This is a genomic window from Melioribacteraceae bacterium 4301-Me (genome assembly GCA_041538185.1).
Taxonomy (GTDB): domain Bacteria; phylum Bacteroidota; class Ignavibacteria; order Ignavibacteriales; family Melioribacteraceae; genus Pyranulibacter; species Pyranulibacter aquaticus.
Window position 1 is genome coordinate 1 of the sequence record JBGORM010000002.1, and the last position, 461,373, is coordinate 461,373.

General features: G+C 32.9%; 367 protein-coding genes, 2 tRNA genes and 2 pseudogenes (1 of these 371 only partly in view). 201 read left to right on the top strand and 170 right to left on the bottom strand.

Annotated elements, in window-relative coordinates:
* Positions 1-1,698, bottom strand: a 1,698-nt coding sequence (locus ABRY23_03560; protein ID MFA3782120.1) for a multiheme c-type cytochrome, incomplete at its 3' end; no start/stop codon positions are given.
* A gap of 238 nt (positions 1,699-1,936) precedes the next feature.
* Here ABRY23_03560 and ABRY23_03565 point away from each other — a divergent pair.
* The 7 genes from ABRY23_03565 to ABRY23_03595 all read left to right on the top strand — a co-directional run bounded on the left by ABRY23_03565 (position 1,937) and on the right by ABRY23_03595 (position 10,815).
* Positions 1,937-2,605, top strand: coding sequence for a response regulator transcription factor (locus tag ABRY23_03565; GenBank protein ID MFA3782121.1), 669 nt, complete (start codon positions 1,937-1,939; stop codon positions 2,603-2,605).
* Positions 2,574-4,004: an ATP-binding protein gene (locus ABRY23_03570; GenBank protein MFA3782122.1), complete on the top strand. Its 1,431-nt coding sequence runs from the start codon at positions 2,574-2,576 to the stop codon at positions 4,002-4,004. The genes ABRY23_03565 and ABRY23_03570 overlap by 32 nt, the downstream gene beginning before the upstream one ends.
* A 239-nt stretch (positions 4,005-4,243) precedes the next feature.
* Positions 4,244-5,536 (top strand): APC family permease, encoded by a 1,293-nt coding sequence (locus tag ABRY23_03575; GenBank protein ID MFA3782123.1) that lies wholly within the window; start codon positions 4,244-4,246, stop codon positions 5,534-5,536.
* 42 nt (positions 5,537-5,578) lie between these two features.
* A complete protein-coding gene (locus ABRY23_03580) occupies positions 5,579-8,032 on the top strand; it encodes a plasma-membrane proton-efflux P-type ATPase (protein ID MFA3782124.1) in 2,454 nt (817 codons plus the stop codon).
* Between the two features lie 16 nt (positions 8,033-8,048).
* Positions 8,049-8,567, top strand: a complete 519-nt coding sequence (locus ABRY23_03585) for a HEAT repeat domain-containing protein (GenBank protein ID MFA3782125.1) — start codon at positions 8,049-8,051, stop codon at positions 8,565-8,567.
* Between the two features lie 156 nt (positions 8,568-8,723).
* Positions 8,724-9,680 (top strand): NAD-dependent epimerase/dehydratase family protein, encoded by a 957-nt coding sequence (locus ABRY23_03590; protein ID MFA3782126.1) that lies wholly within the window; start codon positions 8,724-8,726, stop codon positions 9,678-9,680.
* Positions 9,681-9,861: 181 nt separating this feature from the next.
* Positions 9,862-10,815, top strand: coding sequence for an SGNH/GDSL hydrolase family protein (locus ABRY23_03595; GenBank protein MFA3782127.1), 954 nt, complete (start codon positions 9,862-9,864; stop codon positions 10,813-10,815).
* A gap of 186 nt (positions 10,816-11,001) precedes the next feature.
* Here ABRY23_03595 and ABRY23_03600 read toward each other — a convergent pair whose 3' ends face one another.
* From ABRY23_03600 to ABRY23_03615, 4 genes are all read right to left on the bottom strand, one after another.
* Positions 11,002-11,661: a cation transporter gene (locus tag ABRY23_03600; GenBank protein ID MFA3782128.1), complete on the bottom strand. Its 660-nt coding sequence runs from the start codon at positions 11,659-11,661 to the stop codon at positions 11,002-11,004.
* A 24-nt stretch (positions 11,662-11,685) separates the two neighbouring features.
* The gene (locus ABRY23_03605) at positions 11,686-12,105 is read right to left on the bottom strand and encodes a DUF5362 domain-containing protein (protein ID MFA3782129.1); all 420 of its coding nucleotides are present in this window, start codon (positions 12,103-12,105) and stop codon (positions 11,686-11,688) included.
* 103 nt (positions 12,106-12,208) lie between these two features.
* Entirely contained in the window at positions 12,209-13,405 is a 1,197-nt protein-coding gene (locus ABRY23_03610; protein MFA3782130.1) for a hypothetical protein, read from the bottom strand.
* 71 nt (positions 13,406-13,476) lie between these two features.
* Positions 13,477-14,820, bottom strand: a complete 1,344-nt coding sequence (locus ABRY23_03615) for an ATP cone domain-containing protein (protein MFA3782131.1) — start codon at positions 14,818-14,820, stop codon at positions 13,477-13,479.
* Positions 14,821-15,079: 259 nt separating this feature from the next.
* On the opposite strand from ABRY23_03615, the gene ABRY23_03620 reads away from it, so the two are divergent.
* Entirely contained in the window at positions 15,080-15,511 is a 432-nt protein-coding gene (locus ABRY23_03620; GenBank protein MFA3782132.1) for an OsmC family protein, read from the top strand.
* A 112-nt stretch (positions 15,512-15,623) separates the two neighbouring features.
* Here the strand turns inward: ABRY23_03620 and ABRY23_03625 are convergent, their stop codons facing one another.
* The gene (locus ABRY23_03625; GenBank protein MFA3782133.1) at positions 15,624-16,007 is read right to left on the bottom strand and encodes a DUF2203 domain-containing protein; all 384 of its coding nucleotides are present in this window, start codon (positions 16,005-16,007) and stop codon (positions 15,624-15,626) included.
* Positions 16,008-16,414: 407 nt separating this feature from the next.
* Between ABRY23_03625 and ABRY23_03630 the strand changes: the two genes are divergently transcribed.
* Entirely contained in the window at positions 16,415-17,653 is a 1,239-nt protein-coding gene (locus ABRY23_03630; GenBank protein MFA3782134.1) for a DUF1015 domain-containing protein, read from the top strand.
* An 84-nt stretch (positions 17,654-17,737) separates the two neighbouring features.
* Complete coding sequence (serC, locus tag ABRY23_03635; protein MFA3782135.1) at positions 17,738-18,826, top strand: 3-phosphoserine/phosphohydroxythreonine transaminase; 1,089 nt, start codon at positions 17,738-17,740, stop codon at positions 18,824-18,826.
* A 277-nt stretch (positions 18,827-19,103) separates the two neighbouring features.
* Here serC and ABRY23_03640 read toward each other — a convergent pair whose 3' ends face one another.
* Complete coding sequence (locus tag ABRY23_03640; protein ID MFA3782136.1) at positions 19,104-19,511, bottom strand: acyl-CoA thioesterase; 408 nt, start codon at positions 19,509-19,511, stop codon at positions 19,104-19,106.
* A 679-nt stretch (positions 19,512-20,190) separates the two neighbouring features.
* Here ABRY23_03640 and ABRY23_03645 point away from each other — a divergent pair.
* Together ABRY23_03645 and ABRY23_03650 are read left to right on the top strand one after the other, a co-directional pair.
* Positions 20,191-20,715: a TRAP transporter small permease subunit gene (locus ABRY23_03645; protein ID MFA3782137.1), complete on the top strand. Its 525-nt coding sequence runs from the start codon at positions 20,191-20,193 to the stop codon at positions 20,713-20,715.
* 2 nt (positions 20,716-20,717) lie between these two features.
* Positions 20,718-22,037, top strand: coding sequence for a TRAP transporter large permease subunit (locus tag ABRY23_03650; protein MFA3782138.1), 1,320 nt, complete (start codon positions 20,718-20,720; stop codon positions 22,035-22,037).
* Here ABRY23_03650 and ABRY23_03655 read toward each other — a convergent pair.
* The 3 genes from ABRY23_03655 to ABRY23_03665 form a co-directional block, all read right to left on the bottom strand.
* On the bottom strand, positions 22,034-23,131 hold the full coding sequence (locus tag ABRY23_03655) for a TRAP transporter substrate-binding protein (protein MFA3782139.1): 1,098 nt from the start codon (positions 23,129-23,131) through the stop codon (positions 22,034-22,036). The two genes, ABRY23_03650 and ABRY23_03655, sit on opposite strands and share 4 nt — an antisense overlap.
* A 771-nt stretch (positions 23,132-23,902) precedes the next feature.
* A complete protein-coding gene (locus tag ABRY23_03660) occupies positions 23,903-24,472 on the bottom strand; it encodes a DNA-3-methyladenine glycosylase I (protein MFA3782140.1) in 570 nt (189 codons plus the stop codon).
* Positions 24,473-24,483: 11 nt separating this feature from the next.
* The gene (locus tag ABRY23_03665; protein MFA3782141.1) at positions 24,484-25,848 is read right to left on the bottom strand and encodes an NAD-dependent succinate-semialdehyde dehydrogenase; all 1,365 of its coding nucleotides are present in this window, start codon (positions 25,846-25,848) and stop codon (positions 24,484-24,486) included.
* Positions 25,849-25,923: 75 nt separating this feature from the next.
* Here ABRY23_03665 and ABRY23_03670 point away from each other — a divergent pair, with 75 nt between their 5' ends.
* The 6 genes and pseudogenes from ABRY23_03670 to metX all read left to right on the top strand — a co-directional run bounded on the left by ABRY23_03670 (position 25,924) and on the right by metX (position 32,293).
* On the top strand, positions 25,924-26,292 hold the full coding sequence (locus ABRY23_03670) for a DUF423 domain-containing protein (protein ID MFA3782142.1): 369 nt from the start codon (positions 25,924-25,926) through the stop codon (positions 26,290-26,292).
* Between the two features lie 165 nt (positions 26,293-26,457).
* Positions 26,458-26,840 (top strand): annotated as a pseudogene (locus ABRY23_03675) (PIN domain-containing protein).
* Positions 26,841-27,113: 273 nt separating this feature from the next.
* Positions 27,114-27,794, top strand: a complete 681-nt coding sequence (locus ABRY23_03680; GenBank protein ID MFA3782143.1) for a PhoH family protein — start codon at positions 27,114-27,116, stop codon at positions 27,792-27,794.
* Between the two features lie 608 nt (positions 27,795-28,402).
* Positions 28,403-29,737, top strand: a complete 1,335-nt coding sequence (locus ABRY23_03685; GenBank protein MFA3782144.1) for an O-acetylhomoserine aminocarboxypropyltransferase/cysteine synthase family protein — start codon at positions 28,403-28,405, stop codon at positions 29,735-29,737.
* A 12-nt stretch (positions 29,738-29,749) separates the two neighbouring features.
* Positions 29,750-31,186, top strand: a complete 1,437-nt coding sequence (locus ABRY23_03690; GenBank protein MFA3782145.1) for an aspartate kinase — start codon at positions 29,750-29,752, stop codon at positions 31,184-31,186.
* A gap of 24 nt (positions 31,187-31,210) precedes the next feature.
* Complete coding sequence (gene metX, locus ABRY23_03695; protein ID MFA3782146.1) at positions 31,211-32,293, top strand: homoserine O-acetyltransferase; 1,083 nt, start codon at positions 31,211-31,213, stop codon at positions 32,291-32,293.
* A gap of 84 nt (positions 32,294-32,377) precedes the next feature.
* Here metX and ppc read toward each other — a convergent pair whose 3' ends face one another.
* Positions 32,378-35,125, bottom strand: a complete 2,748-nt coding sequence (ppc, locus tag ABRY23_03700; GenBank protein ID MFA3782147.1) for a phosphoenolpyruvate carboxylase — start codon at positions 35,123-35,125, stop codon at positions 32,378-32,380.
* 227 nt (positions 35,126-35,352) lie between these two features.
* Between ppc and ABRY23_03705 the strand changes: the two genes are divergently transcribed.
* Complete coding sequence (locus tag ABRY23_03705; GenBank protein MFA3782148.1) at positions 35,353-36,546, top strand: pyridoxal phosphate-dependent aminotransferase; 1,194 nt, start codon at positions 35,353-35,355, stop codon at positions 36,544-36,546.
* 127 nt (positions 36,547-36,673) lie between these two features.
* Here the strand turns inward: ABRY23_03705 and aroE are convergent, their stop codons facing one another.
* The 3 genes from aroE to ABRY23_03720 all read right to left on the bottom strand — a co-directional run bounded on the left by aroE (position 36,674) and on the right by ABRY23_03720 (position 40,271).
* Complete coding sequence (gene aroE, locus ABRY23_03710) at positions 36,674-37,552, bottom strand: shikimate dehydrogenase (protein ID MFA3782149.1); 879 nt, start codon at positions 37,550-37,552, stop codon at positions 36,674-36,676.
* Positions 37,553-37,558: 6 nt separating this feature from the next.
* Entirely contained in the window at positions 37,559-38,980 is a 1,422-nt protein-coding gene (locus tag ABRY23_03715) for a tetratricopeptide repeat protein (protein MFA3782150.1), read from the bottom strand.
* 88 nt (positions 38,981-39,068) lie between these two features.
* Positions 39,069-40,271: a galactokinase gene (locus ABRY23_03720; GenBank protein MFA3782151.1), complete on the bottom strand. Its 1,203-nt coding sequence runs from the start codon at positions 40,269-40,271 to the stop codon at positions 39,069-39,071.
* 563 nt (positions 40,272-40,834) lie between these two features.
* Between ABRY23_03720 and ABRY23_03725 the strand changes: the two genes are divergently transcribed.
* Together ABRY23_03725 and ABRY23_03730 are read left to right on the top strand one after the other, a co-directional pair.
* The gene (locus ABRY23_03725) at positions 40,835-42,811 is read left to right on the top strand and encodes a transketolase C-terminal domain-containing protein (protein MFA3782152.1); all 1,977 of its coding nucleotides are present in this window, start codon (positions 40,835-40,837) and stop codon (positions 42,809-42,811) included.
* Between the two features lie 136 nt (positions 42,812-42,947).
* On the top strand, positions 42,948-45,692 hold the full coding sequence (locus tag ABRY23_03730) for a M16 family metallopeptidase (protein MFA3782153.1): 2,745 nt from the start codon (positions 42,948-42,950) through the stop codon (positions 45,690-45,692).
* A gap of 284 nt (positions 45,693-45,976) precedes the next feature.
* Here the strand turns inward: ABRY23_03730 and alaS are convergent, their stop codons facing one another.
* Entirely contained in the window at positions 45,977-48,613 is a 2,637-nt protein-coding gene (gene alaS, locus ABRY23_03735; protein MFA3782154.1) for an alanine--tRNA ligase, read from the bottom strand.
* 338 nt (positions 48,614-48,951) lie between these two features.
* On the opposite strand from alaS, the gene ABRY23_03740 reads away from it, so the two are divergent.
* Together ABRY23_03740 and ABRY23_03745 are read left to right on the top strand one after the other, a co-directional pair.
* Complete coding sequence (locus ABRY23_03740) at positions 48,952-49,530, top strand: RNA polymerase sigma factor (GenBank protein MFA3782155.1); 579 nt, start codon at positions 48,952-48,954, stop codon at positions 49,528-49,530.
* Between the two features lie 4 nt (positions 49,531-49,534).
* Positions 49,535-50,665: an anti-sigma factor gene (locus ABRY23_03745; GenBank protein MFA3782156.1), complete on the top strand. Its 1,131-nt coding sequence runs from the start codon at positions 49,535-49,537 to the stop codon at positions 50,663-50,665.
* A gap of 1,379 nt (positions 50,666-52,044) precedes the next feature.
* Here the strand turns inward: ABRY23_03745 and ABRY23_03750 are convergent.
* On the bottom strand, positions 52,045-52,779 hold the full coding sequence (locus tag ABRY23_03750; GenBank protein MFA3782157.1) for a PspC domain-containing protein: 735 nt from the start codon (positions 52,777-52,779) through the stop codon (positions 52,045-52,047).
* Between the two features lie 23 nt (positions 52,780-52,802).
* Positions 52,803-53,729 carry an arginase gene (gene rocF, locus ABRY23_03755; protein ID MFA3782158.1) on the bottom strand — a complete coding sequence of 309 codons (927 nt, stop codon included), beginning with the start codon at positions 53,727-53,729 and terminating at the stop codon, positions 52,803-52,805.
* A 112-nt stretch (positions 53,730-53,841) separates the two neighbouring features.
* Between rocF and ABRY23_03760 the strand changes: the two genes are divergently transcribed.
* From ABRY23_03760 to ABRY23_03780, 5 genes are all read left to right on the top strand, one after another.
* Positions 53,842-54,063, top strand: a complete 222-nt coding sequence (locus ABRY23_03760) for a DUF2905 domain-containing protein (GenBank protein ID MFA3782159.1) — start codon at positions 53,842-53,844, stop codon at positions 54,061-54,063.
* Positions 54,064-54,126: 63 nt separating this feature from the next.
* Positions 54,127-55,428: an NCS2 family permease gene (locus tag ABRY23_03765; GenBank protein ID MFA3782160.1), complete on the top strand. Its 1,302-nt coding sequence runs from the start codon at positions 54,127-54,129 to the stop codon at positions 55,426-55,428.
* Between the two features lie 366 nt (positions 55,429-55,794).
* Positions 55,795-57,213 carry a dihydrolipoyl dehydrogenase gene (lpdA, locus tag ABRY23_03770; GenBank protein MFA3782161.1) on the top strand — a complete coding sequence of 473 codons (1,419 nt, stop codon included), beginning with the start codon at positions 55,795-55,797 and terminating at the stop codon, positions 57,211-57,213.
* Between the two features lie 57 nt (positions 57,214-57,270).
* The gene (locus ABRY23_03775; GenBank protein MFA3782162.1) at positions 57,271-58,419 is read left to right on the top strand and encodes a tetratricopeptide repeat protein; all 1,149 of its coding nucleotides are present in this window, start codon (positions 57,271-57,273) and stop codon (positions 58,417-58,419) included.
* Positions 58,420-58,582: 163 nt separating this feature from the next.
* Positions 58,583-60,226: a hypothetical protein gene (locus ABRY23_03780; protein ID MFA3782163.1), complete on the top strand. Its 1,644-nt coding sequence runs from the start codon at positions 58,583-58,585 to the stop codon at positions 60,224-60,226.
* 44 nt (positions 60,227-60,270) lie between these two features.
* On the opposite strand, the gene porQ is transcribed toward ABRY23_03780, so the two are convergent.
* From porQ to ABRY23_03805, 5 genes are all read right to left on the bottom strand, one after another.
* Entirely contained in the window at positions 60,271-61,218 is a 948-nt protein-coding gene (gene porQ, locus ABRY23_03785) for a type IX secretion system protein PorQ (GenBank protein MFA3782164.1), read from the bottom strand.
* A gap of 273 nt (positions 61,219-61,491) precedes the next feature.
* A complete protein-coding gene (aspS, locus tag ABRY23_03790) occupies positions 61,492-63,258 on the bottom strand; it encodes an aspartate--tRNA ligase (GenBank protein MFA3782165.1) in 1,767 nt (588 codons plus the stop codon).
* A 273-nt stretch (positions 63,259-63,531) separates the two neighbouring features.
* Positions 63,532-64,341: a DUF3108 domain-containing protein gene (locus ABRY23_03795; GenBank protein ID MFA3782166.1), complete on the bottom strand. Its 810-nt coding sequence runs from the start codon at positions 64,339-64,341 to the stop codon at positions 63,532-63,534.
* Positions 64,342-64,368: 27 nt separating this feature from the next.
* Complete coding sequence (locus tag ABRY23_03800; GenBank protein ID MFA3782167.1) at positions 64,369-65,415, bottom strand: glycosyltransferase family 9 protein; 1,047 nt, start codon at positions 65,413-65,415, stop codon at positions 64,369-64,371.
* A complete protein-coding gene (locus ABRY23_03805; GenBank protein ID MFA3782168.1) occupies positions 65,412-66,029 on the bottom strand; it encodes a DNA-3-methyladenine glycosylase in 618 nt (205 codons plus the stop codon). Before ABRY23_03805 ends, ABRY23_03800 begins: the two co-directional genes overlap by 4 nt.
* A gap of 199 nt (positions 66,030-66,228) precedes the next feature.
* Between ABRY23_03805 and ABRY23_03810 the strand changes: the two genes are divergently transcribed.
* Both ABRY23_03810 and ABRY23_03815 read left to right on the top strand, forming a co-directional pair.
* Positions 66,229-67,230: an aminodeoxychorismate synthase component I gene (locus ABRY23_03810; protein MFA3782169.1), complete on the top strand. Its 1,002-nt coding sequence runs from the start codon at positions 66,229-66,231 to the stop codon at positions 67,228-67,230.
* A complete protein-coding gene (locus tag ABRY23_03815) occupies positions 67,214-67,810 on the top strand; it encodes an aminotransferase class IV (protein ID MFA3782170.1) in 597 nt (198 codons plus the stop codon). The genes ABRY23_03810 and ABRY23_03815 overlap by 17 nt, the downstream gene beginning before the upstream one ends.
* Before the next feature lie 55 nt (positions 67,811-67,865).
* On the opposite strand, the gene ABRY23_03820 is transcribed toward ABRY23_03815, so the two are convergent.
* The 4 genes from ABRY23_03820 to ABRY23_03835 all read right to left on the bottom strand — a co-directional run bounded on the left by ABRY23_03820 (position 67,866) and on the right by ABRY23_03835 (position 72,438).
* Positions 67,866-68,603 (bottom strand): zinc ribbon domain-containing protein, encoded by a 738-nt coding sequence (locus ABRY23_03820; protein MFA3782171.1) that lies wholly within the window; start codon positions 68,601-68,603, stop codon positions 67,866-67,868.
* Positions 68,604-68,622: 19 nt separating this feature from the next.
* On the bottom strand, positions 68,623-69,714 hold the full coding sequence (locus ABRY23_03825) for a Nif3-like dinuclear metal center hexameric protein (protein ID MFA3782172.1): 1,092 nt from the start codon (positions 69,712-69,714) through the stop codon (positions 68,623-68,625).
* A gap of 188 nt (positions 69,715-69,902) precedes the next feature.
* Entirely contained in the window at positions 69,903-71,855 is a 1,953-nt protein-coding gene (ispG, locus tag ABRY23_03830) for a (E)-4-hydroxy-3-methylbut-2-enyl-diphosphate synthase (GenBank protein MFA3782173.1), read from the bottom strand.
* Positions 71,856-71,907: 52 nt separating this feature from the next.
* Positions 71,908-72,438, bottom strand: a complete 531-nt coding sequence (locus tag ABRY23_03835; GenBank protein ID MFA3782174.1) for a DJ-1/PfpI family protein — start codon at positions 72,436-72,438, stop codon at positions 71,908-71,910.
* 125 nt (positions 72,439-72,563) lie between these two features.
* Here ABRY23_03835 and dnaG point away from each other — a divergent pair, with 125 nt between their 5' ends.
* From dnaG to ABRY23_03870, 7 genes are all read left to right on the top strand, one after another.
* On the top strand, positions 72,564-74,420 hold the full coding sequence (gene dnaG / locus ABRY23_03840; protein MFA3782175.1) for a DNA primase: 1,857 nt from the start codon (positions 72,564-72,566) through the stop codon (positions 74,418-74,420).
* Positions 74,421-74,493: 73 nt separating this feature from the next.
* Positions 74,494-76,005 carry an alpha-amylase family glycosyl hydrolase gene (locus ABRY23_03845; protein MFA3782176.1) on the top strand — a complete coding sequence of 504 codons (1,512 nt, stop codon included), beginning with the start codon at positions 74,494-74,496 and terminating at the stop codon, positions 76,003-76,005.
* A gap of 4 nt (positions 76,006-76,009) precedes the next feature.
* Positions 76,010-78,502 carry a primosomal protein N' gene (gene priA, locus ABRY23_03850; protein MFA3782177.1) on the top strand — a complete coding sequence of 831 codons (2,493 nt, stop codon included), beginning with the start codon at positions 76,010-76,012 and terminating at the stop codon, positions 78,500-78,502.
* Between the two features lie 61 nt (positions 78,503-78,563).
* Entirely contained in the window at positions 78,564-79,157 is a 594-nt protein-coding gene (locus tag ABRY23_03855) for a pseudouridine synthase (protein ID MFA3782178.1), read from the top strand.
* A 140-nt stretch (positions 79,158-79,297) separates the two neighbouring features.
* Positions 79,298-80,203, top strand: a complete 906-nt coding sequence (locus tag ABRY23_03860) for a PfkB family carbohydrate kinase (GenBank protein MFA3782179.1) — start codon at positions 79,298-79,300, stop codon at positions 80,201-80,203.
* Positions 80,193-82,358, top strand: a complete 2,166-nt coding sequence (locus tag ABRY23_03865) for an HAD-IIB family hydrolase (GenBank protein MFA3782180.1) — start codon at positions 80,193-80,195, stop codon at positions 82,356-82,358. Before ABRY23_03860 ends, ABRY23_03865 begins: the two co-directional genes overlap by 11 nt.
* 4 nt (positions 82,359-82,362) lie before the next feature.
* Positions 82,363-84,747 carry a sucrose synthase gene (locus ABRY23_03870; protein MFA3782181.1) on the top strand — a complete coding sequence of 795 codons (2,385 nt, stop codon included), beginning with the start codon at positions 82,363-82,365 and terminating at the stop codon, positions 84,745-84,747.
* An 863-nt stretch (positions 84,748-85,610) separates the two neighbouring features.
* Here ABRY23_03870 and ABRY23_03875 read toward each other — a convergent pair.
* The gene (locus tag ABRY23_03875; GenBank protein ID MFA3782182.1) at positions 85,611-86,375 is read right to left on the bottom strand and encodes a methyltransferase domain-containing protein; all 765 of its coding nucleotides are present in this window, start codon (positions 86,373-86,375) and stop codon (positions 85,611-85,613) included.
* 251 nt (positions 86,376-86,626) lie between these two features.
* The gene (locus tag ABRY23_03880) at positions 86,627-87,442 is read right to left on the bottom strand and encodes a YIP1 family protein (GenBank protein ID MFA3782183.1); all 816 of its coding nucleotides are present in this window, start codon (positions 87,440-87,442) and stop codon (positions 86,627-86,629) included.
* Between the two features lie 1,748 nt (positions 87,443-89,190).
* Here ABRY23_03880 and ABRY23_03885 point away from each other — a divergent pair.
* The 18 genes from ABRY23_03885 to ABRY23_03970 all read left to right on the top strand — a co-directional run bounded on the left by ABRY23_03885 (position 89,191) and on the right by ABRY23_03970 (position 106,183).
* On the top strand, positions 89,191-90,564 hold the full coding sequence (locus ABRY23_03885; protein MFA3782184.1) for a tryptophanase: 1,374 nt from the start codon (positions 89,191-89,193) through the stop codon (positions 90,562-90,564).
* 61 nt (positions 90,565-90,625) lie between these two features.
* Entirely contained in the window at positions 90,626-91,453 is an 828-nt protein-coding gene (locus ABRY23_03890; GenBank protein ID MFA3782185.1) for a DUF4905 domain-containing protein, read from the top strand.
* A 5-nt stretch (positions 91,454-91,458) separates the two neighbouring features.
* Positions 91,459-92,022: an AmmeMemoRadiSam system protein A gene (amrA, locus tag ABRY23_03895; GenBank protein MFA3782186.1), complete on the top strand. Its 564-nt coding sequence runs from the start codon at positions 91,459-91,461 to the stop codon at positions 92,020-92,022.
* 1 nt (position 92,023) lies between these two features.
* Positions 92,024-92,839, top strand: a complete 816-nt coding sequence (gene amrB, locus ABRY23_03900) for an AmmeMemoRadiSam system protein B (protein ID MFA3782187.1) — start codon at positions 92,024-92,026, stop codon at positions 92,837-92,839.
* Between the two features lie 14 nt (positions 92,840-92,853).
* On the top strand, positions 92,854-93,765 hold the full coding sequence (locus ABRY23_03905) for a Rossmann-like and DUF2520 domain-containing protein (protein ID MFA3782188.1): 912 nt from the start codon (positions 92,854-92,856) through the stop codon (positions 93,763-93,765).
* 86 nt (positions 93,766-93,851) lie between these two features.
* A complete protein-coding gene (gene hutH, locus ABRY23_03910) occupies positions 93,852-95,375 on the top strand; it encodes a histidine ammonia-lyase (protein ID MFA3782189.1) in 1,524 nt (507 codons plus the stop codon).
* Between the two features lie 178 nt (positions 95,376-95,553).
* On the top strand, positions 95,554-96,576 hold the full coding sequence (locus tag ABRY23_03915) for a serine protease (GenBank protein MFA3782190.1): 1,023 nt from the start codon (positions 95,554-95,556) through the stop codon (positions 96,574-96,576).
* Positions 96,577-96,899: 323 nt separating this feature from the next.
* Positions 96,900-97,412, top strand: a complete 513-nt coding sequence (locus tag ABRY23_03920) for a DinB family protein (GenBank protein MFA3782191.1) — start codon at positions 96,900-96,902, stop codon at positions 97,410-97,412.
* Positions 97,413-97,418: 6 nt separating this feature from the next.
* Positions 97,419-97,949, top strand: a complete 531-nt coding sequence (locus ABRY23_03925; GenBank protein ID MFA3782192.1) for a 2'-5' RNA ligase family protein — start codon at positions 97,419-97,421, stop codon at positions 97,947-97,949.
* Positions 97,950-98,005: 56 nt separating this feature from the next.
* On the top strand, positions 98,006-98,329 hold the full coding sequence (locus tag ABRY23_03930; GenBank protein MFA3782193.1) for a DUF2752 domain-containing protein: 324 nt from the start codon (positions 98,006-98,008) through the stop codon (positions 98,327-98,329).
* Positions 98,322-98,666: a TM2 domain-containing protein gene (locus ABRY23_03935; protein MFA3782194.1), complete on the top strand. Its 345-nt coding sequence runs from the start codon at positions 98,322-98,324 to the stop codon at positions 98,664-98,666. The genes ABRY23_03930 and ABRY23_03935 overlap by 8 nt, the downstream gene beginning before the upstream one ends.
* A 115-nt stretch (positions 98,667-98,781) precedes the next feature.
* Positions 98,782-98,994 (top strand): cold-shock protein, encoded by a 213-nt coding sequence (locus ABRY23_03940; GenBank protein ID MFA3782195.1) that lies wholly within the window; start codon positions 98,782-98,784, stop codon positions 98,992-98,994.
* A gap of 284 nt (positions 98,995-99,278) precedes the next feature.
* A complete protein-coding gene (gene epsC, locus ABRY23_03945) occupies positions 99,279-100,136 on the top strand; it encodes a serine O-acetyltransferase EpsC (protein ID MFA3782196.1) in 858 nt (285 codons plus the stop codon).
* Positions 100,137-100,151: 15 nt separating this feature from the next.
* On the top strand, positions 100,152-101,066 hold the full coding sequence (gene cysK, locus ABRY23_03950; protein MFA3782197.1) for a cysteine synthase A: 915 nt from the start codon (positions 100,152-100,154) through the stop codon (positions 101,064-101,066).
* A gap of 312 nt (positions 101,067-101,378) precedes the next feature.
* Positions 101,379-102,200 carry a glucosamine-6-phosphate deaminase gene (gene nagB, locus ABRY23_03955; GenBank protein MFA3782198.1) on the top strand — a complete coding sequence of 274 codons (822 nt, stop codon included), beginning with the start codon at positions 101,379-101,381 and terminating at the stop codon, positions 102,198-102,200.
* 69 nt (positions 102,201-102,269) lie between these two features.
* Positions 102,270-104,177 carry a sodium:solute symporter family protein gene (locus tag ABRY23_03960; GenBank protein MFA3782199.1) on the top strand — a complete coding sequence of 636 codons (1,908 nt, stop codon included), beginning with the start codon at positions 102,270-102,272 and terminating at the stop codon, positions 104,175-104,177.
* A 127-nt stretch (positions 104,178-104,304) separates the two neighbouring features.
* The gene (locus ABRY23_03965) at positions 104,305-104,838 is read left to right on the top strand and encodes an OsmC family protein (protein ID MFA3782200.1); all 534 of its coding nucleotides are present in this window, start codon (positions 104,305-104,307) and stop codon (positions 104,836-104,838) included.
* A gap of 286 nt (positions 104,839-105,124) precedes the next feature.
* On the top strand, positions 105,125-106,183 hold the full coding sequence (locus ABRY23_03970; protein ID MFA3782201.1) for an aldose epimerase family protein: 1,059 nt from the start codon (positions 105,125-105,127) through the stop codon (positions 106,181-106,183).
* A 653-nt stretch (positions 106,184-106,836) separates the two neighbouring features.
* On the opposite strand, the gene ABRY23_03975 is transcribed toward ABRY23_03970, so the two are convergent.
* Entirely contained in the window at positions 106,837-106,983 is a 147-nt protein-coding gene (locus ABRY23_03975) for a hypothetical protein (GenBank protein ID MFA3782202.1), read from the bottom strand.
* Between the two features lie 576 nt (positions 106,984-107,559).
* On the opposite strand from ABRY23_03975, the gene ABRY23_03980 reads away from it, so the two are divergent.
* From ABRY23_03980 to ABRY23_03990, 3 genes are all read left to right on the top strand, one after another.
* The gene (locus ABRY23_03980) at positions 107,560-108,591 is read left to right on the top strand and encodes a LacI family DNA-binding transcriptional regulator (GenBank protein MFA3782203.1); all 1,032 of its coding nucleotides are present in this window, start codon (positions 107,560-107,562) and stop codon (positions 108,589-108,591) included.
* Between the two features lie 618 nt (positions 108,592-109,209).
* Positions 109,210-110,124 carry a hypothetical protein gene (locus ABRY23_03985; protein ID MFA3782204.1) on the top strand — a complete coding sequence of 305 codons (915 nt, stop codon included), beginning with the start codon at positions 109,210-109,212 and terminating at the stop codon, positions 110,122-110,124.
* 49 nt (positions 110,125-110,173) lie between these two features.
* Positions 110,174-112,930, top strand: a complete 2,757-nt coding sequence (locus tag ABRY23_03990; protein MFA3782205.1) for a carboxypeptidase regulatory-like domain-containing protein — start codon at positions 110,174-110,176, stop codon at positions 112,928-112,930.
* Between the two features lie 99 nt (positions 112,931-113,029).
* On the opposite strand, the gene ABRY23_03995 is transcribed toward ABRY23_03990, so the two are convergent.
* The 5 genes from ABRY23_03995 to ABRY23_04015 form a co-directional block, all read right to left on the bottom strand.
* Positions 113,030-114,280, bottom strand: a complete 1,251-nt coding sequence (locus ABRY23_03995; protein MFA3782206.1) for an exo-beta-N-acetylmuramidase NamZ domain-containing protein — start codon at positions 114,278-114,280, stop codon at positions 113,030-113,032.
* A 10-nt stretch (positions 114,281-114,290) separates the two neighbouring features.
* On the bottom strand, positions 114,291-115,481 hold the full coding sequence (locus ABRY23_04000) for a phosphodiester glycosidase family protein (GenBank protein ID MFA3782207.1): 1,191 nt from the start codon (positions 115,479-115,481) through the stop codon (positions 114,291-114,293).
* A gap of 53 nt (positions 115,482-115,534) precedes the next feature.
* A complete protein-coding gene (locus ABRY23_04005; protein MFA3782208.1) occupies positions 115,535-115,699 on the bottom strand; it encodes a type II toxin-antitoxin system RelE/ParE family toxin in 165 nt (54 codons plus the stop codon).
* A 171-nt stretch (positions 115,700-115,870) separates the two neighbouring features.
* A complete protein-coding gene (locus ABRY23_04010; GenBank protein MFA3782209.1) occupies positions 115,871-116,077 on the bottom strand; it encodes a hypothetical protein in 207 nt (68 codons plus the stop codon).
* Between the two features lie 438 nt (positions 116,078-116,515).
* Positions 116,516-119,362, bottom strand: coding sequence for a glycoside hydrolase family 3 N-terminal domain-containing protein (locus ABRY23_04015; GenBank protein MFA3782210.1), 2,847 nt, complete (start codon positions 119,360-119,362; stop codon positions 116,516-116,518).
* A 911-nt stretch (positions 119,363-120,273) separates the two neighbouring features.
* Between ABRY23_04015 and ABRY23_04020 the strand changes: the two genes are divergently transcribed.
* The 27 genes from ABRY23_04020 to ABRY23_04150 all read left to right on the top strand — a co-directional run bounded on the left by ABRY23_04020 (position 120,274) and on the right by ABRY23_04150 (position 164,383).
* On the top strand, positions 120,274-121,743 hold the full coding sequence (locus ABRY23_04020) for a sodium:solute symporter (protein MFA3782211.1): 1,470 nt from the start codon (positions 120,274-120,276) through the stop codon (positions 121,741-121,743).
* A 136-nt stretch (positions 121,744-121,879) separates the two neighbouring features.
* A complete protein-coding gene (locus tag ABRY23_04025; protein ID MFA3782212.1) occupies positions 121,880-123,727 on the top strand; it encodes a peptidyl-prolyl cis-trans isomerase in 1,848 nt (615 codons plus the stop codon).
* Positions 123,728-123,752: 25 nt separating this feature from the next.
* Positions 123,753-125,051 (top strand): extracellular solute-binding protein, encoded by a 1,299-nt coding sequence (locus tag ABRY23_04030; protein MFA3782213.1) that lies wholly within the window; start codon positions 123,753-123,755, stop codon positions 125,049-125,051.
* A 5-nt stretch (positions 125,052-125,056) separates the two neighbouring features.
* Positions 125,057-126,532, top strand: a complete 1,476-nt coding sequence (locus tag ABRY23_04035) for a sensor histidine kinase (GenBank protein MFA3782214.1) — start codon at positions 125,057-125,059, stop codon at positions 126,530-126,532.
* Positions 126,533-126,540: 8 nt separating this feature from the next.
* Positions 126,541-128,001, top strand: a complete 1,461-nt coding sequence (locus ABRY23_04040) for a sigma-54 dependent transcriptional regulator (protein MFA3782215.1) — start codon at positions 126,541-126,543, stop codon at positions 127,999-128,001.
* Between the two features lie 268 nt (positions 128,002-128,269).
* Positions 128,270-130,588 (top strand): glycoside hydrolase family 2 TIM barrel-domain containing protein, encoded by a 2,319-nt coding sequence (locus ABRY23_04045; GenBank protein ID MFA3782216.1) that lies wholly within the window; start codon positions 128,270-128,272, stop codon positions 130,586-130,588.
* Between the two features lie 848 nt (positions 130,589-131,436).
* Positions 131,437-132,432 (top strand): LacI family DNA-binding transcriptional regulator, encoded by a 996-nt coding sequence (locus ABRY23_04050; GenBank protein ID MFA3782217.1) that lies wholly within the window; start codon positions 131,437-131,439, stop codon positions 132,430-132,432.
* Between the two features lie 41 nt (positions 132,433-132,473).
* Positions 132,474-134,342: a T9SS type A sorting domain-containing protein gene (locus ABRY23_04055; protein ID MFA3782218.1), complete on the top strand. Its 1,869-nt coding sequence runs from the start codon at positions 132,474-132,476 to the stop codon at positions 134,340-134,342.
* 58 nt (positions 134,343-134,400) lie between these two features.
* On the top strand, positions 134,401-137,202 hold the full coding sequence (locus ABRY23_04060; protein ID MFA3782219.1) for a TonB-dependent receptor: 2,802 nt from the start codon (positions 134,401-134,403) through the stop codon (positions 137,200-137,202).
* Positions 137,203-137,446: 244 nt separating this feature from the next.
* Complete coding sequence (locus ABRY23_04065) at positions 137,447-139,939, top strand: SUMF1/EgtB/PvdO family nonheme iron enzyme (GenBank protein MFA3782220.1); 2,493 nt, start codon at positions 137,447-137,449, stop codon at positions 139,937-139,939.
* 30 nt (positions 139,940-139,969) lie between these two features.
* Positions 139,970-141,430 (top strand): sulfatase-like hydrolase/transferase, encoded by a 1,461-nt coding sequence (locus tag ABRY23_04070; protein ID MFA3782221.1) that lies wholly within the window; start codon positions 139,970-139,972, stop codon positions 141,428-141,430.
* A gap of 12 nt (positions 141,431-141,442) precedes the next feature.
* On the top strand, positions 141,443-142,588 hold the full coding sequence (locus ABRY23_04075) for an iron-containing alcohol dehydrogenase (protein ID MFA3782222.1): 1,146 nt from the start codon (positions 141,443-141,445) through the stop codon (positions 142,586-142,588).
* A gap of 166 nt (positions 142,589-142,754) precedes the next feature.
* Positions 142,755-143,672: a dihydrodipicolinate synthase family protein gene (locus ABRY23_04080; GenBank protein MFA3782223.1), complete on the top strand. Its 918-nt coding sequence runs from the start codon at positions 142,755-142,757 to the stop codon at positions 143,670-143,672.
* 74 nt (positions 143,673-143,746) lie between these two features.
* A complete protein-coding gene (gene pdxA / locus ABRY23_04085; GenBank protein ID MFA3782224.1) occupies positions 143,747-144,748 on the top strand; it encodes a 4-hydroxythreonine-4-phosphate dehydrogenase PdxA in 1,002 nt (333 codons plus the stop codon).
* 34 nt (positions 144,749-144,782) lie between these two features.
* Positions 144,783-145,940, top strand: coding sequence for a four-carbon acid sugar kinase family protein (locus ABRY23_04090; protein ID MFA3782225.1), 1,158 nt, complete (start codon positions 144,783-144,785; stop codon positions 145,938-145,940).
* Positions 145,941-145,984: 44 nt separating this feature from the next.
* Positions 145,985-147,541: a sodium:solute symporter gene (locus ABRY23_04095; protein ID MFA3782226.1), complete on the top strand. Its 1,557-nt coding sequence runs from the start codon at positions 145,985-145,987 to the stop codon at positions 147,539-147,541.
* Between the two features lie 52 nt (positions 147,542-147,593).
* Complete coding sequence (locus ABRY23_04100; GenBank protein MFA3782227.1) at positions 147,594-148,907, top strand: GntP family permease; 1,314 nt, start codon at positions 147,594-147,596, stop codon at positions 148,905-148,907.
* Between the two features lie 323 nt (positions 148,908-149,230).
* Entirely contained in the window at positions 149,231-150,130 is a 900-nt protein-coding gene (locus tag ABRY23_04105; GenBank protein ID MFA3782228.1) for a metallophosphoesterase, read from the top strand.
* Complete coding sequence (locus tag ABRY23_04110; GenBank protein ID MFA3782229.1) at positions 150,127-152,586, top strand: LamG-like jellyroll fold domain-containing protein; 2,460 nt, start codon at positions 150,127-150,129, stop codon at positions 152,584-152,586. Before ABRY23_04105 ends, ABRY23_04110 begins: the two co-directional genes overlap by 4 nt.
* A gap of 174 nt (positions 152,587-152,760) precedes the next feature.
* Positions 152,761-155,268 (top strand): LamG-like jellyroll fold domain-containing protein, encoded by a 2,508-nt coding sequence (locus tag ABRY23_04115; protein ID MFA3782230.1) that lies wholly within the window; start codon positions 152,761-152,763, stop codon positions 155,266-155,268.
* Between the two features lie 132 nt (positions 155,269-155,400).
* Complete coding sequence (locus ABRY23_04120) at positions 155,401-157,035, top strand: right-handed parallel beta-helix repeat-containing protein (protein ID MFA3782231.1); 1,635 nt, start codon at positions 155,401-155,403, stop codon at positions 157,033-157,035.
* An 11-nt stretch (positions 157,036-157,046) separates the two neighbouring features.
* A complete protein-coding gene (locus ABRY23_04125) occupies positions 157,047-158,021 on the top strand; it encodes an aldolase/citrate lyase family protein (protein MFA3782232.1) in 975 nt (324 codons plus the stop codon).
* Between the two features lie 409 nt (positions 158,022-158,430).
* Positions 158,431-159,249 carry a fumarylacetoacetate hydrolase family protein gene (locus ABRY23_04130; GenBank protein MFA3782233.1) on the top strand — a complete coding sequence of 273 codons (819 nt, stop codon included), beginning with the start codon at positions 158,431-158,433 and terminating at the stop codon, positions 159,247-159,249.
* Positions 159,250-159,360: 111 nt separating this feature from the next.
* Positions 159,361-160,554: a glycoside hydrolase family 27 protein gene (locus ABRY23_04135; GenBank protein MFA3782234.1), complete on the top strand. Its 1,194-nt coding sequence runs from the start codon at positions 159,361-159,363 to the stop codon at positions 160,552-160,554.
* Between the two features lie 117 nt (positions 160,555-160,671).
* A complete protein-coding gene (locus ABRY23_04140) occupies positions 160,672-161,874 on the top strand; it encodes a glycoside hydrolase family 27 protein (GenBank protein ID MFA3782235.1) in 1,203 nt (400 codons plus the stop codon).
* A gap of 39 nt (positions 161,875-161,913) precedes the next feature.
* Entirely contained in the window at positions 161,914-163,227 is a 1,314-nt protein-coding gene (locus ABRY23_04145; GenBank protein ID MFA3782236.1) for an anaerobic sulfatase-maturation protein, read from the top strand.
* Between the two features lie 187 nt (positions 163,228-163,414).
* Positions 163,415-164,383: a Gfo/Idh/MocA family protein gene (locus ABRY23_04150; GenBank protein ID MFA3782237.1), complete on the top strand. Its 969-nt coding sequence runs from the start codon at positions 163,415-163,417 to the stop codon at positions 164,381-164,383.
* Positions 164,384-164,434: 51 nt separating this feature from the next.
* On the opposite strand, the gene ABRY23_04155 is transcribed toward ABRY23_04150, so the two are convergent.
* Positions 164,435-165,604 carry a hypothetical protein gene (locus tag ABRY23_04155; GenBank protein MFA3782238.1) on the bottom strand — a complete coding sequence of 390 codons (1,170 nt, stop codon included), beginning with the start codon at positions 165,602-165,604 and terminating at the stop codon, positions 164,435-164,437.
* 448 nt (positions 165,605-166,052) lie between these two features.
* Here ABRY23_04155 and ABRY23_04160 point away from each other — a divergent pair, with 448 nt between their 5' ends.
* Both ABRY23_04160 and ABRY23_04165 read left to right on the top strand, forming a co-directional pair.
* On the top strand, positions 166,053-167,690 hold the full coding sequence (locus ABRY23_04160) for an alkaline phosphatase family protein (GenBank protein ID MFA3782239.1): 1,638 nt from the start codon (positions 166,053-166,055) through the stop codon (positions 167,688-167,690).
* 41 nt (positions 167,691-167,731) lie between these two features.
* Positions 167,732-169,174: an alpha/beta hydrolase family protein gene (locus ABRY23_04165; GenBank protein ID MFA3782240.1), complete on the top strand. Its 1,443-nt coding sequence runs from the start codon at positions 167,732-167,734 to the stop codon at positions 169,172-169,174.
* Positions 169,175-169,378: 204 nt separating this feature from the next.
* Here ABRY23_04165 and ABRY23_04170 read toward each other — a convergent pair whose 3' ends face one another.
* Both ABRY23_04170 and ABRY23_04175 read right to left on the bottom strand, forming a co-directional pair.
* Entirely contained in the window at positions 169,379-169,594 is a 216-nt protein-coding gene (locus ABRY23_04170; protein MFA3782241.1) for a hypothetical protein, read from the bottom strand.
* Between the two features lie 79 nt (positions 169,595-169,673).
* Positions 169,674-171,020, bottom strand: a complete 1,347-nt coding sequence (locus ABRY23_04175) for a phosphomannomutase (GenBank protein ID MFA3782242.1) — start codon at positions 171,018-171,020, stop codon at positions 169,674-169,676.
* Positions 171,021-171,098: 78 nt separating this feature from the next.
* Here ABRY23_04175 and ABRY23_04180 point away from each other — a divergent pair, with 78 nt between their 5' ends.
* The 3 genes from ABRY23_04180 to ABRY23_04190 all read left to right on the top strand — a co-directional run bounded on the left by ABRY23_04180 (position 171,099) and on the right by ABRY23_04190 (position 176,417).
* Entirely contained in the window at positions 171,099-171,467 is a 369-nt protein-coding gene (locus ABRY23_04180) for a hypothetical protein (GenBank protein ID MFA3782243.1), read from the top strand.
* A gap of 429 nt (positions 171,468-171,896) precedes the next feature.
* Positions 171,897-174,038, top strand: coding sequence for a S46 family peptidase (locus ABRY23_04185; GenBank protein MFA3782244.1), 2,142 nt, complete (start codon positions 171,897-171,899; stop codon positions 174,036-174,038).
* 222 nt (positions 174,039-174,260) lie between these two features.
* Entirely contained in the window at positions 174,261-176,417 is a 2,157-nt protein-coding gene (locus tag ABRY23_04190) for a S46 family peptidase (protein MFA3782245.1), read from the top strand.
* Positions 176,418-176,560: 143 nt separating this feature from the next.
* Here the strand turns inward: ABRY23_04190 and ABRY23_04195 are convergent, their stop codons facing one another.
* Positions 176,561-178,219: an amidase gene (locus ABRY23_04195; GenBank protein ID MFA3782246.1), complete on the bottom strand. Its 1,659-nt coding sequence runs from the start codon at positions 178,217-178,219 to the stop codon at positions 176,561-176,563.
* Positions 178,220-179,370: 1,151 nt separating this feature from the next.
* On the opposite strand from ABRY23_04195, the gene ABRY23_04200 reads away from it, so the two are divergent.
* On the top strand, positions 179,371-179,817 hold the full coding sequence (locus ABRY23_04200; protein ID MFA3782247.1) for an Lrp/AsnC family transcriptional regulator: 447 nt from the start codon (positions 179,371-179,373) through the stop codon (positions 179,815-179,817).
* 23 nt (positions 179,818-179,840) lie between these two features.
* On the top strand, positions 179,841-181,268 hold the full coding sequence (glnA, locus tag ABRY23_04205; GenBank protein MFA3782248.1) for a type I glutamate--ammonia ligase: 1,428 nt from the start codon (positions 179,841-179,843) through the stop codon (positions 181,266-181,268).
* A 116-nt stretch (positions 181,269-181,384) separates the two neighbouring features.
* On the opposite strand, the gene ABRY23_04210 is transcribed toward glnA, so the two are convergent.
* The 5 genes from ABRY23_04210 to carA all read right to left on the bottom strand — a co-directional run bounded on the left by ABRY23_04210 (position 181,385) and on the right by carA (position 187,433).
* Complete coding sequence (locus ABRY23_04210; protein MFA3782249.1) at positions 181,385-181,999, bottom strand: hypothetical protein; 615 nt, start codon at positions 181,997-181,999, stop codon at positions 181,385-181,387.
* Positions 181,941-182,327 (bottom strand): hypothetical protein, encoded by a 387-nt coding sequence (locus ABRY23_04215; GenBank protein ID MFA3782250.1) that lies wholly within the window; start codon positions 182,325-182,327, stop codon positions 181,941-181,943. Before ABRY23_04215 ends, ABRY23_04210 begins: the two co-directional genes overlap by 59 nt.
* 83 nt (positions 182,328-182,410) lie before the next feature.
* Entirely contained in the window at positions 182,411-182,830 is a 420-nt protein-coding gene (locus ABRY23_04220) for a response regulator (protein ID MFA3782251.1), read from the bottom strand.
* A gap of 266 nt (positions 182,831-183,096) precedes the next feature.
* Positions 183,097-186,300 carry a carbamoyl-phosphate synthase (glutamine-hydrolyzing) large subunit gene (gene carB, locus ABRY23_04225; GenBank protein ID MFA3782252.1) on the bottom strand — a complete coding sequence of 1,068 codons (3,204 nt, stop codon included), beginning with the start codon at positions 186,298-186,300 and terminating at the stop codon, positions 183,097-183,099.
* Positions 186,297-187,433 carry a glutamine-hydrolyzing carbamoyl-phosphate synthase small subunit gene (gene carA, locus ABRY23_04230; protein ID MFA3782253.1) on the bottom strand — a complete coding sequence of 379 codons (1,137 nt, stop codon included), beginning with the start codon at positions 187,431-187,433 and terminating at the stop codon, positions 186,297-186,299. Before carA ends, carB begins: the two co-directional genes overlap by 4 nt.
* Positions 187,434-187,765: 332 nt before the next feature.
* Here carA and ABRY23_04235 point away from each other — a divergent pair, with 332 nt between their 5' ends.
* Positions 187,766-188,227: a septal ring lytic transglycosylase RlpA family protein gene (locus ABRY23_04235; protein MFA3782254.1), complete on the top strand. Its 462-nt coding sequence runs from the start codon at positions 187,766-187,768 to the stop codon at positions 188,225-188,227.
* 40 nt (positions 188,228-188,267) lie between these two features.
* Here ABRY23_04235 and ABRY23_04240 read toward each other — a convergent pair whose 3' ends face one another.
* The gene (locus tag ABRY23_04240) at positions 188,268-189,056 is read right to left on the bottom strand and encodes a hypothetical protein (GenBank protein MFA3782255.1); all 789 of its coding nucleotides are present in this window, start codon (positions 189,054-189,056) and stop codon (positions 188,268-188,270) included.
* A gap of 134 nt (positions 189,057-189,190) precedes the next feature.
* Between ABRY23_04240 and ABRY23_04245 the strand changes: the two genes are divergently transcribed.
* The 4 genes from ABRY23_04245 to ABRY23_04260 are packed head-to-tail and all read left to right on the top strand — an operon-like array spanning position 189,191 to position 190,920.
* Positions 189,191-189,853, top strand: a complete 663-nt coding sequence (locus ABRY23_04245) for a thioredoxin family protein (protein MFA3782256.1) — start codon at positions 189,191-189,193, stop codon at positions 189,851-189,853.
* The gene (locus ABRY23_04250; GenBank protein ID MFA3782257.1) at positions 189,850-190,080 is read left to right on the top strand and encodes a DUF6132 family protein; all 231 of its coding nucleotides are present in this window, start codon (positions 189,850-189,852) and stop codon (positions 190,078-190,080) included. Before ABRY23_04245 ends, ABRY23_04250 begins: the two co-directional genes overlap by 4 nt.
* Positions 190,052-190,276, top strand: a complete 225-nt coding sequence (locus tag ABRY23_04255) for a DUF1858 domain-containing protein (protein ID MFA3782258.1) — start codon at positions 190,052-190,054, stop codon at positions 190,274-190,276. The genes ABRY23_04250 and ABRY23_04255 overlap by 29 nt, the downstream gene beginning before the upstream one ends.
* 32 nt (positions 190,277-190,308) lie before the next feature.
* Complete coding sequence (locus ABRY23_04260) at positions 190,309-190,920, top strand: peroxiredoxin family protein (protein ID MFA3782259.1); 612 nt, start codon at positions 190,309-190,311, stop codon at positions 190,918-190,920.
* A gap of 68 nt (positions 190,921-190,988) precedes the next feature.
* Here ABRY23_04260 and ABRY23_04265 read toward each other — a convergent pair whose 3' ends face one another.
* From ABRY23_04265 to ABRY23_04275, 3 genes are all read right to left on the bottom strand, one after another.
* A complete protein-coding gene (locus ABRY23_04265) occupies positions 190,989-191,339 on the bottom strand; it encodes a gamma-butyrobetaine hydroxylase-like domain-containing protein (protein ID MFA3782260.1) in 351 nt (116 codons plus the stop codon).
* Positions 191,340-191,906: 567 nt separating this feature from the next.
* Positions 191,907-192,635: a hypothetical protein gene (locus ABRY23_04270; GenBank protein ID MFA3782261.1), complete on the bottom strand. Its 729-nt coding sequence runs from the start codon at positions 192,633-192,635 to the stop codon at positions 191,907-191,909.
* Positions 192,636-192,690: 55 nt separating this feature from the next.
* Positions 192,691-193,644, bottom strand: a complete 954-nt coding sequence (locus ABRY23_04275; GenBank protein MFA3782262.1) for an NAD(P)H-dependent flavin oxidoreductase — start codon at positions 193,642-193,644, stop codon at positions 192,691-192,693.
* A 103-nt stretch (positions 193,645-193,747) separates the two neighbouring features.
* Here ABRY23_04275 and ABRY23_04280 point away from each other — a divergent pair, with 103 nt between their 5' ends.
* From ABRY23_04280 to ABRY23_04290, 3 genes are read left to right on the top strand one after another with little or no spacing between them, the layout of a single operon-like run.
* Positions 193,748-194,725, top strand: a complete 978-nt coding sequence (locus ABRY23_04280) for a sugar phosphate nucleotidyltransferase (protein MFA3782263.1) — start codon at positions 193,748-193,750, stop codon at positions 194,723-194,725.
* Between the two features lie 18 nt (positions 194,726-194,743).
* Positions 194,744-195,886 carry a methionine adenosyltransferase gene (metK, locus tag ABRY23_04285; GenBank protein ID MFA3782264.1) on the top strand — a complete coding sequence of 381 codons (1,143 nt, stop codon included), beginning with the start codon at positions 194,744-194,746 and terminating at the stop codon, positions 195,884-195,886.
* A 44-nt stretch (positions 195,887-195,930) separates the two neighbouring features.
* Entirely contained in the window at positions 195,931-197,208 is a 1,278-nt protein-coding gene (locus ABRY23_04290) for an adenosylhomocysteinase (protein ID MFA3782265.1), read from the top strand.
* 476 nt (positions 197,209-197,684) lie between these two features.
* Here the strand turns inward: ABRY23_04290 and mfd are convergent, their stop codons facing one another.
* Positions 197,685-201,068, bottom strand: a complete 3,384-nt coding sequence (gene mfd, locus ABRY23_04295) for a transcription-repair coupling factor (GenBank protein MFA3782266.1) — start codon at positions 201,066-201,068, stop codon at positions 197,685-197,687.
* 305 nt (positions 201,069-201,373) lie between these two features.
* On the opposite strand from mfd, the gene ABRY23_04300 reads away from it, so the two are divergent.
* The 3 genes from ABRY23_04300 to amrS all read left to right on the top strand — a co-directional run bounded on the left by ABRY23_04300 (position 201,374) and on the right by amrS (position 206,410).
* Positions 201,374-203,845 carry an AAA family ATPase gene (locus ABRY23_04300; GenBank protein MFA3782267.1) on the top strand — a complete coding sequence of 824 codons (2,472 nt, stop codon included), beginning with the start codon at positions 201,374-201,376 and terminating at the stop codon, positions 203,843-203,845.
* On the top strand, positions 203,842-205,269 hold the full coding sequence (pyk, locus tag ABRY23_04305; GenBank protein MFA3782268.1) for a pyruvate kinase: 1,428 nt from the start codon (positions 203,842-203,844) through the stop codon (positions 205,267-205,269). Before ABRY23_04300 ends, pyk begins: the two co-directional genes overlap by 4 nt.
* A 109-nt stretch (positions 205,270-205,378) precedes the next feature.
* On the top strand, positions 205,379-206,410 hold the full coding sequence (amrS, locus tag ABRY23_04310; protein ID MFA3782269.1) for an AmmeMemoRadiSam system radical SAM enzyme: 1,032 nt from the start codon (positions 205,379-205,381) through the stop codon (positions 206,408-206,410).
* A 59-nt stretch (positions 206,411-206,469) separates the two neighbouring features.
* Here amrS and ABRY23_04315 read toward each other — a convergent pair whose 3' ends face one another.
* The 5 genes from ABRY23_04315 to ABRY23_04335 form a co-directional block, all read right to left on the bottom strand.
* On the bottom strand, positions 206,470-209,709 hold the full coding sequence (locus tag ABRY23_04315; GenBank protein MFA3782270.1) for an alpha-mannosidase: 3,240 nt from the start codon (positions 209,707-209,709) through the stop codon (positions 206,470-206,472).
* Positions 209,710-209,900: 191 nt separating this feature from the next.
* Complete coding sequence (locus ABRY23_04320; protein MFA3782271.1) at positions 209,901-210,026, bottom strand: hypothetical protein; 126 nt, start codon at positions 210,024-210,026, stop codon at positions 209,901-209,903.
* 108 nt (positions 210,027-210,134) lie between these two features.
* Positions 210,135-210,434 (bottom strand): hypothetical protein, encoded by a 300-nt coding sequence (locus ABRY23_04325; protein ID MFA3782272.1) that lies wholly within the window; start codon positions 210,432-210,434, stop codon positions 210,135-210,137.
* On the bottom strand, positions 210,435-212,033 hold the full coding sequence (locus tag ABRY23_04330; protein MFA3782273.1) for a sodium:solute symporter family protein: 1,599 nt from the start codon (positions 212,031-212,033) through the stop codon (positions 210,435-210,437).
* Between the two features lie 230 nt (positions 212,034-212,263).
* Positions 212,264-212,935, bottom strand: a complete 672-nt coding sequence (locus tag ABRY23_04335; protein MFA3782274.1) for a DUF2461 domain-containing protein — start codon at positions 212,933-212,935, stop codon at positions 212,264-212,266.
* A 262-nt stretch (positions 212,936-213,197) separates the two neighbouring features.
* On the opposite strand from ABRY23_04335, the gene ABRY23_04340 reads away from it, so the two are divergent.
* Entirely contained in the window at positions 213,198-213,833 is a 636-nt protein-coding gene (locus tag ABRY23_04340) for an HAD family hydrolase (protein MFA3782275.1), read from the top strand.
* A gap of 490 nt (positions 213,834-214,323) precedes the next feature.
* Here ABRY23_04340 and ABRY23_04345 read toward each other — a convergent pair whose 3' ends face one another.
* Both ABRY23_04345 and ABRY23_04350 read right to left on the bottom strand, forming a co-directional pair.
* Complete coding sequence (locus ABRY23_04345; GenBank protein MFA3782276.1) at positions 214,324-214,839, bottom strand: RsbRD N-terminal domain-containing protein; 516 nt, start codon at positions 214,837-214,839, stop codon at positions 214,324-214,326.
* Positions 214,840-214,854: 15 nt separating this feature from the next.
* Positions 214,855-215,277 (bottom strand): hypothetical protein, encoded by a 423-nt coding sequence (locus tag ABRY23_04350; GenBank protein MFA3782277.1) that lies wholly within the window; start codon positions 215,275-215,277, stop codon positions 214,855-214,857.
* A gap of 727 nt (positions 215,278-216,004) precedes the next feature.
* Between ABRY23_04350 and ABRY23_04355 the strand changes: the two genes are divergently transcribed.
* The 9 genes from ABRY23_04355 (at position 216,005) to ABRY23_04395 (ending at position 225,703) form a co-directional block, all read left to right on the top strand.
* Positions 216,005-216,484: a hypothetical protein gene (locus ABRY23_04355; protein MFA3782278.1), complete on the top strand. Its 480-nt coding sequence runs from the start codon at positions 216,005-216,007 to the stop codon at positions 216,482-216,484.
* A gap of 215 nt (positions 216,485-216,699) precedes the next feature.
* A complete protein-coding gene (locus ABRY23_04360; GenBank protein ID MFA3782279.1) occupies positions 216,700-217,083 on the top strand; it encodes a hypothetical protein in 384 nt (127 codons plus the stop codon).
* An 82-nt stretch (positions 217,084-217,165) separates the two neighbouring features.
* Positions 217,166-218,272, top strand: coding sequence for an ATP-binding protein (locus tag ABRY23_04365; GenBank protein ID MFA3782280.1), 1,107 nt, complete (start codon positions 217,166-217,168; stop codon positions 218,270-218,272).
* Positions 218,257-218,694: a response regulator gene (locus tag ABRY23_04370; GenBank protein MFA3782281.1), complete on the top strand. Its 438-nt coding sequence runs from the start codon at positions 218,257-218,259 to the stop codon at positions 218,692-218,694. The genes ABRY23_04365 and ABRY23_04370 overlap by 16 nt, the downstream gene beginning before the upstream one ends.
* 443 nt (positions 218,695-219,137) lie before the next feature.
* Positions 219,138-219,575 carry a heme-binding domain-containing protein gene (locus ABRY23_04375; GenBank protein ID MFA3782282.1) on the top strand — a complete coding sequence of 146 codons (438 nt, stop codon included), beginning with the start codon at positions 219,138-219,140 and terminating at the stop codon, positions 219,573-219,575.
* A 5-nt stretch (positions 219,576-219,580) separates the two neighbouring features.
* Complete coding sequence (locus ABRY23_04380; GenBank protein ID MFA3782283.1) at positions 219,581-220,459, top strand: cation diffusion facilitator family transporter; 879 nt, start codon at positions 219,581-219,583, stop codon at positions 220,457-220,459.
* Between the two features lie 145 nt (positions 220,460-220,604).
* Complete coding sequence (gene aceE / locus ABRY23_04385; GenBank protein MFA3782284.1) at positions 220,605-223,304, top strand: pyruvate dehydrogenase (acetyl-transferring), homodimeric type; 2,700 nt, start codon at positions 220,605-220,607, stop codon at positions 223,302-223,304.
* 21 nt (positions 223,305-223,325) lie between these two features.
* A complete protein-coding gene (locus tag ABRY23_04390; GenBank protein MFA3782285.1) occupies positions 223,326-225,023 on the top strand; it encodes a dihydrolipoyllysine-residue acetyltransferase in 1,698 nt (565 codons plus the stop codon).
* A gap of 260 nt (positions 225,024-225,283) precedes the next feature.
* Positions 225,284-225,703: a cytochrome c gene (locus ABRY23_04395; GenBank protein MFA3782286.1), complete on the top strand. Its 420-nt coding sequence runs from the start codon at positions 225,284-225,286 to the stop codon at positions 225,701-225,703.
* 43 nt (positions 225,704-225,746) lie between these two features.
* Here ABRY23_04395 and ABRY23_04400 read toward each other — a convergent pair whose 3' ends face one another.
* Positions 225,747-226,583, bottom strand: a complete 837-nt coding sequence (locus tag ABRY23_04400; GenBank protein MFA3782287.1) for a cysteine peptidase family C39 domain-containing protein — start codon at positions 226,581-226,583, stop codon at positions 225,747-225,749.
* Positions 226,584-226,677: 94 nt separating this feature from the next.
* On the opposite strand from ABRY23_04400, the gene ABRY23_04405 reads away from it, so the two are divergent.
* Positions 226,678-227,727 carry an ATP-grasp domain-containing protein gene (locus ABRY23_04405; GenBank protein ID MFA3782288.1) on the top strand — a complete coding sequence of 350 codons (1,050 nt, stop codon included), beginning with the start codon at positions 226,678-226,680 and terminating at the stop codon, positions 227,725-227,727.
* Here ABRY23_04405 and ABRY23_04410 read toward each other — a convergent pair.
* The 5 genes from ABRY23_04410 to ABRY23_04430 all read right to left on the bottom strand — a co-directional run bounded on the left by ABRY23_04410 (position 227,720) and on the right by ABRY23_04430 (position 230,745).
* Complete coding sequence (locus ABRY23_04410; GenBank protein MFA3782289.1) at positions 227,720-228,487, bottom strand: HAD-IIA family hydrolase; 768 nt, start codon at positions 228,485-228,487, stop codon at positions 227,720-227,722. The two genes, ABRY23_04405 and ABRY23_04410, sit on opposite strands and share 8 nt — an antisense overlap.
* Complete coding sequence (locus ABRY23_04415) at positions 228,484-229,020, bottom strand: cob(I)yrinic acid a,c-diamide adenosyltransferase (protein MFA3782290.1); 537 nt, start codon at positions 229,018-229,020, stop codon at positions 228,484-228,486. The genes ABRY23_04410 and ABRY23_04415 overlap by 4 nt, the downstream gene beginning before the upstream one ends.
* On the bottom strand, positions 229,013-229,222 hold the full coding sequence (locus ABRY23_04420) for a DUF1289 domain-containing protein (protein ID MFA3782291.1): 210 nt from the start codon (positions 229,220-229,222) through the stop codon (positions 229,013-229,015). Before ABRY23_04420 ends, ABRY23_04415 begins: the two co-directional genes overlap by 8 nt.
* A gap of 178 nt (positions 229,223-229,400) precedes the next feature.
* A complete protein-coding gene (locus tag ABRY23_04425; protein MFA3782292.1) occupies positions 229,401-229,796 on the bottom strand; it encodes a DoxX family protein in 396 nt (131 codons plus the stop codon).
* Between the two features lie 55 nt (positions 229,797-229,851).
* Complete coding sequence (locus ABRY23_04430; protein MFA3782293.1) at positions 229,852-230,745, bottom strand: rhodanese-related sulfurtransferase; 894 nt, start codon at positions 230,743-230,745, stop codon at positions 229,852-229,854.
* A 153-nt stretch (positions 230,746-230,898) separates the two neighbouring features.
* Here ABRY23_04430 and ABRY23_04435 point away from each other — a divergent pair, with 153 nt between their 5' ends.
* The 4 genes from ABRY23_04435 (at position 230,899) to hflX (ending at position 236,820) form a co-directional block, all read left to right on the top strand.
* Positions 230,899-232,236, top strand: a complete 1,338-nt coding sequence (locus ABRY23_04435) for a SpoIID/LytB domain-containing protein (protein ID MFA3782294.1) — start codon at positions 230,899-230,901, stop codon at positions 232,234-232,236.
* Entirely contained in the window at positions 232,236-233,345 is a 1,110-nt protein-coding gene (locus tag ABRY23_04440) for a glycosyltransferase family 4 protein (GenBank protein ID MFA3782295.1), read from the top strand. The genes ABRY23_04435 and ABRY23_04440 overlap by 1 nt, the downstream gene beginning before the upstream one ends.
* Before the next feature lie 98 nt (positions 233,346-233,443).
* Positions 233,444-235,540, top strand: a complete 2,097-nt coding sequence (locus ABRY23_04445) for a BatA domain-containing protein (GenBank protein ID MFA3782296.1) — start codon at positions 233,444-233,446, stop codon at positions 235,538-235,540.
* Positions 235,541-235,554: 14 nt separating this feature from the next.
* The gene (gene hflX, locus ABRY23_04450; GenBank protein MFA3782297.1) at positions 235,555-236,820 is read left to right on the top strand and encodes a GTPase HflX; all 1,266 of its coding nucleotides are present in this window, start codon (positions 235,555-235,557) and stop codon (positions 236,818-236,820) included.
* A gap of 198 nt (positions 236,821-237,018) precedes the next feature.
* Here hflX and pepT read toward each other — a convergent pair whose 3' ends face one another.
* Positions 237,019-238,272: a peptidase T gene (pepT, locus tag ABRY23_04455; GenBank protein ID MFA3782298.1), complete on the bottom strand. Its 1,254-nt coding sequence runs from the start codon at positions 238,270-238,272 to the stop codon at positions 237,019-237,021.
* Between the two features lie 140 nt (positions 238,273-238,412).
* Here pepT and ABRY23_04460 point away from each other — a divergent pair, with 140 nt between their 5' ends.
* The gene (locus tag ABRY23_04460; GenBank protein MFA3782299.1) at positions 238,413-239,729 is read left to right on the top strand and encodes a thymidine phosphorylase; all 1,317 of its coding nucleotides are present in this window, start codon (positions 238,413-238,415) and stop codon (positions 239,727-239,729) included.
* Between the two features lie 204 nt (positions 239,730-239,933).
* On the opposite strand, the gene ABRY23_04465 is transcribed toward ABRY23_04460, so the two are convergent.
* The 9 genes from ABRY23_04465 to ABRY23_04505 are packed head-to-tail and all read right to left on the bottom strand — an operon-like array spanning position 239,934 to position 248,816.
* A complete protein-coding gene (locus ABRY23_04465) occupies positions 239,934-240,434 on the bottom strand; it encodes a histidine phosphatase family protein (GenBank protein MFA3782300.1) in 501 nt (166 codons plus the stop codon).
* Positions 240,435-240,461: 27 nt separating this feature from the next.
* A complete protein-coding gene (locus tag ABRY23_04470) occupies positions 240,462-241,163 on the bottom strand; it encodes a sulfite exporter TauE/SafE family protein (GenBank protein ID MFA3782301.1) in 702 nt (233 codons plus the stop codon).
* 1 nt (position 241,164) lies between these two features.
* Positions 241,165-241,608: a FixH family protein gene (locus ABRY23_04475; protein MFA3782302.1), complete on the bottom strand. Its 444-nt coding sequence runs from the start codon at positions 241,606-241,608 to the stop codon at positions 241,165-241,167.
* 1 nt (position 241,609) lies between these two features.
* The gene (gene ccoG, locus ABRY23_04480) at positions 241,610-242,992 is read right to left on the bottom strand and encodes a cytochrome c oxidase accessory protein CcoG (protein ID MFA3782303.1); all 1,383 of its coding nucleotides are present in this window, start codon (positions 242,990-242,992) and stop codon (positions 241,610-241,612) included.
* A 10-nt stretch (positions 242,993-243,002) separates the two neighbouring features.
* Entirely contained in the window at positions 243,003-243,845 is an 843-nt protein-coding gene (locus tag ABRY23_04485; protein ID MFA3782304.1) for a cbb3-type cytochrome c oxidase N-terminal domain-containing protein, read from the bottom strand.
* The gene (locus tag ABRY23_04490) at positions 243,832-244,023 is read right to left on the bottom strand and encodes a cbb3-type cytochrome c oxidase subunit 3 (protein ID MFA3782305.1); all 192 of its coding nucleotides are present in this window, start codon (positions 244,021-244,023) and stop codon (positions 243,832-243,834) included. Before ABRY23_04490 ends, ABRY23_04485 begins: the two co-directional genes overlap by 14 nt.
* Positions 244,024-244,030: 7 nt before the next feature.
* The gene (gene ccoN / locus ABRY23_04495; protein MFA3782306.1) at positions 244,031-246,163 is read right to left on the bottom strand and encodes a cytochrome-c oxidase, cbb3-type subunit I; all 2,133 of its coding nucleotides are present in this window, start codon (positions 246,161-246,163) and stop codon (positions 244,031-244,033) included.
* A 2-nt stretch (positions 246,164-246,165) separates the two neighbouring features.
* Positions 246,166-246,402 (bottom strand): cbb3-type cytochrome oxidase assembly protein CcoS, encoded by a 237-nt coding sequence (ccoS, locus tag ABRY23_04500; protein ID MFA3782307.1) that lies wholly within the window; start codon positions 246,400-246,402, stop codon positions 246,166-246,168.
* The gene (locus ABRY23_04505; GenBank protein ID MFA3782308.1) at positions 246,402-248,816 is read right to left on the bottom strand and encodes a heavy metal translocating P-type ATPase; all 2,415 of its coding nucleotides are present in this window, start codon (positions 248,814-248,816) and stop codon (positions 246,402-246,404) included. Before ABRY23_04505 ends, ccoS begins: the two co-directional genes overlap by 1 nt.
* Before the next feature lie 358 nt (positions 248,817-249,174).
* Between ABRY23_04505 and ABRY23_04510 the strand changes: the two genes are divergently transcribed.
* Entirely contained in the window at positions 249,175-249,948 is a 774-nt protein-coding gene (locus tag ABRY23_04510) for an SDR family NAD(P)-dependent oxidoreductase (protein MFA3782309.1), read from the top strand.
* Positions 249,949-250,397: 449 nt separating this feature from the next.
* On the opposite strand, the gene ABRY23_04515 is transcribed toward ABRY23_04510, so the two are convergent.
* Entirely contained in the window at positions 250,398-251,012 is a 615-nt protein-coding gene (locus ABRY23_04515; GenBank protein MFA3782310.1) for an L-threonylcarbamoyladenylate synthase, read from the bottom strand.
* A 217-nt stretch (positions 251,013-251,229) separates the two neighbouring features.
* Here ABRY23_04515 and ABRY23_04520 point away from each other — a divergent pair, with 217 nt between their 5' ends.
* The 6 genes from ABRY23_04520 to murI all read left to right on the top strand — a co-directional run bounded on the left by ABRY23_04520 (position 251,230) and on the right by murI (position 258,656).
* Positions 251,230-252,414, top strand: coding sequence for an MFS transporter (locus ABRY23_04520; protein MFA3782311.1), 1,185 nt, complete (start codon positions 251,230-251,232; stop codon positions 252,412-252,414).
* A 93-nt stretch (positions 252,415-252,507) separates the two neighbouring features.
* On the top strand, positions 252,508-253,218 hold the full coding sequence (queC, locus tag ABRY23_04525) for a 7-cyano-7-deazaguanine synthase QueC (protein MFA3782312.1): 711 nt from the start codon (positions 252,508-252,510) through the stop codon (positions 253,216-253,218).
* A gap of 83 nt (positions 253,219-253,301) precedes the next feature.
* Complete coding sequence (gene queF / locus ABRY23_04530) at positions 253,302-253,676, top strand: preQ(1) synthase (GenBank protein ID MFA3782313.1); 375 nt, start codon at positions 253,302-253,304, stop codon at positions 253,674-253,676.
* A gap of 63 nt (positions 253,677-253,739) precedes the next feature.
* Positions 253,740-255,128, top strand: a complete 1,389-nt coding sequence (locus tag ABRY23_04535) for a tyrosine phenol-lyase (GenBank protein MFA3782314.1) — start codon at positions 253,740-253,742, stop codon at positions 255,126-255,128.
* 130 nt (positions 255,129-255,258) lie between these two features.
* Positions 255,259-257,817: an HD domain-containing protein gene (locus tag ABRY23_04540; protein MFA3782315.1), complete on the top strand. Its 2,559-nt coding sequence runs from the start codon at positions 255,259-255,261 to the stop codon at positions 257,815-257,817.
* A gap of 17 nt (positions 257,818-257,834) precedes the next feature.
* Positions 257,835-258,656, top strand: a complete 822-nt coding sequence (gene murI, locus ABRY23_04545) for a glutamate racemase (GenBank protein ID MFA3782316.1) — start codon at positions 257,835-257,837, stop codon at positions 258,654-258,656.
* 117 nt (positions 258,657-258,773) lie between these two features.
* Here murI and ABRY23_04550 read toward each other — a convergent pair whose 3' ends face one another.
* Positions 258,774-259,310 carry an NUDIX hydrolase gene (locus ABRY23_04550; GenBank protein ID MFA3782317.1) on the bottom strand — a complete coding sequence of 179 codons (537 nt, stop codon included), beginning with the start codon at positions 259,308-259,310 and terminating at the stop codon, positions 258,774-258,776.
* A gap of 77 nt (positions 259,311-259,387) precedes the next feature.
* Complete coding sequence (bfr, locus tag ABRY23_04555) at positions 259,388-259,852, bottom strand: bacterioferritin (GenBank protein MFA3782318.1); 465 nt, start codon at positions 259,850-259,852, stop codon at positions 259,388-259,390.
* A gap of 1,045 nt (positions 259,853-260,897) precedes the next feature.
* On the opposite strand from bfr, the gene ABRY23_04560 reads away from it, so the two are divergent.
* Positions 260,898-262,199: a nodulation protein NfeD gene (locus ABRY23_04560; protein MFA3782319.1), complete on the top strand. Its 1,302-nt coding sequence runs from the start codon at positions 260,898-260,900 to the stop codon at positions 262,197-262,199.
* Between the two features lie 59 nt (positions 262,200-262,258).
* The gene (locus tag ABRY23_04565; protein MFA3782320.1) at positions 262,259-263,035 is read left to right on the top strand and encodes a slipin family protein; all 777 of its coding nucleotides are present in this window, start codon (positions 262,259-262,261) and stop codon (positions 263,033-263,035) included.
* A gap of 560 nt (positions 263,036-263,595) precedes the next feature.
* On the opposite strand, the gene ABRY23_04570 is transcribed toward ABRY23_04565, so the two are convergent.
* The 25 genes and pseudogenes from ABRY23_04570 to ABRY23_04690 all read right to left on the bottom strand — a co-directional run bounded on the left by ABRY23_04570 (position 263,596) and on the right by ABRY23_04690 (position 286,650).
* The gene (locus ABRY23_04570; GenBank protein ID MFA3782321.1) at positions 263,596-263,784 is read right to left on the bottom strand and encodes a hypothetical protein; all 189 of its coding nucleotides are present in this window, start codon (positions 263,782-263,784) and stop codon (positions 263,596-263,598) included.
* 73 nt (positions 263,785-263,857) lie between these two features.
* The gene (locus ABRY23_04575) at positions 263,858-264,643 is read right to left on the bottom strand and encodes an ABC transporter ATP-binding protein (protein MFA3782322.1); all 786 of its coding nucleotides are present in this window, start codon (positions 264,641-264,643) and stop codon (positions 263,858-263,860) included.
* Positions 264,640-265,257, bottom strand: a complete 618-nt coding sequence (locus ABRY23_04580) for a hypothetical protein (GenBank protein MFA3782323.1) — start codon at positions 265,255-265,257, stop codon at positions 264,640-264,642. The genes ABRY23_04575 and ABRY23_04580 overlap by 4 nt, the downstream gene beginning before the upstream one ends.
* A gap of 4 nt (positions 265,258-265,261) precedes the next feature.
* The gene (locus ABRY23_04585; GenBank protein ID MFA3782324.1) at positions 265,262-265,906 is read right to left on the bottom strand and encodes a hypothetical protein; all 645 of its coding nucleotides are present in this window, start codon (positions 265,904-265,906) and stop codon (positions 265,262-265,264) included.
* Positions 265,907-265,987: 81 nt separating this feature from the next.
* Positions 265,988-266,164, bottom strand: coding sequence for a hypothetical protein (locus ABRY23_04590; GenBank protein MFA3782325.1), 177 nt, complete (start codon positions 266,162-266,164; stop codon positions 265,988-265,990).
* A 64-nt stretch (positions 266,165-266,228) separates the two neighbouring features.
* Positions 266,229-267,011 carry an ABC transporter ATP-binding protein gene (locus tag ABRY23_04595; protein MFA3782326.1) on the bottom strand — a complete coding sequence of 261 codons (783 nt, stop codon included), beginning with the start codon at positions 267,009-267,011 and terminating at the stop codon, positions 266,229-266,231.
* The gene (locus tag ABRY23_04600; GenBank protein ID MFA3782327.1) at positions 267,004-267,945 is read right to left on the bottom strand and encodes a hypothetical protein; all 942 of its coding nucleotides are present in this window, start codon (positions 267,943-267,945) and stop codon (positions 267,004-267,006) included. Before ABRY23_04600 ends, ABRY23_04595 begins: the two co-directional genes overlap by 8 nt.
* Positions 267,946-269,054: 1,109 nt before the next feature.
* Positions 269,055-269,225, bottom strand: coding sequence for a hypothetical protein (locus ABRY23_04605; protein MFA3782328.1), 171 nt, complete (start codon positions 269,223-269,225; stop codon positions 269,055-269,057).
* A gap of 19 nt (positions 269,226-269,244) precedes the next feature.
* Entirely contained in the window at positions 269,245-269,409 is a 165-nt protein-coding gene (locus tag ABRY23_04610; GenBank protein ID MFA3782329.1) for a hypothetical protein, read from the bottom strand.
* A gap of 54 nt (positions 269,410-269,463) precedes the next feature.
* Positions 269,464-270,003, bottom strand: coding sequence for a redoxin domain-containing protein (locus ABRY23_04615; GenBank protein MFA3782330.1), 540 nt, complete (start codon positions 270,001-270,003; stop codon positions 269,464-269,466).
* Positions 270,004-270,005: 2 nt separating this feature from the next.
* The gene (locus tag ABRY23_04620; GenBank protein MFA3782331.1) at positions 270,006-270,422 is read right to left on the bottom strand and encodes a MauE/DoxX family redox-associated membrane protein; all 417 of its coding nucleotides are present in this window, start codon (positions 270,420-270,422) and stop codon (positions 270,006-270,008) included.
* Entirely contained in the window at positions 270,419-271,087 is a 669-nt protein-coding gene (locus ABRY23_04625; protein ID MFA3782332.1) for a hypothetical protein, read from the bottom strand. The genes ABRY23_04620 and ABRY23_04625 overlap by 4 nt, the downstream gene beginning before the upstream one ends.
* Positions 271,084-272,001, bottom strand: a complete 918-nt coding sequence (locus ABRY23_04630; GenBank protein ID MFA3782333.1) for an ATP-binding cassette domain-containing protein — start codon at positions 271,999-272,001, stop codon at positions 271,084-271,086. Before ABRY23_04630 ends, ABRY23_04625 begins: the two co-directional genes overlap by 4 nt.
* Positions 271,987-273,234: pseudogene (locus ABRY23_04635) on the bottom strand (ABC transporter transmembrane domain-containing protein). Before ABRY23_04635 ends, ABRY23_04630 begins: the two are co-directional and overlap by 15 nt.
* A gap of 321 nt (positions 273,235-273,555) precedes the next feature.
* Positions 273,556-274,164, bottom strand: coding sequence for a hypothetical protein (locus tag ABRY23_04640; GenBank protein MFA3782334.1), 609 nt, complete (start codon positions 274,162-274,164; stop codon positions 273,556-273,558).
* A 112-nt stretch (positions 274,165-274,276) separates the two neighbouring features.
* A complete protein-coding gene (locus ABRY23_04645) occupies positions 274,277-275,125 on the bottom strand; it encodes an aminoglycoside 6-adenylyltransferase (protein ID MFA3782335.1) in 849 nt (282 codons plus the stop codon).
* A 47-nt stretch (positions 275,126-275,172) separates the two neighbouring features.
* Complete coding sequence (locus tag ABRY23_04650; GenBank protein MFA3782336.1) at positions 275,173-275,427, bottom strand: phosphopantetheine-binding protein; 255 nt, start codon at positions 275,425-275,427, stop codon at positions 275,173-275,175.
* Between the two features lie 6 nt (positions 275,428-275,433).
* Complete coding sequence (locus ABRY23_04655) at positions 275,434-277,368, bottom strand: S8 family serine peptidase (protein MFA3782337.1); 1,935 nt, start codon at positions 277,366-277,368, stop codon at positions 275,434-275,436.
* A complete protein-coding gene (locus ABRY23_04660) occupies positions 277,355-278,923 on the bottom strand; it encodes a hypothetical protein (GenBank protein ID MFA3782338.1) in 1,569 nt (522 codons plus the stop codon). The genes ABRY23_04655 and ABRY23_04660 overlap by 14 nt, the downstream gene beginning before the upstream one ends.
* Complete coding sequence (locus tag ABRY23_04665) at positions 278,920-280,356, bottom strand: radical SAM protein (GenBank protein ID MFA3782339.1); 1,437 nt, start codon at positions 280,354-280,356, stop codon at positions 278,920-278,922. The genes ABRY23_04660 and ABRY23_04665 overlap by 4 nt, the downstream gene beginning before the upstream one ends.
* A 117-nt stretch (positions 280,357-280,473) precedes the next feature.
* Entirely contained in the window at positions 280,474-280,857 is a 384-nt protein-coding gene (locus ABRY23_04670; GenBank protein MFA3782340.1) for a hypothetical protein, read from the bottom strand.
* Positions 280,858-280,942: 85 nt separating this feature from the next.
* Entirely contained in the window at positions 280,943-282,049 is a 1,107-nt protein-coding gene (locus tag ABRY23_04675; protein ID MFA3782341.1) for an HlyD family secretion protein, read from the bottom strand.
* On the bottom strand, positions 282,039-283,742 hold the full coding sequence (locus ABRY23_04680; protein ID MFA3782342.1) for a peptidase domain-containing ABC transporter: 1,704 nt from the start codon (positions 283,740-283,742) through the stop codon (positions 282,039-282,041). Before ABRY23_04680 ends, ABRY23_04675 begins: the two co-directional genes overlap by 11 nt.
* 509 nt (positions 283,743-284,251) lie before the next feature.
* Entirely contained in the window at positions 284,252-284,605 is a 354-nt protein-coding gene (locus tag ABRY23_04685) for a YkvA family protein (protein MFA3782343.1), read from the bottom strand.
* Between the two features lie 8 nt (positions 284,606-284,613).
* Positions 284,614-286,650 carry a prolyl oligopeptidase family serine peptidase gene (locus ABRY23_04690; protein ID MFA3782344.1) on the bottom strand — a complete coding sequence of 679 codons (2,037 nt, stop codon included), beginning with the start codon at positions 286,648-286,650 and terminating at the stop codon, positions 284,614-284,616.
* 390 nt (positions 286,651-287,040) lie between these two features.
* Here ABRY23_04690 and leuS point away from each other — a divergent pair, with 390 nt between their 5' ends.
* The 7 genes from leuS to fbp all read left to right on the top strand — a co-directional run bounded on the left by leuS (position 287,041) and on the right by fbp (position 297,706).
* Positions 287,041-289,494, top strand: coding sequence for a leucine--tRNA ligase (gene leuS / locus ABRY23_04695; GenBank protein MFA3782345.1), 2,454 nt, complete (start codon positions 287,041-287,043; stop codon positions 289,492-289,494).
* Between the two features lie 7 nt (positions 289,495-289,501).
* Positions 289,502-290,593 (top strand): hypothetical protein, encoded by a 1,092-nt coding sequence (locus ABRY23_04700; protein MFA3782346.1) that lies wholly within the window; start codon positions 289,502-289,504, stop codon positions 290,591-290,593.
* Positions 290,594-290,645: 52 nt separating this feature from the next.
* Entirely contained in the window at positions 290,646-291,923 is a 1,278-nt protein-coding gene (serS, locus tag ABRY23_04705) for a serine--tRNA ligase (protein ID MFA3782347.1), read from the top strand.
* Positions 291,924-292,082: 159 nt separating this feature from the next.
* Positions 292,083-293,834: an ABC transporter ATP-binding protein gene (locus ABRY23_04710; GenBank protein MFA3782348.1), complete on the top strand. Its 1,752-nt coding sequence runs from the start codon at positions 292,083-292,085 to the stop codon at positions 293,832-293,834.
* 12 nt (positions 293,835-293,846) lie between these two features.
* Positions 293,847-294,878, top strand: coding sequence for an NAD(P)-dependent oxidoreductase (locus tag ABRY23_04715; protein MFA3782349.1), 1,032 nt, complete (start codon positions 293,847-293,849; stop codon positions 294,876-294,878).
* Positions 294,879-296,669: an ABC transporter ATP-binding protein gene (locus ABRY23_04720; GenBank protein MFA3782350.1), complete on the top strand. Its 1,791-nt coding sequence runs from the start codon at positions 294,879-294,881 to the stop codon at positions 296,667-296,669.
* Between the two features lie 11 nt (positions 296,670-296,680).
* Positions 296,681-297,706, top strand: a complete 1,026-nt coding sequence (fbp, locus tag ABRY23_04725) for a class 1 fructose-bisphosphatase (GenBank protein MFA3782351.1) — start codon at positions 296,681-296,683, stop codon at positions 297,704-297,706.
* A 6-nt stretch (positions 297,707-297,712) separates the two neighbouring features.
* Here fbp and ABRY23_04730 read toward each other — a convergent pair whose 3' ends face one another.
* The gene (locus ABRY23_04730; GenBank protein MFA3782352.1) at positions 297,713-297,985 is read right to left on the bottom strand and encodes a hypothetical protein; all 273 of its coding nucleotides are present in this window, start codon (positions 297,983-297,985) and stop codon (positions 297,713-297,715) included.
* Positions 297,986-298,571: 586 nt separating this feature from the next.
* On the opposite strand from ABRY23_04730, the gene msrA reads away from it, so the two are divergent.
* Positions 298,572-299,267: a peptide-methionine (S)-S-oxide reductase MsrA gene (msrA, locus tag ABRY23_04735; protein MFA3782353.1), complete on the top strand. Its 696-nt coding sequence runs from the start codon at positions 298,572-298,574 to the stop codon at positions 299,265-299,267.
* A gap of 37 nt (positions 299,268-299,304) precedes the next feature.
* Here msrA and ABRY23_04740 read toward each other — a convergent pair whose 3' ends face one another.
* Positions 299,305-299,517, bottom strand: coding sequence for a cold-shock protein (locus ABRY23_04740; GenBank protein MFA3782354.1), 213 nt, complete (start codon positions 299,515-299,517; stop codon positions 299,305-299,307).
* A gap of 145 nt (positions 299,518-299,662) precedes the next feature.
* A tRNA-Asn gene (locus tag ABRY23_04745) sits at positions 299,663-299,734 on the bottom strand.
* Between the two features lie 345 nt (positions 299,735-300,079).
* Here ABRY23_04745 and ABRY23_04750 point away from each other — a divergent pair.
* From ABRY23_04750 to ABRY23_04770, 5 genes are all read left to right on the top strand, one after another.
* Entirely contained in the window at positions 300,080-301,762 is a 1,683-nt protein-coding gene (locus ABRY23_04750; protein MFA3782355.1) for a methylmalonyl-CoA mutase, read from the top strand.
* A 31-nt stretch (positions 301,763-301,793) separates the two neighbouring features.
* Entirely contained in the window at positions 301,794-302,204 is a 411-nt protein-coding gene (mce, locus tag ABRY23_04755) for a methylmalonyl-CoA epimerase (GenBank protein ID MFA3782356.1), read from the top strand.
* A 60-nt stretch (positions 302,205-302,264) separates the two neighbouring features.
* Positions 302,265-304,244 (top strand): M1 family aminopeptidase, encoded by a 1,980-nt coding sequence (locus ABRY23_04760; protein ID MFA3782357.1) that lies wholly within the window; start codon positions 302,265-302,267, stop codon positions 304,242-304,244.
* Between the two features lie 228 nt (positions 304,245-304,472).
* Positions 304,473-306,908, top strand: coding sequence for a glycoside hydrolase family 31 protein (locus ABRY23_04765; GenBank protein ID MFA3782358.1), 2,436 nt, complete (start codon positions 304,473-304,475; stop codon positions 306,906-306,908).
* A 36-nt stretch (positions 306,909-306,944) separates the two neighbouring features.
* A complete protein-coding gene (locus tag ABRY23_04770) occupies positions 306,945-309,065 on the top strand; it encodes a pullulanase (GenBank protein MFA3782359.1) in 2,121 nt (706 codons plus the stop codon).
* 977 nt (positions 309,066-310,042) lie between these two features.
* Here the strand turns inward: ABRY23_04770 and ABRY23_04775 are convergent.
* The 3 genes from ABRY23_04775 to ABRY23_04785 form a co-directional block, all read right to left on the bottom strand.
* Positions 310,043-313,441, bottom strand: a complete 3,399-nt coding sequence (locus ABRY23_04775; GenBank protein MFA3782360.1) for a PAS domain S-box protein — start codon at positions 313,439-313,441, stop codon at positions 310,043-310,045.
* Between the two features lie 68 nt (positions 313,442-313,509).
* Positions 313,510-314,787, bottom strand: coding sequence for a 3-deoxy-D-manno-octulosonic acid transferase (locus ABRY23_04780; protein ID MFA3782361.1), 1,278 nt, complete (start codon positions 314,785-314,787; stop codon positions 313,510-313,512).
* Positions 314,784-315,809: a glycosyltransferase family 9 protein gene (locus tag ABRY23_04785; protein MFA3782362.1), complete on the bottom strand. Its 1,026-nt coding sequence runs from the start codon at positions 315,807-315,809 to the stop codon at positions 314,784-314,786. The genes ABRY23_04780 and ABRY23_04785 overlap by 4 nt, the downstream gene beginning before the upstream one ends.
* 155 nt (positions 315,810-315,964) lie before the next feature.
* Here ABRY23_04785 and ABRY23_04790 point away from each other — a divergent pair, with 155 nt between their 5' ends.
* Complete coding sequence (locus tag ABRY23_04790; protein ID MFA3782363.1) at positions 315,965-316,381, top strand: ATP-binding protein; 417 nt, start codon at positions 315,965-315,967, stop codon at positions 316,379-316,381.
* 47 nt (positions 316,382-316,428) lie between these two features.
* Positions 316,429-317,973 carry a tetratricopeptide repeat protein gene (locus ABRY23_04795; protein ID MFA3782364.1) on the top strand — a complete coding sequence of 515 codons (1,545 nt, stop codon included), beginning with the start codon at positions 316,429-316,431 and terminating at the stop codon, positions 317,971-317,973.
* Here the strand turns inward: ABRY23_04795 and ABRY23_04800 are convergent, their stop codons facing one another.
* Complete coding sequence (locus tag ABRY23_04800) at positions 317,974-319,056, bottom strand: PP2C family protein-serine/threonine phosphatase (GenBank protein MFA3782365.1); 1,083 nt, start codon at positions 319,054-319,056, stop codon at positions 317,974-317,976.
* A 346-nt stretch (positions 319,057-319,402) separates the two neighbouring features.
* Between ABRY23_04800 and ABRY23_04805 the strand changes: the two genes are divergently transcribed.
* The 5 genes from ABRY23_04805 to ABRY23_04825 all read left to right on the top strand — a co-directional run bounded on the left by ABRY23_04805 (position 319,403) and on the right by ABRY23_04825 (position 323,703).
* Positions 319,403-320,104: a cytochrome c biogenesis protein gene (locus ABRY23_04805; protein ID MFA3782366.1), complete on the top strand. Its 702-nt coding sequence runs from the start codon at positions 319,403-319,405 to the stop codon at positions 320,102-320,104.
* 3 nt (positions 320,105-320,107) lie between these two features.
* Positions 320,108-320,257 (top strand): CcmD family protein, encoded by a 150-nt coding sequence (locus ABRY23_04810; protein ID MFA3782367.1) that lies wholly within the window; start codon positions 320,108-320,110, stop codon positions 320,255-320,257.
* A gap of 4 nt (positions 320,258-320,261) precedes the next feature.
* Positions 320,262-320,651, top strand: a complete 390-nt coding sequence (locus tag ABRY23_04815; GenBank protein ID MFA3782368.1) for a cytochrome c maturation protein CcmE — start codon at positions 320,262-320,264, stop codon at positions 320,649-320,651.
* 20 nt (positions 320,652-320,671) lie between these two features.
* Positions 320,672-323,074, top strand: a complete 2,403-nt coding sequence (locus tag ABRY23_04820) for a cytochrome c-type biogenesis CcmF C-terminal domain-containing protein (protein ID MFA3782369.1) — start codon at positions 320,672-320,674, stop codon at positions 323,072-323,074.
* Between the two features lie 224 nt (positions 323,075-323,298).
* Positions 323,299-323,703: a response regulator gene (locus ABRY23_04825; GenBank protein MFA3782370.1), complete on the top strand. Its 405-nt coding sequence runs from the start codon at positions 323,299-323,301 to the stop codon at positions 323,701-323,703.
* 2 nt (positions 323,704-323,705) lie between these two features.
* Here ABRY23_04825 and ABRY23_04830 read toward each other — a convergent pair whose 3' ends face one another.
* Positions 323,706-324,695: a radical SAM protein gene (locus tag ABRY23_04830; GenBank protein MFA3782371.1), complete on the bottom strand. Its 990-nt coding sequence runs from the start codon at positions 324,693-324,695 to the stop codon at positions 323,706-323,708.
* 225 nt (positions 324,696-324,920) lie between these two features.
* Here ABRY23_04830 and ABRY23_04835 point away from each other — a divergent pair, with 225 nt between their 5' ends.
* Entirely contained in the window at positions 324,921-326,252 is a 1,332-nt protein-coding gene (locus tag ABRY23_04835) for a hypothetical protein (protein MFA3782372.1), read from the top strand.
* 95 nt (positions 326,253-326,347) lie between these two features.
* Here ABRY23_04835 and hemL read toward each other — a convergent pair whose 3' ends face one another.
* The 5 genes from hemL to hemH all read right to left on the bottom strand — a co-directional run bounded on the left by hemL (position 326,348) and on the right by hemH (position 333,274).
* A complete protein-coding gene (gene hemL, locus ABRY23_04840) occupies positions 326,348-327,637 on the bottom strand; it encodes a glutamate-1-semialdehyde 2,1-aminomutase (GenBank protein MFA3782373.1) in 1,290 nt (429 codons plus the stop codon).
* A gap of 13 nt (positions 327,638-327,650) precedes the next feature.
* Positions 327,651-328,634, bottom strand: coding sequence for a porphobilinogen synthase (hemB, locus tag ABRY23_04845; protein MFA3782374.1), 984 nt, complete (start codon positions 328,632-328,634; stop codon positions 327,651-327,653).
* 41 nt (positions 328,635-328,675) lie between these two features.
* Positions 328,676-330,064, bottom strand: a complete 1,389-nt coding sequence (hemG, locus tag ABRY23_04850; protein ID MFA3782375.1) for a protoporphyrinogen oxidase — start codon at positions 330,062-330,064, stop codon at positions 328,676-328,678.
* Positions 330,065-330,145: 81 nt separating this feature from the next.
* Complete coding sequence (locus ABRY23_04855; protein ID MFA3782376.1) at positions 330,146-332,245, bottom strand: M3 family metallopeptidase; 2,100 nt, start codon at positions 332,243-332,245, stop codon at positions 330,146-330,148.
* 75 nt (positions 332,246-332,320) lie between these two features.
* Positions 332,321-333,274, bottom strand: a complete 954-nt coding sequence (gene hemH, locus ABRY23_04860) for a ferrochelatase (protein ID MFA3782377.1) — start codon at positions 333,272-333,274, stop codon at positions 332,321-332,323.
* 195 nt (positions 333,275-333,469) lie between these two features.
* Between hemH and ABRY23_04865 the strand changes: the two genes are divergently transcribed.
* The gene (locus tag ABRY23_04865) at positions 333,470-333,877 is read left to right on the top strand and encodes a bacteriohemerythrin (protein MFA3782378.1); all 408 of its coding nucleotides are present in this window, start codon (positions 333,470-333,472) and stop codon (positions 333,875-333,877) included.
* A gap of 6 nt (positions 333,878-333,883) precedes the next feature.
* Here the strand turns inward: ABRY23_04865 and hemN are convergent, their stop codons facing one another.
* From hemN to ABRY23_04960, 19 genes are all read right to left on the bottom strand, one after another.
* Positions 333,884-335,260: an oxygen-independent coproporphyrinogen III oxidase gene (gene hemN / locus ABRY23_04870; protein MFA3782379.1), complete on the bottom strand. Its 1,377-nt coding sequence runs from the start codon at positions 335,258-335,260 to the stop codon at positions 333,884-333,886.
* Between the two features lie 29 nt (positions 335,261-335,289).
* Positions 335,290-336,342 carry a uroporphyrinogen decarboxylase gene (gene hemE, locus ABRY23_04875; GenBank protein ID MFA3782380.1) on the bottom strand — a complete coding sequence of 351 codons (1,053 nt, stop codon included), beginning with the start codon at positions 336,340-336,342 and terminating at the stop codon, positions 335,290-335,292.
* Between the two features lie 26 nt (positions 336,343-336,368).
* Complete coding sequence (locus tag ABRY23_04880) at positions 336,369-337,148, bottom strand: uroporphyrinogen-III synthase (GenBank protein ID MFA3782381.1); 780 nt, start codon at positions 337,146-337,148, stop codon at positions 336,369-336,371.
* A gap of 1 nt (position 337,149) precedes the next feature.
* Positions 337,150-338,085, bottom strand: a complete 936-nt coding sequence (hemC, locus tag ABRY23_04885; protein MFA3782382.1) for a hydroxymethylbilane synthase — start codon at positions 338,083-338,085, stop codon at positions 337,150-337,152.
* A 4-nt stretch (positions 338,086-338,089) separates the two neighbouring features.
* On the bottom strand, positions 338,090-339,394 hold the full coding sequence (gene hemA / locus ABRY23_04890; GenBank protein MFA3782383.1) for a glutamyl-tRNA reductase: 1,305 nt from the start codon (positions 339,392-339,394) through the stop codon (positions 338,090-338,092).
* A 21-nt stretch (positions 339,395-339,415) separates the two neighbouring features.
* The gene (locus ABRY23_04895; GenBank protein ID MFA3782384.1) at positions 339,416-340,240 is read right to left on the bottom strand and encodes an inner membrane protein YpjD; all 825 of its coding nucleotides are present in this window, start codon (positions 340,238-340,240) and stop codon (positions 339,416-339,418) included.
* Between the two features lie 313 nt (positions 340,241-340,553).
* Positions 340,554-341,429: a CxxxxCH/CxxCH domain-containing protein gene (locus ABRY23_04900; GenBank protein MFA3782385.1), complete on the bottom strand. Its 876-nt coding sequence runs from the start codon at positions 341,427-341,429 to the stop codon at positions 340,554-340,556.
* Between the two features lie 92 nt (positions 341,430-341,521).
* Entirely contained in the window at positions 341,522-342,733 is a 1,212-nt protein-coding gene (locus ABRY23_04905; protein MFA3782386.1) for a cytochrome c3 family protein, read from the bottom strand.
* 7 nt (positions 342,734-342,740) lie between these two features.
* Positions 342,741-344,003 (bottom strand): hypothetical protein, encoded by a 1,263-nt coding sequence (locus ABRY23_04910; GenBank protein ID MFA3782387.1) that lies wholly within the window; start codon positions 344,001-344,003, stop codon positions 342,741-342,743.
* A gap of 20 nt (positions 344,004-344,023) precedes the next feature.
* Complete coding sequence (locus ABRY23_04915; protein MFA3782388.1) at positions 344,024-344,575, bottom strand: multiheme c-type cytochrome; 552 nt, start codon at positions 344,573-344,575, stop codon at positions 344,024-344,026.
* Between the two features lie 134 nt (positions 344,576-344,709).
* Positions 344,710-347,139, bottom strand: coding sequence for a cytochrome c3 family protein (locus ABRY23_04920; GenBank protein ID MFA3782389.1), 2,430 nt, complete (start codon positions 347,137-347,139; stop codon positions 344,710-344,712).
* Between the two features lie 13 nt (positions 347,140-347,152).
* The gene (locus ABRY23_04925; protein ID MFA3782390.1) at positions 347,153-348,019 is read right to left on the bottom strand and encodes a formate dehydrogenase subunit gamma; all 867 of its coding nucleotides are present in this window, start codon (positions 348,017-348,019) and stop codon (positions 347,153-347,155) included.
* Positions 348,012-349,958: a cytochrome c3 family protein gene (locus ABRY23_04930; GenBank protein MFA3782391.1), complete on the bottom strand. Its 1,947-nt coding sequence runs from the start codon at positions 349,956-349,958 to the stop codon at positions 348,012-348,014. The genes ABRY23_04925 and ABRY23_04930 overlap by 8 nt, the downstream gene beginning before the upstream one ends.
* A gap of 283 nt (positions 349,959-350,241) precedes the next feature.
* Entirely contained in the window at positions 350,242-351,399 is a 1,158-nt protein-coding gene (locus tag ABRY23_04935) for a response regulator (GenBank protein ID MFA3782392.1), read from the bottom strand.
* Positions 351,400-351,488: 89 nt separating this feature from the next.
* Positions 351,489-352,280 (bottom strand): response regulator, encoded by a 792-nt coding sequence (locus ABRY23_04940; protein MFA3782393.1) that lies wholly within the window; start codon positions 352,278-352,280, stop codon positions 351,489-351,491.
* 21 nt (positions 352,281-352,301) lie between these two features.
* Positions 352,302-354,152 (bottom strand): sensor histidine kinase, encoded by a 1,851-nt coding sequence (locus tag ABRY23_04945; protein MFA3782394.1) that lies wholly within the window; start codon positions 354,150-354,152, stop codon positions 352,302-352,304.
* A gap of 4 nt (positions 354,153-354,156) precedes the next feature.
* Positions 354,157-355,293: a cytochrome c3 family protein gene (locus tag ABRY23_04950; protein MFA3782395.1), complete on the bottom strand. Its 1,137-nt coding sequence runs from the start codon at positions 355,291-355,293 to the stop codon at positions 354,157-354,159.
* Entirely contained in the window at positions 355,290-356,528 is a 1,239-nt protein-coding gene (nrfD, locus tag ABRY23_04955; GenBank protein MFA3782396.1) for an NrfD/PsrC family molybdoenzyme membrane anchor subunit, read from the bottom strand. Before nrfD ends, ABRY23_04950 begins: the two co-directional genes overlap by 4 nt.
* A 2-nt stretch (positions 356,529-356,530) precedes the next feature.
* Entirely contained in the window at positions 356,531-357,436 is a 906-nt protein-coding gene (locus ABRY23_04960) for a 4Fe-4S dicluster domain-containing protein (protein ID MFA3782397.1), read from the bottom strand.
* Between the two features lie 178 nt (positions 357,437-357,614).
* On the opposite strand from ABRY23_04960, the gene ABRY23_04965 reads away from it, so the two are divergent.
* The gene (locus ABRY23_04965; protein ID MFA3782398.1) at positions 357,615-359,657 is read left to right on the top strand and encodes a bifunctional 3-deoxy-7-phosphoheptulonate synthase/chorismate mutase; all 2,043 of its coding nucleotides are present in this window, start codon (positions 357,615-357,617) and stop codon (positions 359,655-359,657) included.
* Here the strand turns inward: ABRY23_04965 and ABRY23_04970 are convergent.
* Positions 359,654-360,205: a hypothetical protein gene (locus tag ABRY23_04970; protein MFA3782399.1), complete on the bottom strand. Its 552-nt coding sequence runs from the start codon at positions 360,203-360,205 to the stop codon at positions 359,654-359,656. The genes ABRY23_04965 and ABRY23_04970 overlap by 4 nt on opposite strands.
* A 59-nt stretch (positions 360,206-360,264) precedes the next feature.
* On the opposite strand from ABRY23_04970, the gene ABRY23_04975 reads away from it, so the two are divergent.
* On the top strand, positions 360,265-360,621 hold the full coding sequence (locus ABRY23_04975; protein MFA3782400.1) for a thermonuclease family protein: 357 nt from the start codon (positions 360,265-360,267) through the stop codon (positions 360,619-360,621).
* A 93-nt stretch (positions 360,622-360,714) separates the two neighbouring features.
* On the opposite strand, the gene ABRY23_04980 is transcribed toward ABRY23_04975, so the two are convergent.
* From ABRY23_04980 to ABRY23_05010, 7 genes are all read right to left on the bottom strand, one after another.
* On the bottom strand, positions 360,715-361,032 hold the full coding sequence (locus ABRY23_04980; protein ID MFA3782401.1) for a cupin domain-containing protein: 318 nt from the start codon (positions 361,030-361,032) through the stop codon (positions 360,715-360,717).
* The gene (locus ABRY23_04985; protein MFA3782402.1) at positions 361,029-362,192 is read right to left on the bottom strand and encodes a thiamine pyrophosphate-dependent enzyme; all 1,164 of its coding nucleotides are present in this window, start codon (positions 362,190-362,192) and stop codon (positions 361,029-361,031) included. The genes ABRY23_04980 and ABRY23_04985 overlap by 4 nt, the downstream gene beginning before the upstream one ends.
* A 296-nt stretch (positions 362,193-362,488) precedes the next feature.
* Positions 362,489-363,646, bottom strand: a complete 1,158-nt coding sequence (locus ABRY23_04990; GenBank protein MFA3782403.1) for a hypothetical protein — start codon at positions 363,644-363,646, stop codon at positions 362,489-362,491.
* Positions 363,646-364,320, bottom strand: a complete 675-nt coding sequence (locus tag ABRY23_04995; GenBank protein MFA3782404.1) for an ABC transporter ATP-binding protein — start codon at positions 364,318-364,320, stop codon at positions 363,646-363,648. Before ABRY23_04995 ends, ABRY23_04990 begins: the two co-directional genes overlap by 1 nt.
* A gap of 17 nt (positions 364,321-364,337) precedes the next feature.
* On the bottom strand, positions 364,338-365,552 hold the full coding sequence (locus ABRY23_05000; protein MFA3782405.1) for an ABC transporter permease: 1,215 nt from the start codon (positions 365,550-365,552) through the stop codon (positions 364,338-364,340).
* An 11-nt stretch (positions 365,553-365,563) separates the two neighbouring features.
* Complete coding sequence (locus ABRY23_05005) at positions 365,564-366,793, bottom strand: ABC transporter permease (GenBank protein ID MFA3782406.1); 1,230 nt, start codon at positions 366,791-366,793, stop codon at positions 365,564-365,566.
* Positions 366,794-367,534 (bottom strand): outer membrane lipoprotein-sorting protein, encoded by a 741-nt coding sequence (locus tag ABRY23_05010; GenBank protein MFA3782407.1) that lies wholly within the window; start codon positions 367,532-367,534, stop codon positions 366,794-366,796. It abuts the gene before it with no gap.
* A 116-nt stretch (positions 367,535-367,650) separates the two neighbouring features.
* On the opposite strand from ABRY23_05010, the gene ABRY23_05015 reads away from it, so the two are divergent.
* The gene (locus tag ABRY23_05015) at positions 367,651-368,283 is read left to right on the top strand and encodes a TetR/AcrR family transcriptional regulator (protein ID MFA3782408.1); all 633 of its coding nucleotides are present in this window, start codon (positions 367,651-367,653) and stop codon (positions 368,281-368,283) included.
* Positions 368,284-368,298: 15 nt separating this feature from the next.
* Here the strand turns inward: ABRY23_05015 and ABRY23_05020 are convergent, their stop codons facing one another.
* Positions 368,299-368,721 carry a hypothetical protein gene (locus ABRY23_05020; GenBank protein MFA3782409.1) on the bottom strand — a complete coding sequence of 141 codons (423 nt, stop codon included), beginning with the start codon at positions 368,719-368,721 and terminating at the stop codon, positions 368,299-368,301.
* Positions 368,722-368,788: 67 nt separating this feature from the next.
* Positions 368,789-369,562 (bottom strand): AMP nucleosidase, encoded by a 774-nt coding sequence (locus tag ABRY23_05025; protein MFA3782410.1) that lies wholly within the window; start codon positions 369,560-369,562, stop codon positions 368,789-368,791.
* 222 nt (positions 369,563-369,784) lie between these two features.
* Between ABRY23_05025 and ABRY23_05030 the strand changes: the two genes are divergently transcribed.
* Positions 369,785-372,034: an ATP-binding protein gene (locus ABRY23_05030; protein ID MFA3782411.1), complete on the top strand. Its 2,250-nt coding sequence runs from the start codon at positions 369,785-369,787 to the stop codon at positions 372,032-372,034.
* Between the two features lie 12 nt (positions 372,035-372,046).
* On the opposite strand, the gene rocD is transcribed toward ABRY23_05030, so the two are convergent.
* Entirely contained in the window at positions 372,047-373,249 is a 1,203-nt protein-coding gene (gene rocD, locus ABRY23_05035) for an ornithine--oxo-acid transaminase (GenBank protein ID MFA3782412.1), read from the bottom strand.
* Between the two features lie 143 nt (positions 373,250-373,392).
* On the opposite strand from rocD, the gene ABRY23_05040 reads away from it, so the two are divergent.
* Genes ABRY23_05040 through ABRY23_05050 form a run of 3 tightly spaced genes read left to right on the top strand, consistent with a single transcriptional unit; the run spans position 373,393 to position 375,174 of the window.
* Positions 373,393-373,812 (top strand): secondary thiamine-phosphate synthase enzyme YjbQ, encoded by a 420-nt coding sequence (locus tag ABRY23_05040; protein ID MFA3782413.1) that lies wholly within the window; start codon positions 373,393-373,395, stop codon positions 373,810-373,812.
* A 4-nt stretch (positions 373,813-373,816) separates the two neighbouring features.
* On the top strand, positions 373,817-374,647 hold the full coding sequence (locus ABRY23_05045) for a hypothetical protein (protein ID MFA3782414.1): 831 nt from the start codon (positions 373,817-373,819) through the stop codon (positions 374,645-374,647).
* Positions 374,647-375,174, top strand: coding sequence for an LOG family protein (locus ABRY23_05050; protein ID MFA3782415.1), 528 nt, complete (start codon positions 374,647-374,649; stop codon positions 375,172-375,174). The genes ABRY23_05045 and ABRY23_05050 overlap by 1 nt, the downstream gene beginning before the upstream one ends.
* A 7-nt stretch (positions 375,175-375,181) precedes the next feature.
* Here ABRY23_05050 and ABRY23_05055 read toward each other — a convergent pair whose 3' ends face one another.
* Positions 375,182-376,243, bottom strand: coding sequence for a glycosyltransferase family 9 protein (locus ABRY23_05055; GenBank protein MFA3782416.1), 1,062 nt, complete (start codon positions 376,241-376,243; stop codon positions 375,182-375,184).
* Positions 376,244-376,254: 11 nt separating this feature from the next.
* A complete protein-coding gene (locus ABRY23_05060; GenBank protein MFA3782417.1) occupies positions 376,255-376,473 on the bottom strand; it encodes a hypothetical protein in 219 nt (72 codons plus the stop codon).
* A 90-nt stretch (positions 376,474-376,563) separates the two neighbouring features.
* Between ABRY23_05060 and ABRY23_05065 the strand changes: the two genes are divergently transcribed.
* Both ABRY23_05065 and ABRY23_05070 read left to right on the top strand, forming a co-directional pair.
* Positions 376,564-377,199, top strand: coding sequence for a glycosyltransferase family 2 protein (locus ABRY23_05065; GenBank protein MFA3782418.1), 636 nt, complete (start codon positions 376,564-376,566; stop codon positions 377,197-377,199).
* A gap of 138 nt (positions 377,200-377,337) precedes the next feature.
* A complete protein-coding gene (locus ABRY23_05070) occupies positions 377,338-378,276 on the top strand; it encodes a phosphatase PAP2 family protein (GenBank protein ID MFA3782419.1) in 939 nt (312 codons plus the stop codon).
* 4 nt (positions 378,277-378,280) lie between these two features.
* Here the strand turns inward: ABRY23_05070 and ABRY23_05075 are convergent, their stop codons facing one another.
* On the bottom strand, positions 378,281-378,697 hold the full coding sequence (locus ABRY23_05075) for an acyl-CoA thioesterase (GenBank protein ID MFA3782420.1): 417 nt from the start codon (positions 378,695-378,697) through the stop codon (positions 378,281-378,283).
* Positions 378,698-378,900: 203 nt separating this feature from the next.
* Here ABRY23_05075 and ABRY23_05080 point away from each other — a divergent pair, with 203 nt between their 5' ends.
* Positions 378,901-380,487, top strand: coding sequence for an FGGY-family carbohydrate kinase (locus tag ABRY23_05080; protein MFA3782421.1), 1,587 nt, complete (start codon positions 378,901-378,903; stop codon positions 380,485-380,487).
* A 145-nt stretch (positions 380,488-380,632) separates the two neighbouring features.
* Here the strand turns inward: ABRY23_05080 and ABRY23_05085 are convergent, their stop codons facing one another.
* On the bottom strand, positions 380,633-381,619 hold the full coding sequence (locus ABRY23_05085; GenBank protein ID MFA3782422.1) for a DUF1028 domain-containing protein: 987 nt from the start codon (positions 381,617-381,619) through the stop codon (positions 380,633-380,635).
* 89 nt (positions 381,620-381,708) lie between these two features.
* On the opposite strand from ABRY23_05085, the gene ABRY23_05090 reads away from it, so the two are divergent.
* The gene (locus ABRY23_05090) at positions 381,709-382,410 is read left to right on the top strand and encodes an FKBP-type peptidyl-prolyl cis-trans isomerase (GenBank protein MFA3782423.1); all 702 of its coding nucleotides are present in this window, start codon (positions 381,709-381,711) and stop codon (positions 382,408-382,410) included.
* 138 nt (positions 382,411-382,548) lie between these two features.
* Here the strand turns inward: ABRY23_05090 and gatB are convergent, their stop codons facing one another.
* A complete protein-coding gene (gene gatB, locus ABRY23_05095; GenBank protein MFA3782424.1) occupies positions 382,549-384,006 on the bottom strand; it encodes an Asp-tRNA(Asn)/Glu-tRNA(Gln) amidotransferase subunit GatB in 1,458 nt (485 codons plus the stop codon).
* Positions 384,007-384,123: 117 nt separating this feature from the next.
* On the opposite strand from gatB, the gene bshB1 reads away from it, so the two are divergent.
* The 18 genes from bshB1 to ABRY23_05185 all read left to right on the top strand — a co-directional run bounded on the left by bshB1 (position 384,124) and on the right by ABRY23_05185 (position 402,599).
* Positions 384,124-384,855, top strand: coding sequence for a bacillithiol biosynthesis deacetylase BshB1 (bshB1, locus tag ABRY23_05100; protein MFA3782425.1), 732 nt, complete (start codon positions 384,124-384,126; stop codon positions 384,853-384,855).
* Positions 384,852-385,706: an NAD(P)-dependent oxidoreductase gene (locus ABRY23_05105; GenBank protein ID MFA3782426.1), complete on the top strand. Its 855-nt coding sequence runs from the start codon at positions 384,852-384,854 to the stop codon at positions 385,704-385,706. Before bshB1 ends, ABRY23_05105 begins: the two co-directional genes overlap by 4 nt.
* A 15-nt stretch (positions 385,707-385,721) precedes the next feature.
* Positions 385,722-387,215 carry a DASS family sodium-coupled anion symporter gene (locus ABRY23_05110; protein MFA3782427.1) on the top strand — a complete coding sequence of 498 codons (1,494 nt, stop codon included), beginning with the start codon at positions 385,722-385,724 and terminating at the stop codon, positions 387,213-387,215.
* A 66-nt stretch (positions 387,216-387,281) separates the two neighbouring features.
* Entirely contained in the window at positions 387,282-388,496 is a 1,215-nt protein-coding gene (locus ABRY23_05115) for a class I SAM-dependent rRNA methyltransferase (GenBank protein ID MFA3782428.1), read from the top strand.
* 249 nt (positions 388,497-388,745) lie between these two features.
* Complete coding sequence (locus ABRY23_05120) at positions 388,746-389,732, top strand: AAA family ATPase (protein MFA3782429.1); 987 nt, start codon at positions 388,746-388,748, stop codon at positions 389,730-389,732.
* A 76-nt stretch (positions 389,733-389,808) separates the two neighbouring features.
* The gene (locus ABRY23_05125; protein ID MFA3782430.1) at positions 389,809-390,684 is read left to right on the top strand and encodes a DUF58 domain-containing protein; all 876 of its coding nucleotides are present in this window, start codon (positions 389,809-389,811) and stop codon (positions 390,682-390,684) included.
* Positions 390,678-391,628 carry a hypothetical protein gene (locus ABRY23_05130; protein ID MFA3782431.1) on the top strand — a complete coding sequence of 317 codons (951 nt, stop codon included), beginning with the start codon at positions 390,678-390,680 and terminating at the stop codon, positions 391,626-391,628. The genes ABRY23_05125 and ABRY23_05130 overlap by 7 nt, the downstream gene beginning before the upstream one ends.
* Before the next feature lies 1 nt (position 391,629).
* Entirely contained in the window at positions 391,630-392,613 is a 984-nt protein-coding gene (locus ABRY23_05135) for a VWA domain-containing protein (GenBank protein ID MFA3782432.1), read from the top strand.
* Positions 392,614-392,618: 5 nt separating this feature from the next.
* Positions 392,619-393,659, top strand: coding sequence for a VWA domain-containing protein (locus tag ABRY23_05140; protein ID MFA3782433.1), 1,041 nt, complete (start codon positions 392,619-392,621; stop codon positions 393,657-393,659).
* 5 nt (positions 393,660-393,664) lie between these two features.
* Positions 393,665-394,399 carry a tetratricopeptide repeat protein gene (locus tag ABRY23_05145; protein MFA3782434.1) on the top strand — a complete coding sequence of 245 codons (735 nt, stop codon included), beginning with the start codon at positions 393,665-393,667 and terminating at the stop codon, positions 394,397-394,399.
* 20 nt (positions 394,400-394,419) lie between these two features.
* Positions 394,420-396,261, top strand: coding sequence for a BatD family protein (locus tag ABRY23_05150; protein ID MFA3782435.1), 1,842 nt, complete (start codon positions 394,420-394,422; stop codon positions 396,259-396,261).
* Positions 396,258-397,031 carry a tetratricopeptide repeat protein gene (locus ABRY23_05155; GenBank protein ID MFA3782436.1) on the top strand — a complete coding sequence of 258 codons (774 nt, stop codon included), beginning with the start codon at positions 396,258-396,260 and terminating at the stop codon, positions 397,029-397,031. The genes ABRY23_05150 and ABRY23_05155 overlap by 4 nt, the downstream gene beginning before the upstream one ends.
* Positions 397,032-397,850: 819 nt before the next feature.
* A complete protein-coding gene (locus tag ABRY23_05160) occupies positions 397,851-398,195 on the top strand; it encodes a hypothetical protein (protein ID MFA3782437.1) in 345 nt (114 codons plus the stop codon).
* A gap of 59 nt (positions 398,196-398,254) precedes the next feature.
* A complete protein-coding gene (locus ABRY23_05165; protein MFA3782438.1) occupies positions 398,255-399,355 on the top strand; it encodes a M48 family metallopeptidase in 1,101 nt (366 codons plus the stop codon).
* A gap of 341 nt (positions 399,356-399,696) precedes the next feature.
* Positions 399,697-401,001 carry a VWA domain-containing protein gene (locus tag ABRY23_05170; GenBank protein MFA3782439.1) on the top strand — a complete coding sequence of 435 codons (1,305 nt, stop codon included), beginning with the start codon at positions 399,697-399,699 and terminating at the stop codon, positions 400,999-401,001.
* A gap of 33 nt (positions 401,002-401,034) precedes the next feature.
* Positions 401,035-401,328 (top strand): Asp-tRNA(Asn)/Glu-tRNA(Gln) amidotransferase subunit GatC, encoded by a 294-nt coding sequence (gene gatC, locus ABRY23_05175; GenBank protein ID MFA3782440.1) that lies wholly within the window; start codon positions 401,035-401,037, stop codon positions 401,326-401,328.
* A gap of 10 nt (positions 401,329-401,338) precedes the next feature.
* Positions 401,339-402,118, top strand: a complete 780-nt coding sequence (kdsB, locus tag ABRY23_05180) for a 3-deoxy-manno-octulosonate cytidylyltransferase (protein MFA3782441.1) — start codon at positions 401,339-401,341, stop codon at positions 402,116-402,118.
* 73 nt (positions 402,119-402,191) lie between these two features.
* On the top strand, positions 402,192-402,599 hold the full coding sequence (locus ABRY23_05185) for a cobalamin B12-binding domain-containing protein (protein ID MFA3782442.1): 408 nt from the start codon (positions 402,192-402,194) through the stop codon (positions 402,597-402,599).
* An 873-nt stretch (positions 402,600-403,472) separates the two neighbouring features.
* On the opposite strand, the gene ABRY23_05190 is transcribed toward ABRY23_05185, so the two are convergent.
* The 7 genes from ABRY23_05190 to metH form a co-directional block, all read right to left on the bottom strand.
* Positions 403,473-404,615: a hypothetical protein gene (locus ABRY23_05190; protein ID MFA3782443.1), complete on the bottom strand. Its 1,143-nt coding sequence runs from the start codon at positions 404,613-404,615 to the stop codon at positions 403,473-403,475.
* An 18-nt stretch (positions 404,616-404,633) separates the two neighbouring features.
* Complete coding sequence (locus ABRY23_05195) at positions 404,634-405,083, bottom strand: YhcH/YjgK/YiaL family protein (GenBank protein ID MFA3782444.1); 450 nt, start codon at positions 405,081-405,083, stop codon at positions 404,634-404,636.
* Between the two features lie 9 nt (positions 405,084-405,092).
* Complete coding sequence (locus ABRY23_05200; GenBank protein ID MFA3782445.1) at positions 405,093-405,530, bottom strand: hypothetical protein; 438 nt, start codon at positions 405,528-405,530, stop codon at positions 405,093-405,095.
* 2 nt (positions 405,531-405,532) lie between these two features.
* Positions 405,533-406,072, bottom strand: a complete 540-nt coding sequence (locus ABRY23_05205; protein MFA3782446.1) for an outer membrane protein — start codon at positions 406,070-406,072, stop codon at positions 405,533-405,535.
* Between the two features lie 55 nt (positions 406,073-406,127).
* Complete coding sequence (locus ABRY23_05210; protein MFA3782447.1) at positions 406,128-407,462, bottom strand: MFS transporter; 1,335 nt, start codon at positions 407,460-407,462, stop codon at positions 406,128-406,130.
* 4 nt (positions 407,463-407,466) lie between these two features.
* The gene (locus ABRY23_05215; GenBank protein MFA3782448.1) at positions 407,467-409,026 is read right to left on the bottom strand and encodes a M20/M25/M40 family metallo-hydrolase; all 1,560 of its coding nucleotides are present in this window, start codon (positions 409,024-409,026) and stop codon (positions 407,467-407,469) included.
* Positions 409,027-409,100: 74 nt separating this feature from the next.
* Positions 409,101-413,222: a methionine synthase gene (gene metH, locus ABRY23_05220; GenBank protein ID MFA3782449.1), complete on the bottom strand. Its 4,122-nt coding sequence runs from the start codon at positions 413,220-413,222 to the stop codon at positions 409,101-409,103.
* A gap of 247 nt (positions 413,223-413,469) precedes the next feature.
* Between metH and rfaD the strand changes: the two genes are divergently transcribed.
* Genes rfaD through ABRY23_05235 form a run of 3 tightly spaced genes read left to right on the top strand, consistent with a single transcriptional unit; the run spans position 413,470 to position 415,292 of the window.
* Positions 413,470-414,444: an ADP-glyceromanno-heptose 6-epimerase gene (rfaD, locus tag ABRY23_05225; GenBank protein MFA3782450.1), complete on the top strand. Its 975-nt coding sequence runs from the start codon at positions 413,470-413,472 to the stop codon at positions 414,442-414,444.
* Positions 414,445-414,459: 15 nt separating this feature from the next.
* Complete coding sequence (locus tag ABRY23_05230) at positions 414,460-414,831, top strand: four helix bundle protein (GenBank protein ID MFA3782451.1); 372 nt, start codon at positions 414,460-414,462, stop codon at positions 414,829-414,831.
* Positions 414,828-415,292 (top strand): NUDIX domain-containing protein, encoded by a 465-nt coding sequence (locus ABRY23_05235; protein MFA3782452.1) that lies wholly within the window; start codon positions 414,828-414,830, stop codon positions 415,290-415,292. The genes ABRY23_05230 and ABRY23_05235 overlap by 4 nt, the downstream gene beginning before the upstream one ends.
* Positions 415,293-415,574: 282 nt before the next feature.
* Here ABRY23_05235 and ABRY23_05240 read toward each other — a convergent pair whose 3' ends face one another.
* Positions 415,575-416,369, bottom strand: a complete 795-nt coding sequence (locus ABRY23_05240) for an alpha/beta fold hydrolase (protein ID MFA3782453.1) — start codon at positions 416,367-416,369, stop codon at positions 415,575-415,577.
* 73 nt (positions 416,370-416,442) lie between these two features.
* On the opposite strand from ABRY23_05240, the gene ABRY23_05245 reads away from it, so the two are divergent.
* From ABRY23_05245 to ABRY23_05265, 5 genes are all read left to right on the top strand, one after another.
* Positions 416,443-418,902, top strand: a complete 2,460-nt coding sequence (locus tag ABRY23_05245) for a sigma 54-interacting transcriptional regulator (protein ID MFA3782454.1) — start codon at positions 416,443-416,445, stop codon at positions 418,900-418,902.
* Between the two features lie 153 nt (positions 418,903-419,055).
* Entirely contained in the window at positions 419,056-420,126 is a 1,071-nt protein-coding gene (locus ABRY23_05250) for a hypothetical protein (GenBank protein MFA3782455.1), read from the top strand.
* Positions 420,127-420,213: 87 nt separating this feature from the next.
* Entirely contained in the window at positions 420,214-421,170 is a 957-nt protein-coding gene (locus ABRY23_05255) for a hypothetical protein (GenBank protein ID MFA3782456.1), read from the top strand.
* Positions 421,171-421,252: 82 nt separating this feature from the next.
* Complete coding sequence (locus tag ABRY23_05260; GenBank protein MFA3782457.1) at positions 421,253-423,154, top strand: transglutaminase domain-containing protein; 1,902 nt, start codon at positions 421,253-421,255, stop codon at positions 423,152-423,154.
* Positions 423,155-423,177: 23 nt separating this feature from the next.
* On the top strand, positions 423,178-423,861 hold the full coding sequence (locus ABRY23_05265) for a hypothetical protein (protein ID MFA3782458.1): 684 nt from the start codon (positions 423,178-423,180) through the stop codon (positions 423,859-423,861).
* Between the two features lie 13 nt (positions 423,862-423,874).
* On the opposite strand, the gene ABRY23_05270 is transcribed toward ABRY23_05265, so the two are convergent.
* From ABRY23_05270 to ABRY23_05280, 3 genes are read right to left on the bottom strand one after another with little or no spacing between them, the layout of a single operon-like run.
* Positions 423,875-425,329, bottom strand: coding sequence for an RtcB family protein (locus ABRY23_05270; protein ID MFA3782459.1), 1,455 nt, complete (start codon positions 425,327-425,329; stop codon positions 423,875-423,877).
* Positions 425,330-425,371: 42 nt separating this feature from the next.
* Complete coding sequence (locus tag ABRY23_05275) at positions 425,372-425,800, bottom strand: archease (protein MFA3782460.1); 429 nt, start codon at positions 425,798-425,800, stop codon at positions 425,372-425,374.
* Positions 425,801-425,853: 53 nt separating this feature from the next.
* The gene (locus ABRY23_05280) at positions 425,854-428,034 is read right to left on the bottom strand and encodes a DUF5916 domain-containing protein (GenBank protein MFA3782461.1); all 2,181 of its coding nucleotides are present in this window, start codon (positions 428,032-428,034) and stop codon (positions 425,854-425,856) included.
* A gap of 145 nt (positions 428,035-428,179) precedes the next feature.
* On the opposite strand from ABRY23_05280, the gene ABRY23_05285 reads away from it, so the two are divergent.
* Positions 428,180-430,342, top strand: a complete 2,163-nt coding sequence (locus tag ABRY23_05285) for a GWxTD domain-containing protein (GenBank protein MFA3782462.1) — start codon at positions 428,180-428,182, stop codon at positions 430,340-430,342.
* A 193-nt stretch (positions 430,343-430,535) separates the two neighbouring features.
* Here the strand turns inward: ABRY23_05285 and ABRY23_05290 are convergent, their stop codons facing one another.
* Positions 430,536-432,425, bottom strand: a complete 1,890-nt coding sequence (locus tag ABRY23_05290) for a CocE/NonD family hydrolase (GenBank protein ID MFA3782463.1) — start codon at positions 432,423-432,425, stop codon at positions 430,536-430,538.
* Between the two features lie 276 nt (positions 432,426-432,701).
* Between ABRY23_05290 and purL the strand changes: the two genes are divergently transcribed.
* The 4 genes from purL (at position 432,702) to ABRY23_05310 (ending at position 438,802) form a co-directional block, all read left to right on the top strand.
* Complete coding sequence (gene purL, locus ABRY23_05295; protein ID MFA3782464.1) at positions 432,702-434,942, top strand: phosphoribosylformylglycinamidine synthase subunit PurL; 2,241 nt, start codon at positions 432,702-432,704, stop codon at positions 434,940-434,942.
* Entirely contained in the window at positions 434,942-435,877 is a 936-nt protein-coding gene (locus ABRY23_05300; GenBank protein ID MFA3782465.1) for a YihY/virulence factor BrkB family protein, read from the top strand. Before purL ends, ABRY23_05300 begins: the two co-directional genes overlap by 1 nt.
* A gap of 91 nt (positions 435,878-435,968) precedes the next feature.
* Positions 435,969-437,042, top strand: a complete 1,074-nt coding sequence (locus ABRY23_05305) for a hypothetical protein (GenBank protein MFA3782466.1) — start codon at positions 435,969-435,971, stop codon at positions 437,040-437,042.
* A 398-nt stretch (positions 437,043-437,440) separates the two neighbouring features.
* On the top strand, positions 437,441-438,802 hold the full coding sequence (locus tag ABRY23_05310; protein MFA3782467.1) for an MBL fold metallo-hydrolase: 1,362 nt from the start codon (positions 437,441-437,443) through the stop codon (positions 438,800-438,802).
* Positions 438,803-439,204: 402 nt separating this feature from the next.
* Here ABRY23_05310 and ABRY23_05315 read toward each other — a convergent pair whose 3' ends face one another.
* The 9 genes from ABRY23_05315 to ABRY23_05355 all read right to left on the bottom strand — a co-directional run bounded on the left by ABRY23_05315 (position 439,205) and on the right by ABRY23_05355 (position 449,658).
* The gene (locus ABRY23_05315) at positions 439,205-439,852 is read right to left on the bottom strand and encodes a hemerythrin domain-containing protein (protein ID MFA3782468.1); all 648 of its coding nucleotides are present in this window, start codon (positions 439,850-439,852) and stop codon (positions 439,205-439,207) included.
* Positions 439,827-440,285, bottom strand: coding sequence for a DoxX family protein (locus ABRY23_05320; protein ID MFA3782469.1), 459 nt, complete (start codon positions 440,283-440,285; stop codon positions 439,827-439,829). The genes ABRY23_05315 and ABRY23_05320 overlap by 26 nt, the downstream gene beginning before the upstream one ends.
* Before the next feature lie 4 nt (positions 440,286-440,289).
* Positions 440,290-441,753: a nitrate/nitrite transporter gene (locus ABRY23_05325; GenBank protein MFA3782470.1), complete on the bottom strand. Its 1,464-nt coding sequence runs from the start codon at positions 441,751-441,753 to the stop codon at positions 440,290-440,292.
* Positions 441,754-441,762: 9 nt separating this feature from the next.
* Positions 441,763-442,491, bottom strand: a complete 729-nt coding sequence (gene narI, locus ABRY23_05330) for a respiratory nitrate reductase subunit gamma (GenBank protein MFA3782471.1) — start codon at positions 442,489-442,491, stop codon at positions 441,763-441,765.
* 9 nt (positions 442,492-442,500) lie between these two features.
* Positions 442,501-443,166: a hypothetical protein gene (locus ABRY23_05335; protein ID MFA3782472.1), complete on the bottom strand. Its 666-nt coding sequence runs from the start codon at positions 443,164-443,166 to the stop codon at positions 442,501-442,503.
* A gap of 75 nt (positions 443,167-443,241) precedes the next feature.
* A complete protein-coding gene (narH, locus tag ABRY23_05340) occupies positions 443,242-444,795 on the bottom strand; it encodes a nitrate reductase subunit beta (protein MFA3782473.1) in 1,554 nt (517 codons plus the stop codon).
* A gap of 27 nt (positions 444,796-444,822) precedes the next feature.
* The gene (locus ABRY23_05345) at positions 444,823-445,179 is read right to left on the bottom strand and encodes a four helix bundle protein (GenBank protein MFA3782474.1); all 357 of its coding nucleotides are present in this window, start codon (positions 445,177-445,179) and stop codon (positions 444,823-444,825) included.
* Between the two features lie 31 nt (positions 445,180-445,210).
* Positions 445,211-448,819, bottom strand: coding sequence for a nitrate reductase subunit alpha (locus ABRY23_05350; protein ID MFA3782475.1), 3,609 nt, complete (start codon positions 448,817-448,819; stop codon positions 445,211-445,213).
* A gap of 23 nt (positions 448,820-448,842) precedes the next feature.
* The gene (locus tag ABRY23_05355) at positions 448,843-449,658 is read right to left on the bottom strand and encodes a cytochrome c (GenBank protein ID MFA3782476.1); all 816 of its coding nucleotides are present in this window, start codon (positions 449,656-449,658) and stop codon (positions 448,843-448,845) included.
* Between the two features lie 264 nt (positions 449,659-449,922).
* On the opposite strand from ABRY23_05355, the gene ABRY23_05360 reads away from it, so the two are divergent.
* On the top strand, positions 449,923-450,378 hold the full coding sequence (locus tag ABRY23_05360; GenBank protein ID MFA3782477.1) for a cbb3-type cytochrome c oxidase subunit I: 456 nt from the start codon (positions 449,923-449,925) through the stop codon (positions 450,376-450,378).
* Between the two features lie 246 nt (positions 450,379-450,624).
* On the opposite strand, the gene ABRY23_05365 is transcribed toward ABRY23_05360, so the two are convergent.
* Together ABRY23_05365 and ABRY23_05370 are read right to left on the bottom strand one after the other, a co-directional pair.
* On the bottom strand, positions 450,625-450,789 hold the full coding sequence (locus ABRY23_05365) for a GIY-YIG nuclease family protein (GenBank protein MFA3782478.1): 165 nt from the start codon (positions 450,787-450,789) through the stop codon (positions 450,625-450,627).
* Positions 450,790-450,818: 29 nt separating this feature from the next.
* Positions 450,819-450,891 (bottom strand) — tRNA-Met (locus ABRY23_05370).
* Positions 450,892-451,048: 157 nt separating this feature from the next.
* Between ABRY23_05370 and recN the strand changes: the two genes are divergently transcribed.
* The 8 genes from recN to infB form a co-directional block, all read left to right on the top strand.
* Positions 451,049-452,752, top strand: coding sequence for a DNA repair protein RecN (recN, locus tag ABRY23_05375; GenBank protein MFA3782479.1), 1,704 nt, complete (start codon positions 451,049-451,051; stop codon positions 452,750-452,752).
* A 76-nt stretch (positions 452,753-452,828) separates the two neighbouring features.
* On the top strand, positions 452,829-453,902 hold the full coding sequence (locus ABRY23_05380) for a DUF6588 family protein (GenBank protein MFA3782480.1): 1,074 nt from the start codon (positions 452,829-452,831) through the stop codon (positions 453,900-453,902).
* A gap of 289 nt (positions 453,903-454,191) precedes the next feature.
* Complete coding sequence (hemW, locus tag ABRY23_05385) at positions 454,192-455,322, top strand: radical SAM family heme chaperone HemW (GenBank protein MFA3782481.1); 1,131 nt, start codon at positions 454,192-454,194, stop codon at positions 455,320-455,322.
* Positions 455,323-455,337: 15 nt separating this feature from the next.
* Positions 455,338-456,561, top strand: a complete 1,224-nt coding sequence (locus ABRY23_05390; GenBank protein MFA3782482.1) for a dicarboxylate/amino acid:cation symporter — start codon at positions 455,338-455,340, stop codon at positions 456,559-456,561.
* 52 nt (positions 456,562-456,613) lie between these two features.
* Positions 456,614-457,345 carry an SIMPL domain-containing protein gene (locus ABRY23_05395; GenBank protein ID MFA3782483.1) on the top strand — a complete coding sequence of 244 codons (732 nt, stop codon included), beginning with the start codon at positions 456,614-456,616 and terminating at the stop codon, positions 457,343-457,345.
* A 204-nt stretch (positions 457,346-457,549) separates the two neighbouring features.
* Positions 457,550-457,996 carry a ribosome maturation factor RimP gene (gene rimP / locus ABRY23_05400; protein MFA3782484.1) on the top strand — a complete coding sequence of 149 codons (447 nt, stop codon included), beginning with the start codon at positions 457,550-457,552 and terminating at the stop codon, positions 457,994-457,996.
* A 19-nt stretch (positions 457,997-458,015) separates the two neighbouring features.
* Positions 458,016-459,263, top strand: coding sequence for a transcription termination factor NusA (nusA, locus tag ABRY23_05405; protein MFA3782485.1), 1,248 nt, complete (start codon positions 458,016-458,018; stop codon positions 459,261-459,263).
* A gap of 62 nt (positions 459,264-459,325) precedes the next feature.
* Positions 459,326-461,373: the 5' portion of a translation initiation factor IF-2 gene (infB, locus tag ABRY23_05410; protein ID MFA3782486.1), read on the top strand. The gene runs 610 nt beyond the window's last position; the window shows 2,048 of its 2,658 coding nt (coding positions 1-2,048); the start codon lies at positions 459,326-459,328; its stop codon lies beyond the right edge, outside the window.

The following is a 461,373-nucleotide window of genomic DNA, read 5'->3' on the forward strand; positions in this document are numbered from 1 at the left end:
TAAAATCAGCATTTTACGCGTTAAAACAATTTTATCAGTAAACATTCTGTAAAAATAAACACCGCTGGCCAATCCTTCAGAGCTGAAATTTATTATATACCTTCCCGGATTCTGAAATTTATCAACCAATACTTTTACTTGTTGCCCGATAGAATTATATAAAATAATTTTAACGTTACTCCGTACAGGTAATGAATAAGCTATATTTGTCTCCGGGTTAAATGGATTCGGATAGTTCTGCGATAGATCAAAAGTAAGTGGAAGCTGTGAATAAGTATTTTTTACGCCTGTTATAATGTCATTTACTTTATCAATGGAGCTTGTAAGTAACAATTGAGTATAGAGATGATTATGGAACCCACCACTTTCATCGGATTCTGCATAAGTGACATTGAAAATAGCTTCGTTCAGTAATTTTATTTTTACTGAATCACTGCTATTGGCCAAAATATTTTGCGCTTGAGTTATTTTGTCATTAGCAGTAGAATCAAGTTTTTGGAATTCTGTTTTCCACTTAGTAATAAAAGCCATTGCTGAATCAGCGGAAAAGTTACTGTGGCATCTGGTACATGAAGTAGTATACGTTCCGTCGTCTTCTTTGACAAATATTGACCAGCTATGACCTTTAAACATATTAGAGTTAGAGCCATCTACACCTGAATTATACATATGGCAATCAATACACTGGGCATTCATTGTATGAATTTCAGGAACATCTATACCCCCTGTCCCTAATTCAATATTATAACTTAAATGATCGGTATCAGGGAATCTTAAATTTCCGTGGCACTGTCCACATAATTCATTAGGTGAATTCATAACTTCATACGACCTTGTGGAAGAATTATAGTAGGAGAGAACCCCCGGTTTATGAGGATTGTGGCATGCGGTACAACTAACGTTTGGCCATTCTGACTCATTAAGTGGTTTGGTAGAAGAGCTATAATTGCTATTCTCAGTAGAAAAGAAAATTTCAAGCGCTTGAGCTTCAGAAATTCCACCATTCATAGTAACGGAAGTAGGTGCGTGACATGCTATGCAATTTTCGCTTTTAATTACTTTTTCCGAATTCTCTCCAGAATGTTCAGATGCCAGTTCTTCGGCAACATCAAGCTGACCACCATGCCCGTGCTTACTCATTTTCCATGCATCATAAATGCGATGGTCCGTATCGCTAAATCTTAAACTACCATGACATTGTCCACACAATTCATTGGATGTTTGAACACTGTCATAATTTAAGTTTTTTGAGTTATATACGCCGAGTGTAGGTATACCACTTGAAGGATGATTGGTTGGAGGATTATGGCAAGTTATGCAGGATACATTTGGCCAATCCGATACATGGATAGCAGAGGTAGAATCTGTAAATTTACCGTTAACGGTTGAAAAAAAGTAATTAATAGCCTGTATTTCAGTCATTCCACCGTTAACAGTAACTGAAGTTGGAGAATGGCAGGAAATACAATCTTCAGCTTGAGAGCCTGCAATCACAGAATCAGGTGTTTGTCCTATCCAGTTAGAGGCTAATTCGTCACCCACATCTTTCTGTGTATCGGCGTGCTTGCTTGAACTCCATAATCCATATTCTGAGCTATGACATGCTTTACAATTATTTTGCTGGGCATGGGTAACTTTCATTGAAAAAAGTAAAAAAATCGAGATGAAAAAAGCAAGGTAACACATTTTATTTTTCATAAAAACCTCTTATATGTTATTTATTATCGTGGCAAAGTATTATGCAACAATGTCAACCTCCTATTCGTAACTTGGACTGAACAATAATAAGATATATTTATCTTGTACTAAGATAAACAGAGTGGATAAAAAGTGATAATTAATAAAAATGAATTTTTTTTCATTTTTTACGATAGACTTACAAAATCGAATTTTATTGTAATATTTATTATTATGATTATTATAAATGTATGATGATATGGAAATTTTAATTGCAGAAGATGATAAGCAAATAGTAAATTCTTTAATAAAGAATTTAACTGAGGAAGGACATCATGTTAGGTGTGCATATGATGGTGAGAAAGCCTTGTACTATGTAAAGTCATTTCCTTTTGATGTCGTTCTATTAGATTGGAGAATGCCAGGAATAAGCGGTATAGAAGTCTGTAAAAGAATACGGGAATATGGAATTAATGTACCTATAATACTTTTAACAGCATTAAGTCAGATTTCAAATAAGGTGGAAGCACTTCGTGTAGGTGCCGATGATTACATTACAAAACCTTTTTCTTTAGAAGAGCTTATTGCTAGAATTCATGCTGTAGTGAGGAGGTATAAATTACATACAAACGAATTAATAACGTCTAACCTTACACTTAATCTTATTGAGAGAAAAGCTATTACAATCCGCGGTGAAATACCCTTAAATGGAAAAGAATTTGACCTGCTAAAATGTTTCATTTTACACAAAGGTAGAATATTAAGTAAAGAAGAACTGGCAAAGTTAGTATGGGGATATGATTTCGTTCCTTTGAGTAATATTATTGAGGTAACTGTAAAAAATCTTCGTAAAAAATTAGAAGAAGGTACTGGGAAAAAATTAATAAAGTCTATTTATGGCGAAGGATACATCTTCATATCGGAATAAGCAAAAAAAACCGTGGTTTACTAATACTGTTAAAAGAATAATAATATGGGATATAGCTATATTCTTTTTGCTTTTTATAATATCAAATATTTTCATAATAGCAATTACTAACAAAATATTGAATGAGAATCTTGATAAAGAGATAAAGAATAAAATTGACGTTCTTGAAGAATTGTTCAGTATAAAAAACGATACCATAAAATTCGTTGGATATGGCGAATTAAATGAACCGGCATTTCAAAATGTTTACCTGGGTTCTTTTTTCCTGCAAGTATACGATATAAGTGGAAGACTTATTGTTAGAAGTAATAATCTACAATCCTTCGTGCCACTTCCGTTTGATGTAAGAAAATTTAATATGAACCTTGAATTTGAAGATACTAAAATAGGCAACAATAACTTACGGGTTGCCTACGCTCCAATTAAGGATAAATCAAGTAATGTACGAGCATATATTCAACTTGCTGCTTTTGAAAATAAAAATAATTCTATAATGAGAGAGATAATTGTTTTTAATATTATGCTTCTTCCGGTAATTTTGTTTTTAATAGTAATTTCAAGCGTCTTTCTTGCTAAAAAGAGTTATGCACCGCTGAATAAAATTATAGAAGTTGCTGAGAATATAACAGCTAATAATTTAAATACAAGGATTGAATACAAAGCAGATTCTTATGATGAACTTGGAAGATTAAGAGATACACTAAATCGCCTTTTTAGCAGACTTAATGGATATATTAATCATATCTCTCAATTTACAGACAACGTATCCCATCAGCTAATGAATCCTTTGACAGCTGCTAAAACTGAACTCGAGTATATTCTAAAACGTGATAGAAAGCCCGAAGAATATAAAGAGTCTTTAATCGTTTTGAATTCTCAAATAAATATAATGATAAATATTATCAAATTATTACTTACAATTGCAAAATATAGCACTCAACCCGAGCTGAATAAAAGTGTGATTAACGTTACTAAAGTGATTAATAAAACAATTAAACCCCTGTTTAACCGCTACAATATAATTTACGATATGCAAGACAACATTTATCTGAGGGGAAGCTCAGAAGGTTTTCAAATTATTATGGAAAATTTAATTGATAATGCTGTTAAGTACTCTAATGAAAATAGCGAGGTATTGGTAAAAATATTGAAATTGAATGAAAGAATTGAAATAATGGTTGCCGACTATGGTATCGGAATACCGGAAAAAGAAAAAGAAAAAATATTTGAAAGATTTTATCGCTCACAAAATACAATAAAAAATACAAATGGCTATGGTCTTGGTTTATGTCTTGTTAAAACAATTACTCAAGCAATGAACGGGAATATAAGAGTTGAAAATAATGTACCACGTGGGACAAAATTTATTATTGATTTCCCTGTAATGAACATGGAATAAATTAGAATCTTAAATGAAATGATATCCTTTTGTTTTAATTCGTTAATTTTATCGATAGTAGAACATTGGTTTATTACTTTACATTACAAAGTTCATATGTCTTATCTAACCAATAAAAATTTTACCTTTTAGTCAGCCTATTTTAATGGATTTTTGGGTTTATCTTTTAATAGTAATTATTTGAAACCATTTTCAGAGTATGCGGTAAAAGCACAATATTAAATTATTATTAGAAGTTAATGAGAAAGAATCAAAAACTTAGTTTAATAGAAGTAATCTCGATGGCAGTCGGCACAATGATAGGTGCCAGTATTTTCTCGATATTCGGTTTGGGTGTAGAAATTGCTGGACAAAATTTACCCGAAGCATTTGTACTCTCAGGAATTTATGCACTTGTTGTTGCCTATTCTTATTCAATTCTCGGCTCCCAAATAATATCGAATGCGGGTCCTATCGCATTCATATTAAAAGGTATAGGAGATAATGTTATAACTGGTGCATTAAGTATTTTAATGTGGCTGACATATGTAATATCGATTGCACTTTTTGCCAGAGGATTTACAGGATATTTTCTCCCTTTCCTTAATATTGAAGCTACTGGACTATTAACAGGCATTATAGTTACACTTGTAATTATGTTCTTTACTTCATTGAATTTTTTTGGTAGTAAAGCTGTAGGTAAAGCGGAATTTTATATTGTACTGATTAAGCTTTCCATTTTAATGATATTCATTATTGGAGGTCTGTTTACTATTGACTGGAATTTAGCAAGACCAGTCTTTGATATCAGACACTCATCTAGTATGCTTAGCGCCTCTGTAATTTTTTTCCTGTCATATATGGGATTTGGTCTAATAACAAATGCATCTGAAAATGTTAAAAACCCTCAAAAGAATATCCCGCTTGCAATATATTTGAGTATTCTTATTGTAATGATTATTTATGTTTCGATATCTTTTGTAACTATCGGTAATTTGTCTTTGGCAGATATAATAAAAGCACAGGAAAATGCGCTTGCAGTTGCTGCCCGTCCGTTTTTGGGAAGCTTTGGCTTCATTCTTATTTCTGTAGGAGCGTTGTTTTCAATCTCTTCAGCATTAAATGCTACAATTTACGGAGGGGCTAACATTGCTTATTCAATTGCAAAAGATGGCAAGCTACCAAAAATATTCGAGCGGAAAATATGGTTCAAGTCAACCGAAGGCTTATACTTAACTGCCGGCTTGGGATTGCTTGCCGCACTATTTTTAAATCTAAATACAATTGCTAGCATAACAAGTACGATATTTACCGTTATTTATATATTTGTTTTAATATCTCACCTGAAAATATATTCTCGATACGGTGGAAATAAATTCTTAATTTTAATTAACTTATCCGTACTCTTAGTTGTATTTGCAGCGTTAATTAAATATCAGTGGGAAACCCAGCCTTCTTCTTTTTTTATTAGTATATCGGCATTTACCGGGGCTATTATATTTGAATATGCTTATAGAAAACTGAAAGGAAGAGTAATCAAACATGGTGAATAAAACTGACCGGAACTATTTATTAATTAATTTGTTGGAGCAACTATGAAAGACGAAGCAGAAAATTTGAATGCTTTGAAAAAATTATCTCTCGAAGAAGCTTTTAAAGAATTAGAGTCTAGCGAGAATGGTATTTCTGATTCAGAAGCCTTGGAGAGAACTAAAAAATACGGATATAATGAAATAGCCGAAAAAAAAGAAAATCCAATATTAAAATTTCTTGGTTACTTTTGGGGACCAATTCCTTGGATGATTGAATTGGCAGCTATCCTTTCGGCAATAATAAATCATTGGGAAGATTTCTGGATTATATTTGTACTTTTGCTGTTAAACGCAGTCGTTGGATTCTGGCAGGAAAATAAAGCAAGTGATGCTATAAGCGAATTAAAGAAAAAGTTAGCATTGAATGCAAAAGTTATAAGGGACGGCAAATGGAAAGAAATAGAGGCAAGTCAACTTGTCCCTGGAGATGTTATTCGTTTAAGATTAGGTGATATAATTCCAGCCGATGTAAAATTATTTTCGGGTGAATATTTAATGATTGATGAATCCGCGCTAACAGGAGAATCGTTGCCGGTAGAAAAACACAATGGGGATATAGGCTACTCAGGTTCTGTTGTTAATCAAGGTGAAATGAATGGGTTAGTCGTGGCAACTGGTTCAAATACTTTTTTTGGAAGAACTGCTAAATTAGTTGCAGAAGCAAAAACTATAAGTCATTTTCAGAAAGCTGTAATAAAAATTGGTGACTATCTTATTGCACTCGCAGCTTTTATGGTGGTGATAATTTTTATGGTTTCATTCTTTCGCCATGAAAGTTTTATAGATACTTTACAATTTGCTTTAGTGTTGACAGTAGCCGCTATTCCTGTCGCTTTGCCTGCGGTACTATCTGTAACAATGGCCGTCGGTGCCTCAGTATTAGCTAAGAAAAAAGCAATTGTAAGTAAACTTACAGCTATTGAAGAAATGGCTGGTATGGATATCTTATGCAGTGACAAAACCGGGACTATAACAAAAAACCAATTGACTCTATCCGAAGTTATTCCATTTGAAGGATTTACTGCTGACGACATTTTAATATTCGGTTCATTATCTTCAAGGGAAGAGGACAATGACCCAATAGATCTTGCTATACTAAGAAAAGCCAATTCCGTAGTAGGTGTTCGAGAGAAAATAAAATCTTATAAAATAAACTACTTCAAGCCTTTCGACCCTGTAATTAAAAGAAGTGAGGCTTATGTAACATCAAATGAAAATAAGAATTGTAAAGTAGCAAAAGGTGCACCGCAAGTTATTCTAAATTTAATTTCTGAAAAAGAAAAACAAAAAATCACAGAACTTGTTAACTCAAAAGTTAATGAACTCGCTGAGAAAGGTTACCGTGCACTTGGAATAGCTGTAATGTATAATCAAAACGAGTGGAAATACGCGGGCCTGATTCCGCTTTTTGACCCTCCGAGAGATGATTCGGCAGAAACCATAAAAACAGCCCAAGCGATGGGTATTAATATTAAAATGATTACTGGTGATCATACTGCTATTGCTAAACAAATAGCAAAACAAGTTAATCTGAAAAGTAACATCTTGGAAGCTTCACTATTACTTAATGAGTCTGATAAAAAAATTGGCGATGTTGTTGAAAATGCAGATGGATTTGCTCAGGTTTTTCCTGAACATAAGTATCGAATAGTAGAAATTTTACAAGAAAGAAAACATATAGTTGGCATGACTGGTGATGGAGTTAATGACTCACCTGCTTTGAAGAAAGCCGATGTGGGAATTGCCGTAGCAGGTGCCACTGACGCTGCTAAGTCAGCTGCCGATATAGTCTTAACGTTACCAGGATTGTCTGTTATTATCGACGCTCTGAAAGAAAGCAGAAAAATTTTTCAGCGGATGAATAGTTATGCAATTTATAGAATTGCAGAGACAATAAGAGTGTTGTTTTTTATTACTCTGGCCATTATAGTTTTTAACTTTTATCCTGTTACCGCAGTTATGATTGTGCTGCTTGCATTGTTTAATGATGCGCCAATAATGGCTATAGCTTATGATAATGTAAAATATTCCAATAATCCTGAAAGATGGGATATGAGAATTGTTTTGGGTATGGCAACTTTTTTAGGTTTAATAGGCGTTGTTAGTTCATTTACAATTTACTATTTAGGAAGGGATTATTTTCATTTGTCACCTGGTGTTTTACAATCTTTCATTTTCCTTAAGTTAGCAATTGCCGGTCATCTTACAATATTTTTAACTAGAACTCGTGGGCCCTTTTGGTCGATAAAACCAAGTGCTGTTTTACTATGGTCAGCTGTAATTACAAAATTATTAGCTACACTTTTTGCTGTATATGGGTGGTTCATCTCACCAATTTCATGGGAACTGGCACTGTTCGTCTGGGCTTATGCTATTGTCGCCTTTCTTATAACTGATTTTTTGAAAGTAAAGATTTACAGACTATTAGATCACACTGGAATTAAATTTCACAGATAAAAAATAGGAATAAAAAGTGGATAAGAAAACCTTAAATGGACATAATGAGAAGCTTGATTCATTATTAGAATCACTTCTAAGCGAAGATGGGACAGAGAGAAAAAATGCAAGGAAGAAACTTGTTTCTAAAGGTAAAATAGTAATTAACCATATGGGAAAATTGCTTAATCATCCCAAGCATTTATATCGATGGGAGGCTGTTAAAACTCTTGAAGAATTAGCCTTACCTGATTCTATACCATATCTTATTCAAGCTCTAAATGATGATAAGAGTGATATAAGGTGGATTGCAGCAGAAGGATTAATTAGATTAGAGATGCAATCGGTTAAACCTGTACTTGAAGCCTTGATGAAAAAAAATGATTCGGTCTTTCTCTTGGAAGGTGCACACCATATCTTTTTTGAATTGAAAGAAAAAAATGTTTTGCCTAAAAATTTCCCGATTGATGAACTTCTTGCTCTTTTGAAGAATTCTGAGTTAAAGGAAAGTGCAAAATTGTTGGCGTATAAAATAATTAATCAGTTCAAGCTTTGATTCAACTCCGGGTTTTTTATGCAGCTTAATTAAAATGTTGGCTGCTGAAAAATAGTCGAAAAATTTTATGTTAAAACACCGCAGCTTTAATAGTTGTGGGGAAATAATTATCATCAGATGAAAAAAGATTTCATTCTAATAAAATAAATTACTTATATGCAAACAATCTTGGGCTCTGGCGGCGCTATTGGGACTGAGCTTGCAAAGGCGTTGAAGAGATTTACAAATAAAATACGGTTAGTTTCACGAAATCCAAAGAAGGTCAATGAAACTGACTTCCTTTTGGCTGCTGATCTTACAGATGCACAACAATTATCGAAAGCTGTTGAAGGTAGCACTGTATGTTATGTAACCATTGGCTTCGAATATAAAACAAAAATATGGCAGCAAGTTTGGTTGACATTTATTAAGAATGTTGTATCTGCATGCAAAGATAATAAAGCTAAATTAGTGTTCTTTGACAATATATACGCAATTGACTGTAACCATATAAATCATATTACTGAAGAAAGCCCAATTAATCCTGCAAGTAAAAAAGGAGAAATAAGAGCGCTTGTTGACAGATATATCATAGAAAATGTTGAGAAAGGAAATATTGAAGCTATTATTGCACGCTCACCCGACTTTTTTGGTCCCATAAAGAAAAGCAGCATAATAATGAATTTAATTTATAATAACCTTCAAAAAGGTAAACCAGCGCTGTGGTTTTGCAATGCCGATGTAATTTATACTCCTGGTTATACCTATGATTTAGCAATGGGCGCAGCATTGTTAGGGAACACAAATGATGCATTTAATCAAGTCTGGAATTTACCAGTTGATCAATCTCATGCTACCGCACGGGAATTCACACAAATGTTTGCTGAAATTATGAATGTTAAAAATAGACTTAAGGTGTTACCAGCATGGAGTATCAAATTGCTTGGCTTTTTTGTGCCGGTCCTAAAGGAGATTTATGAGATGAGATACCAATACGATAGAGATTACTTTTTCGATAGTAGTAAATTTATCAGAAGATTCAATTATGTTCCTGTATCGAATAAGAAAGCAATTGAACAGACAATTGAGTTGATGAAATACAGTAAGTTGGAGTGCCGTCCCGACCTACCGTAAGTCGGTTCGCTGAACCGACTACAAATTCTTTTCAAAGTTAATACTTAAACCGGGACAGCGTCCTAACTAACAGTTAGTCGATTCATCAGCAATGGTAAAAAAAATAAATATACTAAAATGAAGATAATCTTTGGTCGAACCGGTGTTCTAACCAAAAAATAAATAAAAAAGGAAATAAGCAATGAGGATAGATATAAAATTAATTTGGTTAATTATCTTAACAATTAGTCTTATATCTTGTGATATAAATGAAGAAACAAAAAACAACAGTAAAATTCTGGATCAACTTATTGTTTTTGGTGATAGCAATAGTGATCCAGGCAACATTTATAATAAGACCAATCATTTGATTCCAGTAACTCCGCCGTATTTTCAAGGGAGATTTTGCAACGGTCCAACATGGGCAGAATTAGTTGCAAGCAAATTTAACCTTGTTGGCGATGCTAACATGAATTTTGCCTACGGTGGAGCTTGTTCCGATTCTCTTAATGCTATAGCTTTAAAAATCCCGCCACAGGCACCCGAGCCATACTCAACTATTCGAAATGCTATTATGTTTACAGGACTTCTTGAACAGGTTGAAGAGCTAAGAGCATCTGCAATACGCCCTAAATTAAATCACCTTGTTGTTATTTTTATTGGTGGAAACGACTATAGCCTTGAAAACGAAGTAAATGATTCAAAAGTGGATCATGTAATATCTTCAATAGAAAAGGCTATCTCTCGAATTAAAGAAATGGGATGGAAACGAATTGTTATTTTTACTCTGAACGATCATGCTGCAACCATAGAGTTAGATTCAAGTGCAGTAGAAGCAGATAAAGTTTATTTTGAATTGGCAAAAAGAAATAATGCACGACTTAAAGAAGCAGTTGTTCAATGGAGTAATAAATTAGGGATTGATATAAAAATATGGGATTTTGCAGCTTTTCTGAAAGATGTAACTGACCACGCAGTAAGTTATGGTTTTACTGACTTGCTGAATCCAATCTACGAAGGAAGCTTTTTTGCTTTTGATGGCAAGTTAAACGATGCAAAGGGAAAATTATTCTGGGATTTCACACCGCATTACTCGGCAGCCATACATAATGTAATTTCTGATGAGTTTATTAAATTTTTGCAGAATTTTAATTAACAGCAGCTTAATATATCAGTAGTAAGTCCCAAGTAGGTCAGGAGGCTGACCCGACCAACAGTTAAAATCACAAACAATAAACTGAGGTTTTGTTCTTTGAGCTAAAGTTTCACTTTCCAACGCTTATAAGCTACCAGCAAATCCTTTAGTTTAAAACCAAACCGAATTTTTCAGTAAGTGATGTTTTCATTCGTCTTCACACGAGCAAAGTTTGTTTGTGCGAGCTTTTTCAAAAGATTCTTTTCCTTCTTTATAGGATAAATAAGCAATAAGAACTGCGCCAATAGAATCAATTCCGCCAATGTTAGTTAATTCATAGCCGAGGCTTGCTAAAAGGAGAATAATTGAGAGATACAAACAAGTTTTTGTGCATTTTGCGTCAGCAATTATTGCTTGAGAATTGAGCGCTTTGCCGACTTTCATTTTATACATAATGAGCAACTGCATTGCCAAAATTGAAATTATAGAAATCACTATACCCCAGAAAGTAGTCTCTGGTTTATGATTTGTAACTACGTTATATATGGCAGTTGCTGCTAATCCAGCGGAAAGAAAGTAAAATGCAGTCCCAGTTACTTTTAATGCTGTTTTTTCGAAATCATCTCGTGTTTCTTCACCTTTTTGCTTAATTCTTTTTAGAAAATGCCAAATACCAATTCCAGAAATTACTTCTACAAATGAATCTATTCCAAAACCTAGTAAAGAAAGCGTACCATCCTCATATCCAAAAATTACTGAAATTAATCCTTCTACAATGTTGTAGTAAATTGTAATTAACATTAAAGCATAAGCATATGAATAAAGTTTTGCTCTGCTTTCATCACTAATTGATTGAGTAAACAGCATTTGAACATAAAACCTTTTTTGTTATTAGAATGAATTATTTTGCTGCAAATGTGAAAATGAGCTTAGCAAAGGAATAAAAATTGCAAAAAATATAATTACACTAACAGCAATTAGCACTAGTGTAATTATCACAAGTATTTTTAATATCTTAAAATATTTTGCTTGTAACTCGAAGCCGTAACGCATAGCACGAGGGTCGTTTGTTGTTTTAAATAGCTCAAATTGTTCGGCGGATTCGCGCATACGCAAGCCAATTAATATGTATGGTATGCCGACTACAGCTCCAATAATTGACAGGCAATTAAGAGCGCCGTAGATAATTATAAAAACACCTACAAACTTCATGTCTCTTACCATCTGTCCAAATGTTATTTGGAACATTGATGGTGCTTTTGTTTCTGAAGAAACAGTTTCGTTTAGATTAATTTCGTTGAAGTCTTCCATATTTTCCTCCGTGTTGTTATTAAACATGAAATTGAAAGACGTTATTAGCAAATATATAATTTATTTTTGTTTATAGACCAATTTAGTTCAAGTCGATAAAATATTATTTATACTTTTTATCGATTTCTACAACTTTATTTTTGCTATAGTCGGAAACACCAACCATTAATCCAGAAGTTACAACAAAAGCTCCAATAATTTGCCATAATGTTACATTTCTGCCGAATAAAAGCATGATGAATGGCAGTAAGGCTAAATATACGTTTGTGTAAGGTACCCAAAAATGTGCAGCGAATTTAGAAAGCTTGAAAAAGCCAAAACTGTAAATGTAGCCGGAAAGTCCAGCTGCAACAACAAATATAATTGGTAACCAGTTATTAGGAATAATAGTGCCTTCGAACAAAGAGAAGAATCGATTGTAATCAACTGAAACGAAGACTTCTTTTAATTCTTTCTTAGTCTCTTCGGGTAAATTTTCTTTTAAGTAAAATTTATTGTTTACTTGTTGATAGTTAGTTAGCAGTAATTCTTTTTTGTTGTTATTTACTTTTGACAAGACCGCAGACTGAAACTCTTCAGCTGAAATATTTAATGGCAAGTTTGCATGCAGTGCATCGCCAATTAACGGGAATATAAAAAGTGCAGCAGTAATAAAAATCATTTTCCATATTTCTCGCCAGACCACAAGTGCATTGGGTCCAACACCTTTAAGCGCGGTCTGAACCGTTTTGTTGTTTAGGACTTGTTGAGAGCACAAACAGCAGTTGATTATTATAATCCAAATAACAGCATTTAAGTCTAAAACTGACTTTGGGTCGACGTGTGTTCCTATTATGCTTGGGATGTGAGGTATACTCAGGCCTATAATTACAAGTGAAATTCCCCACCAGTGTTCTTTTCTTATTGGAGCGTTGAACAGTACTTTACCAAAAAAAGGCAAAAAAGCTAAATAGACATTAACGTATGGTGCGTAGATGTGTGGAGAATAATATCTCGGCAGATAAAAGAAGCCGATATTTTCTATTACTCCAGTAAATGCGCAAATCATTATTGTTGTTAAAGATAATATTCCAGGCCATAAATATTTAAGCTCTTTGCCGCGAATAATTTCAATAAACACAGCAACTACAGCCCAGGCTAATTTAGAAATTTCACGCCACCATGTCATCACGCCAGGTGTTACGTCCACTCTGCTGCCCCCAGTGTATTCGGGCTGATTTCCCATCCAATTGAGAAGATATTGTCCACCCAAAGCGCCATTAATTATTGATAGCCATGTTAGTAGTATTATCCATTCCATGAGGGTGATCTCCGGGTTTTAATTTAAGATTAGTTTGAAACGGTAATTTGTATTCAATGTGTATCTCAATATTAATGATAATTTAATGTGCTTCCACCAATAAATTCTCTTAATACAGAGTCACCCGGTATCGGCGAGTCGTCTGCGATTGGTTCAACTTCTTGAAGGACTTTACTTATCCGTGTTGCTCTTGTGTAGGCATCAATTCTTAGTGGGTCGTCTTTATACTTTTTCTCCCATTCAATAAAATCAATTAGAAGTTTTGAAGCATATAAAGGTACTTCGTAAGACATAGAAGTGTTTATGATATAATCGGCAGTGTTGCAATAGGGCAAAATATTTCTTTTTTCTGAAGAGCGAACATAATGCCAATGCAATAATGTTTGTTCGGGATTATAAGCCCTGTGTACAGAATCCCTTAACATGCGTCGTATTAAACGTAAATCAGTCCATCTAATATAAACACCGTCACCGGTTTTCATTTGAAGGAGTGGTTCAAGATAAAGTTTGAATTTTAAATCAGCAGAAATTTCCTTGCTGAATTCCGGGTGTAATCCATGAAGACTGTCGATAAGCAGTACTTCATTTTCTTTAAGCTGGAGTGGAGTTTGATTTAAGAACCGCTTTCCAAGTTTAAAGTCATAATAAGGCACTTTTACTTCTTTGCCATCTGCCAAAAGTTTAAGATGTTCATTTATCATCTGAAGATCTAATGCTTGAGGTGTTTCAAAGTCATAATCTCCAAATTCATCTTTTGGATGCATCTCTAAGTCAAAAAAATAATTATCGACAACGAGAGGTTTAAAATTCATACCTAACTTGTTAAGTCGCTGCTTAAGTTTAATTGTAGTAGTAGTTTTACCCGATGAGGAAGGGCCGCTTACAAAAACCATTTTCAATTTGTCGCTTCTTTCTTTTATAATTTCCGCTGCGGTATCAAGTTGAGTTTCGTAAAAGGTCTCGCATTCGTGAACAATATGAGGAAACTCACCGGCTCTAATTCGTTCGTTTATTGCTTGTACAGTATGCAAATTGTGACTAACAGCCCAATCTAACGAACGCCAAACTTTAGCCCAAGGAATAAATTCTGACGGTTTTGAAAAATGTTTAGAATCCGCTCTTCTTCGTTTGGCTGCTTCTTCTCTGTAAAGAATAAATTCCTTTGCTACTTTTGCATGTCCATTTTCAATCAACACTTTTTCTATAATGTCTTGAATTTCTTCGATATGCGGTTTATAACCATCTTCAAATTTCTCTTCCATAATTGCTACAACTTGTTTGCATAATTGCTCGGCTTTTTCTTTGTCACGTCCGCCTACAGCCACTGCTGCTCTGTATATTGCGTTGGTAATCCTATCAGGATTAAATGGAACTATTGCTCCTGTTCTTTTAATAACGAACTTTATTTTTCCCATAGTTTTTTAAATTATTTCACAAAAGACCGTTAAATTTAATTTCTGTTTACTATTTATTCAAAATTATTTTCACTTTTTTTGTATAACTATTATTGATTAAGCAATGGCTATTATGTTTAAAACTAAGTTGTAAGACAGTTAATTTGTTATTTAACTGTGAATCTTTATTAAGTCAATTTACATCTAACGCAAAAGAAAAACTAAATACAATTATGTCGTAAATAAATTTTTTAGTAATTAATTATAAAAGGAAATTATTATGGCAACAAAGACTGCAGTTGTAAAGCAATTACAGGGGATTACATTTGCTGGTAAAACAGATTCGAATCATTGGATTATGATGGATGGGCCGGAAAATTTTGGCGGCAGTAATGCTGCAATTCGGCCGAAAGAATTAATATTAATAAGTTTAGGCGGATGCACAGGTAGCGATGTTGTATCAATTTTGCAGAAGAAAAGAGTTCCACTTGAGGGCTTTGAAATTAGAATTAATGCTGAAACAGCAGATGAACATCCGCAGGTATTTACCAGAATTCATCTTGAGTATGTTTTTTATGGGAAAGACTTATCGATAAAAGATATTGAGCGAGCAATAGAACTTTCACAAACAAAGTATTGCAGCGTAACCGCAATGCTGCAAAAAGCAGTTGAAATTACTCATTCATACAGAATAGAAGAGAAGAAAGATTAGATTGAGGTAATCGAAGGGAAAAACAATTTTATTGTAATACTTCTAAAGTTTATTTAAAGCTGTTCAGCTTTGATTTGCTTTATTAACGAAACTTGATTAATTGTTCTTTATGCTATTTTAAATATTTTTCTGGTATTGGTTTTCTGCCTGCGTATCCCTCTTCAATACTGTGATAAAACTTTATATCGTCTTCATCACTGCGCCAGCAAAGTAAAACTTCTTCATTATCAATTATTGCCGGAAAATCTACAAGTCCTACCGTAAAATTCCAATCTTTATATGAGCAGCCAATCTCTTCGAGTTCGTGCATGTAATAATTAATTTCGCTGCTTAATTTTTGAATTTCATAATTGTTTTCTGCCCCTTCACCTAATGAATCAACTATAGTTCTTATCTGGAACGCATTATTAAGTATATCTTTTACAATTCTTTTTACTAGCGGAAGAGTTTTCCTTGCTTCCTTTGGAGTGAAGTATTTTACTTCAGCTTTGTTCATAGCACCACCAATTTTTAGTAGCAAAATAAAAATATTTTTAATAATTGGAAGGTAAATTTTCGTTGGGAAAATACCATTTTTTCTAATAAGAAGAATCGTGAATAAGTTTTTTCTCAGTTATCTTAAAAACTATTTTACAGTAGGTTTTACTCCTACGTTGTTAGTCAACGTTTTTGTTTCGGAAGGTTAACTGAAGTAGAGTAAAAGTTGAACTCAAAAAACTTATGTGAATTCACCACGTTGTGATTAAAAATAAGCTTCTACATGCCAATTCGGGCTGGTGAAGAATTTGGGTTAATTGAGATAAAATATCCCCCTTTCCTGCATCAAAATTTTACATTCTTATGCATAAGTGATATTTTTCATAAGAAAAATTTCAAATACTTTTCAAATTAAAAGGATAAATAATGGCAGTTATAAGACCATTTAAGGCAATCAGGCCAGTGGAAAAAGTAGCCCACCTTGTTGCAAGCGTACCTTACGATGTGGTAAATAAAGAGGAAGCGGCAAATTTAGCTAAAGGTAATCCGATTAGTTTTTTGCGGGTTACCAGGTCGGAGATTGAGCTGAAAGCGAATGTAAATCCTTATTCACAAGAAGTCTACGAAAAGGCAAAAGAAAATTTTGAGCGTCTTAAAAGAGAAGCTCCGCTTGTGCAGGATACTACTGCTCATTTTTATTTATATCGGCTAACAATGGGAAATCAAACTCAAATAGGAATAGCAGCAACTTTTAGTGTGGATGACTATGAAAATAATATTATTAAAAAACATGAGAAGACAAGAAAAGAAAAAGAAGATGATAGAACGAATCATATTTTAGCAACTAATGCTCAAACTGGTCCGGTCTTTTTAACTTATCATGGAGTTGAAGCTGTAAATAATGCAATTAAAGAGGTAATAGAGAGAAATGAACCATTATATGATTTTCGTTCGAATGATGGAATTCAACATACAATTTGGCTGATACCGTCAGACTATGATGATTTAATTATCTATGAAATTGGCAAAGTTAAAAATCTTTACATTGCAGATGGTCATCACCGCGCTGCAAGTGCATGGCGTACAAGAGAAACTAAAAAGCATAATAATGTCAGGCATACAGGTGAAGAAGAGTATAATTTTTTTCTTGGCGTCTTGTTCCCCGCTGAACAGTTAAAGATTCTTCCTTATAATAGAGTTGTACACGATTTAAATAATTTTTCTGTAGATGAATTTTTAACAGAAGTTAAAAAGAATTTTATTGTGAAAGAAACAGAGTTGAAAAGTCCTGCTGAGAAACAAACTATTTGCATGTACGTTCAAAATAAGTGGTATTTACTTACACCAAATGAAAATGTAAAACTAACGGAATCTATAGCTGAGAATTTGGATGTAAGTATTTTACAAAATTATTTATTGGAACCGGTGTTAGGAATTAAGGATCCTCGAACAGATAAAAGAATTGACTTTATCGGTGGAATTAGAGGAACTGAAGAATTAGAAAGCTTGGTTAACAACGGAAAAGTTGCAGCTGCGTTTTCAATGTACCCCGTTTCAATTGATGACCTGATTAATATTTCTAATATGGGTGAAATAATGCCCCCAAAATCTACGTGGTTTGAACCTAAGTTAAGAGATGGACTGCTGATTCACTCAATTGTATAATGAAATGGGAAATTATTTTGATTAGCAATTTGAATGAATTACGTTAACAATAATCATAAATCATAAAATAAGAGAGATAAAAACATGGGAAAAAGAATTTATAATTTTAGTGCTGGACCGGCTGTATTGCCTGAAGAGGTACTGCTTGAAGCTCAAAAGGATTTATTTTCTTACAAGGGCTCTGGAATGTCGGTGATGGAAATGAGCCACAGAGGAAAAATATTCGATGAAATTATTAAAACAGCCGAATCAGATTTAAGAAAATTACTTGAAATACCTGAAAATTATTCCGTGTTGTTTTTACAAGGCGGTGCAACTTTGCATTTTTCAATGGTTCCTTTAAATCTTATGCCTCCTAAGAACAAAGCTGATTATATAATAACCGGTTCATGGGCAAAGAAAGCGTTGAAAGAAGCTAAGAGAGTAGGAACAGTTAACATAGCTGCCACAACCGAATCAGAAAATTTTACTCGTTTGCCAAAACAATCTGAATTAAAATTGGACCCTGATGCTGCTTATGTTCATTTTACTTCCAACAATACAATTTATGGTACACAATTTAAAAACGAACCAGAAGTAGGCAACGTTCCTTTGGTATGTGACGCTTCTTCTGATATACTTCATAAAAAAATTGATGTAAAAAAATATGGATTGATTTATGCGGGCGCTCAAAAAAATATTGGACCCTCCGGTGTTGTTGTTGTAATTGTAAGAAAAGATTTGCTTGAAAGAAGCTCTGATTCTTTACATACTTATTTGAATTACAAGGTACATGCTGAAAATAATTCACTCTATAATACACCGCCTACTTTTGGGATTTATATTGCTGGACTTGTATTTAAATGGTTATTAAGCATGGGTGGACTTGATGAAATGTATAAACGTAACGTTGAAAAAGCAAAAATACTTTACGATGCTATTGATTCTAGCGACGGCTATTACAAAGGAACAGTAACAGTTAAAGAGGACCGCTCTTTAATGAATGTTACTTATAGACTTCCTAATGAAGATTTGGAAAAGAAATTTGTAGAAGAAGCTAAGAAAAAAGGTTTTGATGGTTTAAAAGGGCATAGAAGTGTCGGCGGAATAAGGGCTTCTATTTATAATGCTTTTCCTAAAAAAGGTGTGGAAGATTTAGTAGAATTTATGAACGACTTTAGAAAAAACAATTAGTCATTGCTGCTTCAGCTGCTATAGTTACACTTCAACAAAAATCAAAGGACATGCGAGGGCAAGAGGACCTTGCCCCTGCATTGATGAAAATAGATGCAACTCATTACCGTTATTACGAACGAAGTGAGTGAGGTAATCCACAACAAAAATATGAGATGATGAATTTTTATAGTAGGGGATTATTTCATTCCGATAAAAGGCACGACATGTAATGACGATTTTATTTGTTTTGTCGATTGATGAAAACATAGATAAGAGCAGAAGGACCCTGGTACCATCATACTTGCTGCATATTAGCTGATAATTTTTTGTATAAATCCTCCGGCATGTCAATCTTCTTAAATTCTTTTTTCCCCCTACACACATGAACAGTCTTCACTTTAGCCGCTAATTCGCTATTTGTATTGTACATGTTGTAGCTTAATTCAAAAGATGACTTTTTCAGCTGCGTTACAATTAATTCTACTTTAAGCTCATCACCGGGTTTAATCGATTTTAAGTAATCTGCCTCAGCATGAATAATTGGAAGCAAAAAATCTCTATCAATAAAAAAATTTTTTTCCGTATTAAGAGTGCGCATAAATTCTTCGTAAACGGAATGTGCAAATCGAAAAATATTTGAAAAGAAAATTATCCCAGCAGGGTCTGCATCATAAAAAAAGACTTTTACTTTTGATGTGTACATTTTTTACCTCAAATAGGTGCATTCTAAAAATTAATTTTTCTTAATTAGACCTAAATTTTCTGCCAAAACATCAGGGCTAAATAAACTTTTTGGTTTTGACCTACAACAAATTATATATCTGAAATCAAATACTCCAAATTAATTCCCAATTTTTATAAAAAATCGTGTCAACCAATTTCTTGGACTAAATCATGTTTGTCCAAAATAATTTTTTATTGTAAAAATTTACTTTTAAGGCAGCCCCTCGTGATGAAAATTAAAAAAGTTTGCCTCGCAGAGACCGGCTTTATTTGTTTTATCAACTACTAAAATTAGATGGACTATATTCTCTGTGTAACAAATGAATACTTGTTACACTGGAAAAATCGATGTTTCAACCAATCATGCTTCTACTGTCATTGCAAACGAATAAAGTGAGTGAAATCAATCTCAAACATAAAGGTAAGGCCTTAATTCTTTGTAGTAGTGGATTACTTCGTTCCTATAAAAGATATAGGAACTTGTAAGACAAAACCTTGCCTTTATAATGGTGAAAACAGACGATTCAATGGTTGTACCATGTAGGGGTCGAGAAAACCCCGTCCCTACAATTGTTTTCCTGTTTTAAATAGAGTATATATTTTTTCGAAAATATTCTTTCAAAGTAAGATACAATATCATATTTTTGTCCGTGCATCTTATGAATTTCATAAATAAATATATAAAGGCTGTTGATAAACTAAACTCCAAAATTGGAATTGGAGTTTCCTATTTAACTGCATTGCTTGTTATTGTTGTTTGTTATGATGTAGTAACGAGATATTTTTTCAAATCAAGCAGTGTAGCAATACAAGAACTTGAATGGCACTTATTTGCAGTTATATTTTTATTAGGCGGCGGTTATACTTTACTAACTGAAAATCATGTAAGAGTAGATATAATTTACGTGCGGCTTTCCGAAAAAAAGAAAGCATGGATTAATATTTTGGGTACTTTTTTTTTCCTAATCCCATTCTCTTTGATGATACTTTACACCTCATGGAATTTTGTTGAAAACTCTTTTTTAATTAGTGAAACATCACCGGATCCTGGGGGTTTGCCAGCGCGATTTATTATAAAATCTATTTTGCCAATTGCATTTGTTTTTATTTTACTGCAGGGCATTTCACTTTTATTCAAATCAATTCTGATTGTAGCAGGCAAGTTTAATACTAAAGAAAACTGAATATGGCTGGGGCTTTATCTATTATTTTCTTCGTTGTAATTTTAATTTTATTGCTGTTGGGCTATCCGGTTGCATTTACATTGGGTGGTGTTTCAATAATTTTTGGTCTGTTAACCTTTGGATTAGATTTCTTTAACTTGCTGCCGCTTCGTATTTGGGGAATAATGCAAAACTACATTTTAATTGCTGTTCCACTTTTTGTTTTTATGGGGGTTATGTTTGAGAAGTCGGGCTTAGCTGAAGAATTATTGGAAACAATGGCTTTATTATTTGGGAAACGCAAAGGTGGGCTTGCAATTTCAGTATTGATAGTTGGTGCTATGCTGGCAGCAGCGACTGGCATTGTAGGTGCCACTGTTGTTACAATGGGCGTGCTGACTTTACCTACAATGTTAAAAAAGGGATACGATCCGCAAGTGGCAACTGGAATTATTTCAGCTTCCGGAACATTGGGACAAATTATTCCGCCGAGTATTGTGCTTGTACTTTTAGGGAGTGTACTGAACGTTTCTGTTGGAACGCTTTTTATCGCTGCTGTAATACCAGGTTTTTTGTTGGTACTTTTATATTTTTTATGGTTAGTTTTTATTTCTATTACTCAACCACAAAAGGCGCCTGCAATGCCAAAAGAAGAACTTGAGGCTTTTGTAGGGAAAGTTAAGATAAAAAGAATAATCACAGCTTTTATCATTCCATTTTTTTTAATACTTGCTGTACTTGGCTCTATCTTTGCGGGTATAGCCTCACCTACTGAAGCAGCTGCAATTGGTGCTTTCGGCGCAACTCTTTTAACTATTATTCGAGGTAAGTTTACATTTTCTATCTTAAAAGATGTGATGATAAGTACAACGACTTTAACAAGCATGGCCTTTTTAATTCTTGTAGGTGCTTCAGCTTTCGGTTTGGTTTTTAGAGGTCTGCATGGCGATATTTATTTGACCAATCTAATTATTTCAGCAAACTTAGAACCGCATCATTTTTTAGCAATAGTTATGGCAGTAATTTTTGTTGCCGGTTTCTTTATAGATTTCATAGAAATTACATTCATTATTGTTCCAGTAGTTGCACCAATTTTTATTCACATGAATATTAACTTAGTGTGGATTGGTATTTTAATAGCATTGAATTTACAGACCTCCTTTTTGACCCCGCCATTTGGCTTTACGTTATTTTACTTAAAAGGCGTAGCACCGCCTGAAATTACAACGGCACATATTTATAAAGGAATAGTTCCTTATGTAATTATTCAAGTTACAGCTTTGTTGATAGTTATTTTCTTTCCAGATATTGCACTGTGGCTGCCTAGATTAATTGGCATTTAAACGTTGTAATTTATCTCAGCTAAATCGAACCAAGGAGCTATTTTTTTCTGAAAACTAATGTAAGAATCGTATATTTTTTTGCTCATTGAATCTTTTGAAGTAATTTCATCAATAACTTCTTTGGAGTATTTTCTGAATGCTGAAATCACATCATCGGGAAATTTTTTGAATTGAACTTTCTCTTCATCTTTTAATTTTTTATAGTACTCTGCGTTAAGAGCTTCGAACTTCGAAAGCATCGTTGTGTTTTGAGCATAAGCAGCAATTCTAATAATATTTTGTAAATCTGAAGGAAGCTGCTCGTAAGCTTTTTTATTAATTATTAGTTCAATAACACCTGTTGGTTCAGACCAAGTAGGGTAGTAATAATATTTAGCAATTTTATGAAGGCCCATTAAATAATCATGATATGGACCAATCCAATCTGTTGCATCAATAACACCGCGTTCAAGATTAGTATAAATTTCACCTCCAGCTGAGAGAATTGCAGTGCCGCCTGCCTTAGTGAAAACATTTCCGGCAAGTCCAGGAATTCTCATTTTCAATCCTTTAATATCACTTAAAGAATTAATTTGTTTATTGAACCAGCCGCCCATTTGTGCACCCGTGTTGCCCACTGGAAAGGGCATTAAGTTAAAAGGCTCATAAAGTTTACGCCATAAGTCTAAACCACCACCTTCTGTAAGCCATGCATTAGTTTGAATAGTGTTCATTCCGAAAGGAATATTTGTAAAAAATTGCGCAGCTGTTGATTTGCCCGCCCAATAATAACTTGCGCCATGACCCATCTCTGCAACGCCGCTGCTTACTGCATCAAATGCTTCCAGTGGCGGAACTAATTCTCCGCCGCCGTAGACTTGAATTTTTAGTCTGCCGTTAGACATTTCAAAAATCCATTTGGCCAATTCTTCTGCTCCATCGCCCAAGAGCGGAAAGTGAGGTGGCCAGGCAGTTACCATTTTCCATTCAAATTTTTTATTAGAAATTACTGCCGGGGCTTCACCTTTCTTTTCACCGCAGCCATAAATTAATGCAGTGCCGCCTACAGCAGCTATGGATGCCTTTTTCAAAAATTCACGACGCTCTATTTTCATTTATGCTCCTTTCAAATATTAGTGGAAGTTTTTTTGCAATTTAGTTTTTCATATGGATTTAAGCAAAACAGAATTTTGTTAATTTTATGTGGATATTTTATTGCTATTGAGCTTATTGTGCTTAGGAAAAAATTGTTAAAGAATAACTGACAGTTTGAGGCTTTAATAAGATTAGCGGGTTTGTGAATTTTGTTATGTTACTCAGGTTACCCCAAGTCATTGGCATGTTTTTCTGTCAAGGTTTTTTCAGTACTTTTTCACATTACCTTTCTTGTAAATAGTCGGTTCAGCGAACCGACTTACGATAGTGGGCTGTCTAAAAAGTAAGGTTTTTTCGCCAGAATACGGCGGATAAGTTAAAAAGTGAGATCCATATTAAAGGTTTAAACGCAAGAGAAAGAAGTTCTTCCCGTTAGGTTTATTTAAAATTTTTCTATGTGATTTTCTCTCCGGGCCGATAAGCTACAGCTAAGTGGGTTAAACAAGCTACATGACTATGATGACGTACCACAACGTGGTGAATTCTCATTAATTTTTTGGGATCAATTTTGAAGTGACCTATGGTCGGTTCAGCGAACCGACTTACAGTATTTTTTCTCTTAATCTTAGTTATACCAAGCTAACTCAAAATCTTTCTTCTTTAACTATGTTTAGAGCTGATGCAGTAGATTATCGATATTTTATGTTTTCTCCGAAAAAACCGAGACATAAATTTCGCCAGATGTTAATCAATTTTTTTTCAAAATCACAGATTGAACTTTTCAGAAGTTTCTATTTAGGTAATAAAGCTTTGTAACGAAAACAGTCTATTGTATGGTCGTTAATCATGCCCACAGCTTGCATAAAAGAATAGCAAATAGTAGAACCGACAAACTTAAACCCGCGTTTTCTAAGTTCTTTACTCATTATATCGGAAACTGTGGTTTTAGATGGGATTTCCCTAATTGATTTCCATTGATTAATAATGGGTTTATAATTAGTAAACTGCCAGATATAATTATCAAACGAACCAAACTCTTCTTTAACTTTAATAAATGCTTGAGCATTATGAATTGCAGCTTCAATTTTTAATTTATTTCGTATTATTCCTTTATTAGATAAAAGCTTGTTTATTTTTTTTGAATTGTAATTAGCAATCTTCAAAGGGTCAAAGTTGTCGAAAGCTTTTCTATAGTTGTTACGTTTACGGAGAATGGTAATCCAGCTTAAGCCAGCTTGAGCGCCTTCGAGTATAAGCATCTCAAAAAGTTTTATATCGTTGTGAACAGGGGTACCCCATTCGTAGTCGTGATATTCAATATAAAGCGGGTCGTCGCCGCACCATGCACATCTTTTTGTCATCGGAGGCAAATTTATTTTATCCAGACAGTTTTAATGTTTACAAACTCTTTAATTCCGTATGTTGAAAGTTCTCGACCGTATCCAGAGTTTTTAACACCTCCAAAAGGTAATCGCGGGTCACTTTTTACCATATCGTTAATAAAAACATTACCGGTTTGAATTTCTGTAGCAATTTTTTTTGCCTTTTGAATATTGTTAGTCCATACGGAAGCCCCTAAACCGAAGTCTGTGTCGTTAGCAATTCTTATAGCTTCGTTTTCATCTTGTGCTTTAATTAAACTTGCAACAGGTCCAAAAATTTCTTCATCATAAGCTGGCATTCCCTTTTTCAAATTAGTTAATATCGTTGGTGAATAATAAAAACCCTGTCGAGGCAGTATTTTTGCACCGGTTAAGATTTCAGCTCCCATTTGTACAGATTTTTTTACTTGGGTATCTAATTCATGCAATAAATCTTCTCTTGCAATAGGTCCAAGTTCAGTTTTTTCGTCAATTGGGTCACCAATTACAATACGTTCCATTTTATCAATAAATTTTTGCTTGAATTCTTCAAAAATTTTTTCAACTACAATAAATCTTTTTGCAGCGATACAGCTTTGTCCATTGTTTATTAGTCTTGCAGTTACAGCGGTATTGACAGCCTCATCTAAATTAGCATCTTCCAGAACGATAAATGGGTCACTACCCCCTAATTCCAGAACCGTTTTTTTTAATTGCTCGCCGCTAAATTTAGCTAATTGTCTTCCCGCAGACTCGCTTCCAGTCAAAGTAGCAGCTTTAATTTTGGGGTGCTTAATAATATCTTTAACTTTATTTGAACCAATTAGCAGCGCACTAAAAGTATACTTTGGGAAGCCGGCAGATTGAAAAATCTCTTCTATTGCTAAAGCGCACATTGGCACATTTGAAGAATGCTTTAGAACTCCAACATTGCCTGCCATTAAAGCTGGTGCAGCAAATCGAAATACTTGCCAAAATGGAAAATTCCATGGCATTACAGCTAAAACCACACCAATTGGATCAAATTGCACATAACTTTCCGTTGCATCTGTATTTACTTTTTCATTATGTAAAAATGATTCAGCATTCTCAGCAAAATATTCACAAACCCATGCACATTTTTCAACTTCAGCTATAGATTGTTTAATTGGTTTTCCCATTTCTTTTGTAATAATTTCTGCGTAATAGTTTTTTTTATTTCTCATTACAGATGCAGCATAATTCATTAATGTTTTGCGCTCTGAGAATGATGTCGTTCTCCAGCTTAAAAAGGTCTCATGTGTTTTTTCTATTATTTCAAAAACCTCTTCAAGAGAAAATTCATTAAAGGTCTTTTCAAGTTTTCCTGTAGCTGGATTAATACTTTGAATAGCCATTTTGTTCGCCTCTATTTCTATGATGAAATTTTGTCGTTATTTTTAGTCTTAATTTTTAACAAAATGATTATCGATATGAAAAATAATAAATTTATTTTACTTGCAGCAGTAATGGGTTTTCTTGGTGTTGCTTTAGGTGCGTTTGGTGCACATGGATTGAAAATTTATTTGAATAAAGAGATGCAGGAAATATACAGTACAGGGGTGGAATATCATTTAGTTCATGCAGTGGTGTTGTTAGTACTTGCTTTTCAAAATCTAAAAGAATTTAAAACGGCTTACTTTTTTATTTTCAGCGGGATTCTTCTTTTTTCATTTTCACTTTATTTATACTCAATAACAGCACAGAAAGCTTTTGCAATTATAACACCATTTGGCGGACTTTGTTTTTTAATTGGCTGGGTGATGATAGCAGTTGGCGCTGTAAGATTAAAAAAACAGTGAGACTAATTAAATCATTTTTATATTACTTGATGCTTTAGCTAAGAAAATCTGCTTATAATTAACGAACAAAAACTTTTGTTAACAAATAATTCATCTTGACTTAGATTTATTTTTTATTAACTTCGCACCTGTAAACAAAAATTCTATTGGTCAGATAAATCCTCTATGAAAAAGTCCCATCCGAAAACATTTGTACTTGATACAAATGTAATACTTCATGATCCAACATGTATAAATCACTTTCAAGAAAATAATGTAATTATCCTTTGGCTGTAATTGAGGAGTTAGACCACTTTAAAAGAGGAAATCAAGTTATAAATCTTAATGCTAGAGAATTTGCGCGTACTTTAGACTCAATTACTGGTAATGAAATATTCAATGGCGGAGTCTCTCTTGGTAAAGGTAAAGGGAAAGTAAGAATAGTAATAACGAAAGGCTTATCTAAAGAAATTCAAAATGTTTTTAGAGAGGATAATACTGACCATCGTGTATTGAGCGCTGCTTATGATGCAGCCAATCAAATGAAAAATTCAAAGGTAATTTTAATAAGCAAAGATGTAAATCTCAGGATGAAGTCTAAAGCACTTGGAATACCATCCGAAGATTATACTACCGACCGCATACCAAGCGTTGAAGATTTATACAGCGGTAAAGATATAGTTGAAGATTTTGATGATGAATTGCTAAAAGATTTTTTTACTGCTCCTTACGAGGTCCCTGCAAAAAAAATAAATAAAAAAATTAAAAAAGAAATAGTGCCTAATAAATATTTCATAATAAGGAATTCGAGCAGGTCTGTGCTTGCCGTCTTAGATTCTGAAATGGAAGTGTACAGAAGAATAGATAAACAGCTTGTTTACGGAATAAGACCGCGCAATGCTGAACAAACTTTTGCTGTAGATGCTCTGCTTAACACAAATATTCCGCTTGTAACAATGACTGGTAAAGCTGGTACAGGTAAAACTTTATTAGCTTTAGCTAGTGCTTTACAAGTAAGAAAAAACTATAGGCAAATTTATGTTGCACGTCCAGTTGTTCCATTGAGCAATAAAGATATTGGCTATTTACCAGGCGATGTTGAAAGTAAATTGGCTCCTTATATGCAGCCTTTGTGGGATAATTTGAAAGTAATTCAAGATCAATTTTTGGAGAGTGATAAAAATTACCAGCTTATTAATAATATGATTAAAGATGAAAAACTTGTGATAGAACCTCTAAGCTATATTCGCGGCAGAAGCTTACAAAGAATTTATTTTATTGTTGATGAAGCACAAAATTTAACTCTGCACGAGGTTAAAACTATTATTACCAGAGCTGGTGAGGGAGCTAAAGTTGTTCTAACAGGCGATATTTATCAAATAGACCACCCATATTTAGATTCACAGTCCAATGGACTTTCTTATTTAATTGAGCATTTTAAGGGACAAAAGTTATACGCTCACATAAATTTGGAAAAAGGTGAAAGATCAGAATTAGCTGAGCTTGCAAGTAATTTATTATAAGCATCATGAAACTTATCAAATATTGCCAACTGTGAATAATCATTCTTGTTAATTGTATAAATACACAGCTATAAAATAAATATTAATTTTTTTATTCTTTGTAATGAAATTTATTCTTGACATCATACGAAAGCGCAATTATATTTACACCCAATTTTAATATTATTTATAACAAACTATTTTCAAATGGGAAACTTCGTGTTAAATAACATCAAAAGTCAAAACATGTATATTACTATGTGCATGATGATGTTATTTAATACGAAGGGCTGATAATGTGTAATAAGTTTGTAAGTTAAAAAGCCCTTCATATAACCGTTGAAGGGCTTTTTTATTTGTATACATACTGAGTGAGTAAAAAGATGAAGACAACTATAAAAAATATAATCTCCCTCACAAATTTAACTATGGCTATGCGCATGATGATGCGTATGAAAATTTTTGTTTGTGAAGGGATGTGAATTAAATAAATAATAAACTATGAACAAAAAAGCCCTTCACAAACGAAGGGCTTTTTTGTTGTAAAACGGAGATGTTTTATCAAAATTCTTTAAGCAGTGTAAATTCATTAAAAAATTATTTCATTCAATATAATTATTGGAGGTAAAGTGAGTAATAATAAAAATGCAAGAAGTTATAAATTCGAAACTTTGCAGCTTCATGGCGGTCAACAAGTTGATCCGGCTACAAATGCAAGAGCAGTACCTATTTATCAAACTACATCCTACAACTTTAATAGTGCTGAACATGCTGCAAATTTGTTCGGACTTAAAGAGTTTGGAAATATTTATACTCGAATTATGAACCCAACTACCGCTGTTTTTGAAGAAAGGATTGCTCTCTTAGAAGGTGGAATTGCAGCGCTTGCAACTTCTTCTGGTCAGGCTGCACAGTTTTTAGCGCTTAGTACTATTGCTCAAGCAGGGGATAACATCGTATCTACAAGTTATTTGTACGGCGGGACATATAATCAGTTTAAAGTTACGTTTCCAAGACTGGGTATTAATGTGAAGTTCGTTGAAAGTAATGATGCCAGAGATTTTGAGCCTTTAATTGATTCTAAAACGAAAGCAATTTATATAGAAACTATTGGCAATCCTCGGTTAAACATTCCTGACCTGAGAGCTTTTGCGGATTTAGCAAATTCTAAAGGAATTCCTTTAGTAGTTGATAACACTTTTGGTGCGGGCGGTTATATTTGTCGACCAATTGACTTTGGCGCTCATATTGTTACTCATTCTGCTACAAAATGGATAGGCGGACATGGAACTTCTATAGGTGGAGTAATAATTGATTCCGGAAAGTTCAACTGGGCAAATGGCAAATTTCCAACTTTTACCGAGCCGAGCCCAGGATATCATGGCTTAAACTTTTGGGAAACCTTTGGAAAAGATAGCCCTTTTGGAAATATTGCTTTTATAATAAGAGCCAGAGTAGAACAGCTTAGAGACCTAGGCGCCTGCATTTCTCCTTTTAATTCCTTTTTGTTTTTACAAGGTCTTGAAACACTCTCGTTAAGAGTTGAACGAACATGCTCTAATGCTCTTAAACTTGCTCAGTGGCTTAAGTCTCATCCTCAAGTTGAATGGGTTTGGTACCCCGGTTTACAGGATAATCCCTATCATAAAAATGCAAAAAAATACTTTAGAGAAAATCTTTTTGGGGGTATAATTACTTTCGGAATAAAAGGCGGCAAAAAAGCAGGCCAACAGTTTATAAATAATGTTAAACTTGCTAGCTTGCTTGCTAACGTTGGCGACTCAAAAACTCTTGTTATTCATCCGGCTACTACAACACATCAACAATTAAATGAAAAAGAACAATTAGAAGCTGGGGTTTTGCCTGAAATGATTAGAGTTTCTGTCGGTATTGAACATATTGATGATATTATTGAGGATTTTGACTACGCACTCCAGAAAACTAAAGAACGTATTAGAGTTTAATGGAGGAAAAAAATGAAAGTTATCAAATTTGGCGGTACATCAATAGGAACTGTAGAAAGATTTATAAATGTAGTAAATATCATTAAAAATAAATGTGAAGAAGATAAAATAATTGTCGTCCTTTCAGCAATTGGTGGAATAACAGATGAATTGATAAATGCAGTTTACTATGCCTCTGAAAAAAATAATAACTATCTAAAAATTGCAGAAAAAATAAAATCAGTTCATTTTGATTTTTTGAATAAACTAATTAGAGAACCTATAAAGGAACAAATAATAACAGTGATTGAGAAAATAATAACTGAATTATTTATTAAACTGCAAGGTCTTTATCAAAAAAATAATGTCTCACCAAAAGATAAAGACTCAATTATATCTTTAGGAGAGTACCTCTCAAATAATTTGTTAGTTGGTGCATTAAAATCTATTGGGCTTGAAGCTAAATTTTTTGATTCAAAAAATTTCATAAGAACAGATTCAACTTTTGGTGAAGCTAATGTTAATTTTCACTTAACAAATAAATTAATTGCTGAGAGTTTCAGAGATATTGACAGGACAATTATACCAGTTGTAAATGGTTTTGTTGGTTCTGATGAACAAGGTAATGTAACCACACTTGGACGAAGTGGTTCTGATTATACTGCTGCAATAATTGGCGCAGCATTGAAAGCAGATATTGTTGAAATATGGACAGATGTAAATGGTGTATTGAGTGCTGACCCTAAGATTGTAGAGAACACTTTTCCTATTAAGGAATTAGACTATAATGAAGTAGCTGAAATAGCAAGCTTCGGTGCAAAGGTAATTTTCCCTAAGTCGATGGAACCTCTGCAAAAACAAAATATTCCTATGGTAATTTTAAATTCGTTTAATCCTAAGGATAAAGGCACAGTTGTTAGAAATAAAAGCAGTGAAAGTTCTGACATACGAGTAGTGACTAGTATGAAAAATCTTAGTTTGGTAATGCTGGAAAAGCAAAATAGCAAAGAAAGTTTAGGGATTTTAATCCGACTGTTAAAAATTTTATCTAAACACAAGTTGACCTATCTTCTTAATGGGGGGACAATTTTACAGCAATCTATGGGAATCCACCACTTCGTGGTAAGTTTTATAACAAGTTCATTAACAGTAGAAAAGTTAATAAAAGAAGTTCAAAATGAATTTGAGTATGAATTGAAAAGTTCCATTATTTCTAAAATTAGGGTACTAAACAATGTTGCAATTATTTCAGTTTTTGTTGGAAATAAATACCGGCATAGTACAAATATTAGAAGGATTTTTGAAACGCTCTCTAATAACAAAATAAAAGTTCATTTGTTTTTTCATCGTTCTAGTATAGAAGATATATCCTTAGTTGTTGATCAAAAAAACGAAGAAGCTGCAATTAATTTAATTCACAACGAGTTATTCTTTGAAGAAATTAAAAAATTAGAAGCCAATGTAGCTTAATGAAAAGCTAAATTAGAGGTGAAAATGAGAAGCAGCAGTTTAGTAAATCATAATCTAAACTTTCACGAGACTGTAAACTTTTATGAAGAATTTGTATTTGAGAATGGTGAGAGAATACCAAATTTAACTGTAGCTTATGAAACTTACGGAGAACTTAACGATGAAGGAACTAATGCTATTTTAGTATGTCATGCACTTACAGGCAATTCACACGCTGCTAATTACAATGATGAGGATAATACTGGATGGTGGAGTGGTTTAATTGGACCTGGTAAAGCTTTTGATACACGCAGGTTCTTTGTTGTATGTTCCAATTTTTTAGGAAGCTGTTATGGTACAACGGGACCAACTTCAATTAATCCTAAAACTGGGAAAAAGTATGGTTTGGAATTTCCTCAGATGACGATTAGAGACATGGTAAAGGTACAATACAAGCTAGTAAAATATTTAGGAATAAATAAGCTGCAGGCTGTCTCTGGCGGCTCACTAGGTGGAATGCAAGTTTTGGAGTGGGCATTAATGTATCCCGAATTAGTAGAAAGGATAATTCCTATTGCTACCGCAGTTCAACACTCAGCATGGGCTATTGGTTTAAATGAATTAGCAAGAAAGGCAATAACAAATGACCCGACATGGAATAATGGAAATTATATTGAACAGCCATTAAAGGGTTTATCTTTAGCTAGAATGATTGCAATGGTTTCCTACAGAAGTCCAATTAATTTTAACCTAAGATTTGGCCGGCAAAAAATGAACAATAATTACGATGAGCAATTTCAAGTAGAAAGTTACCTCAACTATCAAGGAGAAAAACTTGTAAGAAGATTTGATGCAAATACCTACTTATACATAACTAAGGCAATGGATATGCACGATGTAACTTACGGCCGCTCAAACTTGGAAGATACTTTGGGCAGTATAAAATCTAAAACTCTTTGTATAGGTATAAATACTGATGTTTTGTATCCAGTAGAAGAACAAAAACAAATTGCTTCTTTAATACCTAACTCGAAATATTTTGAGGTAAGTTCAATCTATGGGCACGATGCTTTCTTAATTGAGTATGAACAATTAAATCTTGCTATTGTAAATTTTTTGCGTGGCTAATAAATATTGAGAGCACCTTAAGTCCAAATTTTTCATTAATGAAATTTGCTGTTCGGATTAAGAATTAATAAAAATCAATTATGCTTATCCAGTGTTTCTTATGCCGGCTGCTATTCCATTTACAGTAGATCTTAACAAAGAAAGCAGCATAGCTTTTTTAGTTTCGTTTTTTGTTTTCCGAAACTCCTTAATAAATTTTATTTGAATAAAACTGATTGGATCGATGTACGGATTTCGCAGAAGGATTGATCTTTGTAAAGAGGGATTGGAATCCATTAAATATTTTTGGTTGGTAATTTTTAGCACTGCTTTTACGGAGCGGTTGTATTCAGATTCAATTAATCTGAAAATTTCTTTATTACCGTTATAAAGCTTGGCATATTCTCTGCCAATTATCATATCAGTCTTTAGCAGCACCATCTCAATGTTGTCGATTAATACTTTAAAAAATGGCCAGTTAGTGTACATTTCCCTCAAATCTTCCCATGATGCCTTACGTTCTTTAACTAAAGCAGTAGCGGCAGTTCCAAATCCATACCAACCGGAAATCGTTTGTCTATTTTGAGTCCACGAAAAAACCCACGGTATTGCTCTCAATAATCTTAAATCGTTGCCCTTGCTTCTGGATGCAGGTCTAGAACCAATTTCAATGTGTTCAATTATATCAATTGGAGTGGCTTTTCTAAAGTAGTTTAAAAAATTTTTGCTGTTAACAAGATTTTTATAGCTAGCGAAAGCTTTTTCAGATATTTGTGCTAATATTTTTTTATAAGCAATAATGTTTGGATTTTTATTTTTCCAAAGCTTTGCAGAAGCTAAAATAACTGCAGAAGAAATCAATTCTAAAGTTCTATTGGCAATTTGGGGCAAAAGATATTTTGAAGATATCATCTCACCTTGTTCGGTAATCTTTATTTTGCCTTTAATTGAACCTTGAGGTTGAGCCATTATTGATTTATTTATAGGTCCGCCTCCTCGAGATATACTGCCCCCTCTTCCATGGAATAAAATAAGTTCTATATTATATTTATCACAAATTTGTGTTAATTTCTGTTGAGCGATAAATAGTTCATAATTAGAAGTAACAATTCCGCCGTCCTTGTTGCTGTCAGAATAACCCAGCATTATTTTTTGCAGGTTATTACGGCATTTAAGATGTTGTTTATAGGCTCTGTTATTAAACAGTTTTTCAATCACCATGTTGCATTCTCTTAGGTCGTTTATAGTCTCAAACAAAGGAATAATATTTATTTCGGATTTAACAATTTTGCCATTCCACAATTTAGATAAGCCAACTTCCTTTGCCAATAAAAGAATTGACAGAACATCAGAGGCTGTAGAACTATTGCTAATTACAAAATCTTCACAGCATAAATCACAAATATTATCTTTACCCCATTTAATTAAAGCGACTTCTTCTATCACTGTTTTTGTTTCTGCGGTAAGATTTGAAAAATTAATTATGGGACGCGGATTAAGAATTTCATCAGTAAGTATGTCAATTTTTTCTTCTTCCGTTTTGCTTAAGTAATGATGACATATTTTAGACTGGCTTAAAATTTCTTCAATAGCACTGTTAATTTTTGTAGCATTTTGACGAATGTCTAATTTAACAAAGTGAAAACCGAAAGTGTAAACCTTATCTATAAAAGGTTTCAGAACATTATCATAAATTAATTTCCCCTTATTATTAATTAATGATTTAGCAAGCTGTAGCAAATCGTTTTTAAACTCATCTGCACTGCGATAAGCTCCTGCACTGTTATTGATTGTTCTTTTTAATCTTTCAGAGATTAAAATCAGTTTATGTCTGTATATTTCAGTTGGCTCACGAAGATTGCTATCGGTTATTTCTATTCCCAACTCTTTTTTTTCTTTTTCGATAGAATTAAGAAGTGATTTATCAACATTCACAATATTAATTGAAGGACTTAAGTGAGAGTAAAGAATGTCTAAATCTCGAAGATATAATTCAATTATAGTTTTCTGATGATTTTGCAAAGCATCTTTTGTAACATCAATGGTTACGAAAGGATGACCGTCTCTATCTCCCCCTATCCAACTCCCAAATTCAATAAATGGTTTAATTTCAATTCCCTTCATATAATGTTTCTTCACAGCATAATTTAACTTAGAATATAGGTTGGGAATTTCAGAATAAATTATATTCTTGAAAAAAAACAGACCTCTTTGAATTTCATCGCTAACAGTAATTTTATGAAATCTAATCTCTGTTGATTGCCAGATGAGAGTAATTTGCGTTTTAATTTTTTCTAGCAGTTTCTGATATTCATCTTCATTTAATCTGTGAAATTCTTTGTGGAGAAGTAATTGGGTTAAAAGCAAAATCTTTCTTAATATAGTTTGTCTTGTTGCTTCAGTTGGGTGTGCAGTAAATACAGGTGTAATACAAATTTTATTCAAGAGGTTGATTAGCTTTTGAAGAGAATAACCATCCTCCTTTAGTTTTTTAATCACCCATAAGTAAGTATCATCTAAAATTTTGTTATTGTTATTTTCGAGACGAACCTTATGAACCTCATCAGCAGCATTGACAAGGATGAAATAAATTGAAAATGCTCTAACAACATTGTAAGCATGTTCGTAATTAAGACCAGCAATAACTTTTTTTATTTTATATATAATCTGGTTTGTTGGCTTATTTCTCAATTTCTTTGTTAAACTACGTAATAGTTCAACGGTCTGGTAAAGTTCTTCTCCTTCTTGTTCAATTAAAACTTCGCCCAACAGTCTTCCAAGAACTCTAATGTCTTCTCTTAACTTTTTATCTTTTTTAGTGGATTCAAGATAGTTTATTGGTCGCTTATCCATATAATTTTCTAAATTTTTATAAAAGAATAAGGAATACTGAAAGCGAAATCAACGATAAGTGAATTAATATTCGTATTACTTGCATGAAATTTTGCTAAATAAAGAAATATTCAATTTTTTTTGAAAAGAGTTATGTAATTATTACAAAATTAATTTGTGAAATACTATATTGCATCCAATTTTTGTAAAGCTTTTTTACACATCGTAATAATTTCAAAGGAATTGTGATGATAATTTCAAAAAGAATAAATAAAATTAGTGTATCACCGACAATGAAAGTAGCAGGCGAGGCTAAAGAGTTAATAGCACGCGGTGAAAATGTAATAGATTTAAGTGTGGGAGAAACAGATTTTCCTACGCCGCCTAATGTTAAAGAAGCTGCTAAGCGCGCCATAGATAACAACGAGACAAGATATACATTAAATCCAGGTACAGTAGAACTAAGAAAAGCAATAGCAGATAAGTTAAAAAGAGAAAATGGATTGGAATATTCAATAAAGCAAATCATTGTTTCTAGCGGCGCAAAACAGAGTTTGTATAATGCAATTCAATCTTTAGTTTATGTTGACGATGAGGTTATTTTTTCTGCTCCTTATTGGGTTAGTTATCCGGAAATGGTGACCTTAGCTCATGGCCAGTCAGTAATAATTCCAACTACAGAAGAAACTGGATTTAAAATAAAACCCAGCCAGTTAAAGAAAGCAATTAGCCCTTATACTAAAATTTTAATTTTGTGTAACCCATCCAATCCAACCGGCAGTTGTTATACAAGAAAAGAATTAGAAGAGATTGCTGATATTGTATTACAAAATAAGTTTTATGTTATAAGCGACGAGATATACGAAAAACTTATTTATGATAATTTTGAATTAGTAAGCTTCCCTTCATTAGGGGAAGAAATTAAAAAGCGTACAATTTTAGTTAATGGGTTATCAAAATCCTATGCAATGACAGGTTGGAGGATTGGATATGCTGCAGGTCCGGAAGAAGTTATAGCAGCAATGAATAAACTTCAGAGCCATAGTACATCGAATGCAAGTTCAATTTCTCAGGCTGCTGGTGTAGAAGCTTTCAATGGACCACAAGATTACGTTAATAATTTAAAGAATGAATTTCAGGCAAGAAGAGATTATCTGTACAATGAATTGACTGCAATGGACGGGATAACATGTTATAAGCCTCAAGGTGCATTTTACTTGTTTCCCAATATTTCTACTTTTTTTAATAAAAGGGTAAATGGCATAAGGATTGAAAATTCAGTTGATTTTGCTATGTATTTATTACGAGAAGCTAAAGTAGCTACAGTGCCTGGTAGTGCATTCGGAGCCGAAGGATATATAAGGCTATCGTATGCAACTTCAAAAGAGAAATTGCAAGAAGCAGTAAAAAGAATAAAAGATGCGCTGTCTAAACTGCAATAAGGTTAATTCAATCTTTTATAAGAAAAATTTGCTCTTTGGGCAGTTAACAATAACTAATATTGATTAAATCAAATGTTAAACAGTAATAATAATCGCAAAAAACTTATTCTCAATAAATTTTTTGATGTTAACTATTAAGATAGGAAACAACCGCTTTATAGACTTTTTCTACGGGCATTTTTTCGCCTGTCCATAGTTCGTAAGATTTTGCGCCTTGCTCTATGAGCATTTTAAGTCCACTTACAGTACGTGCCCCACGTGTTTCCGCCAAAGCTAATAACTTTGTTTTAATTGGGTTATAAACAACATCAAACACAATTTGATCCTTGTTAAATGATTCTGGTATTGTAGTTGCAGCGTCATCAATTTCAGGACTCATACCCATTGATGTTGTGTTAACAATTAGTTTTGATTGGCTAAAAACATTAACCAAGTCAGGGGGTACGAGAGGGAAAGACTTAATATGTTCAAAAATCATTTTTGTTTTGAAATATTCTTTAAGTGTTTCTGCCGTCTGTTCAGTTCTATTGACTATATTAATTTTGCCTACTTTAAAGGTTCGTATTAATGCATAAATTACACTTCTTGAAGCCCCGCCTGCACCAATTACAGTAGCTTCGCAGTTTGCAAGTTCGTCCTTGAAAGGCAGTAGTGATTCCACTACACCATTGACATCAGTATTATAACCATGAAGTGTTCCGTCTTCATTTACAATTGTATTAACTGCACCAATAATGTTGGCTTCTTCAGATACTTCTTTTAAATAAGAAAGTATTTTTTCTTTATGGGGTATAGTTACATTAAAACCTTTAATACCTAATGCTATCATTCCTTTTAACGCATCTTTGAGGTTCGTTGAAGGGACATCAAAAGGCAGGTAGATGTAATTTAATCCAGAAAGTTCGAATGAAAGATTGTGGATTAAGGGTGAAAACGAATGTTTAATGGGGTGACCTATCACACCTATTATTTTAGTGTTATGGTTAAATTTATTGAGTGATTGCATAATTTGCTATTTGTTTTCTTCGATAAGTTTAATGAAGAGTTTTGAAGTTTTTACATCGGGGTACTCACGCGCAAATTCATTTTTAATGTTTGGATCAAGTTTAAATGCAGTTCTTAGACAATCAATTGCATCTTGTGTGCGACTTAAAAGGAAATTTATTTTTGCTTTTCCGTAATATGAATTTGCGTGAGTAGGTTTTATTCGTAAACATTGGTCAAAGGCTTCTAAAGCATTAAGCCAATTACCTACTTCTATATATGTTTCAGCAAGTTTATACCAAGCATTAAAATTATCGTGATTCAGTTCTACTGCTTTCGAGTAACTCTTAATAGATTCATTTAAATTGCCAAGTGAATATTCTAAATCAGCTTTGGCAAACCAAGCATCTTCTGGATTAGCAGTCAATGCAATAGCTTTATTAAAATCTTTCAATGCTAATTGATACTTTCCAACGGCATCATAACAGTAGCCTCTGCCGAGGTATGCCTCATAATACTCGCTGTCTAATTTTATTGCTTGGGAGTAACTTTTTATAGCTTGGTGAATGTTTCCTAATTCTTCATAAGTCTGTGCTATGTTAAACATAATAGTTTCATCGTAAGGATCTATTTCGTGAGCGGTTTTATAAGCTGATAGGGCTTCGTCAAATCTGTTTAACTTGAAATATGCATAGCCCAAATTAAACCATGAACTTGCAAAGTCATCTTTAAGTGCTATAGAAAGCTCAAAGCAATTGAGGGCGTTTTCATATTCGTTCAATCGTATAAAGACTATTCCTTTGTTGTACCAGCCAGTAAAGCTATTAGGTTCTATTTCTAAGAATTTATCATAACATGCTAAAGCCTCAGATAGGTTTCCAATATTTTCGTGGCAAAAACCTAATTCGTACCATGCTTCTGAGTAGTTAGGGTCAATACCAACAGCTTTTTTGAAGTTATTAATTGCCTCTAAAAATTTTTCCTTTTTTTCATAAAGCAGACCTAAATTATAATATGTTTCCTCGTTGTAAGGTTCAATTTGAAGTGCTTTTTTTAATGATGCAACAGCTTCATCAAATAAGCCTAAATTGTCTTCAGCAATAGATTTATTGATGAGAGTTTCCACATCAGTTGGATTTAAAGAAAGTGATTTTTCAAAGCAATAATTTGCTTTTTCAAATTCAAAGATGTTGTTCAATAAAATTCCTTTGAACTGCCATGCATCTGAATTGTATGGAGCTATTTGAATAAGCGATTCAACTATTTCCAAGCCGTCATCAACAAAGTCATATTCCATACACAATTGCACAACGTCTTCAATAAATTCTATGTTAGAGAATATCTCACCTTTTTCAATTAATTCTTTGCTCAATTTTATTTTTGATTTAATTTCTTCTTCATCAGAAATAGAATCATACTCATCATCAAAAAACTCATCAGCAAAATTCATTAATACTCCTCTTTTATTTGTGTGAAAATGTATTATTATGATTAGTCAAAATCAAGTTGAATTTGTGTGGGAATTTTTTAACAAATATTTAGTAGCTGTAATTTAATTTTTTAGATGGGATTATTTCAATACCTTTGGAAATATTTAATATGTGTACGTCTAGTTCGTTATTATATTGGTTGTAATAAGTTTTTTTAATTTTATCTACAAAGTTTTCTACATAAGCAGATTCTACTAAATGAAAAGTGCTTCTTATTGGTGAGCAACTAATCATCTTCGAGCCAATGACCCCTTTTAAATTCATAGCTTGTGCCACAATAAAATCTACTTTAGGATCACTAATTTCATAATCGATTGAAAGACCGTTATGTGATTGATTTATGAGCGCACCAAATTCCTCATAGTTATTTTTTTTGAGTAACTTTAATGCGTTTTCAGCTCTAATTCTTTCGTTTACATTATAAAGTACACGTGAAAAAATTTTTCGCGGCAGCATGTGAATATGCCGCATTAAAAAATCTAATTGTACATCACGAAGATTTTTAATTCCCCAGATGTATAAGCGTAATCCTTTAACACCAACTTCACACTCTTCAATTCTTTCGTTGCAAATTTTTTCTACATGTTCTATTTGAACGTTTGTATTGCAAATAACAATTTTATAATCTTTGCCGTTGAAAGGAATATTTTTGTGCTGTTTGTATCTTAAATCAGTTAAAATGAGTTTGTCATTTTTTGCAAAAACGCTTGTGTTATGTAATGCGGTGTTAGAGATTTTCCCTATTAAATTATTTTCATTGCGTTTTACTAAGTTTATTAAATTATCTATTGGATAGTTTATTCCAAATATTTTTTTCATGCCGATAATAGTAGCCATTTGCTGAGCAGCTAATACACCCAGTCCCAACCATTGCGGTGTAGAAAAGTCAATAATACAATCGAACCCGCTTGTCAATAGCTTTTCATCTTTTAACAGTTTTATTAAACCTATTGCCATCTTAAAGCCTGTTTCATGAGTTAAATTCTCAATTTGACTAAGCGTGAACGATAAAACTTTATTTGTATCTTTTCTGTAGAGATTTATTTTATCATCTGTTCTTTTTCTAATTGCAACCCATGTGTATTTATCCACCGCAGCAGAAATTAAAATACCATCATTGTAATGAGTATGGTCTCCTAAAAAAATTAAACCAATGGGACTTTTAACAACGTAAAAATCTCTTAAAGAGTTTGTCTGCTGCTTTAGTTCCTTTATAATTTCAAGCACATCTGTGAAATTGTTAACGCCCATTTCTTATTGTTTGTTTTGTCTCTTATTTTTCTGTAAGCTACTACAAAAAGAATAATAAAGGAATATTTTTATCTTATTAATATTAAGAAATAATGAGATAAAAAACTATAATTATTCACTTAGATTCAAGTTTAAATTTTCTTTATAATTTGAATGGTATGGATAAAAGACGTTATCAGTCTTCGGTAAATTTACTGCTTTAGGGAATGCTGCTGAATTCTAAAGTTATTAATTAGAGCTGTGCTTTTGGTACGACAAAAAATTACTGTCATTGAAGCGAGTCCGTCAAAGCAATCTCTAACAAAAAAAGTTAAATTGGCAGGCTTTCGAAGCTGAAGATTTTTTTCGTCATATCGTTTCATAGATAAAATTAATTGAATAGAGGCGAATTGTTCCCCGCATTGGGTGTAATAATTTTTTGTTAGTAAAAAGTTTGATCTTTATTGCTTTTAGACTTTTTTGGAGTAAATGGAAGATTTTGTGTAAATAGTTTTTATATCTTCGCTGTAAATCCATAATTTTATCAAACAATTTTTTATTTATCTAAAAACATTGGAGTATAAATGCCATATAGATTAATTGAAAAGAAAGAATTTGATAAAATAATATTACACAATGGTGATTGGGAAATCAAAATGCAGCTGTTTGCTGAAATGAACCGTTATAACACATTAGTCGCAGTAAAAAAGGCTGGTTCTGGTCATCTAGGCTCTTCCTTAAGTTCAATGGATATAATTACTTACTTATATTTAAATGAAATGAATGTTCTAACTGTAGGTTTAGATTCTGAAGATCGTGATATTTATTTTTCATCAAAAGGTCATGATGTTCCAGGATTGTATTCGCTATTTTATTCTTTGGGGATTTTGCCAGCAGAGAAATTATTAGCCTTAAGACGTCTTCATGGTTTAGACGGCCATCCAGAAGTTAGAATTCCAGGAATTGAAGCTAGTACAGGTTCATTAGGAATGGGAATTTCTAAGGCAAAGGGAATGGCATGGGCTAAATCTTATAAGAAAAGAAAGGGAAGAGTTTTTGTTCTAACTGGCGATGGTGAATTTCAAGAGGGACAAATTTGGGAATCTTTACAGGCCGCTGCTCATCAAAAAGTAAATAACCTTATTGCCATTATGGACCATAATAAATATCAAACTGATATGCTTGTAGAAGATGTAAATAATATTGAGGATATCGTTGAAAAAGTATCTGCATTTGGCTGGTATGTTGTTAGAATTGATGGCCATAATTATCAATCTTTGAAGAATACGTTTACTAATTTAAAAAGCATAACCGACCAACCAAAGATGGTAATTGCGGACACTATTAAAGGTAAAGGCGTGTCGTTTATGGAAAGACCAGTAACAGAAACTATCTCAGGTAAAACATATTACAAATGGCATAGCGGTGCACCCGACGATGATAGTTACTTGAAAGGATTAAATGAAATTTCAGAACGAATTTATCAACTATCTCAAAAATTGGGCGTCGATAGAATTGAAATTCCTGAAAATGAAGCTGAAGGAAAGATTACTACTAAAATTCAAAAGGAATTTGTGACAGATGCGTTTGGAGATGCAATTGTAGAATTAGCAAAAACTAACAATAAAATAGTTGTATTAGATGGAGACCTTTCAGCTGATTGTAAACTTAGAAAGTTTGAATATGCTTATCCCCATCGTTTTATTGAAAATGGTATTGCTGAACAAGATATGGTTTCTATGGCAGGTGGACTTGCAAGAATGGGACTTTTACCCATTGTAAATACATTTGCAAGTTTCCTTGCCGCTCGTGCTAACGAACAAATTTATAACAATGCAACTGAGAACTCGAAAATAATTTATGTTTGTCACTTTGCGGGTTTAATACCTGCAGGACCTGGGAAATCACACCAAAGCGTAAGAGATATTTCTTTGTTTAGCGCGCTTCCTAATGTAATAATTTTACAGCCTTGTAACGGATGGGAAACTAAAAAGGTGGTGGAATTTTGTGTAAATGAAGCTAAAGAAAATTGTGTTATACGCCTTGTTATAGGTCCTTCTCCAGAAGTAATTCAGCTGCCAGAGAATTATAAGTTTACGTTCGGTGTTGGGACAGAGTTAACCGAAGGGAAAGATGCAATATTGTTTGGTTATGGACCAGTAATGCTGCATGAAGCTCTTGTTGCTTCATATTATCTTAAAGAAATAGGTTTTGGATTGAAAGTAGTTAATATGCCATGGCTCAATAGAATTAATTCAGAATGGCTTATAGGCATTACTCGTAATTATTCTGCTGTATATGTATTAGAGGATCATTCAATTATAGGCGGCTTAGGGGATAGAATTCTGGATACTCTAATTTCAGCTAATGCTATTAATAATAAGAAATTTAAAAAATTTGGTCTGGCAGATTATCCTGAATGTGGTACTCCTCTTGAAGTGCTAAATTATCATAGATTAGATGGCAAGTCATTAGCAATGCAAATAGCTGAGATTGATGAGATTGACTCTAAACTTGTAAGAGACTTAAAGCAAAAGTACACCGACGAGGCTCCTCAATAAGTCTGAAAAAATGAAATTTAATTAGCACAGTTAAATTTTGCCTGTTTAGTGCAAACATTGTTAAATTACTTGTGTGATTATCATCCTAAACGCTCCGACTCAATAAATTAAAAACATTAACAAAATGGAGAGAGCCATGAGAGAAAAAAAATTTTCCACTGCCTTTCTATTCTTATTATTGTTTTTGTCTGCCTCTAATTTTTTAACAGCTCAAAAATTCGATGAGATTGATATTCCATACCAAAAGTTTGTACTAAAAAATGGGTTAACATTAATAGTTCATGAAGACCACAAAGCGCCTATAGTAGCTGTAAATGTTTGGTATCATGTGGGTTCGAAAAACGAAAAACCGGGTAAAACGGGTTTTGCCCATTTGTTTGAGCATTTAATGTTCAATGGCAGCGAAAATTATAACGACGATTATTTTAAAGTGATGGAGAAAATCGGGTCAACTGACTTAAACGGAACAACCAATAACGACCGTACAAATTACTTTGAGACAGTCCCAACCTCTGCACTTGATTTAACGCTTTGGATGGAATCCGACAGAATGGGTCATCTTATAGGTGCAATTGATCAAGCTAAACTTGATGAACAACGAGGCGTTGTTCAAAACGAAAAACGACAAGGAGAAAATGAACCCTATGCAATTTCAAGAGAGCTAATTGCAAATGCTACTTATCCAAAAGGACATCCCTATTCATGGACTGTAATAGGTTCAATGGAAGATTTAAATGCTGCATCTCTTGAAGATGTGCATGAATGGTTCAAAAATTATTATGGTGCCGCTAATGCAGTAATTTGTATTGCAGGTGACGTTAATACCGAAGATGTGAGGAATAAAGTAGAAAAATATTTTGGTGATATTCCCTCTGGCCCTCCAGTTGCTAAATTTCAAACTTACATTGCAAAACGTACTGGCACAATTAGACAAGTTGCACAAGATAGAGTACCCCAAGCAAGGCTTTACATTGAATGGAATATACCTGAATGGGGAAGTAAAGAATTAGCACATTTAGACTTATTAAGCGATATTCTTTCTTCTGGAAAAAACTCGCGTTTATATAAACGCTTAGTTTACGACGAACAAATTGCAACTCGTGTTTCTGCTTATTATTCACCAGGTGAAATTGGAAGTCAATTTTTTATAACTGCCGATATTAAGCCTGGCATTGAAACTTCTAGAGTAGAAAAAGAAATAATAGAAGAACTTACAAAGTTGCTTAATTATGGGCCTACAGAGAAAGAGCTAAAGAAGATGAAAACTCAATACTTTGCTAATTTTATTAGGGGATTAGAAAGAGTAGGCGGCTTTGGCGGTAAGTCTGATATTTTAGCACAGAATATGGTTTATGGTAACTCTCCAGATTACTACAAAACTTATAATAAATTTATTGCGGAGACTACTGTTGATGATATTAAAAAAACAGGCAAAAAATGGCTGAGCGATGGCGTGTATATACTAGAAATTCAACCTTTTCCACAATATTCTACTTCGGCAACTAATGTTGACCGCTCAAAACTGCCGGGAACAGATACGCCACCTACTGCTAAATTCCCAGAATTGCAAAAAGCTGAACTTGCAAATGGTTTGAAAATTATACTTGCTGAACGAAAATCTGTGCCAATAGTTAATTTGACCTTAATGATTGATGCTGGTTATGCATCGGATATTTTTGCAATTCCTGGCACCGCAAGTATTGCCATGAATATGTTGGATGAAGGAACTAAAACAAGAGATGCCCTTCAATTAAGCGATGAATTACAAGCTTTAGGGGCAACATTAAATACAGGCTCGAATTTAGATAATTCATTTATTAATATGACTGTTCTAAAAGCAAACTTAGACCAGTCTTTAAATTTGTTTGCCGACGTAGTTTTAAATCCTTCTTTTCCGCAAAAAGAATTTGATAGAATTGTAAAAGAAAGTATTGTAGCTATTCAGCGAGAAAAAGTTCAGCCTTTTAGTATGGGATTAAGAGTAGTGCCTCGATTGATTTACGGTAAAAATCATCCCTACGGAAATCCTTTTACTGGTTCAGGGTATGAATCTACAATATCAAGATTAACTCGTGATGATATGGTAAAATTTCACCAAACATGGTTCAAACCAAACAATGCAACATTGATTATTGTAGGCGATATTACGTTGAAAGAAATTAAACCTAAGCTGGAAAAACTATTTGCAAATTGGAAAGCTGGCGAGTTTCCACAAAAAGAAATTAAAGAAGTAACAATGCCGCAAAAGGAAATTATATATATAATGGATAGGCCGGGTTCACAATCTTCAATAATCTTAGGTGCTCAGCCTGCCCCACCTTTTGCTGATAAGGATAACGTTGCAATTGAATTAATGAACGATATTATTGGAGGTATGTTTACTTCTAGGATTAATATGAATTTAAGAGAAGATAAACATTGGTCGTACGGCTCGGGGAGTACAATACCAAGTGCGCGAGGGCAGCGACCATATTTATTTTACGGAGTAGTACAAACTGATAAAACAAAAGAATCAATTCAAGAAATGATAAAGGAAATAAATCAATTTGTAGGTGAAAAACCAGCAACAGAACAAGAAGTAAACCAAGTTAGAGAGCAGAATGCTCTTTCATTGCCTGGAAGCTGGGAAACAAATAGCCGCATTGTCTCTTCATTAATTAATTTAGTTTCTTACAACCTTAGTGATGATTATTATAGTAACTATGCAAGCAAAATAAAAAGCATAACTCGAGACGATATTATTAACACAGCTAATCGAGTGATAAAACCAAAAAATTTAATCTGGGTTGTAATAGGTGATAAATCAAAAATTGAAGCAGGCATTAAAGAACTTGGTTATGATGTTAAGTATATAGACACCGATGGTAATCTAATTATGTAAAAGTATGGGCTGTCTCAGTTCATCGCTAAGAGGTTGGCTGATTTTGATACGAAAAATTTACTTGCAAGGAAAAATAATGAGACAGCCCTTTTCTCTATTCCTAATGAGTTCTTGAAGTTAAGTCCAAAAAATTCATGAGAATTCACCACGTTGTGGTGGATTCCCATTTTTCTAACCTGCCAGCGTAGGCTAACCTGCTTGCAGGCTGGTGAAAAATTTGGGTTAAATTTACTTAAGAGAAAAATTAGAGGTAAGCTGTTTTTGTTTGTGGTTAAGAATAATTTTTAAAAGAACTTGGAAACAATCTCATCAACTTTCTCTAAAGCCTCATTAATTTTTGTAATGTCCTTTCCACCGGCTGTAGCAAGATGTTGTTTTCCACCACCGCCGCCGCCCACAATCTTTGCGACTTCTGATACTATTTTACCCGCAGCAAGTTTTTTTTGTTTAATTAAATCGTCAGATACAACGCATACTATTCCCACTTTATTATCGAATATGGAAAAGAGTATTCCAACACCACTTTTCATTTTTATTCGTAGTTCATCACCCATTGATTTGAGTTCATCCATGTTTTCAGCATTAATTTTGCCCTTAAAAATTTTTATACTGTTTATTGCTGTTGCATTTGAAACAATCTTCTCGAGTCCGCTTAACTTTTCTTTTAGTCTTAATTCAGACAATAACTTTTCTAGCTTTTTCTTTTCTTCGTTTAATTCATCTATTTTACTTTCGGCGTTTTTAATTTTAATCTCTTGTTGATTTATATACTTTTCAACTCCAGCTCCCGTAACGGCCTCAATTCTTCTTACACCGCTTGCAACTGAGGATTCGCTAACGATTTTAAATAACCCTATTTGGGAACTGTTTTTTACATGTGTACCACCACAAAACTCCATTGTAAAGTTACCAAATTGAACTACATTTACTTTATCTCCGTATTTATCGCCAAAGAACATCAACGCTCCCATTTTTTTAGCTTTTTCAAACGGGGTGTTTCGATGATGAACTAAAGGTAAATTTTCTCTAATTTTTTCATTGACGAGCGATTCAATTGCCTCAATTTCACTTTCTTTTAACTTTTCAAAATGATTAAAGTCAAAGCGCAGGTATTCAGGTCCAACAAACGAACCCGCTTGCTGTACGTGTTTTCCTAATATTTCCCTTAAAGCAGCGTGTAAAAAATGGGTTGCTGAATGATTTCGCATAATATCCCATCTTCTTTTTTCATCAACTTGGGCTATAACTTGCATGCCCTCAATTATTTTTGTGTTACTTTCATTTTCAACAACGTGAATAATCTGGTTGTTGATTTTGACCAGGTCAATTACCTTTAAATGTGTATCGCCAATTATTATAATTCCTTTGTCGTTTACTTGTCCACCCGACTCAACATAAAAAGGTGTTTTGTCTAATATAATAAAGGTATTCCCGTTTTCATTTTTAGTGCCTACAACCACAGATTCGGTTCTAAGTTGATCGTAACCGCAGAACTCGGTAGGGTTTTTTGATTTAGCAATGATATTACTTAGTTTGTCAAAATTAAAATTTACTGACGATAATTTTTCTTTTGTAGATTTTCTTGCTCGTTCTTTTTGTTCGTTCATTAATTCGTTAAAGCGTTTTTCGTCGATTGAAAAGCCTTTTTCCTTAGCCAAAAGATTGGTTAAATCTACTGGGAAACCAAAAGTATCATAAAGCTTAAATACGTCATCTCCGCTGATGATTTTTGAACTTTGTACTTCATTTTTGCTCACAATATTTTCAAATAATTCTATTCCTCTGTCAAGAGTAATATTGAAATTTTCTTCTTCTGATTTAATAATTTTTTCAATATTTGACTTATTAGTTTTTATTTCTGGGAAAACATGTGACATATTTTCAACGAGGACATCAACTAATTTATAGAGGAAAGGTTCTTTCAGGTCTAATTTTCTGCCGTAACGAGCTGCTCTTCTAAGTATTCTGCGCAGTACATAACCTCTTCCTTCGTTGCCAGGTATTGCTCCATCGGCTATTGCAAATGTTAAAGTACGGATATGGTCGGCAATCACACGCATTGCAATTTGTGTTTCTCCACGAAGTGGTGAATACTCATCAAGTTCATATTTTTTGCCGCTAATTAATTCTATAGCTTTTATAAGAGGAGTAAAAATGTCAGTATCGTAATTAGAATTTTTCTTTTGTAGAACAGCACAAATACGTTCAAATCCCATTCCGGTGTCAACATGTTTAGCTGGCAGTTCGTTTAGTCTACCAGTTTCATCTCTGTTGTATTGGATAAAAACAAGGTTCCATATTTCAATGCATTCTGGTTTGTTAGCATTAACCCATGCTGGATTTTCATAGTCGTCGCTTAAGTTGATATGGATTTCAGAACATGGACCGCAGGGACCAGTTTCGCCCATTTCCCAAAAATTATCTTTTTCATCGAAACGTAGGATATGACTAGGATTAATATCCGTTTCACTTTTCCAATAATTGAAAGCTTCATCGTCGTTTCTGTATACAGTTGCCCATAATCTTTCCTTTGGCAGTTTCCATACAACAGTTAATAATTCCCATGCCCACTTTATTGCTTCTTTTTTATAATAACCTTCTCCAATGCCATCATCTGAATTAGGGTCACCAAAACTCCAGTTTCCAAGCATTTCAAAAAAAGTGTGATGATATGTATCATAACCAACCTCTTCAAGGTCATTATGTTTACCGCTTACGCGTATACATTTTTGAGTATCTGCCACTCGATTATATTCTCTTGTTCCTTTTCCCAAGAAGACATCTTTAAACTGATTCATGCCGGCATTTGTAAAAAGAAGTGTGGGGTCGTCGTAAGGTATAACCGGTGCACTTGGCACTATTTTGTGACCTTTTTCTTTAAAAAAATCTAAAAATTGTTGCCGAATTTCATTTGAAGTCATTTACAAATTGTAATTTAGTTATAAATTTCCGAGCAAATATAATAAAATCTCTTCGTTTGCTAAATTTACTATTGATTTTAAAGAGTACGTTTTAATGATAAAAGTTGAATAATACGTTTTATTTGAAGTAATGATAATCTTTCTAGTTAAAGTTTCTTGTACGCTGTACATATTTTAACTCAAAATTTTTATTAGAAAAGTTTGTCCTTAAACTGAAAAATTATAATGACTGTTTAATTCTTAAACTGCGGAGTGGGATTAATGCTTAATTCAAGAACTTTTTTATCGCCTTAATTATAGGTAATTCGTATATTTCAGTAAAAATTTTGAGGAACTATTTGAGTAAGTTCAAAGAGCTAAGCGATTTAGAACTAATGCAAGAGATTGCAAATTTCGAATCCCGCGCTTTGGAGGAATTATACGAAAGGTATTCCCCAATTCTTTATACAATTATCAAGAAAATTTCACCAGATGAACCAACGGCTCGGCGACTTCTCATTGAAGTATTTGTTATGGTTTGGCGGAAGATAAAAAAATTTGATTTCGCTAGTGGTAATGTATATACATGGTTGATAACAATAGCCCGAAACAAGGCAGTAGATCAATTAAGGAGATCACGTGCAACTTCAAATTCGTTAGATTTCTATGATGATGAATATGAGGATTTTTACATAATTCCAACTTTAGCAAGAGACATTGACGCTCTTGACCTGGAAACTGTTCTAACGTTAAAACCTAAAATAGAACGCGCTCTTTCAAAACTTACTGATACTCAAAAATATGTTCTTCATCTTGCATACTATGAGGGATTTACGATAGACGAAATTGCTGATAAATTAAAAGTTCCAATTGAAACAGTTAGAAGTAAAGTTCTAACTGCTTTACAGAATTTAAAAGATTATTTAATGGAAAGCTGATACAATGTCTGACCCTATTTCTGAAATGTCCGCTGCCTTTGCAGTAGGATGCATGGATAAAGAGAATTTTATTCAATTTAAGGATTACTTACTTTCAGGTGGTGAACTACCAAAAGGTTTACTGGGTGAATTTCAAAACATTGTTGCTATGATACCTGCAATATTGGATTTAGAGGTACCTGATTCTTCACTTAAAGATGATGTGGCAAAAAAATTAATTGGGCTAAAAGAAGAAATTAAAACGAAAATAAGAGAAGAAAAGAAAAGAACAGCTACAATTGTTGACAAACCTAAAACTTTACCAACTAAACAAACACTAACTAGGGTAACTGCTGCAGAAGAAAAACAACCTCGCAAATTAAGCACTTTTATTTCTGAAAATAGAAACTTACCCAAATCAGTTGCAGAAGGTTCAAATCGTAAAACTAATTTGGAACAACGAGATTCCCTTTTAACAGAAGAAAAGCGTGCTACAACTATAAAAGAAAAAACAAGAATTGATGATGTGCCACCTACATTATTTCCGCAAAGAATTGGGACAGTTGAGCGAAGAAGCCTTGAACAAGAAAAAACTTCAGGTTTTGCAGGCTGGCTTGCAATATTTCTTGCTTTAATTTTGTTTGGTGTAATTGGTTACTATTCTTACACCTCTATAAACGATTTACAACAACAAGTATCAGATTTAAAGAATGAGCTGGTTAAAACTAAAAACGACTTACAATCTACAAGTGAATTTACATCTAAATATATGACTGTTATTGAATTTCTTAATTATAAAGGCATTTTCACAGTTGATTTGACAAGCACACAGCCAAATGTAAATTCAAGTGCAAAATTATTTGTTGCACCATATCAAAGAGAAGCGCTTTTGCAGCTGAACAATATACCACCTCTAAAATTAGATCAAACATATCAAATCTGGATGGTAAGCAAGGATAAATTTTACTCGCTCGCTACTTTTTCACCCAGGCCGGAGGATATGTTTATTAAAATTTCTAATCTTCCTTATATACCTTTCGACCAAATTGATCTCTTTAGAATTACAATTGAACCGGCTGGCGGTTCACCAGCTCCTACAGGCGAGACATATTTATACGGTTCTTTAAATAATGTTTCGTCTAAGACTCGTAAGTAATTTAACCTAAATTATACAGCCAGCCGCAGCAAGTAGAACATGAGAAAAAAGACTGTACTTTTTGCATTAGAGGAAAAGCAGAAATTTGTCTACTGCTGATAGGCTTGCTTGAAACCAGCATGTCAAACTCTCTCGTTTCTGGTATGTAAATCTGTAATATAACATTAACAACAGGCTAAATGAATTGACTTTCGTGATAGGGAATTGCTTCACAAAGGCAACGCCTTTTTTATTTTATCAAGCGATGAAAACAGATGATTCAAATGAGGTAGGATCGAGGTCACCTCTACAATCATGCTTTGAAGAAACAAAAATTAAGGATAGGGTAATAAGGTTAATTTTCTTTTTTGGTTGGTGATGTTACTACAGTTATTTAAATAAAAAGAGAATTCACCACTACGTGAGTGGATTCCTATAATAAGTAAAGACAAGGCTTTTTGGTAACTCGCAAAAAGATAATCAAAATAGAAAGAGCCAGAATGAAACAAAGAGGAAAATCTGTAAATAAGCAAAAGCAAGTAAAGAATGTGCACAGGTGATAAATAAAAGTGATTTTTTAATGTACAGGTCATATCTGTCCAATATATTTTTTATTTCGTCCCTAAAGGTACTTAATCTATTTTCTTTGTTCTTTATCCTAAAAATATTTTGTTCTGACGGGACAATAAAGCTTTGATTATGCTTAAACTAATGTAATCCCTTTAGGGATTATATAGTTATAGAATAAATAAATATCAAACTAAAGTTAAAAGTCCCGTATGGACGAGATAGGGATTGATTTACAAGACAAGTAGAATAGTCCAAAATCTTGAAGTTTTCAAATTTATTTGGTAATTCATCCCTTCGGGATTTGATTTCAAAATTATTTTGGACAGCAGTGTTACAGGCTGGGTCAATGTTTTATACTCAGTAGTAGGCTAATGCCTAGAATAATTAGAAAGTAAGGCCAGAAGCTCAACATTAAATCATCAATTTTTCGTAGAAGGTTATGTACATAAATTAATTTCAACAAAAAGATTGAGGCAATTGAAATTACAAAAAGAATAGAAGAGAGGACAAGAAATTCTTTCGCTTTGCTATTTTCGATGTAAAGCATTAAAAATATTGCTGCTAAGATAAATAGTGACGATACTAAATAAATCTCCCTTGATCCCGTAAGTGAAAAAAATTGTTTTACCAACAATAAAATACTCACAAAAAACAACATTGAAGAAAAAACTAAGATTAAACGATTGTTATACTTAAACGAAAGATATACGGAAGGAATTGAATATATGATTAAGCTTATACCTAAAATTTCAGTGTAGCTGATATTAATAGCATTGGTGAGAGCTAATATGAGTAGTAACCCAAATACAAAAAGAGCAAAACTAACAGTATTACGAAATGGTGTTTCCATTAAGTTCTTTCTGTTTTTTCAAGACGAAAAGTAAAATTAAATAAACAAGCAAGCCTATACCTGCTGTAATATAAGTTATTAGCAACCATAAAATTCTAATTATAGTCGAATCTACGTTTAGGTATTTTGCAAAGCCACCGCAAATACCAAATATTTTTTTATCATCTAATGAACGACTCAAACTATTAGGAAAATCAATTTTTAATTTATTTGCCGGTTCTTTGTGAACTATTAAGTAAACGCTAATTAAGATAGCCGAAAGAAGTATAAGAAATCTCCATGATAAATTAAACGGAGTTATGTAAAAAATTAATCCTAAATTGTTCAATAATATGAATAAACCTAAAAACAGAAGGGAGCCGCCAAAAAGGGTTTTATTATTATTGTTTCTAATTTTTTGTTTTTCTTCTTCCGTTAATTCTATGGAATTATTATCAGGAGGCATTAAGAATGAAGCAATTAAATAAACTATTACTCCCCATCCCCCAAGAAAAACACTCAGCATGAAAATAATTCTAATTATAGTTGGGTCACTCTTAAAATAATCAGCAATTCCTCCGCAAACACCGGTGAAAATAAAGTTCTTTTTAGACCTTTTTAGTTTTGGCGAATTATAAAAAGTCGATTCTTTGCTATCGACAGTACTTTGCTCATTAGAGTCTTCTATTTCCTCTAGTGTTTTAAAGTCAATTTCTTTTTTAAACTGTTTATCCATTATAAAATAGACCTTTTTATAAATTACAAAATTCTCAAACCCAAACTCGATGCAATAAGTTCTGCGGTCAATTCAGCGGTTCTATTTTTTGTGTCGATAATAGGATTTACTTCTGCAACTTCTAATGAAGACATACAGCCGCACTCTGCAATTGTTTCCATTAACAAATGAGCTTCTCTGTAACTTAAGCCGCCGCTAACGGGCGTACCAACTCCAGGTGCAATTGTTGGGTCAATACTATCTATATCAAAACTAACATGAATATGTTGAACTTTTTGTTTTAAATTCTTCAGCACTTTATTAATTATGAAATTAATTCCTTTTCTATCAATTTCAGTCATAGTATAAACCTCAACGCCGCTTTTTTTAATTAGTTCTCTTTCTAATCTGTCAACGCTTCGCAAGCCAATAAGAATGGTATTTTCAGGTTTAATTTTAGGGGAGAATCCATATAAATTTGTAAGTGAGTTATTGCCTAAGCCGAGTAAAGCTGCGACTGACATGCCGTGAATGTTTCCTGATGGTGTTGTCTCGTCTGTATTCATATCTGCATGTGCATCAATCCATATTAATCCCATCTCTAAGTTATTTTTTTTGCAATGAGCGGCAATACCGCTAATAGAACCAATCGCCATTGAATGGTCGCCGCCTAAACACAATGGAAATCGCCCAGCGCTTAATGACTTTTCAACTCTCCTTGCTAATACTTCACAAGTTTTAACAATTTCATCAAGATATTTTAAACGTGGGTTTTTTATAACCTGCCTTTCTTGGTTTTTAATAAAAATGTCTCCTAAATCTGTAACTTTGTAGCCTAAATCCTCTAAGCGAGTTTGTATGTTTGCTATTCGAAGAGCAGAAGGACCCATATCTACACCTCTTCTATCGGCACCTAAGTCCATAGGAAAACCAATAATATCAACATGTTTGCTTGCCACAGAATTTCCCATAGTATATCTCTTTTAATATCTAAATCTATAAAATATTCACTCATTAATAAAATTCTACGTTTGTTAATAAATCGTCACATTTGTTATATTTTAGTAAAAACTTTTTTAGAAAATGAACAACTTTGAGCCTTTAGGAAGAATAATAATTATTGCAGGAGTAATTTTAGTTGCTTTTGGTCTGTTGTTAGTCTTTCTTGATAAAATTCCGTTTATAGGAAAACTGCCGGGCGATATAATAATTAAAAAAAAGAACTTTACCTTTTATTTTCCCATTGTCACATCAATATTGCTTAGTTTAATAATTTCTCTAATTCTTTATCTGCTCAGAAAATAAATTAGGAAAAAGCATCTTACCTTATTGAATAAATTTTTTATACAACGAGTAAAAAATAAAAAGATGATAAAAAAATATTTTCAGATTGAGGAGTTGAATACTTCAGTAAAACAGGAATTAATTGCAGGGACAACAACATTTGTAACTATGGCTTACATAATAATTGTTAATCCTAAAATTTTAGAGGTGGCAGGTATTCCATTTGGACCTTCTATGGTTGCAACAATATTAAGTGCTTTTTTTGGCACTCTTGCAATGGGCTTATATGCTAAAAGGCCATTTGCAATTGCTCCTTACATGGGTGAAAATGCTTTTATTGCATATACTGTAGTGAAAGTATTAGGTTATAGTTGGCAGGCTGCATTAGGTGCAATTTTTATAGGCGGTGTTTTTTTTACTATTATAACTGCACTAAACATTCGGAGCTGGCTTGCTAATTCAATCCCAGAATCATTAAAAATTGCGTTCGCTGTTGGTATTGGTTTTTTTTTGACTTTCATTGGGCTTAATGAGACTTCAATTATTCAACTTGGCGTTACTGGGGCACCTGTACATGTAGGTGATTTTCGAAATCCACAAGTAATTTTAGCTATTCTCTCGTTCTTGGTAATAAGTTTTCTAATGATTAAAAAAGTTAATGGCTCAATTTTAATAGGGATTATTTTAATCTCACTTCTTGGCTTCGTACTCCATGTTTCTCCTTTACCAGAAAAAATTGTAAGTATGCCTCCCGATATTTCTCCTATCTTTCTTAAATTAGATATAGCAGGAGCTTTGAGCTGGGGCTTTTTTGCAGTTATTCTAACTGTATTTGTTATGGATTTTGTAGATACAATGGGCACTTTGATAGGTGTTTCATATAAAGCGGGACTGTTAGACGAAAACGGCAACTTGCCTGAAATAGAAAAACCAATGATGTGTGATGCTTTGGCAACTGTTGTTGGGTCATTATTAGGGACTACAACATCCGGCGCATATATTGAATCTGCCACTGGAATTGAAGCCGGGGGTAAATCTGGTTTAACAGCTGTCGTAACAGCTTTTTTATTTTTAATTGCTCTTTTCTTTGCACCATTTTTTGCATCAATTCCACCTTATTCATACGGCTCAGCTTTGATTATTGTTGGCTTGTTAATGATTTCACCTATATCAAAAATCAATTTTAATGACTTAGAAGAAGTTATACCCGCATTTGTAACAATTGTGCTTATGAGTTTTACTTACAATTTGGGGATTGGTATGACAGCTGGTTTTGTTCTTTATCCTATATTTAAAATTGTAAACGGGAAGTTTAAGGATATCAAACTTGGAATGTGGATTTTATTTTTATTCTCTGCTCTTTTTTACATTTTTTACCCATACTGAAATTTGAGAAATTACATTGCATAAAAACTGCATATTCGGCTGAACTGGCCTTCATTATTTATTGACCTCACACTTTTGCTGAGCACATGTAATTTACACATCTATCTAAGTAAATTTATCAGTTTAAGTACCAATTAATAGTGATTTATTTGGAATTGTGTCAAAAGTATATAGCTATGGTATTGTATGAAATCAAGTTTTACTTGCATAGTTTGAGTGATGGTGTAAAACATATATTTAGTGTAGTGTAAATGCTTTTTATTATCTTTGTAATTATTTAATGAATACTTTGCGTCAACTTTTCTTACTGCGGGATAAAGTCTTTTTACTAAATTTTCATTAATACAAAATATAGAAAGAGGTGTTATGGAAATAAAAACACAATTATTAGTAATTGGAGGAGGACCAGGAGGGTACACTGCAGCTTTTCATGCAGCTGATAAAGGCTTGCAGGTTACAATTGTGGACATGAGAAAAAATCCTGGCGGTGTTTGTACATGGGAAGGCTGTATACCTTCTAAGGCATTGCTGCACATTTCTAATCTTATTTATGAAGCACGAGAAGCAAAAAAATGGGGTATTAACTATACCGAGCCTAAAATTGATTTAGATAAGCTGCGTGATTACAAAAATAGTGTTATATATAAGTTAACAAGCGGGTTAGGTCAACTGGCTAAAACACGTAAGGTAAATTATGTTCAAGGTAGAGCTTCATTTAAAAATTCAAAAACCGTGATTGTTAAAAAAACAGATGGAAATGAAGACGAGATTACTTTTGATAATTGTATTGTTGCTACAGGCTCAGAGCCGACAAAAGTGCCAAACTTATTCTTTAATTCACCACACATTATAGATTCTACAGCTGCACTCGAACTGAATGATATTCCTCAAAAAATGCTTGTTGTAGGCGGTGGTTACATAGGGTTAGAATTGGGCACTGTATATGCCATGCTTGGAAGCAAAGTAACAGTTGTTGAAATGATGCCAGGATTACTCCCAGGTGCAGATAGAGATTTAGTTAGTGTGCTTGCAAAAAATATAAATCAAATTATGGATGCAGTGTATCTCGAGACTAAAGTTACAGAACTAAAAGAAGTAAAAAATGGAATTGAAGTAAAATTTATAGGTAATAATATAAAAGAACCTGTACAGGTTTTTGATAAAGTGTTGATTTCTGTAGGTAGAAAACCTGTAACAACAAGTTTAGGTTTGGAAAACACAAAGGTGAAAGTTAATCAAAAGGGATTTATTGATGTTAATCAGCAAATGAAAACTGACGATGCCAATATTTACGCAATTGGCGATGTTGTTGGCAACCCAATGCTTGCACATAAAGCTTTTGCAGAAGCTAAAGTTGCAGTAGAATCTATACTCGGTTATAAAGTTGCTTTTGAACCGAATGCAATACCTGCGGTTGTTTTTACTAACCCAGAATTAGCATGGACTGGGATAACTGAAACCGAAGCAAAAGAAAGGGGTATTAAATATGAAGTTGCTAAATTCCCATGGGCAGCAAGCGGCAAGGCAACTTCAATAGATAGAAATGATGGATTGACTAAGTTAATTATTGATCCAGATACTCAAAGGGTGTTGGGAATGGGTATAGTAGGTGTTGGTGCAGGGGATATGATTTCTGAGGGAACCTTAGCAATTGAAATGGCAGCTGTTGCCAAAGATATTGCTTTAACTATTCACCCACACCCAACTTTGTCTGAAACAATATCCGGAGCTGCTGAAGTATTTTACGGCGAAGCAATTGAATACTATCGGCCACGAAAAAAGTAAAAGAATTAACTATAGCTCTAATACTTATTTTAAATGTGACATTTGAAATATGGCTCAATGATGAAATTAAAAATTATATTTGTTTTGCTATTATTTTTACCTGCTTTTGTTAACGCCCAAGATTACGACTGGGTAAAATTTGATTCCTTGTTAATTACGGGCATTAATCAAATATACAGCCTTGAATTTAACAAGGCTGAAAAAACATTCGATATTGTAGAGAAAGATTACCCAACCCACCCAGCAGGAAAATTTTTTAAAGCAATGATTACATGGTGGAAAATTCTTGTTGATCTTGAAAATGAAAGTTATGACAACAAGTTCTTCAGTCAGCTCGAAAGTGTAATTGACATGTGTAATAATATATTAGATAAAAATCCTAAAAATGCAGATGCAATTTTTTATAAAGGGGGTGCACTTGGTTTTAGAGGCAGACTTCGCGCCATACGGGAAAGCTGGTTTAAAGCTGCTTTAGACGGCAAGGAAGCACTACCTTTAGTTTTTAAAGCCTACGAACTAAACCCAAACAATATCGATCTTCAGCTTGGCTTTGGCATTTATAATTATTATGCTGAAGTAATACCTGAAAAATATCCCGCTGTAAAACCATTTATGATTTTTTTCCCTAAAGGTGATAAGAACAAAGGCTTAAAACAACTCGAAAACGTTGCCTTCAATGGCCGTTACGCTAAAATTGAATCCAGATATTTTTTAATGACAATTTATTTTCAATATGAAGATGATATGGTGAATGCGAGAAAATACGCAGAGCTGCTTGTAAAACAATTCCCAAATAATCCGGTTTTTGAAAAATATTACGGAACCATTTTTGTGAAAAATAACGATTATATTTCAGCCGAAAAGATTTTTCGCGATATTCTAATCAAAAGCCAAAAAAATTATACGGGTTACAATCTTCGTTTTGAAAGAGAAGCAACATATTATATTGGTATGTATTTTAAACTTGCTAATCGTCCTGATTCAACGGCTTTTTATTTTCAGAAGTGTGTGGATATTTCTAAAAAGGTTGATAAAGATGAAGAGTCTGGCTTCCAAATTAACGCTACTTTATATTTAGCGATGGCATACGACCAGCTCGGTCTGCGCGAAAAAGCAGTTAAATATTATAATGATGTGCTGAATATGAAAGAACGAGGAGATTCTCACTCCCAAGCAGAAAAGTATTTAAAAATTCCTTATAAATAATTTTTGATGTTTGTCGCAAAACAAAAATACTCCTAAAAAATTATACCTTTACTCACTAATTGTTCTATAATCTATAATAGAGTAAAAATTAAATTTAATCGTTCTTTATTAGCAAGAAACAAACAACTTCTGAAGAGTATTAATCAGTAATGAAAACTTAGCAATGCAAAAAACTTTAGAAATAGTTTTAAGAAAATATAAAATCGTTTTCGTATTGGTTTTATTAACTTTGATGCTGCTGGCATGGCATAATAAATTTGTTCAAGACGATGCATTCATATCTTTTAGATATGCAAAAAACTTTGCAGAAGGAATAGGTCTAGTTTTTAACAAAGGTGAAAGAGTAGAGGGTTATACAAATTTTTTATGGACCATGCTTATGTCACTTTCATTTAAGCTTGGTTTTGATCCTGTTTTATTTTCATATTATGCTGGGATTACATTTTTTGTTATTTCATTATTGTTTACCTATAAAATAGCTGAAATAGCTTTTGATTTTTGGGAAGAAAACAGCTCTAAACTTCTTTCGCTTTTAGTAGTAATACTTCTTGGAACAAACTATACTTTTAGCGCTTACGCTACTGGCGGTTTAGAAACTCAAATGCAGACCGCTTTTGTTACTGCCTCTGTTTTTTTCTTTCTTAATGTGCTTTATAAAAAAAAGGAATCTTATCTTAATCTTTTCTTTATTTCATTATTATTAATTATATCGGTGCTTGTCAGACCAGATTCTTTAGTATTCGTGTTTTTAATTTTTTTTGGGTTCTTTTATTTAAGAGAAGAACGAAATACAGCAAATAAAATTTTAGTTGTACAAAGATTTTTGGTATTGCTAGTACCATTTTTGACGGTTCTAATTGCATATTTATTGTGGAAATTATTTTACTATGGCGATATACTGCCAAATTCATTTTACACAAAAGTAGGAGGAATAGAATCTATCCCTGCTGGGCTAATTTATATTGGTTTGTTTTTCAGCTCGTACTGGCTTTTCCCAATTCTTATTTTATTTCCTTTTTACCTCAATAAATTTGTAAAAAAAAATAACACTACAATTAAATTCCTTTCTTTTATAATTGTTGTGTGGCTCTTATACTTAGTTAAAATAGGTGGCGATTTTATGGAATTTAGATTTTTAGTACCGATTTTGCCATTTCTTTTTGTTGTAATTGTTTGGACAATTTATGCATTAATTGAAGAAAAAAAAGTAAGATACGCACTAATAGTTATAATTATACTTGGTTCAATTTACCATAAAGTTACGTTTCATTACTTGCATGGTATTGAGAGTATAAAAAATCTTGCTGGGCATCTTTACGATGAAAATCAAAATTGGATTGAGGTAGGTAAAAGATTACATGAGCTCTTTCCTAACAGAAACGTTACAATTGCTGTTTCAGCTGCAGGTGCAGTCCCATTTTATTCTGAATTACCCGCTGTGGATATGTACGGAATAAATGACAGCGAAATTGCCAAAAATGGGATTATAATTGGCAATAGACCTGGTCATCAGAAATTTTCAACAATAGGTTATCTCTATGATAAAAGAGTTAATTTATTGATTGGCGAGCCCTTTGTTGTAAAAAAGTCGTTTATAGATTGTAGCATTACAGAAAAAATGTTTGAAGATTTTTTTAAATACAGGCTGAATGATTTACAATTAAAGAAGCCAAGGTTACTTAGAACAAGTTTAGACTCTGGTTATGATTTATATTTTTTGTATCTAATAAAAAACACAAGAGTTGACAGTCTAATAAATGAAGGAAGAATAAGAGTTATACAACAAGAAAAATTTTCTGCTGATTGAAAAACAATTTATAGGCAATAAATTTTACACTGAATTCGGAAAAGTTATAATTCTGTGGATATACCAATTCGATGAAGGGAACCAGCAGACCCCAATGAAGAAAAGGCATAGTCAATTTTGTAATTACTAACCAAGAATCCAAATCCCAAATTAAACCCAGCTAAGCCGGCAGTAGTGCCAATCTTAAAGTCCTTTCTCTTTTGATTATCATATCCAAATCTTAGATTAAAACCGCTTTTAAAAATAAATTCTCCACCAATTGTAATATTTTGAAACCTATCGAAGAATTCATTTTGTTTTTCATTTAGTCGATTAAATGACCAATAAAATTTAAATGGAAGTTTTTCGAGTTGTTTTGTAAAACCTAATCTAATATCAAGGGGCAGTTCTTCCTTTGTATTAAAATAAGGTGTAATTTGGCTTCCAAGATTAAGAATTGCGAATCCAATGTTCCAGTTTGATTGTGGAATAGAGTAGTGCAAACCTAAATCAAATGCATAAGCAGACGAGTACTGTTTAGCAATTGAGGAATAAATAAATTTAGCATTTATACCATAATAAAAATTTTCTCCGAGTTCGTTACCATATCCAATAGTAAAAGCAATATCGTTGGCAGAAAATTCTCCAGTTTTAACGCCATCATAAGTTGCTTCGGTAAAATTGCCATAATTTATATATTGAATGGCAGCAGCAAATCTGCCAATGCCTTCAAACTCTTTAGAGTAAATTAAACTAGCAGAATTAATATCCATTAAATATTTAAGAAAAGAAAATGAGATCGGGGAACCTTTAAGAAAATTCACACCTGCAGGATTATATAAAATTGTATTTGGGTCATCATTGGCAGCTACGAAACTTCCGGCAAGAGCTGCTGCACGCGGGCTATAATCTAATCGAAGAAATTCGTAAGTGTTTTGTCCCTTTATTGATGCGTTCTGTAATAACATTAAACTAACCTGAAAAAACATCAATGTAAACACACTTTTTTTCATTTTTTCCCATTTTTTAACAAGCGATTTTAAGGATTATAATTTCCAAAGGCAAGGTGAATATTAAGAGTTTTAGCAGATCTGTCAAATTTTTTATTGAAAAAAGTTTATCTATCGAATCAACAAGCTATAACTAATTTTTGAACTAAATTAGTTATTAGGCAGTAATAATTATAGTGACTGCTTTATTTTAACATTGCCTATGGAATATTTCTAAAAATGTTTTGACCGAATGTTTCTTCAGAGATGACAGAATGTAATTTTTGTTACAAATGTCTACCTCACGCGAATATGCAGTTCGGTTAATTGTTCCTCGCTCACGTAAGAGGGGGATTCATCCATCAACGACATTCCGCTGGATGTTTTAGGGAAAGCAATTACGTCTCTTATTGAAGATTCACCAGCAAAAAGCATGACTAATCTATCGAAGCCAAAAGCAATACCACCATGAGGAGGTGCACCATACTTAAATGCATTCATTAAAAAGCCAAATTTTTCTTGAGCTTCTTCATTCGATATACCTAGTACTTTGAACATTTTCGCTTGAAGTTCAGCACTGTGTATTCTTATACTGCCTCCTGCTATTTCATTGCCATTTAGTACTAAGTCGTAAGCCCTTGCTTTAACTTTGGAAGGGTTCTTATCCATCTCATTTATATCTTCTAACTTTGGTGAGGTGAAGGGATGGTGCATAGCATAGTATCTGTTAGTTTGGTCATCCCATTCGAATAATGGAAAATCTGTTACCCACAAAAGTGAAGGTTTAGCATTTGGTTGAATCAAATTTAGTCGTCTTGCCATTTCGATTCGTAATTGCCCCATAATTGAAAGCGTTCTTAATTTTGGTCCGGACAAAATAAAAATTAAATCGCCGTTAGATGCTTTCATTTTAGTTATAATATTGGATTTCTCTTTTTCTGTAAGGAATTTAGCAATAGGAGCATCAAGGTCGTTATCTTTTACTCGCATCCAAATTAGCCCACCTGCCCCAAGTTTTTTAACATAGTCAGTTAGAACATCTAATTGGTTTCGAGTATAATCTCCGCATCCTTTTGCTAACAACCCAGTTAAGATTCCATTGTTTTGCAGCGCATCTTTGAAGACTCTAAATTCTGTGTTATTTAATGCGTCATTTAAAGTTACCATTTCTAAGTCGAAACGAAGATCTGGTTTATCGCTGCCATATTTTTCCATTGCTTCATCAAAGGTTAGGCGTGGGATGGGAAGTTGCAATTGATAATTCATGATTTCTTTAAAGAACAATTGCATTAAACCTTCTACAATTTCAAAGACCTCATCCACATCAACAAAAGACATTTCCACATCAATTTGAGTAAATTCAGGTTGCCTGTCAGCTCTTAGGTCTTCATCTCTGAAGCATTTTACTATTTGAAAATATCGGTCAAAACCGGAGACCATTAACAATTGCTTATACTGCTGCGGTGATTGAGGCAGGGCATAAAATTTACCTTTGTGTAATCTGCTGGGGACTATAAAATCTCTTGCCCCTTCTGGTGTACTTTTCATTAGTACCGGGGTTTCAATCTCAACGAAATTATTTTGGTCGAAATACTTTCTGGTTAATTGATACATTTTATGCCGAAGCAATATATTGCTTTGCATTTTTGGTCTTCTTAAATCAATATAGCGGTATTTAAGTCGAATGTCTTCACTTACGTCAACATTGTCTTCAATTGGAAATGGTGGGGTTTCAGATTGGTTAAGAATTATTAGCTTGTCCACTTTAACATCAATAAATCCTGTAGGAATTTGTGGATTTTCAGTCCCCTCTGGTCTTTTTCTAACTTTGCCTTCGACAGAAATTACATATTCACTTCTTAGTTTTTTGGCTAACTCATGTGCTTCTGAATTATACGAAGGTTCAAAAACTATCTGAGTTATACCATATCTATCTCTTAAATCAATAAATATTACACCCCCTAAGTCTCGTCTCGTGTTGACCCATCCGTTCAACACTACTTCTTCACCTATATTTTTTTCTCTTAATTCTCCGCAGGTATGTGTTCTTCTTTTAAATTTCATTTTTATTTAATACTCCAATGAAAATTTTTTAGGCGCAAAGATAACGATTTAAGTAAGGTTTAACAAATAAACTTGTGCAGTTGAGTTTTTAATTATGAGCTTAAAAAGTTGATTTGAAATCTCCCGCCGTGTCGGAGTCTATAATTTATTATTTATTATTTATTATTTATTATTTATTATTTAATGTTTATAGGCAACTGAGATAATTTATTACAGCTTGTCAGCTTTGGAGGTAAATTTTTTATTGGAAAATTTAGATTGAATTTATAGGATTTATTTTACTTTTGAAGTCAATTTAGCTGACAATCCCTCGTAATTTGTAAGTTCTGCATCAATAGAACCAATGATAATTTTAGTTTTTACTTTAACTGGAATTTTTAACTGGTCATCAGTCAACCAAATTAAAATACTGCCCTCACTTTTAAATAATCCGCCGGCAACAACTAAAGGCTCAACAATTATGCAATCAAATTCACCTGCTGCAACTGAAACTCTTTCACGGCCTCTAAAAACGACATCAAGCGGATAAACTTTATCCTTATAAAAATTTTGTAAGTTAAATTTGTCACCCGATTTCATTTCAGAATAGTCGAAAGTGCGGGCAAGATAAAAAGCAGAAAGTATGTCATTTACATATTGTGGTATTTCATAAGAACCTTCTGAGGTTTTAGCGATACCTCTTCTTTGGTCGAAAAATGCCGAGAAATCTCTTGAATACCCGCCTTCCCTAATATGTTGCTCGAACCTCCAGGGGAATATTCCTTCTGTGTCAAGGTAAGTAGCGTATCGGTCACGTACTTTATAAAATGGGTCAAAAGCAGAAACAGTGTTTACTTGGAATGTGATGTTGTAAACATCTCTCCCAGCAAGTTTAGAAATTTTTGGAATAGACATTTCAGCTACACCAGCAGTTACAAAGCCGTACTTAACATCAAAAGTTAACTTTTCTCCAACGCTAAAAGCCTTGTTCTCAATTTTTCTGAAGGTCATTTTTTGTGCACTTAAATTATGCTGAGTGTTGGTGAGTAATAAGAACATTACAAATACTTTATAGTTATTTATTGCTGTGCGTCTTTTAAACATGTAAAATTCCATTTGTAAGTGATGTAATTAATTCTTTAAAAAGTTACTGATAGAAAGAAAAACTTTTTCAATATTTATGCTCTCCATACAATTTAATTTTTTACATTGAGCCAGTGTACATTTTTTACAATTAATTTCTGGTGTGAAAATTAATTTTTTAGTTGTGTATGGTCCCCATCTTTTAGGCGAGCATGAAATAATATTTGGATAGAAGCCCACTACTTTTTTCCCAAGCGCAGCAGCTAAATGAATTGGTCCTGTTGAATTGGATATAACAAGTTCTGCTTTATTTATTAGAGCAATCATTTCTTCAAGATTTGTTTGACCAGCCAAATTTTTTGTTTTTTGGTTTATAACAAGCTGATTACAGAGTGATTCTTCGTTCTTGCTTCCTGTTATTAAGATGATATCGACTATCATGTTGTGTACCAATAGTTCAATTAGTTCTTTGAATTTACCTATTGGGAGGTCGACAGCACTGCCACCGCTTCCAGGATGACAAATAATCATTTTTTCGTTCTGTTTGACCGGTATTTCGTTTAATAGATTTTCTACAAATTGTTCACTTTTTTTGGTGACATGTAGATTAAAAGAAACATTGTTTTCGTTAATGTTTTCATCAATTCCAATACTTTTCAGCATTCGAACATTAAATTCTAATTCATGCCGCTGCCCATATTTCCTGTGTTCATAAATTTTTTTATTGAAAAAAAAGGAATACCACCTGTATGCTGTACCGATGCGAACCTTTATTTTCGATAGGAAAATTACTAATGCAATTAAAAATGAAGGTGAAGCAACTATGCAAACATCGTATTTGTTTTTTAATTGTTTAACGTTTGCTATAACTTTTCCCAAAAATCCAAATAAATACTTTTTGTCTTCATTTTTTAGAGTTATAGTTTTATCTATAAAAGGGTTGTTTTGAGTGAGACTTTTAGTATACTCTCTCAATAAGAAGGTTATTTTGGAGTTTGGGTAATGCTTTTTAATTAAAGTGACCAATGGTAAGGTAAGAACCACATCTCCAATGCGGTCGGTTCTAACAATGAGGATATTATTATATTTTGTCATTTTTTGGATACGAACAAGTTATCTTTAATGTAGAAGCGCCATGGTAAATCTACTGATTTTTTAATACCTATTCTTGTTGTAATAACAATTTTATTTACTGGCGTTTTATTATTGTTAAGCAGAAAAATATCATTGCCCATTAAGTTAGTCCCATTATCTTTTTTTGTAATTTTAAGAGCGCTGCAAACTTTAGCCGGTCCATTTGTTAAATTTTCGAACCCATCTTTCAATGAAAGCTCTCTTTTACCAAATCTGTTTTTAATCATTGTATCTATGCCAAGTATTGGTTCTATTGCTCTAATTAAAACAGCTTGACCCCTATCCTTTTCGCCGGTAACTATGTTGCAGCAATAGTGCATGCCATAAGTAAAGTAGACATATAATAAGCCACCTGGTAAGAACATAACTTCGTTTCTTTTTGTTTTACCAATAAATGTATGCGCTGCTTGATCAATCGAACCATCATACGCTTCTACTTCAACAATTTTCCCCACAAGAAAGATTTTGCCAATTCGTCGTACTAAAAATTTACCTAACAAATCTGGTGCGACTTCAGTAGAATGCCTTAAATAAAATTTTTGAGGCAGTTTATTGTTAAAATCGATGTGCAGCATAAGAATTATTTCAAACAATGTTCTTGAATAGCCATAATGAAAATAATAAAAATTGGATTAACCCTAAAAATCTTTGATTATTGTTAAAGCAATAATGTGTATTTGCCGTGCCACGAGTAAACTAAGTGAACATTGAATTATAAAAAATTACCTGTCTAAAATTAGAGTTGTTGAGGGAGAATTTTTTAAAGTATATTTTTTGTTAAACAAACTTACAATTACTTCTGTTATGAAAAATTCAATCGGCACAGCTATTAAATTAATGAACGAATATGGAAGAGAATGTGTACCATTTCTTTTTATTATTGATTTTGAAATGGAAAAACCAGTTATAGTAAAACTAAACGAAGCTGCATCGTTAAACATTTATTACGAAATAAATGAATTAGCAATAAATGCTGAAAAAACAAAAGAAGATATTACCCTAAAAAAATTTCCCATTTCTTTCTCTACTTATAAAAAGGCATTTAAAAGAGTTTATGACGAAATTTATGCCGGTAACACTTACTTAATTAATCTTACATTTCCAACTAAAATTGAGACTAATTTAACTTTATCGGACATATACCTTAAAAGTCGTGCTAAATATAAGCTTTTGTACAAAAATGAATTTGTTGTTTTTTCCCCAGAAACATTTGTAAAAATTAATAATGGTGTAATTTCATCCTATCCAATGAAAGGTACGATTGATGCATCAATTCCAAATGCAGAAGAGAAAATATTAAATGATGAAAAAGAAATTGCCGAGCATAACACAGTAGTAGACCTTATCCGAAATGATTTAAGTATGATATCGAAAAATGTTAGAGTAGAAAAATTTAGATACATAGATAGATTGACTACGAATGAAAAGACATTGCTTCAGGTAAGTTCAAAAATAGTTGGCGAGTTGGAAACTAATTACAGCGAGAAAATAGGTGATATTATATTTAATTTGCTTCCAGCCGGTTCAGTAAGCGGTGCTCCCAAGAAAAAAACAGTCGAGATAATTCGTAGCGTTGAATTGCAGCCAAGAGGTTATTATACGGGTATTTTCGGTGTTTGTGATGGTAAAAACCTTGATAGTGCTGTAATGATTCGGTTCATTGAAAATGTTGACGATGAACTAATTTACAGAAGCGGCGGCGGAATCACTTACATGAGTGTTCCACACTTAGAATATCAAGAATTAGTTAATAAAGTTTATGTGCCGACTAATTGAAAGTATTAAAGTATATAGAAGAAAGTTATGGAATATAAAGTACCATAACTACAGAATGAATAATTCGCGCAGGCAATTGTTTGGCGCTGAAGATGAAATTGATTTATCAAAAGAGATTGTTGTTCCTCAAATTATTTCCAATGAACTTTATAAATGCAGAGTAGTATATTCCAATAAAATTCTCTCAGTAGAATTTATTCCTTATTTGAAGAAAAAAATTACCAGCTTAGAAATTGTTACTAACAATTTAATTTGTTATGACCACAAATATGAAAACAGAGAAGAAATTAATAAGCTTTTGTATTCTAAACGCTGCGATGAAATTTTAATTGTAAAAAATAATTTAATAACTGACGCATCATTTGCTAATGTTGTTTTGAGTGATGGCAAGGTTTATTTAACCCCGGCCTCTCCGCTGCTAAAAGGAACAAAAAGAGCAAAATTGTTAGAAGAAGGGTTAATTAAGGAAGAAGAGATTCCACTTAGTGACCTAAGAAAATTTAAATATGCTTATTTAATCAATGCAATGCTAGATCTCGAAGAAAGCAACAAGGTATTGATTGAGAATATTATGCAATAAAACCGTCTACATTAATTAAAATGAACTTTCTTAGAATATAGTTAAAAATTTACAGCTACAATTGGAGTTTTTTTTTGGCTTCTTCAGCTATTTCAGCAGAGACTAAAATTCTACCGCAAGATTCACAAGAATACATTCTTTTGTTCTGTTTAATCTCGAGTTGCCTTTGCGGTGGAACAACATTATGGCATCCTTCGCAAGCTGAGCGAATAACAGCTACTACTGCTTTTCCACCTAATGCTTTTCTAATTCTCATATAAATATTGTAATCAGCTTTTTTTACCCTTAAGGCAGTTTTCTCTCTCTTATCTTTTAGTTTTATTTCTTCTCTTTCGTTTGCCTTTATTATTTGTTTTAACTCTGTTTCTTTTTCTTTTAATTCAACCATCAAACTGTCAAGCTGAGGAGTAAGATCCTCAATCTCTTTTTTTAATTTTTGAATTAAGTTTTCTAATTCATCACTTTCAGCATTAAGTTTTGCTATTTCTTCTTCTGAATGATCAATTTCTTTAGTTAAGGCGTCGTATTCTTTGTTGTTTCTAACTTGATAGAGTTGTGATTTGAACTTTTTTAAATTGGCCTTTAGGCGTTCGACTTCATTGTCATTGTTTTTTCTTTTATCAAGTGATTTTTTCTTCTCTTTTTCTTTTTCTTCAATTTGTCCTTTAATTGCTTGTATTTGATTGTTTAGTTCGTTTACTGCAATTGGTAAATCACCCCGAAGTTCTTCGAGTTCATCAAGCTGATCGTCAATCAGCTGTAATTCATAAAGTGTGATAAGTCGCTCTTGCAATTTATATTACTCCTTAATATTAATAATATTTTATTGGATTAGTAGTGCCGCTAAATTTAAATACACTTATGGATTTATTATTTCCTAAGAAGCTTTCAATTTTCTTTTTTACTGCATCTAAGGAAAAAATTTCGGTTTCATAGTGACCGGCATCTATTAAAAGAATTTTGCCTTCAGCTTTCTGAAAAACGTGATATTTAATGTCCGCTGTTATAAAAGAGTCCGCCTGAGCGTTTATTGCAGCAGCTAATAAATCCGAACCGCTGCCTCCACAAACAGCTACTTTTTTTATTTTTTTGTTTTTATTGCTGCAATATCGAAATGATTTCAGCTTGAGATTAATTGCCACGTAATCTAAAAACTCATCTACAGTTAACTCCTTTTCTAATTGTCCAATTGCTCCCATTCCGTAGTTGACATTCTTATTTTTAAGTAAATATACGTCGTAAGCCGGCTCTTCATAAGGATGAGCGTTTAACACAGCAGAAATTACCGCATTCAAATTCCAAGAATCGACAATAAATTCTAATTTAAGTTCGTCAACTTTTTCGTAAGTGTTTTTTTTGCCGATTGTTGGATTAGATTTTGCGGAGCCTTTAAATGTGCCTATGCCTTTAGACCTAAAACTGCAATTATCATATTCCCCAATAGTACCCGCACCAGCATTAAATGCAGCATAAGCTACTTCTTCTGCTTTATCTAATGGGACAAAAACTGCGACTTTAAATTGGTTGGCTTCTTGATTTTCCAAAAAGTCGATATTCTTAAGCTTTAGTTTTTTAGCTAATGCAAATGAAACCCCATCCTTAGTGAAATCTAAGTTTGTATGGGCAGAGTAAACAGTTATATTATTTATTATGATTGATTCAATTAGTTTAGATGTTGGGTCGTCTTGAATATTGATTTTTTTTAATGGAAGGAATATTAAAGGATGATGAGTAAAAATAAAGTTACATTTTTTGTTTATGGCTTCTTGCAGAACCTCGTTATTGAGCTCTAAGCAAAGCATTATGTTTTTTAACTTTGCATTTTTAGAGCCTACTTGAAGGCCTACATTATCTTTATCCCATGCTGCACCAGGCGGTGCCCATTTTTCGAGGTATTTTGCCAAATCTCCTGTGGTCATATATAAAAAAAATGCACTCCTTAAAATCTTGGGAGTGCATTTATTCGTTCAAACTTTTGACTGCTTGAGAATTTCTCTTCTCTTCCTCTGAAAGTGTTTTTAATCTCATATTTTAGTGTACAAATATATACTTTTGGCAAGTTATCTACAAGAGCATAAATTTTAGCAGATTATTATAATGGCTCCGACCATCTGTTATCTTCTTTTATAAGGTTAATTAATTCATCAACTGCATCTTCTGAGGGAACATTTCTTTTAACTATTTCTTTACCTCGATACAAGGTAATTCTATTAGGTCCTGAGCCAACATATCCATAGTCTGCATCAGCCATTTCGCCTGGACCATTAACAATACAGCCCATAATGGCTATTTTAACTCCTTTAAGATGTTCTGTTCGCCGCCTAATTTTATTTGTTATTTCAACTAAATCGAAAAGTGTACGTCCGCAAGAAGGGCATGCAATATATTCAGTTTTTGAAATCCTTGTCCTAGTAGCCTGTAAAATACCAAATAATGTTCTGTTAATGAATTCATGCATATTTGCTTTTTCGTTATTTGGCATAGTTAGCCAAAGGCCATCTCCAAAGCCGTCGATTAAAAGTGCTCCAAAATCTGTAGAAGCATATAATAATAGTTCCTCGTTATTTACATCTCGATATTCTCTTTTTATTATTACAGGATTTCTAATTTGATTTTTATAATTTTCAAAAAATATTCTTCTTTGTTCGGCCATACCGTGTTTGTTAGAAGTAGTAACCACAAATACAACAGTGGGATTATTTTTAATTTTTCGAATTGACTGTGAAAATACATCTTCAATTTTAATTTCTACAAAGTTTAACACAAAAGAATGATTGGTTGAGTTGTTAAAATTTTCCACTGACTGGAAGTAAGGGAAACCAGCAGATTTATTTTTTAGCGAGTCCCAGTAGTCAAAATCATAAATAACCTTTATGCTGTTAGGCGGGTCGAAAGGCAGTGGATGTTTGCCTAAATAAAGTAAATCAGCTGAGATTTCATTTATGCTCCATTTATCTGTTTGCTGGTTATAATTCAGTCCTACTGATTTTAATCCATCGTAACTTTTAATTCCAGTTGAAGAAAAGTCGGCAACCACTTTTGGAACTGTGGCTCCTCCTATGCCTGCAACTTCAAACGTAGAAAATTTTTCGTAATTAAATGGGTCTTTAGGTGATTCATCAATATGGGGTATTTCTTTATGGGGAGTTCTTTCCGTGTAACGGTTAGAAAGGAGTATTGCCACTGGAGGTTCATGTTCAGGTTCTTCAGTAAGTGAAACTCTAATTGTGTCCCCGATGCCATCTTCTAATAAAGTACCAATACCGACAGATGATTTTATTCTTCCATCTTCGCCATCGCCTGCTTCAGTTACACCTAGATGAATAGGATAATTCATCCCTTCTTCTTCCATTTTTTGGACTAACAATCTATACGCTTGAACCATTACCTGTGGATTGCTCGACTTCATTGAAAAAACAATATTATAGTAATTATAATCTTCACAAATACGAGCAAACTCAAGTGCAGATTCAACCATTCCCAATGGGGTATCGCCATATCGGCTCATAATTCTATCAGATAATGAACCATGATTTGTACCAATACGCATTGCCGTACCGTACTCTTTACAGATTTTTATTAAAGGAACAAATTTTTCTCTAATTCTTTCCAGTTCAGTGTTGTATTCTTTGTCAGTATATTCAATAATTTGAAATTTCTTTTTATCGGCGTAATTACCGGGATTAATTCTAACTTTTTCTACAATTCTTGCAGCTATTTCAGCAGCGTTTGGTGTAAAATGTATATCGGCAATTATTGGCGTTTTATAACCGCGTAATCTTAGTTCTTTTTTAATATTTTCAAGATTTTTAGCTTCATTTAGGCTTGGTGCTGTAATTCTAATATAATCACAACCTGCTTTAATCATACGAATTGACTGCTCAACTGTAGCTTTAGTGTCCATCGTATTAGTGGTGGTCATCGATTGAATTCTTATGGGGTTATTTCCACCTAAGGGGACATCGCCTATAAATACCTCTCTTGTTTTGTATCTGGAATATTTTGTAAGGCTGTTGCAATATTTTTTAATTGTTTCTAGTACCATGTTTTGAAGATAAAACTTTCACAAATAAAAATAAAAAACAAACGTCATAAGCTTAATTATTTAATAAATGAATAAAAGTAGAAACAAACTCAGCGGCGTTAGTGGGACTTTGAGCGGTTACGATTTTATTGGTATCTATGTAAACAGGTGTATCGATATATTCAATGCCTTCTTTTTCAAGTTCATTTTTATCTTCAACAAAGCAAGTAGCTTTTTGTTTTATTAAACCTGCTTTGGCTAAAATTATAGGCGCACTACAAATTGCACCTATAATTTTTTTCGCTGCAAAAAATTTTCGAGCTACGTTGTGAAGAGATTTATTAGTCCAATACCTTTTTACACCGTTGCCGCCTATAAAAATTATACCCCCAAAATTTGATTCGTGAATATTATATAAAGATACATCGTTTTTGACTTTCAGGCTCGAAGCACCTTTACAAACCGTGTTGGCATCAGAAGCGATAAAAATCTTTATATTTGCTCTTTGAAGCTGTGATGAAATAATTAAATATTCCTGTTCATTAAAATCTTGAGCAGGAAGTATTAGTAAGATGCTTTTTTTAGTCAAAAACTCAATGCCCATTATGATTCTTAAACTTAATTACAAATATATAACTTTGTTACTAATTTTGTGGTAAGCCGTTGGTAATTAATATTTCAGATTTCATTTGTTATCTTTAAAACCCCTTTTTAATTGGAGTTGACTCGATGCGTATTTTAGAATCTAAAATTGACGAAATAAGAACAGCAGCAGATATTGTAGATATAATTTCAGCTTATGTACAACTAAAAAAAAGAGGTAAAAATTTTGTTGGACTTTGTCCATTTCATTCAGAAAAGACGCCGTCGTTTACAGTAAGCAGCGAAAAGCAAATTTATAAGTGCTTTGGATGTGGAGCCAGTGGTAACGTTTTTAATTTCTTAATGGAATTTAAAAACATATCATTTATTGAGGCAGTGCAGGAAATAGCCGAACAGCTTGGCATTTCAGTTAAATACGAAAAAGCACCATTAGCTGAACAAGAATACGAAGTAGAAGAGCTTTATGAAATAAATCTGTCAGCTGCCAAGTTTTTCTCCGACTTTTTATTAAAAAGTAATGAAGGAGAAATAGCCAGAGAATATTTAAAAAAACGAAATATTAAGCCACAGACACAAAAAATTTTTGGATTAGGGTATGCACCAAACGGATGGGATAACTTTTTACAATTTGCTAAATCAAATAAAATTAACTTACAAAAAGCAAAACTGCTTGGCTTAATCGATACTAACGAAAGAGGTGAATATTACGATAAGTTCAGAGACAGAATTATTTTCCCAATTTTTTCTCCTAATGGAAGAGTTATTGCTTTTGGCGGAAGGATATTAGAAAGCAAAGAAAACGCTGCAAAATATCTTAACTCACCCGAATCACAAGTTTATATTAAACGGCGTTCACTTTATGGACTTTATCATTCAAAAGAAGAAATTCGAAAGCTCGACAAAGCAATTTTAGTTGAAGGATATTTTGATTTAATTTCACTCTATCAAAATGGAATTAAAAATGTTGTCGCTTCTTCTGGTACCTCACTAACTGAAGAACAAGTTCAACTCCTCTCTCGCTTTACAAAAAATATTATTGTTTTGTTTGATGCTGATACAGCGGGACAAAAAGCATCGCTGCGCAGCATCGAAATACTATTGAAATATGATTTCGATGTGAAGGTCGTAAGCTTACCTTCTGGTGAAGACCCGGATTCGTTTGTCCAAAATGCCGGCAAAGGTAAATTTGAAGAAATGATTTCATCAGCAAAAAATTTTTTAGAATACCAAGCTCTACAGTATGAATTAGCTGGAATGTTTGAAGAACCATCCGAACAAACTAAAGCAATACGAGAACTCGTTAAAACTCTTTCTTTTATTAATGATGAACTGAAACGTAATTTATTTATTAAATCAATTGCTAAGAAGTTTAACCTGAGAGAAAAGTTAATTGAGACTGAATTGAATCAAATACTCCAGATGCAAAAGCAAAAGCCATCAACAGTTAAACAAATTCCTTCAGAAAGAGGTGTTTCTGGAAATAATATTAGTTTTAAAATTATCTCAAAAAGCAATCCTTATGAAAAAGAAATGATAAGATTAATCTACAGCGGCAATGAAGAGATAGTGCGATTTATTTTAGAAAATGTGGATTACAACGATTTTGAAAGCCATGAGTACCGAAAGCTTGCTTCAATTGTAGTGGAAAACTTAAATGAAAATAAAATTTCACCTTCTGTTCTTATAGAAAAAATTGAAGACGATAATCTGAAAGATTTCGTTATTAAACTTCTTTTTGAAGATGAACAAATAAGTAAAAAATGGGATGAACTTTCATTTAATGGTAAAATTGAAAAAGATACACTCTTATACGCTGAAAATGTTGTACGTGGTTATAAAATTTTTCAAATCGATGAAAAAATTAAATTAAATAACAAATTAATTGAACAAGCAAGCGACGAAAAAGATAAAATAAATCTTTTGAAAAAAAACAAAGAACTCTTGGAAGCAAAAAGAATACTCAACAACAAAAATTCATCTTGATATTGCCATTGAAAGAAAGTGTAAAAAGCTGCAGACTATTTTTTCATGATTTATAAAAATAGAAAGGCAAAACATGGAATACAATCCAACTATTTATGAAATAAATACTAGGGTATGGATAAGGAAATTTGATAATATTAATTCTAATAGGAAATCGAATGACTCTGCAAGTAAAGTTAAATTACAGGAAACAAATTTTAAGAACATTCCCTTCTCTTATTGGGAACATTTGAAAAAATTAGGAATCGACTATGTGTGGCTTATGGGAGTTTGGAAAACATGCCCTTCTACAATTGAGAAGTATTGTTTTGAAGAAGATTTGAAAAACAGTTACACACGAGCGTTGAAGGATTGGAAAAAAGAAGATATAGCGGGTTCGCCTTTTGCAATAGATAAGTATGAAATTAATCCTTTACTTGGCAGCAAAGAAGATTTATTAGAATTGAAAAAGGCATTAAATAAAGCAGGATTAAAATTAATACTTGATTTTGTCGCAAATCATTTTAGTGTGGACAGCTATCTAACCATAGAAAAGCCCTGGCTTTTTTTGAAAGCAACTGAAAACAACTTTCAAAATGATCCGCATACTTTTTTCAAAGCTCATGATGGTAGCATTTATGCACATGGGCGTGATCCTTTTTTCCCCGCGTGGCAGGATACAATACAAGTTAATTATTTTAATTCCGATGCAAGACGTTTTATGATAGATACTTTAATTGATCTTACCAAAATATGTGATGGGGTTAGATGTGATATGGCAATTCTTGCTCTCAATAATGTTTTTTCAAATACTTGGGCAGGTGTGATAGAAGAAAAAAATAAAAATTCATATGAAGAATTTTGGAAAGAGGCTATTGATAAAACAAAAAAAGTAAGACGAGATTTTTTATTTATTGCAGAAGCATATTGGGATTTAGAATGGCAGCTTCAAAATCTTGGCTTTGATTATACTTACGATAAAAAATTAACTGACAGACTGAAAATAGGTGATGTCAGTGAAATTTATGGTCATTTACTTGCTGATAGGGATTATCAATTAAAATCAGTTCGGTTTATTGAAAATCACGACGAAGAGCGTGCAGTAACTGCTTTAGGCAGGGAACGTTCCAAAGCTGCAGCTGTAATAATAAGCACTATTCAAGGCATGCGGTTTTATTACGATGGTCAGTTTGAAGGGAAAAAAATTAAACTTCCTGTCCAGCTCAATCGAGAGCCAGTCGAAGAAATTGACCTTTCGTTAAAACAATTTTATGAAAAACTGCTTTTAATAACAAAAGAAGAAATCTTTAGAAAGGGTAGTTGGAAAATTCTTACTCCGATTTCATCTTGGGACGGCAACGAATCTTATAAAAATATATTAGCATGGGAATGGAAAAGGAATAATGATAATCGACTAGTAGTTGTGAATTATTCAAACGTTACCTCAACATGTAGAATTAAATTAGATGTAAAAGGATTTCCAGAAGAATTTATTATTACTGATTTGTTAAACGACCAGAATTATACAAGATCTGCTGAAGAGGTTTATCATTCCGGTTTGTATATTGAATTGAAACCTTTTCACAGTCATATTTTTTCTTACTAATAAAGTGGATAATTTAACTAACAACTTGCTAAAATATGCACAGGTTGTTTTCCCGCAACCCTTTAGAAATCTCTTTACTTATTTAATACCAGACGAATTATTAGGGTTAGTAAAAGTTGGCGTGCGCGTGGTTGTCCCTTTTGGCAAACGTACTCTTACTGGCTTTGTTGTTGCTTTAACTAATTCTACCGAAGTGAAAGAGAAAATAAAACCAATTAAAGATGTTCTGGATGAAAAACCAATTTTTGATGAGAAGGCTTTGAAATTTTATGAATGGATTTCTGAATATTATATCAGCTCTTTGGGAGAAGCATTAAGAAACTCCGTTCCTTATGGGACAGAAGTTGAATCAAAAAAGAAAGTAGTTGCAGATAAAATTATTTGTCGGAAGCTGTTTGACTCAGAAAAAAGAAAAGATTCCTTAAAAGCAAAAGTGTTAAGTAAATTAATGGATAAAGAAATTAATTCAGTCTCCCAAATACAAAAAGCCGTTAAAAATAAAAATATCTATTCAGTTCTTCGTTCCCTAGAAAAATTGGGTGCAGTAAGTATAATTGACGATGTTATTCCTCAACGTGTTAAAGAAAAAAAAATAAAGCATGTTTCACTTGCAAAATCTATAGATGAAATTTACAATACAATACCTGAGTTAGAAAGAAAGTCACCTAAACAAATAGTTATTTTATTAGAATTAATTTCACAAAAAGAAAAAGAAATACCTTTACAGCAGTTAATTAAAAAAACTAATACAAACTATTCGGTAATTAATTCGTTAGTAAAAAAAGGATTTATATCAATATACGAAAAGCGGGTTGAAAGGGTTTACTCTGAAATTTATACAGAAAAAAGTAAAGAGATACAATTAAGTGAGAGACAAAAATACATTATTGATAAAATTGGAAATAGAATATCTTCATCAGAATTCGAATCATTTTTACTCCACGGTATTACAGGCAGCGGCAAGACCCAAGTTTACATTGAACTTTCTAAAATTGCACTTTCAAAGGGTAAAGATATTATAATACTAGTACCCGAAATCTCTCTAACACCTCAAATAACTGCGAGGTTTTTTAATCATTTCGGAGATAAAGTTACAGTTATACATAGCAGATTATCTTTAGGTGAAAGATACGATGCCTGGCGTGGTATTATTAATGGTAAATTTAAAATTGTAATTGGTGCTCGTTCAGCTTTATTTGCTCCATTAAAGAATTTAGGACTTATAGTTGTAGATGAAGAACACGATCAAAGCTATAAACAGCAGGAAATGATTCCCAAATATCATGCACGCGATGCAGCAATTGTTCTTGCTAAACTTAATAATTGCCCAGTTGTCCTAGGCTCGGCTACACCATCTATCGAGAGTATGTACAATGCATTAACCGGCAAATTTACTTTGTTAGAACTGCCGGAAAGAATTGATAATGCTAAACTTCCTATAATACGACTTGTTGATGTAACAATTGAAAAAAAGAAAAAGCAAATGGAGAATATTTTTTCGCGGATTTTATTGAATGAAATAATAGAAAGATTGGGGAAAAAAGAAGGGGTAATAATACTCCAAAATAGAAGGGGTTTTGCTACTCAGGTCTTTTGTGGAGATTGTGGTGAAGTAATAATTTGTCCTAATTGCTCAGTTTCTATGGTGCATCATATTAATAAAAATGTTTTAAAGTGCCATTATTGTGGTACTACCGTACCGGTTCCTAAGGCATGTCCAGTCTGCGGCTCTATTGCATTGAAGTTTTTTGGAACAGGTACTCAACGTGTTGAAGATGAATTAGGTTTCTACCTTCCAAATGTTAAAATAGAAAGGATAGACTCGGACACTATAGACCGAAAGGGAAAATTAAGTGAAATACTTAACCGATTTGCAAAAGGAGAAGTCCAAATACTTGTTGGTACACAAATGGTCTCGAAAGGACTTGATTTTGCCAATGTTACTTTAGTTGGAGTTATATCTGCTGAAACTACTTTATGGCTGCCCGATTTTAGAGCGGATGAAAGGACATTTCAACTATTAACTCAAGTAGCTGGACGCTCTGGAAGAAGCAAGTCCGAAGGTGAGGTGATTATCCAAACTCAAAACCATAAACATTTTGTGCTTCAGAAAGTATTGATGAACGACTATAAAGGTTTTTACGAAAATGAAATTAAACTCCGGTTACAAGGTGAGTATCCCCCTTTTACACGCTTAGCTTTAGTTGAAATGAAAGATGAAAATGAAAAACGTTTAAAAGCAGCCATTAATGAATTCTTTGAATTGCTTAAAAAGTATAAAAAGGGAATAAAGCTGACACCTCCCCATGAAGCAGTAATATATAAGATTAAAGGCAGCTACCGCTACCAGATAATCTTAAAATGTGATAAGAAAATTGATTCATCAGGTAAATTAATGAGGACTGCCTTACTGAACTCCTACGTTGAATATATTCAAAAAAGCAAGTTCAAAGATATAAGACCTATTATTGATGTTGATCCACAATCTATAATTTGACGAAAGAAAAAATTTACTAAGTTTTATTATCTTCAAAAGTAATCTTAAAATATGTTGGTTTGTGACAAAACAAGATAAAAGCATAACAAGTAAAAAGTATTTTATTCTTAATAAGCCGTACGGCTACCTCTCTCAATTTACTGACAAATATGGTAACTTGACTTTGTCTCATCTTTTCAGCTTTCCTAAAAATGTTTATCCTATCGGCAGATTAGATAAGGACAGTGAGGGCCTGCTTATTTTATCTAACGATAAAAAATTAGTAAACTTTCTGTTGAATCCAAAAAACAAACACGAAAGAGAATATTTTGTACAAGTTGAAGGTGTTCCCACAAGACAAGCTTTAGACAAATTAGAAAGCGGTGTGTTTATTCAAGAAAGAATAACATTGCCGGCAAAAGTAAAACTAATTAAAGAGCCTAATTTTCCGCCGCGAATCCCTCCTATAAGAAAAAGAAAGAATATTCCCACCAGCTGGCTCTCAATAACCTTGATTGAAGGGAAAAATAGACAGGTAAGAAAAATGACGGCTGCAGTAGGGTATCCTACACTAAGACTTGTAAGGGTAAGAATAAAAAACATAAAATTAGGCAATCTTAAACCCGGAGAAGCGAGAGAATTAACATTAGATGAAATAAAAGGATTGTGGCAATGAGAAAAATGTGTTTTAGCAACGTTGTATTGCGAAAACAAATTAAGTGCTAATGTGGTAAGTAAATGTAACAACAAATTTTTCAATTCAGATTTGCAATTTTTCTAAAAATTTTTATAATAGAAAAGATTTGGAGATTTATTATGCAAAACCATCGTGTGACCGCGTTTGGTGAGATACTTTTTGATGTTTATCATAATTACAAAAAGTTAGGCGGTGCACCATTCAACTTTATCTATCACATAAAAAAAATAATTGGAACCGGAAACTTAATCACTAAGGTCGGTAATGATGAGAATGGAAAGGAGATAATAAACTTTCTTAAAAAAAATAATTTTTCAACCGAGTACATTCAAATTGACAAAGAGTATCCTACCGGTATGGTTAAGGTAGAACTTTCGGAAAATAAGATACCAGAATTTCAGATTTTCAGTCCAGCTGCATGGGATTTTATAGAAAATAATGAATCGATAGAAAAATTAGTAAATGAACAAACGGATATACTTTATTTTGGAACGCTTGCTCAAAGGAGTGAAGTTTCTAAAAAAACGCTGTCAAGTTTTTTTGGCAGAGAAATAAAATATTTCTGTGATCTTAATCTTCGTCAAAATTTTTATTCAAAAGAAATTATAGAGAATGCATTAAAGGTAGCTGATCTTTTCAAAGTTAATCTTGATGAACTAAACATAATCATGCGTTTTTTAATTGAAAAAGAATTAGGCATAGAAGAAGCAGTTGAAGTGATTATGAACCAGTATGATATAACAATGATGTGTGTTACTATGGGTGAAGAAGGCGCCTATCTTGCAAATAAAAATGAGTTCAATAGAGATAAACAGCCTCGTCAAAAAGGTGAACTTGTTGATACTGTAGGTGCAGGTGATGCTTATGCAGCTATAATGTGTTTAGGTTATTTACAGAATCTGCCTGTTCATAAAATTAATGCGTTAGCATTAGAATTTGCTTCCGAAATATGTGGTATAGAAGGTGCTCTCCCATCAAGTGACTATTTCTATAAAAAATATAAAAGAGAATTAAATGGTGAATAACAACAAAAAATTATATGTACAGCTTTATAATATACACGGTTTAATTAGAGGCCACGATCTTGAGTTGGGTCGCGATTCAGATACTGGCGGGCAGACAAAATACGTCTTAGAAATGGCAAAATTCTTAAGCAAGCGTGAAGAAATTGATTCCGTGGAAATTGTAACAAGATTTATTAATGACAAAGCTGTATCCTCAGATTATTCAAAAAGGGAAGAAGCAGTAAATGAAAAGCTCAAAATTGTTCGTATAGGTTGTGGCGGTTCAAAATATATTAGAAAAGAATTACTTTGGAATCACCTCGAAGAGTTCGTTGATAAGTCAATTAAGTATATAAAATCAAAAGGAAAACTTCCTGATATTATTCACAGTCATTATGCTGATGCTGGATTTGTCTGTACAGAGCTTACAAAATTTTTTGGTATTCCTTTTGTCCACACTGGTCACTCTCTGGGCATCAATAAGTATAACAATTTAATTAAACAGGGCTTAGCAAAAGAAGAAATTGAAAAAAGATACAAAATGAGTATAAGAATTGAAGCTGAAGAATCAGTTCTATTTTTTGCCGATAAAATAATTACAAGCACTAATCAAGAAATAACTGAACAATACGGTTTATATAAAAATTTTAGCCCGGATAAATTTGTAGTAATTCCGCCTAGTATTGATTTAGAAAAGTTTCATCCTTTTAACCAAAGCAGAGAGTGGGATGAAGAGTCAGAAAAAATACGTAGTGGTATCAGAAAAGAACTGTGGAAGTTTTTTACTAACATGAATAAGCCGATTATATTAGCATTATGCAGGCCAGAAAAGAGGAAAAATATTTCTGGTTTAATTCAAGCCTATGGAGAAAGTGAAGAACTTCAGGAATTAGCTAATCTTGCAATTTTTGCTGGAATAAGAAAAGATATTTCTCAGATGCCAGAGCTCGAAAGAGAAGTTCTAACTGAGATGTTGTTGATGCTGGATAAGTATAATCTTTACGGTAAAATGGCTATACCAAAGCGTCACGATTTTGAACATGAGGTTCCGGAACTTTATAGAATAGCTGCTGAAACTGGTGGTGTATTTGTAAACTCTGCTTTTAATGAACCTTTCGGTTTAACTTTAATTGAAGCGGCAGCAAGCGGCTTACCTGTAGTTGCTACAGACGATGGAGGACCGCGCGATATTATTGCTAATCTTAAAAATGGTGAACTTGTTGATGTTTCTGATCACAGAAATATTTCTAATGCGATAAAAAAAATACTTTACGATAAAAGCTTATGGGAGACTTACTCTTCAAATGGAATTTTAAATATCAAGAAGTTCTATTCTTGGGAAGCTCATATTGAAAAGTATGTAAATGTTATACAAGAACTAAATTCGAAAAGCGGTAATAATCGTAAGACTTTTATTGAAACAGGCAAAAGATTTTTCAACTTTAAAAAGATGATGGTTTTTGATATTGATAACACTTTATTTGGTGACGAGGAATCATTACAACAACTAAAGGAAATTTTAATATCAATGCACCATTCAATTGGATTCGGTGTTGCAACCGGTAGAACTATCGATTCTGCTCGAGAAGTTTTGTTGTTAAATAATTTTATTTTGCCTGATTTTATTATTGCTTCAGTTGGTTCTGAAATTTATTACAGAAGTAACAACGATTATATCTATGGAACTGGTTGGGATTCTCATATTTCTAATCAATGGAAAAGAGATGAAATACTAAAGCTTCTTTCTTATATTGATTTCGTAACACCACAAGAAGAATCTGTGCAACGTAAATTCAAATTAAGTTATTATATTGACTTAGAAAAAGGGAGCCTGGATTTAATAAAAAGAATTTTCATTGATAATAAAATCAAAGCTAATTTAATTTTAAGTCACAACTCGCTATTAGATATTTTACCTGCGCGTGCAAGTAAAGGCCGTGCCGTGCGCTATTTAAGTTACAGATGGAACATACCGTACGAGTCAATTTTAGTGGCTGGCGATTCTGGAAATGACGAGGATATGCTGCGCGGCGAACTGCTTGGTGTTGTAGTGGCTAATCACGCACCTGAACTTTTGAAGTTAAAAGGCAGAAGAAAAATCTTCTTTTCAGATAAAAGCTATGCTGCAGGTATAATTGATGGCATTAAATACTATAATTTTTTAGATAAGGAGTAACGTAATGATTGATTCCTTTCAAACATTTGTGGAACAAAATGAGCTTATATTTTATGATTACTTTAAATACATTTCAACACAGCCCAAAAAGATGCTCGTCAGCGGCGAGATTCAAAAAATGTTCGATGAATTTATTAAAACTAATAACAACTACTCATCACAAGACAAACTCAAGAGCATAATTGCTAAAATTGAAGAATCGGTTTCATTAGATCATACTATGTACTTAGAAGTAAGGCAGAAAATAGCCTCATCAAATTTTTATCGAGTAAACTTAGAAGAAAGAATTATAAACAATTCCGAACCATCAGAATTTCTTGAAGCAAAAGAATTTCTTGTACGCCCAGGTTCAATTAGTGATACAATTACCCTGAATTTCAAACCTTTTAACGATAAAACTCCAGCGGTAAGGGATATAAAAAGTATTGGCTCTGGTGTAGAGTACTTAAACAGGTACCTTTCAAGCATGATGTTTAATGAAGTAGAAAAATGGCAAAACATTTTGTTTGATTTTATTAGAGTACATAAGTATGAGAATCAACAATTAATACTGAATGATAGAATAAAAAACATACAGCATTTAAATGAGCAAATAAACATTGCAGTCCAAGAATTATCCGAATTAAAAAAAGAGACTCCTTTTGAAAATGTATGTCACAGATTACAAGAACTTGGCTTTGAAAAGGGTCTTGGCAAAGATGTTGCTGAAATAATAGATAAACTTAAATTACTCTACCAATTATTAAATTCGCCCGACCATGAGTCGCTAAGAAAATTTATTTCTTCTATCCCAATGATTTTTAAGATTGCTATAATTTCTCCACATGGTTTTTTTGCGCAACAAAATGTTTTAGGAAAACCTGATACAGGCGGACAAGTAGTCTATATATTAGACCAAGTTAAAGCGCTTGAAAAGTCATTATTGGAATCTGCTAAACTTTCTGGCCTCGATTCTATTCAACCTAAAATAGTTGTTTTAACCAGACTAATTCCCAATTCGGAAGGTACCACTTGTAATAAACGAATAGAAAAGATAAATGGCACGAAAAATTCATGGATATTACGTGTTCCATTTATCGATAAAAATAATAAGATTGTTAATGACTGGATTTCCAGATTTAAAGTTTGGCCTTATTTGGAAAGGTTTGCTGAACAAGCTTACATTGAACTGATGGCAGAATTTAATGGTAGGCCGGATTTAATTATAGGCAATTACTCTGATGGCAATCTTGTTTCTTTCCTCCTTTCTAAAAAATTTAAAGTTACTCAATGTTGTATTGCACACGCTTTAGAAAAAAGTAAATATCTTTACAGTGCGTTGTATTGGTTCGATTTGGAAAATCAATATAATTTTTCTATTCAGTTTACTTCGGATTTAATTACAATTAATTCTGCTGATTTTTTAATAACCTCATCGTTCCAAGAAATTGCGGGTACGGAAAATTCAATTGGTCAATATGAATCGTACAAACATTTTACAATGCCAGGCTTATATCGTGTAATTAACGGCGTTAATCCTTTCCATACTAAATTTAACATAGTTTCACCTGGTGTTAATGAAAAAATCTTTTTTTCATACAAGAAAAAGGAAAAGAGGTTAAGTAAAAATTCTGTATTGTTACGACAACTACTCTTCGAAAATATTGAAGCAGCAAATGTAATAGGTAGTTTAAAAGAACCAGATAAGACTCCATTATTTTCTATGGCAAGATTAGACCGCATTAAAAATTTGACTTCTTTAGTAAAGTGGTTTGGAGAAAGCAAAGAATTACAAGAACTGTGTAATTTAATAATTGTTTCCGGTAAAATAGATCAATCGCTGTCAAACGATGATGAAGAAAAAGAGCAAATTACATTAATGCACAATTTGATTAATAAATATAAGTTGAGCGATAAGATTAGATGGATAGGAAAATTGTTTAATAAAGATGAAACTGGGGAAATTTATAGAATTATTGCAGATAAAAAAGGAATATTTATTCAACCTGCATTATTCGAAGGATTTGGCCTGACAGTTCTCGAAGCTATGTCGTCAGGTCTGCCAGTATTTGCTACCAAATATGGCGGTCCTTTAGAAATAATTCAAAATAAACAAAATGGATTCCATATTGACCCAATCAATCAATTGGAAACTACTAATAAAATTTTAGACTTTGTTAGAGAGATAAAAAAGGATCCGTCTCAGTGGGAATTTATTTCAAAAAATGCGATAAACAGAGTAAATGAAAAATACAACTGGAAATTGTATTCACAGAAATTAATCTCACTTGCTAAAATTTACGGCTTTTGGAAATACGCAACAAATATTCAAAGGGCTGATATGGAAGCTTACTTAGATTTGATTTATCATACAATTTTTAAACCTCGTGCGAAAAAACTGGAAAGTTGAGCTTACATGTTCAATTTAAAAGTTGATGAACTTTTTGCTTGTATATTTAATTGCACAAAACAGATATTTGCTTTTCTTCTTTCCCAATGAATTTTTTGGATTAAAAATAACACATGTTATTACACAGGCTGTACGGTCGAGCTCTCCTTCAACCACATATGTGTTTAACAGCATGGTAAAAAAACAGATGATTATTACTCGTGTTACCGATGCTTGGGCTGGAGAGACCCAGCCACTACAACGGTGAACAATCGCATTAAACCAAATTTGGCTAAGATCAGTTCGTAGAAGGGATTTGATAGAATCTTTGAAATCAAAAGAGGAGATATAAGGTAATAAGTTTTAGTTTTTCGGATTAGTCAGAGTTACTAAGGTTTAGAAGAAAAAGATAAGGTCAAAAAACCTAATTCTTGAGTTTGACTCGTTTTAGCCAAAGGCTAATGAGCCTATGGCTCAATAGTTTATGACCTTAGTAACAAATTAAATCCTTGAAGCTATTTATACCTTATTACCTTATGGTAACCTCAAAAATAGTTTTGAGAAAATACTAATTAAGATTGTTGGATGGTAGTTAACTTTTACAGATAGAACCAAGGGAGTTTACAGTTCATATTTAACCCAAATCTTGCATGTACCCTCTGACTAAGGCTCAGGTAAGCCTTTGCTTACAAGAATAACAGTAGAAAAAACAAAGCTTGTTGATGTTAACCCAAATAGCAAAACATTGAATACCATCATTTTACGTATCTGCCTTCGGCGAAAAATTTATTTCTTTTTTGGGATTAATCTGTTAAGTAGTGCGCAGTGAGGCAGTAAAAAGAATATTCTAGTCTGATGTTAAGTTTCTTGTTCAAGTTAAATAATTATTTTTTAATGCCAATTTTCAAATAAAGAGGCCAAGTTAATTCCTTTTCCGCTTCGGGCGGGTCCCAAACTTTATATACCTCATCTTTAATTAAATCTATGGGGTTAAGATTATTTTTTTCTTTATAAATTTGAGTAGCCGACCACGATTCTAAGTAACCGAATAACTGCTCACAGTTCCAATGAGTTTTTATTATAAAACTGGGAGGTCTAATTTCTTCAAACTCGTTTGACATGTCAAATGGGAATGGAATGCTTTCGTATCTTGTATCAACATGCTTTCTTTCAGGCGGCCAATATTTACCAACAATATTATTGTAGAAATTGTCAATTATATGCTCAATTTTTGAATCGGATATAAAATTTGTGTAAATAAAAATGGCAATTATACCATTAGGTTTTAAGATTCTTTTTGCTTCGTTAAAAAATTTTTCTATATCAAACCAATGAAGAGCTTGTGCAACGGTTATTAAGTCAAAATAATCATTTGGAAAATCTGTTTTTTCTGCAGTAGATAATTTGTACTCAACATTGGGGCGTGCCTTTGCATTTTGTAACTGCTTTTGGCTTGCGTCAATTGCTTTAACAGATTCAAAGAATTCTGCTAAACTAACGGCAGCCTGTCCATTGCCTGTTGCACAATCCAATGCAATTTTTTTCGAAGGAGTAATTGATGCAAGATATTCAAATAATTCACGTGGGTATGTAGGACGGTTAACTGAATATATATTTGCTTGTTTTGAAAAGTAGTCTTTAAATAGCATTTTTTAGTAAAATAATATTTTAGCGCTAAGAAAAAATGTGTCTAAAAATCTTCATCTAAAGTATTGGGGCTGCTCAAAAATTTTTCTGGACATACTTACACCAAACATTTTTTTAAATCATTACTTTTGAGACAGCCCTTGCAGTTTTGCTAAATGCAGTAAGTGTAATTAACATTTTTACTGGATTATAGCTCACATGATAGTTAGATATATAACTCACTAATACTAAAGTAATACTTTACCTTATAAAATTATGCACCGGCAAATGCTCTTAAAAACGGGATGGATTTACCAATAAAGAAAAATACAATACTGAATCCTAACCAAACAGCAAACACCATCACAACATATTTAGTTACACTTGGTGATTTAAACATTTTAGCAAACCCAATTCCAATTACTGCATAAAACCAAATTGAGAAAATATCTGCCTTACCGAGTAAAAAACCGCCAAAGTTCGATTTGTCGATGTTTAAAATATCTGCAATACTTACACTTTGAAAAAATCTATTCATTGTAAAAGCAAGAATTACCATAACAATAATTTGTACTACAATTATGTAATAAGCTAAACCGTAAGCTGACATTGCAGATTTATAAGTGCCTTCACCCTTTAGTGCAAATTTAATTAAAAGGTAAAAAACTCCTGAGACTATGAAGAACATTATAAAAAAGGCAAAAGGGATGCCGATTATTGTTCCAATTAGTGCAATAGCCCCTCCTTGACCCTCACGAATAGATTCCAATCTTTCTTCTTTTTGTTGTTCTGTCATTTGACCGTTTTTAACCATTTCATCGAATTGCTTTTCAACCTGAGCCATTTGTTTTTCAAGAATCGCACTTTTAATTACTGGGTTACTCATCATAATAATGTTAGAAAGAATTGCAAAAACTATTGCAACAATAAGCGGTATAATCCAGTCGGAAGTTTTAGGCGGGAATTCCGACATTTTAGAATATGTTTTTGCAGGCTCTGTAAAAATTCCAACGAGTTTGTCCGTATGGCTTAATTCAACTTCTTCTTCTACAGGAGACATTGACGGGGTTTGGTCCTTTGTTTCTTCCATTAGGAATATCCTCCGTTTAGTGATGTGATATGTTAAATTAACAAATTTTTTTGAAAAGAGAAGAAAAATTTATAAGGTTAACAAACTGTTAACCTAAATTTTTCACTAAGAAAATTTCCTATTTGGCTAACTAGCTATAGCTAATTTTTTGAGTCATACGAAAAATTATGTTAGTTAAGTATATTTTATAAAATTTTACCGATTTTTTTTGAAAAAATACCGTTATGGGTAGTATGTTTTTTGAACTTGTGTTTAATGCTTTGTTGAGTTATTTATTATCTCACCTAAACAGAATTTAAATAGTCAACAATAATATTCTCCTAATGCTGAAAACAAAAAATGCAAAATTTTTTTTGACTTTGTTCCTTATACTTGAGAGCAATCGACTTACTTTCTTTTGAGAGGGAGTTAATAGTTTGTTTCGGTAACCTTTTTTCAAGATGCCGTTAAACCGCGAAGTGGTGGATTCCCATTCGTGGAGTGGTGGATGACTACACTCCGCGGGAGGATAAATAAATTAACATAACAAGAATACAGAACTTTGCGGGAAGGGAAAACACTCTCGAGAATAAATTATGAAAATTCACCACTTAGTGGTAAGTGAACCTTAATTATAGAAAGTAATAATGAGGAAGTAATGAACCTTAGTAACAAGCAAGATACCAGTATGAATTAACCTTATTACCTTATTATTGACAGTTAATCTAAGAGATATTAACAATAAAGATAATCAAAGTAGAAAGAGCAAGGAGTAAAAAGAGAATCTGAAAATAAACAAAGGTAAATAGGGGTAGAATGTAGACAAGTAACAAGTAAAGGTGAATATATAATTTTCTAATACATAAGGTGAGATTATTTGTCATTCTCACAAAAGTTTACGTTTAGACTGAAAGGCATCTGCAATTACGCACTGAATTTTTCAGAAGTTTCAAAGAATTAACTATTATTGGTTTTATGTCTACTGCAAGTAGAGTTGTTTTTTCAATAAGCTAATAAGGTTTGGTTTCTTTTTTCTTTGTTTATGTTACTAAGGTAGTAAGGAAAAGAATAAGGTATTATGGGAATTCGTTACTTCGCGGGAAGGTAAATAAATTAACATAACAAGAATACAGAACTTTGTGGAAGGGGAAAACACTCTCGAGAATAAATTATGAAAATTCACCACTTAGTGGTAAGTGAACCTTAATTATAGAAAGTAATAATGAGAAAGTAATGAACCTTAGTAACAAGCAAGATATCAGTATGAATTAACCTTATTACCTTATTATTGACAGTTAATCTAAGAGATATTAACAATAAAGATAATCAAAGTAGAAAGAGCAAGGAGTAAAAAGAGAATCTGTAAATAAACAAAGGTAAATAGGGGTAGAATGTAGGCAAGTGGCAAGTAAAGGTGAATATATAATTTTCTAATACATAAGGTGAGATTATTTGTCATTCTCACAAAAGTTTACGTTTAGACTGAAAGGCATCTGCAATTACGCAGTGAATTTTTCAGAAGTTCCTTTTAATAAAATCAATTTTCATGGAGTGGTATTAATAAATAGTAAACAATAAATTAAATTCTTAGATTGGTTTTGGAGAATAAGCATGATAGTAAGCCTTCGACAAAAAAATTATTTCTTTTTGAGATTTGATTTTATTTCTGCAATTTAGTTTACAGACTCAATAAACCATTAGACAGAGCAATTAACAATAATTATAATTATTTGTAAATTTCATTTAGAATATTTTCTTATCGAGGGAAAATGAAAACGATAATTGAACCATTCAAAATTAAATCCGTTGAGCCAATTAGATTTACGACAAAAGAAGAAAGAGTTAAAATTTTACAGGAAGCCTACTATAATCCTTTTTTTATTCACGCTGATGATGTTTTAATTGACCTTTTAACAGACAGCGGTACTTCGGCAATGAGTTCTAAACAATGGGCTGGCATTATGGATGGCGATGAAGCTTATGCTGGCTCAAAAAGTTTTTATCGTTTTGAATCTGTTGTACAAAAAATTACAGGGCATAAGTTCGTAATTCCCACTCATCAAGGCAGAGCTGCTGAAAAAATTCTTTTTTCTACTGTTTGTGGACCTGGTAAATATGTGCCTAATAACACTCACTTTGATACAACCCGCGCAAATATTGAATTCACAGGTGCTGAAGCTGTTGATTTACTAACTGAAGTCGGCAAGCACCCAGAACAACGCGCAGATTTCAAAGGAAATATGGATGTGGATAAATTGGACGATTTCATTAAAAAAGTGGGCAAAGAGAATATTCCTTTGGTAATGATAACAATCACAAATAACTCTGGCGGTGGTCAACCAGTTTCTATGCAAAATATTAAAGATGTTCGGGCTATCTGCGATAAATATGGATTGCCGTTATTTTTTGATGCATGCAGATTTGCTGAAAATGCGTACTTCATTAAAAAAAGAGAAAAAGGTTATGCTGACAAATCAATTTTAGAAATTTGCCAGGAAATGTTTTCTTATAGTGATGGTGCAACAATGAGTGCTAAGAAAGATGCGCTCGTAAATATAGGAGGCTTCCTTTCGCTAAACGATGAATCGCTGGCTGCAAATTGTAGGAACTTGTTAATTGTTACAGAGGGATTTCCTACTTATGGTGGATTAGCAGGGCGCGACCTCGAAGCTGTAGCACAAGGACTTGAAGAAGTTCTTGACGAACATTATTTGCAGTACAGAATTCGCAGTATTGAATACTTGGGTGAAAAATTATTAAATGGTGGTGTACCAATAATTGAACCGCCAGGTGGGCATGCAATTTATATTGATGCAAAAAGATTTTTGCCAAATGTTAAACCTGAACAATATCCAGGTCAATCTATTGTTTGTGAACTTTATATTGAAGGTGGAATTAGAACAGTGGAAATTGGCAGCGTAATGTTTGGCAAAAAAGATAAAACAACAGGAAAATTTATCCCTGCTATGATGGAGCTTGTGAGATTGGCAATTCCAAGAAGAGTTTACACCCAAAGCCATATCGATTATGTCGCTGAAGTTTGTCTTGAGGTTTTTAATAACCGCCACAAATTAAAAGGATATGAAATTATTTACGAAGCTCCTATGCTGCGTCATTTTACTGCTAAATTTAAACCGTTGTAGCTTGTGAAAGTAAGTTGCTTTACTTCCAAAAAATTTTTAAGAAATTGAATGGAATATATGCATGAAACTTAAGAGACTGTACTCATTTAAATCTAACAACCAAATCTGGAGAATATTAATTTCAGATACTGATAAATTACTTATTGAGACAAGAAATGTTAACTCGAAAGAAGTAATGTTCACTTGTAAGGAAATATTTTCAGGCAAATCAATATTTGAAAACTTGCAATTAGAGGAAAAATTTTGGATAGGAATTGAAGGTTTTTACAACGATGTCATAATTTTTCACAAATTTGCTAAGCCTGATATGCCTGGCCATAAAGAAATAATAGCCTTCGATAGCAGCACTCAAAACGTTTTGTGGAAAAATGAAAAATTAACTTTCCAATTTGTATTTAATAATAAGGTATATTCTTATATTCAGTTATTCGACAGTAGAGAGTTCTTTTCTTTAGATTTGTTCACAGGAGAATTAATAGAACAGTTTGGCGAAGACTATCAAAAAATTAATGAATTGAAAAAACAAGCAGAAAATAACTACCCTTATAAAGATTATCTTTTTCCGCTAAAATATGACGCTACTGCAAATGGTAATATTAAAAAAATTATTGAAACACTGCTTAGCAATATTGACATTGTCGGCGATGTTGAATATAATGTTTATAACAATTTGTTGTTAACTAATTTTTACTCTAAAACAAATGAAGAAAATTTAATGAATAAGTTTTATGCAATAGAATTAAATACTGGCAAAGAGGTTTTTTCTACTATATTAAACTCCAACTCGAACGCATTTGTACCTGATTCATTTTTTGTCTATAAAAGCTTACTGCTGATGCTAAAAGAAAAAAATGAATTACTTATTTATAATTTAAGTGAGGACAATTAGTAAAAATGGAATTATCTAAAGAAGAGAAAACAGTACTTCTTAAAGCAGCCCGCCAATCAATTGAAAGCTTATTCACAGATAAGGAATTTCCAACAACAGATTACAAAAAGTACCCTAAGTTTAAGCAAAAAGCTGGTGCTTTTGTAACTTTAACAGAGCATGGGAATTTAAGAGGCTGCATTGGGTATATTGTGTCAAACGATACTTTGTTTAACACAGTATGCAACGCTGCTATTCAAGCAGCTGAAAGTGACCCCCGCTTTCCTCCTGTTGAAGAACATGAACTTAAAGATATTCTAATAGAAATTTCTATTTTATCACCTGCTTTCCCTATGAAAAGTTACGATGAAATTCAATTAGGAAAACACGGGTTAATACTTGAAGAAAAAGGAAGGCGTGGACTTTTATTGCCTCAGGTTCCGATAGAGTATAATATGAATAAAGAACAATACTTGGATGCAATTTGTCAAAAAGCTGGTTTCCCAGCTGGTTACTGGAGAGATAAAAAATTAAATATTAGTCTTTTTACTGCAACGGTCTTTAACGAGAAAGAAATTGTGGAGGTTTGATATGAAAAGAATAAGAGAGCCTGCTGTAGCAGGTATGTTTTATCCATCCTCCCCACAAAAATTACTTGATGAAGTAAAAACTTTATTTGATTTAACCAGGTCTGAAACTAATATAGATAATATTTTAGGAATTGTTTCGCCTCACGCTGGTTATGTATATTCAGGAAAAATTGCAGCCAGCGCTTTTAATATTTTACTAAACAAAAATTATCATACGGTTATTATTATTTCACCAAGTCATAGAGAATATTTCCCCGGCATTTCTATTTATGATGGAGACGCTTATAAAACTCCTCTTGGAATCGTACCTGTCAATAAAGAAGTTAGACAAAAACTTATAGATAGCGGACAATTTATTTTTGAAGGGGTGCAAGGACATAGAGCCGAACATGCTGTTGAAGTTCAATTGCCATTCCTTCAAGTTATTCTTAAAGATTTTGAAATTGTCCCTATCGTTATGGGAGACCAAAGCAGACAATACGTTGATGAACTGTCTAAAAGTATAGCAAGTTCATTAGATGAAAAGACCCTTATTGTTGCAAGTTCAGACCTTTCGCATTTTTATTCTAAAGAGACGGCTAATATGTTAGACTCAATAGTAGAAAATCATATTAACAAGTTTGATTTTGATGGTCTGCAAAAAGACCTTGAATCGGGTAAGTGTGAAGCTTGTGGCGGAGGTGCAATTGTTGCAATGATGAAAGCTGCTTATATAGCAAGTAAGAAAAATTCTAAAGTCTTGGCAAGAGGTGATTCCGGTGATGTAACCGGGGATTTCTCAGAAGTTGTGGGTTATCTGTCGGCTGCAGTCTATTAAAAATAATTAAATAAGTGTTGACTGTTTATCCCAAAAAAGATAGAAAATTTTCTGTTGCCATTATTGGTGCGGGAAGAATTGCGCATTCTCTAATTCCTCAGTTAAAAAAAGCTGGATTAGATGTAAAAATTATTATTAGTAGAACAAACCAAAAAGCAAAAGAGATTGCAAGTAAATATTCAGTTAAGTATTCTGGAAACAATTACAACCTCTTGACTCTCCCGATTGATTTAGTGTTGATTGCAGTTAACGATTCTGAAATAAAAAAAGTTGCTCAAAAAATTTCTAAGCTAAAAATTTCATTTGATAAGATTTTATTTGTGCACCTCTCCGGGTCAAAAACATCTGATGAATTAAATTCTCTCAAGAAAAAAGGGGGACTTACGGCTTCTTTTCATATAATGCAAACCTTTCCTTCATTCAAACCAGTTAGCATTAAAAATTGTTATGCTGCAATAGAAACACAAAATAAGTATGCTAAAGATTTTTTAATGAAACTTGCCCGAGAGATGAATTTGAAAGCTTTTCAGATTAACCCGCAGGAAAAAATTGGTTACCATCTTTTAGGTGTTTACGCATCTAATTTTTTATCATCTAATTTTTATGTAGAAGAGATACTTGAAAAAAATGATTTGATAAAAATTTCTTTTGCAAAAGAATTTATGATTAAAATTGCCCAGCAAACACTCGATAATATTAAAAACAGGGATGTTAAAAATTCAATTTCAGGTCCAATTGTTCGAAGGGATATTGAAACAATTAAAGCACATATAAACTTTTTAAGGAAAAATAAAATACTGTTGATGCACTATTTAACTTCTTCTGTAATTCTGCTGCATGCTGTTGAAAATGATAAAACTACACCAGATAAAAATTTAAGAGAAATAAAAAACTACCTTTTGAAGCAACTTCGAAAATTATATTGAAATTTAATTCCCCAAAATTCTTATTAGACCAAATAGTTATAAATTCTTATGTTTCATGTATAATCTTAACTTTTTTTGGGAAAAATATGTCAATTATACTTGATGGAAATAGCCTAACCATTGAAAAATTAGTTCGTATTGCACGTTTTAATGAAAAGGTAGAATTACATCCGGATGCATTAGAGAGGATAAAAAAATGCAGGGCTATGTTAGAAGAAAAAATTAAAGCTCGTGAAATTATGTATGGAATAAATACAGGGATTGGGGAATTTTCGGAAATTATACTAAGTGACGAACAAGTGAAGGAATTTCAGAGGTATTTAATTTATAATCATTCAGCTGGCATTGGAGAGCCGGCTCCAATTGAGTATGTAAGAGGTGCGATTGCTGGAAGAATAAACGTGCATGCCCACGGTATGTCTGGCTGCAGACCTGAAATTACTTTAACATTAGTGGAAATGTTAAATAAAGGAGTTACGCCAGTAGTTTGTCAAAAAGGTTCTGTAGGTGCAAGTGGTGATTTAGCTCCAATGAGTCAAGTAGCTTTACTTTTAATGGGAGAAGGCGAAGCGTTTTATAATGGTGAAAGGTTACCTGGCAGAGTAGCATTTGAAAAAGCTAATATTAAAATTCCCGGCCTTCAAGCACGTGATGGGCTATCAATTATTAATGGTTCGAATTTACTCACAGCAATGAGTGCTATTCACCTTTACGATATTAACCGCTGGCTTAAGCAATCCGAAATTGCTTGTGCAATGACCTTAGAAGCGTTATATGCCAACTTAAAACCTTACGATTCTGTATTACACGAAGTTAGAGGATTTAAAGGTGCAATACGAAGCGCAAAAGCAATTATGAAATGTATAAATGGCAGTGATTTGCAAACTGGTAAATTAAAGATGAAAGTACAAGATGCTTATTCAATGCGTTCATCTCCGCAAGTTATTGGTGCTGCACATGATGCAGTTAGATGGGCAAAAGAACAAGTTGAAACTGAATTAAATGGAGTTGGCGATAATCCAATTTTTATTACGGAATCAAAACAGACTTTAACTGGGGCGAATTTCCAAGGTACACCAGTATCTTTGCCAATGGATATGGTCGGTGCTGCAGTTACAATGGTATGCGTTCTATCGGAAAGAAGACTCAACAGATTGTTAAATCCAGCTCTTAGTATTGGTTTGCCAGCTTTTTTAACTAAAGGTGCTGGAATGTTTTCCGGTCTTATGCTTAGTCAATATACAGCAGATTCTTTAATTGCAGAGCAAAGAATTTTGTCAATGCCTGCTTCAATTCAATCTATTCCAGCCGCGGCTGACCAAGAAGATTTTGTTTCAATGGGGATGAATACTGCAATAAAGAATGCACAAATTCTGGATAATGCTTACGGAATTCTTGGAATTGAATTTATTGCTGCCGCTCAAGCTCTCGATTTTCGCGAATTTAAACATGGAAAAGGAGTAGAAAAAGCACGACAAGTAGTAAGAAAATATATTAAACACTTGGATGAGGATAGACCACTTTACCCTGATCACACTAAAATGAAAGAGGTTATTAAATCCTGTGAAATTTTAGAAGAAGTAGAAAAAGAAGTTGGATCACTGGAATAACTTTTTTCTCTATTTAAGAAATTATCAGTAAATTATTGATGTAGATAGGCTGATAAACAGTAATTTCTAAAAATCGTTTGAAAATTTTCAAATTTTGTTAATTGTCTTTATTGAAGGTTTTTTAGGACTGCGACTGGAAACGATAAGGCTTTTAAGTGAGGTAATGAAGATGGTTTTTATGAACAGATTCTGTTTGTTGATTGTTGCTGTTAGTGTTATATCATGCACATCTTCTATTTATAACGACAACACCTTTTTGAAAGATGGAAAATATGATAGTGAATTTCCAGATCGTAACTGTTCTCAACAATTAGAAGAGATCTCTAATACTATTCGCTTAATTAATAGTATAGCTTTTTATGTAAGTTATGTTATGGATGACTCCTCCAAATTTGTTCTTGAAAATATTAAATCTGTTAATCTTGAGAAAACAGCAGTACAACAAATTACATTTAATAGGACCGCTTCTGGCACAGCTACAATAATATATGCTGATCAAAATAAAGTTGCAGTTTTAACTGTGGCTCACATTGTAAATTTCCCTGATACAATCTTTTCATATTTTATTAAACCAGACGGTTACGTTACACCATATATTGAAAGCGTTTCAATAAAGACTAAACAAACTAATTATATTCCAGATTTTCCTTCCGGCGGCCAATTAGATATTTTGGAAATAGATGAACAGAACGATTTGGCAATATTAGGGAAAAGATTTGATTCGTTAAGTAATCTTTCACTCCCTGTTTTTAATTATAAATTAGGTAAATCAGATGAACTTCAATGGGGCACGTTTGTTTATGTTTTCGGTTACCCATTTAATTATAAGATGATTTCAGAGGGAATTGTTAGTCCAGGTAGAGACCCACACTCATTTTTAATAAACACAGTTTTTAATCGCGGTTCAAGCGGGGGAATAGTACTTGCAATTCGCGATGGTGTCCCTAATTTTGAGTTGGTTGGACTTGTAAAATCTGTGCCTGCTGAATTTGAGTATAATATTCGTCCAATGATTAAGGAACATGATTTGGAATTTAACCCCTTACTTCCTTATAAGGGTGAAGTTTACGCCGAAAAAAAACAAGAGCTTCGTTACGGAATTACAAAAGTTATTGGAGCCGAAACAATTCAAGAATTTATTAATAGCAGAAAATCCTCACTTTACAATAAAGGATACTTTATCACAACACTTACTAATTAATTATCATGCTTAACAATAAAGAAATTTTAATAGTAAAATTGCACTAAGACTTATCCTGTAGGCTTTAGTGCATTTTAACAACCCATAATAGTAATAACTCTTTTGTTAACCCAAAAAATTTATGTGAGAAGAATTTTTTAAGATTAATTAACCAGAGCATTTCAAAATGTACTTTGCTATGCTGCAATCACTAAAAATCCATTATAAAAATTTATTAAGCCAATAGGAATTTAAAAATTGATTTAATAATTTATTCATCAAAATCTGCAAGAAAGGTTATAAACACATAACAAAAAAGAATTAATTTACAAAGAGGCAATTTTATGACAAAACCTGATAAGTCAGAATATGCACCATATTATGAAATGTATTTTAACGAAGTTCCGGATGGAGATATATTAAAAACATTTGAAGAACAAATTGAAGAAATAAAAAGCTTTTTTATGGGGATTGACATCAATAAGCTAAATTACAGATACGCAGAAGGAAAATGGAGTATTAAAGAGATATTGGGTCATTTAATAGATACGGAGCGAATCTATGCGATGCGAGCTTTATGTTTTAGCAGAAATGAAACACAGTCCTTGCCTGGTTTTGATGAAAATAAATATGTTATGAATGCAAATTTTAGTGAACAGTCATTAACTTCCTTGCTTGGTCAATTTGAATTGGGAAGAAAGAATAGTTTAGAGATGTTTAAGAGCTTCAGCGAAGAAATGTGGCTTAGGAAAGGAATTGCTAACAAAAATATAATGTCGGTGAGAGCTGTTCCATTAATTTTAGTGGGCCATGCTGCTCACCATATGAGGATAATAAAGGAAAGATACTTAACATAATTTGTTATGTCTTATTTGGTTTTAGCGTATCCGCAAATTTCAAAGCACGATTTAGATTGGATTCAATCCCTTCGTGAAAAGTACGACGAAAAATATTATGAAATTGTTGGCCCTCACTTTACTATTGTTTTTCCTGTTGATGATATTGATAAACAAAGTTTTGTGAAACACGTTACTGAAAAAGTAAAAACGATTGGCAAATTTTATTTTGTTTTAAGATGTGCTCAGGTTGTAAAAGATTTTTTTGCAGAATATTACGATGTGTTCTTGGTGCCTGAAGAAGGTTATAGGATTTTTGTTAAAATTCATGATTTACTGTATACTGATATTTTATTGGATAAACTTCGTCTTGATATACCATATATACCTCATCTGAGTATTGGCGGCAGCTTTGAACCGTTTAATGCTAAAAAAATTGCTGATGAAATAAATGCTAAAAAATTAGAAATAATTGGCTCGGTAGAATCTCTTGATTTAGTGTCTTACGAAAATAACATGCTGACTAAAATTGCATCTATTCCTTTGTTAGAGAAATAACTAATTGACGTTGCATTCGTCTAAATAAGCAGTTTGTATTATAGTTTACAGGTAAATTGAAAAAGACTGTATACATATTAAAAGCTATCGAATGGGAAGCTGTTCTTTGGTTAGTTGGACTTATTTATTTGCTGTTAATAAATCCATATCAGGAACAACATTTTACTTTATGTCCCTTTCGAAATATTGGAATTACTTTTTGTCCAGGTTGCGGCTTGGGTAAAGCAATTTCTTTTTTTTATCACGGAGATGTTATTAATTCAATAAGAACACACCCGTTTGGAATTATAGCCTTCTTTTTAATTTCATTTAGAGTAATTAAGTTAATTTTCAGAACAAAGAATAATTTACAATTAAACACGGAGGAAAATAATGGCTAATGTATTAAACTTATTACCAGAGATAATGGGGGAGGAACAGATGTACATCCAAAACATTATTAAGGATATGGATGACCAAAAGGCACAACAATTTGCTAATATATATAGAACAAGAAGGCGAGACCCACAAACAATTCTTTTAGTAACATTAGTAGGCTTTTTAGGAATTGCCGGAATTCAAAGATTTTTAGTCGACCAGATTGGAATGGGAATTCTGTATTTGCTCACCGGTGGAATTTGTCTTATTGGAACTATAATTGATTTGGTGAATTACAAAAGAATTACTTTTGAGTACAACCAGCGACAGGCTCAGGAACTGTTGACTTTATTGAAATAACTTTTGTTTTGATATTTTTCTTGTTAAGTTTGACTTACATAAGCGCAACTTTGTTATTACAAATTGACCGCTTATTAAAGCAACAATAATAGTAATATATCTATAGGAGTTTTTAATGGCAGAGCGTGAAAGCGGAACCGTGAAATGGTTTAACGCTGCAAAGGGTTATGGCTTTATCGAGCGTTCTAAAGGTGGTGATGTATTCGTTCATTTTACTTCAATTGAACAAGACGGATATAAAACCCTTGAAAAAGGTCAAAAGGTAGAATTCACTGTTGGTGATGGACCAAAAGGACCTCAGGCGCAAGATGTCAAAGTTGTCAAATAATATAATGTCTATTATTTAGCAACACTAAAGCGGCTTCACTGCCGCTTTTTTTATTTATTGTAGTTGAACTTTTTTGAAAAACAAACCATTTTTGGACTAAGAAATTATGTGATTAAGTAATGGAACTCATTTTATTTGTTTCAGACAATTTGTTTTTGTTAAAGCCTCTCGAACAACTTGCCGTAAGACCTACGTTTTACAACAATTGCATCTGTTGTTGTAACTAATTTACATCCTTACTTCTATCCTTAAAATATTTTTTAATTTTATTAAAGGGAAGTTAAATGGAAACAGTAAATCAAAACGTGTTTAATGCATTTGCAAAAGAATTATTAGCAAAAAGACAAACTCATTCTTGTACAGCCTCTTTGAAAATAGAAGCTATTGAATACCTTAATAGCATAATTGATTTCTTGTTCCCTCACTTTTCTAATAAAGTTTATTTAACGGAAGATGATGTGATTTCAAAGTTGCAGCTATTAAAAAGAGATCTTATTCAGCTAATAAAGCTACTCAATGGATTGGCGCCATTCAATACAGAAGAAATTGCTGAAATGTTTATACGAAAAATTCCAATTATTAATAAAATGCTTTGGCAAGATGCTCAATCTATTTACGAAGGTGACCCGGCTGCAGAAAGTATTGATGAAGTTATACTTGCTTATCCCGGTTTCTTAGCTATTACGATTTACCGAATAGCTCACGAAATTTACAAGCTTAAGGTTCCAATAATACCTAGAATTTTGACTGAACATGCGCATGAAAAAACTGGAATTGATATTCATCCCGGTGCAACAATTGATTCGCCATTTTTTATTGACCATGGAACAGGAATAGTAATTGGCGAAACAACAATTATTGGCAAGAACGTGAAATTATATCAAGGTGTTACATTAGGTGCATTAAGTGTAGATAAGAGTTTATCGCAAACAAAAAGACATCCTACAATAGAAGATGAAGTGATAATTTATTCACAAGCAGTAATTCTTGGCGGGAGTACTGTAATAGGAAAAGGAAGTGTAATTGGTGGAAATGCATGGATTACTCAAAGTATACCGCCAAATTCCGTTGTCTATAACAAAAGCGAAGTTAGAGTTCGCAGTAATATTGAATTAGAAAAAACAATTGATTTTATAATTTGAAAATGGAGTATAAAAATGAAAGTAGAAAATATTTTACAGACAATTGGTCAAACACCTCATTTAAAAATAAATAAACTCTTTGGCAGCGAACATGAAGTCTGGATTAAACTCGAACGAGCAAATCCTGGCGCAAGTATTAAAGATAGAATTGCACTGTCAATGATTGAAGATGCAGAGAAAAAAGGCATACTTAAAAAAGATAGTATAATTGTAGAACCAACATCAGGGAATACAGGCATTGGCTTAGCTATAGTATCGGCTGTTAAAGGTTATCAATTAATATTAGTTATGCCGGAGTCGATGTCAATTGAAAGAAGAAAAATTATGATGGCCTATGGTGCAAAATTAGAATTGACCCCTCGTGAAAAAGGGATGAAAGGTGCAATTGAAAGAGCAAATGAAATTGCTGCTAAGAATCCTAAAGTTTGGATACCTCAACAATTTGAAAATTATGCTAACGTAGAAATACATGTTAAAACTACAGCACAAGAAATTTTAAATGATTTCCCTGAAGGAATTGATTATTTAATAACGGGCGTTGGTACTGGAGGTCATATAACAGGTGTAAGTAAGGTATTGAAGTCAAACTTTGCTGAATTAAAAGTATTTGCAGTTGAACCAGCGGATTCACCTGTTCTTTCTGGTGGTGAACCTGGTCCACATTGGCTGCAAGGTTTGGGAGCGGGTTTTATCCCTAAGATATTAGATACTAAATTACTCGATGGAGTAATCACAATTACAAAAGAAGAAGCATTCAATTTTGCACAACGCGCTGCAAAAGAAGAAGGATTATTTGCAGGTATATCAACTGGAGCAGCTCTCGCAGCAGTCTCTAAAAAATTAAATGATATACCAAAAGGTAAAAAAATCTTAACGTTTAATTACGATACTGGCGAAAGATATCTTTCTATTGATGGACTGTGGATGTAAAAATTGATTAAGATAAAAGGATTATTTAATTAATTGTGAATTAACTCGATAAAAATATCAATTGGTTCGGCTTTTTAGAAATCTCATTAATTAAAATAACTTTATTAGCAAACTGGAGTAATTATCTCACCTTAAAGTTGTACAATAAAAAAAATACCATCTTACGCAACAAAAAATAATTGTAAAATATAATCTGTATTAACAAAGAATAAATTAATAATTTGCAACTCGAAAACAGAGGAAATGTGCTTACTCACGGACTCTTTGTACTTATTTTTTACATTCATTTTCTAACAAAGTGGAGGTTCAAAAATGAGGTTAATAATTCAGCCGAACTACGAAATGGTTTCTAAGTGGGCAGCTAACTATGTAGTAAAAAGAATATTGAACTTTAATCCTACTTCATCAAAAAGATTTGTATTGGGCTTGCCCACAGGGTCTTCACCTATTGGTATGTATAAAGAATTAATCAGATTAAATAAGTCGGGAATTGTTTCGTTTAAGTATGTTACTACTTTTAATATGGATGAATATGTTGGTTTGCCGGAGGACCATCCTCAAAGTTATCATTCTTTTATGTGGAATAATTTTTTTAATCATATCGATATTGACAGAAAATTTGTAAACATTCTTAACGGTAATGCAGAGAACCTGCAGAAAGAATGTGAGGACTACGAGAAAAAAATTAAAGAGGCTGGAGGTATTAAATTATTTGTAGGTGGGATTGGTCCTGATGGCCATATTGCATTTAACGAGCCAGGCTCTTCACTTGGTTCATTAACAAGAATTAAAACGCTTACAATGGATACTATAATAGCTAATTCGAGATTCTTTGATAACGATATTAATAAAGTACCTAAAATGGCATTAACTGTCGGTGTTAAAACTATCTTAGATGCTGAGGAAGTTATGATAATTGTAAGCGGGTTAAACAAAGCAAGAGCATTAGCTAAAGCTGTAGAAGAAGGTGTAAATCATATGTGGACTATTAGTACCTTGCAGCTGCATCCAAAAGCCATTATTATTTGTGATGAAGCAGCTACTTATGAATTAAAGGTAGGCACTGTTAAATATTTTAAAGATATTGAAGCAGAAAACTTACCGCCAGAAACATTGCTTAAAAATTTGACTTAACAGTGTTGATTTGAGCTAATGAGTAATGCTGTTAATTAATTTCTGGTAAACAAAGGGCTAATTAAATTTATGACACATTTACAATTTATTGACATAGTAGTAATTGTAGTCTACTTTTTAATAGTGTTTCTAATTGCTGCGTACTATTCAAGAAAAGCAGGAAAAGATACGGGTGAATTTTTCCTTTCGGGGAGAAATTTGCCTTGGTATTTAGCTGGCACCGCAATGGTTGCAACTACATTTGCAGCAGATACACCCTTAGCTGTAACAGAACTTGTAGCACGTAATGGAATTGCAGGTAATTGGCTATGGTGGAACATGTGTATTGGAGCTATGTTAACTGTTTTTCTTTTTTCTAAGTTGTGGCGCAGAGCAAATATAATGACCGATGTTGAGTTTGTTGAGTTGCGTTATGAGGGAAAACCTGCAGCGGTATTACGAGGCTTTAGAGCGCTTTATCTGGGCCTGCTTATGAATTCAATCGTTATTGGCTGGGTAAATAAAGCAATGGAGAAAATTTTTAGTGTTGTTTTCCCAAACTACGATGCGTTTTTTCTTGTGGCAATAATAGCAGTAATTATAGCTATCTACGCCTCGGCGGCTGGATTATTAGGAACAGCAAGAACAGATAGTTTTCAATTTTTGTTTGCAATGGTAGGATGCATAATACTTGCTGTAATAGTTGTAAACCTCCCTCAAGTTGGTGGAGTAGTTTTAATGAAAGAAAAACTGGCTCCGCAAGTTTTAGATTTCTTTCCTAAGATTTCAGATATAAATACTGAAGGCATAACAGGCGGCGTGCTTGCCTTAAGTGTAGGAGCTTTTATTGCTTATGTAGGCTTACAATGGTGGTCAAGTTGGTATCCTGGTGCTGACCCGGGCGGCGGCGGCTATATTGCGCAGCGTATGATGTCAGCAAAAGATGAAAAACATAGCCTGTTTGCAACTCTTTGGTTTACTATTGCTCACTATACAGTTAGACCTTGGCCTTGGATTTTAGTTGCCCTTGCAGCACTTATAATTATGCCTCGCACTAAAAGTGTGGATGAAATTAAACACGAAAACCCACTCTTGTACTCAAAAGTTGTGGAAGCTTTTAATAATAAATCACTCCTGAACTCAAATGATGAAATTTATAAAACAGCTGAGTTTAAAGATGTATATGAGAAATATGAAAATACAGTCGACCCGGGAGTTATGTACCCTAAATTAATGGTAAGATATTTACCTGAAGGATTATTAGGACTGCTAATCGCTGTTTTTTTAGCTGCTTATATGTCTACCATCTCGTCACAATTAAATTGGGGCACTTCGTATATAATAAATGATTTTTATAGAAGATTTATTACTAAAGGTGCTGATGAAAAACATTATGTAAAAATTTCTCGTATTGCAATTCTTGTTACTACTCTATTTTCTTTGGTTCTTACAAAATACGTTTTAACAACAATTTCTGGTGCGTGGGAATTTATTATTAATGCAAGTGCAGGGATGGGAGCCGTTCTTATTTTACGCTGGTATTGGTGGAGAATTAATGCTTGGTCTGAAATTACTGCTATGGTTGCACCACTAATTATTTATCCAATAGCTCGTTATAAGTTCGGTTTGCAACCGCCTCTTACTTTATACCCTACGGTTTTAGGTACTACTATAATATGGATTATTGCTACATATATTACAAAACCAGTATCTGAAACTAAGCTTATTGAATTCTACAAAAGAACTTATCCTGGTGGATTAGGCTGGAAAAGAATATCTGATAAGTTACCTGAAATAAAAACACAGAAAGGATTTTTAAGACTAATTATTAATTGGATCTTAGGAGTAATAATGGTTTACTCTGCTTTATTTGGGATTGGAAAAATAATCTTTGCAGATTTTATTGCTGGGCTTTCTTTTATTCTAATTGCCCTAATTGCAGCAATAATTATTTATTTTAACTTGAATAGGGTGGGATTCCAAACAGTTGTAAAATAATTTCAAGCAGATGCGTATGTTAAAGCACCTCGGAATTCAAAGAGCAATTATCAAAAAAGTATTTGAAATTAAGAATCATTATTCCTATATATAAAAAGTTGGTTAAACATAATTTAGAGGGAAAAGGATGAGTAAAATAAATAACGTAAATATAAATGGAATAAAATCCTTTGAAGAAATAATTAAAAATGACTCAGCTGCTGCAAAAAAAACACAAGTCATTGAAGGTGAGTGGATATTACAAGAAGGCGGAACTCAATTTGTTTCAAAAATTAAATTTGAAGGCGGTGAAACAGAATTTAAAGTTGATAACCCATCTTTTATGGGTGGTACAGGATCTTTGCCCGGTCCTTTGCATTATTGCTTTTTTGGACTTGCATCTTGTTACACAGGAACTTTCGCAACTATGGCTGCAATGTTAGGACTAAAATTAAAAAAGTTGACTACAAAAGTTGAAGCAAGTATAAACTTTTCAAAAGTTTTTGGCTTGGGCGACTTACCAATAATGGAAGAGGTAAGAGTTAAACTAAATGTGATAAGCGATGAACCAAAAGAGAAAATTAAACAAGCTGAAGAAATGGCTTTGCAAAGATGCCCAGTTGTTTTTACTCTTAAAAATCCAGTAAAGCTTATAGCGGATTTGGAAATTACAACACAATAAAAATAAGTTTTTTACAGAACTTTAAATTAAAACTCAGAGATACCCAAAAGAGCTCTGCAGTTATTTTATCATATATAAATTTTTGGGGGGATATTAATTATTCCCAGAATTAAAACGTAAAACGGTTCTTAAGGTTGCGGCTAAAACATTTCAATGGCAATAATCAAATCAATTTTCTTATCATTTTTATTAAGTTTTGTGTCGGAATTTTTTCCCATATAAATTTTATGTATACGCTAAACAAAGGTACTGTAAAGAATGTATGAATTAAAATTTGGTCTCGGTTATGATTAAAAAAGAACTCTTCGGTAAGCTTGATGATGTGAATGAAATTTACATCTACACATTAAGTAATCTTAAAGGTATGATAGTAAAAATAATTAATTACGGCGCAATTGTCGTTTCAATTTTAGTACCTGATAAAAATGGAATTTATGATGATATAGTGTTAGGCTACGATAATCTTAAAGCATACATTAATGATAAATTTTACTTCGGAGCTATAATTGGCAGGTATGCTAACAGAATTAATAAAGGGCAGTTTGAATTAAACGGTAAAAGATACCAACTAGAACTTAACGATGGATTAAATCATCTCCATGGCGGAACGAAAGGATTTCACAAGGTTGTTTGGGACGCTGAACCTTTTATTTACAATTCAGACCAATCATTAAAACTAAAGTATTATAGTCATGATGGAGAAGGAGGATATCCTGGTAACTTAAAGATAATGGTAATTTATACCCTTACTCAAAATAATGAGCTGCAGATTGAGTATATTGCAGAGACTGATAAAAAAACTATACTTAATCCCACTCATCATTCATATTTTAATTTATCTGGTTCAGCGGATAAAACAATTTTGGAGCACCAGATTAAAATTAACGCTGATTATATAGTTGATATAAATGAAGACTTAACACCAACGGGAAAGCTAATTAATGTTAATAATACTCCGTTCGACTTTCGAAAATTTCGTGAGATGGGGGCGCGCATAAATGACAAAAACGAGTTGTTAGCTTTTGCAAATGGTTACGATCATAGTTTTGTGCTAAATGATTACAATCACTCTGTTAGAAAAGTTGCTGAAGTATTTGAACCTGTATCCGGAAGATTGTTAAGTATTCATAGTGATCAACCGGGGTTACAGTTTTATTCTGGGAATTACCTGAACGGATCAATAATAGGTAAAGAGGGAAAGATTTATAGCTTTAGAGCTGGCTTTTGTTTAGAAGCTCAACATTTCCCAGATTCGCCAAATCATAAAAATTTTCCACCCGTTGTGCTTGAGCCAGGTCAAAGGTATATTCAAAGAACTATGTATAAGTTCTCAATTAAACAATAGAAAAACTGCTAAATTGATACGACTCTCTTTTTACCATAAAACTTCTCTTAGTATGATAGGCCATAATAAAGCATTTAAAGTAAAATTTTAGAGAATCTGTTGATAGACTCTGCTGCACGATTTATCATGGAAATACACCACTTCGTGGTAAAAATGACTAACTTTGTGCCAGTTGAATTATCATAGTTAATACTGCAAAAATCATTTTACCTTCATTGCGACTCGCCAATAGCAAGGGAAGTAATTTCCTACTACAAAGAATTTATCATCTTACCTTTTTATCGTGATTGCTTCAATCACTTGGTTCGTTAGCAATAACTGTAAAAACATGATTGGTCGAAATATCGGCTATCTCTTTATTAGTTACACGGAGAACCACAGAGATTTCACGGAGGACTAATGGACAGCAACCCTTGAACCCTACAATTGAAATGATTTTATATGATTTATAAACAAGCTAATAAGATTTCAATAGAGTAATAATACTTTTAGTCAGGAAATTGACGAGCTTTTGACTCAATTATGCTATAAACAAAACCTTACCACGAAGTGTGGGAATTCACCACCCACGAAGTGATGGATTCCCATTCGTAGGTGGTGAATTCTCATTGTGGGTGAATTCTTATTTTATTTATTAAATAACCTTAGTAACATCACAAAACAAGAATGAAGATTAACCTTATTACCTTATCTTTAATTTTTTTCTTCAAAGAATTTTTAATCCAAGCTATTTTCCAGCTTGTGCTGTCTGGGTACCACAGCTTTGCATCTGGTCTCGTTGGTTGACTTTCCATTGTCATATCGAGTTCCGATGTTTTTTATCTGGACGAAGTAATCTCTAACATAAAGACGGGCGACTAAACAGCTTTGTGCTTGAGATTGTTTCACTCACTTCGTCTGCAATGACATTAATGATCTGTAGTAAAAATATTTCAGTTGCCTTGATGAAAAACTCAAGGACATCTTCATGATAACACTAATCTCTTTTTTATTATAAATTTCTTTGTCACTCCAAAGCACCAATCCAGAGTTCTGCAACACGCACTATAAACAGGCATGCCTTCAGTAGAAACTATAAATTATCGATGTTGTTTCAAAACATTAAACTAATACAAACCTTTAGAAGCAGTTGACTTGTATAAAAAAATTTGGGTTGCTCTTTTCATTTTTGTAACTAAAATTATCAATTAAATTCTATGCTAAAAAATAGGAATAATACAATTTACATTATTTTATCCAATTGTGTGATTTTAACTCCGGTATGCAATGGTTAATTCATATAGCCAAAAATAGTAAGCGGTTACTATTCAGAAAATTTTTTGTATTTTAATAAGGTGATAATAGAGTAATAATTTTAGATTAAACAAAGAAGTAAATTGAAAGAGAAACCTGTTACATTAAATGACATTGCAGCTAAACTTAACATTACTCCAGTTACAGTTTCAAAGGCACTTAGGAATCATCCTGATATATCACCTAAAACGACGAAGTTAGTAAAAAAAACAGCTGCTGAGTTAGGTTACTTGCCGAATATAATTGCAAGAAACCTTGCTGCAAGAAAATCTAATACTATCGGTGTTGTTTTACCTAAAATTGAACATTCCTTTTTTGCATCAATAATTGAAAGTATATATGACATCGCAGAAGAAAATGGCTATGAAGTTATTTTAACAATATCTCAAGAAGATAATGAACGAGAGAAAAGGCAGATACAAACATTGCTGGCAATGAAGGTAGACGGCATTATTATTTCTATATCAGAAAAAACACGTGACACATCAATATTTGAATTGGTCAAAAGGAGAGGAGTACCGCTAATATTTATTGATAGAATTCCTGATATGGAAAACATAAACAAAGTAGCAGTTGATGATAGAGGAGGTGCGTTTAAAGCAACTGAACACGCAATTAAAATAGGTTATAGAAAAATAGGTCACTTTGCTGGGTATACTAATATAAATATTGGTCGCGAACGTTATTTGGGTTTTAAAGATGCAATGAAGAAGCACAAGATTAAAATTAATCCTCAATGGGTAATTGAGGGTGACTATAGCGAAAAGCACGGATATAATTCTTTTATGAAATTATATAAAGAAAAAAACCTTCCAGATTTTATTTTTACAGCTACTTATCCAATTGCGTTAGGTATTTATGCGGCAGCAGCTGAAGTAGGTCTTAAAATTCCAGATGACCTTGATCTTATTTGTTTCGGCAATGCTAAAGCTATTGAACTTCTTTCACCTCCGTTAAGTTGTGTTGACCAATCAACACAATTAATAAGCCAGCATTGTATGTCAATTCTGCTCGAAAATATAATTAAGGGGGAAGAATTTAAGCCAAAAAGTGTATTAATTGAAACTGATTTAATTATACGTGGAACATGCGTAAAGTACAATAGAGCTAAGTAGTCTGTAAGAACTCTATAAAAAATTTTTATGCATGTGCTAATCTCTATCTTTTTAATTGTGGTAGAACACCTCATCTATCATTTGAGGTAAAGTTATCTTGAAGTTTCCTAGTAATTTTTAATTAATCCCCAAAAAATTCATTAAAATGAATTTCGATACATCAGCCATTGACAACCATGGCTTACAAATTGGGGTTAACCTCGACAGGCTGTGGATATTTTATGCGAATGCAACACTTCGTGGATGAATTCCCATTTTCCTAACTTGCCAGCAGGTTGGTGGAAAATTTGGGTTATTAATAACTTTACTATATCAGTCATATTGGTTTTGAACTTAACAATATCCCTGTAAAAAACTCTTTATATTATGTGAATAATGAGAAATTCACAGGGTGACTTCTTATAAAATTAATAAAATTTTAATGTAAAGAATTGATATAAGTAAGGCTCTCTGCGCTATTAGACGTGGAATTGTACATGAATTATCGTAATTATAAAAAAATACTTGCGTATTTATGCCAAATTTATTATTTAGATATAAGGTTTAAAGAATTGACCTGTACCATCAATAAAGATGGTTGATAAATTCACCAACGTGAAAAAGTAGTAAAGTGGAATTATGATAAGAGTAATAATCTTGGCTTTAATACTGGGATATTCGAGTACTTTTCCACAAGAAGATAGCTCTAAAGTTGCTTTACAGAATCCTTCACCAATGGTTGATTACACGCGAAAACATGAGCGGATTTTCGAAACTAAATTTCAAGGTATAAGCTTTAGTATTGATAGTCTAACGAGCAAACCTATTGAAATATACATTCCAAAAAAATCACAAAAAAGATCTAAATTTGATCTAGTAATTCACTTTCATGGCAATCCAAATATTGTTAAGTACGCAGCAGATAAGTATAATGGTAGTATTATAGCAGCAATTTTAAATCTTGGTAGTGGTTCAAAACGTTACTATAATCAATTTGAAGATAGTACACTTTTTAAGAGAATTATAGATTCTGTTATTGCAAAAACAAAATATAAAATTGGAGTTAAACCCACATTAAAGAAAGTCATTCTTACCGGGTTCAGTGCAGGATACGGAGCAATTAAGAAATTACTTGAAACACATTCTGAGGATATTGATGCTGTTTTATTGCTTGACGGTCTTCATGCTAGCTATATTCCAGATAGAAAAGTATTATCGGAAGGTGGAAAAATTGACTCAAGCGCTTTTGATGCATTTCTAAGATTTGCTTTAGAAGCCTCTAAAGAAAAAAGTGCAAAGAAATTTTTAATTACTCATTCGGAAATTTTTCCTGGTACTTTTGTTAGTACAACTGAAGCAACTGATTATATTTTGAGCAAGCTGAAAATGAGAAGAAAACCAATTTTGAAATGGGGTCCACTAGGAATGCAGCAGTTGAGTTATGCTAGAAAAAATCATTTTATGATTATGGGTTTTGCTGGTAATTCTGCACCAGACCATATGGATCATCTGCATGCTATTTATCATTTTCTTAATAAGTTATTAAATCTATAGCAATGCACATTAAGTGCGTTATTTAAAAAAATAAAAAAGGAGGTAGGTTATGAAGAAATTCTTACCGCTTTTCTGGGGGGTAATTGTAGAGCTTTTTATATCAAGCTTTTTTTATGCGCAGGTTGCTACAGCAAATTTAAGTGGTAAAGTAGTAGATAATGAAGGAAATGCTGTACCAGCAGCCGCTGTTTTAGTCGTGGATTTGGAAGCTGGGTTAAGTCGCGGCACAACTACAAACGATAATGGTATTTATCATTTTATTGGATTGAACCCAGGCAACTATGAAGTTAAAGTTCAGCATGTTGCGTTTAGTGCAAGTACAAAAAAAATTGAATTAGTGTTGGGTCAAAATGCAACATTGAATTTTACACTAGTTCCTAAAAATATTGAACTCGGCACAGTAGAAGTTGTAGCTCAAGCCCCCAAATTCGAATTACAAAAATCTGATGTTTCTAGTACTGTTCGAAGTGAACAGATTATGAATTTACCTCTTGACTCAAGAAGCATATTAAATTTAGGAGCAATAACACCTGGGGTTAAAAGTTACGGCGGATCTTATCCTAGTTCAGGTGCAATCTCATCTTATAATTTTATTAATTTGTATGTAAATGGAACCGAATGGAAAAGTAATTTTAATGGGAATATAGTGGGGTTAGGACAAACTGCTTCTCCTTTACCACAAGATGCTATACAGGAATTTAAGATAATTCAGAATGCTTATGATGCAGAATACACAAGAGGTGGTTCAATCCTTGTCTCGGCAGTTACTAGACGAGGAACTAATACTTTGAAAGGGAATGCATTTGTTACTTTGGAAAACAAAAGTCTTACTAACAGGGGTCCTTTTCAAAAGCAAGTTCCAGATTATAGCAGAAAACAGGTTGGGTTGTCATTATCAGGTCCATTAATCCAAGATAAACTATTTTTTGCTTTTACTTATGAACTAAATGACGCTGTGAATGTACTAACGGTCAATCCAGGCAGACCTGCTTACAACCCAGATATATGGTCTAAGTATGCAGGCGATTTTGATTCGCCGCGGACAACACATCTTTTAGCAACAAAAATAACTTATCAACAAGATGAAAATAACTTTTTTAATTTATCATGGAATTTCAGACATACAGAATCTAAGTTTTATTTTGGTGGTACAGTAGCTTATCAAGCAGGGCTTTTTGGAAAATATACTGTAAGCGATTTACAACTTGAACATACTCATATTTTTAATCGCAATATGACCAATCAGTTGATACTTCAGTACCTTGCATGGAGACACGATGAACCCACTATCTCTTCGGGTCCAGCATATATATATCCAAGCATTACATTAGGAAGAGCTACTTTTCCTATTCAGTTAAACGAAGATCATTTTACTTTGGTAGATAAACTTACTTTTACTTTTGGCGACCATGTTATGAAGGCTGGTCTGAAAATAACTAATCTCAATGCAGCCCCATGGTTCCCATACTACAAAGATGGAGAATTTCTCTTTGCTACAGATACTAGTAAAGCCCCTTATCAAGGAACTATTGGTATCGGTATGACGAATCCTAATTCAACCAATGATGCTAAGGGTGAGAGCCACGGTTGGGCTTTAGGTGCTTATATACAAGATGGTTGGAGAGTTAATGACCGACTTTTGCTTAATCTCGGTCTAAGATGGGATGCCGACTTGAATATGTTAAATAATGATTATACTGTCAGGTGGGCAAATGATCCTGTAATAACTTCTAATATACCATCTGAATATATTAATAGAGGTGATAGAAAAAATCAGCTTGCAAACTTTTCACCAAGAATTAATTTCAATTATGATTTATTTAACAATGGACTTACAATTTTAAGAGGCGGATACGGATTATTTTATGATAGAACAGTTGGATATATTGGTTATTTTGAATACTTGTATTCTAACTGGGGAATGTACACTTTCCAAAATCCCGGAACGACCGACCCAAATGTATTAAGGGAAAAAGTTTTAAGTGGCGGTGGTTCAGCTAGTCCATCAATTTATATGATTAATAAGAATATTAAAACACCAAGAATTGATCAATGGTCATTAGGAGTAGGTCATCAGTTTACCGAGAACTTGGCAATAGGCATTGATTATGTTAACAAACATTATGTAAATATTTTTAAAGCTTATAATGCTAACTACTATAAACCTAGTATCAAACAAAGAATTCTAACCAACAAATATAGTGATATACGGCTGTACGACAGCTTCGGGGAAGCTTGGTGGTATGGATTTTTGTCAACAATTTCATACCGAACCCAAGATGTTTTTGCTCAGTTATCTTACACTCTTTCTTGGGCATATACTAATAACGATGGTATATCCTACAATCTAAAAGATCTTTTTTATGAAAAAAGAAGTATTTACGATGAACGCCATCGCTTTGTTTTGAATTTTTCAGTTAATCTCCCTTATGAATTTCAAATTAGTGGAATAGCTACTCTGGCAAGCCCAACTCCTTACAGCGTATATATTGGACAAGACTTAAATGATGATAATAATTTTAGTGATGATTGGATTAGGGGAGGAGAAACGGCAGTGCCATCAGCATCTAAAATCAGAAATTGGTATAAGATGTTGGATTTAAGAGTAACAAAGTTTTTCTCCATTAATCAATTCAGGATAGGAGTATTCTTAGAGGCTTATAACGTTGGCAACTGGTTCAATGCGGCAAGTTATTTTGGAAGAAAGTTTGACGCAAAGGGAAATCCTTATTCTAATTTTGGTCAAGCTACAGATGCTTACTTAGCAAGAACAATACAACTCGGTACACGTGTCTTTCTTAATTGATGGTACTACTTATAAACTATTTGAAAAGGCATTCTCAATCTCTTGAGGATGCCTTTTTCGTTTTGATAGATTAACAAATAAAATAGTATTATGATAAATTTATTTATAAAGCAAATATTTACCACGTATCTTTTTAAAGTTTTCTAATCCACTTTCCCAAGAATTAAATATTTCGTTTGGGGTTTTTCCTTCGTCAATTAGTAAGCGAATATTTGAGGTACCTGCCAAACGGTCGATTGTTGTTTTTCGCCATTCAAATTTATCGGAATGCACTTTCTTTATTGCCCAAAGTAAAGCAACGCCTGTTTTAACTGATTCAAATTTATTCCTATCAATCACATGTACATATATTCCATTACATTTTTCATTATAATACTTAGGTGGATGAGCATTGAACTTGAACCACTGGGGAGTAAATTCAATCGGCTCAAAAGATACTCCTTGTAAGTTCACCTTTTTAAGTTCATTTATCACTTTATCTGCATCAAGCCATGATGCGCCAATATACTCGAAGGGTTTTTCAGTTCCTCTTCCTTCCGAAACATTCGTTCCTTCAAAAAGACATGTCCCAGGATAAACAATCGCAGTTGAAAGAAATGGCATATTTGGTGAAGGCTTAATCCATGTTAATCCTGTCTGATTGTACCACATATTCCTTTTCCAATTTTTCATCTTGATAACTGTTAAATCAGCCTTTACTTTATTTTTCAACCAACCAGATTCGTTGTACATTTTTGCAAGTTCGCCAATTGTTAATCCATAAGTAATAGGTATTGGTGCAAAAGCAACAAAAGATTTAAGAGTATCCTCAGTGACAGGACCATCAACGTATAAACCAGCAATAGGATTTGGGCGATCAAGCACAATAATTGGAATATGATTTTCAGCTGCTGCTTCCATTACTAATCCTAATGTAGAGATGAACGTGTAAAATCGTGCACCTACATCTTGAATATCAAAAACTAATAAGTCTATCCCTTTTAACATTTCTGGTGTTGGTTTATACGTTTTGCCATATAAAGAATAAACTGGAATTCCTGTTTTTGCATCGACTGCATTTTCAATTGCACCTGTAGTGTCTCCTCTTACTCCATGTTCTGGACCGAATAAAGCAACAATTTTTACTTCTTTTTGTTTATAAAGTGCGTCAACTATGTGGGTGCCATCAGATAATAATGATGAGTGGTTAACAACTAATCCTAAATGTTTTCCTTTGAGAAGGTCTATTTTTTCGGTTAGTAGAACATCTGCTCCTGTTACTACCGAAGTTTTGTTTGCATCCTTGTTTTTGCTTTCAATTAGGATGCTGGAAAGTGATAAACAAATTAATATTATTAATAAATTTTTCATAAAGTACCCTCTAATTTTTTTGTTTAATTATTGCAATGGAAACTCCTACGGGTCTTTCTCCCCCCTTATCAGAGGGTTTATTTACCACCTTATTATTAATAACCATAGTTGTTGAACCCCCTCCGTCAAGATTTAATCCTTGATAAACACCCTCTTTAATCATAATATCAGCAAATTGTTTCAAAGATACACCGCTGCTTGATTCTTGTCTGCCATCTACTGTGAATAAATAGATAGTTGTACTGTCTTTTGAAAAACCAATTCCAGTTCGTGGATGTTTAGTTACAGAGAATTTTGGGAAAGTGCCCTCAAAAATATCTGTTGAGTCGGCAACATTTTTACCGTTATAAACTATTCTTCCCCACCCGCCTGTGGCAGTAAAAATTTTTCCTAAATCGGGAATTAATTTTAAAAGTATTTGTAATGTATCACCATGATGTATAACTGAGTTAACTTTATCCGCCATCTTAAAGTTTGTCGATAAAATATAATTATTTCGGTTTATTTTAGTATTGCCAAAGTGCCAATTGCCTGTAACTTTACACAAAAGAGTATCTCCATTTGTAGTCAGCTTTGTCAATCTTATTTCTAAGTTTTTCCATTTATTGTTAGAGGGAGTAGCATAACCTTGATAATGATTGTAGAGGGTAATAGTGTTACTGTCTGTCTGAGAGTTGACCCTGTTAATTTTAAATTCCATTCCGCTTTTTGTAATAATTTTGCCTTCAAACTGAAATCTTTCAATAAATGGTTTATTGTTTTTTGTTATAGCAAATTGGTAGTGAACATTATCGAAAGTGTCGTAATCTGAATCGGTTATCTTAGTTCCTTTAGCAAATTCACCGTTAATAACAAGATTGTTTTCCGGTTCACCACCATATTTAATTTTAAAAAAATCTGAATTGATAGCAGCAATAACTTTATGATTCCTGTTAATTCTTTTAACCATGGAACTTGTGGTTTCTCTGCCTAAAAGAGTATCGTTTCCTTTCACGGCAACAACCGTGTAAGAATTATTTTTTAGATTGAGACTAACAACATGAATTGAAAGTGTATCTTTTTTATCGAAGATGTGTTTGTGAAAAATTCCCGGGGTTAATTGCTGTATGGCGATGGAAGAATCAATTGCAGTCTGAGCCTGGGAATAAGAGGCGGTGAAATAACATGAGTAAAGAATTATTAAGTAAAATATTTTTTTCATAAAAATGAGCTTATTATTTCTTAATTGTTTTTCAATACCTCTTAACCTCTTCTTTATTGAATAAAGGACAACAAGTATCTCAATTCATTGTCGGAAAGATCTTCTTGCTCGGATTTATCATAAATAGTAAGTAGAAAAACCGTGTTATCAGAATGTTGAATGTGAATAATAATTCTTGCCCCGGCAGATTTGCCTTTCCCCTTGGAGCCAATAGCCATGCGGATTTTATAACAATGATTGCCAAGTGATTTCCCTTGAGTTTGGCGGCTTCCAGCTTTTCTATTAATTTGATAAAATCGGCTTTTAATGAAGGATATTTTTTTGCTAATCTTTTTAATTGCTTGCTAAACGGCGGTATAAAGTGAACTTTATATGATATTGAACGAATTTTATAATTCATTTACCAACTGTTTAGCCGGACGGGTTTTAAGCTTTCCCTTTTTAACAAGGTTTAGGTTTTCTACGGCCTTTTTTATTTCTCCTATAAGCAGTGCCTTTTGCGGAGAAATTCTCTTAGCTTTTACAAAGGGAAGATTGTTAAGTAGTTCCATTACAAAATCTGCTTTATTGTCTTTTATATCTATAAGTACCTTCATGATTCCACTTTTATTTGCTAATCATAATACATAACAAGTTTACTAAACTTATAAATTAATATCAAATTTTTATTCTTAGCACTGTTGTCCAAAATAATTTTGAAATCAAATCCCGAAGGGATGAATTACCAAATAAATTTAGAAAACTTCATGATTTTGGACTATTCTACTTGTCTTGTGAATCAAACCCCATCTCGTCCCTACGGGACTTTTAACTTAAGTTTGATATTTATTTATTCTATAACTATATAATCCCTAAAGGGATTACATTGGTTTAAGCATAATCAAAGCTTTATTGCCCCCTCAGGACAAAATATTTATAGGATAAAGAACAAAGAAATAGATTAAGTCCCTTTAGGGACGAAATAAAAAATATATTGGACAGATATGATTCTGAGTTTACTGGCAATAACTTCTTTTTTGTTGCAATAAAATTTATTACAATAAACCAGTAATAGATTTAATCACGGCATCGTGCAGTGCTGGACGCACATTTAAGATTTTTAAGTTGTTTCTTGTCGGATAAACCCGGTTTGTTAAAAATACAACAATCAATTTTCTTTCAGGGTCAGTCCAAACCGAAGTACCTGTGTAACCAGTATGACCATAGGAATTTGGACTGAAAAGATTGCCAGCAGAAGAACCTTTTTCAGACTTAGTATCCCATCCCAAAGCACGTGAACTTTCTTCCGATTGCCTTTTTGTAAACAATTCGACTGTCTGTGGTTCAATAAATTTTTTACCTTGATAATACCCTTTTTGGAGAATCATTTGAAGTAGCTTAGCAAGGTCACCTGATGTTGAGAACAATCCAGCATGTCCTGCAACTCCACCCAGCATCGATGCAGTTTCATCGTGCACTTCACCAATTAAAAGTCGATGACGCCAGTAATTATCATTCTCAGTTGGTGCAATTCTATCTTTGTAAATTGCCGGGGGATTGTAAAAAGTGCTGGTCATGCCAAGTGGATTGAAAATTTCTTCTTTGCAAAACTGGTCTAATGTTTTACCGGTAACTTTTTCAATAATTTTTCCTACCGTAATCATTCCGAGGTCTGAGTACACTGTTTTTGTCCCGGTTGGATAGTCAAGTTTAGTTGTGTAAATATCGTTCAATACATCTTCTGCATTATCATACATTTCATAATATCTTTTATAAGCCGGCAAACCGCTGTTGTGCAAAAGCAGATTTCTGATTGTAATATTTTCTTTTCCATTCTCAGCAAATTGAGGAATATATTTTGAAACTTTGTCATCGAGCTTAAATAATCCTCTATCAATACAAATCATAGTTGCAGTAGTCGTTGCAATTACTTTTGAGACAGAAGCGAGGTCATAAATTGTGTTGGGTGTTACGGTTCTCGAAGTATAATCATAAGTCAAATGTCCATAGCCTTTTTGGTAGATGATTTTGCCGTCCTTAGCTATTAAAAGGGAAGTGCCGGGGAAAGCAGTGTCCTTAATTGCTTTTTCTATTACTTCATCAACTAATTTAAATTTATTATCTGCAGATGAACTAAACTCATTTTCCATTCGGAGGGCAGTTTGTTTTAATTTTATTCCTGTACCGTAAATGTACTTTGTATTTGGTATAGAAATAGGGAGTTTGCCTGTAATAGGTATTTCACCAAAAATTGCTTCTGCTAATGCAGCCTCAGAAACTTCGGTGTCGCCATAGTTGCATAAATAAGTTGGTGCTTCCGGGAATAATGAAAGAACATAAGGGTTTCCGTGAGAGCTAATAACTGTAGGCTTTTTTAGTGCTAGTACATCTTTAATTAATTTTATTTGAGGTTCGGTTAAACCTAAGTTTCCTGAAAAAGCTCTTACCTTTAAATAAATAGAAATAAAAACTTCGTCGGCATTTTTTGTATCTGCAATTGTTTTCTCGAAGTCTTTATCATCGGAATTAATTGGTAATAAATCTGTATTTAAGTGATATAATCTTTCTTTTAAAAGATTGTCAAAATATGTATGATTTCCGGAATAATTTTCGTCAGAAATTATAATGTGTAAAAAGTTTTTATTTGCATCTGCAAGAACAGGAATTAAGTGGTTGTCATCTTTAACAAGAGTGATTGATTTTCTAGCAAGCTTGACGGATATATTCCAGTGTTCTTTTATGCCGACATGATTGGCAATATCATCAATGTCAACAAATTTTTTGTTGTTCAAACCCGCCCATTTTTTAGCAAGCAAAATTTTTCTTACTGAGTGATTAAGTCGTTCTTCAGTAAGGTCGCCTTTTTTAACAGCTTCAATAATTGCGTTGATAGCTTCTTCAGGGTCATCTGGGAAAAGTATACAATCGTTGCCGGCTTGAACCGCTTTAACAGTAGCTTCTGCAGTAGAAAATGAATTGGTTATAGCATGCATATTTAATGCGTCTGTGACTATTAATCCTTTAAATCCCATTTCTTTTTGAAGTAAATCTGTAACAATAGACTTTGACAATGTTGAAGGTAAGTTTTTTTCTTTTTCAAATGCAGGTACTTCAAGGTGTCCAATCATTACCGACATGACACCATTTTCTATATTTGATTTAAAGGGTGCTAATTCCAACCTTCTTAATTCTTCTTTTGAGGATGTAATTAAAGGTAACTCTTGATGCGAATCAATGTTGGTGTTGCCGTGACCGGGGAAGTGTTTTGAGGTTGCAATCATACCACCTGCTTGAATGCCTTTTAAAAAAGCATTGCTCAATCTTTCAACAAGTTCAACATTTTCGCCAAAGGACCTGACATTAATTATTGGATTTAAAGGATTATTATTTACATCGGAAACGGGTGCATAATCTTGGTTGACTCCAATTGCTTTTCCTTCTTCTGCAATTATTTTGCCCATTTGAAATGTTAATTCTGTGTCATCAGCGGCTCCAATTCCCATATTGTATGGAAAAACTGTAGCATCGACAGCACTTTGTGCTACCCCTCTTTCATAATCAGCAGCAATTAATAAAGGTATTTTTGCAATTGATTGCAATTTATTGGTTAAGACAGCTTGATCATAAATATTACTGTTGAAAAATATTAATCCGCCAACATGTAAGTCTTTTACTAAATGTTCTATGCGTTTGTAATCGCGACTGTCAACGCTCATGTATTTTCCAAAAACTTCAGGAAAAACCATTTGTCCCGCTTTTTCTTCTATGGTCATTTTAGATAGAATGCTCTCAACCCATTGATCGGCATTGTTGTTAAAAATTTTGCTTGTGTTAGTTTGTTGTGAAAATATTAATGAGGCAAATGCAAAAGAAGCAATAAGAATTGTAATGTTGAATTTCATGACAGTATACCTAATTGTTAATTAAAATGTTAAATGCAAGTTTTTCATCAGCTTGCGATTATCATGTTAGAAAAGTTTGCCTTTCTATCTAATAAAATTTTGCTATTTAGGTTAATTACATCGAACAAATAATAATTAATAAATAGTAAATAATAAATTATCATGAATTCTCATGTATTTTTGGGTTAAATATAGTTTTGCTACAGCAATCGCAAATTCCCTTATTAAAGATTTTAAAATAACTCAATAATGTCAAAAAGGATTTGTGGTTTTTGTCGGTTTCAGAGATGTGGTTTATGATTTAATATTGCTTTTTGTTATGAAAGTTTAGAATACAGAGAATTGGCATAAAACTTATTAATATTCTTTTTTATAACCTTAGTAACAATTCTCTCCTTTAACAAAAAACCTTTTTAGCTTATTCAAAAGGTTTTGCTATTGTCTGATACTAAAAACATATCGGTTTTTAATAAACATCACTGCTGTCCAAAATAATTTTGAAATCAAATTCCGAAGGGATGAATTACCAAATAAATTTAGAAAACTTCATGATTTTGGACTATTCTACTTGTCTTGTAAATCAAACCCTATCTCGTCCATACGGGACTTTTAACTTCAGTTTGATATTTATTTGTTCTATAATTATATAATCCCTAAAGGGATTACATTGGTTTAAGGATAATCAAAGCTTTATTGTCCCGTCAGGACAAAATATTTATAGGATAAAGAACAAAGAAATAGATTAAGTCCATTTAGAGACGAAATAAAAAATATATTGGACAGATATGATAAACATATTAAGCTTACTAAATTATCACGTAAATATGAATTAGAATAAATAAATTTATTAAATTAAGTATGTAGTTTTAAGAAATAATTATCACGCCTTAAAAATAATTAAGGAATTTTTATTGGCTGGTCATCCCGTAGATTATATCATTATAGTTGGTTATTTAATTTTTATCGCTGCTTTTGGGATAATTTCAGGTGGTAAACAAAAGTCAGTTGATGATTATTTCTTAGGTTCAAAGTCAGTTCCTTGGTGGGCAGTTTGCTTTTCAATTGTTGCAGCTGAAACGAGCACCTTAACTTTTATTTCAATTCCAGGATTAGCTTACTCGGCCAACTTAAATTTTCTCCAGGTTACAATTGGTTATTTATTAGGTAGAATTGTTGTAGCTTTTATATTTCTTCCTGCTTATCAGAAAGGAGAGTTAAAAACAGCCTACTCATATCTTGAAAATCGCTTTGGTGCAAAGACAAGGTCATTTGCGTCTATTATTTTTCTTTTCACTCGTACGGCTGCAGATGGCGTTAGGTTATTTGCCACTGCAATTCCATTAAAATTAATGTTGAATATAAGCTATCCATTAGCAATAATTATAATTGCAATTGTTACACTAGTTTACACATACACTGGTGGCGTAAAAGGAGTAATTTGGGTTGATGTAGTTCAAATGTTCATCTATCTTGGCGGTGCAATTATAGCTGCAATATTTTTATTAAATATAATTCCAGGCGGATGGAACGGAATTTATTCAATAGCTGAGACAGAGCATAAATTTTCAATAATTAACTTAGGAATGGATAAAGGGATAAGTGATTTCTTTAGTCAGCCATATACTTTAATTGGTGGATTAATAGGCGGTGCATTTCTCTCGATGGCTTCTCATGGAACTGACCAACTAATCGTGCAAAGATTATTAACAACTAAAACACTTAAAGATAGTCAAAAAGCAATAATTGGAAGCGGAGTAATTGTAATTATTCAGTTTACAATCTTCTTAATTGTAGGGGTTATGCTTTACGCTTATTACGGTAAGATTAATGCAAAACCAGATGAAATTTTTCCGAAATTTATAATTGAGGTGCTTCCACCTGGAGTAACTGGAATTATTATTGCTGGTTTGTTTGCTGCCGCAATGTCTACTCTTGCCGGGTCCATGAGTTCTCTTTCTTCTTCAACAATGATTGACTTATTCATTCCCTTAAAAAATAAGATTAGTTCTAATCTAAATGCTCAAAGGAGTATTGTTAATAAGAATGAACTAAAAATTTCTCGCATGATAACTATTTTATGGGCAGCACTCTTGGTTCTTGCAGCTTTATTTTTTATGAATACTTCTCAGGCTGTTGTAGAGCTTGCACTTAGTATTGCGTCATTTACTTATGGCGGCTTGCTTGGCACTTTTCTTTTAGGAATACTCTTGAAAAAAACAAAACAAAAAGAAGCTCTTGCTGGATTTACAATCGGCATTGTTACTATGATAATTGTTATTTCGCTTAAAATAATTGCGTGGACTTGGTATACACTTGTGGGAGTGTCCGCTACAATAATAGCTGGATTTTTAATTGGTGTTTTTTTAGAAAAGAAAAATTAATAATTAATTACACACTGTCTTGTAATAGACGTTCCTTTTCACATTGCTTATCTGCTTAAGTTACCTTATTTACATTATTGCGATTCTTTTATTTGATTTTTCTATTCAATATACTTGTAATCATATAAATTTCAGTTTGCAAAAAAAACTAAAAAGTACACTCATGAAAACTATCTTGATTATGATTTCATTTCTTTTATTATCATTGCATCTTTACGCACAAAGTAACAGTGTGCTTGCAAAAGCAGGCAATGAAGAAATTACTGTCGATGAATTCTTAAAAAGATTTGAATTCTCACCTCATGCTAGAACAGAAACGGCTTTTGATTCTGCAACAACTAAAAGAGATTTTCTTTATACCCTATTAGCTGAAAAAATTTTGTCACAAAAAGCCAAAGAATTAGGAATACAAAATACCCCAGAAATTAAAACCGTGATGAAATATTTATCTGATCTTTACTTAAGAGATGCTCTATATCAAAAAGAGATAAAAGACAAGGTGAAAATTTCAAGCAATGAAATTGCCGAAGGCAAGTTTAAAATCAGCCGAACACTAAAAACAAAATTTATTTTTTCTGAAAATAGAGATGAAATCGAATCAATTTATAATAAACTAAAAGCGGGGTTATCATTTGATTCTTTATTATCCATTAGACCTGAAAACAAAGAACAACCTCAGCCATCGGAAGTAACTTTTGGAACTATGAATAAAGCTATTGAAGATTCTGTGTATAAACTTTTCCCCGGTCAGTTTACTTCTCCAATTAAACTGAAAGAAGGTTGGTATATTTGTAAGGTTTACGATGTTCAAACAAAACAAGACTTAACACAAGAAGACCTTAAAAAAATAGAAAATGTAATTCGTGCCCGTCAAGAAGATGCTATTTATGAAAATTTCTATAAGAAATTTTTTAAAGGAATTGTAATTAATGCAAATCGAAATCTTTTCGATGAAATATATAAACATTTGCTTAGGCGGTTTACCGCTAAATATTCAGATGAATCATCCCCCAAAAATAAATTTGACTTAAATGAAAGTGATATTGATTCTATAAAAAAGAGCTTGTCAACTAAATTAGATTCGGTCTTCATAAAGTTTAAGAAGGATCCAGTTACAGTCAATCAATTTTTAAGTGAAATGAAACTAATTTCGTTTTGGACTGATAGTATCGAACCTAAAAGATTACATACAATATTTAATTCGTATGTAGCAAACTATATTCAAAATTCACTACTTTCCAGAGAAGCCAAAAAACGACATTATGATGAACTTCCAGAAGTAAAAAACAACCTTAAAATGTGGGAAGATTTTTACTTGGCTAACCGTTTAATGACCAAAGTTTTTAGCCAAATAAATGTTAATGATAAAGAAGCGTTGGATTTTTACGAAAAAAATGGCCAAACTGTTCATGCCCCGGATACTGTAAGAGTCTTGGAAATTTTTTCTCATAATCTCGATACAATATCTCAAGCATTGAAAGAAATGGAAAATAAAATGAGCTTTGAAGATGCAGCAAGTATTTACAATGAGACTGATTCACTGAAGCTGAGTAAAGGCAATTTGGGTTATTTTCCCGTTACAGAAAAAGGAGAAATTGGAAAACAAGCCGATAAATTGAAAGTCGGCGAAATCTTCGGCCCAATTAAAAATAATAATGGATATTCATTAATTAAATTGGTGGATAAAAGAAAAGGCAGTGTTATTGATTCATTAGGTTTTGATGAAGCTAAAAGTGACTTAAAAAATATAATAAGAACTGAAAGAATGTATAAGACTTTAGATACACTTACTGCTAAATCTGCAGTAAAGTATGGAATTACAGTGAACGAAAAACTATTAAGCGACTTAAAGACAACTACAATTAACATGCTTGTTTTTAAACGATTTGGATTCGGTGGGCAAATCACTGTAGTTCCTTACAGTCCGCTCTTTGCAACATGGTATAAAATTTATTTAGATTATTTAAATAAGTCGGTTTTTTAATAAAATGGGAAGCCTGCAAAAATACTTGAAGAAATTCTATCTTTATCTTATTGGAGTAACAGTAGTTGCCCTTGTTGTTTTTTTTACTCTAACTTATTTGGGAAACCCCTTTCTCTACAGCAGAGAAGGTCCTGTAAAACTTTATTTTGTTGATAACATCTCTCCTGCACATAAAAAAATTATTGATGCTTTTAATGAGCTTTATAAAGGTAAAATAGAGGTAGTACCAATAAACCTGCCTTTTGAGAAGTTTAGTACCAACGAGAGAAAAGAATTGTTAATTAGATTTTTGAGGAGTAGAAATGACAGAATTGATATTTTCTCTGTAGATCAAATTTGGGTGCCGCGTTTTACAAAGTGGACTGAACCATTGAGAAATTATTTTTCTATTAATGAACGTAATGCAATTTTGGACCCAGCACTGCAGTCGTGTATTTACAATAATCAATTAGTTGCAATTCCGCTTTATTTTGATATAAGTGTAATGTACTATCGATACGATATAATTTCAAATCTGCCCGATTTTTCAAAAATAAAATCAGAAATTGACAGCTCTATAACATGGAGCAGATTTATAGAACTCTATCAAAAATATTTTAAAAACTGCAAGCAGCCATACTATTTATTTGCAGCGGATAATTACGAGGGTTTAATGTGCAGTTTTGTTGAAATGGTTGCATCACAAAACAATGAATTATTTGTAAACGATTCTGTTAAGTTAAACACACCGCAAAGCAAACGAGCTTTAAGCATGCTGTTTGATATGATAAATAAATATTCTATGGCACCTAAATACGTAACTGCCTATAAAGAAACCGACTGTAAAGAAGAATTCCTAAAAAAGGAAGGAATATTTTTACGAAGCTGGCCGGGAAACTTAAAAAATGATATTACTGCAGACTTACATAATAAAATTAAAATGGCACCACTTCCGCATTTTCAAAATGGAAAAGCTGCAAGCGTAATTGGAGGATGGGATTTAATGATATCAAAATATTCTACAAAAAAATCTGAGGCAATTGAGTTTATAAAATTTATTCTAAAAGAAAGCACCCAAAAAATATTTTTAGAAGAAAGCGGGTATTTACCTGTATTAAAAGATATATACGACAATAAGAATTTTTTAATTGAATATCCTGAATTGAAATTCTATAAAAGACTAATTAAGACTTCGGTGCGAAGGCCTTTTTTAGAAAAATATACACTTTATTCAGATGTAATATCATACTATTTAAATCTAGCATTAAAAAAACAAATATCGATTGATTCGGCATTATCTAAAGCAGAACATATAATTAATTCTAACGAATTATTTATCAAGTAAATTTTATGAAAACTAAATTATTTGAGAAATTAAAAAAATATCACTTCGAGCTGAAACACTTAACGGTACTATTCGCTGGTTTAATTGTATTTCAGCTGGTTCTTTCAATTATCCACAAGACATCATTGCGCAACTTCGTTGAAAATTCGCAAGAATGGTATCAGAAACATTCAGCGGAAAGATTAGCTAATCTTACAACTACTACTTTGGAATTATTATTAGAAACAGCACGAATGAATTTGCCTGTCAACAGTGCAGGTAAAGCAAAGATTATTCAATTCTTTAATATTATTTTCAATCAGCAAAAACTCCAGCAAAACATAGAAGATATTTGTCTACTAATAGAAAGAAATAATAAAGTCTATGCAATTGATGATGGAACTATACTGTATGATTTTATATTTGAGCAAAAGGTACCGGAGCTGCAAATTAATAAGCAGCATTCTACTGCAGTGGATTTATACTTAAAAAATAAATCAGAACTAGTCAACAATGAACAAATCATAAACATACTTAAGGAAAAAGAAACATATTACACTTTAGTTCCCTTTGCTCCAAGTGGAGAGATAGTAGGTGCCCTATTTGTGAAAAATACCCCAGACTTTGGTTTTATTCAAAAAGAAATTGTAACAAATTACGAAGAGACCTCAGTGATTTATTCAGCTTTGTTTTTCCTCGGATTATTAGCTATGTATTATATATCTACTTACACGATAAAAGAAAGAGATGAAGCTCAAAAACTGTTGATGGAGGAAAATGAAAGAAATTTAAAAAAACAAATTGACCACGAAAAAGAATCACTGTTTACAAAAAGAATATATCACACACATCACAAAGCTGAAAAAGTTATGGGGTTTATTAAGGAAGATTTGCGACTTTTATCAAATGAAAATATAGAGGAAATTAAATATCGAGTTAATAAATACTCTAACTTTATTTCTCGTGTAATTTATGATATGAAGTGGTATGACCCTCCTATTCAAACAATAAGAAATAGTGCGTTTAATACAAATATCAACGAAGTTATAAAGTTTATTGTCAAAAATTTATTTAACAGAACCGCAAAACAAACAGGCTCTTACAAAGTTAACTTAGAACTTGATAACAATTTGCCATTAGTTCATATCAACGAATTTGTTATTTGGGAAATTGTTGAACCTTTAATTCAAAACAGTATAGACCATGCAAATGTGGATAATTTGCAAATAAAAATTATAACGAAATTTAATCCTAATGAATTTATTAGTTATTTAATTATTGAAGACAATGGAAAAGGTATTGCTGCTGAACTACTGGAAAAGTCAGAAAATGGAATAAAAAAACTTTTCCAGGAAAATGTTACGAGTAAAGGCTCAAATAAATCAAGTGGTTATGGCTGCTACATTGCATATGAAATGGCTGAACGATGTAATTGGAAATTAGATGCACTAAATTTGCCGAACGGCGGCTGCCAATTTATTGTTACAATTCCAAATCAATGAGGCTAAATATGATAGCAAAAGATAAAATTAACATAATTTTAATAGAAGATGATGAATACGATGTTAGGCGTGTTCAGAATACTATTAAACCATTTGCTGATAAAATTAATATTGCTGAGGTAGTTTCCGATGGTAAACTTGCTATTGAGTTCCTTACTCAAGATGAGGGTGCTTACGATATTGTTATTATGGATTATCAAATTGCAGGCGGTCTTCGCGGTGAAGAGTTAATTAAAAAACTAAAACTAATCGATAATTCCCTTCAAATAATTGTTATAACAAAGATGACAATAAATCTTACTGATTATGATTTTGCTCATAAGTTGATTGAAGCTGGTGCTTTTTGGTATTGTACAAAATATCCCGGCGATATTGAAGAATATATTTATCAGCCTACTGATTTTATTATGAGCATTTTTAATGCGTACGAGAAAAGAAAACTTATTAAGGAAAAGCAAATCTCTAATCTTAAATTAAAGAAAAATGTCGAGAATATTTTGCAGTCAAAAAAAATTATAGGTGTTTCTCAACATATCCAAAATTTAAGAGAACAAATAAAAAAATACTCGAGCAGCTCTGTTAATATTTTGATTAATGGTTCATCCGGTACTGGAAAGGAATTAGTTGCCTATAATTTGCATTATAACAGTCCCAGAAAATATGAAAACTTTGTGATTATAAATTGCGGCGGTATTCCCGATCAATTAATTGAAAGCGAATTATTTGGATACGAAAAAGGTGCTTTTACTGGAGCAGAAAAAAATAAGCCGGGCCTGTTTGAAGTCGCTAACAATGGTACTGTATTTTTAGATGAAATTTCTGAATTGCCACTTCCTGCTCAAGTGAAATTGTTAAGGGTTATTCAAGATGGTGAAATAGAAAAAATTGGTAGGACCGGCAGAGTAAAAGTTGATGTAAGAATAATTTCTGCTACTAACAAAAATTTAGAGGAAGAAATTAAGGCTAAGAGGTTTCGTGAGGACCTTTACTATAGATTAAATGTTATACCTATTTATGTCCCTCCTCTTAAAGATAGAAGAGAAGATATTCCTCTTCTAATTGATTATTTTATTACAGAATACTCACTTGATATGGGAAAAGAAAAACCTACGGTTGATGAAGGAGCAATGAAGATTCTAATTAACTATGATTGGCCTGGTAATGTGCGTGAGCTGAAAAATTTTGTTCAAAGGTTACTCTTCAATTGTGAAAGAGTAATAGATAAATCTTTGGTTGAATCTAATCTTGGTGCTAAAGTATTAAGTGGCTGGAACCAATTCGAAATTGATGGAATTAGTTTTAAAATTGGAGATGGAGTAAAAACATTAAAAGAAATGGAGAAGTTGTTCAGAGAAAAATATTTTAAGTACGTAAGACTGCAAAGTTCATCAGATGCTGAAGCTGCAAAAAAATTGGGATTGGCTCCACCAAACTACTATAGAATGTCTAAAGAACTTGGATTGAAATAAATAGCCTCTTTGGAATATACTAAAAATCAATCTTCAAATTTATTCATCCTCTTTTATTAATTATGTATTTAATAATATCAGCATTATTGCCTTAATAACCTTTTAAAGCCGGCTGCTTAATTCAAAAATTAAAAGCAAAAAAACGTTATATTTTTCCTTTAGTTTGTGGTATAATGTTTGAATTAGTTTTCTTTTATGATTCTTTACTGACCGAATCTTTTTGAGGTTTTTGCCAATGGAGTTATTTAAAAAAATTTTCTTAAGGAGAATGTTTCTATTTGTATTTCTATCAATTCCACATTCTCATCTTACCGCTCAAACAGCTTCTTTAGAAGCAACTCTAAAATTGCAAAATGTAAACGGAATAATGATTCCGTACCAAAATGGTTTTCCTCTTCCATCCTTTGAAAAACAAAATCGACAAATAATTGACCTCAAAGGTACATGGAAAAAACAACGATTTTCAGCCAATAGCAATATTTCATTAGCAAAAAGAGACCAAATAGGTATTGCTAATTTGGAAGCTGAGGCATTAAATAGATATAAAACAGATTATGATGATTCCGCTTGGGAAACAAAAGAACTCCCTAGTGTGGAAAATACAATAAATCAATTCCCAACAAGACCCGATATTTATCAAGATGGTGTGTGGTATAGAAAAAGCTTTTACGTAGACCAATCTTTGTCCAACAAATTTATAAAACTAATTTTCTACAGTGTTAATTATGTGGCTGATGTATGGATTAACGGAAAATATGTTGGTTACCATGAAGGAGGCTATACCCCCTTTGCTTTCGATGTGAGCGATAAGCTTAATTATGGTGGTTCAAATGTTATTGCTGTAAGAGTTGATAATCCTGCATGGAATACTCGAAACGATATTGTGCCTTTTGTTCAATGCGACTGGTTCAATTATACGGGTATAATACATGACGTTTATCTTGAGGTTACAGATAAAATAAGTATTATTCGAGCTGATGTGGTACCTATTGATACCGCTGGAGGTGTTAAAATAAAAATCGTTTCATTAAATAAAACACAACAAGCAGTAAATTTGTCTTATGATTTTCATGTATACGAAGCACGCATTGATTCTGACAACATTACTTCGGAATATGCGAAAGATTTGATTGGTAAGGAAGTACCGATAGCCATTCTTACTAGTTCTGCTTTCACAATTATACCTCCAGATTCAGTAGGTGTTTATCAAAATGGATTTGCTATTTTTAATCCCAAATTGTGGACACCTAAAAACCCAAACTTATACATACTCAAAATATCATTAGTAAAAGATGATGTTGTTCTTGACGAATATTATACTCAGTTTGGAATAAGAACTGCAGGTACTCAAGGAAATAAACTTTTGCTAAACAACAGAGTAATGTTTTTTACCGGTGCAGCAAGGCATGAGGACCATCCAAATTACGGGCGAAGTATACCAAAAAATGTTATTTACAACGACTTAAAAATTGTGAAATCACTTAATATTAATTTTCTTAGGACCGCGCATTACCCTAATCATCCTTTTACTTACTTGTTAACAGATAGAATGGGCATTGCTGTTATGGAAGAAATTCCTGTTTACTGGTTTAATAATGCTACAGAATGGCAAATACAAAATAATATACGACACATCCATCAACAGATGTTTAGAGAGATGGTGTTTAGAGATTATAACCGTCCCTCTATTCTTCTTTGGAGTACATCAAATGAATGTAAAGATGTTGCTAATAGAAAAATTTATAACGCTAATATAGTTTCAGATGTCAGGAATAATTACAACGATGGGCGATTAATTACACAATCTGCAGCTGCTGATAGCCCCGGTTCAAATGATGATACTCAGCAGCCTTTAGATGCAGCAGGTTGGACAATGTACTTTGGCGTGTTCTATGGAACACCATTTTACAGGGTGGGAAGCATAAATTCTGAAACTGTTAAATTTTTGCTCGATGCAAAAAATAATTTTCCAAATAAACCTATTATAAATACTGAGTTTGGTTACTGGTCTACAGAAAATAATTCTACAACAAATGACCAAATAACAGTTTTCAATCAAACGTTTAATGCCTTCACCTATTTTTCCGCACTTGATAAGACAAACAAAATAAATCAAAATGGTTGCTTAGCAGTTTCAACTTGGTGGTGTGTGTTCGATTGGTACAGGCATGATAACCCCGGCGGTTATCAGAGTATGGGGTTATATTCGATGGATAGAACGATTGCTAAACCTGTAGCAGAAATATTAAAGAATGCATATCAACCATATTATGATTTGGAAGGAGTATTAACCGAAGTTAAAGATGAAAAAGGAATAAAGCCTAATGAATTTCTGCTAAAGCAAAATTACCCTAATCCCTTTAATCCTTCTACAATTATTGGCTATCAATTGCCGAATGGCAGTTTTGTAACGCTGAAAGTTTATGATATTCTTGGTAGAGAAATTGTAACTTTGATAAATGAGTATAAACCTGCCGGGGAACACAAAGTAAAATTTAATGCAGCAAATTTGCCAACAGGAGTTTACTTCTACAAATTTACTGCAGGTGATAAAACTTCTGTAAAAAAGATGATACTGCTTAAATAAGGAAAAAAGCAACATCAGAAAGAGTTAAATTTGACAAACAGCCTGAGGTGACAAGTGAGACTAAGAAAGAGATTTTTTATTAATTACTTTTACAATCTGAGTTTTACAACTCGAGCTATGCATTAAATTATATATTTACCTTTACTTGTCACTTGTCCCATGCCATCTTTATTTATAAATTTTTTTGCTTCATGGCTTTTTCTACTTAGTTTATTTTTATCTTACCTATTTGTTTGAGATTGCTTCACTCATTTCGCTTGTTCGTAATAATAATGTAAGCAAGATTGGTTGAGACATCTGCTTTCTCTTCATTAGTTACACAGAGAACCACAGAGAATGTAATGGGCGAGGAACCCTACAATTGAAATGATCTTATTTGAATTACAAACAAGCTAATAAGATTTCAATAAAGTAATGATACTGACGAGCCTTTGACTCAATTATACCATAAACAAAACCTTACCACAAGGTGGTGGATTCTCATTTTTTATTTAGATAACCTTAGTAACATCACCTACCAAAAAAGAAAAATTAACCTTATTACCTTATCCTTAATTTTTGTTTCTTCAAAGCATATTTGCAGTAGACAAATTTCTGCTTTTCCTCTAATGCAAAAAGTACAGCCATTTTTTTCATATTCTACTCCTCGCGGCTGCTGCATAATTTGAAGGTTAAGCACTATCTTTGGTTATTATTAAAACAGTAGTGGCAAAAAAAATAATTTGACAAAAGAAAATTTTTTTATTAATATGAAAACGTTATTAAATTGTAATCTATATATTTTTGTTAACTTATTTTTTTACAATAAGTTATAGACTGTAATCGTTTTCAGAAATAATATAAAATATATGATTAGTTTAAAAGAAGTCGCAAAAAAAGCTGGAGTTTCAGTAGCTACTGTTTCAAGAGTATTAAATGACAGAAAGTATATTAACTCTGAAACACGCCTTAAAGTTGAAAAAGCAATTAAACAGTTAAACTACAGACCTAATCGTGTAGCTCAAAGGCTTCGTTTAAAAGATGGGCAACGAAAGTTAATTGGTTTGCTGGTCCCAGATATCCAAAATCCCTTTTATGTTGATGTGGTTAGAGGTGTGGAAGAAACTGCTTATGCAAGGGACCACGCCGTATTTGTAGGAAATTTTGCACAAGATGAAGATAAAGAAAAAATGTACTTAAATATAATGAAGTCTGAGTCGATAGATGGACTTATTGTTGCCCCAAGTCATGAAAAAGATAGTGAGGTTACAAGTCTTGTTAACGCCGGCTTGCCTATAGTTTGTGTCGATAGAGGATTAAGTGAGGTAGATGTTGACGTAGTTTTGGTAGATAACAGAAAAGGTGCTTTTGATGCAGTCGAGTATTTAATTCAAAAAGGTTATAAGCGGATTGCTTATATAGGTGGCTTGCCGCAAATACCAACCACAATGCAAAGAAAAGAAGGTTATGAAGATGCTCTTAGAAAATATGGACTGCCAATTGACCCAGCATTAATACGCTTTGGTGATTCGAAACATGAAAGCGGTAAGAAGTTAACCGAAGATTTATTGAATTTGCCAAATCCTCCCCAGGCTCTTTTTACAGGTAATAATCTAATTACCTTAGGTGCTCTTGAAACTATTCATAATCGTAAATTAAAAATTCCACAAGATGTTGCAATAGTTGGTTTTGATGATATGTATTGGTCAATTTCGTTAAATCCGCCATTGACTGCTGTTCGACAGCCAGGCTTTGAAATTGGAAAAAGAGCTGCTGAGATGCTTTTTCAAAAAGTTAAAGAACCAGATAGACCCCCTGTTAAATTGATGTTAAAAACTGAACTAATTAAACGGGAATCTTGTTGATTTTTTATCTCGTGGTAAATAAAAATTAAATGGGAAATGTTATGAAAAGTTTATTACTAAACAAAAATAAGATTCTTTTAATATTAGTGTTATTCTCATTAACTACATTGAAAGCACAAATTTCAATTGCGCCTCAGCCCGCTTTTTTTGGTAAAATTCCACTCGGTAGTTCGGCTGATAGAAATATTCTTATTACTAACTTAACGGCAAATAATATTACTGTATCTAACGTAAATATCGTAGGACCATCAGCTTCAAAGTTTACGTTAAATACCCCCACCTCTTTTACTTTGTTTCCAGTTCAGTCAGTTGAAGTTAATGTTTCTTATTCTCCTACTGTACAAGGATTCGATTTGGGAATTCTCCAGATGCAAACAAGTTCTGGTACTATTACAGATACATTAAAAGCTTACGGTTCATTAATAGTGGGCAATACAATAACATTTGAAAGAATATTCGGGAGCTCTGAATCAGAAGATGATTATGGTAATTCTGTTAAGCAGACAGTCGACGGAGGCTACATAATTGTGGGACAAACTACAAAGCCCGAGGAAAATTTCCCAGATGTATTAGTAGTAAAGACAGATAAATTTGGGAAACCTCTATGGTCTAAAATTTATGGCGGTGCTTATACAGAAAATGCTTCCGATGTAATAGTACTTAACGATGGGGGTTTTTTGATTGCTGGAACTTCCGATTCTTATGGCGACGGTACTAATGATGTGTTTATACTGAAGTTAGATTCTAACGGCGATTCGCTTTGGCTAAAAGCATTTTCAAATAGTGATATTGAAAATGCAAGTAGAATAATAGCTACACAAGATGGTGGATTTATACTTTGCGGAAGTACTACTTCAAATTCGCCTGGAGCGACAAGTGATGTACTTGTAATGAAAGTGGATCAAGATGGAAATCTAATTTGGAAAAAAAGCTATGGCGGAAGCGGCGGTCAACAAGCAAGTGATATTTTAGCTCTATCTGATGGTTATATTTTTACAGGCTCTACTTCTGACCCAAGTACTGGTATTTCTGATGTTTATCTTGTCAAGATTGATTTGTCGGGTAATTTAATATGGGAAAAAACATTAGGCGGTTCAGAATTTGATGCTGCTAATTCTGTATACCCTGCATCGGATGGTGGATTTATATTAGCAGGATATACTTCAAGTTATGGTGCAGGCGCAAGAGATGCTTATCTTTTAAAGACAGATGCAAATGGAAATGAACAATGGCATAAAACCTTCGGTACTGAACATTCAGATGGATTTGCAAGCGTTATTCAGACCAACGATGGTGGATATTTATGTGTTGGTTATTTAAATACTTTCTTTTCACAGCAGTTTATTTATGATGATCTTTTTGTGGTTAAGACTGATGCACAAGGTAATTCAGTTTGGCAAAAAACTTTTGGCGGCAATAGAGAAGACGCTGCTTCTAAAGTAATAATTAGCAACAACGGAAGCTTTATAATTTTAGGCGGTTCTAATAGTTATTCCCCTAAAAATAAATTATACTTGATTGCTCTTAATGAAAATGGTGAAATAACAAAAGTAGGACAAGATAAGCCATCTGATCAGTTACCTGCTGATTATAATTTATCTCAAAATTTTCCTAACCCTTTTAATCCAACAACAACCATAAAATTTACAATACCACAAAACTCCTCGTTATACTCAGCTTCAAAGAAAGAGGTGTCGGGGGTGTTGGTAACCTTGAAAGTTTATAATCTTCTTGGAAAAGAAGTCGCTACACTAATTAACGAAGAAAAATCTCCTGGAAATTACGAAGTTAAATTTGACGGCAGTGACTTACCAAGCGGAGTTTATTTCTACCAGCTAATTGTAAGGGATATCTCATCAAAACAAAATTACAATTTTATTTCAACTAAGAAGATGATACTGTTAAAGTAAAAGTTTACGGAAAAATTTTTGGGGAGTTAAACTTAAACAATACAAACATGGAGGTACAATGATAAAAAAACACAGCAACCATTTTATTTCTATGCTTCTTGCCTGCTTAATTTTTGTACAATTTTCTTCTTATGCGCAAAACACGGGGGGAATTACAGGCAAAGTAACTGACTCTTCTACAGGTGAAGCACTTCCTGGAGCTAATGTTGTACTGGCGGGTACAAATTATGGAGTTTCAACTGACCGCTACGGTGCATACAAACTTGATAAAATTCCACTGGGTAATTACACACTCAAAGTTAGTTATATAGGCTATGAAGATTTTACTACGCCTGTATCACTGACAAAAGCAAACTACACGGTAAATGTAGATGTAAAACTTAATATGACCGCAGTGCAAATTTCTGAAATTGTTGTATCGGGTTTATTACAAGGTCAAGTGAAAGCGCTTAACCAACAGCTGAACGCTTCTGATATTAGAAATGTGCTTTCACGTGAAGAAATTGAAAAATTTCCCGACTTAAATACAGCTGATGTATTACAAAGAATGCCGGGTATTAATATTTCAAGAAGTTTGGGAGAAGGTAGTTTTGTTTACATTAGAGGAACTGAACCAAGATTAACAGGTGTTACTGTAGATGGACAAAAATTAGCCTCTTCTGATGATGAAGAAAGAATTATTGATTTGGGCGTAATTAACTCAAGTCAATTAGCTTCTGTTGAAGTAACTAAAGCATTAACACCTGACATGGATGCAGATGCAATCGGCGGTGCAGTTAATTTGGTAACAAGAAGTCCATTTGATTATGAAAAACCAATACTTAAAATTGATGCTGGTGGAGGCTATGCTGTTCAAGGTAAAAAACCACTTTATAGATTTTCAGCTTCTTACTCGGGATTTTTAGGCGAGAATAGAGACTTTGGCTATACTATAAGTGGTAGTTATTATCGTAACAATATCCGTGGTTATTCTGATGAACTTACATGGGACAATGTAAAAGATGCTAACGGTAATACTATCCCATTTGCTTTAACTAATTTTAGCCTTTTCGATTATAACACTCAAAGAGACCATTATGGTCTTAGTGGTGTATTAGAATATAAAATAGATAAAAATAACTCTTTGCATTTGAGAGGAATGTATAATCGGAAAAAAGATGATCAGTCAAGAAACAATATACAATGGAGGCCCGACAAAGGTACTTTTCTTAATGCAACTACCATTTCAAACGGTAGGTTGGCTTTTGAATTTCAGAATAGAACAGAAGATCACCAAATTTATGGCTTTGCCTTAGGTGGAATTCATAACTTTGGAGAGCTAAGATTAGATTATGATTTTAATTACAGTTATGCACGTCAAAAAAAGATAGACCCTGGACAAATTAAATCTTCATGGCAACTAAGCAGTAAATTAAACTGGATTATGGATGTTTCAGACCCTGACTTTCCTCAATTTACGGTTACAAACAAAGATTCAACTTATTATCAAGACCCTGCTAATTGGGAAATTGACACTCAAGACTACAGAACAACTGACATAAAAAATAATGTTTATACGGGTGTTATTAATTTCAAAATGCCTTATGACCTTTTTGGAGCACCCGCAGAATTAAAACTGGGCGGAAAGTTAAACATCGATAAAAAAAGTAAATCAGCAGAAAGATTTAAATACAAATGGAAAGGCTCAAGTAAAGTATATATGAGTTCTGTTTCTAATTATGAAACTATTTCTAAGTTTTTACAGGACAAATATTTCTTTGCACCAATGGTTGATAATACAATGGTTCGCAATTTCTTCGACCAATACAGAGGTCTTTCGAACGGACTTGTAGAAACAATAGTTTATAACGATACAGATGGTTCAGGCGGCGATTACGATAATACTGAAAATGTTTACTCTTTTTATTTGATGACCAATTTTAATATTAATGACCTTTCTGTTTTAGCTGGAGTTCGTGATGAATATACTCACACAGACTACGAAGGCAATAAAGTATTGCTTGACCCTAGCGGTAATTTCTTAAGTTTGGCTCCGGCAAATACTAAGAAAAATTACAACAACTTTTTCCCTTATCTCCATTTGAAGTACAAAATTGCAAGTAAAACTAATCTAAGATTTGCAGTAACAAGAAGTATTGCACGGCCAAATTATTTTGACCTTGCACCTTATTATTGGCTCGATCAAAATGGTAAGACAATTACACAAGGCAACCCTGATCTCTTACCAACAGTTTCTACAAATTTGGACTTAATGTTTGAGCATTACTTCCAAGGAATAGGTGTTTTCTCAGTCGGGTTGTTTTATAAGAACATGGATAAAGTTATTTACAGCAGAACCTATCAGCAAGTTGGCGGCGTTTTCGACGGATACGAAATTAGTGAACCAGTCAATGGAGGCAGTGCTGAACTTTACGGCATAGAAGCTAACTGGATGCAGCAGTTCTCCTTCTTGCCTGGATTCTTAAATGGCTTCGGAATTTATGCTAACTATACATACACAAAATCTAAAGCTAAATTACAGTACAGAGATTGGACAGCAATGCCCGGCCAAGCTGGCGATGTTGGTAATGTTGGACTAAGTTACGAAAAATATGGTTTGACAGCTCGACTAAGTCTTAATTATAATGCTGCTGTGTTATATCAGGTTGGAATTAATCCTGACTTTGATAGGTATACTGATGCGAACACCCATCTTGATTTTACGGTTATCTATAAATTACTGGATAATCTTTCTATCTATGTTGACTGGATTAATATTACAAATGAACCTGATAGAGAATACTATGGTGTATCGACAAGACCTAGACTTAATAACTATTTTGGCTGGTCAATGCGCTCCGGAATTAAACTTGACCTGTAAAAAGTTATAGTTCTATATCATTTGTTTTGAATTTTAGTGGTTGACTAAAGAGTAATTTCTTGTGAAAATTTGTGTAGTCCGTGTCATCCGTGTTCCACTCTATAGAAAAAATAATTACTCTTTAGTCAACACTCATTAAGACTTTCAAAAATTTTGATGCAGTTATCGGACAGTCAGATTAAAAATGATTTAATTCTACTCTTAAAAATTTTTTTGTGTGCTTAAATTATTGGATTAAATAGTAATGAGAAAAAACAGTTCAGATTATTTTCTTTTTGCCTTTGTGTTAATAATTATTTGTGGTTTTGCGAGTACAAAAGCTATTGCTCAAAAATCCAACTCATTTGTTAATTCCACAGGGATAAAAATGATTTACATCCCTAATGGTTCATTTTTGATGGGTGAAATGAATACCACCAAACCCGATTCGACTATGGAGTATTTAACAAATGGCGATTATGATGAAAAACCAGTTCACAAAGTTACAATCACCAAGCCGTTTTATATTTCTGAAACTGAAATTACAGTAGAACAATACAAAAAATTCAAACCAGGCTATGTTGGAGTAAGAAAATATTATCCTTATGCAACAGGAATTAATTGGTATGACGCAGTTGAATTTTGCAAATGGCTTAGCAAAAAAGAAGGGAAAATATATCGTCTGCCAACTGAAGCCGAATGGGAATACGCATGCAAAGCTAATTCTAATACACTTTATTCTACTGGCGATTCATTGACTGATTTACCTAATGCTTGGGGACTAAAAAACCTTCATAATGAAATCGCTGAATGGTGTTATGACTGGTATGGATTATATCCTTACAAAGACCAAGTTGACCCTGTGGGTCCAGATACTGGATTTGCCAAAGTTGTAAGAGGCGCTGGGTTAGATAGACAAACTCCATATTATTCACGCTCGGCAAATAGAGCAAGCATCGCACCCACTTTTCCCCCAATGTCTAACAAAGAAATGCTTGATTTACAGAAAAAAAATGCTTTTGCTTCCGTTAATCAAGGTAAACAAGAAGAAAAACCGCAAGGTTTTAAGGATGTAAATATTTATAAGAATTTTTACAGAGACGTCTTGAACAATGAAGGCAATTCTAATATTGGCTTTAGAATTGTATTGGCATCAATGCCTAAAACTAAACCAATTAGAGTAAATAAACCTTATGTTTTTGAATGTGTAAAACAAAATAAAAATTTAGTTGATATTGGACCATCACCTGATAAACCCTTTTTTAGAAAAAGATATTTACTTCCTATTCCGCCAGAAAATACTCCTATAGATAAATTAAAAGATATTTCTGTAACAGGCTTATCTTCATCTTTTCTTAGACATAATCACAGTCCCGCATTAGAAGTATTGCCAAACGGTGATGTGCTGGCAATCTATTTTTCAGCAGTTGAAGAAATTACACCTGATGTATCACTAATTGCTGCACGATTAAGATTTGGTGCTGATGAGTGGGATATGCCAAGTCCTTTTTTAGATTTTGCTGATGTTGACGATACTTCTCCAATGCTGTGGAGAGATAATGACACAGTTCGTTTTTACTGGGGGAATAATAAACTCGATTCGGGATTTCCTTTTCAGTGGATTTCTAGTAATGATAATGGTGCAACATGGAGTCAAGTTTACTTTCCAATATTCGAGACACCAATCGGTCCGCATTCAGCACAACCAATAAACACAGCTTTTAGAGATAAAGCTGGTAATATTTATGTAGCTTGTGATGGTATTGGTGCCAAATCTGAACTATGGGTCAGTAAAAACAACGGCAAAACATGGATAGATACAGGCGGAAGAACCGCTGGCAGGCATACAAGTTTTGTCTTATTAAAAGATGGAAGAATTCTTGGAATGGGAGGCAAAAGCAGTAACATTGATGGATATATGCCTGCATCAATTTCTTCTGACGGCGGGAAGACCTGGAAAATTGAAAAAACACCTTTCGCTTCGTTGGGAAGCAACCAACGACCAATAATAATAAGATTAAAAAGCGGTCGACTTTTTATGGCTGGCGATTTCCAAGATATAAATGGTTTTCAACCAAAAGGAATTACACAGCGCGGTTCTTACGTTGCTTTATCTGATGATGAAGGAATGACCTGGCACATTAAAAAATTAATAGGTACACAATTTCATGAAGAACAAGATAAAGCTGAAAAAATGCACGGGGAAACAATCGGATACACTGTTGCTCGACAAGCTCCCAATGGCAATATTCATTTAATAACTTCTATGAACGAACCATGTCTTCATTTTGAATTTAATGAAGCCTGGATTTTGAGTTCGGATTCAACTACAAAAATTGATATTCACCAAGATAATCCTCCAGTTACAAAGATTAATGATGTTAAAGAGTATATTGAAAAATATCCTAATGGAAAACTGAAGGCTAAGTGGTATGCTGGAATTGCAGATAATGGACGGTACCTTCTTCATGGTAAAGAAGTTTTTTACTACAGCAACGGAAAAGTTCAAAAAGAAGCTGAATATGACAAAGGGAAAAAAATTGGAACCGAAAATTACTATGATGAAAAAGGCAGAAAATTGTGGAGCTGGAAATATAATAAAGATGGTACTGCTATTTGGACAACTTATTGGGAAAACGGAAACAAGAAAACAGAATCAACTTGGAGGGATAAAAGATGTATTGGAAATGCTTACGAGTGGGACGTTAGCGGCAAATTAATTCGACAAGTAAAATTTATTGATGGAGTGCCTCAATAGATAATCTTATAAAAAACAAAGAAAGAAAAAATGGAAAGAAGAGAATTTTTAAAACAAGTCACTCAAATTGGAATTGGTGCAGCTGCAATTACCGCACTTCCAAGTTTTCTTAAAGGGATGCGGTTAAACACTGACAGGCCCTGGAACTTTGTTTTCATACTTGCAGATGATATGGGCTGGAATCAAACCGGCTACGGCGGTTCTGATTTTTATGAAACACCTAACATCGATTCAATAGCAAGAAGCGGAATGATTTTTACTCAAGCTTATGCACCTGCACCAACTTGTTCACCTTCTCGTGCCGGAATTTTAACTGGCAAATACCCTGCAAGGCTTCATTTGACCGAATACATACCGGGAGATCCCTATCCATGGGCAAAACTTCGCGCTCCTAAAATGGTGGATTTCCTTCCACTTGAAGAAATAACTATTGCAGAAATGTTAAAACCAGCAGGCTACGTAAGTGCTATGGTTGGCAAATGGCACTTGAGCAAAGATAAAAAATATAAATTAGGCAGACCGGGTGACCCTGATACTCAAGGATTTAATTTTGTCCACCCTACTGTTAAACCAGAAGACAATGCAAATCCAAATAAAGATGCTCATCATGCAATTGAAATAACTAATGAGGCAATTAAATTTTTAGAAAAATATAAAGATAAACCATTCTTCCTATACGTTGCCCATCATGTTGTGCATAGACCAATAATGGAACATGCAGACTTGATTTATAAATATCAGGAAAAGAAAGGCTCAGATGAACTGATAAATAACCCTATTATGGGTGCAATGATTGAAAGAATGGATACGGAAATTGGTCGACTTCTCAAAAAACTTGACGAACTTAATCTTACTCAAAACACAATAGTTGTTTTCTTTTCTGATAACGGAGGTTACAACAAATTACAAGCTCAAGACCCGCTGCGTGGCGGTAAATCAATGTTATACGAAGGTGGAATTAGAGTGCCGTTTGCAATTCGCTGGCCTGGGGTAATAAAACCAAATACTGTAAATTCAACTCCTGTTTGTGGTATTGATTTCTTTCCAACATTTGCTGAGATAGCTGGAATTAAAAACTTACCTAAAGACGTAGATGGTGTAAGTTTGGTGCCTCTTCTAAATCAAACCGGTGATATAAATCGCAATGACCTCTTCTGGCATTATCCCCATTATCACCGGTTTGGCTATATGCCATCTGGAGCTGTAAGAGAAGGGAGATATAAATTAATTGAATGGTATGAAAGGTCATTTTTTAATGAGGATCATCCCGTTTCACTTTTTGATTTAGAAAGCGATTTAGGTGAAAAGAACGATATTGCTGATCAAATGCCTGAGAAAGCAAAAGAGCTTTGGGAAAAATTAAAACAATGGCGTAAAGGTGTAGGCGCTCAGGAGATGACTAAAAATCCAAATTTTGATCCCAAGAAAGCTCTTTTTTGGAATGATAAAGTAAATCCTAACGATCCTAAAGCTATTGGTCAATATTATTAATAAAGGAATTCTATGAGAACAATTACTTTGAATTACCCCCATAAATTAGTTTTTGGAAATGATTCGATAAACAACTTTGTTGAAGATTTTCTAAGTACTGGCCACAAAAATTTGTTTTTAGTAACTGCAACACCAATTCTGCCATTAATTAGACCGGCAATTGATGAACTGCGTAGGAATCATATAACTTTAGTTATTGAAGACGGAATTCTTGCCGAGCCTACAATTAATTCGTTTATAGAAACGTTTAAGAAAGCCGAAAGTTCAATGGCAGATAGTGTTGTTGGAATTGGTGGTGGAAGTGTTCTTGATGTTGCTAAATTAATAGCTGCTTTGTTAAACAACACTCAATCAATTTACGATATTCTTGGTATAGGAAAATTAAATTACAGAAAGACCTTTTTGGCTTGCTTGCCTACTACTTCTGGCACTGGAAGTGAAGTTTCCCCAAATGCAATTCTGCTTGACGAAAGTGACCAATTAAAAAAAGCAGCAATTAGTCCATACCTACTGTCTGATGCAGTTTACATCGATCCTAAACTTACAATTACAGTTCCTCCAAGAATTACAGCAGCAACTGGCATGGATGCATTAACACATTGCATCGAAGCTTATGCAAATAAATTTTCACATCCAATTGTAGACTTGTATGCTTTAGAGGGGATAAGATTAATATCAAAATTTTTAAAGCGAGCAGTTGATAATGGAAATGATTTGGAAGCAAGAGAAAATCTTTCTTTAGCAAGTATGTATGGTGGTTTGTGTTTAGGACCTGTAAACACTGCAGCAGTTCATGCACTTTCATATCCACTTGGTGGTGAATTTCATATTGCTCATGGTTTGTCAAATGCACTTCTTCTACCTTATGTTATTCAATTTAACCTTGATGCAGCACCTGAGAAATATGCTTCAATTGCAATTGCAATGGGTGCAAGTGAGAAGGAAACCAAAATTAAAACTGCTGCACAAACCGTAGATCTTTTGAAAAAATTATGTGAAGATATTGGAATACCCACGCGGTTATCTGAGTTAAATATTGGTGAAGAGTCAGTAGATAAAATTGCACAAATGGGTATGACAGTTACACGTCTTCTTAAAAATAATGTTAAAGAAATTACACTTGAAGATGCGAAGGAAATTATAAGATCAGCTTTATAAGTAAGTCGGCTTGCCGATCCGACAGTCGGAACAGCGTTCCGACTTACTGTAAGTCGATTCGCTGAACCGACAATCGGGGCAACGTTCCGACTTACTGTAAGTCGGTTCGCTGAACCGACTATCAACTAAAAAAGGAGTAAATTATTTTCACAGGAATGAACACAAAATGCTAAAAGAAAAAACAGTTTCTGGAATAGCAGTACCAATGCTTACACCCTTTAACGAAAATGGAGAAGTAGATTTACACTCGTGCAAAAAAATAATCGATAACTTTATTGAAAAGAATGTTCATCCGTTTTTACTTGGAACTACTGGAGAAGGACCTTCCATTAGCAATAATGAACGAAAAAAATTAATTGATTATGTAGGAAAAAATTACGCTGGTAAAACGAAAATTTACGTGAGCGTAGGGAGTAATTGCGTCAAAGAAAATATTGAAAACGCTAAGATATATTCAGATTTAGGAGCTGATTTCATTGTAGTCTTGCTACCGGGTTATTATCAGCTTACAACCAACCAAATTATGAAATATTTTGAAACTCTTGCAGAAAATTCGCCAAGGCCAATTCTACTTTATAATATTCCTCAGACTACACACCATTCAATACCTTTAGATGTTGTAGAAAAATTGAGCCACCATCCAAATATTGTGGGACTTAAAGATTCGGAGCGGGACATTGAACGGTTTGACAAAGCTATTGAGATGTTTAAAGACAGAAAAGATTTTTCTCACATGGTTGGTTGGGGTGCAAAAAGTTTTTACTCGTTATCAAAAGGTTCGGATGGTTTAGTACCAAGTACGGGGAACTTTGCCCCTGGCATGTTTAAAGAAATGTATGATTCGGTGAGAAGGGGGGACTTAAAAAACGCAGAAAGATTACAACTTGAAACTGATGAATTAGCAAAAGTATATCAAAAAGATAGAACACTCGGCCAGTCTTTAGCTGCTGCAAAAATTATTATGAAATTTTTTGATTTATGTGAACCTCACATGCTTTTTCCATTAACAAGATTGACAGACGAAGAAGAGAAAATAATTATTAAAAACATTGAACAGCTAAAAGAAAGAATAAGGATTTACTAATGGCAAAAGAAGAATTAAAAAAACCCCTCCCTTTGGGAAGAGTTAGGGATGGGCAGTCGATTATTGGAATTACAATGGGTGACCCGGCTGGTATTGGTCCTGAAATTACCGTAAAAGCATTTTCACACAAAAGCATTCATAAGATTTGCAAACCAATTGTGATTGGAGATTCATCTGTTTTAGCAAATGCAGTTTCTTTTCTTAAAAGCAAGGTTAAAATCAATTCAATTAAGAGCGTAGATGATGCAAAATTTAGCTTTGGGACTATGAATGTGTATGATTTAAATAACGTGGATGTAAAAAAACTAAAGCTTGGTAAAGTCTCAGCAATGGCGGGTAACGCAGCATTTGAATCTGTAAAGACTGCCATACAATTAGCACTTGATAAAAAAATTGATGCTGTTGTAACTGGTCCAATACACAAGGAAGCGCTTAACTTGGCAGGGCACAATTTTTCGGGTCACACCGAAATTTTTGGCTATTACACAAAAACAAAAAACTATGCAATGCTTCTTGTTGAAGGGAACATGAGAGTAATACATGTTACTACTCATATCTCTTTAAGAAGTGCGTGTGATTTAATCAAAAAGAAAAGAGTATTTGAGGTTATTAAACTTGCAGACGAAGCTTGTCGAAAACTTGGCATTAAATCACCAAGAATAGGAGTAGCTGGTTTAAATCCACATGCAAGTGACGGTGGTTTATTCGGCTGGGAAGAGCAAAAAGAAATAATTCCAGCTGTAAAAGCTGCAAAGAAAATTGGAATTAATGTAGAAGGACCGTTTGCAGGCGACACAATTTTCCCAAAATTAAAAGGTGGTTCGTATGATATAGTGGTTGCAATGTATCACGACCAAGGTCATATTCCATTAAAATTACTTGGATTTAGTTGGAACGAAAAAAAACAGAAATGGGACTCAGTAAGCGGTGTAAACATAACTGTCGGTTTGCCAATCATCAGAGTATCTGTAGATCATGGTACTGCATTTGACCAAGCGGGTAAAGGAACCGCTACTGAAGAAAGTCTGCTTAATGCAATTTCCTATGCTGCAGCTATGGCTAAAAATTCTAATTAAATTTTCTATTATTGATTAAATATGAGTAAAAATTATGATTGCTGTTATTGCCGATGATTTTACTGGGGCAGCTGAATTAGCAGGATTGGGTCTAAGATATGGTTTAAGAGTGGAAATTGATTCAAACGGAATTGAAAATTCGGATGCTGAGCTTTTGATTATTGCGACTGATACGAGATCAATGACTTCCGAAAAAGCATACAATGAAGTTAAAAGGATTACAGAAGAGTTAATTAAATCTAATGTTTTGTGGATTTACAAAAAAACAGATTCTGTTTTAAGGGGTCATGTATTGACAGAACTCAAAGCAATGTTAGAAGCTACCAATAAGGATAAAGTTTTATTAGTGCCGTCCAATCCTGCTTATGGCCGGCTAATTAAAAATGGTACATATTATATTAATAATACACCTGTGCATTTAACTGGTTTTGCTGACGACCCGGAGTATTCATTATTAACATCTAATGTTCTGGAGATACTTGGTGATATAAATGGTCTACAAGCCTATTTAGTTACAAAAAAAAATGATGCTATCGTAAATGGCGTAGCAATTGCCGAAGTATCTTCCATTAATGATTTGGATTATTGGGCAGAAAAAGTAAATCAAGATATAATTCCAGCAGGTGCATCTGGCTTTTTTTCATCTCTGTTAAAAGTAAAGGGCTTCAATCAAGTTCATACTGCAAATCAAAAAATAAAATTTGGAAAGAAATTTTTGTTTATATGTGGAAGTGCATTTTCTCAGGGACGCATTGCTGTCGAAGAAGCAAAAATGAAAGGTGCTAAAGTATGCGAGATGCCGGATGATGTGTTCTATGATAGACCGCCTAAAGAGAAACATTTTAAAGAATGGGTAAAGGATACTATTAATGCATTTAAAAGTAATTCTAAAGTTATAGTGGAAATAAATCAACCAGTTGTTAAAAAACCTGACTTTGCAAGACGTCTACGCATAGAAATAGCAAAGCTTGTTGAAGAGGTTATTGACAAAGTAGAAGTGGATGAGTTGTTCATTGATGGTGGAGCTACTGTCTATGCTATTTCTAAACAATTAAATATGAGTAAATTTTTGCCGTGTCAAGAAATTGCACCCGGTGTAATTAGGATGAAAGTGGATAACAGACCAAATTTCCATCTTACAATTAAACCTGGTAGTTATCTGTGGCCCGATGAAATTTGGAAGTTCGATTGACTCTTATTTGGCATTCATTTTAACAATAACGAATGGAGCTGCTGATGAATAATCATACTTTGCACTACCTCGACTATATAGTGATTGTTATAACTTTGTTTATAGCACTTTTTTACGGCAAATATTTTTCAAAAAAACAGACAAGCACCGACGCATATTATGCGGGCGGCAGAAATTTACCACCTTGGGCTGTTGGCATTTCTATACTTGCTACATTAATCAGCAGCATTACCTTTTTAGCTTATCCAGGAGAGGGATTTAAATCCAATTGGATTTTACTTGTACAAGCAATTATGGTGGTTGTTGTTCTATCTGGCTTGGTTTGGTTTGTAGTGCCTCTTTACCGTAAGGTTATAGGAATAAGTGCGTATGAATATTTTGAAAAGAGATTTGGTCCTTTTGCAAGATTTTACAGCTCTGCTGCTTTTACCCTTACTCACTTTAGTAAAATGGGTAGTGTCTTTTTCTTACTGGCCTTAGCTCTTAGTAGTATGACAGGCGTTAACACTTATTTAATAATATGGGTAGTTGGTTTTGTAATAATTTATATTGCTTTGAAAGGAGGTATGGAAGCTATTGTATGGCTGGATGTTCTGCAAGGTTTTATGCTTATTGGCGGCGGCCTAATCAGTATTATAATAATTCTTTTTAGTGTTAATGGCGGACCTGCAGCAATTATTAATTATGCCGTTGAACATGATAAGATTGGTTTTGGTCCTTATGACTGGGACTTGACCAAACTGACTTTTATTGTAATGGTTTTTAATGGAATTTTTTATGGCATCCAAAAATATGGTACCGATCAAACAATTGTACAGCGATATTTAACAACAAAAACTGAGAAAGGCGCAATTAAAGCAGCTTTAACCGGCGTCTTTTTGAGTTTGCCAGTCTGGGCTTTGTTTATGTTTATTGGAACTGCACTTTATTCCTATTATAATTTATCTGGTGAGACACTTCCAGCTAACATTAACCCCGATGCGGTGTTTCCGTATTTTATTATGACTAGGCTTCCTCCTGGAGTTACGGGGCTTGTTTTATCAGCACTTTTGGCCGCTGCTATATCAAGTCTCGATGCAGATTTGAATTGTTTATCAGCAATAGCTGTCGATGATTATTACGCGCGTTTCAAACCTCAAAGTTCTGATTCACAGAGATTAAGATTCGGTAGAATAATTATTTTAATTTCTGGCATCGCTGCACTTTTAATTGCTTCGCTTTATGTTTTTACAGGAAGCGAAGGCGTTTTAGGTATTGTCTTCGGTCTTTATGCTATTTTTTCCGGTGGTATTGCAGGTATCTTTTTACTTGGAATATTTAGCAGACATGCTAATAAGCATGGACTTTATACTGCGATTGTAGTTTGTATATTGTTTACGGCTTATGCTGTATTGACATCGACAAAAATAAACGGTAGCAGAGTTTTAGATTTAGGTGAGTGGAATTTTAGACATCATAGCTATATGCTGGGCGTTTATACTCACTTAATTATAATTGTTGTTGGGTACTTTGCAAGCTTTTTCTTTAAATCTGATGTACCACATAGTGACTTAACAATTTATGCTTGGTGGGAAAAAATGCGTAATAATCGAAAGCAATAAAAATTAATACGGATTGTGAATTAGACTTCGCAGAAAAAAGAAAGAATGAAAAATGATTTTGGTTTTCCTTGTCATTGTAATTTTTTTTATAACTATAAGCATTTCTAAGGGTAAAATTCACCCATTTCTAGTTTTGTTACTTGCTGGATTAGTTATGGGTTATGCAGCTGGTTTAGGTACAAATGAAGTGATAAAAAGAATTACTGATGGTTTCGGTTCTACATTATCGAGCATAGGGATTGTTATTGCTTCTGGAACGATTATTGGAACTTTTTTGGAAAAGAGCGGCGGTGCGCAATCAGTAGCTGAGTTTGTCTTAAAAAAGATAGGTGAAAAAAAGTCTATTTTGGCAATGAGCATTACAGGTTTCATTGTGTCTATTCCAGTCTTCTGCGATTCGGGATTTGTAATCCTTTCACCTTTAACCAAAGCGTTAAGTAAAAAAACTGGAGCGTCACTCGTTACATTATCGATTGCTTTAGCAACTGGACTTTATGCCACACATGTTTTTGTACCACCTACACCAGGACCTTTAGCTGCTGCGGCTACTTTAGGTGCGGACATTGGTTTGGTTTTAATCTTGGGTTTGATAGTTGCTGTTCCTACTACAGCAGCCGGATATTTTTGGGCAAAATATTTTTGTCGGAAATATCACATAGATCTTGAAAATAAATTAACAGAAGAGAAGAAAATTTTACCAAAGGCAAGTTCAGCTTTTGCTCCTCTATTAGTTCCAATTATTTTTATTTCTCTGAAGTCAATAGCGGATTATCCCACTCACCCTTTTGGACAAAATTTTTTAAAGGAATTTATAGATTTCTTTGGTCATCCAGTTGTTGCATTATTAATTGGCGTGGTGTTGTCTTTTTTCTTAAAAGATAAGAAAATAAAAGAAAGTAATTTTAGCTGGGTTTCAATTGGATTGAAAGAAGCTGGAACGATTATTTTGATAACCGGAGCTGGCGGTGCATTTGGCAATGTTCTGCGTGCTGCTAATTTGGGAGATACAGTTTCCAGTAGCTTATCGAATTGGCCAATTGGCATTTTTTTCCCATTTTTAATCGCTGCTGTACTTAAATCTGCTCAAGGCTCATCGACTGTTGCTTTGATTACAACTGCTGCGATTATGGTTCCTTTATTAAACATGTTAGGACTTGCCTCGCCGATTGCAAAAGCTCTTGTTGTGCTTGCAATAGGCGCTGGTTCAATGACAGTTTCTCATTTGAACGATAGTTATTTCTGGGTAGTATCTCAATTTTCAAATATGGATACATCAATAGCGTTGAAAACACATACTACAGCAACTCTCTTACAGGGAATAACTGGAATAATATTTATCTTTTTTCTGAAATTAATTTTTGTTTGACAGAATTGACAATATGTTTTGAAGAAATTTATAACTGTCTTTCTTCAAGAAAAAATCTATATGAAAAATAAAAGGCTATAAAATAATATTTAAAAAAGAGCAAAAGTTTTAGTCATTGATAATGAGGATGGGGTTATGAAAAACAGAGTTATTTTTTTCATTTTGTTTTTTATGTTGATTTTTTGCTACTCACTATACTTAAGAATATAGTTTAGTAACTCTACTGATTTTATTATAATTCACTTAATCTGAACTAATATATACTTGGTTCCGAATAATAAGTTAAATTCTTGATATAATTAAGTAATTACTAAGGTTAATAAATGAAATCAATAAATAAAATATCATTCATTGTTAGTATTCTGTTTTTTTCATTCTTGTTCTCAATAAAAGTTTATGCTCAGCAAGACAAGTTTAGCTTTATTGTTATATCAGATGTGCATATAAGCAGCGATACAATTCGTGATGCAAAACTTAAGCAATTTATTGGAGAAGTAAACAATAAAATATATGGTAATGCTTGTTTTATTGTTTTTACAGGTGATAATGTATCAAGCTACTTTGCTGATAGAAATAAACCGAATGATGTATCGAACAATAGGTCATTAAAATTTATTTCAATAGTAAGTAAGCTTAATATTCCATATTACATTGCATTGGGAAATCATGATTACAAAATAGACAGAGATAAAGATTCGGATGCGCCTTTTAGTCAGCATGAAATAGACACAATGGAAATACTATGGGAAAATTCTGCTAGTCTAAAACCGTTTTACTCATTTGTGTATGATGGGTGGAAATTTATTATTCTTAACAGTATGCGGGGAAGATATCTAAATCGTTTTTTTGATGATGTTCAAATGAAAATGCTTAAAAAGGAACTATCAGATGGTAAACCCGCTTTCTTATTTTTTCATCATCCGATTAAAACAGACCACTTCAGGATTTGGTGCAAGCCTAAAGATTTAATTACTGAAGAGAAAGAGCCAGAATTTTTCTCAATTCTTAGGGAATATAAGAATCAAGTTAAAGGAATTTTTGTTGGTCATGGCCACATGTGGAATGATGATATTTTATTTAACAAAGTAAAAGTTTACGAAACCACAACATTTGGAGAAAAAAAGCCTATTGCAGGCTATTTAATTGAAGCAAATCAAAATGGAGAATTTTTTATAAAAAGTTTTGAAAAAGAAGATAAACAAATTCACTGGGAGTCAAAATGAAAATTCCTTTTAGTAAAATGTTTTTACTGATAATTTTTTTTGTCTCTTATCAAACAATTATTTCACAGACGATAGCATTATACACTTTTGATGAACAACAAGGTATTTACCCAAGCTCGGTAATAAGTGATATATCAGATAATGATTACCCTTTGGTTATTGGTCCAGGTGGAATGATTGTCCCAGGCAAATTTGGCAATGCACTTCAACCAATCGAGCAGCCTAAAGCAGAATATCCAATTACCGGTAATATTCTTTTTGGCTTAGTGCCAATGAATCCATTGCCGGGCAGAAAAACCCTGCCATTGACATGGTATAATGCAAATTTTTGTGCCTTAATGACAAGCGGTGAAAAACATCTCAGAAGCGAGGTGGGTTTTGCAAATGTTACTAAAACAAAACTAAATCTTGGCAATTTTGATTGGACCGTAGAATTTTGGTTTCAAATGGCAGAAAGTACAAATCAAGATGGTGTAGTGTTTGAGATTGGGCAAGGACCGCGCGGGGATAATGATAACGTAACTAAATTAATTTTAAAAAAAGATCTTAAATCATTTTTGCTGATAAATAAACCAACAAGCACAAGTCTAACTATTCCTACAAATAATTTGTTAATTAAAGACGGCAACTGGCACCATTTAGCTTTTGTTTATGATTCAAAAGAACATCAAATGAAACATTTTATAGATGGTAAATTGCAAACGCTTCCTCCAAAATCAATCATTGAAGCTCTGCCGTTTGGTGAAGAAGCTTATATGAGTATTGGAAGAGATGGATTATGGGAAAATCCACTTCAGGGGAAAATAGATGAGTTAAGATTTTCCGAAGGTCAGGTTTACAAAACTAATTTTGTTCCGCCAAAAAGTTTTTCACCACTTTATAATGGAACGTACGCTAAAGAATCATTAAAAAAAGGACCTCCCTTACTCTTTGACGAAAAACACAAGAATGATATTCCTGTTAAATTGATGGACCGCAAGTATTTATTTATTGATGATGCAATTGTTCAGTCGATGAAAAATGTAACATTTAATGTAAATCCTCCGTGCTACGCAGATAGAGTTATTGATAATATTAAAGGCGGATTTAGAAAACATCTTAATGTTGTGGAGGATGATTCTGGTCTGATAAGATTGTATACCGCAGTAGAAAATGATTACTTGGCAGTTTGGATTTCCAAAGATGGCAAAAACTTTACTGCACCGGATTTGCATAATGGGGAATACGATGGCAGAAAAAATATAGTTTTGCCTGAACCAGTAGGTATGGGGATGGTATTTATTGACCCTAACGCACCAACAAATGAAAAATGGAAATATATAAGTGACTACCATAGAAGAGGGATATATTTATATACTTCATCAGATGGCTACAATTTCAGAAGAATAAAGACTGCTGTTTTGCCTTTTAGATCCGGTTCCCAAAGCAATATTTTTTATGATGATCAAAAGCAAGAATATGTTTCTTACCATCGTTCTGATTTGTGGGCAACATCGGCTGGCGAAACAGAAAGAAGCGAGATAATGACTGTAACTAATGACCTTTATAGACCTTGGCCATTTAAGCCATTAACTCAAAAACAACAAATAGAAATTTCCAAAACACAAAGAACTCACAAGTTATTTCCTTGGTATCTTGATAATGGCCCTTTAACTCCGGGAGGATTTGGTTTTGAGTATCCTCGAATATTTAAACCGATTGATACTTTAGACCCTTCAGGCACTGATATTTATGTACCAAAAGCAGTTAAATATGAATGGGCTCCAGATGTTTATTTAGCTTTCCCGGTTATGTACTTCCATTATGAAGGGGAAACTTTGCCAACAAGATTAACATTGGCTGATGAAAAAAGAGGTATGGGAGGTGGCGTAACAGATATGCAGCTTGAAGTAAGCCGCGACGGTATAAATTGGAAACGCTATCCGCGTCCCACTTACATTCCCATTGGCAAATATGATGGCGATGATATTAAGCAAGCTTATATCGCGGTAGGATTAATTCGTCGTGGCGATGAAATATGGCAGTATTTCTTTGGTGATGAAAAATATCATTCAAGTTGGGAAAAAGCCGATAGAAAGCGTGCCGTTTACCGTGTTGTGCAAAGACTTGATGGTTTTGTTTCAGCAGATAGTCCTTATGATAAAGAAGGAATACTTATTACCAAGCCGCTTGTTTTTAAAGGAAATCGACTTGTATTAAATATTAATACTTCAGGTACAGGATATGCACAAGTTGGCTTTCTTGATGAAAATGGTAACCCTATCAAAGGTTTTTCAGTTGACGATTGTGTTTATATAAATGACAATGCAGTTGAACATGAAGTTGAATGGCTTAATAAGGGGAAGTCGGGATCGACCGCTTCGCGGGACGTTTCTTCACTAGAAGGGAAAGTTGTTCAACTTGTATTTAGGATGAGAGGAACTAAGTTGTATTCAATGCAATTTATCAAGAAATGATAATGCAATTAAGCGAGGTAGAACAAAAAATTGTTTGTGAAGCTTAGTGAAACAAAAAACTAACACAAAGTCGCTCAAAGTTCACATGGAGTGACAAAAGGTGAATTATTTTCACGATTCTGAAAGTTTAAGCTGCATCATATCAGGAAATGTAAAATAAACCATAAGGAGGTTATGGTGAAAAGAAATATTTGTTTGTTATTTATAATAGTTTTTATAACTACTAAAATTACTATTTCGCAAGTTGAAGTTGATCAAAAAGATATAGAAATAACAAACGAAAAAACAAAAACTACAGTCTTATGGTTATTTGATGCTCAAATTGGGTTATACCCAAGCAGCGTGATAGATGATATTTCTGAAAACGATTATCCTCTTGTACTTGGTTTAGGAGGACAAATAGTTCCCGGCAAATTTGGAAATGCACTAGAACCAATTCCCCATCCACCAATAAAAATTCCTGAAGGCAAAGCAGAATATGGATTGCAGAAGCTTCCTGTTCCTAATGGAAGAACAGTAGAACCAATGACTTGGTACAATGCTAATTTTTGTGCTTTAATGACAAGTGGTGAAAAACATTTAAGAAAAGAAGTTTCTTTTAAGCAGCCAACAAAAACAAAATTGAACATTGGCAATTTTGATTGGACAATAGAGTTTTGGTTTTGTCCTAACAAAAAAAATGGTAAATACGGCGTAGTATTTGAAATAGGAGAAGGCCCGAGAGGCGAAAACAATAATGTGACTCAGTTAATCCTTGATTCACTTCTTGCAAATTTTATTTTAATTAATCAGCCTGCTAATGTAAGATTAGTTATCCCTTCCGATGCAAAGGCATTAAATCCTTATTTAAAACAGTGGCACCATTTTGCATTTGTTTATTCAGCTAAGCAAAAACAATTGATGCACTATGTCGATGGAAAACTTCAAAAATTACCCGAAAAGTGTGTGTTAAAGGGTCTTAATGAAGGTAATGAAGATTACATGAGTATCGGTCGAGATGGCTTATGGAAACATCCTTTACAGGGGAAGATTGACGAGCTGAGATTTTCTGAAGGTATAGTTTATGTAAAAAATTTTACCCCTCCTAAGAGTTTTTCTCCGCAGTATAATGGCACAAAAAAGAAAATTGAACTCGTAAAAGGCTTGCCTCTTTTATTTGATGATAAGTCAAAAAATAAAATACCGATTGAATTGGGAAGCAGGAAATATCTTTTCATTGATGATGCTATTGCAGAAGAAATTAAAAATATAACGTTCAACGTTAATCCGCCTAAGTTTGGAGGAAGAGTAATTAATAATATAAAAGGACAATTTAGGAAACACTTGACTGTTGTGGAAGATGAAAATGGATTAATAAGAATGTACTATGGTGAAGTAAATGATTTTTTAGGTGTTCGCACTTCTAAAGATGGAATACATTGGCAAATACCTGATTTGGGAAATGGTGAATATAAAGGATTAAAAAATATCACAATAAAAGAAGAGGTTGGTGGACTCGGAAATCCTTTCATCGATCCTAACGGACCACCTGAAGCAAAATGGAAATTAATTACTGGTTATAATAACAGAGGAATTTATTTGTATACTTCTCCTGATGGATTTAATTGGACGCGTCATAAAGAAGCAGTTCTTCCGTTTAGATCCGGTACACAATCTTGTACGTTTTATAATGACCAAACACAAGAATATGTAGGTTATCACAGAACAGGTATATTTAGTACACCTAGTGGTGCAACTCAACGGAGCAGTAGTCTCACTGAAACAAAAGATCTTTACACCAGTTGGAAATACAATCCGCTCTCACAAAAAGATTATTTGGACTCAGCTAAGATAAAAAGACTTCGTGAACCATTGCCATGGTGGCTGGATAATGGACCTTTAACTCCAGGTGGCTTTGGATTAGAGCTCCCTCATACTTTTGATCCCGATAGTGCAGATCCTGTGGGTACAGATATTTATGTAACAAAAGCCCAAAAGTATCAATGGGCACCAGATACTTATTTTGCCTTCCCTATTACCTATTTTCATTATGAAGATGATGGACCGTTAACTAGAAAAATTCTATCGAGTCCGGAAAAGAGACTCGGTTCAGGTCCAGTTGAAACACAAATTGCTGTTAGTCGTGATGGAATTAACTGGAAACGCTTTTATCGCCCAGCTTATATAGGTATTGGCAACTATGATGGGGTCGATGTCCATCAAGTGTATATTGCAGTTGGGATGATTAAAATGGGAAATGAAATCTGGCAATATTTTTTAGGGAACCCCGAGTATCATTCTTCATATCAAAATTTGGATTCTTTAATAGCGGTTTATCGTACTATTCAAAGAATTGATGGTTTTATCTCTGCTGACTCACCATACGATAAGTATGGAATTATAAAAACAAAACCATTGATTTTTAAGGGCAATAGATTAGTCCTAAATATAAATACTGGGGCTACAGGATATGCACAAGTTGGCTTTCTTGATGAAAATGGTAACCCTATCAAAGGTTTTTCAGTTGACGATTGTGTTTATATAAATGACAATGCAGTTGAACATGAAGTTGAATGGCTTAATAAGGGGAAGTCGGGATCGACCGCTTCGCGGGACGTTTCTTCACTAGAAGGGAAAGTTGTTCAACTTGTATTTAGGATGAGAGGAACTAAGTTGTATTCAATGCAATTTATCAAGAAATAATGCAATTGAAGAGAAAGAATTTATCTTTGATTTGCTATTGATTCGAGTTAAGCGACTCAATTTCTTTTATAAAATGAAAAAACTTAACTGTGTATATAAAAAGTGAAAAAATTAAAAAGGAGAAATGGTTAAATGTCTTTTATGCAAAAAATTGGAACTGCTTTTTTACTAGTTGCATTATTTATACTTGCTTTGTCTTGTTCAAATTCTAAACGGAGTTTATTTGAGCAAGCAGGGTGGAGATTAAATAACGATATACATCCAAAAACACAGCGACTCGATTTATCAAAATTTTCAAAGATAGTTTATGTATCAAAAATTAATGAAAGCAATCTGCAAAATGGCACAAAACAATATCCATTTGGCGCCATAAAAGCTGCACTGGAAAGTTTAAATAATTTGTCTGAAAATTCCCAAGCTGCCGTACTTGTTTCACAAGGAATTTATACTGAAGAAACTATTTACTTAATTAAATATGTACATCTTTTTGGTGGATTTAACCCCAAAACTTGGGAACGAGACATTGATAAGTATGAAACTGTTTTAACAAATGATAAAGAAGGTAGATTAATAATTGCTGAAAATAGCACAACGATCGATGGCTTTATAATTAGAGGTGCAAGATATAGAGGTAAAGGTGCTGCAATTTATTGTGAAGGGACCTCCCCTATGATAACAAATAATTTTTTTATTGATGATATGTCATTAAAACCTTTGAATTGGAAACCAAAATATTGGCATGAAACAGCTAATGATGGCGGTGCAATTTATGGGAAGGATGGGGCATCACCAATAATTAAAAATAATTTATTCATTGAAAACAAAACAGAATGTGGCCGCGGCGGAGCCTGTGCATTCGATAATCAATGTAATCCTAAAATTATTGATAATGTTTTTTATAGAAATCAAACAGGTTTAGATGATCCAATGAGAAGCAGCGATGGCGGTGCTGTTTCAATTTTTCGCTGGTCTAAAGGCTTAATCGAAGGGAACATCTTCTTAAGCAATTCATCTCATTCCAATAACGACGCCGGTGCTCTTTTTGTTGCTTTATGGAGTTCACCAGTTATCAGAAATAATATTTTTGTTGATAATGAATCTGGTGACGATGCAGGCGCTTTGTTTGTGGGTGGACAGGAGCATCGATATGATAAACCATTAGACACATATCCGCCTAAAGATAAATTTTACGTGATAATTGAAAACAATACTTTTATTGGTAATAGAAATCCTTCAATGAATTCCGGTGCTATGCGATTCACCATGGAAAGTCGAGGCAAATTTTCAAAAAATGTTGTAGCACAAAACAATGGAATATATTTTCAACGAAGTGAAACTGAAATAACCGATAATATAATTTTAGATAAAATGCTTGTGATTGAAACAAAGGAAAGTTTGGGCAAAAGTCTAATTAAAAATAATATTATTTGGGCTGATTTTGTTTTAGACCAAACAATTGCTGATGTTCAAAATAATAACTTGCTTGATGCTGATAGTTTTAATGGTAATCAAAAATTAACTCCAGAATTTAAAGATGATGGATTGCTTCTACTAGTATATTCAGCTTACTTCGTAAAAGACAAAAATTATTCTGAATTAATAGTTAACAACAATTCTATTCCTAATCTTATCGGAAGAATTGTTAAATCTGATGATAAATGGAGTATAGTAAAATCTTACAAAGATAACACTTTACAAATCTGGGGAAATTTTTCTGGCGTTACACAAATTCAAGTACTCCCAACATATACACTTAATACCAAATAAAAGGAGGTGCCATGATTTCAAAAAGAGTTGTAAGAAGAGATCTGTTATTACTTTTGTTATTGATTCCTTTACTTATAATACAAGCCCAAGTAAGATATATTGACGAAAACTATAAGCCAAAGCGAATAAACAAATGCATCGAACTGCTTGAAGAAGGGCAACCTATTTATTATATAAATGCAACTGGTGGTTACGAAGAAGGTAAAAAACTAGCAAAGACTTGGGCAGATTATATTATGTACAATATGGAACACAGCCCGCTTGATTTTAAAGCACTTAGAGAATTTATGCGTGGACTTGTTGATGGTGGGCCAACTCCGAGTGGGCATAGAACTCCAACTGTAATTGTGAGCCTGCCTTTATTAGGCTTAAATGGTGATGTGGTTGAAGCTGGTGCGTGGATGTATGAGCAAGCATTAGCTCAAGGTGTCCATGGCGTTGAGCTTGCAAGAGTAAGAAACCCTGAGGCAATAGAAAAATTAATTCAAGCTATACGTTACCCAATACATAAACAAGGTGCTGATGTGTTAGGAGTAGGGTATAGAGGCTACGGCAGTCAAAAATTTGCGGCTTGGGTTTGGGGCGTTGACGATACAACTTACTTGAAAAAGGCTGATGTGTGGCCGTTGAATCCAAATGGCGAATTGATGGTTGGAGTTAAAATTGAAGATACAACTGCATTAAGAAATTGTGAACAGACTTTGAAAGTGCCCGGTATCTGTTTTGCCGAGCATGGTCCCCGAGATATGGGTTTAACTTATGGCTATCTTGAAGGCAGAGCCGATCCTCCTATTCCACCTGAAGTAGTTGCGGCTGGTGATAAGGTTTTATCCGAATGCAAAAAAAATGGACTCGCTTTTCTTGATAATGTATTGCCTGATAATGTGATTAAACAAATTCAAAAAGGTGTAAAAATTTGTGCGGGTGGAAAAAAAGAATCAGCTGATATTGGTAGAAATTTTACTAAAAGAAAAATGCCATGGTAAAATTAAATTGTATAATTAAAGTTAGTTCGTATTTATAGTAACCTATGACAAATTTAACTGGTAACGATATTTATGAAATTTTGAAATAAGCAAATAAGGTCAACCTATTTGTGTTTATCAAGAGTTACTAAGGGTTCTTCAATGAATAAGGTTTTTGTTCTTTAATATCTTTTATCTTTTAAAAGATGTAACCACCCAAGACCTTACTTTGTCTTTTAACCTTAGTAACATGCTTAAACTAAATTCGGTTAACCTTATTACCTTATTTGACAATATTTAAATTGCAGTAAAAATTTATGCTTTGTGTGATACTTAGTACAACTTTGTGATTCTTTATTTAACGTTGAAGATATTGGAGATTGTTTTTATGAAAGGGAAAATTTGTGTATTAATAATTTGGAATTTACTTATGAGTAACATTTTTTCTCAGCCGCAAAAATTCTGCCGCTTCATTTACAAAGATAAAATTTATTATGGATTAGTTGAAGGCGACAGCATTTTTGCTTTGAACACAGAACCATGGAATAATTTTCAAAAGAGTAATAATCCAATTCAAAAAGAAAAAGTAAAGTTATTAAATCCTACTAATCCACGAACAATTGTTGGATTAATTAAATCGTACAAACAAAGCTGGGAAGGCAAAAATCCACCTAAAACTGTTCGCTGGTTTATTAAACCACCAAATGCTGCTGGCATTCCGGGTAATGATATTGTTTTACCTTTATCATTAGACGAAGTTAAAGTTGAAGTGGAAATGATTATAATAATTGGGAAGAAAATAAAAAATGGAAATGAAATTGATGCAAAAGAAGCAATTTTTGGCTATACAGTAGGATGCGATGTTATGGGTAATCAATCATCTTTTCATAGAATTAACAATGAACCACAGGATGCTGATGAAAATGCTTTAGGACTTGGATTAAAAGCATGTGATGGCTTTGAACCATACGGTCCTTTCATTTATAAAAAAGTTGACTGGCAGAACAAAAAAACATTTTTACAAATCACGAATGGAGAAGGGAAGAACATAATAAATTACGAAGATAACACATCCAATTTATTGTATAGCCCAGAGAAAATTGTTAGCGATCTTTCAAAGGTTATGACGCTTTCCCCGGGTGACATTATCTCATCTGGCACTGGTAAATCATTTATTGCAAAAGTCGGCGATACTGTTAATTTGCAAATAGAAAATCTTGGAGGATTTTCTTTCAAGATTGAAAAGTGATTTTGGACGATAAATTTATGATAAAAATAAATTAAGTATGTTGATAACTTTTTTATAATATTTTTGTTAAGGCAAAAGCATGATCAAAAATACTACAGGAGTTTAAGCATTATGAAAAAACTATTAGTAGTTTTTTTCTTTTTATCGATGTACATTTTTGCCCAAAAATTCGAAGGGCTTGCAAAAACACCACCAATGGGATGGAATAGTTGGAATAAATTTGGCTGTAATGTGAGCGAGGACCTTATCCGCCAAATGGCAGATGCAATGGTTGCAAGTGGAATGAAAGATGCCGGCTATCAATACATTGTTATTGATGACTGTTGGCATGGTTACCGCGATAGCCTTGGATTCATACATCCAGACCCAAATCGATTTCCTTCCGGAATTAAAGCACTCGCCGATTACATCCATTCCAAAGGATTAAAATTTGGGATATATTCAGATGCTGGTTGGGAAACATGTCAAAGTAAACCTGGCAGCAGAGGCCATGAATACCAAGATGCCTTAACTTATGCAAAATGGGGTGTTGATTATTTGAAATATGATTGGTGTAATACAGGCAAGCTTAATGCTAAAGAAGCTTATATAACAATGCGAAATGCATTACAAGCTGCAGGAAGACCAATTGTGTTTAGTATATGCGAATGGGGTAAAAACAAACCATGGGAATGGGCAAAAGATGTCGGACATCTTTGGCGAACCACACCAGATATTATTGCTTGTTTTGATTGTGATTTAAAAGACGGCTCACTTGGTATATTACAAATTCTTGATAGGGAAGCAGGACTGCGTATTTACTCTGGACCAGATCACTGGAACGACCCCGATATGCTTGAAGTAGGAAACGGTATGTCAGTCAATGAAGACAGAGCTCATTTTTCAATGTGGTGTATGCTTGCTGCTCCATTAATTGCCGGAAACGATTTATCGAATATGACAGATGAGACAAAAGAAATTTTAACTAACAAAGAAGTTATAAGTGTAGACCAAGATTCACTTGGGATACAAGGATTTAGATATTCTGAAGAAGATGGACTTGAAATTTGGTTTAAGCCTTTAAAGGACGATAACTGGGCTGTTTGTTTTTTGAATCGTACTACTAATCCAATCGATATTAATTTTGCATGGCGTGAACATAGAATAGTGGATTCTGTTTTTAATAAAGTAGCTGATTTTAAGACTACGACATATAAGATAAGAGATTTATGGGTGAAGAAAGATATAGGTAGAACGAATAAAGATTTCACTGAAGTAGTTCCGGCACATGATGTAGTAATGTTGAGATTAAGTCCAATAAAATGAGAATTCACCACTTCGTGGCAAGATTAGTTTAGGACAAAGATGAAATATTCAGAAGCATTTCATGTTATAGCAAAACCAAATGGTTTAATGTTTTAAATAATATTAACTGAGGAAACTATGAAAAAATTTTTAACGGTATTTTTAATGGTAACTTGGACAATATTTGCACAAAAATTTGAAAAGCTTGCATTAACTCCTCCAATGGGATGGGAGGGTTGGAATAAATTTGGCTGCAATACAAATGAAGAACTTATTAAGAAAATGGCAGATGCAATGGTTGCAAGCGGAATGAAAGATGTGGGTTACCAATATATTATAATTGATGATTGCTGGGAAGGAGAGCGCGATAGCCTTGGATTCATACATCCAGACCCTAATCGTTTTCCATCTGGAATTAAGGCCATTGCCGATTATGTGCATTCCAAAGGATTAAAACTTGGAATTTATTCTGACGCTGGGTGGAAAACTTGCGAAGAGAGACCAGGCAGCCGCGGTTATGAATTTCAGGATGCAATAAAATATGCAGAATGGGGCGTGGACTTTCTTAAATATGATTGGTGCAATACAAAAGGATTGAATGCTGAAGAAGCCTACTTAACAATGCGGAATGCATTATACGCAGCTAAAAGACCAGTTGTCTTCAGTATATGTGAATGGGGTAAAAACAAACCATGGGAATGGGCAAAAGATGTCGGACACCTTTGGCGAACTGCTCCGGATATTACTCCTTGCTTTGATTGTATTGTTGACCATGGGTCATGGGAAGCATGGGGTATTATGCAAATAATCGATAGGGAAGTAGGACTGCGTATTTACTCTGGACCAGATCACTGGAACGACCCCGATATGCTTGAAGTAGGAAACGGTATGTCAGTCAATGAAGACAGAGCTCATTTTTCAATGTGGTGTATGCTTGCTGCTCCATTAATTGCCGGAAACGATTTATCGAATATGACAGATGAGACAAAAGAAATTTTAACTAACAAAGAAGTTATAAGTGTAGACCAAGATTCACTTGGGATACAAGGATTTAGATATTCTGAAGAAGATGGACTTGAAATTTGGTTTAAGCCTTTAAAGGACGATAACTGGGCTGTTTGTTTTTTGAATCGTACTACTAATCCAATCGATATTAATTTTGCATGGCGTGAACATAGAATAGTGGATTCTGTTTTTAATAAAGTAGCTGATTTTAAGACTACGACATATAAGATAAGAGATTTATGGGTGAAGAAAGATATAGGTAGAACGAATAAAGATTTCACTGAAGTAGTTCCGGCACATGATGTAGTAATGTTGAGATTAAGTCCAATAAAATGAGAATTCACCACTTCGTGGCAAGATTAGTTTAGGACAAAGATGAAATATTCAGAAGCATTTCATGTTATAGCAAAACCAAATGGTCCGATATGCAATTTGGACTGCAAATATTGTTTTTATTTAGAGAAAGAAAAACTTTATTTGGGCAATAAGAATTGGGCTATGACAGATAATGTGCTTGAATCTTTTATTAAGCAATATATTGAGACTCAAGCAGTACCTGAAATAAATTTCACGTGGCAAGGGGGCGAACCGACTTTACTTGGCTTGAATTTTTTCAAAAAGGTTGTTGAATTACAGAAGAAATATTCTAATGGCAAGAAAATTCTCAACTCACTACAGACAAACGGGGTAACACTCAATGACAATTGGTGCGAGTTTTTTGCAGAAAATAATTTTTTAATTGGAATATCAATTGATGGTCCTGAAGGAATGCATGATTATTACCGAGTTTATAAAGGAGGTCAACCAAGTTTTAGCAAAGTGATGACAGGCTTAAATTATCTAAAGAAACATAAAGTTGAATTCAATACTTTAACATGCGTAACCCGAAAAAATTCTTACTATCCCTTAGAAGTTTATACTTTCTTAAAAGAAATTGGTAGTAGATTTATTCAGTTTATTCCTATAGTGGAAAGAAAAGCAGTTTCACGCAGTGAAAAAGATTTAGAATTAATTTCTCCTGATTACAATGGAATTGCTGAGGTGACTGAATGGTCTGTTGAGCCGCTACAGTATGGAAAATTTTTAACTGCAATTTTTGATGAATGGGTGAAAAAAGATGTTGGGAAATATTTTGTGCAAATATTTGATGTTGCTCTCGAAAGTTGGTACGGCATGATGCAGTCTCTTTGTGTTTTTAGAGAAACATGCGGCACTGCATTAGCAATTGAACATAATGGTGATTTGTTTTCATGTGATCATTATGTTTATCCAGAAAACCAACTTGGAAATATTATAGAAACCAATTTAGCATCACTCGTTGATTCACCACAGCAAAAACAGTTTGGTATTGACAAAAGAGATACACTACCTAAATATTGTCTTGAGTGCGAAGTGAGGTTCGCCTGTAACGGAGAGTGCCCGAAACATAGATTTATTAAAACGCCAGAAGGAGAAAATGGGTTAAATTATTTATGTGTTGGCTATAAATTATTTTTTAATCACGCAGCTCCGTATATGAGATTTATGGCAAATGAGCTAAGAAATAAAAGACCGCCCGCAAATGTAATAGAATGGGCAATCGAAAAAGAAAAAGGATTTCCATCTTTCAATGTTGGAAGAAATGATGACTGTCCGTGCGGTAGCGGTAAGAAATACAAAAAATGCTGCGGAGAAGCTCTTACCAAATAATTTTTTGTCTTAAGTTAATTATCTAATTTTTGATAGCAAGAACTGTTCGAATTATTCAGCCTCAAAACGAATTCTGAAATAATTATATGTAAACAGACTAAAGTTTGTTCTACTTTTTTACAACTTAGAATTACAAGTTGTAATTTAGTCTAAGTTGTTGTTTCTAATTTTTTAAAACAGGCAAAAAATGGATTCAGTAAAATGGGGAATAATTGGCTGCGGTAATGTAACCGAAGTAAAAAGTGGTCCTGCTTTTCAGAAAGCAACTAACTCTGAATTAGTAGCAGTTATGCGTCGCAACGGTGAACTTGCTAAAGATTATGCGAAACGCCACAATGTTCCTAAATGGTACGACCATGCAGATAAATTAATTAATGATAATGATGTAAATGCAGTTTACATTGCAACTCCTCCATCAACTCATAAATATTATACTTTGAAAGTTGCTCAAGCAGGTAAGCCGGTATATGTCGAAAAGCCAATGGCAATGAATTATGCAGAATGTGAGGAAATGATTAATGCTTGTGAAAAAGCAGATGTTCCTTTATTTGTTGCTTACTATCGTCGTTCACTACCAAGATTTCTAAAAGTAAAATCAATAATTGAAGATAATCAATTAGGCAAGGTTCTTTTTGTTGATGTTAAATTATATAGACAGCCTACGTCGTTCGACAAAGACCCACAAAATTGGCGAGTAATACCTGAAATAGCAGGCTGCGGATATTTTTGTGACCTTGCCTCTCACACATTAGATTTATTGCAATATTATTTTGATAAGATTACAGTTGCTAAAGGGTTATTTAAAAATCAAAGTGGGCGTTATAAAGCTGAGGACTTTGTTAGTGCTGTGTTCGAATTTAAAAGTGGAGTGGAAGGAACTGGCAGTTGGTGTTTTAATGCACTTAAAAATGAAGATAAGGTAGAAATAATTGGAACAAGAGGAAAAATTACATTCTCTACATTTTCAAATGAACCAGTGGTTTTGATTACAGAAAATGGTACAAAAACTTTCATGATTCAACATCCTCCTCACATTCAGCAGCCTTTAATCCAAAATATTGTTGATGAACTTTTAGGAAATGGTAAATCTCCTAGTACAGGTGAAACAGCAGCAGCAACTAATTGGGTAATTGACAAAATATTAAACAGAATTTGACTTAGAAGAAATTAAATCTACCATCCTTTTCTGAATGCTTTGAAAAATAAATTATACTTTTCTAAAAAGGTTCGTTATTGGTAATTCCATTTTTTGATGCAGCTTGATTAATTCTATAATTAGAAAAATAATAACAGGTGTATACTCGACTGTAAGTACTTGCCAGTAGTCCTTCCAAATTCCATATAATTGATAATTCATAATTGTAACAGCTGTGAGACTGCTGAGAGATGCAAACAATACACCACTTACAGCCGGATAAATTGGCAGCAAAACAGCTAACCAAGTTATATACCATGGGTGTACAACGGGTGAAAATATTAAAAGCAGTAATACTGCATAGTAAATTTTTGCGTTGAAATTTAATTTTCCTAAGTAAATTGGCAAAACTGATAATAACAGTAAAAATCCACTAATTATTCTGCTAACTTGATTGTTATTTATAAAGTAGTTTATAATTTGAAATGCACTGCCATTGAAAGTCCAATTTTCAGCAAAAATAAACAGACCTTCAAAAGGATTAGCGGTAAACATGTATGGTAAGAATTGAACAAAAAGTACTGCACTCGGTATCAGAACAGCTTTTATTCTATCGTACCATTTCTTTTCATTTAAAAATAAAATGGGGATGAGCATTAAACCAACAGGCTTAATCGAAAGTGACAAGCCGAGAAAAATTAAGGCTATAATCTTTTTGTTTTTAGCATAAAAGAATATCGATAAAATTAAAAGCGGAAGACCAAAGCCATCAAGATGTGAATCAACAGCAAATTGAATTATAGGAAGTGGACATAAAGCATAAAATAGAACTAACTTATTTTTTAGTTCGAATGAGTTAATCAATTTTAATAAGACAATAATTGTAAACAGTTCACAGATAAAAAGAAGTAATTTATATCCCCATATACTTTCCCCGCTTACAGAATATGCAACTAAAAAAAACCATTGACTAAGAGGGAAGTAAACAGTTTTAAGATTCTTAAAATTTATTGATGCTGGTAATAATTCAGAATGAAGGTAGTTTAATTTGCTGTTGTCGGGTGTATATAAATATGGATTTATTCCGTGAGCTTGAACTTTCCCATCCCACATATATCTGTAAACATCGTCAGAACCAATGGGCATAGTACTTATAAAGCTGAGGCGTATTAGTAAGCCAACAATTATGGAAAAATAAAGGAGACTACGACTTATTTCGTACCTCAGAATTATAATGCTCATTAATAAATAAATTATTGAGGTAGAAATAAACACTATTAAATACGATTGGATTATTTTTAAGCAGGTCAAATTCAAATGCAAAAATGTAAAAGCAGCAATGTTAAGTAGCATTAATGCGATAAAAAATATTTTGCTTTTATGTTTCACTAACTTTTGAATTAAATTAAGTGTCCTAAAATAATTAATAATTTTTTTGTCCAACAAAAATATGTGAAGTGTTACATGGTAATTTTTTATTAAGATTAAGGTTAATGGAATGCAGCCATAGCTAAAGAAAGCTTTAGCCTGTCGGCCAAAATACAAACTCGATAAATATTTGATTTTTTCTACATAACTCAACAGAAAAACTTTTATAAGAGAATCTTAATAATTTCTTAACTGCTTTAACAAATTCATTTTTGTATTTTTGTGCAGCAGTTAATCATTGTTTAAAAAACAGAGATTTACCATGAAACAATTCTTTAAAATACTTACCAGTTTCTTACTTGCGTTTACAATTTTATCAGCGCAGCATAGCCCCAGACCCAAATTGGTAGTGGGCATTGTAATAGACCAAATGCGATATGACTATTTGAAGAGATTTGAACCGCTTTTTGGTGAAGACGGATTTAAGAGATTAGAACGTAATGGTTGTAATTTTACATTCGCACATTTTAATTACGTGCCTACGTACACTGCCCCAGGTCATGCATCAATTTATACTGGCACTACTCCATACTACCATGGAATAATTGCTAATGATTGGTATGACAAAACAACCAAAAAAATGATTAGTTCGGTGGAAAGTAAATCTTATTCAGTTGTTGGATCCAATGCTAAAAAAGCTGCTAGCCCAAATAAATTAATGGCAACTACAATTACAGACCAATTAAAAATTGTGACTAATAATAAAGCCCGCGTTTTTTCTGTATCCTTAAAGGACCGTGCGGCTGTTTTGTCGGGTGGACATTTAGCAGACGCCGCTTATTGGTATGATGATTCATCTGGAAATTTTGTTTCCTCTTCTTATTATATGAAGTCATTGCCACAGTGGGTAATTGATTTCAATAACAAAAAGCTGGCTGAAAAGTTTGTTGCAGAAAAATGGGAGCTTTCCTTTGCAAAGGAGAAATATTTAACTAATAATGATAAATCAAAAAAATTAAATGTATTTAATGAAGAAAACACAAATTTCCCGCATTCATTTGAAAATGTTCCATCAGAAAATAAGTATCAATTGTTGGAAATTACCCCTTTCGGGAATGAGTTGTTATTAAAGTTTGTGCAAGAGCTTATTCAAAATGAAAAAATTGGACAAAATAAATTTACCGACTTTTTAGCTGTTAGTTTTTCGTCGACAGATTATATCGGTCATAAATATGGACCTAATTCGTTAGAGGTAGAAGATACTTATGTAAAGTTAGATAGACAAATTGCAGAGCTTCTCAATACGTTTGATAAATATGTAGGTAAAGGAAATTACTTACTTTTTCTTACAGCTGATCATGGCGTAGCTGAATCAATTGATTTTCTTGAAGAAGAAAAATTACCTACGGGCTTTTTAAATACACGTTCCTTTATTGACTCTCTAAGTTTTTTTGTTGGAAATACATTCGGTAATAAAAACTTAATTGAGAATTATTCTAATAACCAGATTTTTCTCAATCACGAACTTATTAACAGGATGAAACTGAATAAGAATGAAGTAATTCATAATATCGCTGATTTTGTTAGGGAAAATTTCCCAGAGGTAATTAGAGTGTTTACATCAGATGTTTTAGAAAAAGAAATCCCATCAAGAAATAAAAATAATTTTGTTCTAAACGGGTTTAATCCAGTTCGGTCAGGAGATATAATTTTGGAACTCAGACCAGATTATTTTAGCGGCGATAAAAATAAATTTGGCAATGCTGCAACACATGGCACAAGCTATAATTACGATACACATGTGCCGCTTATTTTTTTTGGTTGGAATGTTCCTTCAATGACAGTTAGTAAACAAGTCTTCGTTGTTGATATTGCTCCTACAATTTCAAATTTATTGGGTATTGATGAACCTGACGCCTGCTATGGAATCCCTTTAATTGAATTAACTTATACTAAATAAAACTGAAAATTATATATAATTATTAGTAGGTGATATCAAAAATGAAATCAATAATTAAATGCTTATGTGTTAATACTTTTTTGAGTTCAATTCTTCTATTTGCTTCTGTAATGTTGTATGCACAAGAACAAAACAAGTATATCAGTTACTGGCAGGGTATAATTAAAAATGGAGGTCAGGAGCTTACTATTAACTTAAAGGTATTCAAGGAGAAAGAAGGAAAACTTAATGCTGTAATGGAAAGTGTTGAACAGGGGACAGGTGATTTACCGACTTCTGATTTTTATTTGGGAACTGACAGCCTGAGATTCAAAGTCCCGCTTGTCAATGGAATTTATTCCGGCAAAATAGTTTCTGACAGCAACATTATAAGAGGATTTTGGAAGCAAGGTCCTTTTACTGTAGAATTAAACTTTAAAAAAGTGGATGAAATAGAAAAACCGAAAAGGCCGCAACTTCCACAAAAACCTTACCCGTATAACGAGGAGGAGGTTAGTTTTCAAAATAAGCAAGCTAATATAACACTTGCCGGAAGTTTTACTTTTCCTAAATCAGGTTCATCTTTCCCAGCTGTTGTTTTAATTAGCGGGTCTGGGCCTCAAGACAGAGATGAGACTATTTTTAATCATAAACCTTTTTTAGTTATAGCAGATTATCTTACTCGCAATGGAATTGCAGTATTAAGGTTTGATGACCGTGGTGTTGGTAAATCACAAGGAAATTATTCTGCTGCAACCACTGCAGAGCTTGCTCAAGATGCTCTTTCAGCTGTTGAATATTTGAAGTCAAGAAAAGAAGTTAACCCCAAAAAAATAGGTTTAATTGGACATAGCGAAGGTGGACTAATTGCATCAATGATCGCATCAAGTTCTAACGATATTTCATTTATTGTTTTGCTTGCAAGTCCAGGTTTGCCTGGTAAGGATATTTTATTGATGCAGCAAAAATTAATAGCTCAAGCTCAAGGTGTAGATGAAAAGACAATTGAAGAGAATTTTAGGATCAATGAAAAAATGTATGACATTGTTCTGAGCGAACCAGATTCAGATAAGGCCGTTGAAAAGCTAAATAAAGTATTGAATGATTACGTAAATACATTGCCATCCGAAAAGAAAGGAATGGTTCAGTTTTCTGAAGAAGGCAGAAAACAAATGATTAAAGTAATTATGAGTCCATGGTTCAGATTTTTCCTAAAGTACGATCCGAGACCAGCTCTCGAGTCTATTTTTGTTCCTGTACTAGCATTAAATGGCAGCAAAGATTTACAAGTCTCTGCTAAGGCAAACCTAACTGAAATTGAAAAGGCTTTGACTTCAGGTGGCAACAAACATTTTGAGGTGAAAGAATTACCTGGACTTAATCATTTATTTCAGAATTGCGACACAGGGAGTCCCACTGAATACGCTAAAATAGAGGAAACATTTTCCCCGGCTGCTCTTAAAATTATTGGCGATTGGATTCTGAAAGTCACAAATAATAAATAACTTAATTTAACTTAATTGAAAAAAGAAGTTGCTTTTTAGCAAGCTTAATTATCAAACTTGCTGATTAAGATAAAGTAATTGTGCAATAGTTATCTTCAGTAAATCCAATAAATGTGAGGTTAAAAATTATTCTATAACAATAATTAAGAAATTGCGAATAAGCTTGTAATATCTTTTAGTTGCAATAGATTTTTGTTATATAATTTATTCATTTGGATTGTAAGTAAGCTCTATTTTTACGTGAAAATCTGCGCCGCTGAAAAGTGTGTATTTAACCTCACTAATTGAGCATTTATAATCTTCGCCCACAAGTTCACTTACAACTTTAGCAATTGAATTTTCGAGTGTGCTGATACTAATTGATTTCAATTTATTCTGAAGCAGTTTTTCGACGTCAATTGCTTTTTCTTGGTTAGCCATGTTTATCTCCTTATTTTTTTTGTCATTTAGACGCAATAGTAAATAATAGGTTTTAGATTCTATAATCTTAACAAAGAATTCAACTTCTAATTAGATTTAACAGTTCTTCAGTTTTTGTTTTCATTAGTGTCTCATCATTTTTTGATTCTACATTTAATCTAATTAGAGGTTCGGTGTTACTTAACCTTACATTAAAACGCCAAGTTGGATATTCAACACTAACGCCATCAATCTCATCAATTTTGCCATCAGAGTATCTATTTTTTATCTCTTCCAATTTTTTTGTTGGATTACTGATTGTTGAATTAATTTCTCCTGAACAAGGATAAGCTTTAATCATTTCGCCGACAAGTTTAGAGAGTGTCGTGTTTTCGTCAGAAATTAGTTGTAGGGTTAAAACAAAAGGTATTAACCCGCTGTCTGAATATGAATTATCTCTAAAGTAATGATGAGCAGACATTTCACCCCCGTATATAGCATTAACTTCTCTCATTTTTTGTTTTATAAAAGCATGTCCACTTTTGGAAAGAACAGGTATTCCGCCCGATTTTTTAACAACGTCAATAGTATTCCAAATCAATCTGGGGTCGTGAACAATTTTTTCCCCAGGATATTTTTTTAATATTGATTTGGCAAGTAAACCGACGATGTAATAACCCTCAACAAAATTCCCGTTCTCGTCAAAAAAGAAACATCTGTCATAATCGCCATCCCATGCAACCCCTAAATCGGCATTATATTCTTTTATTGCGTCAATGGTTGACTGTCTGTTTTCAGGTAAAAGCGGATTTGGAACCCCGTTCGGGAAGTCCGGGTCTGGGTTATGATGTATCTTAATCATTTTTATTGGGAGAAACTTTTCTAATGCATCTAATGCTAGTCCTACGCAACCATTGCCGGCGTTAACAACTACTTTTAGCGGTTTGATTTTTTCTGGATGGTAAAATTTTTGGAGATTATTTATAAATTCACTCATTATATTTTTTTGAGTAATACTTCCTTTTCTTGTTGTATGCTTACTCAGTTCATTTTTTAAAATCATTTTTTCTATTTCGTTTAAGCCCGAGTCATATCCCATTGGTACAGAATTTCTTTTTACAAATTTTAAACCGTTGTACTCTGGTGGATTATGACTTGCGGTAATCATTATTCCGCCATCTGTATCAAAGTAAGGAACTGCAAAGTAAATCATTTCAGTGCCGCATAAACCCAAGTTTATAACATTAGTCCCATTCTCAGTTAATCCTTCTACAAGAGCATTTACTAAAGCTGGTGATGATTTTCGTACGTCATGTCCAACTACTACATTTTTTGCGTCGAGAAGTTTTGAGTATGCTTTACCAATTTTATATGCTAAATCGTTGTTTAATTCGTTAGGGTATTTGCCTCTTATATCGTATGCTTTAAAAGAAGTTATTCTATCCATTTATTTCTCCATTATTCAGAAAAGACAAACGTAAAATAATAATTTTATGAGCAAAATTATTTAACGAAGGATAGATTTTTGCATCGTTTTACTTATTTATTAGATTTATTTTTGCTTGTTAAAAAAGGGAGGTTTATTATCGAAACTAAGTCTACATTGTTGTTTAGATTTTCAATTTGCAGAAACTCAAAATGTAAAAATGTTTTTGTTTATGATGGTAATTTTGAGTTAGCAGAAGATGAACTTCTATGCCCAACCTGTCGTAAAAAAATTCAAACACATCATTTAGTACAATGCTCAAATTGTAATTCAATCGTAAATTTTATTGAGATTAATTATAATGAAGAGCCGGTAATTTTTTATGTAGAAAAATGCTCTCAATGTATTGGTACAAAAGAAGATGAAAACAAAATTACAATACCGCTTTATCCCGATGCTTTTATTTAAGATCAACCATATTATTAATTATTTACTATTCACATATCTGTCCAATATATTTTTATTTCGTCCCAAAAGGGACTTAATCTATTTCTTTGTTCTTTATCCTATAAATATTTTGTCCTGAGGGGACAATAAAGCTTTGATTATCCTTAAACCAATCTAATCCCTTTAGGGATTATATAGTTATAGAATAAATAAATATCAAACTGAAGTTAAAAGTCCCGTAGGGACGAGATAGGGATTGATTTACAAGACAAGTAGAATAGTCCAAAATCATGAAGTTTTCTAAATTTATTTGGTAATTTATCCCTTCGGGATTTGATTTCAAAATTATTTTGGACAGCAGTGACTATTCATAAAAAATTAGTAAGAAATTGGAATATAATTTCAATTGATGGTAATTTTATGTTATTCTATAAACAATTAGGGTGAGTTATGAAAATTAAGAGCAAATTCTTGTTTATTCTGTTTACAGCTGTGGTTTTTTGCATCTCGTTAAATGCACAAAGTTTGCAGAAAATTGACTATGATACAGTTAAGGCTCAAAGGTTTGACACGGGTAAAATGTGGTCGTTTGATTATCCTCCTGTCGACTATTTTAAAGAAGCTTATGGATTTGATGCCGATGAACAATGGTTTAACGACGTACGACTTTCCGCATTAAGAGTTGTTGGGTGCACTGCTTCTTTTGTCTCAGGTGATGGTTTAATTATGACCAACTGGCACTGCATTGTTGAAACTAATGTTTATAAAAGAGTTGAAAAAGAAGGCGAGGATTTGGAAACCACAGGATTTTTGGCAAAGAGCCTTGAAGAGGAAAGAAAAATACCAGGCTATTACGCTGACCAGCTGGTTTTAATTAAAGATGTAACCGACACAGTCCTAGCAGCAGGGAATATTGGCACTACTGAAGAAGAAAAGACTAAAAATAAAAATGAGAAGATTAGCCAACTTGAAGAACAATACAACAAAGAAACCGGGTTAAATTGCAAAGTTGTTTCTTTGTTTAATGGTGCTAAATATTCTATTTACGGATACAAAAGATATAATGATGTTCGTTTGGTCTTTTTCCCTGAAAAAGCAATAGGCTATTTCGGTGGAGATTTTGATAATTTCACCTACCCACGTTACAATTTGGATTGCGGTTTAATGCGTGTTTATGGAGATGATGGTAAACCTTTGAAAACCGATCACTTTTTCAAGTTTTCAACTAAAGGAATTAAAGAAGGCGAACCGATTTTTACAGTGGGTAATCCAGGATTTACTCAAAGATTAGCTTCGGTCGCTCAACTTGAATATGCAAGAGATATTACCTACAGAAATCTTTCATATTTGTTTGATACTTATTATGATGACCTTGAAGCTCTGAAGTCAGTTGACCCTGCAAATGCAGCTAAGTATGAAAACATTAGGTTTTCAATAGGCAACGCACAAAAAGTTTTTCATAATACATATAGAGGATTGATTGATCCGTACTTAATGGCTCGTAAAAGAGCATTTGAAAAAATTCTTCAAGAAAAGGTATTTAACGATCCTGAACTTAACAAGCAGTATGGTCATGTTTGGAAAGCGATTGAAAATACAAGAGCTGAATTGAGAAAAATCGGTCCTAAAATAGCAGTATTCAATATCAATAGAAGGTTCGCTCCGGAGTATTTCTTTATTGCACAAAGTCTTTATAACCTTGCTAAAGAACTTCAGAAACCCGAAAATGAAAGGTCGCCAGAATATAAAGGTGAAAAACTTGATTCGGTAATTAATTCTATTTTTCCGTCAAATTTTAACAAGCTATTAGAAGATACCAAGCTGAAAGTTCAAGCTGGTTATATTGAAATGAATCTTGGTAATGATGATCCTCTTGTTAAAAAAATGTTTGGCGGGCTGTCTGGCGATGCTGCAGTTAAATATATTCTCTCGCATTCTAAAATAACAAGCAGTGACGATGTTGTTAAATTGGCGAAAGATGGTGCGGAGGCAATATTAAATTCTGATGACCCCTTTATTGAATTTGTAAAAGCATCAGATGAACAATTACCAAAACTTCAATCAGAAGCTAAAGAAATTTCAAGTACTGAAGCTGTTTACAACGACATGCTTGGTCAAATTGTTTTTAAGGTTTATGGCACTTCTATTCCTCCTGATGCTAACTTTACATTAAGAATCAGCGATGGCGTGCTAAAAAGCTTTGATTACAACGGAACTAAGGCACCTACGCATACAACATTTTATGGTTTGTACAACAGATACTATTCGTTTGATAAACAATATCCATGGTCGTTACCCGATAAGTGGTTGAACATTCCACCTGATTTTGATCTTAGTACACCACTTAATTTTATTTCAACTAACGACATTGTAGGTGGTAATTCAGGTAGTGCAATTATTAATAAAAATAAAGAAGTAGTCGGACTTGCTTTTGACGGTAATATTGACAGCATTATAGGAAATTTTATTTACAATCCTATTAATAATAGATGTGTTGCCGTGGATGTTCGTTCAATACTTGCTGCATTTGATAAAATATATAAAGCTAAACGGCTTTATCTTGAACTGCTGAACGGTAAAATGATAGAGTAATTGCTATGCAATGATTTGATTGTTAGTCGGAATTTCTAAAATGTAAGTCGGGACGCTGTCCCGACTGCATATTCACGTCAAAAATTCATATCTAACGAATCCTCATGAACATCTTTTGTTTCTCGAGACTTTTATTGTTAACAGAAAGAAGTTCACTATATTAGTATTGTTGCAATCAAGATGTTGTTATTTTTGAATTTATCCATACAAACTGGAGACGAAATGAAAAGAAAAATTTTGCTCAAGCATTTTCTTTCAGCAATTGCAGCATTTCTTTTTTTATTTAACACGTTATCACAATCCCAAAGTATTTATGAACCAATTGATGTAACAAGGGTTAAATCAACTACTGACCAAATTGGGAGAATGTGGACATTCGATGATGTGCCAGTTGATTTATTCGAAAAAGAATATGGGTTTAAGCCTACACAGGAATGGCTCGATGACGTGCGCATGTCGGCTTTACAATTCAGTAGTTTTTGTTCTGCAGCTTTTGTATCTGCAGATGGTTTGATAATGACAAATCATCATTGTGGGAGAGGATATCTTCCGGATATTTCGCCTAAAGGAAAAGATTACTTATGGGATGGCTTTTATGCAGAAAAATTGGAAGATGAGATTAAAATTCCTGGACTTTATGTTGATCAGCTTGTTCTTATCGAAGATGTTACAAAAGAAATATTGGATGCAATGGACATTGGAAATACTGATAGTGAGAAAATTGAAAACAGAAATAAAAAAATACGTGAGTTGACAGAAAAATATAATAATGAAACTGGATTAACTTGCAGCATTGTTCAGTTATATCACGGTGGAAAATATTCTTTATACGGTTACAAAAGATATAATGATATACGACTTGTAATGGCACCGGATTTTCAAATAGCTTCAACAGGCTGGGATTGGGACAATTTTACCTATCCAAGATATGAATTAGACTTTATGTTTTTCCGTGCTTATGATGAAAGTGGGAAACCTGTTAAAACAGACCATTACTTTAAATGGAGTAAAGACGGTGCTGAAGAAGGGGAACCTATTTTTGTAATTGGAAGACCCGGAAGTACTCAAAGAATTAACTCGGTTGCCGAATTAGAATTTTTTAAAGATAAGACATATAAATACTCTCTTTTACTTTTTAATGAACTTTATAAAGTTTATTATGAAATGTTTACAATGCATCCTGAAAGACATTCAGAGTTACTTAATAGGGTAATGAGTATAGGAAACGCACGCAAATCCTTTGCTGGCAGGTATAAAGCTTTGTGTGATGAATATATAATGGCAAAGAAAAAAGATTTTGAAATGAATCTCAAACAAAAGGTCGATTCTAACCCTGAAGTAAAATCGAAGTACGGATTTCTATGGGATGCAATAAAAAACAACATTGATGAGTATAGAAAGTATATTGATGAGGCTACTGCTTTTCGAATAAATAGATTTAGTGCGCCAGAATATCTTGTTATAGCACTATCTGTTGTTAAATATGCAGAACAAATGAAACTTCCGGAAGATCAAAGAGAGGAAGATTATAAATCAGAAAAATTAAAAGATACTTTCCAAAAAATTTATCCCTCATATATAGATGAAGAACTTCAAGCAAAGTTAATTAGAGCGCATATAAATTACCTTGTAGGTATTCTTGGTGAAGATAACTCAATTATAAAAAATTACACTGGCGGTGAAACTAATGATAAAGCTGTGTGGGATATAATTGCTAAATCGAAACTAACAACAAAAGAAAAATTTGATGAATTCATAAAAATGAAACCAGAGGATATCCTTAATTCTGATGATCCTTTTATTTACTTTGTGACTCATACAGCAAATAGAGTAAAGGAACTGAACGAAAAAATTCGAGAGATAAACAATACGCTGGAGGTGTTAAATCAACTTTTAGGTGAGCTTACCTTTAAAATATACGGCGGTCAAATTCCACCCGATGCAACAAGCACATTGAGAATTTCTGATGGAAAAATAGAAGGATATGAATACAACGGAACAATAGCTCCAGGCAAAACTACATTTTACGGCTTATGGGATCGTTGGTATTCGTTTGGGAAAAAAAGTTATCCTTGGGGACTTCATCCTCGCTGGCAAAAGATACCTGAAGGATTTGATTTATCAACGGCGGTGGGATTTGCCTCAACAAACGATATCGTTGGGGGTAATTCAGGCAGTTCTGCAATTAACAGGAACAAAGAAATTATTGGGCTAATTCACGACGGCAACCTTGAAAGTCTTGCTGGTGATTTTATTTTTCTTAAAGAAAACAACAGAGCTGTTGGTACCGATTCAAAAGGGCTGCTTCAAGCATTAAAATATATTTATAAGACAGAACGCTTAATTAAAGAGTTAGAAAATGGAAAGATTATAGAATAATAAATCTTAAGATTTAAAACTGCAGCAACAAGTTGATACCTGAAAGGTCAGTACTTTTTCCTAAACTAAAAACTATTAAGAGGCTGTCTAAAAGTAATTTAAATAAGAGTTTTGTTTTTTAAACAGCCTCTTGAGTTCAGTAATTAATCTAATTTTGGGTGCTTTTTATGAAAATCAGTTGCATCTTGAAAAGCCTTTGCAGCAGCAATAATAGTTCCTTCATCAAATAACCTTCCAATAAAAGTTATACTTGTAGGTGTTCCATTTTCTGAAAAGCCATCAGGCACCACAACACAAGGATGGCCAGTTAAATTAGTCAACAATAAATTATCTCCTTCCCACGAGGGTGAAATGTAAAAGTCAATTGACTTCATTAATTCATTCATTTTTTGAATTAATAAATAACGTACTCTATTAGCGTTGATGTATTCCACTGCTGGGATGAAACGTGCGGCCCTAAAAACATTTGGCCAAGCATTTTTAATTTGCCTTACCATTAAATCATCTTTATTGCTGCGAGTCAATTCATCAAAAGCTGCCGCTGCCTCAGCATTGAGTATGAACGCAATATTGTTAACAGGTATGTCGGGTAATTCAATTGGTATTAAATCAGCCCCTAATTTTTTTAATGTTTCGAGAGCTAAAGAATCATTTTTATGAAAAGCATATTTTTTATCGAAGTCACTTTTTAAGTAACCTATTTTCAGCTTTTTAAAATCAATTTTAGGATTGTAATTGAACGGATAATCATATAAAGTTTGATCTTTTCCGTCGGGACCTTTTATTGTATTGAACACAATAGCAAGATCTTCAGCGTTTCTGCATATTGGTCCAATTTTATCCATAGACCAGCTAAGAGCCATTGCGCCAGTTCTGCTTACTCTTCCATAAGTTGGTCGTAACCCGGAAACTCCGCACACCGTTGAAGGTGAAACTATCGAGCCCCATGTTTCAGTTCCTATTGCAAAGGGCACTAAACCAGCTGAAGTGGCAGCTGCCGAACCGGCAGATGAACCGCTTGAACCTTTTGTTGTATCCCATGGATTTCTTGTCATTCCACCAAACCATACATCCCCCCAGGCTAATGCACCCATAGAAAGTTTTGCTACTAAAACTGCTCCAGCATTTTCAAGCTTTTTAATAACTGTTGCATCCTCATCTATTACTTGGTCTTTATACGGATTTGCACCCCAAGTAGTTTTATATTTTTTAGTGGCGAGTAAGTCTTTTACTCCAAAAGGTATTCCGTGTAACATTCCTCTATAGTGACCTTTAGCAATTTCTTCATCAGCTTTTTTCGCTTGTTGAAGTGCAAGTTCTTCTGTTAAAGTTATTACGCAATGAAGCTTAGGGCCATATTTTTTAAGTCGGCTAATGAAAAATTTTGTCAATTCGGTAGATGTTATTTGTTTTGTCTTAATTAAGTGGGCAAGTTCACCAATAGAATAAAAAGCTAAATCATCTAAATTTTTTGGCAACTTGACGTTGGAGTAATCACTGTAAGAAATTTTTTTTTGCTTTTGGGTGCTTTTAAAATCAACTGGGATAGGATTAAATAATATAGAAGGGGGGACAGCATTATCTAAACTAATCTTACGAAGATTTTGATAGTCTTTTAATTGATTGTTTAAAGCATCTAACATCGAATCGCGTTTAGCATCTGTAAAATCTAACCCAATAATTTTTTCGGCATTTTCTACCATACTTTTATTTATCTTAACTTCGGTTGCCGGTGAAAAATAAAAAGCCAATAGTGATAGTACTAACACTATTGACAAAACAATTAGATTAATTTTTTTCATTTTCTGCTCTCTATTTTATTGATAGAATACAATTACAAATTATTTCGAATATTACTTAAATTCAATAGAACCATGAGTGGGGGTGCCGATCTATACCCCCACTCAATTTAAGGAGGTGCTTACTGGGAGTTGGGGACAAACTTTTTAAAGTTCACTTATTTTGTATAATTTGCTTATTAGTATTGCTAATTTTAGTATGGAATTGTTAGGCTCCGAAAAAAAATTACTTAGACTGTCCAGTACTTCTTTTTGTGTTAAGTTATTGTAACTAACATTACTGTTTGTTCTTATTGTTTCGTCAAATTTTTTTATCGCATTCTGAATACTTTTTTTCAATTGCCTTTCATTAATTCCTCGCTGCCAACAAGAAAAATTTTTTACCAAAAGTTTTTTTGATGTTTGAAAATCATAATGTATCTCACCAATTATTTTTAATACTGTCCACGTCTTTAAACAATAACTATTTTCTTTGCTCCAATCCAAATTTTGCACTCTTTTTAAAGGTTGTATTCTAATATAAGGTTTATGTCAATAATGAGAATCAGTATAATTACGTACATTTTTAAATATCATAGAAAAAGGTGCAAATTTGTTCTAAAATCGAAGAATTTTAGTGCTAAAAAGTCAAAAAAAATTTTAAGAACGAGCTAAATTTCTTGCAGAAGGAGAATTTTTTTTACTTTTTTCGCGGTGAAATTTTTAGCTCAAACTCGCCCTACGAAGCATTTCGAGGCTAAGTCTAAGACTCGCCTTTTGGGAACAATACTTTGTAAGCGGTGGCTTCGAGAACCTCAGCCACCGTTGGGATATCGGTCTCTGAGGTTACTCGAAGTGACCGACACCAAATTATGAATAATTCAGCTTAAAAACCTTACTCATCTTTTACTTTAACTTAGGTAACACTGACGGAAAATAAGAATCTTCGGCTTTATTAGGATATTTCGAATACAAAACCTATAGTAATATAATTATCAAATTAATCTCTGGTTTTGGTACATCAATTTTGAGAATGAAGCCGTAAATAAATTTTAGTTTATTTAAAAATCTTGATTCGAATTTACAGCTATGTTTTTTTATTTGCATTTTACATCAATACTACCTTATATTTTGAGGTAAAATTTTAATATTTCCTAACAAATTAATAAAGTGCTATGTTAGACGACTTAGACATTAAAGTATTAAGAAAACTACAGCAAAATGGAAGAACTAAAAGGAACGAACTTGCTGAGGAGGTTAACTTATCTATTCCTTCGTTAAGTGAACGTTTAAGAAAGCTGGAAGAGAACAAAGTTATTGAAGGTTATTATGCCAAATTAAATCGTCATGTTTTTGGTTACGATATTATGGCGTTTATTGTGGTTATTATGGATTCCTCTAAGAACTACGATAAGTTGACTGAGCATGTAAAAAAAACCCCAGAAATTTTAGAGTGCTACTCTGTATTGGGAGAAGGCTCGCACATAATGAAAGCTGTAGCTAAAAACACAGAAGAATTAGAAAAGTTGCTGGGTAAAATTCAATCCTGGCCAGGAGTTACAAGAACTGTAACTAGCTTTGTGTTATCAACAATCAAAGAGACAACAAGTTTAGACATTTAACACAAACGTAATAGGAGAAAAAAATGGGAAAAGCATCCTCATCTGTAGATAAAGTCCTGAACTTTATCAAGGCAAATAAGATTCAGTTTATTGATTTTAAATTTATGGATTTTCCTGGGCAATGGCAGCATTTTACTGTGCCTTCTAGTCAATTAAATGAAGATTCTTTCGAAGAGGGATTCGGATTTGACGGCTCGTCAATCCGAGGTTGGAAGAGCATAAATGAAAGTGATATGCTTATTATTCCGGACCCAGAAACTATGTTCGTTGATCCTTTTATTGAAGCACCAACTATAAGTTTAATATGCGATGTGTATGAGCCAGCAACAAAAGAAAAGTATTCCCGCTGTCCACGAAATATTGCTCAGAAGGCAGAAGCTTATTTAAAATCTACTGGCATTGCAGATACATCTTATTTTGGACCAGAAGCTGAATTTTTTGTTTTCGATGATGTTCGTTACGAAACAGGTCCAAATAGCAGTTTTTATATAATAGATTCAATTGAAGGTAAGTGGAATTCTGGCCGAGATGAAAAACCTAACCTTGCTTATAAACCAAGATATAAAGAGGGATATTTTCCGGTTCCACCTACCGATTCTTTAGTTGACCTTAGAAACGAAATGGTTACAAATCTAATTAATATGGGTGTAGAAGTAGAGGCGCAGCACCACGAAGTTGCATCTGGCGGGCAGTGTGAAATAGACTTACGGTTTGCACCTTTATTAAAAGCTGCTGACCAATTATTGTTATTCAAGTATGTTGTTAAAAATACTGCAAAAAAACATAATAAGACTGTTACCTATATGCCTAAACCTATATTTGGAGACAACGGCAGTGGTATGCATGTTCATACAAGTCTGTGGCTTAAAGGCAAGCCTTTGTTTGCTGGCGGCGGTTATGCGGGCTTGAGTGAAATAGGCTTGTATTTTATTGGTGGAATACTAAAGCATGCATCTTCACTTCTTGCTTTTACTAATCCAACTACCAACTCTTATAAACGCTTAGTACCTGGCTTTGAAGCACCTGTTAATTTGGCTTACTCGCAAAGAAATAGGAGTGCTTCTATAAGAATTCCAATGTATTCGAGCAGTCCAAAATCTAAAAGAATTGAATTCCGCTGCCCGGACCCATCTTCCAATCCATACCTCGCTTTTTCGGCAATGCTTATGGCTGGTTTAGACGGTATTATAAATAGAATTGACCCAGGTGAACCATTAGATAAAGATATTTACGATATGTCACCAGAAGAGTTAAAGGATGTTCCTTCTACACCCGAATCTTTAGGGCATGCGTTAAAAGCTCTCGCTGATGATCACGATTATTTGTTAAAGGGTGATGTCTTTACTGAAGATGTAATTAATACTTGGATAACCTACAAAATTGAAAAAGAGATTAAACCAATGGCATTAAGACCTCATCCACACGAATTCGAGCTTTATTTTGATGTATGATTATAATACTTACTAAACTTTCATGATGTTCTCTGCGTAAAAATTTATCCGCAGAGAACATCTTTTGTTTATAATGGGAAAATTATACAACTGAGATTTTGATTAGCTTAGATTTTTTAAAATGTGAACGTGATTCCGACTTTAAAAAATTCAACTGCAATCGGAGAATCTGTATCAAATGGCCAATTCATTTTATCTTTTTTTAATAAATACCATCCATAGCTGTAAGCGTTTTTCAAAACGAAATTTACGATTGGAACAACATGTGGAGAAGTCTCTAAAATTCTATTGATAAAATAATCGAGTGATTGGCTGCCAATACTTTCTAATAAATAACTTGCTGAATATTTCCAGAAAAGATGACGAGAAAATATTATGCTTGTTTCATAAGCAATGTTAAATGAAATTGAAGATTGTAAATCTAATCTTATGCCGCTTTCTGCCAAAGTCCCGAATCTTGTTTGTTTATTGTATCTGTCGAGAATTTGAATGTCATTGATAGGTCCAAAAGAAGAATTATTTTTTTCGTAATTAGTTAAGTAAGTTGGATAATTCTTAAAGTCAAATTGCGACCAGATAAAACCAGTTTGATGGTAAGGCAAGACCGTAACAGTATTTAATTTATAGCCAAAACCGTCACGCTTTGCAACCCCCAGTCTAAGTAAATTAGCCTTAATTTCGTTTTGTTTTTTGTGGATTTTTATAAATACTAGGTGAAACTTTTGAGCCAAAAATAAAATGTTCGTCAATTTCTAATATATTGTAACCGTCAATTTTTTCGTTAGAGTTGAACCCAAGTTTTATTTCCAATAAACCATCTTTACTAAATGCCGAGTAGAAATTTTTTTGAATTGGCTCGCCAATCCCGTAATTTAATTCAATAAAAGGTTTTTCATTTTTCCATCTCCACCTTAACCATTTGTGCCTTCTTTTAGTAGTATCTGCATTTGTAATGAAGCTTTTTATTGCAAGTGAATTAGTAATAATTTTCTGAGAATGTAAGATGTAGTTCTGTGCAAGAAAAAATATAAGGAAGAAAGTTGTAACTATTCTTGTCATAATTACGAGCTACAAAAATTTATAAAGTACTGGTTTTTAGACGATGGATTTTGTTTTTAGTTACTATAGGGTTTTATGTACTATCAGTTTATTTTAATGCCGCTCTTTTTTTCTAAGGTAGAAGTTAAGGCTTCCATCAATACATCGTTTGGTGCAGGTTTAGTTAGAAAAACATCAACGCCTGCCGCATAAGCATTGTCCTTATCCTGCTGGAATGTATGAGCTGATAACCCAACAATAGGGATGTTTTTGAATTCAGGGTGATTTCTCATTTCTCTAGTAAGTTGCAACCCATCTTTTTTCCCACGCAGAGAAATATCCATAAGAATAATGTCAAATTTTTCTTTCTTTATTTTTTGATAAAATGTTTCTTCAGAATCGCAAATTTGTAAATCAAATTTTCGTCTTAAAAAAATTTCTAAGAATCTTTGATTTTCGTAATCGTCTTCAACAATTAACAATTTTGGTTTTTTCTTTTGTTCGGTGGTCGCCATAGTTATCATTTTTATTCTGCTTAAAATTGCTAACGAAAAATAATAATTGGCTGCTTAAATAGGAAATTTGGTCTAAACTATTTAGCATTTCAATGAATTATGTTGGCTTATAAAAAAGCCAAGTATAATACTGAAATATAAAGAATTTTATCTTTTTTAAACCAAATATGATGAGTATTGTAAAGCCATATTTTCTTTTGCACGTTAATGTTCTGCTTACTGCGGGATTTATTTAAACGAACGAACAGAACTTAATGTAATTTTGCAAGATAGACTTAAAATTTACTATCATATTCATCCCAACTTTTTATTTTGAGGTCTTCAATTTTTTTATTCGTTAAGGCCTCTGCAAGTCTCATTGCAAGCTGTCTGTTAGTAATCAGAGGTACTTTATAATCAACAGCAGTTCTGCGTATAAGGTAATCGTTGGTCAACTCCTCTTCTTGTAAATTTTTAGGGATGTTAATAACCAGGTCAATTTTACCTTGCTTTATGTAATCTGTAGCGGAGGGGGATTTGCTTTCAAGTGGCCAATATAAAGACTCAACTGGTAAGTCGTTAGATTTCATAAACTTTGCTGTTCCATGTGTTGCGTAAAACTTTACTCCAAGACTTAGTAATAGTCGGCAGGTTTCTAACAGTTCTGCTTTTGATTCAATACTACCAGAAGAAATCAAAATTGATCTTAGAGGAAATTTATATCCTACAGAAATTAATGCCTTTAAAAATGCTTCGTTAAAATCGTCGCCCAAGCAAGCCACCTCGCCAGTAGAAGCCATTTCAACACCAGTTGTTGGGTCAGCACCTTCTAATCGAGTAAAAGAAAATTCTGGCGCTTTTACTCCAACATAATCGTAATTAAAATTTATGCCGTTATGATTATCAACTTTTCTGCCCATTATTACATTTGTTGCTGTTTCAATAAAGTTTTGTTTTAGTGTTTTTGATACGAAAGGGAAACTCCTTGATGCTCTAAGATTACATTCTATCACTTTTACCTTGTTGTCTTTGGCGATGAATTGTATATTGAAAGGGCCATTGATATTTAGTGATTTAGCAATATTTGAAGAAATTGCTCTGATTTGTCTTACTGTTTCAAGATAAGTTCTTTGCGGAGGTAGTACTAAAGTTGCATCACCTGAGTGAACCCCGGCATTTTCTATATGCTCTGAAATAGCAGAACAAACAATATTGCCGTTTTGAGCTACTGCATCAAATTCTAATTCTTTTGCGTTAATTAAGAATTTGCTGATTACAACGGGATGCTCTGGTGAGACATCCACTGCTTTGTTCAGAAATTTAATCAATTCTGTATCGTTGCCTGCAATTGCCATTGCAGCGCCACTTAATACATAAGAGGGTCGAACAAGGACAGGATAACCAACTTTATTTGCAAACTCAATTGCTTCAGAGATTGTGCTTAACTGACTCCACTCTGGTTGTTCTACGCCTAATTGGTCTAACAAGGCGGAAAATTTACTCCTGTTTTCTGCAGTGTCAATTGAAGTTGGACTTGTCCCTAATATTTTTACGCCTACATTATGAAGTTTCATGGCAATATTATTTGGGGTTTGTCCACCCATAGAAACAATTACTCCAAGAGGTTTAATAGCTCTGTAAATCTCGTAAATTGTTTCTATTGTCAGTTCTTCAAAAAACAATGCATCGGATTCATCATAATCAGTGCTAACAGTTTCAGGGTTACAATTAATCATAACAGTTTTGTAGCCCATCTTACGCAAAGTTTTGCCTGTAACTACACAACACCAGTCAAATTCTACAGAGCTGCCAATTCTATATGGACCTGAGCCAAGTATAATAACTGATTTTTTAATGTCAGGTTCAGAATCGTTCTGAGAAGCATTGTATGTTAAGTACAAATAGTTTGTTTTAGCAGGGTACTCTGCTGCCAGAGTATCAATATGTTCGATGAATGGTTTTATTTTGTATTTGTTTCGAAGTAGAAAAACATCGTGGGCATCTACGTTAATTATGTTGGCAATTTGTCTGTCTGAGAATCCTAATTGTTTTGCTTTAAGAAGCAGTTCTTTAGGAAATTTCTTTAATGTTGTTTTAGAAATTTCATTTTCGATGTTTATAATGTTGTTAATTTTATATAAAAACCATTTATTGATATGAGTCAAATTGTGAATATGTTCAATTGAATAACCGGCTTTTATAGCTTGTACAACTGCAAAAATTCTTTCTTCAGTTGGTTCTTTTAGAGCAGTATCGAGATTATCAAAATAGATTTTTGTACGGCTCGCGGTAATTCCATCAACACTTATATCCAGCATCCTCATTGCTTTTTGAAATGCTTCCTCGAATTTTCTTCCAATAGCCATTACTTCGCCGACAGATTTCATTGATGAGCCAAGTTTTCTCTTTACGAGTCTAAATTTCTTCAAATCCCAACGAGGCACTTTAATTACAATATAATCAAGGGCTGGTTCAAAGAATGCGCTTGTAGTTTTTGTAATAGAATTTCGAATTTCGTGAAGACCGTAACCAAGTGCTAATTTTGCCGCAACAAATGCAAGTGGATAACCCGTAGCTTTTGAAGCAAGTGCTGAACTTCTTGATAACCTTGCATTAACTTCTATTACTCGGTAATCGTCGGAATTTGGGTCGAGTGCAAATTGGATGTTACATTCGCCAACAATACCCAAATGTTTTATGGTTTTTATTGCTATTTCACGCAGTTTGTGGTATTCGCTGTTTGTTAATGTTTGACTTGGTGCGACTACCATACTTTCACCAGTATGAATTCCCATTGGGTCAATATTTTCCATATTACAAACTGTAATGCAGTTATCGTATTTATCACGAACTACTTCATACTCAATTTCTTTCCAGCCTTCTAAGTACTCTTCAACTAATATTTGAGAAGAGTAAGAAAGAGCTTTCGAAGCAATTTTTTTTAGCTCGTTTTTGTTTCTGCAAATTCCAGACCCCAATCCACCAAGAGCAAAAGCTATCCTTACAATTACAGGAAAGCCAATTTGAGTAGCAAAGTCAACAGCATCTTCAACAGTAGTTACTGCTTTGCTGTGCGGATATTTTACATTTATTTCGCTAAGTCTTTCGCAGAATTTTTGTCTATCCTCAGTGTTCTCGATAGCATCTATCTGTGTACCAAGTACTTGAACATTGTATTTCTGAAGAATATTTTCTTTGTGAAGGGCAAGTCCGCAATTAAGTGCTGTTTGCCCACCAAAGCCTAATAGAATTCCATCAGGCTTTTCTTTTTGAATTATTTTTTCTACAAAATATGTCGTAATTGGAAGTAAGTAAACTTTGTCGGCTAAATAGTCAGAGGTTTGAATTGTAGCTATGTTAGGGTTGATGAGAATGGTATAAACCCCTTCTTCTTTCAATGCTTTAATACATTGGCTACCTGAGTAGTCAAATTCTCCAGCTTCTCCAATTTTTAATGCCGAGCTTCCAATAATTAGAACTTTCTTATTTTTTTTGTTCACTTCACATCCTTTAAAAATTCATCGAAAATAAATGAAGTATCAACTGGGCCAGGTGCAGCTTCAGGGTGAAACTGAACGCTTTTAAATGGCAGTTTTTTGTGAACAAGTCCTTCATTTGTTCCGTCATTCAAATTTTTGAACCATTCTGTCCAACCTGAAGGTAATTTTTTAGAATCGACAGCAAAGCTGTGATTTTGAGAGGTTATGTAACATTTATTACTTCCTTCTTCTCTAACAGGTTGATTTTGCCCGCGATGTCCATATTTAAGTTTGTACGTTTTTGCCCCTGCTGCTAATGCAAGTATTTGGTGACCCATACAAATACCGAGTGTTGGGACTTGCTTTTTCAACAATTTTTTTGTTTGCTCTACAAGTTCTTTGTAAACTACAGGGTTTCCAGGTCCATTTGAAATGACAACACCGTCATAGTTTTCGTTGTCAAAATTATAGTTATAAGGAACACGAACTACCTGGACGTTTCTTTCAATTAAATTAGAGATAATGCTTTTCTTACAACCGCAGTCAATTAAAATAATTCTGCGTTTTCCATTACCATAAATTTCAGTTTGAGTAACGGTAACTTTTTCTATAAGGTTGTCAATATCCGGATTGTAAAAATCTATTTTTTCATTTTCTACTTGGATTTTTCCAAGCATAGTTCCCCGTTCGCGCAAAAGTTTAGTCAGTTTTCTGGTATCAACTCCGCTTAAGCCGGGTACCTTAAATTTGTATAGCCAATCAGATAAACTTTGCAATGCACTCCAGTGATTGAACTCAGCAGAGTTTTCAGAAACTACAAGAGCTTCAACCTGTATTTTATTAGACTCAAAATTTTCTGGTAAATCATCTGAGTCGTTAAGCTGAGGTACTCCGTAGTTGCCAATAAGAGGATACGTTAAAACTAATATTTGTCCTTTGTAAGAGGGGTCGGTCAATGTTTCCGGGTAGCCTACCATTCCAGTATTAAAGACGACCTCGCCAGCAACAGATTTGTGATAGCCAAATAAGTATCCTTCAAAAATATTTTTATCTTCAAGTATTAGTTTTGCTTTTTGGCTTGGCTCAGTTTTCTTTTGCTTCAACTTTTTCCTTTCGTTTGTAGTTTTGAGTAGGCATGGAAGGTAAATCTTCAAAAAATGCCTGTGCAAAGTATAAATTTTTTATTAGTAATAAAAATCGTACATAAAAATTTTTGTAATTGTTTGTTCATTTTGTGCAAGAAAATTCAGAAGTGTATTTTTTTTATTATTACTGCTTCAGGTAATATCATAGTGATTAAAAGCACTATTCATTTTTTACTGTAATTTTATTTTGCAGTTGTCTTTTTCTGTTTATAGGAACCTTGGCTGGTGGTAACCTATAAAATAAAGGGAGCAATTTATAGCTCCCTTTTTTATATTGTACAATAATTTGAATAATCTCTATTGGTGATAATTGTATTATTCAATAATAGTGTGGGGTCTAATTGTTCAAAATATATATCATAGAATTTGTCTTACTATTTCTTTTCTATTCATGCATCTCAGCACCTAAATTTACAACTCGCAAAGTAGAACCCCCTGTAAGCGGTAATGAAGAAATCCATAACAATGTAGGGTTAAATAAAGAATTAGTGTTAGAAAGTGTAACAGGGATAGCATCATATTATGCAAAAGAATTTAATGGACAAGTTACATATAGCGGAGAAATTTATGACATGTATGGTTTAACAGCTGCGCATCCCACTTACCCGATGGGGACAAAGCTTAGAGTAACAAATTTATCCAACTTAAAAAGCGTAATACTTGAGGTAAATGACAGAATGCCTAATTGGCCGGATAGAATCATAGACCTTTCATTGGGTGCAGCTATTCAATTGGGAATGGTAAAAGATGGGCTCGCTGAGGTTAGGATTGATGTATTGCAATGGGGAACTGGGAAAAAGTAAGCCCTCAAAGAGTTTTTTCTTTAAGGGCTTTGAAGATTTATTATCTAACAAACTTCCACCAATAGAAGTATTTGTTTTCGAGATCTGCAACTGACGGCATTGGGAAAAATTTTAGTTCATTACCTGCGGCAAACCAAAAGCCATGGCGTAAAAATTTGTAGGAAATATCCCTTAACAAGCTACCCAGGCTAATAGTTTTAGTAAGCTTTTCAGGGTTATTTTTTAATACCATTATACAATCGTAAAATCTGTAAGGGTTAACAGATGGCAGTTCGATATTAAAAATTTCTTTGTTTTTGTTCGATTCTAAAAATTTTTCAATATCGAATTCGATTTGTGTAAAGCAAATTTTTGGTGCACCTTTAGCTTTTTGACTGGTAATAAATTTTCCGAATTCACGTTGGTCTAAAGTAGAGGCGACGAGTGTTTCTAAAGGCGCAACTTCCTGATAAATTCTAATTAAACCCGGTTGATTATAAGCGGTGTATTCGGCCGGTTCAATTGGTAAAACTTTACCATTAGTTGTAACAAGAAATAGTTTTTGAATGGCTTTTAAGTCAACATGCTCTAATACATTATAGGAGCAGATAAACTTTGTCTTTTTGGGCAAACCATCTTCGTGAGGTACAGTTAGCTTAAGATATTCATCAATTTCAAAGTATGGATTTCTAAAATTGATATCAATTTCAGCAAAAATAACTTTGCCGCTGAAATGCTTTGCGCTGCCAAGTGTATAGTGCTCGCCAAATTTCTCTGGGTCTAATTGTGATGCTACAAGTGCATTGATCGGAAAGACTATCATATACAAATGCTTTTCATATTCTGGCATTTTTTCTCCGAAATAATTGAATTTTTCTGATTCAAAGCTATTAAAAGAGGCAATGAAGAGCAAGAAATTGCTTGAATCTTTATTCTAAAAGTTACATCAAATAGTCAAAGAGTTAATAATTATGAGGCAAAAAAATGTACATTGACGAGCAATTAAAAAATGAACTAAAGAAGATATTATCTGTGCTAACAAAAAAAGTTAAAATAGTTTTTTTTACACAAGAAATAGAATGCCAGTATTGCAGGGAAACAAGACAAATTTTAACTGAGCTTTCAGAAGTTTCTGACAAGCTTTTCTTAGAGGTAAAAAATTTTATTATAGATAAAAACGATGCGGAAAAATACGGCGTCGATAAAATTCCTGCGACAGTCCTATTGGATGAAAATGATAAGGATTATGGAATTAAATTTTATGGAATCCCAAGTGGGTACGAGTTCTCATCATTACTTGAAGATATTAAAATGCTCGGCACAGGAAACTCTGGACTTCCAGAAAATGTTGAAGAAGAAATTAAGAAGATTAACTCAAACGTCCATATGCAAGTTTTTGTAACACCAACTTGTCCTTATTGCCCAACTGCTGTTATAACGTCTCATAGGTTTGCTTATGTTAATGAAAAGATTAAGAGTGATATGATTGAAGCCACAGAGTTTCCACATTTGTCACAAAAATATAATGTTCGCGGTGTTCCAAGAACCGTAATTAATGAATCAACGTACTTGGAAGGTGCTGCACCAGAAAATGTTTTTCTTGATAAAGTAAAAGAAGCAATTAACTATGGAGTTAAAGTGGTATGAAGCACAAGAAAATTTTTTTTATTAGAAGAATTTTGCCTGTCTTTGTTGGTGCTTTATTGGGTTATGCTTATTATTACTTTATCGGGTGTTATAATGGTAAATGTTTGATTTCAGGTAACCCTTATGTAGCAACCTTATACGGTGCAATTATTGGTGCCTTACTAACATTTCCAAGTTCAACAAAAAGGTCTATTGAAGATGCGAAAGAAAATAACAAAAGAAATTGAAATAGAAGATTTAGTTACGCAATTACCTCCAGCTGTAACCTATCTAATGGAAAAGGGGATACGTTGTTTGGTGTGCGGCGAGCCTATTTGGGGAACATTAGAAAATGCAGCTAAAGAAAAAGGTTTTTCAGATTCCGAAATTAATACCTTTGTTGAAGAGCTAAATAAATTATATATTGAAAAAGAAAAAAGTTAACAGTTATTCAATTAAGAAAGGCAGGAATAAAAATGGCTCAAAAATCAAACAAAAAAAATTCGCTCGCTAATCAAAAAGGCGGTTTAACAAAAAAGCAGAGAAGTTACATATACACTGGTATTTTTATAGGATTGGCTGTGCTACTCTTTATTTTTAATAACTCAAATTCAGAACCGCAGCAGGGACCTTATCCACCTAATTATGTCCCTACTGTTTCAGAACAAAAATCTGTTAATGCTCCAGATTTTACTTTACCCACGACCGATGGCAAAACTCTTAAACTTTCCGATTTTAAGGGGAAGGTGGTAATAATAGATTTTTGGGCTACATGGTGCCCCCCATGTCGTAAAGGAATTCCCGATTTAATTGAGTTAAAGAAAAAGTTTGGTAAAAAAGGACTTGAAATAATAGGTGTTTCTGTTGACCAGGATACAAAGGATCAAGTAGTGCCGTTTATAAAACAATACGGCATTAATTACCCTGTTGTTTATGGTAATAATAATGTTTATCGGGCTTACGGCGGTATTGAGGCTATTCCAACAACATTTGTAATTGATAAAACAGGTAAAATAGTTGCAAGTTATCAGGGCCTAATGCCTAAATCAGTCTACGAAAATCATATAAGCAAACTTTTGGGCAGTTAGTAAAAAATTTTATTAATGCTCTTGTTCTGAAAATTAAGAGCAAGAGCAAGTTTTCAGGTAAATAATATTTAGTGGTTATGCTCAAAATCTTGGTGCAAGTTTCCTTTTACCTCAAGGTATTCACCCAGTCTATATAAAAGATCCCACGAGTAAATTCCATAATCATAGCCGTCTTTCCATCTTATTTGGATTGCATAATTACCTACCGGTTCAATTTTTTCTATTTCATACTTACCAGGTTTATTAGATTCTACTTTTGGTAGTTCATAGTGCTTCCATAAGATTGTCTCACCTTTGTTACCTGCATCGGGTGATTCATCGCGCAAAAATTTTAATGGGAAATTGTGAATTTTTCCGTTATCCCACACTACTTCGAGATAATCCTGCTTGTGTAACTTTACTTTTTTGGGTGTGTTCATATCGGATTTCTATTAAATTTATAAATCACTATAGAAAATTGATAAAATACAATTAAAAATACTATACTCTTTTTTCAGTCGTATTCTTTTAAACCAACCTAATGCAACAGAAAATTATATATTTATTTTTATTTATCTCTTGTGTACGTTCTTTGTTCCCTTAGTAACATTAACAATAAAGAAATCAAACCTTTGACTTGTCAAAGAAGTTTGAGAATTCATTACCCACCCACGAAGTGGCGAATTCTCATCGGAAGTGGTGGATTCCCATTAGTGGGTTGAATTATCATGATTAATACAGCGAGGAAGTAACCCCCTACTGCAAAAAGTTTATCATCTTGCTTCATTTGTTAGAGATCGTTTTACTCACTTCATTCATTCACAACGAAGGCAATGAGTTGTGAAACAGAGATACTTCGGTCACCTAATTAAAAAACTCATGCGCTCCTTTGTATTGACAATAATTTTTTATTTAATTATAAACTACTTTTTGTCAGTGAGAGCAAGCTGCATTATTTAGGTTTAGTAAAGTGAAACTATTAATTAGTCTTTTTCACCAATTGGCATTTAATTATCTTCCTTAAATAATCTTGAGTAGTATTGAATCCTAAATAAAGCATAGAAGATAAGTAACTCACCGCTGATGAGAGTGTACCAGTTAAAATAGGTGGGTTGATAATTAGTAATTGCCGCTAAAAGTTTTTGATTTTTAGTTAATGAATTTGATAAGAGGCCCTCCTTTATAACTATACTTAAATAGTCCCAAATGTAAGTGCAAAAGATTATTAAAACTCCAAGTATGATTAACACCCATTCTAATCTGTTAGTCTTTAGTGGTATGTTATTTTCTTGAAAATAAATGATCATAATAGCTAATATTATCATTGTTAAAGAATTTATAATGGGAGCTATTACAGGTCCAACCCAAGCTACTGGAATTAAGAATAAAACATCCCATGTAAAAAGAGATTCTGGCCAGTTTAGAAATATTTTTAATGCGATATAGTAAAATATATCCCATACAGCAAAGCAGTAAAGAAAATAAGCAAATCTTTGGAGTAAGTTATTGCCTGAAATAACTCCTACTGAGACAAGCATTACAATAGTAGCAAACTCTCTAATAATTTCTATATAAAATATTTTTTCTGGGAAAGTGATTAACGGGAAAGTAAAACCATTTGGATAATACAATTCTCTTAAATAAACAACTACAGTAGCTTCTAAAAATCCCATTGCAATTGCAAATATTGTAGGCCAGAAAAACTTGCTTACTGTTTTCCTAATTTCTTTACGCATAAGCATGTTAAAATTAAAAAAGAATTAGAAGAAGAATTTTTATTTAAGTACAGATTCATGCGGTAGAATTACAAATTGATTGTTTAGCTTTGTTGTATTCCGTTATAAGTTTAGTAAATAAGTCTTTGACCGGCAATATTTCATGAATAAGTCCAACACCCTGTCCAGCTTCCAGCATCCCTTCGTTTTCATTTCCTTCGAAAATACCTGCTCTTTCTCGTTTGTTTCCAAGTAATTCCCTAAGCCTATTTTCATCTGCGCCATTTTTTTCTTCTTGTTCGACAAGTTGGGTAAAGTTATTTTTAATCATTCTTGCCATTCCAATTTTTTTAAGAATAAGTACTGTGTCATTATCTTTAGCTTCTATTACTTTTCTTTTGTAATTATAATGAGCTGAGGATTCTACTGTAGCAGCGAACCTTGTACCAATTTGCACTCCTTCAGCTCCAAGTGAAAGGGCTGCCAAAATTCCTCTACCATCTGCTATACCGCCTGCAGCAATAACTGGAATTTTTAAAGCATCAACAATTTGAGGGATAAGGCAGAATGTAGTTATCTCATCGATACCGTTATGCCCACCGGCCTCTACGCCTTCGCCAACTACAGCATCACAGCCAACACTTTCGGCTTTCAATGCTTGTTTAACTGAAGATACTACATGTACAACTATAACTCCATTGCTTTTAAGCTTGTCGATGTATTTGCCCGGGTGACCTGCAGATGTGAAAACTATTTTTACATTTTCTTCAAGCACAGTTTTAACAATTTCATCTGCATCACCGCGTAGAAGTGGTATGTTAACACCAAAGGGATTGGATGTAGCATTTTTACATTTTTGAATATGTTCTCTTAGTAAATCTATTTTCATCGAACCTGAACCTATTAATCCAAGTCCACCGCAATTAGAAACTGCAGAAGCTAATTTCCAGCCCGAGACCCACACCATTCCAGCTTGAATTATTGGATAGCCAATCCCAAGTAAGTCGGTTATTCTGTTTTTAATATTCATACAATTTCTTTTATTGTTACTTTAGTTGACTTATCAAGCAAGTTTGATAAAACTAACATTATTGATTAAATTGGCACATCAATTTAACAAAATATAGGTTTAGTTGAGAGCAGTAATACCTGCAGCTGGCTTTGGTTCCAGATTAAAACCCCATACTTATTCGCTTCCAAAAGTTTTATTAAATGTGGGTGGAAAGCCAATTATTTCTCACATACTTGATAAGCTTTTGGAAGAGAAAGTAAACAGTGCCACATTTGTAATCGGTTATTTAGGAGAACAAATAATTGATTACGTAAAAAAAAACTACCCCACCTTAAATGCTGATTTTGTAGAGCAAAAAGAACTGCTTGGCTTGGGTCATGCAATTTATTCTGCTAAAGAAACGTTAGGGAATGAAGAGGTTTTTATAATTCTTGGTGATACAATTTTTGATGTTGATCTTCATCCAGTTATTGAAAGAAAGGAAAATGCTTTAGGTGTTAAAGAGGTTGACAATCCAGAAAGATTTGGAGTAGCTGTATGTGAAAAAGGGAAAATTGTCAAGTTAATTGAAAAACCAAAAGAAATGGTTTCTAAACTTGCATTGGTAGGTTTATACTACATCAAAAATACACCGCTGCTCATTGAATGCTTAGACGAATTAATAGAAAAAGGAATAAAAACAAAAGATGAATATCAGCTTACAGATGCACTTCAGTTAATGATTGATAAAGGCGAAAAGTTAACTACATTTCATGTTGATGGATGGTACGATTGTGGTAAGCCGGAAACACTCCTTTCAACTAATCAATTTTTGTTAAGAAAAAATGGCACAAATAGAAGGCCCGAAAATGTAATAATTAGTAATCCAGTTTACATTGCAGAAGATGCTGAAGTGTTTAATTCAGTAATTGGACCTTTTACAACAATTGCATCGAACTGCCAAATTAATGAATCAATAATTAAAAATTCGATTGTTAGTTCTGGCGCAGTAGTCGAAAGAGCAATAATAGAAAATTCAATAATAGGGAGTGATGCGGTAGTTCGCGGCAACTTTAAAAGAATTAACGCAGGTGATTCATCTGAAATTGAAATTCTTTAACAGAGAGGAATATATACTATGTCTTACTTATTTACTTCAGAGTCAGTCTCAGAAGGGCATCCAGATAAAGTTTGCGATGCAATTTCTGATGGTATACTTGATGAAATTTTTAGACAAGATCCAAATGCAAGAGTGGCTTGTGAAACTTTTGTTACAACAGGACTTGTAGTAGTTGGCGGTGAAATTTCAACAAGAGCTTATGTGGATGTTGAAAATGTTGTACGAAGAACAATTCGAGAAATTGGTTATACAAAAGCTGAATACAAATTTGATTCGGAATCCTGTGGTGTCTTGAATTCACTTCATGCACAATCACCCGATATTGCTATGGGTGTAGATAAAGGCGGTGCGGGAGATCAAGGCTTGATGTTTGGTTATGCGTGCGATCAAACTCCTGAGTTGATGCCTATGCCAATTATTTACGCGCACAAACTTGTTAAAAGATTGGCTGATGTTAGAAAAAACTTTCCAGATTTAATGCCTTACTTAAGACCAGATGCAAAATCACAAGTAACAATTGAATACGATGATAATAACGAACCTAAAAGGGTTGATACAATTGTCATTTCAACTCAACACGACAGCGGAATCCCTCAAAAGAAAATTAAAGAAGATGTTATTAAATATATTGTTAAAGAAGTTATTCCAGAAAAATATTTAGATAAAAAAACAAAATATTTTGTTAATCCTACTGGAAGATTTGAAATCGGCGGTCCACATGGCGATAGTGGTCTTACAGGCAGAAAAATAATAGTTGATACCTATGGTGGATGGGCACCTCATGGCGGTGGTTCATTCTCTGGTAAAGACCCTTCGAAAGTTGACAGAAGCGCTACTTATGCTGCCCGATATATTGCAAAAAATATTGTTGCAGCTAAACTCGCTAAAGAATGTCTTGTGCAAGTTGCATATGCTATTGGAGTCGTTCAGCCTGTATCTATTTTTGTTGATACTAAAGGAACAGGTGTTTTACCCGATAAAGAAATAGCAAAAATAATAAAGAAAGAAATAGACCTTTCACCTAAAGGAATTATTGATAAGTTAAAATTAAGAAGACCAATTTACCAAAAGACATCAGCTTATGGGCATTTTGGACGAAACGATAAAGACTTTACATGGGAAAAGTTAGACCTAATAAAAACATTTCAAAAATATTTATAAACTGTTTTTAAACAAATTAATTATATAAGGAGAAGTTAACAATTATGGATTATAAGAGCGGTAAATATAAAGTTAAAGATCTTTCATTAGCTTCGGAAGGGAGAAAAAAAATTGAATGGGCAGAATCGAGAATGCCAGTCTTAATGGCGTTAAGAGAGAAGTATTCCAAAACAAAACCATTAAAAGGATACAAAATTGCCGGCTGTCTTCATGTTACTAAAGAGACTGCTGTTTTAGTTGAAACTCTCAAAGCTGCTGGCGCCCAAGTTAGTTGGAGCGGATGCAATCCATTATCCACACAAGATGAAATTGCAGCGGCTCTTGCAAAAAATGGAATCGAAATTTATGCATGGCATGGCCAAAGTGTAAAAGAATTTTATTGGTCAATTGAAAGAACATTGGATATCAAACCAAATCTAACACTTGATGACGGCGCTGATCTTATATTTACAATTCACAATAAGTTTCCACATCTTGCTAAAAATGTTATTGGCGGCACTGAAGAAACTACGACTGGTGTGCATAGACTGAGAGCAATGGCAGAGGCAGGTAAACTACTCTACCCAGTAATTGCTGTTAATGATGCTGAAACTAAATGGGACTTTGACAATGTTTATGGTACTGGACAATCTTCAATTGATGGAATACTAAGGGCTACCTCTGTTTTGTTGGCTGGCAAAAATTTTGTTGTTGCAGGATATGGTCATTGCGGCAAAGGTTGTGCAATGCGTGCAGCAGGGCTCGGCGCTAATGTAATTGTTACTGAAGTTAAACCTACTGCGGCTTTAAAAGCTGCTTTGGATGGATTTAGGGTTATGACTATGGATGAAGCAGCTAAAATTGGAGATATTTTTATTACAGCCACTGGTGTAAAAGATGTTATAGTGGAAAGGCATTTCAAAAAAATGAAAGATGGTGCAATTGTATGTAATACCGGTCATTACGATTGCGAAATTAATATACCGCAATTAGAAAAATTGAGTAAAGGCAAAAGAACTGTGAGAGCAAACAACGAGGAATATACATTAAAAGATGGAAGAAAAATTTATTTGCTAGCTAAAGGCAGACTGGTAAACCTCGCTGCTGCCGAAGGACATCCTTCTGAAGTTATGGATATGTCTTTTGCTAATCAGTTTATGTCACAGCTTAGACTGATAAATTATGATAAACATGGTATACTTCTTAATCCAGAAGTAATTGAAATTCCTGAAGAGCAAGATCAAGAAATTGCAAGGATAAAACTGCAAACTATGAGTTATACTATTGATAAGCTTACAAAAGAGCAACTAGCTTACATTAAAGATTATAGTGCAGGGACTTGATTAGTACTTGTTAATTTATTTTGCTCTCCTTTTTTATGTTTAATTGGTCGAGAAAATTTCGTCAGAGTTTTCCATAACTCTGACGACTCGACGCTTCAACTATTTAACCCCCATTTTCCATACAGTCATAGGCTAAAGTTTGTAGAAGATAAGCAGTGTTGAAGAATCGCATAAAACCAAATGAGGCTAAAATCTGTTAGTAGAAGTGTGATTTGATAAAACCTTTGAAATCAAAAGAGAAGGCATAAGGTAATAAGGTATAGTTTTTTGGTTTAGTCAGAGTTACTAAGGTTTAGAAGAAAAAGATAAGCTCAAAAAACCTTATACCTAAATTTAACTCGTTTTAGTCAAAGGCTGATGAGCCTAAAAAAATAACAACGCTATTAAATATTGATTTCCGACAAAAAATTCATTTCTTTTTTTTGGATTAAAGTTATCGGTTCATCAGTAAAGGCAGAGATTTGGAATATCATTTTTCACATCTCTCTATTATTAAATACATTGATAATATTTTTACAGAATTCTATCAAGAAACTTAATATATCTTCTGGTGAATCCTTATCATTATCCATTTCTAATTTTAAATTTTTGTCGTTTTGAACAAATTTAATTTTGTGAGAATACTTTTCGTTTAAGAAAGAAAGGAATGAAGTAAATTTGTTTTCGTAAAAATCTTCTCGCTCAGCTTTGGGCAGATAAATAATAATTTTGTTTTTTTGAATGACGATTCTTTCAAACAAAGCGAAAGAGGCATAATATCTCAATATTGCAGCTGCAAGAAGCCTTTCGACTGTAACTGGCAGTTTGCCGAATCTGTCTTCCATTTCCTCTCTAATTTCATCTGCCTCTTCAATTTTAATCATTGAAAACATTGCTGTGTAAAAACTCAACCGGTCTGCTTGGTCGGACATATATTGCTTTGGAATACCTATTTCAAAGTAAGTATCAATTGTAGGCTGTGACCTTTCTTGCTGCTTGGGTAAATCTTTAAATACCTCACTAAATTCATTTTGCTTTAGTTCTTCTACTGCCTCGTCTACCAATTTCATATACATATCAAAACCCACCGTATCAATAAAGCCGCTTTGTTCAGTACCAAGTAAATTTCCCGCACCTCTTATTTCAAGATCTCTCATAGCAATATTAAAACCTTCTCCAAGTTCAGTATACTCTTCAATAGCCAACAGTCGTTTAAATGCTTTTTTATTAATTGAATTTAACGAGGGTACTAATAAATAAGCATAAGCTTGTTTATCCGATCTGCCAACTCTACCGCGCAATTGATGAAGTTCAGCAAGTCCAAATCTGTCGGCACGGTTGATTATAATTGTATTTACATTTGGGATATCGAGACCTGATTCGATAATTTTAGTGGAAATTAAAACATCGTATTTCCTGTTCAAAAAATCGTATATAACATTTTCAAGTTGTGATGCTTTCATTTGACCATGTGCCACTGCAAAACTAACTTGAGGCATATTTTTCTGAAGATACGAAGCTATTTTTTCAATTGACTGAATTCTGTCGTGTACAAAATATACCTGTCCTCCTCTATATAGCTCATTCATTATCCATTGACGTATTTTATTTATATCGAAAGTATCAACTTTAGTATAAATTGGTTGTCTGTTCGGCGGAGGTGTGCCAATTATTGAAAGGTCCCTCGCACCAAGTAAGGAAAGATTAAGTGTACGAGGTATTGGTGTGGCAGTTAAAGTAAGAGTATCAACATTAGCTTTTAGCGAGCGCAATTTTTCTTTGTGCATCACGCCAAATCGATGCTCCTCATCGATAATTAAAAGTCCTAAATCCTTAAAAACAACATCTTTGGACAATAAACGATGTGTCCCAATAATTAAATCAATCTCACCCTTTTGTAGTTTTTCTAAAATTTCTTTCTGTTTTGTTTTGTTCTGAAATCTTGAAATTACCTCTACTTTTACAGGGTATTGAGATAAACGAGTTTTAAAAGTGTTGTAGTGTTGTTCTGCCAATATGGTGGTAGGGACTAATAGAGCAACTTGTTTACCGTCATTAATTGCTTTGAAGGAAGCACGGACAGCAATTTCCGTTTTTCCGAAGCCAACGTCCCCGCATACTAATCTGTCCATTGGGTTTTCACTTTCCATATCAGCTTTAACTTCTTCGGTAACTTTAACTTGGTCGGGTGTATCTTCATAAAAAAAAGACGCTTCCAATTCTTTCTGCCAAATAGAGTCGGCACTAAAGGCAAAACCCTTTGCAGCTTTTCTCTTTGCATAAAGTGTTATCAATTGACGGGCAGCTTCTTTGATTTTTGTTTTTACTTTACTTTTAGTGTTTTTCCATTCATTGCTGCCTAAAACTGAAAGCTTAGGTTGAACATTTTCTTTTGAAGAAAACTTTTTTACTAATGAGAAGTAATTTAAATTAACGTAAACAACCCCGCCTTCGGCATATAAAATTTTTATAGATTCCTGCTCAATATCTCCTATTTTGATTGTCTCCAGCCCTGCATATTTACCGATACCAAAGTTTTCATGAACAACAAAGTCACCCTTTTTAATCGAAGCAAAATCTAATTTTGATTTACTGCGTAAATTTTTGGGGAGTAATCTTGTTCTATATGGTTTATTAAAAATTTGATAATCGGAAAGAAAAATTAAATTATCATTTCTCGAAATAAATCCACTCTTAAGCGGTATTACAAATAGTTTTAATTTGCCATTATCAAGCAGTTCGGCAAGTTCTTCCTTATAATCGTATAGCAGTTCATAAAGCCTTTTGTGTTGGAGTTCATTTTCAACAGAGATAAAAATTTCATAGCCTTTTTTTGTGTTTTCTAAGATAAAGTTGAAAAGTATTTCTAAGTTAGAACTAAATGGGGGAATCTCAGCTAAGTTTAATTCTAATCTCTCTAAGTGTTGTTGAATTGGTTCTTCGAGAACCCAAAAAGCTTTTTTTCCAAATAAATAATCTAAAGGATTGTTCGTAAGAGCGCCATTTTTGTTGTTATTTTCCTGTTCATGACTGGCTTTTTGAGTATCGTTAATATCGGAAAACAATTCTTTTCTAAGATCTTCATCTAAATTCTCGTGCAATACTTCTGCGGGACTTTCGGTGCTTTTATTAAATAAATTATTAAGACTTACATAAGAAGCAAATACAATTGTTTCGGTCAAGTATTCAAAAATATCCCCGTAAACATTTTCTGTACCATTTATCAATGGTGAAAGAGTAACTTCTGAAAGTTTGTCAGTTGATCTTTGAGTTTCCGGGTCAAAATGACGAATCGATTCGATAAAATCCCCGTCAAATTCAAGTCTGCTAGGTTGTTTTTCGCTAAAGGACCAAAAATCAATTATAGAACCGCGTACAGCATAATCGCCCGGGTTTTCAACAAATTTCTCATTGGAATAATTTATCAAACTTAAGTACTCGATTAGTTCATCATAACTTAAATTACTGCCCAGATGAATTTTAGTTATATTTTTTTCTAAACTATTTTTTGACGGCAATACTACATTAAGAAGTTCGTAGATTGAAATCACTAATTTCTTTTCTTGGAAACTAAGCTGTGTTAATTTCTCTTGCATTGCTTCTGGAGATAAATCATCAATTGATACAATATAATTTTCTAATCCAAGCACCGATAACTCAACTTTAACTTCGTTTATTTCTTGGATTGTATCACACAAAACCAAAACAGAAAGTGAATTTGAATTTTCGTTTTCAATAAATTGTTTTAACAGTAAAGCCTTTGATGAACCTATAAGATTTGAAATATATAATTGACCGGGATAAACTTTGGTTGAGCTAATTTTCTTAGCACATTCAGTTAATTTTGTAAGTTTTTTGTAAAAATAATCTTGAACGTCCATCTAACGCTTTTCTAATTTTTAAAATACATACACCTTCCTCTGAAGTATCAAATCAGATAGAGGAATAAATTTGTAATCACAAATTTACTTCGTTGCATGTTAAAATTCTTATAATCATAAAAATTCATCGAGGATGAATTTTTTGTACATAATACATAATTAGGATTAACTCTTACAAGCTAATTTTGAATTAAATATTTCTTACAAATTATTATGACCTAATAACAGACTTATTTAAGATTAGTACACCTTTCTTAATTTTATTTTATTTTAGTAAAAGAGAAAACACCATTAAAGGTAAAATTATGGCATTGATAAAAGCTCAACAACCAAAAGAACTAAATCCAGATGAATTGAAGTGGAGTTGTGACCCAAACCAATTCGAATTTGAGACGACAACTCATTTAAAGCCAATTGAAGGTATAGTAGGGCAGGAGCGGGCACTTAAGGCGCTTAAACTTGGTGTGGAACTAAGAAGCCAGGGTTATAATATTTTTGTAACAGGCTTATCTGGTACAGGCAAATTAACTACAATTAAAAAAGTATTAGAATCAATTAGTCCCGATTGTTCACAATTAAAGGATTACGCATACGTAAATAATTTTGGTAATACAGATCGTCCAATTTTACTGGAATTCAGTGCCGGCCAAGCAGTTGCTTTTAAAAATGAATTATCCAAAGCAATAAAATTTCTTCAAGAAAAAATTCCTCAGGTTCTTTCTACAAATCCTTTTTTATCGAAAAAGAAAAAATTGCTTAGTGATTTTGGTGAGCAGCAGCAATCAATAATGAGTAAATTTGAAGAGAGACTGCAAAACGATAATTTCACACTTGGACAAGTAAAAATAGGCGAACTTGCGCGGCCGGAAATTTTAGCAGTGGTAGACAATCAGCCATATTTCATCCAGCAGTTAGATGAACTAATAAAAAGCGAAAAAATAACTAAAGAACAAGCTTCTCAAATAACAAAAAAATACGCTTCCTACCAAGAAGAACTCGCAAAAGTGTTTAAGGAAAGTTTAAGACTCAGTAGAGAATTTCAAGAAAAACTGCTTCATATGGAAAAAGATTATGTTTCTGAGCTTGTTTCTGTGACTATTGGAGAACTAAAAAAGAAGTTCGAAATTCAGAAGGTACATCAATGGCTGGATGAAGTAAGTAAAAACATTCTTGATAACTTGGATGTGTTCAAAGGAACAAAACCCGCATCAGAAGAAACACCAGAAGGAGTAGTAGTTGATTACTTAAAAGAATATGAGGTCAACATAATATTGGATAATTCTAATGTAAAAGAATGCCCGGTTGTTATTGAAACTTCGCCAACGTACAATAATTTGTTTGGTACAATAGAAAAATACTCTGATGGAAAAGGCGGTTGGTATGCAGACTTTACAAAAATTAAAGCAGGCTCTTTATTGCATGCAAACGGCGGTTACCTCGTTATTAACGCAATGGACGCATTTAGCGAATTAGGTGTATGGAAAACATTAAAACGAGTTTTGCTTTATGGCAAATATGAAATTCAAGATATGTCAAATTACTTTCAATTCTCGCCCAGTATATTAAAACCCGAGCCAATTTACGTCGATACAAAAGTTATAATGGTAGGCAACAATTACATTTACAATTTACTTTCGGCTTACGAAGACGATTTTAATAAAATCTTCAAAATAAAAGCTGATTTTGATTATGAAATGAAAAGAACACCTGAGGCGCTGAATGAATATGCGAGATTAGTAAAAAAACTAATTGAAACCGAGGGTCATCTTGAATTTGATAAATCTGCAATTGCACGAATTGCTGAATATGGTGCAAGACATGCCGGCGAAAAAAATAAACTTACAACCCGCTTTGCTTACATAGCAGATTTAGCAAGAGAAGCTTGTTTTTGGGCAAAAGATAATGGAGATAAAATTGTTAACGCCTATCATGTTGAACAAGCTTACAATGCCGGTAGAGAAAGACATGCTCTATATGAATCTAAAATTAACGAAATGATTAATGTCGGTACTATATTGATTGATACTCAAGGTTCAAAAGTGGGTACAATTAATGGATTGGCAGTTTATGAAAGCGGGCATTATGCATTTGGTAAACCTACCCGAATTACTGCTTCGGTCTCTTTGGGCAATGGAAATATAATTAATGTTGAACGCGAGGCTGGACTCAGCGGAAATACTCACAACAAAGGTGTTTTAATAATTTCAGGTTATTTTAAGGAAACCTTTGGGAAAAACATTCCTCTTTCTTTCAATGCTAGTTTAGTTTTTGAACAAGGTTACGGCTTGGTTGATGGCGACAGTGCTTCTATAACAGAAATTTGTGCTTTGCTTTCTGCTATTTCGGGTATTCCAATAAAACAAAATTATGCTATTACTGGCTCTATTAATCAAAAAGGTGATATTCAGCCCATTGGTGGTGTCAATGAAAAAATTGAAGGTTTTTTTGACATTTGCAAGCTGCGCGGTCTTGATGGTTCTCATGGTGTTATAATTCCTTATCAAAACATAAAAGACTTAATGCTGAAGAGCGAAGTAGTAGAGGCTGTAAATAATAAGAAATTTCATATCTATGCAGTATCGAAAGTGGAAGAAGCCATTGAGATACTAACCGGAGTTAAAGCTGGAAAGTTATTGAAAGGCGGAAGTTATGAGAAAAATACAGTCTTTGGAGAGGTTGAAAGAGCATTGATAGAAATGAAAAAGAAAAGTAAATCGGAACCAACAAAAAGTACAGGTAAATCCAAACCAAAAAGAAAGACCAAAAAGAAAAGATGAGAGCAATAGATACCAAAACAAAAATACTTGCTACAGTTGGACCGGCTTCAGATTCAAAAGAAAAACTAAAGGCACTTGTCGAAGCCGGCGTAGATGCGTTTAGATTGAATTTTTCACATAGCGACCATAATTATTATAAAAGAATTTTTGATTTAATTAACGAGGTTTGTGTTGAAGAATCATTACCTATTGCTATTTTAATTGATTTACAAGGACCAAAAATTAGAATTGGAGATCTTTCAGAACCCGAAATACAAATAAATTCGGGAGATAAAATTGAAATCACTACCAAAGAAGTGCTTGGTACAAACAAATTAATTTCAACATCTTATTCAGAATTAATTGCAGATGCTAAAGTTGGGGATGATATTTTAATTGATGATGGACTGATTCACTTGAGAGTAGCGGCTAAAAAGAAGCAATCACTCGTATGCGAAATTATTGATGGCGGGATCTTAAAGCCTAAAAAAGGTATGAATTTGCCCGGTATGAAATTGAGCACACCCTCACTTACACAAAAAGATATTTATGATCTTGATTTCGCACTTTTACACAGAGTCGATTTTATTGCTCTTTCTTTCGTTAGAAAAGCTAAAGATATCCTCCACTTGAAAGAATACTTAAAAAGCAAGAATAAAGATATTCCCGTTATTGCTAAGATTGAAAAAAAAGAAGCAGTAAATAATTTCAACGAAATCCTTAAAGTTTCCGATGGAATAATGGTAGCAAGAGGTGATTTAGGAGTTGAACTTAAAACTCAAGAAGTACCAGTAATTCAAAAAAATATTATAAGAAAATGCAATGAGGTTGGTAAACTTGTAATTACTGCAACTCAAATGCTTGAATCGATGATTAATAACCCTGTACCTACACGAGCCGAAGCCTCTGATATTGCTAATGCAGTTTGGGATGGAACCGACACTGTTATGCTAAGCGGTGAAACTTCTGTTGGTAAATATCCAATAGCTGCTGTTGAAATTATGAACGAAATTTTAGCTGCAACTGAATCTCAATCGGGATTTAGAACCAAAGTCGAATATGAAACACCTGATAACTTAGCCGATAATATTTTTGATGCAAGCGGAAAGGCAATTGCAACTATGGCCGACCAGCTTAAAGTCAAAGCAATTGTCATCTTTACTCATTATGGCAGAAAGGCAGTGGTTGTTTCCAAATATAGACCAAGTGCACTTATTGTTGCTGTATCAGATAACTTTGAAACTTTAAACAGACTGAACTTACGGAGAGGAATTAGGTCGTTTTACATTAGTGACTTATCGGATGAAGAAGAAATTATTAGAAAAGCGACAGAAATAATTAAGACAAATAATATTGTAAGTGAAGGTGACATTGTTTTGTTTACATCGGGAGCGCCTATTTCAGAAAAGGGACGTAAAAGCTGGGTACGATTTTCAGTTATTTGATAATTTGAAAAAATATTATAAGTTAATAGTGAATATCTTACTCATCTTTACTGAGCCGAAATTTTCCTCTTGTAGAAAACACTAAAAATATTCCTAATGTAAAGCAATTATGATATCAGCGACAGAAAATATTAAAGAAGCAAAATGGTGGAAACCTGCAGAAAACGGAAAAATTCTCTGCACCCTCTGTCCGCGTTATTGTACTATAGGTGAGGGACAAATAGGATTTTGTTTTATACGGCAGAACATAGGGGGCAAATTATACACAATTGGTTACGGAAGGCCTACTGGATTTGCAATTGACCCAATAGAAAAAAAGCCATTAAACCATTTTTTACCAGGCACTGAAATTTTAAGCTTTGGAACAGCAGGCTGCAATCTTGGTTGTAAATTTTGCCAGAATTGGTCAATAAGTAAAGCTAAGTATGATAACTTAAATTCCTTAAATTACTCGCCGGAAGAAGTTGTAATGTTAGCTAAAAGATACAAAGTTCCATCAATTGCATATACTTATAATGATCCGACAATTTTCGGTGAGTATGTGATTGACATTTCTAAAATTGCAAGAGAGGAAGGAATAAAATCGGTAATGGTAACAGCTGGTTACATAGATAAAGATGCACGAAAGGAAGTCTATAAATATATTGACGCTGCTAACGTTGACTTAAAAGGGTTTACTGAAAGGTTCTACCATAAATTAACTTTTTCTCATCTCAATGATGTTTTAGATACACTCATTTGGCTTAAGAAGGAGACCGATATTTGGTTTGAAATAACTACATTACTTATTCCAGATGAAAATGATAACCCAGAAGAAATAAAACAAGAATGCAATTGGATATTAAACAACTTAGGAGATGAAGTACCCCTTCATTTTACTGCTTTTCACCCCGATTTTAAGATGAGGGACAAAAACAGAACTCCCCATGAAACATTAATCATGGCACGCAATATAGCTTTGCAAGCCGGTATAAAATTTTGTTACATTGGAAACGTTCACGACGATGAGGGACAAACAACTTATTGCCCTAATTGTAAGTATAAATTAATAGTAAGGGACTGGCACAGTGTGCTTAAATATAATTTAACTGGCAATAAATGTCCTAAATGCAATTCAATTATCCCCGGCGTTTTCGAATAACCCAAATTTCTTTCAGTAAATTAACCCGTCAATGGTGTATTGTTGTTATTTAGCTGCCATTAAAAACTTACCAAAACAGTTTTTATTTCATTTGGCCTGAAATTTAAAGATAACCTACCGCCATCATATAAAATTTTTTTGGATTTTTCTTCAAGAAAATTTGTTTCAAAAGCAGCAGAAAGTTTTGCAAAGAATTTTAAAGTTGCTTTTGTCTCTTTTCCTTTGCATTCGTATAAATATAAAATATATCCGTTCCCGCTTTCGGATTTTTTAAAGGAAGTTAAAATTATATTATCAGCATCAATAGAGAGAAATGAAGATGATGGACTTAATTTTCCATCATAGATTTCTGTTAGTTCTGCAATTAAAGGATAATTATACTCATACCCTTTTTGAATTGTCATGCTTGTTTTTAAGTCTCCTTTGTGTGGATATAAAGAATACTCAATTGAATGATCGCCGCGGTCAGCTGTAGGGTCAGGCCATTTGGGCGAACGAAGCAATGACAATCTCACAATATTTTCTTTTATATCATAACCGTATTTAGTTCGGTTGAGTAAACTAATCCCAAAATCTTTTTCAGAAAGGTCAGCCCATTTTTGTGCAGCCACCTCCCATTTGCCTTTATCCCATTGTGCTTTCAAGGTAGTTGATCTTTGAATTGAGCCAAATGGAATTTCATAAGTTGCAATTGTATCTTTAATTGCAAATGGGAATGCAACTTTCAACATGGTTTTATCTTCCCACCATTCAACATTTATTTTGAAATCAATTCTGTCAATTCCTTTATAAAGAATAACATCCTGTGTAAAGAACGAAGAAGGAAAATCCTCTGTAGGAAATTCTTTTTTAGTGCCTGGTTTTAAATAATCTCTATATAATCTTATAACAGTTCTAACAGGACCGTTTTCCACGAATTCAGCTTTTCTAAATTTTGAAGGGTATTCAATTCCAGTCAACCCTATGTTCCATGCGTCCCAAGCATTGGGTTTGTCTTCGAGCAATTGCAATTGATTACCATAGCCTGAGAGTAATTCTTTATTGTATCTTTTATCATAAATGCTTTTTAGCCATCCTGAGTTTAAATCTACTGCTACTTTAAAGTATTCATTTTCTATTGATGTTTCTTTCATTGAATGAGGCAGAGGAGAATTATCTATTTTAAGTGACGCCCTTGAATTGTTTTTATTATCGTCTTTGATTAGGCTATAAGTTTTATAGCCAAGAGAAGGCACCTCCTCTGCTTTAAAAATTAATTCGCTATGAAGTTTATCTTTTACAATAATTTGCGAAGGAATTTCATAACCAGATTCATCAACTACTTTATAGATTTCATTTTCTCCTTCTGGCAAATTTACTTTTACAATATCACTCCTTGTCCACGCTAAAGGATTAAAGACAACAAGAGGTTTTCCAGTAAAATTTTTTGTGTTAATGTTGCCGGCTATTTCTTTTAATGATTTTTCTAACTCATAATTACCTAATTCACAGGAAGTTTGATAATCTTTATTGGCGTCTAAATAAATTTCTCTAATTCCAGAACCGGGAAGAATATCATGAAATTGATTAAAAAGAACATTATACCATGCACTTTTCAAGTTTTCATGTGGGTAGTTATACCCAAGAATATTTGCAATGGAGTTAAACTTTTCTGAGTTTGTAAGAAGTACTTCAAGATTTCTATTCCACTTTTTGATATTAGACTGTGTAGTTAGTGTGCCGCGATGGTATTCCAAATATAGTTCATTGTTCCAAACGGGGAGGTCGGACAAATCTTGTTTTTTAAGCCAATTTAGGTAATTTTCTGCTGTACCAAATTCTATATCAGGGAATATATCTAACTTTTTAAGGTTATCTATTCTAGACATCATTTTTAGTGAAGGTCCGCCGCCATGGTCACCTACACCGAAGAGAATCATTAATTTTCTGAATCCAGTATTTGCTTCGAATTGTCTCATCCAATCAATTAATTGGAATGGATTTGTAATTTCGTTGACGTAATCGAATGGGAAGTAGGTTAAAATCTTTGTGCCGTCGGGGGATTCCCACCAAAAAACTCTGTATGGAAATACATTAGTATCGTTCCAGCCTATTTTTTGTGTAACGAATGCGTCGATTCCGCCTTTAGAAAGTATTTGGGGAAGGTTCCAGTTATAGCCAAAAGAATCTGGATTCCAACCTAATTTTGCTATGCTTCCAAAATTTTCTTTGAAGAATTCTTGCGCGTATAATAGCTGTCGTGCCCATGAATCGCCGCTTGGTAAGTTGCAATCGGGCTCAACCCAAAGTCCGCCTACTATTTCCCATCTGCCATTTTTTACATATTCTTTTATTTGTTCGAATAAATTTGGATAGTAATTTTTCATCCATTTGTAATAAGCTGCAGCACTTTGTGTATATGTAAAGTCAGGTCTTGCTTTAAACATGTTAATTACAGATGAGAAAGTATTGTGGCAAACTTCAACCGTTTCTTTTTTCCGCCACAGCCATGCAGCATCTATATGTGCATTTGATGTAAAGTGAAGTGTAAATTTTTTTGCAAATTTTGCTACAGGTTTTAGTTTTTTTCTTACTTCATTTACCGAAGCAAGAAATTTTGATGTGTCACCTTTTGCAAGCGCATTGCAGTTAATTTTTAGAACAGAAGATTGTAAAAGTTCATTGAGCTGTTGTTTTTCTTCTTTATTTATTTTGGATTTGTCAATCCCCGGGTCTACTTTTACGCGAGCATTTGTTTGGTAGGTATCGAAACTTAAGAGTTTTTGTCCAGTACGCAGACTTAAAATTAAATTTTGTACTAACTTTTGAATCGGCAGTTCTTTTGCAAAATCAAGTTTGGCACGTATAAGGCGCAATGGACCGCCAGTATTGATAGCTTTGATGACTAAAACAAATTTTTCCCCTGGCTTTGCACTTTGTGTTATTTCAAACTCACCATCCCAAGGAAATTTTCCTTTATTTTCTCCGTTTATAAACATGTAACCATAATCGTCAACAGAGACAAGAAATTTTATTGTGCCGTTTACAGGTACGCCTGCTATAAATTCTGGTAGTTCAATAACTTTTCTTAACCAACATGAATCTGGATAGATGTTTTCGTTCAATTTTAGATTTTGCCATTTGGAATCGTCAAATTCAGGATTTGACAATTGACTTGCACTAAATGAGAAATCAGTTGAATATTTCCAATTGTTTAGCGAGGCTTCACTTATTAATTCAAGCTGCTCAACTATTTTATCTACATTGGTTTGGGCAAGTAAAGTTAATGGCAGTAACAAAAAATAAAATATCTTTTTCATATAATTTACCTTCTAAGATTAAATCATATTTTGAATCATTTTATTTCTAATTGGTTCTTTGTGGAACCAAAGAAAGTTTCACTAAGTCTCACAAAGAACTTTTTTCCTTTGTGTTACGTTGTGTTTCCTTTGAGTGACTTTGTGTAACAAAAAAACATCATCAAGCTTCACAAAGAACTTATTTTCTGTTTTCATTTTGAAAAACGTTTATACAGCACCCATGTGAAAATTACTGATAACAAAAGAATAGCAGCTGGGATAATTACCCCAAGAATCGGAGAACCAATTCTTTCAGCGTATTGAATTAATGCAATCATTTTTCACCTTCCTTTCTGTGATGTTTTTTATATGAATACCATGCAAGAATTAATCCAAGAAAGGAAGCTATGTAGGCAATTGACATACCAATTACCATTGCAAATCCTTTATCCATGAATTTCCTCCCAGCGTACTTTACGCTCTAAATTTTCCAGATATTCATGCTGCTTTTTTTCGTATTCGTTTGAAATTACTTTTAATTTAGGATCAATTATCCAATGCATTAAGTAGGTTAATATAATTCCAAGCGCTAAGAGTAAAAATCCCCAAAGATTTATTAAAAAACTCAGTGCCGTGCCAATCATTAAAAGAATATAGCAGAGTGGTGAAAGTACTACGGTAATCCAATCTTCTTTAGTCCATTCGTCAGCTTGGTCTGGAGTCCAATTTCTTTTAATAAGTGCCATTTATTTTCCTCCTTGATTTTCTAATTTTACATGTACAAGCAGTCCAAGTTTTTCTGCCTCGCGCTTTACTGGTCCCCACCATCCAATTGGTCTTGCTTGAACGTAATATTTTACTAAGTGTTCCATATCATCAGGTTTAGTAAGTAAAGTAATTGGTATAAAAATTAATGCGCCGAGAATCATTAAGAGCCAGAACTGTTGATAGTCTGGGAGTTGTGGTAGAATTTCAAAATGAGGGAGAATCCAAACTACAAGCCAGCTTAGGCCGAGATTTGCAATCCAGGATGACAAGTATCCCCAGGCATTAAAACGCCACCAGACCACCTGCAAAATGTTCGGCAGCCAAATTCCAGCAGCCATAAGCCACAAAGCAAAAATGAGCCATGAGGTTATATCTTCCATCATTAATCCGTAAAAGAACGAGCCGAGCAATAGAACCAATGTTGCAATTCTTCCTACCCAGACTAATTCTTTTTCGGACGCTTTGGGTCTAAAGTAATGCAAATAAAGGTCACGAGTAAAATACATTGCTCCCAAATTTAAGTGCGAAGCAACAGTTGAAATGTGGATTGCAATTACTGCTGCAAAGAAAAATCCAACTAATCCTACAGGTAAAAATTCAAAACCAAGTCTAAACCAGCCCATTTCGTATTGTGATTGAGAGGTTATATTGGGAAATAAAACGTAAAAGCCTAAAATAGCAGCAGCCCATATTGAATTTCTTGTTAATACAAGTGCAGTTCCCCACCAAATACTGTAACTTGAATCGCGTACAGATTTTGCACTTTGAATTCGTTGTGCTTCGACGTACCAGTCAATGCTTGTTCCCATACCAAAGCCACCTATAATAGCAATTATCATCATAGTAATAAACCAGGCAACTGGAAAGTTTCCCTCGAACCAACCTGTAAATGCAAATGGATTTATTCGCCAGGATTCACCCATCGCATTTAACTTATTTACTATACCTGAAGGTCCTCCAGCAGCAATAATTCCCCAGATAGAAACAATTAGTATCATTAAGAATGCAATTATTCCTTGTTGAAAATCAGCCATTATAACTCCCCAAAAGCCAGCTGCCAATACATAAATTGCGCATAGTGATGAAAACACAACTAATCCAACCCAAACATCCCAGCCGAATAAATAATTACATACTTTTCCCATTGCAATTCCAACCCAGCCAAGTATGAACATGTTCATAAATACCTGCCAACCAGAAATCCAGCCGCGTAGCATTTCAGCTCCGAGTCCGCTGAACCGTTGGGTATTCCATTCGGCTTGAGTGTAAGCAAGTGAACGCCTAAAAATTCGTGTAGAAACAAATGCACTTACTGCACACCAAGCAGCAAAGAATGTGTACCATAGACCAGCAATTCCATATTTATAAACTACACCTGATACCCATATTGGTGTATCCGTAGCTGTATGTGTAGCATAAACTGAAGACGCAGGCAACCACCAGGGTAATCCGCGACCAGCTAAAAAGAAATCGGACTCAGACCTTTTCCCTAAACGGTAGAACGCTACTCCAAGTCCAACTGTTACGACAAGGAATAAAACTACCCAAAACCAATCGAGAAATTGGAATTGAATCATAAAATACCTCAGTTATTATTTGGTGTGTTGAGTTTTTATTAAAAGTTGGCTTAGAAATTTTGCTGGGGTAATTGTATAAATTAATCACCTTTTTGCGATATTAAATTTATTGCTAAATGAAATTAAGAATTGGTAATCTTTGAATCAATAAAGAATTTTATAATGTGAGAGTTCACATAGCTTGGGATACAATAGAAGTTTGTAAGACCAACTTATTATTTATGTTCTTATTATGTGTTTAACGCTTCTCTTAAAAAATCATTAAAAGGTTTGCCTGCTAAAAAATAATCCATTAGAATATCTGGCAAGTCTTCTTTTAAAATATATGTGTTCGAAAGTTCACTTCCGAAGTAAAATTGTTTATTAAAAATTAATGGCTGTTTTGATGCATATTTTTCAAATTCCTTAGGTAGCCTTTTTGATTTTTCTCCCAATACTTTTCCTCCGAATTTTGTTTTAAACTCTTTTGAGTTAATAATTTTCTCGAACCTTTTTGAATGTAGAATTAAATGCTTCCTAATTTTATTTATGCTTTCGTTATTGGGAAAATATAATCCGCCGTAAATTCCAATTCCTTCATGGTTCATTTCAAAGTAAATGCCTGGTTCATTCCAAGCTTTTCTGCCGCCTCTGTTTATTGCCGCTGAAACATGATTTTTGTACGGAGTTTTGTCATTTGAAAATCTTATGTCGCGGTAAATTCTAAAAATAGCATCTTTAGGTTCTATCATTAACAAGGGGTCTTCAAAGCTTAATCTTGTAATTAATTCAAAAACCATTTCTTCAAACGGCTGTTTAATATTTTTTTCATAACGTTCTTTGTTTGCATTGAACCATTCTCGATTGTTGTTTTCCGTTAATTCTTCAAAAAATTTTATAAAGTCTCTTGTAAAGTAAGGCATGTAAAAAAAACCTTTCCGAAAAGGTTCATTTATTATGAACAGTTAAATAAATTTTAGAACGTTTCCTACTCTGCTAAAGTTTTATGAAAATAACTTTTTGTGAAATTAATAAACTTGCATGCTGCAAGCAAGGTTTGAAAATGATTAAGAAATCAAATACCTATTTATTAACCCCGAGCTTCTCAAAGTCTAATTAAAGGCCGTTTATCTACCTTTCATCAAAATATTTTTGTGAACGGTCATTTTTATTATTTTACATTTCATGAATTTAGAGAACTATAAACATATAATTTGGGATTGGAACGGCACAATTTTGAATGATGTTGATCTTTGTGTCGAAATTATAAATAGTCTTTTAACATCTCGTAATTTGCCTGCAATTGACAAAGTTAGATACAAAGAAATATTTACCATTCCAGTAAAAAATTATTATGCAAAATTAAACTTTGACTTTATACGAGAACCTTTTGAATTGTTAGGCAAGATTTGGATGGAGCAATACGAACTACGAAAATATGAATGTAGTTTGTATGACGGAGTAGTTGATTTGCTTGAGAAAATAAAACTTAGAGGAATTGGACAGTCAATATTATCTGCATATTCACAAAGTACATTAGAAAACCTTGTTGAACATTTTGGATTAACAGAGTATTTCTCATACGTTGTTGGTTTAGATAACATATATGCAGCGAGTAAACTTCATCTTGGTAGGGATTTAATGGGAAAATTGGGTAACGGTAAGGGAGAAACGTTAGTAATAGGGGATACGCTGCACGATTTTGAAGTAGCAAAAGAAATCGGTGCCGATTGTATTTTGGTTTCATATGGTCATCAAGATAGGAAAAGATTGAGTTCTGTTGGCGTAAAAGTAATTGACAGTTTAGCTGAATTATTATAAACCAGCTCCAGCATGCTGTAATGTGATAATAAATAACATAAGAATTACCATCATTACAAGACTCAACGATTTAAGTCAGGACAAAGCTAGTTTAACAACTATAGAATGAGAGCCGTCATTACGAATCTCGATTGTTTTTTATTATGATAAAGAGACAGGTGGTCGATGCGAATGCACCACTTCGTGGGAAGACCTCGACCCTACAACCATTGAATCATCAATTTTCATCAGTTGTAGTGGCTGGGTTCTCCAGCCCAAGCATCTCTAACAAAACATAAATGTTAAACTTTTTCTGTATCGAATTACTTTGCTTCACTACATTTCACTACTAATGACAATTAATGATTTGTTAGTTAATTGCTTCGTCCACTTAAGCAGTAGGCTCATACCAGCATTAAACTGAAACAAAAAGCTGCTTCATTGTAGTAAAAACGTAACCTCTCAACAAATTATTATTCAAAAACTGTATTTGCTAAAGTTAATTTGAAGTTTACTTTGGCTCTTTTACAACCCAATTAGTAATTGCACTAACAGCAGCTTCAAAGAAATTTTCATCTTCCAATTTTTTCTCTGCTGTCTTATCAAGTGTCTCGTACCCAACGCAAACAAAATATTCAGCTTTATCGAAAAAGTTTGTTACTTTATGATAAAAGTCAATTGCATGGTGATAGTCTATTGCTGTATCGATAATTCCATTATTGATTACAAATTTCCACAAGATAACCCGATTTAAAATTAATGCATAAACAACCTCGCTAACTTTTAATCCCTCTTTTGCTCTTGTTTTACCAAGATTAAAAAAATGTTGTGCTGTTTGTTGATAAATATTTTCATCGCTTTGAAGCCATTCGCCTAAACGTTTGTAAACGTCAAAAACACGACTTCTCAGCTCGGCTTCCGATAAATTTCTATAACCTTTTGTTGAAGGATTTCTTTTTACTTCTTCCACCCATTGACTTGTAAGCAAATGGGCATTGTTTTCTACAAGATGAACAAATTTATTCATAATTATTATTGCCTCTTATTTTGTCAAGTTAAAAACTTTTTCAGCGGATGCAATTTGACCAGAGTAAGCATCTTTAGCATTAATAATAATCTTATAATTTCCTGTGGTATAAGTGGAATCGAGTTCAATTTGTATATCGATGCCAACATCAGATAACTTTTCACTTGATAATTTTTTTAACGTGTCTGATAAAACATTTTTTAAAGTATCAGTATTCGGCAATACTAAGTTTACATTGTAAATCAAGTTAATTTTGAATTCATTATTATCCTCTTTTGTAAAGTAACCTTTAGCTCTAACCGAAGCATTCAGTTCCCATCCGGGCTCTAAGTTAAAAACGAATGCTTGTGGATTGTAAAGCTCAAATTTATTTTTTTCTTTTGAACAACCGTTAATTAAAAGAAAAAATGCTAATAAAGGAAAAACCTTTTTCATCATTAAAAATTTTTAATCTATTTACAATATTTTTAAGAATGTACAAAAATAAAAATAAACAAAAGATATATTCTGAACACTGCTATCCAAAATAATTTTAAAATCAAATCCCGAAGGGATGAATTACCAAATAAATTTAGAAAACTTCATGATTTTGGACTATTCTACTTGTCTTGTAAATCAATCCCTATCTCGTCCCTACGGGACTTTTAACTTCAGTTTGATATTTATTTATTCTATAACTATATAATCCCTAAAGGGATTACATTGGTTTAAGGATAATCAAAGCTTTATTGTCCCGTCAGAACAAAATATTTATAGGATAAAGAACAAAGAATAGATTAAGTCCCTTTAGGGAGAAAATAAAAAATATATTGGACAGATCACTGCTGTCAAAAATAAAAAATAGCGCACAAAATAGATGAAAAAACAAGTCATATTGGACAGATTTGATTCTGAAAAATTATTTATTGAAATTATTTCATCAGATGTAGGGGCGAGGTCCCATCGCCCAAGCACCTTTCATTTGCAATATGAGCTCGGTAACACAGCCCATTTATCTATCACAAGTGAGTTTTTACAATAAAAAATAGCCTTAAACGATATTAACAAAAATATTTAAAAAAAGATTTAGTTTTTTGCTATTACTTCATATATTGTAAATTATAAAATAGTTGTTTCTGCTGAGAGGTAATTCACTAATTTAATCACAAAAAAGAGGAGCCCAGCCATGAAGAGATTAATTCTCTTATTAGTACCCCTTTTAGTTTGCAGTGTTTTTACTGCAAGCAATTATGGACAGAGTCCAATTATCGGTAAAGAGTTTACCGTTCGAGAGGCAAATGAACTTTTTGGTAAGCCTACTCAAACTGTAAGAGTTGATGCAAAATTCCTGAAAAAATTACTCGACAACTCAGGAGAGTATTTTATGTTTACCATCAAAAACGGTAAAGCTTATTTTGCCAATAAACACAAAAAACTGTTTAATGATGATGGTGGATTTAATGGCGATGAAACTATGTGGGTAGTTAGTACAAGCGTATTAAAACACCTTTTAAGTAAGGGTGCAAATACTATGGGAATAAAAAATAAAAGCACAACAGCTACAAGTGATGTTTTAATTGAGCAAAGAAGTGGTACGCTTACTGTAACTTATAATGATGCAACAACTGAGATGGCATGGGTTTGCCCACCATCTTGTCCGTACTAAAATTTCTTATAAAATAAATGGATACATCTAAATTATATTATTTCTTATTATTACTTTCTACTGTTTTATGGATTTTCCCTTCTATAAGGCAATATAAGACGCACTTCTTTTTCTTTTTTTTATTACTTGCAATTTCAGATCCTATTATTCTCATTACTGGTGGTTTATTTCGTCTGTCTATATCCTCATTTATATACCCCCTAAGTAGTGCATTGATGGTTATAAGCTTATTGGATATAGCAACATTAAGAAAGAACAAATTAGGGTTAGTTTTATATTTGCTTGTCATAGTTTATATTGGCTTTCTTACGAGTGAAGAAAATGTTCGTAGGTATGTGGTAGTTCTTAATTATTTTATAATAATATTTATAATTCTGAAAGATTTTATTGTAGCTTTTGTCAACGACAAAAAAATAAATCTGTTTTTACTAATGCTGATATTTTACTTGTTTACATCTCTGTTGAAAATGTTCAATTTAATAATTGGTTTCACTGATGCAATTGCTTTCTTTTATATTACAACATTCTTCCAAATACTCTTTGGATTCTTCTTTTCAATCTTTAGAGAAGATAACCCCAAAGTCGTTATTCAGTTTTGAGAACCCATTGGTATTTTCGCTGCTTCTTGTCGTCATCGTTATGGCGATAACGTATATATATTACCGTTACGTTATAATTCCAATGAAAAAGAAGCATTTGGAAGAGAAGGAAAACTTAAGGTTGCAGCAGGCAGAGTTAATGGCTTTATTTGCTGAACTTTCACCTGATCCTATTTTCAGATTTGACCACACCGGCAAAATTATACTTGCTAATAACGCAGCTCATAAATTATTCCATAGAAGAAATGTACTTGGTGAAAACGTCAAAGAACTTCTTTCGTTTGTTAGTGATATTGATATTGATAATTTAATTACAGAGACAAGACAAATTACTAATACAATGATTGTTGACGAGCGATATTATCAATTTATTTTAACTGGTGTGGCTAAATTTAATATGTGTCACGTTTACGGAAGAGATATAACGGATTTAAAGAAAAAGGAAACCGAATTAAAAGAAGCATTAGCAAGAGCAGAAGAAGCAAAAAAAATTAAGGAAAATTTCCTCGCTCAAATTTCTCACGAGATTCGTTCGCCACTAAATGCTATTGAAGGTTATGCTGAATATTTAATGGACGAATTAAAACAAGAAAAAAGAGAAGAGCTGGTGGATATTTTCCGTTCAATTAAAAACAGCAGCAAGAGATTATATCGTACTTTTGACTTGCTTCTTAATATGTCGCAAGTACAAACCGGAAGATACGACGTGCGTTTTGAGAAAGTTAATATTTACGCTTTATTAAAAACGCTTTTTATCGAGTTCAAGTCAATGGCCGAAGAAAAGAAACTCGCTTTTTCTTTAGTTAATAAAGGTGATGAAAATCCAATTGCTTACGTTGACCATTATTCAATTGTACAAGTATTCGCTAATTTGATTGATAATGCAATTAAATTTACTAATGAAGGCGAGGTGGAAATAATTATTTCTCAAGAGGATTCCAATGTTTGCGTCGATATTCGAGATACCGGCATAGGCATTTCAGAAAATTATCTTAAGAATATTTACACTCCTTTCTCTCAAGAACAAACAGGATATACAAGAGCTTATGATGGCACTGGCTTAGGACTTGCACTCGTTAAAAGCTTTTTGGATTTAAATAGAGCAAGAATTAAAGTCCAAACCCAAGTAAACAAAGGTACTACTTTTAGGGTAGTCCTAAATGGAGAGAAAAAATGGAAAACGCAATAAATAATAGAATTAAAATACTTATTACTGAAGAAGACCCGGACAATCAAAAGTTAATCTTACTCTATTTCAGAAAATATTTTGATATTACTCCTTGCTATTCATCCGATGAGTTTTACGACTTGCTTAACAAAGACAAGTACGATTTAATATTGATGGATATTTCAATTAGAGGTGCAAAGAATGGATTGGAACTTACTAGAGAATTAAAAAGAAACCCTGCTTACGCTAAAATTCCCGTACTATGCTATACAGCACATGCATTATATCAAGACAGGCTTAATGCGTTGGAAGCTGGCTGTGATGCGTATTTAAGCAAACCATCGGATTTAAAGACTTTATTAGTTGCTATAATAGATTTGCTTAAAACAAGCGGCAAAACATTAACTTTTGATATACCGGCGGAGTCTTATTCGTTTTCTTAAAATAGTTTGCAAATCTCCGAGGTTTTATAGTTTGCTAATTATCAAAAAAACCTCGGAGATATTAACTTTACGAGACCCCGATGTAGACTATCGAAATTAAGCTATTTGCTAATTAAAAGTAGACAGCATGTTTCTGTCATTACTGGCATAAAGGTCATTTGTGGTTGCTAAATTTATCTTGCTTTTAGATAAAAGTAACATTTGAAGTAGTTTCTTTAATTACTTTTTAGGTGACCCCCTAAATAATCTCAGAATCATTTTATTGAATCCAAGCTGAGATTGGCAGTATCTACAAAAATCTTGTTTGGCTGACCTTATCATTTAGTTCCTTAGAGCAATTATTCAAGAATAATTTTTCAGTGTTTTCTATTAATTATGATTTTTCGTTTTATATATTCTTTGCAAATTATTTAAATTGCATTATCCTAAAATTAGAGGGGAATATGAGATTGAAGTTTTTTATATACATAATCGTTATCGCTTTAATTGCCATTCAATTTATAAATGTGGAAAGAACTAATCCGCCTGTTGCAGCGGAAATTAAAGCTCCACCTGATGTGAAAAAAATTTTAAGAAATTCATGTTACGACTGTCATTCTAACGAGACAAAATGGCCGTGGTATAGTTACATTGCCCCTATTTCATGGTTAGTTGAAAAAGATGTTAAGTCGGGCAGAAAACATTTAAATTTTTCTGAGTGGGAAAAACTAACTACAAAGAAAAAAGACAAGAAAAGGGAAGAGATTTGGGAACAAATTAGTAAGGATGAAATGCCGTTGGATATATACACGTACATGCATCCGAATGCAAAATTAAGTTTATTACAAAAAAATATTATAAAAAACTGGTTGAATAATTCAAATAACTTTTTTGATTATTGATTAAAATGAATAGCCAGAAAGAAGAAACTTCAATTAAAGAAAAAAGGCGCGTTGCTGTAAGTTCTATAATTGCAGCTATCTTTTTAACAACTATGAAGTTTATAGTTGGATTGGTTACTGGCAGCTTGGGAATTTTATCAGAAGCTTTGCATTCGTTGTTAGATTTATTTGCTGCAACAATTACTTTTTTAGCTGTAAAATATTCTGACCTGCCACCCGATAAAGAACATCAATACGGTCATGGAAAGTTTGAGAACTACTCAGCTCTTGTCGAAACAGGTCTTCTTGGAATTACATGTTTTTGGATTATCTATGAAGCAGTAAAAAGAATAATTACAAAAAACGTTGAAATTGAAGTTACATTTTGGAGCTTTGCAGTTGTAATAATATCTGTAGTTATTGACTCAACACGCTCACGTGCATTATATAAAGTGGCTAAAAAACATAACAGTCAAGCTCTTGAGGCCGATGCCCTTCACTTTTCGACAGATATATGGAGTTCTATGGTTGTTCTTTTTGGATTGATTGGTGCATCATTAAATTATTTTTACGCAGATTCTATAGCTGCGTTAATTGTTGCTTTAATTGTTCTATCGGTTACCTATAGACTAGGTAAAAAATCTTTTGACGCACTTGTTGATAAAGCACCAATAGGATTAACAGAACAAATTGATGAAATTGTATCGGCAATTGAAGATGTAAAATATCACCACAATATTAAAGTCAGGGAATCCGGGCCATATAAATTTGTAGAAATTAATATTCATGTTGATAAAAAAATGACAATTGAGCAGGCACATGCTGTTTCACATATTGTTGAGGAGCAAATAAAAAATAAAATACCTAAAATTGAAGTAACAGTTCACACAGAACCCGATGTATAATTAGATCTAAAACCGATAATCCTTTTTACACATAGGCAATTAGCATTCTTATGCTATATTTTCTTAAATTTACTTTCCGAATTGTAAATATTACCTCGTATCCAAATTAAATGTGAAAATTGAATAAAATTAGGGGAAAAATAAAATGAACGAAATAAAAAACAATGGGTCAGAAATTATAGATGAAATAGAACTGCGCGAATGGCTTGAATCACTTGAATATGTACTGCAATCCGGCGGCCCCGAAAAAGTTAAACAACTTTTGCACGATCTCGATATGTATGCCCACGAATCTGGTGTTGAATTACCTTTTACGGCTAATACACCTTACATTAATACAATCCCAGCAAAAGAACAGCCGCCATTCCCTGGCAGCAGAGAAATAGAAAGAAGAATAAAAAGCTTAATCCGCTGGAATGCTATGGCTATGGTTGTAAGAGCAAATAAAGAAGAACCGGGCATAGGCGGGCATATTTCTACTTATGCATCTGCTGCTACTTTATATGAAATTGGGTTTAATCATTTTTTTAGGGGCAAAGACGATAATAGTGAAGGTGATATAATTTACTTTCAAGGGCATGCATCTCCAGGCTTTTATGCGCGAGCCTTTTTAGAAGGAAGAATTTCCAAAGAACAGCTTGAAAACTTTAGGAGGGAATTACGACCTGGCGGCGGTCTATCGTCTTATCCTCATCCTTGGTTAATGCCAGATTTTTGGGAATTCCCGACAGTATCAATGGGGCTGGGTCCAATTCAAGCTATTTATCAAGCACGCTTTTCAAGATACCTTGAAGACAGAGGTCTGAAAAAACCAAGTAATGCTAAAGTCTGGGCGTTCTTAGGCGATGGTGAAACCGATGAGCCTGAAACTTTAGGCGCAATATCATTAGCAGCCAGAGAAAAACTCGATAACCTGATTTTCGTTATTAATTGTAACCTACAACGGTTAGATGGACCAGTAAGAGGCAATGGAAATATTATTCAAGAACTTGAAGCAGTTTTTAGAGGCGCAGGCTGGAACGTTATAAAAGTTATTTGGGGTAGTGATTGGGACCCGCTTCTGGAAGCTGATAAAACGGGATTGCTTGTTAAAAGAATGAATGAAGTTATTGACGGCGAGTCACAAAACTTTATTGTTCATGGTGGAAAATATGTTCGCGAACATTTCTTCGGAAAATATCCTGAGTTGCTAAAATTAGTCGAACATTATACAGATGAACACCTTGAAAAAATGAAACGCGGCGGTCATGACCCAGAGAAAGTTTACGCCGCTTATAAAGCTGCTGTAGAACATAAAGGCTCACCTACTGTTATTTTAGCTAAAACTGTAAAAGGCTATGGTCTTGGCGAGGCCGGCGAAGGTAAAAATATTACTCATCAACAGAAAAAATTAAATGAAGAAGAGCTTAGAGAATTTAGAACTAGATTTGGAATACCTATTTCTGATGATGAGGTAGCTAAAGCACCTTTCTACAGACCACCGGAAGACAGCCCGGAAATTCGCTACTTGAAAGAAAGAAGAAAAGTCTTAGGTGGTTATATTCCTAAAAGAGTTGTAAAAGCTCAGCCTATCCAAACACCATCAGAAGAATTATTTGAAGAATTTTATGCCGGCACAGAAGGAAGAGAAGTTTCCACTACAATGGTTTTTGTTAGAATACTTGCTAAATTGCTGCGCGATAAAGAAGTAGGCAAACTTATAGTTCCTATTGTTCCAGATGAGGCAAGAACTTTTGGAATGGAAGCTTTATTTAGACAAATTGGAATTTATTCTCATTTAGGACAACTTTATGAACCAGTAGATAAAGATAGTTTGCTTTACTACAAGGAAGCTAAAAACGGACAAATTTTAGAAGAAGGAATTACCGAAGCCGGTTCGATGGCATCTTTTATGGCTGCAGGGACGGCCTATGCTACTCACGGAATTAATACTATACCTTTCTTTGCCTATTATTCAATGTTTGGTTTTCAGAGATTTGGCGATTTAGCATGGGCTGCCGGTGATATGCGCTGCAAAGGCTTTTTGATAGGAGCTACTGCAGGCAGAACTACTCTTGCAGGTGAGGGATTACAACATCAGGATGGACATAGCCACTTACTTGCTTACCCAATTCCAAACCTTATTGCATACGACCCAGCTTATGCTTATGAACTTGCTGTGATTATTCGTGATGGTATTTACAGAATGTATGAAAAACAAGAAAACGTTTACTATTATATCACTGTAATGAACGAAAATTATCCTCAGCCTGAAATGCCTAAAGGAGTTAAAGAAGGAATTTTGAAAGGAATGTATAAGTTTAAGTCCTCAACAATAACACCTAAAACTTCAGCTAAAAAAGAGCTTGATGCAAAGGTCCATTTAATGGGTAGCGGAACTATTTTAAACGAAGCGGTTAAAGCAGCAGAAATTCTCGAGAAAAATTACGGTGTGCCTACTGATGTTTGGAGTGTAACAAGTTATAAAAACTTGCACCTCGATGCCCAAGAAACAGAAAGATGGAATTTATTCCATCCAGATGAAAAACCGCGGCTGCCATACATAAGTGAAGTAACAAAAGGGGAAAAAGGAATATTTGTAGCTGCTTCAGATTATGTACAAATTCTTGCTGACTCTATTGCTAAATGGTTGCCTGGACCTTTACATACGCTTGGGACTTTTGGATTCGGTAGAAGTGAAAGTAGAGCAGCTTTAAGAGACTTCTTTGAGGTTGATGCTAAACATATTGCATATGCTTCATTATATTCATTAGTGAAAGAAAGACTTTTGAAGCCTGAAATTCTTAAAAAAGCCTTAAAAGAACTTGGCATTAATACAAATAAACCTAATCCAGCTAAATCATGATAAAAAATAGGAATTGTTATTATGACTATAGAATTTAAACTACCTGAACTTGGTGAAAATATAGAATCGGCTGATATATTAAAAATACTTGTATCTGAAGGTGATAAAGTGAAAGTTGATCAGCCAGTCTTGGAGATTGAAACTGATAAAGCTACTATTGAAGTACCCTCTGATGTAAATGGAGTGATTAAAAAAATTCATGTTAAAGAAGGGACAAAAGCTAAAGTAGGACAAATAATTTTTACCTTAGAAGAAGACAGTTCTAGGACTGATATAAAAGGTTCTGCGAATGGAAATAAAACTGAAAAAGTAACTGCTGGTGAACCAATTAAAAAAATAAATGAAACCACACCTAAAGCTGTAGAACAAGAAATTAATAAAAGGCGTGTTAAAGCCGGTATTTATGAATTTAAAATCCCCAATTTAGGCGAAAACGTTCAATCGGCTGATATAACAAAAGTGCTGGTTTCAAAAGGTGATAAAATCTCAGTAGACCAAACAGTGCTTGAAATAGAAACTGATAAAGCTACAGTGGAAGTTCCATCAGAAATTGAAGGCATTATTAAGGAAGTAAAAGTTAAAGAGGGTGATAAAGTAAAAGTTGGCGATGTTGTTTTTATCATTGAAACCACTTCAATAGCTGAGAAAGAAACTCAACAAGAACCAGAGACTAAAATCTCTCAACCATCTACTGTTGTAACTGAATCTAAAGAACAGCAAGTCGATATCACGGAAATCTCCACCGTGCCAGATGTGGTTGACAAAATTAAACATGACTTTGAAGCTAAAGCCAAATTGCCTTCCGTTCCTTCATTAATTGCGCCTGCCGCTCCTTCAGTTCGAAGATTTGCACGCGAAATTGGTGTTGATATTCATAAAGTGAAGGGAACCGGGCCCTCGGGGAGAATTACAGTCGAAGATGTAAAAGCATATGCAAAAGGCATTAACGAGCAAATTACAAAAGGGGGGATTGGTATTGGTGTTGTATCAGAGGCATTGCCAGATTTTTCAAAATGGGGCGAAGTTGAACGCCAGTCCATGAGTAATGTAAGACGTAAAACAGCAGAACACCTTTCATATGCATGGGCGACTATACCGCATGTAACACAATTCGACAAAGCCGATATAACCGAGCTTGAGAATCTTCGTAAACAATTTGGTAAAAAAGCAGAAGAAGCAGGTGGTAAGTTGACAGTAACTGCAATATTACTGAAAGTTGTTGCCTCCGCGTTGAAAGTCTTTCCTCAGTTCAATTCTAGTGTTGATATGATTAAAGGAGAAATAATTTATAAAAAGTATTTTAACATTGGAGTTGCGGTCGATACCGAAAAAGGGTTACTTGTTCCAGTTATAAAAAATGTTGATAAGAAAAATATAATTCAACTTTCAGTGGAATTGGCTGAGATATCAAAGAAAGCACGCGATAAAAAACTTTCTCTCGAAGATATGCAAGGCGGCTGCTTTACGATTTCTAATCTTGGTGGAATAGGTGGAACCTATTTTACACCAGTGGTAAATTCACCAGAGGTCGCAATATTAGGTGTTTCAAAAGCAACTTACGAACAGAGATACATAAATAATAAATTTGAACCACGTTTAATGATGCCTTTGTCATTATCTTACGATCATCGTGTTATTGATGGTGCAGACGGCATAAGATTCTTGAGATGGGTTGTTAATGCCCTCGAAAATCCTTTTCTTCTAAGTCTTGAAGGATAATACCGGTTCTTTAACATTTTACTGTAATTACCTCTTGTAATTACCAATAACCACTCTTTTTTATAAAAAAGGGAAAAAGTAGTTGTACATTGTGTTAATAGTCTTATACTTTAAGTTCGTCTAGTAGCAAACTTTCTTTTTATATCAACTTTTAATTGATAAAGTAACCTAATGCATTAGCATGATAAAATATTTGTCTTATTAGAGTGATTAATCTTATTTTTACTGCCTAAGTTTATATTAAAAATTGAGAAGGGAAAATGACTAATGCACAAAAATGGCTCGCTGCTTTTTTAGTAGTTTTTGTCGTTTTGTTTTTAATAGGAAGAGCAACAAAAAAAGAGGAAACTCCATCTCAAATACCAATGGGGATGTTAAGTGAAACTGAACAATCTGTGAATGAAAATGCTGATGGGAAAACGCTAACCGTTCAATTAGGATGTATATCATGTCATGGAGAAAACTTAGAGGGTACAAAATTAGCGCCATCATTAGAGTTTGTTAAAAATAATTGGATGCGGGATAATTTGATAAATTATTTAAGGAATCCTTCTTCGTACGCAGGCGACAAACGTTTTGAAGGGTATCGTGCTAAATATCCTAATGTAATAATGCCATCATATAATAACATTGATGTCAAAGATTTAGGGAAAATAGCTGATTATTTGTTATCGCGCTGAGTAATATTGAGTAATATACTGAACAGGAATTTGAGTTGACAGGTTAGTAGATTGGGTCCATTCCATATTTTCCGCAAGAATACATCATCATTATTGAAGCAATATCAATTGTTGCTCTTTTCTCTTCATCTTCTGGAATAACAAGGTCGTAAACTTCAGCTACAAATTTCATGTTGGCAAGAATTTTTTTTAGTTCAGAATAAGTTGGTTCACCATGCCAGTTTGCTACACGTTTAACCAGGTTGATTTGGTTTCTACGTAAAAATTCAGAAAAGGTAATTATTTTGTAACTTAATTTTGTCCTTGGTCTGCAAACATTAATTAAATCATTTGTGTACTGGTCCCATTTTTTTGCAAGGTCATCGTTTTTATCATACATAATATATTTTGCTTTATCCGGTGTAAATTTAGCTCTTGTATGAACTTTAAATTTGGGAATGAGGGCATAACCATCGTAGCTGATAATATCCGTTCCTTTTTCTTTATATCTCCATTTTCTTACTAGTTGAGAACTAGAAAGTATAGTAATTACTTTATCCGGTTCACTATCTATTACTACAAACTTACCTTTTTGGTAACTAACTACAGTGCACCAGTGTTCCCAGTTATCCACGCTTAATATACAAGGATGGCCCTTTTTCAACTCGCTTACAAGCATTCTTCGTGCGTCGTTTGGGTTACTCGATTGGAAGTGTTTCATTCTGCATTTAAATCTTCTTGCTGCGCGCGATAAACCAATTTCATCTGTGCCAGCCCACCAAGTACTGCCTGCAATTACTCCAATTTCATCTTCATCTTTAAATACTCCAAGCATAACCAAAGCATACTTAAGTGCGAAAGGACCACATTGATATTTATTTGGCTGTGGATAAAAACTCATCGAAAAATTAGCACTTTTATTGGGGTGTAAAAATAATAAAACTTTTGATAAGCAAAACATTTTTATTAATTTTTAGAAAAAAATCTGAATACTGATGAAAATTGCTGTAATTTTTAACGAGGCGTACCCAGGAATTACCAGTGAATACCAAACAGAAATCCCTCAGAATTTAGGTTTTAAGCCATATTTTGATATTACTCAAAGTGACCCCATTCAAGAATTTGAATCAATTGCAAAAGCTTTAAGAAGAGAAGGATACGATGCTTATATTTTAAATATTTTAGATAATTTAAGTATTCTTCTAAAAGACATAGAAAAAAACCAACCTGATGTAATTTTTAATCTAGTTGAAATCTATAAAGATAAACCGAGCATGGAAGCGAGCTTTACTGGCGTTTTAGAGCTTTTGAAAATTCCTTATACAGGAGCCCCACCACAAGCTCTTGCAAATTGTCAAAGTAAAGTTTTAACAAAAAGAATATTAAGCTCCGTAGGAATAAGAACACCTAAGTATAAAGTAGTAAAAGAAATAAGAAGAAATTATCGGCACGGTTTGCGTTATCCTATAATTGTAAAGCCAGCATTAGAAGATGCTAGCGTTGGCATTGAAAACGACTCAATAGTTGTTAATCATCGTATGCTTAAAAAAAGAATTGAGCATGTTTTTAATGAGTTTAAACAACCAGCACTTATCGAAGAATATATAAAGGGACGTGAGTTAAATGTTGCTGTTTTAGGGGACAAAAAATTAAAAGTTCTGCCAATAAGCGAAATCGATTTTTCCAAAATGCCAGATTACCTTTATAACATTGTTAGCTTCCAAGCGAAATGGGATCCACTTCACGAAGCCTATCATAAAACTATTCCAATTTGCCCGGCAAGATTACCCAAAAAAATAAAAGAAGAAGCAGAAAAAATTGCTATTAAATGTTTCAAGATTATGGGTTGCAGGGATTACGCAAGAGTAGATATGAGGCTTTCTAAAGAAGATAATAAGCTATATGTACTTGAAGTTAATCCTAATCCAGATTTGCAGGAAGATGCAGGTTTTATGCGCTCTGCCAAACATGCAGGTTATTCATATAGCAAAACATTAAAAAAGATAGTTGAGCTTGCTGTAAAGAGAAGTAAAAATTCTACATAATTTTTTTAAGTACATCAATAACATTAATTAAATCATCTGCTTCGTAATCTGGTAAAACAGATACATTTTTTGCTAAAGGCTTCCTTGTTTTTCCAGTGTATATTAAAATTGTTATTGCATCTAATTTTTTTGCGCCGGCTATGTCTGAATCAATATCATCACCAAGCATTACAAAACTATCTTTTACTGTTGCTCCTAATGCTTTTAATGCCAATTGAAAATATAGTGGAGAGGGTTTTCCTATTAATGTAGCTCTTTTATCAGTAGCGTATTCAATTGCTTTTATAAATGGACCTACATCAAGTAAAAGTTCTCCGTTTTCGTTCTTCCAATATTTATTTATTTGAAGCGCTATCAACTCGGCGCCATTAACTACTTTATGAAAAATTTCGTTTAGGATTTTGAAATTCCACATTTGTCCCATATCACCAATTATTACAGCTTCTGGATTATCGTCATCAATAATATCATTAAAAAGTAATTTTACATTTTCTTTACAATAGACTGAAACTTTTTTATACTTTTCTTTAGCATATATTAACGCTGCATCTGAAGTGGTAATTATGGGAATATTATATTCAATTGCTTCCTCTCTAAAAAAATTTTTTATTTCTAATGAAGTGAATAAAGTTGAATTACTCAAAATACAAGCTGGTATTTGCGAATCTACAATAAATTCAAGAAATTTTTTGGTATGATTTGCCAGTTGGTTACCGATTCTCAACACGCCATCCAAGTCTATTAGTAAAGGTTTCTTCACGATTCAATTCCTTTCCTTGTCGAGATTCCTTTTTGGTAGTAATGTTTTATCTCGGTCATTTCAGTAACTAAGTCGGCCTTTTCTATTAATTCTTCAGGGCAATATCTACCTGTTAATATTAACTCAATATTAGGGGGTTTTTGGTCTATCAGAAATAAAACATCTTTAGTGGTAACTAACCCAAAGTAGATTGATACGCAAATTTCATCAAGAATAATTATATCGTACTGCCCGCTTAACATCTTTTCTTTTACCTTATTCAGTGAGTGTTTTACTTTTTCAATTTCAGCATTTGACGGTTTCTCTTTTTTGTAAACAAATTTATCATTTCCCACTTGTTCAATTGTAATTAAGTCAGAAAGTTTTTTTAAACTTTCTAATTCACTGTAAGGGAATTCTTTCATAAGCTGTAAAATGTAAGACTTGAGGCCTGCGCCCGCAGCCCGTACAGCCTGTCCAATTGCGGCAGTCGTTTTCCCCTTACCATTTCCAGTGTAAATTTGTATGAACCCCCTTTTTAGCTTCTTATTCATTTTGGTTTGTACTTTTCCTTAATTGTTTTTTTCTTATTTCTATTAACTTAATAATTTCTTTTCTTTTTTCTTTTGAAAGGGATGGCCATGCAATAATTTCTTCAATTGTACGGAAACAACCTATGCAATACTTGGTGATAATATCAATTGTGCAGTTGCCATTGCAAGGAGATTCAATTTCTAATGTTTTTTTATTTTTCATACCTTGCTTGCTATAAAAAGCAAGTTCTTTGTGATTTTGTAATTGAGCAATGTGTTTAAACTTTGTTAGAATTAACAGGGTCGTCTTATTTGTTATCCTTAACAATTCAAAAATGCTAAATAAAACAGCAGCAAAAATTTTCTACAAAATTTTTATGGTGAAATATTATCTTCTAATATTAGGTCTTCAAGTTTTTATTTCTGTTATCTAAGCTCCATTTACCAGAACCGTATGCAGAAATGAATAAAAAAACAAAGCAATAAAACACTGCTAATTCACCGCCATTTTTTATTGGCAATAAACCTTTTGGAGCGTGTTGGATAAAGTAAGCTACGGCCATTTCCCCGCTCAAAATGAAAGCTGCCAAATGTGTTTGCCATCCTATAATTATCAATAATCCTCCTATAGTTTCAATGATTGTTGCAATTATTAAAAGTAAATTATCAGCGGGTAAGTTGCCATTTATTAAGGCAACGAACTTTTGTATTCCGTGACTAATAAATAATATGCCAATTACTATTCTGGTTATGGCATATATTTCGTGTACATATTTTGTAGTTAGAGCAACTTTCATAGTCCCTCCATTTAATAATTATTGTATAATTAACTATCACTCTAATTTGTTTCTTTTAACCGTGAAATCTTTTTCTTTTATTTGGTGCTTTTCTGCATTGTTCGGAGCAGCAGTATTCATTTTCAATTTTGCATTGATGACAAGTTAAAATGAGCCTATCACAATCTTGATTATGACAGTTAATATAGTACGAAGTAGGTTTACCGCAGTAGTAACATTTACCAATGTGTTTTAATTCAGGTTTAGTATTAGGGGTAACAATCCTTCTTTCATCAAACACGAAAACGCTGCCTTCCCAATATTTATCGGGGTATTGATTTACGTAATTCCAAATTCCACCTTCAAGCTGAAATACATTTTGGAATCCCCTTTCGACTAAATAAGCTGAAGCTTTTTCACATCGAATACCACCGGTACAGTAAGTAACTATTGTTTTGTCCTTATATTTTTTTAGGCTTTCAACCACTTTAGGCCAATCTCTGAATGTTTCCATTGGAGGGGTAATTGCGTTTTTAAATTTTCCAATCATGCTTTCATACTCGTTTCTTGCATCAACTATTAAAAAATCTTCGTTGCTTTCATAAAGTTTATTAAGCTCACTAGGTTTTAAGCGTTTTCCAGTTTTTGATAAATCCACTTCTCCGAAGCTTGCATTAACAATTTCTTTTTTAACTCTCACATGAATTTTTTGAAAAGCATGTTTATTATACTTATCCTCTTTAAACCAAATATCAGCAAACTCAGGGTACTTCCTAATTTCCTTTTTGTAATTCTCGATATTTTCTTTCTTCCCGGAAACAGTTGCATTAATTCCCTCGGTAGAAATCCAAACTCTTCCAAGTATGTCATTATTTTGACAGAAAGATAAATGTTCGTTGAGAAACTTTTCGGGCTCATTAAACCTACAATATTTATAGAAAAGAAGTATTCTGTAATTATCAGGTTCCATTATAGTTTCCAATATATTGTTAATTTGCTAACAAAAGATAAAAAATCTTATTTTTTCTCAAAACGCCTAAAAAAGTATAAGTCCGTAAAATTTTACTGAACTATCTAATTATACTTTTGATTTGTATATTGGCAAACAAAAATTTTATTTTCCATGAATGAACCAGTAATAAGCGTAGGGATACTTACAGAAAGCGCTATTAATTTCGAGCTTTACGGAGAATTTAACTCTTCTGCCTACCCTCGAAAGTTAAGCGGAAAGTTCAGCGCTTTTATTAGGGATAAGAAAATTGTTTTGACAAAAGAGGGAAATGAACTCTTAACAAAGGAAGAAATAGTTATTACACCTGCTGATTTTGAGACAGAGTCTTTTTTATTGCGCGATGTAAAAATTGGAAAGAACTTTCACTGGGAAAAATATGAAGACCAAAGATTTAGAGGCAGCTTAAAGCTAATAATTGAAGACGATAAAATTACAGCAGTAAATATTATTCCTTTAGAAGAATATCTTTTAAGTGTGATTTCCTCAGAAATGAGTGCAAGCAGTTCGCTTGAACTACTAAAAGCGCATGCAGTTGTATCAAGAAGCTGGCTAATTGCCCAGTTAAATAATAAAAAGCAGAAAAAAGACTCTAAGATTTCTTCTGAGTTTATAATTAATGAAAAAGAAATTATTAAGTGGTACGATAGGGAAGAGCATTTATTATATGATTTTTGTTCTGATGATCATTGCCAAAGATATCAAGGTGTATTGCGTTTAGTTAACGATGCTGCTTTTGCAGCTATAGAAGAAACAAGGGGAATGGTGCTTACTTATAATGGAGAGGTATGCGATACAAGGTTTTCCAAATGTTGTGGGGGAATTACAGAATCATTTGAAAATGTTTGGGCTCCCGTCAAATATCCTTACTTATCCTCAATTATTGACTATAAGTTTGAACCTGATGGTTACTTCGTTGACCTTACGAAGGAAGATTTTGCGGTTAAGTGGATTAAAGGCTCACCTCATGCATTTTGCAATACCACTGACCAAAAAATACTTTCACAAGTCTTAGTGGATTATGACCAGACAACTCGGGATTTCTACCGCTGGAAAGTTGAATACACCCAAGATGAAATATCTGAGATTATCTTTAAAAAAAGCGGTATAGACTTTGGAAGTATTAAAGATTTATTGCCTGCCGAAAGGGGATACTCTGGAAGAATTACTAAGTTAAGAATTTTGGGTACTAAGTCTGAAATACTAGTAGGAAAGGAACTGGAAATTAGAAAGTGGCTTTCGAAATCTCACTTATATAGTTCTGCTTTTATTGTACATAAAGAAAAAATAAAAAATGGAATTCCTGAAAGGTTTATATTAGAAGGTGCAGGTTGGGGACATGGAGTAGGGCTTTGTCAAATAGGTGCTGCAGTAATGGGTGAGATGGGGTATTCGTTCGATGAGATTCTTTCCCACTATTTTAAAGGAACTAGATTAGAAAAAGCTTATTGATGAAAATTCTCGTATCATGCCTTTCAAAAAGCTGGGGTGGAATGGAAATGCAAACCATTCTTACCGCAGAGGTCCTTCTCCAAAATAAAGTTGACGCTGAAATTTTCTGTTATAAAAATTCTAAAATCTATGAAAAGGCTTCTTCAAAAAAAATTAATGTGAATTTTATAAAGTCTTCTTTTTTCATTAATCCATTTCAAATCTTTTGGATCTATAGATTGCTAAAAAGAAAAAAGTTTGACTTGATACACTCACAAGCCTCCAAAGATTTGTGGCTGTTTGTTCCAGTAATTAAGTTTTTCTCATTAAAAGTTCCATTGCTACTTACTAAACATGTTGGTTCGTATATTGTTAAAAAAGATATAGCTCATAAATGGCTTTATGAAAAAGTTAGTTATGCAATAGCGATAAGTGAAGTGATAAGAAAAAATTTAATTGAAACTACTACTCTAAGTCCTAACAGAGTTTTACTTGTTCATAATGGGATTGATACAAATAAGTTTAAACAAGATTATGCTGCGCGTGAAAAAATTAGAAGCGAATTTAATATAGGAAATAAATTAGTAATTGGAATGTCGGCAAGGTTTAGCCCTGGTAAAGGACATGAAGAATTTCTTTTAGCAGCTAAACTGCTTTCCCAGAAATACACTGACTTAATTTTTATAATTGTAGGTGAGCCTAGTTATGGCGAGAAGGATTATGCTGAACAAATTTATAAATTAGCTAATGAACTAAATTTGAAAAATAAGATTATTTTTACAGGTTACAGAGAGGATATGCCTAATGTTTATTCTGCAATGGATATTTTTGTTTTTCCCTCACACGCTGAAGCATTTGGACTTGCATTAGTAGAAGCAATGAGCTGTGGTCTCCCTTCAGTTTGTACAAACTCAGATGGAGTTTTAGATATTGCAATTGATGGGAAAACTTCTTACTTATTTGAAAAGCAAGATGTGAATGATTTAGCTCATAAAATTGAACTGTTAATTGAATCACCAGAAAAAAGGATTGAATTTGGAAAACAAGCACGTAAACGTGCTGTAGAAGCATTTGATATACAAATATTCGTAAAAAAAATAATTGGTATTTACAACAGAACAATAAATTAGTTTAGGTCCTTTGTCCATGATGTTAATTAAAGATATGGTCACCCAAATCGTACAATTATGTTTAAGAGCAAATTTATAAACGGGGGTAGATTAAGTGTATGACATTTCTTAACCCAGCAATTTTATTTGGACTTGTTGCCGCATCAATTCCTGTTTTAATCCATTTGCTAAATCTGAGAAAACTTAAAAAAGTAGAATTTTCTACACTTGCATTTTTACAAGAACTACAAAAAACAAAAATTAGACGCATAAAATTAAAGCAGTGGATTTTACTTGCAATAAGAATACTTATAATTGTTTTACTAGTTACTGCTTTTGCACGTCCAGCTATAAAAAATTTATCTCTTGCAGGCAAATCTTCAACTGCTAAAACAAGTGCAGTAATAATTTTGGATAATTCATTTAGCATGTCTTTAGTTTCAGAAAGAGGTTCTTATTTTAATTTAGCTAAATCAGCTGCTAAATCTATTCTTGAAAATTTTCAGCCTGGGGATGATGTTACTTTAATCTTAACGTCAGATTTAAGTCATAATTTCACTAAACACTCAACAAATTTATCTCTAGTCCAAAAAGAAATTGATGAGAGCAGCATTTCTGATTATAGTGGTAAACTAAATGATGCAATAATAAAGGCATCTGAAATTTTAAACGAGTCAAAAAACTTTAATAAAGAAATTTACGTATTAAGCGACTTACAAAAGTCAAATTTATATGAAACTAAGAATCAAATACAAAAAAAGAATATTACTTTTGATCCTAAAATTAGATTATACTACTTCGAATTCCCTAAAAAAGAAATTATTAATCTCGCTATAACTGATTTCACTGTAAACAATCAGATATTTCAAAAGGGGAGTGTGATAAGTTTTACAGCTACAATTACAAATTATTCTAATCAGCCTGTTAATAATACAATCGCTTCTCTATATTTAAACGGAAACAGACAAGCACAGCAGGCAATAAGCTTAAAAAGTAATGAAACGCAAAAAGTTACTTTTGAAACTACACTTCAGCAAACAGGTTTAGTTGAAGCAGAAGTACAATTGGAAGATGATGATATACTAAATGATAATAAAAGATGCTTAACTATATGGGTGCCCGATAAAATAAATGTCTTATTAGTTTTTTCTAAACAGGATGATGCAAGATTTTTGAAATTGGCACTTAGTACCATAGAAAATATTGAGATTACTGAAAGGAAAGGACAACAATTAAATTTTAGTGACTACAGAAATTATGATGCAGTTTTTATAATTGGTTCAGAGAATATTTCTTCAGATAGTAGAATAGAATCTTTTCTTCAAATGGGTGGAGGTGCAGTAATATTTCCGTCTTCTGATAACTCGCTCGAGAATTTTAAACTGCTTTGTTCTAAGTTAAATATTGGTGTTCCTACTAATGCTGTGGGAAGTTTAAATTATTTTGAGAGTCCAACTTTTTTTGATAAAATAGATTTTGAACATCCAATATTGAGTGAGCTGTTTCAAAACAAGCAGAAAAGACAAATAAACTCTCCAGAAATTTATTATTACTTTAAAATAAATTCACTTGGGAAAGGTTACCCTATAATTTCGTTAATGGACAACTCACCATTTCTAAGTGAGTATAAATTTGGCAATGGTAAGCTATTATTGTTTAACAGTGCCCCAGTTTTAAGTTGGAATAATTTTCCATTAAAAGCTTTATTTTCTCCACTTATAGCGAAAATTGTTTTCTATTTAAGTTCTAATTCGAATACAAAAAAAGAAACTCTCGCAGGCCAGCCGCTTATAGTCGATTTAAGTAAAAATATTTTTCCACAAATTAGAGTGATGAGACCCAATAATTCTGCAGAAATTATTAATCTCGATACTTTACGAAATAAAAGTTTTTTTCAGTATAATAAGACCGATATAGATGGGATTTATAAGTTCTATTCAAAAAACAAACTTATTGATTATGCAGCAGTAAATTTTAATCCGGCAGAATCTATAAATAGTTATCTAAACGATTCTGACTTTAAAGAATACCTTAAAGAAATTAAATTTGGTGGTAGCGTTTTTAGTCTTTCTATTGATGGTGATTTTTTAAAATCTATTATTCAATCGAGATTTGGGGCGGAACTGTGGAAATATTTTTTAATGGGCGCATTAATCTTAGCTTTGATTGAAATGTTAGTATCAAAAAGTTCTAAAGAAGATTTAGTGGAGGTTTAAACAAACAGTAATAAATGTTAGATAATTTTGAACCCAAGGCGGAAAAAGCAATATTAATATCAGTCTCAAACAGCAACAACAGAGAGAGTGTTGAAGAACATCTTGATGAGTTGGAACTTTTAGCATCTACGGCAGGTGCAGAAACTATTTTTAAGGTAATTCAAGATAAAAATAAAATTGACCCTGCATATTTTATAGGAAAAGGGAAAGCACAGGAAATAGCTGAACTTGCCAAAGAGAATGAAATAAATCTTATAATCTTTGATGATGATCTTAATCCAACCCAGCTAAGAAATCTTGAAAAACTTTTTGAAAAAAAAATAGTTGATAGGTCGGGATTAATATTAGATATTTTTGCTTCACACGCACGTACAAAAGAAGCAAAAACTCAAGTTGAGCTTGCGCAGTTACAATACATGCTACCTCGTCTTACAAGAGCGTGGACACACTTATCTAAACAATATGGTGGAATTGGCACTAAAGGTCCCGGCGAAACACAAATTGAAACTGATAGACGAATTATACGAACGCGCATTAGTCATCTAAAACAGGTTTTGAAAAAATTAGAATCTCAACATTTTGTGAAAACTTCCAGAAGAAAAAACTACATCAACGCTACCCTTGTTGGTTATACAAATGCGGGTAAATCTACTTTGCTAAATAAACTGACTAACTCTAATGTTCTCGCAGAAAACAAATTATTTGCGACACTGGATTCAGTTACACGTTCATTGGAGCTGGATAAAAACAAAAAAATTTTATTAAGTGATACTGTTGGATTTATACGTAAGCTGCCCCCTCATTTAGTTGCTTCTTTTAAAACAACATTAAATGTTGTTAAAGAAGCAGATATAATTTTACACATAATTGATATATCACATGATTTTTTTGAAGATCATATTAAGGTAGTAGACGATACATTAAAGGAATTAGGTGGCGATAAGAAAATACAAATTAAAGTTTTTAACAAGGTAGATGCTCTTTCTGATAAAAGTAGAATTAAGTATGTGGGTGATAAATTTAAGAATTGCTTGTTCATCTCTGCCCAAAGAGGTATTGGTATTCAAAGACTTAAAGAGAAATTGTTGACAATATACGAAAACAGTTTTATTGAGCATAACTTAAGTCTAAAACTTAATCAGTCAAAAATTGTCTCTAAAATTTATGAATTGGCTGAAATTCTTGAAGCAGTTTATGAAGAGGATAAAATTAGAATATCTTATAGGGCAAGTTCAGCAGCATACAATAAGATACAGCAGCTTATTAGTAACAATATTTAAACGAATTATTACTATCAGTTATCTTATTTGTCATTGTAACTGAGTTAAAATAAAAACGCAGACTTTACAGAAAGTTCAGATTGATTCTGATAAAAAATTTAATTTTGCTGAAAGTATGCGTTCTCCATGCTTGATTATTGATAAAAATTCTTAAGTAAATAGCCCCCCTTATCTATGTTACATTTTGTTGAATAGCAGTTAAGATTTTTCTTCCCAAATTTGTGCAAGCGTAACAATCATTTTTACAGCTGCCTCCATATCTTGGACAGCCACATATTCAGTGTAAGCGTGAAAATTATGTCCACCTGCAAATAAATTTGGTGTAGGTAAACCCATATAGCTTAGCCGTGAACCATCAGTACCGCCGCGAATTGAAGATTTAATGGGCTTTATGTTAAGTCGATTTAATGCTTCGACTGCATAAGCTTCAACTTGTGGATGTTTATCAAGAACATATTTCATATTGCGGTATTGTTCAATCACTTCAAAATCATATGTAGAACCAGGATAATCGTTTACTGCTTTTTGTACTAATTGTTTTAATAAATCCTCGTACTCTTTTAATTTCTCGGCTTCAAAGTCTCTTATAATAAATTTTACTGTTGTTAATGTTTCGTTGCCTTCTAAGGAGACCGGGTGAACATATCCTTCGCGTTTTTCAGTAGTTTCTGGTGATAATCTATCTTTTGGAAGCATTTCAATGAAATGTGCAGCAATTTTTATTGCGTTTATCATTTTGCCTTTTGCATAACCAGGGTGAACATTTTTCCCGTGTATTTTAATCACAACCGCATCTGCACTAAAAGTTTCCGTCTCAACTTCCCCTCGTGTTGAGCCGTCAATAGTGTATGCGTAGGAGGCTCCAAATTTTTTTACATCAAATTTTTCTGTTCCTCTTCCCACTTCTTCATCTGGCGTAAAACAAACTCTTATTGTTCCGTGTTTTACTTCAGGATGGTTTATTAAATAGTTCATTGCATCCATAATCTCTGCTACTCCAGCCTTGTCATCAGCACCAAGCAGGGTAGTTCCATCTGTTGTAATAATATCAAAACCAATCATGTCTTTAAGCTCTGGATTGCTCGCCTCATCAATTACTTTTGATTTGTCATTGGGAAGTACAATATCACCGCCTTTGTAATTTTTATGAATTACAGGATTTACATTAGTTCCCGTTACAGCTGGTGAAGTGTCAACATGTGCTATAAAACCAATTACAGGGACATTTTTTTTATTTGTATTAGAAGGTAAAGTAGCCATTACATAACCAAATTGGTCCATTTCTACATCTTTCATTCCCATTTGTTTTAGTTCTTCTACAAGAAGTTTCGATAACTGAAGTTGTTTAGAATCACTTGGGAAAGTAGGCGAATCTTCTTTCGATTGAGTATCGAATTTAACATATCTTAAAAAACGGTCGACGCAAGTGAATTTGTAAGTTGTATCAAACATAATTCCCTCTTTGTTATTATGGAAAAGTAATTACAAAATAATAATATATAAATACCCTCATAATTTCAATTAATTCATCTTTTTACCTGATAATAAATATTCCGTAATTTTGCTTTAAGGAAAAATAAATATAGAACGATATGAACACAGTAGAATTAATCCGAAAAAAACGCGATGGTAAAAAGCTATCTAATGAAGAAATAGAATTCTTAATTTCAAATTACACCAAAGGTAAAATACCAGATTACCAATTTTCAGCTTTTTTAATGGCAGCTTTTATAAATGGGTTGAATATAAATGAAACTTCTGCTTTAACAAAAGCAATGTTGTACAGCGGTAAAGTGTTGAATCTTGATGATATACCTGGTGCAAAAATTGATAAACATTCTACTGGCGGAGTTGGAGACAAAACCTCATTAATTTTGGCACCAATCGTCGCTGCTGCTGGTGTTAACGTTCCGATGATTAGTGGGCGCGGACTTGGGCATACAGGTGGTACGTTAGATAAATTAGAAGCTATTCCGGGATTTAAAACAAAACTTAACTTGAAAGAATATAAGTCTGTTCTAAAAAAATGTGGTGCTGTTTTAATTGGGCAAACAAGAGATATTGCTCCTGCTGATAAACTAATTTATGCTCTACGCGATGTAACAGCAACCGTAGAATCAATTCCTTTAATTACAGCAAGCATCATGAGTAAAAAACTTGCTGAGGGTATTGATGGATTAGTTTTGGATGTTAAAACTGGTTCGGGTGCTTTTATGACAAAATTAAACGATGCAAAAAATCTTGCTAATTCACTTATTGATACTGCCATTTCTTTCGGTAAAAAAGTAATAGCATTTATTACTGATATGAATCAACCGCTTGGCAATTACATCGGTAATTGGTTGGAAGTTTATGAATCAATAAAAATTTTGGAGGGAGAAAAAGTTGATGATTTGCTTGAGGTAACTTTAAATCTATCCGGTGCAATGATTTACTTAGGCGGGAAAGCAAATTCTATTAAAGAAGGAATTGAAATTTCTCGCAAGATGATATTAACTGGAAAGGCATACGATAGGTTTGTAAAAATAGTTCAATCACAAGGTGGCGATATTTCCTTCATTAAAAATCCTAATAAGTACCCTAAAGCTAAATATAATGAAACAATAACTGCTGAATCTGAAGGTTATTTGTCGCAAGTAAATAATTATGAAATTGGAATTGCTTCTGTTGAATTAGGTGGAGGACGATTAACAAAAGATGATATAATAGATCCAAAAGCTGGACTTGTTTTTTACCCTAAAATTGGTACTAAAATAGCTCGAGGTGATAAGATATCTGATATTTTCACCGATAAAAAAGAGAAAATTGATGAAGTGAAAAAACGAATAATAAATTCAATAAAGATTTCGAAAGAAAAGCCAAAGGAAATTAAACTTATTAAGGCTGTAATTAACCCGTTTAATAAATAGTAGTTAAAAATCATACAGATAAGATGTGTTGGGGTGCAGAACCATTTTCAACTTTTGAGCCTAAATTTTTTATCGGGAAAAGTTAATAGTTAATCTTGTGTCTAATAAAGAAAAATTTTAAGAGTAGATTTGTTCCGAAGATTACTTTCTTAAGACTAATTATTTCGGCATACAATATATGAGTGAGATGAACAGTGTCGGCCGTTAACGAGCTGAATACTTTTTAGGATATTCAAATAAAAAGTTTTTGCCCTCTGCTTTAGTTACCTCTTCCCAATTTTTTATTTCAAATTTAATTCCAGATATCCCGCATGTTGGGATATTAATAATTGGTTCATCGCTTAGATAATTATTTAATAAAGTTAAAGCTGGGTTGTGCCCAACTAACATTAAATCAGAATAACTTTCTGGTGAAGAGTTTATAATGTTTAAAAGCTCTTTCCAAGTTCCCTCATAGATATTTTTATCGATATGAATTTTATTTTCAGGATAATTTAATTTGTCAGCTATAATTTTAGCTGTAGTTATAGCTCGAAGTGCGGGACTGGAAATTATTATATTTGGGTGAATTTTTTTCTTTGCAAGAAGTTCACCCATAAAATGAGCATCCTTTTCACCGCGTTTATTTAATGGCCTTTCAAAATCGGAGAGCAGTGAATTTTCCCAACTTGATTTTGCGTGACGAACTAAAAAGACTTTTTTCAAATTAGCAACTTTTATTTGTTATTAAGATTAATGGCATAATACGTTTTCTTGTACTTGGGAGACGAGTTTAGGGCTTAAAAAGGGTATGCCGAGATTCAGTCCTCTTAATATAAAAATTACAGCTAAGATAAGACCAAAAGCCGGCAAAAGTTTATTAACTTTTCTTCTTATTCTGATGCTTAGCGACTTACCAACTATTGAAGCTGACAACATGATAGGAAAAGTACCTAAACCAAAAAGTGCCATATAAAATGTGCCGCTTATAAAGTTGCCTGTAGATATAGCCCCAGCTATTCCTATATAAACAAATCCGCACGGAAGAAAGCCATTTAAGACGCCTATTGAAAAAAACGATAGGTTGGATTTAACTGAGATTGATTTTGAGAACAAAAGCTGAAAGTTTTCTATAAATTTTTTATAAAAAGTAAAGTTGGAAATTTTGTTCTTAATTTTATTGGGAGTGAGAATGTAAAGTATTATTACCGTACCAATGGTTATTGAAAGAGTTTGTTGCAGTCCATATAAAATAAGCCGGTTTCCGAACAAGCCGAATAACGCTCCCATAAAACTGTAACTTACTATTCTTCCAGCATTATATAATACTCTTCCAAAAATGATTTTGAATTTAGATGTACTTGGTAAAGGCAATGCAATTGCAATTGGTCCACACATTCCAATACAATGAAAACTTCCTAACAGGCCTATTAAAAATCCAGTCCATATTTCCATATTAATTTACCATAATTGTTGATTCATTATAATAAGAAGTGCCTAAATGATTCCATTCTATTTTTACTTTCCATAAACCTTTTTCAAGATTATCGGATGGAATGAGCTGTTGGCAGTTTTGGTTTAATGATAAGTTAATTGTAAAATCTTTTGTTTTATCAGAAGGTCTGTAAAAATTAATTTTGCCCGAAATGTCAGCAGGGTTATAACTTGCAGGAAATTTTATTTCTATGCCTTTCAGTTTTGTATCAATTGAAACATGCTCTGGTAATTTTTGTGTTCTTTGGATTTTATTAATTTGTTGTTGATAGACAATCTCTTTTGGGTAATAGTCGTCATCAACTAAATCTACTTTTTGGTTCATAAATATTATTACTAGAGTAACGATAAAAAGAACGAACAATCCGTAGACTATTGTAATTTTAACGCCCCATGAAATTTTCATTTTACTCTGCCTTCCCAAAAAATGATGTATTAATTACTTTTATCAGTTGTCCGTTTTCAACAATGCCTATTTGAATTGGTGTTTTAAGTCTGTTTACTTTTTCTTTTGGAAGAATTATAAGAAACTTCGCTTGGGCTACAGCCTGGGGTTCAACATTAAGGTCATTTCCAATTAGTTTTATCTCGCCGTTTAAGTTCATTACTTTTAATTTTGCCTGCATTGAGTTAAAAGTTTTATTAACGATTTTAATATCATAAAGGTTGCTTATTTTACCGCCTGGCTGTTCTTGATACAGCATGCCTGGGGTACGCAATATATTTATGTCGAAGTTTGTTCTTGTTGCCAATAAATAAGTTGTTAGCGAGAATAGTATCAGAAGGACAACACTGTATCCAATAGCACGAGGAGTAAAAATGTTCCTTTTACCAGTTTCAATTTCATTTTTTGATGCGTATCTAATTAAACCTTTTGGGCGATTAATTTTTTCCATTACTTTATTACACTCATCAATACACGCTGTGCAATTGACGCATTCAAGTTGAGTTCCGTTTCGAATATCTATTCCAGTCGGACAAACATCAACACAAAGCTTGCAATCAATGCAATCGCCTAAATTCTGCCTAACAGCTTTTTTTATTTTGCCTCTTGGTTCACCTCGTCTATAATCATAAGCTATCACTACAGAATTTTGATCAAGTAATACGCCTTGAAGTCGACCATATGGACAAACGAAAGTACAGACTTGTTCTCTAAATGAACTGTAAATCCAATAAAAGAAACCAGAAAAAATTATCATTGAAAATAAACCACCAAGATGTTGAGACGGAGAATCGGTAATAATTTTTTCTAATCTATCAGCCCCTATTATATAGGCCAAAAAGAAATTTGAAATTATAAATGAGATAGCGAAAAAAACTGCATGCTTTAGGATTTTTTTAGATAACTTTTTTGTATCTGTTAGTTGTTTCTTTGAATCGCCTTCAATCAAGTATTCTATTTTACGAAATACCATTTCCATAAAAATTGTTTGGGGACAAATCCATCCACAGAATAACCTTCCCCATATCACTGTAAAAAGGAAAATAGAAACAATAATGGTAATAATTGCTAAAGCCAATAGATAAAAATCGTGCGGACCGAAAGGGATGCCGAAGATGATAAATTTTCTGTCAATAAAGTTTAATATAAAGAACGGTTGACCATGCATTTTTATAAAAGGTGTTATGAATAAAAAAGCAAGCAAAAAGTAACTTACGATAGTTCTCGCTTTATAAAATTTTCCAGACGGTTTTTTAGGGTATATAAATTTTCTTTTACCTTCTTTAGTTACCGTTGAGACAGAATCTCTAAATATTTCTTTACCGTTAGGTTCTTCGAAATTCATTGATTGCCACTCAATTTTTATTAGATGTAGAATCAGATGTTTCAACCCATTTTTGTCCTTCCGGTGGTTTTGCATTAGAAGGATTAGTACCGTGTAACGAAATAACGTAGCTGGCAACCTCTTGAATTTTTTTAGGATCGAGCTGGGTCTGCCAACTTATCATTCCTTTTTGAGGTACACCATATTTGATGGTTTTAAAAATATTTTTTATTCCACCGCCGTGAATCCAATAATCGTCAGTCAAATTTGGACCTACCAAACCACCGCCTTCTGGGCCATGACACGAAACACAATTTTTAGTAAAGATTTCTTTACCTTCTTGCAATGATGCGGCATCTGTTAGTAGTGTTACTGTTTCTTCAGTAATAAGTGCACCAGATTCTGTTAAGATATGCTTTTGTAAATTAGCTTGTTCCATTTCTATTTTATATTCAGTCTCTTGTATTTTTCCATCAGAGAATACATGATATTTCAACATGTAAATTATGCTAAAAAGTATAGTTCCATAAAAAAGCAAATTAAACCATGGTGGAATTTTATTATCCAATTCTCTAATTCCATCGTAATCATGTTTCATTAAAATTTCTTGTTCCTTTTCAATAGGAGTAGATTTTGTAAGCCAATTTTTAATTGCAATTAAAGGTGCTATAAAAGCTTTGCCTTCACTATCATTTTTTTCAGAATAAACAACTACAAACCACAATATTAAAGCAATTACAATAATTGTAATTATTAGCATTGTTTTCATTACACTTTCTTCTGTACTGTTATTTTGTGCAAAAAGTAAAGATGCTGAAGAAAAGAAATACAAAAAGAAAAAAAACAGTTTATAGAATTTGTCAATTGCTCTCATTTTTAGTCTCGATATTTTTTTTATTTTCTAAGGGTAAGGATTCCATTTTATTAATATATTTTTTGTCTAATTTCAATGCCCAAATAACAATTACACTGAAAATTACAAAAAATAAAACAAGTGAAATAACGGGATAAATTGAAACACCCTCTATAGATGTTAAATAGTTATTAAACATAAATCACCTAATTATTTTTTTCTGCAAAATTGTTGACTTTTATATCAGTGCCTAATCTTTGCAAGTAGGCAATTAAAGCTATAATTTCTTTATTCGGGTCCGTATCGATTCCATTTTTAATTAAATCATCTGCAATAGTTTTTGCTTGTTTCATAAGGTCGTCGTTAGCGAATTTTTCATAGTCTTTTTCATAAGGTACGCCAATACTTCTCATTACACTAATTTTTTTAGCTGTAGTAGATGTATCAAGGTTTTGTTTTGTAAGCCAGCTGAAAGAAGGCATTATAGAACCAGGTGACATTGAACGAGGGTCTTCAAGATGAAGATATTGCCACAGGTTCGAGTATTTACCGCCTTCACGGGCTAAATCGGGTCCAGTTCTTTTACTTCCCCAAAGAAAAGGATGGTCGTAGACAAACTCACCTGCTTTTGAATATTCACCGTATCTTTCAGTTTCAGACCTAAAAGGCCTAACTAACTGTGAATGGCAGGACACACAACCTTCACGAATATAAATATCACGTCCTTGTAATTCTAATGGCGTATAAGGTTTAACGCTTGCTATAGTAGGAATATTAGATTTGACCAGGAAAGTCGGAATAAATTCTACAAGTCCTCCAATAAGAATAACAATTGTAGAAAGCAGTGTGAACTTAACTGGACGTTTTTCAAGCCAGCGATGAATCATGCCTTTTTTTATTTTATCTGCATCTAATATTAAAGAAGGAGCTTCGGCTGCCTCATTTTTAATAAGGGTACCCTCTTTGGCAGTTTTCACCAAGTTGAACACCATTAGAATTACCCCGCTTAAATAAAGTAATCCGCCGAAAGACCTCATCATATACATTGGAATAATTTGCAGTGTCGTTTCTAAAAAGTTTGGATATTGAAGTGTTCCAAGCGGTGTGAATTGTTTCCACATTAAAGATTGAGTAATGCCGGAGGTCCACATTGGGATAACATAAAACACAATACCAAGGGTGCCCAGCCAAAAATGTAAGTTAGCCATTTTTTTAGAATAGAGTTCAGTGTTCCACAGTTTTGGGACTAACCAATAAAGAATCCCGAAAGTTAAAAAGCCGTTCCAGCCTAATGCGCCTACGTGCACGTGTGCGATAGTCCAATCAGTAAAATGTGAAATAGCATTTACATTTTTTAATGAAAGCATTGGGCCTTCAAAAGTTGCCATGCCGTATGCAGTCACAGCTACAACCATAAACTTTAAGATAGGATTATCGCGAACCTTATCCCACGCTCCGCGTAAAGTTAGCAATCCATTTAACATCCCGCCCCAAGATGGTGCAATAAGCATCACAGAGAAGACAGTGCCAAGTGATTGCGCCCAATCGGGAAGAGCAGAGTAAAGCAAGTGATGAGGTCCTGCCCAAATGTAAATAAAGATTAAAGCCCAAAAATGTAAAATTGATAATCGATAAGAGTAAATGGGTCTATTTGCAGCCTTTGGTAAGAAATAATACATCAACCCTAAATAAGGTGTTGTTAGAAAAAATGCTACAGCATTGTGGCCGTACCACCATTGAACAAGTGCATCTTGAACTCCTGCATAAACTGGATAACTTTTCAGGAAACTTACAGGTACTTCAATTGAATTAACCACGTGCAAAATTGTAACTGTTACAAATGTTGCTATATAAAACCAAATTGCAACATACATATGTTTTTCACGACGTTTGATTATAGTCATCATCATATTTAAACCGAAAGCTAACCATACAATTGCAATTGCAATGTCAATTGGCCATTCAAGTTCAGCATATTCTTTGCTTGTAGTAATTCCGAGCGGCAGTGAAATTGCTGCGGCTACAATAATCAACTGCCAGCCCCAAAAGTGAAATTTGCTTAAAAAGTCACTCCACATTCTTGCTTTACAAAGTCGCTGCAGTGAATAATAAACACCTGCAAAAATCATATTGCCTACGAATGCAAAGATTACAGCATTTGTATGGAGCGGACGTATTCTTCCAAATGTTGTGTATTGTAATCCTAAATTTAACTCCGGGAAATAAAGTTGTATTGCTATGATGAGACCGACAAGCATTCCAACTATACCAAACACTACAGTTGCAATAATAAACTGCTTAACTATTTGGTTATCGTAGTAGAATTTTTCTACATCCATATTTATGAACTCCTTTTTTTGAATTCAGAATTTTGGTTAGATAAGTCATTATTACTTTTGTCTAATTCAGAATTTTGCGCTTGATGTGATATTTTGTTTTTTTCATTATCAAATAAAATTCTTATTGAGGGTGTATATTTATCATCAAACTGACCATCTTTAACCGCCCAAAGATAAGCAATAAGAAATCCCACAGCGATAAGAAGACTAAATGCAAGCAGAACAATTATAACAGACATTAAATTAAACCACTTTTCTTTGCAAAAAAATTAGTTGTAAAAGTTGTAAAAACCACAACAGAAATTGAACTAATGGGCATTAAGATTGCAGCGATAAGCGGGCTCAATAAACCCTGCACAGCAAAAGAAAGTCCAACTAAATTATACACAAACGAAATCACAAAACTTGCAATTATTATTTTTTCTCCTGTCTTACAAAATCTTAAAAACAAGGAAAGCTTTTTTAATGATGAAGCCTCTAAGATTGCATCACTCGATGGCGAAAAATTATTTGTATTTTCTGTGACAGAGATACCCACATTGCTTTTTTTAAGTGCGCCTGCATCGTTTAAACCATCTCCAATCATTAATACCTTTTTGCCTGCATTTTGAAGTGATCCCACATACATTAATTTTTGGTAAGGCGTTTGATTAAAAAAAATATTTTTTGCCAAACCAAACATTTGAAATAAATTATTTTTTTCAGAAGGATTATCTCCAGAAAGTATAGTGATGCTATAATTTCTTTTTAACTGTTCAAATAATAGTTTCAATCCATCTCTATAATTATTTGAAATTTTGTAATACCCTTTAACAACGTTATTTATTGAGATGAATACCTTAGAATAATAATCTTTTGGTAATTCAAAATTATTTGAGTTAACAAATTGTTGTGAACCTAATTTTATGCAATTACCAAAAATTTTTGCTTCAATGCCTTCGCCGGGCAATTCGTAATACTCATCGGGTTGGTAGTACTTTGTATTGATACTGTTAAATATTTTTTGGCTTAACGGGTGAGTGGAATTTCTCGTTGTACTTTTTATTAAAATTTTTTCGTCATCAGTTAGATTTGTTCCTACAAATTCAATTGTAAAATTTTTTTGTTCAGTTAAAGTGCCTGTTTTGTCAAACACAATTGAATCTATTTTAGCAAGTTCTTCAATTACAGCTGTATTTTTAATGTAAAACTTATTTTTACCAAAAATTCTTAGGATATTTCCTAACGTAAATGGGGTAGATAAAGCAAGCGCGCAAGGACATGCTACAATTAATACTGAAGTAACTGCAATCCAAATATAAGCTGGGTTTTTTAATGACCAGTAAATTGCGGAACTTAGAGCAATAAATAATACGATAAAGGTAAAATACTTGCTAACTTTATTTGCAAGACTTGTTACTTTTGATTCTTTTTGTTTGAGAAATGCTTTGTTATTCCAAAGCTGAGTTAAATAACTTTGAGAAATATTTTTGATTGATTCAACTTCTATAGCAGTTCCAATTTGTTTTCCGCCAGCATAAATTAAGTCACCATTTTTAATAGTTACAGGTGAAGATTCGCCGGTAACAAAACTGTAATCAATATTAGCAATTCCTTTAATTAGAATTGAATCCACAGCAATTATTTCATTATTTCTTATCAACATTCTTTCGCCGGGTTCTATTTTTTCAATAGGTATTGTGGTTTCTTTTCCATTTCTTATTACACACGCAGAAATAGGGAAAAAGGATTTATAGTTCCTTTCGAAATTCAAAGCATAATATGTCTTGTTCTGAAATAATCTTCCGATTAGCAAGAAGAAAACGAGTCCTGAGAGAGAATCAAGGTAGCCTGCCTGATTATAAAAAACGATGTCTACAAAACTTCGTATAAAAAGTATTAGAATTCCCAAAGAAACAGGGACATCAATATTTACTATTTTTTTCTTTAATCCTTTTATTGCAGAAATATGATATTCATTAGCACTGTAAAAAAATACAGGTAACGATAAGAGCAGCATCAAATAATTAAATAGTACATTTAAATTTTGTGATTCTGTCTGTGTTATCGATAGATACTCGGGAAAGCTAAGCAGCATTATATTGCCAAAACAAAATCCAGCAATGCCAATTTTATAATACAGTTTTTTTGTTTGTTCTTGAGAGGTTTCTTTTTCTTTGTCCTCTAAATTTAATTGTGGTTCATAGCCCAAAGAGTTAAGTAGTTGGACAATATTTTTAATTTTAGTTTCAGTAGGATTAAAGTTAACAGTTAATCTTTTCTTTAAGAAATCTACTTGTGAGTTTTTTATTCCGTTATTTAATTTGTAAAGACTCTCTAACAACCATATACACGAACTACAATGCATTTGCGGGATGAAAAATGTAATACTTGAGAAATTTGAGGATGAAAAGTCAACTAATTTTTGTTGGATGGTTTCATCATCCAAGAAATCGTAATTCTTATGTACATGATTTTTTTGCGAAACACCTGGTTTTTCTTCTAAAGAGTAATAAGTACACATTTGATTATTATTGAGGATTAAGTAGACGTTTTTGCACCCATTACAGCAGAAAACTTTTTCGTCAATTCTTATTTCATTATCAACGCAATCTTCCCCGCAATGAAAACACTTAACTTCTTTTGCTTTTTCTTTTGTTATAGTCTCTTTCAATTTTATTGAATATTTATTAGGAAATGAATTCTACAACTGCTCACAAATAATGCCAATTAAACACACAAGACAAATAAAATTTAGTAAAAAAAATTTAGATAAATTATCGTAATTTATTAGAAGAAAGCTCTCTTTTACTCCAATTATTCTCATCAATTAGAAATTGGGGGGTTAAAAATTACGAATTAGGAATTAGGAATTAAAAATTAGGAATATGTAGTGAATATCAACTCCTTATTCCTTATCCCTCACTCCTAATTCCTAATTTCTAATTCCTAATTCTTAATTTCTTCATTTCATCTAAATCATATTTATTATTTTAGTAGTAACTTTGAATAATCATTAAGGAGAATAAAATATGAGCAGATTAGAGAACAAAATTGTTTTTATTACTGGTGCAACATCTGGTATTGGGAAAGCCTGTGCCTATGCTTTTGCTAAAGAAGGGTCTAACTTAGTAATTAGTGCTAGAAGGTTAGATTTAATTAATGAAATTGCAAAAGATATTACAGAAAAATACGGAGTAAAAGTTTATGGTTTTAAACTTGATGTAAGAAACAAGCAGAATGTTATTGATGCAATCAAATCAATTCCCACAGAATTTAAAGCGGTTGATATACTTATTAACAATGCAGGACTTGCGTTAGGTCTAAATAAATTTTATGAAGACGAGCTTGAAAATTGGGATGTAATGATTGACACTAACATAAAAGGACTGCTTTATGTTACCCATGCAATTTTGCCTGGAATGATAGAAAGGAAATCCGGGCATATTATAAACATTGGTTCTATTGCTGGTCACGAAGCCTATCCAAAGGGAAGTGTTTATTGCGCAACAAAATTTGCAGTAAATGCAATAACGCAATCATTGAGAATGGATACAATTGATAAGGGAATTTTAGTTAGTACAATTGATCCTGGCCTAGTAGAAACGAATTTTAGTAATATTAGATTTTTCGGTGATAAGGAAAAAGCGAAGAATGTTTATAAAGGGCTAACACCGCTAACAGGTGAAGATGTAGCAGATGCGGTGGTATATTGTGCTTCCAGGCCGCCGCATGTAAATGTGGCACAAATAACTTTATTAGCTGCGCAGCAAGCCAGCGCAATGGTAGTTCATAGGGAAAATTAATTGGAAGTTTGTAGTAAATAAGGGGTTGGCAAGAAAACAATGATATTTCACTGCTGTCCAAAATAATTTTGAAATCAAATCCCGAAGGGATAAATTACCAAATAAATTTAGAAAACTTTAAGATTTTGGACTATTCTACTTGTCTTGTAAATCAATCCCTATCTCGTCCCTACGGGACTTTTAACTTCAGTTTGATATTTATTTATTCTATAACTATATAATCCCTAAAGGGATTACATTGGTTTAAGCATAATCAAGGCTTTATTGTCCAGTCAGGACAAAATATTTATAGGATAAAGAACAAAGAAATAGATTAAGTCCATTTAGGGACGAAATAAAAAATATATTGGACAGATATGGATATTTAGCAAAAACACAAAGTAAACGCTCTAATTTTGTACTTATCTTAAACTTTTGTATTTAGCTAATCCCCATTATTTTGATTTTTCTCAAGCATAAAACAAACTTACATCGCCGGCCCCTTCGCGAATTACTTCGGGTTCATCCCCGCTTAAATCTACAATACTTGAAGGCTTACCTTCTAAAGCACCTGCTGAAAGCATAAGATCAACTTGAGTATTAAAAATAAGACGTATCTCCTGTGGGTCGTACAACACTTCACCTTTTCTGTTGGTTACACTTGTGCTTACAATCGGATTTCCTAATTCTTTTGCTAAAGAAAGTGCAACAGGGTGATTAGGGATTCGAATGCCTACGGTTTTTCTTTTTGTCCACAATTTTTTAGGTACTTCCTTAGCGGCAGGTAAAACAAATGTGTAAGGACCCGGTAGAAGATGACGCATCGTTTTATAAGCATAATCAGATACTTTTGCATATTTAGAAATTTCTTTAAAATCCGGAATAATAAAGCTAAATAATTTCGTTCCAGATTCGTGCTTAATGTTGTAAACTTTTTCTAAGGCTTCTTTATTATATATATCGCAACCTAATCCATAAACCGTATCAGTAGGGTAAATAATTACCCCACCGTTTTTTAATACTTCTACAGCTTTATTAATATAACGCAACTGCGGTGTAACTGGATGTAATTCATAATATTCCATATCCTCCTCCTTAATTTTCAGTTTATAGCGGGCTATAATTATTTTTTGCTATAAATTTGGTTATTAGTAAAATTATTTTATGTTGATAATTTGAACGGCACTTTTGATAAGTAATAAAAAGTTTAATAGCAAAATAATACTTGTTATTTAATTGTCAACTGTAAAGTGGATATTTTTTATATATTTCTTTATCGCCTAAATTATTTTTGGGTTTTTAGTGAGCATTAAAAGTCTTCCAAAACAGGTAAAAATTTTAGGTCTAATCAGCTTTTTCACCGATTTTGCTAGTGAAATGCTGTATCCAATCACCCCGATATTCCTCACTTCATTCCTTGGCGCTTCAATGAGTTTAGTAGGATTAATTGAAGGGTTAGCTGAACTAACCGCAGGAATTCTTAAGGGATATTTTGGAATGCTGTCTGATAAAATAGGTAAGCGTTCAATATTTGTTTTTGGAGGCTATTCTCTTTCGGCCTTTTCGAAACCACTGCCGGGAATTTTCCCCCGAATTGTAACTGTTATCTTTTCTCGCATTGCTGATAGAATTGGTAAAGGTATGAGGACTTCCCCCAGAGATGCACTTCTTTCAGAATATTCTAAAAATAACAGTGGTGCAATTTTTGGGTTCCACAGAAGCATGGATACTTTTGGAGCTGTTGCCGGTCCGATTGCTGCAATTATATATTTATACTTTCATCCAGGGGGATACATTTCACTTTTCCTTATTGCATTTATTCCTTCTGTTATTGCTATTTATTTTGCTTCTAAGGTCAGAGACAAGTCAACTGTTGTCTTTAGTAAAGAAAAATTTGATTATAAAGATTTTTGGAAAACAGCACCAAAAAATTACAAAATAATATTAATCTTATTAACTATTTTTTCTCTTGTCAACAGTAGTGATGTTTTTCTTATTCTTAAATCAAAATATATAACACATTCAGATAATTACGCGATTACTGGATATATATTTTATAATATAATTTATGCTTTCTCTTCCTATCCTTCAGGTATTCTATCAGATAAATTTGGGAAAAAGAAAGTCCTTGCTTTTGGTTTATTAATATTTTCATTTGTTTATTTTGGATTTGCATTTAACAATAATTTATTACTCATGTTCATTTTCTTCGCTTTTTATGGTTTGTATGCTGCAGCAACAGAGGGAATTTCAAAAGCATGGATTTCAGATATAATAATCCCTCGATATAAAGGAAGTGCCATTGGACTACTGAACTCTTTTGTTAGTGTAGCTGTTATGATAGGTTCTTTTGGTGCAGGGGTTATTTGGGATAAATTTGGCTCAACAGCACCTTTTTTAGTTTCAGCTGTTGTATCATTTGTAGTTGCAACAATTTTTTTCTTTATGAAAGATGAAAATAGGGTGCAAGTACTTTCTAAATCATAATTACTTTTTTCTTTTAATGCTTGCATCGGTGGGTCGTACTTACAAATTGATTTTTAGTATTTTACGAACAACAATTTCAAAATAATTACAAATATGGAGAAAAAACTTGCAGTTGTTGCCGTTAGCGGGGGAATGGATAGTTGTGTTACTGCAGCTATAGCTAACCAATCTTACGAGCTAGCTTTGGTGCACGTAAATTATGGACAAAGAACAGAAAAGAGAGAGTTGAAAGCTTTTAACGATGTTGCCGATTATTATAATGTAGAAAAAAGATTAGTAGTTGACTTCTCACATTTCTCAAAAATAGGCGGTTCGTCTTTAACAGATAAAAATATTGAAATAGCAAAGGCAAACTTGCAAAGCTTTTCATCTACTAACGTTGAAGCAAAAGAAATCCCAACTTCCTATGTCCCTTTCCGAAATGCGAATATACTCTCAGTTTGTGTGAGTTGGGCTGAAGTTTTAAAAGCAGAAGCGGTTTTTATTGGCGCAGTCTATGAAGATGCAAGCGGCTATCCAGATTGCCGTCCAGAATTTTTTGAGGCCTTTGAAAAAATGGTTGACTTAGGTACTAAACCTGATACTAAAATAAAAATTGTAACACCTATAATTCATTATTCTAAAGCAGATATTGTGAAAAAGGGAATTGAACTTGATGCGCCGCTTCATTTAACGTGGTCTTGCTATCAAAACGAAGAGGTAGCTTGTGGTGTGTGTGACAGTTGTGCTTTTCGGTTAAGAGGATTTCAAATGGCAGGCGTAGAAGACCCAATTCCTTACTTAAATAAGCCTAACTATTTATGAATGCAGATTAATTTACAAACTGCTAAGAGAGCACTTAATAGTTTATGAAACAGTTCAACTTAAGAAATAAGAAATAATAAACTATGGTCGACAAGCTTAAACTTCTTGAGACATTTCCAAACCCAAATCCAGAACGTGATTACACAATAATTCACACAGCTCCAGAATTTACTTCATTATGTCCCAAAACTGGGCAGCCGGATTTTGCAACAATAATTCTCGAATACATTCCGGATAAACTTTGTGTGGAACTAAAATCATACAAATTTTACTTGCAGTCTTATCGAAATGAAGGGATTTATTTTGAAGCAGTAACAAATAAGATATTAAATGATTTGATTGAACTGTTGCAACCACGTTATATAAAAATAACAGCTCGGTTTAATACACGTGGCGGTATTCATTCGGATATTATTGCAGAACAAAGACGGAAAAAATTGAAAAAAAAGTTCGTTTGACTTCCATGTTTTTTCGCTTGATGAGTTCTAAAGTTATTTTTATTAATAAAAGGAGAAAAAAACATGGCAAAAAAAATAATTAAAAGGAGCTGGGCAGAGCCCTTCAAAATTAAGGTTGTTGAACCAATTAAAATGACAACGAGAGAATATCGTGAAAAATGTGCAAAAGAAGCCGGTTACAATACTTTTTTATTGAAATCAGCTGATGTTTACATAGACCTTTTAACTGACAGCGGTACGAATGCAATGAGCGATTATCAATGGGCTGGAATGATGATAGGTGATGAAGCATATGCCGGTAGCAGGAATTTTTACTACTTATGGGATAATGTGAAAAAATATTATGGTATGCCTTATTTTGTACCCACACATCAAGGCAGGGCTGCAGAGCATTTGATTTCAAAAATAATGATTAAGCCAGGAGATTACATTCCCGGCAATATGTACTTTACTACAACAAGACTTCATCAAGAGCTTGCCGGGGGTACGTTTGTCGATGTAATTATAGACGAAGCCCACATCCCTCAAAACAAACACCCTTTTAAAGGAAATGTCGATTTACAAAAATTAGAAGACCTGATTAAAAAAGTCGGTGCTAAAAAAATACCTTATGTTAGTATAGCTGGACCGGTTAATATGGCCGGCGGACAGCCAATTTCAATGCAAAACTTAAAAGAGGTTTCTAAACTTTGTGATAAATACGGCATTAAACTTTGGTTTGATGCTACCCGCGCAACAGAAAATGCTTATTTTATAAAAGTAAGAGAAAAAGGCTATGAGAATAAATCAATTGCGCTGATACTTAAAGAAATGTGTTCTTATTTTGATGGATTATGGGTTAGCGCAAAAAAAGATTTAATGGTTAATATTGGGGGCTTTTTAGCAACGCGAAATAAAAAAGTCTACGAAGAAGCGCGCAATATGGTTGTTGTTTATGAAGGACTTCATACCTACGGCGGTTTAGCCGGCAGAGATATGGAAGCTATGGCCCGAGGTATTGAAGAAATGGTCGAGTTTGATAATATAAAAGCAAGAGTTGGACAAGTAGAATATTGCGGAAAGCAGCTCGAAAAATATGGCATCCCAATGGTTTACCCTTTCGGCGGTCATGCAATATTTCTCGATGCAAAAAAATTTTTGCCTCATTTAAGACAAGATGTTTTTCCAGCTCAAGCACTTGCTAATGAAATTTATGTTGATTCTGGAGTTAGAGGAATGGAAAGGGGTATTGTTTCTGCTGGTCGAGATCCTAAAACCGGTCAGCACAGATACCCTAAACTAGAATTAGTTAGACTTACCTTTCCTCGAAGAGTCTATACTCAAGCTCATATTGATGTAATGGTTGAATCAATTGCTACCGTATTTCAAAATAGAAAGCAAATTAAAGGATTGAAAATGGTCTACGAGCCAAAGTATTTAAGATTTTTTCAAGCACGATTTAGTAAATTGTGAACTGAATTAAGTAAAATATATAGGGGTAGAATTATGACTACCCCTATTTTGTAACTTTTTTGAAATTTTGTCCTAATTGAAATTCAATTCTAAGTAATAAATTAATTTATATATCGGCAGAGAATTTTAAATGAATAATGTTTTCACACTGAAAGAGCAATTCTTAAAAGAAAAAAGTGAATTGTTCAGTAATACGGAATTATTAAAAAATCCTTTTAAGTTTTGCGTTACATTCAGTCTAATGGTTGAAAGATATGTTCAGCTCGTTCTAAAAGGCAAAAGACTTAAATGTGCAGTTGCTGCAGTAGGGAGTTTTTCGCGAAGAGAACTATCTCCTTATTCTGATATAGATATAATGTTTATTTATTCTAAGGTGGATGGAAACGAAGATGTAATAAAAGAATGTGTAACTGAGCTTTGGGATTGTGGAATTGAAGTTTCACATACTGTGAGAGAATATAAAGACATTAAAAAGTTTTTAAAAGAAGACCTTCATGCATTTACACAGTTTTTTGAAACGAGATATATAATTGGTAGTCGGCAAATTTATGACGCATGGATTGGAAAAGTTTTATCTGCATTGAATAACAAGTACAAAAAAGAATTAATAGAAAAATTTTTTAATGATATAAATGCAAGGTATACCAAGTACGGCGATTCTGCAAAAGTTCTTGAGCCAAACGTAAAATTTACTGCTGGCGGATTAAGAGACCTTCAAATTGTCGAATGGATATATTCATTAAAAAACGATATTCTTTTATCTGAGCAGAGCGAAATTACTCAGACCGAAGTTTTTTTGAATCTCGTCAAAAAAAATAAAATAATTCTGCCGCGAGCTGCAGCAAGACTTTACGAAAGCTACAAATTAATTCTTGCAACAAGAAATTTTTTACATCTTTTATCGGGTCATAAAAATGACCGTTTGGAATTTAGCTCTCAAGAGAAAATTGCAAGATTTTTTGACTATGGAGAGAATACATGGCATTCTTATATGAAAAAATACTTCGAGGCGGCAAATGTAATTAAACGGTTTAACCGCACAATGATGAAGAGGTTTGAGGAAGAAATTACTAATCCTATTTCTGATATGCTCTCAATTGATCTTGATGAAGATTTTGTTCTTAAAGGAAATAATCTTACCAAAATCCGTAAAACCCCGCTTACATTTTCTTCTATTATGCGGGCATTTTATTATTATTGTTTGTACGACGCTCAGTTTGACGAACAGCTGCGTTCAGAAATAATTGAAGCTGTTTTCGACCATGAAGAAACTCAAAATCTGGAAATGCATTCATCTGTTTTTTTTCGAGAAATTCTAAAACTGCCAAAAAATGTAGGGAAAACTTTATACGTAATGAATGAACTTGGTGTTTTGGGAATATTCCTACCAGAGTTTAAGGATCTTATTGGGTTTTTTCAGCCGGGCGTTTATCATTGTTATACTGCAGACGAACACACTTTAATTGCTCTAAATAATTTAGAAAAGCTGATAAATGAAGAGTCCTTTTTAGGGAAGCTTTTTGCTAGTACAAAAAATAAGGATGTTCTGTATTTGGCAGTCCTTTTTCATGATATAGCTAAACCGATAAGCATTTCCGGACACGAAATAATTGGGGCTGAAGTTGCTAATTCTGTTATGGAACGACTTGGCTATGATCAAAATGAAATAACACTAGTTCAATTTTTAGTGCGGCATCACCTTACTATGGAACAAGTAGCCTTTAGAAGAAACCTTAATGATTCAACTACGCTCGATAATTTTGTTAAAATTTTCCCTTCATTAGAAGCACTTGACCTTTTGTATCTTTTAACTTATGCAGATTTATCGGCAGTTTCACCTGTTGTATGGACTCAATGGAAAGGAGATTTATTGTACGAACTTTATAGTAAAACAAAAAGAATGCTGGTTGAAAGAATTTCCGGTGAAGAACTTCTTTCGTACACTACTCAAGAAATCTTACGCGAAACAAAAGCATATTCCGAAGAATCCTTTAGACAACACATAGACCAAATTGATGATATTGGATATTTACAAAATTTCTCTCAAGATGAAATTAACCAACATATAGAGGAAATCGAAAAAGGTTCACCCGTCTCTGTGTTTTTTAAAGAAGTAGCAGGATTTACAAATGTAACTGTTATTACAAAAGATTCAGCCTCGCTGCTTTCTCGACTTTGTGGTGCACTTTCAATTAATGACCTTAATATTCACGATGCAAAAATTTTTACTAGAAAAGATGGGATAGTAATAGATAGCTTTAATGTAACAGATTTTAGAACAGGTGGTGTAATTGATGAAGCAAAATATCCTAAAATAATTTCCGACCTCAATCTTGCAGTTGAAAATGAACTTCAAATCACTAAGGAGTTTAGTAAAATTAAATCTAAATGGTGGCGAATTGAAAATAAATTATTCAAGCGTAAAGGCAAAGTTAAAATTGAATTTGAAAAACACGATAAGTACACAATTATTGATGTGTATTCACCCGATAGACTTGGTCTTCTTTATCAAGTTACTAAAAAAATGAATGAACTTGGCCTTTCAATTTATTTTGCAAAAATAGCTACCAAAGCCGATGATGTAGTAGATGCATTTTATGTACTTGACCATAATAGAAAAAAAATTTCCACTAACAATTACCAATTAATTACTGTAGAATTAACCCAAACTATCGAAGAAATGCTATAGGTGAAAACTTGAACTTCATGAACAAATCAAATCCAATAGGCTTTTTTGACTCTGGTATTGGTGGACTTACTGTTGTAAAAGCTGTTACTAAACTTCTGCCAAATGAAAATATAGTTTACTTTGGCGATACTGCTAGAGTGCCTTACGGCGGTAAGTCTAACAATACTGTAATTGAATACGCTTTGCAAGCAGCTAATTTTTTATTAAGAAAGAATATTAAACTACTTGTTGTTGCTTGTAATACAGTCTCTTCAGTTGCGTTGAAAGAACTTAAAAGGTTTTTAACTATTCCAGTAATTGGAATGATTGAACCGGGTTCGAAAATGGCTTTAAGCGAATCTAAAAATGGTATTGTTGGTGTAATTGGTACTGTGTCAACAATTAATAATAAGGCTTATTCCAAAGAACTGAAAAGACTTAATCCAAAAGTTAAAGTCATTGAAAAAGCATGCCCGTTGTTTGTGCCCCTTGCCGAAGAAGGATGGCTTAATCATAAGGCAACAGAACTTATTGCAAAGGAATACTTGACAGAATTGAAAGAAAAAGAAATCGATAGTTTGATTTTGGGCTGTACTCATTACCCAATTTTGCATGACGTGATTCAAAAGGTAATGGGTAAATCTGTAAAGCTTGTTGATTCGGGTACACCTGCAGCAAAATTGGTTGAAGAATATCTCAACGGCCGCGGCTTGCGAAATGATTCAAACAAAATAGGCTATAAAGAATTTTATGTGAGTGATATCCCTGCTAAGTTCAAAGAAATTGCCAACCGTTTTTTAGGCAGTAAAATTAATAATATTCATAAAGTTGAACTCGAAGAATTGACAAACGAACTTTAGACACAAGTAATTGATAAAATGATGTTAAACGTTTTATAATAGCTTATAAAATTTAGGGATAAGAAAATTAACAGGAGAATTCGTCAACCGTTGAACTAAATTTTTTGGCATACAGCATCAATGTCTGGTATGTAGTTTATATAGAGAAATTCCACAAATCGTCTTTGCATCCACAATTTCACCATTTTTGATTTTTTCATTTATTTCTTCAAGAGATAATTCCACAACTTCCATTTCTTCTTCTCCTTCTTCACGAGCATGCTGACCAGATACTAAATCTTCCGCTAAAAATATATGCAGAACCTCTGAACAAAAACCAGGCGAAGTATATATTTTGCCAAGCCTGGTAATTTTGTTTGCAGAATATCCTGTCTCTTCACTTAGTTCTCTTGCGGCACAAATTTCTGGGTCTTCATTCTTATTTAATTTTCCGGCGGGTAACTCTAACAAAACTTCTTTAAAAGGATAACGAAATTGAGTAACCATAACAATTTTGCCATACGATTTAACTGGTACAGTAACAGCTCCCCCTGGATGAACTGCTACTTGTCGTGGCGCAATATTTCCACTACCATTATATTTAATTTCATCTACTACTACTTTAAAAACTTTCCCTTCAAAAACAGTTTTGCTTTTAATAACTTTAAAATTCACTATGTTCTCTGTTTATTTATTATTAGCAAGATTACCAAATTACCAAGATCGAAAATAAAATATTTTTAGGTAAAAAATTATACTTGATTTGATAAGTAACTTTCTAATCCCATTTGTTCAATTTGTGCACGTTGAGCTTCAGCCCAATCAACATGACCCTCTTCCATTTTTAAAATTTTTGTTAACAACTCTGCAGTCGATTCATCGCTAACTTCTCTTGCTAAAGCAATACCTTTGTTGTATGCCTTGATAGCATCTTGTTCAGCAGCCTTATCATTATAAATAAAATCCGGAACTGACTTCCCAATTTTCATTTCTTTTAATTTGTTTACTATTGGATTTCCTTCGAGAAATAAAATTCTTTGAATCAACCATTCTGCGTGATGCATTTCATCGATTGCCTGTTTTTTAATTGCTTCGTGGAGTTTGCTGTAGCCCCAATTATCACATATTTCGGAATGAACCATGTACTGACTGATGGCTGTTAATTCGTCGGCTAACAATTCATTTAATACTCCAATTAATTTTGAATCACCTTTCATTTGAACCTCAGTTTAATTGCAAAAAACTAACAAATTATAAACAAATATAATGAAAAAGAACCGCTTCTACACCTTAAAAAGTGTAATCAAATAAGAGACTTAACAGCAAATTTTAACTATGGATTGTTGAACTAAAACCTCTGAAAAATTCAATGTGCAATTGCAGATGCCTTTGAGTCTAGACTTAAACTTTCGTCAGAATGACGAATAATTCCATCTTATGCATGTATTTTATTCTTGCTCTTTCTACTTCGATTATCTTTGCTGTTAATATCTCTTAGATTAACTGTTATTTTAATTAATAAGGTAATAAGGTTAATTCATACTGATATCTCGCTTGTTACTAAGGTTCATTGCTTCCTTATTATTACTTTTTACGACTAAGGTTCACTTACCACTAAATGATGAACTCTCATAACTCATGTTCCCAACAGTGTTTTTCCCGCCCGCAAAGTTTTATATTCTTGTTATGTTAATTTATTTATCCTCCCTACGAAGTGTGGTCATCCACCACTCTACGAATTGGAATCCACTACTTCCGATGAGAATTAACCACTTCGTGGAAATTCGCCGCTTCGTGGGTGGGTGGTGAATTCTCAATATATCCTGTACTTTTCTTTACTACCTTAGTAACCTAAACAAAGAAAAAGAAACCAAACCTTATTAGCTTATTGAAAAATAACCATGCTTACAGTAGGCAAGCGATAAAAACAATAATAGTTATTTTTTGAAACCTCTAAAAAATTATACATATCTTAAAAGCTTTTTAATAAATAACATTGCAGGAAAGTAAACAAACTGGAGAAAAAGATGCAGACGAATAAGGCTAACAATGAAGAATTGAACATAACATATCGATTTTTAACTTCTCACGAGTAATTTTCAATTACATTATTTAATTCCATTTTTTTTTGCAAATGCACTTTTATATAAGTAATTGCTTGTTGTACAAGAATTACTTACTTTTTTAACGTAGTATTTGCACGATTACGGTTGATTACGGCAAGATAGAGAGTGAAAAAGACAGAGATAGACGGAGTAAAATATGAAAGCGTTAATATTAATGGCGCTTTTGCTAAATATGCCCATTCAACAAGACTCTCCCAAAATAGATGTAATTAAAATTGATGGTGCAATTAATCCTGTTATAGCAAGTTTTATTCACGATACACTTGAAAAAGCAAAACAAGAAAAAACTGAATGTCTATTAATTCAACTTAACACACCGGGTGGACTGCTAAAATCTACGCGAATAATAGTTAGTGATTTTCTTACATCTAATATCCCAATTGTTGTATATGTATATCCGTCAGGTTCACAAGCTGCATCAGCTGGGACAATTATTACACTCGCTGCCAATATAGCGGTAATGGCACCCGGCACTAATATTGGTGCGGTTCACCCTGTTGTTATGAGTGAGGGGAATGAAGCAAACAAAAAGGACAGCACTAATATAATGATGGAAAAAGTCACAAATGACGCAGCAGCTTTTATAAGAAGTATTGCAGAGAAACGTCATAGAAATGTTGAATGGGCTGAAAAGTCTGTAAGAGAAAGTTTGTCATTGACAGAGACCGAAGCACTAAAGGAAAAAGTTATTGATTTTATAGCAAGGGATTTAAATGAACTTATTTTTAAAATCAATGGAATAGAGGTTGAAACAGCAAGTGGCTTGAAAACTATTCATTCGAAGAATGCTAAACTTAATTTTATCGAAATGAACGCATTTCAAAAGTTTCTTGATATAATCAGTGACCCAAGTATAGCTTACATTCTTATGATGCTTGGCGTGTATGGTTTAATTTTTGAGTTAAGTAATCCTGGTTCAATTCTTCCCGGTATTGTTGGGGTTATTTCACTAATACTTGCATTTTACTCTTTACACACTCTGCCAATAAATTATGCTGGATTAGCATTAATAATTTTTGGAATAATTCTTTTCATTGCAGAGATAAAAGTAGTAAGTCACGGTTTATTAGCGGCGGGTGGAATTATATCTTTTTTAATCGGCTCTCTGATGTTCATTAACACTGATACGTCGACAGAATTTCTTAGCATTTCATTAACTGTTATAATTACAATTACAATCTTAACTGCTCTTTTTTTTGTTTTTGCAGTTGGTAAAGGTATTACAGCTCAACGAAGAAAACCAACAACAGGCAGTGAAGGTATGATAGGTGAAAAGGGAGTAGCATTAACTAATTTCAATTCTTTTTCTTCAGGAAAGGTATTAGTCCACGGTGAAATATGGGATGCTAACAGCGCTGATTCCGAGATTAAAGAGGGCGATAATATTGAAGTAAAAGCAGTGAAAGGGTTAAAATTGATTATAAAAAAAGTGGATTAACAATTTTAACAAGCCTATAGTTTTATTTAATAAATATGAATATTATAGGAGAATTTACAATGGGAGCCGAGAATATAACAGTTACGTTCATAATTGTTTTTTTTGTAATATTAATTTTAGCCAGTGCCATAAGAATTTTACGTGAATACGAGAGAGCTGTAATTTTTAGACTGGGCAGATTAATTCCTACAAAAGGTCCGGGACTTATTTTTTTAATTCCAATTGTAGATAGAATGGTTAGAGTAAGTCTTCGAGTTGTAACTTTGGATGTTCCACCGCAAGATGTAATAACTAAGGATAATGTTTCTATTAAGGTTAATGCAGTAGTCTACTTCAGGGTAATCGACGCAGCTAAAGCAGTAGTAGAGGTAGAAAATTTCCTTTTTGCTACTTCGCAATTAGCACAAACAACTTTAAGGAATATATTGGGTCAGTCTGAACTTGACGAATTATTGTCCGAGCGGGAAAAGATTAACAAGCATCTCCAGGAAACAATAGATACACACACAGCGCCGTGGGGAATAAAAGTTTCACTTGTAGAAGTTAAAAATGTAGATTTGCCGGTAGAAATGCAGCGTGCTATAGCTCGTCAAGCAGAAGCAGAAAGAGAACGCCGTGCTAAGGTAATTCATGCAGAAGGTGAATACCAAGCCTCTCAACGGTTGGCAGATGCATCGAATATTATAAGTTCTTCACCGTATGCGCTTCAGTTAAGATTTTTACAAACACTTACTGAAGTGGCAGCAGAAAAAAATTCAACTACTATATTCCCTGTGCCTATTGACCTTTTTAAGCCATTTTTAGATTTGATGGAAAAAAGTAAGAAGGAGAAATAAATTTGTAAAATATTTTTGCAGAAACTATTTCTGCTCCAGGAATAGTGATATTAGAATTCTTTCTAATGGGGCAACTTATTCCAACTTCATGGTTAATCATGTTTCTGTGCATCCCGCAAAACACCCCCATTAATTTGTTCCATTTGTTCAACAGTTAGTTCTTTCATAAGAACCTCCATTAAATTAATGACTAAACCAAGTTGATTAACGTCCCGAGGCAAGGACTTTTATTTAGTGTCGTTCTTCCATTATTATTTATGGACTGATTAGTTAGTTTTTAACTTCAAAATAGAACCTAGTTCGCCTTAAAATATAATTCATAAAAGTACTTGAACTGATAGTAATGGAGAAATACAAATAATAAATCTTTCTTTCCCTTAATCAGTCCTAATTGGGATAATCTGAGATAATCCACAATAGGTCTGTAAATGAGTATATAAGCCAAAAGATTAATGACAAATAAATTTGGAGAATTTATTTGTGCTAGCCATATCAGTATACCTATTGGTAGAACTATCTGTAGATAGTAAGATAAAAGCTTCATAATTAACCTCTATCAGTTATAAATTGTGTAATGTACAATCAGCAGCAATTACAGCAGCGGTCCATGGTATAAATGCAGTTTCTAAAAAAAGAGCGACTGATATCCAGCCGTGATTTGAATAAGCATCTTGAATGCAAGACATTACGGCGCTACCGCTGAGTCCGCCATTTATTTCTTCCATCTGTTCAACAGTTAGTTCTTTCATTTTGAATTCTTAACAAATTATTTATTGAAGAAAAAGTTATTTTTCTTTCTATTTTGTTTGTTGTTAAATAAGTTTAAATCCAGTTGAAAACACCATTTCGGTTATTTGTATTATTTTTATCAATCATTTTTACAAATAATTCTTCCAGAGGAAGAGAAGTTATATCCGATGATTCAATTGAGAATTGCTTTTTGAAATTTTCGATAGTCCCTTGAAATTGATTTTTTCCTTGATGAATAACTACAATTTCGTCACAGATATCTTCAACTGTACCTAACTCATGTGAACTAAAAAAAATTGTACCACCATTCTCTACAAAAGATCGAAACAGTTTTTTCGTTTTATAAGCTGAGATAGGATCTAGTCCCTCTAATGGTTCATCTAATACTAGCAATTTAGGACGGGGCAGAATTGCTGCAGCAAGAGAAATTTTTTTTATCATCCCTTTTGAGTAAGTTTTTATTAGTTCTTTTGCTTGGGCAGTCAATTCAAAGAACTCAAGCAGTTCATTTATTCTATTTTTTGAAATATCTTCGCTCATTTCAAACATTATAGAAACAAATTCAAGGAACTCTTGACCTGTTAAGTATTCAAGGTAAGCAGGTTTTTCTAAGACAAAGCCAATACTTTTCTTATAAGCCCAGTCACCTTTTCTTATTTGTTCTTCAAAGATTTTTACATTACCAAAGTCTGGAAGTAATAATCCAGAAATAATATTAATTGATGTAGTTTTCCCAGCACCATTTACGCCAATAAAACCTGTCAGTTTTCCTTGTTTAACAGTTATATTTAATCTATTTAATGCTGTTATATTTTTTTTATATGTCTTAGTAACATTAATAAATTCTATAGCATTCATAAAAATTTTCCTATTATTATTTCAAAGCGGTTCTCTACTATTTTTTTGTACATCGGTATAATTATCTTAAAATATATTATATCAATGGCTAAAATCAGTAATAAATACCAATAACTGATTCTGTCGATAACTGAGGTAACAATATAATATATTATGCTGCCCAATATGAATAAAAAAACCCCGCTTATAACATCTAGCTCTGTTGTCTTAAGAAAATAAAAAAGTAGAAGAAAATAGACAGCAATAAATAAAATGGATAGAAAAATTAAACCGATAAACGAATTTATTATTTTAATGTTTGTAAAATTGCCATAAATGCATAATATAATAAATGATATGCCAATAGACATAACTAAATATTTCACTGAGACATAAACCAATAAATCATTAAGCGAACTTAAATAGTTAACTAAAAATGATAATGTTAACCCCTTGTTAATAACAGCTAAACTCCATAACGGTATAAATAAAATCATCATAATAAACAATGATTCAGAATTGTCTTTTATCAAAAGCGGATAAAATATAAACAGCATTAATATAAACAGTTCAGTCAGCGACCCTCGAACTATTGCTTTGATATCTATTTTGATAATTTTAATAAACGATTTCATAGGGTTAAGCTGCCCACTTAAGTAAGTTATTATAAATAAAGTCAACAATAAAGTTATTATATATTACATCTGAACTTCCTATCATAACAGGCAAAAGAATGATAAAAAATATTATCAAGGCTATGTTTTTGATACCGTATTTGTATTTGACATAGTCAAAAAGATAGAAAAGAATTGAGATACACAAAGTCGTTGCAAGGTATATAGCAATAAATACAATAATTATTAATATAACTATGAAAGGTGAGTTAATAAATTTATATATCAGATAACAAATAGGGAGTAAGTAGATAACAACACGGTCATGCACTAAAAAACAAAAATAGACCAACTTTATTTGTCCAATAATTGATAATGGATAAATTTTGAGAGTTGCTTTTGATATAACAGTTTGCAAATTAATAACAGAAAAAATATTACTGAGGTCTCCAAATAAAAACATCATCATGATAAATATAATAAGTTGCTTGGTTAACATTGGTTTGGTAAATTTTATAATATTAAATAGAGTTACCAAAAGTATTGTAATTATTAAGGCATAGAAAACATTAACGAAAGTTAATATGCCTTTACCATAGCGTTTTAATAATAATCGATGAAGATATTTTATTTTCTTGTAGTTCATAAGTACAACAACTCTACCGTTCATGAAAATTTTTAATAAACCGCAGGGGCTACTCTTAAAAATAAGAATAACCCCTTATTAAATAAACAAAAAGATAATGATTTATTAATTATGGCATGTTTCAATTGCAGAAGCTATTCCTGCGCCAGCAATTGCTATAGCAGCGCCCCATCCGATAGGACCACTTAGTCCAACTCCTATAAGAGTTAATCCTGTTGCTAGGCATCCCCAAAAACCTCCCCCATTTATCCGTTCCATCTGCTCAACACTTAGTTCTTTCATTTTGAAACTTAGTTAATGACATCAGCTAATCTGATATTTTGAACCGTTTGAATTTTTTAATTATCTATAACCATGAAAGCATTTTGTCATTTTCATTTTTATCTGTGGTTAAATCTATAAATATCTCTTCAAGTGATTGATATGTTTCTTTTGTAACTTCGTTTTTAATTTTGTTTCGTATATCTTTTGTTTCTGATTGAAAAACAATTTTACCTTTGTTTATAATTGCAACTTCATCACAAAAATCTTCAACTTCTGCCAAGGCATGAGAAGTTATTAAGATAGTTGCTCCTTTCTCTTTCATTCTTTTTAAAATATCTTTCATTTTTTTGCGTGAGATCGGATCGACGCTTTCAAATGGTTCGTCTAAGAATATGATACTGGGTTTGTGTAAAATTGCTGCAATAAATGCTACTTTCTTTTGCATGCCTGCTGAGAATTCAAACAAAAATCTATCCTTTTCTTTAAAAATTTCTAAACTTCTTAACAAAGAATTAATGCGATTTTCAGATTGTTCTTTACTAACATTATATAACCGAGCTACAAAATATAAATATTCCCAGCATCTAAGATAATTTAATAAACCAAGGTCTTGTGAAAGAAGTCCAATTTTACCTTTAATCTTTGTATTATCAATATCCATTTCTTCATTAAGCAATATTACACTGCCTCTATCAGCTTTAATGATACCACTTAATAAATTTATTAAGGTCGTTTTACCAGCTCCATTTGGACCTACTAATCCAAAACAAATTTTTTCTCTCACACTTAGACTTAAATTATCAATGGCATAAATACCATTATAGGTTTTATAAAGCTCTTTAATTATAATTACATAATTATTCATAAATTTTCATTTCACTTTTGACTATATCTTTGATTAATGACTCCCTTCTTTTCAAAAATAGTTGGTTATATGTATTCTCAATAAGATATTTATATGTTTTCATTAAAATAACTGCTAATAAAAATAAAATTATTAAAAGAACTAATTTGTTATTGTTAAACATTATGATACAAAAAGCCAATAAGCCTTCGGCAAATGCAAAAGAAAGCATTATATATAGTTGAGATACAATAGGATTAAATTGCCCTATAATACTCATATAATTTACATTGTAAGGGAAGTATAGTGAAATTATTGTACCCCATATTTTTGTATTACAAAATTGATAAATAAGAATCGGGATGGTAATTATTATAGTAATTTCATCTATAGAAATATTAATTAATGTCCATATAATAATTGGAATTGTCAACAAACTCTCTATTACAATAATAGAAAAATTTTTTTGAAAGATAATATCTTTTGCAGATAAAGGACTTAAAAAATAAATAAAAAGTCCTCTGTCTTCATATGCAAATAAATTACACGATAATGGTGCTAAAATCATTGTTGGTATGCTAATCATAATAATATATTTATAAAAAAAATCAATCTGCAATTGGGAAACTAACCATACACTAATAAAACCTAGTAGAAACCAAAGCTGAATCCTATGATTTCTTAGAGCATAGAAAATATCTTTTACTAAGAATGCATTTTTGCTGGGCAATAAAAATAAAAGTCTACAAAATAATTTTTCATTTTCATTAATTCTGTTATTACTTGGAACAAACAAGTTTGAAAAACTATTTTTCTTAATTACTGTTTGTGGATTTTTTTTAAATGTATGCAAATAAATATAGAAAATAACTATAATTTCGATTAAAAGAATAAACCATTCTAATATAGCAATTAGATAATTACCTAAATTTATATTGTTAATTATCTTCACCATTAAAAATGGTGGATAGGGATAAAACAATTTCGTTATATTTTCAATAATATAAAAATCTGTGTTATTGCTTATTAACAATATAAGTAAGAATATATTTGAGAGTATTATTGTAAATAAAAGAAATAGACCCCAAAATATATTTTTCTGAAACTGCGGTTCTACTGTATTGATCAGTCGTTTTAAAAAACTTGCCAGAGTTATCAAAAAAATTAAAAATGTAACTATGCAAACAATAGAAAACAAAATACTAGTTACACTCGTTATACGTAATGTATATAATACAAAGATATAAAAAGGGACAACAAAAATTGTCCCTATATCGAATAACTGAGTAATTATATCTATTATTACAAAATTAAAAGAATTAATTGGATACCTAAAAATATGATTTACATTTAAAGGATGAGATATATTTATGTTCCCTATTGTAGTAAATATTAACCATCCTGTCATTATTAATATATTTGTTATTTCTGAAATTAATAATCTAAAATTTGAATCAGTACTTTTATATAATTGATTAAAAAGTAAATTAAATAAAGAGATTGAGAATAATAGATTTCCTAGTAAAATTAGACTTATTAAAATTCCAGAAATCAAATATCCAGTGTTTCTTCTATACTTAAACAAATATAGGATTGTCTTTACTTTTATTTCTAAAAAAAGACCTATTTGAAGAAATAACACGTTCATAATATTTTATGAACAATAATTTTTTATTAAAAATAAAAAAATATTACTACTAATATTTGCTCTTTATACTCCCTGTTATAAATTACCACGAATTTTAGATGCTAATTTATAATTCAGTAAAAAGATTTTGTTAATAATTAAACACTAATTGATTATAGATATCTTTTACAACCCAATAGTACAATTTTAATTTTCAGGAACCCTTTTTTATATTATTATATTCTATACATACAATTATCATGATTTTTAATTATATAATACCATACTTAATTTACTAATTAACTTTCTTGCCATACTATTTTTACAATAGTCTAATAAAATCAATTTTTATATTCAATATATAATGATAATTATTATACTCCCCGACTTTTTATGTCGGGGAGAAAAATTAAACAATGTATTGTGAATAGCTTTTATTAGCTATCCCCACTTAGGCATAATGCCATAAAGCTTATGCCAGCAACAATACTAACCATACCTGCACCAATTAACCAACCGCCGACAGCAATTCCTGCCAAATATCCACAAGTTGCAGACTCTGTACCACCATATAACAATGCCATTTTATTACCAGTTAAAGTTTTCATTTTACCTCCTCCTTTTCTATTAATAACAACCATTAACATAACCGAACAATACAGCTCCCATTGCAGCTAATGCATTACCACTACCAATTGCTGCACCAAGTATAATACCTGCAACAAAACAACTGGCGTCCTTAGAAACTCCTGCTTTAATTTTCTGCATTTCTTCTAAAGTTAGTTCTTTCATCTTTACCCTCCATTAATTTAGTTACTGATTATTATGTCCCGCGGCTAAGGACCGTTAATTACTGCCGCTAATCCGATATCCCGGGCTATCGGATTTTTTTAATTCTTCTATAATTCGCTCAAACTTTGTCTCTCCTATTATTTTCGATGTAAGTATTCCTTTTTGATTAAAAAAGTAAAGCGTTGGTGTAGCATTGCTTCCAAAATTTTTATTGTATTCTTCTTTGTTAATTACACCAAAAATTACATTTTTATTTTGCAATAGTGATTTATATTCTTTTATTTGCTCACTATCCAAATAATCTTTATCAGCAGTAATAAAATATACTTCTGTGTTGGTTAGCATATTTATGTTTTTATTTAATAAGTCCAACTCATACTTACAGTGAGAACATTCTTTACTAAAATATATAACGATAATTTTGTTGTACCCATTACTTTTCAAAGTGTTAAGTCCATAAAAAGTTTTTAATTTAATTTCAGGCAGTTTACTGCCAACAGGCAATATTTCCGCTTTTGAACCCTCTACTATAACCCAGATTGTTGCAGTAATAAAAATTACAATAAATAATACAGCCGTTAATTCCTTTTTCATTTTTATCTTTCAAATAGTTCTTTTTGATAAGTATTGTTCTTTAAATAATAAACTCCATACAACATTAAGATATTTTTGATAATTGAAACCAGCGGCGAACTTTCAATTATACTACCGAAACATCCGCAGTTATTGTATCCTTTCAATAAGAAAACAATATTAGTAATAATAAAGATTGTAATCATTCCCGAAACTGAGTAATAGATAAAATTATTTTTAACAAAATCAGCTAAGAATACATATGAGATAATAATTTCGAGTAATATCAATAAACCCAGAAATACTTTAGCATACAGAATTTCAAACCCTATTAAATTTGCAAACAACACTGCTGTAGTTTTATAATCTGTTAATTTCATAATAGCTGAAAAAAGAAATACAATTCCTAAAACATATCTTATGATATTTTGCAATTTCATAATGTCTTTAAAAGTATATTAAACGCTATTGTTAAAACTATTATTCCCGCCCAAACTTCCATCACAACAAGTAAAGAGTCTATTTTATTTATTTTACCAGTTCTGTATAATCCGCGATAAATAATATATCCCCAGATTAATTCGAATATATTTATTCTTTCAAGGAATAAATAAGCAGTATCGCTGTAGTTATTTTTATTTAACAGATTTGTAATTGATAAAGGTATCATCGTCAAAACTTCAGCAGTATATTGATCTCTGGGAAGAAATAACAAATAAAAAAATCTGACCGCATCTGCAGCTAACAAAGCTAAAAACGCAAAGGTCGTAATTCTGAAAATTTCGTTAAATGGTATTTCAATATATCTTATCAAAAATGGTAACTGAATAAGGAATGATACAAAAGCTAAGCGTAGCCAGATAAATAATGGGGTTGCCAAATAGCCCCAAAACTGCATTTTTTCTATTAATTTAATTAAATCATCTATTCTATACTCTTCTATCTGGCTACTATACAAATTATAATACACTTCACGAGTTAGAATAAATTTCTGAAAAGCTATAGATATTAAGAGCGTTAATAGAGTAATTAAAATATACAGCTGCCATGTTTCTATAAAGCGTTCCTTTTTGTTGATGCTTGTAAGAAGAACAGCATCATTCATCTTAATACTCCCTCTTTATTGCTGTACATGCTATCTTTTAATTCCCAAATATTTTTGAAAAGCCCATTTTGAGTAATTAATTCTTGGGGACTGCCTTGCTGTACAACACATCCTTCTGACAAAATATAAACATAATCAGACTTCATAATTGAATGAAGATTATGTGTAATTAATAATACAGCGTTTGTTCTGGCATAATTTTTTAGTGTATCAAAAATTAATTTTTCATATTCAACATCAATCCCACTTAAACCCTCGTCTATTATTAATAAATCCGGTTTATTAAGTAATGCTCTTGTAAGAGATATTATTTGCTGCTCTCCACCTGAAAGTTTCTGTCCATCCTCGCCTACAATAGTTGCCAGCCCATAATCAAAGTTTTTATAAAATGAGGATAACCCCAATTCATCGATAAGATTTTCTAATAAAGAATAATCTTTTATTTTTCTACCTAACAAAATATTTTCGGCAATTGAACCATCAAATATTTTAATAGATTGTGGAACAACTCCGATTCTTCCTCTATATTCATACAGATTGATATTTTTTGCTTCGATATCATCAACATATAATCCGCCTTTACTCAGGTTGTATTTTCTTTGAATCAAATTTACAAGGGTAGTTTTACCTGTGCCGCTTTTTCCCCATAGTGCCGTTATACGCCCTTTCTTTATTTCAATATTAATGTTTGTAAATAAGTCCTTCTTTCCATTCCATGAAAATATTCCATCCTTGATAGATAATTTATAATTGAATCTAAATTTTTCTTCTCCCTGTTTATCTTCTTGTTCAACTAATAAAATATCCATCAACCTTGCTGAAGCTATTGATGCTTCCTGAAGAACTATATTAGCATTCACGAAACGATTGACAGCGGGAATTATATTCGCCAGTAATGAATATGCTGCCATCATTTTACCTAATAGTAAGTTACCATTAATAACCAATATTGCCCCGAGTGATAATAAAATAATAATTATCATGCTGCTAAAAATTTCAGCAAATAAAGACAAATTAGCCTGTGTAAAGCCAAGTGATTTAATTTTTTCTTGAAAATTGTTAAATAAAAATTTGTTTGTATTAGCAAAAGTGCTGCTAGTATTAAAACTTATAATTTCATCAATACCCTTAATACTGTTAATATACATCGATTCTACTGACGCATAACTTTTCATTATTTCATATTGTTCTCTTTTTAACTTCCTTATGCTTGTTAGTAATACAATCAAATAAATTGGAATCAGGATAAGAGAAGTTATTGCAAGTTTTGATGAATAATAAAACATTAATGTAAAAGAAGCTATAATTACTAATAAATCTATAATTGTTACACCTACTATTTGTGTTACAGCATTCTGAATTCTTATTGCATCATGTATTCTTGCTGTTATATCGCCCGTTTTTCGAGAATCAAAAAATTTTTTTGGAAGATTAAATAAATGTTCAATAAAATCAGCGTTAATTTTTGTGTTTACATTTTTATTAAGGATAATCAAAAACCTTTGCCGTAAATAACCTGCTATTGATTTTAATGTAACCACTAAGAGTAAAGATAATGAGGCATATAAAATTTTAGTAAAGTCTTTCTGGGGTATGAATTTATCTATTAATAATTGTATAAATATCGCTGTCAGCAAACCGAGAATTGTATAAATTGTGCCAAGAAATAAGGACTGATAAATCCACGAACTTTCTTTTTTTAGATAAGAAAATATCCAATTATACCAATGTGGTACTTCCTGATTGATTAAATTTCTTTCAGGTCTGAGTAAAATAACCGATTTGCTCTTCCAGATTTCAAGAAAATCATTTTTAGATAACCAATATTTTCCCTTTGCGGGGTCTGCAATAAATATTTTGTTGTCTTTTATTTTATAAACTACGACAAAATGATTTAATCTATTTTCAATTACAACATGAGCAATGCATGGCATTTTCTCTTTCATCAAATCTTCATACTCCCCTGTAGCACCGTAAGCATCAAATCCAATTTTTTTAGCGGCGTTTACTAAGTCCAACATAGTTGAACCATTTATTGTAGTATTAGTGAGCTCACGCATTCTGGGAAGAGATGTATTGCCGCCATAATGTTTTAGAATTGTTAATAACGATGCTGGTCCACAATCGATTTGGTCATACTGTCTTAATAGCGGATATTTTTTAGAGCCTTATGCCCTCAAAAAATGTCATTTAATTACCCTCATGTAAAATAACATTTTTTGCTGCTTAAATGTAATATGGGGGGGGGGGGGTAATTGTCAAGAAAAAAGATCTAAATTAAAAAAATTTTTTTTGCGATAACTTTTTTGTCCTTCGTGTGAAATCTTTTTTGCGCTTATTAAATATTCTTGATTTCCGCTTTCATTAATAATTTTTACTCATAATAACTCATCAGTTCTTGTCCCAGAAATTTTAGCACGGCTGTTATTACTCCGAGGTCATCGAGATAACCGATTAGAGAGCTTAAATTACAACGGCAATTCAAAACCAAGACTAAGCTTTACCAACTTAGAAAGTTTATAAGATGTGTATCCATTAAAGTCGCTTGTTTTATATTCGCGATTAACTGGGAGTTGATATTGTATTTCTGCTTTTAACATTTCAGAAAATTTTAACCCTGTCCCTAAGGTAAAAAAAGGAATAATTACATTCTTAATATGGAATTCTCTTATATAATTTTCTTTATTAAAATGAAGACCAAACCCGATTATGAAATAAGTTTTATTGTTAATATTTGTATGAACAAATTCATTTATTTCAAAACCATTATATCTATCTTCATTTGTCCATAAATATCCAGCAACGGTGTTTGACGAAAATATTTCTGATAAATGATAAGTGTAGGATAAATAAAAACTGGTAAGATAAATTCCGGCTTCATCTTTGTGTTTGTATGCAAAAGCACCTGTTCCCTCGGTTTTACTGAAGAATAAAAATGGTTCGATTTTGAATCCGAGAGAATGATTTTGAGAGTAGCAGGCTGTCAAAAAAATAAAAAAAAGCAGAAAATAAGGAGAAGAAAAAAATTTTATTAATATTTTTTTAATCCCAGTGGAAATCTCATAATTTAATTTCATTAATTATAGTATATTTTATAATTCACCTTTAGTTCTTATTCCAAAGGCTAGAAATATTAACTTGAAATCCGCTATACTAATCAATATTTATTTGATAATAGTCATCATAATTTCAAAAATCCCTAATGAATTGTGATACTCTTTTGTCAATATCTTCTGGGTAAGAGTAATTCAAATTCTTTGCTACTTCGCGTGCTAATTGGCGGAATAAATCATTACTAGCAAATAGTGTTTTCCAGCTGTCTTCCAAATTATAATGCCCAAACAAAGAATTTAATTTTTCTAAAACAAAAGTATCTGCCCATTCATTAATAAATTTCCCCATATGCCATACATCTTTTGACCAATTAGACTTAACACCGGCATGCCATTGTATCATGGTTAATAAACTTTCTTTTAAATATGCATCACGAACTTTAGCATGCCATAGCTCATTGCGAAATAATTGTTTTGCTATATAATATGCTTGGTACCAATACATATTAACAGCCCGTAGGTATATCTCATTACCGGGAGGGAAAAGATATTGAGACTTTTTTTGAAAATAGTAGAGTTGTGTAGCTAACCCATCTTTATCAAGAAATACCCGAAATCCACGCTGAAATACAAATGGTAAGGTTTGTGTATTAACCATATTCTCCAACTCGTGTACTGTTTGGAAAAAGAAATCTATATTTTTTCCTTCTTCAAAAAGCGTTGAAATACCAGGTTGATTAAGAAAAGATAAATTGACAAGTGAAATTAATATATTCCCAATATTACTAAGCCACTCATTTTTTTGAATATATTGTTTGATATTCATAGCATATATCATAAAATCAATATCAGACCATTCATCAGCAGGAAAAATATCTCTTGCTTGAGAGCCAAAAATAATAACTGCTCTAATATCATTTTGCGATTCAGCCCATTGTAAGAAATTATTTTTCAACTTGGATAAAATATTTGCAGAGGTCTCCATTTTAACAGCTCCAATAAAATTTCCAATTTAATACTGATAGCATTAATTCATGAATATAATCTTTGTTCAATATATTTTGCTAAAGTTGATATGTTTTGAAATAAAGCTAAACTAAAATCCTCATCCTTAATTACAATATTAAAATTTTCTTCTATGGCAGCAGCTAATGTAATTGTACCAACAGAATCTAATCCTAAAAAGTATAATGAATCATTTTCATTAATGTCTTCTAACGCAATTTTAAGACCTACCTTTTGAATAATAATTCTTTTTATTTCACAAACAATTTCATCATAATTCATATATATTCATGAAAAATAATTAATTACAGTATTAAGTAACTTTTTTTTCCCCTTTTCACTAATTACTTCAGTGGCTGGTATGGAAAACTTAGATTCGAGATGCTCTATTTTCCTACATATTTCTGATTCTGTCAGTTTTCTATAGGAAAAACCCTTATATCCAGAGAACTTAGTTTCATTAGTATGATCACTAAAAACAAGTAATATTGTCTTTGCCTTTCCCAAGATTTCCAAAGCGCTGATACAATCTGAAATAAAGGGATCACTGTCATAATAATTTACACATAAAATATATGCATCTGGATTAGTACTAAATAACATTGCAATTGAAGTTAAAGTATAAGTAGGGGAATAAGTCTCTATTTCGTATGGGATTATACCAGATTGACCCGCTAAAATAATAATATCATATTTTTGAGCATCCAAAAGAAATAATACACCTCGAAGTACTGCTGAATATGAATCGATAGGTAAATTTACACTATTTCCATAACCCATTGGGAAGGTAAAATTTACTCCGAACAATTCAGATTGATGTTCTGTAGAAATTGTAGCTACTTTATATCCGGCTTTTGTCATCTCTTCATATAAGGTTAACTGTGTAGTAAATTTCCCTTGATTAGAGCTAGTACCAAATATCCCTATCTTAGGCGTACTATGAGGTTTATTAAATATACCTTTTAATAAACCAATGTTTTTTAGCAAATCTGGATCAATAGACGGATACCAGAGAACTAAGTTCTTTTTCACTGATAATTCATATAATTCCTTGTAAGGTTCCTTATGTATCTGAGAAAGACTATAAATATTTTTTCCCATATTTAATGACTTGAGCGCTACTTCTTTCAATACATCTTTTTTTCTTATACGACTCACTTCATCCAAATATCCAAATATGCAAGTGTCAAATTGATTAGAATATAAGTCCATTTTATTAATAGATTCTATAATAATCCCAGTAGGTTCGATGCCGATAGCATCACCTGAATCTCTCCCAATAAGCAACTTTGCAGGTTCATCAAAAACCCCAACAATATCAAATGGAAGAAGTCTTCTAAATCTTATTAATGAATGCATTTCTTTATTAAACGGATATATTATTGCTTTTTTTATCCAACTAAAATTTTGTTGTTTTATTATATCACCCAATTCTACACTAATTTCATCACTTGAATTATTTTTATAAGTTTCAACTAGCTCGGGAGCGTCTATTTCAGAGTTTGAAGCTAAAATTTCCTTTATTTGTTTTATTCCTATACTTGGAAATGCCTGCATAATGAGAGCAATAATACCTGAAATATGTGGTGCTGCAAAACTACTTCCGGAAACAAACATACTCTTATTATTCAACCACGCAACCCTTTGATGATCTCCTCGTGCAATTATTATGTTCGAACTATCATTATTAAAAAAATAACCATATTTCTTATGAATTTTTCCAGCTTTTACACTTAAAACATTATCAAAACACGATGGATACGAGATTAAACCCTCTGGATTTTCAGCAGTAACTATTACAATATTTCTTTCATATGCTTTGTTACATAATTGTTGAAGCTCACTATAATCACGTTGTTGAGTCATACCCAAACTTAAATTGATGATATTCACCTTTTCTTCTATTGCAAAATCTATTGCTTTTAGTAAAAGCTCGTAAGATGAATTAAGTTCTTTATCAAATATTTTAATAATTAGCAGTTCTACTTCAGGGGCATTTTTTATTATTATTCCAGCGCAGGCTGTTCCATGTCCAATAAAATCCTTACAAATATCATCATCGTTCATACTGTATGCTGAACTAATTGTATAGTCTTTCATTTTATAAATATTTCTATTTAGCACGGGATTACTTTTATCAATGCCTGAATCAATAACCGCTATTTTAATATTAACGCCTGTAAGTTTTTCAAAATTAAGTTTAAGTTGATTAGAGGTAGTCATACTTATTCTTCCACCAATCATTCCATTCTTTTGTCGTTGAATAATTTAAGCCAGTTGCTCGCTGCAAATATTTAATAATATTTTCGTTCTCTTCTTTTGTATTTAACCACATTGAAGATACTGCATAATATATCTTTAATTCATTAATTCTATTTTTTATTTGATCAATTTCGAATTGACTTAAAAAATCCGGATGTTTAAAGGTGTTAAAATTAGAATAGAACGTTTCTTCCGGTATTTCTCTTGGTAAATTATAAATTATTCTCTTGAGCATATCTAAATAAAGCAATTTATCGCCGAACTTATCTATCATCATAATCCATTTATCCATCGCCTCAATGTTCTTAACTACATCAAATTTATCTACAAGTTCCTTGCTTATTCTTCTTGTAGTTTTATAAATAAATTTTATATCATTCCTGGTGAATTGCAAAGGGTAGGTAGCCAATGAGTCAATTTTTTCTTTAGCAGAATCTTCAAAATATAAATATGATCTTTTTACATGGTTAAAAAACATTCTTGAAAAATTAACGAAAAGTAGATAGTCCTCTTCTTTAGTTCCTTCAATATATATATCAGTAAGACGAATTAGTGAATTTAAAATCGATTTAGTATTCATAATGTAAAGTGGAAAAGGAAAATCCGGCAGTACGTTACATTTGATATAATAATCTTCGTACTCATCATTTTTTTCAAATTTCTGGATAACATCGGTACCTTCCCCATGTACTTTTGCAGTATAATATATATCCACCTGATCTCTTCCGAAATATTCATCAAGGTAATGTGCTAAACAATACTCGTATATTGGTTCCTGAATAGTTGAATATGGCAATTGTGACTTATCAATATACTTTCTTATTAAATGACCCGTACCATAAAAAACAATGGCTTTATAATCTTTATTATTATCAAGATTTCGAATTATGTTTTTACTAACAAGTTTATCCCTTTCTTTCGCAAACCATAGAAATAATTCTTTTCGATATTTTTCAGCTCCCATTTTATACATAGTCGAGAAATTAATGAATGAAGGAAGGGTTTCAACCCCTTTAATAATCAAAGAAATATTTTGAGCCGTGTTTTTATTTAAGTTATCAATTCTTTTTTTTATGTCTCTTAATTCAAATAAGAATTCAAAATTATCTGCGGAAAATCTGTCCCAGCCGCCGAATTTTGTCACTTCATCTATTTGTTCAGTTAAATAATTATCAAAGTTACCATTATCTATTACTTGATTAGCCAGCAAAAGTGAAAGCGAATCTTTCTCTAAAAAAAGAAATAATTTGTTAGTAATAGCTTGAGTATTAGGATTTTTCTCTAAGCTATCAATCCATGAATTTAAAATATCGCTTACGATGCTTTTGAAATAACCATGTCCATGAATTGCATCACCAAGCATTACAATTCTTTTAGACTTTAGAGACTCAAAAATAAAATTATTTAATGAATCGATGTCAATGGTCTTAATAATTCGCGGTTGCTCTATTTGAGCATTACATGAGTTTATACTCAAATAAAGTAGTAGTAATAATAATTTCAATAGGGGTTTCATAATCTTTTTCCCTTACTTAAAATATTGAAAATTTCAGGTCTTTCATCCATCAGTTTACTAAGCATATATGCAGATGCTTCAAATAATTTCTTTGCAAGATTACAATATCTTGAAGGTTCTTTACTGTTCAATCCATCTAATGTTAAATAGCGAGCTATGCAAGAAACTGAACAAGAATTTCTGACCCAACAATCAGAGCATTTATCAATAACCTTTGCCCATAAGTTTCCAAACTCTTCGAGTTTATCATAATCGATTTCAGTATAAATAGTACCAATTTTATATTGTTCGAAACCAACAAATCCTTGACAGATATATACACTACCATCTGGAGTAATACTTATAGTTCTACCAGCTCCACAGACACAATGGTAGGGCGCAATACTTTTAGAAAGTATACTTTTAATTTGTCCTTCAGTAAGACTAATCCAACAAGAATAACCTTTATTGATGAGATTGTTCGCTATTTCTTGATTTATCTCATCCAGTTCTTTCATGAAACTTTCAAAATCGTCTTTACTCATTACGTAATCGGAAGAATCGAGGAAGGCGCTTTCACCCGTAATATTAGCAATTACTCTTTTAGCTCCTAAATTCCACAAATGTCTAACAGCATTTTTATATTGTTTACCTTTACTAATTGAAGCTTGTATCATTGGTGATTCTTGGTTAAACTTCAGAAATATTTGTAACCCCTTTTTAGTATCGTCATAACTTCCTTTTCCATTGGGATAAATTCTTGAAGCATTGTGCATTTCATTTGTTCCATCAATACTAAATCTAACAGAGATATTTTTATTTTCAGCAAACCATTTTGCTTTATACTCATCCATTAGAATTCCATTTGTATTTAAAATAAAGTCTACTGGTATTGGTGACTTTTTCATACTATATTCAACTGATTGCTTTAATACTTCAAAATTCATAAGAGGTTCTCCGCCCATAAATATTATGGTAACTTTTTCTAAATTATCTTGTAAGTTATCAAAAAAATATTCTAATGCTTTTCGGGATACTTCTACAGTCATAAATTTATTTTGGGGATTTTTTCCAAATCTACCATATTCTGCTGAACAATACCTGCATCTTAAGTTACAATCTTGACATATTACTAAATACAAACCATTAAAACCATGTTTACCCAATATTTCTTCCTTCTTAAAAAAATTTGGAGTGGGAGGTGGAACTCTTGGAGGAATATTATTTCGGGATATAATCTTATTCTTTTTGAGTTCTTTAAATGTCTCATTAATCTCTTTCACGCTGAATTTCCCATAATTATTCTTTTTGAGATTATAATAATCAGCAGGCATCTGACATAGCATTAAATAGGTTAATTCTGAAATCTCTGCTAATAGTCTTGTATTAATACCATACAGAAAATATTTCTCTTTATATTGAAAAAAATGGTAATTATTATTTAAATAAAACATTTATCTTTTATTCCTAACTATTTTCAGAAGAATCATAATGATTTTTTGGAAGATAAATGCTGTTTTGCTAAGCTCAACAGCATTTATCTTAAATACATAATTTCTACACTTATAAAATTATGTCCATGATTGTAATTCAGTACATTGATAACCTTCTGGCATTACCATTGCACCATCTGCACACATTACCGAATTACATCCACCTTCAACACCTACGGTGCCTGAGCACCAACGAGTAATTACACCTTCACTTCTACTGCAAGAATAATATGGACCACAATCCGGTACAACTGTAACACCATCATTACAACCACCATTTATGGCAGTAGTAGAATTACTCCCACAAAGGTTAGTCTTAGTAGCATCTGGAACTGCAGACCAATAACCGCCTGGGGCACCAGCTGTATTAAAGCACGATAAGAAACATGAGCTTTCATACAAGTAGACCTTATCGTTTGCTTCATAATTTAGTGGTTTGATAGGTTTTTTTAGAGGTTTCATAAATCCTCCTTGATTAAGTTTAATAATTGATTGGTTTATTTCTCAGCAAATAGAGGAAAACAATCATCACTGTATTAATTAATTTTTATATGCTGGATTTATCCAGAAACTTTTCAATTGCATACTCGATAAGTTTTTTAGTCTCCTTGATTATCTTACAATTAGCAACCATACCTTTTTTTAAGTTGAAAGATGCATTTCCCTTTTTAATTTCATTTATATCTATTAAATCAACATATACCGTATATTTAGTTTCTTGGCTCTCAGGAGAAGATATTACTTTCTCTACACAACCACTGAAAATCTTATATTTCATATAAGGAAAGGCATTAAAGTATACTTTTACTTTTTGACCCTCCTTCACATAAGGGATATCTTTATCAGAAATTATTAGCTTTAATCTCCAACCCTTCCTAATATCTACCACTTCAAATAATATTTGTCCTTCTGAAAAAAAGCTGCCCAATATTTTTCTACGATCAGATAAAAAAACCACACCTGCAGAGGGAGCTAACACTACGCTTCTTTTTATATTTTCTTCCAATAACTTCTTGTTTGCTAATAATTTTTCTATTTCCTTTTCAAGGACACTAAGATCATATTTACTGAGCTCTATTCTAGACTTTTGCTCTTCAATTTGTTTTAAAAATAATTCTGCTTTTTTTACCGATAAGAACTTAAATTGGGTCTCAAAAGGAATAATGCCATTTGAAATCAATCCATCAATTTTTTTAAGTAACGTATCTTCGTGAACCTCAAGCTTTTTACTTGTGAGTTCTATCTTTCCCAATTCTTGTTTTGTTTGTAGCTCTCTGTAAGATAATAATAAATCATATTTTACTTTTTCTGCAAGCTCTTTTTTTATAAATAAATCTTTTTCTACTTTTTTTAGTTCTATTAAATTTACAGTATTATTAAAAATTACCAATGTATCATTCTCCTTTACATAAGAACCATCTTCAACAAAGATATTACTAACAATTCCATTAACCTGGGATTTAATTATAAATTCAGATTTTGGCAAAACAATACCGGAACTTTCTATAGTGTCGTCAACAACTATTATAAATGAAAAAATTATTAGCACTATTACCAATGTTCCAACAATTAGAATGAAAATTCTAATAAAATTACGAACAAACACGAAATGTAATTTAGAAATAATTATGCTTTCGTCTTTTTCATAAGACATGTTCAGTTCTGTTACTTATTTTTATGTATGAATCATTATTTGATATTTCTACAATGTTTCCTTTTTCTATAAAAAGTAGGCGATCCGCTTTATGTAATAAAGAATTTCGATGTGTAACAAAAACGAAAGTTTTGTCCCTTACAATTTTATCAAGAGCATCAAATATGAAGTCCTCGGATTGTTCATCAATTGCATTAGTTGCCTCATCCATAATTATTATGGGAGCATTCTTCATAATAATTCTTGCTAAAACAATTCTTTGCTTCTGTCCTTGTGATAATAGTGCCCCTCTTTCTCCTATTAAAGTATTATAACCACTTGGTAATTTTTTTACAAATTCATCAACATAAGCAATTTTTACCGCTCTCTGAAACATTATTTCGTCATTGTATTCATCAAAACATGTTATGTTTTCTTTTATAGTTCCATAAAAAATAAAAGGGTCTTGAAGAAAGAAACTTATGTTTTTTCTAAGCGATTTTAATTCAATATCTTTAATATCATTCTGATCAATAAAAACGGTTCCTTCTATCGGATCATAAAATCTTCCCATTATATAAAGTAGTGTACTTTTTCCTGCACCACTAGGCCCGGTAATTCCTATTTTAGTACCTGGTACAATAGACAGATTAACTTTATTAAGAATCACTTGGTCGTTATTGGGATATTTAAATACCACATCACTAAGTATAATTTCACCTTTAACTTTGTTTAATATAATTGGCTTCTCTCGTTCTTTAATAAAAGATTGATTTTCATAAACCTCAAAAAATCTATTTATATGAATAAGAGTGACTTGTATTCCCTGAGACATAACAATAATGTCTTTAAGGGGAGTGTAGAAAAAGCCTACATAACTTGAAAATGCCATAAAGGTGCCTATACTCATTGTTCCATTTATAACATTTGTCCACCCTACATAAGAGTAAACTAATGTAGAAATTGCTCTGATAATTCCTAAAACAAAACTTGAGGATTGCTGAACTATATTCAATTTTAATCTAAGTTTTATAGACTCCCGAATAAGATTTTTGAGTTTTTGAAAAATTTTATCCTCGATACCTAATGATTGAACTGACTTTATTCCATAAATAGATTCATAGTTTTTTGCATTAATATCAGCATCTTTTTCAGCTAATTTTTTCGATAGCGCTTTTACTTTCTTATTCACAAAATAAAATCCGAATACATCGAAGGGTAAAGCTATTATACTGAGTAGTGTCAATTGCCAATTAATTAATAGAAGAATAAGAGGGAAAATTAACAATTGACAAATATTTATAAATAAACCATTTATTAGTCCAATAATACCAGTGAGAGAAGCTTGAGTGTCAGCTTGTCTCGATAAGATTTCTCCGGTTTCGTGATTGCTAAAAAAATCAAAAGAAAGAGATTGAAGATGACGATAAAACTTTAATCTAAAATCAACACCCATTTCAATCCCTATTCCTATACTAAAATATTCTTTAGCTATTTTGATCAATGAATTAAATACAGTAAATATTAAAGATAGCACTAGCACAATCTCCAACAACGAAATGTTTTGAGTAGGGATAACATCATCGAAGATAACTTTACTAAACAAAGGAAGCGGTAAAGATAGGAATGTTATAAAAAGACTAGAAATTAAATTTTCAGTAATATACTTTTTATAAGGTCTAAGAAGTTTAAAAAATTTAATAAATTGTTGCATAATATAACTTAAAAATTATAGTTACCTCAAACTATAATTATCACATCTTTTAGTGTAAAAATATGGGGGGGGGGGGGTAAAAAAGTCAAGAAAAATTTTTTAATAAGTCTAGATTTTTTTTATTTATTTCACATCTGTCCAATATATTTTTTATTTCGTCCCTAAATGGACTTAATCTATTTTCTTTGTTCTTTATCCTAAAAATATTTTGTCCTGAGGGGACAATAAAGCTTTGATTATGCATAAACCAATGTAATCCCTTTAGGAATTATATAGTTATAGAACAAATAAATATCATACTGAAGTTAAAAGTCCCGTAGGGACGAGATAGGGATTGATTTACAAGACAAGTAGAATAGTCCAAAATCATGAAGTTTTCTAAATTTATTTGGTAATTCATCCCTTCGGGATTTGATTTCAAAATTATTTTGGACAGCACTGATTTATTTCATCAAGACTAATTTACGAAAAGGTTTATCACAAAATATATATTGTAAAGAGTTATTCAACTAATCATAATACGGTATCAGTTCACTCCCCATAAATTTTAATACTGCTGTTATCACTCCCAAATCATCAAGATAACCAACGAGCGGTGCTAAATCAGGGATAGCATCAATTGGACTTATAAAATAGATTAATGCACCAATAACAATTGATTTTCTGTACCAAGGAACTTCCGGGTCAGTCATGTATTTGTATAATGCCTTAATATCTTTGGCAAAGGAAATTTTTTTGCCGACTTTTTCTAATTTTACCCAAAGTTTTTCTTCTATTTCTTTTGATTTTTCCTCTACCAATTCGGGGGAATCATATTCTGTTTGAAAATCTTCTAACATTGCATTTTTAGTGATGTCGTTCATTATTTACCTCATTTAATTTTATGTTGCTCGAACCAATCAAAAATTGTTTTCCACCAAAGTAAAGCATTTTGGGGTTTAACTACAAAATGAAATTCATCAGGAAAATAAAGAAATTTACTTTCAATTCCTTTTCTTTGAAGGGAGGTGAACAATTCCATTGCTTGACCTTCAGCAACTCTAAAGTCGTTTGCACCATGTACTATTAGCATAGGTGTCTTAAAATTTTTTACATACATGTGCGGTGAAAATTTTTGATAGAGTGCCCTGTTAGTCCATGGTGTTCCTTTAAATTCCCATTCAGGAAACCATAGTTCTTCTGTTGTTCCATACATACTTTCTAAGTTAAATACACCATCGTGACAAACGAGGGCATTAAAGCGGTCAGTATGCCCTTCAATCCAATTTATCATATATCCGCCGTAAGAAGCTCCAGCTGCAAATGTATTTTTAGAATCAATGAACTTGTAATTTTTCAATGCATAGTCAAATGATTTCATTAAGTCAATATATGGTTTACCGCCCCAATCGCCAGAAATTTCATCCTTAAACTTTTCACCGTAGCCGGTACTTCCTCTTGGGTTTGGTGCAACAACCACATAACCTTTTGCAGCAAATAATTGAAGATTCCATCGATAATGAAAATCGTCTGACCAGTGTCCCTGTGGACCACCGTGAATTAAAAATATCATCGGATATTTCTTCTTTGAATCAAAGAAAGGAGGTTTGATTAAAATTGATTGAACTTTTGCGCCGCCAGCACCTTCGCACCAGAATGTTTCTGCATCATTAAATTTTATTTGTGAAAGCAAATCATTATTTAATTTTGTTATCTGCTCAATCCCTCCACCATTTGTTTTAAGTGCAAAAATTTCAGAAGGCATTGTTGTTTTTTGTCTCTTAAAAAATATTACTTCGCCATTTTGTGAAATTATCATATCTTCATTTACACCATCCTTAACGAATGTTAGCAAATCGCCAGTTTCAACATTTATTCTGTAAATAGAATTATAAATTTGATTTGCTGCATTGAAATAAATGTATTTACTATCGGGCGACCACAAAATTTGTCCAACCGATAAATCAATTTTTTCTGTTAAATTTCTTAAAGTGCCTGTTGTTCTGTTATACAAAATTATATCCTGCTTATCAGCTTCAAATCCAGCACGAGCCATTGAACGAAATGCAATATATTTACCATCAGGAGAATATACAGGCTGATTATCATTTCCTAAACTTTTTGAAATTTTTTTGTAAGGTGCTGGTTTACCACTTTTAATATCAGAAATATTTACTATGAAAATATCATTATTTGTGCTTGTTGCAACTACTTTATCTGTATTCATCACAAATGCAATTTCTTTTCCATCAGGAGAAAAGGTGTAATCCTGACTGCTTCCTAAATCAATCGGCGGAACATCAAATTTTGTATTTAATATCAAATCATAATATTCTTTCTTTTCGATGTCATATAAAAATAAATGACTTCTTTTTTCATCACGCCATCTGTTCCATGCACGAAACATAAGTTCTGTAATTATCTTGGCTTTAACTTTACTTTCTTCTTTAGCTTTGTCTTTCTCTTCATTACATTTTTGATCATTGCAATCAGGATATACTTCTGAAACAAACAAAATTTTCTTCCCATCCTTTGACCAAACTAATCCAGAAGCACCAGTATAAAGATTTGTAAGCTGAATATCATTTTTCCCATTTAAATCACAAAGCCAGATATTACTTTTATATTCATATGCTATTGATTTTCCGTCAGGAGAAAATTTTGGATTGCTTTCGTTTTCTTCGGAAGTTTTAAGTGGTCTTAAATTTTTGCCGTCAGAATCTATCAACCATATATCAGAATTGCCTTTATTTTTTTCGATGTCGTAAGTTGTAACAGAAAAAGCAATTGTTTTGCCATCGGGAGACAAATCAAAACTTCCAATTCTTTTCATTGCCCAGAGGTCTTTGGGTGTCATTGCTCTCTTTTGTTGAGCAAAGATGTTGAATGAAAGTAAACTGATGGAAAATAATATTAAGATATGTTTCATATCGTATTTCCTGGGATTGAATTGTAAAAATTTTTTCAGTTACAATTTAGTGATATCAAATTATATATTAAAGTTGAGAAAATAAATCTGTTTTTGACTGCTCTTTTGAGTCCTTCCTTGTTAAACGGGTTGGAGATACTTAAGAAATAGAACACGGATAACACAGATTACACGGATATTCACGGACATAGTGATTGTAAAATTACTTTGATTAAAATTGTGAGATAAGAGTTGAGTTATGCATAAAATCGTATATACGGCAGACTTTTTATAATAATAATCTTAAATAGGTAAGAAATCGCATAGTTAAACATATTAGTTTCCTTGCTTACCCATGTCAATTTTGATAATTTTCTATTCATTTTTGAACAAAAAAGTGTTTTAATCGATATGAAATACCCATTTGAAGAAATCGAAAAAAAATGGCAAAACTATTGGGAAGAAAAGAAAGTATATAAAACTAACCTTCTTGATTCATCAAATAAACTTTATTGTCTTGTAATGCTTCCTTATCCTTCTGCAGCAAAAATGCATATTGGGCATTGGTATAATTATGGACCTACAGATTCTTGGGCAAGATTCAAAAAGTTAAATGGATATAACGTTTTTGAACCAATGGGATACGATGCATTCGGCTTGCCAGCGGAAAATTATGCAATCAAAACTGGAATTCATCCTCAAGATAGTACATTAAAAAATATAGCAGACATTCGAGAAATGTTAAAACGAATGGGAGGAATGTACGATTGGGATGCCGAGCTAATGACTTGCGTTCCCGAATATTATAAATGGAATCAATGGCTGTTTCTTCAACTCTATAAAAGAGGATTAGCATACAGAAAAAATGCACCTGTAAATTGGTGCCCTAATGATCAAACTGTGTTAGCTAGGGAACAAGTTTTAAGCGATGGTACTTGCGAACGATGTGGAACAGTAGTAATTCAAAAGAACCTTACCCAATGGTTTTTTAAAATAACTGATTATGCTGAGGAACTTCTTGAATATCTTGATAAAATTGATTGGCCGGAGAAAACTAAAGTAATGCAGCAAAATTGGATAGGCAAAAGTATTGGTGCAGAAGTTAAATTTAAAGTTGATGGCAGTGACGATGTAATTTATATTTTTACCACACGTCCAGATACACTTTTCGGTGCCACTTACATGGTACTTGCACCTGAACATCCTTTAGTGGAAAAAATTACAACAGATGAACACAGAAAAGAGGTTGAGGAATACGTAGAATCAATAAAGACCATGACAGAAATTGACAGAACCTCGACAGTAAAAGAAAAAACTGGCGTACCAACTGGTGCATTTGCAGTTAATCCAGTTAATGGGAAAAAAATCCCAATATGGATTGCAGATTATGTTTTAATGACTTATGGCACTGGTGCTATTATGGCAGTACCAGGAGAAGATGAACGCGATTGGGAATTTGCAGTTAAATTCAATCTGCCGATTATTCGGACGGTTAAACCGCCGGAAAATTTTGAAGGCGGCGCTTATACGGGTGATGGTCCAGCTATCAACAGTGATTTCCTCGACGGTCTTTATGTTGAAGATGCCAAAAAGAAAATTATCAGCTGGCTCGAAGAAAAGGGTATAGGAAAGAAAACAGTTAACTATAGATTAAGAGATTGGCTTATTTCTCGTCAACGTTATTGGGGAACGCCTATTCCAATTATTTATTGTGAAAACTGCGGCGAAGTACCAGTCCCAGAAGATCAACTTCCAGTAATTTTACCTTATGAAGTTGACTTTAAACCAGAGGGAGGTTCACCTTTGGCTTCGAAAGAAGATTTTGTAAATACTACTTGCCCTAAATGCGGTGCAAAAGCAAAACGCGATGTAGATACTATGGACACTTTTGTTGATTCATCGTGGTATTTTTTACGCTACTTAAACCCTAATTTTAATGATGGCATGTTTGATGTTGATTTAGCTAATAAATGGACGCCTGTTGATGTTTACGTTGGCGGCGCTGAACATGCAGTTATGCATTTATTGTATGCAAGGTTTATCTATAAATTTTTAAGAGATATAGGATTGGTAAAAGGCGATGAACCTTTTCTTAGATTGATTCATCAAGGAACAATTACTAACATGGGCGCAAAAATGTCTAAGTCGAAAGGAAATGTAGTAGACCCCAACGACTTTTTAGTTCAATATGGTTCAGACGTTTTTAGAATGTACCTGATGTTTATGGGTCCATACGAATTGGGAGGTGATTGGAGCGACCAAGGAATTGTTGGGGTAGATAGATTTGTCCAGCGCATCTATTCACTCTTTGAACAGAAAAAAAATATTGCAGCAGAAAATCCTGCTAAAGAAGAGTATAATTTATTCTCTCTTAACGAAGCAGAAAAAAATATTTACCGGAAAGTAAATCAAACATTAAAAAAGTTTGAAACAGAAATTGAAAACTTCAGATTCAACACTGCAGTGGCCGCTTTGATGGAGTTGCTTAATGAGTTCAAAAATATTGATTTGTGTTCGAAAGAAATTCAGACTTATGCTTTAGAAAGATTTGCTTTAATGATTTCTCCTTTAGCACCTCATTTGGGAGAAGAATGCTGGCAGCTTATCGGTAAAGAAAAATCAATATTTGAAAATCCTCAATGGTTTAAGGCAGATGAAGATGCTTTGACTGTTGAAAGCGTAACATTAGCGATCCAGATTAATGGTAAATTGAGAGCAAAACTTGAAATGCCAGTTGACCTTAGCGAATCTGAGGTTAAAAAGATTGTTTTTAATGATAAGAAAGTAAAATCCTACGTCGATGGAAAACAAATAATAAAAGAAATTTATGTGCCAAATAAAATTTATAATATTGTGGTGAAGTAATTTTAAAATGAACGAAGCGTTAGTACAATGGACTTTGTTAAATAATTTTGATTATCTAGGGAAGAGCCTAAAATTTAATATTAAAAAGAGGATAGCTCAAGAAATTACAACAGATTATGGCAGAATATATTTCATTTTAGAAAATAATGATGGCATTTATTTAATTGTTGAGTTAGAGACTGAAATTAATTCAAAGACAAAATTTGAATACTGTATCAATCAGTTAAAAAACTATAAAAACGTATGGTTTAATGATAGAACAGAGTATTGTGTATTATATGCAGATGAAACATCTGAAAAATATTCTGAATTGATAAATCAATTTGCCAGAGATAATGGAATTATTCCTAGAACATACAATCTTAATTTTGTTCAAAAACTTTACCCAAAAACAATTGATCGTCTAAGTTTGAGTTACGGTCTCGCACTACCTAAGCCAAAGAATTATACAATTTGTTATTTGAGATGGATGAATAAAATAATGAAGACATTTTTTGATAATGGTAAAGACTTTTTGACATTTAAAAAAATTTATTCACCATTTCAAAATGTTAAACAATCTAAAACAAATTTTAATTGTTATTTAAGATTAGTACAAGACTTCGAGCTGGTGAATGTCATAGATAATTTATATTATATTTCTGAGTATGGAAAAGAATATATAAATAATTTTAATCCGTTCATATTTACTACATCAATTCCTTCGTCAGTAGATTTATCTAATGAACAAAAAAGATTATTATTAAAAATCCTTACAAATGGAAATTGGACAGCGCATAAAGTTAATATTTATTGGTTCTTAAGGTTTATTGAAATTACTAATGGTACATGGCTGCCTAAGACAACATTTATTGATAATGAAAAGTTAGAATTAGTTAATGGTTTATTTGGTGTGAATTACAAGCAAAGAACAATGAGTGAATTTTTAAAATTTGCTGGCAATTGGTGTGCAGAATTAGGCTTGATAGAAATTGTTAAAGATACAGTAAATTATGATAAAGTATATTTAACACCGTTAGGTGTAGAAATTAATAATATATTTAGTTTAGACCTTCAAATAAAAAAGACCAGACTCAATCTCAGCTTTAAATATTTATAGTATGTCAATAAAATAAGTTTATAGATAATTTACAAACACACGGAAAATCATTATGCTCGATATCAAATTTATTCGCGAAAATCCTGATTTAGTTAGACAGGGACTGCTAAACAAAAATGCTTCGGATGTAGTAAATGATATTCTTGAACTTGACGAAAAAAGGAGAAACTTGATTGCAAAAAGTGATGAGTTGAAAGCACTTCGAAATAAGGTTTCTTCTCAAATTCCTCAAATGAAAAAACGAGGAGAAGATACAACTGCAGTATTCGAAGAAATGAAGAAAGTTGGTGATGAAATTTCTGAACTCGATAAACAATTAAAAGACGTCGAAGAAAAATTAGAAGAAATTTTGAGGTTGACACCCAATCTCGCACACTCAACCGTTCCTGTTGGAAAAAACGCAGAATATAATGTTGAAGTGCGTAGATGGATTCCGGAAGATTTTTCTTTCGAATATGATTTTAAGATTCTTGACCATATAGAGCTTGGAAAGAAACTTGACATACTTGATTTTGAAAGGGGCACAAAAATTTCAGGCTCTGGGTTTCCACTTTATAAAGGAAAAGGTGCAACCCTTGAACGTGCCCTTATAAATTTTATGCTGGATTATCATTTACAACATCACGGTTATTCCGAAATATTGCCACCAATTCTTGTTAATCGTGAATCAATGAAAGGAACGGGACAAATTCCCAAACTTGAAGAAGATATGTATTTTATTGAAAAAGATGGACTCTATCCAATTCCTACTGCAGAAGTTCCTATTACAAATATTCATCGTGATGAAATTCTCCAGGAAAAAGATTTAACAATAAAATATGTTGGATATTCACCTTGTTTCAGAAGAGAAGCTGGTTCGTATGGAAAAGAATCAAAAGGTTTTTTGAGAGTTCATCAGTTTAACAAAGTTGAAATGGTAAAATTTGCTAAACCGGAAAACTCATACGACGAGCTTGAAAGTCTGGTAAACGATGCAGAAGATATTTTAAAGTCGTTAAAGATTCCTTATAGAGTTATATTGCTTTGTACAGGCGATTTAAGTTTTTCTGCCGCAAAATGTTACGATATAGAAACTTGGTCTCCTGCAGAAAATAAATGGCTTGAAGCTTCTTCATGCAGCAACTTTGAGGCCTTCCAAGCTCGTCGTGCTAATATTAGGTTCAGAAGAGAAGAAACTAAAAAAGTCGAATATGTTCATACATTAAATGGGAGTGGACTTGCAACAAGCAGATTAATGGTTTCTCTACTAGAAAATTACCAAACACCAGAAGGTAAAGTTATTGTCCCTAAGGCTCTTCATAACTATACGGGTTTTGAAATAATAGGCTAATTATTTTATTCTTTACTTCTTATTGAATTTTTTGGCTTTGATAAGTGTTTTCTTTTGCTTTTTCTCTACAACTTTAATTTTTTTAAAGAGTTATATTTGCTGTTGTTAATTTAGATATTAAGTCGACTATTAATTCTTAAAATCAAATTGGATTCGAACTTGCTGGGTAATCTTATTCATCTTAAAAAATATTTTGCTCGGTACAAAAAAAATCTTATCTGGGGATTTATTTTTATCATTCTTTCCAATATAGGTCAAGTTTATGTTCCCATTTTGCTTAAAGATAGTATTGATGCACTTCAAAAAAATCTTAGAGAAGAGATACTAATAAAATATGCCTTATCGATTGTTGGCGTAACAATTTTGTCTGGTTTTTTCCGATATATGATTCGTCAAACGATTATTGTAATGTCTCGCCATATTGAATATGATTTAAGACATGATTTTTGGGAACACATTCAAAAGCTTCCTTTAAGATTTTTTCAAAATAATTCTACCGGTAATATAATGTCCCACGCTACTAATGATATTAGCGCAGTAAGAATGGCAGTTGGTCCTTCGGTTATGTATTCTTTAGATAACGGGACAAAATTTTTAATGATACTTCCTTTAATGATTATTCTTAGTCCGATTCTTACTTTTTATTCACTTCTGCCATTACCGGTTTTTTCATTTTTAGTTTATTTGGTAATGAAAAAAGTTCACGTTAAGTATACTCGAATACAAGAAAAATTTTCTGAACTAACTACTAAGGCTCAAGAAAACTTTGCTGGGATTAGAGTCATAAAATCTTATGTAAGAGAAGATTATGAAATAAAAGAATTTACTCGACACAGCAGTGAATATTTAATGCGTCATATGGATTTGGTAAGACTGCAAGCATTCTTTCAACCAATATTTTTTTCAATTGCAGGTCTTTCTTCAATTATAGTGCTACTTGTAGGCGGAGATATGGTTATTAAAGGCAGTCTCTCCTTAGGTGTAATTTCAGCATTCTTTGCCTATTTAGGAATGTTAATTTGGCCTATGATTTCTTTTGGGTGGGTTGCCAACATGATTCAGCAGGCTGACGCTAGTATGAAACGTCTACTTAAGATTTTTAGAGAACCTTCCGAAATCTACGATAAGAATAATGAAAAAAATTCTAACATCAATATAAAAGGTGAAATAGAATTTAGAAATGTTGAGTTTAGATATAGTGATGTTTTACCCCCTGTCTTACAAAATATTAGCTTTAAAATAAAACAAGGTCAAACGGTAGCCTTTATTGGTCATACAGGTGTTGGAAAGACTACATTGATAAATCTGATCCCGCGATTATATGATCCAACAAAAGGTGAAGTTCTAATTGACGGAGTGAATGTAAAAGAAATTCCCTTAGATGTACTTAGAACTAACATTGGTTTAGTTTCTCAGGAAACTTTTCTTTTTTCAGATACGCTCGCAAATAATATTGCCTATGGTCTAAACAACAAAGTAGATGGTATAGTTGAAAGGACTGCTAATATAGCCCAGCTTTCGAAAGATGTATCCGATTTTCCAAAAGGTTTTGATACAATTGTTGGTGAGCGGGGGATTACACTTTCTGGCGGGCAAAAGCAGCGCACAACTTTAGCAAGAGCATTGGCAATAGACCCCAAAATTTTAATACTTGATGACTCTTTCTCAGCTGTCGATACTAATACCGAAGAAAGTATCTTGCGAGAACTGAAAATGTTTATGAAAGACCGTACAAGTATAATTATTAGCCATAGAATCTCTACCGTCAAAGACTCTGATAAAATTTTTGTCCTTGATAAAGGAAGTATTGTGGAGGAAGGTACACATGAAGAACTTGTTGCTAAAGGTGGTATTTATGCTGACTTGTATTTCAAGCAGTTGTTAGAAGAAGAACTAAAAGAAATAAATTAAGAAAGCTGCAGAATGAAAAAAATTAAAATTGCTTTTTTCTCAATACCTTCGAAAGAAAAGTCTTATTTGAATAAAAAATTCGATAAGAAAAAATTTGATTTGTATTTCTTCAAAGAAGAATTATATGAATCCACCACTTCTTGGAAAGAAAAATTATCTATCTTAAATGAAATTGACGTACTTTCTGTTTTTATATACGATAAAGTAGATAAGAAAATTATTGACAAGGCAAAAAACTTAAAGCTTATTGCCACACGCAGTACTGGTTTTAATCATATCGATGTTGAATATGCTAAAAAGAAAAAAATTTCTGTTGCTAATGTACCTTTCTATGGTGAAAATACAGTTGCTGAACATACCTTTGCTTTAATACTGGCACTTTCCAGAAATTTGCATAAAGCATATATAAGATCACAACAAAGCAATTTTTCACTTGATGGTTTACGTGGATTTGACCTTCGCGGTAAAGTAATTGGAGTAATAGGGGCTGGAAGCATTGGCGTTCATGTAATGAAAATTGCAAAAGGATTTGGAATGAAGGTATTAGCTTATGATATTAAGCAAAACCATATTTTAGAAGAATTATTGGATTTTAAGTATGTGGGTTTAGATGAGCTGTTGAGCTCGTCGGACATAATAACTTTACATTGCCCTTACAACGAACAAACACATCATTTATTGAATATGAATAATATCAAAAAGGTAAAACGTGGGGCGTTATTTATAAATACTGCTAGAAGTGGAATCATTGAACCATCCGCACTTTACCATGCAATTGATAGCGGCATCTTTAGCGGCGCAGGTTTAGATGTGTTTGAAGGAGAAGAATTGCTCAAAGAGGAAAATCAAATGCTTACTAAAAATGTACCTTTGAAAAATGTAGAAGCATTGCTTAAAAGAAATTTGCTATTAAGAAGAGAAAATGTAATTATCACACCTCACATGGCTTTCGATTCACATGAAGCAATTGAAAGAATTCTCGATACAACTGTAGAAAACATAATTGCTTTTTTTGAAAATAAAAACTATTACAAAGTTAATTAAATGGCAGAAGAATTTAGGGAAGATGAAATATTAGGCAAAGCTTACGACGCTAAACTTATGCGTCGATTACTTAAGTATGTTAAACCTTACAGAAAATACGTTGTAATAGCTATTTTCTTAAATATATTTGTCGCAGCTCTGCCTACAATAAGGCCTTACTTAATTAAGGTTGGTATCGATAATTACATTGTTAACAAAGATTACCATGGCCTGCTGATTATTTCATTACTATTGCTTACCGCGCTAATACTTCAATCTATAGTTCAGTACTTTTTGACTTACTATACTGAGCTGATGGGCCAAAAAATTATTTTTGACATTCGTGTGCAGCTTTTTACTCATGTTCAAAAGCTTGCATTGAAATATTTTGATAAAACACCAATAGGTAGAACTGTTACACGCGTAACTAACGATGTAGAAACATTAAATGAAATGTTCTCATCCGGCATTGTTAGTGTTTTTAGTGATGTCTTTGTAATAATTTGGATTTTTGTGTTCATGTTTTCTATGTCGTGGGATTTGTCCTTAGTAACTTTGTCTGTGGTACCCATTTTATTTTACGCTACTTTTTTGTTTAGGAAAAAAGTTAGAGAATCTTACCGCGATGTTAGAAAACATCTTGCAAGGTTAAACTCTTACATGCAGGAACATGTAACAGGAATGAACGTGGTTCAAATTTTTGCTAAACAAAAACAAGAATTAAAAAAGTTCTCAGGCATAAATAAAGATTATAAAAATGCAAACATAAAGTCGATACTGTACTATGCTGTTTTTTTCCCGTTTGTAGAATTTTTAAGTGCTTTGAGCGTAGCCATGATTATTTGGTATGGCGGCGGTGAAGTTATTCAATCAAAATTAACTATTGGAGTTTTGTTCGCATTTTTGCAGTATACCGAAATGTTTTGGAGACCAGTACGGGATCTTTCTGATAAATATAATATACTTCAATCTGCAATGGCATCTTCGGAGCGAATTTTTAAGTTATTAGACGATAATACCTTTATAAATGACCCCGTAAAGCCTAAGAAATTAGAAAGCGTTAAGGGTCAAATTGAATTTAAGAATGTTTGGTTTGCTTATAACCCGGGTGAGTATGTTTTGAAAAACGTTTCTTTTAAAATAAATCCAGGCGAGACCTTTGCAATAGTTGGAGCTACTGGCGCAGGAAAAACTAGCATTATTAATATACTTTCAAGATTTTATGATATAGAAAAAGGCAGCATATTAATTGATGGAATTGATATTAGGGATATTGACAAAAAAGAATTGAGAAAACATATTGCAACTGTTCTGCAGGATGTTTATCTGTTTTCTGGAACTATTAAATCGAATATTAACTTAGGTAACGAAGAAATAACTGATGAACAAGTAATTGAAGCTGCTAAGATCGTTGGTGCACATAAATTTATTTCAAAACTGCCTAATGGTTATAACGAAGAAGTAAAAGAAAAAGGGGCAACTTTAAGTGTTGGTCAAAAACAATTAATTTCGTTTGCACGTGCTCTTGCTTTTAATCCCAAAATACTTATTCTTGACGAAGCTACTTCAAGCGTTGATACTGAAACTGAAATTCTAATTCAACAAGCTATCGAGAAATTGTTAGTTGGAAGAACTTCAATTGTAATTGCTCATAGACTTTCAACAATCCAAAACGCTGATAAAATAATAGTTGTTCATAAAGGTGAAGTTAGAGAAACAGGTACACATCAAGAATTGCTTGCACAAAAAGGTATTTATTATAAGTTGTATCAGTTGCAGTATAAAGACCAAGAAATTGTAAAAATTGCATAAATGGAGGTAACATGGCAACCAAAAGATTTATGACTTTGCCTCGACATATTCTTGAAGGAGAGAAACTTCACCCTGGAGCAACAGGTGAGCTTTCTGCTATTTTAAATCAACTTGGTCTTGCTGCAAAGGTAATTTCACTTGAAGTCAATAAAGCTGGGTTAGTCGATATTCTGGGATTTACAGGTGAGACAAATTACAGTGGAGACCAAGTAAAAAAATTAGATATTTTTGCTCACGAAATGCTTGTAAAAGCAATGGATCATGGTGGACATTTTTGTGTAATGGCATCCGAAGAAGAGGAAGATATAATTCACTTACCACCACATCATAAAATTGGTAAATATGTTTTACTATTTGACCCGCTTGACGGTTCATCGAATATTGATGCTAATGTAAGTATTGGGACAATTTTTTCAATTTATAGGAGAGTTAGCGAAGGAAACGGTCCAGGTACCTTAGAAGATTGCCTACAACCTGGTTACAAACAGGTTGCTGCAGGTTATGTTGTTTATGGTTCTAGCACTGTTTTAGTTTATACTGCTGGACATGGCGTTTTTGGATTTACATTAGATCCTTCATTTGGAGAATTTCTCCTTTCACACGACAATATAAAAATTCCAAAGCGTGGTAGAATCTACAGTATAAACGAGGGCAATTACAATTCTTGGGACCGCGGACTAAAAAATTATATAAAATATCTCCAAGCAAATAAGTTTGAAGGCAAACCTTATCAAGCAAGATATATTGGTTCAATGGTTGCTGATATTCACAGAACTTTGTTATATGGTGGGATATTTATGTATCCCGGCGATGCACGTAATCCTAAAGGAAAATTACGATTGATGTACGAGTGTAACCCAATGGCTTTTATAGTTGAGTCTGCTGGCGGCAGAGCAACAGATGGTAAAAAAAGAATTCTGGAAATTCAACCTACAGCACTTCACCAGAGGACACCAATTTTTATTGGCAGTGAAGAAGATGTATTACTTGTAGAAAAATTTATGAGAGAAGCAGAGCTTTCTAATATTGAAAAATAGTTTTAACTAAATATTTTCTTCTTTATTCTCTAATTCTTCTCTTATTTTTTGAGCTAATTCTTCTTTGGAGATGCCCACTATTTTAATTTTGGTAGAACTTACCAATATTTCCGGCGGGTCGCCCTCACCTTTTACAAAACGATACAGATTAAAGCCTAATCTATTCCTGTCGTTTGGTATTGGAATAAATTCCTTAAATTTTTCTGCTATTGAATAAACTCTTGATTCAATTGAATCCTTTGGGAATTTTTTCACTGCGGGTGGTGGTAGTGTAGTCATACTTTTACCTAATTTTTCTCTTACCTAACTCAAAAATATAAAACAGTAATCTTACTACCAAGTCGAAGTTAAATACAGCTTCAAAAATTTATTTCTATGAATCACTACTGTCCAAAATAATTTTGAAATCAAATTCCGAAGGGATAAATTACCAAATAAATTTAGAAAACTTTAAGATTTTGGACTATTCTACTTGTCTTGTAAATCAATCCCTATCTCGTCCCTACGGCACTTTTATCTTCAGTTTATATTTATTTATTCTATAACTATATAATCCCTAAAGGGATAACATTGGTTTAAGGATAATCAAAGCTTTATTGTCCCGTCAGAACAAAATATTTATAGGATAAAGAACTAAGAAATAGATTAAGTCCATTTAGGAACGAAATAAAAAATATATTGGACAGATATGCTATGAATATTTTTGGAATAAAAATATTTTGAACAACATTCTGTTAGTTTTTTATAATATTAACTTTCCTTTTTATAAATAAACTCAAAGTTGGTATATACTCTTATTTTTGAATTGAGATATTATGCCTTTTTTTAATAAATTAGATTGACATTTACTATAAAAGATTTTCAAATGAATAAACAAAGATTTATCAGTTTATCATTCATGATGTTTTTGCTCACAATAGTAAGCAATAAATTCTTGCTCGCTAATCAAATATGTGAATTATCAATAAAAAGAGGTTACAAAAACAACATAATGAACAATTTCATTAAATCAGATACAGCAACATTTGGTGCTGGATGTTTTTGGTGCACTGAAGCAATTTTCCAAAGGCTTAAGGGTGTTGAGAAAGTAATTTCAGGATATTCTGGTGGACATGTGGCAAACCCGACTTATGAGGAAGTTTGCACAGGTTCTACTGGTCATGCTGAAGTTTGTCAAATTATATATAATCCCGATGTTATTTCTTTTGAAGAGCTGTTAAAGGTCTTCTGGAAAACTCACGACCCAACTACTCTTAATCGTCAAGGCAATGATATTGGCACACAATACAGGTCAGTTATTTTTTATCACAATCAAAGGCAAAAAGAATTGGCTGAAAAGTATAAAAGAGAATTAGACCATTCAGGTGCCTATGAACGACCTATCGTAACGGCAATTGAACCCTTTAAAAACTTTTATAAAGCAGAAGACTACCATCAGAATTATTACAACAACAATCCAGATAAACCATATTGTTCTTTTGTGATAGGTCCGAAATTAGACAAGTTTGAGAAAGCCTTTCGCGATATTTTGAAGGATAGAAATAAAAAGGCGGCTAATTAAAAGCCGCCTTAATAAAGCAAAAGCAAAAACCTAATTTTTAGTTAATCACTTTTACTTCTTGGGCTTGAAGACCTTTTTGACCTTGAGCAATTGTGAACTCTACCTTTTGACCTTCTTGCAAAGTACGGTATCCTTCGCCTTGAATTGCTTGGTAGTGAACAAATACATCATCACCTTCGGTACGTTGAATGAATCCGTACCCTTTTGAATTGTTGAACCATTTTACGGTTCCTTTTACTCTTTCTGCCATTTAAAGATGCTCCTTTAAATATTGTAAAAAAATAAATTAATTAATACGAACAGAGCACCGGATTACTTGTTAATTAAAAAATCAACAATACAACAAACTGCTCAAGTTCAAACAAGGAAAAAGTAGTTAACTACTTAAACCTTAGCTCCGCGTGCAGGACTCGAACCTGCAACCCTGCGGTTAACAGCCGCATGCTCTACCATTGAGCTAACGCGGAATGAAATTACTTGGTGAGTAATACTTCAACTTCTATTCGGAGAGTTGAACCGATAACTACTTAAAGAACCTTTTTTAATTTTTGAGACGTAAAGATAGATTTTCTAATCGCTTTTGTCAAGAAAGCAAATAAATTATTTTTAGTAAGCATAACCCATAACTCAAAATTTTATTGTATTGCCCTGAGTAATTTTTAAGTAGTAAAAGAGGTAAACATAATATCTGTTCTCAAAAATCTATATTGATTATAACCCAACATGCTGTTTACACGACAATTTTGTTAGTGATAAAAATTCTTTATTTTCATATTAAGATTTAATATTACCAAGTCGTTTGGGAGTTAAGTATGGCAAATCTAGAAAATTCAAAAGATTATTTGAAGGAAAACTTAAACGATTGGCAGGAAAATACTTATAACATTTTTACCTCAAATTATCCTGAAAGACAAAAAGAATTTACAACCCAGTCTTTTACACCTGTTAAAGCTGTTTATTCGCCTTTAGATATTGAGTGTGAAAAATATAACGAAAAAGTTGGTTATCCTGGTAAATATCCTTTCACTCGTGGCATTTATCCTACAATGTACAGGGGCAGGTTATGGACTATGAGGCAGTATGCCGGATTTGGTACAGCAAAAACATCTAACGAAAGATTTAGATATTTATTATCGCAAGGACAAACCGGATTATCTGTTGCGTTTGATTTACCCACTCAAATTGGATATGATAGCGATCATCCAATGGCATTTGGTGAAGTAGGTAAAGTTGGTGTTGCAATCGATACACTTGCAGATATGGAAATTTTATTTAATCAGATACCTCTTGATAAAGTATCTACATCAATGACAATAAATGCGCCGGCATCAATTTTATTGGCAATGTATATTGCAGTAGCTGAGAAAAGAGGAATTCCTAGAAATAAAATTAGCGGAACAATTCAAAATGATATTTTGAAAGAGTATATTGCAAGAGGCACATACATTTTCCCACCTAAACCGTCAATGAGACTTGTTACCGATGTATTTGATTTTTGCTCGAAGGAAGTTCCTAAATGGAACGCAATATCAATTTCGGGTTATCACATTAGAGAAGCAGGTTCAACTGCTGCACAAGAAGTCGGCTTTACACTTGCTAATGCTATTGAATATGTTAGTTCTGCAATTAAAGCTGGATTAAACGTGGACGATTTTGCAAGTCAACTTTCGTTTTTTTTTAATGCTCATAATGATTTGTTAGAGGAAGTTGCAAAATTTAGAGCCGCAAGAAGATTGTGGTCTAAAATAATTAAAGAAAGATTTGGTGCAAAAGAAGAAAAATCAATGATGTTGCGTTTCCATGCTCAAACAGCGGGTTCCGCTTTAACTGCTCAACAGCCAGATAATAACATTGTTAGAGTTACAATTCAAGCCTTAGCTGCTGTTCTTGGTGGTGCTCAAAGTCTGCATACAAATTCAAAAGATGAGGCTTTGGCATTGCCTACAGAAGAGTCGGCTAAAATTGCTCTTAGGACACAACAAATAATTGCTTTTGAAAGCGGGGTTACTAATACAATCGATCCTCTTGCGGGCTCTTATTATATTGAGTATTTAACGGACCATATAGAAAAAGAAGCATACGATTATATCAACAAAATTGATTCATTGGGCGGTGTAATTAATGCTATTGAATCCGGCTATATTCAAACTGAAATTCAAAAATCAGCTTATAAATTTAATAGAGAGCTTGAAAGCGGTGAAAGAATTGTTGTGGGCGTTAATAAATTTATTGAAGAGCAGAATCATAAGGAAAATTTATTAAAAATTGATGAAGAGCAACAGAAAAATCAAATTAAATTCTTAAATACAATCCGCTCACAAAGAAATAATGATTTGGTGAAAGAAAAATTATCTCAGTTGAAAAATGCTGCAGAAGGTGATACTAACTTAATTCCTTTTATTTTAGAAGCTGTGAAAGTTTATTCATCTGTAGGTGAAATATGTGATACTTTAAGAGCAGTCTTTGGAGAGTATAAAGAAAAGGTTATTATTTAAAAAAATTTTTTCAAAACATACTGAGCAGAAAATGGAAATAACCCACATTGAACATATTGGCATTGCTGTCGAGAATCTTCAAGAAGCAATTAAATTTTATGAAAATGTACTTGGATTAAAATGCTATGCTATTGAAGAAGTAAAAGACCAAAAAGTAAAAACTGCCTTCTTTTTAGTTGGTCAAACTAAAATTGAATTACTCGAATCTACTTCCGAAGATGGACCAATTAATAAATTTATTAAGAAAAAAGGTGAGGGTATTCACCACATCGCTTTTTATGTAAAAGATGGACTTCAGCAAGCGCTTGACCAAATGAATTCAAAAGGAATTCAATTAGTTGACAATCAACCACGAAAAGGTGCTGAGAATATGAATATTGCATTTATACATCCAAAATCAACTAACGGCGTTTTAATAGAACTTTGTGAAGATAAGTCCTAAAAAATCTCCTTTTATTCAATAAACTCAAATAATATTTTTGTTGCAAAAAGATAATACAGCATGAAGAAAATTGTTTTTTTATCCATTTTATTTTGTATAGTAAATTTTTCTTACTCTCAAACCGGTGGAGAAATTTGTTCAAAAGGAAAAACTGAGTTATACAACAAACTCTTAAAAGAAGGCAAGCTAAATTATCCTGGCGATTCAAATATTGATGTAACTTACTATAAACTTGATTTGAGATTAAGCTTCCAACCAAATTTTTTAAATGGGGTTGTAACCGTAAAAGCAAGGGCAGTTAATAATGGGGTAGACTCTATTTTTTTAGATCTTAAAAATAATATGGTTGTAAGCAGTGTAAAAAGTGGTAATGAAAATTTAGCTTTCAATCAAACATCGGATAATAAACTAAATATTAGGTTCAACAGAATTTATAATTTAGGTGAAGAGTTTGAAATAAGTATTTACTACAGCGGTGTGCCGCAGCAAACAGGTTTTCAAAGCTTCAGTTTTGCTTCCCATAATGATTATCCAATTATTTCTTCATTAAGTGAACCCTACGGCGCAAGTGACTGGTGGCCATGCAAAGATACCCCCGCTGATAAGGCAGATTCAGCTGATATATGGATAACAGCAGATTCGATTTTTTATTCAGTTTCCAATGGAATATTGACAGAAATAAAAAGCAATAACGATGGCACGAAAACTTTTAAATGGAAGGAACGTTATCCAATTGCTCAGTATCTTATTTCTATAGCAATGACAAATTATCACATTTATAATTCCAGCTTTGAGTACGAACCTGGAAAATTTATGCCTGTGGTTCACTATACTTATCCAGAGCTGTGGAACACTACCGTGAAATCACAATTAGATGCAACTTTAGATGCCTTAAGAATTTATAGTGATAAGTTTGGTCCATATCCCTTCTTAAAAGAGAAATATGGACATGCTCAGTTTACTTGGGGCGGAGGTATGGAACATCAAACTTGTACCTCAGCTTTTAGCTTTGATGAGTCATTAGTTGCACATGAACTTGCTCATCAATGGTTTGGTGATAAAGTAACTTGCAAGGATTGGCAAAATATTTGGCTAAACGAAGGATTTGCTACTTATTCTGAAGCAATTTATCAAGAGTATAAATATGGAGAGGAAAATTTTAAAAACCGAATTAGAAATATTTTTAATGCTGCTTTACAGGCAAAAGGGACGGTTTATGTTCAAGATATTAGTTCTGTCAATTCAATCTTCGACTACAATCGTTCCTATGCAAAAGGAGCTGCGGTTTTACATATGTTGAGAGGTATTGTTGGTGATAGCAGCTTTTATGAAATTCTTCGCTCTTATCTAAACGATTCTAAATTAGCCTACGCTACCGCTACTACAGAAGATTTTGAAAGCATTGCAGAAAAAATTACAGGACAAGATTTAAGTTATTTTTTTTCTGAATGGATTTATGGAACTGGCTACCCCAAATATATTGTAAATTGGGGATGGACAGAAATTTCACCCAGTAATTATCAGTTGCAAATAAGAATTAGCCAATCTATAAATGCTAACCCAACCTTTTTTACTATGCCCATCCAAGTTAAAATTACAGGTAAAAATTTTTCTGATACTACCTTTACATTATTTAATAATCAAGCTGAACAAACGTTTTACAAAAATGTTAGCTTTAAGCCGGACAGTTTAATTCTTGATCCTAATAACTTTATACTAAAAAACATTTCCGTTTCTACAACTATTAATAGAATTGTTACTCTTCCAACTGAATTTCAGCTGTTTCAAAATTATCCGAACCCCTTTAATTCGACAACAAAAATTAAGTTTACAATTCCAAGTGATGCTAATATGTCCTTAACCAATTTAACAGTTTACGATGTGGTTGGTCGTAAAGTTGCTGTGTTAATAAATAAGAACCTTGAGGCAGGCATTTACGAGTTAACATTTAATAAGACCGAACTGCCAAGTGGTGTTTATTTTTACAAATTAACTGTTGGAAATTACGAGAGTACAAAAAAAATGATTCTATTAAAATGAATTTGCTGACTTTATCGCACTTAGCATTTCATTTGAGTAATTGAAATCCACATATAAAAAATAACTAAAAAGCTAATCCGAAAAATTCATTAGTAGTAATAATTTTTTGGGGCTTAATTTATCTTATTGCTGAGTATATCTTAACTGAGAGAATCCGTATGAAAATTTTCAAATAAAAAACACAATTCATATTTTGTTGTTGTGAGAAATTAATCATAGGTGGCTGTAATGGTAAAATATTCAATTATAATTCCAATGTTTTTGTGCTTCTCAACTTTATATGCTGGATTTACTTTTGTCGGGAAAATTAAAAATTACAACGTCTTCCCAAATAAAGTTGAATTCACACTTACCAATGCGAATTTAATTATTTATGTAGTAGACCAAAACATCTTAAGATTTAGGTACACAAATCAAGGTGAGTTCTCAAACGCACCATCTTACGCAGTAATTTTTCAACAGCCTGAAAAAGTTAATTTTCTGTTTAATGAAGAATCCGATAAGTTTGTTATAAAGACCACCGAATTAATTGTACAGATAAAAAAAGATCCTTGCAGAATTTCTATTTTTGATAATAAAATGAATTTACTAAATAAAGATGATGAGTACTACGGTGTAAGTTTCGATAATGATGAGGTAAGATGTTTTAAAAAATTATTCGATGGCGAAAAGTTTTATGGATTGGGTGAGAAGTCCGATCAATTACTTAAGAACGGAAATCAATACACAATGTGGAATTCCGATTTTCCGGCTTATAACAGCAAAAGAGACCCATTATATGTTTCAATTCCTTTTTTCATTGGAATTAGAAACTACAGGGCATACGGAATTTTTTTTGATAATACTTATAAATCATATTTCAACATGGGTGCAAGCAATAAAGAATTTTATTGGTTTGGTGCAGATAAAGGTGAAATGGATTATTATTTTATTTATGGACCGCAAATTAAAAGGGTTATTACTTCCTATACCATGCTCACAGGAAAAATTGAACTGCCTCCTTTATGGTCTTTGGGTTACCAACAAAGTAGATGGAGTTATTATCCTGAAACTACAGTAAGAAGAATTGCACAATCATTTAGAGATTATGAAATCCCTTGTGATGCTATTTATCTCGATATTGATTACATGGACGGCTACCGTGTTTTCACATGGGATAAAGAGAAATTTCCTAATCCGACTAAAATGATAAACGACCTAAAAGCGAAAGGATTTAAACTAATAACGATAATTGATCCTGGTGTAAAGGCTGATACAGAATATTTTGCTGCTAAAGAAGGAGTAGAAAACGATCTTTTCGTAAAATACCCAAATGGTAAATTTTATGAGGGTCAAGTTTGGCCATCTTGGTCATACTTTCCCGATTTTACTTATGACAAAACTATAAACTGGTGGGGAGATAAACTATCCATACTTCTTAAAGATGGTATCGAAGGATTTTGGAATGATATGAATGAACCTGCTGTGTGGGGACAAGCATTTCCTGACATTGTTCAATTTAGCGATAATGGTTTTGGTGCTGACCATAAAAAAATTCATAATGTTTATGCACTCCAAATGGCTAAGGCTACTAGGGAAGGAGTTAGAAAATATTCTCCAAATAAACGTCATTTCATTCTTACAAGAGCGGGCTTTTCTGGCATTCAAAGGTACTCTGCAGTTTGGACGGGAGATAGTGAGTCGAATGAAGAACATCTTAAGTTGGCTTGCATTATGCCACAAAATCTGGGTTTAAGCGGTGTGCCTTTTATCGGGACTGACGTTGGTGGCTTTATAGGTGAGCCCACTGCAAGACTTTATGTAAGATGGATGCAGCTTGGTTCATTTACACCTTTTTTCCGTGCTCATTCAGAATTTAATTCGAGAGCTAAAGAACCTTTTGCATTTGACCCCAATACACGCTCACTTGTAAGAGATATTATAAGATTTCGTTACCAATTACTGCCATATTTATATAATGAGTTTTATAACGCTTCTGTAACTGGTCTACCTATAATGAAACCAATGTTCTTAAATTACCAAAACGACGAAAACTGCTATTCTTACGATTCTCAATTGCAATTTATGCTTGGAGATAATTTGCTAATTGCACCTGTATTATCGTCTACTGACAATTTTAAAAAATTATATCTGCCAGGAGGAAAATGGTACAGCTTTAATGAAAATAAGACTTATGATGGCTCAAATTGGATAATCGTAAACGCACCTATAGAACAAATACCAATTTTTATACGACAGGGTGGTTTTGTGCCTATGCAAGATGTTCAGAATTTTGTGGGTGAGAAAAAAATAGATGAGCTTCAAGTATTACTTTTTCCTTCACCCAAAAGCGAGTATCAGTTATACCAAGATGATGGTATAAGTTACGATTATACCAGCGGCAAATATTCAATTACAAAATTTAGCGAAGAACTATCCAATAACAAGTTAAAAATTCACATTACAACTGAACATGACGGTTATAATACCGGATTAAAAAATTACCTATTCAAAATATTAGCAGTCTCTGCTCCAAAGGCTGTTTATGTAAATAATGAAAGGATAAGTGATAATAAAAAAAATGACTACAAAACAAACAATCAATTCAATTTCGATAAGGAAAAATCAATCCTTAACATAAAGACTAATTATAGCAAAAAATTAGAAATACAAATTGAATTCTAAAATGATATTTCTTTGATAAACCATTAAAGATTGTTCATGAAAAAAATATACATAAAAAAATTACTTTTATTACCCATTCTTATTTTTTTAGTTAACTCATTGAAAGGTGAAAAATTGCGTATTAACGAGCAGAATAATTCATTGGCTGCTGCAGAGACCAATAAATTTATACAGAAACAAAAACTACTCGATAAAATTTATTCGGATAAAAAACTTGGTTCTTTTTTTAGTGACGGCAAAACTTATTTTAGACTGTTTGCCCCAAATGCTGTAGCCGTCAAACTTTGTATTTTTAAACAACCTGAGGATGCAACAGCTAAAGAATACTCAATGATAAAGGATACAAATGGCGTGTGGGAAAAAACATTTGATGGCAATCTCAAAGGAATTTACTACGGATATAAAGTTTATCACGAAGGAGAAAATCTTGATGATAATTCAAAAGAACTTTGCATCGACCCATACTCGAAGGCTGTTGCTACTTATACAACATATATGAATCCTCGCAAATCTATTGTTTATGAAGATAGCTACGATTGGGAAGGTGACAATTGGGTTCAGCGGGATTGGCGTGACCTAATAATCTATGAGATGCACATTCGCGATATGACCGCTGACCCTTCTTCTGGTGCAAAACATCCGGGCACTTATAAAGGGTTAATTGAAAAAGGAAATATAGGCGGAATTAATTATATAAAATCTCTTGGTATTAATACAGTTGAATTATTGCCCTCTCAAGATTTTGGATATATAGAAATACCGTATAAGAAAAAGTTCAAAGGTATGTTTAACACTTGGAATCCTTATGAAAGGAATCATTGGGGTTATATGACTGCAGCATTTTTTGCCCCGGCTTCTTATTATGCTGAAGATTGGGCAGAGTTGAAATGGAATGCCTGGATGGGGAAAGATGGAAAGCAAGTGAAAGAATTTAAAGATATGATTAAAGCCTTTCACAAAGAGGGAATTGGTGTAATAATGGATGTTGTTTATAACCATTTATCCGAATATGAAATTGGTAATCTTAAACAAATTGATAAAGAATATTATTTTAGACTTGATGACAAAGGAAATTTTATTGCTGAAAGTTACTGTGGCAACGATATTAAAACTGAACGACCAATGGTACGGCGTCTTATTATTGAAAGCGTTTTATACTGGATGAAGGAATATCACATTGACGGTTTTCGTTTTGACTTAGGAAAATTAATTGATTGGGAAACAATAGAAGATATTATCAAAGAAGCAAAAAAAATAAATCCATATGCTGTTTTTGTTTGTGAGCCTTGGGGCGGCGGTTATGACCCGCAAGGTTTTTCAATTAGAGGCTGGGGTTCATGGAATGACCAGATACGCAATGGAATTAAAGGAGAAAATCCTTTTGACGGTCTCGGTTGGATATTTGGAAAATGGTATGGCAATAATAATTTGAACCGTATTAAAAGTTATGTAAACGGTACTTTAGTAAGAGATTATCTGGGATTATTTCAAAAAAAAGAACATTCTGTAAACTACCTCGAATCACACGATGGATATACTTTAGGCGATTTTATTAGAATAGCAACGGGTGAATTAAAAGCAAATAAAATTATTAAAAATGTTGATAAAAATGTTGAACTTACTCCTCTTCAATTGAAGCTCAATAAGTTAGCTGCACTGTTTTTGCTTACTTCGCAAGGAATTGTAATGATTTCTGAAGGACAGGAATTTGCAAGAAGTAAAGTTATACCTTATGATATTTCAGTCCCAGATTCTAACAAAGGGAGAATAGATAACAATTCGTATAATAAAGACAATTCTACAAATTATATAAACTATCGACACGCAGAAATTAATAAGGAATTATTAGAGTATTATAAAGGACTTATTAAACTAAGAAACACCTATTCTGCATTTAGGCGTGCGGATTATAAAGAGATTAATTTTATTGAAAATGAAGTTAGTAATTTTGCTTTAGCTTATACCGTTTCTTTTGAAAACGATACATTTTTTGTGGCTTTCAATCCAGATCAGAAAAAAAAGATAATATTCAATTTACCTAAAGGCTCTTGGCAATTATTAGTTAACGAACAAAAAGCTGGTATAGAGCCAATTACTATTCAAAAAGATAAGATTGTTCTTGAGCCAATATCTGGTATGGTACTAAAAAAAAATTAAACTAAAAAGAAATGAATTTTTTACTGAAGGTCTTATTAATCCAGTCAGTTCAGCGAACCGACTTACTTCATCTTTCTTGATGGCAATAAAAATCAGCTATACAGAATTTTCCGTTTTGAAGCACATATCAGAAAATATTATCTGCTGGGATTTGATGTTTTCTTAATTCTCTTGAAACAATTTTTGTGATTTTTATAAGCTTGCTTTTAATGTTTAAACTAATACTCTTGTTGAATTATTACTAACTCACCTAAATACTGGCTTAAATTATTTTCAACACAAAAAGTCCATAAGGTGTTAAACTCAAGAATAAGGTTTCTTTGACTCGTCAAACGGGTTTGACCTTATTTTTTTCTTCTAAACCTTAGTAACTCTGACTTTAGGTTTGATGTAATTGTTAATCACGGTAGGGCTGCGTGCTCTAGCCCAAGCATTAGTTTTCATTTCTGTAGGGGCAAGGTCCTCTTGCCCTCTTTTCTTCGTGGGTGGTGAATTCTCATTTTATTTTTATGTAACCTTAGTAACATCACTTAACAAAAATGAAGTTTAACCTTATTACCTTATCCTTAATTTTTCTTTTAAGCGGTGAATTCTTATTTAGCCTAAATTATTCATTAGAAAATTTTTTCTTGAACGCTGTAGTCGAGGAGACCTCGACCCTACAGTATGTATAATAATATGGGTTATTTGCAACCCCAAAAAGAAACGATTTTTTTGCCGAAGGCATTATTAATCCAGTCGGTTCAGCGAACCGACTTACTATTATCTGCCTTAAGCTATTGTGTTACGGCATGTATGAGCGTTGAAAATCTACCATTCCGTGGAGGGCAAATTTTCCTGGGGCTGTCTAAAAAGTAAGATTTTTTAAAAAATAGAACACCGACAACACAGATTTTAACGGATTTTCACGGATTTTAAAATTGAAAAATTACTTTTTTAGACAGCCCCTAGCCTTTGGCTAAATGGGAAATTTGGGACTAACTAAAAATTACTTTCTTTAATGAGGATTCAACTGCCAATTTGAATTGAGTTAGATTTACTGGCTTCTTAAAAACATAATCGACGCCTAATTCTTTATAGTCTGCTTCAACTTCTGAATTTATGTCGCTGCTTAAGATAATAATAGGTGGTTTTACCTTTAAATCTGATATTGCAATTTGTTTAACCAAATCAAAGCCGGTCATTATCGGCATTTTGTGATCAGTAATAACAAGGGCTGGTGAAGTTTGTTTTATCATTTCAAGAGCTTCTTTTCCGTTCGAAGCTTCTATAATAGAAAATTCTGGGAATAAACTTTTAAATAGTTTTGAGTAAAGTAATCGGTCTGTCTTAGCATCATCAACAAGCAAAATATTGGTAGAAGAAATTGGTATTGTGAAAAAGAACGTTGAACCTTTATTAAGTTCACTTTCCACCCAAATTTCACCACCATGTTTTAAGACTATATCATGCACCAGCGAAAGCCCAAGTCCGCTGCCTTTTTCTCCAGCAGTTCCTGGTGTGGTAAATTTTGTATCAATCTTAAATAACTTCGGTAAATCTTCCTTTTTAATGCCTACACCTTCATCCTTCACGTAAAATTTTACTTTCCTTTCAGAAGCTATAAGTTCGCCGCCAACTGTAATTGTACTATCTCTATTCGAAAATTTAATTGCATTCGAAATCAAATTATTGAATACCTGCAACAACAGATTAATATCTGCATGAACATATAAGTCTTTATTTAGTTCTGATTTGAGCTCTATATTTTTCTGTAGAGCTGCGCCTGATAAAATCTCAAAAACATTATTAACAATAGCAGTAGCATTAATTCTTTCCGGTTCAAATTTTATTCTACCAGTTTGCAGTCTTGTCCAATCCAATAACGAATTTACCAAAGCAAGCATGCTTTTAGACGATTGCTGAATAAACTCAATATATTTTCTTTTTCTTGCCTCATCTAAATCGCTTTCTGTAAGTAAGATATCAGTATAGCCTAAAATGGAACTAAAAGGTGTTCTCAAATCGTGTGATATAATTGAAATGAATCTGTCTTTTGTTTCGTTAAGTTCTTTGAGTTCGCGTGCAGACTTTTTAAGATTTTCTTCTGCTCTTTTGCTCATGGTTATATCTGTCACAACACCAAATATTTTTTTTGGTTTCCCATCCTTATCTCTTATTACGTTAATTTTGTTTTCAATCCAAACTATATTGCCAAGTGTATCCAAAATGCGGTATTCAAAACTTTCGAATTTTCTTGCTGAGTCGTTATAGAACTTTTTCATCTTTCTTATTACTTCTTCTACATCATCAGGATGAATAATTTGATGCCATAAATCTGGATTCTTAATAAACGATTCAGAAGAATAACCTGTGATTTTCTGAATAGCAGAAGTGTAAAGAACTACTTTCATTTTGCCATCAATTTTTTCTGCTGTCCAGAAGCTTTCATTGATGTTCTCTGTAATACTTCTGTACCTTTCTTCAGATATTTCTAATGCAACTCTCGACTTTTTTTCTTCTGTAATATTTCTTACGACCCAAACAATAAAAGCTTCTGAGCCGACATTATAAAGAGAGACTGATACTTTAACGTCAAAAGTGTCATTATTTCTTTTTTTGCCTAAGAACTCAAATTCAGGTGAAATTTCTCTCCCATCCTCAGCTTTTTTTATTTCATTTGCTACTTTTACAATATCTTCGTCAGCAACAAAATCTAACGGGTCCTTGTTCAAAACCTCGCTGGTTGTTGAATAACCAAACATTTCTACAAAAGAATCATTGGCAAGAATAAATTTTTTATTAGCTATTAATGCTATTCCATCTCTTGATGCTTCAAAGATGGAACGTGTAAGAAGTAAATCTTTTTCAGCATCCTTTTGTAATGTAATGTCGGTAAGAAGGGCATTGTAATAAAGCGGTATTCCATTTAAGTCGTAAACAACTGCAAAGCTTGCAAGCACAGTTATTTTTTGCCCATCTTTAGTAATAAGGGGCAGTTCGAAAGACTTGTTAGTTGTGTTTTCCAGTTCGGAAATTTTAAAGTTGTTGCTTAATAAATATTGAGAATCAATTAAATCTGTGAAATTCAATTTGTAGATTTCCTCTTCGGTGTATTGAAAGACCGCCTTGAAATATGGATTTACATAATTTATTTTCCCATCCAATTCTAAAGTGCAAATAAACTCGTGAGAGTTTGTAACTATGTTTCTAAATTTTTCTTCAGATTGTCTTAGCTCTTTTTCAATTTGTGCACGCTCAGTAATATCTGTACATAAAATCATAATCAGTTTTTCTTTGTTTTGATTTATATATGCCATTCTTACAAGTAAATACCTTGCGGTGCTTTCGTTTTCGCCAATCTTGAACTGACCCTCCCAAAGTGGATTATTATTTAACTCCTGCTTTAGTATTTCAAAATATGGTTTAGTAATTGTACTAAATATTTTTCCTATAAATTTTCCGTAGACTTCACTTTTTGTTAGTCCAAATAATTTATATGCGGCTTCGTTCCAAAAAACTATGTTGCCGTTGTCGTCGAGACCTATAACGGCGTTTATTAAAGTAGAAATTATTTGTTGATATCTCCTTAATTCTTTTAATTCCAGCTCAGTTTCAATATCTCTTTTTCGCTCATCTGTTATATCATTAATTAAGAGCGAAAATAAGTTTGTTTTTCCGGTAAGGAAATTATAAGGAACGCTAATCACCTTGAAAATTTTTTCTTTGAATCCTTTTGTTACAGAAATTTCCTTTTCTATTGATGCTGATTTTTCATTAGATTCATTAATTAATTCTAAAATCTGTCTGTTTGTAATTTTTGGTGACAGAGATTGCATTTTATCTTGTGGTGGCTCTAAGAAAAGCTCTAATTCTAAAGGTGTATTCTCAGGTTTGTATTTTATTTCTCCAGTTGTATCAGTTATTATAAAAAGGTCAGCCAAGTTTGAAGCGATATTACCCAAGTTTTCCTGTATTAATAATTCTTGAATTTCTGAATCTGATGAGGTTTTAACGTCTTCAATAATTAAAATACCACCAGCAAACTCCGAGTTTACATTAATTGGCATTCCTTTTAAGATAAGAGAAATAACTTCACCTTTTAATCTTTTATAAGATGAAGTAGTAATTTCAAAGCCTTCTCCAAATTGTAGGCTCTGAATTTGGATGCTTACATCAGTATCTTTAATTATTGGTACTTCTAATACACTTTTCCCAATTAGGGTTTCCGGATTGCTATCAATAGTTCCTTTAAAATGGAAGAAATTTTTATTTACATAAATTATCCGCCAATCCTTTTGAAATACTAAAATACCAATAGGAGCAAATTCTAAAATATCTCGAAAAGATAATTCGTTTTTACCTTTTTCCGGTGATTTGTTAATCCATTGTGCCATGAATAATTAATGTAAATATATTTTTACACAAAATATAAAAATGAGGAAATTAACCTGCTTAGAACTTATTAAATATATGAATTAATTTCGTTAATAATTTTTTCTGTAGCACCAATATTCTGCTTAACAAAGTCGCTGCAGATTTTTCCAGCTTTTTGTCTAAATCCATCATCACTAAACAACTTACGCAGTACACGATATGCTTGCCTTTTATTGTTAACTATAAATCCGCCTCCTTTTTCAACTAGTTGACCTGCCTCTCTGCTGTTATCTATTTTGGGACCGAATACTACGGGAATGCCGTAAACTGCGGGTTCTAATACGTTATGAATGCCTTGTTTAAAGCTCCCTCCAACATAAGCTACATCAGCGTAGCAGTACAACGTTAGCAAAATTCCTATTGAGTCAATTATAATGACACGTTCGTTGTTATAGTTGTTTAAATAAGAAAATCTAATTGTGGGTGAGTTATTTAAAAAGAGATTTTCTATTTTTTCTATGCGGGGGATTGTTGGCTCATGTGGAACAATGATAATAATGAGGTTAGGGTCATATTTAATTAGTTTTATAACTACAGGGATAATTACTTCCTCATCGTTTTCCCATGAACTACCAATGACAAACACCTTTTTTTCATTAAAGAAACCGTCTTTAAACAGTTTTTTTTCTTTGGCTTGTAAGCTTTTCTGATATACTCTGTCGAATCGGGTATCGCCTACCGATTTTATTTTTTCATTTTTTATTCCAAGTTCCTCAAAATTTTTCTTGTCTTCATCAGAAACCGTTAAAACTGCGGCAACATTTTTTAATAAAGATCGATGAAAATTTTTGGAAAGAGGTAACATTCTTTTAGAGCTTTTTCTCATTGTAGCATCTACAATAAAATATGGTATCTTTCTATAATCCAGCTGCCACAGCATATTAGGCCAAAAATCATAACGCATAAATACTGCAATATCGGGACGAGTAAAGTTTAAGAATCTGCCAGAAAGAAATGTTGTATCTAAAGGGATGTAAGAAATTACATCTGCATAAGGGTAATTAAGGGAATTCCTATAACCAGAAGGTGAGAAAAAGGTGATAAGGATATTTACATTTTTGTCTTTTTTTATTTTTTCTATGATTGGTTTAGCCTGTTCAAATTCGCCCATAGAGGCAGAGTGGAACCAAACCATTTTTTTTCTTCTATCAAGACCGGTGAGGTCAATAATAAGGTTTTCAAAAAGCTTTTTTCTATCCCTTATGCCAGCTCTTATTTTTTCGTTAAATGGACTTGCTAATATAAAATAAAGTTTCAGAAGCGGCACAATTAAAATGTTGTAAAGGAAATACCAAAAAGTGTTCATATTGTTTTAATTAAGCTTAATATTTGTTCTTTAACAAAAAAAGGTGAAATATCTTTCATACACTTAAAATGTTTTTTGGGGCAATGATTCTTTCCATAGTGACTGCATGGCCTGCAAAATAGAGAATTATTTTCTAAAACTAAATTGTGAACATTAGGAGAACTGTATGGTGTAAAACCAAATTCTTTTGCTGACGAGCCGAATATTGCAATTACGGGTATATTCATTGCTGTCGCTGTATGCATTAGACCCGAATCATTGCATATTATTAATTTACATTTTCTCATGTTTATAGCTATTTCAAAAATGTTGTCCTCGCCGCAAATACAAATTGAATTATGAACCGATTGATGAATGTTATTGCAAATTTCTTTGTCGTCTTTTCCACCAAAAATTATAATTGAATATCCTGCCTCCGTAATGTTATTGCCAAGTTCAATAAAATATTCTTCGGGCCATCTTTTGGTAAAATGTTTTGCACCTGGACAAAAGCCTATAAATTGCTTGCCATCTGGAATTTCAGATTTTATGCCCCCTGGCAAAAATAAATCTAAACCTTTATCGTCCAATTCTAAGTTCCTTATCGATTCAGCATATAGTATTGGAATCTGTTTAACATTATTATATAAGTTGATTTTAAAATTGACCAATAAAAACTTCTTTAATGTCGGCTTTTTAAAACGAATCGATGCTGAATTTAATGATGAAACTATTCTGCGGCTACGAAAATTGTTTTGTAAGTCTATAACTAAATCATATTTGCTTTCTCGCAGCTGGTTCCTGAACTGTTTAGTTTCAGAATAGTAAATTACATTTTTTAAGTAAGGATTATATCGTAGTGCATCTGAATAGTTTTGTTTTACTATATAGTCAATTTCTGCTTCATTGTACTTTTTTTTAAGTGCTCTAATGATTGGGGTGGTTAATAAAACGTCACCCAACGAGCTTAGTCTTATTATTAAGATTTTATTTAGTTTATCGTTATCCAAATCATTGAAAAATTTTTTAACAAATTTACTCATTCTTAAAACCTCATCCAATTAGTGAAGTCTTTCTAGTAAAAGAATTTATCTTTATGCTGTTATATTCATATGCAATTTTTAAAGAGACTAAAGATATTTTCTTTAGTGTTAAAATGTAGTTTGTTATATTTAATTAAGTAATCTCATATTTATTTGTGGAAATAAAAAAAATTAAAATAGTAAGTGATTATGATTTAATTGGAGAAGTAAATCAACAGGTAAAAAATTTTCTTCAATTTAATGATGTAGAGAATTTTATTTGTAGCCAAATAGAAATTTCGTTAACAGAAGCACTTAATAATGTAATTAAACATGCATACAATAACGATAACTCTAAACCAATTGAAATTAGTGTAAGTAAAGATGCAAAAGAAATTATAATTAAAATTGTTGATGAGGGAGTGCCAAGAGAAAATTTGGAAATTCCTAAATTGGAGTTTGACCCAAATGATATACCTAACCTTCCTGAAAGCGGAATGGGTTTGTACATAATTAGTCAATTAATGGATGAAATAGACTACCAAACTTTACACGGGAAAAATATTTTTACATTGAAAAAGAAACTCTATTAATATCGTGGAAGTAAAACTGCCTGTCATAAAAAATATCTGTGGAAGATTTGAAAAAATATTTGTTTGTATTCTTTTTAGTTTCCACTTACTTGCTTGCACAAGATACAACAGTAAGTGAAGCATTTAAGCACAGCAAAAAAGAGGATTACTCGCCTGTAAGGACAAAGTACGTTTCTTACACCTTGTTAACGAGTTATATTCTAGTGCAAGAAGCTAATAAATCTGATCCATTTGCTCAGCATGAGCTGGGGTTAAGGTACTTACTGGGAAAAGGTTTTCCTGCAGACACCGTCAAGGCAATATACTGGATTCGAAAAGCAGTTGACCAAAACTTACCTTTTGCAAATTATAATTACGCAATTCTTCTTTACAATGGTATCGGTGTTCCTTGGAATCCTTTTGATGCTTTTTATCATTTTAAAAAAGCAGCGGATGCCGGCTTGCCAGATGCACAATTTGCTATGGGTATATTTTATACTGATAATCTTGTTGTTAATAGAGATTACAAAAAAGCCTATTATTATTTTAAAAGTTCAGCAGACGCTGGCTATGAACAAGCAAAGAAAGCAATAAATGAATTGAAAAGAATCGGTTTTGTTCCCACCGACAGTATGGGCAATGATACAAAGGTTGCTAAGAACATCGATTTGACTGCACCGCTAATAGATGTGGGATGGGATTTGGATTTTTATAATTTTCAAAAAGATTCTGCAACAGTTAACGACTCTTCAATTGAAATATTATCTACAAAGGATAAAAATGATTTACTTAAATATCTTGGCATCAACGATAGTCTTAATGTGATTAATTTGTCGGATACAACAATAACTGGGATAATAGATTACACTGCAAAATCAGGCAGTCCAGAAGCGCTTCTTCTTAAAGCGCGTGCAATAGAAAAGGGCAGAATATACAATAAAGATTTAGTGATGGCAGCTGCATATTATTTACGCTCACTAAGGCTGGGTGCTAATAAAGCTGCTCAGTACTTAATTAAAATGATACAGAATAAATTATTTTATAATTTGCTCAAATCACAAGTAAAACAAAATAACCCTGATGCAATGTACGTCTGGGCAGGACTAACAGCATTAGGATTGGATTATCAATTGACTAATCAACAGGCTTTGGAGTTTTTAGTTAAAGCTAGTAAAATGAATCATATTCCCTCTCTATTAGAATTAGGATTATGCTATTATTCTGGACAGTTAGTTAAACAAGATAAAAAGCAAGCATTTTATTATTGGGAGATGGCTGCAGATTTAGGCAGCATAGAAGCTTCTGTTCGTATTGCATTTGCAAATATTCTTCAAAGGACTGAAACAAACACTGAGTATCGTCATGAGGAAAACTCAGATTTGATGAAGGATTTATATACTTTGCAAAAAGCAGCAAATCAAGGCTCAGTACTTGCGCAGTCTGCTCTAGCATATTGCTACGAAAAGGGAATTGGTTTTAAGGAAAACAAGGCTTACGCTGTAAAGTTGTACCGTTTATCTGCTCAGCGCGGCAGTGAGGCTGCTTATAATTCTTTGAAAAGAATGTATGATGAGATTAGACCGAATGATGAGATTTTTAAAATATATAACTAATTATTCAACGGCTTTAAGTACAACTAAAGTTAAATCATCACTTTGATTTGTTCCTTTTCTGAAAGAGTCGACTGAATTTATTATGATGTTTTTTATCTCATTTGCTGAATTTTGGGAATTATCAACTATAATTTTTTGTAGATTTTTTTCACCAAATATTTCTTTTCTATAATTCATTGTTTCAGTTATACCATCAGTATAAAAAATTACTATATCGTCTTTCTCTGGTTGAATTGTAGTTTCACTCAATGTTCTTTCAAAAATACCTTTATCGTTTAGGCCAATTCCAATTCCAAATACATTAATTTCTTCGAGTTTTTTGGCTTTGTTCTTATAATATAATGGCAGTGGGTGTCCCGCTCGTACAATATCAATTGAGCCATCTTTATTTATACATGCTGCTATAAGTGTTAAGAAGTATTCTTTTCTTAAGTTTTTCGAAAAATATTTCTTAATACTAATTAGTAATTCTTTTAATCCTTTAAAATTGCTCAAAAGTAAATGTAATATAGCTTGTACTTTAACCATATAAAGTGCAGCTGCCATTCCTTTACCAGAGATATCGCCTAATACAATAAAACTCCTGTTTTCTGAACAATCAACCACATCAAAATAGTCGCCGCCTACTTCTTTAGCTGGTTTATATATAGAAGCAATTTCGTATTTATTTATTTTTATGGGATGTTTAGGAATTAACTCAAGCTGGATTTTTCTTGCAATTTCCAATTCATTCTTTACTGTAAGTTTATCTGCCAGTTCAAATGCTAGAAGTGCATTTAAAATTATAAAGGCTAATAATACATAAGGATGACCATTCTGTGAAAAGCCAATAAGAAAAATTAGCAGAGCAATCAAATAAAAAATTCTGCGTGCTGGTGAAAGTTTCATTATAAATGCATTAAACAAACTTCTAATGAAAATGATAGACTTTTTTGCTTTGCTTTCATTACCTTCAGGTTTAGGTATATCTTTCTTGAAGAATTCATAAACTTCGGCTGCTTCTTGTTTGATTAACCTCTCAATTTCATAATAGCTTAAATCACTAGTGTACAAATCAAAAAGTTTTTTTATTGGGTTGCTCAATTTAACGCTCGATTTATAAAGGATAAAATTTATCTTATATTATGACGGAACATTTAATTATTAGTTTGATTTTCGTACATCGCTTATTTAATTGTGCTCGACTTTATCTTTATTTAATTTGCTAGTTAAGGACATATTATCTAAGATTTGAGAACAATTTTCTTGTTTTTGGGGCTAAAATACAAATATTATTTATAAGGATATTCTTTTTGGTTATCTAAGCAGCGTTTTATATTTTTCTGTAATAATTTACCATATAATCACGCTTTTAAAAAGAAATTTATAAGTAAATAATTGGTCTAATTTTTGACCTTAATAAAAACTAAATGATGATTAATTTAGAAATATGAAACAAAAAATTTTGCTATTTATTTTAATGACATACGTAATTATTGCCGGGATTTCTTTTCCAATAGTACCCCATCCTATTAACTGGTATGAATTTCCAACGATTCCAGGTCTTGAGCAAAAAGCTAAAATAATTTTTTTCCACGTGCCTACTGCCTGGCTTTCTGTTATTGCTTTCTTAATGACTATGATATACGGAATAAAATACTTGCGGTACAAAAACTTAGATGACGATGCAAAGTCTGTTTCTGCTTTACAATTAGGTATGATGTTTACAATTCTTGCAACAGTTACAGGTTCTATTTGGGCTAAATTTAATTGGGGAACTTTTTGGAATTGGGACCCGCGAGAAACCTCAATTTTTATTCTATTGCTTATTTATGGTTCATTAATTGCACTTCGTTCAGCAGTTGAAAATGAAGATAAAAGAGCACGACTTTCTGCTGTTTACTCCATAATAGCTTTTTTAACTGTTCCGTTTTTTATTTTTATTATGCCTAGAATAATGGTCGGCCTTCATCCTGGTTCGGCCAATGATGATAATGCAGGCCCTGTTGTTAATTTTAAAATGAATTTTAACATGCAAATTGTGTTTTATATTTCTTTGATTGCTTTTACTATGTTATACTATTGGATGTGGAAAGTGAGGTATAAAACAATAATTATTAAAGATAAGCTTCTAAAAAATAATTTGAGGTAGAAATTGAATAATGGTTTTTTAACTTTTTTAGAAAATAACGCAATTTATATCGTTCTTTTTATTGTGCTTGTTGTATGGTTCGGTATTTTTCTTTTTATGCTGAATACTGATAAACGATTGAAAGAAATTGAAAAAGAACTAAAGGAGAAATAATACCATGAAAAATAAATATTTATTTGGTGGAGCAATTATTGTTATCTTTCTTGCCATAATGATTTATTTGTTTACACAAACTAATATACAATACGAAACAAATTTTGATAAAGTTATGGCTTCATCAAAAACTGTTAAAGCTACTGGAAGCTGGGTAAAAGAAAAAAGCTATCAAATTGATAAAGCTAATAATCTTTTTACTTTTTATATGAAGGACCAAAATGGTAGGATAATGAAAATAGTTTATCATGGCACAATCCCAAATAATTTTGAATCTTCTACAAGTGTTGTTGTTACAGGTAAATATGCCAACGGCTATTTTAATGCTACAGATATTTTAACTAAATGTCCTTCTAAATATCAAGAGCAGACAGCTCAAAATGTCGGCTCTTAACAGTTAGAAAAGGAGCAATTATGATTGGCAATATATTACTTACAACAGCACTAATCTCCGCTGTTTTTACAATTATAATGTATTACCTAACTTACAAAGGTTATGAAAATACACTTGGATTGGCAAGAATTGGCTATCATGCAACTGCAGTTATGGTGATTGCCGCTGCTGTTATTTTGCTTCACGCTATTCTTACTCATCAATACCAATACAAATATGTGTTTGATTATAGTGGGTCGGGGTTGCCTACTGGACTTCTAATATCTACTTTTTATGCTGGACAGGAAGGAAGTTTTATGCTTTGGACCCTGTGGTCTGTGATTATAGGTTTAATCTTGCTTGATTACACAGCTAAAAGAGGTGACCTTGAACCAAGAGTTATGATGGTCTTTACTTTGGCTATTGCAGCTTTGTTAATAATGGTAAGTCCATTACTAAAATCGCCGTTCCACTATATTTGGTCCCAAACGGATTTCTTGGACATAAAATACTTGAACCCTTCTTACCTTACCCTGCCATCTTTGCAAAACTACCTTTTCTCGGACCCTAACTCTAATAGACATTTTTTCCAAATAAGTAAAGACTCATACGCTGCCTTACTCTCGAGTGGTATTACAATAAATGATTTTATAATTCAAGGCAAAGGATTAAATCCATTACTTCAGAATTTTTGGATGCAGATACATCCACCCATGTTATTTATTGGCTTTTCAATGTCAGCTGTTCCTTTCTCTTTTGCTCTGGCAGCATTAATGAAAAACGATTATAAAGAATGGGTAAAACAATCTTTACCTTGGGTTCTGGCAGGAAGTATGGTTTTGGGCCTGGCAATTATGTTAGGCGGTTACTGGGCTTATGGAGTTTTAGGCTGGGGAGGATATTGGGGATGGGACCCAGTTGAAAATTCTAGCCTTGTGCCATGGCTTGTTTCCGTAGCTTCAATTCATACTATGCTTGTGCAGAAAAAAGCACAAGATAGTAATGGTGGCAGCAGATTCGTTAAAACAAACCTTATACTGTCAATTATGATTTTTGTACTGGTACTTTATAGCACCTTTTTAACTAGAAGTGGAATTTTAGGCGATGCCTCTGTGCATTCATTTGTTGACCCTGGTATGACTGTATATCTTTTCTTGATTTTGTTACTCGCATTTTTTGCTATACTTGGTTTCGGTTTTATTATATATAGATGGAAATATTTGACAGAACATTTTAGTTACGAAGAAAATATTCTCTCACGTGAACTTGCACTTTTTACAGGCTCAGTTGCTTTAATTGCTTCGGCTATTATTATTCTTGTAGGTACTTCTTCTCCAATTTTTGGACAAACAGTTCAGCTTAGTTTTTACAGCGATTTAAATCTTCCTTTGGCAATTATAATTGCGATAATAAACGGATTGAGTTTATTACTAAAATGGAAGACCACTGATGGTAAAGATTTGCTAAATAAATCAAAATTTTCACTCGCTTCTGCCTTTGTTCTTACAATATTAATTATTGTTTTTGGCGGTGTTCATGAGTTGATGATGATTTTATTAACGTTTTCTTCTGCTTTTGCTTTATTTGTTAATCTTGAGATTATTGTTAAAGTTTTTAAGGGCAGAAAGAACCATTTGGGTGCTTACGTGGCTCATACTGGACTTGCTTTATTTTTACTAGGAGTTATTGCTACTGCCGGTTATTCCAAAGAACAGCAGGTAGAATTAGTAAAAGGACAAAAGACAAAAGCTTTGGGATACGAACTAACTTTTAATGGCTATAAACCAATTGAAAATGGAACTAAATATGCATTTGATATTGAAGTCTCTAAAGGAAATAGTTCTAAAATTGTTTCTCCTGTAATGTATATATCCGATTTTAATAATAGTCTGATGAGAGAGCCCGATATTTTGGAAGGTCTTGCAAAAGATTTTTATGTTGAACCATTAAGTTATTCTGACGGTTCGGAAAATAGTTCTTCAAATGGTAAGAAAATTACGCTCAAAAAAGGAGAATCATATAACTATAGTGAAATGGTACTTACATTTCAATCATTTAAGCTTCCTAAAGATGCTATGGCTGCTATGGCAAGCGGTTCTAAATTTACTATCACTGCTGAAATTAATGTGAAAGATAATGATAAAGAGTTTCTGCTGGAACCAGGAATAGAAATGGAAAATGGTCAGAGAAAGTCAGTTCCAGCTATGTCTAAGGAAATTAATTTGAGAATTGAGCTTACTAATATAAACGCTAATTCGGGACAAGCTGAATTGGTTATATCTAAACTAGATGGCGACAATAATCAACCGGCTTCTCCAAAAGAGGTTTTAACTATAAATGCCAGTATAAAGCCATTTATTAGCTTGGTGTGGGCAGGTGTATTGATAATGGCCTTTGGATTTATTGTTTCTGCTTCAAGAAGAGCTAAGGAGTCAACTTTATAAAAAATTTATTGAGCTCATTAATAAGATATAATCTCGTTGCTTTCTTGTTAGCATTAGTTTTTACTCGATAATCTCAATGGTTGTATCTTTTCAAAATTATCAAAACCCTACACAAGCAATGTTTGAATAAAAAGTGTTTCCTTTCTAAATATCAAACAGGCTATAATAAACTTTCTTACTTTTTTATACGATAATAAAGTGTGTGAAATAATGAGGTAGGGAAAATGATAACAACATTAATTATTGAGGACGATAAAAAGTTCAGAGTCTTATTTAAAAGATTGTTAGAAAGAAAATTCAATTGCGAGATAGTTGAAGTCGAAAGCGTAAAACAAGCTATTGAATTAATCTCAAACACTAAGCCTAACATTATTTTTTTGGACCTAAATTTACCTGAAATGAATGGCAATGTTCTGATCGAAAAATGTAAAGAATTAGATTGCAATATTCCTGTCGTTGTTATTTCTAATAATGATGAAAGAGAAACTGTTGAGAAAATTATTCGAATGGGAGTTGCTGATTATATTTTAAAAACAAAATTTGTAACGCAAATGGAGGATAGAATAGAGCAAATTTTTAAAAAAACAGGAATAATTAAAAGAAGGTTGGGATATACAATAGAATTCTAATTTTACCTGTTGTAAAATGGATTTTCTCTACATTCATTGAAATAAGGGCGGTAGTTTTCATTACTTTCCATCTCTTGAATCCACCCATTATGTAATCCATATTTTTCCATTAATCCAATCGCTTTCTCGTATTCAGAAGCACGAATTGGTCTGTCAATCAAAATATCTTTATACGCTTTGTTGGTTGGATAATACTGCGACATAAGTGAAACATGAACATTTGGGCTTAATTTTTCTGCAATAAATTTAAATACTTTTTCAGACTCAGCTAATCCGTTCGGTAAAACGAGATGTCTTATTATTAACCCTCTTACAACAATGCCGTCTTCATAAACAAGCTCGTCTCCAACTTGATTATACATTTCTTTAATGGCTGCTGCAGTATATTCGAAATAATTATCTACCTTTGAATATGTTTTAGCATATTCATTGTTCCCGTACTTAAAGTCTGGTAGATAAATATCGATAATTCCGTCATAAAGTTTTAATATTTCAACCGAATCATAACCATTTGTATTGTATATAATTGGCAGTCTTAAGCCTTTTTGAACAGCAAGATAAATGCTTTTTAAGATTTGTGCAGAAAAATGAGTGGGCGACACTAAACCAATATTATGACAATTTCTGTTTTGAAGCTCAATCATAATATCAGCAAGTCGCTCAAAGCTTACTTCATTTTTTCGTTCTTCTTTCCAATTTTGACTTATTTCGTAATTTTGACAAAACATGCAGCGTAAATTACAATTACCAAAAAAAATGTTCCCCGCACCTCGAGTTCCGCTTAATACAGGTTCCTCACCAAAATGAGGAGTATATGATGAAACAATTGGCAGATAGCCGCTTAAACATTTGCCTAATTCATTTTCTTTCCTGTTTGTTAAGCAGGTTCTCGGACAGCATCGGCACGAGTTTAAAATTGAATCGGCATATTCTACTCTTCTTTTGAACTCACCGCTTTCAAATAATTTTATGTATGGTGGAACGTAATTCATTTGTAATTTTTTTTTTCTTCAAAAATAAAAAATTTTTTGTTGTGGTTCTTTTTGCTACAAAATGCAGTAAACTCAATGTGAAATTTTTATGACGGTAATCATTATTTTTCTAAAAGAGGTTTTAAATAGTGATTTAGAACACTAATAAGAACATGAAAGGTTGACTACAGTAAACAAGAATTTTATAATTGGCCATCAACAAAAAATAAAAAAATGGGGGAAGTCATGTACAAAAAAATAATTGTATCAAAATTATTTTTATTTGCTGCGGCTTTTAGTCTTACCATTCTACTTGCTTTTTGCTCGAAGGATGAGAATCCAATTGATTCAAATCAACAGTATTCACAAATAGATGGAAGACTAACAGGCGGTTCTGGTTTTAATAAACTGCTGAAAAATTCTTCGGCTGAAGGCATAGAAGGTGCTACTGTTACTGTCTATAAAGTTGAAGCTGACGGCAGTTTAAATTCGGTTTCTAACGGAACGGTTCAAACAGATGCACAAGGTAATTTTTCTATTCAAACAACTGCTAATGCTGAAAGCAACTTGCTTGTTGAATGTGTTAAAGGGAGCTCAAAATGGCAAGCAATTGTAAGCGGCGAGGTTAAGTATGGTCAGACTACTCATTGTCCTCCAATTAATGATGAGACTACCGAAGAAGCTAAAACATATTCACGAGTTAAGTCTGAAGGAAAGTCCTCTACTGTTACATATTCTGACATCAGAATGATTATAAACGCACAGCTTGCACAACAAATAAAGGCCGATGAATCCATAAGGGCACAAGTAATTTCAGCGCTGGAAACGGCTGCAAATGCACGACTATCTTATTTATTAAGCAGCGATGTTAGTGCATCTTCTTCACAATTACAAGCTGTTGTAAATGCAGATGCCCAAGCACAGGTAAATTATGATAATGATCTTTACGTTAGTAACGACTCTCAAGCCAGCGCAGAGGTTGCATATTCTAATTATTGCAATACAATGATTAGTGCTTATACTAATACTGGATTGAAAGTAGAATCCGCTGCCAAAGCAATTCAAATAGCTGCTAAGGCTTTTGTTAAAGCTATGGTTAGTGCAAATTCTCAGACTAAATCAGCTTGTGAACAAAGTTCAGCTAAAATTTCAGCCTATTTTATTGCTAAAGCTTTAGAAGAGAACTTTAAAGCAATGGGTGCAACTCAAGCTCAAATTAATGCCGTTATTACTGCTGGTGCTGCTTTAAAATCCACTATTGTAACATCAACTACTGAAAGTGAAAGAGCTAATGCATTTGTGAAATATCATGATGATGTTCTAGTTCAGCTTAAGGCGGCAATGAATTCTTATGCACAGGCAATTACTACCGCTGACTCAGCAATTAATTCCGCTGCGGGTGCTAAAGCTATCTTAATTTCATCACTTAATGTTGCAGCCTCTCCAGCTCTTATTGTGCAGGCTTACTTAACATTTTTTGGGGCTGTTCAGACAGTAGTTCAAACTGCTTTAAGCAATGCAACTCAAGCTCAAGTAAATAGTGCAACACAAGCATTAATTTTGGCAAACATTTATTAATTATTCTGGCTGTAAAATGAGAAAGGGGTGCTGGAAAAAGGCACCCCTTTTTTATAAGTGAAAACTTGACTACTGCAAGTAGGCTCGTCTTCGCACTATAAAATGGTTTTCAATGATTCGTAGTGTGCCTTTATGGTCTTATCCATATCCTCTGAAGAGTGTGCTGTAGAGACAAACATTGCTTCGAATTGTGCTGGTGCAAGGTAAATTCCTCTTTTTAGCATTTCATGAAAATATTTGCTGTAAAGAGAAGTATCAGATTTAACAGCGGATTTATAATCAACGACAGGTTGCTCTGTGAAAAACATGCACATCATAGAACCTATGCGGTTCATTACAAAATTTTTATTTAGTTTTTTCATGTTTTCTCTGAATCCATTTTCAAGATAAGAAGATTTCTCTTCTAATTGATTATAAATTTCAGGATGATTTTTAATATAAGATAAAGCTGAATAGCCCGCGGACATAGCAAGAGGATTACCGCTAAGTGTACCGGCTTGGTAAATTGGTCCGCTAGGTGCAATCATTTCCATTATATCTTTTCTACCACCAAAAGCACCGACAGGCAATCCAGCACCTATAATTTTACCAAAAGTTGTAAGGTCAGGTTTTATTCCGAAAATTTCTTGGGCGCCACCTTTTGAAACTCTAAATCCTGTCATTACTTCGTCAAATATTAAAATTATTTTTTCCTCAGAGCATATATTCCTTAATTGTTGAAGAAATTCCTTGTCGGGAATTACAACACCCATATTTCCAGCAATCGGTTCAATAATTACTGCTGCAATTTCATTTTTATTTTTTATAATAAGTTCTTTTACAGAGTTAATGTTGTTGTAATCTGCCAATAGAGTATCGGCAGCATTTCCTTTAGTGACGCCAGGACTTGTAGGCACACCGAGCGTTAAAGCTCCGGAGCCTGCTTTAATTAAGAAGTAGTCCGCATGCCCATGATAGCATCCCTCAAATTTTATGAATTTTTCTTTTCCTGTGTATCCTCTGGCGACTCTAACTGCACTCATGGTTGCTTCAGTTCCACTGTTAACCATTCGAATCATCTCAATAGAGGGAACAAGCTCAGTAATTAATTTAGCCATTTTAACTTCTAGTTCTGTTGGTGCGCCGAAACTTGTAGAGGCTTCTATTGCTTCCAATAAAGCTGATTTTAGAAAATCTGGATTGTGACCAAAAAGATGTGGTCCCCAACTGCTTATATAATCAATATATTCATTACCGTCAACATCGAGCATTTTAGAGCCGTATCCTTTAGCTATAAAAATTGGATTACCGCCAACAGACTTAAAAGCTCTTACTGGGGAATTTACTCCGCCCGGGATATACTTTTTTGCTTCATTAAATAGTTCTTCACTTTTTTTAATGTACAATTTATCACCTTATTTATTTTGTTTTACTTAGAAATTTTGCAGCGTCTTTTGCAAAGTAAGTTAGTATCATATCTGCCCCAGCGCGTTTAATAGCAACTAAAGATTCCATCATTATTCTTTCCTCGTCAATCCAGCCCAATTTGCCGGCTGCTTTAATCATAGCATATTCACCACTTACCTGGTAAGCAGCTGTCGGCATTTGGAATTTTTCTTTCACTCTATGAATAATATCTAAATATGCACCGGCAGGTTTTACCATTATAATATCCGCACCCTCTTCAATGTCTGTTTCAGCTTCTCTCAAAGCTTCTAATGCATTGGCTACGTCCATCTGGTGCGAGCGTCTATCTCCAAAAGCTGGCGCTGATTCTGCCGCATCTCTAAATGGTCCGTAATAACCAGAGGCGTATTTTACTGCGTAACTTATAATTGGGATTGTCTCGTATCCATTTTCATCTAAAATTTTCCTTATTGCAGCAACGCGTCCATCCATCATATCTGACGGCGCAACTATATCTGCTCCAGCCTTTGCATGTGTTAGAGCTTCTTTTGCTAATAACTCAATAGTTGTATCATTTAATATATGCTCACCGTCCAAGATACCGCAATGACCATGAGAAGTATACTCACATAAACATACATCAGTAATGACGAGAAGATTTTTTACCTCTTTTTTTATAGCTCTAATTGCTCTTTGAATGATGCCATTGGGATCATAAGCTTCTGTGCCCATTTCATCTTTGTGCTCTGGAATCCCAAATAAGATTACTGCAGGTATGCCTAAGTTTACAACTTCTTTGCATTCTTCAACAATAAAGTCAATTGACATTTGATATACGCCGGGCATTGATTTTACTTCTTTCTTTACTTTATTGCCCGGAACCACAAAAAGTGGGTAGATAAAATCGTTTACTGATAATGAGGTCTCTCTTACCATTTCGCGTACGAGCGGGTTGTATCTTAGTCTTCTTAATCTTTTTATAGGGAATTGTGCCATGTTAACTCCTTCTCTGTGTCTTTGCGACTCTGCGGTAAAGATTAACCGCTGAGACGCTGAGACGCAGAGTATTTGATTTTGTTAAAAATTAATTCTGAATTTTTTATACAATCTCCCACAGAAATTCCACCTCTATAATTTCCGCTAAGTAAAATTCCTGGGTTTTCTTTTTCGAATTTGTCAAAATAATTTTCATGTTCTATATAGCCGATATTGTATTGCGGTATTGCTTTTTTCCACAGTTTATATCTTACAAAGATTGGTTCAGATGATATTTTCATTGTAGCTGAAAATTCTTTTATAACGTTTTCGATTAATTTAGATTCACTCATTTCAAATAACTGAGGTGAACGTGCGCCTCCAATAAATAGGGTAAAGGCAGCTGAGTCATCATTAGCTCTATTTTGAAATATTACTGAACTCCATATCGCACCTAAATAAGATTTTTTTTCTTTAGAAGGAATTAAATATCCAAAACCATCTAATTGTTGATTAATAAATTCTTTCTTGAAACCTAAATAAAGAACCATTACAGGAGGATAATAAATTTCATTAAGATGATTTGAAACATTTTCGTCGATATTTTTAAAAATCTCAGACGCCGCGTATGCCGGTACGGTTGAAATTACATAGTCTGAACTCAATTCTTTAGTCTCGCCGTTACTTTTGTATACCACCTTAAATCCATTTGTGGTGCGTTCTACACTTTGCACATTGCATTCGTAAAAAATGTTATTCCCCAATTTTTTTGATATTGCCAGTGGTAAAGACTGCATTCCTTTAAGAAAGGAAAACATCTTAGCGCTTTGCTTTGATTGCTCTTGTTGGTGCTTTCTTTCTTTTGCCCCCTTAATCATTCCTTTTATAAGTCCACCGTAAAGTTCTTCGAGTCGATATAATTTAGGGAAAGCAGATTTTACACTTAGTTTATTTGGGTCACCGGCAAAAACACCCGATACGAAAGGGTCAATTGCATAATCCAAGAACTCGCGTCCTAATCTTCTAATTACGAATTCTGAAACGCTTTGATAATAGCCGTCATTAGATTTTCCAATGAAAGGTTCAGTTAACAGACGAAATTTTGCTTTTGTAGAAAATAATTTTGTTGAGATGAAAGCGCCGGGTCCCATTGGTAGTGGATGAAGTTGGTTATTTTTAAGAATATAACGTTTATTTGCTTTTTCGTTTGCGTAAATAAATTCATTGAACAGACCAACTTCATCAACAAGTTTTTTAATTAAAGGAGTTGTCTCAAGTCCACTATTTGGTCCAAAGTCGATTAAGAAGCTGTTTTCTATGGAAGATTCCATTGAGCCGCCGGCAACTTTTTTTGCTTCGAGAACTGTAACATCAAAACCATCTTTGTGTAGCCAAAATGCAGTGGCTAAGCCAGAAATACCGGCACCAAGAATTACTACTTTTTTACCCATAACATAAACTGTAAAAAGTAAAAAATAAGAATCAAAAAAGTATATAAAGGATTCTTAATCATTTTGTTTATTATTTATAAATTACTTTAATCCTCTTCTTTCTAATAGTGCATCGACTTTAGGTTCGCGTCCCCTAAATTTTATGTATTGAGTCATTAAATCTTCACTTCCTGCTTTGGCGAGAATTATATTTCTAAAGGCATTAGCTGTCTTTTGGTCGAACAAATTTGTTTCCTTAAATGCTTGAAATGCATCTGCGTCTAACACAGCAGACCAAATGTAACTGTAATAACCTGCGGAGTAACCGCCGACTATATGTAAAAAGTTTGTAGACTGATAACGCGATTCAATTTCTGGAATTAGGCCAATTTTACTTAACGATTTTTTTTCGAAGGCAATTACATCCTGCTCATTAGTATCAGTTAAAGTATGCCAGTCCATATCGAGAAATGCAGCAGCTAAATATTCAACTGTTTCAAAACCCTGATTAAACAATTTTGATTTTTGGATTTTCTCAATAAGTTCTTGAGGAATGGTTTCGCCAGTTTGATAGTGCTTGGCGTATATTTTCAAAACTTCCGGTTCAAATGCCCAGTTTTCCATTATTTGCGAGGGGAACTCAACAAAGTCGCGTGGTACAAATCTTGAACCCTGATAAGTTGTATTGGCAAACAATGAATGTAATGCATGCCCAAATTCATGAAATAAAGTATTTACTTCATCGATGCTCATTAATGAAGGTTTATCTTCAGTTGGTTTGGAAAAATTGCCCACATTATAGACCAAGGGAGTAATAAAATTGCCGTCGATATTTGATTGGCTTCTTAATGAACTTGACCAAGCGCCCATTCTTTTCCCGTCCCGTGGAAAATAATCAGCGTAAAAAATTCCTATATGCTTTCCATCAGCTTCAGTAACTTCAAACACTTTTACATCTGGATGATAAACTGGTATATCATTGCGTTCAATGAACTTAATGCCGTATAGTTTAGAGGCGACTTCAAACACACCTGCTCTCACATTTTCCATCTTAAAATATGGACGAAGCATTGCTTCATCGAGGTCGTATTTTTCTTTTTTTACTTTTTCTGCATAGTACCACCAATCCCAAGGCTGCAACTTAAAATTTCCACCTTCTTTATCAATAATTTTTTGCATCTCAGCTGCTTCAGACTTTGCTTTTTCAATTGCAGGTGTCCAGATATCATTAAGAAATTTATAAACATTTTCTGGATTTTTTGCCATGTTTCTTTCCAGTACAAAATCTGCATATGTTTTATAACCAAGTAAGTTTGCTTTTTGAACGCGTAAAGAGATTATTCGCGAAAGGATTTTTTTATTGTCATATTCGTTATTATTATTTCCTCTATTAATGTAAGCTTTGAACAATTTTTCTCTTAATTGTCTTTTTTCAGAGTATTGAAGAAAAGGTATCCAACTGGGTCTTTGTAGTGTAAATACCCATTTACCCTCGTAGCCTTTTTCTTTTGCAGTCTCCGCAGCAGATTTAATTACATTCTCTGGTAATCCAGCAAGATCTTCTTTACTGTCGATTATTAAGGCAACCGCATTTGTCTCTTTAAGGTTATTTTCGTTAAACTTCAAAGTCAACATTGATAATTCTTCATTAATTTTTCTTAGAGTTTCTTTTTCTTTTTCATTAAGATTTGCGCCATTTCTAACAAAGTTTTTGTAATAATTTTCTAATAGTGTTATTTGCTCGTTAGTTAAGTTTAACGATTTTTTGTTTTCATAAATTGTTTTGATTCTATCGAAGAGTTTTTCGTTGAAATAAATGTCATCGTTATGTTTGGAAATCATCGGTGTAATTATTCTTGCTATTTTTTGTAGTTCGTCATTTGTATTGGCGCCGTTGAGTGCCTCGAAAACTCTCTGGACGCGTTCTAAAAATTTTCCACTTGTTTCAAGAGCCTCAATTGTGTTTTTAAATGTGGGCGGTTCTTGATTGTTAACAATATTATCTATTTCAGCTTTTTCTAATTTAATCCCTTCTTCTATTGCAGGTAAAAAATGTTCATGTTTAATCTCGTTAAAAGGTGGTGTTCCATAAGGTGTTTTCCATTCTACAAAAAAGGGATTATTCATGTTTTTACTCTCTTGTCCATTAATAAATGAATAAAATGTTAATAAGATTGCTGACAAATAAATAGTAAACCTCATAGCTTCTCCTGCAGTTAATTAAAATGTTTTTAAGTTATTTTATTACGAGAATTCGCCACTTCGTGGTCAGCAACGTTAATTAATGTTATTTTTAACTAAATCAGATAATGCTTCAATGAATAATTCAGAATCATTTAGACCTTTCATTACGATATAGTTTTTTATTCCCACTTTTTCAGCTATATGTCGATATTCAATATCTAATTCGTATAGGGTTTCTATGTGGTCTGAAACAAAACTAATTGGAATAACAAGTAAATACTTTTTGTCCTCAGCTGCTAATTTTTCAATCATTTTATCAGTAGATGGTTCTAACCATTTTTGAGGTCCCACTTTACTTTGAAAACAAAGATGATACTCGTGTGAATAATCTCTTAATTTCATAATTGCTTCCATTGTTTCTTTAATTTGTCTGCTGTAAGGGTCACCTTTTTTTACAAGACTTACTGGTGTTCCATGAGCACTAAAGACAAGTTGAACATTATTCTGGTCCTTCTCTGAAAACTTTGCTAAGGCTTCATCTATTCTTTGATTGATAGCAGCCAAATATTTTTCGTTTAAGTAGTACTCATTTATGTAAACAAGCTTTGTTATATCACCTTTATATTGTCTTCTCCATTCATTAAATGAAGATCCAATTGTAGTTATTGAATAATGTGGATATAGTGGCAGTAAGATAATTTTATCGAATTTTTCTTTTTCAATTAGTGAAATTGTTTCACTTGTAAGAGGCTTCCAATATCGCATAGCAATAAATACTTTTGCATCTATTCCATCACTTTTAAGTTTATCTTCAAGCATTTTTTTTTGAATTTCTGTCCATTCGTTAATTGGTGATTTACCGCCTATTAATTTATATTCTTCAGCTACTTTGGGTGCGCGAGATCTTGAAATTAGTTTTGCAAAAAGTCTTTGTCCAATTGGTATTTTAAAAATATCAGGGTCGCTAAATAAATTATAAAGAAAAGGTTCAATTGCATCTATTGAATCTGGTCCTCCTAAGTTCATTAATACAATCGCATATCGCATTAATTATTTCCCTTTCATGTATAGAATTAAACAAAAATACATAAACAAATTTACAAATTTCTTATGAAGTTTAGAGGGTATTAACATATTTGAATTTTTTGTTATGATAGAATATTAAATCTTATTAATGACTTTTGGCGCTATTAAATAATTTTATTTTTCTGTCGATAATGAAAATAAAAAAGGAGTTAATTTATGGCTTTTATTCAATGGGACGAAAAATACTCTGTCAATGTCAAAACTTTAGATAATCAACATAAGCGATTAGTAGAGTTAATTAATACGCTGCATGATTCGATGAAATTAGGTAAGGGAAAAGAATTACTGAGTTACGTTTTGGATGAACTTGTTAATTATACTGTTTACCATTTTCAAAGCGAAGAAAGATTGTTTGAAAAGTATAACTATCCAGATTCTTTAACGCATAAGTTTCAACATGATGAATTGGTACGTAAGGTACAAAAAATCAAAAGGGATTATGATGCTGGCGTAACAGTACTTCCTATGGAGGTATTAGATTTTTTGAAGGATTGGTTAGTTAGCCATATAATGGGCACAGATAAGAAGTACAAAACATTCTTTAACACAGCCGGCATTAGTTAATATTTGTTAAACTGTTCTGGAATATTTTGCTTTGTCTTCTTTTTTTTCGATGTAACCATCGAAGCACATTGCGATGTTGCGAATTAGCAATCTACCCATTTCAGTGACAGTTAATTTTCTGTTTTTAATCTCAACTAAACCATCAGCAATAAATTCAACTAATTGGTTCATACTCCATTGAAAGTATTTTTCGAATTCGATGTTGAACTTTTTATCGATTACATTAAAGTCAATTTCAAAGTCGCACATTAAACGTGTGATTACATGTCTTCTTAATAGATCGTCTTCAGTTAAGTGGAATCCTCTTTCAGTCGGTAGAATCTCGTTGTTAAGTGCATCAAAGTATTCTTTTTCTTTTTTGAAGTTTTGAGCATAAACATTTCCTATCTGACTTATGCTAGTAATTCCCATTGCGTATAGGTCTGTACCGGCATGTGTGCTGTATCCTTGAAAATTTCTGTACAGTTGTTTTTCCTTTAGTGCCAATGCAAGTTCATCAGTAGGTTTTGCAAAGTGGTCCATTCCAATAAATATATAGCCAGCTGTAGTTAATTTTTGAATGGTCATTTTTAATATTTCGAGTTTTTCTTGAGGTGCTGGTAAATCTTCGGGTTTAATTAAAGCCATATGTTTTTTAAGCCAAGGTACATGAGCATAGTTGAAAACTGCAATTCTATCTGGAGAAATGTCTATTATTGCATCAACAGTTTTAGAAAAAGATTCAACAGTTTGAAATGGTAGGCCATAAATTAAATCAAGATTGATAGAATGAAATTTTAATTCGCGTATCCAATCAACAACTTGTCTTGTCATATCTTCAGGCTGAATTCTGTTAACAGCTTTTTGAACTTTTTCGTTAAAGTCTTGAACGCCCATACTAATTCTGTTGAATCCGCCGTTTTTTAGGGCTGAGAGGTGCTCTTTAGTTAGACCGCGCGGGTCAATTTCGCAGCCTTCCTCTGCGCTTTCTCTAAAATCAAAGCTTTGGTTAATAAATGAAATTAGATCTGATATTTCATCTGGATTTAAATAAGTTGGTGTTCCGCCGCCCCAATGAAGTTGAACAACTTTACGGTCTGGCGAAATGTATGTGCGGACTAAGTCAATCTCATTCTTTAGGTATTTAATATACTCTTGAATGCGCGAACGATTTCTTGTTATAATCATATTGCAGCCGCAGAAGTAACATAAAGTATCACAGAACGGAATATGGAAGTATAGTGATAAATCAGGTGAATTTTCCGAATTGTTGGTTCTTATAATTTCATCTAAAAAATGTTCATGAGTAAAGGATTCGTTAAAATGGGGAGCTGGCGGATAGCTTGTATATCGCGGGCCAGGTCTATCATATTTTTTAATTAAGTCTAAATTTATCTCTAACATAATTTCCTCAAGTTTTTGTGTAGATTATTTCAATCTATGTGAAATCTTTTACTTTCTTTTTTTACAGTGGTTACTAAATATTTAGCGTTTTCAGGTGGAATATCGGGTGAAATGCCATGTCCAAGATTAAAAATATGGCCGTCTCCTTTTCCAAAAGATTCAAGTACTTTAATTGCTTCTTGTTTGATTTTATTTTTGTTAGCATAGAGAACCGTTGGGTCAAGATTACCCTGCAGAGCTACTTTATTGCCAATTTCTTTGCGTGCTTTTTCCAGACTAATTGTCCAGTCAATACTAATCACGTCGGCTTTTGTGTCAGCTAATTGTTTCAAATTGTTGTGTACCCCTTTAGCAAAAATAATTACAGGTTCGCTATTTCTTTTTAATTCAGAAATTATTTGAGTGATATATTGTAATGAAAATTCTTGATAATCGGTAGGTGAAAGAATTCCACCCCAAGTATCAAATATTTGAATAGCATCAGCGCCAGCTTCAATTTTAGCTGATAAATAATTTGTTACAGCTCTTGCAATTTTATCTAATAGTTGATGAGCTGTTTTAGGTTGATTGTATATAAACTTTTTAATTTCAGAAAAATTTTTAGTCCCTCCGCCTTCGACCATATAGGTTATTAATGTCCATGGCGAACCGCTAAAACCTATTAGCGGAACTTTTCCATTTAATTCTTTTTTGGTTAGTGAAATTGCATCCATAACATATTTTAAATCACTTCCAGCATCTATTTCTTTTAGATGATTAACATCATCTTTATGTCTTATTGGATTTGGAAATTGGGGTCCTTTGCCTTCGTTGATAATTAATTTCATTCCCATAGCTTCAGGAATTACAAGTATGTCTGAAAAAATTATAGCAGCGTCTACGCCTAAAATATCTACTGGTTGTATTGTTACTTCAGCAGCAAGTTCGGGAGTTTTGCACATTTTAAGGAAATCGGCTTTTGCCCTTATTTTTCTATATTGAGGCAAATATCTGCCCGCTTGCCGCATTATCCATATTGGTGTCCTTTCAGTCTTTTGTTTTTTGCATGCTTTTAAGAAGATGTCATTTTTTATTTTTTTCAATCTATCCTCAATATTAATAATTAATTTTATTTTTCATTAAAAAGGAAATATTCAATAATTGCTTTTTCCAAATCCTCCAAAGTACTTTTCTTAGGAATAATGTTCACTGTTACTTTATATTCCTTGATGGCAGTCTCTGTAGTTGGACCAATAGCTGCGACTAAGGTATTGTTAAAGTAAACAGTTGGATTGGAAAGTTCCATTAATGTTAAAAAGGCTTTGAAAGTTGATGGACTTGTAAAAATAAAAACATCTGGCTTTTGTTTTATAATAAAGTTTATAGTCTCTGTTAACTTACTTTTGTCGTTTACCTCTACATCATAAATAGGAATAGCATCAACTTTTGCACCCAGCTCATTTAATTCTTTTTTTAGGTTTTTATCTGCTATAGCAGAACAAGGTATTAAAATTCTTTTTTTAACTATGTTTTCATCTCTAAAGAGCTCAATTATTCCATTAGCAGAAAAATTATTAGGTATAAGACTTACCTTCATTCCCAAGCTTTTGCATGCATTAGATGTTTTTTTCCCAACGGCAACAATTTTACTATTAGCTAAATTAATGTTGTAGTTTTTTGAATATTCAAAAAATATTTCTGCTGCATTAGCTGATGTAAATATTAAGTAATCATAGCAAGAGAAGTTTTGTAAGGCTTTGTCCAATGCCTCATTATTTTTGAAGGGCAGTATTTTAATTGTAGGAAAGTATATTATATTTGCGCCAGCATTGGTAAGCGAAATTAGCGAATTATCACCTTCTAATTCTTTAGTGATTAGTATTGTTTTATTTTTTAATAGTTTGTTCAATTTATCTTTTCGAATAAATTTCGTTTAAGATTTCGTTAGCACCGGCATTAATGAGTGCTTGAGCTACTTTATTTCCTAGAGACTTCGGATTATTTTTACTTCCTCTCATTTTAGTCTTAAATGAAATCCTTCCGTCTGATGATCCTACAAAAGATTCAAGGAATAATCCATTGTTTTCAGTGTGGGCGAAAGCTCCAATAGGCACCTGACAACCGCCTTGTAGATTTTTCAGCAACTCTCTTTCAGCCGTAACAGCTGCGAAAGTGTTTTCATCATGAATAGGTTGAATAAGTTCTTCAGCAAACCTGTTTAAGTTTCTAATTTCGATTGCGAGCGCTCCTTGTCCAACTGCAGGTAATATTTGGTCTGTGGGAATAATTGAGGAAATATGTTTTTGTAAATTAAGCCTTTCTATACCTGCCCTTGCCAGTATTATTGCATCCCAGGTTGATTCAAAAAATCTTTTTATTCTAGTTGGAACGTTACCACGAAGTTCTTCAATTTTTAAATCCGGTCGTAAATGAAGCAATTGAGATTTTCTTCTTAGAGAACCAGTTGCAACTGTAGCATTTTCTTTAAGGTCAAAGATTGTCATACCTTTTTTTCTTGCTATTAAAACATCTTCAACGTAATGTCTTTTTGTTACAGCAGCTAATTTTAATCCCTCTGGTATTTCCGTTTGAAGATCCTTTAGGCTGTGAACGGCAATGTCAATTGAGCATTCAAGTAGTTCGTTTTCTAGTTCTTTAGTGAATAAGCCTTTATCACCAATTTTAAATAAAGCAGCTTTTTGTAGTTTATCTCCTTTGGTTTTAACAATTTTTATTTCTACAGATAAGTTTTTGTTTTTCCTTTCAAGTTCTTTTTTAACATAATTTGCTTGCCATAATGCCAGCTCACTCCCCCTTGAACCAATTATTAATTTAATTTTTCCCAATTAATTATTCCTTTTTCTCATTGTTGTTTTTAAATCCGTTTGGCTCGAATTTATCTAAGTTGAATAATTCTTTTAAAACTACTGAGTGATTAATAATTTCTTGAGTATTCATACCTTGTTCAGCTAACTCTCTTAGCTTTACTGTTGGATTATGTAATAGTCTCCCAATCATTCTTCGAGTCATATCTTCTAACTTTGCGTAATCTTCCTTAGAAATTTTATGCCTAATCTTGTTAAGTTCATCGTTGCGTATTTCTTCAAAGAATTCTCTTAGGGATTTAATCGCAGGTACAATTTCCAAAGTATTGTACCAACTAAAAAAGTTAACTAATTCTTCCATTATAATTTTATTTACAAGTGGTATTTCGTTTTTTCTTTTTTGAATGTTTTGGTCGACAATAATTTTGAGTGAATCCATATCGTGGTAGAACACATTTTCTATTTTCTTTACGTTCGGGTCAATGTCTCTTGGCACTGCGATATCCATCAAAACAACAGGAGAGTTTTTTCTTTTTTTCATCATTGATTGGATATCATCAAAATTGAGAATGAGGTTTTCAGCACTAGTAGCACTCAAAATTATATCAAAATTATGTAGGTGTTCTTTTAAATACTGAAATGGGACAATTTCACCATGGACTTTTTCAGCTAACGCTTCAGCTTTGGAAAGGGTTCTATTAGAGATGGCAAGTTTTCCAACCCCTTTATCTTTTAGATGAACAGCAGCAATTTCACCAGTTTCGCCAGCGCCAATAACGAGCGCCGACTTTTTATCTAAGTTCGAGAATATTTTTTCAATTACTTGAACCGCTGCATAACTAACTGTAACTGCACCTTCGCCAATGCTTGTCTCTTTAATTGCTCTCTTACCGGTTTTTATAGCAAAGTCGAACACCCGACGCATTATAGTGCCTGCAAAATTTAAATCTTCAGAAATTTCAAAAGCTTCTTTAACTTGAGCAAGAATTTGACTGTCGCCAATAATCATCGAATCTATACCGGTAGAAACAGAAAAAATGTGTCTTACTGCGCCGCAGGAAAAAAACTTTTCAAAATTATCAGAAGTTAATCCATCAATTTTTTTAAAGTTCAGCAGATGTTTGATTAGTAAATTATAGTCCAATAAATTTTTTTGTGGAAAGCCGAAGACTTCCGTTCGATTGCAGGTTGATAATACAAATCCCTCGCTAAAAAGTTCTTTCTTAAGTAAATGAATGAAATCAATGATTTCATTTTTACTTAAGTAAAGCGCTTCTCTTAATTCGATAGAAGCTGTTCGGTGATTTATTGTAATTCCAAATAAATTCATACCAATTCTATTACAATAGTATCAGTAAAATGAATGAAAAGTATTTGTTAAAACAGTGGTAAGCACCAGCGATATCATTGCAACAACAAACCCACTAAGGGAAAATATAATTACTTTTTTGCCATACCAGTTAGTTAAAAATTTGGCTGAAATTCCAACGCCGTAAATAATCCAGACAAACCCTGTTGATATTAGTTTGGGATCAAAATAACTAAAATTGGGAAAAGCTTGAGGCAGCCAAATTATGCCAATGATTATAGCAATTGTTAGTAGGATAAAACCAATTACAGCAGATTTAAAACTTAATTTTTCTAAAACCTCAAGACTGGGTAATCTATTAAAAATTATACCAAACTTATTCGCTTTTAAATTGTGATATAACTGAATAAACAGCAATCCATACACAGCAGAAATTGTTATTCCTGAATAACCAAGTAAAGCACTTACAACATGAAGGCCTAATAATCTGTTTCTTAGAACATCAGGTACTACATAATTATTTTCGATAAACAAAGAAGATACTGTTTGGAAGATAAAAGAGAAAAAAATTATGAAAGAGCCAGTTCCTCGAACATCGGTTAATAATTCCAAAATAAAGTAAGAAAACGCTATCGAGAAAGCTAATACAGAAAAAATTTCAAACTTGTTTGTAATGGGTGGGTGGTCATATTCTACAGTTCTGAGCAATAAAAAAACTAAATGAGTTAAAAGGGCTAAGAATAAAAAAAGTCTTTTGGAATTATATAAAAACTTTTTCTCGTTAAGAAAATCGTACCCATAGACAACAAATACTGTTAAGTAGAAAACTGGCAGTAAAATATTTAGAATAGAGATTGATTTATCCATAGCTTTTCTTTTATAATTTGCCTCTAATAGTGTGCCAATATAAAAAAAATACAAAACAAAGCTATTAAATATCCAAACGAATTTCATGGCTTAAAAGAGTACAGAATGAGCTAAAAAAACCTATGATATTTCTGATAAAAGCGATTTTTCAACAAAGTGATAAAATGACAGCTATTATTATGATTTGAGATTGCTATGATTGATAAATGGTTTATGTGATTTTCTTAGAATTGAGAGTAGGGTGATGTATTTTATAAAATTGTTGATAGGTGAATTTATAGAGCAAGTCGGGACAGCGTCCCGACTTACTAAATTACTCTTCCTCGTAAACATTTATTTGTCCGTTTATGTGACGGGTAGGATCAATAATTTTTCCTTGATTATCAACAACACCTGTATGGCAGTTACTACATTGATTTATTGTGAACTGCCTATGACCCGTAGGCGGCAGTCCATGGCATGTACCACATGCAGCTTGTGTTTTATCGACTTTGTTCCAAATTGGTGAAAAATTATTACCTTCAATTTTATCAGAAGTATAAATAAAGTTTTTGAGTCCTTCACTTAAAGTGGAATTGGCTTTTAAAAATTGGAAATTTCCATGACAGTAGGTGTTACTGCATTTAAGAGTAGAAGGATCAAAAGAAGGATTTGAATTAGCATTTTTTGCAAGCGAACCAAAAACTATTTCAGCGCCGGGAGTATTGTCAATGTGCCCTTCTGCAAAAACATTAGAGGGTACTAAATGACATTCATTACAAGCAATTTTTTTAGTTAAAACTGTATTATCCAAATGAGAAGAGTGAGCGCCTACTCCAGGGTCGCTTACGCTTGTGGAGCCATTTAAAGCTCTTGGCGGAGCAATTTTATTTGGGATGTCAAAATTACCATGACATGTATTACATGCTGCGGGTCCTTCTTCAGAGGTGTGGCATCCAGAAGTTTTACATGAAACTTTTGCAAGTCCACCAGAAAAATCATTTCCATGGCATTTTTGGCACTGAACTAAATCCCAGTTAGTAGTCATAAATAAATTTGCATGAAAGTTAGACGAGCCTTTGGTAATAAAACCGTTGCCGTGAATACTAACCTGTGGTGGAGATGTAATATCATTTTTTATGTCGCTGCATGATACGAATATTATTGAAATTGCCAGAGCGAATAGAGGATAAACTTTAAAGTATTTCATATTTAACCCAAAAATTTATTTTAGTACTTAATCAAAGATTGTTACCCCATTAAAAACACCCTCCCTTAGGTGAGGGAAGGGTGGGGCTTTTTTTACTTATGACAATATCCACAGAATCCTACCCCCTTAATTCCATTTGGTCTGGCGTTAGCATCAGTGTGACAAGTAAAGCACAATGAAGCAGAATCGCTGTGCCAATCACCATGATTATCTTTCATAAAATTTGCTGGATGAGTTTTAGGATTCGTTCCTTTTATGCCATCACTATCAGTATGGCAAACTATACAAGTCGGGTCTGCACCTTCAACATCATGGCAGGAAGCGCAATTTTCAATATCTTGTTTAGCTAAGATAGCATGCTGCCCGCCGCCAGATCCAACACCTATTGTTACAAAGTTAGATAATAAATGGGAAGTTGGTACAATTCCCTCTAATGCAAAATCACCTCCTTTAGAACTATGACATTCTGCACAGAAAGTTTCAATTTGGTGACATGTTTGGCATTCGGCGCTTTTCCCCTTGAAATCTATACCATGAGTATAAACATAATTTAAGTCATGTACTTGCGTAATTTGTTGCTGTTTGGAATCGTCAACGTATTTGTGAGGTGAATAAGGTGCGTAAAAATCTCTAGCAGCATTTTTTTCTGTAATCCTATTTGTTGACACGTGACAGCTTTCACAAAAATCATTATTGTGACACATCTGGCATTGGGCATTTGGGGAATTGGAAGCGAATTTGTGATTAGCTAAAAATGAAACTTCCTTATGGTCTTGCGGTATTAAATTTACAGTCGAAGTATGGCATGTTTCACAATTGTTAGTTGCTACAGTAGTGTTATTGTGACAAGAGTAGCAAGTAGACATAGAAGGTGTTGTTTCAGTGCTTTCAAATGCATAGTTGACCTTATCAAGACCTTTGTGACATGTAGTGCATTCGACTTTTAATTCACCAATATGAAATTTGTGATTAAAAATCACAGTTGCTGTTTTTTGAATTAGCGGTTCTTGAACATTTTCGTAGTGACACATGTTACAATTTTTTTCATCTTGAACATCATGGCATTGACCACAAGTTTCCATATCGGGTAAAAGTTTGTCACTTAGCGAAGTGCTTTCAGGTACTTTAGTGTGGCAATCTGCACAATTTACAGATGCATCTAAATGAACCTTGTGTGAAAATTTAATGATTTCTTTATTGGTTTTGCTTTTTTCTTGGACGTTACTATTTGTAGAACTGGCTGCAATAGCTAAGAATCCTATAATAATGACTGAAACGACTATGTAAAAATATTTTGGTTTCATATTTGTTTTAAAAGTTAGTATTAAACCAGTAATTAATTTTTAATAAAAGTCTAAAATCGTTTTTGTAAATCTTATTATTGAAATATTGACCTTGAACATCGAACGAGAATTGAGTAAAAGGCCTAAGATTAACTCCAGCTAAAACAGAAGTTATTGAATTGAGCGGGGAATCTTCCGATAACTTATAGCTGGTATAAGACAGTCCTAAAGAAGGTGTAATAGTGCCTTCGGCAAAAGATTTTGCTGCGTAGATTGAAATTGCATCTAACTCGCCTGCATAACCCAAATTTTTACGATAAGTCAAGCTGCCAAAACTTGAGTTGACCCCAACAGTTATACGTTGAGAGTTTTCATCTTCATACACTACATTTGCAAATTTTCCAATTAAGGTATAGGTCTTGTTTATTTTATAATCCAATCCAGCTTCCATTTCTTGAGTATTGCCATAATTAAACACAGAGAAAATAGAATTGTATCTGATTCTTGGTTCTCTGTAGTTGTAGTATAAATCGATTCCAAAATTATCCGTTGCTTGTAAACGTCCGTTAATTTCAAATTTGCTTGCTTTAGAAAAATTTAGGTCGTAATCAAATCTTGTGTTGACGTTCCACTTTCTTTCTAACTCATAAGAAGCTTCTGCCGATAAAAATTTATACTGATTTGATTTTTGTAAGATTAATATTGTAATTGGGTCTAAGTTCTCACTTAATCTAATTGTTTCATAGTCTACAGGCTTGAAATTTTTGTCAACATAACTGATGGCAAATCTAAAGTTTTGGAGTAAAGTAGTTTCAAGTTTGCCGCCTAAAATGTAATCGTTTGACAGGTCATCTGTAAATTTTAACTTTTGATAAGCAGGTACATTTCCTCCGTAATAACCTACAAGAGAGAAATTAGAATATTTTACCTGCAGATTAACCCCATCGTATACGCCGCCTGCAACAGAGTTAAATAAAGACTGTCTGCCAATTTTTAAAGTAGCTACCTTAAATAAATTTCGTGCTTCAAAATATAAATTGTAGAAACGAAGTCTTGGATCGGATATAAGTGTGTTGCCAATATTAGATTCAAAATTAAGTCTAGTTCTTAACGAAAGGTTGTCTTTATTGAAATTAAGACTCATAGTTTGATAGGACCTAACGAAAGTTTCGGAGTTATTTAGGTTATCAAACCTTTGGAATGTATAGTATGAAGAGGAAAGTATGCCGTTGATATTTTGGGAATAAATTATCAACGGCATGAGAAACAAAACAAGCAATATTTTTTTCATAGTTAAATCCAAAAAATTGGTTAACCTTTGGGAACAGGATGTTTAATTTTAGCCCACATAGTTTTGAAATCGAATTTTTTGAAAGTTGGGCTTTTTTCGTTGTGACAAGTTGTACAGAATTTTTCAATTTCTTTTTCGTCTTTCCACAGTACTAATCCAGCTTTTACAGCAGCAGCTCGGTCTTTCATTATTTTCATTGATTTGTATTCTGAACCTGGTCCGTGACAAGCTTCGCATTGAACGCCGTCTTCAATTTTAAATTTGCTGCCGAACATGGATTTATCTTTGCCAGCACCAGTGACATGGCATGATAAACATTCGGCATCTTCAACAGCCTTTTTCTTATGTAGTTTTTGTGCGATCTCATCTGCTTCTTTTGTTTGCAGCGTTTTGTATGCTTTAGCATGTGCACTTTCCTGCCAAATTTTTAATTGCTCACCTTGTTTGGCAGATTTATGACACATACCGCAGACTTGAACACCTTCATAAGTAGCTTTGGATTGAGCAAATTCTAATTGTGGAAATGTTATAAGTAAAACTGTTAAAATGAGATAAAAAATTCTGCGTGCCATTTTTCCTCCTGAATGAATGTTTATTGAAAAATCTTGTAGTTCAAAAGAACGATAAAAAGAGACATATCAATCGAAAATATAGTCTAATTATCTTAATTTGGCAATAAGGTCTTATTATTTATATTTAGTCTTAATTATTTATTTAGAACTTTCTCATCATTTATTTTCAGCTTATTTTCCAGCCATTCTCTTAGTGCTGGATCTTTTTCCAGCTCTTTATTTATTACCTCATCAGGTTCAATTTTATTTTCCTTGAGAGTTTTAGCAAATAACTTGGTAGAGTTACTAAGCTGATTTTCCTTTCTAACACCAGCTAAAAACTCTTTCCATTCTAAAACTATCCTTCTAAAGTGTTTTTCGTGATGGTGCCTGTAATGATGTAATTCCATTTTTCCGTTAATCCAAACTAAGCTCATGGGGTATTCGCTAGGTTGAAAAATTACAAAGAACCAATGCCATACTACAATTGCAAGAGTAGCTAAGATTGCCTCATAAAAGTGAATGATTTCACTCACTCTTATTAACCACGTTGGTGCCCAACTACCGACTAAAGTTGGAAACCAAAGAAACAAACCAGTAGTACCCATAACAACGGTTCCCCAAATTAAAGCCCAATATTCTGCTTTTTCGGTGTAGTCGTAATTATCAAAATTTGGTCTTTCCTTTTTGAGATGAAGGTAATAAAGCAGATTGTCTCTTGCATCAATTACGTCAGAGAATTTTGGTATAAGGCTTTTTAGGATTTCCCTTCCTCTGGGTGTAAAAATTAAATATAAGATATGATAAAGACCCAATGAGATTAAAATTACCGCTGCAGTTCTGTGAACGTTTTGTCTAATAGTCTCAGTTAAACCCAAACTTTTTAATAATTCAGCCCACCAACTATTTTGGAATTTTAAAGCAAAACCTGTAATAGCCAAAAGTATGAAAGAGGTAAGCAATATAAAATGTTGGATTACTTCATTTTTTGTAAATCTCGGTATTACTATTTCGCCTTCTAATCTCTTTTTCTTTCTCCTAACTTCGTGAATGTATATCAAGATATTATGTAAGAACATAGCTCCAATTACCGAGATTATAAGCCAAAAATAAATTGTGGAAACTATGTCTTCAATCTTTTGAGCTTTTTGTGTGATTGCTTTGTGTGAATAACTTTTAGCAAATGTTTCAGTTGCCTTGGGGTGACATTTTTGACAAGTCTTAGTTACATTTCTTTCGTTTACTGTAGATTCAGGATTCCACTTAGGAAGAATTTTATGAACTGAATGGCAATCCACGCACATCGCAGCATCTTTATCACCACGCATAACGGCAAGGCCATGATAACTATCCTGATAAGATTTAACGACACCACCTTCAGTTCCAAAACGTACTGTCATTCGTGGGTCTTCATGACAGATAACACAAGTTTTTTCTTGAAGCTTTTTCTCTTCAATTTTTTTATTAACAATATTAACTGCTTGAATGCTATGCTCGGTATGGCAATCATTACAAACTGGTGCTTCTCTAATTCCTTGTTTTGCTCTAATCCAATGAATTGATTGTTCGTAATCATTTACAATATTTTGATGGCACTGGCTGCAAGTAGCTGGAATGTTGAAGCTAGATATTTTTGATCCGGGTTGAATCCTGTTCTTGATATCGTGAACTCCGTGACATGTTGTGCATGTTGCTGCTATTTTCCCTTCAGCAACAAGTTTGCCATGTACTGAATTTTCGTATTGAATGCCGGGATTTTTTATTGGCAAATTATATTTTCTAACAAGCTTAGGATTATCATGGCATTTAGCACAAGTAGAAGCAATATTAACTGGGTAAACTGAACTTTTTGGATTGTTAACTGGTAATATTTCGTGAGAACCGTGACAATCCCAGCATTTTGCAGCCTCATCAATCCCTTCACTTAAAGCAATTCCATGAATACTTTCTTTATGCTCTTTTGCTATTTGGCCGTGACATAAATAACAATCTGCTTTTTGCGTTACTTTGACGTTTTGAGGATGTTCGTTAAGATTTTTTGCAATATAATTATGACAATCTGCACATTCTAAATTTTTATGAACAGATTGGCTTAAATGTGGTTTTATGTCTTTTTGCTCGTGGCATTCAAAACAAACATTTGAGGAAGTACGTTTAACATGGTATGTTGAAGCTAATGTTGTGCTCATGTCCGCGTGACACTTACCACAATATTGCTTTGATTTGTCGCTTACTTTTTCCGCTGAAATAATTTTGTGTGTATCGTGACATGTAGTACACGTTGGTGCATTTTTGACAGTTTTAAGTCTCCTATGAATATCATTTTTCATTGATTCAGCGTATTCTTCATGGCACACACTGCAATTAACTTTTTTTGCTCCTTTGTCAATATGCTCTTCATTTTTTACATCGGTATGGCAATCTTCACAGCCAATAATTTTTTCGTGAACTGAATTGGCAATAACATTTTCATGGCAATCAAGGCAATTAAAATTTTGTGCAGTTAATGGCGAGGTTGACAGAAAAAGAAAAAGCACAAAAATCAATTTAGCAATAAAAAGAAATTTTACTATAGTATTTTTCATTATTATTTAGTTTTTATTTGTAGACAAATATCATCGAATATAAAATAAGAACAATAATTGTTAGCCCAATGAATAAGGCTATGAAACCGAATATTTTTGCAGCCTTATCTAAAGCTGAAGAAGGTGGAACGTTATTTATCTTTGTCTTGTACTTATCTTCGTTCATAATTAACTCAAATTCTCTTGGTCGGTCTTTTTTTAATTCTTCGAGGGAAACTTTACCTGTAAAAATAACTCTGTCCATTGGAAATTTGTCAGGCCTAAAATGTGTATTGAAAAAATGAACAGTAAAAATAAATCCTACTGCTAAGAGTGCCTCGTCGCTATGAATTATGGTTGCAATATTAATAAACCACCCTGGGAAACCAAGTTTAGTAAAAAATTCAGGGAACCATAAGAAAAGTCCGCTCGAGCCTATAACAGCAACTCCCCAAAAAACTGCAAAATAATCGAACTTTTCCCAATATGTCCATCGTCCATATGCTGGTCGTTTCCCAATTCCAAAAAACCACTTCATTGTTTGGTAAAACTCAATTAAATCACGCTTATTAAACATTAACGAGCTTTCACCTTTAAGTAAATCTTTAATTTTTTGTTTTCTTTTTTTCTTTTTCTTTATTAGATAACCAATGTGCATAAAAAAATAGAAAAAAGTAATTAATGCAGCAACTCTGTGAATGAAGCCCGTAACTTCATAGCCGCCTAGTATTTTAGAAATGAATTGAAAAACACTAACACCAGAAAATTTTATAACCATTCCTGTAATTGCAAGAGATAAAAAACTAATTATAACAAGCAGGTGTAAGAATCTCGAAAATGCGTCAAAACGTTCGTAATATTTTCCTTGAATATTGTTTTCTAAAAAATTTTGGTCATTCATGATTTTGCGATTTTTGTTTTTTCTTTTCTTTTAATGCTCTTGGCAGCCAGAGTAAAGTATGTAACCCGAAAAAAGTAAAAGTGCCAGCTAATAAAATTGTCATAAACCAAAAAGTATAAAATAAATATGGATACTTTTCTTTATCGTGGTGAGTTGCATGTGTTAAGTAGCCTACAAATTTTCTATTGGAGTTAGGATGACATTTTTTACAAGTCTGAACAATGTTAGCTCTACTTAAGGTTGAATTAGGATTATCCGGTGGTAAAATTTTATGTGAGCCGTGACAATCGGAACACTTTGCTGCTTTTGCTTCACCGAGTTTAGAGACCTTTCCATGAAAAGTATCGAAGTAAGTTTTGCTAACGTCTTCGTGACATTTGCCACATTGGTTAATAATTTTTTGCCGGAACAAGCTTTGATCCGTTCTGATTATTGTATGGGACTCGTGACAAGTATTACATACTGGTAACTTTTTATCTGTTTTCGTTACAGTAGGGCTATGAATACTTTTCTTAAAATCTTCGTAAACACCAAGATGGCATTTAGCGCATGTTGATGCAATATTGTTAGGATTTACAGTTGAACGAGGATCGGAAGGGGGTAGTTCTCTGTGACTTGTATGGCAATCGATGCATGTTGCTGTGACCAGTAATCCACTTTGTAGTAATCCTTTTCCATGTATGCTTTCGGTATAATTTTTTATTATATGCTCATTACCTTTTGCAATTAATTTTGTTGCTTTAGCTCCATCCTGATGACATTGAGAACATAGTGCAGGTATGTTCTTAGAGAATGTAAACGATTTTAGATTGTTCTTGGATAAAACATTGTGTTTGCCGTGACAATCTGTGCAATACGGTGCATCTGGGTTACCTTTGTAAAATAATGTTCCATGCTGGCTTGATTGGTAATCTGAAACTTGTTGTGAATGACAAATTGAGCAATCAACAGTGCCGCTGTTTAAACACACAGGATTTTTTGATTTACTAATATTAACATGGCACTTTATACATGAATTTGTAGCATGAACAGATTCTTTGAATTCAGCTAAGTTAATGTAAAGCGAAATTTTTTTACCGTCTTTAACTTTATACAAGTTCTTATCACCATGACATTTCATACACATATCATCTGGAAAACTGTCATCGTAAAACACTTTTCTTACTCGGTGAGGCTGATGACAATCAATACAGACAGGAATTTTGTTTGGCTCCTTTTCCCATAATTCACCGCGAATTACTTTTTGGTGGACCTGCTCAATTTGTCTATGGCATTTAGTGCAGGTTTTTATAACATTGTTTCTGTTAATTGTAGAATTAGGGTCTTGAGGCGGCAAAATATCATGTGACGTATGGCAGCTTGTACAAACAGCCGTTACAATTAAACCTCTCTTAAATAAGCCTTCACCATGAATTGATTCCTGATAATCTTCTAAAATATGTTTTTCAGTAATAAACCTTAATTTTGAAACGGGTGTCCCTTCTTTGTGACATGTTCCGCATAACGAAGGAATGTTCATAACATAAGTTTTAGATTTTGAATTTGTGGAGGGAAGTATATCATGTTTGCCATGACAATCTATGCACGCAGGTGCTAAGTAAACTCCCCTTGATAATGCAACCCCGTGCAGACTTTTTTGGTAGTGTTTAGATTCATTATCGTGGCAGACTGAACAATCTACTTTTTGTAATTTTTCAGGATGTGGTAAATTATCCGGGTCAACATCAGTATGGCAACCTGTACAGCTAATTTGCTCATGGATTGAGTTAGAAAATATTTTCCCGTTGACAAATAAGGAAATTACTTTTCCATTACTTTCTGTTGTTAAAGTTCTATCGCCGTGACAGTCTAAACAAACCTGGTCATCCTTACTCTGCGGTAAAAGAGAGCTGTTTGTTAAAAAAAATAAGGTTAATGCTGAAATAAAATATTTTTTCATTAAAATTTAATCAGCTGTTGAAGAGTAAAAAATATGTCAAAAATCATGCTCAATTAACTAATTAATTTTTGGATTAAAAGATAGTCTATTCACAAATTTACCTTAAAGAAATTTTTGTTTGGTAATATTTTTTTTAATAATGAGAAACTTATTATCAATGTAAAGGATAAAGAGTCAACATATCTTTAATTACCCTAAAAAACTACTTTTTAGAAAATACTGCTCAAAATCTTTTCGTAAGAAGAAAATCTTAATACAATCCTATTGGATAACATAGTTTAAGCTAATCTCTCTTAAAAAACTTTGAAACTATGATATGCCAGTGCTTTTCTTCTAATTTACCCAATTGTCCAATGAATAGTTCATCAAAATCCTTTTTATCTTTTTCAGTTTTTAAGTAATCTTGAATAAACTTCATGTATTCATCTATTTCATTTTGATAGAAATTAACAGCGGACTTGCCAATTTTTAAATCTTTCAATTCTGTATCAAGGTTATCGGCATCGATAGAGCAAATCCAGTTTTTTTCGTAAGGAGTAAAATTCAAAAGCGATAAATTCTCTGAAAGCTCATGATTAATTTTGGAAACTTGTCCGCTCAACGGTGAACCAAAAGTAATTCTTTTTTTATTTTGTTTAATGCTAAATAATGGTTGACCTTTTTGAACTTTCATTCCAAGGTTTGGAAATTCAATATCTTCAATATCACCAATTAATTTTTTTGCAAAATCATCAATGCCAACTTTAACTGTGCCGTCCTGCGATACACTTGCCCATGTGTGATTTTCTGATATAAATACGCCGCCTGGTATTGAGAATTCTCCTTTGCTGAATTTTTCCGCTTCTTCAAAATGAGTTATGTGTACACGTGGTTTTAATTGTTTCCGTATTCTTTCTTGTCGTTTAATAAGTGAGTTATTGGTAAATTTAAGCAATTCGTCTTCGGTAAATGGTTTTTGGACATAATCCATTGCGCCGTATTTCATACAATCTACAGCGGTTTCTACAGTTGCATACCCAGTTATTATTATAACATCAATATCTGGCCGTAAGTTTTTTATAATTTTAGTTACTTCCACACCATCCATCTCAGGCATTTTAAGGTCAGTAAAAACAAAATCATAATGGTGGGATTTTATTAGATTGATTGCTTCGGGACCGGAGTTGACTGTATCCACTGAATAGCCGTCTAAGACAAGAATTTTTCTAAAGCTGTCAAGTATGATATCTTCATCGTCTACGCATAGTATACGAGCTTTGGGATTTGGCACTTCAGCTCGCTTTAATGAAACCGCTTCTTTACTGAAATCAACTCTTAAACTCTCTTCTAAAATGGCAGCTCTTTCCTTACGAATTTTCTTGGCTTGAATATTTTTAATTACGAATCTTATGACAATATCTGCAATTATAAATACAATTAATGCTAAAATAAACAGAGGCATTATTTATCTCCTTATATTAACTTTATTTTTTATCACTTTTAAAAGATTTCCTCAAAATTATTACCTGTGAAAATTCGTGTATTTTGTGTCTATGATCTATCTGAGCTGCATGGTATTAGTTTTTTTATTTCGTATTCATATTCTGTTGGTATAAATCTATAAATCCAACCCTCGAAGTAGGGGTCCTTTTCAATCAGTTGAGGATTAGTGATTAGTTTCTCGTTTATCGAGATAATTTTGCCGCTTAAAGGAGATAATAAATGATGAGTTAAATTTTCTTCAGTTTCGAACCATGCACAAGCTTGCCCCTGCACAGCGTTGTCATTTACATTCATCAAGTTGATTTTCTTAATTGTATTTATTGTCTTGGTGTAAAGGTCTGTTGCACCAATTAAAACTGTTTCATCGTTTTCTTTGTTTAGCCAAGTGGAATAGCCAAGCCTGTAATATTTCGCTGGACATGGCACGTAGACAAACTCTATATTTTTAGCCTGTTTAGATTTCAATAATTTCCAATAATTTAATCCTCTGTGAATTATGCTTATTAGTTCATCTGTTGTAAAAGGTTTAGGGATAAAACCGATTGCACCTTGGTAAAGCGATTCCACAGCATTTTCAACTGTGGTGTAGCCGGTTGTAATAATTATTGGTATGTCAATTTTAAGTCGTTCTGTTTCTGCTATGAATTTAAAGCCATCCATTTCTGGCATCATGATGTCACATATGATAAGTTTGAATTTCTCTTTCTGAAGTCGATTCAGAGCAGTTAAAGCATTTAACTCGCCTATGGCAGTAAATCCTTCCATAGAAGCAATTTTTATAACTGAATCTATTATTACCTGTTCATCGTCAATTATCAATATGTCGTATTCTTTTGCCATCTTATAATTTTTTTTTAATCTTTATAAAGGCAATCGTATTGTAAAAGTAGTGCCTTTACCCACCTCGCTTTCTACGTTTATTGTTCCATTATGAATTTCAATGATTCCCCAGATAACAGATAACCCGAGGCCGGTTCCTTTTTGTCCTTTGGTCGTAAAAAATGGATCAAATATTTTATTTAAATTTTCTTTTGGAATACCGCAGCCAGTATCTTTTACAGTTATCTCTATAAAATTTTTTTCGCTTTCTAATGGGATATCCCATTTTTGCCAATCGTCATTAAACTGAGCGCATCCTTTTATGTAACCATTATTAGGTATTTTAATCTTGTAAACAGGTCCGCCACATTTTGGACATTTTTCATTTTTAGCTATTAGAGTTGTTTCGCATACGGGGCAAAGTAAATTATATGGTTTTTCTTTTTCAATTTTTATCTGAATGTCATCTTTATGTCTTCCATAAACAGCGTCTAAGTGAATAATCCCTTCGTTCTTTGCATTTCTTACTTTTAATTTTATAGATGGGAAACCTTCTATTTTATAATCATTTTCAATTAGATTATGATTTTTTTCACATACTGCTGATTTTACATTGGCAATTCCTTGAGAAAGTGTGGCTACTGAAGTTTTGATAAAAATTTTACCACCATCTTTACTAATTGAATCGTTAGCATTTACTAATAAATTTATAAAAACTTGTTGCATTTGATTTGCATCGGCAGTAATGCTGGGTAATTTATCATCATAATTTTTTTCAATAATAACATTATTTAATCTTAGTTGGTTGTTAACAACGCTTAAAGCTCTGTCAATAATTTCATTAATATTTATTTTTGTTTTTTTGGGAGTTGACTGACGAGCAAAATCTAAAAGTCCCCTTACTATTTCTCTGCTTCTCATTGTTTCTCTAACTATAACTTTTAAGTCCTCTTGCAATTCGGGATTATTTTGAGTTCGCTTCAATAAATAACTACTGTAAGTTAACACGCCAGTCAATGGGTTATTGATTTCATGAGCTACACCGGCTGCAAGTTGACCCAAAGAAGCCATTTTTTCTGACTGGAAGACCTGCATTTGCATTTCTTTGAGTTTTTTTATCATGTTGTTAAAAGATTGTGCTAATGTGCCTAATTCATCTTTAGTCGTTTCTTTAATGAAATAATTTAAATTTCCCAGCCCGACTTGGTTAGTTGCATTTACAAGTTCTTTGACTGGTTTATCGACCCATCGTTTTATAAATAAGGCAATTATGAAACCAATAGCACTAACTGCGATTAAAGCGAAGATTAATCCCTGAATTTCGTTGTTGTGAATTTTTTCATCAATTTCTTTTAAGTGAATAGAAACATCAAGTACCCCAAGCACTTTAGCAGAGGACGGATGTGCATGGCAGTCTGCTTCGTAGCAAGATTTTTCGTTGTAAATCGGGTTTATTACTCCCAAGATTCTTGATGAATCTTGCTCTGACCTGTAAATTCTTGTTCTATCATTAATTGCTAATTTTTCTAAGGGCTTATTTGCAGCATGACATGCATAACAACTTTCGGCATACTTATCGAGCATCTTTCCAATATCTTCATGTCTGTTTGAATAAATAATTTCGCCATCTTTATTGAACACTCTAAGCGCATAAATTGCCGGATCTTTTCCTATTGTGTTAATTATATCATGAATCATTTCTCTCTGATTTAACATCATGCCGTGCCGTGTGCTGTTTTTAATTGCATCACTTAACTCAAGGGCATGCCGTTCCACTTCACTTAGTAAAATGTTTGTCTCTGATTTTAAGTTAAGATAAGTGTAACCCCCAATAATCACTATGGCAGTAACACCCACAATAAAGATTAATTTGAAACCAATTTTTCTGAACATAATTTTATTTTATTCTTCTCCCCGGTACGTTTTTAGGGTAACTTTTATCATCGTGGCAATCTGTACAGACTGGATTAGAGTAATTTTTTTCTTTGTGACAGTTATCGCATTCCAGTCCATAATGTGTTTCATCTAATGCGATACCGGTAATTTTATGATTGAAATTTTCCTGTGTCCACGAACCATGACACGATGCACAATCATCCTTAAGCCCTGTAAATTTACCTTTTGTAGTATGACATCTTTCGCAGCTTAACTTTCCATGAAATCTTGTAATGTCAAATCCCGTTTTTTCTTTGTGATTAAACGGACCGACTTCCTTGTTCTGATGACAGAAACTACATTTAGAATTTGTTTCTGTATCATGACAAGTAGAACAAATTTTATGATGCTGTTCTAATGTTATATGAGCTACTTGAGCTTTGTTTTTGTTATGGCATTTAGTACAGCTTTCGTTGCTGTGGCAATTTTGGCAATCAAGTTTGAATAAATTAACATGGTCACTGTGATAAAATGTTACGAGCTTCCCAACTGCATTTGGAGTATTGAATGTAAGTTTAATAGGAACAGCTACATCAGGATGAATTCTTTTGTGAGTTGATTCTGTACTTACAGCCAAATGAGTTTTCGTTGATTTATTTTTTAATTCATGACAAGAATAACATTCAACCTCGCCGCTCCATTCCCTATGACAGTTCATGCACAATCTGTGATATGCACCTTTCAAATCAGGTTTGCTTAAGTCTTCTCTTGCACGTTCTGGCTGATGGCATTGAACGCATCCTACTACTTTCCCTGGTGGATTATAATGATGGCAAGAGACACAGCCACCCGACATTTCAGACATTTCTGCATGAGCCTGATGCTTGAAAATTACAGGATTGTAAAGGTTGTTAGAACTTTTCAGCCTTTCAATTACTATTGTGTTGGGTCCATCTTCTGGTTTTTGTTTTACTGTGGCAATAAAATCTCTTGGACATTTAATTAAGCATGGATTTTCTTTGGTTGGGATATCACAACTATGACATGTCCTGCAACTTAAGTCTTGATAGACTTGATGAGATGTGGACTTGTTTTGTCCGAAATAATTTAAAGCCGTTAACAGAATTGAAATAATAACTAAATATAATTTAGATTTCATTTCACACCTTTAATAGCATATTTAGTTTTAAGTGCTCCTTCACTGGGTTGTGTAATTATTGGGAAAATCATAACTGCAGCTCTATACAATAATACTTCCAATGATATGAAGCCTAATGTTACTAATATCTCCCCAATTGATGGAAAATAAGGCTGAAATGAATAAGGTGGATTATAAGCCACAATAAAATTGTTTAAACGATTCATAAATACACCGAATATTACTAAGCATGAAGCAATAAATACCCCCGTTGGCGATTTTACAATCTTGGGTGAAAAGAACATTCTTAAAGGAATAACTACCCCAACGATTAGCTCAATAGTAAACATTACGCTTGTTGTATTGATTTCATATAAATAAACAAAAGTTTTTCTTATTACCATGTCACCAACTTTAAAGGCTAAGTAAGTAAACAGAATTGGTCCAACCATCCTTGCTAAATCTGTTAGTACGTCCATTTCGGGTTTAAGTCCAAATGATTTCGATGAGATTATTGATTCAAAAATTACCATTGGAAATCCAACTGAAATTGCTGAGAGCAGAAATAATAAAGGCAAAACTGGAGTTTGCCAAAGCGGGTGCATCTTAGGGCCAGCGATTATCATCAAAGTACCTAAAGAGGATTGATGTAAACATGAAAGAACTACGCCGGCAATAATGAAAATAAACATTGTTTTGTCTAATCCCTTGTCAAGAACTTGCAAAAGCCTGTCAATAGGTTTGTTTAGTTTTCTTAGTATACCGGGTAGATTAACTCGACCTATAAACCTCTCGCATACAATAGGCAGAAACTCAATATAAAGAACTGTCATGTATATCATAACGCACATACCAACTTCAAAAAGAGCTGAATTACCATTCCAGAAAATTAATGGGTGCCAAATGTAATACCATCTTCCCAAGTCTGTAGCTACGCTTAAAGCAACGAAAGTATAACCTAAGAGAGCAGTTAACAAAGCGGGGCGTATAATAACATGAAATTTTTCGCGGTGCATAATATGGCCTAAAGCTGCTGTTGTAAAACCGCCGGCAGCAAGAGCAACACCCAAAGCTACATCTAAACCAATCCAAATTCCCCATGGATACTGATTACTTAAATGAGTAACTGCGCCTAAACCAAAAATGAATCTTGCTAACAAGACAAGTAAACCAAAAGCAGCAAAAACAGAAATTACAATAACACCTGGAGTAAAAAATTTCTTTTTGATTTTTTGTGGCTTCATATATTCTTCCATAATTATTCCTCCTCAGTTTCAGTTTTTTTGTTTTTGTTAAGCCACATTACGCCACCTAACAAAGCATAAAGGGCAACAGGAGGAATAAAGTAAGCAAAAATTCCGTGCTGGATTGATTCTGAAACACCAGGAGCAGGTTCGCGCTGTAATTTAGGAAATGACAGTTTTGTAAAATCTTCTGAAGCTAAATACATCCACGATGTGCCGCCAACTTCAAACTCACCATAAATGTGATTGATGTACCTTTTAGGGTAAAGTCTTATTTTTTCTTTAGCTACTTGAATTAAATCTTCTCTTTTACCGAAAGTGAGTGCTTCAACTGGACAAACTTCAACACAAGCGGGCAGTTTTCCTTCTGATTGCCTAGTATAACAGAAATCGCATTTAGTGATTTTAGGTTGGAAAGCTTTGTGAAATTCAAATGCTGGGATTTGAAATGGGCATGCAACCATGCAATAACGACAGCCGATACACTTTGATTCATCCCAAACTACAGCTCCATTTTCTAACTTTGAAAATGCACCTACTATACATGCTGAAACACATGCTGGTTGGTCACAATGCATGCATTGAACTTTTACATCAATGGGAAACTTATCTGGGTCGCTGTTCTTGTATTCATTTACTACAGTGTAACTAGTATAATCCGGTCTTCGCATTTTCTTAAATACATCTCGATTATCATATTCTTCAATTGGAGGGGTAGGCATTTGATGTGCTGTTTTACAGGCCCATTCACATTTTCTACAACCAATACAAACAGTAGTATCAACTAAAACCCCCATTGCTTTGTCTGGTAGAAAACCTTTTTGTTCTTGAGCTTTTGTTTTTCTTGTCGTTAATCCAGTAATAGCAGCAGTTGCTATTGCAGTGGTTTTCAAGAAATTTCTTCTTGATTGTTTTTCCATTATTACCTCCAAGAAAAGCAGAATATAAATGGATTATTTCATCCATTTCAAAAATAAGCTTACAGTATCTTTTTGTCAATTTATTTTATTATCCTAAAAAAATCTAATTAATATGCTTTTTTTAACGTGATTTTTTATTAGTTTCATTTCCCAATTTTCAACAAATTTTTTGATAACAATGGCTAAAGATAAACTTAAAGAGCTGTCTGTTTTGAGAGATAAAATCAACCGTTTAGATGAGTCAATTATAAAGCTTTTGGCTCAAAGACGAGATATTAGCAGAGAAGTAGTTAAAGCAAAAGAAAGGGCGAAAATTCCAATTCGAGATAAAGAACGTGAAGCCGAAATATTAGAGAAAATTATTAAGCTGGGCAAAAAGTATGGACTGGATGCTCATTTTACAAATAAAGTTTTTTACGATATAATTGAGGATTCAGTTCGAATACAGCAAAATTATGTCCAGAGTGCTTTAAATAAAATCGAGAAAAAAAACATTACAGTTTCAATACAAGGAATTGAAGGCTCCTATAGTTATTTAGCAGCTAAGAAGTTTTTCTCTCATTCGAAAAGTGAATTAATTTTTTTAACAAAAGACAGATTTGAGGATGCTGTTGAAGTTTGTGAAAAAGGCGAAGCCGACTTTACTGTTCTTCCAATTGAAAATACTACTAGTGGGGGAATAAATGAAGTTTATGATCTTTTGCTTCATACTGCCTTATCAATTGTTGGTGAAGAAAAATTTCAGGTAAAGCATTGTTTGGCTGCAATTAAAGATATCCCACTTTCTAAGATTAAAAAAATTTATGCACACCACCAAGCTGCAGCCCAATGCAGTAAGTTTTTACAAGGCTTGCCGCATGCCAGTGTAGAATATTTTGTTGATACTGCAATGTCGCTAAAAAAAATTAAAGAAGAGGGGAATCCTTATTATGCTGGAATTGCCAGCGAAGAGGCAGCAAAATTATTCAAAGTGAAGATATTAAAGACTGATATTGCAAATCAGAGAGAAAATTTTACGAGGTTCATAGTCTGCGCACGTAAACCTGTATCTGTTGACTTAAGAGTTCCTTGTAAGACATCTTTAGTAATGGCAACATCACATACACCGGGCTCTCTTGTCGAAGCCTTGAACGTATTTAGAAATTATGGCGTTAACCTTACTAAGTTGGAATCTCGTCCAATTCTCGGAAATCCATGGGAAGAAATGTTCTATCTTGACTTTGAAGGAAACATTGCAGATGAAAAAATTCAGAAAGTATTAGATGAATTAGGTAAGTATACTAGGTTTCTCAAAGTTTTAGGCAGTTATCCTTCACAAGAAGTTAGTAAGACTAAACTTGAGATGAATAAATTATTTGAAGGGACTGATAATGATAAGGCAAGTAGTAGTAAGAGAGCAGAAACTAAAACTACTTCTGGAAAATCGAAGGCCTATAAGCTTGCAAGCAGAGAATACAGGGCGGAGGATACAATAATAAAGGTCAGAGATGTTCTAATTGGCGGAAATAATTTTGTAGTAATAGGAGGACCATGCTCAGTTGAAACGGAAACTCAAATTATGCAATGTGCAAGAGCCGTAAAAGAAAATGGCGCTCATATATTGAGAGGAGGTTGCTTTAAACCGCGAACTTCACCTTATAGTTTTCAAGGATTAGGTTTTGAGGCTCTTAATTTATTAACAAATGCTGGAAAAACTTACGACATTCCGGTAGTTACTGAAGTGCTTGATACCGAGCATGTTACCGAAGTAGCAAAATATGCTGACATACTTCAAGTAGGTGCAAGAAATATGCAGAACTTCGCACTTCTTAAGGAAGTCGGTAAAACTCACAAACCCGTGCTATTAAAAAGAGGAATGATGGCATCAATAGAAGAATTGTTAAATGCAGCCGAATATATACTTTCTCAAGGGAATCGCCAGGTTATTTTATGTGAAAGGGGAATAAGAACTTTTGAGACTGCTACTAGAAACACTTTAGATTTGAGTGCAATTCCCGTCTTGAAAGAACTAACACACCTGCCGATTATCGTTGACCCATCACATGCTGTTGGTCAAAGAGATAAAGTTATACCTTTAGCAAAAGCTGCTAAAATTGTTGGGGCTCACGGAGTTATGGTAGAATTTCATCCGGACCCAGAGCATGCACTAAGTGACGGTGAACAGTCGCTTTATTTTGAGCAATTTGAGGAATTGATGAGAGAGTTGTACCGCATTAACTAAAGCATATATTGCAGTTGTACAATGAATAAGAAGTAATTTGCAGATGTATTGTTAAATGTTACCCCGGAATCAATACCGCTGCTTACTTTAATTCCGGTTGATTCAGGGCTGGTAAAATCTAACCCAAGCAAAACATGAAATCCTGCACCATAATCCCAAACATTTGTATCGACGAATATTCTGTCATTTATAGTTAAAATACCTGCACCTTCTTCAACAAAAAGTAAGTCGTTTAATTGCTGGTTTATCACTGCCTTCAAATAAATTACTTTAATAAAGGGGTAATATTTACCCAGTCTATTTTCAGGTAAAAAGTATTCTACCTTTCGCGAGAAAATAAAACCAACTCTAAACTGAACATCGTTTGAAAACCATAATGAGCTGCCGGTAAAAAATTCCCCGGAGAATGCACTTAGTCCATTAGAATTTCCTCTAATCTCACCCCCTCCTAATGAAGCTCCAATTACAGGATTTTTTAGTTGTGCTTTGTTAATATTTTGAGCAAAGAGTGTAATTAAAAAAAGCAAAATTATTTTTTTGTTTCTCATCTTTTGCAAAAAGGTTAATTTGTTAAGTACTAAATTAATCAATAATATATGAGGTTGAAATGAAAAAAACATTATATGTATATAAAGCTTTTGTTAGTGATGTCTATGATGGCGATACATGCAGAGTTGAAATTGATTTAGGTCTTCATACATGGATTAAAGATGAAAAAATAAGGCTTAGCAGAATTAATGTACCTGAGTTAAAGGGTAAGGAAAGGATAGAAGGGATTAAATCAAGAGATTTTCTTAGAAGTTTGATTCTAAAGAAAGAGGTTTTAATAAAGACAATTAAAGATAAAAAGGGTAAATATGGCCGTTATTTAGGGGAGGTATATTTAGAAAAAAAGAACGGCAATTTTGTAAACATTAATGACCTTTTAGTTAAAAAAGGTTATGCAGTTTATAAGAAGTACTAAATCTAAGAGTTATTAGAAATGAGTTTTAGTTTATAAATTGACTTATAAGAGCTATTCTATTATTCAATTAGTTTTTGCTCTTTGGCTGAACTTTTATGTGTAGTGGACAGTCAGCCAAAAAGTTTTCTGGTTCTTATCAGTTTCTTCGATTCGATGCTTTTTGTGAGCCGGTATTAACAGATAATCACCAGGGCTTAATTCGGTTATCTCGCCATTATCAAATAAAATTTTCGCGCTTCCTTTCAACAGCAGCACAAATTCGTTTAACGATTGGTCGTACCAAAAGTCTTTTGGTGATGAATAGCTGTTAGATACAATCCTTTCTATTTTGAAAGTTCCACTATCAAGAACAGTCTCAATAAATTCCTTATTAGAATTAACAAAAGTGTCTTCAAAGAAATTTTTTTTCATGATTCAGGGTAATCAGCTAAAACAATTTTTAGTTCATTAGAATTATTTACTTCGTTTAATATTTCAGAAACTTCAAAAGGGTTATTGGGATTTTGAAGATGAACTATATATTTCTCATAGCCTGCTAATATTCTCATAATTATTTTTTTGTGAATTACTTGACCTCCAGTTGCAGCTGCTTGTTTGTTATAAAAAATTACTACTTTTAGGGGAATCTCACGATTTAATGCTTCAATTAATCCTAAGTGTCCAGCAGAAATAAATCCAAAATCACCTGTTAAGGCCCAAACATTTCTGCAGCCTGCAAGATAAGCACCGATTGCAAGAGGAATACTTCCTCCCATGTAAGTAACAAGGTCAATACAATTAAAAGGTGGCAAGGCAAAAGCACTCGAAGAACTTGTATCTCCGGTAGTAAAATCTTTTTTAACATCTTTAAAGACCTCAAAAAAGGGGAGATACTTTTCAGCAGTAGATCTTAAAGCCGGTGTTAAATTTTCTGGAACAAGAGGTAGTGGGGGTCTCGAAATTAAAACCGGGTCAGTTCCTAATTTTTTTGATAGAAAAACTTTGTATTGATAGTCTGAAAGAGAAGGATGTACCACGTGAGAATAAACATCTCTTTTATAGTCGAATGTTTTTTTGAGCGAATCCCTTCTTTTAAATTCAATTTCCTCTTGCAGCTTTGCAGTATCTATAAGAAACACAACCGGCATCTTCTTTTTTTCGGAAAGTTGATAAGCAGCAACAACTTGTTCATAGATAGATTGCAACTTAGGCACTATGAAGGGTATTTGCAGACCTTCTAATATTGTGGAAGTTTCTAATATATTATCTGAGTGTTGACCTGTTGCATCATCAAAAACAAAAGTAACAAAACCAGCATTAATGGAAGTATATAATGAATCAGTTACACTATTAGCTGCTTTCATTAATCCTTGGGATTTTATAAGCGTTGCTGATCTTTTACCTAAAATACTTGCAGCATGCGAAATTGAATATGCTAATTCTTCATGAAAAGAAATTTTGTTGTTTTTTTGAGATATTTCATTGAAAGCCTGAAATGTGCCCCACGCGCCATAACCCGGCACATTAGTTATTACTTCAATACCAAGGTCAGTTAAAGCATAAGCAATTGTTTGGTGAACTGGAGCTTTCATTTTTTATACATTTTAATTAACAAAAGTAATCATAATTTCTAAAAATTTGTGAACTGACCAAAATAATTTTTTATTGCAAAGAACGGTCAATATTTTGTTGTTCCAAGTAGTTTTTTTTGCTGGTTAGAACTTAATTTAGAAAATTAAACCCAAAAAATTCATTTTAATGAATTTCGGTACTCAAGCCATTGTTTGTTAATAACTTACGTAGGGGGTAACTTCGACATGCTGTGGAGGTTTTATGCGAATACACCACTTCGTGGATGGATTCCCATTTCAGTAATAGGAGATTTGGGTTAAAAGTAATATTCTCCCTCCAGGTAAATTGAGTTTGGATAATACCAGTATTCCGTATTATCTGAACCGTAGATTATTTGTAATCCGAGGTTGAGATAAAAATTTTCCGTTAGGGGATAATTTCCGCTGCCGCCGATAAAACCACTGCCGTCGTTTAAATTAATATTGTTAGATAAACTAACCGACAATAGCGGGCTTAATTGATAGCTCAGCATAGTATAAACATAGTTTTGACTTAGATTAATAATTTCGCCTTTTATAAGTCTTGCAAATTCATATTTGAGTTTATCTTTTTTACCTTCACCGTTAAAATGATATTCTATCATTCCATAAAGTTTTGGTGTGAACTGCTGATCAGCACCAAGTATAAATTTTACGAAATTATTGCTGAAATCATTTTTATCTATTGAAATTATTCCCTCACCACGGAAGCCAGCTTTGCCGAGATTGCCTGCAAAATCCATCCCTGCAACAATTCTTTGGTCAAAATAGCCACCCATTACTGAAACATCGTATTCGTCAAAATTTGTTCTGAAGCGGAACGCATAATTACTTTTGTTTAATTTTTCCTGTGGATTGAATACTATATTCAAATCGGTAAAATTCCCAAAAGCATATTTTAATGAAACTACATCGGCACCGTCTTTTTCCAATTTATAATATGCTGCAGGGTTTATGGGATTGAAGAGGTCAGTGGGATTCCAGATTCTCCCGGTTCCCCAGGCAATTCTTTGACGTCCTATTTCAATATTCCCGTTTTCAAATTCTTGCCGGAAAGAAAGCCTATCTACAAAATGTACGACTGAATAGTTCTTTTCGTCGACGGGGTTCCATGTTAAATCACATAACTGCCTGTTGGTTTTATTGCTTGGAACAATCAAAAAATTTCCTATTGAGTTAAAATATAAACCAGCAATTTCATATTCTGCATTTATCCGGGCACTAGACCACAAATGTAAAGTTGGTCGTAATCTGATTCGTGTTAAATCAAGAATCATGTTTTTTTTGAAACTAAAAAGGTTAGATAACTTTTCGTTTGAAAGCTGGTAGATTGGCATATTTACAACATAACCAGAAAAAGAGAAATCGTACTGAGCATTGGATAAACTTGGGAATAAAAGCAGTGAAATTAAAATCACTTGAAATTTTTTCGGCATTACGACTCCACGATAATACCATCTTTCAAAATAATCAATCGTTTTGCCCTGTCCATAACTTGTTTATCGTGAGACGAAAAGATAAATGTTATTTGTTTTTCTTCGTTCATTTTTTGCATAAGATCCAGCAGGTTGCCACCAGTTTTAGAATCAAGATTTGCAGTAGGCTCATCAGCCAAAACAACTGAAGGATTGTTAATAATTGCGCGTGCAACTGCAACTCTTTGCTGCTGCCCGCCGCTCATTTCATTAGGACGTTTGTTGGCAAGTTCTGCTATTCCAAGTTCTTCCATCAATACGAGTGCTTTCGATTGTCTTTCTTTTTCTGGTATTCCTAAAAGCATCATACTGAATTCAATATTTTCTAAAGCTGTTAAAACTGGAATTAGATTATATGCTTGAAAAACAAATCCAAGCTTTCTAAGTCGTAGCTCAGATAATTCTTTTTTTGATTTTTGTAAAATGTCACTCCCTTCAAAATAAATAGTGCCTTTTGTGGGCTTATCTAAAGTTCCAATTAAATTAAGCAAAGTTGTTTTGCCTGAACCCGAAGGACCGGCAATAACCAAATATTCGCCTTTCTCAACAGTTAAATTAATTCCTTTTAATGCATGAACAGGAACACCGTTGTCTTCATAAATCTTTTCTAAATTTTCTGTTCGAATTATTTCCATTTTACTGCTCTAATTTATTATACATAACGCAGTGCATAAACCGGTTGTAATTTAATAGCTTTAATTGCGGGGTAAAGTGCACCGATAACCGCAACAATTGGAATCGTTAAAAATGTAATGAAAGTATTTTCAAATGATATTACCGGATAAATGATTGAACCCAGTCCGAAGGAATCTAAACTTTGTGCAAATATGCTCAAGTTCAAACCGGAATTCATCATCAGCAGTTGAATCAATAGTCCGAGAGCTGTACCGACAACCGTACCAATCACTCCCAAAATAAACGCTTCGGCAATTATCATAGAAAAGAGCTTTCCGTTTTTCATTCCAATCGACATTAAAACTCCGAATTCTCTTATCCTTTCGAAAACTGCCATCAACATTGTGTTGATTATTCCAAAAATGAGAGCAAGGCTGACAATTAGCGTAACAATAAAGGACGATTGTTTGTACAAATCAAGCTGAATTACTAAAAGAGGTAGAATCTCATTGTAAGGCAGCACTTCATATTTCGGACCTAATTGTTTTGCAAGAGCAGAAGCAACTTTAGGTGCATTTTTGTAGTTATCCGTAATCATTGCGAATTCGTGTATCTTATCTCCAATGCCAAGCAATTGTTGAGCGCTTTGGAGCGGGATATAAATGTTAGTTTTATCGAAATCTGAACTGAAAGTTTTAAATAGCCCAACAATCCTATAGAGATCCGAACCCACGTTTCCTTGAAGTGTGTTGGACATAATGACAATTTTATCGCCGAGTCCAACTTCCAATTTTTCAGCCAACTTTTCTCCAATTACTATTTCATGCATTCCCCCTGTAAAATACTTGCCTTCTTTAACAGATGATTTTATTATCGATACCTTAGCTTCTTCATCTGGAATTATACCGTTGATGTAAATTCCAGATGAATTTACTGCGCTGCTTATCAATCCGAAAGTAATAACTCTTTTGCTGTATGATTTTATAAGCGGGTCATTTTTAATGGTTTCTTCCGCTTTGTGATAATCGGGAATAAAATTCTGTACAACCTTGTTATCTTTAAAACCTTTTTTGTGAATTTGAATATATGATACGCTTGTGCTTATTTGGTTGAACAGCATTTGATACAGCATTCCGTTTGTTAAACTATCTAGCGTGATAATAGCAATTACGCCCACAACAACTGAAAGTTGAATGATCAACGATCTTCTTTTATTTCTCCAAAGATTTCGCCAAGCCAATTTGAATAACATATGAATCTCGATTAAGTGTACCTAATTCCTTTTAAAGGTTCCAATTTAAAAACTTTATACAGTGGATAAACACAGGAAATTAGTGAAGCTGCAAGAATCGTTAACGTTGTATTAAAAAACATTGAAGGCAGCAATGATGATTCTATTCTCGGCAAAAAACCGTATTCCTGGTAAATCATGGCAATATCGCCGCCGAATTCTATTGGATGATGGATGAAGTAAGAATTTATTCCGTACCCTATTATATTGCCGAACAGCAGTCCGATTATAGTTATAAAGAATGTTTCAATTAAGACCAAATGTACAAGCTTTATTTGAGGCATTCCTATCGCAAGAGTAATTCCAAATTCCTTAAACCTTTCTGTAACAGACATGAGAACGGTGTTGAGTATTCCGAAGGCAACAATGATAACAAGAATAGCCAAATAAAGAATACCACTCACGTTATCAAACTCTATTGATTGTTTAAAGTCCGGCATTAGTTCATCCCATGTAAGCACTGTCAAGCCGGTGCCGGCAAGTGATTGTTTTATTTGTTCTTTCGCGTGTTCCAAATCCTCGAGATTATACAGCGCTATAGCTATTGCATGAACACGTCCGTACATCGCTAATAACTCATCGGCTTTTTTAATACCCATAAAAACGCCCATGGCGTCAAATTCTTGTGAACCGGTTTTTAATGTCCCTACAATTTTGAATTTCAGATTGCCGAGCGAGCCGTCCGCTCCTTGCGAAAGGATTACCACTTCGTCGCCAATGTTAGCTTTTAAATTTTCGAGTAATTTATAGCCTATAACAATATTGTTCGACGTATCGCTGTTAAAGAATCTGCCATCCTTTAGTCTGTTCATTAATGTTATAACATTTTTTTCCACTTTAGGATTAATACCGAAAACCGCTGCACCGAAAGAATTATCTTTGAAGCTTATTAGTCCGTCTGCGTAAATTCTAGGCGCATATCCTTTAACAAATCTTAAAGTAGATAATTTTTTTTCGATTTCTTTTACATTGCCGAAAGCTTTGTTCAACGAGGGATTATTGTGATACCCTTTTTTTTGGATTTGTAAATAGCCTGAGAAAAGTTGAACGGCATATTTAATATTTATTGCGTATGTACCATGCTGCATACCGCGCATAGCGATAGAAGCAAAAGTTGCAAAACAAATCGCAGCGAGGGTTAACATCGATCTTCGTTTGTTTCGCCATACGTTCCGCCAGGCAAGCTTGAATATTAGCTTCAATTAATTTCCTCGCTCAAGTTCTTGGAAAGAAAATATTTTATCGGGAATATTTATATCGAGTTCCATCTCCAAAATTTTTACTGTAGTTGAGTGACCCTCCTTGGTTTTGCTGTACATCGTCCAAACAGAAGGCATTGTTCGTGAACCGAATTTTTTTACATCGGAATAAACAATGTAGCGGATTAAATTTCCTTTTTCATCAAAGTATTGAACAATTGAAGGCATGTAATCTTTTTGCCGAATCCAGTAATAAAGTTTTCCCCAAACTACCGGTGCATTTGGTTTGGGAACCAGTTCAATCTTCCAGCATTTTTTGCCACCAATGGGTTCTTCGCCAATTAAATTTTTATTGTAATCTTTTGATAGGTTGGACTCGCGAACCAAGTCGTCATTCGTAAAATCTGAACCATTCCATGATTGCAACATCATCGATGGTGGAATCTTAATAGTTGTTTCGGTATTCTTGAGGTAATTCCAAATTTCATTTTTAATTTTTAGTGTCTTGTTTCCGGCTTCACGTTTAGGAGATTTAATAACAATCAATGCCTTTTCATTTCCAACCCACCAACTTTCCATTTTTAAGGTTCGTTCAAAGTCGGGAGTCTTGATAATCATCTCCATTATTCCATGTGCTGTTTTTCCTTTTAAAATTTCCTCAGCTTTGCTTACAATTTTCTCCGCAGTTTGCCCCTTTATAATATTGACGGCTAATAAAAATAATATAATAAGTGAAAATCTCATCGAATACCTTTAATTGACTAAACGGTCAGTCAAAACATATAAATTTTTTTAATTGTTGTCAAGCAAAGGGTTTTATGAGAAAATTGATTGAATTTTAGGCTTTTTTAGAATATATTATGACTGAACATTTATTCAACGTAAAGATGCCAAGAACAAAAGAACAAAATAAAGAAATACGAGAGAAGACAAAAAAAATTATTCTTGATTCGGCGTTAAAGCTATTTGTAGAGAAAGGGTTTCAGTCGACATCAATGAGCGATATTGCTAAAGAAGCCGGCGTGTCGAAAGGTTTAGCGTACAATTATTTTGACAGTAAGCAACACATAGTGGAAGCAATTTTAAAATATCTAATGGAGCTGGTTTACCAGGCTTATGTTCCAGTATATGAGGAGAAAGACCCTTATATAAAGTTGGAAAAAATGATAGATATTACTTTCGACTGGATAAGGCAGAATTTTGATTTTTGGAAGATGCTTTTTACTTTTTGGCTTCAACCCGAAATTATTGAAACATCAGCGCAATTTATGAAAGATTTTATTAAGGAGATGTTTGGATTAATAGAAAATATTTTTAAGGAAATAGGCGTAAAAAATTATGTCGCAGAAGCTAGAATAATTGGTGCAATATTCGATGGTGTAGGAGTGGATTATTTACTTGATACTGAAAATTATCCTTTAGATGAGGTGGCTAAGCTTTTGAAAGCCAGATACAGTAAAGAGGCAATAAATTTATTAAAAGAAAATTATTAATGCAGTAAGAATCTCTCAATTCATTTCAGTAAGAATGTATTTATTCCCTAACTTAATGAAATCTAGTTCGGTCTTAAGCTGCTGTTGACCACTTATGAAATTTACCCCGACTGAATAAACCGTAACATTGTTGATTTTCTTAGTTGTTATCGAGGTAACTTTGTATTTGTCACTAATTTCGTTCAGCGCAGCAATTTTTTTACAAATTCTTTTTACCTGATTGAGTTCTTCTTTGTCGCTAGATTTGTATGTGTCTGTCCAGTATCTGCTGCTGTCACTACCAGAATAAGCTATAAACTCCGCTGCCTTTTCATAGTTTTTTGTAATGCTGAGAGTGAAGATTGTATTGAGTGAATTTTTTATTAGGTTTTCATCTTGTGCTTCAATTACACTTGATGTGATAATAATGGTAAATATAATAATGGGTAGCTTTTTCATATATATCAATATTTTTTCTTATGCAACATTAAGTAAAATAAAATTGGATTCAAACAGTGAATTCCTTTTAGTATTTAAAGTGTTTTATTTTTTCACCTTTACTTTCAATTTCGGACATAGCTTCAATTCCAATTTGCAAGTGCAAATCAGTAAAGTGAGTTGTTACGTACCTATCCGATTCTTCAGTTTTAATTCCTTCAGGGACCATTGGTAAATCTGAGACTAACAGTAATGCGCCTCTAGCAATTTGATTAGCATATCCAACGATAAAAATAGTGGCGGTCTCCATGTCAATACCGATTGCGCCGATTTTTTTCAGATAGTCTTTGAATTCATTATCCCATTCCCAAACTCTTCTATTGGTAGTGTATACTACTCCTGTTCTATAGTCTAAGTTGTGAGCTACAATTTTATCAGAAACAAACTTATGGAGTTTAAAGGAAGGAAGAGCAGGAACTTCTGGTGGTAAATAATCGTTACCTGTTCCTTCCCCTCTTATAGCAGCGTTTGGCAGAATGAAATGTCCAATTTCTGTAGAGGTCTTCAAGCCCCCGCATTTACCCAAAAATAAAACTCCTTTTGGTTGACGAGCAATTAAAAGATCCATTATTGTGGCAGCGTTAGCAGAGCCAATTCCAAAGTTTATGATACTTAAACCATTATTGTTAGTTGCAGCCTGCATCGGTCTGCCAATGCCTTTTATCTCACAATTAAATCTTTCGGCAAACTTAGTGATATAATAACTAAAGTTTGTTAAAAGTAAATAATCGCCGAACTCGTCAATTTGAGTACCTGTGTACCTAGGGAGCCAATTTTTTGCAATATCAAGTTTAGTTTTCATAGCACTTAAGAGTAGTTAACGAAATTCGATAATTATAAAAGATAAATTTGAACATTATTGCTGTTAAAAAAATCTATTATTATGGTTTTGATTCTTTTCAAAAAAATAGTTATTTATTATTTGTAATTTACAGATGAAAAAAATCATTCATTTTTTAAAAAATATATTAAACAAAAATACAATTTTAATTAAGCTTTCGGCAACAAACTTTAAGTAGAAGAATTGGTAAAAAAAGTTACATCCGAGACAAAGGAAAATTTTCGCTCTACGTTGGAAATTAAGAAAAAAGAATTTCTCCAAGAAGAAACTCGACGCCAGCTTTTAGCTCCGTTCCAAAGTTTAGCCAAGTTTACAGCTATTGCTGGTATTATTGCTCTTATTTTTGAAGTTAGATACTTTAAAGAATTTTCATACATTGTCTATATCTCGAGAGTCTCTTCAATTTTTATCGCTTTTATTCTGCTGGTAATATCTTATACAACAAAGGGGAAAAGACACCCTATTATATTAGTGCACTCGTTGCTGTTAACAATAATTATAACATTTGGTGTGATAATTTTTCTTTACCCGAACACATTAGTATTTAATTCGCAGATTATTGGACTGATTATTTTTACAGCTGCACTATTTTTGAGCTGGGATGTAAAACATCAGATAATTGTTGCCGTATATTATAACCTTGTTTTTGCATGCTCCATTATTCTTAACAGCAAAAATGTTTACATTCTTCCTAACATGGCTGAATCAGTTATGCTGGTTTTGGTGATAAGTGTAATGGCAATAGTTGCAAGTTATATCAATTACAAATTAAGAGAAGAAGCAATTACAAAGAGTTTTGAAATAGCGGTTTCAGAGAAAAAATATAGAAATATTTTTGAAAACTCTGCCGAAGGAATTTTTCAAGTCACACCAAATGGAAAAGTAAAAACTGCTAATCCTGCTTTTATTAAGATGCTTGGTTACACGAATGAAGATGAGTTGAAGAAAATAAACTTCAAAGATGGCATATTTAGAAAAGAATCTGAGTGGGAGTTTTTTTCAAAGCTTTTAGAAAAGCAGGGTAAAATTAGAAACTTTAGAGTTAATTTTAAGAAGAAGGACGGTGTTGAAATTGTAGTAAGAATTAATGCCAGGGTAAATGATGATGAAGAAGATAAACCTATTTTTTATGAAGGCAGCGTTCAGGATATTACCCAACAGGTTATTGCAGAGAATGAAAAACAAAAAGCATTGGAAGCGCTTCGTCAAGAAAAATTGAAATCTGATATAGCAGCAAGAAGAGCACAGCAAGAGAGTAATTTCAAAACTAAATTTCTTGCTAATATGAGTCACGAAGTAAGAACACCAATGAACTCGGTAATGGGCTTTCTCACTTTAATTGAAAATGACCTTTTTGAAAATAAGGAGGAGCTGAAGAATTTTGCTCGAGATGCAAAAATTGCTGCAGAATCCCTTCTTGATATAATTAATAATATTCTCGATCTATCTAAAATTGAAGCTGGTAAAATGGAGCTTGATGAGGACGAATTTAATTTCCAAAACGAAGTTCATAAAGCAGTTTCAATGATTTCTCAGAAATCAAAAACAAAGGGACTTTTACTGGAAGAGAAAATAGACCCTAACATTCCGGAGAAACTTATTGGAGATGCTACAAGATTTAGGCAAGTTCTTATTAATTTGCTTAGTAACGCTGTCAAATTTACCGATGAAGGCAAAGTTGAAATTCAAGCAGAAGTTGTGCATAAAGAAAATGGAATATTATTGCTTGGAGTTTCTGTATCGGATACTGGTCATGGCATCCCTTCTGATAAAATACCCTTACTTTTTGAACCTTACACTCAAATAAAAAATAAAAAATCATATAAAGAGGGAACTGGGCTGGGTTTAGTAATATGCAAAGAATTTGTAAAGCTTATGGGAGGAGAAATCACCGTTGAAAGTAAACTTGGCATAGGCACAAAGTTTTATTTTACAGTAAAAATGAAAATACCAGGTGAATATGAAGACAGTTTTGAAAAACTTGAAGAGATAATAGAAGAGGACACAGAGGAAAAATTAAATAAAGAAATAAGTAAAGTATTAGAAAATGACTCAACGAAAAAACGTTTATTACTTGTAGAGGATAACCCAATTAGTCAAAACCTTGAGCTTAAAATTTTACGTGAGGTTGGATATGATGTAGAAGCAGTTACTACTGGTAAGGAAGCAATTGAGGCAGTACAAAGCGGAATGTTCGACTTAGTACTTATGGATGTAGAGATGACAGACATGGATGGTATAACAGCAACTAAAAAAATCAGGTCACTTAACAGTAAACACTCGAAAATTCCTATAATCGCTGTTACAGCTCATTCGAGTATGAAAGACAGAGAAAAATGCTTAGCAGCAGGCATGGATGATTACATTGCCAAACCTATTAACATCCACTTCTTAAAAATTACAATTGACCAATGGCTGAATTCAAGAAGATGATGAAAATAAGTATTAGTTCATCATTAGCACTTCACTAATAATTTTTAATGCCCAATCAATTTCATCTTTAGTAATAACTAACGGTGGAGCGAAACGAATCACATTTTCGTGGGTTTCTTTACATAAAATACCACGTTTTGCTAAAGCCTCGCAAAATCTTCTTGCGCCTTTTGCCTCCGGCTTTAGTTCTACACCAATAAATAATCCTTTGCCTCTTACCTCTTTAACGTGTGGTGAATTAATTTTCTTTAACTCATTAAGAAAATAATTACCAAGCTCGAAGGACCTTTCAATAAGTTTTTCTTCGATAAGAACTTTTAACGATTCTCTTGCAACAGCAGCACCAAGTGGATTACCGCCAAATGTAGAACCGTGATCCCCCGGCTTGAAAACTCCTAATATTTCTTTATTTGATAAAACAGCCGAAACTGGATAACAACCGCCCGATAATGCCTTGCCAATAATAACTACATCTGGTCTAATGTTTTCATATTCAAATGCAAATAGTTTACCGCTTCGTCCGAGTCCGCATTGTATCTCATCAGTTATTAAAAGCACATTGTTTTTTTTACATATATCAGCACAAGCTTTTAAGTATCCTTCAGGAGGTACAACTACACCACCTTCTCCTTGAATTGGTTCAACTAAAAAGGCTACTGTATTAGGTGTAATAGCTTCTTCAAGTGCTTTAGCATTGCCGTATTCTACAATCTTAAAACCGGGAGTAAAAGGTCCAAAACCATCTCTATATTGGGCTTCAGTTGAAAAACTTATGATAGAAATAGTTCTTCCTGCAAAATTATTTGTACATGCAATTATTTCTGCTTTTTGCTCTTCAACACCTTTTATCTTATAGCCCCATTTACGAGCAGCTTTAAGTGCTGTTTCCACTGCTTCAGCACCAGAATTCATAGGCAATGAAATTTCGTAGCCAGTTAACTCACTTAACTCTTTATATAATAATGGCAGTTGACTATTTCTAAACGCCCGTGAAGTTAATGTAACCTTTTCAGCTTGTTGTTTAAGTGCATTAACAATTCTTGGGTGGCAATGCCCTTGATTAACCGCCGAGTATGCTGCTAAACAGTCTAAGTATTTGTTCCCTTCAACGTCATAGACCCACACTCCTTGTGCACGCTCGATTACTACATCCAACGGGTGATAATTATGTGCACCATATTTCTCTTCTAATTCGATGTAATCTTTGGCAAGCATAAAATTCCTTTTATTGTTGAAAGTTTATAGCACAAATTTATTAAAATTACTGTTTACTTACGAATTGGAGGTATTTTATTTAACAGATTCTTGTTATTACTTGCTCATTTTAATAAGTTTTGAGTAATAATTTTAGAAGAAAAATGAAGATTGTAACCTCATCTTTTGACGTAGATACTAAAGGTTCAACTGATTTAATTGATATAACTGCCAGTGTGCAATCGGAACTGAAGAAATCGGGTTTACAAGAAGGAAGTGCATTAATTTTTGTCTCCGGCTCAACTGCGGGGATAACTACCATTGAATATGAACCGGGGTTGTTAAAAGATTATCCTATTTTTTTCGAAAAAATTATTCCTTCTAAGGAACGTTATTATCATGATGAAACTTGGCATGACGCCAACGGATATTCACACATCAGAGCCTCGTTGCAAGGTGCTTCTTTTACCGTACCATTTAACAATGGTCAATTGTTATTGGGCACTTGGCAGCAAATTGTACTTATTGATTTTGATAATCGTCCCCGTAAAAGAAACGTTATTGTTCAACTAATTGGCCAATAGAATAATGAAAAGATTAAGATTTTTGCTCATCTTACTCCTATACCCGTATTTAATTCTTTTTGGCTGGGGAGATAAGGGTCATATTACAATTACTCAACATGCAATGAAATTATTGCCTTTGGAAATGAACTTACCACAGCCAATTAAAGAAATGATAGTAGAACATTCTACAGACCCTGACCATAGAAAAAAAGATGATCCTACTGAACCACCCAAACATTTTATAGATATTGATTACTATCAGGAGTTTTTGGGTGGAAGAATGATTGAAGATAAAAATGAACTTATAAAAGTTTACGGCGATAGTATTGTTGAAAAAGAAGGTGTCCTACCTTGGGTTACAGAAGATTCTTATTACAAATTAATTGACGCGTTTAAAAGTCACGATAAAAACAAAATTATACGTTATGCCTCAGACCTCGCTCACTACGTTGAAGATGCTTACCAGCCTTTACATACAACAATGAATTACAATGGTCAATTGACCGGTCAAAAAGGTGTGCATGCTAGATACGAAATTAATATGATTGAAAATAATTTGGATTCTATTAAATCCCATCTTGATTTCTTATCTGTACGGCCAATAAAGAATATCCGTAATTTTATTTTCGGCTATATTAATGATTCTAATACTCTTGTGGATTTAATTTTAGCAGCTGACAAATCAGCATTTAAAAATGGCAAAGCAAAGTTTGGTCCAGAATATTACAAATTATTTTGGAGCAGGACGAGTTATATTACAATTCAGCAATTTAATAATGCCGCACGAACTTTAGCTTCATTTATTTATCAAGCATGGGAAAAAGCTAACAGGCCTAATTTATTAGACTTATAATGGCAAAGACAGTTACAATTTTTGGGAGTTCAAGACCTAAGCCCGGAGAAGAGGAATATGAGATTGCATTTTACTTGGGTAAAAAATTAGCTGAGTCGGGCTTAAATGTTTGTACAGGCGGATTCCAAGGAATTATGGATGCTGTTTCTAAAGGTGCTTCGTCTACTAATGTTGAAATTATTGGCGTAACCATTAATCTCTACAACGCAACTCCGAGTAAATACCTTACTAAAGAAATCAAAACTAATTCGTTGTTCGAAAGATTAAAAAATTTAGTAAATATTGGTGATGCTTATATTGCTTTACAAGGCGGTACAGGTACAATGTTAGAGTTAGCATTGGTATGGGAGTATATGAATAAAAATATGATTAAGCCTAAACCTTTCGCCTCTCATAGCAAAATGTGGAAAGAAATAATAAAAATTATGGAAAAACAAATTGCCTTAGAGCAAAGGCAAACAGGCTTAATAAAACCATTCGAAGATATAAATGAATGCGCTGATTACATAATTAAATGTTTGATTTAGCAGCTGTTTACCCTTCTATAAAAGATTCTACTGTAGATAAAACTAACTCTACACTTAACTCTTTAATGCATTTAAACTTAATATCATCTCTGTGACAAGTTAATGGCTTTGGTGAATAATAAAAACAAGGTGAGCATTCAAGATTTAATGAAACTATTTTATACTCAGTTTGCCATGGATGAATATAATTGGTGTTGGTGGGACCAATAATAGCAACCGTTTTCAACTTCAAAGCTGCTGCAATGTGCATTAGACTTGAATCGTTGGAAACGAAGACATTACTTCTCTTCATTAAAGCGGCTGTTTGTAACAAAGTATTGGTTTGAACATTTATTGATTTTTTTGATTCGATTAAATTTATTATCCTTTGTTTTAATTCATCTTCTTCATTTCCCCCGAATATAAGTATAAAAGCATTGTATTTCTTTATTAACATTTTACCAAGTGCAGCAAATTTTTCCGGCTCCCACCTTCTTTTCGTATGATTCTTTAATGGTGAACAACCCGGATGAAATCCAATTACAATATCATTTTCTGCGATACCGGAATTGGATAAAAATTTTTTTGCAAAATTTATTTCATCATCGTTTAGATTAATTTTATAAGGGGGGAAATCGTTAATATTTTTGTTTAGGATTTTTGAAATAAGATTAATGTTCTCTTCAGCATTGTGAAGAGAATCGTTCTCCCTTATTGTAAGGTTATTCAAAAAACCAAAATTTTCAAAATCTTTTCTTAGGTATTTAACAGCAGCTCTTTTCTTACTGCCGATTAAAAAGTTAATTAGATTATATTCTTTTCTGTTCGATGGGTAAACATTAATTGAAATATCATACTTTTTGCGTAGACTCAGAACAAGCTTTAACGAAGAAATTTTTGATGCATTTAAAAAATCGTGATAAATAACTTTGTCTATCTCTCCAAATCTTTCGTAAATATCTTTAACACCCTTAAACATTACAAGCGCATCAATTTTTGCTTCAGGCAGCTCTTCTTTAAGTTTAGTAAGCGCCGGGGTGAACATTAAGGCATCACCAATTCCACTAAGAGCATTAATTAATATTCTCATTCAATTAATTTCTAATTCTTCTTGAAATATTGGTCAAAGTTCTTCTTTTCCCTGCTAGCATGATATTTGATGTAAAGTTTTTCTAACCTTTCTAACGAAAGCTTGTCAAGCTCCTCATCATCTTTGTGACGTTTCAAGAGCATTCTATAATCTTCATTTTCTGCTTTATCAAACTTTTTCTCATATCTTTGCAATATTTCAAAATATTTTTTTTGGTCTTTGAAAGTCATTTTATGCCCCGTATGTTATATTTGCATAATCAAAATAATTAAAAAAAACAGTATTATAAAAACTCTTCCTAACTTGTAAATAGAATAATAATGAAAGTTTACAAAACATTTGAACCGGAAGTCTCAATAATTCTTCCTACATACAATAGAGCTAATTTAATTTCTAGAGCAATTAGCTCGGTAATAAATCAAACTTTTGACAAATGGGAATTAGTAATAATTGATGATGGCAGCACAGACAACACTTTTGAAGTGGTGAACAGGTTTTTGGAATTACACCAAAATATAAAGTATTTAAAACATTCAAATAGGCGGCCGCCATTATCTTTTAATGCGGGAATTTTAGCAGCAGCCGGTAAATATGTTACATTTTTAGGGAGTGATGATGAATATAAAAATAATCATGTTCAGCTGCGTGTAAAAACGTTTGAAAGCAATGAAGTCGATTTTATATACGGTGGTGTTGAAATAATTGGTAACCCATTTGTTAAGGACAAAAATGATTTAACAAAAGAAATTCATATTGCTGAGTGTGTTGTAGGCGGTACATTCTTTGCACCAAAAGAGATTTTTATTGAAATGGGTGGATTTAAAGATATTTACTACAGTGAAGATTCAGAGTTTTTTGATAGACTTACGCAAAGAAAATATAAAATTATGAAAGTTGATTTTCCTACTTACATATACCATAGAGACACACCCGATAGTATATGCAACAATATATGATTTAAAATTTCTTACATGACCGATTAGAATCTATTTAATCAATCCAATGCTTGCATTTTAGTGAAAATTCGTGCCGGGAATTTAGTTTTATATTTAGCAGCAAAAACCTATTTTTAGTTAATTTAATTAGGACATTGTATGAGATATAACATAAATTTCTTCTTAAGTTTTTTCTTAATCCTTCTTTTAAATTCTTTCTTATACACATATTCACAAGTAAATGAAAATATCAGTACATTTGACTCGCTACAAATTTCAAAGCAAAAAAAGATAAAGGATGAAGAAATAAAAGAGAATGATTATGAATACAAAATGCCGACTTGGCATGAAATGATTACCAATCTGCCCGATGATTGGGTGGCTTATACACGGGAAACATTTCAGACCGATAAAATACCACTTTATCTTGCCGTCTCAGCTTCCACTGCTTTGTTGATTTTGACAGACAATAAAACCTATGAATATGGCAGAAAATTATTTCACACTAATAACTTTATTCACAAAGCCAGCGATATTTTTACAGCAATAGGTGATGGCAGAACCCAATTTGGATTAGCAATTGGTTTTGCTGGGTATGGACTTTTATTCAATAATGCGAAAGCAGTTAGAGTAGGCAGTCAAATTGTGGAAGCTGTTCTTGCATCGGGAGCTGTGGTTCAGGTATTAAAACACATTACAGGCAGACAGAGTCCAGAATCAAGGACTTCGCCAAGAGGAATTTGGAGGCTTTTCCCTAACCAAATTCAATATCATAAGCACGTCTCAGCTTACGATGCATTCCCTTCGGGTCATTTAACAACAACTTTAGCAACTGTTTTCGTAATTGCTGAAAATTACCCAAATATATGGTGGATAAAACCACTGGGCTTTACAGTATCTGGACTGCTTGCAATAGGTATGGTAAATAGAGGAATACATTGGTACAGTGACTATCCTTTAGCAATAGTTTTTGGTTACACATTTGGTAAGCTAATTGTTAATCGCGATAATGAAATAATAAAGGGGACCAAGACATTAACTTTTTTACCGACAATAATTAACAAAGGGTACGGAATTAAATTAGCTTACGTTTTTTAAAGTATTAGATTGAATACTTGTCAATAATATCTTGAGGAATTCTTACTGCTTTACCAGTTTCTGCAGAAATCATAGTGTAAATTACCCAACCTTCAGCAGCAAGCTTTTGTGTCTCTTTTCTTATCATCCAAAAATTTACTTTTACTTGAGCTCCACTTACTGAATCAATCTGAGTTCTTACAATAACCGTATCACCTAAAACAATACCGCGTTTATATTCAATATGCACTACTGAACCAACCCACGAGAAACCTCTTTTAACGAACTCTTCCATCGGCATTTTGTAATCTTTACGCATTTGGTCATACCTTGCAGTAAGTAAATAATCGAGATACTTTGAATAATGTACATGCTTGTTCATATCAATGTCATCTGGACGAACTATTATTTCAGTTTCGAATTTAGAATATAGTTCACTCATTTTGATACCTTAGTTTAATGATGAATAATCACTGTACCAAAATATAGATTAAGAATAATCATTTCCATTTGTTTTTATTGTTTTATATTCAGAAGAATTTTTAATTAGTTAAATGAGTTTGATTTATTGGTCGACTACTATGCTTTTTTAAAGAAAATTGTTCATTTTACGTTAGTTCCAATTTAATCACTGGTATTCAGAAATTGAGTAATAAGTATATAATTGCCCATGATATGGGAACAAGCGCAGATAAAGCAATTATTATTTCGGTAAAGGGGGAAATTATCGATATTGCAAAAAAACAATATCCACTTCATAATCTGAAACCAGGATATGCTGAACAAGATCCTAATGAATGGTGGGAAGCCGTTTGCGAAACAACCCGTAGTGTAATTAAAAAAACAGCGATTAATCCCAAAGATATTGTTGGAATGACCTTTTCTACTCAAACACAATGCCTTGTACCTGTGGATAAAAACGGTAATCCCCTTAGAAATGCATTTAGTTGGTTAGATGGCAGAAGCGCAGAGATTGTCCGACAAAAATTATGGACAGTACCCAGAATAAAGGGATATAATGTTTTTCGTTTACTTAAGTTCTTAATTAAAACTGGTGGTGCACCAGGTCACACCGGCAAAGAGCAAATTGGCAAAATCCTTTGGATGCAAAAATATGAGCCTCATCTTTTTAAGAATACATATAAGTTTCTTGATGCGAAAGATTTTTTAATTTACAAATTGACAGGCAACTTTGTTACTTCAGTGGATTTAGCCGTAATCTGGTGGCTTTTGAATACACGGAAAAATAAAAATAAGTGGGATGATAGTCTTTGCAAATATGCTAATATAACACAAAATCAATTATGTGAGGTTAAACCAAGCGCTTCAATTGCTGGTTATTTAACTGAAGAAGCCAGCCGGGCAACGGGACTTTTAAGCGGGACGCCAATTATAAATGGTGCTGGTGACTTAGCTTCAGCTGCACTGGGTTCTGGTGCTATTGATGAAGGGGAGTTACATATCAGTTTAGGAACAAGTGGCTGGGTTGCTGGGCATTTTTCGAAACGTAAAATCGATTTAAACCATTATACTGGATGTATTGGCAGTACTTATCCAGAAAAATATTTTTTAGCTATGGCTCATCAGGAAACAGCCGGTATATGTCTTGAGTGGTTAAAAAATAAAATACTTTATCATGAACAGCAACTTATGGAAGAATGGCAGCGTGAAAATATTTATGAAATATTAGATGAACTCGCTGTTAAAGCTGGGCCAGGTGCTCATGGATTGATATTTACCCCTTGGATGTTCGGTGAAAGAAGTCCTTTGGATGATGATTTTGTGAGGGCAGGACTTTACAATGTTAGTCTTGACCATTCAAGAGAACATATTGTTAGAGCAGTTTTTGAAGGGATTGCTTTTAACACAAGATGGGCTATGGAGATTATAGAAAATTTGTATTCTGAAGTTGACCATCTAAATATTATAGGCGGCGGGGCAAAGAGTGATATTTGGTGTCAGATTTTTGCCGATGTGTTAAATAAAAAAATTAACAGGGTCGCTGAACCCCAGCAAGCTGCTGCAAGGGGAATTGCCTTGTTAGCGAGTATGACTTTAGGATATATTGAATCTTTCTATGATATAAAAAAATACATTAAAATAGATAGAACTTTCTATCCAAATAATGAGAATAGAAAGTTATACGACTATATGTTCAAAGAATTTAAAAATCTGTATAAGCAAAATAAAAGCTGGTTTAAAAGAATGAACAAAGAAAGAATGAGAAGTTAAATACCACCTTAGGAACAAAATTTTTTGACCCCCGCGGAAATAATAACTTACGCGTTAATACAAAATTAACAAATGCTTCGAAAATTCAGCACAAGTTTTAACTATGCTATTATCCAACTAAAAATTTTTAAAGCATCATAAGTTATTATTGTTTCAAAATTTCTTTCAACTGATCTTTGGTGACTGTTAATAATCCATTGGGTATTAATCTTGGTGTTAGTTCCTTCCAGTTTTTATCCTTAGTGAAAATTTCTTTAAACATTGGCAATGCTTTTTCTAATTGACCATTGTTAGCTAAGCTGACTGCAGTCCAATATTTCATTTCGAGATTTTCTGGGAACATTTTCATAGCAGCGGAATATTCCTCCATTGCCTTGTCCATATCATTTTTTTCAACTGCGAGGTCGCCAGCGTTCATATGTTCGTATGCACGATGAACTTTTAACAATCTTTTTAATTCTTTAATAGGCTCAGGGTTGTCATCTACTCTTAAATCAATTAATTTATCCTCCCATGGTTTCCCTGAAGAAGTACCTTTAAATACCAGCAAGGCTGCAGATTGCTTACCTCGTATATCACCACCGGCTTTTTGAGCAGCCTCAAGTGCAGCAATCATTCTTTCTGCAAGCGGGCCTTTCGTATTTTCAAATGCTTTAGACATTGCAGGCCATACTTTATCGTTAGACATTAAATTTGCTTGTACTGAATAACCATTCCCTACTATATCCCCTGCTGGTTGTATACACTTCTTTCCCGTAAAAGCAGCAACTCTTCCTTTTACATCTAAAATAGCAAGCTGTCTAAAATCTCTTCCTTCATCTGATGCAATTAAAGAATCTACTGCCTGCTGTGGAGTATAGCCTTTCTTTAACAATTCAAGTCCACGCGGACCAAAAGAAGCATTTACAAAAGATTGAGTTGCAACTACTCCAACTCCAGCTTCGCCCCATATTACAATCGTTCCTACTGAGAACCAATGAGATTGAACTGCAGCTCCAATTTCCCCAGTGTTTGCATCGCGAGCAACAATTGAAAATGTATGAGCTAAAGGCTCGTTAAAAAAAGTCTGAGTAAAAAAGTCATTTGAACATAATATTAAAAGACTAATTACCATTAAAATAAATTTCTTCATGATGTTTCCTCCAAGTTTTAATACAATTTGCTATTCAAGATTAATGGGGGTATTTTCAGTTACATAATATTAAAAAAATGGGTGATAATATGCGAATTCGTTTAATAGTAATAATATTGTTAGCAGGAACTTTAATTTCATTTGCCCAACAAAAAAAAGGAGAGAAATTAACCTTGAAAAATGAAGTAGATAAAATAAGTTACAGTATTGGTCACAATATTGGGAAAAGTTTAACTGACCCTGATATTGAAGTTAACCTTGATGTGTTAATTGCGGGTATTAAAGATGCAGTTAATGGAAATCAAAGTCTTTTAACAGATGAGGAAATTAGTCAAGTCCTTACAGCATTTAATCAACAATTGATGAGTAAAAAGCAAGCTGCAAATAATTTATTAAAAGAAAAAAACAAGCAAGCTAGTCAGAAATTTTTGGAAGAAAACAAGAAAAAAGATGGAGTTGTTGCATTGCCAGACGGCTTACAGTACAAAGTTTTATTGAGCGGAAATGGTCCTCAGCCTACAGATACAAGTATCGTTAAAGTTAACTACAAAGGCAGTCTAATTGATGGAACTGAATTTGATAGCTCATACAAAAGAGGTGAACCTGCAGAATTTCAACTTAACAGAGTAATTAAGGGATGGACAGAAGCACTTAAACTAATGCATGTTGGCGATAAGTGGGAATTATACATTCCACCTGAATTAGCTTATGGGGAGAACGGCGCTGGAGGTGTTATAGGTCCTAACGAAGTTTTAATCTTTGAAGTCGAACTGCTCGATATAGTGAAATAATCAATCTGCTGTAGGGGGTGACTAATGAGAATTCACCACGTTGTGGAAAGTAATTTTTCAGTTAATAATCCGCAGGAGTATTTTTGTAGACGGTTTTATTTTTTTTGTGTATACTCTTTAAAAAATCTTGCTTTTTAGTCATCCCTCTGAAGAACTTTTTATTGTATTTAATTTGTTCCTCAAAATCTCATTTACCATTTGAGGATTTGCTTTGCCTTTAGTTGCTTTCATAATTTGTCCAACTAAAAAGCCTAAGACTTTTTCTTTGCCTGATAAATACTCTTCAACTTGAGATTTATTATTATTTAGAATCTCGTTAATTATCTTGTCGATGAAATCGGTATCTGTAATTTGGATTAGATTTTTTTCTTTTACAATTTTTTCGGGTTCGTTTCCGCTATTGAGCATATCAGTAAAAATTTCTTTTGCAATTTTACCGCTGATTGTACCATTATCAATTAAATTAATTAGCTTACCAATATTTTGTGGCAATATTGGGAAATCTTTAATGTCAATCTTTTCTTCATTTACTATTTTTAAAACGTCAACCATAATCCAATTACTGGCAGCTTTATAATTATTTGTTATTTTTATGACGTTTTCATAGTAATCTGCTAACTCACGAGAAGAAGTTAAAATTTCTGCATCGTAAGATGGCAAATTAAAATCACGGATAAATCTATTTTTTCTTTTATCGGGCAGTTCGGGCATTGATTTAGCAATTTCGGCTTTCCATTTTTCATCTACAATTACAGGGACGAGGTCAGGGTCAGGAAAATACCTATAGTCGTGTGCTTCTTCTTTAGTGCGCATTGGGGTAATTTTATTTAAGTCGGGATTCCATAACAATGTTTGTTGAACAACCTTTCCTCCGGTTTCAATTATATCAATCTGCCTTTCAATTTCATATTCTAATGCTTTCTCAACAAAACGGAAAGAGTTCATATTTTTAACTTCTGTTTTGGTTCCTAATTTATTATCACCTTTTAATCTAATGGAAACATTTGCATCACATCTTAAGGAGCCTTCTTCCATATTGCCATCGCAAATGCCTAAATAAGTAACAATCTGTTTAAGTTTTGTAAGATATAAATAAGCTTCGTGAGGGGAATTAATATCAGGTTCACTTACTATTTCAATAAGAGGAACACCGCATCGATTTGCATCTATTAACGTTTCGTAACCAATATCATGAACTAATTTGCCGGCATCCTCTTCCATATGAATCCTTCGTATACGAATTTTTTTTGAAAAACCATTATTGTCATCTATAATTAAGTATCCATTTTGGCAGATAGGTTTTTCGAATTGTGAAATTTGGTATCCCTTTGGTAAGTCTGGATAAAAATAATTTTTTCTTGCCATAATTGATTTTTTATTAATTGTGCAATTGACTGCCATACCCATAAGTACGCTAAACTCAACCACTCTTTTGTTAAGAACTGGCAATATTCCGGGGTGACCAAGACAGACTGGGCATACGTTTGAGTTCGGTGGATTTCCAAATTTTGTAGAGCACCCACAGAATATTTTTGTATCGGTTAATAATTGAGCATGCACTTCAAGACCAATTACAGCCTCGTATTTTTCATTCATTTTATATACTCTCAAATTTCTTTTGCGAATATAAGAATTTAAAAGCTATCCAGTTCATATTTTACTTTCTAAAATTATTTGTAAATTTTAAAAGCTTTTTAATGAAAGGAATAAACAATGCAATTAGATGTTCTTGTTTTTGCAGCTCACCCTGATGATGCTGAACTTGGAATGGGAGGAACAATAGCCAAACTCATCAATTCTAAAATTAAAGTTGGTGTAATTGATCTTTCTAAAGGTGAAATGGGAACTCGTGGCTCAGCTGAAACTAGAAAAAAAGAAGCACTTAAAGCAGCAAAAATTCTAAATCTTTCTTTAAGAGAAAATTTAGGAATAAAAGATGGCAGCATAAAGCTGAATGAAAAACATATTAACGCTGTTGTAAAAAAAATTCGCCAATATCAGCCGCAAATAATATTTGCACCTTATAAAAATGATAGGCACCCTGATCACATAGGGACAAGCAGAATTGTTAAAGAAGCCTTTTTTTATTCGGGACTTACAAAGGTGATAACTAAACTAAATGGAAAAATTCAAGTGCCTTATCGCCCCAAAAAAATTTTTTATTATATGCAAAACATTGAATTTTACCCTTCATTTGTCGTTGATATAAGTGACACTTTCCAAACAAAAATGGAGTCCGTTTTGGCTTATAAAACTCAGTTTTTTAATCCAGAAAGCAGAGAACCAGAAACTTTTATTAGTCAACCTAATTTTTTGAAATTTGTTGAAGCACGTGCTAAAAACTACGGTTTTAGGATAGGCAAAGATTACGGCGAGCCGTTTTATTCGGAGGATTTAATTGAACTTGATCTTTCAAATTATATCTTTAGCGGGGAGGTAAAATGAAAATTGCATTTATTGGTACCGGTTTAATGGGTTCTGCTATGATTAAAAATTTAATTGCAGATAGGTATCTATTAAATATCTATAACAGAACTAAGGCTAAAACTGATGAATTAAAAAATCTTGGCGCAATAGTAACAGATACGCCTAAACTTGCAATTGATAACTCTGAAATTGTTATTACTATGCTCTCTGATTACAGTGCCATCTCTTCTGTATTATTTACAAATGAAATAGTTTTTAAGGATAAGACTGTTATTCAAATGAGTACAATTGCACCAGATGAAAGTTTATTACTGAAAGAACGCATTGAAAAATTGCATGGAAATTATTTGGAAGCACCAGTCTTAGGTAGTGTTCCACAAATTCAAAATAGAACTTTGATCACTTTAATCGGTGCGACCGAGAAACAATATGAGAAATTTAAAACTTTGTTCGAAAGTTTTGGAAAAGATGTAATACTAATTGGAGAAGTAGGCAAAGCCTCTGCACTTAAACTTGCATTTAATCAATTAATTGCTGCTGAATGTGCAATGTTTAGCTTAAGCTTGGGATATGTTCGTAAAAAAGAAATTGAAGTTGATAAATTTATGTCGATATTAAAAAAAAGCGCATTCTTTGCCCCTTCTTTCGCAGCTAAATTGAATAATTATTTGAATGACAATTACTCTAATCCTCATTTCCCCCTAAAACACATGCTGAAAGATATTAACCTCGTTTATTCAGAACTGCAAAAGCAAAATATTAATACACTACCATTAGAAGGTGTGAAAAAAATTTTAGAACTATCGATAAAAAATAATTTGGATGATTTAGATTACTCTGCCATGTATAAAATTATTAATGACAAATAAATCTCTGGATAATTAATGGGAGTAACAAACGAGTTTAAACTAAAGACAAAACATATCAAGTTAACTGGGTTTTTATTAGCATGTCTTTTCTTCATATTATTTATGGTTCTTGTTAATTTTGATAAGTCACATCAAGCTGCGAAATTAGTTGCAGGCGTTGCTATTTTAATGTCTGTTTTATGGATTACTGAGGCAATTCCACTTGCTGTAACTTCTTTAATTCCTTTAGTGTTATTTCCATTTTTAGGCTTGCTTAGTGCTGAAGAGGTATCAAGGGCATATATAAATTCAACAATTTTTCTTTTTATGGGCGGTTTTCTGATTGCAATTGCAATGGAAAAATGGGGTCTTCATAAGAGAATCGCATTAAATTTAATTTCTGCTTTTGGAAAAAGTCCAGCTAAAATTATTATGGGATTTATGGTAGCAAGCGGCTTTATTTCCATGTGGATTTCAAATACAGCAACAGCAGTAATGATTTTGCCAATAGGTCTTGCAATTTTGTATAAATTGGAAAATGAATTTGGTCAAGAGAAAAGTCAAAAATTTTCTATAGCACTTATGTTGGGCATTGCCTATGCGTGTTCCATTGGTGGCATTGCAACTTTAATAGGTACACCGCCTAATTTAGTTTTCCAAAGGATTTATGCAATTACGTTTCCTCATCAACAGCAAATTATGTTTGGTGATTGGATGAAGTTTGGTGTGCCGCTTTCATTGGCGATGCTGATATTAGCTTGGTTTTTAATTACACAAGTTTTTTATAAGAGTGATAAAAGTTTAGTTATTGATGCTGGATTAATTAAATCAGAAAAAAAATCTCTTGGTAAAATGAGTTTCGAAGAAAAAGCTGTAGCAGTAGTTTTTATTCTAACTTCGTTATTATGGATATTTAGAGTAGAACTTAATCTTGGATTTGCAAAAATTCCTGGCTGGTCACAATTGTTTTCCAAAAGTAATATGATTGATGATGGCACTGTAGCTATAACCATGGGAGTAATTTTGTTTCTAATCCCTGTTAAAAACTATCAAAGTGGTGAAAACTTTATTCTTAGTGAAACTGCTATTAGAAAAATTCCTTGGGAGATAATTTTACTTTTTGGAGGTGGCTTTGCTTTGGCAGATGGTTTTGTTAAAAGCGGCTTATCTGAATTGATAGGTAATCAATTCGCCGGACTAAAACATTTCCCTGTAGTAATGCTTATAGCTGCTGTTTGTTTAGTTATTGTATTACTTACTGAGTTGACATCTAACACTGCAACAGCCCAAATTGTTTTACCTATCTTAGCTTCGCTTTCTATCGAATTGAATATTAATCCCTTTTTGTTGATGATACCTGCAACAATCGCTGCTTCAATGGCATTTATGCTGCCAGTTGCAACCCCTCCAAATGCAATTGTCTTTGGAAGCCAAAGACTTAAAGTTTTTGATATGCTTAAAGTGGGTATAGTGCTCGACTTAATTGGCGTAGTAATTATGACCGTTTTTATTTATTTCTACTTATCATAATGAACTGCTATTTAACTAACATTCAACAGAAAAACACATAGCATAATTAAAAAGATAAAATTGATTATGACAAAAATTATCTTGAAAAAGAACGAAGAGAAGCGAATAAAACAAGGACATCTATGGGTATTTAGCAATGAAATAGAAAGGCGAATGCATCTCATAAATGTGGATTTGCCCAAAAGTATCGATGATGAAAGTAAAGTACAAAATGGTGAGATTGTGGAGGTATATGACTATAAAAATAATTTTTTAGGATTGGGCTTTTTTAATAGTAACTCGCTCATTTCCATAAGAATGATTACGAATCAAAGGTATATTAATCTAAAAGAATTGCTTGAGGAGCGCCTTCTTGCTGCTTATGCCTTTAGAAAATTAGCTTATCCTGAAAGAAATTCATTCCGAATGGTCTTCAGCGAGAGCGATTTTATTCCCGGATTAATAATCGATAAATATAACAATACTTTTGTACTCCAGATTTATTCTGCTGGAATTCAAAAAAATATTGACATAATAATAGACATATTAAAAAATAGATTTAATGCTGAAAACATTTTTACCAAGAACGAACCCTATTTTAGAAAATTAGAGGGATTACCTGAAGAGGACCAAATTTTCTTAGGTAACAGAGCAGAAGAGATAATTAATATTAATGGAGTAAAGTTTAAAATAGACTTTGAGAACGCTCACAAGACAGGCTTTTATTTTGACCAGTGTGATAATAGAATTTTTACAGCAAGTTTTTGTAAAGATAAAGATGTTTTAGATTGTTTCTGTAATTCGGGCGGATTTGGACTTCATGCAATTAAAGAAGGGGCTAAATCAGTTGTTTTTGTAGATTCATCTATTCATGAAATTAAATCGGTTGAAGCAAATTATAAACTCAACAACTTTAACGCACAAATTGAACTCGTGTGTGAAGATGTGTTTAATTTTTTAGAGAAAACAGTGTTAAATGGTAATAAATTTGACGTAGTAATCTTAGACCCGCCAGCTTTCGCCAAAAAAAAGAAATCGCTGCCCCAGGCAATTAAAGGATACGAAAAACTAAATAAATTGGCTATGCAAGTTGTTAAAAATGGTGGTTTATTATTCACTTCTTCTTGCTCGTTCCATCTTAAAAAAGAAAATTTTCTTTTAGCCGTTAACAATGCATCACTTAAAGCAAAAAAGCATGTTCAAATGTTCTACTTTAATAATGCATCTAAAGACCATTTAGCATTACCCTCAATGGAAGAAACGGTCTATCTTAAATTTGCTTCATTTGTAGTTAGTTCATGAGTAAGTTTTTGCAGAATGGTGAGTAGATATAATTTATTATATTCGCATCCAGCAAGTTTTTAACTTAGCACAAAATTATTTTATCTTGATTAATGAATTCATTTTCTTGCAAGTACCATAATTAGTGTCTTCAATAATTAATTGAACACTTTATAAAGATTTTAATCTGATAATCCAAAGCAATGGGAACGAACTAAATATTAATTTTGTAGAAAACCCGTCAAATTTTTAGTAAAAAAGGAGGTTCGCTTGGAAATAACAGAGCTCAATGAAAAAATTAAAAGAGAAAGTGAATTTGTGGATGTTTTATTAAATGAAATTGGTAAGGCGATAGTAGGACAGAAATATATGGTAGAACGGTTGATAGTGGGACTTCTTTCAAACGGTCACATTTTACTTGAGGGGGTACCTGGATTAGCAAAGACTCTTGCGATTAAATCCTTAGCTGCATCAATGAAAGCTAAATTTCAAAGAATACAATTCACGCCGGATTTACTTCCAGCTGATTTAATTGGCACTTTAATATACAATCAAAAAGATGGAAATTTTACTATTAAGAAGGGGCCAATTTTTTCTAATTTTATTTTGGCTGATGAAATCAATCGTGCGCCAGCTAAAGTTCAAAGCGCTTTGTTGGAAGCAATGCAAGAAAGACAAGTTACAATTAGCGAAACTACTTTTCCCCTCGAAGAACCATTTTTAGTCTTAGCCACTCAAAATCCAATTGAACAAGAAGGAACTTATCCGTTGCCCGAAGCTCAAGTCGATAGATTTATGCTTAAAGTGAAAATTACTTATCCTACCAAAGAAGAAGAATTGAAAATAATGCGGCAAAATATTAGCGATTCAATGTTCAATAAAATTCAACCTGTTATTTCTCCAGAAACAATCTTAAAGGCTCGTAAGCTCGTGCAAGAAATTTATGTCGATGAAAAGATTGATAGATATATTTTAGATATAGTATTCGCTACACGTAATCCAAAGGACTATGGATTAGATGAACTGACTGAACTTATTAGTTATGGCGCTTCACCAAGAGCTACAATTAATTTAGCACTTGGTGCTAGGGCTTTGGCTTTTATAAAAAGAAGAGGTTATGTAATTCCTGAAGATGTAAGAAGCATCTGCATGGATGTTCTTAGGCATAGAGTTGCCGTTACATACGAAGCAGAAGCTGAAGAGATTTCATCTGAAAATATCATTCAAAAAATATTAAACAAAATTGAAGTGCCGTAAATGAAAAAACTATTTTGAAGTCTTATCATCTCTTCGAGTGAAAGACTGCAACATAATTAAAATTTACTTATAAGGTATGCTTACAAAAGAATTGTTAAAGCAGGTTCGACAAATTGAAATTCGAACCAGGGGTTTAGTCAATGAGGTTTTTTCCGGTGAGTACCATTCGGTATTTAAGGGAAGGGGTATGGAGTTTTCTGAAGTTAGAGAATATCAAGTTGGAGATGATATTAGAAGCATAGACTGGAATGTTACGGCTAGATTTGGGCATCCATATGTAAAAATCTTTGAAGAAGAAAGAGAGCTTACTGTTATGCTTCTTGTTGATATGAGCGGATCTCTTTCATTTGGTAGCGTCGAAAAAACAAAACAACAAATTGCCGCCGAACTTAGCGCTATTCTTGCTTTCTCCGCTCTAAAAAATAATGATAAGGTAGGACTGATTTTATTTACAAATCAAATTGAAAAATTTGTCCCGCCAAGAAAGGGTAGAAGCCACGTTCTTAGAATAATAAGAGAAGTTTTGTCTTTTATGCCTACAGGCAACAAAACGAGCATAAAAACTGCTCTTGAATATTTTAATCACGCTGTTAAAAAACGCTCAATAGTTTTTTTAATATCAGACTTTATTGATTTGGGATATGAAAAAATTTTAAAGATTGTTGGTGAAAAGCATGATTTAATTGGGATAGTATTAGACGATAGAAGAGAAAAAGAACTACCCAAAGTAGGCTTAGTAAAATTCCGAGATGCAGAGACAGGTGAAATTAGGTATATAGATACAACTTCAGAGGATGTTATTAAATGGTTCAAGCAAGTAAATAAACAACGCGAACAGAACAGAAAGGCATTGTTTTTATCAAGTAACCTGGATTCTATCGAAATTAATACTTCCTCTTCGTATGTAAAGCCTTTAGTGGATTTTTTTAAAATGAGAGAGAGAAGATGGTGAAGATTTTACGAGTCTTACTTCTCCTTCTGTTCTATTCTTATATTGTTAGTGCACAGTCGATTCGCGTTAGCGCTTATTCGGATACATCAAATTATAATGTTGGTGATTACATTAATTATCATATCGATATTGTTCGGGGGAAAAATGTAAAAATTTTTGTGCCGAATTTCGTCGATTCACTTAAAGGTGTCGATTTTATAGAACAAAAGCCCACTTATTCAGAGGAAAGTAATAATCAAATTGTTGAAAAATATGTTTTTGTTTTTTCAAAGTATGATTCGGGTAAAGTAACCATTCCTCCTATTAAAATTTTTTATACTGAAGGAAGCGACACCTCCAAAAAATACTTAGTTACTAATTCTGTTTCATTCATAGTTCATACTTTACCTGTAAAGCAAAATGAAGATATTAAAGACGTAAAAGCCCCGCTTAAAATTAAGTTGAATATTTTATTAATAGTTACTCTTATTATTGTTTTATTACTTTTGCTAGCCGCGTTATTCTTTGGCTACAGATATTATAGAAAAAGGAAATTAAGCAGGGCAACAGCAACATCAGTAGTATCAGTGCCGCCACACGAGATTGCGATTTCAGCTTTGCGCAGTTTAGAGGATAGAAAGCTTTGGCAGCAAGGATTAATAAAAGAATATCACAGCGAAATAACTGAGATAATAAGACGTTACTTTGAAGCCCGCTTTGGTATACTGGCAATGGAACAGCCTTCATCAGAATTGTTGGCTGAACTGAGCAAAATAAAAGAAGCAGAAGTAATTTATAATAAAACTAAAGAGTTTTTAACTAATGCTGATATGGTGAAGTTTGCTAAATTTCAACCCATGCCATCAATTAACGAAGAAATGATGAAACAAGCTTACGAAATAGTAAAAAATACAATTCCTGTATCAGTCGAAGAAAATAACCTGGTGATAAAAAATGTTCAATAATGTGAGCTTTGCATATCCTGTATTTCTCTATCTTTTAATTTTATTACCGATTATTTTCTATTATTATTGGAAAAAGAAAAATAGCATTACTCCAGATTTAACTTTTTCATCATTAGAAATTTTTAAGGAGCTTAAACCAACTACAAAGGAAAAACTAAAACATGTACCAGCTGTTTTAAGAACGCTTTCTCTTGGTTTTTTAATAGTAGCATTGGCAAGGCCACAAACATTCTCGTCAGGACAAAATATTTTTACTGAAGGAATAGATATAGTAATGCTGCTTGATATTTCTGGCAGTATGCTTGCTGAAGATTTTAAACCTAACCGCGTAGAAGCCGCAAAAAATGTAATAGACGATTTTATTGAAGGAAGAGTGTCGGATAGAATTGGTCTTGTTGTTTTTGCGCGTGATAGTTTTACTCAATGCCCTTTAACTATTGATTACACAGTTTTAAGAAATTTATTAAAACAAATTCATACTGGTATGATTGAAGATGGTACAGCTATAGGTAATGCAATTGCAAACGGGGTAAATAGACTTAAAGATAGCAAAGCCAAAAGTAAAGTTATGATATTATTAACTGACGGTGTTAATAATGCGGGCGAAGTTGACCCTATCACTGCAGCTCAAATTGCCGCAAAATTTGGTATTAGGATTTATACAATAGGTGTTGGTACAATGGGCGAAGCACCTTATCCATTTCAAACACCTTTTGGTATACGATACCAAATGGTGCCAGTAGAAATTGATGAAAACTTGTTGCAGCAAATTGCCTCGATAACAGGTGGCAAATATTTCCGAGCTACTAATAATCAAAAATTGAAAGAGATTTATTCGTCTATTGATAAACTTGAAAAAACAAAAGTTGAGGTTACTTCTTATAGACATGCAACCGAATTGTTCTATAACTGGGTTGGTGCTGCTATTATTCTTTTATTTTTTGAATTTGTTTTAAATAGAACTTATTTAAGAAAATTACCTTAAGTAATATGTTTCGATTTGCTCATCCTGAATTTCTTTACCTTTTTCTTTTGCTGCCAATAATGATTGGCTTGTATTGGCTTACATTTACGAAGCAAAATAAAATGCTTTCTTTCTTTATCGGTGAAAAACTCCATAAAATTTTATTCCCTAATAGAAGTATTTTTAAATCCCATCTTAAATTCTTTTTGACGCTTTTTGCTTTCTCGCTTCTTATATTTGCTTTTGCTAACCCGCAAATTGGTACTAAAATAGAAGACGTGAAACAAGTTGGCATTGATGTTTATATTTGTCTCGATGTTTCATTAAGTATGACAGCTGAAGATGTAAAACCAAACCGATTAGAAAAAGCTAAATATGAAATATCTCAGCTAATGCAAAAACTAAACGGCGACAGGATAGGCTTAATAATTTTTGCTGGGCAGGCGTATGTACAGTTTCCGTTGACTTCTGATTATTCAGCTGCAAATTTATTTTTATCTGCAGTTAATACTAATAGCGTTCCGCAACCCGGTACAGCTATAGCATCTGCAATTGAACTTGCAACAAAATCATTTAATTATAATGACCAAACAAAGAAAGCAATTATTGTTATAACTGACGGTGAAGACCACGAAGGCGATATTGATAAAGCAGTCGATGAGGCTGTATCAAAAGATATTATGATTTATACTATTGGCTTCGGCTCGCCGACCGGTGTACCTATACCAATTTACGATTCTTCGGGAAATCAAATAGGTTACAAGAAAGACGCTCAAGGTAATATTGTATTGACCAAACTTGACCAATCAATACTGCAGGAAATTGCTCAGAAAGGTAATGGTAAATTTTATCTGGGCTCCAATAATCAAGATGAGCTTGATAAAATTTACAAAGATCTTTCAAATATTGAGAAGAGTGAATACGGTACAAAAAAAATCACTGATTATGAAGACCGTTTTTATTATTTACTTTTTTTAGCTTTATTAATTCTTATTGTTGAATTTTTTATTCCGTTAAATAAGTCAAAACTTTTTGCAAGATTAGAAAGTATAAGTGAAAAAAAATAAGAACTATGTTGTTAAGAGAAATAAATATCGCCTGTATTCTTTTGTTTTTCTTTTTGATTAATATTAATGCACAAAGTATAAGGTCGCTAAATAATCAGGGAGTTGAACTCTACAGTCAAAAAAAATATTCTGACGCTGAGGTAAATTTTAGGAAATCTTTAGAAAAAGATTCAAAGTTATTTAAGGGTTATTTTAATTTGGGCGATGCGCTTTACAAACAAGGTCGCTATGATGAGGCAGCTCAGCAATTTAAAAATGCCTTAAGTTTAGCAAAAGATAAAGACGAAAAAGCTAAAGCGTTTCATAACCTTGGAAATGCTTTGTTAAAAAATGATAAATTAAACGAGAGTATCGAGGCTTATAAAAATTCACTTAAACTTAATCCCAACGACTATGATACAAAATATAATCTATCATACGCATTAAGCAAGTTAAGACAGCAACAGAACCAAAATAAGAATGACAACAAAAACCAAAACAAAAATAATAACCAAAAGCAAAATCAACAGAACCAGAAAAACGATAACAATAAACAAAACAAAGACCAAAGGAATGATCAGCAGCAAAATCAACACCAGAATCAACAGAATAAACAAAACTCACAAGGTCAATCAAAGAATCAAATATCTAAAGAAGAAGCTGAAAGAATTTTAAATGCACTTAAAAATAATGAGGCTGAAATACAAAAACAGCTTAAGAGAAATCAAGGTAAACCTATAAAGACCGATAAAGATTGGTAATTTGGAAACAAGAAAACTCTATGAAAGAAAAAAATAAAATAGCAAAGTTCTTATACCTTTTCTTTTGGTTTGCTTTAATTGTTCAGCTTAAAGCACAACAATTTACTGCATCAGTTGACAGAACCACAGTAGGCGAGAACGAAACTTTTCAAGTAGATTTTACGTTTAGTGCTTCCGATATTAATGGTATAAGCAATTTCAAACCGCCTGCTTTTTCTAATTTTAAAATTCTTTCAGGACCTAATCAATCAACGAGCATGCAATTTATTAATGGGACTTCTTCTGCATCTGTTACTTATTCATATATTTTAACTCCATCATCTGTGGGAGAATTTGAGATAGGACAAGCTACTGTATCTTATAAAGGCAAAAATTATTTTACCAACCCATTAAAAGTAAAAGTAATTAAAGGCACTACTCAACCAAATCGCACTTCCAACGATACTGGGATATCTACAAATGAAATTGCTAAAAATTTATTTATTGTCGCAGAAGTAGATAAAAAAAGAGCATATCTGGGCGAACAAGTTACAGTAACATATAAACTTTATACACGATTAAATATTTCATCGCCTCAGATTGCTAAGCTGCCTACTTATGAGGGTTTTTGGGCAGAGGAAATTGATATGCCTAATACCATAAATTTTGATGTGGGTATGTACAATGGTGAGAGATACCGTGTAGCAAAACTTAAAGAAGTAGCGCTCTTTCCGTCTAAAACCGGCAAACTAAAAGTAACTCCCTTTGAACTAAATATACCTGTGATTGTTAGAAAAAAAAGCAGAGGCAACAATTTTTTTGATGACTTTTTTAACGACTCTTTTTTTGGCACGACGCAAACCGTGAACTACGAGGCGAAATCCAATACAGTAGAAATACAGGTAGATCCCCTCCCATCGGAAAATGTCCCTAAATCTTTCAATGGCGCGGTAGGTAATTTTTCACTTAAGGCAAGTGTTGACAAAAATAACGTTCAAACCAATGAAGGATTTACATTGAGAATTGTAGTAAGCGGGACAGGTAATTTTAAATTGCTTAACCTCCCGCAGTTAATTTTACCTGCTGGTTTTGAAAAGTATGACCCTAAGGTAATTGAAAATATTAATCGTACTAAGACTATTAGCGGACAAAAAATATACGACTATTTGATTATTCCACGTACTCCCGGTGAAAAAGAAATTCCTCCAATTGAGTTTTCTTATTTTAACCCAACAACTAAAAGGTATGTTACGCTGACTACCTCATCCTTTAAAATTAATGTTACAAAAGCTGCAGGAGAATATACTTCAATTTCGCCAGGTTTGTCGAAGGAGGATATTAAGCTTTTGAGCGAAGATATACGATATATAAAAACTTCTGATTTTAATTTAAAACCTAAAGAAGAAACATCAATTATAAAAAATTGGTTTTGGGCTGGAGTGATTGTTCCCATAATTACTTTTATTGGTGTAATTGGATTTGTAAAAAGAAGAGAAAAAATATCGAGTAACCTTGCTTTGCTTCGTTTTCAAAAAGCAGAGAAATCTGCTAAACAAAGGCTTAGAATTGCAAAAAAAGCATTGGATAATAATGATATAAAAAATTTCTACAGTGAATTATCACAAGCTTTATTTGGTTACTTGGAAGATAAATTAAATATTCAAAAATCTGAGTTTACCCTTGACCTTGCCTTAAATAAACTTGCCGAAATGAATATTGACCAAGTTTACATTGAAAAGACAAAATCCTTAGCTGAAAAATGTGAATTAGCTCGTTTTGCTCCTGTGAATAACATGGATAATATTTTAGATGTGTACAACGAGTCTGTTAAGTTAATTGTAAATCTTGAAAATTCAATTGAACAGAGGAGAAGAAAAAAATGATTCTTAAATTCTCTTATAAGATTTTAATTTTTTTCTTCTTTGTAATTTTTTCAGTAAGTGCAGTTTATTCGCAATCAGTCGAACAATTGATGAAGCAGGGCAACGATTTGTACCAAAAAGGTGATTACGAGCAGGCAATTAATATGTATTCTGAAATTTTGAACAAGGGTTATGAAAGTGCACCATTATACTACAACTTAGCTAATGCTTATTTTAGAGCTAATAAATTAGGGCTTGCAATCTTATACTATGAAAAAGGATTAAAATTAAAACCTGATGATGAGGATATTCAATACAATTTAAAAATTGCTAATTCGAGAACTGTAGATAAAATACAAGAATTGCCTAAGCTGTTCTTTGCCCAATGGTGGGAAATTTTAATAACCTCCCTTTCAATTAACGCTCTATCAGTTTTATTAATAATTGTATTTATTGCTTTTTTATCATCTGTTGCGGTTTATCTGCTTTCAAAAAATTTCAGATTGCAAAGAGCTTCATTTTTTAGCGGCTCAATAATTCTTGCGTTGCTAATTATTGTCTTAATTGTCTTTATAGCACGTATAAACCGGGAAACTTCATCTAACTACGCAGTTTTAATTGAACCTTCTATTACTGCTAAGATAGCACCAGACGAAAAAAGTAGTGATGCATTTCTTATTCATGAAGGCATAAAATTTCAGCTTTTAGACCACGTCAACGGCTGGTCTGAAATTAAACTTAATGATGGTAAAATAGGATGGTTGCCAGATAATTCTTTTGGAAAAATTTAATCCAAAGATTCAGTGTTATTGGTTTTAGACCTATTTCTGTGGGCGAGTTTTTCAATAAGCTAAAAATGTTTATTTTTTCTTTACCATGTTATTAAGATTAAAAAAGGATATGGTGTTATAATGATTCGCCGCTTTGAGGTAACTAAGCCTTAAACGTAAGAAGTAATTAACATTATTAGCACGCCGTGAATGGTTGATCCTTCCAATACTCAGAGTGATTAGCCTTATTGCTTTATTGTTTAAAGTGACTGCAATAACAATTCTTACGAAGATTTAAGACTGCACTCAATTGATGGTATGTGTAATTACGCAATAAATTTTCCTAAGATTTTTATTTGTTATTTAATAAGCAGTTTAATTAACATTAACTGCTGTTTGCCAGTTCAAAGGCAAATTTCACTGCTGTCCAAAATAATTTTGAAATCAAATCCCGAAGGGATGAATTACCAAATAAATTTAGAAAACTTCATGATTTTGGACTATTCTACTTGTCTTGTAAATCAATCCCTATCTCGTCCCTACGGGACTTTTAACTTTAGTTTGATATTTATTTATTCTATAACTATATAATCCCTAAAGGGATTACATTGGTTTATGCATAATCAAGGCTTTATTGTCCAGTCAGGACAAAATATTTATAGGATAAAGAACAAAGAAATAGATTAAGTCCCTTTAGGGACGAAATAAAAAATATATTGGACAGATATGGCAAGTTTATTAAAAATTTGGACTTAGTCTTTCGGTTTTGAATAAAGTTTTTGTATCTTGAAATAGATTTATTTTATTAAAAACATATCACATTTAAGAAAGGTTGAACTTATGAAGAAGAAAATAATTGGCAGTGCGATATTATTGTTAATTCTTTTTCTTGGTGCAGTACCAACATCTAATGAGCTGCACAGCAATAAACACAGGTTTAATAAATGCCCTTACTTAAATCAAATTGGTTGGGGAGATAGCGACTCTTTAGTTTGTCCATATATGCAATATCGAATTGAAAATTTTAATTACGAAAAGCAAGATTGTCCTTTTATGAATGAATATCCATACCTTAACGAACGTTTAAATAAATCTTTAGAGTGTCCTTATTTAAACAAAAAACACCAGAGGAAGTATATTTTAGAAAAAGAGATTTTTATCGATGACTTTTTGAAGAATACTTAATAAAATTTTTGTATTCACTAATATTAATTAATACCTGCTAATTTTTTTTCTTAGTAACGATGGACAATAATATTAATGCTAAAAAATACAATAATATAAAACTTGTCGTAGGTATTACCGAAGCTATTCTTTCTTTTATTTTGCTTTTTCTTTTTATCAAATTAGGATGGAGTAAGTACTTAGAGAATTCAATACGAATTTATTTTCAGAATAATTATTTGGTTTTTCTTGTGTTTATTGTAATTACCGGCATTGTAGTTAACTTGATTTTTTCTCCGTTTAGTTATTATACAGGATTTTATTTGGAGCACAAGTACGGATTGTCTAATCAAACTTTTTATCAATGGATTTGGGAAAATTTTAAAAGCGCTCTTGTGGGTGGACTTATAGGTCTGCCGCTCCTCTTACTGTTTTATTTTATATTAAATACGTTTGGAAATCTATGGTGGCTTCCGTTTGCTGTGATTTTGTTTTTTGTCTCGGTTATACTTGCTCAAGTAGTACCAATTTTAATTCTCCCTCTTTTTTATAAGGTTACACCTATTAACAATAATGATGTAGAAAAAAGAATTAAAGAGCTTTCAAAGCAAAGTGGACTTGATGTTAAAAATGTGTATCAATTTAATATGAGTAAAAATACTAAAAAGGCTAATGCAGCGTTTAGTGGACTTGGAAAAACCAAGAGAGTATTGCTCGGAGATACTTTACTTAATAATTATTCAAGTGACGAAATTGAAACTGTCATTGCTCACGAGCTAGGTCATTATAAACACAAGCATATCATTAAGAACATTGCAATAGGAACATTCTTTAGTTTTGTAACTTTATTTTTACTTGCTGAGTTGTATCAAATTTCTATAGCATGGTTTGGCTTTAGCTCTATTACACAGATATCAGCACTACCAGTAATTGCATTGTGGGGTATGTTAATTGCACTTATCGAAACTCCAATTTCAAATTATATCTCAAGAAAATTTGAATATCAAGCAGATGAATATGCTGTGCTTGTTACAAAGAAAAAGGAAGCCTTTTTAAATACATTAAATAAGTTAACTAATCAAAATTTAGCTGATCGTGAACCCCATCCTTTTGTGGAATGGTTTTTTTACAGTCACCCTTCAATTAAAAAACGTGAAAAGCATATACAAAAGCTTAGTTAAACCCAAATTTTCCACTAGCCTGCTGGCAGGTTAATAAAATGGGAATCCATCACTTCGTGAAAGGCGGGTTAGATTTTATGATAAAAATTTTGAAAAAAAGCCAAAATGATCTTATAAGATTATTTTTGTTCTTGTTAATGCAAATTTCTTTTGGCTAAATATCTATTATTTTTATTAGGAATGAGATTTATCTTATATGTTATTTATGTTAAAACTTGGCTTTCTATCTCATAAATCTTAAAGACTTTTTTCGTTCTTAATAGTCAATCCCATATATTTTAGTGGAATTATTAATATTAATTTTATCATTATATTTGTATTGAACTAAGAGATATTTATTTGTGAATAAAAACAAATTAGGTGGGATAATTTTAACTAAGCTGCAATTGGGATTAGCGATTGTTATTTTATTGTTAATAGGTTCATGCAGTTTTGATAAAAACGCTTCTCCCAGCGCACCAGTTTTGACGAATAATCTAATTCCACAAAGCCCATCACCAGCTAACAATTCGACTGAGGAGTTGCTAGTAGTTAACCTGAAATGGGAGTCTGCAGCAGATAAATTTGATGTTTATTTCGATAGAAAAAACCCTCCCAATATATTAATTGCCAAAGATACAACAGCAAAAAAATTACTTCTAACAGGCTTGCAGTATGATACAAAATATTACTGGAAAGTTGTTGCTAAAACAATTTCAGGTTCAGAAGTAGAAGGACCAGTTTGGAATTTTACTACTATTGCTAAAAATATAAGTCAATTAAATGGGTATGCTTTTGTAAATTATGACGTAACTACAATGCCCCCTAATACAGTCAAAATTTTGTTTCAGGTAATTGATTTGAGCGGGAAAGGAATTACAAATCTAACTGAAAGTGATTTTGAAGTCTATGAAGACGGCGAGCCCATATCCATTTCTGAATCTGAGTTAAACATAAAAAAGAGAGAACAAATTCCTTATAATATTTATACCGTTTTAATGCTTGATAACAGTACTAGCTTAAAGGACAGCATAGAAACTGTTCGTATGAGTGTACATAGTTTGATTAACAATTTATTGAAAAACCAACTTGTTTCTATTTATTCTTTTTCTGAAAGTCAATATAAACTACAAGATTTTACTTCAGATACTACCGTTTTATTAAATGCACTTAACAATTATCAATTAGGATTTTCCACAACAGATTTGTATGGTTCCGTTATAAAGGGTGCTTCATTGTGGAAGGATTCCTATCAAAGAGATAGTATTTCTCAAGGATGTATGGTAATATTTACAGACGGTAAAGATACACAAGGTTCTCACACTTTAGCCGAAGCATTAAATTCAATTAGTAACAAGATTGTTTTTACCGTTGGAGTTGGCAGCGAGCTGAACCCTGAAGTTTTAACTAGAATAGGAACTGGAGGTTTTTTTAGAGCTGCTGACTTGAACGATTTAGAGAAGGAATTTATTGATATTCAGAATAAAGTTTTAAATTATGCTAACAGCTTTTATTTGCTTACATATCAAAGTCCTAAAAGAGGCAATAAGGAACATACATTGTATATCAAAATAAAGAATAATAACTATTCTGGAGAAAGTTCTACATTAATTGCAACGTATAACAGTAATGATTTTTCTTCAAAAGCTATAGTGCTTAACAAATAAGTTTTACTTAATAAATTTAAGGGAAGGTTAACAATGCCTGTAACTTTAACTGACGTTGAAAAAATAGCAAAGCTTGCAAAGCTTCGGTTCAGCGAAGAAGAGCTCAAGAGTTTAACGAAAGACATGAACAAAATACTTGACTATATGGATAAGTTAAACGAATTAGACACGACTAACGTAGAGCCTTTATTAAATCCAATCTCGAATGAAAATGTTTTTAGAGAAGATAAATTGGTTGAATCAATTCCTACCGAAGAAGCATTAAAAAATGCACCTGACAGAACGGATGTTTATTTTCGTGTACCAAAAGTAATTTCAAAGGAATGATAAGTATAAAATGATAATCGGAATAATACCTGCCAGGTTTGGTTCTACCCGATTAATGGGGAAACCATTAGCGGATATAGGTGGCAAGCCGATGATTCAGCATACATATTTAAATGCAAAAAAATCTAAACTGCTGGATAAAGTTGTTATAGCTGTTGACGACGAGAAGCTATATGAAGTTGCAAAAAGCTTTGGCGCTGAAGTTTATTTAACACCTAAAGATATTTCAACCGGGTCCGATAGAATAGCCTTTGTAGCAGAAAAACTTAAAGACGCAGAAATAGTTGTAAACATACAAGGTGATGAACCTTTTATTCAACCTAGGATGATAGACCAAGCAATTGAACCGTTACTTTTTGACCGAAAAGTGAATGTCTCTACTCTTGCAAAAAGAATTACTTCAGTTGAAGAATTAAAATCGCCCTCAGTTGTAAAGGTTGTATTTGATTACCATAACTTTGCACTTTATTTTTCAAGAGCACCAATTCCTTTTGTTAGAGATGCAAGAACTAATTTGGACCGAATTGGTTCAGCAGAAATTTATAAACATATCGGTTTATACGCCTACAGAAAAGAATATTTATTAAAATTCACTTCGTTAAAACAAACTGACCTTGAAAAAATTGAGCACTTAGAACAACTTAGAATGCTTGAAAATGGGTTTAAAATAAAGATTGTTGTAACAGAGCTTGAAAGTATTTCAGTTGATACCCCAAAAGATTTAGAGATAGCACGTAAATATTATGAAAAATATATTAAACCAAATGAGAAGATGACTAAAGCAAAATAGGCCGGTGTTCAATTGTCTTTTCAGAATAGAGGTGTTATTTTTGCAATAAAAGTGAAATTATATTAATAAAGCTATGGAACGAAAAATCAGAGTGTTAATTGCAAAAGCTGGATTAGATGGGCATGATAGAGGTGCAAAAGTAGTAGCTGCTGCTTTGCGAGATGCTGGTATGGAGGTGATTTATACAGGCTTACGTCAAACACCAGAAATGATCGTTGAAGCTGCAATTCAAGAAGATGTGGATGCAATTGGTATTAGCATCCTTTCAGGTGCCCATATGACAATCTTTCCTAAAGTTCTTGAGCTGATGAAAAACAGAAACTTGAACGATGTATTATTATTTGGCGGAGGCATTATTCCAGAGGATGATTTGCAAAAATTAAAATCTATTGGCGTAGGAGAACTTTTTACCCCAGGCACCTCTACCACAGAAATAATTAAGTACTTAAAAGACTGGGTTGAAAAACATCCCAAAAATTAGTTGGCTTTCCATAGTATGAAGTAGTCTTTTTTGTACTTAAATTTATAGTTTGTTCGAACTTTTCTATTTTTGAGCGGAAGATTAATTTGAAATCGAATTCTACTTTTTAGTGTTGACTTTTACCACTTAGTTTATAAACTCAACATTTACTTCTGTTGTTTACAGATTATCCTTCTTACTTAATTCTTGCTGCTTTTGTTTTGATTATCTTTGTTTTTAATATCTTTTAGATTAACTATCACTTTAACAGCCATTGCGAATTTTGACTTACTTTGTCAGCTTAAAGCAAGATTGGTTGAGTGAACCTTAATCCTACATCATTTGAATCATCCGTTCTCATCAGATGTCAAATAAAAAAGACACTGCCTTTACAAGAAATCTCTTTCTATTGTCTTTGCAAATCCCGATGTCTTTTATCGGAAGGAAGTAATCTCCCGTTGCAAAGAATTCATTATTTTACTTTTTTGCTTGAGATTGCTTCACTCACTTCGTTCGCGATGAAGTAATTTCTTATTCTGTTATGAATTTCTTTGTTAAACCAAAAATGCAATCCTAATAATAACATATAGAATTCTTCAGCTGCACTTGTAGAGGATAAGCACACCTTACAAAAAACAAGCCCATGTGCGGTTGGCAAGTTTGTACTTTCCTTTTATACGCAAGAACATAGTTAATTTTTCTATGTTCAACTGCGTAAGTTGGAGTAAGGAGAAGCTACAAAAACGAAGATCTGTTGATTAACACTGATGCTAATAAAAGTTTATTTTCGATAGAAAAAAAGCAAGTCAGCATTTAGATTGAGTCGCCTTAGAAAAGTGACTAAAAAAATCCGAAAATTTAGCTCATGGATTTAAAAAATCTTTTTCTTTTCAGTTAAAATTGCACACTAATACTTAATTTATTATTCCAAGTTTCGTAGGCTAACCTTGCATTTCCATTCTCATCGTATAAGCCTGTATCACGCCACGCTTTACTTATATCCTCTGGGGACCCAAGTGCTTTCCATAATTTATCGTAATCTTGTATTACAAAATTTATAATGAAGATTAAATTATATTTATCTGCAGCACTAAAAAGTTTATTGAAGTAATCATTTTGTTTTTGCTGAGTACCATTAAGTACAATTGAACCATTATATAATGAAGTAGTTTGAGCAGGGTATCCAGTCTCCGTAATGCAAATAGGCTTATTTTCCAGTGAAAATAACAGGTCAAATAAATTAGAAGGCATTTCGTTTGTTGATAGAGAACTTAAAAATGGATATAACGAAATTGCAAAGTAATCCGAATATTGCATTATTTGATCTAAGCCAATTTGCTGAAGTTGATAGTTAGAAGAATAATCTTGCAATAAATCCATTCCAGATAATGATACCATAATAGGTAGACTGGGGTATTCAGATTTCAGCTTTGAGTAGACATATTGATGTAATTGTAAGTATGAATTCCACAGATTTAATGTTGGGTCAGAATTAATTAACAGGTTGACCTCAATCCCAATAACTAAATAATCAGGATTAAAAAACCGTATGATGCGTCTGCAATAATTTAAGTAAGCATTTTCTACTTGTATATTGTTGAATGTATAGGTATTCCATGGATAAGCAAGAGGCTGATTGCTTGAACTCGATTTGTACAAAGCTAATCCGTTACGATTAAAATTTATGGGTGTTACAGAAACAATAATTTTAGCGCCTGGAGGTGTTTTTGCTTTTCGTGTCTGCCAATCGTTAATAATATATGTGCTGTAGTTTTCTCCGTATAACGATTCTTGCCATGGAATACCATCATCAAAATGATGGGAGATAATATCGGCATCATTTTTAATTTTTAAGTAGACAGTATCAAGTGAACCAGCAGTTACATCATAAGGGAAAGGAGTAAAGCCTAAATAGTAACTTCTTGTGTTTCCAGTTGGTGGAGTAACTACATCTCGAAGATTACATGAATTCAATAATATTTGTGCAATAATCGATAAAATAAAAAACAATTTTAATGTTGTGTGCTGAATATGCATTTCTTTGTTGCAGTTAAATTAAAATTTTACTTTAATAACAACTTTTTTAACTGTAGCGGGGTCATCAACTGAAATACCCGGCATGTGAATATCATCGGGAAATAATATTACAAAATGACCCTCTTTAACTTTTACAAAATTTCCTTTTCCTTCTAAGAACATTATATCTTTTTCTGTGTTATACTCTTCAATTATTTTCATATCTTTAATTTTACCGAAGCCTATATTTTCTACACCATTTATTACATACTGAATGTCAATATATCTTTTGTGGGCTTCCCATTTGCCAGCACTTAAAGGTTTAGAATTATATTGATCTACAAGTGCAAATACGTCGTCGCCATCAATTGGGTATTTACCTTTGCTGATTTTTGAGAAATCTGTTTCAATTAAATATGATAGCCCTTGTCGAATTTTTTCACCGAGAGGAAAATAAAGATGGGCATTTTCAATTTGATCAAAAATCATTTTGTTTTCCTATTTATTAAATTGACTTAAATAACAGAATAAACTTAATGCAAAAGTAGCAATAACAAACAAATGAAATATTACTTTTTCTAGTGTTGGAATTGGATTGTCTTTTATGGGCGGCAGGAATGTAACGGTGTCTTTATAAATTCTATCGTATTTTCTTAACCAATTTTCACTTGGTTTAAACAAATATGGAATCCACCATTTTTTAATTTCATATATTAGAATAATAACATAAATGAACAGTGAAGCAAGCATTATTAATTTAATGTTAAAAGTGTAAGCAAAGGGAGGTATAAATAATAAGATGCCTTTATAAGCAGGATCAATAAATCTCTCTTTCCATGAGAATTCACGTATGTTGTTGAATGGATAAAGATCAACAAGCTTGGTTAAGCTGTAATAAATAAAAAGAATTATTTGAACAATGCTGACTGAAATCATATTTAAATTTTGAAAAGAATTCCAGCTGTTATAACATAAAAATTGCTTTTTAAGGATTCTTTAACTGGAAGATTATCTAACTTAAGATTGAGAAAAACATAACGAATATCGCCTATAAGCGTTACATTTCCAAATGGCAGTTCAACTCCTCCGCCAAAGTGATAACCAAATTTTTGAGTTGTTTCATCTCTAAGGCCATTCTGTTTATATGAAGCAGAATATTCATATTTTACATTGTACCATCCTGCACCAGCAGTACCATAAACGATAGGAATGAAGTAAATCAAGGCTGTTGCCATAAGAGGGTAGCTGGTTGTTTTAACATTTCCATTAGCAAATTCTTCTTTTTTGTAATTTATAGAACCCTCAATCCCAAGACTGTTGGTCAATTTAACTCGTAAAGCCACACCTAACATTGCAGAAGGATTATCTGCATCTTGAGATTTGTAATATCCAATTTGTGGTCCAATCCCAATTGATTGGGCATAATTAATTGCTCCACAAGTAATAATAAATAAAATAATGATTGATAACTTTTTCATATAGCACCCAAACATTTTATGAGGAAATTTAAAAAATTTATTTTTAGGAAGCAGATTAATTTTGTGGTGGTACGCGCAAATTTGTTGTTGTTTGCAAGCCTTCCGCAAGTTCAGGTAAAATACCAAGTTTTGAGTATATGGGTCTAATAGCTTTTCGTAACTTAGGCAGTTTTAACGCAAAAAGTAGTGAGCCAAGTATACACGAAATTCCTCCAAATACTAAAGTTGTAGGAGCACCAAATTTAGAAGCTAAAATTCCGAACAGCAAGCTGCCAAATGGCATCATACCCATAAATGCCATTGTGTAAAAGCTCATTACTCTGCCTCGTTTATCGTCATCAATAATGGTTTGAATTATTGTGTTGCTCGAAGCACCTCTAATTATCATTGACATGCCGGTTAATATTAAAAAAAACATTGAAAGAATTAATGACCTTGAAAACGAAAAAGCAATTAGCGTAACACCAAAAGAAAATGTTGTATAAAGTACAATTCTTCCCAGTCCCAGCACAGATTTCTTTGAAGCAAGAAGGAGAGCCCCTAATAAAGCGCCAGCACCTATGGAGCCCATTAAAAACCCAAGTGTATTTGGCCCGCCATGTAAAATGTTTTTTGCAAAAACAGGCATTAGTACAACATAAGGCATTCCTGTTAAGCTTACTAATGCAACAAGTAGTATTAAATACTTAGTTGGAGTAAAACTAAAAGTATATTTGAAACCCTCTTTAAGTCCTTCTAAAACATTTTTTTGTGTTTTAATGACTTTTGAATAATCAATTTTCATGGCAAGAAGAGCTGCAATTACAGCGAAAAAGCTAATTCCATTTATAAGGAAGCAAATCGTCTCGCTTGTTTCAGCTAAAAGAATTCCGGCTACCGATGGTCCGAACAATCTAGCAGCATTAAACATCATAGAATTAAGAGCGATTGCGTTCCCAAGGTCTTCTTTATTTTCAATCATTTCGACCACAAAAGCTTGACGAGCTGGGGTATCGAATCCATTAACAATGCCAAGGAAAAGATTAAGTACTATTAAATGCCAAACTTCCACTGTAGATGTAATTAATAGAAATACTAATAGAAAAGCCTGAAGCATAGCAAGTGATTGAGTTGTAATTAAGATTTTGTGTCGATTTAGTTTATCTACAATAATACCTGCAAAAGGAGAAAGAATTAGTGATGGAATTTGGCTTGCAAAACTGATGAGTCCAAGCATAAAAGCTGAGTTGGTTAATCGATAGACTAACCAACTCATCGCAATTTGTTGTGTCCATGTGCCCGTCAAAGAAATTATTTGACCGCCAAAGAACAGTTTATAATTTCTGTACTTTAATGCCCGCCATGCGGCAGATAAACTGAAACCCGAGGTTCTGTTAATTCTTTTGCTCAATAAATTAGAATCCCCGTCTTAAACTCACTTCATTAGGGTTAAAGTATTTTCTTGGAAATTTTCCATCCATAACAGAAGCATTATAAATAAATGAGGCCATAATTACAGCAGACTGCATTAAATCGCCAGCACTGCAGTGGTCATATACATCCATATTTGAATGATGAGTACGAGTGCCATAAGCTAATTCGTCTTGAATGAATTGAAATCCAGGCAAACCTACAGCATCAAACGAAACATGGTCTGTGCTGCCTGTATTTCTTATAGTAACTGTTGAAGCACCTAAATCGTTAAACGGTTTGAACCATTCTTCAAATATTGGTCGTGCGGCATCATTGCCTTGTAAATAAATTCCTCTAATTTTGCCTGAGCCGTTGTCGTAGTTGAAGTAAACAAAAAAGTTATCGTATTCTGGTTTTTTCTCTTTTGTTTCTATATCAAAAAAATGATTTTTAACGTAAGCCCTTGAACCAATTAAACCTTCTTCTTCGCCGTCCCATAAAGCAATTCTAATTGTTCGCTTTGGTTTAAGACCAAGTTTTTCTAATATTCTAACTGCTTCAATAGCTACGGCACACCCAGCTGCGTTGTCAGTTGCTCCAGTTCCAGAATGCCATGAATCAAAATGTCCGCCCAGCATTACAATTTGGTCTTTTAGGTTCTTATCTGTACCAGGTATTTCAGCAATTATATTATAACCAGTTGAATCTTGGTTATAAAATTTAGTTTGAATTTCAGCTTCAATTTCTACTGGTATATTTTTTTCTAATATTCTTACAATTCGATTATACTGTTCAGTTGAAATTACAACCTGCGGCAAAGAAGTTTCGTTCATATTATTATAGGAGCCGCCACTTTGTACAAATACAGTACCATCCATACCTCTTGAAGGTTCAATTACAAGTTTAACGCCTTCTGAAACAAGGAATTCGTTAATTTTTTGCATCAACATTCTTCTTTCTCTAAATTGTCTGAATCTATCTGCAAAAGATGATTTATTGCTTGGCTCTGGAGCTTTTGCTAGTTCAGCTAATTCTGTCTCGGTTCTTCTTGTTGCATCAGGTTTAAAAGTTTCTTCTATAGTCTGTTCGGGCTGCGTGAGCACAATAGCGTCTTTTAATTTACCTTTATATTGTTCGATGTCTTCTGCTTTTTCTATTTTAATGAGTATAGGGCTTCCTTTGATTAAGCCGTTAGTGCTGCCTGTCCATGCTTTTGGGTAACCAATTATTGGCATGTAAGTGGGTTCGGTCATTGCCATATAAAATTTATTAAATTCCCACCCGCGACCAAAGGTACCAAATGGCTCAAGATGCGCGTTCTTTAAGCCATATTCTTTTAATTTTTCAACTGTCCAGTTTGCAGCTTTAAAAAATGAAGGTGAATTTGCAAGACGTGGCCCGTAAACGTCAGTTAAGTAACTGAGAATCTCCATTACTTTGGAATTTTCCAAGCCTTCGTGACGAATTTGCTGGATGACATTTAAGTCTACTTTCTGCTGAGAAAAAGTAGTGAAGGAAAATATCAATACGATAAAAAGACTGAAAATAGTTTTTTTCTGCATTTGCCTTCCCTTTCTAAGTGTTGATATTTAGTTAATTGTGTTGTTTTATATTTAACTGAAAAGGTGACATATATTTATTCGGTTCCTTCTGAATAATTTAAAATAGGTCTAAGCCACTTTTCTGCTTCTTTTAGACTTATTCCTTTTCTCTTTCTGTAATCTTCAACTTGGTCTTTACTAATTTTACCAACAGTGAAATATTTTGAATCTGGAAATGAGAAATATAATCCACAAACTGAAGATGCAGGATACATAGCCATACTTTCAGTAAGTTTTATTGAAGTATTTTTTTCAACATCAAGTAATTTCCAGATTACCAATTTTTCAGAATGATCTGGCTGAGCTGGATAGCCTGGTGCTGGACGAATTCCCACATATCTTTCTTTGATTAAATCTTCGTTAGAAAGGTTTTCGTTTTTTGAATAACCCCAAATTTCTTTTCTTACTTTTTCATGCAATAGTTCAGCGAAGGCTTCTGCAAGTCGGTCAGATAATGCTTTAATTAAAATCACAGAGTAATCATCATTTTCATTTTGATATTTTTCTAATAATGATTCTAAGCCAATTCCACTTGTTACTGCAAATGCACCAATGTAATCATTAACTAAAGAATCTTTAGGGGCAATATAATCAGCTAAGCAGATATTTGGTACTCCGCTGCTTTTTTGAGTTTGCTGCCTTAAGAAATGTAATACACACAAAATACCTTTTCTTGTTTCATCAGTATAGATTTCAACATCATCTTCAACAGAATTAGCCGGGAATAAGCCAACAACACCATTAGCTTTTAGTAATTTTTTTGAAATGATTTCGTCCAGCATTTTATTCGCATCTTGAAAAAGCTTTTTAGCTTCTGTACCATATTTTTCATCTTCTAAAATTGCTGGGTATTTGCCTTTAAGTTCCCATGCCGAGAAGAAAGGAGTCCAATCAATATATTTTCTTATTTCTTTCAAAGAAAAATTATTGAAAATTGATATCCCGAGCTTATGCGGTTTGTAAGTCTGGATTTTTTTCCAATCGGTTTTAGGTTTATTTTTTCTTGCTTCTTCAATTGTAAGAAAGTTCTTGGATGTCTGTCTTTTTTGGTAATCATCAATAAGTTTCTTGTATTCATTTTTTATTGAATTGACAAATTTGTCCCTTTGTTCAGAATTTAATAGGTTACTTACAACTCCAACGCTCCTGGAAGCGTCGAGTACATGGATAGTTGGACCTTCGTATTCTGGACTAATCTTAACAGCGGTATGAATTCTTGAAGTGGTTGCACCTCCAATAAGCAGTGGTAATTTGAGTCCTAATCTTTGCATTTCTTTTGCCACATGAACCATTTCGTCCAATGAAGGTGTTATTAAACCACTTAAACCAATAATATCTACTTTTTTTTCGATGGCGGTAGATAATATTTTTTCAGATGGTACCATTACACCCAAGTCAATTACTTTAAAGTTATTGCAGCTAAGAACAACCCCGACAATATTTTTACCAATATCGTGAACATCACCTTTGACGGTTGCAAGCAGAATAGTACCTGTCCCACCCTTACCCTCCCCTAAGGAGAGGGTAGATGTTTTGTAAAGAGATTCTATTTGTTTTAGTTTTTCTAAAATTTTGTTTAAAACCTTCTTTGTATTATAAATAACTTCATCATTAGTAAATCTGATTACTTCAAAACCAAGTTCATTTAATTTTTTGGTTCTTATTTCATCTGATTCAATATTTTCTGGTAATTGGTGAATTAAACCATCAATTTCGATTACAAGCTTTTTCGAAAGACAAACGAAATCGACAATATATTGGTCGATAATATGTTGTCTGCAGAATTTATAATTATAAAATTTTTTTGATTTTAGATGTTCCCATAAAATTGATTCAGCTTTAGTAGGATTAGATCGATGCAATTCACAAAATTCTTTTAATTTGCTATACAAAATAGGATCTGCTGTTTCCCATTTAAAATCCCCTTCCCTTAGGGAAGGGGTAGGGGGATGGGCCAAGTATGGTTCCAAATAAGCCACAGCTTTTTTCATAACCCTAGCGCTTTTAACCACCTGGGGCAAAAACATTTTACCTGAGCCAAATAGGTCGCCAACTACATTCATTCCTTCCATTAAAGGTCCTTCGATAACAGTCAAGGGTGAGGAATATTTAAGCCGAGCTTCTTCAACATCTTGTTCAATATAATCATCAATTCCCTTTATTAGGGAATACTTCAGTCTATCTTCAACAGATTGATTTCTCCATTCTCTTTCTTTTTCGTGGGTTTTAGTTTCCTTTTGAATTGATTCAGCATATTTAATTAATTTTTCAGTAGCATCAGGATGTCTATTAAATATAACATCTTCAATTAGTTCTAGTAGGTCTTTTGGAATATCCTCGTAGACAGCTAATTGTCCAGCGTTAACAATTCCCATATCCATGCCGGCTTCAATAGCATGATAAAGAAAGACCGAGTGCATTGCTTCGCGAATAGTGTCGTTACCTCTAAATGAAAAAGAGAGATTGCTAACACCACCGGAGACTTTTGCCAAAGGCAGATTTTTCTTAATCCATCGTACTGCTTCGATATAATTTACAGCGTAAGAATTATGTTCTTCAATGCCGGTAGCGATAGCAAAGATATTTGGGTCGAAAATAATATCTTGTGGAGGAAAATTAACTTTCTCAGTTAATATCTTATATGCGCGTTCACAAATTTTAATTTTTCTTTCAAAAGTGTCAGCTTGTCCCTCTTCATCAAAAGCCATAACAATCACTGCTGCTCCATAACGTAAAATTAGTTTAGCACGTTCAATAAATTTTTCTTCACCCTCTTTTAGACTTATTGAATTAACAATACCTTTACCCTGTATACATTTTAAACCAGCTTCAATTACTGACCATTTGGATGAGTCTATCATTATAGGAAGTTTAGCAATATCAGGTTCAGTTGAAATTAGATTTAAAAATTTAGTCATGGCCTCTTCGGAGTTAATCATAGCCTCGTCCATATTAACATCAAGAATTTGAGCACCACCTTCTACTTGTTCCTTAGCAACAGACAAAGCTTCTTCAAAATTTCCTTCTTTAATTAATCGAGCGAACTTTTTAGAACCGGTTACATTTGTCCTTTCACCTATATTTACAAAGTTCATATTGGGTCTAAATACCAGCGGTTCTAATCCACTTAATCTTAAATAAGGCTCAACCTTAGGGACAGTTCTTGGCTTATATTTAATTGCAATTTCTGAAAAAGCTTTAATATGTTCTGGAGTAGTTCCGCAGCATCCGCCCACTATATTTAAGAACCCGCTTTTGGCATAATCTTCCAGGACAGACAACATTGCATTCGGTGTTTCATCATATTCGCCTAATTCATTTGGCAATCCAGCATTAGGGTATAAGCTAACAAATGTATTAGCAATATTAGAAAGCTCTTCAATAAATGGGCGCATTTGTTTTGGTCCTAAGGAACAGTTGAGTCCTACACTTAAAAGGTTTTTAGTATGTGATATTGAAATCCAAAAAGCTTCAGTTGTTTGACCCGAAAGAGTTCTTCCGCTTAAGTCAACAATAGTACCTGAAATCATAATAGGAATTTGCTTATTAATTTCATCGCACAATTCCATTATGGCAAATAAAGCCGCTTTAGCATTAAGGGTGTCAAAAATTGTTTCGACCAGCAAGATATCCACACCACCGTCCATTAGTCCGCGTACCTGTTCTTTATAAGCTGTAGAAAGCTGGTCGAAAGTAATTGCACGAAAGCCTGGGTTAAGAACATCGGGAGAGATTGAAAGTGTTTTGTTTGTTGGTCCAATGGCGCCAGCGACAAATCTTGGTTTTTGGGGATTTTGTTTAGTAAAAAACTCTGCTGATTCTTTAGCAATTTTTGCAGCATTAAAGTTTATTTCATAGACAAAGCTTTCTGTATGATAATCGCTTTGAGAGATGGAGGTGCCATTAAAAGTGTTTGTTTCAATGATGTCAGCTCCGGCCTTTAAATATTCTGTGTGAATTTCTTTTATAATTTCAGGATGTGTTAAATTCAATATATCGTTATTTCCTTTTAGGTCGTGTGGATGGTCCTTGAATCTATCACCGCGGAAATCCATTTCAGACAATTTGTAACGCTGTATCATTGTTCCCATAGCACCGTCTAAAATGAGAATCCGATTTTTTAATATCTCCGAAATTAAATCAAGTTTACTAGACATTTTTTCTCACTTTCTAAAGAATATGTGTATTTGCAATGCAAAATTATAACAAATTATATTTGTATAGTAATGTATAACTTATTTTTATGGCAAATGCAATCAAGTTAGTTTAATTAACACTTATTGAACATAAATTTCTCTGTTGAGTTGGTTAACTCACTTCAAAAAGTGCTTCTAACATGGCTTTGGGTTAAATCAACTTTAATCATTAAATTTGATTAAATATAAAAACAAGAATGGAGACAAAATGATAGTAGTTACAGGCGGAGCTGGATTTATTGGTAGCGCTGTTGTTTGGAAATTGAATTTGATTGGCAAAGAAAACATTATTATTGTAGATGAGCTCGGAAGCGATGAAAAATGGAAAAATTTAAATGGACTTAAATTTGCTGATTTTTTTCACAAAGATGATTTTATTCAATTAATTTTAGAAGATAATATTAGTTTTGATATTGACTCAATTATACACTTAGGTGCTTGCTCTTCTACTACAGAAAAGAATGCTGACTACTTGATGGATAATAACTTCAAGTATTCACAGGTTCTCGCAGATTATTCTGTAAAAAATAACATTAGATTTATTTATGCCTCATCAGCAGCTACCTACGGTGATGGCAGTAATGGCTATGACGATGATGAAAGTAAATTAGATAAACTTAGACCCCTAAATATGTATGGTTACTCAAAACATGTTTTTGATTTATGGGTAAAGAAAAATAATTTATTTGATAAGGTAGTTGGGTTAAAGTATTTCAATGTTTATGGCCCGAACGAATATCATAAAAAAGAAATGAGAAGTGTCGTTCACAAAGCCTTTGAGCAAATTAACGAAACTGGCAAGGTGAAGTTGTTCAGGTCGTATAATAAACAATTCAAAGACGGAGAACAAAAGCGTGATTTTATTTATGTAAAAGATGCGGTTGATATGACTTTGTTTTTTTTAGAACATCGCGATAAAAATGGCTTATTTAATGTAGGTACTGGTAAAGCACAAACATGGAACAGTCTTGTAACTGCCTTATTTAATGCAATGAACAAATCTGTTAAAATTGAGTATATAGATATGCCTGAAGATATTAAAGAAAAATACCAATACTTTACTGAAGCGGAGATAAAAAAATTAAGAGCAGCTGGATACAAAAATAAAATTATGAGTATAGAGGAAGGTGTAACCGATTATGTGCAAAATTATTTGCTAAAAAATCCTTATTTAAGTGCATAGAAAATGAGGGAATTAATGACTGACTTTGAACCTCCCAAATCGAGAGCAGAATTAAGAAAAAGGCTTTATTTTTTTACACTGAAGTTAATTGAATTTATTGATTTACTGCCGAAAGATAATGTTTCTCAACGTATTGGGGATGAACTTTTCAGCAGCGGTACGAGCGTAATAAGTAACTACATTGAAGGGCAGGCGGCAATAACAAAAAAAGCAATGACAGAATTCATGCTTGAAGCAATTAAATGTACTAATGAAGCAAAACTTTGGCTGGCTTTATTAAGGGATAGCAAACGAGCTAACCAGCAAAAAGTAAAATGGTTTCTCGACGAACTGGATGAATTATCGCAAATTCTTGCTTCTTTAATTAATTCTAAAGAAAAGCTATGAAACAACAACTTGCAACTCTCTGTTACGTTATCAAGGATAACAAAACATTAATGATTTACCGTAACAAAAAACAAAATGATTACCATGAAGGTAAATGGAATGGACTTGGCGGTAAATTTGAACCTGGTGAAACACCTGAAGAATGCGCAGTTAGAGAAGTTAAAGAAGAATCTGGATTGTTAATAAAAAATCCAAGAATGCACGGCTTTATTACATTTCCTATGTTCGATGGAGTTAAAGATTGGTATGTGTTCCTTTTTACTGCAACTGAATTTGAAGGAGAGTTAATTGATTCTAACGAAGGAAAACTTGAGTGGATACCAAATGAAAAATTAACTGAATTGAATTTGTGGGAAGGTGATAAAATCTTTATCCCGTGGTTATTTCAAGAGAAGTTTTTCAGTGCAAAGTTTAATTATAGAGATAAAAAATTCATTGATTACAGTGTAGAATTTTATTGAGTGAATTTGCTATTTATGATAATTTTTCCATCACTAAGGTCACAAAGTTACTCTAAGAATTAATTTTACTTTTGAATTTGTTTTTTGGTGTTTCTTTCTGAAATCCTTTGTGCTACTCAGCAGTTAAATTTTTATTATAAAATTTTATTTATAGAGACTTCTGAAAAATTTAATGAGTCATTCCCGTGCAAACGGGGATCTATTGTTTTCAAAGTAGATTCCCACGTGGGAATGACAACCGCTGATAATTCAATTTTTCAGATGTTTCTTATACATATTTTTTTATATGATTCTCCTTTCCAAAAATCCTTTAATTAAATCGTTTACGTTATCTGGATTTTCTAAAGGCGACATATGACCAGCACGTGGTATGACTGCAAATTCTGAATTGGGAATTTTTTCTGCTATTTCTCTCATTAATGTTGGCGGAGTTAAAGTATCAAAAGAACCGTAAATCAATAAAGTAGGTAATTTTATTTTTTGTAAAAAATTAGTTGTGTCGGTTCTGCTTAACATTGCAATTAATGCACCTTTTACTCCGATAGGATTATGTTTGTAGGATTTTTTAAGTGTATCTTCGATGAGTTCCTTTTTTTCATTGAGCGAGATATCTGAAAATGTATTTTTTACAAATGCCTCTACAAAAGGAGCTAATCCTTCTGTGTTAATTTGATTAATTGCAGCTGCTCGTTTCAATTTTGCAGCGTTATCGTCTGCACTCGGTTTTGTGTCTACGAAAATAAATCCAGAAAATTTGAATTGGTTGATTTCAGCAGCTCTAAAAGAGATGTAACCGCCCATCGAATGCCCGCATAAAACTGGTTTATCTAGATTTAATTCTGTAATTATAGAAAATAAATCCTGAACATAGGCTTCCATTGTGTATTGTCCGTCACCTACATAACTTTCTCCTAAACCTCTTACATCGTAAGTTATGCAATAATAATTATCTTTTAATGCATTAACTTGGAAATCCCACATTGTATGGTCATAAGGAAATCCGTGTACAAATATAATTGGCGTTTTGCCAATAGTTCCTTCAGTGAAAACTGCTAAGTTGTTTATTATTCTTTTCATTATTTTGTCCCTTGTTTATTCCTTATTTTTACTAAAGAAAAAATACTTGGTAAAGCTAAAACATAAATAAATTATGAACAAGCTTGACATTTTGTTAAAGTATAAAAAGCGAATTTACCTTGTTTGTATAGTGATTGGTTTATCAATTGTGCTTTTATTTGGAGGTTTTTCCAATCAGCTGAATCGAGATTTTGAGAAGTTATTTTATAAGGTATTGCCAAATAAAGAGCTTGATAAAAGTATAATTTTAATTACAATTGATTCTAATGATATAGAAACACTCGGCGGCTGGCCTCTTAAACGAAGTTATTATGCTTTGCTTATAAATAAATTGTCACAGTTGAAAACTAAAGTAATAGGCTTAGAGATAATGTTGTCTGACCGAACCCCACTTCAGTCTGTTTATAACGATTTACTGAACGATGAATTGAAAAAAGCTAATAATGTTGTACTCTCATCTGTTGTTATTAAACTTAAAAATGAAACTTTGCACGATTCTATAATTTTCTCTCAACCTAAGTATTTTGTCCCATCCTTAAAATCCGGGCATTTAGATTATTTTGTTTCAGATGGAATTTATATCCCGACAAAAATTGCTTTTGGCGATTCCTATGAAAAATCTTTTTCCTCTGTCATTTCAGAGTTTATGAACAAAAAAGCTGATGACCTAGTTGAAGTAAATTTTTATAACAGCTGGAAAAATTTCACAAGATATAGCCTTTTAGATTTTTTCTCTATGATTGATAACAATAATAATGAACTAAAGAATTTCCGAAATAAAGCAATTCTTATTGGAGTTACTGACCCTTCAATTGCAAAGCATATTCAAACAAATTTTGATGATAACTTACCAGGCATTGCTCTTCATGCTTTTGCGGTAGATAATATCCTAACAGAACGCTCAATAAACTATAAAGCAAAACCAATTGTTAATACTATTGTGCTGTTATTTTTAATAATATTAACACAATTAAATATTGATGAAAAAGTTTTTAAGATATATTTAATGACTACAGTACTTTATTTAATTGTGTCAGTAGTTTTACTGTATTTTTTTTATATACAATTTAATTACTCGGCATTTATCATCCCTCTTTTATTTTTGTTTTCTTTTGATTCTGTGATGTACATGCTCAAAAACAAAATTTATTTAAGGGAAAGCTTATCACAGTCAGAAATCTTAAAACTTTCTCTAAAACGAAAAGAAGAACAGTTAAAAAAACTTCAGAAGGAATTAGACCTTGCAGAAAACTCACAGCCAAGCGAATTAATTGCCAAAGTTAATTATCTTAAAAATGCTGTAGCAAAACTCCAGAAAGAACAGCTAAATAATGAGCCAGCTGAAGCAATAAATGAAGTTGAAATTAAAAATTTTCATGGGTTGGTCTACAAAAGTAAGCTGATGGACGATGTTGTAAGTTTAATTGAAAAAGTTGCCCAAAGCGATGCAACAGTATTAATAGAAGGTGAAAGTGGAAGTGGCAAAGAATTAGCAGCAAGGGCGATACATAAATTGAGTAAAAGAAGTAAAAATAATTTTATTGCTGTCAATTGCGCTGCTTTAACTGAATCCCTGCTGGAAAGTGAATTGTTTGGACATGTAAAAGGTTCTTTTACTAATGCTGTGGCCGACAAAAAAGGTAAATTCGAATTGGCTGATAATGGTACGATTTTTCTGGATGAGATTGGAGAGACAAGTGAAAATTTTCAGGCTAAACTTTTAAGAGTAATTCAATTCGGCGAAATAGCTAAAGTTGGTTCAACTTCTAATTTAAAAGTAGATGTAAGAATTATTGCTGCTACAAATAAAAATCTTGAACAACTGGTAAAAGAAAAAAAATTTAGGGAAGACCTTTTCTATCGCTTAAATGTTATTAAAATTTCTATGCCAAGCTTGAGGGATAGGAAAGAAGATATTGAAGTTCTTGCAAATTATTTTGTTGGATTAGAAGACGCAGGACTGAAATTATCAAAAGGGGTCGTTGACGTGCTTAAATTGTACGAATGGAAAGGCAATGTGAGAGAGTTAGAATCTGTTTTGAAAAGAGCAGTAATTTTGGCAAAAGCAGAAAATAGAAAGATTATTAAACTGCATGACTTGCCGCAGCAAATTGCTAAAACAGACAACATTGAATTAGAAATGTTAATTTTGGAATCGCTTAGAGAAAAACAATTTTCACATTCTTCTATCAATGAAACAGCAAAAGAATTGAACAATTTAAGTAGGACAGTCGTGGCAGAAAATTTACGTGGGATGTTCTTTAAGGTATTCTATGAATCTAATTTTAACTTTGAAACGGCAGTTAGAAAGCTTGCAGATTCAAATGACGAAAAAGTATTAGAAAGAGTATCTTCTAAAGCTGAAATCTACTTGAAAAATGTATCTAAAGATTTAGTGAAATACCCTAATAGACCTTTTGAGGAAATTAAACCCAAGATTATATCTAAATACAAGAATCTGCCCTCTAAGTTTCATTACTACTTTGATGAATTTATAAAATACCTCCTCGAAAATTCACCTGGAAAATTTTGATTTCAGGCATTCTTTGATTTTTACCAGGCAAATCAACTTCTCAAATCTTTGTTTTTCGTTGAATTTTTAACACTATGAGCACAATGTAATCTGGTATGAGATATGATATTCTGTAAATAAACAAGAAATTCATTCACAAAAAAGGGGTTAAAAATGAGACGTTTAATTTCTTATTCGATAGTTTTAATGTTATTTGTATTAATTGTATTTTCAGCTTCGGGTTGTAAAAACGAAGACTCAGTGGTTGCACCTAATGGAAACACTAATCTTCAACAGGCTCTCGAAAAAATTACAAATAATGATCAATCTGTCCAGTCTTTTGAAGATAACTATAACGAAGAACAAGCAATGAGTCTTGCAAAAACTCAACTTGCTAAAGAACTCTATCCAATTAAAATTGGACAAAGAATGGAATTAGCCAACCGCCAATTAACAATTGATTATGGCGATTCTACTGCAGTCGGTACTCTAACCTCTACTTACAATGGTAAGTTGTTTATACTTGCTGCATTTAATTCTTCAACTACTACAAGATCTGGCTACCCTTTGCCGGATACCTTAGTAACAAAAAGCTTCACGACCATAATTACAAGAAAAATTCAATATGTAAAAGTTGATAATACTGGAGATAATTTAATTGACTGGAAAATTTCAGCAATATCGCTTCCTCAGGGAGGGACAGAAAATTCTGGCGTTACTATTAAAACCCTTACTTTAATAAATCCAGATGGCTCTGTTTTAGTAATCGATTCACCTAATAACTTTTTCTTTGATAAAGGTCCCCGCAGTGAAAACAATAATTACTCTGGTGGTAATAATAGCAATAATGGGCAAAGCGGTAACATGATGGGGCAAAATGGTCACATGGGAAACGGTAATAATCAATTTGGACTTTCACATAGGGTAATGTTCCCAATATTTGGTATGAATCAACCAGTTAAAGTGCAGGTTGAACTTGAAAGCGCTTATGCAGATACGGACTTAGTTACAATTACACATGGCGCTATGTTGGGTGGATTGGGAAGAGAAAAAGCAAAACTAAACTTAATTTCTGAGACTAATAATGGCGGAACGTATACAAGAGTGTTTGAAGGGAAATGGTTTACAAACATGCACGGCGGTTATATGCATGCCGTCTTAAATGCATTGCCACATAAGTCAGTTTATGATAGCGATGCATCTGTTGAAGAAAATACATGGGGTGTTCCTTACTTGGTGAGATGATAAATAATTAGGTTGTCTTTTAGAAAGCGGGAAAGAACCTTACTTCCCGCTTTTTATTGTATATAACCATTTATTATGCAATTGAATATGATTAAAACCAATTATAATTTTTACTACATGAATATAATTTTTAGAAATATTGTTTTCATTACTATTGCTGTTTTAACCTTTTCGTGCAATAAACCTTTACCCACTGAATTACTAGATGACACTTTATCCGAAGAGCAAAATTTGCAAATTGAATCTGCTTCACCTGAGCCTTCTACTTATATTTATGCAAATGGTTATGATACCACAGGAATTCTTCAACCTTTTTTTGATAAATCAACTTTAATTAATGTAAGCGGGATAAGAAATACTTTTAATAACCAAACTGTATTTATGGCTAATTATTCGGCTGATTTTTACGATACTAATCTTGCAATTAAAAATATGCACGGACGATTAGTAGGTTTTCGGACGAGAATGATGGGGACAGTGAAATTTAATAATATTACTGCTGATAAAATACCGCTAAGAATTCGCTATATGGATAATGGCAAGATGATTGATACTACAATTGGATTTCACTTTGTCTTAAGAAATAACAACATGATGCACCCAAATGATATTCTAAACTTTCCTTATAATTCATTTGTTAATTTTAGAATTGATGTTCAACAAGGGAACCACTTTCAGTACAACATACCAACTCCTCCTGAAATTATAGGACACCTAAAAGTAGAAGGAACCAGGGCAAAAAAGAATCTAAAAATCGAGATTAGTTGGAATGCTTTGAGGTCTGGAAAAATTAATATGGTTGTTGGTATTTTTGATCCAATTACTCAAAATGTTTTTCCGTATTACAAAATAACTGCAGCAGATAATGGCAATGCAGTATTACCTTTAAGTTTGTTAGAAAAACTGCCAATTCAAGGTCAACAGCAATTAGTAATTACATTAATAAGAAAAATAGAAATAGAAATTCAAAACAATCAATTACTAAAAGATAACCTAATTGTTTCGCAGAGTATTCATAATATTAAGGTCCAATTACCGAATTAGTGCTTTTTTAATATTTTTTTTAATTCTGAGTAGTGGTCAACTGCACCTGTTAGGTCAGCAAACATATGACCCTCTTGGAAATGTGCAAAATAATTCAAATTCGGCGTTTAGATTGAATGGAATTGAATCAAATATTGCAAATTATAATTTAACGAGAGATTGGGAATTTTCAATTGTGTTTGCCAATTATTTAGCATCTAATTTAAATGGAAGTTTATATTCCATCTCGTTATCCAAAAAATTCGAACCCCATTATTTTTACTTGCGGTATACACCTGGCTATCAAAAACAATTTGTATTTTCTTCCGGAATAGTTCTCAAGCTCAATAACAATGTAGATGTTGAATCACAACTTAAAACCAATTTAACTTATCAAGAATTGTTTGGATTCGGTTATTCCTACAACATTTCTAACAAATTCACCGCAGGTTTTTCACTGCAATATTTCACTCAACAATTTACTGAAGAACAGCCTGATGCACATTTTTCAGATACTCTTAATTATTTAACTACTAGTACTCTTATAACAAATGATAATTTTTTTAATATCAATGTGGGCTTTTCCTATAAATTGTCCGAGCATTTAAGGCTTGGAATTTTTTCAGAAAATCTTATGACTTTAGATGAACAAAAGGAAAAATCTGTTTTTTCACTTAGAAAAGATAAAGGTGCTGCTTTCTTAATAGGATATAGCCCCAGCAACTACATCTCTTTTAGTTCAATAGTTGAATCAAGTTCATCCTTCCAATTTGGGATTAACAGTTCTGCCAAGTTATTTGATGGCATAATTTCACTTGGAATAAATTTTCTTCATGATAAATACCAGGAACCATTTATTACAGCGTTTCAGCCAATAATTAATTTTTCATTAGAACCGTTCAGTGTTACAATTGGTGCTACAAAGTATTTTAAAGACAGGTCCAACAGTCAATCACTATCAAAATTTTTAGCCGAAGGTATTAATAGTGTGATTAATAATCGATATTCAAATGATAAGATTTACACCGCTGTTAATTTTGCTTTATCGTTCGTTCCTCAAAAGTTAGTTAAAATTATTGATGTAGATGTTTTGAGTGAGGTTTATCCAACGCTATCTGAAGAGTATTTAACCAACCCAATAGCTAAAGGGAGGGTGATAAATGTTACCGATAAATTTGTAACTGTCAGACCAGCTTGTTCAGTAGAAGGGGTAACTGATGGAAAAATTTACTCGCCTGCAGTTAATATTCCTCCGCACGATACTGCTGAGGTCCCGTTTTTTATTATTTTTAATAATAATGCTGAAAGCATTGCTAAAAGAGAAATAGCTCAAATTAATTTTTATGTAACAACTGTTAACCGTGACCCTGATGATGTTTTACAGAAACCGATATTAATTAATGATATTAACAGTTGGGATGGCATTGTTTCGCATCTTAGGTATTTTGTAAGAAAAAACTTGTCATTTGCAGAAAAATATGCCAAGGAAATACTTTCTCAGAATCAATCATTTTTAACAAAAGTTAAACCCGAAGTGGAAATTTTTCAAAAAGTAAAAGTTCTTTATAATAATTTTATTAAGGGGATGATTTACGTAGCCGACCCGCGCGCTTCTGCAGAAAAAGTTCAGTTTCTGGAAGAAACACTAAAATTAAAAGGCGGCGATTGTGATGACTTTAGTTCTGCTTTCAGCAGTATTTTAGAAAGTATAGGAATACAAACTGCTTTTGTAGATTTTAAAGCTGAGGATGGTGTAAGTCACGTTAATATTATCTTTGATACTGAACTTCCACCTGAAAAAGCTTTTCTAATAACAAATAATGATAAGAAATATTTCATTAGAAAAAATGCAGAAGGTAAAGATGAAGTGTGGATTCCATTAGAGACTACCGTTTTAACTAGCTTCGAAGACGCTTGGTCAGCAGGTGTAGAAAAATTCAATAAAGAAGCTTTAGATAATTATGGTCTTGCTAAAGGTAAAGTTGAAATTCATGAGGTTTATTAATGAGTTTATAGGAGAAATCTACAATGAAAAGGATTATTCTTTTTTTAATTTTATTTCCAGTTATAATTTTCTGCCAGGAGTTTACGGTAGAAAAAGTCTCTGGCGATGTTCGTGTGATGAAAGGGACAAACGAGATTTGGATACCAGTAAAAATTGGTGATAAACTTAGCGGAGATGATTTAATTACTACAGGCAGCAAGGCTGTTATTCAGATTAGTCGCTCCGGCAAAAAGTTTATTTTAGGGTCGAATTCTGCTTTGGAAGTGAATTTGATAAAAAAAATTTCTATTAATGAATTGCTGCTTGCCTTAGCTATGGAAGAAATTAGAAATGTGCCAAAGATAAAAAGTAATGGTAATTTTAAAAATACGGCAGTCTACGGAAAAGAAATAAGGCCAAATGAAACGGAGATTAATATTAGCAATGACTTGGGAGTGAAAAGATTAAATGGTGCAATGCAGCTTGCTGAAAGTGGTTATAAAGAGACAGCGATTCTTTTTGCAAGGGAAACATATAGAAAGTACCCTTCAACAAAAAATTTGATATCAAACAGATTGTTTTTTGTTGATATATTAATTGATTTAGGGCTTTACTCTGAAGCTGATTCAGAATTAGCCCAAATTAAGCAGCTTAATTTGACTTCCGTTGAAAAAGATGAAGTAAACAAAAGAATCGATAAAATAAAGTTTGAGGAAATTTCAAGATAGTTTGAAACAAAATTTATCCTTTAATTACACCGATGGGCTTTAACTTTGCAACTTTAGTACTTATTCCTGCATTATGCATTACATCAACAACTTCAGAAACATCTTTATAAGCTTGTGGCATTTCTTCTGCAATAGTTCTAAATCCTTTAGCTTGGATTACAATCCCTTGCTTATTTAGTTCGCTCAATAAATCTTTTCCTTTTGCTTCTTTCATTGCTTTGTGGCGACTTTGCAATCTTCCGGCACCATGACATGAACTGCCAAATGTTTCTTGCATGGCTTTTTCTGTGCCAGCACAAACAAACGAATATCTTCCCATATCACCTGGAATTAAGACTGGTTGGCCTGATGTTTTATATTTTTCAGGAATAAACTTGTTTTTAGGAGGGAAGGCACGGGTAGCACCTTTACGGTGAACACAAACTTTTTTCATTTTACCATCAATTTCGTGTTCTTCTACTTTGGCGATATTATGACATACATCGTAAATAAGACTAAAACCCAACTCGTTTTCAGAAATGTTAAATGTATCTTCAAAACTTTTTTTTGCAAGATGCATTATTATCTGTCGATTATTCCACGCAAAGTTTGCTGCACATCTCATTGCACTTAAATAATCTTGCCCTTCTACAGATTTTATAGGTGCACATGCTAATTGTTTATCTGGTAAGTTAAATGCGTATTTTTTTTCTAATGAGACGAGAGTTTTTAAATAGTCGTCACAAATTTGATAGCCTAAACCGCGAGAGCCAGTATGAATTTGAATTACAATTTGGTCTTTGAACAAACCAAATATGCTGGCTTTTTCTCTATCAAAAATTTCTTCTACAATATCTACTTCGAGAAAATGATTGCCGGAGCCAAGAGTTCCAGCTTGATCTAATCCACGTTCTATAGCTTTTTCACTTACATTTGAAGGGTCAGCATCTTTTAAACATCCATTTTCTTCTGTAAGCAAAACATCTTCATCTTTTCCGAAACCATTTTCAATTGCCCAGTTAGAGCCCTTACGAAGAATTTTTTTTAATTCTTCTTTTGAGAGTTTTTTTATTGCCCCGCTTGCGCCAACTCCAGTAGGGATATTTTTAAAAAGATTTTCAACAAGTTTTTGAATTTTATTTTTTACCTCATTATAAATTAAATTTGTTTTTGCAAGACGAACTCCGCAGTTTATGTCGTAGCCTACACCGCCAGGAGAAATTACTCCGTTATCAATATCTGTTGCAGCTACGCCACCTATCGGAAAACCATATCCCCAATGTATATCTGGCATAGCAAGACTGTATTTTTGAATCCCTGGCAAACATGCAACGTTAATTACTTGGTTAATGGCTTCATCGTTTTGGAGAGTTGTTTCTATCATTTTTTGAGAAGAATAAATTCTACCAGGGACAAGCATTCCACCAAACTTTGGAATTTCCCAAAGATTGTCGCTTATTTTTATTAATTCAATATCTCTAACTTTCATCGTACTATTCCTATATTTTATCTTTTCATTTTGCTTTATGACTTAAATATCTAAAACAACTTTTGTAGAATATTTACCTTTTCTTTTTTCAATTTTCATCTGATGGAAAGTAATTGCCTTTATTTCTACTTTAAAATTACAAGCTTCAGCATCAATTTTGTTCCCTATAAGCTCACATGAGAGATTAATTTCACCATCTGCTTTGTTTATGCTCAATTTTTGGATGGTTGTAAAAATCCATTTTTTAAAAAATATAAGAAAATTTAACTGATTGAGAAACTCAACCAATAATAGTTCAAGAGTTATTTCATTGCAATTAATGATTTTTGTTTCAGATTTGCTTCCGATATTGCTTAGTTCACATGCTACCTCTTTCAAAGCAAAAGCAGAATCTACAAATAAGCCTTCTAAAGTTTCAGACTCAACTTCGAAGGCAACATCCGCTGTGTGATCAAGAAATTTATACGGCATAAATTCTTCAATTGTGGTGTGCATAAATTATGATTATTTAGATAAGATTCAACTCAGAAAAAGTAGAGGTATTTTATTTTTATTACAGAAGCCCTATCAAGCAAATTGAATTTACTTCCGACAACATTTCCAGAAAAGTCAAATATATCTTGACGAGTATGGATTTCGTTCCAAGCAAAGTAAATCCAGCTTTTAGGTAAAAATTGGTATGAGAATAAAATTCCTAATATAACTTGAGTGTTTTGGTCTTTAGACTTTACAAAAACGTTGTCAAAGTACATTCTTAAATTAAAGTCATTAATTGGTGTTAGTGAAAAATAAGGACGCAGATTGTAAGTAATATCTTCAATTTTGCCGGAAGGATTTCCTTCAATATACATGTTATATGAACTACCCAATTCTAAAATATCCATTGCTTTCCATGATACTGAAGCGCCTGCCCATGAATAAAAAGCTAAATAATCCCTTGAAAAATTATAAGTTTTGGAATATCCCCCATACAAGTCAGCATCCCATTTGGGAGAGATATTGTACCATGAGCTGAAATCTAATTCATATGAATTGTAAAGCACATTTAAGTCTTTCGATTTGCCAAACGAAAAATCGAATTCGTAACCCCAATTATTCCTAAACTGCATATTGAAAACTAAAATCCCAAATCTATCAGTATAATTATCGACGCTTTCATAATTTACGCCTGCTCCTCCCATAAATAAAATTTGGGAAATAAAACCTTCATCAAAGAACCAGATAGGACCAGTAATTCCGCCAATTTCAGATGTGCCTTTCCAGGGTACAAAACCAATTTGACTTACATCAAAATTATTACCAATTAACCTGCCTCTGATTAAAGTTACCCAAGTTTTTGAAAAACTTGTAAATCCGAAAGAGGCTGCATAATCGCCCTCTGAATTTTTAATTGAGCGTGCTAATTGGTAAGCCAGTTGCCAGTTTGTTGACCTTATTGCTCCATCAATATCAATTACTCCATAAGTACTGTCAGTTGTCTTTTTACCTACGAATAGTATGCCCAGAGTTGAGTTATCTAACATTTGTTTTTTAATGCGCCCCGATGCAAAGTATGCTGTGGGTTCAATTGCATTATTACCGTTTTGATCTAAGTAACTTGTTTCAGCAGTCCTTGCGATAAACCCGCCATACTCCCATTGACCAAGTCTACCAAAAGTTTTTGCCCCAAATGTTAAAGGTACTTCTTTTCCATCGGGTAGTTTTTTCCCTATTCTTCTTGAGTAAAATAGTTCTAAAGGTTTATAAAAGCCGGAATTTCTGTCTTTACCAGAGGGCATAAAAATTTCATTTCCTTGAGTAAAAAAGGGACGACGCTCTTGGTAATATGTTTCGTATCGTGAAATATTAAATGCAAAAGGGTCAGCTTCAATTTGTGCAAAATCAGGGTTCAAAGTTGCTTGTAATGTTAACTTTGCTGACGGGTTGTAAAAAACATCTAATCCAACAGTAGGTTCTATTTTGTACTTATTACTATATAAGTAGGAGGCTTTGGTAAGTGCTACAGGATATATTTCTAAGTTTAATCCCTTGACTGAAGGCTTAAAATCTTGAAAAACTAATTTGCCGAATTTGGAGATTCTTTGTCCCTCATTTCTTTCATATTTGCACCAATATAGGTCTTCAGAAAGATGAGGTATCCATCTGTCAAAGTCCAAGCCCCACTCGTTAAGTGATTCATCGTATTGGAGAGATTTGTAAGGGATTTCCCATTCAACTACAAAACCCCAATCATAAACTTTTGCTGCTGAAAACCAAATTCCATCCCAGCTGTAATCCCTATTTCTTGCATCGTCAAGTAATCTGCAGTCTGCTCTAACTCCACTAGCGCTAACAGCAAATTTATATGCTGTTCTATTATCTCCAAAGGTATCAAGCATAATTGAAACTACGTCACTGCCAAAACTATGATCGTCCTGCTTACCAGTAATACTTTGTATGTTTTCTCGATTATCATAACAAATCATCAGGCAATAAAGCGATTCTTCAGTAGTTAAAACTTTCACAGTAGTTTTTCTATCTGGTAGATTACCATAGTAAGGCTGAAGCTGAAAGAAATCAGAAGTAGAATCTGCATTAGACCATGCATCATCAATTATTCCATCAATTTTTATTTTTTCAGGCGTTTTTTTTAAGTAAAGTACTTTAGTTTCGTTAGCTGAATAAATAAGAGTTGTGAATAATAATAGCAGTAATGTTTTTTTCATGTTTCACTATTTTTTTTATTCTTTAGACGACATGTTTTTATTTAGGTTGCATGGTTAGATAAAAATATTTTTTGCATATAAGTCGTTTTAAAAATTTTAATGACCGTTGTATTTGAAGTGATTGATTTTAGATTTGTTGATTCTTATGTTAAAAGAAAAAAAAGTGATTGGATTAATTTGTAAATATTGCATCACCGTCTTTTTGCTGTTTACTTTGATTCCTGCCGAACTATCATCTCTAGTAAATTTTAATAAAGATCAAAGAAAAGAATATTATAACAAAGCAATGCTAGCATTAGCAAACAAAGATACTTTATCTGCAAAAAAATATTTAATTGAATCAATAAAACAGTTTTCTGACGCACCTTCATTAAAAGAACTATCTAAAATTTATCTATCAGAAAACACAACTGATTCAAGAAACAAAGCATTGGAGTACTTAAGATTAGCTGTGCTTAAATCACCCGAAGATATTGAGGCAAGATATCTTTACGCCGAAGTTTTAGAAAATCATTCAAAGTGCGCAGCTTTTTGTGAGTATAAAAAAATTACAGAGATGGATATAACTCAAAGTAAAGCGTGGATTGGAATGGCTAAAATTAAAGATGAAGAATTTACAGAATATAACCATTCAGCTAATTTAACAGAAGATGAATTTTCCTTCAGCTTGCAAGACTATGCTGACGAAAATTTTTATGAAGCAGAGAAATACTACAAACAAGCATTAGTATTTGAACCTCTAAATTACGATGCTATTTTTAAGTTAGCTTTGCTTTACGATAAAGCCGGTAAACCAGAAAAAGGTGCAGCATATTTAACTAGACTTGTAAATGAAGCCAAAGCAGATAAAGATATTTATTTATTGCTGGGATTAATTAATTATCGAATGCATAAATTAAAAGATGCTTATCAATATTACCAAAAAGCAATTGCATTGATGAGTTATGAAGAGAGAAAGGATTTTACATATAATTCAGTTATGTTCATTTTAAATGACAAATTTAAAGACCTCGCCCAAAAACTAAACCAATCACAAATCAAACAACTAATTCAGCTTTATTGGAAAGTTAATGATCCATTATACTTAACAGATTATAACGAAAGACTGCTTGAACATTATTCTCGTGTAGCTTTTGCAAATTTAAATTTTAGTGTACCAAAATTAGGAAAGGTTGGTTGGAGAACAGATAGAGGAGAAGTTGTAGTTAGGTTTGGTGAACCTAATAATGTTATTCGATTTCGGCCGCAGATGACAGGAAAATCTGTATTAATGAAAACTGAAGTATGGAACTACGATAATGGACTTACCTTTGGATTTACCGATTTTGCATCTTCGAACAATTATGTTTTTAGCATTCCTGCCGGCGATAAAGATAAATTTGCACCGCAATTTAAAGGTGATTCACAATACTTAATTGAAAATGCAAGAAGAATTTTTCCTACTTACTATAATCCCGTTTACGAGGGACCTAAATTCAGTGCGTTTTATAATATTGTCCAGTTTAAAAATTCGTTAAATAACAAGCTGACAGATGTTTATCTTAACTATGAGTTTAACATTTCCGATAGTGCACTGGCGAATCATAAGAATTATAAGCATAAGGTTGGAATTTTTGTGTTCGATAAATATTATAATGATGTATACAGATTTAATAAAGAAATTAACTTTTCTCCAGGTGATGACTCAGTTATCAAAGTAGACTCATCAAATTTTTTTGTAAATACGATTTTTACCGAAATGAAGCCAAATACAGGTACAATTTCTTTTGAAATTATAAGAGATGCCGATAAAAGTGTTTCATCAAATCGTGATTCTGTGTCAATAATTTCGTTTTCTGATAACTATTTAGATATGAGTGATGTTTTGCTTGCCTATAATGTTGAAGTTTCTAATCAAAGTGAAAAATTTATTAACCGCAAAAATGTTAGCATTCTTCCAAATCCATCTAATAAGTTTTCAAGTAAAGATAAAATGTTTTTGTATTACGAATTGTATAACCTGAAGAAAGATAATAATGGATTGACAAATTTTAACCAAGAGGTAACATTGACTAGTTACAATTTAAGGAACCAATCATCTTTTGAAAAAATTATAAATGCTGCTTTATCTTTTATAGGGTTGAAAGGTAAAAATCAATCCATAAAATTGACCTCTCACTATCAAACGTTAGAAGCAAATCCACAAATTTATTTCCAAGTTGATATGAACAAATACCCAGCAGATGATTATTTAATAACCATAACTGTTATCGATAATATTAGTAAAAAGAAAGTAAGCAGAGAAACTGTTTTGAAATGGGAAGGATGAAAATTAGGCTGACTTAAAAGTTAAGCCCAAAAAATTCATGGGAATTCACCAGGTTGTGGTATATCATTATAGTTTAATTACTATTCATCTAACTTGTTTAACCCACACTTCGTGGATGGATTCCCATTTTCGTAAGAATGACAATTCAGTACTTTTGGTCTTTGAAACAACCCCTCTCTTAAATGTTATTGTTTCAGTTACCCACAACAAAAAATTTTATATGTGATGGATACTTTTCCGAAAAGTAAACTCTATTAAATGCTTTTTGAAAATCTTCATTGCTTGCAGAATAAATATCAATGAACTTTTGTGGGTTTCTGTCAAAAAAAGGGAAAAAGCTGCTTTGTATTTGAACCATAATTTTGTGCCCTTTTAAAAATGTATGGTCAACGTCATTTAAGTTGAATTTTACTTCCGTAATTTTGCCGGGAGTAAAAGGTTCAGGCTTTTCGTAACTATTTCTAAATTTACCACGCATAATCTCATATCTTATTAATCTTTGATAACCACCGTATTCTATATTTTCAGGGTTAGATTTTGGATTGGGTTCACTATCAGGGTAAACATCTATTAACTTTACAACCCAATCGGCATCTGTGCCAGTCGTAGAGACGAAAAGGTCTGCTGTTATTGGACCGCTTAAGGTAATATCATTTTTAAGGGGTTCAGTTTGGTAAACTAAGACATCTGGACGGGAAGCTGCAAAGCGTTGGTCCTCACTCATGTAAGCTCTGTTGTACATTGTTTGTGAATCATAAAATTTTGCTGTATAAGGTACGGGTTTACTCGGGTCACTTAAGTACTCATCAAAAAGATTTTGTTTATATGATGGCTTTTCCCATGTAAGTTTTGCATTTGCGTTAATATATAATTCTTTTGCTGTAGCATTTTTAGGCGGCCACTGGTCATACTTTTCCCATTTATTGGAACCAGTTCTAAACGTAGTGACTTCTGCCAGATTTAAAGTATGGCTTTGAGAGTTGCTGCTGTTCGATAAAAGATAATAATTAAAAAAGGGCAGAAGAATTTCATTGTTGAATGTAATGCTTGTACTATCACCAAAACTGAAATCTCCATAAGATTCACCGTTAGTCCTTGCCCAGCCACCATGGCTCCATGGACCCATTACTAATATGCAATTATTGTTTTTATTTTTTTCTTCTATTGAATTATAAATATGAAGCGGGCCGTAAAGGTCTTCTGAATCGTACCAACCGCCAACTATTAAAACAGCAGGCTTTACATTAGTAAAATAGGGTAGATTCGAACGAGATTTCCAAAACTCATCATAAGTGCCATGTTTTATAATATCGTTCCAAAATGGAAGTTTATCATGAAAAAATTTTTTATTTACATCGGCAACAGTGCCAAGATTTAAGAAGAAATCATACATATCAGGCGAATCGTATTGTGGAAAACGTTTCCAAGTAGTGGTTAAACTATCTCTTGGCTGATCAAATGTCTTGAAGAAGTTGAAGGACATAGAAAGCGTTAAAGCGCCGTTATGATGCATATCATCGCCAATAAACCAATCTGAAATTGGAGCTTGCGGTGAAGCTGCCTTTAATGCTGGATGTGAATCAATTAAACTCATTGCAGCATAAAAACCCGGGTAGGAGATACCCCATATACCAACCCTGCCATTGTTATGTTTAATATTTTTAACAAGCCAATCGATTGTATCGTATGTGTCAGTCGTTTCATCAATATCTTTATTACTTTTTTTGTTTGGAATATAAGGCCGCATATTCACGTATATACCTTCACTCATAAACTTACCACGAACATCTTGATAGACAAATATGAACCTTTCCTTTGCAAACTGATACCCAGGTACAACTGGGTCTAAATTATTTCGATAATTATTTTCTCCGTATGGAGCAACAGAATATGGTGTACGCATCATTAAAATGGGATGATTTTCAGTTGTGTCTTTGGGCATATAAACTGACGTAAATAGAGTAACACCGTCTCGCATTGGAATGCGGTATTCTTTTTTTATGTAATTTGATTTTATCCATTCTACCCCCTGAGCATGAATTAAAGAAGTGAAAATGAGAATTAATATTAAAAAGCGACGCATATGTAACTCCATTTTATTGTGTGTAAAAATAATTTTTTTATTAATTAAATGGAGTCTAATTTTAGTTTAGGTAATTTATTAAGGCTTACTTTATTGAGTAACTTATTTTGAGCTTTACGGAGAACAGTAATTAAATATAATGCTAATTTCTCTAATATAAAATTTTAAGCAGATATGAGCTGTAACTCTCAATAAATTTTTATTAGCGTTTTAGTTTCTGTTAGGAAAAATCAAAATATGTTATATTGGCAGTTAAAAAAATATTTAATAGACAAAATGAACAATGAACCTGAGGTAACACTACAATTAGCAATTGAACATGGATTAACGGAAGAGGAGTTTAATTTAATTTGCAAAAAACTTGGTCGTATACCTAATTATACTGAATTAGGTATATTCAGTGTAATGTGGAGTGAGCATTGCAGTTACAAAAACTCGATAGCGCTGTTGAAAACTCTGCCACGTTCAGGTGGAAAGTTGTTGGTAGGTGCTGGAGAAGAGAATGCAGGTTTGGTAGATATTGGTGATGGACAAGCTATTGCATTTAAAATAGAGAGCCATAACCATCCCTCAGCAGTTGAACCATATCAAGGCGCTGCTACAGGTGTAGGCGGAATTTTACGTGATATTTTTACTATGGGTGCTCGACCTATAGCTTCACTTAATTCACTTCGGTTTGGAACCTTAGATGATCCCCGCACTAAATTTTTGTTTGAAGGAGTAGTGAAAGGAATTGGAGATTATGGAAATAGTTTTGGTGTGCCTACTGTTGCCGGCGAAGTTTATTTCGATGAATCCTATAAAGATAATCCTCTCGTAAATGCAATGGCAATTGGATTAGTGGAAACTGATAAAGTGGTTTCAGCAATTGCAAAAGGGAAAGGTAATCCAGTAATGATTGTTGGTTCGGCTACAGGAAGAGATGGAATACATGGTGCCACTTTTGCTTCTGAAGAAATTTCGGAAAAGTCTGAAACTAAACGTCCCTCAGTTCAAGTAGGTGACCCCTTCACCGAAAAACTTTTGTTAGAAGCTACTTTAGAAATTATTAAGGAAAATTTAGTTGTTGGCATTCAAGATATGGGTGCTGCTGGAATTTCATGTTCAACTTCTGAAATGAGTGCAAAAGGAAAAAGTGGAATGAAAATTAATTTGGATAAAGTTCCTCTTCGAGAAAAAAATATGACCGCCTACGAAATTATGCTTTCTGAAAGCCAAGAAAGAATGCTGGTTGTAGGTAAAAAAGGTAAAGAAAATAGAATAAAAGAAATCTTTGAAAAGTGGGATTTAAATTGTGAAATAATTGGAGAAGTTACTGAAGATGGTATTTTAGAGGTTGAGTATCAAGGTCAATGCAAAGCAGCAATTCCTTCTATTGAATTAGTGCTAGGCGGGGGCGCGCCAGTTTATATTAGAGAAACTAAAGAACCAGAGTATCTGCACTACACCAGAAATTTTGACTTAAATAATATCCCTGAACCTGAAAGCATTTCAGAATGTTTTACTAAAATTTTCTCTTCTCCTAATATTGCTTCAAAAAAATGGGTTTACCAGCAATATGATTCAATGGTAATGACCAACACTATTGTTGGGCCTGGACTTGCTGATGCTGCCGTTATTTACATTAAAGGAACTAAAAAAGCAATTTCTACTAAAACTGATTGTAACGGCAGATATGTTTACTTAAATCCTAAAACGGGGGCTATGATTGCTGTAGCAGAATCTGCTCGTAATGTTGTTTGCACGGGTGCAAAACCTTTGGCAATTACAAATTGCTTGAACTTCGGTAATCCTTACAAACCAGAAATTTATTGGACTTTTAAAAAAGCAATTGAGGGAATTTCAGAAGCGTGCCGTTTTTTTAATACACCAGTTACAGGTGGAAATGTTAGCTTTTATAACGAAAGCCCAAGTACTGCAGTCTATCCTACTCCAGTAATTGGAATGGTAGGTTTGATAGAAAATATTGATAATGTTACCACTGCTAATTTCAAAGATGAAGGAGATTTAATTTATCTATTGGGCGAAGATTATGAAGAAGTCGGCGGTAGTGAATACTTAAAGGTAATTCATAATTTGGTTACGGGAGAAATACCAAAATTAGATTTACAGGCAGAAAAAGACCTCCATCGTATTTTACTAAAATTAATTGGGATGAAACTGATAAAGTCTGCACATGATATTTCTGAAGGAGGTATTATAACAGCATTAGCCGAATGCTGTGTTATGAATAGAGAAAATCAGTTGGGTGCACAAGTGAAAGTTCACGTTAAAACACGTGAGGACTTTTCATTATTTTCTGAATCGCAATCTCGTGTGATTGTTACTGTAGCACCAGAAAATCAAGCAAAGTTTGAAGAGATAGCTTCAAAAGGTTTTACTCCTTACTGTCTTATTGGAACTGTCGGTGGTAGAAGTCTAATTGTAAATGATCAATATACTTTCTCGCTTCGCAGTCTCTCAGAGATTTATTTTACTTCCATTGAAAAAAAGATGACTCTCATTACGGGTAACTGATGTACCGTATTAAAATAATTAGAAAAATAACCTCATTTATATCTGTAAAAACATTGAGGAATTTCATAAACTTCTTCAAGTCTTATTTCCCAGTACTTTTTAAAAGGATGGATGAACATCATATATTTCTTTCTGGGGGTGGAATTGCTTTTTCTTTGCTTTTGAGTTTTATACCGCTTGTACTGGTAGTTCTATCTTTAGTAGGAAATTTTTTCAGCCAAACCGCTATTGAATCTGCACTTAAGCAAATAATTGAAGCAGCTATCCCATCTCGAGCTACAGCTAACTTCGTAGAAAAAGTTGTTATTTCAAGGCTACCTGAGGTGATAGAATACAGAACATTAGCAGGCTATATAGGTTTCATTGGTTTAATGTTTACCTCTACATGGTTATTTAGTTCTATGCGGACAATCTTAAATAGAATATTTAACGTTTCCCAGCAAAAGAGTGCAATAATTGGATTGCTTAGGGATATTGGGATGGTGCTTTTATTAGTTGTTTTTGTTGCACTATCCACATTTATACTGCCCACATTTAACGTTATAATGGATTCCGCTGAAAAAGTTGAATTTCTTCGTGCATTTAGATTTACTGAGATTATCGATTTGTCAATAAAATTAATATCACTCTTAGTTTTGTTTTTTATGTTCTTTTTGTTTTACTATATAATTCCATATGAGAAACTTGGGAAAAAAGTACCACTCATAGCTGCGTTTTGGACAACAACTTTTTGGGAAATAGCCCGCTGGATTTTTGGCTATTATGTTAAACATTTTCTTTCTACAAATAATATTTATGGTGCATTTATTTTTATAGTAGTTGTGTTATTCTGGATATTTTACTCCTCATGCTTGTTTATTGTAGGTGCTGAAATTGGGCAGCTTTACAGAGAAAGACTTTCAGAAAAATTGTTAATTAATGATAATAAAAAATAAATTGATTTTTTTTGTTTATGACTTGATTTATGAATTTACTAAATGTAAACTCGTTTTTGTAACTTATTGAAAAATTGTAAAAAGGAGTGATATGAAAATTAAACCTAAAAATCCTAAAGCTGTGCTTTTACAAGTGGTTGTTTTATTTTTAGTTTCTTTTCTTGTTTTGACTAATTGCTCAAATAAAAAAGAAAAACAGCAACAAACTACTGTCCAAAACCCTGAAGATACATTGTTTACAAATAACCCCGATAAATTTCCACCAATTGTTTACTCAGACAAATTTAAGAAATCTTTTGGCGTAGACCCTGTAGAAAATGAAATTATTAAGGCTGGCAAGTTAGGGGTTAAAACAAGAAAATTATATACTACATCATTTAAGTCGGATGGAACGGTTTTAACTAGAGATAAGCTTTATGAAGAAATTGAATTCGATAAAAATGGAAGGAGAGTCAAACATCATTTATACGTTGGGGTTGGCGCAAATCCTAAGACATGGATTTATAAATATGATTCTAAAGGTAATCAGATTTATAAAGAAGTAGTCGATTCACATAATAACTTATTAGCGAGTCAAAAGTCAAAATATGATAATGATGGACGTGAAATTGAAAGTCTATATTTTGATGTTCATAAGCCTGCTAACCAAATTATTAAGTACTTCTACGACGTAAATGGTAATAATGTTAAGTCAATTCTTTTAACACAAAAAGGTGACACATTGTATAAGGAAATTTCTGTTTTTAATTCGGGCGTTATGATTAGTTCTAAATATCTTAATAGCGATGGTGATAGCCTGCAAACAATAGAACGAACTTACAATCAAGCCACTAACACATTTAAAGAAGTAACTGTCACCGGAAAAGTTAAAAAAACAGTTTATTATAAATTTGATCCAAAAGGCAGATTAATTGAAATAAAAGGGGATACATATAAGAGAGAGTATCAATATAACGATGCGGGCGATGTTATAACAGATCAACTCTTAGGTCCAGAAAATGAACTCCAATACGAGATGAAATACAGCTATTTACCTAACGGTTTGATGAGTGAATCAATTAGATATGATTCTAAAAATAGACCAATTTTGAAATCAGTTTATGTGTACGAATATTATAATAACAATGCAAGTTTAGCACAGAAAGCAGGACAGAATAAACAATAAAGCGGGTCTTAATTATAAATTAGAGACATCTGAAAAATTGAATTATCAGCGGTTGTCATTCCCACGTGGGAATTTACCACTTCGTTGAAAACGGGAATCTACTTTGAAAACAATGGATTCCCGTTTGCATGGAATGACTCATTGAATTTTTCAGAAGTCTCAAGTAAATACTTTTCCAGTATAATAGCTTTATTTAATATGAAAGCTGAACTTTATTTTGCTGGCAATTCAATACAAAATTTCCATGTTGAAATTATCTAAACGAAGTTGAGAAAAAATTTTTTTTGTGGGATTAAGTTTTATTTAACTTTTAGTTTTATAGAAATGTTGGTGGTAAGTTAAAAAATTATTGTTGTAATTTATGACTAAATTTTTTTATAACCTTGTCAATACTACTTATGATACAATTCTTACCGTTGGGCGGCGCAGATGAAATTGGAGCTAGTTGTTATTACTTAAATATAGGAGGGACAGGAATAATCTTAGATTCTGGAGTTCACCCACGAAAAAAAGGCTTTGAGTCACTGCCATCATTTGAGTTAATAGAAAATTTGCCGGTGGATTTTGTTTTTATAAGTCATGCCCACCAAGACCATATAGGTGCTCTCCCTTTTTTAGTTAAAAAATTTCCTCATTTAATTATTTACACAACACGACAAACTAAAGAAATTGCTGAATTAACACTCCATAATGCTTCAAACATTTTAATGGAAGAAATGGACACTACCGAGAATTTTATACCCTACACTCACGAAGAAATAGATTTTTTAATAGACTCAATAAGAACAGTTGAATATAACTTACCATTAGAAATTAGTGGGATAAGACATAATAGCACAAACAAAATTAAAGTTGAATTTTATGATGCTGGGCATATCCTTGGTTCTGCTGGAATTCTTATTATTTATGAAGATATAAAAATATTTTATACAGGTGATATTAATCTCTCTAAACAAAAAATTATGGATGGTGCCGATATTCCTTCTACAGCAGTTAATATTCTTTTAACTGAATCGACCTACGGTGCAACAGATTCAAGCTTGTTAAGTAATTGGATTAACGAACAAAAAAGATTTGCCTTGGAAGCAAACAAAATTTTAAACAAGGGAGGCTCAATTCTAATCCCTGTCTTTGCGTTAGGAAAAACTCAAGAACTGCTGGCTACAATTCATTCACTTATTTCCAAGGGTAGTTTGACAGAAACTTTTATTTATACTGGTGGATTAGGAAAACAAATTTCTAAAATTTATGATAGGAATAAGTTTATAGTTAAAAGACAAAATAAAAATTTTGAATTCTCAGATGTAGAACAAATAGACCTATATGATATTAATGATGTAAATTTTTTTAATAAGAAACCTGGGATTGTGCTTGCTTCAAGCGGTATGATGCTTAAAAAAACTAAATCTTATGAATTAATGAGACACTGGATTAACCAAAAAGATTTTGCAGTTTTTATCGTTGGATATGTTGATTCAGAAACACCAGCTTACCAAATATTAAAATCGAACGTGGGGGATAAAATATTATTAGAGCAGGAAGAATACATCGTTAATTGTTCTGTTGAAAGATTTTATTTTCCTTCGCATTCCAAGCGTGAGGAATTATTAGAAATAACAAAAAATTTAAATCCAGAAATAATAGTGCTTTTACATGGAGAAGAAGAGGCAAAGAATTGGCTGGGTAACAAGATGCTTACCTTGAAAGAAAAAATAAAAGTTTACTCAGCAGAAAAAGGCAGAGTTATTAATTTGCTATAAAATTATTCGTTATTCGACTTTATATCCTTAATTATCTTATGAGCTTTTATTCCTGAAAGAATTAAAAGAATCAGCACTATTGATAATACAATAATCAAAAGCATTTCAACTTCCTTTCGAAAAAATCTACTGAAAATTAAGAATTGTTTTACATATTGTCTGTGATAAGCGAGACGGTTAATCTAAGGGATATTAATATCAAAGTTAATCGAAGCGTAAAGAGCAAGAATGAAGTAAGAAGTAAAAATTTTTAGGCAAATAGAAGCAATAAAGGAGATATATACAAATGGCAAAATAAAGACGAATATGTAATTTCTAATACATATTTTGGGCTCAATAAATTATTGAAAGGATTTGTCTACAATTGTGGCGAAATCCTTTTAGCATTGCAATTGAAGGTTATTAATTAAAATCGTCAAGTTTTTCTTTGCTTAGTAATTTCATTGCCTGTGGAAACAAAATATTTTCTTCTCTAAAGATATGAAGCTTCATTGTTTCAATAATTGCCATTCCTTGCTCGTATGCTAATTCAAATGTTATTTCACGCGAGCGTTTATCCGGCAGTTGTGAACCTAACTCTAAAAAATTGAAAACGATGGCTACCGCCTGTGCTACTTTTAAGTGTTCATCCTCCATCAAGTTTATTCCAGTTATAGAAGAGTCAACTGAATTGTGCTCCCCGATTTCAATAAGCTTTTTATGAAGAAGAGGAAACAATTTTTTTTCTTCTTTTTGGTTGTGCAGCGGAACTTTTTCATCAAAAAAATTAAAAAATTGTTTTAATCCAATGTCAATTTCATCATTGAAAATCCAATTGTTGTTTTTCCAATTCATAAGAGCAGTTTCAAACTTACTTAAAACTTCTGCGAAGTTTTTGTGTTCATCAATTAATTCTTTTAGAAAAGGATGCATTTTTTCATAAGGTATGGTTTCAATATTCAATGGGTTGTATGCATCAGGCGGATCAAAAGGAGAAAGTTCTTTTTCATTTATCCCTTTATCCACAAATCTTTTTAACGAATCTTTATTTTGTATTGATTTTTTCTGCATAATGTTTTTTCTGTATTTTTCTTTTTGATATGTAACTATCAATTGATAAGTTGCCGCTTCCAAAGGCAAAATAAATTATTAAAAGGAAAAGTACCAATGCAGCTAATTCAAGTGATTGGTTTTGATTTGCCAATCCCTGACTTAGATGCACAAAGAAAACGGCAATAAAAAGTATTGGCAATTGGATAAAAGCAGCAATTCTAGTAAAAAATCCAATTGCCATCATAAAACCGCCAATAATGTGAATAACCACAATGTATGAATACCACCAATAAAAATTATGACCATTGGCAAGCTGAGTAAGCCTATCAATATCAGAAGCAACAATAATTCCTCTTACAAATAATGCAGTCCCTAAAAAAATGCGAGTTAATGAGTAAGCAATATTATTATGGCTGTTAAGCCAATAAATTGTTGAATGTAGTGAATTCATTTTATCACCTAATTTTTCCGCTGTTAATTTTATTAATTGTAATCTGCATCCAAATTAAGCACGTAAGCGAGAGAAAAAATATGAAAAGCCAGCTGCTCGTCCATAAGCCTGTTAATTCTAATAAGTAACCGAAAATTATTGGACCTACAAAACCTCCCAGTCCGCCTAAGACTCCTACCGTTCCGCCTACCACACCAACTGTGTTAGGGAAATACATAGGAATAAATTTATACACTGCACCCATCCCTAACCCCCAAGCTAATCCAATTAACAAAACAAAAAAAACAAAAATATTTACATTAGCCTGAAAATTTATTTTTGTTATGCCTTTAGCAATAAGTTGATTTTTTTTAACGGTATCACCTAATTGAACAGTAGGTTCTTGCCACATAATTTTTTCCGGTAAAACTAAAAAACCATCTTCATTCAAATTAGGTTTGACTTTGAGCGGCGTTAATTGATATTCCTTATCATTAACCTTTATTGAATTGGAAGTAATAGAAGTAACAATACCATTATTTTTTGAAATAATTCCTTTACCCGGTGAGTATAATTCCATTCTCGGAAAAATTAGTAATAAACCTAATATTGTAGAAGCAACAAAGACAGAAAAAAGTACTCGACGTGGTCCGTATTTATCAGAAAGCCAGCCGCCTAACATTCTGATTACACTTGCTGGAAAACTAAATAAACTTGCAACTATACCAGCTTTTACAAACGGCATATAATAAACATTAAGATAGTAGGGAACTAACCATTGAGAGAATGCAACAAAACATCCGAATACAAGGAAATAGTAGAGTCCAAAACGCCATACTCTGATATTGCGTAGCGGCTCAAGTAGTTCAATAAATTTTTTATTGTTTCTTTCAGGCTTTTTATTCTCGGTAAAAACGAAAAAAATAACTGCCATTAAAAATAATATTCCAGCATAAATAATTGGCAGCCATCGCCAACGTTCAATGTTTTGTCCATTGTCAGTTAAAAACTGTAAGATGCTGGGACCAATTAAAGTAGTTAAAGCTGCGCCTAAATTTCCAATACCAAATATTCCTAATGCAGTACCCTGCCATTTAGCCGGAAACCAAACTGATGTATAAGCTACTCCAACTGCAAAACTTGCACCAGTTAAACCGAAACCAAAACTGTATAAAAGAAACAATACATACGAATTTGTAAATGAAAGTAAGAACATCGGTATGGCAGAAATTAACATAAGAATACTATAAATGTAACGTCCACCGTAACGGTCGGTTAAAAGACCGAAAGGTAATCTGAATATAGAACCTGTTAGCACTGGCATTCCAAGCAGCCAGCCAATTTGTACAGGAGTCCAATCAAACACATGGTTATCAACAAGAAATGAAACTAATGTTCCGTTCAACATCCAGGCAGAAAAACAAATTGTAAATGCAAGTGTATTGAAGAATAATATTCTTCGAGCTTTTGCTGTTACCTTTTCTTCCATTTAATCTATTTAATTGTTAGTTGGTCTGTGGATTATCCAGCTTGATTTGGGATTTCTTACTTTCTTGCGATTCCAATTCCATATCACTTTTTGATATGGACGCCATAAATAACTTAAAGGAAATACTAAAAAGTGAACCAATCTTGTAAAAGGAATAATTGCAACAATTAAGAAAGCACCAATTATATGAAGCTGAACGATGATTGGGAGCATAACAATTGCATCAATTTTAGGGTTAAATGTAAAGATAGAATTTAAATATGGAGTTAACACAACAGCAAACCATGAAGAGCCCCAGCGAAAACCATAGGCAACCCATAATCCTAAAAAGACTTGTGCTATTAAAAGTATTTCAAGAATTATATCCATAACGCTTGTAACAACGCGGACCCTTGGTTCTTTAATTCTTCTGTAAAATAAATTTACTAATCCAATAAAAGTTAAAATGCCAAATACAAATGCTGTGATTTCGAGTATTGCTAATCGAACTGGTTGACTGTTCCAGAGAAGAACTGAACCTGGAAAGAGAAAAGCAATTAAGTGACCAAAGAAGAGAAATACTATTCCCCAATGAAATGGCAGTGAACCCCAATACAATTTTCTTGTTTCAAAAAACTGTGATGAAAGTGATGAGTATGTAAATTTTTTGGCTCTGTAACGATAAATCGTTCCTATTAAAAAAACAATCAGTGATAAATAAGGCAATGCAATAAAGAAAAAATTATTTAATATAGTCATTGTCCGCTCCTAATCTGGTATTTCCAATTCTTTGGCAAATTCTGTTTGGGATTTTTCAGAAAATAAAGAGTATTTATCATCATCCGGAAAATTAGTATTCATAGTTATCAGTAATGATTCTAACAGATATTTGTAAACGAGTCCATTTTTTTCTTCAATTGGAATTAAAGTTTTATGATGTTTTTTATAGATTTTATTTTTTCTTTCAATATTTATTTTATCGAATTCTGAAATTATCTTTTTAAGTGCAGGTTTAATAATCAAATAAATCAATTCATTTTTGAATTCCTCATCTTTTGTTTTAGTGATTAGTCTAAGCAAATTAGGAAGATGGTCGGCTAATTCTGTAGAACAATTATTATTTGCTTTTGTATGTTCCTTGTTAAGATTAACAAGGAGTTCACCTCTTTTGTAATCGTCACCAAAAAGAACGTATCCAACATCAAGTGTAGTAATTGCCTGAACATCAAAAGTGCGGGTATAAATTTCTTCCCATTCTTTTAACTGTGTAGTTTTTATGAATTCAAAAAACTCAGCCATTGTTTCAGATGCTTGAGGATAATTTTCATTTAAAAGATTATGTAATTGTTTCAAGTCATGCAGTACTTTAGTATCAGGATAACTCAATGCTGAGGCGAACAATTCACAAATGTTATTTGAAGATTTATTTTCCATTTTTATTCATCAAAAAATGTCTAAAAAAACATTTTACAAATAATAAATAGTAAATAATAAATAATAAATCATAAATCACAATCCTCTCACAGGTTGTTCCTTAAATCCAAAGCCAGTTGAGCCTTTTACGTCTGCAGAATTATCCAGCATTTCCAGAGCTTGTTCTCTATGAGCAGGTGGAATGTTAAAACGATCGTCAAAAGATGCCAGTGCAGTTAATTTGTAAATTTCATCGGCTGTTTCTTTAGTTAGATTAACATCAGCAAGAGCAGCATTTACTAAATCTTTATTCACATCTCCAACAGTAACACCTCTTCTGTAAATTCTTACAGCTAATTGTTTTTTAAGAACATCAACGATTTTTTCTTCATTGCTAGCTCCGAACAAATTTGCCATGTATTTAATTGGAAATCGTGATTGTTCAATTGAACCCCAAATTGAATCGGTGGAAGTATCGTACAAATAATTTTTATTCCAGAACTTTGCAATTGGGTCGAGTTTGCCGGCTTGTTCAGTGTTATCGACATCACTCAAAGAAGCCATAACGGGAAGCAGCGGCGGAACATAAAATAACATTGGCAAAGTTCTGAACTCGGCGTGTAATGGAAGTCCGAGTTTCCAGATTTTTACAAATTTATAAACCGGTGAAGTTTGTGCTGCAGCAATTGTTGAATCGGCAACACCATTTTCCTTTGCATTTTGAATTACAGTTTCATCGAATGGGTCTAAAATCAAATCAAGTTGACGGTCAATTAATTCATCTTCAGGTGCAGAAGCGGCTTCTTTAATTTTATCCGCATCGTAAAGCAGAACTCCTAAATAGCGAATACGACCGACACATGAGTGCATGCAAGCTGGTGCTAATCCGGCTTCTAATCTTGGATAACACAAAATACATTTTTCTGATTTACCTGTGTTCCAATTGTAATATGATTTTTTATAAGGGCAGGCGGTTACACACATTCGCCATGCTCGACATACCTGCTGATTAATTAGAACGATTCCATCTTCACCGCGTTTGTAAATTGCACCAGAAGGACACGAAGCAACACAAGCGGGATTTAAGCAATGATTACAAATTCTTGGAAGATAGAACATTGCCATTTTTTCAAGCTGGAACATAGCTTCTTGTTCAGCAGGAGAAAGGTCTTTTAAGTTCGGATCTCGTCTTGCATATTCAGGTGTACCGCTTAAGTCATCATCCCAATTCGGACCCATTTTAATATCAATTGGCTTGCCTGTAATAAGTGAAATCGGTCTTGCTGTTGGCTGGTCGTCACCTTGTGGTGATTCAATTAAATCAAGATATTTGTATGTCCATGGTTCATAGTAATCTTCTAAAGACGGCAAGTATGGATTATGAAAAATATTCAAAAGGCCTTTGAACTTGCCAGAACCTCTCAAAGAAATACTTTTATCTTCATTTCTTTTCCAGCCACCTTTGTAAATATTTTGATCTTCCCATTTGGTTGGATAACCAGTTCCGGGTTTTGTCTCTACGTTATTCCACCACATGTATTCTGCACCTTTTCTGTCAGTCCATATATTTTTGCAAGCAATTGAACATGTATGACAGCCAATACATTTATCGAGGTGAAACAACATTGCTATTTGCGAACGAACGTCCATAATTTATTATTTATTATTTATAATTTATTATTGATTGTTTTTTTGTATTGTTTTTCTCGATGCAATAAATATTGCCGTTAGTTCAGATGCTTCGTTTATTAAATTTTCTATACGCTCTTTTTTAATCAAATTTTCTTCAAGTATAAATTCTAACCAAAATAGTGATTCATCTGCTTCTTCAATTACTATACTTAATTTTGAAATAAAACTCGCTGTAGATTGAGAAATGCATGCGGCACGATAATTTGCAGCTACTGAAGTACTAGCTCTGATTAACTGCCCTTGCAAATGTTTGCAAAGAATCGTATTAGGTAAATTCAAAGCTAATTTTACACATCGGTGTGCAAAAGATTTTGTTCTCTTTTTAAGTTCTTCTTTATCCATAAATAATAAATAATAAGTAATAAATAATAAATTAGAACACCACTTTTGTCATCTTCTTCACAACTACATGCGTATCGCGATTTGGTGCCGTTGGACCCCAGTAATTAAAATGATAAGAAAATTGTCCATAACCTCCCGCAAGCAAATTTGGCTTAAGGTGAATTCTTGTTATGCTGTTATTCATACCTCCTCTTTTATTGCCGCGCACCTGAGATTTTGGAATTGAAATCGTTCTCTCTACAGTGTGATAAACAATACAAACACCTTTAGGAATTCGCGAACTTACAACTGCGCGAGTACAGTAAACTCCATTATCGTTATAAACTTCAACCCAGTCATTATCATTTATTGAAAGTTCTTTTGCATCTTCCTCATTGAGCCAGCAAGGCTCCATTCCTCTCGATAGAGTTAACATTCGCAAGTTATCCATATAAGTCGAATGAATATGCCATTTACCGTGAGGAGTAAGACAATTAAGAACTTTGGCATTTCCTTCTTTTAAGGTTTCTCTTAAATCTCCATAAACTTCAAATTTTGGTGATGGTTTAAACGTAGGCAAATTTTCTCCAAATGCAATATACATTTCGTGGTCAAGATAAATATGTTGTCTGCCTGTTAAAGTTCTCCATGGGACTAATCTTTCAACGTTGTAAGTAAATGCAGAATATGCTCTGCCATTATTCATTATACCCGACCAAACTGGGGAAGTGTTATATCTTCTTGGCTGTGCTTGCAAGTCTTTGTAATTAAGTCTTACTTCACGGTTCCCTTCACTTAAATCAGTTAAAGCCAGCCCAGTCTTTGATTCCATAAATTTATAAGCTCGATATGTTAACTCGCCATTTGTTAAAGAGGAAAGATATAACACTGCATTTGCTGCCCAGGTATCTTCTTTAATTGATGGATAAATTTTCCCATTAATTATTTCTTTTGGGAAATGATTTGAGCTTATCATATCTTCATAAAAATCATCGCACTTATAATGATTGCCGTGCGCGCCCAATCCTTTTGTCTTGATATTAGGTCCAAGCGTTATAAATTTATCAAAAATTTTTGTGTAATCTCTTTCGATAATTGAAATTTTATGAGTTGTTTTTCCTGGAACAGGTTCGCATTCTCCTAAATACCAATCCTTCATTTCTGGTTGAGTAATTTCATCTGGTGAATCGTGAGATAAAGGAGCTATAACCACATCCTTTTGAATTTCATTAAAATGTTTCTTAGCTAATTGGCTAGTAGTGTAAGCTATATTTCTAAAAATTTCCCAATCGGATTTTGATTCCCACACTGGTGCAATTGCAGCAGATAATGGATGAATGAAAGAATGCAAGTCGGTGCTGTTCAAATCATTTTTTTCATACCAGGATGCAGCAGGCAAAACAATGTCTGAATACAAAGCAGAAGAATCCATTCTGAAGTTCAAATCAACAACTAAATCCATTTTACCTACGGGTGCAATATCGTGCCATTTAATTTCTTCTGTTTTATCTTCACTATCCTGAGCAATTAAATTCGTATGTGTGCCCAAATAATGTTTTAGTGCATATTCGTGACCTTTCATACTTCCAGCAATTGCGTTGCCGCGCCAAATGAACCAAACTCTTGGAAAGTTTATATCATTATCTGGGTCTGCAATTGAATATTCTATTTTCCCCGACTTTAAATTTTCTATAACAGATTTTTTTATTTCATCGTTATTATCATTTGTTGCTTCTTTACAGAGTAAGAGCGAATTTTTATTGAATTGCGGGTAAAAAGGCATCCAGCCCATTCTAACAGATTTAAAGATTAAATCTGCCATGTGCTTTTTTGTTAATTTATTTTCTGGTACAGTATTATATTTTGATGACTTGCCGTCATATCTGTATTGGCAAGTATTTATGTAATGCCAGATTGGAGTTTGTTGAAGTCGAACTGCATCAACCCAATCCCTTGCAAAAGCTATTGTTGACCAGGAATCAACAGGTGCCAATTTTTCCTGTCCAACATAATGATTAAGTCCGCCTCCGTTTTTACCTACGCAGCCGCAAAGCAGCAGTGCCATAATTCCTGCTCTGTACATTAAATTGTTGTGATACCAGTGATTTACACCGGCTCCAATAATTATCATGCACTTGCCCTCAGTATACATTGCAGTTTTAGCCCATTCGCGTGCAAAGTTAATTACTGTTTTTGAGTCAACGCCGGTAAATATCTCTTGCCAGGCTGGAGTGTAAGATGAGTCCTTATCGAAATAATCTTTAGGATAATCTCCGCCTAAATTTCTGTCAATTCCATATTGAGCCATTACAAGGTCATAGACTGTAGCAGCTGCAACTTTTTTACCGTCAACAGTTTCAATTATTTTTACCGGCACACCGCGTAATTTTTTGGTGTTTAGACCAAACTCAATAAACTCTACCTGTAAGATCTCATCATAATTTTCAATTAGAGTTAATAAAGGGTCGTAAGCAGAGTTATCGATTGAATGTTCGTATTTAAGATTCCAGTGACCTTGTAAATTATCCCATCTGTGTCCTGCACTTCCTTTAGGAACAACAAATTTTCCTGTTTGAGAATCGATATTTAAAAATTTCCAATCACCATTAGAAATATCATTAAATTCTTTTAAGCGATTAGCTCTGATGAGTCTTTTAGGTTTATAAACACCGTTGTCATTGACAATTTCAACAAGGAAAGGTGAATCGGTATATCTTTTAACATAATTAATAAAGTACGGAATTTTTTCCTGATGATGAAATTCTTTTAAAATTACGTGAGTTACTGCCATCCAGAAAGCGCCATCACTGCCTGCGTGAAGCGGGACCCATTGGTCAGCATATTTTGCAACTTGACTGAAGTCTGGCGAGAAAACGATTGTCTTTGTACCATTGTGCCGCGATTCTGCGAAGAAATGCACATCTGGTGTGCGTGTCATGTTTAGATTGGCACCCATTACAGCAACCATTTTTGAATTGTACCAATCTGCACTTTCACAAACATCGGTTTGTTCGCCCCATACTTCTGGCGAAGCATTCGGCAAATCGCAGTACCAATCGTAAAAGCTTAGATTAACACCGCCGAATAATTGGAGAAACCTGCTGCCGGCAGCATAACTTAACATTGACATAGCAGGAATTGGAGAAAAACCAATTACTCTATCGGGGCCATATTTTTTTGCTGTATAAATATTTGCTGCTGCAATAATTTCAAGAACTTCATCCCAGCTTGCCCTTCTGAAACCACCTTTTCCGCGAGCCTGTTGGTAATTTTTTCTTTTCTCAACATTATTCTGAATATTTTCCCAGGCTAAAAGCGCATCCCCAGTTTTTTGTTTCTCTTCTCTAAATGTATCTAATAAAGCACCTCTTATCAAAGGATATTTAATTCTTAATGGACTATAAAGATACCATGAAAACGAAATCCCTCTTTGACAACCACGAGGTTCATACGGAGGCAATCCATTTTCCAATAACGGATAATCAGTTTGCTGCGTTTCCCAAACTACAATTCCATCTTTAACATGAATTTGCCATGAACAACCTCCTGTACAATTTACACCATGAGTGCTTCGTACAATTTTATCGTGTTGAAATCTGTTTCTGTAAAATTCTTCCCATTTTCTTGTACTTGGTGAAATAATATCTTTTATCCAGCTCATGTATTTATCAACCTCATTCTAATTTAATTGAGATTAACACTGTATTTTTTTACTCTTTGCCATGCAAAAAGAAAAATGACTAGTACAATATTTAATATTAACACTACTCCAATTAGTAAATCTAATTGCGATTGTAGTGGACTTAATTGTGCTGTGCCCTGCAAATCTGCATTATACAGAAAAGCCAGCAAGTCTTTAATTTCCTGATCTGTTAATGATTTTTGCCCAAAGCCATCAATCATTGCCGGGAAGGGCGGATTTCTTATAATACCGTCAATTCCAGCGGCGCTCAAGCGAGTAAATGCATTTGTAAGATCTTTGGCTAATAATCCACCGTTAAACATTCCCACATTATTCACATTGTGGCATGAGATACATGCCGGTCCGCCATTTGCAAATCTTACTTCCCCCATGAAAAGTTTTTTCCCTCTCTCAATATCAGCTTGTGTTATTAAAGAAGCATTAAAAATTTGCAAGGGAACTTTAGCATTAGGATTATTTGCATCGGGACTGTTAGCAGCTATGTATGAAATGATTGATTTAATTTGAGCTGGAGTTAAATCCTGATCTGGCATAACGACTTTATTGTTCGCTTCAAATACTGCTACCGCCGTTGAATCGCCGGATTTAATAACACTTTGCGACGATTGAACAAATTTTATAATCCATTCCTCGCTTCTTCTTTTGTTAACGTTTGCTAAATCTGGACCGATTAATTTTCCGCTCCCTATTGTGTGGCATGCAGTACACCTCTTCGAAAAAATTTTTTCACCTTCAGATTGTGCTTGTAATGAAGTGTATAATAAAAGTATTATGAACAGAAAAATTTCTTTATACATGATTTTTTTATTCCAAAATTGCTTTTATGTCCAATTTATATGTAAAAATCTATAAACAGAATTTTTATTCTGATATAAGTTAATTATTATAATATAATATATCAACAGTATTATGAGTATTTTCGTCTAAGTTTTATTTTGAAGAAAAATTTTTTCATCTAAAAGTGCACTATAAATATTCAGTTGGGAAAATTCTGACTTAAGTCAAAGTTATTTATGGGTGAAGAGAATAAATTACAATTACAATAAAAATTGAGGATGGCCATGTTTACTACAGTGCGGTATTTCATAAAGACAAGTGTTATTTTTCTTATACTTGGAATTCTTACCGGGTTGTACATGTCCCTAGCAAAGTATGTACTAAACACAATTTATACGCAAGAATTAGTTTCAGCACATACGCATATAATTCTTGTCGGTTCAGTAATGATGATGATAATGGGGGTGGCTTTATGGTTTTTCCCGAGAGCTGAAAAAGATGACAAAAAGTATAACCCAAATCTTATTTTAATAACTTATTGGATGATGACAATTTCGACTTTAGTAAGATTTATATTTCAAGTTATAGCTGGGTTTGTATATATCACATGGCTTAATTATGTCATTTCTTTGGCTTCATTGTTTCAGGTTATTGCAATGATTCTTTTTTTCTATTCAATGTGGGGTAGGATTAGACCGGTTGGTAGTCAATATAGAGAAGCAAAAGGAGAAAAATTTTAGCTGGAATAATTTTTAAAGAAAATATAGACCTATTTGCTTTTATCATTATATTAAACCAAAAGGAGAAATTTTGGTTAAAAAATTCTTTTTCAATTAATAAAAGTATTATTGCGTAAAAACGTTGAATTCATTAAAATAATTTGTCATTAGGTAAATCATTTTCTGATGAATTTTATAGCTGTATTTGTGAGTTTAATAAAGAGTCTGCCGGTACCGGACTTAAACCAACGTTCTCTTTTACGAGCATCAGAGAGAGGAGAACTTCTCGTGATAAATTAATTTCCAATTAGTACCTCTTTTAGTCCAAAAAGGGATATGGTCATTATGTTGTTGAAGACGATTCTGGAGATTGGTAGTAGAACCAACATAGATGTGTCCTTGTTGACTTCGAATAATATAGACAAAAGGCATAAGAAAAAAATAAAGATAATAGAACTTAGTAGCGGGGGTAGGACTTGAACCTACAACCTTCGGGTTATGAGCCCGACGAGCTACCAATTGCTCCACCCCGCGATGTAGTTTACAATTTTGTTTTAAGAACACATTAAAAAGTCGTTGACAAATATATTAAACCATTTATAATCTTACAAATTTCATTTTTAGATTAACTAAGGAACTTGATAGTTAACTTTCTATTCACAATATTCGTATAAAACTAAATTCATTTGAAATGCTGAAATCACTTCTAATTAAGGATTACGCTCTAATAGAAAACATTGAAGTTGAGTTTGGTAGTGGACTGAACATAATCACAGGTGAAACTGGAGCGGGTAAATCAATATTAATTGATGCAATGGGTCTGTTGTTGGGTGAGCGAGCTTCAAATGATGTGGTTAGGAAAGGTGCCTCTAAATCAATTGTTGAGGGTATCTTTGAAATACAAAAGAATAAAAAAGTTATCAAACTTCTTGAAGAAAATGGGATTGAGAGTAATGCTGAATTAATTGTAAGAAGGGAAATATCGTTAAAGGGCTCTAACAGGTGTTTTATTAACGATACTCCTGTTACACTTAATTTGATTAAAGATATAGGTAATTTACTAGTTGATCTTCACGGTCAACATGAACATCAATCACTATTAAGAGTTGAAACTCATATTGAAATGCTTGATGAGTTTGTTAATCTCGATAATTTACTTGATGAATTTGAAAAACTTAAGAATCAATTAGAAATATTGCTTAAAGAATATCGTGAACTCCTTCAAAAAGAAAGGCTTCTGAAAGAAAAAAAAGAACTTTACGAGTTTCAGATTAAGGAAATTGATGAGGTTTCTCCACAATTAGATGAAGAAGACAGTTTAGAAAGCGAATTAAAAATATTAGAGAATTCAGAAAAATTAATTGAGCTAACAGCTGATGTTTACAATACTCTTTATGAAGAGGATGGTTCGATCTATGATAAAATTGTAGAGGTAAAAAATAAGCTAAATCAGTTGGGTAATATTGATAAAGTTTTTTTAGAAAGATTAGGTGAGTGTGAATCTGCATTAGCATTATTAAATGATGTTTCTCATTTTGTCCGGTCTTATAAGGAGAAAATAAATCTTGACCCTGCAAGACTAGAAGAAATACGCAGACGGTTAAGTGAATTTAATTTACTCAAAAAAAAATATGGTGGTACTATTAGGAATGTTATAGACCACAGAAAAAAGATAGGTGAAGAGTACCAATTAGCTGAAAATTTTTCTGTAAAAATTAATGAGCTAGAAAAGGAAATTACAAGCCTTAGGAAACTATGTGGAGTAGCAGCTAATAAATTGTCTGTAGAAAGAAAGAAGGCGGCTGACAAAATAAAAAAGGCAGTAGAAATAGAATTGCAAAGTTTGGGAATAAATGAACCAAATTTTGAGGTAAAAATTTCGCAATTTGTAGCTGATGAAAACTCAAATTATGTTATTATTGGGGACAAAAATTATAAATATAATGAAAGAGGAATCGACGAAGTAGAATTTTTTATTTCCACAAACTTAGGCGAAGATCCTAAACCATTAGTAAAAGTGGCTTCAGGGGGAGAAGTATCAAGAATAATGCTTTCTTTAAAATCTGTACTTGCTAAATCCGAACGTTTGCCAATTTTAATTTTTGATGAAATTGATACTGGGGTAAGTGGAAGAATAGCTCAAAAAGTTGGCGCTGCTTTGAAGTCATTATCTGCCTATCATCAAGTTATTGCTATAACACACCTGCCACAGATAGCTGGTCTTTCTGATTTTCACTTTGCTGTTGAAAAAATAAAATTGAAAGATAGAATGGTCAGTACTATACGTAAAATTACCGACGATGAAAAAATTAGGGAAGTAGCTAAATTATTAGCTGGCGAAACAGTGACTGAGTCTGCTATTAAAAGTGCAAAAGAACTGATTAATTCTCGCTAAAAGTGTTTTGTATCATAAATTTATTTTTAGATTTTTATAAAATTTAGACGAAATTATTTTATACTTGGAGGAAAAAATGAAACTTAAGCTAATTGTTCTTTCTGCAATTTTATTTTCATCTCTTACTAATTCACAAACCTTAGACGAAACATTGTCAAATTTATCGCAGACTGCAGGTACAGCTTATGTTAAGCCTGTCATCTCTGCTTTTGGTTCTAATTTAAATTCTGGTTGGGTATCGCAACTTCCTGAACCAATATTGCTTGGTTTTCATATCGATTTGAAGATAATCGGCATGGGTTCTTTTTTTAGTAAAGATGATAAAAATTTTTCAGTTTCTGGAACGTTTCGTTTCACTTCAGACCAAATAGACCTTATTCTCCAGAATTCGGGATATTCACCACAAAGCATAGGTCAGTCAAATTATAATCAACTTAAAAGTGACTTTGCAAAACAAAAATTTGATGTTCAATTCTCCGGTCCTACTATAATTGGAAGTAAAAACGACTTCCTGAAAATAAAATTTCCCGGAAAAGATTTTCAATCAGGCAATACTACTTACAAACTTAATTCATATGAAGTGGCAGTAGAAGATGTAAAAGGATTTTTAGATGAAATACCAGCTTTTCCTACAGCAGCAGCTCAGCTTACTTTAGGTACAATTGCTGGGACAAATATTTCATTTAGATATTTCCCTAATATTGATATTAAAGATATGGGAAAGTTTAGCTTCTGGGGTGCCGGTGCGTTACATAATCCCGGTGTTTGGTTTAACAATCCTTTGCCGCTTGATGTAGCTATTGGTTATTTTTATCAACAATTAAAAGTAGGTGATATTTTTGAAAGCCATGCTTCAGAGTTTGGATTGTTTATCGGTAAAACAATCGGTGGTCTATTTGCCATTAAACCATACGCTGGAGCTACATTTGAATCTTCTAAAACTACAGTAAAATATGAGTATCAAGAAATTCAATATATTAATGATACACCAATAAACGTTAATGTTCCAATTAAATTTGAGCTGGATGGAAACAACAATATTGGACTTTTAGTTGGTGTGCTTTTCAAATTGGCCGCGATAAATATTAATGTAGATTATAAAGCGGCTAATACCAATACTGTGAGTGCAGGAGTTTCATTGGGCTGGTAAAAGCTCGATTTTCTTGAAGCTGTATAAATATTGCTTGGGCTTGCCGACTATTAATTAACTTTTACTAAAGGTAAGCAATTTTAAATCCAAGTTTAAAATTAAAGTCTTATTTGTTATTGTAATACAATTAAAGGGTTCATGGTAGCTGTGGATTTTTTCAGATTGCTCTTCATTTTTTTTCTATGAATTTCCTTTTCGTGCAGAATAAATTTATTTTCTCTTTCGTTATTTTAAAAACAAGAGATTATTTAATTCCATTTTACAAATTTGAGCAAGCTAATAATTTCTAATGAAAGAACTTGCTATCTATATTCATATTCCTTTTTGTGACCATAAATGTATTTATTGTGACTTCTATTCTATTGTTTCCTATCAAAATGTTTTGAGTTATTTATATCATCTTAAAAAAGAAATTGAATTTTACTCTAAGTCATTTTGTGATGAATATAAAGTTATATCTATTTATTTCGGCGGAGGAACACCCTCATTTATGGAGCCAAGTTATATTGAACAGCTTATTTCTTTTTTAAAACAAGAATTTAATATTAACTCAGAAATGGAAGTTACACTGGAAACAAATCCTGGGACTGTAAATACTAATAAACTTAGTGAATTTAGAAAGATAGGTATTAACAGATTAAGCATTGGTGTGCAATCTTTCAACGACGATGAATTAAAATTTTTAACAAGAATTCATGATAGCAGCACTGCTGTGCAAACAGTTATAGAGGCAAATAACTGTGGCTTTGAAAATATCAGCATAGATTTGATTTTTAATTTGCCTAATCAAACATTATTAAAATGGGGGAAAAACTTACAGCGAGCTGTTCAACTTCCAATTAAACATATTTCTGCATATAGTCTAATTTTAGAAAAAGGAACTATATTAAACAAAATGGTCTTAGATGGAAAAGTAAATTTGCAAGATGCTGACTACGACGCAGAATTGTACGAGTTTACAATAGATTTTTTGCAAGAAAATGGATTTAACCAGTATGAAGTTTCCAATTTTTCAAAACCTTCTTTCGAATGTATCCATAACAATGCTTATTGGCATTACAAAAATTATTTAGGTCTAGGGACCTCAGCACATTCTTTTATTGAAGGGAAACGATGGTGGAATTATTCTAGTTTGACTTTTTACAGTAAAGCAGTAAATGAAAAAGGCCATGCAAAAATTGGAGAGGAAATTTTAACTCAAAAAGAAAAAACTGAGGAATTTGTTATGTTATCGCTTAGAAGTAGTGGTTTGGATATTGAGCTATTAAAAGAATACTATGACTCATCATGGTATGTGCGAAATCAAAGTTATATTCAAATGCTAATGCAAGATGGATATTTATTACAAAAAGGGAACTCCTTTAAGTTGACTAAAAAAGGATATGCTGTTTGTGACGAAATTATTTCTAAATTTCATTAACTAAAGGAAATATATATGCTTAGAATAAAACTACATTGGCAAATTTTAATAGGCTTATTAGTTGGCATCTTTTGTGGATTATTTTTAACTAATGATGTTAAGTATATAACATGGCTGGGTGATTTATTTCTTAGAGCATTAAAAATGGTGATAGTGCCACTTGTTTTTAGTTCAATTGTTTCAGGTGTAACTAACATTGGCAGCGGAGAAAATTTAGGACGGTTGGGATTAAAAACAATTTTGTATTATGTATCAACAAGCTTGTTTGCAATACTAACAGGATTATTTTTAGTTAATTTACTTCAACCAGGGGTGGGTGCTGATCTTGGTTTTACTAAGCAAGTAGAAGGTTTAGCTATCGCTAAAGAGTCTTTTGGCAAAACTTTGTTAGAAATTGTACCAACAAATGTATTCCAATCTTTTACTGAATCTCAAATGCTGCAAATAATTTTCTTTGCAATAATTTTTGGTTTCTTTATTACGAAGGTAGATTTAAAATATCAATCAAATTTAACTGATTTTTTTAATTCTACTTTTGAAGTAATGATGAAAATTACGCTTTTTGTGATAAAATTCACTCCTTTAGGTGTATTAGGCATAGTTGCTGGGGTTGTAGCTGAACAAGCTGGTGATAAAGCAGCGCTATTGGATATTGTAGGCAGGCTCGGATTATACATGATTTCAGTTTTGCTTGGCTTGTTTATACATGCTTTCATTACTTTACCCTTAATATTAAGGATAGTTGGCAAAGTTAATCCCTTAAAGCATTTTCAGGCAATGGCAACACCATTAATTACTGCTTTTACAACTTCATCTTCAAATGCAACATTACCATTAACAATGGAAGCCGTCGAGGACAACTCTGGTGTATCAAATAAAATTACCTCCTTTATGCTTCCGCTCGGTGCAACGGTGAATATGGATGGAACAGCTTTGTATGAATGTGTTGCTGCAATATTTATTGCACAAGCCTACGGAATTCATCTTGGGTTTGTTCAGCAAGTAATAGTTGTTGTTACAGCCTTACTTGCTTCAATTGGTGCAGCCGGTATTCCAATGGCTGGCTTGGTAATGATTACTGTGGTGCTGTCTGCTGTAGGCTTGCCGCTTGAAGGAGTTGGTCTTATATTAGCTGTTGATAGAATATTAGATATGTGCAGAACTACAGTTAATGTTTGGAGCGATAGCTGCGGCGCCGTAGTTGTGGCTAAATCCGAAGGCGAAAAATTAAAAGTCTAATTGTTAGTTAAAAAAATTATTTTTACCTCAAAAAACATAAAGGGTTACAACCATGAAAGAGAAAAATAATTTATTATTGCCACTTTCTATTTTATCAGCGGCTATTTTAATTTCGGTGATTATTTTTTCTTTAGTATGGAAATCAGCTAAAAGTGCACAGCAAACTATTACTGTTACCGGTTCGGCAAAACAAGAAGTAACTTCTGATTTAGCGATACAACGAGGAACTATACAAGGTACTAATAAAGACAGAAAATTAGCTTATCAACAGCTTCAACAAGCAGTTCCTGTTTTGCTTAAATTCTTAGAAGCAAAAGGTTTTAAGAATGATCAAATTGAACTACTAACTATTAATGGCTATCCAGTATACGAAACGGCGCCAAACGGCACAATGACACAAAATATATCTCATTATGTTTATTCTCAAAGATTTCAAATTACATCCAAAGATGTTGACAAAATTAAAGATCTTTCGTTAACACTTAGTTCTTTGGTAGAAAAAGGGATTGATGTTAATGTCGAAATGCCTGAGTATTTATATTCCAAGATTGACGAATTAAAAGTTGCTATTCAAGCTGCAGCAGCTAAAAATGCAAAAGAGCGGGCAGAAAAAATTGCAGAGGCTACTGGAAGGTCACTAGGTCCACTAAGAAGCGCAAGAATGGGAGTTATTCAAATTACACCCAAAAATTCAAATTTAGTCTCAGACTACGGAATAAATGATAACACCTCAATTGTTAAAGATATTACAGCTGTTGTTTCTGCAGCCTTTGAAATAAATTAAATCCAGATTTTTTACAAGAAAATTACTCTTAGAGCTGCTAAACAATAGCTAATTCTAATTAACTTGAAAAACTTATCCATTTTTGAAATTTAATTACCAAAATATTTTAAGTAATATTGAATTCTGTTATTTGCTTATTCTTATTATTTATTATAAATTTTGCATATCAATTCGCCCCTTGTGGGCGATTTTTGTTTGTGTAAAATGGAAAAACAAGATTTATTACAAAAATTTGAAGCCGTAGTTAATTCGCTAAATTATCTTTTTATTGATTTAAGAGTGCGGGGCGACTCTAAATTAAAAATAATAGAGTTATTTGTCGATAACGAAAAAGGAATTACTTCTGAAGATTGTACTATTATTTCAAAAGAGATTAAAGCTACAATAGAAAAATATGGTTTAATAGAGTCGGATTATAGATTGGATGTATCATCACCCGGGGTTGATCGTCCTCTTAAATACCTTGAACAGTACAAAAAACATCTAAACAGAAAATTTGAACTGGAGTACATGGAAAACGAACAATTGCACGACTTTGTTGGCAGACTAATAAATATAACCGGTAATCAGCTATCTTTTAGTAATAAACAAGGAGAAATAAAAATAAATTTTGACAATATTAAGAAAGCAAGAGTCTTAATAAGTTTTTGATAATGGAGGAAAATAATAAATGAACGCAGAAATAGTAGAATCGTTTGCACAAATGGTTCGCGAGAAAAGTCTTGATAAAGATGTTCTCGCTGGTATAATAGAAGAAATTTTTGGTGTGCTTGTAAAGAAAAAGTACGGGCCAAACGCTAAATACGATGTTGTGGTTAATATGGATAAAGGCGATATAGAAATTTTCTTCGAAAGGACAGTAGTAGAACATGTTACTGACCCTAACTTAGAAATAAGCATTGATGAACTGAACGCAAAGGGAAATCCTGATGAACTAGAAGTCGGCGATGAATATGTAGAGAAAATTGAATTAAACCAGTTTGGCAGACGATTGATTAATTTAGCACGACAAAGTCTAAATCAAAAAATCAGAGAAATAGAAAAAGACATTGTTTACAGCGAATACCGCGAAATGTTAGGTGAAATAGTAGTAGGAGACATTTACCAAGTTAGGAAAAACGACGTGCTCGTTAATCATAATAAAAATGAATTAGTACTGCCAAGAAGTGAACAAATACCTAAAGAAAAATATCGTAAAGGAGATACAATTAGAGCAGTTATTAAAGAAGTTAAAAAAACTCCTAACGGACCTCTTATCATTATTTCGCGTGCCGATAATTTATTCTTACAAAGGCTTTTTGAAATAGAAATCCCTGAAATATACGATGGAATTATAGAAATTAAAAGAATAGCTCGCGAGCCTGGCGAACGTGCTAAAGTAGCAGTTGAATCTCAAGATGCACGAATAGATGCTGTTGGTGCTTGTGTCGGCATGAAAGGTGTTAGAATTCATGCTATAGTGAGAGAACTAAATAATGAAAATATAGATGTTATAAATTACTCTGATGACCCTGTTCTTTTTATTCAAAGAGCACTTTCACCTGCTAAATTAAAACAAATTGAGATTGATGAGGCAAATAAAAAATGTGTGGTTACAGCAGAAAGTGACCAAATCTCTAGTATAGTCGGTAGAAATGGTGTTAATATTCGTTTAGCTATTAAGCTGACTGGTTACGATATTGAAATAATTCGTGAAGAAAAACCATTTGAAGAATATGAAGATGATATTGAGTTAGTTGAACTTAAGGAGGAGTTGGGTAGCGATATAGTTGAATTGCTCATTAATAATAGATACGATACAGCTGTGGAAGTTTTATCTGCTGGTGTTGATAAACTAAAAGAAATTAAAGGAATAGATGAACAAAAAGCTCAAGAAATTATAGAAATAATTAAAAATCAATTTGAAGAAGAGGAATAGCTGCTTTTTCACTTTTGAGGTGATAAGAGTAGTTGTAGTATAGTACAACAAAATGGATTATTATGAGTGAAACTACAAAAGAGAAAAAATTACGTCTTTACAAATTTGCAGCTGAAGTAAATCTGTCCACAGAATCTTTAGTTGAATTTCTGCGGAAAAAAGGCTACGATGTTAAATCCCACATGTCTTTATTGACGGATGAAATGGTGGCTGCTATCCATGCTCATTTTAAAAAAGATATTGAAAAAGCTGAAAAGCATTACAAGAAAATTTCCGAGTTTCAGAAAAAAAGAGGTGAACTTTCAGAAATTGAAGCTTCTGTTAGTCAAAAAACCTCCGAAAAAATTGAGAGCGCAGAGAAGATAGATAAAACTGAACAGCCTCAAGAAAAAGTTTTAGAGGTAATAGAGAAGGAAAAAGAGGAAAAAGAACCTGAAGAACAAAAACCAGTCGAAGTATCTTCTGAAACTACAGTTGAAGAAGCTCGCTCTTTTAAAACCGATTCTGAACTTAAATTGGCTGAAAAGAAAAAGGGACTTACAATTGTTGGCAAAATTGAACTAGAAAAAAGGGAAAAAGAAAAAACTTTAGAAAAGCCAGAGGAAAAAGTAGAAAAGCAAATTGAAGAAATTAAACCAGAGCAGCTTGTAAAACAACAAGATACGCAGCCTTTAACTGCCGAGGCTGAACAAGATGAAGGAGAGAGAAAAAAGAAGAAAAAGAAGAAAATTTTAAAAGCTAAGAAAAAATCAAAATCAATTGAAGAAAAAGATGAAGCTAATATTTCCAAGAAAAAAAGAAAAATAAAACGTCTTGAAATAGATAAAAAAGAAGTCGATGAAGCCATAAAAAGAACTTTGCTTAGTATGGATGAGTCCGTAATAGGTGAAAGAGCATTAATTAGAAAGAAAAAAAGGAAAGAAAAGCAAATAATTCAGGAAAAGATTTTAGAAGAAAAAAATAAAGAGAAAACCACACTAAAGGTTACGGAATATATAGCAGTTAACGAACTTGCAAATTTAATGGGCGTGCCTGTAGCAGATGTTATACAGAAATGCATTGGACTTGGCTTAATGGTTTCAATTAACCAGAGGTTAGATGTTGAAACGATTACTTTAGTAGCTGATGAATTTGGTTTTAATATTGAACTTCAAGAAGAGTATAAATCTGAACTTGAAAATGAAGCAGAAGAAGATGAAAAAATGCTTCAGCCTCGTCCACCAGTTGTAACTATTATGGGACATGTCGATCATGGGAAAACGTCCTTGCTTGATTATATAAGAAGATCTAATGTGGTTGCAGGCGAAGCTGGTGGTATTACACAACACATAGGTGCATATAAGGTTGTTTTAGATGACGGCAAAGAAATTACATTTTTAGATACACCTGGACACGAAGCATTTACGGCAATGAGGGCCAGAGGTGCAAAAGTAACAGATATTGTTGTTTTAGTAGTAGCTGCAGACGATGCAGTAATGCCTCAAACTATTGAAGCAATTAATCATGCTCAGGCTGCTAATGTACCAATAATTGTAGCAATCAATAAAATTGATAAACCGGGCGCTAATCCGGAAAAAATTAGACAACAATTATCTGAAAGAAACATTTTAGTTGAAGACTGGGGTGGAAAATATCAGTGCGTTGAAATTTCTGCAAAGAAAGGATTAAATATTGACCAATTGTTAGAAAAAATTATTCTTGAAGCAGAAATGCTGGAACTGAAAGCTAATCCTAATAGATCTGCTAGAGGAACAGTTATTGAGTCTCAGTTGGATAAAGGACGAGGAGTAACTGCTACAGTCCTTGTTCAAAAGGGTACTTTAAGGATTGGTGATCCTTTTATTGCAGGCGTTTCGTTTGGAAGAGTAAGGGCTATGTTAGATGAAAGAAACAATAAAGTAACAGAAGCTAAACCATCAACACCTGTTCTTGTATTAGGCTTTGAAGGAATACCACAAGCAGGTGATAGCTTTATTGTTGTGAACTCAGAAAGAGAATCCCGTGAAATTGCTCTTAAACGTCAACAGTTAAAACGAGAGCAAAATCACCGTCAAGTACGTTTGATTACTTTAGATGAAATTGCAAGTCAAATCAGCAAAGGTGGTGTAAA

Coding starts and splice junctions, on each gene's coding strand:
- ABRY23_04190 (MFA3782245.1), top strand. CDS start 174,261: ATGAAAAGAAAAATTTTGCTCAAGCATTTTCTTTCAGCAATTGCAGCA.
- ABRY23_05395 (MFA3782483.1), top strand. CDS start 456,614: ATGAAAGAGAAAAATAATTTATTATTGCCACTTTCTATTTTATCAGCG.
- ABRY23_05185 (MFA3782442.1), top strand. CDS start 402,192: ATGGAACGAAAAATCAGAGTGTTAATTGCAAAAGCTGGATTAGATGGG.
- gatC (MFA3782440.1), top strand. CDS start 401,035: ATGCCTGTAACTTTAACTGACGTTGAAAAAATAGCAAAGCTTGCAAAG.
- ABRY23_04120 (MFA3782231.1), top strand. CDS start 155,401: ATGTCTTTTATGCAAAAAATTGGAACTGCTTTTTTACTAGTTGCATTA.
- ABRY23_03750 (MFA3782157.1), bottom strand. CDS start 52,779: ATGGATAAACAGTTTAAAAAAGAAATTGACTTTAAAACACTAGAGGAA.
- ABRY23_04380 (MFA3782283.1), top strand. CDS start 219,581: ATGAATAGCCAGAAAGAAGAAACTTCAATTAAAGAAAAAAGGCGCGTT.
- ABRY23_03705 (MFA3782148.1), top strand. CDS start 35,353: ATGATAATTTCAAAAAGAATAAATAAAATTAGTGTATCACCGACAATG.
- ABRY23_03615 (MFA3782131.1), bottom strand. CDS start 14,820: ATGGGAAAAATAAAGTTCGTTATTAAAAGAACAGGAGCAATAGTTCCA.
- ABRY23_04065 (MFA3782220.1), top strand. CDS start 137,447: ATGAGAAAAAACAGTTCAGATTATTTTCTTTTTGCCTTTGTGTTAATA.
- ABRY23_04490 (MFA3782305.1), bottom strand. CDS start 244,023: ATGTTTAATAACTATTTAACATCTATAGAGGGTGTTTCAATTTATCCC.
- ABRY23_04785 (MFA3782362.1), bottom strand. CDS start 315,809: ATGAGTAAATTTGTTAAAAAATTTTTCAATGATTTGGATAACGATAAA.
- ABRY23_05230 (MFA3782451.1), top strand. CDS start 414,460: ATGACTGACTTTGAACCTCCCAAATCGAGAGCAGAATTAAGAAAAAGG.
- ABRY23_04165 (MFA3782240.1), top strand. CDS start 167,732: ATGAAATCAATAATTAAATGCTTATGTGTTAATACTTTTTTGAGTTCA.
- ABRY23_04960 (MFA3782397.1), bottom strand. CDS start 357,436: ATGGAAAAACAATCAAGAAGAAATTTCTTGAAAACCACTGCAATAGCA.
- ABRY23_03565 (MFA3782121.1), top strand. CDS start 1,937: ATGGAAATTTTAATTGCAGAAGATGATAAGCAAATAGTAAATTCTTTA.
- porQ (MFA3782164.1), bottom strand. CDS start 61,218: ATGAAAAAAAGTGTGTTTACATTGATGTTTTTTCAGGTTAGTTTAATG.
- ABRY23_04170 (MFA3782241.1), bottom strand. CDS start 169,594: ATGGCTAACCAAGAAAAAGCAATTGACGTCGAAAAACTGCTTCAGAAT.
- ABRY23_04040 (MFA3782215.1), top strand. CDS start 126,541: ATGATAGCAAAAGATAAAATTAACATAATTTTAATAGAAGATGATGAA.
- ABRY23_03915 (MFA3782190.1), top strand. CDS start 95,554: ATGAACAGATTCTGTTTGTTGATTGTTGCTGTTAGTGTTATATCATGC.
- amrB (MFA3782187.1), top strand. CDS start 92,024: ATGAAAAGAATAAGAGAGCCTGCTGTAGCAGGTATGTTTTATCCATCC.
- ABRY23_04540 (MFA3782315.1), top strand. CDS start 255,259: ATGAATAATGTTTTCACACTGAAAGAGCAATTCTTAAAAGAAAAAAGT.
- ABRY23_04585 (MFA3782324.1), bottom strand. CDS start 265,906: ATGAACGGTAGAGTTGTTGTACTTATGAACTACAAGAAAATAAAATAT.
- ABRY23_03805 (MFA3782168.1), bottom strand. CDS start 66,029: ATGCTGCACATCGATTTTAACAATAAACTGCCTCAAAAATTTTATTTA.
- ABRY23_05145 (MFA3782434.1), top strand. CDS start 393,665: ATGTTGTTAAGAGAAATAAATATCGCCTGTATTCTTTTGTTTTTCTTT.
- fbp (MFA3782351.1), top strand. CDS start 296,681: ATGGCAACCAAAAGATTTATGACTTTGCCTCGACATATTCTTGAAGGA.
- ABRY23_05360 (MFA3782477.1), top strand. CDS start 449,923: ATGTTTACTACAGTGCGGTATTTCATAAAGACAAGTGTTATTTTTCTT.
- ABRY23_03920 (MFA3782191.1), top strand. CDS start 96,900: ATGACAAAACCTGATAAGTCAGAATATGCACCATATTATGAAATGTAT.
- ABRY23_04015 (MFA3782210.1), bottom strand. CDS start 119,362: ATGAAATTCAACATTACAATTCTTATTGCTTCTTTTGCATTTGCCTCA.
- dnaG (MFA3782175.1), top strand. CDS start 72,564: ATGCGTATTTTAGAATCTAAAATTGACGAAATAAGAACAGCAGCAGAT.
- ABRY23_04650 (MFA3782336.1), bottom strand. CDS start 275,427: ATGAATTATGATGAAATTGTTTGTGAAATAAAAAGAATTATTATTCAA.
- ABRY23_04425 (MFA3782292.1), bottom strand. CDS start 229,796: ATGAAAGTTGCTCTAACTACAAAATATGTACACGAAATATATGCCATA.
- ABRY23_04625 (MFA3782332.1), bottom strand. CDS start 271,087: ATGAATGATGCTGTTCTTCTTACAAGCATCAACAAAAAGGAACGCTTT.
- ABRY23_04435 (MFA3782294.1), top strand. CDS start 230,899: ATGAATGAACCAGTAATAAGCGTAGGGATACTTACAGAAAGCGCTATT.
- ABRY23_04335 (MFA3782274.1), bottom strand. CDS start 212,935: ATGCCTTACTTTACAAGAGACTTTATAAAATTTTTTGAAGAATTAACG.
- queC (MFA3782312.1), top strand. CDS start 252,508: ATGGAGAAAAAACTTGCAGTTGTTGCCGTTAGCGGGGGAATGGATAGT.
- hemH (MFA3782377.1), bottom strand. CDS start 333,274: ATGCGATATGCGATTGTATTAATGAACTTAGGAGGACCAGATTCAATA.
- ABRY23_04535 (MFA3782314.1), top strand. CDS start 253,740: ATGGCAAAAAAAATAATTAAAAGGAGCTGGGCAGAGCCCTTCAAAATT.
- ppc (MFA3782147.1), bottom strand. CDS start 35,125: ATGGATAAGCGACCAATAAACTATCTTGAATCCACTAAAAAAGATAAA.
- ABRY23_04330 (MFA3782273.1), bottom strand. CDS start 212,033: ATGATTCAATTCCAATTTCTCGATTGGTTTTGGGTAGTTTTATTCCTT.
- ABRY23_05325 (MFA3782470.1), bottom strand. CDS start 441,753: ATGGAAGAAAAGGTAACAGCAAAAGCTCGAAGAATATTATTCTTCAAT.
- ABRY23_03690 (MFA3782145.1), top strand. CDS start 29,750: ATGAAAGTTATCAAATTTGGCGGTACATCAATAGGAACTGTAGAAAGA.
- ccoG (MFA3782303.1), bottom strand. CDS start 242,992: ATGAATTTCGAAGAACCTAACGGTAAAGAAATATTTAGAGATTCTGTC.
- ABRY23_04740 (MFA3782354.1), bottom strand. CDS start 299,517: ATGGCAGAAAGAGTAAAAGGAACCGTAAAATGGTTCAACAATTCAAAA.
- ABRY23_04910 (MFA3782387.1), bottom strand. CDS start 344,003: ATGAAAAAAATATTGCTTGTTTTGTTTCTCATGCCGTTGATAATTTAT.
- ABRY23_04950 (MFA3782395.1), bottom strand. CDS start 355,293: ATGAAATCTAAATTATATTTAGTTATTATTTCAATTCTGTTAACGGCT.
- ABRY23_05020 (MFA3782409.1), bottom strand. CDS start 368,721: ATGAAAAAGCTACCCATTATTATATTTACCATTATTATCACATCAAGT.
- ABRY23_04580 (MFA3782323.1), bottom strand. CDS start 265,257: ATGAAATCGTTTATTAAAATTATCAAAATAGATATCAAAGCAATAGTT.
- ABRY23_04475 (MFA3782302.1), bottom strand. CDS start 241,608: ATGAAAATTTCATGGGGCGTTAAAATTACAATAGTCTACGGATTGTTC.
- ABRY23_04995 (MFA3782404.1), bottom strand. CDS start 364,320: ATGGAAATAATTCGAACAGAAAATTTAGAAAAGATTTATGAAGACAAC.
- ABRY23_05125 (MFA3782430.1), top strand. CDS start 389,809: ATGCTTACAAAAGAATTGTTAAAGCAGGTTCGACAAATTGAAATTCGA.
- recN (MFA3782479.1), top strand. CDS start 451,049: ATGCTGAAATCACTTCTAATTAAGGATTACGCTCTAATAGAAAACATT.
- ABRY23_05345 (MFA3782474.1), bottom strand. CDS start 445,179: ATGGATAAAGAAGAACTTAAAAAGAGAACAAAATCTTTTGCACACCGA.
- ABRY23_04110 (MFA3782229.1), top strand. CDS start 150,127: ATGAAAATTCCTTTTAGTAAAATGTTTTTACTGATAATTTTTTTTGTC.
- ABRY23_04865 (MFA3782378.1), top strand. CDS start 333,470: ATGGCTTTTATTCAATGGGACGAAAAATACTCTGTCAATGTCAAAACT.
- ABRY23_03725 (MFA3782152.1), top strand. CDS start 40,835: ATGCCATATAGATTAATTGAAAAGAAAGAATTTGATAAAATAATATTA.
- ABRY23_04770 (MFA3782359.1), top strand. CDS start 306,945: ATGAAAAAAATATACATAAAAAAATTACTTTTATTACCCATTCTTATT.
- ABRY23_05380 (MFA3782480.1), top strand. CDS start 452,829: ATGAAACTTAAGCTAATTGTTCTTTCTGCAATTTTATTTTCATCTCTT.
- ABRY23_04460 (MFA3782299.1), top strand. CDS start 238,413: ATGAACACAGTAGAATTAATCCGAAAAAAACGCGATGGTAAAAAGCTA.
- ABRY23_04145 (MFA3782236.1), top strand. CDS start 161,914: ATGAAATATTCAGAAGCATTTCATGTTATAGCAAAACCAAATGGTCCG.
- kdsB (MFA3782441.1), top strand. CDS start 401,339: ATGATAATCGGAATAATACCTGCCAGGTTTGGTTCTACCCGATTAATG.
- ABRY23_04265 (MFA3782260.1), bottom strand. CDS start 191,339: ATGAACACACCCAAAAAAGTAAAGTTACACAAGCAGGATTATCTCGAA.
- ABRY23_04405 (MFA3782288.1), top strand. CDS start 226,678: ATGAAAATTGCTGTAATTTTTAACGAGGCGTACCCAGGAATTACCAGT.
- ABRY23_05110 (MFA3782427.1), top strand. CDS start 385,722: ATGGGAGTAACAAACGAGTTTAAACTAAAGACAAAACATATCAAGTTA.
- ABRY23_04390 (MFA3782285.1), top strand. CDS start 223,326: ATGACTATAGAATTTAAACTACCTGAACTTGGTGAAAATATAGAATCG.
- ABRY23_03975 (MFA3782202.1), bottom strand. CDS start 106,983: ATGACAATGGAAAGTCAACCAACGAGACCAGATGCAAAGCTGTGGTAC.
- ABRY23_04930 (MFA3782391.1), bottom strand. CDS start 349,958: ATGAAAAAATATTTTATTTCAGCATTAACCTTATTTTTTTTAACAAAC.
- ABRY23_04570 (MFA3782321.1), bottom strand. CDS start 263,784: ATGAAAGAACTAACTGTTGAACAGATGGAAGAAATAAATGGCGGACTC.
- ABRY23_04105 (MFA3782228.1), top strand. CDS start 149,231: ATGAAATCAATAAATAAAATATCATTCATTGTTAGTATTCTGTTTTTT.
- ABRY23_04680 (MFA3782342.1), bottom strand. CDS start 283,742: ATGCAACAATTTATTAAATTTTTTAAACTTCTTAGACCTTATAAAAAG.
- ABRY23_03660 (MFA3782140.1), bottom strand. CDS start 24,472: ATGACAAAAAGATGTGCATGGTGCGGCGACGACCCGCTTTATATTGAA.
- ABRY23_04370 (MFA3782281.1), top strand. CDS start 218,257: ATGGAAAACGCAATAAATAATAGAATTAAAATACTTATTACTGAAGAA.
- ABRY23_05280 (MFA3782461.1), bottom strand. CDS start 428,034: ATGAAAAAAACATTACTGCTATTATTATTCACAACTCTTATTTATTCA.
- ABRY23_03610 (MFA3782130.1), bottom strand. CDS start 13,405: ATGGAATGGATAATACTACTAACATGGCTATCAATAATTAATGGCGCT.
- ABRY23_04150 (MFA3782237.1), top strand. CDS start 163,415: ATGGATTCAGTAAAATGGGGAATAATTGGCTGCGGTAATGTAACCGAA.
- pdxA (MFA3782224.1), top strand. CDS start 143,747: ATGGGTGACCCGGCTGGTATTGGTCCTGAAATTACCGTAAAAGCATTT.
- aceE (MFA3782284.1), top strand. CDS start 220,605: ATGAACGAAATAAAAAACAATGGGTCAGAAATTATAGATGAAATAGAA.
- ABRY23_03630 (MFA3782134.1), top strand. CDS start 16,415: ATGGCAGTTATAAGACCATTTAAGGCAATCAGGCCAGTGGAAAAAGTA.
- ABRY23_04445 (MFA3782296.1), top strand. CDS start 233,444: ATGACATTTCTTAACCCAGCAATTTTATTTGGACTTGTTGCCGCATCA.
- hemA (MFA3782383.1), bottom strand. CDS start 339,394: ATGAATTTATTTGGAATTACAATAAATCACCGAACAGCTTCTATCGAA.
- bshB1 (MFA3782425.1), top strand. CDS start 384,124: ATGCAATTAGATGTTCTTGTTTTTGCAGCTCACCCTGATGATGCTGAA.
- ABRY23_03575 (MFA3782123.1), top strand. CDS start 4,244: ATGAGAAAGAATCAAAAACTTAGTTTAATAGAAGTAATCTCGATGGCA.
- ABRY23_04640 (MFA3782334.1), bottom strand. CDS start 274,164: ATGAAATTAAATTATGAGATTTCCACTGGGATTAAAAAAATATTAATA.
- ABRY23_03970 (MFA3782201.1), top strand. CDS start 105,125: ATGATTAAAAAAGAACTCTTCGGTAAGCTTGATGATGTGAATGAAATT.
- ABRY23_05335 (MFA3782472.1), bottom strand. CDS start 443,166: ATGGAAAATAAATCTTCAAATAACATTTGTGAATTGTTCGCCTCAGCA.
- ABRY23_04980 (MFA3782401.1), bottom strand. CDS start 361,032: ATGAAAAAAAATTTCTTTGAAGACACTTTTGTTAATTCTAATAAGGAA.
- serS (MFA3782347.1), top strand. CDS start 290,646: ATGCTCGATATCAAATTTATTCGCGAAAATCCTGATTTAGTTAGACAG.
- ABRY23_03570 (MFA3782122.1), top strand. CDS start 2,574: ATGGCGAAGGATACATCTTCATATCGGAATAAGCAAAAAAAACCGTGG.
- ABRY23_05315 (MFA3782468.1), bottom strand. CDS start 439,852: ATGCAGAAAAAATCAATACAAAATAAAGATTCGTTAAAAAGATTTGTG.
- amrS (MFA3782269.1), top strand. CDS start 205,379: ATGATATCAGCGACAGAAAATATTAAAGAAGCAAAATGGTGGAAACCT.
- ABRY23_04765 (MFA3782358.1), top strand. CDS start 304,473: ATGGTAAAATATTCAATTATAATTCCAATGTTTTTGTGCTTCTCAACT.
- queF (MFA3782313.1), top strand. CDS start 253,302: ATGGTCGACAAGCTTAAACTTCTTGAGACATTTCCAAACCCAAATCCA.
- ABRY23_03780 (MFA3782163.1), top strand. CDS start 58,583: ATGCAAAAAACTTTAGAAATAGTTTTAAGAAAATATAAAATCGTTTTC.
- murI (MFA3782316.1), top strand. CDS start 257,835: ATGAACAAATCAAATCCAATAGGCTTTTTTGACTCTGGTATTGGTGGA.
- ABRY23_03845 (MFA3782176.1), top strand. CDS start 74,494: ATGGAATACAATCCAACTATTTATGAAATAAATACTAGGGTATGGATA.
- ABRY23_04560 (MFA3782319.1), top strand. CDS start 260,898: ATGAAAGCGTTAATATTAATGGCGCTTTTGCTAAATATGCCCATTCAA.
- ABRY23_05195 (MFA3782444.1), bottom strand. CDS start 405,083: ATGATTTTTGATCAAATTGAAAATGCCCATCTTTATTTTCCTCTCGGT.
- ccoS (MFA3782307.1), bottom strand. CDS start 246,402: ATGTCTGTTATAATTGTTCTGCTTGCATTTAGTCTTCTTATCGCTGTG.
- ABRY23_04905 (MFA3782386.1), bottom strand. CDS start 342,733: ATGAAACCAAAATATTTTTACATAGTCGTTTCAGTCATTATTATAGGA.
- epsC (MFA3782196.1), top strand. CDS start 99,279: ATGGAAACAGTAAATCAAAACGTGTTTAATGCATTTGCAAAAGAATTA.
- ABRY23_03960 (MFA3782199.1), top strand. CDS start 102,270: ATGACACATTTACAATTTATTGACATAGTAGTAATTGTAGTCTACTTT.
- ABRY23_04185 (MFA3782244.1), top strand. CDS start 171,897: ATGAAAATTAAGAGCAAATTCTTGTTTATTCTGTTTACAGCTGTGGTT.
- ABRY23_04080 (MFA3782223.1), top strand. CDS start 142,755: ATGCTAAAAGAAAAAACAGTTTCTGGAATAGCAGTACCAATGCTTACA.
- ABRY23_04820 (MFA3782369.1), top strand. CDS start 320,672: ATGATTGGCAATATATTACTTACAACAGCACTAATCTCCGCTGTTTTT.
- ABRY23_05165 (MFA3782438.1), top strand. CDS start 398,255: ATGGACAATAATATTAATGCTAAAAAATACAATAATATAAAACTTGTC.
- ABRY23_04125 (MFA3782232.1), top strand. CDS start 157,047: ATGATTTCAAAAAGAGTTGTAAGAAGAGATCTGTTATTACTTTTGTTA.
- ABRY23_05090 (MFA3782423.1), top strand. CDS start 381,709: ATGCGAATTCGTTTAATAGTAATAATATTGTTAGCAGGAACTTTAATT.
- ABRY23_03800 (MFA3782167.1), bottom strand. CDS start 65,415: ATGACAAAATATAATAATATCCTCATTGTTAGAACCGACCGCATTGGA.
- ABRY23_03665 (MFA3782141.1), bottom strand. CDS start 25,848: ATGGCTATTCAAAGTATTAATCCAGCTACAGGAAAACTTGAAAAGACC.
- ABRY23_04605 (MFA3782328.1), bottom strand. CDS start 269,225: ATGAAAACTTTAACTGGTAATAAAATGGCATTGTTATATGGTGGTACA.
- ABRY23_04135 (MFA3782234.1), top strand. CDS start 159,361: ATGAAAAAACTATTAGTAGTTTTTTTCTTTTTATCGATGTACATTTTT.
- ABRY23_04400 (MFA3782287.1), bottom strand. CDS start 226,583: ATGAGTTTTTATCCACAGCCAAATAAATATCAATGTGGTCCTTTCGCA.
- ABRY23_03595 (MFA3782127.1), top strand. CDS start 9,862: ATGAGGATAGATATAAAATTAATTTGGTTAATTATCTTAACAATTAGT.
- ABRY23_04900 (MFA3782385.1), bottom strand. CDS start 341,429: ATGAAATACTTTAAAGTTTATCCTCTATTCGCTCTGGCAATTTCAATA.
- ABRY23_05245 (MFA3782454.1), top strand. CDS start 416,443: ATGAACAAGCTTGACATTTTGTTAAAGTATAAAAAGCGAATTTACCTT.
- pepT (MFA3782298.1), bottom strand. CDS start 238,272: ATGTTTGATACAACTTACAAATTCACTTGCGTCGACCGTTTTTTAAGA.
- ABRY23_04350 (MFA3782277.1), bottom strand. CDS start 215,277: ATGATGAAAAAGGTTTTTCCTTTATTAGCATTTTTTCTTTTAATTAAC.
- ABRY23_05115 (MFA3782428.1), top strand. CDS start 387,282: ATGACAAAAATTATCTTGAAAAAGAACGAAGAGAAGCGAATAAAACAA.
- ABRY23_04160 (MFA3782239.1), top strand. CDS start 166,053: ATGAAACAATTCTTTAAAATACTTACCAGTTTCTTACTTGCGTTTACA.
- ABRY23_04325 (MFA3782272.1), bottom strand. CDS start 210,434: ATGGCACTTATTAAAAGAAATTGGACTCCAGACCAAGCTGACGAATGG.
- alaS (MFA3782154.1), bottom strand. CDS start 48,613: ATGACTTCAAATGAAATTCGGCAACAATTTTTAGATTTTTTTAAAGAA.
- ABRY23_03860 (MFA3782179.1), top strand. CDS start 79,298: ATGCAAAACCATCGTGTGACCGCGTTTGGTGAGATACTTTTTGATGTT.
- ABRY23_05070 (MFA3782419.1), top strand. CDS start 377,338: ATGAGATATAACATAAATTTCTTCTTAAGTTTTTTCTTAATCCTTCTT.
- ABRY23_03875 (MFA3782182.1), bottom strand. CDS start 86,375: ATGCTATTTAAAGACTACTTTTCAAAACAAGCAAATATATATTCAGTT.
- ABRY23_05200 (MFA3782445.1), bottom strand. CDS start 405,530: ATGATTTCAGTCAGCATTGTTCAAATAATTCTTTTTATTTATTACAGC.
- ABRY23_04440 (MFA3782295.1), top strand. CDS start 232,236: ATGAAAATTCTCGTATCATGCCTTTCAAAAAGCTGGGGTGGAATGGAA.
- ABRY23_04590 (MFA3782325.1), bottom strand. CDS start 266,164: ATGAAAGAACTAAGTGTTGAGCAGATGGAACGGATAAATGGGGGAGGT.
- ABRY23_03795 (MFA3782166.1), bottom strand. CDS start 64,341: ATGTTTAAAAGACGCACAGCAATAAATAACTATAAAGTATTTGTAATG.
- aspS (MFA3782165.1), bottom strand. CDS start 63,258: ATGAAATTTAAAAGAAGAACACATACCTGCGGAGAATTAAGAGAAAAA.
- bfr (MFA3782318.1), bottom strand. CDS start 259,852: ATGAAAGGTGATTCAAAATTAATTGGAGTATTAAATGAATTGTTAGCC.
- ABRY23_03580 (MFA3782124.1), top strand. CDS start 5,579: ATGAAAGACGAAGCAGAAAATTTGAATGCTTTGAAAAAATTATCTCTC.
- ABRY23_03640 (MFA3782136.1), bottom strand. CDS start 19,511: ATGTACACATCAAAAGTAAAAGTCTTTTTTTATGATGCAGACCCTGCT.
- ABRY23_04715 (MFA3782349.1), top strand. CDS start 293,847: ATGAAAAAAATTAAAATTGCTTTTTTCTCAATACCTTCGAAAGAAAAG.
- ABRY23_04665 (MFA3782339.1), bottom strand. CDS start 280,356: ATGTTTTATTTAAATAATAATTACCATTTTTTTCAATATAAAGAGAAA.
- metX (MFA3782146.1), top strand. CDS start 31,211: ATGAGAAGCAGCAGTTTAGTAAATCATAATCTAAACTTTCACGAGACT.
- leuS (MFA3782345.1), top strand. CDS start 287,041: ATGAAATACCCATTTGAAGAAATCGAAAAAAAATGGCAAAACTATTGG.
- ABRY23_05105 (MFA3782426.1), top strand. CDS start 384,852: ATGAAAATTGCATTTATTGGTACCGGTTTAATGGGTTCTGCTATGATT.
- ABRY23_05055 (MFA3782416.1), bottom strand. CDS start 376,243: ATGAGAATATTAATTAATGCTCTTAGTGGAATTGGTGATGCCTTAATG.
- ABRY23_04000 (MFA3782207.1), bottom strand. CDS start 115,481: ATGAAAAAAATATTTTACTTAATAATTCTTTACTCATGTTATTTCACC.
- ABRY23_03965 (MFA3782200.1), top strand. CDS start 104,305: ATGAGTAAAATAAATAACGTAAATATAAATGGAATAAAATCCTTTGAA.
- ABRY23_04060 (MFA3782219.1), top strand. CDS start 134,401: ATGATAAAAAAACACAGCAACCATTTTATTTCTATGCTTCTTGCCTGC.
- cysK (MFA3782197.1), top strand. CDS start 100,152: ATGAAAGTAGAAAATATTTTACAGACAATTGGTCAAACACCTCATTTA.
- ABRY23_04320 (MFA3782271.1), bottom strand. CDS start 210,026: ATGATTGCATTAATTCAATACGCTGAAAGAATTGGTTCTCCGATTCTT.
- ABRY23_04035 (MFA3782214.1), top strand. CDS start 125,057: ATGAAAACTAAATTATTTGAGAAATTAAAAAAATATCACTTCGAGCTG.
- narI (MFA3782471.1), bottom strand. CDS start 442,491: ATGACTATATTAAATAATTTTTTCTTTATTGCATTGCCTTATTTATCA.
- ABRY23_05085 (MFA3782422.1), bottom strand. CDS start 381,619: ATGAAGAAATTTATTTTAATGGTAATTAGTCTTTTAATATTATGTTCA.
- ABRY23_04920 (MFA3782389.1), bottom strand. CDS start 347,139: ATGAAAAATACTATAGTAAAATTTCTTTTTATTGCTAAATTGATTTTT.
- ABRY23_04340 (MFA3782275.1), top strand. CDS start 213,198: ATGAATTTAGAGAACTATAAACATATAATTTGGGATTGGAACGGCACA.
- ABRY23_04360 (MFA3782279.1), top strand. CDS start 216,700: ATGGTTATAAGCTTATTGGATATAGCAACATTAAGAAAGAACAAATTA.
- ABRY23_04010 (MFA3782209.1), bottom strand. CDS start 116,077: ATGAAGGTACTTATAGATATAAAAGACAATAAAGCAGATTTTGTAATG.
- ABRY23_04985 (MFA3782402.1), bottom strand. CDS start 362,192: ATGAAAGCTCCAGTTCACCAAACAATTGCTTATGCTTTAACTGACCTT.
- ABRY23_05050 (MFA3782415.1), top strand. CDS start 374,647: ATGGCAAAGACAGTTACAATTTTTGGGAGTTCAAGACCTAAGCCCGGA.
- ABRY23_04610 (MFA3782329.1), bottom strand. CDS start 269,409: ATGAAAGAACTAACTTTAGAAGAAATGCAGAAAATTAAAGCAGGAGTT.
- ABRY23_04270 (MFA3782261.1), bottom strand. CDS start 192,635: ATGCGTAAAGAAATTAGGAAAACAGTAAGCAAGTTTTTCTGGCCTACA.
- ABRY23_04100 (MFA3782227.1), top strand. CDS start 147,594: ATGATTTTGGTTTTCCTTGTCATTGTAATTTTTTTTATAACTATAAGC.
- ABRY23_05265 (MFA3782458.1), top strand. CDS start 423,178: ATGAAAAGGATTATTCTTTTTTTAATTTTATTTCCAGTTATAATTTTC.
- ABRY23_05075 (MFA3782420.1), bottom strand. CDS start 378,697: ATGAGTGAACTATATTCTAAATTCGAAACTGAAATAATAGTTCGTCCA.
- ABRY23_04780 (MFA3782361.1), bottom strand. CDS start 314,787: ATGAACACTTTTTGGTATTTCCTTTACAACATTTTAATTGTGCCGCTT.
- lpdA (MFA3782161.1), top strand. CDS start 55,795: ATGGAAATAAAAACACAATTATTAGTAATTGGAGGAGGACCAGGAGGG.
- ABRY23_04595 (MFA3782326.1), bottom strand. CDS start 267,011: ATGAATAATTATGTAATTATAATTAAAGAGCTTTATAAAACCTATAAT.
- hemG (MFA3782375.1), bottom strand. CDS start 330,064: ATGGGTAAAAAAGTAGTAATTCTTGGTGCCGGTATTTCTGGCTTAGCC.
- ABRY23_04420 (MFA3782291.1), bottom strand. CDS start 229,222: ATGAAAAATAAAAAAACATTAGAAATTGAATCTCCTTGCAATGGCAAC.
- gatB (MFA3782424.1), bottom strand. CDS start 384,006: ATGAATGAAAAATACGAGGCTGTAATTGGTCTTGAAGTGCATGCTCAA.
- rimP (MFA3782484.1), top strand. CDS start 457,550: ATGGAAAAACAAGATTTATTACAAAAATTTGAAGCCGTAGTTAATTCG.
- ABRY23_04130 (MFA3782233.1), top strand. CDS start 158,431: ATGAGTAACATTTTTTCTCAGCCGCAAAAATTCTGCCGCTTCATTTAC.
- ABRY23_05355 (MFA3782476.1), bottom strand. CDS start 449,658: ATGTATAAAGAAATTTTTCTGTTCATAATACTTTTATTATACACTTCA.
- ABRY23_04565 (MFA3782320.1), top strand. CDS start 262,259: ATGGGAGCCGAGAATATAACAGTTACGTTCATAATTGTTTTTTTTGTA.
- ABRY23_05275 (MFA3782460.1), bottom strand. CDS start 425,800: ATGCCGTATAAATTTCTTGATCACACAGCGGATGTTGCCTTCGAAGTT.
- ABRY23_03680 (MFA3782143.1), top strand. CDS start 27,114: ATGGAAGTGTACAGAAGAATAGATAAACAGCTTGTTTACGGAATAAGA.
- ispG (MFA3782173.1), bottom strand. CDS start 71,855: ATGGTACTAGAAACAATTAAAAAATATTGCAACAGCCTTACAAAATAT.
- ABRY23_04095 (MFA3782226.1), top strand. CDS start 145,985: ATGAATAATCATACTTTGCACTACCTCGACTATATAGTGATTGTTATA.
- ABRY23_04760 (MFA3782357.1), top strand. CDS start 302,265: ATGAAGAAAATTGTTTTTTTATCCATTTTATTTTGTATAGTAAATTTT.
- ABRY23_04655 (MFA3782337.1), bottom strand. CDS start 277,368: ATGACTACCTCTAATCAACTTAAACTTAATTTTGAAAAACTTACAGGC.
- ABRY23_04945 (MFA3782394.1), bottom strand. CDS start 354,152: ATGTTCAGAAAAATTGGTTTCAAATTAATCTTTATTGTGGGTGTTACT.
- ABRY23_03590 (MFA3782126.1), top strand. CDS start 8,724: ATGCAAACAATCTTGGGCTCTGGCGGCGCTATTGGGACTGAGCTTGCA.
- ABRY23_03940 (MFA3782195.1), top strand. CDS start 98,782: ATGGCAGAGCGTGAAAGCGGAACCGTGAAATGGTTTAACGCTGCAAAG.
- metK (MFA3782264.1), top strand. CDS start 194,744: ATGTCTTACTTATTTACTTCAGAGTCAGTCTCAGAAGGGCATCCAGAT.
- nagB (MFA3782198.1), top strand. CDS start 101,379: ATGAGGTTAATAATTCAGCCGAACTACGAAATGGTTTCTAAGTGGGCA.
- ABRY23_03995 (MFA3782206.1), bottom strand. CDS start 114,280: ATGAAAAATTTATTAATAATATTAATTTGTTTATCACTTTCCAGCATC.
- ABRY23_05305 (MFA3782466.1), top strand. CDS start 435,969: ATGAAAATTAAACCTAAAAATCCTAAAGCTGTGCTTTTACAAGTGGTT.
- narH (MFA3782473.1), bottom strand. CDS start 444,795: ATGGACGTTCGTTCGCAAATAGCAATGTTGTTTCACCTCGATAAATGT.
- ABRY23_04485 (MFA3782304.1), bottom strand. CDS start 243,845: ATGAGAGCAATTGACAAATTCTATAAACTGTTTTTTTTCTTTTTGTAT.
- ABRY23_04195 (MFA3782246.1), bottom strand. CDS start 178,219: ATGAAAAAAATTAATCTAATTGTTTTGTCAATAGTGTTAGTACTATCA.
- ABRY23_04830 (MFA3782371.1), bottom strand. CDS start 324,695: ATGAATTACGTTCCACCATACATAAAATTATTTGAAAGCGGTGAGTTC.
- ABRY23_05205 (MFA3782446.1), bottom strand. CDS start 406,072: ATGAAAAAGTTATCAATCATTATTTTATTTATTATTACTTGTGGAGCA.
- ABRY23_04575 (MFA3782322.1), bottom strand. CDS start 264,643: ATGAATGCTATAGAATTTATTAATGTTACTAAGACATATAAAAAAAAT.
- hemN (MFA3782379.1), bottom strand. CDS start 335,260: ATGTTAGAGATAAATTTAGACTTAATTAAAAAATATGATAGACCTGGC.
- ccoN (MFA3782306.1), bottom strand. CDS start 246,163: ATGGATGTAGAAAAATTCTACTACGATAACCAAATAGTTAAGCAGTTT.
- ABRY23_04825 (MFA3782370.1), top strand. CDS start 323,299: ATGATAACAACATTAATTATTGAGGACGATAAAAAGTTCAGAGTCTTA.
- ABRY23_03880 (MFA3782183.1), bottom strand. CDS start 87,442: ATGGAAGAAACAAAGGACCAAACCCCGTCAATGTCTCCTGTAGAAGAA.
- ABRY23_04700 (MFA3782346.1), top strand. CDS start 289,502: ATGAACGAAGCGTTAGTACAATGGACTTTGTTAAATAATTTTGATTAT.
- ABRY23_04835 (MFA3782372.1), top strand. CDS start 324,921: ATGTACAAAAAAATAATTGTATCAAAATTATTTTTATTTGCTGCGGCT.
- ABRY23_04070 (MFA3782221.1), top strand. CDS start 139,970: ATGGAAAGAAGAGAATTTTTAAAACAAGTCACTCAAATTGGAATTGGT.
- ABRY23_03760 (MFA3782159.1), top strand. CDS start 53,842: ATGAACAACTTTGAGCCTTTAGGAAGAATAATAATTATTGCAGGAGTA.
- ABRY23_05255 (MFA3782456.1), top strand. CDS start 420,214: ATGATTAAAACCAATTATAATTTTTACTACATGAATATAATTTTTAGA.
- ABRY23_03835 (MFA3782174.1), bottom strand. CDS start 72,438: ATGGGCATTGAGTTTTTGACTAAAAAAAGCATCTTACTAATACTTCCT.
- ABRY23_04690 (MFA3782344.1), bottom strand. CDS start 286,650: ATGAAACATATCTTAATATTATTTTCCATCAGTTTACTTTCATTCAAC.
- aroE (MFA3782149.1), bottom strand. CDS start 37,552: ATGCAATCACTCAATAAATTTAACCATAACACTAAAATAATAGGTGTG.
- ABRY23_05015 (MFA3782408.1), top strand. CDS start 367,651: ATGACTGAACATTTATTCAACGTAAAGATGCCAAGAACAAAAGAACAA.
- ABRY23_04615 (MFA3782330.1), bottom strand. CDS start 270,003: ATGAAAAAGGAATTAACGGCTGTATTATTTATTGTAATTTTTATTACT.
- rfaD (MFA3782450.1), top strand. CDS start 413,470: ATGATAGTAGTTACAGGCGGAGCTGGATTTATTGGTAGCGCTGTTGTT.
- ABRY23_04660 (MFA3782338.1), bottom strand. CDS start 278,923: ATGAAACCCCTATTGAAATTATTATTACTACTACTTTATTTGAGTATA.
- ABRY23_05150 (MFA3782435.1), top strand. CDS start 394,420: ATGAAAGAAAAAAATAAAATAGCAAAGTTCTTATACCTTTTCTTTTGG.
- ABRY23_04855 (MFA3782376.1), bottom strand. CDS start 332,245: ATGAGGTTTACTATTTATTTGTCAGCAATCTTATTAACATTTTATTCA.
- ABRY23_04675 (MFA3782341.1), bottom strand. CDS start 282,049: ATGTCTTATGAAAAAGACGAAAGCATAATTATTTCTAAATTACATTTC.
- ABRY23_03655 (MFA3782139.1), bottom strand. CDS start 23,131: ATGAAAATAGAGCGTCGTGAATTTTTGAAAAAGGCATCCATAGCTGCT.
- ABRY23_04175 (MFA3782242.1), bottom strand. CDS start 171,020: ATGGATAGAATAACTTCTTTTAAAGCATACGATATAAGAGGCAAATAC.
- ABRY23_05235 (MFA3782452.1), top strand. CDS start 414,828: ATGAAACAACAACTTGCAACTCTCTGTTACGTTATCAAGGATAACAAA.
- ABRY23_03990 (MFA3782205.1), top strand. CDS start 110,174: ATGAAGAAATTCTTACCGCTTTTCTGGGGGGTAATTGTAGAGCTTTTT.
- ABRY23_03745 (MFA3782156.1), top strand. CDS start 49,535: ATGTCTGACCCTATTTCTGAAATGTCCGCTGCCTTTGCAGTAGGATGC.
- ABRY23_04075 (MFA3782222.1), top strand. CDS start 141,443: ATGAGAACAATTACTTTGAATTACCCCCATAAATTAGTTTTTGGAAAT.
- ABRY23_04260 (MFA3782259.1), top strand. CDS start 190,309: ATGGCTCAAAAATCAAACAAAAAAAATTCGCTCGCTAATCAAAAAGGC.
- ABRY23_04975 (MFA3782400.1), top strand. CDS start 360,265: ATGAAAAAAACATTATATGTATATAAAGCTTTTGTTAGTGATGTCTAT.
- ABRY23_03890 (MFA3782185.1), top strand. CDS start 90,626: ATGAAACTTAAGAGACTGTACTCATTTAAATCTAACAACCAAATCTGG.
- ABRY23_04090 (MFA3782225.1), top strand. CDS start 144,783: ATGATTGCTGTTATTGCCGATGATTTTACTGGGGCAGCTGAATTAGCA.
- ABRY23_04245 (MFA3782256.1), top strand. CDS start 189,191: ATGTACATTGACGAGCAATTAAAAAATGAACTAAAGAAGATATTATCT.
- ABRY23_03720 (MFA3782151.1), bottom strand. CDS start 40,271: ATGGGCGTTAACAATTTCACAGATGTGCTTGAAATTATAAAGGAACTA.
- nrfD (MFA3782396.1), bottom strand. CDS start 356,528: ATGGAAGAATATATGAAGCCACAAAAAATCAAAAAGAAATTTTTTACT.
- ABRY23_04685 (MFA3782343.1), bottom strand. CDS start 284,605: ATGAACGACATCACTAAAAATGCAATGTTAGAAGATTTTCAAACAGAA.
- ABRY23_03885 (MFA3782184.1), top strand. CDS start 89,191: ATGAAAACGATAATTGAACCATTCAAAATTAAATCCGTTGAGCCAATT.
- ABRY23_05065 (MFA3782418.1), top strand. CDS start 376,564: ATGAAAGTTTACAAAACATTTGAACCGGAAGTCTCAATAATTCTTCCT.
- ABRY23_04750 (MFA3782355.1), top strand. CDS start 300,080: ATGGCAAATCTAGAAAATTCAAAAGATTATTTGAAGGAAAACTTAAAC.
- ABRY23_04140 (MFA3782235.1), top strand. CDS start 160,672: ATGAAAAAATTTTTAACGGTATTTTTAATGGTAACTTGGACAATATTT.
- ABRY23_03730 (MFA3782153.1), top strand. CDS start 42,948: ATGAGAGAAAAAAAATTTTCCACTGCCTTTCTATTCTTATTATTGTTT.
- mfd (MFA3782266.1), bottom strand. CDS start 201,068: ATGGACGTTCAAGATTATTTTTACAAAAAACTTACAAAATTAACTGAA.
- ABRY23_03620 (MFA3782132.1), top strand. CDS start 15,080: ATGGCAACAAAGACTGCAGTTGTAAAGCAATTACAGGGGATTACATTT.
- ABRY23_03865 (MFA3782180.1), top strand. CDS start 80,193: ATGGTGAATAACAACAAAAAATTATATGTACAGCTTTATAATATACAC.
- ABRY23_03815 (MFA3782170.1), top strand. CDS start 67,214: ATGTGCCGACTAATTGAAAGTATTAAAGTATATAGAAGAAAGTTATGG.
- ABRY23_05290 (MFA3782463.1), bottom strand. CDS start 432,425: ATGCGTCGCTTTTTAATATTAATTCTCATTTTCACTTCTTTAATTCAT.
- ABRY23_04050 (MFA3782217.1), top strand. CDS start 131,437: ATGATTAGTTTAAAAGAAGTCGCAAAAAAAGCTGGAGTTTCAGTAGCT.
- ABRY23_04470 (MFA3782301.1), bottom strand. CDS start 241,163: ATGGAAATATGGACTGGATTTTTAATAGGCCTGTTAGGAAGTTTTCAT.
- ABRY23_04935 (MFA3782392.1), bottom strand. CDS start 351,399: ATGCCTCTGTTTATTTTAGCATTAATTGTATTTATAATTGCAGATATT.
- ABRY23_04355 (MFA3782278.1), top strand. CDS start 216,005: ATGAAGAGATTAATTCTCTTATTAGTACCCCTTTTAGTTTGCAGTGTT.
- purL (MFA3782464.1), top strand. CDS start 432,702: ATGAACAATGAACCTGAGGTAACACTACAATTAGCAATTGAACATGGA.
- ABRY23_05000 (MFA3782405.1), bottom strand. CDS start 365,552: ATGTTATTCAAATTGGCTTGGCGAAATCTTTGGAGAAATAAAAGAAGA.
- ABRY23_04300 (MFA3782267.1), top strand. CDS start 201,374: ATGGCATTGATAAAAGCTCAACAACCAAAAGAACTAAATCCAGATGAA.
- ABRY23_05300 (MFA3782465.1), top strand. CDS start 434,942: ATGTACCGTATTAAAATAATTAGAAAAATAACCTCATTTATATCTGTA.
- ABRY23_03600 (MFA3782128.1), bottom strand. CDS start 11,661: ATGCTGTTTACTCAATCAATTAGTGATGAAAGCAGAGCAAAACTTTAT.
- ABRY23_04255 (MFA3782258.1), top strand. CDS start 190,052: ATGCGAAAGAAAATAACAAAAGAAATTGAAATAGAAGATTTAGTTACG.
- ABRY23_04250 (MFA3782257.1), top strand. CDS start 189,850: ATGAAGCACAAGAAAATTTTTTTTATTAGAAGAATTTTGCCTGTCTTT.
- ABRY23_04365 (MFA3782280.1), top strand. CDS start 217,166: ATGAAAAAGAAGCATTTGGAAGAGAAGGAAAACTTAAGGTTGCAGCAG.
- ABRY23_04315 (MFA3782270.1), bottom strand. CDS start 209,709: ATGAAAAAGATATTTTATTTTTTGTTACTGCCATTAACTTTACTTGCC.
- ABRY23_03605 (MFA3782129.1), bottom strand. CDS start 12,105: ATGGAAGACTTCAACGAAATTAATCTAAACGAAACTGTTTCTTCAGAA.
- ABRY23_04200 (MFA3782247.1), top strand. CDS start 179,371: ATGTTAGACGACTTAGACATTAAAGTATTAAGAAAACTACAGCAAAAT.
- ABRY23_04600 (MFA3782327.1), bottom strand. CDS start 267,945: ATGGTGAAGATAATTAACAATATAAATTTAGGTAATTATCTAATTGCT.
- ABRY23_05270 (MFA3782459.1), bottom strand. CDS start 425,329: ATGAAAGTTAGAGATATTGAATTAATAAAAATAAGCGACAATCTTTGG.
- ABRY23_04990 (MFA3782403.1), bottom strand. CDS start 363,646: ATGCCGAAAAAATTTCAAGTGATTTTAATTTCACTGCTTTTATTCCCA.
- ABRY23_04005 (MFA3782208.1), bottom strand. CDS start 115,699: ATGGCTATTGGCTCCAAGGGGAAAGGCAAATCTGCCGGGGCAAGAATT.
- ABRY23_04940 (MFA3782393.1), bottom strand. CDS start 352,280: ATGGCAAAAGAATACGACATATTGATAATTGACGATGAACAGGTAATA.
- ABRY23_04510 (MFA3782309.1), top strand. CDS start 249,175: ATGAGCAGATTAGAGAACAAAATTGTTTTTATTACTGGTGCAACATCT.
- ABRY23_05240 (MFA3782453.1), bottom strand. CDS start 416,369: ATGAAAAGAATAATAAACAACTTAGCAGTTTTCACTGAAGGAACTATT.
- ABRY23_04220 (MFA3782251.1), bottom strand. CDS start 182,830: ATGATAACTATGGCGACCACCGAACAAAAGAAAAAACCAAAATTGTTA.
- nusA (MFA3782485.1), top strand. CDS start 458,016: ATGAACGCAGAAATAGTAGAATCGTTTGCACAAATGGTTCGCGAGAAA.
- ABRY23_05025 (MFA3782410.1), bottom strand. CDS start 369,562: ATGAAAACTAAACTTGATATTGCAAAAAATTGGCTCCCTAGGTACACA.
- ABRY23_04290 (MFA3782265.1), top strand. CDS start 195,931: ATGGATTATAAGAGCGGTAAATATAAAGTTAAAGATCTTTCATTAGCT.
- ABRY23_05250 (MFA3782455.1), top strand. CDS start 419,056: ATGAGACGTTTAATTTCTTATTCGATAGTTTTAATGTTATTTGTATTA.
- metH (MFA3782449.1), bottom strand. CDS start 413,222: ATGTCTAGTAAACTTGATTTAATTTCGGAGATATTAAAAAATCGGATT.
- ABRY23_03715 (MFA3782150.1), bottom strand. CDS start 38,980: ATGAATTTTGCTGATGAGTTTTTTGATGATGAGTATGATTCTATTTCT.
- ABRY23_04730 (MFA3782352.1), bottom strand. CDS start 297,985: ATGACTACACTACCACCACCCGCAGTGAAAAAATTCCCAAAGGATTCA.
- ABRY23_04925 (MFA3782390.1), bottom strand. CDS start 348,019: ATGAATGACCAAAATTTTTTAGAAAACAATATTCAAGGAAAATATTAC.
- mce (MFA3782356.1), top strand. CDS start 301,794: ATGGAAATAACCCACATTGAACATATTGGCATTGCTGTCGAGAATCTT.
- ABRY23_04345 (MFA3782276.1), bottom strand. CDS start 214,839: ATGAATAAATTTGTTCATCTTGTAGAAAACAATGCCCATTTGCTTACA.
- ABRY23_04395 (MFA3782286.1), top strand. CDS start 225,284: ATGACTAATGCACAAAAATGGCTCGCTGCTTTTTTAGTAGTTTTTGTC.
- msrA (MFA3782353.1), top strand. CDS start 298,572: ATGAATAAACAAAGATTTATCAGTTTATCATTCATGATGTTTTTGCTC.
- hutH (MFA3782189.1), top strand. CDS start 93,852: ATGTCAATTATACTTGATGGAAATAGCCTAACCATTGAAAAATTAGTT.
- ABRY23_03925 (MFA3782192.1), top strand. CDS start 97,419: ATGTCTTATTTGGTTTTAGCGTATCCGCAAATTTCAAAGCACGATTTA.
- ABRY23_04115 (MFA3782230.1), top strand. CDS start 152,761: ATGGTGAAAAGAAATATTTGTTTGTTATTTATAATAGTTTTTATAACT.
- ABRY23_04720 (MFA3782350.1), top strand. CDS start 294,879: ATGGCAGAAGAATTTAGGGAAGATGAAATATTAGGCAAAGCTTACGAC.
- ABRY23_03985 (MFA3782204.1), top strand. CDS start 109,210: ATGATAAGAGTAATAATCTTGGCTTTAATACTGGGATATTCGAGTACT.
- rocD (MFA3782412.1), bottom strand. CDS start 373,249: ATGCTTGCCAAAGATTACATCGAATTAGAAGAGAAATATGGTGCACAT.
- amrA (MFA3782186.1), top strand. CDS start 91,459: ATGGAATTATCTAAAGAAGAGAAAACAGTACTTCTTAAAGCAGCCCGC.
- ABRY23_05045 (MFA3782414.1), top strand. CDS start 373,817: ATGAAAAGATTAAGATTTTTGCTCATCTTACTCCTATACCCGTATTTA.
- ABRY23_04240 (MFA3782255.1), bottom strand. CDS start 189,056: ATGCCAGAATATGAAAAGCATTTGTATATGATAGTCTTTCCGATCAAT.
- ABRY23_05215 (MFA3782448.1), bottom strand. CDS start 409,026: ATGCAGAAAAAAACTATTTTCAGTCTTTTTATCGTATTGATATTTTCC.
- ABRY23_03645 (MFA3782137.1), top strand. CDS start 20,191: ATGAATTTCATAAATAAATATATAAAGGCTGTTGATAAACTAAACTCC.
- ABRY23_04965 (MFA3782398.1), top strand. CDS start 357,615: ATGGCTAAAGATAAACTTAAAGAGCTGTCTGTTTTGAGAGATAAAATC.
- ABRY23_04620 (MFA3782331.1), bottom strand. CDS start 270,422: ATGAAATTGCAAAATATCATAAGATATGTTTTAGGAATTGTATTTCTT.
- ABRY23_04895 (MFA3782384.1), bottom strand. CDS start 340,240: ATGGATAAATCAATCTCTATTCTAAATATTTTACTGCCAGTTTTCTAC.
- ABRY23_04055 (MFA3782218.1), top strand. CDS start 132,474: ATGAAAAGTTTATTACTAAACAAAAATAAGATTCTTTTAATATTAGTG.
- ABRY23_04775 (MFA3782360.1), bottom strand. CDS start 313,441: ATGGCACAATGGATTAACAAATCACCGGAAAAAGGTAAAAACGAATTA.
- ABRY23_05190 (MFA3782443.1), bottom strand. CDS start 404,615: ATGCATATTCAGCACACAACATTAAAATTGTTTTTTATTTTATCGATT.
- ABRY23_05350 (MFA3782475.1), bottom strand. CDS start 448,819: ATGAGCTGGATAAAAGATATTATTTCACCAAGTACAAGAAAATGGGAA.
- ABRY23_04805 (MFA3782366.1), top strand. CDS start 319,403: ATGAAACAAAAAATTTTGCTATTTATTTTAATGACATACGTAATTATT.
- ABRY23_04415 (MFA3782290.1), bottom strand. CDS start 229,020: ATGAATAAGAAGCTAAAAAGGGGGTTCATACAAATTTACACTGGAAAT.
- ABRY23_05310 (MFA3782467.1), top strand. CDS start 437,441: ATGATACAATTCTTACCGTTGGGCGGCGCAGATGAAATTGGAGCTAGT.
- ABRY23_04045 (MFA3782216.1), top strand. CDS start 128,270: ATGTTTCTATTTGTATTTCTATCAATTCCACATTCTCATCTTACCGCT.
- hemB (MFA3782374.1), bottom strand. CDS start 328,634: ATGGCACAATTCCCTATAAAAAGATTAAGAAGACTAAGATACAACCCG.
- ABRY23_04645 (MFA3782335.1), bottom strand. CDS start 275,125: ATGGAGACCTCTGCAAATATTTTATCCAAGTTGAAAAATAATTTCTTA.
- ABRY23_05365 (MFA3782478.1), bottom strand. CDS start 450,789: ATGCCTTTTGTCTATATTATTCGAAGTCAACAAGGACACATCTATGTT.
- ABRY23_04155 (MFA3782238.1), bottom strand. CDS start 165,604: ATGAGCATTATAATTCTGAGGTACGAAATAAGTCGTAGTCTCCTTTAT.
- ABRY23_04275 (MFA3782262.1), bottom strand. CDS start 193,644: ATGAATATTAAAAACAGAATAACCGACTTACTTGGGATTGGCTATCCA.
- ABRY23_03870 (MFA3782181.1), top strand. CDS start 82,363: ATGATTGATTCCTTTCAAACATTTGTGGAACAAAATGAGCTTATATTT.
- ABRY23_04515 (MFA3782310.1), bottom strand. CDS start 251,012: ATGGAATATTATGAATTACATCCAGTTACACCGCAGTTGCGTTATATT.
- ABRY23_05320 (MFA3782469.1), bottom strand. CDS start 440,285: ATGAATTCACTACATTCAACAATTTATTGGCTTAACAGCCATAATAAT.
- ABRY23_04915 (MFA3782388.1), bottom strand. CDS start 344,575: ATGGCACGCAGAATTTTTTATCTCATTTTAACAGTTTTACTTATAACA.
- ABRY23_05160 (MFA3782437.1), top strand. CDS start 397,851: ATGAAGAAGAAAATAATTGGCAGTGCGATATTATTGTTAATTCTTTTT.
- ABRY23_04215 (MFA3782250.1), bottom strand. CDS start 182,327: ATGACAAGAATAGTTACAACTTTCTTCCTTATATTTTTTCTTGCACAG.
- ABRY23_03935 (MFA3782194.1), top strand. CDS start 98,322: ATGGCTAATGTATTAAACTTATTACCAGAGATAATGGGGGAGGAACAG.
- ABRY23_03625 (MFA3782133.1), bottom strand. CDS start 16,007: ATGAACAAAGCTGAAGTAAAATACTTCACTCCAAAGGAAGCAAGGAAA.
- ABRY23_05060 (MFA3782417.1), bottom strand. CDS start 376,473: ATGACTTTCAAAGACCAAAAAAAATATTTTGAAATATTGCAAAGATAT.
- ABRY23_05285 (MFA3782462.1), top strand. CDS start 428,180: ATGTTAAAAGAAAAAAAAGTGATTGGATTAATTTGTAAATATTGCATC.
- ABRY23_03775 (MFA3782162.1), top strand. CDS start 57,271: ATGATGAAATTAAAAATTATATTTGTTTTGCTATTATTTTTACCTGCT.
- ABRY23_04970 (MFA3782399.1), bottom strand. CDS start 360,205: ATGAGAAACAAAAAAATAATTTTGCTTTTTTTAATTACACTCTTTGCT.
- ABRY23_03765 (MFA3782160.1), top strand. CDS start 54,127: ATGATAAAAAAATATTTTCAGATTGAGGAGTTGAATACTTCAGTAAAA.
- ABRY23_04815 (MFA3782368.1), top strand. CDS start 320,262: ATGAAAAATAAATATTTATTTGGTGGAGCAATTATTGTTATCTTTCTT.
- glnA (MFA3782248.1), top strand. CDS start 179,841: ATGGGAAAAGCATCCTCATCTGTAGATAAAGTCCTGAACTTTATCAAG.
- ABRY23_05390 (MFA3782482.1), top strand. CDS start 455,338: ATGCTTAGAATAAAACTACATTGGCAAATTTTAATAGGCTTATTAGTT.
- hemW (MFA3782481.1), top strand. CDS start 454,192: ATGAAAGAACTTGCTATCTATATTCATATTCCTTTTTGTGACCATAAA.
- ABRY23_05140 (MFA3782433.1), top strand. CDS start 392,619: ATGTTTCGATTTGCTCATCCTGAATTTCTTTACCTTTTTCTTTTGCTG.
- ABRY23_05010 (MFA3782407.1), bottom strand. CDS start 367,534: ATGAGATTTTCACTTATTATATTATTTTTATTAGCCGTCAATATTATA.
- ABRY23_04670 (MFA3782340.1), bottom strand. CDS start 280,857: ATGAAACCTCTAAAAAAACCTATCAAACCACTAAATTATGAAGCAAAC.
- ABRY23_05040 (MFA3782413.1), top strand. CDS start 373,393: ATGAAGATTGTAACCTCATCTTTTGACGTAGATACTAAAGGTTCAACT.
- ABRY23_03650 (MFA3782138.1), top strand. CDS start 20,718: ATGGCTGGGGCTTTATCTATTATTTTCTTCGTTGTAATTTTAATTTTA.
- ABRY23_04630 (MFA3782333.1), bottom strand. CDS start 272,001: ATGATGGCAGCATATTCATTACTGGCGAATATAATTCCCGCTGTCAAT.
- ABRY23_04430 (MFA3782293.1), bottom strand. CDS start 230,745: ATGGAACCTGATAATTACAGAATACTTCTTTTCTATAAATATTGTAGG.
- ABRY23_04375 (MFA3782282.1), top strand. CDS start 219,138: ATGAGATTGAAGTTTTTTATATACATAATCGTTATCGCTTTAATTGCC.
- ABRY23_05130 (MFA3782431.1), top strand. CDS start 390,678: ATGGTGAAGATTTTACGAGTCTTACTTCTCCTTCTGTTCTATTCTTAT.
- serC (MFA3782135.1), top strand. CDS start 17,738: ATGGGAAAAAGAATTTATAATTTTAGTGCTGGACCGGCTGTATTGCCT.
- ABRY23_05155 (MFA3782436.1), top strand. CDS start 396,258: ATGATTCTTAAATTCTCTTATAAGATTTTAATTTTTTTCTTCTTTGTA.
- hflX (MFA3782297.1), top strand. CDS start 235,555: ATGTTAGATAATTTTGAACCCAAGGCGGAAAAAGCAATATTAATATCA.
- pyk (MFA3782268.1), top strand. CDS start 203,842: ATGAGAGCAATAGATACCAAAACAAAAATACTTGCTACAGTTGGACCG.
- rocF (MFA3782158.1), bottom strand. CDS start 53,729: ATGGGAAATTCTGTGGCAAGCAAACATGTTGATATTATTGGTTTTCCT.
- ABRY23_03670 (MFA3782142.1), top strand. CDS start 25,924: ATGAAAAATAATAAATTTATTTTACTTGCAGCAGTAATGGGTTTTCTT.